Annotated in this window: 415 protein-coding genes, 1 tRNA gene, 2 other RNA genes, 28 pseudogenes and 2 riboswitches (1 of these 448 cut by a window edge); of the genes and pseudogenes, 256 read left to right on the top strand and 190 right to left on the bottom strand. The window is 62.0% G+C overall.

Translation table 11 applies throughout. The annotated features are described in order from the left end of the window. From GGI60_RS03310 to GGI60_RS03290, 5 genes are all read right to left on the bottom strand, one after another. Nucleotides 1–925, bottom strand: partial view of an ABC transporter ATP-binding protein gene (locus tag GGI60_RS03310; RefSeq protein ID WP_183912620.1) — the 5' portion only. 137 nt of this gene lie to the left of the window's left edge; 925 of the gene's 1062 nt are visible here — the first part of the coding sequence; it begins with the start codon at nt 923–925; its stop codon lies beyond the left edge, outside the window. A 12-nt stretch (nt 926–937) separates the two neighbouring features. Continuing rightward, a complete protein-coding gene (locus GGI60_RS03305; RefSeq protein ID WP_183912621.1) occupies nt 938–1726 on the bottom strand; it encodes an ABC transporter permease in 789 nt (262 codons plus the stop codon). Then, nucleotides 1723–2616 (bottom strand): ABC transporter permease subunit, encoded by an 894-nt coding sequence (locus GGI60_RS03300; protein WP_183912622.1) that lies wholly within the window; start codon nt 2614–2616, stop codon nt 1723–1725. Before GGI60_RS03300 ends, GGI60_RS03305 begins: the two co-directional genes overlap by 4 nt. 71 nt (nt 2617–2687) lie before the next feature. Further along, nucleotides 2688–3791, bottom strand: a complete 1104-nt coding sequence (locus GGI60_RS03295) for an ABC transporter substrate-binding protein (protein WP_183912623.1) — start codon at nt 3789–3791, stop codon at nt 2688–2690. Between the two features lie 187 nt (nt 3792–3978). Beyond that, a complete protein-coding gene (locus tag GGI60_RS03290; RefSeq protein ID WP_085737826.1) occupies nt 3979–4851 on the bottom strand; it encodes a MurR/RpiR family transcriptional regulator in 873 nt (290 codons plus the stop codon). A 170-nt stretch (nt 4852–5021) separates the two neighbouring features. On the opposite strand from GGI60_RS03290, the gene GGI60_RS03285 reads away from it, so the two are divergent. The 6 genes from GGI60_RS03285 (at nt 5022) to GGI60_RS03260 (ending at nt 12648) form a co-directional block, all read left to right on the top strand. Next, nucleotides 5022–5792, top strand: a complete 771-nt coding sequence (locus GGI60_RS03285) for an N-formylglutamate amidohydrolase (protein WP_183913865.1) — start codon at nt 5022–5024, stop codon at nt 5790–5792. Between the two features lie 118 nt (nt 5793–5910). Further along, complete coding sequence (locus GGI60_RS03280) at nt 5911–7467, top strand: amino acid permease (protein ID WP_183912624.1); 1557 nt, start codon at nt 5911–5913, stop codon at nt 7465–7467. A gap of 146 nt (nt 7468–7613) precedes the next feature. Beyond that, nucleotides 7614–8981 carry a glutamine synthetase family protein gene (locus GGI60_RS03275; RefSeq protein ID WP_183912625.1) on the top strand — a complete coding sequence of 456 codons (1368 nt, stop codon included), beginning with the start codon at nt 7614–7616 and terminating at the stop codon, nt 8979–8981. 201 nt (nt 8982–9182) lie between these two features. Beyond that, complete coding sequence (locus GGI60_RS03270) at nt 9183–10568, top strand: aldehyde dehydrogenase family protein (RefSeq protein WP_183912627.1); 1386 nt, start codon at nt 9183–9185, stop codon at nt 10566–10568. After that, entirely contained in the window at nt 10565–11719 is a 1155-nt protein-coding gene (locus GGI60_RS03265; RefSeq protein WP_183912629.1) for an iron-containing alcohol dehydrogenase, read from the top strand. Before GGI60_RS03270 ends, GGI60_RS03265 begins: the two co-directional genes overlap by 4 nt. Before the next feature lie 230 nt (nt 11720–11949). Further along, nucleotides 11950–12648 carry a ParA family protein gene (locus GGI60_RS03260; protein WP_183912631.1) on the top strand — a complete coding sequence of 233 codons (699 nt, stop codon included), beginning with the start codon at nt 11950–11952 and terminating at the stop codon, nt 12646–12648. Between the two features lie 72 nt (nt 12649–12720). Here GGI60_RS03260 and GGI60_RS03255 read toward each other — a convergent pair whose 3' ends face one another. Continuing rightward, on the bottom strand, nt 12721–14121 hold the full coding sequence (locus tag GGI60_RS03255; protein WP_183912633.1) for a L,D-transpeptidase: 1401 nt from the start codon (nt 14119–14121) through the stop codon (nt 12721–12723). Between the two features lie 257 nt (nt 14122–14378). Here GGI60_RS03255 and GGI60_RS03250 point away from each other — a divergent pair, with 257 nt between their 5' ends. The 3 genes from GGI60_RS03250 (at nt 14379) to GGI60_RS03240 (ending at nt 16047) form a co-directional block, all read left to right on the top strand. Continuing rightward, the gene (locus GGI60_RS03250) at nt 14379–15218 is read left to right on the top strand and encodes a DUF4432 family protein (protein WP_183912635.1); all 840 of its coding nucleotides are present in this window, start codon (nt 14379–14381) and stop codon (nt 15216–15218) included. A gap of 71 nt (nt 15219–15289) precedes the next feature. Next, on the top strand, nt 15290–15628 hold the full coding sequence (locus GGI60_RS03245; protein WP_183912637.1) for a TIGR01244 family sulfur transferase: 339 nt from the start codon (nt 15290–15292) through the stop codon (nt 15626–15628). A gap of 74 nt (nt 15629–15702) precedes the next feature. Continuing rightward, on the top strand, nt 15703–16047 hold the full coding sequence (locus GGI60_RS03240) for a RidA family protein (protein ID WP_088939601.1): 345 nt from the start codon (nt 15703–15705) through the stop codon (nt 16045–16047). A 65-nt stretch (nt 16048–16112) separates the two neighbouring features. Here GGI60_RS03240 and GGI60_RS03235 read toward each other — a convergent pair whose 3' ends face one another. Genes GGI60_RS03235 through GGI60_RS03220 form a run of 4 tightly spaced genes read right to left on the bottom strand, consistent with a single transcriptional unit; the run spans nt 16113 to nt 20907 of the window. After that, nucleotides 16113–17771 (bottom strand): thiamine pyrophosphate-binding protein, encoded by a 1659-nt coding sequence (locus GGI60_RS03235; protein WP_183912639.1) that lies wholly within the window; start codon nt 17769–17771, stop codon nt 16113–16115. Further along, nucleotides 17768–18970, bottom strand: coding sequence for a CaiB/BaiF CoA transferase family protein (locus GGI60_RS03230; RefSeq protein WP_183912641.1), 1203 nt, complete (start codon nt 18968–18970; stop codon nt 17768–17770). The genes GGI60_RS03235 and GGI60_RS03230 overlap by 4 nt, the downstream gene beginning before the upstream one ends. A gap of 16 nt (nt 18971–18986) precedes the next feature. Next, on the bottom strand, nt 18987–19943 hold the full coding sequence (locus GGI60_RS03225) for a DMT family transporter (protein WP_183912643.1): 957 nt from the start codon (nt 19941–19943) through the stop codon (nt 18987–18989). Between the two features lie 13 nt (nt 19944–19956). Then, the gene (locus tag GGI60_RS03220) at nt 19957–20907 is read right to left on the bottom strand and encodes an alpha/beta fold hydrolase (protein ID WP_183912645.1); all 951 of its coding nucleotides are present in this window, start codon (nt 20905–20907) and stop codon (nt 19957–19959) included. A 224-nt stretch (nt 20908–21131) separates the two neighbouring features. Between GGI60_RS03220 and GGI60_RS03215 the strand changes: the two are divergent. From GGI60_RS03215 to metF, 4 genes and pseudogenes are all read left to right on the top strand, one after another. Continuing rightward, a pseudogene (locus GGI60_RS03215) lies at nt 21132–21872 on the top strand (ribonuclease T2 family protein). Between the two features lie 98 nt (nt 21873–21970). After that, nucleotides 21971–23620: an energy-dependent translational throttle protein EttA gene (gene ettA / locus GGI60_RS03210; RefSeq protein WP_183912646.1), complete on the top strand. Its 1650-nt coding sequence runs from the start codon at nt 21971–21973 to the stop codon at nt 23618–23620. A gap of 211 nt (nt 23621–23831) precedes the next feature. Next, nucleotides 23832–24857 carry an ArsR/SmtB family transcription factor gene (locus GGI60_RS03205; protein ID WP_183912647.1) on the top strand — a complete coding sequence of 342 codons (1026 nt, stop codon included), beginning with the start codon at nt 23832–23834 and terminating at the stop codon, nt 24855–24857. A 1-nt stretch (nt 24858) separates the two neighbouring features. Continuing rightward, on the top strand, nt 24859–25761 hold the full coding sequence (gene metF / locus GGI60_RS03200) for a methylenetetrahydrofolate reductase [NAD(P)H] (protein WP_183912648.1): 903 nt from the start codon (nt 24859–24861) through the stop codon (nt 25759–25761). A 455-nt stretch (nt 25762–26216) separates the two neighbouring features. Here metF and GGI60_RS03195 read toward each other — a convergent pair whose 3' ends face one another. The 5 genes from GGI60_RS03195 to GGI60_RS03175 form a co-directional block, all read right to left on the bottom strand. Continuing rightward, on the bottom strand, nt 26217–27122 hold the full coding sequence (locus GGI60_RS03195) for a DMT family transporter (protein ID WP_183912649.1): 906 nt from the start codon (nt 27120–27122) through the stop codon (nt 26217–26219). Nucleotides 27123–27260: 138 nt separating this feature from the next. Beyond that, nucleotides 27261–28484: a lytic murein transglycosylase gene (locus tag GGI60_RS03190; protein ID WP_183912650.1), complete on the bottom strand. Its 1224-nt coding sequence runs from the start codon at nt 28482–28484 to the stop codon at nt 27261–27263. 81 nt (nt 28485–28565) lie between these two features. Further along, on the bottom strand, nt 28566–29363 hold the full coding sequence (locus GGI60_RS03185) for a GH25 family lysozyme (RefSeq protein ID WP_183912651.1): 798 nt from the start codon (nt 29361–29363) through the stop codon (nt 28566–28568). 128 nt (nt 29364–29491) lie between these two features. Further along, nucleotides 29492–30166 (bottom strand): class I SAM-dependent methyltransferase, encoded by a 675-nt coding sequence (locus tag GGI60_RS03180; RefSeq protein ID WP_183912652.1) that lies wholly within the window; start codon nt 30164–30166, stop codon nt 29492–29494. Beyond that, complete coding sequence (locus tag GGI60_RS03175) at nt 30163–31407, bottom strand: DUF3419 family protein (protein ID WP_183912654.1); 1245 nt, start codon at nt 31405–31407, stop codon at nt 30163–30165. The genes GGI60_RS03180 and GGI60_RS03175 overlap by 4 nt, the downstream gene beginning before the upstream one ends. Before the next feature lie 190 nt (nt 31408–31597). Here GGI60_RS03175 and GGI60_RS03170 point away from each other — a divergent pair, with 190 nt between their 5' ends. Then, nucleotides 31598–33022 (top strand): serine hydrolase, encoded by a 1425-nt coding sequence (locus tag GGI60_RS03170; RefSeq protein WP_183912656.1) that lies wholly within the window; start codon nt 31598–31600, stop codon nt 33020–33022. Nucleotides 33023–33052: 30 nt separating this feature from the next. Here the strand turns inward: GGI60_RS03170 and GGI60_RS03165 are convergent, their stop codons facing one another. The 3 genes from GGI60_RS03165 to GGI60_RS03155 form a co-directional block, all read right to left on the bottom strand. After that, the gene (locus GGI60_RS03165) at nt 33053–34003 is read right to left on the bottom strand and encodes a lytic transglycosylase domain-containing protein (protein WP_183912658.1); all 951 of its coding nucleotides are present in this window, start codon (nt 34001–34003) and stop codon (nt 33053–33055) included. 333 nt (nt 34004–34336) lie between these two features. Next, complete coding sequence (locus tag GGI60_RS03160) at nt 34337–34972, bottom strand: LysE family translocator (RefSeq protein ID WP_183912660.1); 636 nt, start codon at nt 34970–34972, stop codon at nt 34337–34339. A gap of 57 nt (nt 34973–35029) precedes the next feature. Continuing rightward, complete coding sequence (locus GGI60_RS03155) at nt 35030–36241, bottom strand: pyrophosphate--fructose-6-phosphate 1-phosphotransferase (protein ID WP_183912662.1); 1212 nt, start codon at nt 36239–36241, stop codon at nt 35030–35032. A gap of 479 nt (nt 36242–36720) precedes the next feature. Between GGI60_RS03155 and GGI60_RS03150 the strand changes: the two genes are divergently transcribed. From GGI60_RS03150 to murB, 18 genes are all read left to right on the top strand, one after another. Further along, nucleotides 36721–37428 (top strand): J domain-containing protein, encoded by a 708-nt coding sequence (locus GGI60_RS03150; protein ID WP_183912665.1) that lies wholly within the window; start codon nt 36721–36723, stop codon nt 37426–37428. Next, nucleotides 37425–38186, top strand: a complete 762-nt coding sequence (locus GGI60_RS03145) for an N-acetylmuramoyl-L-alanine amidase (protein WP_183912667.1) — start codon at nt 37425–37427, stop codon at nt 38184–38186. The genes GGI60_RS03150 and GGI60_RS03145 overlap by 4 nt, the downstream gene beginning before the upstream one ends. 262 nt (nt 38187–38448) lie before the next feature. Continuing rightward, nucleotides 38449–39069 (top strand): lytic transglycosylase domain-containing protein, encoded by a 621-nt coding sequence (locus GGI60_RS03140; RefSeq protein WP_183912668.1) that lies wholly within the window; start codon nt 38449–38451, stop codon nt 39067–39069. Between the two features lie 82 nt (nt 39070–39151). Beyond that, nucleotides 39152–40336, top strand: a complete 1185-nt coding sequence (locus GGI60_RS03135) for an NAD(P)/FAD-dependent oxidoreductase (RefSeq protein ID WP_183912670.1) — start codon at nt 39152–39154, stop codon at nt 40334–40336. A gap of 11 nt (nt 40337–40347) precedes the next feature. Continuing rightward, nucleotides 40348–41523 (top strand): NAD(P)/FAD-dependent oxidoreductase, encoded by a 1176-nt coding sequence (locus GGI60_RS03130; protein WP_183912672.1) that lies wholly within the window; start codon nt 40348–40350, stop codon nt 41521–41523. Between the two features lie 51 nt (nt 41524–41574). Continuing rightward, an RNA gene (rnpB, locus tag GGI60_RS03125) (RNase P RNA component class A) lies at nt 41575–41972 on the top strand. 425 nt (nt 41973–42397) lie between these two features. Next, nucleotides 42398–42835 carry a division/cell wall cluster transcriptional repressor MraZ gene (gene mraZ / locus GGI60_RS03120; protein WP_246720288.1) on the top strand — a complete coding sequence of 146 codons (438 nt, stop codon included), beginning with the start codon at nt 42398–42400 and terminating at the stop codon, nt 42833–42835. A 17-nt stretch (nt 42836–42852) separates the two neighbouring features. Further along, entirely contained in the window at nt 42853–43878 is a 1026-nt protein-coding gene (gene rsmH, locus GGI60_RS03115; protein ID WP_183912676.1) for a 16S rRNA (cytosine(1402)-N(4))-methyltransferase RsmH, read from the top strand. 1 nt (nt 43879) lies between these two features. Then, entirely contained in the window at nt 43880–44353 is a 474-nt protein-coding gene (locus GGI60_RS03110) for a hypothetical protein (RefSeq protein WP_183912678.1), read from the top strand. After that, entirely contained in the window at nt 44353–46110 is a 1758-nt protein-coding gene (locus GGI60_RS03105; protein ID WP_183912680.1) for a penicillin-binding protein 2, read from the top strand. Before GGI60_RS03110 ends, GGI60_RS03105 begins: the two co-directional genes overlap by 1 nt. A gap of 6 nt (nt 46111–46116) precedes the next feature. Then, the gene (locus GGI60_RS03100; RefSeq protein WP_183912682.1) at nt 46117–47637 is read left to right on the top strand and encodes a UDP-N-acetylmuramoyl-L-alanyl-D-glutamate--2,6-diaminopimelate ligase; all 1521 of its coding nucleotides are present in this window, start codon (nt 46117–46119) and stop codon (nt 47635–47637) included. Then, a complete protein-coding gene (locus GGI60_RS03095) occupies nt 47634–49073 on the top strand; it encodes a UDP-N-acetylmuramoylalanyl-D-glutamyl-2,6-diaminopimelate--D-alanyl-D-alanine ligase (RefSeq protein ID WP_183912684.1) in 1440 nt (479 codons plus the stop codon). Before GGI60_RS03100 ends, GGI60_RS03095 begins: the two co-directional genes overlap by 4 nt. A gap of 21 nt (nt 49074–49094) precedes the next feature. Next, nucleotides 49095–50195 (top strand): phospho-N-acetylmuramoyl-pentapeptide-transferase, encoded by a 1101-nt coding sequence (mraY, locus tag GGI60_RS03090; protein ID WP_183912686.1) that lies wholly within the window; start codon nt 49095–49097, stop codon nt 50193–50195. Between the two features lie 4 nt (nt 50196–50199). Beyond that, entirely contained in the window at nt 50200–51612 is a 1413-nt protein-coding gene (murD, locus tag GGI60_RS03085) for a UDP-N-acetylmuramoyl-L-alanine--D-glutamate ligase (protein ID WP_183912688.1), read from the top strand. Between the two features lies 1 nt (nt 51613). After that, nucleotides 51614–52768: a putative lipid II flippase FtsW gene (gene ftsW / locus GGI60_RS03080; protein ID WP_183912690.1), complete on the top strand. Its 1155-nt coding sequence runs from the start codon at nt 51614–51616 to the stop codon at nt 52766–52768. 5 nt (nt 52769–52773) lie between these two features. Next, nucleotides 52774–53898, top strand: a complete 1125-nt coding sequence (gene murG, locus GGI60_RS03075) for an undecaprenyldiphospho-muramoylpentapeptide beta-N-acetylglucosaminyltransferase (RefSeq protein WP_183912692.1) — start codon at nt 52774–52776, stop codon at nt 53896–53898. Next, nucleotides 53895–55310 (top strand): UDP-N-acetylmuramate--L-alanine ligase, encoded by a 1416-nt coding sequence (murC, locus tag GGI60_RS03070; RefSeq protein WP_183912694.1) that lies wholly within the window; start codon nt 53895–53897, stop codon nt 55308–55310. Before murG ends, murC begins: the two co-directional genes overlap by 4 nt. Beyond that, on the top strand, nt 55307–56281 hold the full coding sequence (gene murB, locus GGI60_RS03065; RefSeq protein ID WP_183912696.1) for a UDP-N-acetylmuramate dehydrogenase: 975 nt from the start codon (nt 55307–55309) through the stop codon (nt 56279–56281). Before murC ends, murB begins: the two co-directional genes overlap by 4 nt. Nucleotides 56282–56284: 3 nt before the next feature. On the opposite strand, the gene GGI60_RS03060 is transcribed toward murB, so the two are convergent. Continuing rightward, entirely contained in the window at nt 56285–57214 is a 930-nt protein-coding gene (locus GGI60_RS03060) for a UDP-glucose 4-epimerase family protein (protein ID WP_183912698.1), read from the bottom strand. Between the two features lie 424 nt (nt 57215–57638). On the opposite strand from GGI60_RS03060, the gene GGI60_RS03055 reads away from it, so the two are divergent. From GGI60_RS03055 to ligA, 9 genes are all read left to right on the top strand, one after another. After that, nucleotides 57639–58565, top strand: coding sequence for a D-alanine--D-alanine ligase (locus tag GGI60_RS03055; RefSeq protein ID WP_183912700.1), 927 nt, complete (start codon nt 57639–57641; stop codon nt 58563–58565). Continuing rightward, nucleotides 58553–59485, top strand: coding sequence for a cell division protein FtsQ/DivIB (locus GGI60_RS03050; RefSeq protein WP_281413985.1), 933 nt, complete (start codon nt 58553–58555; stop codon nt 59483–59485). Before GGI60_RS03055 ends, GGI60_RS03050 begins: the two co-directional genes overlap by 13 nt. Continuing rightward, on the top strand, nt 59482–60813 hold the full coding sequence (gene ftsA, locus GGI60_RS03045; protein ID WP_004668807.1) for a cell division protein FtsA: 1332 nt from the start codon (nt 59482–59484) through the stop codon (nt 60811–60813). The genes GGI60_RS03050 and ftsA overlap by 4 nt, the downstream gene beginning before the upstream one ends. Before the next feature lie 55 nt (nt 60814–60868). Next, the gene (gene ftsZ / locus GGI60_RS03040) at nt 60869–62602 is read left to right on the top strand and encodes a cell division protein FtsZ (RefSeq protein ID WP_183912702.1); all 1734 of its coding nucleotides are present in this window, start codon (nt 60869–60871) and stop codon (nt 62600–62602) included. Between the two features lie 261 nt (nt 62603–62863). Further along, on the top strand, nt 62864–63820 hold the full coding sequence (gene lpxC, locus GGI60_RS03035) for a UDP-3-O-acyl-N-acetylglucosamine deacetylase (RefSeq protein ID WP_183912704.1): 957 nt from the start codon (nt 62864–62866) through the stop codon (nt 63818–63820). Between the two features lie 269 nt (nt 63821–64089). Beyond that, nucleotides 64090–64959: an outer membrane protein assembly factor BamD gene (locus GGI60_RS03030; protein WP_183912705.1), complete on the top strand. Its 870-nt coding sequence runs from the start codon at nt 64090–64092 to the stop codon at nt 64957–64959. 5 nt (nt 64960–64964) lie between these two features. Beyond that, nucleotides 64965–66638 (top strand): DNA repair protein RecN, encoded by a 1674-nt coding sequence (gene recN, locus GGI60_RS03025; RefSeq protein ID WP_183912707.1) that lies wholly within the window; start codon nt 64965–64967, stop codon nt 66636–66638. A 53-nt stretch (nt 66639–66691) separates the two neighbouring features. After that, nucleotides 66692–67219 (top strand): DUF6886 family protein, encoded by a 528-nt coding sequence (locus GGI60_RS03020; RefSeq protein WP_183912709.1) that lies wholly within the window; start codon nt 66692–66694, stop codon nt 67217–67219. Between the two features lie 349 nt (nt 67220–67568). Next, nucleotides 67569–69725: an NAD-dependent DNA ligase LigA gene (gene ligA / locus GGI60_RS03015; protein WP_183912711.1), complete on the top strand. Its 2157-nt coding sequence runs from the start codon at nt 67569–67571 to the stop codon at nt 69723–69725. Nucleotides 69726–69756: 31 nt separating this feature from the next. On the opposite strand, the gene GGI60_RS03010 is transcribed toward ligA, so the two are convergent. Next, nucleotides 69757–70293, bottom strand: coding sequence for a GNAT family N-acetyltransferase (locus GGI60_RS03010; RefSeq protein WP_183912713.1), 537 nt, complete (start codon nt 70291–70293; stop codon nt 69757–69759). A 280-nt stretch (nt 70294–70573) separates the two neighbouring features. On the opposite strand from GGI60_RS03010, the gene GGI60_RS03005 reads away from it, so the two are divergent. Then, the gene (locus GGI60_RS03005) at nt 70574–71164 is read left to right on the top strand and encodes a 3'-5' exonuclease (protein WP_183912715.1); all 591 of its coding nucleotides are present in this window, start codon (nt 70574–70576) and stop codon (nt 71162–71164) included. A 107-nt stretch (nt 71165–71271) separates the two neighbouring features. Continuing rightward, nucleotides 71272–71763, top strand: a complete 492-nt coding sequence (locus tag GGI60_RS03000; RefSeq protein WP_183912717.1) for a CreA family protein — start codon at nt 71272–71274, stop codon at nt 71761–71763. Between the two features lie 252 nt (nt 71764–72015). On the opposite strand, the gene GGI60_RS02995 is transcribed toward GGI60_RS03000, so the two are convergent. Next, the gene (locus tag GGI60_RS02995; RefSeq protein WP_183912719.1) at nt 72016–72483 is read right to left on the bottom strand and encodes a chemotaxis protein CheW; all 468 of its coding nucleotides are present in this window, start codon (nt 72481–72483) and stop codon (nt 72016–72018) included. A gap of 2 nt (nt 72484–72485) precedes the next feature. Next, nucleotides 72486–74450, bottom strand: coding sequence for a methyl-accepting chemotaxis protein (locus GGI60_RS02990; RefSeq protein WP_183912721.1), 1965 nt, complete (start codon nt 74448–74450; stop codon nt 72486–72488). Between the two features lie 377 nt (nt 74451–74827). On the opposite strand from GGI60_RS02990, the gene GGI60_RS02985 reads away from it, so the two are divergent. Then, the gene (locus GGI60_RS02985) at nt 74828–75430 is read left to right on the top strand and encodes an SCO family protein (protein WP_183912723.1); all 603 of its coding nucleotides are present in this window, start codon (nt 74828–74830) and stop codon (nt 75428–75430) included. Nucleotides 75431–75498: 68 nt separating this feature from the next. Next, complete coding sequence (locus tag GGI60_RS02980; protein ID WP_183912724.1) at nt 75499–76377, top strand: 50S ribosomal protein L11 methyltransferase; 879 nt, start codon at nt 75499–75501, stop codon at nt 76375–76377. Between the two features lie 378 nt (nt 76378–76755). Here GGI60_RS02980 and GGI60_RS02975 read toward each other — a convergent pair whose 3' ends face one another. After that, nucleotides 76756–76929, bottom strand: coding sequence for a hypothetical protein (locus tag GGI60_RS02975; RefSeq protein ID WP_183912726.1), 174 nt, complete (start codon nt 76927–76929; stop codon nt 76756–76758). Nucleotides 76930–77208: 279 nt separating this feature from the next. On the opposite strand from GGI60_RS02975, the gene GGI60_RS02970 reads away from it, so the two are divergent. Further along, complete coding sequence (locus tag GGI60_RS02970; RefSeq protein ID WP_183912728.1) at nt 77209–79044, top strand: aminopeptidase P family protein; 1836 nt, start codon at nt 77209–77211, stop codon at nt 79042–79044. Nucleotides 79045–79067: 23 nt separating this feature from the next. Here GGI60_RS02970 and GGI60_RS02965 read toward each other — a convergent pair whose 3' ends face one another. Next, a complete protein-coding gene (locus tag GGI60_RS02965) occupies nt 79068–79373 on the bottom strand; it encodes an AzlD family protein (protein WP_183912730.1) in 306 nt (101 codons plus the stop codon). Nucleotides 79374–79376: 3 nt separating this feature from the next. Further along, nucleotides 79377–80108, bottom strand: a complete 732-nt coding sequence (locus GGI60_RS02960; protein ID WP_183912732.1) for an AzlC family ABC transporter permease — start codon at nt 80106–80108, stop codon at nt 79377–79379. Between the two features lie 133 nt (nt 80109–80241). Between GGI60_RS02960 and GGI60_RS02955 the strand changes: the two genes are divergently transcribed. Beyond that, entirely contained in the window at nt 80242–80505 is a 264-nt protein-coding gene (locus tag GGI60_RS02955; RefSeq protein WP_183912733.1) for a DUF2164 domain-containing protein, read from the top strand. Nucleotides 80506–80515: 10 nt separating this feature from the next. On the opposite strand, the gene GGI60_RS02950 is transcribed toward GGI60_RS02955, so the two are convergent. Continuing rightward, a complete protein-coding gene (locus tag GGI60_RS02950) occupies nt 80516–81181 on the bottom strand; it encodes a dihydrofolate reductase family protein (RefSeq protein WP_183912735.1) in 666 nt (221 codons plus the stop codon). A gap of 159 nt (nt 81182–81340) precedes the next feature. Here GGI60_RS02950 and GGI60_RS02945 point away from each other — a divergent pair, with 159 nt between their 5' ends. Further along, on the top strand, nt 81341–82933 hold the full coding sequence (locus tag GGI60_RS02945; protein ID WP_183912737.1) for a hypothetical protein: 1593 nt from the start codon (nt 81341–81343) through the stop codon (nt 82931–82933). A gap of 11 nt (nt 82934–82944) precedes the next feature. Here GGI60_RS02945 and pncA read toward each other — a convergent pair whose 3' ends face one another. Continuing rightward, nucleotides 82945–83571, bottom strand: coding sequence for a bifunctional nicotinamidase/pyrazinamidase (gene pncA, locus GGI60_RS02940; protein WP_183912739.1), 627 nt, complete (start codon nt 83569–83571; stop codon nt 82945–82947). Between the two features lie 251 nt (nt 83572–83822). Between pncA and GGI60_RS02935 the strand changes: the two genes are divergently transcribed. Then, a complete protein-coding gene (locus GGI60_RS02935) occupies nt 83823–84170 on the top strand; it encodes a hypothetical protein (protein ID WP_183913869.1) in 348 nt (115 codons plus the stop codon). Between the two features lie 24 nt (nt 84171–84194). Here the strand turns inward: GGI60_RS02935 and GGI60_RS02930 are convergent, their stop codons facing one another. Further along, nucleotides 84195–86666, bottom strand: coding sequence for an ATP-dependent helicase (locus tag GGI60_RS02930; RefSeq protein ID WP_183912741.1), 2472 nt, complete (start codon nt 86664–86666; stop codon nt 84195–84197). Between the two features lie 236 nt (nt 86667–86902). On the opposite strand from GGI60_RS02930, the gene GGI60_RS02925 reads away from it, so the two are divergent. The 9 genes from GGI60_RS02925 to GGI60_RS02885 all read left to right on the top strand — a co-directional run bounded on the left by GGI60_RS02925 (nt 86903) and on the right by GGI60_RS02885 (nt 100592). Further along, the gene (locus tag GGI60_RS02925; RefSeq protein ID WP_183912743.1) at nt 86903–87379 is read left to right on the top strand and encodes a VOC family protein; all 477 of its coding nucleotides are present in this window, start codon (nt 86903–86905) and stop codon (nt 87377–87379) included. Nucleotides 87380–87787: 408 nt separating this feature from the next. Beyond that, entirely contained in the window at nt 87788–89731 is a 1944-nt protein-coding gene (locus GGI60_RS02920; protein ID WP_183912745.1) for a PrkA family serine protein kinase, read from the top strand. Nucleotides 89732–89743: 12 nt separating this feature from the next. Next, the gene (locus GGI60_RS02915) at nt 89744–91018 is read left to right on the top strand and encodes a YeaH/YhbH family protein (protein WP_183912747.1); all 1275 of its coding nucleotides are present in this window, start codon (nt 89744–89746) and stop codon (nt 91016–91018) included. Then, on the top strand, nt 91015–92565 hold the full coding sequence (locus tag GGI60_RS02910; RefSeq protein WP_183912749.1) for a SpoVR family protein: 1551 nt from the start codon (nt 91015–91017) through the stop codon (nt 92563–92565). The genes GGI60_RS02915 and GGI60_RS02910 overlap by 4 nt, the downstream gene beginning before the upstream one ends. A gap of 288 nt (nt 92566–92853) precedes the next feature. Next, nucleotides 92854–93765 carry an adenylate/guanylate cyclase domain-containing protein gene (locus tag GGI60_RS02905; protein WP_183912751.1) on the top strand — a complete coding sequence of 304 codons (912 nt, stop codon included), beginning with the start codon at nt 92854–92856 and terminating at the stop codon, nt 93763–93765. 277 nt (nt 93766–94042) lie between these two features. Further along, complete coding sequence (locus GGI60_RS02900) at nt 94043–95254, top strand: efflux RND transporter periplasmic adaptor subunit (RefSeq protein WP_183912753.1); 1212 nt, start codon at nt 94043–94045, stop codon at nt 95252–95254. Then, nucleotides 95251–98406 (top strand): efflux RND transporter permease subunit, encoded by a 3156-nt coding sequence (locus tag GGI60_RS02895; protein ID WP_183912755.1) that lies wholly within the window; start codon nt 95251–95253, stop codon nt 98404–98406. The genes GGI60_RS02900 and GGI60_RS02895 overlap by 4 nt, the downstream gene beginning before the upstream one ends. Nucleotides 98407–98677: 271 nt before the next feature. Continuing rightward, nucleotides 98678–99676 carry a flagellin gene (locus GGI60_RS02890; RefSeq protein ID WP_183912757.1) on the top strand — a complete coding sequence of 333 codons (999 nt, stop codon included), beginning with the start codon at nt 98678–98680 and terminating at the stop codon, nt 99674–99676. A gap of 250 nt (nt 99677–99926) precedes the next feature. Then, a complete protein-coding gene (locus GGI60_RS02885) occupies nt 99927–100592 on the top strand; it encodes an OmpA family protein (protein ID WP_004673336.1) in 666 nt (221 codons plus the stop codon). A gap of 117 nt (nt 100593–100709) precedes the next feature. Here GGI60_RS02885 and GGI60_RS02880 read toward each other — a convergent pair whose 3' ends face one another. Beyond that, entirely contained in the window at nt 100710–101117 is a 408-nt protein-coding gene (locus tag GGI60_RS02880; RefSeq protein ID WP_183912759.1) for a DUF2000 family protein, read from the bottom strand. A 44-nt stretch (nt 101118–101161) separates the two neighbouring features. Here GGI60_RS02880 and GGI60_RS02875 point away from each other — a divergent pair, with 44 nt between their 5' ends. Further along, nucleotides 101162–102031 carry an AraC family transcriptional regulator gene (locus tag GGI60_RS02875; RefSeq protein WP_183912761.1) on the top strand — a complete coding sequence of 290 codons (870 nt, stop codon included), beginning with the start codon at nt 101162–101164 and terminating at the stop codon, nt 102029–102031. 26 nt (nt 102032–102057) lie between these two features. On the opposite strand, the gene GGI60_RS02870 is transcribed toward GGI60_RS02875, so the two are convergent. Beyond that, nucleotides 102058–103152 carry an AbrB family transcriptional regulator gene (locus GGI60_RS02870; RefSeq protein ID WP_183912763.1) on the bottom strand — a complete coding sequence of 365 codons (1095 nt, stop codon included), beginning with the start codon at nt 103150–103152 and terminating at the stop codon, nt 102058–102060. Nucleotides 103153–103379: 227 nt separating this feature from the next. Next, complete coding sequence (locus tag GGI60_RS02865) at nt 103380–104282, bottom strand: LysR family transcriptional regulator (RefSeq protein WP_183912765.1); 903 nt, start codon at nt 104280–104282, stop codon at nt 103380–103382. A 92-nt stretch (nt 104283–104374) separates the two neighbouring features. On the opposite strand from GGI60_RS02865, the gene GGI60_RS02860 reads away from it, so the two are divergent. The 3 genes from GGI60_RS02860 (at nt 104375) to GGI60_RS02850 (ending at nt 110867) form a co-directional block, all read left to right on the top strand. Further along, nucleotides 104375–105409: an aldo/keto reductase gene (locus GGI60_RS02860; protein WP_183912767.1), complete on the top strand. Its 1035-nt coding sequence runs from the start codon at nt 104375–104377 to the stop codon at nt 105407–105409. A 251-nt stretch (nt 105410–105660) separates the two neighbouring features. Then, the gene (locus GGI60_RS02855) at nt 105661–107073 is read left to right on the top strand and encodes an FAD-binding oxidoreductase (RefSeq protein ID WP_183912769.1); all 1413 of its coding nucleotides are present in this window, start codon (nt 105661–105663) and stop codon (nt 107071–107073) included. A gap of 89 nt (nt 107074–107162) precedes the next feature. Further along, the gene (locus tag GGI60_RS02850) at nt 107163–110867 is read left to right on the top strand and encodes an AsmA family protein (RefSeq protein ID WP_183912771.1); all 3705 of its coding nucleotides are present in this window, start codon (nt 107163–107165) and stop codon (nt 110865–110867) included. A gap of 66 nt (nt 110868–110933) precedes the next feature. On the opposite strand, the gene GGI60_RS02845 is transcribed toward GGI60_RS02850, so the two are convergent. From GGI60_RS02845 to ssrA, 4 genes are all read right to left on the bottom strand, one after another. Further along, entirely contained in the window at nt 110934–111158 is a 225-nt protein-coding gene (locus tag GGI60_RS02845; protein ID WP_064682680.1) for a ribbon-helix-helix domain-containing protein, read from the bottom strand. 104 nt (nt 111159–111262) lie between these two features. Then, entirely contained in the window at nt 111263–111457 is a 195-nt protein-coding gene (locus tag GGI60_RS02840) for a DUF4169 family protein (RefSeq protein ID WP_011426047.1), read from the bottom strand. Between the two features lie 51 nt (nt 111458–111508). Further along, entirely contained in the window at nt 111509–112024 is a 516-nt protein-coding gene (locus tag GGI60_RS02835; protein WP_183912773.1) for an SspB family protein, read from the bottom strand. 128 nt (nt 112025–112152) lie between these two features. After that, nucleotides 112153–112516: a transfer-messenger RNA gene (gene ssrA, locus GGI60_RS02830) on the bottom strand. A gap of 111 nt (nt 112517–112627) precedes the next feature. On the opposite strand from ssrA, the gene GGI60_RS02825 reads away from it, so the two are divergent. From GGI60_RS02825 to GGI60_RS02805, 5 genes are all read left to right on the top strand, one after another. Next, on the top strand, nt 112628–113422 hold the full coding sequence (locus GGI60_RS02825) for a thymidylate synthase (RefSeq protein WP_183912775.1): 795 nt from the start codon (nt 112628–112630) through the stop codon (nt 113420–113422). Nucleotides 113423–113435: 13 nt separating this feature from the next. Next, on the top strand, nt 113436–113954 hold the full coding sequence (locus GGI60_RS02820; RefSeq protein ID WP_183912777.1) for a dihydrofolate reductase: 519 nt from the start codon (nt 113436–113438) through the stop codon (nt 113952–113954). Nucleotides 113955–114104: 150 nt separating this feature from the next. After that, nucleotides 114105–115190 carry an FtsH protease activity modulator HflK gene (hflK, locus tag GGI60_RS02815; RefSeq protein ID WP_183912779.1) on the top strand — a complete coding sequence of 362 codons (1086 nt, stop codon included), beginning with the start codon at nt 114105–114107 and terminating at the stop codon, nt 115188–115190. A 3-nt stretch (nt 115191–115193) separates the two neighbouring features. Continuing rightward, on the top strand, nt 115194–116162 hold the full coding sequence (hflC, locus tag GGI60_RS02810) for a protease modulator HflC (RefSeq protein WP_183912781.1): 969 nt from the start codon (nt 115194–115196) through the stop codon (nt 116160–116162). Nucleotides 116163–116357: 195 nt separating this feature from the next. Then, complete coding sequence (locus GGI60_RS02805) at nt 116358–118055, top strand: Do family serine endopeptidase (RefSeq protein WP_183912783.1); 1698 nt, start codon at nt 116358–116360, stop codon at nt 118053–118055. A gap of 315 nt (nt 118056–118370) precedes the next feature. On the opposite strand, the gene serB is transcribed toward GGI60_RS02805, so the two are convergent. After that, nucleotides 118371–119261 (bottom strand): phosphoserine phosphatase SerB, encoded by an 891-nt coding sequence (serB, locus tag GGI60_RS02800; RefSeq protein ID WP_183912785.1) that lies wholly within the window; start codon nt 119259–119261, stop codon nt 118371–118373. On the opposite strand from serB, the gene miaA reads away from it, so the two are divergent. Continuing rightward, complete coding sequence (gene miaA, locus GGI60_RS02795) at nt 119260–120156, top strand: tRNA (adenosine(37)-N6)-dimethylallyltransferase MiaA (RefSeq protein ID WP_183912787.1); 897 nt, start codon at nt 119260–119262, stop codon at nt 120154–120156. The two genes, serB and miaA, sit on opposite strands and share 2 nt — an antisense overlap. Before the next feature lie 32 nt (nt 120157–120188). Here miaA and GGI60_RS02790 read toward each other — a convergent pair whose 3' ends face one another. Further along, on the bottom strand, nt 120189–121664 hold the full coding sequence (locus tag GGI60_RS02790) for a PLP-dependent aminotransferase family protein (protein ID WP_183913871.1): 1476 nt from the start codon (nt 121662–121664) through the stop codon (nt 120189–120191). A 94-nt stretch (nt 121665–121758) separates the two neighbouring features. On the opposite strand from GGI60_RS02790, the gene GGI60_RS02785 reads away from it, so the two are divergent. Both GGI60_RS02785 and GGI60_RS02780 read left to right on the top strand, forming a co-directional pair. Continuing rightward, entirely contained in the window at nt 121759–122373 is a 615-nt protein-coding gene (locus GGI60_RS02785) for a LysE family translocator (RefSeq protein ID WP_183912789.1), read from the top strand. Nucleotides 122374–122392: 19 nt separating this feature from the next. Then, nucleotides 122393–123319, top strand: a complete 927-nt coding sequence (locus tag GGI60_RS02780) for a dihydrodipicolinate synthase family protein (RefSeq protein WP_183912791.1) — start codon at nt 122393–122395, stop codon at nt 123317–123319. Here GGI60_RS02780 and GGI60_RS02775 read toward each other — a convergent pair. Beyond that, entirely contained in the window at nt 123304–125343 is a 2040-nt protein-coding gene (locus tag GGI60_RS02775) for an ATP-binding protein (RefSeq protein ID WP_183912792.1), read from the bottom strand. The genes GGI60_RS02780 and GGI60_RS02775 overlap by 16 nt on opposite strands. A gap of 323 nt (nt 125344–125666) precedes the next feature. Between GGI60_RS02775 and GGI60_RS02770 the strand changes: the two genes are divergently transcribed. Further along, on the top strand, nt 125667–127457 hold the full coding sequence (locus tag GGI60_RS02770; protein WP_183912793.1) for an acetolactate synthase 3 large subunit: 1791 nt from the start codon (nt 125667–125669) through the stop codon (nt 127455–127457). Nucleotides 127458–127480: 23 nt separating this feature from the next. After that, nucleotides 127481–128053 (top strand): acetolactate synthase small subunit, encoded by a 573-nt coding sequence (gene ilvN, locus GGI60_RS02765; RefSeq protein ID WP_010034065.1) that lies wholly within the window; start codon nt 127481–127483, stop codon nt 128051–128053. Nucleotides 128054–128203: 150 nt separating this feature from the next. Here ilvN and GGI60_RS02760 read toward each other — a convergent pair whose 3' ends face one another. Further along, nucleotides 128204–129052: an aldo/keto reductase gene (locus GGI60_RS02760; RefSeq protein WP_183912794.1), complete on the bottom strand. Its 849-nt coding sequence runs from the start codon at nt 129050–129052 to the stop codon at nt 128204–128206. 136 nt (nt 129053–129188) lie between these two features. Between GGI60_RS02760 and GGI60_RS02755 the strand changes: the two are divergent. Continuing rightward, nucleotides 129189–129781, top strand: a pseudogene (locus GGI60_RS02755) (LysE family translocator). Here GGI60_RS02755 and GGI60_RS02750 read toward each other — a convergent pair. After that, nucleotides 129773–130249: a DUF2269 family protein gene (locus tag GGI60_RS02750; RefSeq protein WP_183912796.1), complete on the bottom strand. Its 477-nt coding sequence runs from the start codon at nt 130247–130249 to the stop codon at nt 129773–129775. The pseudogene GGI60_RS02755 and the gene GGI60_RS02750 overlap by 9 nt on opposite strands. Continuing rightward, nucleotides 130249–131517: an SDR family oxidoreductase gene (locus GGI60_RS02745; RefSeq protein WP_183912797.1), complete on the bottom strand. Its 1269-nt coding sequence runs from the start codon at nt 131515–131517 to the stop codon at nt 130249–130251. The genes GGI60_RS02750 and GGI60_RS02745 overlap by 1 nt, the downstream gene beginning before the upstream one ends. A 391-nt stretch (nt 131518–131908) precedes the next feature. Here GGI60_RS02745 and nthA point away from each other — a divergent pair, with 391 nt between their 5' ends. Genes nthA through GGI60_RS02730 form a run of 3 tightly spaced genes read left to right on the top strand, consistent with a single transcriptional unit; the run spans nt 131909 to nt 133546 of the window. Continuing rightward, nucleotides 131909–132535, top strand: a complete 627-nt coding sequence (gene nthA / locus GGI60_RS02740) for a nitrile hydratase subunit alpha (RefSeq protein ID WP_183912798.1) — start codon at nt 131909–131911, stop codon at nt 132533–132535. After that, on the top strand, nt 132532–133191 hold the full coding sequence (gene nthB / locus GGI60_RS02735) for a nitrile hydratase subunit beta (RefSeq protein ID WP_183912799.1): 660 nt from the start codon (nt 132532–132534) through the stop codon (nt 133189–133191). The genes nthA and nthB overlap by 4 nt, the downstream gene beginning before the upstream one ends. After that, the gene (locus tag GGI60_RS02730) at nt 133178–133546 is read left to right on the top strand and encodes a nitrile hydratase accessory protein (protein WP_183912801.1); all 369 of its coding nucleotides are present in this window, start codon (nt 133178–133180) and stop codon (nt 133544–133546) included. The genes nthB and GGI60_RS02730 overlap by 14 nt, the downstream gene beginning before the upstream one ends. Nucleotides 133547–133549: 3 nt before the next feature. On the opposite strand, the gene GGI60_RS02725 is transcribed toward GGI60_RS02730, so the two are convergent. Genes GGI60_RS02725 through GGI60_RS02715 form a run of 3 tightly spaced genes read right to left on the bottom strand, consistent with a single transcriptional unit; the run spans nt 133550 to nt 135246 of the window. Beyond that, the gene (locus GGI60_RS02725) at nt 133550–134332 is read right to left on the bottom strand and encodes an anti-sigma factor family protein (RefSeq protein ID WP_183912803.1); all 783 of its coding nucleotides are present in this window, start codon (nt 134330–134332) and stop codon (nt 133550–133552) included. After that, nucleotides 134329–134844: an RNA polymerase sigma factor gene (locus tag GGI60_RS02720; RefSeq protein ID WP_183912805.1), complete on the bottom strand. Its 516-nt coding sequence runs from the start codon at nt 134842–134844 to the stop codon at nt 134329–134331. The genes GGI60_RS02725 and GGI60_RS02720 overlap by 4 nt, the downstream gene beginning before the upstream one ends. Before the next feature lie 21 nt (nt 134845–134865). Further along, nucleotides 134866–135246, bottom strand: a complete 381-nt coding sequence (locus GGI60_RS02715; RefSeq protein WP_183912807.1) for a hypothetical protein — start codon at nt 135244–135246, stop codon at nt 134866–134868. A 215-nt stretch (nt 135247–135461) separates the two neighbouring features. Between GGI60_RS02715 and GGI60_RS02710 the strand changes: the two genes are divergently transcribed. Beyond that, nucleotides 135462–135950, top strand: a complete 489-nt coding sequence (locus tag GGI60_RS02710) for an RrF2 family transcriptional regulator (RefSeq protein ID WP_183912809.1) — start codon at nt 135462–135464, stop codon at nt 135948–135950. 15 nt (nt 135951–135965) lie between these two features. On the opposite strand, the gene GGI60_RS02705 is transcribed toward GGI60_RS02710, so the two are convergent. The 4 genes from GGI60_RS02705 to GGI60_RS02690 form a co-directional block, all read right to left on the bottom strand. Further along, on the bottom strand, nt 135966–137447 hold the full coding sequence (locus GGI60_RS02705; protein ID WP_183912811.1) for a cyclic nucleotide-binding domain-containing protein: 1482 nt from the start codon (nt 137445–137447) through the stop codon (nt 135966–135968). A 92-nt stretch (nt 137448–137539) separates the two neighbouring features. Next, on the bottom strand, nt 137540–137956 hold the full coding sequence (locus GGI60_RS02700) for a cupin domain-containing protein (RefSeq protein WP_183912813.1): 417 nt from the start codon (nt 137954–137956) through the stop codon (nt 137540–137542). 34 nt (nt 137957–137990) lie between these two features. Further along, nucleotides 137991–138746: an SDR family oxidoreductase gene (locus GGI60_RS02695; protein ID WP_183912815.1), complete on the bottom strand. Its 756-nt coding sequence runs from the start codon at nt 138744–138746 to the stop codon at nt 137991–137993. A 68-nt stretch (nt 138747–138814) separates the two neighbouring features. Then, nucleotides 138815–139294, bottom strand: a complete 480-nt coding sequence (locus tag GGI60_RS02690; protein WP_097605029.1) for a carboxymuconolactone decarboxylase family protein — start codon at nt 139292–139294, stop codon at nt 138815–138817. A gap of 131 nt (nt 139295–139425) precedes the next feature. Between GGI60_RS02690 and GGI60_RS02685 the strand changes: the two genes are divergently transcribed. After that, nucleotides 139426–140331, top strand: a complete 906-nt coding sequence (locus GGI60_RS02685; RefSeq protein ID WP_183912817.1) for a LysR family transcriptional regulator — start codon at nt 139426–139428, stop codon at nt 140329–140331. A gap of 60 nt (nt 140332–140391) precedes the next feature. On the opposite strand, the gene GGI60_RS02680 is transcribed toward GGI60_RS02685, so the two are convergent. Continuing rightward, nucleotides 140392–141105 (bottom strand): DUF255 domain-containing protein, encoded by a 714-nt coding sequence (locus GGI60_RS02680; RefSeq protein WP_183912818.1) that lies wholly within the window; start codon nt 141103–141105, stop codon nt 140392–140394. Nucleotides 141106–141277: 172 nt separating this feature from the next. Here GGI60_RS02680 and GGI60_RS02675 point away from each other — a divergent pair, with 172 nt between their 5' ends. Continuing rightward, nucleotides 141278–142405, top strand: coding sequence for an ATP-dependent RecD-like DNA helicase (locus GGI60_RS02675; protein ID WP_183912820.1), 1128 nt, complete (start codon nt 141278–141280; stop codon nt 142403–142405). Nucleotides 142406–142458: 53 nt separating this feature from the next. Here GGI60_RS02675 and GGI60_RS02670 read toward each other — a convergent pair whose 3' ends face one another. Further along, nucleotides 142459–143151: a MerR family transcriptional regulator gene (locus tag GGI60_RS02670; RefSeq protein ID WP_183912822.1), complete on the bottom strand. Its 693-nt coding sequence runs from the start codon at nt 143149–143151 to the stop codon at nt 142459–142461. A gap of 433 nt (nt 143152–143584) precedes the next feature. Between GGI60_RS02670 and GGI60_RS02665 the strand changes: the two genes are divergently transcribed. After that, the gene (locus GGI60_RS02665; RefSeq protein WP_183912824.1) at nt 143585–144337 is read left to right on the top strand and encodes a pyridoxine 5'-phosphate synthase; all 753 of its coding nucleotides are present in this window, start codon (nt 143585–143587) and stop codon (nt 144335–144337) included. Between the two features lie 233 nt (nt 144338–144570). Here the strand turns inward: GGI60_RS02665 and GGI60_RS02660 are convergent, their stop codons facing one another. Beyond that, entirely contained in the window at nt 144571–145479 is a 909-nt protein-coding gene (locus GGI60_RS02660; RefSeq protein WP_183912826.1) for an SDR family oxidoreductase, read from the bottom strand. Between the two features lie 123 nt (nt 145480–145602). Here GGI60_RS02660 and GGI60_RS02655 point away from each other — a divergent pair, with 123 nt between their 5' ends. Further along, nucleotides 145603–146019: a helix-turn-helix domain-containing protein gene (locus GGI60_RS02655; RefSeq protein WP_183912829.1), complete on the top strand. Its 417-nt coding sequence runs from the start codon at nt 145603–145605 to the stop codon at nt 146017–146019. Nucleotides 146020–146036: 17 nt separating this feature from the next. On the opposite strand, the gene GGI60_RS31840 is transcribed toward GGI60_RS02655, so the two are convergent. The 5 genes from GGI60_RS31840 to GGI60_RS02635 form a co-directional block, all read right to left on the bottom strand. After that, nucleotides 146037–146216: a DUF6429 family protein gene (locus GGI60_RS31840; RefSeq protein WP_246720315.1), complete on the bottom strand. Its 180-nt coding sequence runs from the start codon at nt 146214–146216 to the stop codon at nt 146037–146039. Between the two features lie 158 nt (nt 146217–146374). Beyond that, on the bottom strand, nt 146375–147583 hold the full coding sequence (locus GGI60_RS02650) for an MFS transporter (RefSeq protein ID WP_183912831.1): 1209 nt from the start codon (nt 147581–147583) through the stop codon (nt 146375–146377). 154 nt (nt 147584–147737) lie between these two features. After that, entirely contained in the window at nt 147738–148355 is a 618-nt protein-coding gene (locus tag GGI60_RS02645; RefSeq protein WP_183912833.1) for a TetR/AcrR family transcriptional regulator, read from the bottom strand. Between the two features lie 60 nt (nt 148356–148415). After that, on the bottom strand, nt 148416–149333 hold the full coding sequence (locus GGI60_RS02640; protein WP_183912835.1) for a helix-turn-helix domain-containing GNAT family N-acetyltransferase: 918 nt from the start codon (nt 149331–149333) through the stop codon (nt 148416–148418). Between the two features lie 226 nt (nt 149334–149559). Further along, the gene (locus GGI60_RS02635; protein WP_183913873.1) at nt 149560–150279 is read right to left on the bottom strand and encodes an aspartate/glutamate racemase family protein; all 720 of its coding nucleotides are present in this window, start codon (nt 150277–150279) and stop codon (nt 149560–149562) included. 154 nt (nt 150280–150433) lie between these two features. Here GGI60_RS02635 and GGI60_RS02630 point away from each other — a divergent pair, with 154 nt between their 5' ends. The 5 genes from GGI60_RS02630 to GGI60_RS02610 all read left to right on the top strand — a co-directional run bounded on the left by GGI60_RS02630 (nt 150434) and on the right by GGI60_RS02610 (nt 155990). After that, nucleotides 150434–150898, top strand: coding sequence for an Lrp/AsnC family transcriptional regulator (locus GGI60_RS02630; protein WP_183912837.1), 465 nt, complete (start codon nt 150434–150436; stop codon nt 150896–150898). A gap of 26 nt (nt 150899–150924) precedes the next feature. Continuing rightward, nucleotides 150925–151482 carry a PH domain-containing protein gene (locus GGI60_RS02625; RefSeq protein ID WP_183912839.1) on the top strand — a complete coding sequence of 186 codons (558 nt, stop codon included), beginning with the start codon at nt 150925–150927 and terminating at the stop codon, nt 151480–151482. Nucleotides 151483–151608: 126 nt separating this feature from the next. After that, on the top strand, nt 151609–152145 hold the full coding sequence (locus GGI60_RS02620) for a BA14K family protein (RefSeq protein ID WP_183912841.1): 537 nt from the start codon (nt 151609–151611) through the stop codon (nt 152143–152145). Between the two features lie 242 nt (nt 152146–152387). After that, nucleotides 152388–153653 carry an NAD(P)/FAD-dependent oxidoreductase gene (locus GGI60_RS02615; protein ID WP_183912843.1) on the top strand — a complete coding sequence of 422 codons (1266 nt, stop codon included), beginning with the start codon at nt 152388–152390 and terminating at the stop codon, nt 153651–153653. 381 nt (nt 153654–154034) lie between these two features. Next, a complete protein-coding gene (locus GGI60_RS02610) occupies nt 154035–155990 on the top strand; it encodes a translation factor GTPase family protein (RefSeq protein ID WP_183912845.1) in 1956 nt (651 codons plus the stop codon). A gap of 68 nt (nt 155991–156058) precedes the next feature. Here the strand turns inward: GGI60_RS02610 and GGI60_RS02605 are convergent, their stop codons facing one another. Then, nucleotides 156059–157105 carry an NAD(P)-dependent alcohol dehydrogenase gene (locus GGI60_RS02605; RefSeq protein ID WP_183912847.1) on the bottom strand — a complete coding sequence of 349 codons (1047 nt, stop codon included), beginning with the start codon at nt 157103–157105 and terminating at the stop codon, nt 156059–156061. Between the two features lie 216 nt (nt 157106–157321). Here GGI60_RS02605 and GGI60_RS02600 point away from each other — a divergent pair, with 216 nt between their 5' ends. The 3 genes from GGI60_RS02600 to GGI60_RS02590 all read left to right on the top strand — a co-directional run bounded on the left by GGI60_RS02600 (nt 157322) and on the right by GGI60_RS02590 (nt 161075). Continuing rightward, nucleotides 157322–158230, top strand: a complete 909-nt coding sequence (locus GGI60_RS02600; RefSeq protein ID WP_183912849.1) for an AraC family transcriptional regulator — start codon at nt 157322–157324, stop codon at nt 158228–158230. 104 nt (nt 158231–158334) lie between these two features. Continuing rightward, complete coding sequence (locus GGI60_RS02595; protein ID WP_183912851.1) at nt 158335–159393, top strand: glycosyltransferase family 2 protein; 1059 nt, start codon at nt 158335–158337, stop codon at nt 159391–159393. Next, the gene (locus GGI60_RS02590; protein ID WP_183912853.1) at nt 159393–161075 is read left to right on the top strand and encodes a hypothetical protein; all 1683 of its coding nucleotides are present in this window, start codon (nt 159393–159395) and stop codon (nt 161073–161075) included. The genes GGI60_RS02595 and GGI60_RS02590 overlap by 1 nt, the downstream gene beginning before the upstream one ends. On the opposite strand, the gene GGI60_RS02585 is transcribed toward GGI60_RS02590, so the two are convergent. Both GGI60_RS02585 and GGI60_RS02580 read right to left on the bottom strand, forming a co-directional pair. Beyond that, nucleotides 161070–162074, bottom strand: coding sequence for a sugar-binding transcriptional regulator (locus GGI60_RS02585; RefSeq protein ID WP_183912855.1), 1005 nt, complete (start codon nt 162072–162074; stop codon nt 161070–161072). The genes GGI60_RS02590 and GGI60_RS02585 overlap by 6 nt on opposite strands. An 82-nt stretch (nt 162075–162156) precedes the next feature. After that, nucleotides 162157–163191 (bottom strand): sn-glycerol-3-phosphate import ATP-binding protein UgpC, encoded by a 1035-nt coding sequence (locus tag GGI60_RS02580; protein ID WP_183912857.1) that lies wholly within the window; start codon nt 163189–163191, stop codon nt 162157–162159. Between the two features lie 150 nt (nt 163192–163341). Here GGI60_RS02580 and GGI60_RS02575 point away from each other — a divergent pair, with 150 nt between their 5' ends. From GGI60_RS02575 to GGI60_RS02550, 6 genes are all read left to right on the top strand, one after another. Then, the gene (locus GGI60_RS02575) at nt 163342–164700 is read left to right on the top strand and encodes an extracellular solute-binding protein (RefSeq protein ID WP_183912858.1); all 1359 of its coding nucleotides are present in this window, start codon (nt 163342–163344) and stop codon (nt 164698–164700) included. 13 nt (nt 164701–164713) lie between these two features. Continuing rightward, entirely contained in the window at nt 164714–165679 is a 966-nt protein-coding gene (locus tag GGI60_RS02570) for an ABC transporter permease subunit (protein ID WP_183913875.1), read from the top strand. A gap of 2 nt (nt 165680–165681) precedes the next feature. Continuing rightward, nucleotides 165682–166602 carry an ABC transporter permease subunit gene (locus tag GGI60_RS02565; RefSeq protein ID WP_183912859.1) on the top strand — a complete coding sequence of 307 codons (921 nt, stop codon included), beginning with the start codon at nt 165682–165684 and terminating at the stop codon, nt 166600–166602. Nucleotides 166603–166629: 27 nt separating this feature from the next. Further along, nucleotides 166630–167358 (top strand): glycerophosphodiester phosphodiesterase family protein, encoded by a 729-nt coding sequence (locus GGI60_RS02560; RefSeq protein ID WP_183912861.1) that lies wholly within the window; start codon nt 166630–166632, stop codon nt 167356–167358. Nucleotides 167359–167361: 3 nt separating this feature from the next. Beyond that, the gene (locus tag GGI60_RS02555; RefSeq protein WP_183912863.1) at nt 167362–168078 is read left to right on the top strand and encodes an HAD family hydrolase; all 717 of its coding nucleotides are present in this window, start codon (nt 167362–167364) and stop codon (nt 168076–168078) included. Between the two features lie 150 nt (nt 168079–168228). Beyond that, nucleotides 168229–169860, top strand: coding sequence for an FGGY-family carbohydrate kinase (locus GGI60_RS02550; RefSeq protein ID WP_183913877.1), 1632 nt, complete (start codon nt 168229–168231; stop codon nt 169858–169860). A gap of 15 nt (nt 169861–169875) precedes the next feature. On the opposite strand, the gene GGI60_RS02545 is transcribed toward GGI60_RS02550, so the two are convergent. After that, on the bottom strand, nt 169876–170334 hold the full coding sequence (locus GGI60_RS02545) for a hypothetical protein (RefSeq protein ID WP_183912865.1): 459 nt from the start codon (nt 170332–170334) through the stop codon (nt 169876–169878). Nucleotides 170335–170505: 171 nt separating this feature from the next. Here GGI60_RS02545 and GGI60_RS02540 point away from each other — a divergent pair, with 171 nt between their 5' ends. Next, a complete protein-coding gene (locus GGI60_RS02540; protein ID WP_010029103.1) occupies nt 170506–171171 on the top strand; it encodes a TetR/AcrR family transcriptional regulator in 666 nt (221 codons plus the stop codon). A gap of 50 nt (nt 171172–171221) precedes the next feature. After that, nucleotides 171222–172241: a ketol-acid reductoisomerase gene (ilvC, locus tag GGI60_RS02535; protein WP_183912867.1), complete on the top strand. Its 1020-nt coding sequence runs from the start codon at nt 171222–171224 to the stop codon at nt 172239–172241. Between the two features lie 240 nt (nt 172242–172481). Here ilvC and GGI60_RS02530 read toward each other — a convergent pair whose 3' ends face one another. After that, complete coding sequence (locus tag GGI60_RS02530) at nt 172482–173408, bottom strand: MYG1 family protein (RefSeq protein WP_183912869.1); 927 nt, start codon at nt 173406–173408, stop codon at nt 172482–172484. A gap of 227 nt (nt 173409–173635) precedes the next feature. Between GGI60_RS02530 and GGI60_RS02525 the strand changes: the two genes are divergently transcribed. Then, nucleotides 173636–174481 carry a glycosyltransferase family 25 protein gene (locus tag GGI60_RS02525; protein WP_183912871.1) on the top strand — a complete coding sequence of 282 codons (846 nt, stop codon included), beginning with the start codon at nt 173636–173638 and terminating at the stop codon, nt 174479–174481. On the opposite strand, the gene GGI60_RS02520 is transcribed toward GGI60_RS02525, so the two are convergent. Then, nucleotides 174408–175802: a HAMP domain-containing sensor histidine kinase gene (locus tag GGI60_RS02520; RefSeq protein WP_183912873.1), complete on the bottom strand. Its 1395-nt coding sequence runs from the start codon at nt 175800–175802 to the stop codon at nt 174408–174410. The two genes, GGI60_RS02525 and GGI60_RS02520, sit on opposite strands and share 74 nt — an antisense overlap. Next, on the bottom strand, nt 175789–176466 hold the full coding sequence (locus tag GGI60_RS02515) for a winged helix-turn-helix domain-containing protein (protein WP_183912875.1): 678 nt from the start codon (nt 176464–176466) through the stop codon (nt 175789–175791). The genes GGI60_RS02520 and GGI60_RS02515 overlap by 14 nt, the downstream gene beginning before the upstream one ends. Nucleotides 176467–176769: 303 nt before the next feature. On the opposite strand from GGI60_RS02515, the gene GGI60_RS02510 reads away from it, so the two are divergent. Then, the gene (locus GGI60_RS02510; RefSeq protein ID WP_183912878.1) at nt 176770–177831 is read left to right on the top strand and encodes a polysaccharide pyruvyl transferase family protein; all 1062 of its coding nucleotides are present in this window, start codon (nt 176770–176772) and stop codon (nt 177829–177831) included. A gap of 115 nt (nt 177832–177946) precedes the next feature. Beyond that, nucleotides 177947–179248: a Coenzyme F420 hydrogenase/dehydrogenase, beta subunit C-terminal domain gene (locus GGI60_RS02505; protein ID WP_183912880.1), complete on the top strand. Its 1302-nt coding sequence runs from the start codon at nt 177947–177949 to the stop codon at nt 179246–179248. Here the strand turns inward: GGI60_RS02505 and GGI60_RS02500 are convergent. Genes GGI60_RS02500 through GGI60_RS02490 form a run of 3 tightly spaced genes read right to left on the bottom strand, consistent with a single transcriptional unit; the run spans nt 179222 to nt 181926 of the window. Beyond that, complete coding sequence (locus GGI60_RS02500) at nt 179222–180193, bottom strand: beta-xylosidase (RefSeq protein ID WP_183912882.1); 972 nt, start codon at nt 180191–180193, stop codon at nt 179222–179224. The genes GGI60_RS02505 and GGI60_RS02500 overlap by 27 nt on opposite strands. A 33-nt stretch (nt 180194–180226) precedes the next feature. Next, on the bottom strand, nt 180227–180826 hold the full coding sequence (locus tag GGI60_RS02495) for a histidine phosphatase family protein (protein ID WP_183912884.1): 600 nt from the start codon (nt 180824–180826) through the stop codon (nt 180227–180229). Next, nucleotides 180823–181926: an inositol-3-phosphate synthase gene (locus GGI60_RS02490; RefSeq protein ID WP_183912886.1), complete on the bottom strand. Its 1104-nt coding sequence runs from the start codon at nt 181924–181926 to the stop codon at nt 180823–180825. The genes GGI60_RS02495 and GGI60_RS02490 overlap by 4 nt, the downstream gene beginning before the upstream one ends. A 142-nt stretch (nt 181927–182068) precedes the next feature. Here GGI60_RS02490 and GGI60_RS02485 point away from each other — a divergent pair, with 142 nt between their 5' ends. Then, complete coding sequence (locus tag GGI60_RS02485) at nt 182069–183817, top strand: hypothetical protein (RefSeq protein WP_183912888.1); 1749 nt, start codon at nt 182069–182071, stop codon at nt 183815–183817. A 29-nt stretch (nt 183818–183846) separates the two neighbouring features. Here the strand turns inward: GGI60_RS02485 and GGI60_RS02480 are convergent, their stop codons facing one another. From GGI60_RS02480 to GGI60_RS02465, 4 genes are all read right to left on the bottom strand, one after another. Next, nucleotides 183847–184620: a TIGR04290 family methyltransferase gene (locus GGI60_RS02480; protein ID WP_281413987.1), complete on the bottom strand. Its 774-nt coding sequence runs from the start codon at nt 184618–184620 to the stop codon at nt 183847–183849. Continuing rightward, entirely contained in the window at nt 184617–184880 is a 264-nt protein-coding gene (locus GGI60_RS32730; protein WP_409527246.1) for a DNA-directed RNA polymerase subunit alpha C-terminal domain-containing protein, read from the bottom strand. Before GGI60_RS32730 ends, GGI60_RS02480 begins: the two co-directional genes overlap by 4 nt. Nucleotides 184881–185087: 207 nt before the next feature. Further along, the gene (locus tag GGI60_RS02470) at nt 185088–185675 is read right to left on the bottom strand and encodes a class I SAM-dependent DNA methyltransferase (protein WP_183912894.1); all 588 of its coding nucleotides are present in this window, start codon (nt 185673–185675) and stop codon (nt 185088–185090) included. Nucleotides 185676–185748: 73 nt separating this feature from the next. Next, the gene (locus tag GGI60_RS02465; protein ID WP_183912896.1) at nt 185749–186849 is read right to left on the bottom strand and encodes a branched-chain amino acid aminotransferase; all 1101 of its coding nucleotides are present in this window, start codon (nt 186847–186849) and stop codon (nt 185749–185751) included. Between the two features lie 315 nt (nt 186850–187164). Between GGI60_RS02465 and GGI60_RS02460 the strand changes: the two genes are divergently transcribed. Further along, a complete protein-coding gene (locus tag GGI60_RS02460; RefSeq protein WP_183912898.1) occupies nt 187165–188385 on the top strand; it encodes a PLP-dependent aminotransferase family protein in 1221 nt (406 codons plus the stop codon). A 283-nt stretch (nt 188386–188668) separates the two neighbouring features. Here GGI60_RS02460 and GGI60_RS02455 read toward each other — a convergent pair whose 3' ends face one another. Together GGI60_RS02455 and GGI60_RS02450 are read right to left on the bottom strand one after the other, a co-directional pair. After that, nucleotides 188669–189727, bottom strand: coding sequence for an aldo/keto reductase (locus GGI60_RS02455; RefSeq protein WP_183912900.1), 1059 nt, complete (start codon nt 189725–189727; stop codon nt 188669–188671). Nucleotides 189728–189953: 226 nt separating this feature from the next. Further along, entirely contained in the window at nt 189954–190424 is a 471-nt protein-coding gene (locus GGI60_RS02450) for a MarR family winged helix-turn-helix transcriptional regulator (protein WP_183912902.1), read from the bottom strand. A 194-nt stretch (nt 190425–190618) separates the two neighbouring features. On the opposite strand from GGI60_RS02450, the gene GGI60_RS02445 reads away from it, so the two are divergent. The 9 genes from GGI60_RS02445 to GGI60_RS02405 all read left to right on the top strand — a co-directional run bounded on the left by GGI60_RS02445 (nt 190619) and on the right by GGI60_RS02405 (nt 198909). After that, nucleotides 190619–191386 carry an alpha/beta fold hydrolase gene (locus tag GGI60_RS02445; protein WP_183912904.1) on the top strand — a complete coding sequence of 256 codons (768 nt, stop codon included), beginning with the start codon at nt 190619–190621 and terminating at the stop codon, nt 191384–191386. A 132-nt stretch (nt 191387–191518) separates the two neighbouring features. Continuing rightward, nucleotides 191519–192496, top strand: coding sequence for an ABC transporter substrate-binding protein (locus tag GGI60_RS02440; protein ID WP_183912906.1), 978 nt, complete (start codon nt 191519–191521; stop codon nt 192494–192496). A 7-nt stretch (nt 192497–192503) separates the two neighbouring features. After that, the gene (locus tag GGI60_RS02435; protein WP_183912907.1) at nt 192504–194198 is read left to right on the top strand and encodes an ABC transporter permease; all 1695 of its coding nucleotides are present in this window, start codon (nt 192504–192506) and stop codon (nt 194196–194198) included. Next, entirely contained in the window at nt 194186–195205 is a 1020-nt protein-coding gene (locus GGI60_RS02430; protein ID WP_183912909.1) for an ABC transporter ATP-binding protein, read from the top strand. The genes GGI60_RS02435 and GGI60_RS02430 overlap by 13 nt, the downstream gene beginning before the upstream one ends. A gap of 119 nt (nt 195206–195324) precedes the next feature. Further along, nucleotides 195325–196434, top strand: coding sequence for an endonuclease/exonuclease/phosphatase family protein (locus GGI60_RS02425; RefSeq protein WP_183912911.1), 1110 nt, complete (start codon nt 195325–195327; stop codon nt 196432–196434). After that, a complete protein-coding gene (locus tag GGI60_RS02420) occupies nt 196431–197204 on the top strand; it encodes an NUDIX hydrolase (protein ID WP_183912913.1) in 774 nt (257 codons plus the stop codon). Before GGI60_RS02425 ends, GGI60_RS02420 begins: the two co-directional genes overlap by 4 nt. Nucleotides 197205–197268: 64 nt before the next feature. After that, nucleotides 197269–198180 carry a PhzF family phenazine biosynthesis protein gene (locus tag GGI60_RS02415; RefSeq protein ID WP_183912915.1) on the top strand — a complete coding sequence of 304 codons (912 nt, stop codon included), beginning with the start codon at nt 197269–197271 and terminating at the stop codon, nt 198178–198180. Between the two features lie 226 nt (nt 198181–198406). Beyond that, nucleotides 198407–198482, top strand: a tRNA-Lys gene (locus GGI60_RS02410). A 124-nt stretch (nt 198483–198606) separates the two neighbouring features. Next, nucleotides 198607–198909, top strand: coding sequence for a hypothetical protein (locus GGI60_RS02405; RefSeq protein ID WP_183912917.1), 303 nt, complete (start codon nt 198607–198609; stop codon nt 198907–198909). A gap of 243 nt (nt 198910–199152) precedes the next feature. On the opposite strand, the gene GGI60_RS02400 is transcribed toward GGI60_RS02405, so the two are convergent. Beyond that, nucleotides 199153–199464, bottom strand: a complete 312-nt coding sequence (locus tag GGI60_RS02400) for a hypothetical protein (protein ID WP_183912919.1) — start codon at nt 199462–199464, stop codon at nt 199153–199155. 291 nt (nt 199465–199755) lie between these two features. Between GGI60_RS02400 and GGI60_RS02395 the strand changes: the two genes are divergently transcribed. Together GGI60_RS02395 and chrA are read left to right on the top strand one after the other, a co-directional pair. Further along, on the top strand, nt 199756–200571 hold the full coding sequence (locus GGI60_RS02395; RefSeq protein WP_183912920.1) for a sulfurtransferase/chromate resistance protein: 816 nt from the start codon (nt 199756–199758) through the stop codon (nt 200569–200571). Nucleotide 200572: 1 nt separating this feature from the next. Beyond that, nucleotides 200573–201994, top strand: coding sequence for a chromate efflux transporter (gene chrA / locus GGI60_RS02390; protein ID WP_183912923.1), 1422 nt, complete (start codon nt 200573–200575; stop codon nt 201992–201994). A gap of 104 nt (nt 201995–202098) precedes the next feature. On the opposite strand, the gene GGI60_RS02385 is transcribed toward chrA, so the two are convergent. The 3 genes and pseudogenes from GGI60_RS02385 to GGI60_RS02375 form a co-directional block, all read right to left on the bottom strand. Then, complete coding sequence (locus tag GGI60_RS02385; protein ID WP_183912925.1) at nt 202099–203430, bottom strand: hemolysin family protein; 1332 nt, start codon at nt 203428–203430, stop codon at nt 202099–202101. A 93-nt stretch (nt 203431–203523) separates the two neighbouring features. Continuing rightward, a complete protein-coding gene (locus GGI60_RS02380) occupies nt 203524–203907 on the bottom strand; it encodes a VOC family protein (protein WP_183913879.1) in 384 nt (127 codons plus the stop codon). A gap of 162 nt (nt 203908–204069) precedes the next feature. Further along, nucleotides 204070–204472, bottom strand: a pseudogene (locus GGI60_RS02375) (chromate transporter); the annotation flags it as partial. A gap of 432 nt (nt 204473–204904) precedes the next feature. On the opposite strand from GGI60_RS02375, the gene GGI60_RS02370 reads away from it, so the two are divergent. Further along, nucleotides 204905–205231: an RcnB family protein gene (locus GGI60_RS02370; protein WP_183912927.1), complete on the top strand. Its 327-nt coding sequence runs from the start codon at nt 204905–204907 to the stop codon at nt 205229–205231. 480 nt (nt 205232–205711) lie between these two features. Here the strand turns inward: GGI60_RS02370 and GGI60_RS02365 are convergent, their stop codons facing one another. Both GGI60_RS02365 and znuA read right to left on the bottom strand, forming a co-directional pair. Further along, the gene (locus GGI60_RS02365) at nt 205712–206917 is read right to left on the bottom strand and encodes a GTP-binding protein (RefSeq protein ID WP_183912928.1); all 1206 of its coding nucleotides are present in this window, start codon (nt 206915–206917) and stop codon (nt 205712–205714) included. Between the two features lie 113 nt (nt 206918–207030). Further along, nucleotides 207031–208056: a zinc ABC transporter substrate-binding protein ZnuA gene (gene znuA, locus GGI60_RS02360; RefSeq protein WP_183912930.1), complete on the bottom strand. Its 1026-nt coding sequence runs from the start codon at nt 208054–208056 to the stop codon at nt 207031–207033. Between the two features lie 101 nt (nt 208057–208157). Here znuA and znuC point away from each other — a divergent pair, with 101 nt between their 5' ends. Genes znuC through GGI60_RS02345 form a run of 3 tightly spaced genes read left to right on the top strand, consistent with a single transcriptional unit; the run spans nt 208158 to nt 210266 of the window. After that, the gene (gene znuC / locus GGI60_RS02355; RefSeq protein ID WP_183912931.1) at nt 208158–209063 is read left to right on the top strand and encodes a zinc ABC transporter ATP-binding protein ZnuC; all 906 of its coding nucleotides are present in this window, start codon (nt 208158–208160) and stop codon (nt 209061–209063) included. Next, nucleotides 209056–209871, top strand: coding sequence for a zinc ABC transporter permease subunit ZnuB (znuB, locus tag GGI60_RS02350; protein ID WP_183912932.1), 816 nt, complete (start codon nt 209056–209058; stop codon nt 209869–209871). Before znuC ends, znuB begins: the two co-directional genes overlap by 8 nt. Continuing rightward, nucleotides 209868–210266, top strand: a complete 399-nt coding sequence (locus GGI60_RS02345; RefSeq protein ID WP_004679676.1) for a Fur family transcriptional regulator — start codon at nt 209868–209870, stop codon at nt 210264–210266. Before znuB ends, GGI60_RS02345 begins: the two co-directional genes overlap by 4 nt. Nucleotides 210267–210794: 528 nt before the next feature. On the opposite strand, the gene GGI60_RS02340 is transcribed toward GGI60_RS02345, so the two are convergent. Further along, the gene (locus GGI60_RS02340) at nt 210795–211928 is read right to left on the bottom strand and encodes a hypothetical protein (protein ID WP_183934447.1); all 1134 of its coding nucleotides are present in this window, start codon (nt 211926–211928) and stop codon (nt 210795–210797) included. 190 nt (nt 211929–212118) lie between these two features. Here GGI60_RS02340 and GGI60_RS02335 point away from each other — a divergent pair, with 190 nt between their 5' ends. Then, nucleotides 212119–212691, top strand: a complete 573-nt coding sequence (locus GGI60_RS02335; protein ID WP_183912934.1) for a transglutaminase-like cysteine peptidase — start codon at nt 212119–212121, stop codon at nt 212689–212691. A gap of 386 nt (nt 212692–213077) precedes the next feature. Continuing rightward, entirely contained in the window at nt 213078–213479 is a 402-nt protein-coding gene (locus GGI60_RS02330) for a hypothetical protein (RefSeq protein WP_183912935.1), read from the top strand. A gap of 214 nt (nt 213480–213693) precedes the next feature. Here the strand turns inward: GGI60_RS02330 and GGI60_RS02325 are convergent, their stop codons facing one another. Both GGI60_RS02325 and GGI60_RS02320 read right to left on the bottom strand, forming a co-directional pair. Beyond that, a complete protein-coding gene (locus tag GGI60_RS02325; protein WP_183912936.1) occupies nt 213694–214224 on the bottom strand; it encodes a gamma carbonic anhydrase family protein in 531 nt (176 codons plus the stop codon). 13 nt (nt 214225–214237) lie between these two features. Then, complete coding sequence (locus GGI60_RS02320) at nt 214238–214933, bottom strand: fumarylacetoacetate hydrolase family protein (RefSeq protein WP_183912937.1); 696 nt, start codon at nt 214931–214933, stop codon at nt 214238–214240. Between the two features lie 273 nt (nt 214934–215206). Between GGI60_RS02320 and GGI60_RS02315 the strand changes: the two are divergent. Then, nucleotides 215207–215953, top strand: a pseudogene (locus GGI60_RS02315) (nucleotidyltransferase domain-containing protein); the annotation flags it as partial. 816 nt (nt 215954–216769) lie between these two features. On the opposite strand, the gene GGI60_RS02310 reads toward GGI60_RS02315, so the two are convergent. Then, entirely contained in the window at nt 216770–217750 is a 981-nt protein-coding gene (locus GGI60_RS02310) for an SDR family oxidoreductase (protein WP_183912941.1), read from the bottom strand. 161 nt (nt 217751–217911) lie between these two features. Beyond that, nucleotides 217912–218468: pseudogene (locus tag GGI60_RS02305) on the bottom strand (DUF308 domain-containing protein). 142 nt (nt 218469–218610) lie between these two features. Between GGI60_RS02305 and GGI60_RS02300 the strand changes: the two are divergent. Both GGI60_RS02300 and GGI60_RS02295 read left to right on the top strand, forming a co-directional pair. Continuing rightward, nucleotides 218611–219198 carry a TetR/AcrR family transcriptional regulator gene (locus GGI60_RS02300; RefSeq protein ID WP_183912943.1) on the top strand — a complete coding sequence of 196 codons (588 nt, stop codon included), beginning with the start codon at nt 218611–218613 and terminating at the stop codon, nt 219196–219198. Between the two features lie 56 nt (nt 219199–219254). Then, a complete protein-coding gene (locus GGI60_RS02295) occupies nt 219255–219641 on the top strand; it encodes a SecDF P1 head subdomain-containing protein (RefSeq protein ID WP_183912945.1) in 387 nt (128 codons plus the stop codon). Between the two features lie 107 nt (nt 219642–219748). Here the strand turns inward: GGI60_RS02295 and GGI60_RS02290 are convergent, their stop codons facing one another. Then, on the bottom strand, nt 219749–221731 hold the full coding sequence (locus GGI60_RS02290) for a CHASE2 domain-containing protein (protein ID WP_183912947.1): 1983 nt from the start codon (nt 221729–221731) through the stop codon (nt 219749–219751). Continuing rightward, nucleotides 221731–225501, bottom strand: a complete 3771-nt coding sequence (locus GGI60_RS02285) for a FecR domain-containing protein (RefSeq protein WP_183912949.1) — start codon at nt 225499–225501, stop codon at nt 221731–221733. The genes GGI60_RS02290 and GGI60_RS02285 overlap by 1 nt, the downstream gene beginning before the upstream one ends. A gap of 130 nt (nt 225502–225631) precedes the next feature. Here GGI60_RS02285 and GGI60_RS02280 point away from each other — a divergent pair, with 130 nt between their 5' ends. Beyond that, entirely contained in the window at nt 225632–226171 is a 540-nt protein-coding gene (locus GGI60_RS02280) for a Pycsar system effector family protein (RefSeq protein WP_183913881.1), read from the top strand. Between the two features lie 53 nt (nt 226172–226224). Here the strand turns inward: GGI60_RS02280 and GGI60_RS02275 are convergent, their stop codons facing one another. Together GGI60_RS02275 and GGI60_RS02270 are read right to left on the bottom strand one after the other, a co-directional pair. Continuing rightward, complete coding sequence (locus GGI60_RS02275) at nt 226225–226713, bottom strand: RidA family protein (protein WP_183912951.1); 489 nt, start codon at nt 226711–226713, stop codon at nt 226225–226227. Then, entirely contained in the window at nt 226707–227432 is a 726-nt protein-coding gene (locus tag GGI60_RS02270; protein WP_183912953.1) for an SDR family NAD(P)-dependent oxidoreductase, read from the bottom strand. Before GGI60_RS02270 ends, GGI60_RS02275 begins: the two co-directional genes overlap by 7 nt. A 186-nt stretch (nt 227433–227618) precedes the next feature. On the opposite strand from GGI60_RS02270, the gene GGI60_RS02265 reads away from it, so the two are divergent. Next, complete coding sequence (locus tag GGI60_RS02265; protein WP_183913883.1) at nt 227619–228521, top strand: LysR family transcriptional regulator; 903 nt, start codon at nt 227619–227621, stop codon at nt 228519–228521. Between the two features lie 104 nt (nt 228522–228625). Beyond that, nucleotides 228626–229402 carry a DUF1194 domain-containing protein gene (locus GGI60_RS02260; RefSeq protein ID WP_183912955.1) on the top strand — a complete coding sequence of 259 codons (777 nt, stop codon included), beginning with the start codon at nt 228626–228628 and terminating at the stop codon, nt 229400–229402. Between the two features lie 155 nt (nt 229403–229557). Here the strand turns inward: GGI60_RS02260 and GGI60_RS02255 are convergent, their stop codons facing one another. Continuing rightward, nucleotides 229558–230247: a VOC family protein gene (locus GGI60_RS02255; RefSeq protein ID WP_183912957.1), complete on the bottom strand. Its 690-nt coding sequence runs from the start codon at nt 230245–230247 to the stop codon at nt 229558–229560. 252 nt (nt 230248–230499) lie between these two features. Continuing rightward, on the bottom strand, nt 230500–230934 hold the full coding sequence (locus GGI60_RS02250; protein WP_009996551.1) for a 6,7-dimethyl-8-ribityllumazine synthase: 435 nt from the start codon (nt 230932–230934) through the stop codon (nt 230500–230502). An 80-nt stretch (nt 230935–231014) separates the two neighbouring features. Next, a riboswitch (FMN riboswitch) is annotated at nt 231015–231157 on the bottom strand. A 344-nt stretch (nt 231158–231501) separates the two neighbouring features. On the opposite strand from GGI60_RS02250, the gene GGI60_RS02245 reads away from it, so the two are divergent. Together GGI60_RS02245 and GGI60_RS02240 are read left to right on the top strand one after the other, a co-directional pair. Continuing rightward, nucleotides 231502–231948, top strand: a complete 447-nt coding sequence (locus tag GGI60_RS02245) for an SRPBCC domain-containing protein (protein ID WP_183912959.1) — start codon at nt 231502–231504, stop codon at nt 231946–231948. A gap of 173 nt (nt 231949–232121) precedes the next feature. Then, entirely contained in the window at nt 232122–232430 is a 309-nt protein-coding gene (locus GGI60_RS02240) for a GCG_CRPN prefix-to-repeats domain-containing protein (protein ID WP_183912961.1), read from the top strand. 79 nt (nt 232431–232509) lie between these two features. Here the strand turns inward: GGI60_RS02240 and GGI60_RS02235 are convergent, their stop codons facing one another. Continuing rightward, nucleotides 232510–232734, bottom strand: coding sequence for a hypothetical protein (locus GGI60_RS02235; RefSeq protein WP_183912963.1), 225 nt, complete (start codon nt 232732–232734; stop codon nt 232510–232512). Nucleotides 232735–233170: 436 nt separating this feature from the next. Between GGI60_RS02235 and GGI60_RS02230 the strand changes: the two genes are divergently transcribed. The 5 genes from GGI60_RS02230 to GGI60_RS02210 all read left to right on the top strand — a co-directional run bounded on the left by GGI60_RS02230 (nt 233171) and on the right by GGI60_RS02210 (nt 238246). Continuing rightward, on the top strand, nt 233171–234268 hold the full coding sequence (locus GGI60_RS02230; RefSeq protein ID WP_183912964.1) for an adenylate/guanylate cyclase domain-containing protein: 1098 nt from the start codon (nt 233171–233173) through the stop codon (nt 234266–234268). Between the two features lie 131 nt (nt 234269–234399). Continuing rightward, on the top strand, nt 234400–235368 hold the full coding sequence (locus GGI60_RS02225) for an ABC transporter substrate-binding protein (RefSeq protein ID WP_183912966.1): 969 nt from the start codon (nt 234400–234402) through the stop codon (nt 235366–235368). Between the two features lie 19 nt (nt 235369–235387). Beyond that, nucleotides 235388–236392 (top strand): iron ABC transporter permease, encoded by a 1005-nt coding sequence (locus GGI60_RS02220; RefSeq protein WP_183912968.1) that lies wholly within the window; start codon nt 235388–235390, stop codon nt 236390–236392. Nucleotides 236393–236433: 41 nt separating this feature from the next. Further along, a complete protein-coding gene (locus GGI60_RS02215; protein WP_183913885.1) occupies nt 236434–237426 on the top strand; it encodes an iron ABC transporter permease in 993 nt (330 codons plus the stop codon). 7 nt (nt 237427–237433) lie between these two features. Next, a complete protein-coding gene (locus GGI60_RS02210; protein WP_183912970.1) occupies nt 237434–238246 on the top strand; it encodes an ABC transporter ATP-binding protein in 813 nt (270 codons plus the stop codon). Here the strand turns inward: GGI60_RS02210 and GGI60_RS02205 are convergent. Then, entirely contained in the window at nt 238227–238910 is a 684-nt protein-coding gene (locus GGI60_RS02205; protein ID WP_183912972.1) for a class I SAM-dependent methyltransferase, read from the bottom strand. The genes GGI60_RS02210 and GGI60_RS02205 overlap by 20 nt on opposite strands. 158 nt (nt 238911–239068) lie before the next feature. On the opposite strand from GGI60_RS02205, the gene GGI60_RS02200 reads away from it, so the two are divergent. Both GGI60_RS02200 and GGI60_RS02195 read left to right on the top strand, forming a co-directional pair. Then, nucleotides 239069–239719, top strand: coding sequence for an ArsR/SmtB family transcription factor (locus GGI60_RS02200; protein ID WP_183912974.1), 651 nt, complete (start codon nt 239069–239071; stop codon nt 239717–239719). Beyond that, nucleotides 239716–240984 carry an MFS transporter gene (locus tag GGI60_RS02195; RefSeq protein ID WP_183912976.1) on the top strand — a complete coding sequence of 423 codons (1269 nt, stop codon included), beginning with the start codon at nt 239716–239718 and terminating at the stop codon, nt 240982–240984. The genes GGI60_RS02200 and GGI60_RS02195 overlap by 4 nt, the downstream gene beginning before the upstream one ends. Here GGI60_RS02195 and GGI60_RS02190 read toward each other — a convergent pair. From GGI60_RS02190 to GGI60_RS02175, 5 genes and pseudogenes are all read right to left on the bottom strand, one after another. After that, entirely contained in the window at nt 240947–241852 is a 906-nt protein-coding gene (locus GGI60_RS02190; RefSeq protein ID WP_183912978.1) for a LysR family transcriptional regulator, read from the bottom strand. The two genes, GGI60_RS02195 and GGI60_RS02190, sit on opposite strands and share 38 nt — an antisense overlap. Before the next feature lie 422 nt (nt 241853–242274). Continuing rightward, on the bottom strand, nt 242275–243297 hold the full coding sequence (locus GGI60_RS02185; protein WP_183912980.1) for an LLM class flavin-dependent oxidoreductase: 1023 nt from the start codon (nt 243295–243297) through the stop codon (nt 242275–242277). 367 nt (nt 243298–243664) lie between these two features. Further along, nucleotides 243665–243802: pseudogene (locus tag GGI60_RS31835) on the bottom strand (DNA helicase); the annotation flags it as partial. Nucleotides 243803–243829: 27 nt separating this feature from the next. Continuing rightward, a complete protein-coding gene (locus GGI60_RS02180; RefSeq protein WP_183912982.1) occupies nt 243830–244192 on the bottom strand; it encodes a hypothetical protein in 363 nt (120 codons plus the stop codon). Nucleotides 244193–244197: 5 nt separating this feature from the next. Beyond that, on the bottom strand, nt 244198–244995 hold the full coding sequence (locus GGI60_RS02175) for a DUF899 domain-containing protein (protein WP_183912983.1): 798 nt from the start codon (nt 244993–244995) through the stop codon (nt 244198–244200). A gap of 117 nt (nt 244996–245112) precedes the next feature. Here GGI60_RS02175 and GGI60_RS02170 point away from each other — a divergent pair, with 117 nt between their 5' ends. Next, nucleotides 245113–246333 (top strand): helix-turn-helix domain-containing protein, encoded by a 1221-nt coding sequence (locus GGI60_RS02170; protein WP_183912985.1) that lies wholly within the window; start codon nt 245113–245115, stop codon nt 246331–246333. Nucleotides 246334–246361: 28 nt separating this feature from the next. Then, on the top strand, nt 246362–246994 hold the full coding sequence (locus tag GGI60_RS02165; RefSeq protein WP_183912987.1) for a PQQ-binding-like beta-propeller repeat protein: 633 nt from the start codon (nt 246362–246364) through the stop codon (nt 246992–246994). Between the two features lie 152 nt (nt 246995–247146). Here GGI60_RS02165 and GGI60_RS02160 read toward each other — a convergent pair. Further along, nucleotides 247147–247684, bottom strand: a pseudogene (locus tag GGI60_RS02160) (N-acetyltransferase family protein). A 121-nt stretch (nt 247685–247805) separates the two neighbouring features. Here GGI60_RS02160 and GGI60_RS02155 point away from each other — a divergent pair. Both GGI60_RS02155 and GGI60_RS02150 read left to right on the top strand, forming a co-directional pair. Continuing rightward, a pseudogene (locus tag GGI60_RS02155) lies at nt 247806–248528 on the top strand (CHASE4 domain-containing protein); the annotation flags it as partial. Then, a pseudogene (locus tag GGI60_RS02150) lies at nt 248522–248836 on the top strand (PleD family two-component system response regulator); the annotation flags it as partial. The pseudogenes GGI60_RS02155 and GGI60_RS02150, both read left to right, overlap by 7 nt. Nucleotides 248837–248899: 63 nt before the next feature. On the opposite strand, the gene GGI60_RS02145 reads toward GGI60_RS02150, so the two are convergent. Beyond that, nucleotides 248900–250321 carry a PLP-dependent aminotransferase family protein gene (locus GGI60_RS02145; protein ID WP_183912989.1) on the bottom strand — a complete coding sequence of 474 codons (1422 nt, stop codon included), beginning with the start codon at nt 250319–250321 and terminating at the stop codon, nt 248900–248902. Nucleotides 250322–250502: 181 nt separating this feature from the next. Here GGI60_RS02145 and GGI60_RS02140 point away from each other — a divergent pair, with 181 nt between their 5' ends. Both GGI60_RS02140 and GGI60_RS02135 read left to right on the top strand, forming a co-directional pair. After that, the gene (locus GGI60_RS02140; protein ID WP_183912991.1) at nt 250503–251366 is read left to right on the top strand and encodes a DMT family transporter; all 864 of its coding nucleotides are present in this window, start codon (nt 250503–250505) and stop codon (nt 251364–251366) included. Nucleotides 251367–251549: 183 nt separating this feature from the next. Next, nucleotides 251550–252005 carry a DUF4168 domain-containing protein gene (locus tag GGI60_RS02135; RefSeq protein ID WP_183912993.1) on the top strand — a complete coding sequence of 152 codons (456 nt, stop codon included), beginning with the start codon at nt 251550–251552 and terminating at the stop codon, nt 252003–252005. A 176-nt stretch (nt 252006–252181) separates the two neighbouring features. On the opposite strand, the gene GGI60_RS02130 is transcribed toward GGI60_RS02135, so the two are convergent. Next, nucleotides 252182–253390 carry an ROK family protein gene (locus GGI60_RS02130; protein WP_183912995.1) on the bottom strand — a complete coding sequence of 403 codons (1209 nt, stop codon included), beginning with the start codon at nt 253388–253390 and terminating at the stop codon, nt 252182–252184. Nucleotides 253391–253592: 202 nt separating this feature from the next. Between GGI60_RS02130 and GGI60_RS02125 the strand changes: the two genes are divergently transcribed. The 5 genes from GGI60_RS02125 to GGI60_RS02105 all read left to right on the top strand — a co-directional run bounded on the left by GGI60_RS02125 (nt 253593) and on the right by GGI60_RS02105 (nt 260146). After that, complete coding sequence (locus tag GGI60_RS02125; protein ID WP_183912997.1) at nt 253593–254879, top strand: ABC transporter substrate-binding protein; 1287 nt, start codon at nt 253593–253595, stop codon at nt 254877–254879. A 198-nt stretch (nt 254880–255077) separates the two neighbouring features. Next, nucleotides 255078–255962, top strand: coding sequence for a carbohydrate ABC transporter permease (locus GGI60_RS02120; protein ID WP_183912998.1), 885 nt, complete (start codon nt 255078–255080; stop codon nt 255960–255962). Further along, entirely contained in the window at nt 255962–256813 is an 852-nt protein-coding gene (locus GGI60_RS02115) for a carbohydrate ABC transporter permease (RefSeq protein WP_183913000.1), read from the top strand. The genes GGI60_RS02120 and GGI60_RS02115 overlap by 1 nt, the downstream gene beginning before the upstream one ends. Before the next feature lie 37 nt (nt 256814–256850). Further along, on the top strand, nt 256851–257996 hold the full coding sequence (locus GGI60_RS02110; RefSeq protein WP_183913002.1) for an ABC transporter ATP-binding protein: 1146 nt from the start codon (nt 256851–256853) through the stop codon (nt 257994–257996). Between the two features lie 17 nt (nt 257997–258013). Continuing rightward, entirely contained in the window at nt 258014–260146 is a 2133-nt protein-coding gene (locus GGI60_RS02105; protein WP_183913004.1) for a beta-galactosidase, read from the top strand. 221 nt (nt 260147–260367) lie between these two features. Here the strand turns inward: GGI60_RS02105 and GGI60_RS02100 are convergent, their stop codons facing one another. Next, entirely contained in the window at nt 260368–260970 is a 603-nt protein-coding gene (locus tag GGI60_RS02100; RefSeq protein WP_183913006.1) for a hypothetical protein, read from the bottom strand. A gap of 766 nt (nt 260971–261736) precedes the next feature. Between GGI60_RS02100 and GGI60_RS02095 the strand changes: the two genes are divergently transcribed. The 3 genes from GGI60_RS02095 to GGI60_RS02085 all read left to right on the top strand — a co-directional run bounded on the left by GGI60_RS02095 (nt 261737) and on the right by GGI60_RS02085 (nt 267470). Beyond that, nucleotides 261737–263929, top strand: a complete 2193-nt coding sequence (locus GGI60_RS02095; RefSeq protein ID WP_183913008.1) for a PAS domain S-box protein — start codon at nt 261737–261739, stop codon at nt 263927–263929. Further along, entirely contained in the window at nt 263922–264296 is a 375-nt protein-coding gene (locus GGI60_RS02090) for a response regulator (protein ID WP_183913010.1), read from the top strand. The genes GGI60_RS02095 and GGI60_RS02090 overlap by 8 nt, the downstream gene beginning before the upstream one ends. Nucleotides 264297–264686: 390 nt before the next feature. Then, complete coding sequence (locus GGI60_RS02085; protein ID WP_183913012.1) at nt 264687–267470, top strand: EAL domain-containing protein; 2784 nt, start codon at nt 264687–264689, stop codon at nt 267468–267470. A 572-nt stretch (nt 267471–268042) separates the two neighbouring features. Here the strand turns inward: GGI60_RS02085 and GGI60_RS02080 are convergent. The 9 genes and pseudogenes from GGI60_RS02080 to GGI60_RS02040 all read right to left on the bottom strand — a co-directional run. Continuing rightward, nucleotides 268043–268681, bottom strand: coding sequence for a hypothetical protein (locus GGI60_RS02080; RefSeq protein WP_096770945.1), 639 nt, complete (start codon nt 268679–268681; stop codon nt 268043–268045). Between the two features lie 444 nt (nt 268682–269125). Next, the gene (locus GGI60_RS02075) at nt 269126–270064 is read right to left on the bottom strand and encodes a sialate O-acetylesterase (protein WP_096770944.1); all 939 of its coding nucleotides are present in this window, start codon (nt 270062–270064) and stop codon (nt 269126–269128) included. 1150 nt (nt 270065–271214) lie between these two features. Next, entirely contained in the window at nt 271215–271553 is a 339-nt protein-coding gene (locus tag GGI60_RS02070) for a slr1659 superfamily regulator (protein WP_010030401.1), read from the bottom strand. Nucleotides 271554–271560: 7 nt separating this feature from the next. After that, nucleotides 271561–272121 (bottom strand): slr1658 superfamily regulator, encoded by a 561-nt coding sequence (locus GGI60_RS02065; protein WP_183913014.1) that lies wholly within the window; start codon nt 272119–272121, stop codon nt 271561–271563. Nucleotides 272122–272124: 3 nt separating this feature from the next. Further along, nucleotides 272125–274485 carry a SpoIIE family protein phosphatase gene (locus tag GGI60_RS02060; protein WP_183913015.1) on the bottom strand — a complete coding sequence of 787 codons (2361 nt, stop codon included), beginning with the start codon at nt 274483–274485 and terminating at the stop codon, nt 272125–272127. Continuing rightward, the gene (locus GGI60_RS02055; protein WP_183913016.1) at nt 274482–275657 is read right to left on the bottom strand and encodes a class I SAM-dependent methyltransferase; all 1176 of its coding nucleotides are present in this window, start codon (nt 275655–275657) and stop codon (nt 274482–274484) included. Before GGI60_RS02055 ends, GGI60_RS02060 begins: the two co-directional genes overlap by 4 nt. Beyond that, complete coding sequence (locus GGI60_RS02050) at nt 275654–276160, bottom strand: hypothetical protein (protein WP_183913017.1); 507 nt, start codon at nt 276158–276160, stop codon at nt 275654–275656. Before GGI60_RS02050 ends, GGI60_RS02055 begins: the two co-directional genes overlap by 4 nt. Nucleotides 276161–276235: 75 nt before the next feature. Further along, entirely contained in the window at nt 276236–277888 is a 1653-nt protein-coding gene (locus GGI60_RS02045; protein WP_183913018.1) for a bifunctional diguanylate cyclase/phosphodiesterase, read from the bottom strand. Nucleotides 277889–278228: 340 nt separating this feature from the next. Continuing rightward, a pseudogene (locus GGI60_RS02040) lies at nt 278229–278532 on the bottom strand (LacI family DNA-binding transcriptional regulator); the annotation flags it as partial. A 240-nt stretch (nt 278533–278772) separates the two neighbouring features. Between GGI60_RS02040 and GGI60_RS02035 the strand changes: the two are divergent. The 3 genes from GGI60_RS02035 (at nt 278773) to GGI60_RS02025 (ending at nt 280804) form a co-directional block, all read left to right on the top strand. After that, complete coding sequence (locus GGI60_RS02035) at nt 278773–279465, top strand: type 1 glutamine amidotransferase domain-containing protein (protein ID WP_183913019.1); 693 nt, start codon at nt 278773–278775, stop codon at nt 279463–279465. 141 nt (nt 279466–279606) lie between these two features. Continuing rightward, nucleotides 279607–280050 carry an SRPBCC family protein gene (locus tag GGI60_RS02030; protein WP_097584244.1) on the top strand — a complete coding sequence of 148 codons (444 nt, stop codon included), beginning with the start codon at nt 279607–279609 and terminating at the stop codon, nt 280048–280050. 244 nt (nt 280051–280294) lie between these two features. Then, the gene (locus GGI60_RS02025) at nt 280295–280804 is read left to right on the top strand and encodes a cytochrome P460 family protein (RefSeq protein WP_183913020.1); all 510 of its coding nucleotides are present in this window, start codon (nt 280295–280297) and stop codon (nt 280802–280804) included. A gap of 169 nt (nt 280805–280973) precedes the next feature. Here GGI60_RS02025 and GGI60_RS02020 read toward each other — a convergent pair whose 3' ends face one another. After that, on the bottom strand, nt 280974–281147 hold the full coding sequence (locus GGI60_RS02020; protein ID WP_097584329.1) for a hypothetical protein: 174 nt from the start codon (nt 281145–281147) through the stop codon (nt 280974–280976). A 156-nt stretch (nt 281148–281303) separates the two neighbouring features. Between GGI60_RS02020 and GGI60_RS02015 the strand changes: the two genes are divergently transcribed. Both GGI60_RS02015 and GGI60_RS02010 read left to right on the top strand, forming a co-directional pair. Further along, nucleotides 281304–281504, top strand: coding sequence for a hypothetical protein (locus tag GGI60_RS02015; RefSeq protein WP_009992991.1), 201 nt, complete (start codon nt 281304–281306; stop codon nt 281502–281504). 1 nt (nt 281505) lies between these two features. Continuing rightward, nucleotides 281506–281715, top strand: coding sequence for a hypothetical protein (locus GGI60_RS02010; protein WP_183913021.1), 210 nt, complete (start codon nt 281506–281508; stop codon nt 281713–281715). Between the two features lie 255 nt (nt 281716–281970). Here the strand turns inward: GGI60_RS02010 and GGI60_RS02005 are convergent, their stop codons facing one another. Continuing rightward, the gene (locus tag GGI60_RS02005; protein ID WP_183913022.1) at nt 281971–282888 is read right to left on the bottom strand and encodes an SDR family oxidoreductase; all 918 of its coding nucleotides are present in this window, start codon (nt 282886–282888) and stop codon (nt 281971–281973) included. A gap of 92 nt (nt 282889–282980) precedes the next feature. On the opposite strand from GGI60_RS02005, the gene GGI60_RS02000 reads away from it, so the two are divergent. The 3 genes and pseudogenes from GGI60_RS02000 to GGI60_RS01990 all read left to right on the top strand — a co-directional run. Then, a complete protein-coding gene (locus GGI60_RS02000) occupies nt 282981–283811 on the top strand; it encodes a helix-turn-helix transcriptional regulator (RefSeq protein WP_183913024.1) in 831 nt (276 codons plus the stop codon). Between the two features lie 68 nt (nt 283812–283879). Beyond that, a complete protein-coding gene (locus tag GGI60_RS01995) occupies nt 283880–284722 on the top strand; it encodes an SDR family NAD(P)-dependent oxidoreductase (RefSeq protein ID WP_183913026.1) in 843 nt (280 codons plus the stop codon). 130 nt (nt 284723–284852) lie between these two features. After that, nucleotides 284853–285767: pseudogene (locus GGI60_RS01990) on the top strand (YncE family protein); the annotation flags it as partial. Between the two features lie 208 nt (nt 285768–285975). Here GGI60_RS01990 and ftsZ (GGI60_RS01985) read toward each other — a convergent pair. Beyond that, nucleotides 285976–286998, bottom strand: a complete 1023-nt coding sequence (gene ftsZ, locus GGI60_RS01985) for a cell division protein FtsZ (protein ID WP_183913028.1) — start codon at nt 286996–286998, stop codon at nt 285976–285978. 249 nt (nt 286999–287247) lie between these two features. On the opposite strand from ftsZ (GGI60_RS01985), the gene GGI60_RS01980 reads away from it, so the two are divergent. Next, the gene (locus GGI60_RS01980) at nt 287248–287664 is read left to right on the top strand and encodes a hypothetical protein (protein WP_183913032.1); all 417 of its coding nucleotides are present in this window, start codon (nt 287248–287250) and stop codon (nt 287662–287664) included. Nucleotides 287665–287707: 43 nt separating this feature from the next. Here GGI60_RS01980 and GGI60_RS01975 read toward each other — a convergent pair whose 3' ends face one another. Together GGI60_RS01975 and GGI60_RS01970 are read right to left on the bottom strand one after the other, a co-directional pair. Continuing rightward, nucleotides 287708–287890, bottom strand: coding sequence for a hypothetical protein (locus tag GGI60_RS01975; RefSeq protein WP_183913034.1), 183 nt, complete (start codon nt 287888–287890; stop codon nt 287708–287710). Between the two features lie 109 nt (nt 287891–287999). After that, entirely contained in the window at nt 288000–288995 is a 996-nt protein-coding gene (locus GGI60_RS01970) for an AraC family transcriptional regulator (RefSeq protein ID WP_183913036.1), read from the bottom strand. 82 nt (nt 288996–289077) lie between these two features. Between GGI60_RS01970 and GGI60_RS01965 the strand changes: the two genes are divergently transcribed. Both GGI60_RS01965 and blh read left to right on the top strand, forming a co-directional pair. Then, nucleotides 289078–289446, top strand: coding sequence for a DsrE family protein (locus GGI60_RS01965; protein ID WP_183913038.1), 369 nt, complete (start codon nt 289078–289080; stop codon nt 289444–289446). 117 nt (nt 289447–289563) lie between these two features. Continuing rightward, nucleotides 289564–290844: a bifunctional sulfur transferase/dioxygenase Blh gene (gene blh / locus GGI60_RS01960; protein WP_183913040.1), complete on the top strand. Its 1281-nt coding sequence runs from the start codon at nt 289564–289566 to the stop codon at nt 290842–290844. A gap of 186 nt (nt 290845–291030) precedes the next feature. On the opposite strand, the gene GGI60_RS01955 is transcribed toward blh, so the two are convergent. Beyond that, nucleotides 291031–291246 (bottom strand): hypothetical protein, encoded by a 216-nt coding sequence (locus tag GGI60_RS01955; protein ID WP_246720287.1) that lies wholly within the window; start codon nt 291244–291246, stop codon nt 291031–291033. Between the two features lie 132 nt (nt 291247–291378). Between GGI60_RS01955 and GGI60_RS01950 the strand changes: the two genes are divergently transcribed. The 14 genes and pseudogenes from GGI60_RS01950 to GGI60_RS01885 all read left to right on the top strand — a co-directional run bounded on the left by GGI60_RS01950 (nt 291379) and on the right by GGI60_RS01885 (nt 304169). Next, entirely contained in the window at nt 291379–291942 is a 564-nt protein-coding gene (locus GGI60_RS01950; protein WP_183913042.1) for a hypothetical protein, read from the top strand. A gap of 60 nt (nt 291943–292002) precedes the next feature. After that, nucleotides 292003–292397, top strand: a pseudogene (locus GGI60_RS01945) (MYG1 family protein); the annotation flags it as partial. 178 nt (nt 292398–292575) lie between these two features. Then, nucleotides 292576–292965, top strand: a complete 390-nt coding sequence (locus tag GGI60_RS01940) for a c-type cytochrome (protein ID WP_183913044.1) — start codon at nt 292576–292578, stop codon at nt 292963–292965. A gap of 159 nt (nt 292966–293124) precedes the next feature. Beyond that, nucleotides 293125–293943, top strand: a complete 819-nt coding sequence (locus tag GGI60_RS01935; protein WP_183913046.1) for a cytochrome c oxidase subunit II — start codon at nt 293125–293127, stop codon at nt 293941–293943. A 67-nt stretch (nt 293944–294010) separates the two neighbouring features. Continuing rightward, entirely contained in the window at nt 294011–295789 is a 1779-nt protein-coding gene (locus GGI60_RS01930; protein WP_183913048.1) for a cytochrome c oxidase subunit I, read from the top strand. After that, nucleotides 295786–296499: a cytochrome c oxidase subunit 3 gene (locus tag GGI60_RS01925; protein WP_183913050.1), complete on the top strand. Its 714-nt coding sequence runs from the start codon at nt 295786–295788 to the stop codon at nt 296497–296499. Before GGI60_RS01930 ends, GGI60_RS01925 begins: the two co-directional genes overlap by 4 nt. Before the next feature lie 11 nt (nt 296500–296510). Beyond that, a complete protein-coding gene (locus GGI60_RS01920; protein WP_183913052.1) occupies nt 296511–297230 on the top strand; it encodes a heme-copper oxidase subunit III family protein in 720 nt (239 codons plus the stop codon). Between the two features lie 7 nt (nt 297231–297237). Continuing rightward, complete coding sequence (locus tag GGI60_RS01915; protein ID WP_183913054.1) at nt 297238–297603, top strand: cytochrome C oxidase subunit IV family protein; 366 nt, start codon at nt 297238–297240, stop codon at nt 297601–297603. 107 nt (nt 297604–297710) lie between these two features. Next, nucleotides 297711–298292, top strand: a complete 582-nt coding sequence (locus GGI60_RS01910; RefSeq protein WP_183913056.1) for a dienelactone hydrolase family protein — start codon at nt 297711–297713, stop codon at nt 298290–298292. A gap of 146 nt (nt 298293–298438) precedes the next feature. Next, nucleotides 298439–299479: an AraC family transcriptional regulator gene (locus GGI60_RS01905; RefSeq protein ID WP_183913058.1), complete on the top strand. Its 1041-nt coding sequence runs from the start codon at nt 298439–298441 to the stop codon at nt 299477–299479. A gap of 198 nt (nt 299480–299677) precedes the next feature. Continuing rightward, a complete protein-coding gene (locus tag GGI60_RS01900) occupies nt 299678–300862 on the top strand; it encodes an efflux RND transporter periplasmic adaptor subunit (RefSeq protein WP_183913060.1) in 1185 nt (394 codons plus the stop codon). Nucleotides 300863–301046: 184 nt separating this feature from the next. Next, nucleotides 301047–301751, top strand: a complete 705-nt coding sequence (locus GGI60_RS01895; protein WP_183913062.1) for an ABC transporter ATP-binding protein — start codon at nt 301047–301049, stop codon at nt 301749–301751. Then, entirely contained in the window at nt 301748–302887 is a 1140-nt protein-coding gene (locus GGI60_RS01890) for an FtsX-like permease family protein (RefSeq protein WP_183913064.1), read from the top strand. The genes GGI60_RS01895 and GGI60_RS01890 overlap by 4 nt, the downstream gene beginning before the upstream one ends. Before the next feature lie 4 nt (nt 302888–302891). Further along, nucleotides 302892–304169 (top strand): ABC transporter permease, encoded by a 1278-nt coding sequence (locus tag GGI60_RS01885; protein ID WP_183913066.1) that lies wholly within the window; start codon nt 302892–302894, stop codon nt 304167–304169. Between the two features lie 340 nt (nt 304170–304509). Here GGI60_RS01885 and GGI60_RS01880 read toward each other — a convergent pair whose 3' ends face one another. Then, the gene (locus GGI60_RS01880) at nt 304510–305856 is read right to left on the bottom strand and encodes a GAF domain-containing protein (RefSeq protein WP_183913068.1); all 1347 of its coding nucleotides are present in this window, start codon (nt 305854–305856) and stop codon (nt 304510–304512) included. Continuing rightward, nucleotides 305853–306287 (bottom strand): hypothetical protein, encoded by a 435-nt coding sequence (locus tag GGI60_RS01875; RefSeq protein ID WP_246720285.1) that lies wholly within the window; start codon nt 306285–306287, stop codon nt 305853–305855. Before GGI60_RS01875 ends, GGI60_RS01880 begins: the two co-directional genes overlap by 4 nt. A 212-nt stretch (nt 306288–306499) precedes the next feature. On the opposite strand from GGI60_RS01875, the gene GGI60_RS01870 reads away from it, so the two are divergent. The 3 genes from GGI60_RS01870 to GGI60_RS01860 all read left to right on the top strand — a co-directional run bounded on the left by GGI60_RS01870 (nt 306500) and on the right by GGI60_RS01860 (nt 311107). Next, nucleotides 306500–307207 carry a hypothetical protein gene (locus tag GGI60_RS01870; RefSeq protein WP_183913072.1) on the top strand — a complete coding sequence of 236 codons (708 nt, stop codon included), beginning with the start codon at nt 306500–306502 and terminating at the stop codon, nt 307205–307207. Nucleotides 307208–307757: 550 nt separating this feature from the next. Further along, nucleotides 307758–309251, top strand: a complete 1494-nt coding sequence (locus GGI60_RS01865; protein WP_183913073.1) for a nitrous oxide reductase family maturation protein NosD — start codon at nt 307758–307760, stop codon at nt 309249–309251. A gap of 386 nt (nt 309252–309637) precedes the next feature. Then, nucleotides 309638–311107, top strand: a complete 1470-nt coding sequence (locus tag GGI60_RS01860; RefSeq protein ID WP_183913075.1) for a right-handed parallel beta-helix repeat-containing protein — start codon at nt 309638–309640, stop codon at nt 311105–311107. A gap of 49 nt (nt 311108–311156) precedes the next feature. Here the strand turns inward: GGI60_RS01860 and GGI60_RS01855 are convergent, their stop codons facing one another. From GGI60_RS01855 to GGI60_RS01845, 3 genes are all read right to left on the bottom strand, one after another. Continuing rightward, on the bottom strand, nt 311157–311438 hold the full coding sequence (locus tag GGI60_RS01855; RefSeq protein WP_183913077.1) for a nodulation protein: 282 nt from the start codon (nt 311436–311438) through the stop codon (nt 311157–311159). A 114-nt stretch (nt 311439–311552) separates the two neighbouring features. After that, nucleotides 311553–312329 (bottom strand): protocatechuate 3,4-dioxygenase, encoded by a 777-nt coding sequence (locus GGI60_RS01850; protein WP_183913079.1) that lies wholly within the window; start codon nt 312327–312329, stop codon nt 311553–311555. A 99-nt stretch (nt 312330–312428) separates the two neighbouring features. Then, the gene (locus GGI60_RS01845) at nt 312429–314330 is read right to left on the bottom strand and encodes a potassium transporter Kup (RefSeq protein WP_183913081.1); all 1902 of its coding nucleotides are present in this window, start codon (nt 314328–314330) and stop codon (nt 312429–312431) included. Between the two features lie 215 nt (nt 314331–314545). Here GGI60_RS01845 and GGI60_RS01840 point away from each other — a divergent pair, with 215 nt between their 5' ends. Together GGI60_RS01840 and GGI60_RS01835 are read left to right on the top strand one after the other, a co-directional pair. Beyond that, nucleotides 314546–316129, top strand: coding sequence for a Na+/H+ antiporter (locus GGI60_RS01840; RefSeq protein ID WP_183913083.1), 1584 nt, complete (start codon nt 314546–314548; stop codon nt 316127–316129). Nucleotides 316130–316492: 363 nt separating this feature from the next. Beyond that, on the top strand, nt 316493–316915 hold the full coding sequence (locus GGI60_RS01835; RefSeq protein WP_183913085.1) for a TIGR02594 family protein: 423 nt from the start codon (nt 316493–316495) through the stop codon (nt 316913–316915). Between the two features lie 105 nt (nt 316916–317020). Here the strand turns inward: GGI60_RS01835 and GGI60_RS01830 are convergent, their stop codons facing one another. Together GGI60_RS01830 and GGI60_RS01825 are read right to left on the bottom strand one after the other, a co-directional pair. Beyond that, nucleotides 317021–318442, bottom strand: coding sequence for a pyridoxal-dependent decarboxylase (locus tag GGI60_RS01830; RefSeq protein ID WP_183913087.1), 1422 nt, complete (start codon nt 318440–318442; stop codon nt 317021–317023). Between the two features lie 208 nt (nt 318443–318650). Then, nucleotides 318651–319058: pseudogene (locus GGI60_RS01825) on the bottom strand (phytanoyl-CoA dioxygenase family protein); the annotation flags it as partial. Here GGI60_RS01825 and GGI60_RS01820 point away from each other — a divergent pair. Both GGI60_RS01820 and GGI60_RS01815 read left to right on the top strand, forming a co-directional pair. Then, nucleotides 319052–319195 (top strand): annotated as a pseudogene (locus tag GGI60_RS01820) (AraC family transcriptional regulator); the annotation flags it as partial. The pseudogenes GGI60_RS01825 and GGI60_RS01820 overlap by 7 nt on opposite strands. Before the next feature lie 894 nt (nt 319196–320089). Next, nucleotides 320090–320595, top strand: a pseudogene (locus GGI60_RS01815) (N-acetyltransferase family protein). Between the two features lie 142 nt (nt 320596–320737). Here GGI60_RS01815 and dapB read toward each other — a convergent pair. Together dapB and GGI60_RS01805 are read right to left on the bottom strand one after the other, a co-directional pair. Beyond that, on the bottom strand, nt 320738–321508 hold the full coding sequence (dapB, locus tag GGI60_RS01810) for a 4-hydroxy-tetrahydrodipicolinate reductase (RefSeq protein ID WP_183913089.1): 771 nt from the start codon (nt 321506–321508) through the stop codon (nt 320738–320740). Between the two features lie 168 nt (nt 321509–321676). Continuing rightward, nucleotides 321677–321892: a hypothetical protein gene (locus GGI60_RS01805; protein ID WP_183913091.1), complete on the bottom strand. Its 216-nt coding sequence runs from the start codon at nt 321890–321892 to the stop codon at nt 321677–321679. A gap of 298 nt (nt 321893–322190) precedes the next feature. On the opposite strand from GGI60_RS01805, the gene GGI60_RS01800 reads away from it, so the two are divergent. Further along, entirely contained in the window at nt 322191–322664 is a 474-nt protein-coding gene (locus GGI60_RS01800) for a VOC family protein (protein WP_183913093.1), read from the top strand. 48 nt (nt 322665–322712) lie between these two features. On the opposite strand, the gene GGI60_RS01795 is transcribed toward GGI60_RS01800, so the two are convergent. Further along, complete coding sequence (locus GGI60_RS01795) at nt 322713–323114, bottom strand: GFA family protein (protein ID WP_183913095.1); 402 nt, start codon at nt 323112–323114, stop codon at nt 322713–322715. Between the two features lie 218 nt (nt 323115–323332). Between GGI60_RS01795 and GGI60_RS01790 the strand changes: the two genes are divergently transcribed. Next, entirely contained in the window at nt 323333–325213 is a 1881-nt protein-coding gene (locus GGI60_RS01790) for an ABC transporter ATP-binding protein (RefSeq protein WP_183913097.1), read from the top strand. A 151-nt stretch (nt 325214–325364) separates the two neighbouring features. On the opposite strand, the gene GGI60_RS01785 is transcribed toward GGI60_RS01790, so the two are convergent. From GGI60_RS01785 to GGI60_RS01775, 3 genes and pseudogenes are all read right to left on the bottom strand, one after another. Next, complete coding sequence (locus GGI60_RS01785; RefSeq protein WP_183913099.1) at nt 325365–326138, bottom strand: phosphodiester glycosidase family protein; 774 nt, start codon at nt 326136–326138, stop codon at nt 325365–325367. 296 nt (nt 326139–326434) lie between these two features. Further along, nucleotides 326435–326608, bottom strand: coding sequence for a hypothetical protein (locus GGI60_RS01780; RefSeq protein ID WP_016733396.1), 174 nt, complete (start codon nt 326606–326608; stop codon nt 326435–326437). 203 nt (nt 326609–326811) lie between these two features. Then, a pseudogene (locus GGI60_RS01775) lies at nt 326812–328034 on the bottom strand (argininosuccinate synthase). Between the two features lie 126 nt (nt 328035–328160). On the opposite strand from GGI60_RS01775, the gene GGI60_RS01770 reads away from it, so the two are divergent. Beyond that, on the top strand, nt 328161–328628 hold the full coding sequence (locus GGI60_RS01770; RefSeq protein ID WP_183913101.1) for an Lrp/AsnC family transcriptional regulator: 468 nt from the start codon (nt 328161–328163) through the stop codon (nt 328626–328628). Between the two features lie 385 nt (nt 328629–329013). Here GGI60_RS01770 and GGI60_RS01765 read toward each other — a convergent pair whose 3' ends face one another. The 4 genes and pseudogenes from GGI60_RS01765 to GGI60_RS32615 form a co-directional block, all read right to left on the bottom strand. Next, nucleotides 329014–330012, bottom strand: coding sequence for a DUF808 domain-containing protein (locus tag GGI60_RS01765; RefSeq protein ID WP_183913103.1), 999 nt, complete (start codon nt 330010–330012; stop codon nt 329014–329016). A 161-nt stretch (nt 330013–330173) separates the two neighbouring features. Beyond that, complete coding sequence (locus GGI60_RS01760) at nt 330174–330650, bottom strand: hypothetical protein (protein WP_183913105.1); 477 nt, start codon at nt 330648–330650, stop codon at nt 330174–330176. Nucleotides 330651–330768: 118 nt separating this feature from the next. Beyond that, on the bottom strand, nt 330769–331581 hold the full coding sequence (locus GGI60_RS01755) for a hypothetical protein (RefSeq protein WP_183913107.1): 813 nt from the start codon (nt 331579–331581) through the stop codon (nt 330769–330771). A gap of 353 nt (nt 331582–331934) precedes the next feature. Then, nucleotides 331935–332015, bottom strand: a pseudogene (locus GGI60_RS32615) (O-methyltransferase); the annotation flags it as partial. Between the two features lie 54 nt (nt 332016–332069). Between GGI60_RS32615 and GGI60_RS01750 the strand changes: the two are divergent. Together GGI60_RS01750 and GGI60_RS01745 are read left to right on the top strand one after the other, a co-directional pair. After that, a pseudogene (locus GGI60_RS01750) lies at nt 332070–332553 on the top strand (TetR family transcriptional regulator); the annotation flags it as partial. A 186-nt stretch (nt 332554–332739) separates the two neighbouring features. Beyond that, nucleotides 332740–334185, top strand: a complete 1446-nt coding sequence (locus GGI60_RS01745; RefSeq protein ID WP_183913109.1) for an adenylate/guanylate cyclase domain-containing protein — start codon at nt 332740–332742, stop codon at nt 334183–334185. A 58-nt stretch (nt 334186–334243) separates the two neighbouring features. Here GGI60_RS01745 and GGI60_RS01740 read toward each other — a convergent pair whose 3' ends face one another. After that, nucleotides 334244–334885 carry a dihydrofolate reductase family protein gene (locus GGI60_RS01740; protein WP_183913111.1) on the bottom strand — a complete coding sequence of 214 codons (642 nt, stop codon included), beginning with the start codon at nt 334883–334885 and terminating at the stop codon, nt 334244–334246. A gap of 89 nt (nt 334886–334974) precedes the next feature. Between GGI60_RS01740 and GGI60_RS01735 the strand changes: the two genes are divergently transcribed. Both GGI60_RS01735 and GGI60_RS01730 read left to right on the top strand, forming a co-directional pair. Beyond that, on the top strand, nt 334975–335496 hold the full coding sequence (locus tag GGI60_RS01735) for a winged helix-turn-helix transcriptional regulator (RefSeq protein ID WP_183913113.1): 522 nt from the start codon (nt 334975–334977) through the stop codon (nt 335494–335496). 237 nt (nt 335497–335733) lie between these two features. Next, nucleotides 335734–336166, top strand: a pseudogene (locus GGI60_RS01730) (hypothetical protein). A 76-nt stretch (nt 336167–336242) separates the two neighbouring features. Here GGI60_RS01730 and GGI60_RS01725 read toward each other — a convergent pair. Continuing rightward, complete coding sequence (locus tag GGI60_RS01725) at nt 336243–336833, bottom strand: GNAT family N-acetyltransferase (RefSeq protein WP_183913115.1); 591 nt, start codon at nt 336831–336833, stop codon at nt 336243–336245. Nucleotides 336834–337027: 194 nt separating this feature from the next. Further along, nucleotides 337028–337534, bottom strand: a complete 507-nt coding sequence (locus GGI60_RS01720; protein ID WP_183913117.1) for a BA14K family protein — start codon at nt 337532–337534, stop codon at nt 337028–337030. A 360-nt stretch (nt 337535–337894) separates the two neighbouring features. Here GGI60_RS01720 and GGI60_RS01715 point away from each other — a divergent pair, with 360 nt between their 5' ends. Next, entirely contained in the window at nt 337895–338785 is an 891-nt protein-coding gene (locus tag GGI60_RS01715) for a hypothetical protein (RefSeq protein ID WP_183913887.1), read from the top strand. 49 nt (nt 338786–338834) lie between these two features. Here the strand turns inward: GGI60_RS01715 and GGI60_RS01710 are convergent, their stop codons facing one another. The 3 genes from GGI60_RS01710 to GGI60_RS01700 form a co-directional block, all read right to left on the bottom strand. Beyond that, on the bottom strand, nt 338835–339050 hold the full coding sequence (locus GGI60_RS01710) for a hypothetical protein (protein ID WP_183913119.1): 216 nt from the start codon (nt 339048–339050) through the stop codon (nt 338835–338837). Between the two features lie 230 nt (nt 339051–339280). Then, nucleotides 339281–339457, bottom strand: a complete 177-nt coding sequence (locus GGI60_RS01705) for a hypothetical protein (RefSeq protein ID WP_183913121.1) — start codon at nt 339455–339457, stop codon at nt 339281–339283. A 103-nt stretch (nt 339458–339560) separates the two neighbouring features. Next, nucleotides 339561–340397 (bottom strand): alpha/beta fold hydrolase, encoded by an 837-nt coding sequence (locus GGI60_RS01700; protein ID WP_183913123.1) that lies wholly within the window; start codon nt 340395–340397, stop codon nt 339561–339563. A 537-nt stretch (nt 340398–340934) separates the two neighbouring features. On the opposite strand from GGI60_RS01700, the gene GGI60_RS01695 reads away from it, so the two are divergent. Further along, the gene (locus GGI60_RS01695) at nt 340935–341891 is read left to right on the top strand and encodes a S1C family serine protease (RefSeq protein WP_183913125.1); all 957 of its coding nucleotides are present in this window, start codon (nt 340935–340937) and stop codon (nt 341889–341891) included. Between the two features lie 32 nt (nt 341892–341923). On the opposite strand, the gene dusA is transcribed toward GGI60_RS01695, so the two are convergent. From dusA to GGI60_RS01675, 4 genes and pseudogenes are all read right to left on the bottom strand, one after another. Further along, a complete protein-coding gene (gene dusA / locus GGI60_RS01690) occupies nt 341924–342925 on the bottom strand; it encodes a tRNA dihydrouridine(20/20a) synthase DusA (protein ID WP_183913127.1) in 1002 nt (333 codons plus the stop codon). Nucleotides 342926–343110: 185 nt separating this feature from the next. Then, a complete protein-coding gene (locus tag GGI60_RS01685) occupies nt 343111–343323 on the bottom strand; it encodes a cold-shock protein (protein ID WP_003540801.1) in 213 nt (70 codons plus the stop codon). A 477-nt stretch (nt 343324–343800) separates the two neighbouring features. Beyond that, nucleotides 343801–344268 carry a DUF3828 domain-containing protein gene (locus GGI60_RS01680; RefSeq protein WP_183913129.1) on the bottom strand — a complete coding sequence of 156 codons (468 nt, stop codon included), beginning with the start codon at nt 344266–344268 and terminating at the stop codon, nt 343801–343803. 220 nt (nt 344269–344488) lie between these two features. Further along, nucleotides 344489–347270 (bottom strand): annotated as a pseudogene (locus GGI60_RS01675) (metal-binding protein). A gap of 407 nt (nt 347271–347677) precedes the next feature. On the opposite strand from GGI60_RS01675, the pseudogene GGI60_RS01665 reads away from it, so the two are divergent. Both GGI60_RS01665 and GGI60_RS01660 read left to right on the top strand, forming a co-directional pair. After that, a pseudogene (locus tag GGI60_RS01665) lies at nt 347678–348399 on the top strand (SOS response-associated peptidase). A 119-nt stretch (nt 348400–348518) separates the two neighbouring features. Beyond that, a pseudogene (locus tag GGI60_RS01660) lies at nt 348519–348877 on the top strand (hypothetical protein); the annotation flags it as partial. Between the two features lie 31 nt (nt 348878–348908). On the opposite strand, the gene GGI60_RS01655 reads toward GGI60_RS01660, so the two are convergent. The 3 genes from GGI60_RS01655 to GGI60_RS01645 form a co-directional block, all read right to left on the bottom strand. Next, nucleotides 348909–349295, bottom strand: a complete 387-nt coding sequence (locus tag GGI60_RS01655; protein WP_183913133.1) for a GNAT family N-acetyltransferase — start codon at nt 349293–349295, stop codon at nt 348909–348911. A 200-nt stretch (nt 349296–349495) separates the two neighbouring features. Then, nucleotides 349496–352537, bottom strand: coding sequence for an excinuclease ABC subunit UvrB (gene uvrB / locus GGI60_RS01650; protein ID WP_183913135.1), 3042 nt, complete (start codon nt 352535–352537; stop codon nt 349496–349498). A gap of 484 nt (nt 352538–353021) precedes the next feature. Then, a complete protein-coding gene (locus tag GGI60_RS01645) occupies nt 353022–354764 on the bottom strand; it encodes a rhomboid family intramembrane serine protease (RefSeq protein WP_183913137.1) in 1743 nt (580 codons plus the stop codon). A gap of 370 nt (nt 354765–355134) precedes the next feature. Here GGI60_RS01645 and GGI60_RS01640 point away from each other — a divergent pair, with 370 nt between their 5' ends. From GGI60_RS01640 to GGI60_RS01625, 4 genes and pseudogenes are all read left to right on the top strand, one after another. Continuing rightward, a complete protein-coding gene (locus GGI60_RS01640; RefSeq protein ID WP_183913139.1) occupies nt 355135–355476 on the top strand; it encodes a hypothetical protein in 342 nt (113 codons plus the stop codon). A 299-nt stretch (nt 355477–355775) separates the two neighbouring features. Further along, a pseudogene (locus tag GGI60_RS31825) lies at nt 355776–355952 on the top strand (DUF982 domain-containing protein); the annotation flags it as partial. A 262-nt stretch (nt 355953–356214) separates the two neighbouring features. Further along, nucleotides 356215–356604 (top strand): hypothetical protein, encoded by a 390-nt coding sequence (locus GGI60_RS01630; protein ID WP_183913141.1) that lies wholly within the window; start codon nt 356215–356217, stop codon nt 356602–356604. Nucleotides 356605–356826: 222 nt separating this feature from the next. Continuing rightward, on the top strand, nt 356827–357204 hold the full coding sequence (locus GGI60_RS01625) for a hypothetical protein (protein ID WP_183913143.1): 378 nt from the start codon (nt 356827–356829) through the stop codon (nt 357202–357204). 90 nt (nt 357205–357294) lie between these two features. Here GGI60_RS01625 and GGI60_RS01620 read toward each other — a convergent pair whose 3' ends face one another. After that, on the bottom strand, nt 357295–358065 hold the full coding sequence (locus tag GGI60_RS01620) for an adenylate/guanylate cyclase domain-containing protein (protein WP_183913145.1): 771 nt from the start codon (nt 358063–358065) through the stop codon (nt 357295–357297). 277 nt (nt 358066–358342) lie between these two features. Here GGI60_RS01620 and GGI60_RS01615 point away from each other — a divergent pair, with 277 nt between their 5' ends. The 4 genes and pseudogenes from GGI60_RS01615 (at nt 358343) to GGI60_RS01600 (ending at nt 360463) form a co-directional block, all read left to right on the top strand. Then, the gene (locus tag GGI60_RS01615) at nt 358343–359131 is read left to right on the top strand and encodes a DUF899 domain-containing protein (RefSeq protein ID WP_183913147.1); all 789 of its coding nucleotides are present in this window, start codon (nt 358343–358345) and stop codon (nt 359129–359131) included. A 107-nt stretch (nt 359132–359238) separates the two neighbouring features. Continuing rightward, nucleotides 359239–359651 (top strand): annotated as a pseudogene (locus GGI60_RS01610) (DUF4087 domain-containing protein). A gap of 126 nt (nt 359652–359777) precedes the next feature. Then, on the top strand, nt 359778–360155 hold the full coding sequence (locus GGI60_RS01605; RefSeq protein ID WP_183913149.1) for a response regulator: 378 nt from the start codon (nt 359778–359780) through the stop codon (nt 360153–360155). Between the two features lie 53 nt (nt 360156–360208). Beyond that, nucleotides 360209–360463 (top strand): hypothetical protein, encoded by a 255-nt coding sequence (locus tag GGI60_RS01600; RefSeq protein ID WP_183913151.1) that lies wholly within the window; start codon nt 360209–360211, stop codon nt 360461–360463. A 144-nt stretch (nt 360464–360607) separates the two neighbouring features. Here the strand turns inward: GGI60_RS01600 and GGI60_RS01595 are convergent, their stop codons facing one another. Further along, entirely contained in the window at nt 360608–361522 is a 915-nt protein-coding gene (locus GGI60_RS01595) for a LysR family transcriptional regulator (RefSeq protein WP_183913154.1), read from the bottom strand. 100 nt (nt 361523–361622) lie between these two features. On the opposite strand from GGI60_RS01595, the gene GGI60_RS01590 reads away from it, so the two are divergent. The 5 genes from GGI60_RS01590 to GGI60_RS01570 all read left to right on the top strand — a co-directional run bounded on the left by GGI60_RS01590 (nt 361623) and on the right by GGI60_RS01570 (nt 367094). Continuing rightward, nucleotides 361623–362504 (top strand): NmrA/HSCARG family protein, encoded by an 882-nt coding sequence (locus GGI60_RS01590; RefSeq protein WP_183913157.1) that lies wholly within the window; start codon nt 361623–361625, stop codon nt 362502–362504. Between the two features lie 122 nt (nt 362505–362626). Then, the gene (locus GGI60_RS01585; protein WP_183913159.1) at nt 362627–363433 is read left to right on the top strand and encodes a class I SAM-dependent methyltransferase; all 807 of its coding nucleotides are present in this window, start codon (nt 362627–362629) and stop codon (nt 363431–363433) included. Nucleotides 363434–363813: 380 nt separating this feature from the next. Continuing rightward, nucleotides 363814–364161, top strand: a complete 348-nt coding sequence (locus GGI60_RS01580; RefSeq protein ID WP_183913161.1) for a DMT family protein — start codon at nt 363814–363816, stop codon at nt 364159–364161. Nucleotides 364162–364282: 121 nt separating this feature from the next. Further along, complete coding sequence (locus tag GGI60_RS01575) at nt 364283–365794, top strand: DUF1800 family protein (RefSeq protein WP_183913162.1); 1512 nt, start codon at nt 364283–364285, stop codon at nt 365792–365794. A gap of 115 nt (nt 365795–365909) precedes the next feature. After that, nucleotides 365910–367094 carry a DUF1501 domain-containing protein gene (locus tag GGI60_RS01570; protein ID WP_183913164.1) on the top strand — a complete coding sequence of 395 codons (1185 nt, stop codon included), beginning with the start codon at nt 365910–365912 and terminating at the stop codon, nt 367092–367094. Between the two features lie 131 nt (nt 367095–367225). Here GGI60_RS01570 and GGI60_RS01565 read toward each other — a convergent pair whose 3' ends face one another. Beyond that, complete coding sequence (locus tag GGI60_RS01565; RefSeq protein ID WP_183913166.1) at nt 367226–367609, bottom strand: acyl-CoA thioesterase; 384 nt, start codon at nt 367607–367609, stop codon at nt 367226–367228. A gap of 272 nt (nt 367610–367881) precedes the next feature. Between GGI60_RS01565 and GGI60_RS01560 the strand changes: the two genes are divergently transcribed. The 3 genes from GGI60_RS01560 to GGI60_RS01550 all read left to right on the top strand — a co-directional run bounded on the left by GGI60_RS01560 (nt 367882) and on the right by GGI60_RS01550 (nt 371635). Beyond that, nucleotides 367882–369702 carry a methyl-accepting chemotaxis protein gene (locus GGI60_RS01560; protein ID WP_183913168.1) on the top strand — a complete coding sequence of 607 codons (1821 nt, stop codon included), beginning with the start codon at nt 367882–367884 and terminating at the stop codon, nt 369700–369702. A 151-nt stretch (nt 369703–369853) separates the two neighbouring features. After that, nucleotides 369854–371164: an extensin family protein gene (locus GGI60_RS01555; protein ID WP_183913170.1), complete on the top strand. Its 1311-nt coding sequence runs from the start codon at nt 369854–369856 to the stop codon at nt 371162–371164. A 123-nt stretch (nt 371165–371287) separates the two neighbouring features. Next, nucleotides 371288–371635, top strand: coding sequence for a CAP-Gly domain protein (locus GGI60_RS01550; protein ID WP_183913172.1), 348 nt, complete (start codon nt 371288–371290; stop codon nt 371633–371635). A gap of 48 nt (nt 371636–371683) precedes the next feature. On the opposite strand, the gene GGI60_RS01545 is transcribed toward GGI60_RS01550, so the two are convergent. Next, the gene (locus GGI60_RS01545) at nt 371684–372481 is read right to left on the bottom strand and encodes a class I SAM-dependent methyltransferase (protein ID WP_183913175.1); all 798 of its coding nucleotides are present in this window, start codon (nt 372479–372481) and stop codon (nt 371684–371686) included. A 241-nt stretch (nt 372482–372722) separates the two neighbouring features. On the opposite strand from GGI60_RS01545, the gene GGI60_RS01540 reads away from it, so the two are divergent. Continuing rightward, nucleotides 372723–373118, top strand: coding sequence for an Ohr family peroxiredoxin (locus GGI60_RS01540; protein WP_183913177.1), 396 nt, complete (start codon nt 372723–372725; stop codon nt 373116–373118). Nucleotides 373119–373224: 106 nt separating this feature from the next. Further along, nucleotides 373225–374262, top strand: a complete 1038-nt coding sequence (locus tag GGI60_RS01535; RefSeq protein ID WP_183913179.1) for a DUF3095 family protein — start codon at nt 373225–373227, stop codon at nt 374260–374262. 24 nt (nt 374263–374286) lie between these two features. Here the strand turns inward: GGI60_RS01535 and GGI60_RS01530 are convergent, their stop codons facing one another. From GGI60_RS01530 to GGI60_RS01460, 15 genes are all read right to left on the bottom strand, one after another. Further along, complete coding sequence (locus GGI60_RS01530) at nt 374287–374703, bottom strand: NUDIX hydrolase (RefSeq protein WP_183913181.1); 417 nt, start codon at nt 374701–374703, stop codon at nt 374287–374289. Nucleotides 374704–374730: 27 nt separating this feature from the next. Further along, entirely contained in the window at nt 374731–375228 is a 498-nt protein-coding gene (locus GGI60_RS01525; RefSeq protein ID WP_183913183.1) for a MarR family winged helix-turn-helix transcriptional regulator, read from the bottom strand. Nucleotides 375229–375601: 373 nt separating this feature from the next. Continuing rightward, nucleotides 375602–376594, bottom strand: a complete 993-nt coding sequence (locus GGI60_RS01520; protein WP_064803292.1) for a dihydroxyacetone kinase subunit DhaK — start codon at nt 376592–376594, stop codon at nt 375602–375604. A 38-nt stretch (nt 376595–376632) separates the two neighbouring features. Continuing rightward, nucleotides 376633–377046, bottom strand: a complete 414-nt coding sequence (locus GGI60_RS01515; RefSeq protein ID WP_064803291.1) for a hypothetical protein — start codon at nt 377044–377046, stop codon at nt 376633–376635. A 1-nt stretch (nt 377047) separates the two neighbouring features. Continuing rightward, entirely contained in the window at nt 377048–378652 is a 1605-nt protein-coding gene (locus GGI60_RS01510) for a putative PEP-binding protein (RefSeq protein WP_183913185.1), read from the bottom strand. Next, nucleotides 378636–378980 (bottom strand): HPr family phosphocarrier protein, encoded by a 345-nt coding sequence (locus GGI60_RS01505; RefSeq protein ID WP_064803287.1) that lies wholly within the window; start codon nt 378978–378980, stop codon nt 378636–378638. The genes GGI60_RS01510 and GGI60_RS01505 overlap by 17 nt, the downstream gene beginning before the upstream one ends. Continuing rightward, nucleotides 378980–379378, bottom strand: a complete 399-nt coding sequence (dhaM, locus tag GGI60_RS01500) for a dihydroxyacetone kinase phosphoryl donor subunit DhaM (RefSeq protein ID WP_183913187.1) — start codon at nt 379376–379378, stop codon at nt 378980–378982. The genes GGI60_RS01505 and dhaM overlap by 1 nt, the downstream gene beginning before the upstream one ends. A gap of 14 nt (nt 379379–379392) precedes the next feature. After that, entirely contained in the window at nt 379393–379992 is a 600-nt protein-coding gene (gene dhaL / locus GGI60_RS01495) for a dihydroxyacetone kinase subunit DhaL (protein WP_183913893.1), read from the bottom strand. A gap of 68 nt (nt 379993–380060) precedes the next feature. After that, nucleotides 380061–381701: a dihydroxyacetone kinase subunit DhaK gene (locus tag GGI60_RS01490; RefSeq protein ID WP_183913188.1), complete on the bottom strand. Its 1641-nt coding sequence runs from the start codon at nt 381699–381701 to the stop codon at nt 380061–380063. Between the two features lie 53 nt (nt 381702–381754). After that, entirely contained in the window at nt 381755–382762 is a 1008-nt protein-coding gene (locus GGI60_RS01485; protein WP_183913190.1) for an ABC transporter ATP-binding protein, read from the bottom strand. After that, on the bottom strand, nt 382755–383852 hold the full coding sequence (locus GGI60_RS01480) for an ABC transporter ATP-binding protein (protein ID WP_183913192.1): 1098 nt from the start codon (nt 383850–383852) through the stop codon (nt 382755–382757). The genes GGI60_RS01485 and GGI60_RS01480 overlap by 8 nt, the downstream gene beginning before the upstream one ends. A 3-nt stretch (nt 383853–383855) precedes the next feature. After that, nucleotides 383856–384068 carry a hypothetical protein gene (locus tag GGI60_RS01475; RefSeq protein WP_183913194.1) on the bottom strand — a complete coding sequence of 71 codons (213 nt, stop codon included), beginning with the start codon at nt 384066–384068 and terminating at the stop codon, nt 383856–383858. Next, nucleotides 384065–385018 carry a carbohydrate ABC transporter permease gene (locus tag GGI60_RS01470; protein WP_183913196.1) on the bottom strand — a complete coding sequence of 318 codons (954 nt, stop codon included), beginning with the start codon at nt 385016–385018 and terminating at the stop codon, nt 384065–384067. Before GGI60_RS01470 ends, GGI60_RS01475 begins: the two co-directional genes overlap by 4 nt. Further along, nucleotides 385015–385983, bottom strand: coding sequence for a carbohydrate ABC transporter permease (locus GGI60_RS01465; RefSeq protein ID WP_085860931.1), 969 nt, complete (start codon nt 385981–385983; stop codon nt 385015–385017). The genes GGI60_RS01470 and GGI60_RS01465 overlap by 4 nt, the downstream gene beginning before the upstream one ends. A 119-nt stretch (nt 385984–386102) precedes the next feature. After that, nucleotides 386103–387428: an ABC transporter substrate-binding protein gene (locus tag GGI60_RS01460; RefSeq protein WP_085859755.1), complete on the bottom strand. Its 1326-nt coding sequence runs from the start codon at nt 387426–387428 to the stop codon at nt 386103–386105. 518 nt (nt 387429–387946) lie between these two features. Here GGI60_RS01460 and GGI60_RS01455 point away from each other — a divergent pair. The 5 genes from GGI60_RS01455 to GGI60_RS01435 all read left to right on the top strand — a co-directional run bounded on the left by GGI60_RS01455 (nt 387947) and on the right by GGI60_RS01435 (nt 394427). After that, nucleotides 387947–389392, top strand: coding sequence for an MFS transporter (locus tag GGI60_RS01455; protein ID WP_183913198.1), 1446 nt, complete (start codon nt 387947–387949; stop codon nt 389390–389392). Nucleotides 389393–389581: 189 nt separating this feature from the next. Next, a complete protein-coding gene (locus tag GGI60_RS01450) occupies nt 389582–390646 on the top strand; it encodes a sensor histidine kinase (protein WP_183913200.1) in 1065 nt (354 codons plus the stop codon). 202 nt (nt 390647–390848) lie between these two features. After that, nucleotides 390849–391400, top strand: a complete 552-nt coding sequence (locus tag GGI60_RS01445; protein ID WP_183913202.1) for a DUF924 family protein — start codon at nt 390849–390851, stop codon at nt 391398–391400. A 125-nt stretch (nt 391401–391525) separates the two neighbouring features. After that, the gene (locus GGI60_RS01440; protein ID WP_183913204.1) at nt 391526–394048 is read left to right on the top strand and encodes a mechanosensitive ion channel family protein; all 2523 of its coding nucleotides are present in this window, start codon (nt 391526–391528) and stop codon (nt 394046–394048) included. A 112-nt stretch (nt 394049–394160) separates the two neighbouring features. Further along, nucleotides 394161–394427, top strand: a complete 267-nt coding sequence (locus GGI60_RS01435; protein ID WP_010033652.1) for a hypothetical protein — start codon at nt 394161–394163, stop codon at nt 394425–394427. A gap of 18 nt (nt 394428–394445) precedes the next feature. On the opposite strand, the gene arsK is transcribed toward GGI60_RS01435, so the two are convergent. From arsK to GGI60_RS01405, 6 genes are read right to left on the bottom strand one after another with little or no spacing between them, the layout of a single operon-like run. Beyond that, the gene (gene arsK, locus GGI60_RS01430) at nt 394446–395681 is read right to left on the bottom strand and encodes an arsenite efflux MFS transporter ArsK (protein WP_183913206.1); all 1236 of its coding nucleotides are present in this window, start codon (nt 395679–395681) and stop codon (nt 394446–394448) included. Beyond that, nucleotides 395678–396403, bottom strand: a complete 726-nt coding sequence (gene arsH, locus GGI60_RS01425; RefSeq protein ID WP_183913208.1) for an arsenical resistance protein ArsH — start codon at nt 396401–396403, stop codon at nt 395678–395680. The genes arsK and arsH overlap by 4 nt, the downstream gene beginning before the upstream one ends. Further along, on the bottom strand, nt 396378–396800 hold the full coding sequence (arsC, locus tag GGI60_RS01420) for an arsenate reductase (glutaredoxin) (protein ID WP_183913210.1): 423 nt from the start codon (nt 396798–396800) through the stop codon (nt 396378–396380). The genes arsH and arsC overlap by 26 nt, the downstream gene beginning before the upstream one ends. Next, the gene (locus GGI60_RS01415; RefSeq protein WP_183913212.1) at nt 396797–397495 is read right to left on the bottom strand and encodes an MIP/aquaporin family protein; all 699 of its coding nucleotides are present in this window, start codon (nt 397493–397495) and stop codon (nt 396797–396799) included. Before GGI60_RS01415 ends, arsC begins: the two co-directional genes overlap by 4 nt. Beyond that, complete coding sequence (locus GGI60_RS01410) at nt 397495–398025, bottom strand: arsenate reductase ArsC (RefSeq protein ID WP_183913214.1); 531 nt, start codon at nt 398023–398025, stop codon at nt 397495–397497. Before GGI60_RS01410 ends, GGI60_RS01415 begins: the two co-directional genes overlap by 1 nt. Beyond that, on the bottom strand, nt 398022–398378 hold the full coding sequence (locus GGI60_RS01405; RefSeq protein WP_183913216.1) for a helix-turn-helix transcriptional regulator: 357 nt from the start codon (nt 398376–398378) through the stop codon (nt 398022–398024). The genes GGI60_RS01410 and GGI60_RS01405 overlap by 4 nt, the downstream gene beginning before the upstream one ends. Before the next feature lie 42 nt (nt 398379–398420). Here GGI60_RS01405 and GGI60_RS01400 point away from each other — a divergent pair, with 42 nt between their 5' ends. Beyond that, nucleotides 398421–398945 carry a DUF6428 family protein gene (locus tag GGI60_RS01400; protein ID WP_183913218.1) on the top strand — a complete coding sequence of 175 codons (525 nt, stop codon included), beginning with the start codon at nt 398421–398423 and terminating at the stop codon, nt 398943–398945. Nucleotides 398946–399003: 58 nt separating this feature from the next. Here the strand turns inward: GGI60_RS01400 and GGI60_RS01395 are convergent, their stop codons facing one another. Further along, nucleotides 399004–399987, bottom strand: a complete 984-nt coding sequence (locus GGI60_RS01395; protein ID WP_183913220.1) for a squalene cyclase — start codon at nt 399985–399987, stop codon at nt 399004–399006. Between the two features lie 294 nt (nt 399988–400281). Between GGI60_RS01395 and GGI60_RS01390 the strand changes: the two genes are divergently transcribed. Together GGI60_RS01390 and GGI60_RS01385 are read left to right on the top strand one after the other, a co-directional pair. Beyond that, complete coding sequence (locus tag GGI60_RS01390; RefSeq protein ID WP_183913222.1) at nt 400282–401112, top strand: response regulator; 831 nt, start codon at nt 400282–400284, stop codon at nt 401110–401112. A 186-nt stretch (nt 401113–401298) separates the two neighbouring features. Further along, nucleotides 401299–402630, top strand: coding sequence for a diguanylate cyclase (locus GGI60_RS01385; protein WP_183913224.1), 1332 nt, complete (start codon nt 401299–401301; stop codon nt 402628–402630). Between the two features lie 133 nt (nt 402631–402763). On the opposite strand, the gene GGI60_RS01380 is transcribed toward GGI60_RS01385, so the two are convergent. Further along, the gene (locus tag GGI60_RS01380) at nt 402764–403783 is read right to left on the bottom strand and encodes a GlxA family transcriptional regulator (protein WP_003579912.1); all 1020 of its coding nucleotides are present in this window, start codon (nt 403781–403783) and stop codon (nt 402764–402766) included. Between the two features lie 294 nt (nt 403784–404077). After that, nucleotides 404078–404278: a hypothetical protein gene (locus GGI60_RS01375; RefSeq protein ID WP_183913226.1), complete on the bottom strand. Its 201-nt coding sequence runs from the start codon at nt 404276–404278 to the stop codon at nt 404078–404080. Nucleotides 404279–404678: 400 nt separating this feature from the next. Between GGI60_RS01375 and GGI60_RS01370 the strand changes: the two genes are divergently transcribed. Then, nucleotides 404679–405359 carry a redoxin domain-containing protein gene (locus tag GGI60_RS01370; protein ID WP_183913229.1) on the top strand — a complete coding sequence of 227 codons (681 nt, stop codon included), beginning with the start codon at nt 404679–404681 and terminating at the stop codon, nt 405357–405359. 238 nt (nt 405360–405597) lie between these two features. Here GGI60_RS01370 and GGI60_RS31815 read toward each other — a convergent pair whose 3' ends face one another. Next, nucleotides 405598–406029, bottom strand: a complete 432-nt coding sequence (locus GGI60_RS31815; protein ID WP_246720282.1) for an HAD-IA family hydrolase — start codon at nt 406027–406029, stop codon at nt 405598–405600. Between the two features lie 54 nt (nt 406030–406083). Continuing rightward, entirely contained in the window at nt 406084–406275 is a 192-nt protein-coding gene (locus tag GGI60_RS31810; protein WP_246720281.1) for a hypothetical protein, read from the bottom strand. 297 nt (nt 406276–406572) lie between these two features. Between GGI60_RS31810 and GGI60_RS01360 the strand changes: the two genes are divergently transcribed. From GGI60_RS01360 to GGI60_RS01330, 7 genes are all read left to right on the top strand, one after another. After that, a complete protein-coding gene (locus GGI60_RS01360; RefSeq protein ID WP_183913231.1) occupies nt 406573–407520 on the top strand; it encodes a LysR family transcriptional regulator in 948 nt (315 codons plus the stop codon). Nucleotides 407521–407644: 124 nt separating this feature from the next. Next, on the top strand, nt 407645–408658 hold the full coding sequence (locus GGI60_RS01355) for an amino acid ABC transporter substrate-binding protein (protein ID WP_183913233.1): 1014 nt from the start codon (nt 407645–407647) through the stop codon (nt 408656–408658). Between the two features lie 67 nt (nt 408659–408725). Beyond that, nucleotides 408726–409913, top strand: coding sequence for an amino acid ABC transporter permease (locus GGI60_RS01350; protein ID WP_183913235.1), 1188 nt, complete (start codon nt 408726–408728; stop codon nt 409911–409913). A 3-nt stretch (nt 409914–409916) separates the two neighbouring features. After that, on the top strand, nt 409917–411050 hold the full coding sequence (locus GGI60_RS01345) for an amino acid ABC transporter permease (RefSeq protein WP_183913237.1): 1134 nt from the start codon (nt 409917–409919) through the stop codon (nt 411048–411050). A 113-nt stretch (nt 411051–411163) separates the two neighbouring features. Continuing rightward, the gene (locus GGI60_RS01340) at nt 411164–412399 is read left to right on the top strand and encodes a MalY/PatB family protein (protein WP_183913239.1); all 1236 of its coding nucleotides are present in this window, start codon (nt 411164–411166) and stop codon (nt 412397–412399) included. Between the two features lie 301 nt (nt 412400–412700). Beyond that, nucleotides 412701–412934: a DUF2171 domain-containing protein gene (locus tag GGI60_RS01335; RefSeq protein ID WP_010033775.1), complete on the top strand. Its 234-nt coding sequence runs from the start codon at nt 412701–412703 to the stop codon at nt 412932–412934. Nucleotides 412935–413072: 138 nt separating this feature from the next. Further along, nucleotides 413073–413258, top strand: coding sequence for a DUF3008 family protein (locus GGI60_RS01330; RefSeq protein WP_003564288.1), 186 nt, complete (start codon nt 413073–413075; stop codon nt 413256–413258). A 17-nt stretch (nt 413259–413275) separates the two neighbouring features. On the opposite strand, the gene GGI60_RS01325 is transcribed toward GGI60_RS01330, so the two are convergent. Then, nucleotides 413276–413992 (bottom strand): MgtC/SapB family protein, encoded by a 717-nt coding sequence (locus GGI60_RS01325; protein ID WP_183913241.1) that lies wholly within the window; start codon nt 413990–413992, stop codon nt 413276–413278. 230 nt (nt 413993–414222) lie between these two features. On the opposite strand from GGI60_RS01325, the gene greA reads away from it, so the two are divergent. Both greA and GGI60_RS32610 read left to right on the top strand, forming a co-directional pair. After that, on the top strand, nt 414223–414705 hold the full coding sequence (greA, locus tag GGI60_RS01320; RefSeq protein ID WP_183913895.1) for a transcription elongation factor GreA: 483 nt from the start codon (nt 414223–414225) through the stop codon (nt 414703–414705). 99 nt (nt 414706–414804) lie between these two features. After that, nucleotides 414805–415163 (top strand): annotated as a pseudogene (locus GGI60_RS32610) (hypothetical protein). Between the two features lie 31 nt (nt 415164–415194). Here the strand turns inward: GGI60_RS32610 and GGI60_RS01315 are convergent. Further along, nucleotides 415195–416124 carry a LysR family transcriptional regulator ArgP gene (locus GGI60_RS01315; protein WP_183913243.1) on the bottom strand — a complete coding sequence of 310 codons (930 nt, stop codon included), beginning with the start codon at nt 416122–416124 and terminating at the stop codon, nt 415195–415197. A gap of 94 nt (nt 416125–416218) precedes the next feature. Between GGI60_RS01315 and GGI60_RS01310 the strand changes: the two genes are divergently transcribed. Beyond that, nucleotides 416219–416827 carry a LysE/ArgO family amino acid transporter gene (locus GGI60_RS01310; RefSeq protein WP_183913245.1) on the top strand — a complete coding sequence of 203 codons (609 nt, stop codon included), beginning with the start codon at nt 416219–416221 and terminating at the stop codon, nt 416825–416827. 149 nt (nt 416828–416976) lie between these two features. Here the strand turns inward: GGI60_RS01310 and GGI60_RS31805 are convergent, their stop codons facing one another. Next, nucleotides 416977–417186 (bottom strand): hypothetical protein, encoded by a 210-nt coding sequence (locus tag GGI60_RS31805; protein WP_097605300.1) that lies wholly within the window; start codon nt 417184–417186, stop codon nt 416977–416979. A 71-nt stretch (nt 417187–417257) separates the two neighbouring features. Here GGI60_RS31805 and GGI60_RS01305 point away from each other — a divergent pair, with 71 nt between their 5' ends. Next, entirely contained in the window at nt 417258–418199 is a 942-nt protein-coding gene (locus GGI60_RS01305) for a LysR family transcriptional regulator (protein ID WP_183913247.1), read from the top strand. A gap of 100 nt (nt 418200–418299) precedes the next feature. Next, a complete protein-coding gene (locus GGI60_RS01300) occupies nt 418300–418455 on the top strand; it encodes a hypothetical protein (protein ID WP_003560194.1) in 156 nt (51 codons plus the stop codon). Between the two features lie 84 nt (nt 418456–418539). Here GGI60_RS01300 and GGI60_RS01295 read toward each other — a convergent pair whose 3' ends face one another. Beyond that, entirely contained in the window at nt 418540–418890 is a 351-nt protein-coding gene (locus tag GGI60_RS01295) for a hypothetical protein (protein ID WP_183913249.1), read from the bottom strand. A gap of 33 nt (nt 418891–418923) precedes the next feature. Continuing rightward, a complete protein-coding gene (locus GGI60_RS01290) occupies nt 418924–419925 on the bottom strand; it encodes a glycine betaine ABC transporter substrate-binding protein (RefSeq protein ID WP_183913251.1) in 1002 nt (333 codons plus the stop codon). A 678-nt stretch (nt 419926–420603) separates the two neighbouring features. On the opposite strand from GGI60_RS01290, the gene GGI60_RS01285 reads away from it, so the two are divergent. Together GGI60_RS01285 and GGI60_RS01280 are read left to right on the top strand one after the other, a co-directional pair. Beyond that, on the top strand, nt 420604–422058 hold the full coding sequence (locus GGI60_RS01285; protein ID WP_183913255.1) for a cobyric acid synthase: 1455 nt from the start codon (nt 420604–420606) through the stop codon (nt 422056–422058). Between the two features lie 125 nt (nt 422059–422183). Next, the gene (locus GGI60_RS01280; RefSeq protein ID WP_246720309.1) at nt 422184–423419 is read left to right on the top strand and encodes an adenylate/guanylate cyclase domain-containing protein; all 1236 of its coding nucleotides are present in this window, start codon (nt 422184–422186) and stop codon (nt 423417–423419) included. Nucleotides 423420–423423: 4 nt separating this feature from the next. Here the strand turns inward: GGI60_RS01280 and GGI60_RS01275 are convergent, their stop codons facing one another. Further along, entirely contained in the window at nt 423424–425214 is a 1791-nt protein-coding gene (locus GGI60_RS01275; protein ID WP_183913257.1) for a chloride channel protein, read from the bottom strand. A 251-nt stretch (nt 425215–425465) separates the two neighbouring features. Then, nucleotides 425466–425863: riboswitch (cobalamin riboswitch) on the top strand. Between the two features lie 118 nt (nt 425864–425981). Here GGI60_RS01275 and GGI60_RS32725 point away from each other — a divergent pair. From GGI60_RS32725 to cobO, 5 genes and pseudogenes are all read left to right on the top strand, one after another. After that, nucleotides 425982–426137: pseudogene (locus GGI60_RS32725) on the top strand (riboflavin biosynthesis protein RibD); the annotation flags it as partial. Between the two features lie 74 nt (nt 426138–426211). Further along, the gene (gene cobU, locus GGI60_RS01270) at nt 426212–426736 is read left to right on the top strand and encodes a bifunctional adenosylcobinamide kinase/adenosylcobinamide-phosphate guanylyltransferase (RefSeq protein WP_183913259.1); all 525 of its coding nucleotides are present in this window, start codon (nt 426212–426214) and stop codon (nt 426734–426736) included. Between the two features lie 6 nt (nt 426737–426742). Continuing rightward, entirely contained in the window at nt 426743–427789 is a 1047-nt protein-coding gene (gene cobW, locus GGI60_RS01265; RefSeq protein ID WP_183913261.1) for a cobalamin biosynthesis protein CobW, read from the top strand. 3 nt (nt 427790–427792) lie between these two features. Next, nucleotides 427793–431725 (top strand): cobaltochelatase subunit CobN, encoded by a 3933-nt coding sequence (cobN, locus tag GGI60_RS01260; protein WP_183913263.1) that lies wholly within the window; start codon nt 427793–427795, stop codon nt 431723–431725. Further along, on the top strand, nt 431722–432357 hold the full coding sequence (gene cobO / locus GGI60_RS01255) for a cob(I)yrinic acid a,c-diamide adenosyltransferase (RefSeq protein ID WP_183913264.1): 636 nt from the start codon (nt 431722–431724) through the stop codon (nt 432355–432357). The genes cobN and cobO overlap by 4 nt, the downstream gene beginning before the upstream one ends. 20 nt (nt 432358–432377) lie before the next feature. On the opposite strand, the gene GGI60_RS01250 is transcribed toward cobO, so the two are convergent. Further along, nucleotides 432378–433163: a TSUP family transporter gene (locus GGI60_RS01250; RefSeq protein WP_064682417.1), complete on the bottom strand. Its 786-nt coding sequence runs from the start codon at nt 433161–433163 to the stop codon at nt 432378–432380. 99 nt (nt 433164–433262) lie between these two features. Between GGI60_RS01250 and GGI60_RS01245 the strand changes: the two genes are divergently transcribed. The 8 genes from GGI60_RS01245 to GGI60_RS01210 all read left to right on the top strand — a co-directional run bounded on the left by GGI60_RS01245 (nt 433263) and on the right by GGI60_RS01210 (nt 440063). After that, nucleotides 433263–433682, top strand: coding sequence for a cobalamin biosynthesis protein (locus GGI60_RS01245; RefSeq protein ID WP_183913267.1), 420 nt, complete (start codon nt 433263–433265; stop codon nt 433680–433682). A 68-nt stretch (nt 433683–433750) separates the two neighbouring features. Further along, nucleotides 433751–434701: a nucleoside hydrolase gene (locus tag GGI60_RS01240; RefSeq protein ID WP_183913269.1), complete on the top strand. Its 951-nt coding sequence runs from the start codon at nt 433751–433753 to the stop codon at nt 434699–434701. A gap of 296 nt (nt 434702–434997) precedes the next feature. Next, nucleotides 434998–435837, top strand: coding sequence for a uroporphyrinogen-III C-methyltransferase (gene cobA, locus GGI60_RS01235; RefSeq protein WP_183913271.1), 840 nt, complete (start codon nt 434998–435000; stop codon nt 435835–435837). Beyond that, nucleotides 435834–437141 carry a cobyrinate a,c-diamide synthase gene (locus GGI60_RS01230; protein WP_183913273.1) on the top strand — a complete coding sequence of 436 codons (1308 nt, stop codon included), beginning with the start codon at nt 435834–435836 and terminating at the stop codon, nt 437139–437141. The genes cobA and GGI60_RS01230 overlap by 4 nt, the downstream gene beginning before the upstream one ends. Next, nucleotides 437138–438223 (top strand): threonine-phosphate decarboxylase, encoded by a 1086-nt coding sequence (locus GGI60_RS01225; RefSeq protein WP_183913275.1) that lies wholly within the window; start codon nt 437138–437140, stop codon nt 438221–438223. The genes GGI60_RS01230 and GGI60_RS01225 overlap by 4 nt, the downstream gene beginning before the upstream one ends. Then, entirely contained in the window at nt 438220–439200 is a 981-nt protein-coding gene (gene cbiB / locus GGI60_RS01220) for an adenosylcobinamide-phosphate synthase CbiB (protein WP_183913277.1), read from the top strand. Before GGI60_RS01225 ends, cbiB begins: the two co-directional genes overlap by 4 nt. Nucleotides 439201–439288: 88 nt before the next feature. Beyond that, on the top strand, nt 439289–439489 hold the full coding sequence (locus GGI60_RS01215) for a hypothetical protein (RefSeq protein WP_183913278.1): 201 nt from the start codon (nt 439289–439291) through the stop codon (nt 439487–439489). Nucleotides 439490–439634: 145 nt separating this feature from the next. Beyond that, nucleotides 439635–440063, top strand: coding sequence for a L,D-transpeptidase (locus GGI60_RS01210; RefSeq protein ID WP_183913280.1), 429 nt, complete (start codon nt 439635–439637; stop codon nt 440061–440063). Between the two features lie 29 nt (nt 440064–440092). Here the strand turns inward: GGI60_RS01210 and GGI60_RS01205 are convergent. Continuing rightward, nucleotides 440093–440501 (bottom strand): annotated as a pseudogene (locus tag GGI60_RS01205) (helix-turn-helix domain-containing protein); the annotation flags it as partial. A 213-nt stretch (nt 440502–440714) separates the two neighbouring features. On the opposite strand from GGI60_RS01205, the gene GGI60_RS01200 reads away from it, so the two are divergent. From GGI60_RS01200 to GGI60_RS01170, 7 genes are all read left to right on the top strand, one after another. After that, nucleotides 440715–440993, top strand: coding sequence for an acyl carrier protein (locus GGI60_RS01200; RefSeq protein ID WP_003540486.1), 279 nt, complete (start codon nt 440715–440717; stop codon nt 440991–440993). A 118-nt stretch (nt 440994–441111) separates the two neighbouring features. After that, the gene (locus GGI60_RS01195; protein ID WP_004678659.1) at nt 441112–441594 is read left to right on the top strand and encodes a 3-hydroxyacyl-ACP dehydratase FabZ family protein; all 483 of its coding nucleotides are present in this window, start codon (nt 441112–441114) and stop codon (nt 441592–441594) included. Beyond that, nucleotides 441591–442796: a beta-ketoacyl-ACP synthase gene (locus GGI60_RS01190; RefSeq protein WP_183913282.1), complete on the top strand. Its 1206-nt coding sequence runs from the start codon at nt 441591–441593 to the stop codon at nt 442794–442796. Before GGI60_RS01195 ends, GGI60_RS01190 begins: the two co-directional genes overlap by 4 nt. Nucleotides 442797–442806: 10 nt before the next feature. Continuing rightward, nucleotides 442807–444093, top strand: coding sequence for a beta-ketoacyl-ACP synthase (locus GGI60_RS01185; RefSeq protein WP_097579746.1), 1287 nt, complete (start codon nt 442807–442809; stop codon nt 444091–444093). A gap of 150 nt (nt 444094–444243) precedes the next feature. Next, nucleotides 444244–445272: a zinc-binding dehydrogenase gene (locus GGI60_RS01180; RefSeq protein WP_183913284.1), complete on the top strand. Its 1029-nt coding sequence runs from the start codon at nt 444244–444246 to the stop codon at nt 445270–445272. A 6-nt stretch (nt 445273–445278) separates the two neighbouring features. Continuing rightward, nucleotides 445279–446211, top strand: a complete 933-nt coding sequence (locus tag GGI60_RS01175) for a lipid A biosynthesis lauroyl acyltransferase (protein ID WP_183913286.1) — start codon at nt 445279–445281, stop codon at nt 446209–446211. Between the two features lie 181 nt (nt 446212–446392). Next, a complete protein-coding gene (locus GGI60_RS01170; protein WP_183913288.1) occupies nt 446393–447082 on the top strand; it encodes a PAS domain-containing protein in 690 nt (229 codons plus the stop codon). A gap of 6 nt (nt 447083–447088) precedes the next feature. On the opposite strand, the gene GGI60_RS01165 is transcribed toward GGI60_RS01170, so the two are convergent. The 3 genes from GGI60_RS01165 to GGI60_RS01155 all read right to left on the bottom strand — a co-directional run bounded on the left by GGI60_RS01165 (nt 447089) and on the right by GGI60_RS01155 (nt 448708). Continuing rightward, nucleotides 447089–447448 carry a VOC family protein gene (locus GGI60_RS01165; RefSeq protein WP_064682403.1) on the bottom strand — a complete coding sequence of 120 codons (360 nt, stop codon included), beginning with the start codon at nt 447446–447448 and terminating at the stop codon, nt 447089–447091. Continuing rightward, a complete protein-coding gene (locus GGI60_RS01160) occupies nt 447449–447847 on the bottom strand; it encodes a hypothetical protein (RefSeq protein ID WP_064682402.1) in 399 nt (132 codons plus the stop codon). A gap of 69 nt (nt 447848–447916) precedes the next feature. Beyond that, complete coding sequence (locus tag GGI60_RS01155) at nt 447917–448708, bottom strand: helix-turn-helix domain-containing protein (RefSeq protein ID WP_183913290.1); 792 nt, start codon at nt 448706–448708, stop codon at nt 447917–447919. 207 nt (nt 448709–448915) lie between these two features. Here GGI60_RS01155 and gndA point away from each other — a divergent pair, with 207 nt between their 5' ends. The 4 genes and pseudogenes from gndA to GGI60_RS01135 all read left to right on the top strand — a co-directional run bounded on the left by gndA (nt 448916) and on the right by GGI60_RS01135 (nt 452372). Continuing rightward, nucleotides 448916–450367, top strand: coding sequence for an NADP-dependent phosphogluconate dehydrogenase (gene gndA / locus GGI60_RS01150; RefSeq protein WP_183913292.1), 1452 nt, complete (start codon nt 448916–448918; stop codon nt 450365–450367). Between the two features lie 269 nt (nt 450368–450636). After that, a complete protein-coding gene (locus GGI60_RS01145) occupies nt 450637–451131 on the top strand; it encodes a GNAT family N-acetyltransferase (RefSeq protein ID WP_183913294.1) in 495 nt (164 codons plus the stop codon). Between the two features lie 23 nt (nt 451132–451154). Continuing rightward, a pseudogene (locus tag GGI60_RS01140) lies at nt 451155–451663 on the top strand (GNAT family N-acetyltransferase). 91 nt (nt 451664–451754) lie between these two features. Then, the gene (locus GGI60_RS01135; RefSeq protein WP_183913296.1) at nt 451755–452372 is read left to right on the top strand and encodes a class I SAM-dependent methyltransferase; all 618 of its coding nucleotides are present in this window, start codon (nt 451755–451757) and stop codon (nt 452370–452372) included. Between the two features lie 17 nt (nt 452373–452389). Here the strand turns inward: GGI60_RS01135 and GGI60_RS01130 are convergent, their stop codons facing one another. From GGI60_RS01130 to GGI60_RS01115, 4 genes are all read right to left on the bottom strand, one after another. Further along, on the bottom strand, nt 452390–452923 hold the full coding sequence (locus GGI60_RS01130) for an AAA family ATPase (RefSeq protein WP_183913297.1): 534 nt from the start codon (nt 452921–452923) through the stop codon (nt 452390–452392). Between the two features lie 3 nt (nt 452924–452926). Continuing rightward, nucleotides 452927–454003: a D-alanine--D-alanine ligase family protein gene (locus tag GGI60_RS01125; protein WP_183913299.1), complete on the bottom strand. Its 1077-nt coding sequence runs from the start codon at nt 454001–454003 to the stop codon at nt 452927–452929. A 33-nt stretch (nt 454004–454036) separates the two neighbouring features. After that, nucleotides 454037–454651 (bottom strand): C39 family peptidase, encoded by a 615-nt coding sequence (locus tag GGI60_RS01120; protein ID WP_183913301.1) that lies wholly within the window; start codon nt 454649–454651, stop codon nt 454037–454039. Nucleotides 454652–454751: 100 nt separating this feature from the next. Beyond that, complete coding sequence (locus GGI60_RS01115; RefSeq protein ID WP_097605274.1) at nt 454752–455795, bottom strand: LacI family transcriptional regulator; 1044 nt, start codon at nt 455793–455795, stop codon at nt 454752–454754. Nucleotides 455796–455893 lie beyond the last annotated feature (98 nt).

Below are 455893 nucleotides of genomic sequence, written 5' to 3'. Positions count from 1 at the left end.
TGACCGAGCCCAGGAAGTGGGCCGAGACGACTTGGCCGGTCAGCGCCGTATCGCTTCTGGCGGTGTCGGAGAGCGAGCCGGCTTCCGGGCGCAGCGCCAGTGAGATGGTTTCTCCGGCCTTGTGAGCTGCGACCGACTGCTTCAGGGTGATCTTCTGATCGCCGATCCGGATGAGATTGGCGTCGGGATCGACGACCTCGGCTTCGATCAGATTCAGTGTGCCGACGAAGGAGGCGACGAAGCGGGTCGCCGGCTTGTTGTAGATTTCGAAAGGCGAGCCGATCTGGTCGGCCTTGCCGGCGTTCATCACGACGATGCGATCGGAGATCGACAAAGCCTCTTCCTGGTCGTGGGTGACGAAAACGGTGGTGATGCCGAGCTGCTGCTGGATCTGGCGGATTTCCTCGCGCAGCGACACACGGATCTTGGCGTCGAGGGCAGACAGGGGCTCGTCGAGCAGCAGCACCTGCGGCTTGACGGCAAGCGCGCGGGCAAGCGCGACGCGCTGCTGCTGGCCGCCCGAAAGCTGGTAAGGATAGCGGCCGGCCAGGTGATCGAGCTTGATCAGGCCGAGCATTTCCTTGACGCGCGCGTCGATCTCGGGCTTCGGAGCGCCGGCGACCTTGAGGCCGAAGGCGACGTTGTCGTGCACGGACATGTTGGGGAACAGGGCATAGGCCTGGAAGACCATGCCGATATTGCGCTGGTTCGGCTTCAGCGCGCTCTGGTCCTTGCCATTGATGGTTAGCGTGCCGCCGGTCGGCGTTTCGAAGCCGGCGATCATCCGCAGAACCGTCGTCTTGCCGCAGCCCGACGGCCCGAGGAAGGAGATGAATTCACCCTTCTCGATGTTCATGTTGAAATTCTTGACGACCTGAACCGGGCCGAAGGATTTCTGGAGATTGTTCAGTGTGAGAAAAGACATGAGCCGGTTACCTTAAGCCTTTGCCGGGCGGGCTTTGCCGAAGCGGGAAACGAGATTGAGCAGGCCCATGCTGAGCCAGGTGATCGAGAAGGCGATGACGGCGAGCGCCGAAGGCTCATAGGCCTTGTTGGCGCCGACGAGCTGCAGGTACGGGCCGAAAGCCGGGCGGTTGAGAAGCGCGGCGAAAGTGAATTCGCCCATGACGATCGCCAGCGTGATAAAGGCGCCGGAGAGCACGCCGCTCATCACATTCGGGAAGATGCAGCGGAACATGATGGTCGTCCAGCGCGCGCCGAGGCTTTCGGCCGCCTCCGTCAGCGTGCGGACATCAATGGCGCGCATGGCGGTATCGACGGCACGGTACATATAGGGCAGGGACAGCGTGATATAGGAGAAGACCAGCAGGGCATTGGTGCCGGTTGTCGAACCCGTCAAGGGCAGGTAGGACGACGAGTTGTACATTCTGAGGTAGCCGAAGACGATGACGATTGCCGGAATGACCAGAGGCAGCAGCGTGATGAATTCGACGACTGGACGCATCTGCGGCAGGCGCAGCCGCACCCAATAGGCCGTCGGTACGACGAGCAGCATGCCGAAGATGATGGTCAGGAGCGCCATCAGCATGGAATAGCCGAAGGTCTGGTGGAACTGGGCGTCCGAGAAAACCGATTCATAGGCGTCGAGGCTGTATTCCCCACGGCGCATTCGCAGTGAGAACTCGATCGTGCCGATCAGCGGAATGACAAAATAGGATGCGCCAAGAATGATGGCGATCCAGGCTCCAAGGCGTTGTGTTTTCATTTCTGCCACCGCTCAGCGCGCACGCGCAGCATGAGGTAAAGGACGTTGGAGACGCCGGTGATGACGATCATGCCGAGCGCGATGGCGTAACCGAGGTTGGCATTGTGCAGAACGTCGCCACGGATCTGCGCATAGAGCAGGATCGGCACGATGTTAAGCGAGCTGCCGGTCAGCGCGAAGGCGGTGGCGATGGCGCCGAAGGCGTTGGCAAAGAGAAGCAGCGTGGTGCCGAGCAGGCTCGGCCAGAGGATCGGCAGCGCGACCATCGTCCAATATTGGCGGTTGGTGGCGCCGAGAATCTCAGAGGCTTCGCGCCATTCCTTCTTCATGCCGTCGAGCGCCGGCGTCAGGATAAGTACCATCAGCGGGATCTGGAAATACATATAGGTAATGGTGAGGCCGAAGAAGGACAGCAGGTTGAAGCCGGTGCCGTAGAGATTGAAGCCGAACCATTCCCGCAGGAAGACCGTCACGAGGCCGGTGCGGCCGAGCGTTGCCAGGAAGGCGAAGGCAAGCGGCACGCCGGCGAAATTCGAGGCGACGCCGGAAAAGGTCAGCAGCGTCGAGCGCACCGAGGCGGGCAGGCCGCCGAGCACGACGGCCCAGGCGAGGAAGAAGCCGATCAGCGCGCCGCCGAGAGCGGACGCCACCGAGACCTTGATGCTGATCCAGTAGGCGCTCATGATCGATGGAGTAAAGAGATCGCCGATATTCTTCAGCGTGAAATCGCCCTCGGGCGTCAGGAATGCGCCCGCCACGAGATAGAGCGTGGGGATGATCAGGAACAGCAGAGAAAAAATGATGAAGGGTGCAATGCCCAGCCAGTCGATCACGCGGTCTTTGTTGATCAAGGGGGCGCTGCTCACCATCGGCGTTGAAACGGTACTCATGAAAAGCTCATCCTGGGCATCGGGGTGAGAAAACCTCCCCGCCTTTAAGGGCGGGGAGGCCGGATCGGAGTTTACTTAACGTTGGCGCCGACGACGCTATCCCAGTTCTTGGTGATGGTTTCCTTGCCGGCGGCCTGCTCTTCGAGCGTCGGGAAGACAGCCTTTTCATAGGCTGCTGCCGGCGGCAGCTTGTCGAGCAGTTCCTTCGGGATCTTGTTGTTCTTGGCAAGATCGTTGAAGCGGATCGGGTGGCAATAGCCCTTCAGCCAGCCGAGCTGACCTTCGTCGGAATAGAGATATTCCATCCAGAGCTTGGCAGCGTTCGGGTGCGGAGCGAAGGCGGAGATTGCCTGGACGTAAACGCCGGCGACGACGCCCGTCTTCGGAACGACGACTTCGAACGGCGGATTGCCCTTCAGGCTTTCACCCCAGGACATCGCGTTGTAGTCCCAGGCGACGATGATCGGCGTGGAGCCCTGTGCGAAGGGAGCGGCCTTGCCGACGACAGGCACGAAATTGCCGTTCTTGTTCAGTTCGGCGAAGAATTTCAGGCCTTCTTCACCTGCCTTGGCGGCGTCGCCGCCCGATGCGGAAAGACCAGCGGCATAAACGCCCTGGACAGCCTGGTTGGCGGTGCGCGGGTCACCTGCCAGCGCGACGCTGTTTGCGTAGTCGCTCTTCTTCAGGTCGGCCCAGTCGGCCGGCGATTCCTTGACGAGATCCTTGTTCACGAGGAACGAGAGAACGCCGTAGTAGTCACCGTACCAGTAGCCTTCCGGATCCTTGGCCGTATCCGGGATCGAATCCCAGGTGGAGACCTTGTAAGGCTGAATCAGGCCATCTTTCTTGGCAGAGGGGCCGAAGGAGAGGCCGACGTCGATGACATCAGGAGCCTGCGGGCCGGTGTTGCCCTTGTTGGCCTTGATGGCTTCGACTTCGTCGCCCGAACCGGCATCCGGGTTCAGCTCGTTGACTTCGAGGCCATACTTGGCCTTGAAGCCGGCGATGACCTCGCCGTAGCCGCACCAGTCGTGCGGGAGAGCGATTGTGGTCAGCGTGCCTTCCTTCTTGGCGGCGGCGATCAGTTCAGCGCTCGGTTCTGCGGCGGCAATCGCGGTCGAAGCCACGATCATCGCAGTAGAAAGCGACAGAAGTCGAGAAATGTTAGAGATCACTGTTGTTCTCCTTCGGGTTTTCAGTGTCTGGCGATCTGTTAATCAGCTTACATGAAGCTTGTGTGACGGCTGCGTGACGGCGATTTTGCATGAATAGCAGGCGCTTGTGACAGATGTGCCATTTGCGACAGCGCGGTTTGTTTCCGCAAAAATCCGCCATTGTTTTCTCCCTCTTGGTCTTGCCCTCCTAACCCGGTTTGCGGAAGAGTTTGGTCTGCTCGAACAGACCCTCCAGTGTCTTCATGCGTTCCTTTGTCTCGTCCCATGTGGAGTTCTGAACGGCCTCGATCAGCGCCTCGACGATGAAAAGAGTGACGACGGAGGAATCCCAGGCCGAGGGCGCTTCGATCCGGACCCGGAAGGCGTGGCGGGCGAGCTTGGCGGCGGGTGAACCCCATTGGTCAGTGAAGACGACAATTTCGGCGCCGCGCTTGCGGGCGGCGGTGGCGAGGCTCACCATCTCCTGCTCGTAGCGGCGGATGTCGAAGATGATCAGAATGTCGCCGGCATTCATGTTGAGGACATATTGCGGCCAGCTGCTGGAATTGGAAGACAGCAGCGTCGTCGCCGGCCGGATCACCTGCATATGGGTGAAGAAATATTCGGCAAGCGCGCCGGTGATGCGGCCGCCGACGAAATAGAGGCCGCGCTTGCGGTCGGAGAGCAGCGAGGCGACGCTGTCGAAGGTCGCGGTGTCGAGATCGGTCAGCGTCTGGCGCAGATTGCCCATTATGGCATCGGCGAAGCGGTTGAGAATGTGGGTGCCCGGGGCGTTCTGGGCCCAGCGGTCATGTTTGGCGATCGGGTTCGATATCGTCGCCTCGACCTCCAGATGCAAATGCGCCTGAAAGTCCGGATAGCCCTTGAAGCCGAGCTTCTGCACCATGCGCACCACGGTCGGCGTCGAGACGCCGGCATTCTCGGCGATGGTGGTGATGCTGCCGAGACCGGATACCGGATAATTGTCGAGAAGGCTTTCGGCCAGTTGCTTTTCAGCGCGCGTCAGCACCCCGAAATGCGAGTGTATGACGTCCGAAACCGTCTTCGACGCAACTGTCACCTGATACGCTCCCCGGGATGGTCTGGCGCCATTTTCCCAATCGAAGTTAACAACGCTGTCACAATCCATGTCAACTGCTGTCATGAAAAGAAATTTTCAGAGGATGCTTGACACTCGCTGGAACCTGAAGAATTCTTTTCTAATAAGGAATTTGTTAAGGAGTGGCGCCTTTGGTGCTGGCCCGGCCGAAAATCCTCAGTGAAGCCGACGGCGATTGCGTCGGGATCGAACGCGCCGGCGGCCGGAGCCCGGTGCTTCTCGTCTGTGAGCATGCTTCGAATACGCTTCCCACCCAATTCGGCGATCTTGGCCTGCCCAGCGAAGCGCTCTTAAGCCATATTGCCTGGGACCCCGGGGCTCTTTCGGTCGCTCGCGGCATATCGCAGGGGCTCGATGCGACGCTTGTCTATCAGCGTTTCTCCCGGCTCATCTACGATTGCAACCGGCCGCCGAGCTCGCCCGGCGCCATGCCTGAGAAAAGCGAGATCTATGCCATTCCCGGCAACAAGGATTTGACCGCCGAGGAAAAGCTTGCGCGCACCGACGCGCTCTACGTGCCCTTTCACGATGCCGTTCGCGGGCTGATCCGCGATCGCCGGGCGAGGGGGCAGGACAGCGTCATCGTGACGATCCACAGCTTCACACCGGTTTATCACGGTCGCGAACGCGCGGTTGAGCTCGGCATATTGCACGACGAGGACAGCCGGCTTGCCGACCGCATGCTGGACGCCGCCGTCGAGGCGCCGCTCTACAGGACGGAACGCAACCAGCCTTACGGACCCGAGGATGGCGTGACCCACACGCTGATCCTGCACGGGCTTTCGAACGGCTTGCGCAATGTAATGATCGAGGTCCGCAACGACCTCATTTCAGACGATGTCGGCCAAGGGGTCATGGCCGACTATCTAAAAGGGCTGCTCCAGCAAAGCCTGGACGCCTGATAAAAAGAAGACCCGAGGGAGCAGTTTAACTGCGGACGTCCGCATGGCAAAAATGCCGCGGGCAATTGGCACTGGACCGGCCCGCAATTCCGCGGCCGGTCGTGAACAGGGGGAAGTCATGTCGGACTATACCGAACTGGACAAGAAGCAGGATGTGCACATCCTGCATTCGATGGGCTATGCCCAGGAACTCGAACGGCGAATGAGCTCGTTCTCGAATTTCGCCGTATCATTCTCCATCATCTGCATTCTCTCCGGCGGCATCAACTCGCTGGCGCAGGCGACTTCGGGCGCCGGTGGAGCGGCGATCGGTATCGGCTGGCCTGTGGGATGCTTCATCTCGCTCGTCTTCGCCATCGCCATGGCGCAGATCAGCTCGGCCTATCCGACGGCCGGCGGGCTCTATCACTGGGGTTCAATCCTCGGCAACCGCTTCACCGGCTGGTTGACCGCCTGGTTCAACCTACTCGGTCTCGTCACCGTGCTCGGCGCCATCAATGTCGGCACCTATTATTTCTTCATGGGCGCGTTCGGCACCAGCTATCTCGGGCTGACCGACACGACGACGGTACGCATCGTCTTCCTGGTGATCATCACCGGCGCTCAAGCGCTCGTGAACCACATGGGCATCGGACTGACCGCGAAGCTGACCGACTTTTCCGGTTATCTGATCTTTGCGACGTCGATCGCCCTGGCGGCCGTCTGCCTCATTGCGGCGCCCTCATACGAGATCGGCCGCCTTTTTACCTTCGCCAACTATTCCGGCGAGGTCGGCGGCAACGTCTGGCCCTCCACCTCGGGCGCCTGGGTCTTCCTGCTCGGACTGCTGCTGCCGATCTACACCATCACCGGTTATGACGCCTCGGCCCATACCTCAGAGGAGACGGTCAAAGCCGCAGAATCGGTGCCGCGCGGCATGGTGTCCTCGGTGCTGTGGTCGGCGCTGTTCGGCTATATCATGCTGTGCGCCTTCGTCCTCATGCTGCCGAATATGGACGACGCAGCAAAACAGGGCTGGAACGTGTTCTTCTGGGCAATGGACAGCCAGGTCAATCCTGTCGTCAAGGACATCCTCTATCTCGCGATCCTCATCAGCCAGTGGCTGTGCGGCCTTGCGACCGTCACTTCGGTTTCCCGCATGATCTTCGCCTTCTCGCGTGACGGCGGCCTGCCGGCGTCGAAGGCGCTGTCGAAAGTCAGCCCACAGTACCGCACGCCGGTCGCCGCGATCTGGACCGGTTCGATCTTGTCGGTCCTGTTCGTCTGGGGCTCATCGCTGGTGTCGATCGGTGATACGCCGGTCTATACAATCGTCGTCTCGTGCACGGTCATCTTCCTGTTCTTCTCCTTCGCGATTCCGATCACGCTCGGTCTGTTCGCCTGGGGGACAGCGAAGTGGGACAAGATGGGACCGTGGAATCTCGGCGAAGGCATGTTCAAGCTCTTCGCAGTGCTCAGCGTCATCGCGATGATCCTGATCTTCGTTCTCGGCATCCAGCCGCCGAACGAGTGGGCGCTCTATATCACCGTCGGTTTCCTCGTGGTCACGGCGATCGTCTGGTTCGGCTTCGAAAGCCGCCGTTTCAAGGGGCCGCCGATCGGTGCTGAAGTGGCAAAGCGCCAAGCCGTGATCGCGGCGGCCGAAGCGGCTGTCGGCGAAAGCGGCGAAAACTAGGCGTCGACACTTCCCTCTCGAATGGCGGGGCCGCTCCTGCGGCCCCGCCACCGGTTCGACGAAAAGGCATCAGGCTCGCCATCCGGCCGAGCGCATGCTCTTTCGTCGCCCCGACCTTCTCAATTCCAATGTCAGGCGGATCAAACATGAGCAGCAGCTACACAATCGACGATCTCAGGACGGATGTTGCCGAAGGGCGCATCGATACGGTTCTCGCCTGCCAGGTGGACATGCAGGGCCGGCTGATGGGCAAGCGTTTCCAGGCGGAATATTTCGTCGAGAGTGCCTGGAAGGAGACGCACAGCTGCAACTATCTGATCGCCACCGACATGGAGATGGAGACCGTCTCGGGCTACAAGGCGACGAGTTGGGAAAAGGGTTACGGCGACTATACGATGAGGCCGGATCTTTCGACCTTGCGGCGCATCCCCTGGCTTGACGGAACTGCGCTGGTGCTCTGCGATGTGCTCGACCATCACACGCATGAGGAAGTCGCCCATTCGCCGCGGGCGATCCTGAAGAAGCAGGTGAAACGCCTCGAGGACATGGGCATGAAGGCCTACATGGCCTCCGAGCTCGAATTCTTCCTGTTCGACCAAAGCTACGAGGCGGCGCATACGGCGGGCTACCGCAACCTCAAGCTCGCCAGCGCCTATAACGAGGACTATCACATCTTCCAGACCACCAAGGAGGAAGAGGTGATGCGGGCGATCCGCACCGGGCTGCAGGGTGCGGGCATTCCGGTCGAGAACTCCAAGGGCGAGGCTTCCGCCGGCCAGGAGGAGATCAACGTGCGCTATGCCGATGCGCTCGCCATGGCCGACCGGCATGCGATCATCAAGAACGGCTGCAAGGAGATCGCCTGGTCGAAAGGCAAGGCCATCACCTTCCTTGCGAAGTGGAATTACAACGCCGCCGGCAGTTCCTCGCATATCCACCAGTCGCTCTGGAGCCTGGAGGAAAAGCCGCTTTTCTTCGACCATACCGGCAAATACGGCATGTCGCCGCTGATGCATAATTACGTTGCCGGGCTTCTCGCCCATGCAAGCGAGATCACCTATTTCCTGGCGCCCTACATCAATTCCTACAAGCGCTTCATGGCCGGCACCTTTGCGCCGACCAAGGCGATCTGGAGCAAGGACAACCGCACTGCCGGCTACCGCCTCTGCGGCGAGGAAACCAAGGGCATCCGCATCGAATGCCGCGTCGGCGGCTCCGATCTCAACCCCTACCTCGCCTTCGCCGCGCTGCTTGCCGCCGGCATCGATGGGATCGAGAACAAGATGGAGCTGGAAGCGCCCTTCGTCGGCGACGCCTATGGCGGCAAGGATATTCGCGAAATCCCGCGCACGCTGCGCGCGGCGACGACGGCGATGACGGAATCGGCGATGCTGCGCAAATCCTTCGGCGACGATGTGATCGACCATTACACCCGTGCCGCCGAGTGGGAGCAGGAAGAATACGACCGCCGCATCACCGATTGGGAAGTGGCGCGCGGGTTCGAAAGAGCCTAGTACGAGATTGCGGCTAGCTGCCCCTCACCCTAACTCCCCGCTTGCGGGGAGAGGGGACGTGCCATCGGAGAGGTGGGCTGAGCATGGAGAGGTAGCGGCCATCCCCCTTCGACCCGCAAGGGCTGAAAAGGTGCCGGCAGGCGGATGAGGGGCTATGGCCCTCGACGGAATTTTTGATCAATACGAGGACGGAAATCGATCATGGCAATGATCCAATGTATTTCACCGGTCGATGGATCGGTTTACGCGGAGCGTCCGGCGCTTTCGCTCGATGCCGCCAAGGATGTGGTGGCGCGAGCCCGCAAGGCGCAGAAAGCCTGGGCGAAGCGACCGCTCGAAGAGCGTGTGCAGCTGGTGCTGAAGGGCGCCGCGCGGTTGAACGAGATGTCCGACACCGTCGTGCCGGAACTTGCCTGGCAGATGGGCCGGCCGGTCAAGTACGGCGGCGAATACAAGGGCTTCAACGAGCGTTCCAACTATGTCGCCTCGATTGCGGCCGATGCGCTGGCACCGCTGGTGGTCGAGGAGAGCAATCGTTTCGAGCGTCGCATCGAGCGTGAAGCGCATGGCGTCGTCTTCGTCGTCGCGCCGTGGAACTATCCCTATATGACGGCGATCAACACGATCGCGCCGGCGCTGATGGCCGGCAATACGGTGGTGCTGAAACATGCCTCGCAGACGCTGCTCGTCGGCGAGCGGCTGGTGCAGGCCTTTGTCGAGGCCGGCGTTCCCGAGGACGTGTTCCAGAACGTCTTCCTGGATCACGAAACGACCTCGGCGCTGATTGCCGCCGGCAGCTTCAATTTTGTCAACTTCACCGGATCGGTCGAAGGCGGGCGGTCGATGGAGCGGGCGGCTGCCGGTACCTTCACCGGTCTTGGCCTCGAACTCGGCGGCAAGGATCCCGGTTACGTCATGGAGGACGCCGATCTCGAGGCGGCCGTCGATACACTGATGGACGGCGCCACCTACAATTCCGGCCAGTGCTGCTGCGGCATCGAACGCATCTATGTGCACGAATCCCTCTACGATGCCTTCGTCGAGAAGTCGGTTGCCTGGGTGTCGAACTACAAGCTCGGCAATCCGCTCGATCCCGAGACGTCGCTGGGGCCGATGGCGAACAAGCGCTTCGCCAAGGTGGTGCGCGAGCAGATCGCCGATGCAGTTTCCAAGGGTGCGAAGGCGCTGGTCGATCCGAAGCTTTTCCCTGAGGATGACGGCGGCGCCTACCTTGCACCTCAGATTCTCGTCGATGTCGACCATTCCATGGGCTTCATGCGCGAAGAGACCTTCGGCCCGGCGGTCGGCATTATGAAGGTGAAGAGCGACGAGGAAGCACTCGCCTTGATGAACGACAGCCAATACGGGCTGACGGCCTCGCTCTGGACCAAAGATGCCGAGCGCGCAGGGCGTCTCGGCCGCGAGATCGAAACCGGCACCGTTTTCATGAACCGCGCGGACTACCTCGATCCGGCGCTTTGCTGGACCGGAGTCAAGGAAACCGGCCGGGGTGGCTCGCTGTCGATCATCGGCTTCCAGAATCTGACCCGTCCGAAATCCTTCCACCTGAAGAAAGTCACAGCATGAGCAGCAGCAACATCACCGCAAATTGGAGCTATCCCACGTCCGTCAAGCTCGGCCGGGGCCGCATCAGCGAACTGGCCGACGCCTGCAAGAGCCTCGGCATCAAAAAGCCGCTGCTGATCACCGATCGCGGTCTCGCTTCGATGGCGATTACCAAGAACGCACTCGACATCCTCGAAGATGCCGGACTCGGCCGGGCGATCTTCGCCGATGTCGATCCGAACCCGAACGAGAAGAACCTCGAAGCCGGCGTCAAGGCCTTCAAGGATGGCGGCCATGACGGAGTCGTCGCCTTCGGCGGCGGCTCGGGCCTCGACCTCGGCAAGTGCGTCGCCTTCATGGCCGGGCAGACCCGGCCGGTCTGGGACTTCGAGGATATCGGCGACTGGTGGACGCGGGCGAGCCTCGAGGGCATTGCGCCGATCGTCGCGGTGCCGACGACGGCCGGGACCGGATCGGAAGTCGGCCGCGCCAGCGTCATCACCAACTCCGTCACGCACGTGAAGAAGATTATCTTTCATCCGAAGTTCCTGCCCGGCGTTGTGATCTCCGATCCGGAATTGACGGTCGGCATGCCGAAGATCATCACGGCCGGCACCGGCATGGACGCTTTCGCCCATTGCCTGGAGGCCTATTCGTCGCCCTTCTATCACCCGATGTCGGCTGGCATCGCGCTCGAAGGCATGCGGCTCGTCAAGGAATTCCTGCCGCGCGCTTACAGGGAAGGCACGGATATCGAAGCCCGGGCCAATATGATGGCCGCCGCCGCCATGGGCGCGGTCGCCTTCCAGAAGGGGCTCGGTGCCATCCATGCGCTGTCACACCCGATCGGCGCCGTCTACAACACCCATCACGGCATGACCAATGCGGTTGTCATGCCGGCGGTGCTGCGCTTCAACCGCAAGGCGATCGAGGAGAAGATCGGCCGCGCCGCCGCCTATCTCGGCATTTCAGGTGGTTTCGACGGCTTCTACGATTATGTGCTGAAGCTTCGCGCCGAACTCGGCGTGCCGGAGACGCTGACGGCGATGGGAATCGCCCCCGACCGCATTGACGAATTGTCGGCCATGGCGATCGAGGATCCGAGCGCGGGTGGCAACCCGGTGGCCATGACGCTCGAAAATACCAAGGCGCTGTTTAGGGACTGCTTCTGAGATCAGAGTAGCTGTCCCGCAGATTAGCCCGGAGAGCTTTAGCCTTCCGGGCTTTTTCAGTTTTGGGAAGATCCTGAACTTTAGGGATGTGAAAAATACCGGCTGCAATTTCGCCGCGTGTGTTTGGAATTTGTTAACCATGATTAGAAAGGATGGATTAACCGCACGATGCTCCGATGGTGCGTAAAAGAGCAATTCCGGCTCGCACCATTTCCTTCCGAGGACCGAACATGCCTGTCATCACATTCGCAAATACCAAGGGCGGCGCCGGCAAGACGACCGCTGTTCTGCTGCTCGCGACCGAGCTTGCCCGCAAGGATTTCCGAGTCACCATTCTCGACGCCGACCCGCAGCACTGGATTTCGCGGTGGCACGAGATCTCAGGTCACGTGCCGAATGTTTCGGTGATCGATTTCGTGACCACCGCCTCACTGCCTCAGCATATCAGCGAGAACAAGCACAATACCGACTACTTCATCGTCGACCTGCCGGGTGCGCGCAATCCGCTGCTCGCCACCGCCGTCGGCCTTTCCGACCACGTACTGATCCCGATCCAGGGCTGTGCGATGGATGCGCGCGGCGGCGCGCAGGTGCTTGAACTGCTCCAGTACCTGGATGAGAAGGCAGGCATCAAGATCGGCCATTCGGTGGTGCTGACCCGCGTCAATTCGATGGTGACAACCCGGGCGCTGCAACTCGTCAAGTCGCTGCTCAGCGAGCGGCACGTGCCGGTGCTCGACACCGCGATCATAGAACGCTCGGCCTTCCGCGACATCTTCGACTGCGGCGGCACGCTGCACACGATCGACCCGGCGCGCGTCAGCAATCTCGACAAGGCGCGTGAGAACGCAACCTGTTTTGCCGAGGAAATGATGCGCAAACTGCCGGTCCGGCTGACGGCCTCGGCCCGCATGGCGACGGCCGCCTGACTATCCCCTGTGATGAAACGAAAAAGGCCGCCGGAGCGATCCGACGGCCTTTTCATATGGCTGCACTGTGGTTCAGTCGACGAATTCGACCGTCACGCCCGGCTTGACCATCTTGGCCAGCTCTGTCGCGTCCCAGTTGGTCAGGCGGATGCAGCCGTGGCTCTGGGTGCGGCCGATCTTGGAGGGCTCGGGCGTGCCGTGGATGCCGTAGGTCGGCTTGGAAAGCGCCATCCAGACGGTGCCGACCGGGCCGTTCGGGCCGGGCGGAATGTTGAGGATCTTGTCGTTGGCACCCTGCTGAAAGTTGATCTTCGGGTTATAGGTGTAACCCGGATTGAACGCGACGCGCTCGACCGTCACCGTACCGGACGGCGAAGGGGTGTCGGTTGAGCCGATCGAAGCCGGGTAGGCTGCGATGAGATTGCCGGCGCCGTCATAGGCGAAAACCTGTTTGCGCCCCTTGTCGGCGATGATGCGGGCGACCTCCCCGGTCTTCGCTTCGCCGGGATTGACGACCTTGATCACCGTGCCGGGAACGCTGAAATCGGCGCCGGGGTTCATCTCCTTGAGGAAGGCCTCGTCCATATGGAAACGCTCGGCCAGCATTTCCGTAATCGAGGTATAGGCGAGCGACGGCAGCAGCGCCTTATGCGAATAATCTTCCGGAATCTCCGCGACGAAGGGACCAGCGGCATCGGCCGGCGTGATCGTATAGCTGACAACGGGCAGACCGCCGTTCATGCGCAGCTCTTCGAGAATCGCATCGGTGTCGTTGGGGTCGAGTTTTGACCCCGTCATCTGGTTGTAAGCATAAATGCCCTTGGTGACGTTCGAGCCCATATGCCCATCGATGACGCCGGGAGAAATGCCGGCGCGGTCGAGGAAGACCTGCAGCGCGACGATCTCGGGCTTCGACTTGTTCTTCAGCGTGATCACGGGCTCGTCAGGCGCGGACTTCGGCGCATCGGCGGGCGGGATCTGCTGATCGGGATCGATCGAGGCGTAATCGTCTCCCGATTGCGGATTGCCGATACTGTTGTCGTCCGGATAGGGCTCCTCGCCGAGCGGCAGACGCTCGATCGCTGCATCGCGCGGGATACCGCCGGTGACGGCGCCGCGCTCGGAATAACGTGTGTCGCCATAGGGGTTGTCATCGGCATAATAGGGATCGTTGCCACCCTGGTCGGCATAGACCTCGCGCGGGCCGGGCCGGGGCGGATAGTAGCCGCGGGCGCGCATCTCGGTGGCGACGACGTTGCCGTAGGCGTCGATCAACACACGGTTGCCGCTGCGATCGCGGGCATAGGCAAAGCCGGGGGGGACATAATCGAGGATTTCGCCGTTCGGCGTGACCAGCACGATATCGCTCTGGCGGCGGTCGCGGAACTGCTGTGCGCCTGCCTCAGGCGCTGTAACGGCAAAGGCTGCCAGCACGGCCGCAAGCGAAAATGCCGATTTCAAAAAGCGATTCACGTCTCACACCTCGAACAGTGACTGGGCCGACACACACCCGCGAATTTTGACGCTAGTGTGGAATTTATGAAGCCGTGCTGAACAAAATATGAAAATCACTAAGATTTCCTTTTACTCATAAACGTTTGCGTCTCTGCGTCAGTTCCGCAAAATCCATGGTTGCGGCAAAAACACAAGATGGAAACGGCGCGGATTGACGAATGGTGGTGCGAAACCTAACCCTACGGCGGCCGATAAATCCCTGAGGAGACCCCAAGATGATCGAATTTGCCGCCGCAAGCGGGCCACGTTTGATGCTCGATGAAACATCGGTGCTGGATATCGCAGGATGCATCGTCGAAGGCGTCGACATCGCGCCGAAGCGCGCTATTCCCGATGACGGCGATCCGCGAATCGATCACTCGCTCGAAGGCTTCCTCTTCACCTGCGGGCCGGATCATATCCGCCATCGCCAGCCGATTGCCGATCGGGCCGACGGCAAGGTCTATCCGCTGCACGGATCGGCCTCCGGCCATCCGGCCAAGGTGCTGTGGACGAAATACGAAAACGGCAATGCCGAATGCCGCGCCGATATCGATATTGTAACCGTCGAGGGACTGCCGCAGCGCATCGAACGGCTATGGCGGATCGACGGGGCAACCGGCGAAGTGCGGCTCGAGGACCGGGTCGTCAATATCAGCGACCGGACGGTGCCGACCTTCCTGATGTATCACATCAACACCGGCGGCAGATGGCTGGACGCGGGCACGCGGCTCGAAGGGCGAATGCTGGAAAATGGCGGTTTCCCCTGGGCATTCGGCGACGAGCCGGGCGGTATCTTCTGCGTGTCGGCGCCGGCGACGGAGGCGGGCCTGGCGGAAGTCCGTCTCGGACCGATCGCCGCGATCGGCGACAGGACACTGAGTGTGCGTTTCCGTACCGATACGCTGCCCTATCTGCAGGTCTGGCGGAACCAGAAGGCGCCGGCCCATATCATCGGAATAGAGCCGGTCTCGCATCGCTGGGTGTTGCGTGACGAGCTCGAGGCGGCCGGCGAATTCAATATGCTGGCGCCCGGCGAACGCCGTAGCTACGTGCTGACCTTCGCCTTCCTGTGAGTGAAGTCTTGTTGACGCTCGCCGGCCTCCGGCGTAGACCTTCAGCCCAGGATTTATGAGGAGACAGCACGATGGATATTCGCCAGATCGACGATGAATATTCGGTTTCGGGGCAGATCACGCTCGAGGATATCGACGAGATCAAGGCGCTGGGGTTCAAATCGATCGTCTGCCACCGCCCCGACCATGAGAGCCCGGATCAGACCTCGTTCTCAGTCATCGAGGCGCGCGCGCGAGAACTCGGCCTCGAGATCACCCATGTGCCGGTTGGACCGATGGGCGTAACCGAGGAGGCGGTGCAGGGCATGGTCGACGCGCTCGATGAATTCCCCCGGCCGATGCTCGGCTATTGCCGCTCCGGCGCCCGCTCGACGGCGATCTATCAGAAGACCCACCATATCCGCAGCTAGGCCCCGGTCCGGCCTGCCGATTTTCCGGCGCTGCACCGCAGCGCCGTCACCTTCCATTCACTTAGGAGACTATGATGAGCATTAAGCGTATCGACGTCGGCGCGCGCATGAGCGGCGCCGTCATTCACGGTAACACGGTTTATCTCGCAGGCCAGGTCGGCGAGGGCGAAAGCGTCACCGATCAGTGCAAATCCGCGCTTGCCGAAGTCGATCGCCTGCTGGCTGCATCAGGCAGCAACAAGTCGAAGATCCTCCAGACCCTCGTCTATCTCTCCGACATTGCTTATTTCGCGGAGATGAACGCCGCCTGGGAAGCCTGGATCGATCCGGCCAATCCGCCGGCCCGTGCCACCAGCGAAGCCAAGCTCGCTGCGCCGAAATACAAAGTCGAGTTCATCGTCACGGCCGCGATCGACTAAGGTCGCCGCAGGATGTGTGAAAGCCGGTAAGTGCGTGACCAACCCGAATGGGGTCGGTCACCCGCCTACCGGCTTTTTGTTTGCGCGATTTCCGAGAGCGTGCGGGTCGGCGTGATCGCCTCGGGATCGAGTTTGACCTCGATGATCGCCGGCTTGCCGCTATCGCGCGCCCGCTGGAAGGCTGTGGCGAATTCCTCCGTACGCTCCACCGACTCGCCATGGCCGCCATAGGCGCGGGCAAGGGCGGCGAAATCGGGATTGGTCAGATCGGTGCTGCTGACGCGGCCGGGATATTCGCGTTCCTGATGCATGCGGATGGTGCCGTACATGCCGTTGTTGACGACGATTGCGATGATCGGCAGGCCGTAGCGGATGGCGGTGGCGAATTCCTGGCCATGCATCAGGAAACAGCCGTCGCCGGCAAAGCAGATCACCTCGCGCTCGGGAAAGAGCCGCTTGGCGGCCACCGCCGCCGGCAGGCCGTAGCCCATCGAGCCCGAGGTGGGAGCGGCCTGGGTGTTGAAACGACGGAAACGATGGAAGCGGTGCAGCCAGGTGGCGTAGTTACCGGCGCCATTGGTGAAGATCGTCTCTGGCCCGGTATTGGCTTCCAGCCATTCCATGATCAGGCCCATATGGACGGCGCCCGGACCTGTCGTAGGCGGCTTCGACCAGGAAAGATAGGCCTGGTGCAGGCGCTGTGTGCGCTCCGCCCAGTGCGGCTCGGCCGGTGCTTCGAGATCGGCGAGTGCGGCGACGAAATCGGAAGGAGCGGCGCAGATGGCGAGATCCGGGCGGTAGACGCGTCCCAGTTCGGAAGGATCGGGATAGACATGCACCAGCGATTGCTGGGGGTAGGGGATATCGATCAGCGTATAGGACGAGGACGGCATTTCCGACATGCGGCCGCCAAGAAGGATCAGCAGGTCGCTTTCCCTTATTTCCTTGGCGAGGACAGGGTTGATGCCGATGCCGACATCGCCGGCGTAACAGGGATGGAGATGATCGAACAGCATCTGCCGGCGGAACGAGCAGCCGACAGGAAGCTGAAAACGCTTGGCAAAGCCTGCAAAATCGGCGACGGCATCGGCATCCCAGCGCGTGCCGCCGAGGATCACCATCGGCCGCTCGGCCTTCAGCAGTCTGACATAGAGATCGTCGATCTGGCTGCGGCCGGGATGCGCCTCGACGCTGACGTAACGCTTGGGGCGGGGCGCCTCGACTTCGTCGCGCAGCATATCCTCCGGCAGCGTCAACACGACGGGACCGGGGCGGCCGGAGGTTGCGATCGCAAAGGCGCGGGTGACGAACTCGGGAATGCGGGCGGCATCGTCGATCTCACCCACCCATTTGGCGAATTCGGTGAAGGCGCGGCGGAATTCGACTTCCTGGAAGGCTTCGCGCTCGCGGGCTTCGCGTTGCACCTGGCCGATGAAGAGGATCATCGGGATCGAATCCTGTCTTGATATATGCAGGCCGGCGGAAGCATTGGTGGCGCCGGGGCCGCGGGTGACCATGCAGATACCGGGTTCACCGGTCAGCCTGCCCCAGCAATCCGCCATCATCGCCGCTCCGCCCTCCTGGCGGCAGACGAGGACATCGATATCGCTGTCACGCAGGGCATCGAGAACGGCGAGGAAACTCTCGCCGGGCACGCAGGAGAGGCGTTTGACGCCATTGGCCTTCAGCGCCTCGACGATCAGTTCTCCACCGGTCTTCTTCATGACGATGCCTCCCTCTCGCGCTCGGCGAGCTCCGCCAGAATTTCTTCCCTGTGTTCGTCGAGGCGCGGGCTCGGCCGGACGTAATGCAGCGGCGTCTCGGACAGCACCACTGGCGTCCTGACCCCGGGGATGAGCGTGCCGGCGGCATCGGCAAGGTCGATGCGCAGACCGCGGGCGCGTACCTGCGGATCGGCGAACATCTCCTCGATCGTATTGATCGCGCCGGCAGGTACGCCGTTCTCTTCGCAGGCCTTCAACAGGCCCGCCTTCTGCCATTTCAGCGTCTCGGTCGAAACGAGCCGGCGCAGCTCGGCCCGATTGCCGACCCGGGCCTTGTTGGTGGCGAAGCGGTCGTCGCCGGCGATCGTCTCTAGGCCGAGAATGGTGCAGAGGCGAGCGAACTGGCCGTCATTGCCGACGGCAAGAATGAGGTAGCCATCGGCCGCCGGCACGACCTCATAGGGCGAGATATTCGGATGGGCGTTGCCGAGCCGGGTCGGTGCAGCGCCGGAGACGAGGTAGTTCATGTTCTGATTGGCGAGCACGGCCGATTGCACATCGAGCAGCGCCATGTCGACGAGCTGACCCTCGCCGGTGTTCAAGGCATGGATCAGGGCGGCCTCGATTGCCGAGACGGCATAGATGCCGGTGAAGATATCGGCGATCGCCACCCCGGCCTTCATCGGCTGGCCGTTCGGCTCGCCGGTGATCGACATGAAGCCGGACATGCCCTGAACGATGTAATCGTAGCCGGCGCGGCTTGCATAGGGGCCGGTCTGGCCGAAGCCGGTAATCGAGCAATAGACGAGCTTCGGGTTCAATCCGCGCAGGCTCTCGTAATCGAGCCCGTATTTGACGAGACCGCCGAGCTTGAAGTTCTCGATCACCACGTCGGCAGTGGATACCAGGCGGCGGACGAGATCCTGGCCTTCGGGGCTTTTCAGGTCTGCGGCAATGGAGCGTTTGCCGCGATTGGCGGCGTGGTAATAGGCGGCCGAGAGATTTTCGCCGTCGGCACCTTCGACAAAGGGCGGGCCCCATTGGCGCGTATCGTCTCCGCCGTCGGGATTTTCGACCTTGATGACATCGGCGCCGAGATCAGCGAGCATCTGTCCCGCCCAAGGGCCGGCCAGTACGCGGGCGAGCTCGATCACCCGGATTCCGGCAAGCGGCGGTTTTTTCGTCAGGCTCTCGGTCATGGTCCTCCCAGGCAATCTACGGCGCCAGCGTCGCCTCAGATGTATCGGATACGGGTTTGGAAGCAAAGCGGCGCTCGCGCCACAGGATGTAGATGCCGGAGGCGATGATGATCATGATGCCGAGCCATTTGATCGCACCCGGAAAGTCGCCGAAAACAAGCCAGGCGAAGATCGTGGCCGAGACGATCTCGAAATATTGCAGCGGCGCCAGCGTCGACGCCGGTGCGGCGCGATAGGCGTAGACGCCGAAGATGCCGGCTATCGCGGCCATGGCGCCGACGCCGGCGACATAGAACCAGGCGTTGCCTTGGGGCATGACGGGATCGAAGACATCCGAGCCGCTGCCATCGCCGGCAAAAAGCAGGACGGCGCAGAAAATCAGGCCCCAGATACCCATCTGGAACTGCATCGCCCAAGGATCTTCCTTGTGGGACAGGACGCGGGTCATCAGAACGAAAATGGCGATGCAGAAGGCGGTGAGGACGGGCAGGAGCGCGACATAGCCGACTTCGTTGAAACTGGGCTGAATGATCAGCATCGCCCCGAAGAAGCCGACGCCGCAAGCGGTGTAACGCCGCCAGCCGATCGTTTCCTTCAAGAAAATGCCGCCGAGGATCGTCACAATGATCGGCTCGACGAAGAAGATCGCGATCGCGTCGGCTACCGCCATGTATTTCAGCGTGGTGACGAAGGAAATCATCGAAATGGTGATGATCACGCCGCGGATGGCGTGGAACAGGCTCTGGCGCCAGGAAAAATCGGCAAAGCTGCGCCTCCAGATGACGATCGGCAGCATGCAGAGCGCCTGCACCGCAAAGCGGCCGGCGGTGACCTCGGCGGAGGGCACGGTGACCACGGCAAGCTTGGCGAAGATATCGATGAGCGGCGAGAACATCACCGAAAGAAACATCAGCGCAAGCCCCATCGTCACGTCGGAGGGGGATGAAACGGGCCGGGTGGAGGTGCTGCTCATGGTGGAATTCTCGTCATCGGGGATTTTGGCCGTTCCCGCTCTTGGCGACCGCGCCATCGCACCAGTCCGCGAAGGCGGCAACGGCTGCCTCTGCGCCGATGTCATTCAGCGTTTCGTGCCGCATGTCCTGATATATCTTCGTGCTGATACGGGAGAAGCCCTGACGTTTCAAATGGTTTGAGAGCCACAGCACGGCTTTTCCACGCTCGGTCGCCGGATCTTCTGCGCCGCCGATCAGATGGATCGGCAGGTCGCGCCGCAGCCTGTCGAGATGGACCTTTTGCGGTGCTCGGAAGGTCAGTTCGAAGACATCGAGCCAGAGTGAAACCGAGGCGTCGAAGCCGCAAAGAGGATCGGCGACATATTTGTCGACTTCGTCGGGAATATGCGAAAGCCAGTCGAATTCCGTGCGGCGGTCGGCAATGGACCGGCCCCAGGCGGCGAAGGTGAGTTTCGGCAGGAGACCGCTCGGCACGTCCGAACCTTTCAGCATCCGTTCGCCGATGAGGATCGCCTGGGCGGCGCGGCCGGCAAGACCGACGGCGAAATTGGCATTCCAGACGGCGACCGCATCGAATTCGGCCGGTGCGGCGACGGCGGCATTGAGCGCGATGAGGCCGCCCATCGAATGGCCGAAGAGGATCACCTTCAGGCCGGGATGGCGCGAGGTTGCATGAGTGCGCATGGCGATGATGTCGCCGATCACCCGTTCGACGCCGTCCCGCCGTGCGAAGCGGCCGATCGGAGCGTCGGGCGCCGTCGTCTCGCCATGGCCGCGGTGATCATGGGCATAGACGTGATAGCCACGCGCCGCCATCGCCTCGGCAAAGCGGCGATACCGCTTCGAGTGCTCCGCCAGGCCGTGCGATATCAACAGAATGCCGCATGCGAGACCGGTGGCCTCGGCATGGTGATAGGCCAGCGATGCTCCCGGCACGGAGAGCCATTGCGTTTCAGAAAACATCCGGATTCTCCCAGCCGCACAGCAGATCGCTACCGCATAATTCCGCAAAGCGAAATCGATTTGAGGTATTATGCTTCAACTCAAAGTGACAGAGCGTCCCTTGGTGTGGCTTTAAAGCCTTTGAAACAACCGATAACAAATTACAGGAGTATTGCGATTCAGGGTTGCGGCCGTTTACTCTTTGTGCTTATCTGTTCCCGCATTGTTCTTCTATGGGGGTTGAAATGAGCAGCATGCAGTTGCGTTCCTTGACATTCGCCGTATCCATGGCCCTTGCTGGCGCCTCCATGGCGCAGGAGGCCGACGGGCGCACCCGTTTCATTCTGGCGGCGAGCTGGCAGCCCGCCTTCTGCCAGACGAACCAGAAGAAGGCCGAATGCGCAAGCCAGACCGGCGAACGCCATGACGCTACCAACTTCTCGCTGCACGGGCTTTAGCCGATGCGGCAGAACTATTGCGGCGTCAGCGACGATCAGAAGGCCGCTGACAAGGACGGCAAATGGGCTAGCTTGCCTCAGGTCACGCTTTCGGCTGAGACACAGGCGGCGCTGCTAAAGGCGATGCCAGGCACGCAATCCGGCCTGGAACGGCATGAATGGACGAAGCATGGCACCTGCACGAAAATGAGCGCCGAGGATTATTTTGGCGTCGGCGTGCATCTCTTGGGTGGGCTCAACGCGTCGGCGGTGCGCGAGCTTTTCGCTGCTAATATCGGCAAACCGGTCAAGGCCGAGGCGATCAAGGCGGCTTTCGACAAGAGCTTCGGGCAGGGCGCCGGCGACCGCGTCAAGATGAGCTGCCGGCGGGCCGGCAATGTCAAGATGATCAGCGGCCTGACGATCGGGCTTTCGGAGGCTGCCGGATCGGCGTCGGCGAAAGGCGCCAGCCTCGGCGATCTGATCCAGGGGGCGGGAAAAACCTCTTTCGGCTGCGATGAAGGTGTCGTCGATGCGGCGGGCTTCTGACCGGAATCCGGCCTAAACCGGGTTTCGGCGTTGCCCACAGGCGCTGTTTCGCCTACATAGCGGCACGAAACGAAGTTTCCCGCCCGGAGCAGCGCAGCATGGCACGTCAATTCATCTATCATATGTCCGGCCTCAACAAGGCCTATGGCAACAAGAAGATCCTGGAGAACATCCACCTTTCCTTCTACCCGGATGCCAAGATCGGCATCCTCGGGCCGAACGGCGCCGGTAAATCCACTGTGTTGCGCATCATTGCCGGCCAGGACAAGGAGTATACCGGCGAAGCCTGGCTGGCCGAGGGTGCCACGGTCGGCTATCTCGAGCAGGAACCGCGTCTCGACCCGAACAAGACGGTGTTCGAAAACGTCATGGAAGGCGTTGCCTCGAAGACGGCGATCCTCGATCGCTATAACGAATTGATGATGAACTATTCCGACGAGACCGCGGAAGAGGGCGCCAAGCTGCAGGACATCATCGATAGCCAGAACCTCTGGGACCTGGAAAGCCAGGTCGAGATGGCGATGGAAGCGCTGCGCTGCCCGCCGCGCGACGCCGATGTCACCAGCCTGTCTGGTGGTGAACGCCGCCGCATCGCGCTCTGCCGCCTGCTGCTTTCGCAGCCGGATCTGCTGTTGCTCGACGAACCGACCAACCATCTCGACGCCGAAACCATCGCCTGGCTCGAAAAGCATCTGCGCGACTATCCCGGCGCGGTGATGATGATCACCCATGATCGCTACTTCCTCGACAACGTCACCGGATGGATCCTCGAACTCGACCGCGGCCGCGGCATCCCCTACGAAGGCAACTATTCGGCCTATCTGCTGGCGAAGGCCAAGCGCATGGAGCAGGAGGGTCGCGAGGAGGCCTCGCGTCAGAAGGCGATCAGCCGCGAACGGGAATGGATCGCCTCCAGCCCTAAGGCCCGCCAGGCCAAGTCGAAGGCCCGCATCAAGTCTTACGAGCAGCTGGTGGATGCCGCCGAGAAGCAGCGTCCCGGCGACGCGCAGATCATCATCCCGGTCAGCGAACGGCTCGGCCAGGTGGTCATCGAGATGGAAGGCATCACCAAGGGCTTCGAGGGCCGCACGCTGATCAACGACCTGTCGATCAAGCTGCCGCCGGGCGGCATCGTCGGCGTCATCGGCCCGAACGGCGCCGGCAAGACGACGCTGTTCAAGATGATCACCGGCCAGGAAAAGCCGGACAGCGGTACGATCCGCATCGGCGAGACCGTGCATCTCGGCTATGTCGACCAGAGCCGTGACGCGCTTGCCGGCGACAAGACGGTCTGGGAGGAAATCTCCGGCGGCGCCGAAATCATCAAGCTCGGCAAGTTCGACATGAACTCTCGTGCCTATTGCGGCGCCTTCAACTTCAAGGGCGGCGATCAGCAGCAGAAGGTCGGCAATCTCTCTGGCGGTCAGCGCAACCGCGTTCATCTCGCCAAGATGCTGAAGGCGGGCGGCAATGTCCTGCTGCTCGACGAACCGACCAACGACCTCGACACGGAAACGCTGGGCGCGCTTGAAAACGCGCTGGAGAATTTTGCCGGCTGCGCCATCATCATCAGCCACGACCGCATGTTCCTCGACCGTCTGGCGACGCACATTCTCGCTTTCGAAGGCGAAGGCCATGTCGAATGGTTCGAAGGCAACTTCGAGGATTATGAAGAGGATAAGGTCCGCCGCCTCGGCCCGGACGCCCTCAACCCCGGCAGCCAGGCCCATAAGCGTCTGACGCGCTGATCGTCCCTTTTTCGATTGCGAAAGCCCCGGTTCTGAACTGACCCCCGAAGGTTGATGTCCAACTTTCGGGGGTCAGTTCATTCGGCTGGGGCTTCTTCGTATCAGGCTCTGTCGCAATTTGAGCAGGCAATTTCGCGGAGAGTGCGAATTGACGCTTGCCACCGCTTTTCAAATCACATAAAGATATCTTTATATGTTGATTGGGCGAGTGATGAGTGAACCCCTGAAGCTTGGACTGGATGGCCTGGTGGACGTATTGAAGGCGGCCGGCGAACCGACGCGCCTGCGTCTTCTGGCGCTTCTCGACGCCGGCGATCTGACGGTGACCGATCTGACCGAAATTCTCGGCCAGTCCCAGCCGCGTATCTCCCGCCATCTGAAGCTGCTCGGCGAAGCCGAGCTGATAGAACGCTACCAGGAGGGCGCCTGGGCCTATTTCCGCCTCAAGCAGGACGGCAAGGCGGCAATGCTCGTGCGAGCGCTGCTGAAGCATGTCTCTGAGAACGATCCAACCGTCCTGCGCGACGGCGAGCGGCTGTCGGCGGTCAAACGCCAACGGGCCGAGCGGGCACAGGCCTATTTCAGCCGCAACGCGGCAGAATGGGACGAGCTTCGCCGCCTGCATGCGGCCGACGAGGAAGTCGATGCGGCGGTCATTCGGCTGCTCGGCAGCCAGCCGATCGATTCGCTGCTCGATCTCGGCACCGGCACAGGCCGCATCCTCGAACTTCTGTCCGGGCTCTACCGCCGGGCGATCGGCGTCGACGCCAGCCGCGACATGCTGAGCGTGGCGCGCGCCAATCTCGACAAGTCCCGCATCACCAAAGCCACTGTGCGCCACGCCGATATTCTGAACCTGCCGTTCGAGGGACAGGATTTCGACCTGGTGACGATCCATCAGGTACTGCATTTCTTCGATCAGCCGGAGATTGCCATCACCGAAGCGGCGCGCATGCTGCGGCCGGGCGGCCGGCTTGTGGTCATCGACCTTGCACCGCATACGCTCGAATATCTCCGCGACGAGCATGCGCATGTGCGTCTCGGCTTTTCGCACCAGACGATGTCCGACTGGCTGCGCAAGGCCGGGCTCGATGTCGAGCAGGTCGTCGATCTTCATCCGGGTCAGCAGAGCGGGCAGGGGCTGACGGTCACCGTCTGGCTCGCGCGCGATCCGAGGCGCCTCATGGCTTCGCAGACGAGCGAAGGCGCCGAACCTACATTTGCCGGGAGAGTATGACATGGCTTTGAAAAACGAAGCGCAGGCGCGCGACATCGGGATCTCCTTCGAATTCTTCCCGCCGAAATCGGAAGAGATGGAAGGCCAGCTCTGGAATACCGTCAGCGAGCTGCAGGACTGGGATCCGGATTTCGTCTCGGTGACTTATGGCGCCGGCGGCACCACCAAGGCGCCGACGCTGACCGCCGTCACGCGTTTCCTGTCGCAGACGCCGCTTGCAACCGCTTCGCACCTGACCTGCGTCGGTGCGACGAAGGAAGAGACGCATCAGATGATCGAGACCTTCCGCAAGGTCGGCGTGACGCATTTCGTGGCGCTGCGCGGCGATGCGCCGGGCGGCGCCGGCGCGCCCTACCAGCCGCATCCGGGCGGTTACGCGAATGCGGCCGAGCTCGTGGCCGGCCTCAAGGCGATTGGCGATTTCGAAATCTCAGTCTCCGCCTATCCGGAAAAGCATCCGGAGAGCCGCGATACAGCCGCCGATATCGACATGCTGAAACGTAAGGCCGACAACGGCGCCGACCGCGCGCTGACGCAGTTCTTCTTCGACAACGACAATTTCGAGCGTTACCTGGAGCGGGTGCGCCGGGCCGGCATCTCGATCCCGATCATACCGGGCATCATGCCGATCCAGAACCTGACGCAGCTCAAGCGTTTCGCCGGCGCCTGCGGCGCGATCATCCCCGGCTTCCTCGACGAGCGTTTTGCGGGCTTTGACGACAAACCCGAAGAGCGGGCGAAGGTGGCAGCCGATGTCGCCGCCGAGCAGATCGAAGATCTCGTCCGGCGCGGCATCCGCGATTTCCATCTCTATACGATGAACCGTTCGCCGCTGGTTTCCGCCGTGCTCGACAATCTCGGCCTCTCCCGCCGGGCGGCAAAAAACGCCGGCGCAGCTGCCTGATTTTCCGCGTCCATCAAAGTGAAAAGCGCATGTCGGGCGGGACATGCGCTTTTTCATTGGCGGATTGATCAGGGGAGTTCAGGTACTACCAGTCGTCAACCCCGCCGGCCAGCTCAGATAAAGAGCATGGACAGGACGAAGACAAACGCTGCACTGACCAACAGAACATTCAAGGATTGCGTGAGTCCCATGTCTGTCTCCTCGCGTTAACCTGCCAATAATATGTCGGAAATGTGTCGGTTGGGAAGCGGAATCTATGCTGCACCGCAGAACGAGGCGGTGGCTAAATCGAACAGTGAATCCGCAAACTGTTGAAGTTCAAGGCCTATTTGCCACAAAATCTTATTCACAGAATTTAACATGTGGTTAAATCGGGCGAATGCCGATTTACCTATGCGCCTGAAACATGGCGCGCAGCCAAGCGGTTGAAATCACGCGGGATTTGCAACCATTCTTCACGCTGCCCTGGCCAAAAGGCGATAAGCACGGCCATCGAGAATGACGAGGCCGAAACCGATCAGCGCCATCCCGGCGAATTCGGCAAGTGTGAGCCGCTCGCCGAGGAAAAGCACGCCGAGAAGGATTGCGCTCGGCGGCACCAGCAGCGTGACGAGCGAGGCGTTGGTGGCGCCGGCCGCCGCCATGATCCGGAAATAGAGAATATAGGCGAAGGCGGTCGATACCAGCGCCAGCGCCAGCACGGCGACGACGATATTGAGCAACGGCATGGGGAGTGTCCAGGGGCGATCGGCCAAGAGCGACAACGGCAAAGTGATCAACGAGGACGCCGTCAGCTGGCCGGCTGCGGTGACAGGGGCCGGAATATTCTTGAACCGCTTGCCGTAGGTGGCTGCAAGCCCATAGGAGACGGCGGCAAGTACTGGAAGCAGCAGCGCCCAGAGCGGCGCTTCGCCACTGGCCGACAGGCTGGGGCTGATCAGCACGATCGTTCCGGCCAGGCCGACGAGGCAGCCGGCAATCTTGGCAGATGTCAGCTTCTCGTCTGATGTGACGTAGTTGGCGATCAACACGGTCCAAATCGGCGTCGTCGCGTTCAGGATCGCCGCAAGTCCGGCGCCGATGCGGGTCTGGCCGAAGAAGATCAGAGCGTGCGGCAGGGCATTGTTGATAAGGCCGAGGATCAGGAATTCGCGCCAGCGGGCCTTCAGGATCGGATAGATGCCGAAACGACTGGCGATGTAGATGTGCAGCGCAATCGCGGCCAGCAGCAGACGGAGGAAGACGAGGGTCAATGGCGGGACATGCTGGACGGCGATGCTGGCAAAGAAGAAAGAGCCGCCCCAGATGAGACCGAGCAGGAGCAGCAGGCTCCAGGTCCAGGCATTCATTCTGTTGTCCATGCCGCCTTCCTCCATCCCGAGCCGCGTCGCCGCCGTCGCGTCGAAACTCGATCGCGGATCCTCATCATCAGCTTTAACGCCGACGGCGCGTGACGCCACCCGTTTCTTGCGAAGCGAGCGGCGGAGCGGCAGCGGCGATCAGAGAGCGTTGAGAAGCGCCGGCGTTGCCCAGCCGTCGGCCGGTATGCCGAGGCGCTGCTGTTCCTTCTGGATTGCGATACGCGTGCCGGAGCCGAGGATGCCGTCGATCTCGCCGACATCGTGCCCGAGTGACTGGAGCTTGGTCTGCAGCGTCTTCATCTGGTCACTGGCAAGACCCTGTTCAGGCGTGCCCTTGAGATAGGTCGGGGCGCCGGAGAGCCGGGTCGCGAAATAGGCGGCCGACGTCGTGTAGATGAACGACTTGTTCCATTCGAGATAGATCTTGAAATTCGGATAGGCGATGAAGGCCGGTCCCATGCGGCCCTGCGGCAGGATGAGGTCGCCTTCGAGATCACCGAAGCCGGTGTTGCCGTCGCGCGGCTTGACGCCGAGCGCGAACCATTCGCCGGCCTTCATCGTGCCGCCGAGGCCGGACTTCTCCCAGGGCAGGTTATCGGGCACGGTGACTTCCTGCAGCCAGGGCTGGCCGCGCTCGAAGCCGAGATGCTCGATGAATTTCGCCGCCGTCAGGATGGCGTCCGGGCTGCTCTGCTTCAGGCGGATATGGCCGTCGCCGTCGCCATCCATGCCGTAGGCGATGATGTCGCGCGGCAGCATCTGCACCTGGCCGATCTCGCCAGCCCAGGCGCCGGTGTTGGTGGCGGGATCGAGGTCGCCGTGCTGGACCATCTCGATGAGAGCGATCAGCTGCGGGCGGAAGAGCTCCGGGCGACGGCAATCGTGTGACAGCGTCACCAGCGCGTTGCGGGTATTGAAATCGCCCTGGACTGCGCCGAAATCGGTCTCCATAGCCCAGAAGGCGGTGATGACGCCTGCGGGAACGCCGAATTCCTGCTCGGCCCGGGCAAAGACGTCGGCATATTGCTTCATCTTCTGGCGGCCGATGTCGAGGCGGGCCTGGCTGACGGTGCGCTGGGAGAATTCGAGGAAGGTCTGCTTGAAGACGCCCTGGGCGCGATCCCGGCTGAGCACTTTGGGATCAATCTCGGCGCCGGCAAGCGCCTCGTCAGCGGCCGCGGCGCTGGCGCCGGCGGCAATCGCATCGGTCTTGACGCCCTCAAGGAAGGTGGACAGATCGCCGCCGCAGGGCGCTGCCGAGGGGGTGGAGGCAGCAGGCGCCTGCTGGGCGGCCGCGCCGCCGGCAAAAGTAAGGGCAAACAGGAGGGCGAGTGCAGAGCGGCTTGTGAGCGAGCGGTGCATGAATGCGGTCCTTATAGCAAATGGATGTCCGCCGCTTTCCCAGAGGAATGTGACGGAAGCAAGAAACATTGAAAGACGTTACTAAGAATTTCTATCCTTGGAAACGGCGGCGACCCAATTGTTCCAGTTCTTTGCGCTGCCGGCAAAGACGTTGATGTCGGTCGGTCCCTTGATGCCGGGAATGACGCCGGTCGAGGTATATTGCCAGAAGGCCCAGCGGCGGTCGGAATAGGTCACCTCGGGATGTTTCGCCACCGATCGGACCCAGAAATGATAATCCTGGAAATAGCCGGCAAGATTCTCGCGGTGGAAATCGACCGAGGTGTAGATGATTGGGCGCTTGCCGTAATAGGCCTCCAGCCGGTCCATGAAGCGCTGCATTTCGGCGCGCACGGTTTCCGCGTCGGGGCGGTAGCGGCAGGTCTTCGATTCGGCGTTCCATTCGACGTCGAGCACCGGCGGCAGCCGCATGGCCTCCTTCGGCACGTTGCGGATGAACCAGTCGGCCTGCTCATCGGCCGAAGAGCAGAAATAGTAGAAATGATAGGGGGCATGCGGAATGCCGGCATTGCGGGCTTCGCGCCAGTATTCGTCGAATCGGGGATCGACCCTGTCCTTGCCCTCCGTCGCCTTGATGAAGGCAAAGGCGACGCCGGAATTCTTCACCGTCGCCCAGTCGATATCGCCCTGCCATTTGGAAATGTCGATGCCGTGGATCGCGTTCTGCTGTGGATGCTTAGGGCCAAAATCCTGCGGATCGGTGTCCTGGAAGCGCGTCTTCGGCTTGATTGAAGCGGTTTCAAGATAGTCGTGGCCGGAAGAGGAGCAGCCCGCCAGGAGGATGGCCAGGGGCACAACGCAAAACAAAAGCCGGCGCATGGGTATCCCGTCGTGAACCGAATGATCTCTTTGCCCCACAGCCTGACCTTCGAAAAAGACGAGTCCCGCAGAGGGAATAACCCTCTTTTCACCATATCAACGTAAAAAATCGGTTAGTTTCAAGCGAATTATGCGCGCTTGCTGATAATAGCCGCCCGCCAGGCATAACCGCCGCCGACGGTTTCGAACGACAACCGCGCATTGTGCTCCTCAGCCAGCGCTTCCAGAACCTCCCGCAGATCGGAGCGCGGGGTGACGTGGAATTTTGGAAGCCAGGACTGCAGCATGCGGCGGAACCAGCGCGGCAGACCTTCCTGTTGGCCGAAATCGACGATATGAAGCTGGCCGCCGGGATTGAGCGCGGCGATCGACGCATCGAGGGCGCGCTCCCAGTCCGGGATCATCGACAGGGCATAGGAGATCAGGATGCGGTCGAAACCGCTGACGCCGAATTCGCGCGGCGTAAAGGCCGTGGCGTCGGCGACGCGGAATTCCGGAATCGTCGACTTGGTGGCGAAGGTCTTGCGGGCCGAAATCAGCATTTCCTGGGAAATGTCGAGGCCGAACAGCTTGGCGGCCGGAAAATGCCTGTGAGCGAAGGCCATGTTGCGGCCGGTGCCGCAGCCGACTTCGAGCATGGTGCCGCCCTCGGGCACGTCAAGATTGCGGATCGTGCTGTCGCGGCCGAGAAGGTAATACTTGCGCGTCAGGTCGTAGATATGGCGCTGGTAGCGGTACATGCCATCCATCAGGCTGGCATGTTCGTCGCTCATTCCCGCCGTCTCGGTGCCGATCTCGCTCACGCCTTTTTCCCGTAAATGTGGAAGCCGCCATAGATCGCCGAGCGATCGAGCGCGGTCAGTTCGCGGGACTTCTCTTCGAAATAGTCCCACTGGTCGCGGATCGACGGAGACACGCGGCCTTCAATGACGCTCTTTTCGGCGGCGGTACGGAAGATTACCCGGGCGCCGTCGCGCGCCGTGCGGGTGATTTCCCGCCAGACGTCGTTCAACTGCCCGTCGGTCATCCAGTCCTGCGCGTCGAGCAGGATGTAGCGGTCGCGCGAGGCGGCAGGTTCGCGGGCCAGAAGCTCGGTGAAGCTTGCGTGGTGAACGTTGACGCGGTCAACATTGGCGCGGATTACCTCATAGTGCTCCGGCCTCAGATAGGTCGGCAGCGGGCCTTCTTCTTGCATGCCGTAGCGGCGGCCAAAGGCCTGCCAGGCGAAATAGTTATCGCGCATCGGGAAGTGACAGGCGAGCTTTTCCAGGCGGTGCTTCAGCACCGGCGCGATCGAATGATCGGCGGCGAGGCTTGCAAGTTCGTCATATTGCTGCGGCGGAATGCCGAGGCCGAAGAGCGAACTCTTGCGGCCGGTAATCCAGCGAACGACTGGCTTTTCGAAAAGCGGCGCGATCTGCTCATCGAAGAACTGGCGCTGCTCGCGGATCGAGCGCGTCTTGGTCATATCGCGCAGCTTGACGCCGTGCAGGCGGGCAAGAAGGTGGGCTGCGCCGATGAAGCGGCCGAGCAGGCCGGTTTCATAGATGTTGCGGTCGAAGACGGTGACGCGGCGGCGGCCGAACTTGCGGCCGTTCCAGTAGCTGCGGGTCGCCTCGTCGAGCCTGGCGGCAAGATGCCGGTCGTAGGCGCGGCTGTTCGACTTTTCGTTCGGCATCGCCAGGAAGCGGACGAGGTCGGCATGGTCCGGCAGATGCTTGAAGGCGGCAAGCTTCAGACGGTTCAGCGCGATATGGTGCGGGTTGAGATCGACGACGTCGATCGAGGCCGGCGCCTTGGAGAGATAGGCGAGCATGTTGCAGCCGCCGGAGCCGATGGTGACGATGTGATGGTTGGGCTTCAGCTCCATCGCCTGCATGTCGAGATCCGGATCTTCCCAGATCTGCGGGTAGACGAGGCCGGAGAAGAGGAGGCCGAAGAGACGCTCGGAAAAACCTTCCTTCGAAAAAGCCTTGTGGCGGAGAAGGGCGTCCTTAAGTTTCCGGTTCTTGCGGAAGCCGGCATCCGGTGCAAATTCTGACATGAGTCTGTCACCTTTTTAGCGTTCAGGGCGTGTAGCGCGCCACTGCTACAGTTTGATGACGCGGGCTGTGGGCGCCGGTTCGGGAGGCCTCCGGCATCAATGAAGAGTGATCGGAATGGCGCTCCTTCTTCGCGCCGGCCCCTTTCCGACCGGCGCAATTCCTGCTTCTCTCCCGTCATGGAGGAATGCCATGCGATTTGTGCTGCGTATCCTGAAGGCGCTTGCTCTCCTTGTGGTTCTCATCATCGCCGCCGGGACCGGCTGGCTCGTCGCCCGGCCGCCGGAGCTGTTGCGCGTCGGGGATGGCTACGCCGCCAAGATCGTCTGCTCGAATGTCTTCATTGCTGGCCGGGATGCCGACGATGTGCTGCATGACGACGTCCAGGCGCCGGGAAATCCGCTGCTGAGGCTGGTGCGCGTCAGTGTCGAGCGCGACAGCGGCCGGGTGACGGCGCGCTTCATGGGGCTGTTCGCATCGAGTTATGCGCTCTATCGCGGCAGTCTCGGCTGCACCAGCGTGCCGGATGGCAATTTCGAGGCGGCGATGAACGCGGTGCCGTTCGATGCACCGGCCAAGATGCAGGCGAGCGACGCGGTATGGCCGCAAGGCGAGGGCAGCGGCAATCAGCCGGATGCCAAGATCGCCGCGGTGCTGGCCAATGCCCGCTTTGCCGGCCCGGCGATGCGGGCGATCGTGGTGGTGCGCGACGGCCGTATCGTCGCCGAAGCCTATGGCCGCGGATTTTCGGCGAAGACGCCGCTAATCGGCTGGTCGATGACGAAGACGGTGAACGCAGCCATCCTCGGCCGGCTGATGCTCGATGGAAAGGTTTCCTTCGACGACGATCACTTGATGGCGCAATGGAAGGACGATCAGCGCTCCAGGATCAAGGTCTCCGACCTGCTCGGCATGGAGAGCGGCCTTGCCTTCAATGAGGATTATGGCAGCGTCGCCGATGTGACGCGTATGCTTTATCTCGATCCCGACATGGTATCGCTGCCGGCCAATGCGCCGATGGAGGCGGCACCCGGTCAGCGCTTCCGCTATTCGAGCGGCACGGCGGTACTCTTGTCACGCATCTGGATGAACAAGGTCGGCAATGCGCAAGCAGCCCTTTCTTATCCGCATGACGCGCTCTTCTTCCCGCTCGGCATGAGCAGCGCCGTCTTCGAACTCGACGCGCGCGGCACCTTTGTCGGAAGCTCCTATCTCTACGCGACGGCGCATGACTGGGCGCGCTTCGGACAGTTCCTGCTGCAGGATGGTGTCTGGAATGGCCGGCGACTGCTGCCGGAGGGGTTCGTCGGCGCCATGCGGACGCCGACGGCAGCGTCGAACGGCCGCTATACGCAAGGCCAGGCGTGGCTTGCGCCCGGCAGCTCGAACGCCGCGTTCGGGCTGCCGGAGGATACGTTCTGGCTGACGGGGCATGACGGGCAAAGCATGGCGATCGTGCCTTCCGCCAATCTGGTCGTCGTCCGGCTGGGCCTGACGCCGGGCTGGCTCGGCTATCAGCCGCAGGCGCTTCTCAAGGCGGTCCTGGGGGCGTCGCCGCAATCGCGGGTGCCGCAACAGCAGGCCGGATCAGAGCGGCAGGTCGAGACGCAGCCATAGGCGGCAGCATCGAATCCGTTTTTGTGGTTATTAGTAATTGCCCTGGGCAATGTCGTTCATCCCCTTGCGCTTGGCGTCATAATAATAGCCCCGCGCATAGAGGCGGACGGCATCATCTTCCTTGTTGTCGGAGACGAGCCAGGCGCCACGCAGATATTTCGCGGCATATTTGATGTTGGTCTCGGCATCGAAGAGGCCGCCCGGCGCACCGTCATAGCCCATCGATTTGGCAGTATTATACTTGATCTGCATAAGGCCGAAATAGCCGCGCCTGTTGTAAGCCTTCGGATTGTAGCGGCTCTCGCGATGGACGATGCGGTGGAGCAGCGTCTCGGGAATTGCATAAATCTTCGAATATTTCTGGATGAGCTTGGTGACGAAACTCTTCTCGACGGTCGGCGCGTCGTCCTTATCGTCATCGCTGAACATTGGCGGAGCCGTCGGCGGATCGATCGGCCCTGACTCGTCGAAGCCGTAATCCATGCTGGAACGCGGCGTCGTGTCGACTGCCGCAAGCGCTGCAAGCGCATTGTTCTGTGGCGTCGCGGCAAAGGCAAGCTGCGTCGCCGGCTGTGCCGGGGTCACCGGACGCGGCGTTGGCACGACGGATTGGATCGCCGTCATCTCGGGCGTCAGCGGGATTTGCGCATAGGCTGCCGGCTGTATACCTGCCTGCATAGTGAGATCGGCGGGCTGAGACGCCGTAACCGTCGGCATTGCCGCTGCGGTCAGCGAGGGGGATGTCTGCGTTTGCGGAAGCATGGCGCCCGCGACCGCCTGGCCAACTGCACCCTCGGCCGTCGGGATTGCGGCCAGTGTGGCGTCTTCGCCGGGTTTGGGTGTCGGCACGACAGTCTGAGCGGCGGTCAATTCGGCCTGAGAGGTGTATTCGACGCTCGTGCAGCCGGTCATCACGCCGCAGCAGAGCACCGTAGCAACGACAAGACTGCGTTTCAGGCCGGACAATCCGATCGCTACCATTCCGTCACTTTCGTGAAATCGCGCCGCCCCAGCAGCGTTATAAAAGTTACTAAAAAGCTTAAACCCTGCCGACCCCATTAACGTATTCGTGGCATTCCGGCAACCACGGAAAATTTTTAGAGCCGTTCCCGGTCAGATTGCATCACTCTGTTGGCTCAAAGGGAGGCGGATGCGACCGGCCCCGGCTCGTATCAGCCAACCTGAAGGGTCAGGCATCTTCGCCAGGATCAGAGGCGATCGGCTCGCACATACCAGGGGATGCCCATCGCCAATCGCCTCTGCCCTGACAAAAACCTGCTCCGGCAGAATGCTGTAATCTGACTGGGAAAGGCTCTAAGCCGCAATACGGCGATAGCCGGCCGTCACGGCGCCGGCAGCGATCAGCAGGGTGCCGCCTGTTCGGTTTACGGCGCGCTGGACGCTCGCCTTGCGAATCAGTCCGCGCGCGCTATGGGCGAGGAATGCGTAGGTGGAAGCGTTGAGGATTGCCAGCACGAGGAAGGTCGCTTCCATGATTGCCATCTGCCCGAAGAAGGGAAGGGCCGGGTTGAGAAACTGCGGCACGAAGGCGACAAAGAAGACGATGCTCTTCGGATTGAGTGCGGTGACGACGTAGGCGTGGAGGAAAATCCTGAGCGATCTTTCCTCCGGAAGATTGTCGTTGTCGGCAACCGGCTCACCGATGACGGGAGCCCGCCAGAGCTTGATTCCGAGCCATATCAGGTAGGCGCCGCCGATCCACTTGAGGACAGTGAAAAGAGCGGCAGAGGCGGCAAGGACGGCGCCGAGACCGAAGAGTGAAGCCGTCATCGCGGTGAAGTCGCCGAGCGCCACGCCGCTCACCGTCGCAAACGCCATCCTGCGTCCATGGCCAAGCGCATATGAGACGACGAGCAGTATCGTCGGTCCCGGTATGGCCAGCATAATGGCGGATGCGGCTGCAAAAGCGAGCCAGGCTTCAAACGACATGGTGTCTCCTCCCATTCCTCAGGGACAAGCAAAGACACCTTATTAACCGTCCGTCAATCATGCTTCTTTGTATTTCTGGCCTATATTGTCCATGACTTCGGCAAACCATGCCGTCGAAAGGTCAAAAGCCTTCCCGCCCTTGATGCGTGGGAATTCTATAGTGCGCAATTTACCATTCTGCGATTCATCATGGCCGGTGACGCCGGACACTTTATTGAGTGCGCTTTCGACGGCAAGATCGACCATGCTCTGGATCAGCCTGAGGTCGTCGCCGTTCGCCGGCGCCGACCGGGCGAAATAGCCCGATTTCTGCACGAGGGAACGCTCGGCGTTCAGGAGGCTGGCAAACTGCTTCTGGAACCATGCGCCGACGTTGATCGTGTCGATCTTTACGTGGCCGAAGGCATCACGTTTAACGGTCTCGCCGGCGGCTTCGCGCTCGGCGACAATGGCGTCGAGGCAAGCGCCTTCCGACACGAAGACGGTGGCATGGCCGGTGCGATCCATGACCTCCTTCAACCGGGCGGCCTCGGCATCGAGATCGAACGCCATTTCGGGCAGATAGACCGCGTCGATACCCTTCAGCTGCGCATCCATCATCAGGCCGTCGACATATTGATTGCGGCTGGTGCGCTGGAGATAGGCGCGAGCGGTGGCGGCCGTCAGCCAGCCGCAATGGCGTCCCATGACCTCGTGGATGACGAGGGTGCGTGGGGCGGCGGTCTGCTCGTTGCCGACGTTGTCGAAGAAATGGGCGCCAACTTCGGCGGCCGTCCAGGCACCCAGCGACTGGCGGATCGGCACGACATCGTTGTCGACGGTCTTCGGCAAGCCGACGACGGTCAGATCGTAGCCGTTGGCGGCGAGGTAGGCCGCAAGGTCGGCGGCTGTGGTGTTGGTGTCGTCGCCGCCGATCGTGTGGAGAATGGTGATCCCGTCATCGGCAAGGCGTTCGGCGGCGACCCTCAGCGGGTTCTCGCCTTCCTTAACGAGGCCGCGCTTGACGCAATCGGCGGCATTGGTGAGCTTGACGCGGCTGTTCCCGATCGGCGAGCCGCCATAGCGGTGCAGCAGCGGCGCCTGTTCACGCATCTGACGGGTGATCTCGATGCTGTCGCCGAGCAGTACGCCCTGGTAGCCGGACTTATAGGCGACGATATCGAGCTCGGGCGCAACGTCGCTGTAGCGTTCGATGAGGCCGCCGACGGCGGAGGAAAGACAGGGTGCGAGGCCTCCGGCGGTCAGCATTGCAACTTTCTGCTTGGCCATGATTCCTCCTATGGCGTTTCGATGCGGCGGCGCTGGCTAAGGCGCATCGCATCGACCTTCGTTCATGCGATGCGTTTGCCTGTTGCTTGTGCATGCCGTGTCCCGGTGCCGCCGTAGAGTTCCGGGCGACATGCATCAGCGCATGGATGCGGCAGGGAAAGGGGCCTGTAAAGTAAAGAATTTACGAAAAACGACGCCTTTTCACGCTTTGTGGGCGGAAGAGCTGATATAATCGTTTCAAGCCCGATACGCGGACCGAGAACTGTTGTGGAAATTTCGGCGTCGCGTCGGGAGCCAGGTGAGACCGGTGGGGCAGGGGGCGCCATTCCCCAATCGAAGGGGGGAAGCGTTTGTTGCGGTGCGACAATTACCAAATCGTGAAAACTGTGTTCGCGCTTGGGACCAATCGTCGCCTTGCAAAGGCTACGATTCTTTGGTCAAGCTGTTTCTTATAGGTTGATAAGTACGCGAGATTTTCGATGTCCTTTTGGGAAAAGCTGGTGAATGCCATTGGCAACACTGCGGGCAATGCGCTGTCCGCGGTGGTCGAGGCCATCCGCACGGTTTTCGAAGGCGATCCGGAGACACGACGGAAGGTCGCTTTCTCGGTGGCGATCATCGCGCTCTCGGCGAAGATGGCCAAGGCCGACGGTATCGTCAGCGAGAAGGAGGTCGAGGCTTTCCGGGAAATCTTCGAGTTTCCGCAGGATCAAGCAAAGAACGTCGCCAGACTTTATAATCTCGCGCGTCAGGATGTCGCCGGTTATGAGGCCTATGCCGAACGTCTCTCGACGCTCTGCATTACCTGTGCGGCCAATTGCACGGTGCTGGAAGACGTGCTCGACGGCCTCTTTCATATCGCCAAGGCCGACGGACTGATTCATGAGAAGGAATTGAATTTCCTCAATCACATCGGCGCGATCTTCCAGATGAGCGAGACCCGCTTCGAGCAGATCGCCGCTCGCCATGTCTCGTCCGGTGGTGATCCCTACAAGGTGCTCGGCGTGTCGCCTTCCGACGACTTTCCGACGATCCGCCGCCGTTACCGCGGTCTCGTCAGCGAACATCATCCAGATCGACTGATTTCGCGCGGCGTGCCGAAGGAATTCCATGTGATTGCCAATGAGCGCATGGCGGCACTCAACGCAGCCTATGCGGCAATCGAGAAGGAACGCCGCGCCGCATGACCTCCTTCGAGGCGGATTACGCGGGAGCTTGCGTCCGGCCGTCGCCCAATCACGGAGAGCGGGCCGACGGGCGTCTCCCGGATATGATCTTGCTGCACTATACCGGCATGCCGACACCGGATGGCGCGCTCGACTGGCTCTGTTGCGCCGAAAGCCAGGTCTCCAGCCACTATTTCGTGCATGAGGGCGGCGAGGTAATCCAACTCGTGCCGGAGGGCAGGCGGGCGTGGCATGCCGGGAAGAGCAGCTGGCATGGGGAGAGCGACATCAATTCGCTGTCGATCGGAATTGAGATCGCCAATGCCGGCCATCCCGGCGGCCTACCCGACTATCCGAAAGAGCAGATCGCGGCGGTGATCGAATTGTGTCGGGACTGTGTCAAACGTTGGTCGATCGCGCCGGAACGGGTGCTTGGGCATTCCGATGTCGCCCCGATTCGCAAGGTCGATCCGGGTGAAAAGTTCCCCTGGGCGGAGCTCCACCGGGCAGGTATCGGGCACTGGGTCGAGCCGGCAACGATCACCGGCGGACGCTTCTTCCAGCGCGGCGATGCCGGCCAACCCGTCGAAGCACTGCAGTCGATGCTGTCGCTCTATGGTTATAACACTGAAATCACAGGGCAATTTTCAGAAAAGACGGCAGGCGACGTGGAAGCCTTCCAGCGGCATTTTCGGCCCGAACGGATAGATGGCATCGCCGATTTCTCAACGATCGACACGTTGCACCGGCTATTGTCAGCTTTGCCGCGTTATTCCTGATTCCTCGACAATTGATGAAACGCCGAATTTCGCACTGCAGCGCGAAATTCGGCCTGCCACATCATTTCCCTATTATCTCCTCATTGCGATGGTCTAAGAACCTCCGCCAAGCGGTACTCGGGGTTGTTTTCGAGTTAAACCACGGGCGCTATGTGAAACGATAAGAATTGCCGCGAATCCAGATCGGTCATTGATCTGGTATTCATTATGACAGCGAGGCGCGCCGTCCGGAAATTCTTTGGGTCGGAGTGTTCAAGACTACATGAGAAAACTGATTGTTGTTGCTGCAACATGCGTTGGCATGGTGCTGGCCGGAAATAGCTTTGCCTTTGCGAATGATTGGGGTGTGCGAGCTGATGCGCCGGTGAAGAAAGTCGAGCGACCTTCGAAGAAGATAGAGCGCCCGTTGAAGAAAGCGGAGCGTTCGGTCAAGCCGGCGAAGCGTCCGCTCAAGACGGCTGAACGCACACTGAAGACGGTCGAGCGCCAGAGCGGTTATCCCGTCGCCGATGTTTCCGGCAATTCCTATTCCGCACTGATCAGCAAATATGCGAATCAATATGATGTACCGGTTGCGCTTGCGACCGCTGTCATCCGTATCGAAAGCAATTTCAATCCGAATGCGCGCGGCAGCCACGGTGAAATCGGCCTGATGCAGATAAAGCCTGCAACTGCCCGCATGATGGGCTATTCCGGGAGCGCCAAGGGCCTGTTCGATCCGGAAACCAACATCAAGTACGGCATGAAATATCTGGCTGCCGCCCATGATCTCGGTGGTGGCGAGACCTGCAACACCATCCTCAAATACAATGCCGGTCATGGCGCCACGCGCATGAACCCGGTGTCCAAGTCCTATTGCGGCAAGGTTCTCGCAATGCTCTAAGCCTGAAGCGCTTATCCCTGACAAAGAGCTGGATGATTCAAGATGATTGCCATGGTATCGCTGGGATTTAGCGAGGTGGGATATGGCAGTCGATTTCAGGTTCATCATCATCGGACGCGGCATGATGGGTGCCGCGGCCGCGCGACATCTCTCTTCAATGGCCGACGGCATCGCGCTGATTGGTCCGCGAGAGCCGGCTGAGCGCAAATCGCATGAGGGCGTTTTCGCCAGCCATTACGACGAGGCGCGCATCACGCGGACATTCGACGGCAATCTGGCCTGGGGAAGTTTCGCCGCCCGCGCGCTCGACCGCTACCGTGCGATCGAGGCAAGGAGCGGCATTTCCTTCTTTTCGGAAGTCGGCTGCCTCTTTGCGGCCCCTGACAAGAGCGAGCAGGATTATATCGATCGGGCGTTGACCGTCAGCCGGACGCTCGGCAGTGACATCGAGACCATCGCATCGTCGGACCTTTCGCGGCGCTTTCCCTATCTTGCCGTCGGTGCCGATTTCAGCGGCTATTTCGAACGCAAGCGCGCCGGCTATATCAATCCGCGGGCGCTCGTTTGCGCCCAGGCTATGCTCGCGGAACAGGGTGGTGTTACGCTGATCGAGGCAACCGCGACATCCGTGCGCGACACCGGTACCCATGTCGAGGTGACGATCGACGGAAGACGCTACAGCGCCGAGAGGGTGCTGGTGGCGGCTGGCGGCTTCAGCAATTTCCATGCGCTGCTGCCGCGTCCCGTCGACACCAAGGTGATGGCGCGCACCGTCGTTTTCTATGAAATCGGTGAGCGCGAGATGGCGGTCTTCGGGGACATGCCGTCGACGATCGTGCTCGGCGACCGCGAAGAGGATCACATTTATATTCTGCCGCCGGTGCGTTATCCCGACGGCAAAATCTATCTGAAGCTCGGCGGCGATACCGAGATGCTTTCCATCAATCGGCTGGAGGATGCCGGCGCGTGGTTCCGTTCCGACGGCAGCGCTGCCGAGCGCGATCATCTCTGCCGCATCGCCCTGCAACTGATGCCGGCGCTTGCCGGCTGCCCGGTGACATCAGGGCCGTGCGTGGCGAATTTCACGCCGACCGGTTATCCGTACGTCGGGTATACGCAGTCGCCGCGCATCGCGGTACTGACCGGCGGCAATTTCGTCGCCGCCAAATCCTCCGACGAGCTTGGACGATTGGGAGCGGTGCTTCTGACTGAAGGGCGGCTTGGCGACACGGATTTCGGCGGCGAACTGACGCCGGTCTTTGCCTGAAAGGGAGCATCATGGCAGTCGATTTCAAATATATTGTCGTCGGCCGCGGGTTGATGGGAGCTGCAGCCGCGCGGCATCTGGCGCGCCAAGTGGATGGCGTGGCGGTGATCGGCCCGGACGAGCCGGCCGATCGCAAGGCACATCAGGGCGTCTTCGCCAGCCATTACGACGAGGGACGCATCACCCGCACCATCGATCCCAACGGCAACTGGGCTCTGCTCGCCAACCGCTCGATCGGCCGTTATGGCGAGATCGCTCGCGACAGCGGCATCGATTTTTATCGCGAGGTCGGCTGCGTCGTCGCCGCGCTTGGTGGAAGCGAATACCTCGAGGAGACGCGGCAGGCCGCCGTTTCGCTCAGCATCGAAACCAGCCTTCTCGACCAGGCGGGGCTGAAGGCCGCCTTTCCTTTCTTTGCCTTTCCCGATGACTGCGCCGGGGTTTTCGAGGCGAGGGGTGCCGGACATATCAGCCCGCGCAAGCTGGTCAAGGCGCAGTCGCTGCTGGCGGAAAAGGCGGGTGCCGCCGTCATCCCCGACCATGCCGTTTCCATCCGCGAGGAGGGCGGGTCGGCTGTCGTCAGAACTGCCGGTGGCCTGACCTATCGCGCTGAAAAGGTGCTGCTCGCCGCGGGCGGATTTTCCATTGCGGAGAATCTGTTGCCGCGTCCCGTTGCTATGACGGTTTATGGCCGGACGGTCACGCTTTTCGAGGTGAGCGAGGCCGATGCCGAGCGTCTCGCAACCATGCCGTCGCTCATTCTCGATATGCCCGGCATCCATATCTATCTGCTGCCGCCGATCCGTTATCCCGACGGCAAATTCTATCTGAAGATCGGCGGCGATCCGGACGATCTGGTGCTCGGTGACGAGGCGGAGATACGCGCCTGGTTCAGAACGGAGGGGCGCGCAACCGTGCGGACGCATCTTCAGCGCATCGCTGCCGACTTGGTACCCGAGCTGGCGCCGCTTTCGATTTCGACGGCCGCCTGCGTGGTGTCCTATACGGAAAGCGGCTACCCAATGATCGGCTACACCTCGTCGCCTGCCATTGCCGTGCTGACGGGTTGTGCCGGCACGTCGGCCAAGAGTTCGGACGAAATCGGACGGCTCGGGGCGGAGCTGCTTTTGTCAGGCAGGATCAGCCAGCAGGGCTATTCCACGGATTTCACACCGCAATTTTCCTGAAACTATCATTTTTGATGGAAATTGCGCTCTCTCTCGTTTATGGGAGCCCTGCCAGTTGGCCGGGCAGCCGCGCTTTACCAATGCCGAAAGGCGGTAGGGTGAGGAAAGTCCGGGCTCCACGGAGACACGGTGCCGGATAACGTCCGGCGAGGGCGACCTCAGGGAAAGTGCCACAGAAAGCAAACCGCCTGTCATGACAGGTAAGGGTGAAAGGGTGGGGTAAGAGCCCACCGCATTTCCGGCAACGGATATGGCACGGTAAACCCCACCGGGAGCAAGACCGAATAGGGATGACGTGGCGGGCCGAAAGGCCTTCCGGCCGGTTTCCAGGCCAGTCATCCGGGTGGGTTGCGCGAGGCAGCGTGCGAACGCTGTCCCAGAGGAATGGCTGCCACGTTCCGGTTCACGCCGGAGCCATACAGAACCCGGCTTACAGGCCAACTGGCGATTAACTTTCGTGGCGCGAAAACCTCCGATTTGACGAATCATCTCAGGTAAGCCGCTGAAATCGACAGTTTTCAAGCGGATGCTCATGTAATCCTCTGCGCGAAAATTGCTTTTGCGAAAGCACCGTCGCGCGTCTCTTGCGGGAGGGTGATCCTAACCCTTTGTTAAACTTAACGGCTTATAAATTTTTGATCATGCGTCTATTGCAAAACAGGCGCATCCCATTGACGCCCATATGGTCCCATGCTATCCCAAACATGCACTGCATCAGGGCAATCACCTGCCCATTCATCGCAAAGCAAAGGCGTCTTCCTCTCTGGAAACGTCGGAGGGGTTTTTACTCATCCGGCTTGCGAAGCTGTGCCTGATATTGGGGGTTTCGGGCGTCTTTTGGTCCGGATCCCTGCGGGAACGGATGTTTCGTGTGATGAGCCGCTTCCTCTCGAATGCGACCAACAGGATCGATGCCAAGAGCAGGGTTTCCGTGCCTTCGGCGTTTCGTTCCGTGCTGGCGCAGCGCAATGTCCGGGAGCTCTATTGCTTCCAGGACTTTGTGTTTCCGGCGATCAGTGTCGGCGGTCCGGATCTTCTCGAAAGATTCGAACGGCAGATTGCTGCGGAGGATCCGTTTTCGCCGGATGCGAACGAGATGTCGCTTCTAATTCACGGGGGCGGGGTCTTCATGCGGCTCGATGCCGAGGGGCGGTTGATGGTCACGGATTTCATCCGCGGCTTCACCGGTATCTCGGACGAAGTGACCTTCGTCGGTCGGGCAGATCATTTTCAGCTCTGGCAGCCGCAGGCTTTTATGGCTGCGCAGACGCAGGCACGAGGGGAGCGCAAGCTGGCGGGCAAGCGTTCCTGAAAGAGCGAGGGAACGGAATGGCGGCGAATCCTGGCGGAGGTTCAACTGATGCCGGCGGCGGACCGGTTCGTCACATTCCGGTTCTTCTTGATGAGGTTCTCGCGGCGCTGGCGCCGGCGCCCGGCAAACTCATCCTCGACGGTACATTCGGTGCGGGCGGCTATACGTCGGCCATTCTTGCTGCCGGCGCCGAGGTGATTGCGCTCGACCGCGATCCGACGGCGATTGCGGCGGGCCAGGCGATGGTTGCCGCCCATGGCGGCCATCTCAAGCTCGTTCATTCGCAGTTCTCGCATCTGGCCGATCATGCGCCGAAAGGCGGCCTCGACGGCGTCGTGCTCGATATCGGCGTTTCCTCGATGCAGATCGACGAGGCCGAGCGCGGCTTCTCCTTTCAGAAGAACGGTCCGCTCGACATGCGCATGTCGGCGACAGGTGTTTCGGCCGCCGATGTGGTCAACCGCGCCAAGGTCTCCGATCTCATCCGCATTTTCCATTTTCTCGGTGAGGAGAGTCAGGCGCCGCGCATCGCACATGCGATCGAGAAGCGCCGCGTCGAAAAGCCATTTGAGACGACACGCGATCTCGCCGGCCTCATCGAACAGGTCACGCCGCGCAAGATGAAAGACAAAATCCATCCGGCGACGCGCGTCTTTCAGGCACTTCGCATCTTTGTCAATGATGAACTCGCCGAACTCGCGCAGGCATTGTTTGCGGCAGAAGCGGTGTTGAAGCCCGGTGGGCGGCTCGTCGTCGTCACCTTCCATTCGCTCGAAGATCGCATCGTCAAGAAGTTCTTTTCCGATCGCGCCGGCAAGGCATCGGGTTCGCGGCACCTGCCGGCCGCACTTGAGCGGGCGGCAACCTTTACGGCTGTGGGCAAGTCGATGGTTTCGGCAAGCGAGGCGGAGGCTGAGGCCAATCCGCGCGCCCGCTCTGCCAAGTTGCGCGCCGGCCGAAGAACGGACGCCGCCGCGGAGGCTGCGGATATGTCGCTCTTCGGTTTTCCCAATCTTGCCAGCCTTGGAAAGCTTGGAGGTTGATATGCTGAAAACGTTCGATCTCGTGCTTATCGGCGTCATGACGGCAACTGCCGCCATCACCTACACGATCAAGCACCGCGCCGAATTGAAGCTCGAGGAGGTTCATCGCCTCGAAGCCGAAATCAAACTGGAGAAGGATACGATCGACCTTCTCAAGGCCGACTGGGCGCTGCAATCGCAGCCGAACCGGCTGGAGCGGCTGGTCAAAGCCTATAATGACGAGCTGCAACTGCAGCCGACGGAATCGACGGCGCTGGTGCATGCCAAGGAATTGCCGATGCTGAAATCCGAGGTTCCCGTGCCTGATGTGACGGAGGCCAAAGCCGGCGCGAAAGGCGCGACCGGGGCCAGCGCTACCGCGGCCAGCGCCAAGGGCGCGACCGTGGCGGCCAAGGGTCAGCCCGTTCCAAAGGCCGCGCCGCGCGGCGAGGCCGAGGATGAAGCAGAGGAGATCGAAACGGGGTCGGTGGAATAATGTCGTTTCTTTCCCGCATCATGGTTTTGAAGAGCCAGGCGCATTTCTCCGCCGGCGTCTATAATCGTTTCGGCGGCCCCTCCGCCGGCGTGGCGATCGAGGGGACGCGCAAGAAGAAGTCGGGACAGGCGAAGAGCCGTGTCGGCCTGCTGATCCTCGGTTTCATGGGTGTCTATGTCGTCATCGGCGGCCGCCTCGTCGAATATGCGATGAAGGATCAGGAGGTCGTCTCCAGCATCCTGCCTCCCGACCGGCTGATGGCCTCGCGCCCCGACATTCTCGACCGCAACGGCGAGGTGCTGGCGACCGATATCCGCACCGTCTCGCTGTTTGCCGAGCCGAACAAGATCGTCGATCCCGACGAGGCGGTCGAGAAGCTTGCAACGGTTCTGCCCGAGCTCGACGTCAAGGACACCTACAAGAAACTCTCGGTCAAGACATCGCATTTCGCCTGGCTGCGCCGGCAGCTGACGCCAAAGCAGCAGAGCCAGATCCTGGCGCTCGGTATTCCCGGCATCGGCTTCCGGCCGGAGAAGCGCCGCTTCTATCCGGGCGGATCGACCGCCGCGCACATTCTTGGTTACGTCAACATCGACAACCGCGGTGTTGCCGGCATGGAGAAGTTCATCGACGACCAGGGGCTCGCCGATCTCGCCTCGGTCGGCATGACCAGCGATCAGCCGCTCGAGCCGGTGCGGCTGTCGATCGATCTGCGCGTCCAGAACATCGTCCGGGACGCGGTCGTCAACGCCGTAAACAATTTCCAGTCCAAGGGTGCGGGTGCAGCTGTCATCGACGTGCATACCGGAGAAGTGCTGGCAATGGCATCGGCGCCGGATTTCGATCCGAACGATCCGCAGGAGGGCGCCAAGGAGGGCTGGCTCAACCGGATGACCAACGGCACCTTCGAAATGGGGTCGACCTTCAAAACCTTTTCGCTGGCAATGGCGCTCGACACCGGCAAGGTGAAGATGACCGATACGTTCGATGCCAGCAAGCCGATCTATATCGGCGGCTTCACCATCCACGATTTTCATGGGCAGCGCCGCTGGTTGACCGTGCCTGAAATTTTCCAGTATTCGTCGAATATCGGCACGGCGCGCGTGATCGACATTGTCGGCATCGACGCGCAGAAGGATTATCTTACCAAGCTCGGCCTGCTGACGAAGATGCAGACCGAACTGCCCGAAGTGAAGATGCCGAGCCAGCCGCGCGTCTGGAAGAAGATCAATTCGATCACGATTTCCTTCGGTCACGGGGTTTCGACGACGGCGCTGCAGACCGGCGTGGCGGCGGCCGCCCTCGTTAACGGCGGCAAGCTGATCGAGCCGACATTCCTGCCGCGCACGCGCGAAGAGGCCGATCAGATCGCCACGCAGGTCCTCAAGAAGTCGACCAGCGACGCCGTCCGCTATCTCCTTGATTTCAACGGCTACAAGGGCTCGGGGCGCGTCGCGCGCGTGCCCGGTTTCGCCGTCGGCAGCAAGACCGGCACGGCCGACAAGGTGGTGAACGGGCGTTATTCCTCGACGCTGAACTTCAACTCCTTCATCGCTGCCTTCCCGATCAACGATCCCAAATATGCGGTGATCACCTTCTGCGACGAGCCGAAGACCGGCGAGAAACAATATGGCGGAACGATCTCCGCCGGTACCGCCGGCCCAATTGCCCGCGAGATCATCAGCCGCGCCGCTCCCATTCTCGGCATCGAGCCGAAATTCGGAGAAGGTGGTTCGGCCTTGCTGGTGTCTTATTGAGCGTGAATGAATATCGACGCCGATTCGCGAGGGGCGGACCGGCTTCAAGAGGGAAAAGTGCATTCGATGAAATTGCGAGACCTGGCCGGAGATCAGTTTCCGGAACTTGAAGCACAGCTCGAAGGCCCGGCAGGCCTGCTTGATATTTCAGGCCTGTCTTCGGACAGCCGTCATGTGGCGCCGGGCAACGCCTTCATCGCGGTCGCCGGCACAAAGGCGGACGGCGCGGGCTTCATCGTCGATGCCGCCGGCCGCGGCGCTGCCGTCGTGATCGCCTCCCAGCCGGTCGATGCTCCCATTCCGGTGCTTGCGGTTAAAGAGCCGCGCCGCTTCCTGTCGATCGCCGCCGCGCGGTTCTACGGCAGCCAGCCCGATACCATGGTTGCAGTGACCGGCACGGCGGGCAAGACCTCCGTCGCCTCGTTCACCCGGCAGATCTGGGCGCATGCAGGCCATGCGGCCGCGATGATCGGCACAACGGGCGTGGTTTCGCCGACGCGCAACGAATATGGTGCGCTGACGACGCCGGATCCTGTGTCGTTGCACAAGCTCCTGGCCGAACTTGCCGACGAAGGCGTCACGCATGCGTCGATGGAGGCTTCCAGCCACGGTCTCGACCAGAGCCGGCTCGATGGCGTGAAGCTTGCCGCCGCCGCCTTCACCAATCTCGGCCGCGACCACATGGATTATCATCCGACCGTCGAGGCCTATATGGCCGCCAAGATGCGGCTTTTCGATAGGCTGCTGCCGAAGGGTGCGCCGGCGGTGATATTCGCCGACGATGCCTGGTCGGCGCAGGCGGTCAGGGCCGCTGCCGATGCCGGTCACGATGTGCGCACCGTCGGCCGCAAGGGCGATTACCTCACGCTGAAACGCGTCGAGCATTTCCGTCACAAGCAGACTGCCGAGATCCATATCGGCGACGAGATCTTCGAGGTGGACATTCCGCTGGCCGGCGATTTCCAGGTCGCCAATGCACTGGTCGCCGCAGGCCTTGCCATGTCGACGGGCGTCGAGCCGAAAGCTGCGATGGCCGCGCTCGAGAAACTCGTCGGAGCTTCCGGCCGGCTCGAGCTCGTCGGGCATACCAAGGACGGCGCGCTCGCCTATGTCGATTATGCCCATAAGCCGGATGCGCTGGAAAACGTGTTGAACTCGGTCCGGCCATTCACGACCGGCCGCGTCATCGTCGTCTTCGGTTGCGGCGGCGACCGCGACCGCGGCAAGCGGCCGATCATGGGCGAAATAGCCTGCCGTCTTGCCGATGTCGTGATCGTCACCGACGACAATCCCCGTTCGGAGGAGCCGGCCGCGATCCGGGCCGAGATCATGGCAGCAGCGCCCTGCGCCTCGGAAATCGCTGACCGCGCCACCGCCATCCGCGAGGCGGTCGCCATGCTGAAATCGGGCGATACGCTGATCGTTGCCGGCAAGGGACATGAGGAAGGGCAGACGATTGGCGCCGTCACCTTGCCGTTCTCCGATCATGCGGAGGTGCGCAAGGCGTTGGAGGAACTGAAATCGTGAGCTGGCTCTGGACGACCGACGACATGATCGCAGCGATGGCGGGGCGCCCTTTCGGCACGCTGCCCGAAGGCATCACCGGTATCTCCATCGACAGCCGATCGATCACATCAGGCGAAGCTTTCTTCGCCATCAAGGGTGACCGAGTCGACGGTCACGACTACGCGTCGATGGCGATGGCGAACGGCGCCTCCCTGCTTGTCGTCAGCGAGGCAAGGCTCCCCGCCATGGGCCGCCTGACGGTGCCGATGATCGTCGTGGAAGACGTGCTTGCGGCTCTTGGGAAACTCGGCCTTGCGTCGCGCGAGCGCTCGCAGGCCCGGATCATCGCGGTGACGGGATCGGTCGGCAAGACCACCACCAAGGAAATGCTGCGGCAGGTTTTGTCGCCTTCCGGCAAGGTGCATGCGTCTGTTGCCTCGTTCAACAATCATTGGGGCGTTCCCCTGACGCTGGCGCGCATGCCTGACGATACGGACTACGGCGTCTTCGAAGTCGGCATGAACCATCCGGGTGAGATCCGGCCGCTGGTGGCGATGATCCGCCCCGATATTGCCGTGATCACGACGATCGCACCGGCCCATCTCGGCAATTTCAAGAGCATCAAGGAGATCGCCGCCGCCAAGGCGGAGATTTTCGAGGGGCTAGAACCCGGCGGTCATGTCGTGCTCAACCGCGACAATGATCAGTTCAATTTCCTCGACCGCACGGCGCAGTCGCTCGGCATCGAGCATATTCATTCCTTCGGCCAGCATGCCAAGGCCGAATTTCGGCTGGCGGAATTCAACGGCTCGGACGAAAATTCAACCCTGTGGCTGACGATCGGCGGCGAGACGCTGGAGGTCGCGCTCGGCGCGCCCGGCCGCCATATCGCGGAGAATGCGCTGGCAGCACTCGGCGTCGTCAGGATCGTCGGCGCGGACATGGGCAAGGCAATCGAAGCGCTTGCGACGCTGAAGCCGGAAAAGGGCAGGGGCAAGCGTCACCGCCTGTCGATCGGCGGCGGCAACGACGGCTTCACGCTGATCGACGAGAGCTACAATGCCAATCCCGCCTCGATGCGGGCGGCGATCGCGCTGCTGGCGGCCGCCGAGCCGACCGGCCGCGGCCGCCGCATCGCCGTGCTCGGCGACATGCTCGAGATGGGCGAATATGCCGAGAAGGTTCATGCCGATCTCGCCGGACCGCTGCTTGCTGCCGGCATCGAACATGTCTGGCTTGCAGGCGCCGACATGACTGCGCTCAAGGAATCACTGCCGGAAAGCGTCCATGTTGAATACCGGGCAAAGACGGACGAATTGACGGACTACGTGTTGAACTCGGTCGTCCCGGGCGATGTGTTGATGGTGAAATCGTCTCTGGGCATCGGTTTCGGCAAGATCGTCGCCGCGCTTCTTGACAAGTTCCCGGCATTTGCCGACACGCAACGCGAACTTTGATCGGGTAACAAGGGGCCCTGAATGCTGATCTGGCTTGTCGAACTGTCGGAATATTTCAAGTTTCTGAATCTGTTCAGATATATCACCTTCCGCACGGGCGCCGCTCTTTTCACCTCCGCACTGATCGTCTTCCTGTTCGGGCCGACGATCATCAATTCGCTGCGCATCCGGCAAGGCAAGGGCCAGCCGATCCGCGCCGATGGGCCGCAGACGCATTTCAAGAAGGCCGGCACGCCGACCATGGGCGGACTGATGATCCTGGCCGGCATCGTTGGGGCCTCGCTCCTCTGGGCCGACCTTTCGAACGTCTATGTCGTCGCCACCCTGCTGGTGACGCTGGGTTTCGGCGCGATCGGCTTCTACGACGATTATCTCAAGGTGACGAAGCAGAGCCATAAGGGCTTTTCCGGCAAGGCCCGCCTCGGCATCGAGTTCGTCATCGCCGGCATCGCCGTCTACTTTATGATGCGCACGGCTCTTGCCTCGGGGACCGCCGGCTCGACCTTCGGCTCCTCGATCGCTTTTCCCTTCTTCAAGGACTTCCTGATCAATATCGGCATCATGTTCGTCGTCTTCGGCGGTTTCGTCATCGTCGGCGCCGGCAACGCCGTCAACCTGACGGACGGGCTCGACGGCCTCGCCATCGTGCCTGTGATGATCGCAGCCGCCTCCTTCGGCGTCATCGCCTATCTCGCCGGCAACGTGGTGTTTGCGAACTACCTGCAGATCAATTTCGTGCCCGGCACCGGCGAGCTTGCTGTCGTGCTCGGCGCCGTCATCGGGGCCGGTCTCGGCTTTCTCTGGTTCAACGCGCCGCCGGCCGCCATCTTCATGGGCGACACCGGCTCGCTGGCGCTTGGCGGCACGATCGGTACCGTCGCCGTCGCCACCAAGCATGAGATCGTCATGGCAATCATCGGCGGCCTCTTCGTCATGGAGACGCTGTCGGTCATCATCCAGGTCGGCTTCTTCAAGATGACCGGCCGGCGCGTCTTCCTGATGGCGCCGATCCACCATCACTTCGAGAAGAAGGGTTGGACCGAAAGCCAGGTGGTGATCCGCTTCTGGATCATCGCCGTCGGCCTTGCCATGCTCGGCCTCTCGACGCTGAAGCTGCGGTGAGGCGATGATCCCGGTCACGACGCTCAAGGACAAGAAGGTTGCGCTCTTCGGGCTCGGCGGCTCGGGTTTCGCCACCGCCCGGGCGCTGATTGCGGGCGGCGCCGAAGTCACTGCCTGGGACGACAATCCCGACAGCGTCGCCAAGGCTTCCGCCGAAGGCATCCGGACAGAGGACCTGCACAGCATCGACTGGGGTCAGCAGGCGCTTTTCGTGCTGTCGCCCGGCGTGCCGCTCACCCATCCCAAGCCGCACTGGACTGTTGATCTTGCGCGCGCGGCCGGCGTCGACGTCGTCGGCGACGTCGAGCTTTTCGTGCGCGAGCGCCGCGCCCATGCACCAGACTGCCCGTTCATCGCCATCACGGGCACCAACGGCAAGTCGACGACGACGGCGCTGATTGCCCATATCCTGAAATCCTCAGGCTACGACACGCAGCTCGGCGGCAATATCGGCACGGCGGTGCTGACGCTCGACCCCCCGAAAGCGGGGCGTTATTTCGTCGTCGAATGCTCGTCCTACCAGATCGATCTGGCGCCGACGCTGAACCCCTCGGCTGGCATTCTGCTCAACCTGACGCCCGACCACCTCGACCGTCACGGCACGATGCAGCATTATGCCGAGGTCAAGGAACGGCTGGTCGCCGGCAGCGACGTCGCGGTCGTCGGCGTCGACGACAGCCACTCGGCGCTGATCGCCGACCGCGTCCAGCGGGCAGGCGTCAAGGTGGTCCGCATCTCCCGCCGCAACGTGGTGGCCGAAGGCATCTATGCCGAGGGCACGAAACTCGTCCAGGCCGCCGGCGGCGCAATGTTGCCCTTCGTCGATCTCGACGGCATTCAGACGCTGCGCGGCAGCCACAATGCGCAGAATGCCGCTGCCGCCATCGCCGCCTGCCTTGCGGTCGGCGTTTCCGCTGACGACATCCGTGCCGGCCTTGCCTCGTTCCCCGGCCTCAAACATCGCATGCAGCCGGTCGGCCGCCGCGGCCGTGTCGTCTTCGTTAACGATTCCAAGGCCACCAATGCCGATGCGGCAGCACCCGCCCTTTCGAGCTACGACCGTATCTACTGGATTGCTGGCGGTCTGGCGAAATCCGGCGGCATCACGACGCTCGCCCCTCATTTTCCGCGCATCGCCAAGGCCTATCTGATCGGTGAGGCGGCGGCGGAATTCGCGGCGACGCTGGGCGAGGCCGTGCCCTACGAAATTTCGGGCACGCTGGAGCGCGCGGTCGCGCATGCTGCAGCCGACGCGGATTGCGACGAGGCGGCTGCTTCGGCCGTGATGTTATCCCCGGCTTGCGCAAGCTTCGACCAGTATAAGAACTTCGAAGTCAGGGGCGATGCCTTCGTCGCCCACGTGGCCGCACTTGACGGAATGACGATGCTGATCGGTCCTGTAGCAGGAGAGAAATGACATGGTAAGCCGCGCGGAACGTGGGCCTCTGGCCGATTGGTTCTGGACCATCGACCGCTTCTTCCTGGCAATGTTCATTTTCCTGATGGGCATCGGCTTCATGCTGTCCTTCGCCGCTTCTCCCGCGGTTGCCGAGCGCATCGGGTTGGAACCTTTCCACTTCGTCAAGCGCCATGCGGCCTTCATGATCCCGTCGATCGCCGTCATGCTCGGGCTGTCCTTCCTGACACCGCGCCAGGTGCGGCGGACCGCGATCCTGCTATTGATCATCTCGCTTGCCATGATGGTGCTGGTGCTGTTCGTCGGGCAGGAGGTCAAGGGCGGCAGGCGGTGGATCTGGATCGCCGGTCTTTCGATCCAGCCGTCGGAATTCATGAAGCCCGCCTTCGTCGTGGTCTGCGCCTGGCTTTTTGCCGAACATGCGCGCCAGCCGGAGATCCCCGGCAATCTCTTCGCCATCATTCTGTTCGGCATCGTCGCGGCCCTTCTCGTCGCGCAGCCGGACCTCGGCCAGACCATCCTGACCACGGCCGTCTGGGGCGGCATGTTCTTCATGGCCGGCATGCCATGGATCTGGATCATGCTGCTCGGCATCGGCGGCGCTGGCGGCTTGCTCAGCGCCTATTACGTTTTCCCGCATGTGGCGTTGCGTATCGACAAGTTCATGACCGGCGAGGGCGACACGTTCCAGATCGACACGGCGCGCGAAGCGATCATCCGCGGCAGCTGGTTCGGCCAGGGACCGGGAGAGGGCATCGTCAAGCGGATCATCCCCGACGCCCATACCGACTTCATCTTCTCGGTTGCGGCCGAGGAATTCGGCATCGTCTTCTGCATGGCGCTCGTGGCGCTGTTCACCGTGCTGGTGCTGCGCGGCCTGTCGCATGCGTATCGTGAGCGCAACGACTTCAACCGCTTTGCCGTCGCCGGTCTGGTGCTGCAGATGGGCATCCAGTCAATCATCAATATCGGCGTCAACCTCGAACTGCTGCCGGCAAAGGGCATGACGCTGCCGCTGATTTCCTACGGAGGTTCGTCCATGGTGGCGATCTGCGTCACCGCCGGCTTCATTCTGGCGCTGACGCGCCATCGGCCGGAAAAGCGCGCGCAGGACCGAAGCCTCTTCCGCGTCCCGCACGGCATGCCGGCGGAGTAACGATCATGAGCAAAGGCATCGTGCTGCTTGCCGCCGGGGGGACCGGCGGCCATGTGTTCCCGGCGGAGGCGCTGGCCTTCAAGCTGAAGGAACGCGGCTATTCGGTACATCTCGTCACCGACAGCCGGGCCGAGCGCTATGCCGGCAAATTCCCGGCCGAGGAGATCCATGTCGTACCGTCGGCGACGATCGGTTCGAAGAACCCGGTCGCCGTCGCCCGCTCGCTGTGGACGCTGTGGAGCGGCATGCGGGCGGCCAAAAAGCTGATCCAGCGGCTGAAGCCTGTCATCGTCGTCGGTTTCGGCGGCTATCCCACGGTGCCGCCGCTGCTGGCCGCCACGCGGCTCGGTGTCGCCTCGATGCTGCATGAACAGAACGCCGTCATGGGGCGCGCCAACAAGGCGTTGGCCCCGCGCGTCAAGGCGATTGCCGGCGGCTTTCTACCGGAAAGCGGCGATGCTTTTTCCGACAAGACAGTTGCGACCGGCAATCCCGTGCGCCCGGCTATCCTTGCCGCGGCCGAACAGCCCTATCATCCCTCGCTTTCCGGCGAACCTTTCCATCTCGTCGTCTTCGGCGGCAGCCAGGGCGCGCAATATTTCTCCAAGGCCATGCCGACGGCGATCAGCTTGCTCGACGAAGAGCTGCGGGCGCGGCTCAGGGTGACGCAACAGGTTCGGCCGGAGGATATGGAGATGGTCCGCGGCTGCGTGGCGCAGCTGCAGATGGGTGCCGATATCGCGCCGTTTTTCAATGATATGGCGGAGCGTCTTGCCAAAGCGCATCTGGTGATCTGCCGCTCCGGCGCGTCCACGGTTTCGGAAATCTCCGTCATCGGCCGCCCGGCCATCCTGGTGCCTTATCCGCATGCGCTCGACCACGATCAGGCGGCGAACGCCGCCGCACTGGCTGCGACCGGCGGGGCAAAGGTAATCACTCAATCCGAGCTTTCGCCGGAACGTATCGCCTCTATACTGAGCCATGTGATGAACGATCCGGAAAAGCTGTCGCACATGGCGGCGGCGGCGAAGCTTGCCGGGAAACCGGATGCGGCAAACTTGCTTGCCGACATGGTTGAGGCTATTGCCGCCGGTAAGACGGTCTCAGAATTCAAGAGGACACGCGCATGAAACTGCCGAAGGCGATCGGTCTCGTCCATTTCATCGGCATTGGCGGCATCGGCATGAGCGGCATTGCCGAAGTGCTGCACAATCTCGGCCACAAGGTGCAGGGATCGGATCAGGCCGACAGCGCCAATGTGCAGCGCCTGCGCGACAAAGGCATTGAGGTCTTCGTCGGCCATCGCGCCGAAAATCTGGGCGATGCCGAAGTCGTCGTCGTCTCGACGGCGATCAAGAAGAGCAATCCGGAACTTATCGCCGCCCGTGAAAAGCTGCTGCCGGTGGTGCGCCGCGCCGAAATGCTTGCCGAACTGATGCGCTTTCGCAATGCAATTGCCATCGGCGGCACCCACGGCAAGACGACGACGACCTCGCTGGTGGCGACCCTGCTCGAAGCCGGCGGGCTCGACCCGACCGTCATCAACGGCGGCATCATCAATGCCTACGGCACCAATGCCCGGATGGGCGAGGGCGAGTGGATGGTGGTGGAGGCCGACGAATCTGACGGCACCTTCCTGAAGCTTCCGGCCGATGTTGCCGTCATCACCAACATCGACCCCGAACATCTCGACCATTACGGCAATTTCGATGCGGTGCGCGCCGCCTTCCGGCAGTTCGTCGAGAACGTGCCGTTTTACGGTTTCGGCGTCATGTGCCTCGACCACCCCGAAGTACAATCGCTGGTCGGCCGCATCGAGGACCGCAAGATCATCACCTATGGCGAGAACCCGCAGGCCGACGTGCGCTTCAAGAATGTGCGAATCGACGGCACGCGCTCGATCTTCGATGTCGAGATCCGCCGCCGCCGCACCGGCCAGGTGACCGAGCTCAAGGGGCTGGTCATGCCGATGCCCGGGCGGCACAATATTTCCAACGCGACGGCGGCGATCGCCGTCGCCAACCGGCTTGGCATATCGAGTGAAGATATCGCCAAGGGGCTTGCCTCCTTCGGCGGCGTCAAGCGCCGCTTTACCTTGACGGGCGAATGGAACGGAGTGCAGATCTTCGACGATTACGGCCACCATCCGGTCGAGATCAAGGCGGTGCTGCGCGCGGCCCGCGAGGCCTGCAAGGGCCGCATCATCGCCGTCCACCAGCCGCACCGGTACAGCCGTCTCGCAAGCCTATTCGAGGAATTCGCGGCCTGCTTCAACGATGCCGACAGCATTTTTCTGGCGCCCGTCTATGCGGCAGGCGAGGATGCAATCGAAGGCGCCGACTCCACGTCGCTCGTCTCGCGCATCAAATCCGGCGGCCATCGCGACGCCCGCTTCCTGTCTTCGGCCGAGCTTCTGCCGCAGATGGTTGCAGAGGTTGCAAAGCCTGGCGATTTCGTGGTTTTGTTGGGGGCTGGAAGCATCACATCCTGGGCAGCCGCACTGCCCAGACAACTGGAAGGCCTATCGGGAAAGTCCGCATGAAACAGGTGAATGGGGAAAAGCTTCTCGCGTCTCTCGGAGACGGTGTAAAGGATATCCGCGGCCGTATCACGCCGGATGCCCCCATGGATCGCGTCACCTGGTTCCGGGCCGGCGGTCTGGCTGAACTGATGTTCCAGCCGCATGACGTCGACGATCTCATCGCCTTCCTGAAGATACTGCCGGGAGAGGTGCCGCTGACGGTGGTCGGCGTCGGCTCCAATATCCTCGTGCGCGACGGCGGCATTCCCGGAGTCGTGCTGCGCCTGTCGGCCAAGGGCTTCGGCTTCGTCGAGTTGGCCGGCGAAAACCGCATCCTCGCTGGCGCAATCTGCCCCGACAAGCATGTCGCGGCGATGGCGATGGACAACGGCATCGGCGGTTTTCATTTTTTCTATGGCATTCCAGGCGGTATCGGCGGCGCGGCGCGCATGAATGCCGGCGCTAACGGCGTCGAGACGCGCGAGCGGCTGATCGAGGTCAACGCCGTCGACCGCAAGGGCAACAAGCATGTGCTTTCCAATGCGGAGATGGGGTATTCCTACCGGCATTCAAAAGCACCCGGCGATCTGATCTTCACCTCGGTGCTGTTCGAGGGCTATCCTGAAGATCGCGCCCAGATCCGCGCCGAAATGGACGCCGTGCGCAATCACCGGGAGACGGTGCAGCCGGTGCGTGAAAAGACCGGCGGCTCGACCTTCAAGAACCCGCCGGGCCATTCGGCCTGGAAGCTGATCGACGAGGCGGGCTGCCGCGGCCTCGTCATCGGAGGCGCCCAGATGTCGTCGCTTCACTGCAATTTCATGATCAATATGGGGCAGGCGACCGGCTACGATCTCGAATATCTCGGCGAGCAGGTGCGTCGCGAGGTTTTCGAGAAAGAGGGCATCAAGCTCGAATGGGAAATCAAGCGCCTCGGCGTCTTCATGCCCGGCCGCGAAGTGCGCCCGTTCCAGGGTGTGACCAGCGAATAACGATTACTTCACCGCCAGTTTCAGGCCTTCGCGCGGCGTGACGACCGGCGTCCAGCCGAGAACCTTGTGCGCCTGGGAGATGTCGACCTGCAGCGAACCGCACAGGCGTTGATAGACGGCTTCCTTCCCGACTGCCTTCGCCGCCATGTGCAGCAATGCGGAGGGGAAGGGGACCAGTATCGGCTTGATGCCGAGCCCCGCGGCAATTCCCCGGATGAGCTCCGGAGTCGACAGGTCCTCACCATCTCCGGCGAGGAAAATCTCACCGCCGGCGGCGGGATGCGCCGCGCAGGTGATGATCAGATCGACGAGATTTTGCACCGCCACCAGTGTGCGGCGGTTCTCCAGCGAAGCGAAAGGGAGCGGTATCCGCTTGCGGATGAGCCCGAGGAGAAGAGCGAAGTTGCCTCTGGCGCCGGGGCCATAGACCAGCGGCGGCCGGATGATGACGATTTCCATGCCGGTGCGGGCGGCGATTTCGCGCAGACCGATTTCGCTTTCCAGTTTCGAAATGCCGTAGGGGTCGATCGGCTTCGGCGTGTCGTCATGCCGGAACGGCCGATCGTTATCTTCGCCATTGACCTTGATGGTGCTGACGAAGACGAATCTCTTCACGCCCGCGCGGGCCGCCTGTTCGGCAAGGTTGAGAGTAGCGGCGGTGTTGGTCCGGCGGAATTCCGCCAGCGGATCGGCTGCGCGATCGTTCATGATGTGAACGCGGGCGGCAAGATGGAGGATGACGTCGACGCCTGCAAGTGCCGCCGCCCAGTCGGTCCTGTCGGTTATGTCACTTGGAAAATGCCTGACATCATCAGGAAAGGCAGAGATTACCGATCTGGTGGTGACGACGAGATCGCAAATCTTCTCTGCGCGCAGCCGCTCGACAAGTGGACTACCGACGAAGCCGGCAGCGCCGGTGACGAGGCATCGCATGATCTTCTCCCTGCTTATCCATGAGCCTTCGCTAACCGGAAGTCAGATCCGCATCAATAGAAAAGCAGGGCTGACCGAGCGTTGCCGCTCTCCGCATTAATCAATCAAGCCGCCGGCCGCCTTTGACGGATAACATCCCGGTCCCTTGACTGAGCCCATCGCGGTTCAGCGCGGCACGATATCTTTTTGAAAACATAGGATTTTTCTCCTCTGTTCGCGTCATCCCCGGACGGCGGGGGAATGATAGCGAAATGAGCAAAGGGTAAAAGATCGCGAATTTCCGGGGCAGGAGTTAACGAAAGTAAACACTTCATTAACCATAATGATGCTCTAATGCATGCAGATCGGACAAAGGCCCGAAACGGCGCAGACAGGCTCACGCAAGCGTCGTTTTCAAAAGTGGAAGTTATTTTTGGGGGTGTTGATGAGTCGCAAGCATGTGGCTGTCCTGATGGGCGGATTTTCCTCGGAACGGCCCGTCAGCCTTTCCTCGGGAAAGGCTTGCGCAGCAGCCCTCGAAGCCGAAGGCTTCCAGGTGACGTGCATCGATGTGGCGCGCGACGTTTCCGAGAGGCTTGCGGCGCTGAAGCCCGATGTCGCCTTCAACGCACTTCACGGACCTTTTGGCGAGGACGGCACCATCCAGGGCATCCTTGAATATCTCGAAATTCCCTATACGCATTCGGGTGTGCTTGCCTCGGCGCTGGCGATGGACAAGGACAAGGCGAAGCTTGTCGCAGCCGCTGCCGGCATTCCGGTTGCCGAATCGCAGGTCGTCAACCGTTTCGCCTTTCCCTCCGTGCATCCGATGAAGCCGCCCTATGTGGTGAAGCCGGTTCGCGAGGGGTCGAGCTTCGGCGTCGTCATCGTCACGGAAGATCAAGCGCATCCTCCCCAGGTCGTCAGCTCGACCGAGTGGCGTTATGGCGAGGACGTTCTCGTCGAGCGCTATGTCTATGGCCGCGAGCTCACCTGCGGTGTCATGGGCGAGACGGCGCTTGGTGTCACCGAGGTGGTGCCGCAGGGACACAATTTCTATGATTACGATTCCAAATATGCGGCGGGCGGTTCAAAACACGTCATCCCGGCGAAAATTTCACCGAATATTTACCAAAAAATACAAACATTGGCCCTAAGGGCGCATCAGGCAATCGGTTGTCGCGGCGTCAGTCGGTCCGACTTTCGTTACGACGATCGTTTCTCCGAAGACGGCGAAATCATCTGGCTGGAGGTCAATACCCAGCCTGGCATGACTCCAACCTCGCTCGTGCCCGAAATGGCCGGCCATGCCGGCTATTCCTTTGGTGAGTTTCTCCGGTGGATGGTGGAGGACGCGTCTTGTTTGCGTTGACGGTCAAGAGGATAGGGCGTCCCAGCCATCATGCCGTGCTTCCGACCGTGGAAGCCGAAGAGCGATTCGTCCTGCCGCGTCCGCTGCGCCGCGTCACTCGTTTCCTGATTAGCCTCGGCAGCGGCCGCATCTACATCCCGGCCCATACGGGCACAGTTTCGGCGCTGGCTTTTTTAGGCGCGACCGGACTTTACGGCATGTCGCTCGGCGGTCACACGGAAGCCGTCGCCCAGGCGACGACGACGGCGGCGGGTTTTGCGATCGAGGACGTCAAGGTCTCCGGCAATTCCGAAACTTCCGAAATCGAAATCCTGCAGCTGATCGGCCTCGACGGCACGACCTCGCTGGTCGCGCTCGACGTCGATGCCGCTCGCCGGAAGATCGCCCATCTTCCCTGGGTCGAAAGCGTCGAGGTCCGCAAGGTCTATCCCAAGACGATCGAAGTGAAGCTCAAGGAGCGCCAGGCCTATGCAATCTGGCAGCACGGGCAGGAGCTTTCGCTGATCGAAAAGAACGGCAGCGTCATTGCGCCGCTGCGCGACAACAAGTTTTCGTCGCTGCCGCTCGTCGTCGGCCGCGATGCGGAAACGGCTGCGGCTTCGCTCGACGACGCCTTCGCGAAGTGGCCCGACGTGAAGGCCCGCGTGAAGGCCTATGTCTGGATATCGGGTCGTCGTTGGGACCTGCACATGGACAACGGCGTCGTCGTCAAGCTGCCGGAAGACGGCATCGACCAGGCGCTAGCGACGCTGTCGGCCTTCGACAAGCAGCATCAGCTGCTGGAGCGCGACATCGCTGCGGTCGACCTGAGATTGCCGGACAGAACCGCCGTCCAGCTGACGCCGGAAGCGGCGGTTCGCCGGCAGGCGGCAGTAACGGAGCGTACGAAAGAATTGAAGAAGGCGGGGCAGAATATATGAGCTTGTTCGGTTCATCCCATTTCGGATTGCCGCGCCTGAAGCCGCTTTCGTCGAAGCGGTCGCATATCGTTTCGGTGCTCGACATCGGCTCGACCAAGGTGGTCTGCATGATCGGCCGGCTGACGCCGCGCGAGGAAAGCCAGATCCTGCCGGGCCGCACGCACAATATCGAGATCATCGGCATCGGCCACCAGCGGTCCCGCGGCATCAAGACCGGCGTCATTGCCGACCTCGACGCGCTGGAAGGCGTCATCCGGCTCGCCGTCGATGCGGCCGAGCGCATGGCGGGGCTGACCGTCGAGAGCCTGATCGTCAACCTGACGGCCGGCCGCCTCGGCAGCGACATTTACACGGCGACCATCGATCTCGGCGGCCAGGAAGTCGAGCTCAACGATCTCAAAAAAGTGCTGTCGGCCGCCTGCCAGCAGTCGCTGCGCCAGGACCGCTCGGTGCTACATTCGCTGGCGACCGGCTTCTCGCTCGATGGCGAGCGCGGCATCCGCGATCCGCTGGCGATGTATGGCGACGCGCTCGGCGTCGACATGCATGTCGTCACCGCAGAGCGCTCGGCGCTGAAGAACCTGGAGCTCAGCGTCAATCGTGCGCATCTGTCGGTCGAAGGCATCGTCGCTACCCCTTATGCATCCGGGCTTGCCGCTCTCGTCGATGACGAAGTCGAGCTCGGCTGCGCGGCGATCGACATGGGTGGCGGCACGACGACGATCTCGGTCTTTGCCGAGGGCAAGCTTGTTCACACCGACGCCGTCGGCCTCGGCGGCCATCACGTCACCACCGACCTGGCGCGCGGCCTCTCGACCCGCATCGAGGATGCGGAACGACTGAAGGTCGTGCATGCCTCGGCACTTTCGAATTCCTCCGACGAGCGCGAGCTGATCTCGATCCCGCCGATCGGCGAGGATGATCGCGACCAGCCGTCGCAAGTGCCGCGGGCGCTGGTTTCGCGCATCGTTTCGGCGCGAATCGAAGAGACGATGGAACTGATACGCGACCGGATCCAGCGCTCCGGCTTTAGCCCGATCGTCGGCAAGCGCGTCGTCTTGACGGGCGGCGCAAGCCAGCTGACCGGCCTTGCCGAAGTGGCGCGGCGCATTCTTGCCCGCAACGTCCGCATCGGCCGCCCGATGGGCGTGTCGGGATTGCCGACGGCGGCCAAGGGCCCGGCCTTTTCGACGGCCGTCGGTCTGATGATCTATCCGCAGGTCGCGGACATGGAGACACATGCGTCACAGAGCGGTCTGCTCATGTCGCTTGGGGGAAATAACAGCCGCATAGCCCGGATGGGCCAGTGGTTGAAGGAAAGCTTCTGAAATTGAGTAATTGGCCGGCGTGGCGATGCGGCCAGAGAGAGAAGGAACAGGTACCATGACCATCAAGCTGCAAAAGCCTGACATCACAGAGCTGAAGCCGCGCATCACCGTGTTCGGCGTTGGTGGCGGTGGCGGCAACGCCGTCAACAACATGATCACCGCCGGCCTACAGGGCGTCGACTTCGTCGTTGCCAATACGGATGCGCAGGCGCTGACGATGACGAAAGCCGAGCGCATCATCCAGCTCGGCGTCAACGTTACCGAAGGCCTCGGTGCCGGTTCGCAGCCGGAAGTCGGTCGCGCGGCCGCTGAAGAATGCATCGACGAGATCGTCGATCACCTGAACGGCACGCATATGTGCTTCGTCACCGCCGGCATGGGCGGCGGCACCGGCACCGGTGCTGCTCCTGTTGTCGCGCAGGCCGCCCGTAACAAGGGCATCCTGACGGTCGGCGTGGTCACCAAGCCGTTCCATTTCGAAGGCGGCCGCCGCATGCGTCTCGCCGAGATGGGCATTCAGGAGCTGCAGAAGTCTGTCGACACGCTGATCGTCATTCCGAACCAGAACCTCTTCCGCATTGCCAACGATAAGACGACCTTCGCCGACGCGTTCGCCATGGCCGACCAGGTTCTCTATTCGGGCGTTGCCTGCATCACCGACCTGATGGTGAAGGAGGGTCTCATCAACCTCGACTTCGCCGACGTCCGCTCGGTCATGCGCGAAATGGGCCGCGCGATGATGGGCACCGGCGAAGCTTCCGGCGCCGGCCGCGCACTGCAGGCAGCCGAAGCGGCGATCGCCAACCCGCTGCTCGACGAAACCTCGATGAAGGGCGCCCAGGGCCTGCTGATCTCGATCACGGGCGGTCGCGATCTCACGCTCTTCGAAGTCGACGAAGCCGCAACCCGTATCCGCGAGGAAGTCGATCCGGACGCCAACATCATACTCGGCGCCACCTTCGATGAATCGCTTGAAGGAATCATCCGCGTTTCGGTCGTCGCAACCGGTATCGACCGGGCGATCAGCGAAGCCGCCGAGCGCAACTACCAGCCGGCCGCCAAGCCCGCTATCCGTCCCTCTGCGGCTGTTGCTCCGGCAGCGGCCGCAGTTCAGCCTGCGCCGGTGATGCAGGCACCCAAGGCCGTTGATCCGATCGCCCAGACCATCCGCGAAGCCGAGATGGAACGCGAGCTTGAGATTCCGGCCCCGCGTGCCGCCGCGCCGCTTCAGCAGCCTGCTGCGCAGCAGGAAGTCTTCCGTCCGCAGAGCAAGATTTTCGCGCCTGCACCGGAGGCTCCCGCCATGCGTCCTCAGGTGCAGCAGCAGGCTCCCGCACCGGTGATGAGCCAGCCGGTGATGAGCCAGCCCATCCAGCAGCAGCAGCCGATCCAGCCGCAGCCGGTCCGGCAGGAGCCGATCATCCGTCAGGCGGCGGAACCCGTCCGCATGCCGAAGGTGGAGGATTTCCCGCCGGTCGTTCAGGCCGAACTCGACCACCGCACGCAGGCGGCTTCCGCCCATGGCCAGGAAGAGCGCGGCCCAATGGGCCTGCTCAAGCGAATCACCAATTCGCTGGGGCGCCGCGACGATGACGCCGTCGCCGCTGACATGACCGCCGCGCCGCCGGCCGCTTCGCAGCAGCGGCGTCCGCTGTCGCCGGAGGCAAGCCTCTACGCACCGCGCCGCGGCAATCTCGACGATCAGGGTCGTGCGGTTCCGCAGGCCCGCATGATGCAGGAAGACGACCAGCTGGAAATCCCAGCATTCCTGCGTCGCCAGTCGAACTGAGGCTGCGATCCGACACCGTTCATGCCCGGGATCCAGGTCCCGGGCATTTGCGTTTTTCAGCCCCGAATTGCTGAGCGATATCAATCGTGTGACTTCGTAACAAACCGAAAGAAACAGTGATTTGGATTGGAGCGCCGGCGCACGTAAGTATGGTGCAAGGAAACTGCCCTAGGAGACTCCTCAACGAGGCTCCTTCTGCAGAACGAATGAAAACCGCACCGTGGAACAGATCGCTGGAGCGGAAAAATAAAGGCAGATTTTATGGCAATTGGCTTGCTGGGTTTTCAAACGACCGTATCGCGTCCCGTGACGCTCTCGGGCATCGGGGTTCATTCGGGTGCCAATGTCTCGATCACGCTGAACCCGGCCGAATCGGACACCGGCGTCGTTTTCCAGCGCCTGCATGACAATGGCGATATTACCGAACTCAAGGCCGTTTCGTCGCAGGTCGGCAATACCGACCTCTGCACCGTACTCGGCTTTTCGCCGACGCATTCGGTCGCGACGATCGAACATGTCATGGCCGCCATCTATGCGCTCGGCCTCGACAATGTGGTGATCGAAGTGCAGGGCGCAGAAATGCCGATCATGGACGGCAGCTCGTTGCCTTTCGTCGACGCGATCGAACAGGCCGGTCTCGTCTCGCTCGGCGTCAAGCGCCGTTATATCCGTATCACCAAGCCGGTGCGGATCGAGCATGGCGGTTCCTGGAGCGAATTCCGTCCCTATGACGGCACGCGCTTCGAGGTCGAGATTGATTTCGACTGCCCGCTGATTGGCCGGCAGAAGTGGGCCGGCGACATGAGCGCCGCAGTCTTCAAGACCGAGCTTTCTCGCGCCCGTACCTTCGGCTTCATGCGCGATGTCGAGCGGCTCTGGGCTTCCGGACATGCGCTCGGCTCGTCGCTCGAAAATTCTGTCGTCATTTCGGACGACAACACCGTCATCAATGTCGAAGGACTGCGCTACGCCAAGGACGAGTTCGTCCGCCACAAGACGCTCGATGCCGTCGGCGACTTGTCGCTCGCCGGCGTCCAGTTTATCGGTTGCTACCGTTCCTATCGTGGCGGCCACAAGATGAATGCCAATGCTTTGAAGGCGCTGCTCGCCGATCCCTCCGCCTACGAGGTGGTCGAGACCTCGACGCCGCGCCAGCGCGTCGCCGCTCGTGAACTGATCGCGGTCAGCGCTGCTGAATTCGCCCCCTGGTCGGCATGACCTCCAGCATATTCTCAAAGACCAGGCCGCCTCTTTCCCGGAGGCGGTTTTTTTATGTCGCCCGAGTTTGCGGCGATCGGCATTTTACGGCAGGTGCTTAGCTGCAACAGGTCGGCAAGAAGGTGAAAAGCCGGGCATTTCCGGCCGCGGCTGCCACAAAAATGCGTTAATGCCTTATCATTGCGTTGCTCTCGAAGCACATTTGTGGCTAGAAACGCCAGCGAGGCGTGGCTGCCGTGGAGCGAGCGGCGGCAGTGGGGTTCTTTCGAATGGCTTATGCAGGATCTGAAGGTATGATGAAGACAGCGCGCGCTTTGTTCGCATCGCTTCTGGTGCTCAGCGCAGGCGCCTCGATATCCGGCTGCCAGTCGGACCCCGATATCGACATCACCAAGCTCGGCCTCGAAACAGATCCGCCTGATGTGCTCTACACCCAGGGCCTTGCCAATATGAAGGCCGGCAACATGGCGGAAGCGGCGCGCAAGTTCGACGCCATCGACCGCGAGAACCCATTCTCCGAGTGGGCGCGCAAGGCGCTTGTGATGAGCACCTTCGTCAAATATCGCCAGGGCAAGCTCGATGATGCGCTCGCGTCGGGCAACCGCTACATGGCGCAATATCCGAAGTCCCAGGATGCCGCCTACGTACAGTATCTCATCGGCCTCACCTATTCCAAGCAGATCGTCGACGTGACGCAGGACCAGCGCGCCTCGGCCAAGACGATCGAGGCGATGCAGGCTGTCGTCGACAATTACCCGAACTCCGAATATGTCGACGACGCGCAGGCGAAGATCCGCTATGCGCGCGACCAGCTGGCCGGCAAGGAAATGCAGATCGGCCGCTACTACATGGAGCGGAAGGAATATCTCGCCGCGATCTCGCGCTTCCGCATCGTTGTCGAGAAATATCCGAACACGAACCAGATCGAAGAGGCGCTCGCCCGTCTCGTCGAGGCCTATTATGCGATGGGCATCGTCGACGAGGCTCAGACCGCGGCAGCCGTTCTTGGTCACAACTATCCCGACAGCCAGTGGTACGCCGATTCCTACAAGCTGCTGCAGACCGGTGGCGCCGAGCCGCGTGAAAACAAGGGCTCGTGGATCGCTGCGGCAGGCAAGAAACTCCTGCTCGGTTCCTAAGTCCAATGCTGATCCAGCTTTCGATCCGCGATATCGTCCTGATCGAGCGGCTGGATCTTGCCTTCGAGACCGGCCTTTCCGTGCTGACGGGCGAGACCGGGGCGGGCAAATCCATCCTGCTCGACAGTCTGTCGCTGGCGCTCGGCGGGCGTGGCGACGGCGGCCTGGTGCGCCATGGCGAAGATAAGGGGCAGGTGACGGCCGTGTTCGACGTCGGCATGGATCACGGCGCCCGCGCGCTGCTGCGTGAAAACGGCATCGACGACGAGGGCGATCTGATCTTCCGCCGCCAGCAATCGGCAGACGGGCGCACCAAGGCATATGTCAACGATCAGCCGGTCAGCGTGCAGCTGATGCGCCAGGCCGGCCAGATGCTGGTCGAGATCCATGGCCAGCACGACGATCGCGCCCTGGTCGATACCAACGCCCATCGTACCCTTCTCGATGCCTTCGGCGGACTGACCGATGAAGTTACAGAAGTCTCCCGGCTGTATCGTATGTGGCGCGACAGCGAGCGGACCCTGAAGAAGCACCGCGAGAAGGTCGAAAGCGCGGCGCGCGAGGCCGACTATCTGCGTTCCTCCGTCGAAGAGCTCGAGAAACTCTCGCCGCAGGACGGTGAGGAGGACGAACTCGCCGAAAGCAGGCAGAAGATGATGAAGGCCGAGCGGATCGCCGGCGACATCGCCGAAGCCTCCGAATTCCTGAACGGCAATGCCTCGCCGGTGCCCCATATCGCCTCGCTGGTACGCCGGCTGGAGCGCAAGAGCCATGAGGCGCCGGGACTGCTCGAAGACACTGTGACGTTGCTCGATGCCGCGCTCGATCAGCTTTCCAACGCCCAGATGGAAGTCGAGGCGGCGCTACGCAAGACCGAATATGATCCGCGCGAGCTGGAGCGGGTGGAGGAGCGACTTTTCGCGCTCCGGGCCGCTTCGCGCAAATATTCCGTGCCGGTCACCGAGCTGCCGGCGCTGGCCGTCCGCATGATCGCCGATCTTGCCGATCTCGATGCAGGCGAAGAGAAGCTTGCGCGGCTGGAAGCCGAGGTCGGCCTGGCGCGGGAGAATTACGATACCGCGGCACGCGCACTCTCCGACAAGCGCCATCATGCCGGCACGTCGCTGGCCGCGGCCGTCATGGCCGAGCTGCCGGCACTGAAGCTCGAACGCGCTCGCTTCATGGTCGAGATCACCACCGATGCGCAGGAGGCGCTGGCAGAAGGCATCGACGTCGTCGAGTTCCATGTGCAGACCAATCCGGGCACGCGGCCAGGCTCGATCATGAAGGTCGCTTCCGGCGGTGAACTGTCGCGTTTCCTGCTGGCGCTGAAGGTGGCGCTCGCCGATCGCGGATCGGCGCCGACGCTCGTCTTCGACGAAATCGATACCGGCGTCGGCGGTGCGGTGGCCGATGCGATCGGCCAGCGGCTGAAGCGGCTCTCCGATCGTGTCCAGGTGCTGTCGGTCACCCATGCGCCGCAGGTCGCGGCAAGGGCGGCAACGCATCTGTTGATCTCCAAAGGGCCGACGACCGACGGTTCGGAAAAGATCGCGACGCGCGTGGCTACGATGGCGCAGACGGACCGCACCGAAGAAATCGCCCGCATGCTCGCCGGCGCTTCGGTCACCGAAGAGGCGAGGGCGGCGGCGAAGCGGCTGCTGGCCGGCAACGGCTGATCGGCCGGCCGGTTGCGGTGACAGGAAGTCCCGATCCGTGGTAATCCTTTGCCATGCGTCTTTTCCATTTCAGCGATGATCCCGATATCGCGGTGTTCGAGCCGCGCCCTGTTCTCATTCCCTCGCTTCGCCCGGTTGGTCGGGAATGGTTGAATGACCCGCTCGTCTGGGCGATCGATGGCGATCATGACTTTATGTACCTCTTTCCTCGAGACTGTCCGCGTATCCTACTGTGGGGTACGCCGGATACGCCCGAGGCCGAACGCCGGCGCTGGCTCGGTGATTGGCGCGCCGTTGCCTTCGTCGAGCGTCATTGGCTGGAAAGGCTCGAGGTGGAGACCCTCCACCGCTATGAAATGGCGTCCGACGGCTTCAAAGAGCTCAAGGATGCAGGCATGTGGGTGTCCAGCAGACGCGTCGTTCCTGTCAAGCGGACCGCCATGTCGCAGCTCGACCAGGAGTTTGCGCCACGGCAGGTGGATCTCCGGGTGGTCGATAACCTGCGGCCGTTGAAGGACCTCTGGAACACCGGCCTGCATGTCAGCGGCATTCGGCTGCGGAATGCGCGAGACTGGCAATAGGCCGGTCAGACCCGCCGGGCCGGAGGCCATGACAAGCGTCCCAGACGTATGAATTTGTCGCGAACGGTGACGCCAATCTCCCTTATCCCTGTGCTCGCCACAGGGATTCCAGCGCGCCCAAGTCCTTGAGCGCGAGAGATTTCTTGCCTGTATGAGAGTCATTCACGGCGCAGACGCGCCGTGGCTGGATCCCTGTGACGAGCACAGAGATGAGGCGGAGAGGTGGGCGGGCCCTGTCCGATAGCCCGCGCCATCCGGCATGCAGCATATCCGGTCTCTCTTTTCATCCGGAAATTTTGCTCTAAAAACAATGCAGATTTTCTGGCCAGATTCCCTGGAGTGAGGTTGCATGTCCACCGAAGGTTCCGCCGTCGACGCGTTGACGATCGAAGAGGCTGCCGCCGAGCTTGAGCGGCTGGCAAAGGAAATCGCGCATCACGATGCGCTCTATCACGGCAAGGACCGGCCGGAGATATCGGATGCCGATTACGACGCGCTGAAGCGCCGCAACGATGCGCTGGAGGCGCGGTTTCCCGAGCTGATCCGCGAGGATAGCCCGTCGCGGCATGTCGGAGCCGCTCCTTCCGTCACCTTCTCGCCGGTCATTCATGCGCGGCCGATGCTGTCGCTCGACAACACGTTTTCGCAGGAGGACGTGCAGGATTTCGTCGCCGGCGTCTATCGCTTCCTCGGCCGCCTGCCGGACCAGTCGATCGCCTTTACCGCGGAGCCTAAGATCGATGGTCTGTCGATGTCCATTCGTTACGAAAACGGCAGGCTGGTAACAGCCGCCACGCGCGGCGACGGCACGACGGGGGAGAACGTCACCGCAAACATCCGAACGATCGCCGAGATCCCCAACGAGCTGCCGAAGGGCGTTCCCGCCGTGGTGGAAATCCGCGGCGAGGTTTATATGGCCAAGAGCGATTTCCTGGCTCTCAACCGGCAGATGGAGGCGGAGGGCAAGCAGACCTACGTCAATCCGCGCAATACGGCCGCCGGATCGCTCCGGCAGCTGGACGCCAAGGTGACGGCGAGCCGCAAGCTGAAATTCTTCGCCTATGCCTGGGGCGAGATGTCGGAGATGCCGGAAGATACGCAATTCGGCATGGTGCAGACCTTCAAGGACTGGGGCTTTCCCGTAAACCCGCTGATGAAGCGGCTGAATTCGGTCGCCGATATCCTGACGCATTACGACGAGATCGGTTTGAAGCGCCCGGATCTCGACTACGACATCGACGGCGTCGTCTACAAGGTCGACAGCCTCGAACTGCAGCAGCGCCTCGGCTTTCGCTCGCGCAGCCCGCGGTGGGCGACGGCGCACAAATTCCCGGCCGAGCAGGCCTTCACCGAGGTCGAGAGGATCGAAATCCAGGTCGGCCGCACCGGCGCGTTGACACCGGTGGCGCGGCTGAAGCCGATCACGGTCGGCGGTGTGGTCGTCACCAATGCTACGCTGCACAACGAAGATTACATCAAAGGCATCGGCAATAGCGGCGAGCGCATCCGGCCGGAGGAACATGACATCCGCGAGGGCGATACCGTCATCGTCCAACGTGCCGGCGACGTCATTCCGCAAATTCTCGACGTGGTGATGGAAAAACGCGCCGCCGACGCCCGCTCGTACGAGTTTCCGAAGACCTGCCCGGTCTGCGGTTCGCATGCCGTGCGCGAGGTGAACGAGAAGACCGGCAAGATGGATTCGGTGCGCCGCTGCACCGGCGGCTTCATCTGCCGGGCGCAGGCGACGGAGCATCTGAAGCACTTCGTCTCGCGTAACGCCTTCGATATCGAGGGGCTCGGCTCCAAGCAGGTCGACTTCTTTTTCGAAAACGAGGATCCGTCGCTGCAGATCCGCACGGCGCCCGAGATCTTCACGCTGGAGAAACGGCAGCAGGACTCGCTGACCAAGCTGGAGAATATCGACGGCTTCGGCAAAGTCAGTGTCGGCAAGCTCTATGCAGCGATCAACGAACGACGCAGCATTGCGCTTCACCGCTTCATCTATGCGCTCGGCATCCGTCATGTCGGCGAGACCACAGCTAAGCTGCTGGCGCGCTCCTACGGCACCTACGAAGCCTTTGCGACGGCGATGAAGGAAGCAGCACCGCTTTCCGGCGACGCCTGGAACGATCTCAACGCCATCGAGGGCATCGGCGAGGTCGTGGCGCGAGCCATGGTCGAATTCTACAAGGAGCCGCGCAATGTCGAGGTGATCGGCCGCCTGCTCGACGAAGTCACGCCGCAGGAGGCTGAACAGCCGGTGACGGCAGGAAGCCCGGTCGCCGGCAAGACGGTGGTCTTTACCGGTTCGCTGGAGAAATTCACGCGCGACGAGGCGAAGGCGAGGGCCGAAAGCCTTGGCGCCAAGGTGGCGGGCTCGGTTTCGAAGAAAACAGATATCGTCGTCGCCGGTCCCGGCGCCGGCTCCAAGCTCGACAAGGCGCGCGAACTCGGCGTGCAGACCTTGGATGAGGACGAGTGGCTGGCGCTGATCAGCGGGTGAGAGGCTGACGGCGGGCGTCAGCCTCGTTCGTTCAAGGTCTCAACCGCGCCATGGTATAGGCGTCGACATACTCTCCCGATCGAAAGCCGAAGGCCCTCAGCAGGCCTTCCCGCTCGAAGCCGAATTTCTCATAGAGGCCGATGGCGGCGTCGTTGTCAGTATAGACGGTCAGTTCCAGCCGCTTGACGTCCAGCCAGTCGTCGGCGGCCTCGACCATGGCGCCGAGCAGGATGCTGCCGAAACCGCGGCCGGTGAAATCGTCATGCACGCCCATGCCGACGCTGGCGACGTGCTGCCGGCGCCCGCCGAGGCGGTTGAGGCCGCAATTGCCGACGATCTTGCCGTTCAGGGTGACGACGAGATTGAGCGCGCCCGGCGAGGGATTTTCCATATTTTTGCGAACCTCTTCGACCCTTTGGTAGGGCGGCCGCAGCGTGCCGGCACGGTAGCCCGGCAAGTTCATGAGATCGGTGAGTTCTTCCGCGTCGGAAAGGCGGACTGAACGCACCAGGATGCCGTCCGGCAGCCGCGCTCGGCGGTTCGGTTCCTTTTCTTCATTTTCGGACATTGGATGCTCTCCTTGGGGTTCAGGAGGAGAGCCGGTTTCGAAACCCTGCTCGCCTCGGCAGGGTTTCGGGATGATCGGATCGCTGTTAACGCGCCATTGCTCCCGCATACCCTGCAAGGGTCGTGGTGTGATGGATGAGCGCTGCCATGGTCACGGAACTGATCATGGGTAGCAATCTTGGATATGTGCGCCGAAATGTCAACCACAGGGCGTGTGCAATTTGCGCGACCGCACGCGCGGCGGTATTTCTCTGGCCGGGGAAACGATTCGGTAGGCAGCATTGAAGACCATTGCGATTGATTTCGAGACGGCGAACGAGCAGCGCGGCAGCGCCTGTTCCGTCGGCCTTGCCTGGATCGAGGAGGGCAGGGTGACACGCGTCGAGGAACGGCTGATCCGGCCGCGCGACATGCGCTTTTCCGGGATGAACATAGCGATTCACGGCATTCGGCCGGAAGATGTCGAGGACGCGCCGGAGTTTCCCGAGGTGATGGATGAGTTCAATGACGATTTCAGGGGCGCGACGATGATCGCGCACAATGCCGCCTTCGATTTCAGCGTCTGGCGGGCGAGCCTCGATCTCTATCGGCAATCCTATCCCGAACTCACCTATCTCTGCAGTCTGAAGATGGCGCAGCGGATTTGGCCGCATTTCCTTTCGCACCGGCTGAACCTGATCGCCGAACATCTCGGCCTGCGCTTCATGCACCACAACGCCGCCGAGGATGCCGCCGTCTGCGCGGCAGCGGCGATCGAGATGGCCAAGGCAGTCAAGGCGAAAGCCGTCGAGGCGATCCCGGCACTGATCGGCATGACGCCGGGGCGGCTGATGGCGCGCGGCTATGCGCCCTGCACTTGCCGAAAGGCCTGAGCGGTTTCTTGCAAAGCAGGGGCGCGTGCTTATCTAGAATGCGCCGATCAAGCGATAGAGCGCCTTTGGCGCGTCCCGTCGGACGCGCGGCGCTCCAGGGAGCTGCCATGTCGAAGCCGCGCAATCTTTTCTTTGCTGCCCTCTCTCTTTTCGCGCTTTCAGCGGGCGCCGTCTCGGCCGAAGTCGTCGGCAAGGTCGGGGTTGACTGGATCGGCAACGACATCATCGTCGAGGCAGTCTCCGATCCCGAGGTCAAGGGGGTCACCTGCCATGTCACCTATTTCGACCGCAGCCTGATCGACAGGTTCAAGAAAGGCAACTGGTTCGAAGATCCGTCCAACAATTCCATTGCCTGCCGGCAGACCGGACCGATCGAGGTCGGCAATATCGACCTGTCCAAAGACGGTAGCGAAGTGTTCCGCCAAGGCATGTCGCTGATCTGGAAGACACTGGTCGTCAACCGGATCTATGACAAGGCGAACGACACTCTGATCTACCTCGCCCATTCCCGGGAGCTGACGGATGGCTCGGCGAAGATGTCGATTTCGACGATTCCGCTCTATGGGCAGAACGTAACTTGGAAGAATGGGAAGCCGTAGGGCCAAGCACGTCGGATATCTGGTCCTCGTTGCTGAAGACCCCGCCCCAAACCCCTCCCCACAAGGGGGAGGGGCTTAACCTGCCGCACCGGCTCTCCAGATCTTCGATGTTTCGGGAGGAGCGCGGCGGAGTCACAGGGTAGTCCCTCCCCTTGTGGGGAGGGGTTTTTCGAAGATAGGAACCATGCGAGGCGCATCAAACAAAAAGGCCCGGACGAGCCGGACCTTCGCATTCCATTTTCCAAATAAATCTCAAGCCGCCTGGTTCAACTCGTCGGCAATGACGGTATCGAGGTTCAGGAAACAGACCATGGTCTTCTCAAGTGCGACGATGCCGCGGCAGAAGGCGCGCTGGGCTTCGGGGATGATTTCCGGCGGCGGTTGCAGGTCTTCGCTCTTGATGGTCATCATATCGGAAACCTGCTCGACGAGCAGCCCGACCAGCTTGCCGGCGATGTCGGTGACGATGATCGCTGAGCGCTCGGAAGGTTCGGTCATCTTCATGCCGAGGCGGCAGGCCATGTCGATGACCGGGATCACCGCGCCGCGCAGGTTGATGAGGCCCAACACGTAAGGCGGAGTATGCGGCATCGGCGTCACCGGCGCCCATCCGCGGATTTCGCGGATGGCCATGATGTCGATGCAAAATTCCTGATCACCCAGGTGGAACGAAACGATTTCGAGATATGCGCCCGACTGTTTGATGGTGTTGTTGTTCATGGTCAAAATTCTTCCCAGTTGTCCCCGGCGGGAGAGGCGATGACTTTGGCGGCAGAACCGCCGTTGAATGCGCCCGCGACCTTGCCGATCAGGCTACGCGCGGGAGAAGGTCTCGAATGCGAAGCGGCGGTTGCCTCTCGCGGCGTTTGCCTGGCGCTCATGCCCTCGTCGGTCTTGAACTGCTTGATCAGCTGCGTCAGGTTTTCCGCGTCGATGGCGAGCGTATGGCTTGCGGCGTTCGTCTCTTCAACCATGGCCGCGTTCTTCTGCGTGACCTGATCCATCTGTCTGATCGACGTGTTGATTTCGTTCAGTCCGACAGATTGTTCGCGCGCAGAGGTTACGATTGATTTAACATGTTCGTCGATGCGCAGAACATCTTCGCCGATCTGGCGAAGCGCTTCACCAGCGGCTGTCACCAGTTCGCCGCCGATCTTCACTTCCGCGCCGGATTTTTCGATCAAGGCTTTGATATCCTTGGCTGCGCCCGCCGCACGGCCGGCGAGTTCACGCACTTCCTGGGCTACGACGGCGAAACCCTTACCGGCCTCGCCGGCACGCGCCGCCTCGACGCCGGCGTTGAGCGCCAGGAGGTTTGTCTGAAAAGCGATCTCGTCGATGACGTTGATGATCTTGCCGATCTCTCGGGAAGCGCCTTCGATTCGCTGCATGGCGGCCATCGCATCGCCGACTACGAGATCGGATTTCGCGGTATTCTCACGGGTATGGGAGACCATGTGGCCGACTTCCTCGGCGCGGTTGGTCGCGTTGCGGACGGTAGCGGTGATCTGGTCGAGGGCCGCCGACGTTTCTTCGAGAGACGCGGCCTGCTGCTCGGTGCGCTTGGCGAGATCGTCGGCGGGGGCGCGCATCTGGCGGCTGTTGGCTTCGATCGAGCTGCTGTTGAGGGCAATGTCGCTCATCGCCTTGCGCAGCGTCGCCGTCGTCTGGTTGAAATCCAGGCGTAGACGCTCCAGTTCCTCGCGGAACGGTTGGTCGATCGTAACGGCGACGTCGCCACCCGACAGACGGGTGAGGCCGGCGCCGAGAGCGGCGACGGCGGCGTTCAGCGCCTCTGCGTCGGCAAGCTTGGCGGCTTCGCGGGCGCGGTGCTCGGCATCGCTGCGCTGGCGGTCTGTTTGGGTCTGTACTTCAAGGTCGCGCTTCTCGATGGCGGCGAGCCGGAAGGCATCGGCAGCCCGGGCCATTTCGCCAATCTCGTCGCCGCGGTTCTTTTCGCCAACGTCGCTGGCAAGATCGCCGTTCATGACGCGCTGCATGCTTTCGCGCACGGCACCGATGCCGCGGCGGATCGAGCCGCCATGGATATATTGCAGCACGCCCATGGAGAGGATCGCTAGGACGCCGAGGCCGATCTGCAGGAAAAGAGCTCGCTGCGATATGGCATTGGCGGCTTCGACATGATGGTGGGCGTAGTTGACTCCTTCAGCGGCGAGCTCGTCGAGGGTTTGGGTCAGATTCTCGCCGGCGCCGTCGATCTTGTCGTCGATCTTGTCAAATTCGGCCTCGGACGCGCCCTGCTGAACCAGCGCGATGAGGTCGGTCTGGATCGCCCTGCCCATGTCGGCGACGTCGGCTTCATAGCTCGTCAGCAGCGCGCCGGCCTTCATGTCTTCTGCAAGCAGGCGCATGTCCTTGGCGCCTTTGGAAAGCGTGGTCAGGGAGTTGCCGATCAGCTTGATGCGTTCCGGCGGCACCGCCTTGTCGTCCTTGTCGACGATGACGTCCATGGCGGCCAGCACCAGCGTCAGATTGGCAAGCCGCATTTCGTCGACACGGTCGACGCTTGCCTGGATCTCGCTGGCACGGCGCAGGCCGGCGTCGACCCGCGCATTTTCGTACCAGCCGACGCCGAGCATCGTTCCGTACCCGAGAAAGGCCGCGCCGCCGAGCGTCCAGAGCCGTTGGCTGACCGACAGGCTCTTAGGCACTGCTGAATTCGTCATGAAAAACCCCCTCCACAAACCGCTTGGGTTCATGTTTTACCTACCCTCATGCGGACGTCCGGGGGTTCGCCACTCGGCAGACTTCATGTCAGAACGGCATGATGGGCCGCACGCACCGTTAGATATAGATATGACGGCTTAAGTCTTTCCTAACGATATGTCTTTCGCCGTTGCTCGCCACGCTGCGAAGCATGTTATTCAAAACATGAGATAGTTTGACCTTTGCCAATAGGGGCGGGCTGATGTTCCGCAAGCGATTTCCCTATCCGATGAGACAATTAATCACGGGTCAGAAAACATATTCTTTAATTGCGTGTATGGGGCCAAGACTATAATCACGCGGAACGCGCAAGCGCGTCGCGATCGAGGTTCATAAAATGAAGACATTTCGTATCGTCATCTGGGTCGCCGTGCTGATCGTTGCCGGCGTTCTCGGCTCAATCACGCTCTATCCCAAGAAATCTTCCGATGTCGTAGCGGAGGCGCCGTTCGGCGTGCCCTTCACTCTGGTGTCCCAGAGCGGACAGCCGATCACCGAGCAAGCGCTGCGCGGCAAGCCGACAGCACTGTTCTTCGGCTTCACCCATTGCCCCGAAGTTTGCCCAACGACACTGTTCGAGCTGAACGGATGGCTGGAGAAGGTCGATCCCTCGGGTGACAAGCTGCAGGCCTATTTCGTGACCGTCGACCCCGAGCGCGACACGCCCGAAATCATGAACGCGTACGTCTCCAATGTGTCCAAGCGTATCACCGGCATTTCAGGCCCGCCGGAGAAGATCGCCGAAGTCATCAAGGGGTTCCGCGTCTATGCAAAGAAGGTGCCTGTCGATGAGAAGGATCCGAACGGCGACTATACGATGGACCACACCGCCTCGGTTTTCCTGCTCGATTCGGCCGGCCGGTTTTCCGGAACGATCGCCTATGGCGAAAATCCGGACACGGCGGTAAAGAAGCTGGAGAATCTCGTCAACAAAGGGTGACGGCTTCAGCGTGATAGGGCGCTGGCTCGACCGGTGGCGGGCAACGGAAACGGGAAAGACCGCCTATTGTGAGTGAAATCCGCCTTTACGTATCGACGACCGAGAGCAAGGCCGAACAGATTCTCGACCTTCTCAGCGAGGTCTTCGGCGAAGAAGATTTTGCCATCGGCACCACTGAGGTCGATGAGAAGAGGGATATCTGGGAAGCCTCCGTCTACATGATGGCAGAGGACGAGGCGCGGGTGCGCTCCCGTGTCGAGACGGCGCTGAAAAGCCCCTTTCCTGATGCGCAGTTGCTGCGGGAGGTCATTCCCGACGTCGATTGGGTGGTGAAGTCGCTGGAGGGGCTGAAGCCCGTCAGGGCAGGGCGCTTTCTGGTGCACGGCTCGCATGACCGCGACAAGGTCCGTCCCGGCGATATCGCAATCGAGATCGATGCTGGCCAGGCTTTCGGCACCGGCCATCACGGCACGACGGCCGGCTGCCTCGAAGTGATCGATACCGTCGTGCGTTCGCGCCAGGTGCGCAACGCGCTCGATCTTGGCACCGGCAGCGGCGTGCTGGCGATTGCGGTGCGCAAATTGAAAAACATACCGGTGCTTGCGACCGACATCGACCCGGTCGCCACACGGGTCGCCGCCGAAAACGTCCGCCGTAACGGCATTGCCTCGGGCATCGTGACCAGAACCGCGCCAGGCTTTCATTCGACGGCATTTTCCGAGCACGGCCCCTTCGATCTCATCATCGCAAACATTCTCGCCCGGCCGTTGATCCGGATGGCGCCGCAGCTCGCCGCCCACCTTGCGCCCGGCGGGTCGGTGATCCTGTCGGGGATTCTGGCCGCGCAGCGGTGGAAGGTGATTGCCGCCTATAGCGGTGCGAGGCTCCGGCACGTTAGGACCATCTGGCGAAACGGCTGGGTGACGATCCATTTGGATCGGCCGTGACGAGGTGGAAAATTGGGCCTGACAGCGCGGCTTGCTCCCTCTTCGCCCCAGCGAGGAGAAGATGCCCGAAGGGCAGAGGGTGAGCGGCAAAGCCGCGAATGCGCTGAGCGTGGCGAAAGGCTAGATAGGGTGTGCCGCGTGGCCCCCTCATCCGACTCTTCGGGCCACCTTCTCCCCGCTGCGGAGAAGAGGAAGCAAACCGCGACCTTGACCACCTTTCCTGACTTCCCGAACAAAAAAGGCGGTGCCAGTGGCACCGCCTTGGACCGGTCTATCCGGCCAATGCCCGCGAGCTCGAAGGAGGAGGAGCGCTCGAGCGGGCTCTACTGCATTCCGATGGGCCGGTCCGGGAGGGAGGAGATGGACGGGCTTTCAGGTTCAGAACGCGTAGCTTGTGGAGCCCTGGTGGCGCGTGACGCGCTGGCCGGCGCCGAGCAGCTTGAGGCTGTCTTGGCTCTGCGGACGGCGGGCGCCGATCACGTGACGCACGGTCTGGCGTTCGCCAGCCTGCACCGGGCTGCTGTATGCGAAGCGCGAGAGAGAGGCGGTCATTTCAAAAAAATCCTTTGTTTGCTGGTTCGTCCGAACCGTTCGATGGCGCCTATATAGCTATTCTGAAATGCGGAGGCAGAGGGTTTTGCTCATGGGAGCCATGCGGCCAATGCATAAAGCGTGCCAGATTAACTTTTGTCGCCACAGTTCTGTCAAAATGCTGAGCGGGCTGAACGCTTTCGACTCGTTTCGTCGCTTTTTCTCCCCATCGATTGAAATTTCGTTAACATGGCCGGCATCCCATTAGCCGGATTCGTTTCAATCATTCGGGTTTCCAGCATGTTCCAGTCTTTCGAGGTTACCTCCACTCCGCACTTCGGTAAGGATCGAGTTTCGGCGTTGCGTGCCACTTTCGATTCGCTCGGCATCGACGCCTTCCTCGTGCCGCGCGCTGACGAATTCAACGGCGAATATGTTCCCGCCTGCTCCGAGCGCCTGGCATGGCTGACGGGCTTCACCGGTTCGGCGGGTGTTGCGTTGATCCTGCGCACGCAGGCGATCGTCTTCGTCGACGGCCGCTATGTGACGCAGCTTGCCGAACAGGTCGACGGTTCGGTGTTTTCGGGCGGCGATCTCGTCAACGAACCGCCGCATGCCTGGCTTGCCGCAAACGGCGGCAAGGGCTTGCGGCTCGGCATCGATCCCTGGCTGCATGCGGGTGCCGAAGTGCGCCGTCTGGAAAGGGCGCTTTCGGAGATTGGCGGCAACCTCGTCTTCCTGCCGCACAATCCGCTCGACAGGCTCTGGAGCGACCGGCCGGCCGAGCCGCTCGGCGCCGTGACCATCCAGAATGTCGCCCAGGCCGGAGTGCTGGCGAGCGACAAGATCGCGACAATCGCCGCCAATCTTTCGAAGAAGGAGCTCGCGGCGGTGCTGATCGCCGATCCTTCGTCGGTCGCCTGGATCTTCAACATCCGGGGCGCCGACGTGCCGCACACGCCGCATCCGCTGGCGCGGGCCATCATCCATGCCGACGGGCGGGCCGAACTTTTTCTCGACAAGCGCAAGACCGGCATCGAACCGGAGGCCTATCTCGGGCAGATCTGCACCCAGCTGCCGCCTTCGGCTCTGGAAGAGCGGCTCGCCGCTGCTTCCAGGGATGGCGGCCGTGTGCTGATCGATCCGGATATCGCTTCCCATGCGCTCGTCGAGATCATTCGCAAGGCGGGCGGAGAGGCTGTGGAAGGTATCGACCCCGCCAAGCTGCCGCGCGCGGTGAAGAACGACGTCGAAATCAACGGCTCGGCCGCCGCGCATCTGCAGGACGGGGCGGCGATGGTGGAATTTCTTTATTGGCTGTCGCAGGAAAAACCCGGCACGGTCAGCGAGATCGCTGCGGCCGAGCATCTCGAAGCGGCGCGCGCCCGCGTCGGCCAGAGCATGCAGAACCCGCTGAAGGACATTTCCTTCGATACGATTTCGGGTGCGGGCGAACATGCGGCGATCATGCATTACCGCGTGACGACCGAGTCCAACCGGATAATCGAGGCCGGCGAACTATTCCTGATCGATTCCGGCGCGCAATATATCAACGGCACGACCGACATCACCCGCACCGTCGGCATAGGCGCGGTTTCGGAGGAGCACCGCCGCTTCTTCACGCTGGTGCTGAAGGGCATGATCCAGATCAGCACGGCGCGTTTCCCTAGGGGTACGCGCGGCTGCGACCTCGATCCACTGGCGCGCATCGCGCTGTGGCGGGCGGGGGCCGATTTCGCCCACGGCACCGGTCATGGCGTGGGCTCCTATCTCTCGGTGCACGAGGGGCCGCAGCGCATCTCCAGGCTTTCGACGCAGGAACTTCTGCCCGGTATGATCCTTTCGAACGAGCCGGGTTATTACCGGCCGGGCAGCTTCGGCATCCGCATCGAGAACCTGATCTATGTGCGCGAGGCCGAGGAGATCGAGGGCGGCGATTTGGCCATGCTCGGTTTCGAGACGCTGACCTTCTGCCCGATCGACCGCAGCCTGGTCATCCCCGAGCTGCTTACCCATGACGAGCTGCACTGGTTCAACGACTATCATCGCCGCACGCGCGAAGCGCTGATGCCGCTGATCCACGATCACGATGTTAGGGCGTGGCTCGAAAACGCGACGCTGCCGCTGGAATATTAGGAGAGGGGCCCATGCCGGCCGCGCTAAACGCCGGCGTGGCGCCAGATCATCACGACGATCCAGGCGGCGACCAGCATCCAGCTATGGGAGACGCGCAGGCCGACGAAGAGGGCGACGATCAGCGCCAGCTTCGACTCCCAGCCGCCGATGAAGAAGGCGGGGGCCACCAGCGTCGTCAGCACGGCCGCCGGGACTGCATTCAGCGCCGCCTCCATGCGCGGCGGAATGCTCTTCATCCGGGTAATGAGGATGTAGCCGCCGATACGGGTGGCGAAGGTGGCGGCAGCGGCGGCGAGGATGACGAGCGCCATGTGAAGATCGAATTCCATGGCTCAGACCTCATGCACTTCGGATTGAAGGGCGTCGGCTTCGAGATCGGGCTCTTGCGGCGCCAATGGCAGCAGGGCGGCGAGCACGATACCGGCGGCAGCGCCGAGGCTCACATGCCAGGGCGAGCCGACATAGCGATAGGCGAGCACCGAAGCGACGGCGCTGACGAGTGCTACGGGCAGGAAATTATCGCGCTTGCGGAAGCCGAGGACGATGCCGAGGAAATAGGCCGGCAGCAGGATATCGAGGCCGATCGCCTTCGGATCCCCGATGAAGCCGCCAAGCATGCCGCCGGCGACGCTGATCAGCACCCAGGGAATGTAGATGATGATGCCGAAGCCGAAATACCAGGCGAAGGTCAGCGGTTTGCCAGCCTCGCTGCGCTTTACCGCTTCGGCAAATTGCGGATCGACCAACAGGAAGAAGGTGAAGAATTTCTGCACGGGCGTGAAATGGCCGATATAGCGCGCCAGCGCCGCCGAATAGAGCACGTGGCGAAAATTGACCGCGAGGATCGACAGCACGATCAGCCAGGCGTGGACATTGTGGCCGAAGAGCTCGATGCCGACCATCTGACTGGCGCCGGCATAGACGGTGGCGCTCATGAAGGCGACTTCGGAAAGCGACATGCCGTTTTCGACCGCGAGCGCTCCGAACAGCGCGCCGAAGGGCGCCGACGCCAGTGCAACGGCGGAGCCGCCCCGCAAACCTTCAACAAAGTCGGCGCGATTCATCTGGGTGATCCTGTTGGAAATTCAGCTTTCCCTTATGGTCTGCGATCTGCAACGGCAATTGAATTTCGTTGATTGATCGATCGATTTCGCTGAAGCATCAACGTGCTGATCACAACCGGGGGAGACGATGCCAATGAAGAGGATCGAATTTACCAAGGAAGCAAAAGCGGCGATCGTCTCGCGCATCCGCCGCTATTTCGAGACGGAACTCGACCAGCCGATCGGCGCGCTGCCGGCGGAGTTCCTGCTCGATTTCTTCGCCGAGGAGATCGGCCCTCACTATTACAATCAGGGCCTTCGCGATGCACACGCCGCCCTTTCGAAGAAGATGGAGGACCTTGCAGAGGACATCTATCTGCTCGAGCGTGACGAGACGAACAAGGCTGCGGGCGCCTGAGCGACCGGACTCATCCCTCGTGCTTCATCCGCTCCCGGCGCGCCAGTTCGGCCTGCGAGGGCTCATGCATAGCAAAGCTGCCGGCTTTGACCTCGCCGGCGCGCTGATAGACGCTCATGATGACGCCCGTCGTCGATACCGAGTTAGCGGTGAGCTTCAGCGCTGCCGGTATGGCACCCGTGCCGAACAGGCGCTTACCGGGGCCGAGGATGAGCGGGAAAGTCAGGAGCCGGAGTTCGTCGATCAGGTCGTGCGCCAGCAGCGATTGCAACAGTGCGCTGCTGCCCTGCGTCAGCAGGTCGGGACCGTCCTTCTGTTTCAGCCGGGCGATTTCGGCGACGGCGTCGCCGCGCAGCGGAACGGAGTTTTCCCAGGTGAGCGGCTCTTGCGATGTCGTCGCAACATATTTGGTCGCGGCATTGAAGGCCTTTCCGATGGGGTCGTCTTGCCCGACAAAAGGCCAGTGCGCGGCGAAAATCTCGTAGGTCTTGCGGCCGAGCAGCAGAGCGAAGGGATCTGTAAAGATCCCGTCCATGAACTCCCCCATCGGCGCGTCCCAGTAATTGACGGTCCAGCCGCCAAGTTTGAAGCCGCCGGTCGGATCTTCCTCGGGCGCGCCAGGCGCCTGCATAACACCGTCGAGGCTCACGAAGGCCGCAGTTACAAGCTTTTTCATCTCTCAACTCCCATGTTTGGTCTGTTCAGAAGCAAGGACGGATCGATATAAGCCGAACCGACACCGACGCATTATTCCCGCGAGGATATTTCACCTTAACGTCAAATTATCGGGGCGCCGCTATGGTCGCGGCATTTTCGATGACCGGGTTGCTGTCCGTTGGCTGTTATTGTCTCTAAAATCGATGAACCTCGATCAACAACGCTCGCCAAGACGTTGATCTTTGTGGTGTGGCTTGCGCTGGCATCCGCGCTTTGCTGGTCAGAAACCGTGTGGCGCGATGAGGTTCGCGCCTTGTCGCTCGCCCTTCAGGGAGAGAGTTTCATCGATATGCTTCGCCAGATGCATGGCGAAGGTCATCCGGCTCTCTGGTATATCCTGTTGCGCGCCGCTCATCTTGTTGTCGGCTCTCCCGTCGTCCTGAAGATCGTCGCGCTGACGATTGCGGCCGGCTCGGCCTACCTTCTTGTTTTCAGGCTTGATCTGCCGCGCTCGATCATGCTGCTGTCGTTGTTCAGCAGCTTTTCGGTTTTCGACTACGCCGCGATGTCGCGAAATTACGGCATCAGCATGCTTTTGGTCTTCCTTATCGTCCTGAGCTGGGAGAGGGGAATGCGCAACGGCATGGTGCTCGGCCTATTGTTTGCCTTGCTGGCAAATACCAACGTCCATTCGGTCGTGCTGGTCGGCGGCTTTCTTGCCTATTGGTTTTTCGATCTGGTCCTGGCGCGTCCGAGACCTTCTCTGTCGGCATATCGGGCCTTTGCGACAGCCGCGGTCATTGCCGCAGTCGGCGTTATTCTATGCGTCATGACGGTCTATCCCACATTCAACGATGCCGGGCAGAACAATCTCGCAGGCAAGAATTTCGCCCCGCTTGTCCTTCATGCCTTTGCCAGGGCGACTTCCTATTTCATGGGGTTCTACCCCGACGGTATCCTTCGGCTGGCCGTGGCCGATCCATCGATTGCTCGGGTTTTCGCCTCGCTGATGGCGGTGCTCATCTATGGCAGTCTGCTTGGGCTGGCCAACCGGCGGCCCGCGATGTTGGCGGCCGCATCGGTTCTCCTCGGATTTTCACTGCTTTTTACGCTCGTTTACCCAGGTAGCTACAGACATCAGGCCCTATGGCTGGTCTTCATGATCGGCATGATTGCCTTGATCAGCCGCTCCCGATCCGCAGCCGCGGGCATTGCCGGTGTTGGGCCAGCCGGTGGCGCCGTCAAGATCGGACGGCTGTGCTTCATGATATTGCTGGCGCTGCAGGTCGCTTCCGGTATCGAAAAGGTTCATCAGTTCCTCTTCACCGACATACCGTTTAGCCGAGCCCGGGATCTCGGGTCATTCATTCAATCGCGCCCGGATCTCAGGGATGCGATCATTATGGCGGATCCCGATTATCTCCTGGAACCCTTGCCCTATTACATCCCCAATCGCACTTATCTTCTGCGGGAGCAGCGGTTCGGCGCGATCGTGCGGTATACCCGCAATGCGCGGCTTTCGCTCAGCCTTGCCGACATCCTGCAGACGGCGCGGCAACTGCAGCAAAGCGAGCACGCACCCATCGTCATTCTTCTCTCACAGCGGCTTGACCAAATTGCCGGCCCCGTCTCCTTGCATGAGAGTTACAATTGGCTGCTGTCGCTGACGCCTGAGGAGATTTCCGCATTCCGGAGCGAGACGACCCTCCTCAAACGCTTTGGCCCGGTTGCCGGCAGCGATGAGACATTCGATGCCTATCTGTTGAACTAGGGATCGGCGGTTTATTCGCGCAAGGCATCCGAGCTGTTGATCACGGTGATGCCATGCGCCTGCATCTCGTCGATGGCAGCAGCGACGCCTTCAGGCGTGATTCCGCGGCTCGCGTCCTCGATGAAGCGCACGCGCACGCCCGGCATCATCTCGAGCGCGTCGAGCGCGGAGAACTTGACGCAGTAATCGGTCGCCAGACCGCAGACGTCGAGATCGGTCACACCCTGATCTTCGAGGAAATCGGAAAGGCCGGTCGAAGAGTCGCGGTCATTGTCGCGGAAGGCCGAATAGCTGTCGATCCCGGGATCCTCGCCCTTCTGCTGGATCAGGTCGATTTCTTCGGATTTGAGCGCCGGATGCAGTTCGGCGTCAAGCGTGCCTTGGATGCAGTGGTCGGGCCACAGCATCTGCGGTTTGCCGGACAGTTCGCCCATTTCGAAGGGGGCGGCACCCGGATGGGCGGAGGCGAAGCTGCCGTGACCGGGCGGGTGCCAGTCCTGGGAGGCGACGATCAGGTCGTATTTGCCGCTGTCGATCAGCCTGTTTGCGACAGGAACGACCTTGTCCCCGTCCGGCACCGGCAGGTTTCCACCCGGACAGAAGCCGTTCTGGATATCGACGAGCAGCAGCGCTTTCATCAAGGCCAATCCCTTCGCGTTATGGCGATGCTAATGCCAAATGCACTGAATGCATCAACTAGTGAATTCCCGGGAGCCCGCATGCAAGCATTAATTCCTTCACTGATGGTAGTGATCGGCGGTAAAAGAACGCGCTAAATCAACCTATTGGCGACTTTCCGATGGTGTGGCAGCAACCGCAAAAGGCCTGGCCTTGCTCAACGGCGCGAATTCTGCCTTTCTTGCCCCAGCAGCAAGCCGGAACTCAAACCATGTGCGAGCCTCACCCGCAGGAAAAGATCGATGCGACTTTCCGCAACGGATCGCTGACGGCGACCGGGATCATTCTCGGTTTTTCCCTCAATTTCATCAGCCTGTGGGTGTCCAATCCCAATGACTGGAGCCGCGTTGATCTGCTGCCGATGGTATTTCTGACCGTCGGCATCGCCATTCAGGTGAAGGTGTTTGCCGATCTTTTGGCGCGAGACTCGCTGCTCGCCGTCAAATACGACCGAGCCCGCCGGCTGTTCCTGATCGGATTGTCGATTGTTGCCATCGGAATGGGGATCGCGCTGCTGAACGACATCCTCGGGCTCAGCAGTATGCGGATGTTCGGGTGACTGTCCTGCAATATCGTCGCGCGGTCAGACGCGCTCGACGAAACCGTCCAGCACCCGCTTCTGCCCCGCCCGGTCGAAGTCGATCGTCAGCTTGTTGCCTTCGATGCCGGTAATGTTGCCGTTGCCGAATTTCATATGGAATACGCGATCGCCGAGGGTGAAGCGCGATGGCTCCGACGAGGTCGACTTTGCGACCAGTTCGCCTTCAATCGTGCGTCCCTTCGGGCCGCTTTCGCCATAGCCGATGCGTTCGACGGCGTGGCCGGAGCGAGTGCCCCAGTTGTCGCGCGTGGCGTCGGTCCTGTTGGCCTGGGCGCGTTTCCAGCCGGGCGTGGAGTAGGAGTTGGCAAAGGGTTCGGCCTTGTCGAAGCGGGACTGGCCGTAGCCGCCGCGGCCGTAACCGCCGTAGCTCTGCTCCATCTCGGCGACCTCGACATGGGTTTCCGGCAGCTCGTCAAGGAAACGCGAGGGCAGCGTCGATTGCCAGAGGCCGTGGATGCGGCGGTTGGAGACGAACCAGATATGGCAGCGGCGCTTGGCGCGGGTAATGCCGACATAAGCCAGCCGTCGTTCTTCCTCCAGACCGGCGCGGCCGCTCTCATCCAGCGAGCGCTGGTGGGGGAAGAGGCCTTCCTCCCAGCCGGGGAGGAAGACGGTATCGAATTCCAGGCCCTTGGCCGAATGCAGCGTCATGATCGAGACGGCGTCGAGGTTTTCGTTGGTTTCTGCATCCATGACGAGGGAGACGTGCTCGAGGAAACCGCGCATCGACTCGAAGCTCTCCATCGAGCGGATCAGTTCTTTCAGGTTTTCGAGGCGGCCCGGCGCTTCGGCGCTCTTGTCGTTTTTCCACATATCGGTATAGCCGGACTCTTCGAGGATTTGCTCGGCAAGTTCGGTGTGCGGCGTATTTTCAAGCAGTTCCTGCCATCGGCGGAAAGATTGAATCACGTCGAAGAGGGCTTTGCGCGCCTTCGGCTTCAACTCGTCCGTCTCGATCATGTCGGCGGCTGCCGCCAGCATCGGGATGTCGCGGGCACGCGCGTAGTCGTGCAGGGCGCGTACTGTCGTGTCGCCGAGGCCGCGCTTCGGCGTGTTGATGATGCGCTCGAAGGCAAGGTCGTCGGCCGGCTGCGCGACCAGGCGGAAATAGGCCATGGCGTCGCGGATTTCCAGGCGCTCGTAGAAACGCGGGCCGCCAATGACACGATAGTTGAGGCCGAGGGTGACGAAGCGGTCTTCGAACTCGCGCATCTGGAAGGAAGCGCGCACAAGGATCGCCATGTCGTTCAGCAGATGCTTGCCCCGCTGGAGCTGCTCGATCTCTTCGCCGATGGCGCGGGCTTCCTCCTCCGAATCCCAGGAGGCGTGGACCTGTACCTTGACGTCGTCGGGATCGGCGCGGTCAGTGAACAGCGTCTTTCCCAGGCGGCCTTCATTATGGGCGATCAGATGGGCGGCGGCACCGAGGATATGTTCGGTCGAGCGGTAATTGCGTTCGAGCTTGATTACCTTAGCGCCAGGGAAATCCTTCTCGAAGCGCAGGATATTGTCGACCTCGGCGCCGCGCCAACCGTAGATCGACTGGTCGTCGTCGCCGACGCAGCAGACATTCTGCGGCTCCCCCTTGCTGCGCTGGGCCAGCAGCCTCAGCCACATGTACTGGGCGGTGTTGGTGTCCTGATATTCGTCGACGAGGATATAACGGAAGCGGCCGTGATATTCCTTCAGAAGATCCGGATTCTTGCGGAAGATCGCGATCGGATGCATTAGCAGATCGCCGAAATCGCAGGCGTTGAGCGTCGACAGGCGCGCCTGATAGGCGAAGTAGAGATCGCGACCGCGGCCATTGGCGAAGGCGCGCGCGTCGCCTTCGGGAATATCGGCCGGGCCGAGACCCTTGTTCTTCCAGGTGTCGATCATGCCGGCGAACTGCTTGGCCGGCCAGCGTTTGTCATCGAGTCCCTCGGCCTGGATCAGCTGCTTGATCAGACGGACGACGTCATCGGTGTCGAGAATGGTGAAATCGGAACTTAGGCCAACCAGCTCGGCATGGCGGCGTAGCAATTTGACGCCGATCGAATGGAAGGTGCCGAGCCAGGGCATGCCTTCGACGGCGCCGCCGACGAGCAGGGCGATGCGCTCCTTCATCTCGCGCGCGGCCTTGTTGGTGAAGGTGACGGCGAGAATCTGTGAGGGGAAGGCGCGGCCAGTGTTGAGGATGTGGGCGATGCGCGTGGTCAGCACCCGTGTCTTGCCGGTGCCGGCGCCGGCAAGGACGAGAACCGGCCCTTCCAGGGTTTCCACTGCTTCCGTCTGTTCGGGATTAAGGCCTGCGAGGTAATCCGGTCGCTTGCCGCCGTCGCGTGCCGCCATGGCGCGGGCGGCGATACCGGCGGGCGCCCTTTCGGCGGATACGGCAGACGGCTGCGGCTTGCGCGCCATCTCGCTCGGCTCTTCGTCGAAGAAGGGAATATCGTCGAAACTATTGCTCATGGCGCGTAATGTAGTGATTCGGGAGGGAAAGACCAGAAAAGATGTTCTGCTTTCATTCCTGAACCACCGCTATTGCAGACCAATCGGGCGGCAGGGCCGCCGCTGGGTGTGACTGCGATCGCCGTACGGCCGCGCAGCAAAAAAATCCGAGCCCCGCATGTCGGAACCAAGGCCGACGAGACGTCCTTGGGACATCGGACAGGAGTCCGGCAACCCTAGCCAACAGGAAGCTATCTATGCCGAAGGTCGTTTCAAATCTCTGGTTCGCGGAGCAAGCGCGCGAAGCCGTCGAATTCCACGTATCGGTCATTCCGGATTCCAGGATCGGCCGCACCACCATATTGCCGGCGGAAACGCCGAGTGGACCTCCGGGCAGCGTCGAACTGATCGAATTCACGCTGGGCGATCAAGCCTTCCTGGCGATGAAGGCCGGCCCGCTCGACAGCTTCAACCATTCTTTTTCGATTGCAGTTCTTCTGGAAGGCCAGGCCGAGATCGACCGGATATGGGACGCCTTCCTCGCCAATGGCGGTACACCGGAGGCTTGCGGCTGGCTGAAGGACCGGTGGGGCCTTTCCTGGCAGATCGTGCCGCGGGTCCTTTCCGAGATGATCGCCGACAGCGATGAAGAGCGGGCCAAGCGCGTCACCGAGGTGATGCTCGGCATGGTCAAGATTGATCTTGCCGCGCTGGAGAGGGCGTTCAACGGCTGACGCCGTTGGAGGCACGATTACGAATCGGGCGCGTGATCGCCACGCGCCATTTCCCTGAAATTACCGAATTTACTGGCGGCGCACCGGTGGCCGCTCGATCGAGGCTGCCCTATCGGCTGCCGATCGCTGTGTTCTCGCATTCTCGAATCACGGGCGCCATTGCACACCTTTTTGACATTCATGTCACGTCGCTAAATGTGCTGATATCGCAATAGGCCTTTTTTCAACTACAATATGAAACAGTTTCGTACAGTAAAAAATTACCGGTGCATGCAATTTTTTGTGCATTGCTACAAACCGCCGGTGAGCGTCGAATATACCGACGAAACTATTGATTCTTAGGAACGCCGTGGCCATCTCGATGGTTATACGGCTTAGAGCCTGCGGCATAACCTTAATGGAGGTCCCATGCTGAGTGAATCCGTATTCGATGCGTTCACGCGCAGTTATGAAGCGCGACGCGAGGCCGACATGTCGGTTTCGGAATATCTCGACCTCTGTAAAAAAGAACCCATCGCCTATGCCAATGCGACGGAGCGCTTGCTCGCTGCGATCGGCGAGCCGCAAATGGTCGACACGGCCAGGGATGCGCGCCTCGGCAGAATCTTCATGAACCGGACCATACGGGTCTACCCAGCTTTTGCCGGCTTTCACGGCATGGAAGAGACCATCGAACGCATTGTTTCCTTCTTCCGGCACGCGGCGCAGGGGCTTGAGGAGCGCAAGCAAATTCTCTATCTGCTCGGCCCGGTCGGCGGCGGCAAGTCGTCGCTCGCAGAGCGGCTGAAGCAGTTGATGGAAGTTCATCCGATCTACGTGCTGAAAGCGGGTGACGAGATCAGTCCTGTGTTCGAAAGCCCGCTCAACCTCTTCGATCCTGAGACAATGGGCTCGCTCCTCCAGGAGCAGTACGGCATTCCGCTGCGGCGCCTGAACGGGCTGATGAGCCCATGGTGCCTGAAGCGGCTTGACGACTTCGGCGGCGACATTTCCCAATTCCGCGTCGTCAGGATACAACCTTCGCGGCTGCGCCAGATCGCAATTGCCAAGACCGAACCTGGAGACGAGAACAATCAGGATATCTCGTCGCTGGTCGGCAAGGTCGACATACGCAAGCTAGAAACCTACTCCCAGAACGATCCCGATGCCTACAGCTATTCGGGCGGGCTCAACCGCGCCAACCAAGGCATTCTCGAATTCGTCGAGATGTTCAAGGCGCCGATCAAGATGCTGCATCCGCTGCTGACGGCGACGCAGGAAGGCAACTATATCGGCTCCGAAAATATCGGTGCCATACCCTTCTCCGGCATCGTCCTTGCGCATTCGAACGAGGCGGAGTGGCAAACCTTCAAGGCCAACAAGAACAATGAGGCCTTTATCGACCGTATCTGCGTCATCAAGGTGCCCTATTGCCTGCGGGTGACGGAAGAACAGAAGATCTACGAAAAGCTGATCGAGGGATCGGAATTGGCGGATGCGCCATGCGCCCCGGCAACGCTTGAAATGCTGGCTCGTTTTTCCGTTCTTTCCCGCCTGCGCAAGCATGAGAACTCGACCTTCTTCTCGAAGATGCGCACCTATGACGGCGAAAGCCTGAAGGAAAGCGATCCGCGCGCCCGCAGCGTCCAGGAATACCGCGATGCTGCCGGTATCGACGAAGGCATGGACGGGATCTCGACCCGCTTCGCCTTCAAAGTGCTCGCCTCCACCTTCAATCACGATACCACGGATATCGGCGCCGATCCCGTCCATCTGATGTATGTGCTGGAACAGGCGATCCGTCGCGAGCAATTTCCCGACGATGTCGAGAAGCGCTATCTGGAATTCATCAAGGCTGATCTTGCACCGCGCTACGCAGAGTTCATTGGCAATGAGATCCAGAAGGCCTATCTTGAATCCTATGCGGACTACGGACAGAATTTGTTCGACCGCTACGTAGATTATGCCGATGCCTGGATTGAAGATGTGGACTTCAAGGATCCCGATACCGGCCAGCTTCTCGACCGCGAGCTCCTCAATCAGGAGTTGACGAAAATCGAAAAGCCGGCGGGAATCGCCAATCCGAAGGATTTCCGCAACGAAATCGTCAAGTTCTCACTGAGATCGCGGGCAGCCAACGGCGGAAAAAATCCGTCATGGACGAGCTACGAGAAGATCCGGGAAGTCATCGAGAAGCGTATGTTCTCGCAGGTGGAAGATCTTTTGCCGGTCATTTCCTTCGGATCGAAGAAGGATTCGGAAACCGAAAAGAAGCACAGCGAATTCGTCTCGCGCATGGCCGCGCGAGGTTACACCGAGCGGCAGGTTCGGCGCCTTGTCGAGTGGTACATGCGCGTCAAACAGGCAAGTTAATGCGGAGCCATTATGCACATTGTCGACCGGCGGCTAAATCCGCGCGGTAAAAGTCTGGAAAATCGTCAGCGTTTCCTTCGACGCATGAAGGGAGCCGTGCAGCAGGCGGTCAAACGCTCTCTGCAAAACCGAAACATTCGAGACGTGCTCGACGGAGGGGAGATCAGCCTGCCGATCGATGGAATGGCCGAACCAAGCTTTCGAAAGGGTGAAGGCGGCATCGCCGATCACATCCTGCCCGGAAACCGGGCCTTCGTCGAAGGCGACATCATTCCGCGGCCGCCGGGCAGGAGGGGTGGAAAACCAAAGGATGCGGGCGAGGGCGATGGCGAGGACGGCTTCCGTTTCGTGCTGACGCGGGAGGAATTTCTCGATGTGTTCCTTGACGATCTCGAACTGCCCGACCTTGCCAAGCGGCGGCTAGCCGAAACCGAGGAGGAAACTCCGTTCCGAGCCGGCTATTCCGTCTCGGGATCGCCCTCCAACATCGCCGTCGGCCGCACGACGAAACTTGCGATGATGCGCCGCGTCGCGCTGGGACGCCCACGCCGCGAAGAAATCGAAGCGCTGCACCGGCAGATCGAGGAATGCGAAGACGACGAGAGCCGTCTGGCGCTTGAGGCAAAGCTCAAATTGCTGACGGAGAAAAGCCGGCGCATTCCCTATATCGATCCGCTCGACGTTCGGTATCGCCGCTTCGAAAACGAGCCGAAGCCTGTGGCGAAAGCGGTGATGTTCTGCCTGATGGACGTCTCCGGCTCCATGTCGGAGCACATGAAGGACCTTGCGAAGCGGTTCTACCTGCTGCTCTACCTCTTCCTGTCGAAGCGTTACAAGAAGGTGGAAATCGTCTTCATCCGCCATACCGACAGGGCGGAGGAAGTCGACGAGGAAACCTTCTTCTACGGCCCGGCAACGGGCGGCACGCTGGTCTCCAGCGCGCTAGCGGCGATGCGCGGGATCATCGCGGCGCGGTTCGATCCGGCCGAGTGGAATATTTATGGCGCCCAGGCATCGGACGGCGACAACTCCCATTCCGACGGAAACCTGACCGGGCAGTTGCTGCGCGAGATTTTGCCGCTGTGCCAGTATTTTGCGTATATTGAAGTCGGCGAGGAAGGAGGCGACTCTTCAGTATCGCGATCGCCTCTCTGGATGCTCTATGACGGGATCCGTTCCGAACCGCTGCCGCTTTCAATGCGCAAAGTCTGCCGGCGAAGCGAAATATTCCCTGTTTTCCACGATCTCTTCCAGAAACGTGACGCACAGTCGAAGGTGACGCCATGACCACCACGGTGAGGCCAAGGGAGCGGCTCTTGTTCGAGGGGGCCGACTGGGACTTTGCAACGCTGCAGCGCATCCACGATGCGTGCGAGGAGATCGCGCTTGGTGAACTCGGCCTCGATGTCTATCCGAACCAGATTGAAGTTATCACCTCGGAGCAGATGCTGGATGCCTATTCCTCCACCGGCATGCCGCTCTTTTACCGCCATTGGTCCTTCGGAAAACACTTCGCCCATCACGAAACCTTCTACCGCCGCGGGATGCGCGACCTGGCCTACGAGATCGTCATCAACAGCTCTCCCTGCATCTCCTATCTGATGGAGGAAAACACGGCGACGATGCAGACGCTCGTCATCGCCCATGCGGCCTTCGGCCACAATCACTTCTTCAAGAACAACTATCTCTTCAAGCTCTGGACCGATGCCGAGGGAATTCTCGATTACCTCGATTTCGCCAAGGGTTATATCACCCGCTGCGAAGAGCGTTATGGTGAGACGGCCGTCGAAAGAACGCTCGACGCGGCGCATGCACTGATGTCGCATGGCGTGCATCGATATGCCGGCAAGACCACCATCGACCTCCGCCAGGAGGAGAAGCGGCAGCAGGAGCGCCGCGCCCACGAGGAGCAGATGTTCAACGATCTGTGGCGCACGGTTCCCGTCGGCAAGGCGAAGAAGGCGGGTGACGTCGGCCTGGACAAGCGCCGTGCCGCGCTAGGTCTCCCGCAGGACAACATATTATATTTTCTTGAAAAATCGGCGCCGCGGCTGCAGCCGTGGCAGCGCGAGATTCTTCGCATCGTCCGCCATGTCGCGCAATATTTCCATCCGCAGCGGCAGACTAAGGTCATGAATGAAGGAACCGCCACCTTCGTCCATTATCGGATTATGAACCGGCTTCACGAGCGGGGGCAGATCAGTGATGGGAACTTCCTCGAATTTCTGAGGTCTCACGCCAATGTCGTCTTCCAGCCGAGCTACGACGATCGGCGGTTTTCGGGTTTTAATCCCTATGCACTTGGTTTTGCGATGATGCAGGATATCGAGAGGATCGTCACCAAGCCAACGGAGGAGGACCGCGCTTGGTTCCCCGATATCGCCGGCCGCGGCGATGCGATGGCAGTCCTACGCGACGTCTGGTCCAATTACCGCGACGAGAGTTTCATCAGCCAGTTCCTGAGCCCGAACCTCATCAGGCAGCTGCGCCTGTTTCACCTGTACGACGATCCGGAACAGGCCGAGGGTGTGCTGGTTTCGGCGATCCACAATGAGCGGGGCTACCTGCGCATCCGCCGCCAGCTCTCCCGCGAATATGATATCGGCTGGACCGATCCGGTCATCGACATCGTCGATGTCGACCTCGCCGGCGATCGCCGGCTGCTGCTGCAGCATATCGTCATGAACGGCTGCTATCTTCAGGAAAACGACACGAAGCTCGTCCTGCAACATCTCGCCGATCTCTGGGGCTACGACGTCTTGCTCCAGGAAATCGACGGTTCGAGCACCGTCGCCAGGGAACATACGGCGAGCCCACGCAAGATCGGTCAGTAATCCCTGGGCAGGAATGATTTGCCGCCGATGCAGTCGCGACCGCGGCGATCTTCGTTACGCGTGAGAAGGACTTGCGCGTATTTCAGCGCCTTCAAGAGGCAAGGACGGGGCGAGCGCAAGCCGCCGAATCTTTCGCTCCTGAAAGGGCGCTGATCCGCAATTATCGGTGGCATCAAGGGCCAAGCCTTCGTAATCTGCCGCCGCTGCGATCGCTTTATCGATCTTATTCAAACGGATTCAGCCTCTGCAGCGAAGCTTCCGGATCGGACGGTGCGGAGACGAGGGACCATGGGTGAAACGCGGCGAAAGCTGACGACGATCTTTTGTGCTGACGTGCAGGATTATACGCGGCTGATGGGAGCCGACGAGGAGGGGACGCTTGCGACGCTGAAGCGCTGCCGGGAGGCGATGGGCCGGCTGATCGAAAGCCATGGCGGCCGTGTCGTCAACACTTGGGGCGATGGGCTGATCGCCGAGTTCCCGAGCGTGGTCGAGGCCGTGCGTGCAGCCGTCGACACACAGAACGAACTTGCCGGCTTCAACGCCCGCCGCCCGGACGACGGGCGCATGCTCTTCCGTATCGGCCTCAATCTCGGGGATGTGATCGTAGAGGGCGACGACATCTATGGTGACGGCGTCAACATCGCCGCGCGGTTACAGGCTTCGGCCCCGCCGGGCGGCATCGTCATATCGAGTACGGTCTACGACCAGGTTCGCAACAAGGTGGCGGTCGGTTTCGAGTTTCTCGGGCCGCTGATGGTCAAGAATGTCGAGGAAGGTGTGCCAAGCTATGCGGTGAGGATCGGCGACGGAAGCAACGAGGCGCCGTCTGCCGAGCGATCTGCCGCTGCCCGGCCATCGCCCGCACCCGCGGTCACGGAGGAGGCAAGGCCGGGACCCGGCGGACGAAGGCTGTTTGCCGTGCTCGGCGTCATCGCCGCCGTGCTGATCGGTATCAATCTTTTGTCGTGGCAGGGCGTTTTCTGGGCGCGCTTTCCCGTCCTTGCGCTCGCCGTCGTGGCGGCGCTGGCCTGGAACCGTGGCCAGGCCCTCTTCGATCGTAAGCTCGCGGCGCTGGCGATCGTGGCACTCGGCATCATCGGCATCAACATCTTCACCTGGGAAGGACGCTTCTGGGCGTTGTGGCCGGTGCTGGGCCTGGCGGCGGTGCTGGGTCTGCGGTGGTCAATGCGTCGGTAGACATTTACGGGTCCTGGTTTGCCGAGCAATTTTGCCTCGAAAGCGGCTTCGTCAAGACGTTTGCGAGCGTCGTTCAAGCAAAAGTGAGAGCTCGGGTTATTTCCATTCTTTGCTGATATTACAAATCGGTAATGCCGGGTGCTTATGCTTGCCGTTAAGCTGTAAACGCGCGATATTGTCGCATCAACAGGGGTTCTTGATCCCTGGGGGGACTTCGATCCCGCAGCGCCTCTTTCGACCGACCCTGGTCCAACCTCGAGTCCCTCCGGAGACGTGAATGGCCTTTTGGAAGCAGTTCATACTTTCGCTCATCGTCATCATTGCCGGCTTTGCCGCATGGGTTTTCTTTGTGCCTGGTGCCGGCGATATGATGCGCGATGCAGGCATTCCAGAGAACCTCGTTTCCAAGATCGCGCCCAAAACTCCTGAGACGGCCAATGCCGATGCTTCCGCCCGTGCAGAGGTGCAACTGAGCGGGCAAGGTCAAGGGCAGGGACAGAACCGCCGTAGTGGCGGCGGGCGCAATAACGCGATTCTCGTCGCGACCGAGGCTGTCGTCCAGGGCGTCGTCAACGATCGGCTGAACGCCATCGGCACGGGTGACGCGATCCGTTCGGTCGCGGTGACGCCGCAGGCATCCGGGACTATTCGCGAGATTCTCATCAAGTCGGGCGACATGGTGAAGGCCGGCCAGGTGATCGCCAAGCTCGACAGCGAGGAGCAGGTGATCGCCCGCGGCCAGGCGGATGTGGCGGTTAGGGCCGCCGTGGAAAAATCCAATCTCTATCACAACATCAAGTCCAGCGTGTCGCGCATGGACGTCTTCGATTCCGAGATCGCCGAACAGGGTGCCCGCCTGCAGCTCCAGGCTGCCGAGCTCAACCTCGCCCGGCGCAATATCATCGCGCCGATCGACGGCATCGTCGGCATCGTGCCGGTCAATATCGGCGACAACGTCACGACGACGACGCCGATCGTCACCCTCGACGACCGTTCGGAGATCCTCGTCGATTTCTGGGTGCCGGAGCGCTTCTCCAATACGGTTGCGGTCGGCCAGCCGGTCGAGGCGATGTCGGTCGCAAAGCCGGGGCAGGTGTTCTCGGGGGTGATCGAGGCCGTCGACAACCGCGTCGATGCGGCGAGCCGCACGCTGCGCCTGCGCGCCCGGATCGACAACTCGTCGGACGAGCTGCGCGCCGGCATGTCCTTCAGCGTCAGCATGAAATTCCCCGGCGACAAATATCCGGCGGTCGATCCGCAGTCCGTGCAGTGGGATTCGCAAGGCTCCTTCGTCTGGCAAGTGGCCGATGACAAGTCACATAAGGTGCGGGTCAGCATCGTGCAGCGCAATCCCGACTTCATTCTCGTCAAGGCCGACCTCAAGGATGGCGACAAGATCGTGACGCAGGGTCTGCAGCGGGTACGTGAGGGCGGGGCGGTGCGTGTTTCCGCCGATGTCGCCGCGAACGGGGAGGTCGCGACCCAATGAGCGTGACTGAGATTGATCAGGGCGGATCGTCGGGCAAGCAGAGCTTCACCGCGCTTTTCGTTCGCCGGCCGATTCTGGCGCTGGTGTTCAACACGCTGATGGTCGTCGCCGGCCTTGCGGCCTATGTCGGCGTCGAGGTCCGCGAGCTGCCGGATGTCGATCGTCCCGTCGTCACCGTGCGCACCACTTTCGACGGCGCATCGCCGCAGACGATCGACCAGGAACTGACCAAGGTGATCGAGGGCGCGGTCGCCCGCGTCAGCGGCCTGAAATCGATCTCGTCGACCTCTTCCTTCGGCCAGAGCCGGGTGACGCTCGAATTTTCCGATGCGATCGATCTCGCAGTCGCCGCCAACGACGTGCGCGACGCGATCGGCCGCATCACCCAGAACCTTCCCGACGAGGCGGACGCGCCACAGATTGTCAAGGCGGATTCGGACTCCTCGGCGATCATGCGCCTAGCCGTCACCTCCACCAAGCTCAACATGGACGACCTGACGCAGCTCGTCGAGAACGAGGTGATCGATCGATTGGCCTCCGTCGACGGCGTGGCCGATGTCGAGGAATATGGCGATCAGGAGAAGGTTTTCCGTGTCGATGTCGACCAAGGCGCGCTGGCAAGCCGCGGACTGACGATCGGCGATCTGACGAAGGCACTCGACAATGCCGCGCTCGATGTGCCGGCCGGCTCGCTGAAGAGCACGACGCAGGATATCGTCGTGCGCGCCACCGCCAACCTGCAGACGCCGGCCGATTTTTCAAACGTGATGCTGCAGGACCGCGTCCGGCTGGGCGACGTCGCAACGGTGACGCTTGGGCCCCGCGACGGGGATACTACGCTGCGTTCCAACGGCAAGCCCGGCATTGGCCTCGGCATCATCCGCCAGGCGCAGTCGAACACGCTCAACATCTCGACCGGCATCAAGGCCGCCGTCGAGCAATTGTCGAAGACGCTGCCCGAGGGAACGACGATCGCAATCACCAGCGACGACGCTGTCTTCATCCAGGGCGCGATCCATGAGGTGGTGCTGGCATTGGTGCTTGCCGCCGTCATCGTCACCGCCGTCATCTATCTCTTCCTGCGCGATTGGCGGGCGACGCTGATCCCGGCGGTCAGCATGCCGGTGGCGCTGATCGGGACGCTGGCGGCGATCTACATGGTCGGCTTCTCGATCAACATTCTGACGCTGCTCGCCATCGTGCTGGCAACCGGCCTCGTCGTCGACGACGCGATCGTAGTGCTCGAAAACATCGTGCGCCGGCGGGCCGAGGGCATGGGGCCGCGGGCGGCGGCCGTGCTCGGCACGCGCGAGGTGTTCTTCGCCGTCGTCGCCACGACCGCGACGCTGGCGGCGGTGTTCATTCCGCTCTCCTTCCTGCCGGGTCAGGTCGGCGGCCTGTTCCGCGAATTCGGCTTCGTGCTCGCCTTTTCGGTCGGGCTGTCGTCGATCGTGGCGCTGACGCTGTGTCCGATGCTCGCTTCGCGCATGCTGACGAGGCCGATGATTGAGGATCACGGTGCGCTCGGCCGCTTCGGCGGGGCGCTCGCCCGTCTCTATAAATGGGCGCTGCATGGCTGTCTGAACGCGCCCGTGGTCATCATGCTGTTCTCGGTGATCTTTGCCGGTGCAGCGGTCATTGCCTTTTCCACGGTCAAGAGCGAGCTGACGCCGGAAGAGGACCGGTCGATGGTGATGATGCGGCTGACGACGCCGCAGGGATCGAGCCTCGAATATACCCGCGACAAGATGCAGCTCGTCGAGGAATATCTGCAGCCGCTGGTCGACGGCGGCGACATCCGCAACGTCTTCTCGATCTCCGGCCAGGGCGGCTCGCTGAACAGCGGTTTCATGGTGCTGACACTTGCGCCCTGGGGTGAACGCCACCGGACTCAGGCCGAGATCGTCGCCGACATCAACCAGGCGGCGGCGAAGGTGCCGGCGCTGCGCGGCAACGCGATCTCCTCCAATAGCCTGCGTATCCGCGGCGCCGGCAGCGGCGTGCAGATGGCGCTGGTCGGCAATGATCATGCGGCGCTGACGGCGGCTGCCGCCAAGCTGGTGCAGGCGCTCGAAGCCACCGGCCAATATGATACGCCGCGCCTGACCAACGAACCGAGCCAGGCGCAGGTGTCGGTGGCGATCGACCGCGAGCGTGCCTCGGATCTCGGCATCGACATCACCGGGCTTTCGACGGCGATCCAGTCGCTGCTCGAAGGACGCTCGGTGGTCGACGTTTTCGTCGACGGCGAATCCTATCCTGTGCTTCTGACCTCGACGACGCGGCCGATCGACGATCCGACCGACCTCGAAAACGTGTTCCTGAAGACCGGCGACGGCAAGATCGTGCCAATGTCAGTCATCGCCACGATGAAGGAGGGCTCGGTCGCGCCACAGCTCAACCGCGAGCAGCAGCTCGCCTCCGTGGCGATCACCGCTGGGCTGAAGAGAAACATGTCGCTCGGCGATGCCGTCAAGCAGGTGACCGAACTGGCCGAGCCGCTGCTGCCGCCGGGCGCGCGCCTGCTGCCGCTTGCCGAAGCTGCGACGCTGGAAGAGAACTCGAACGGCATGGCGCTGACCTTCGGCTTCGCCATCGTCATCATCTTCCTGGTACTGGCGGCGCAGTTCGAAAGCGTGCTGTCGTCGCTGATCATCATGTCGACGGTGCCGCTCGGCCTTGCCTGCGCCGTCTTCGCGCTGGTTATCACCGGCTCCAGCCTCAACATCTACAGCCAGATCGGCCTGGTGCTCCTCGTCGGCGTCATGGCGAAGAACGGCATTCTGATCGTCGAATTCGCCAATCAGCTGCGCGACCGGGGCGAGGATGTGCGCGCGTCGATCGAGAAAGCCTGCGCGCTACGCCTGCGCCCCGTCATGATGACGATGATCGCCACCATTCTTGGCGGTGTGCCGCTGGTCTTTGCCCATGGCGCCGGTGCGGAAGCGCGCGTGGCGCTCGGCTGGGTGATCGTCGGCGGCCTCGGCTTCGCGACGCTGGTGACGCTGTTCATCACTCCGGTGGCCTATCTGCTGCTCGCTCGCTTTGCCAAGCCGCACGCCCATGAAGAAGCGCGCCTGCACGAGGAGATGGCGATCGCCACCCGGCCTCGCGCCGCACCAGATGAAGAGCAACTGCAAGCCGCAGAATGAGGCTTGCATCAGACTGAGTCCCCCCGCCGGGTTCCCATTCAAGGGGGTTTCTTGTGGTATATCAAGCCTTGCCAAATAAGATAAATTTCGCCTGAAGATTAGCCGTTTGTTAAGCATAAGCGGCAATGATCGTGACCAGGAACCAACTGGTCTTCTCCGTTTCTCGAAGGCCGCAACGCGCTGGATTCAGCGACCCCGGACATGAGTGTCCGCGCGGACGGTTCATTCCTGGTTCAGTTGCGTTCTGTTGTGTTTTTGGAGTTTAGTTCCCGTGAGTATTTATCAGCGCGTCTCCGTCGACGCGGCGCTCCATGTGCTGCGCGATATCAACCGCAATATGACCGTCACGCAGAACCACATCACGACGGGCATGCGTGTCGCAAAAGCGGCCGACAATGCGGTTAACTGGTCGATCGCCACCACAGCACGGACCGACAACAAGGCGATTTCGGCTGTCCAGGATGCGCTCGGCATGGCGGCGGCGACGATGGGCACCGCCTATACCGGCGTCCAGAACGTCGTCGACCTCGTGTCAGAAATCAAGGCGAAGCTGGTCGCTGCGACCGAGGACGGGGTCGACAAGACGAAGATCAACGAAGAACTCACGCAACTGCAGGAGCAACTGCGTAGCGTTTCCGAATCGGCGACCTTCAACAGCGACAACTGGGTCGTCCTCAACAACGACGCCACGCCGACGCAACCGCGGCAAATTCCGGCCTCCTTTATCCGCAATGCCGACGGCACGATTTCAGTCGGCATGCTGAGCTACCATATCGACAATACGCCGGTTGGAGCCACGAGCTCCAAGGATGCGCGCTATCTCATCGATGACCGGGCGACCGGCTCCGGCGAATACGGCGTACTGACCTCGGCTCATTTCGCCAGCGAGCTCGGGACCTCGCAGAATTATGTGCTGATGACCAGCAAGAACGGCACCACTGCCGGGCAGGTCGTCATTTCGCTATCAGCGGCGACGACGCAGGGGCAGATCGGCGAGATGATAAGTGTCGTCGATGCGGCGCTGACGCAGCTGACGACGGTGGGCTCGGCCTTCGGCGCGCTGGAAAAACGCATCGAGCTGCAAAACGACTTCGCCGCCAAACTGCACGACAACATCACCGCTGGCATCGGCCGGCTGGTCGATGCCGACATGGAGGAGGAGGCCAGCAAGCTCAAGGCATTACAGACGCAGCAGCAGCTCGGCTTGCAGTCGCTGAACATCGCCAACGCGACCTACGATACGGTGCGGCAGCTGTTCCAGAATTTCTAAGAGGTGAGATCACCCAGCCACCCGCCCTCGCGGTTCGAGACGCTCCGGGCTTCCTTACCATGAGGGCTGATCGTCGCGACTGCTGCCCGTCAGCCTGATCGAGTTGCTAAAACTGGTGATATTCGCGCATTCAAGCAACATGGCTGCTATTTCGGCGCCTGAAATTCCCCTATCAAGGGAACCTCTTCATTTTCTTGCCGTAATCCTTGCCTTTTGCTCGCATCAGCTTTGAACGGAGACCGTCCTGTCCATGATCAAGAAATTCATACTTCTGGCTGTCGCAGCAAGCTATCTCAGCGCCTGCACGACGACCGATCCCTATACCGGTGAACAGAAGGTTTCCAATACGGCGGGCGGCGCGGCGCTCGGTGCGCTTGGCGGCGCTCTCGTTGGTGTCGCTGTCGGCGGCGGCGGGCACGGCAAGCGCAATGCGGCGCTCATCGGCGCCGGCATCGGCGCTCTCGCCGGCGGTGCGATCGGCAATTATATGGACCAGCAGGAAGCAGAGCTTCGTGCCCAGCTCGAAGGTACCGGCATTTCGGTGACCCGCAACGGCGACAACATCATTCTCAACATGCCGTCGAACATCACCTTCGACGTCGACCAGGATGCGGTAAAGCCGGGCTTCTATCCGACGCTGAATTCGGTTGCGATCGTGCTGCGCAAGTTCAACCGCACGCTGATCGACGTCAACGGCCATACGGATTCGACCGGCAGCCTGCAGCACAATCAGGATCTGTCGCAGCGCCGTGCGCTTTCGGTTGCCGATTATCTCGGCGGCCAGGGCATCGACCAGCGCCGCGTATCCGCCGTCGGCTTTGGCCCCTCGCAGCCGGTCGCCTCCAATGCAAGCGAGGCGGGCCGCGCCCAGAACCGCCGCGTCGAAATCCAGATCGCGCCGATCACCCAGGGCTGAGCCTGTTTCGACAGAGTATACGAAAGGCCGGGTCGCTCCCGGCCTTTTTCTGTTAAAGCGTCAAGGTGTTTACGTCATTGCGTTGTTCGTATCTTGTCCAGGCCCGCTGACATGTGTTCAATGTTGCATCGTCGCGCCCTTGGTGACCTTATCAACGATCTTCTTTTCGGCGCGCAGCGCGATGCCGACGACCTTGGCATCGTCGGGCGCATATTCGGCGAAGACGGCGCGATTGGCGGCGTCGTGACCGGTCGCGAACATCTCCTCGATAAAGAGCGAGGCGGTGACATCCCGTTCCAGCGCGCGGCGGTGGATTGTCGACATCGTCGCCTCGTCGGCGGAAAGCACGATGATCGGCTGGATCGACAAGGGGTTGTAGATGTTGCCGGCACGGTCGCGGTAGGGCTCGCCGATGATCTCGGGATGCCCGCCGGCAACGCCGGTTATCAGGAAGGCGGTGACATTCAGCTTCTGCCAGGCGGCAAGATTGTTTCGCAGGACGACGGCGATTTTGGTATCAAACATCAGACAGTCTTTCACCTCTGCATGGAATAGGAGTATCGAGGGCATTGAGCCAGGATCTACATCCGCAGGTCTTCGAAGGTCTTGAACGTTTGTGCACCGGGCCATCCGGCAACGGCATTCTGACGGCGCCGGCCTTTCCCGGCATCGAGCGCATCGGCGCGCAATTCTCCGGCAATGCCTTCGAGCCGCACCGCCACGACACCTATGCACTCGGCGTCACCGTGAAAGGCGTGCAGACCTTTCGTTATCGCGGAGAGCGGCGGTTCAGCCTGCCGGGACAGGTGATCGTGCTGCACCCCGACGAGGAACACGACGGCGGGGCGGGAACTGAGGACGGGCTGCAATACCGTATGCTTTATCTGGAGCCGGCGCTGCTGCTCGAATGCCTGGAGGCGGAAGGCCTTGGCCTGCCGTTCGTCGATGAACCGGTCATCAGCGATCCGGCGCTGGCAGGCGTGCTGCTTGCCGCGCTCGGCGAACTCGACCGCGAACTGGACGAGCTCTTCGTCGATGATTTCGTGTCGCGGGTGACGGGCGGCTTGTCGCGGCACGCGCGCTTGCCGCGCCGACCGCTCGGAGCGATCGCCTGGCGGCAGACACGGGCGGCGCGCGATTATCTTGAAGCGCATGCCACGCGGCCGGTTCATTCCGGCGAACTGGAAGCGGTCACCGGGCTCGATCGTTTTGCGCTGTCGCGGCACTTCCGGGCGGCATTCGCCACGAGCCCGCATCGCTACCTCCTGATGCGCCGGCTGCAGCAGGCCCGCGCCATGATCGGCGCGGGTGAGGGCATTTCGGATACGGCGGCGGCGACCGGCTTTGCCGACCAGAGCCATCTCAACCGCCACTTCAAGAAGGCCTACGGCATAACGCCCGGGCAGTGGGCGGCGCTGGCGCGCAATCCCGGCAGCTAGGCACAGGTTTATGTGTTGAGGCCACTTCAAACGGGACCTTCCGCAAGACCGGAGCGGCGGGCGATGAAACGGGCGAGCATCGGGCCGATGAGCAGAATGACAAGGAAACGGCCGGTTTGCATCGCCATCACGAAGGGCACGTCGACATCGCTGGAGGCGGCGATGATGGCGACGGAATCGGCGCCGCCGGGGCTGGTGGCGAGATAGGCGGTCAGCGGGTCGATACCGGCGAAGACATGAAGGGCGGCTGCCATGCAGCCGCAAAGCGCCATCAGCAGCACGATGCAAGCCGACACTCGCGGCAGGGCGCGCGCCACATGCGAGAGGATCGAGCGGGTGAAGCGCAGGCCGATGCTCCAGCCGACGAGCGCATAGGCGATGGCGAGCAGCCACATTGGCAGCTCGATCCTCAAGAGGCCGACGCCTTGCAGGAAGGCGCCGAGAAAGAGCGGCACGATGATCATCCCGCCCTGGATGCGCAGGCGCCGCACGCTGTAGGCACAGAGGGCGGCGAAGGCCATCGTCGCTGCAAGGGCAGGCCAGTCGACTTCGGGAAAGAGGATGAGCGGCGGCGGCTCGGCGCCGTCGGCTGCCACCCACAGGCGTGAAATCACCGAGGCGCCAACGGCGACGAAGACGACACGCAGATACTGCATGAAGGCGACGAGCCGGGCATCGGCGCCATAGGCTTCCGACATGATGACCATCGCCGAGGCGCCGCCCGGCGAGGAGCCCCAGACAGCGGTCGTTCCGGGCAGGACCTGCCAGCGCGTCAGGAGCCAACCGAGGCCGGTGGCGATGGCGATGACGGAGAAGATGAACAGCAGGAAGAGCGGCGCATCCTTGACCATGGTGCCGAGAATGTCAGGGGTGATGGTGCGGGCCATCATCAGGCCGACGAGGACCTGACCGAGTTGCAGCGGCCAGAGCGGCACGCGGAGCCTTCCCTTGCCGACGGTCAGCGCCAGCGCGATGGCGGCCACCATCGGTCCGATCAGCAGCGAGGCGGGCAAGGCAAAGAGTTCGAGGAAGACGGTGAAGGCGGTCGAGAGCGAGAGCAGCAGCGCCCATTTGGGCAGGCCGGCATCACGCAGGAGGCGGCGTGCGTGGCTGATCGGCATGATTCCCCATGTCTTTCCTGGCCGGTGCCAAGCCCGGAGGCTGAAGGTCGAAGAAGCTCCGGCACGACGAAGAGAGGCCGGCTGCAAGGCCGGTCGGCGGCTTCGGTATAGGCGGGGACCGTGAGCGCGGTCAATTGCGAAATCGGGCTTGTCGGCCATCTCAGGTGCGAGTTTGATTCAAGTGGCCGGCTTAAGTCGCTGTTTTCATAAGGACGTTGTTCGATGCCTCAGAGCCGCACATGGCCGGCGAGAAAATCGAGCAAGGCGCGGACGCGCGCCGGCAGTGGTCCGCCCTGGCCGATATAGACGGCGTAGAACTCCTCCAGATCACCGGGATTCGCCTCTTCGAGCACCGGCACCAGGCGACCGGCCTCGATATCGGCGCGCACGGTGAAGGCGGCCAGTCGGGCAAGGCCGGCGCCCGACAGAGCGAGATGCCGCATGGCTTCGCCGTCTGCGACCTGAATGCCCGGAGTGATCGGGATCGTCACCGTCTCGCCGCTTTCCCGCATCGGCCAGCCCTCGATGGCGCGGGCATAGGAAAAGCCGATGCGGCAATGGTGACGGAGATCGGCGACCGTGCGCGGTTCGCCATGACGGCCGAGGTAATCAGGTGAGGCGACGATGATCTTGCCGGTGGCGCCGAGTTTGCGGGCGATCAGGCTGGAACTCTTCAACGGCCCGGCGCGGATCGCGACGTCGGCGCGCTCCTCCATCAGGTCGATCACCTTGTCGGTGTGGGCAATATCCAGCGTCACAGAGGGATGAAGCGCCATGAAGGCAGGCACGAGCGGCGCCAGCACATGATTGCCGAAGGAGCCGCTGGTGTTGATGCGGATGCGGCCTGCCGCGTCCTCGCCGGATGAGGCCTGGCGTTCGGCCTCGGCGATATCGGCAAGGATGGCGATGCTGCGCTCGTAGAAGGCGCAGCCCTCCGGTGTCAGTTGGAGTCTGCGGGTGGAGCGGTTGACGAGGCGAACGCCGAGACGCGCCTCCAACCGGGCGACGAGCTTGCTGACGGCGGACGGCGTCATGCACCGCACCGTGGCGGCCGCGGAGAAGCCGCCGCGCTCGACGACGCTGACGAAGACTTCCATCTCGCCGGAGCGGTTAATATCCTGGCGGCCCATGATGAATTCAAATCAAAAATACTTTGCTGAAGGTCAATCTATATCACCACACGGCCCGGGTCTATCTGTGGAGAAACACAGGAGACAGAGCCATGGAATCTAGAAATCTCGGCGCATCCGGCCTGAGGGTGCCGGTCTTGAGTTTTGGCGCCGGCACTTTCGGTGGCAGTGGGCCGCTGTTTGGCGCATGGGGCAATACCGATGCGGGGGAGGCGCGACGGCTCGTCGACATCTGTCTCGAAGCCGGCGTCAATCTTTTCGACACGGCGGACGTTTATTCGGCCGGCGCCTCCGAGGAAGTGCTCGGCCAGGCGATCCGCGGCCGGCGCGATGCCGTGCTGATCTCGACGAAGATGGCGTTGCCGACGGGCGAGGGACCGCAGGACTGGGGAACGTCGCGGGCGCGGCTGATCCGCGCGACCGAGCAGGCGCTGCGCCGGCTTGGGACCGACTATATCGACCTTCTGCAGCTTCACGCTTTCGACGCCTCAACACCGGTCGAGGAGGTGCTGTCGACACTCGACGGGCTCATCACCTCCGGCAAGATCCGCTATATCGGCGTTTCCAATTTTGCCGGCTGGGAACTGATGAAGTCGCTCGCGACCGCCGAGCGCCACGGCCATCCGCGTTATGTCGCCCATCAGGTCTATTATTCGCTGGCGGGACGGGATTACGAATGGGAGCTGATGCCGCTCGGAGCCGACCAGGGTGTTGGCGCTCTCGTCTGGAGCCCGCTCGCCTGGGGACGGCTGACCGGCAAGGTCCGCCGCGGTGAACCGCTGCCCGCGGCAAGCCGCCTGCACGAGACGGCGCAATACGGCCCGCCCGTCGACGACGAGAAGCTCTACGACATCGTCGAGGTGCTGGACGCCGTCGCAACGGAGACGGGCAAGACGGTGCCGCAGATCGCCATCAACTGGCTGCTCGGCCGGCCGACGGTGTCGAGCGTCATCATCGGCGCCCGCAACGAAGAGCAACTCAGGCAGAACCTCGGTGCCGTCGGCTGGAGCCTGTCCAAGGATCAGATCGAAAGGCTCGACGCAGTCAGCGCCGCGACGGCGCCCTATCCCTATTTCCCGTATCGACGGCAGGAGGGCTTCGCCCGGCTCAATCCGCCGATCGTCTGAGGTGTCGGACAAAGCGGACCGTCCTATGACAAAAGGGGAATGAAATCTTCTCCCATTCTTAGCTGGACAGCCGCTTTGACTTGCCCCATACCCAGCCTGCTGCATATCTCCTTAGATCGGAATCGATGTAAGATGAAATTATGCAGCAATTTTAAAGTTCTACAGCGTCCTTGTGCGTCCGAGCGGGCGGGAAGCGCTGGAGTCTGCGGGATGCGATCTCGTCTACGCGGCATGGCAGGGAGATCAAAGGGATGGCGCTGAAGGACGCAAAGGCCGGCACACGCAACGAGGCGGGCATTGCCGCTGTGCTCGACATTCTCAGGCAAAGCTTCGGCGAGCGCTTCCAGACTGGCCAATCCCTCCGTGAGCAGCATGCCCATACGACCACCTATATCCCGTCGCAGCTGCCGGACGGCGTGCTCTTTGCCGAGAGCGCCGAAGATGTGAAGATGGCGGTCAAGGTCTGTGCGGCCCACAAGGTGCCGGTGATCGGCTTCGGTACCGGCTCCTCGCTGGAGGGACAGGTCAATGCTGCCAATGGCGGTATTTCGATCGATTTCAGCCGCATGAACCGCGTGCTCGATGTCAATCCCGAGGATCTCGACTGCACGGTCGAGCCCGGGATCACCCGCGAGGCCCTGAATATCCACCTGCGTGATACCGGCCTGTTCTTCCCGATCGATCCCGGTGCCAATGCTTCGATCGGCGGCATGGCGTCGACACGGGCGTCGGGCACCAATGCCGTACGTTACGGGACGATGAAGGACAATGTGCTCGCCGTCACGGCGGTCACCGCCACCGGCGAGGAAATCCGTACTGCCCGGCGTGCCCGCAAGTCCTCGGCCGGCTACGACCTGACGCGGCTTTTCGTCGGCGCCGAAGGCACGCTCGGTATCCTGACCTCGGTGACGCTGCGCCTGCAAGCGATCCCGCAGAAAATAGCCGGCGGTGTCTGCGCCTTTCCAAGTATCAAGGCGGCCTGCGACGCCGTTATCATGACGATCCAGATGGGCATTCCGGTGGCGCGCATCGAGTTGCTCGATGCGGTGCAGATGCGGGCGTGCAATGCCTATTCCGGACTTTCCTATGCCGAAAGCCCGACGCTGTTCCTCGAATTCCACGGCACCGACGAAACCGTGCCGCTGCAATCGGCAGCCTTTGGAGAGATCGCCACCGAATGCGGTGGCGGCGAATTCCTCTGGACCGCCAATGCCGAGGAGCGGACCAAACTCTGGAAGGCGCGCCACGATGCCTATTGGTCGGCCAGGGCGCTGGCTCCAGGGCTTGCCGCACTTTCGACGGATGTTTGTGTTCCGATATCGCGGCTTGCCGATTGCGTTTCCGAAACGCAGGCGGATATCGAGGAACACGGGCTGCTCGGCCCGATCGTCGGTCATGCCGGCGACGGGAACTTCCATGTGCTGCTGCTGTTCGACGACAAAAGCGCCGGAGACATAGCCAGGGCCGAGGGCTTTGTTGAGCGGCTCAACCGCCGGGCACTCGACATGGACGGGACATGCACCGGCGAACATGGAATCGGGCAGGGAAAGATGGCCTTTCTGGAGCAGGAGCTGGGAGGGACGGTGGATCTGATGCGACAGGTGAAGCAGGCGCTCGATCCGGACGGCATCTTCAATCCCGGCAAGATTTTCCATCACGGCTGAAAACGGAATATTCCCATGAACTTGGGCCTTGCCCCCGGCATGAATAGCGCTAGTGTCGGCAACAGAATCCCGAATGGAGAATCCTTGCATTGGTAGGCCGGTTCCTCGTCTTTCTGGGGGGAGTGATCGTCGTAGCGCTGTTTGTGGCGCTGCTTGCGCCGCTTTTCATCGACTGGACGGATTTCCGCAAGAACTTCGAGGATCAGGCAAGCCGCATCATCGGTAAGAAAGTCACCGTCCACGGCACGGTCGATGCCCGCCTGTTGCCGTTTCCGTCGGTCACGCTGCATGACGTGCGTGTCGGCCAGGAAGCCGACGGCACGCCGATCGTCAAGGTCGAACAGTTTTCCATGGATGCGGAGCTTGCGCCTTTCCTGTCGGGCGAGGCGCTGATCTTCGACATGCGCGTCGTCAATCCGAAGGTGCGCCTCAGATTGCTCAAAGACGGCACCCTCGACTGGATGCGCGGCAGCCGCGCCGAAATACCGGCGAAAACGGTCGTCCTCGAAAATGTGCATGTCAGCGGCGGCGAGGTGGAATTCATCGACGACCAGTCGGGCCGGGGCCGCCGCATCACCGGCCTGAATGCAGAGATGTCCGCCAAGTCGCTCGCCGGCCCCTGGCGCATCGAGGGCGATGCGGCGCTCGACGGCGAACACGGGAATTTCTCGATCTCGAGCAGCCAGCCGGACGAGAAGGGCGTGCTGCGCATGCGCACGAAGCTTTCCCCTGATAAGCACCCGGTCAGCATCGATCTTGACGGCGAGCTGAAGCTCGTCGATCGCAAGCCGAATTACCAGGGCCAGCTTTCAGCGGCGATCGAAAACCGCAACAGCGCCAAATCGGCCAACAAGAACGAGCAGCCGCCGCGGGTCAAGGGCCGCTTCGAACTCACCAATGAACGCATCCGTATTCCCGAATACCGGATGGAGATCGGCCCGACGGACGATCCCTATGTCATAACAGGCGAGGCGACGCTCGACACCGGCAACGCGCCGGAATTCCTGCTGACGGCCGACGGTCAGCAAATCGACGTCAACCGCATCGGCAATGAAGGCGCGGCCGGCAAGACAACGCGGGATCCCGCGGTTTCGGCGCGCCAGCGATTGAATTCGCTGATCGATATCGTCGCGCAGGTGCCGATCCCGCAAGTGCCGGGCAAGGCGAGCGTCAAGCTGCCGGCGATCGTCGCCGGCGACACGACGCTGCGCGACGTGCAACTGGAGCTGCAGCCGGCCGGCACCGGCTGGATGATCGACAGGGCCATCGGCACGCTGCCGGGGCGCACACTGGTGGAGGGCAAGGGCAAGCTCCTGCTTCAGGGTGAGCCCTCGTTCAACGGCCAGATCGTGTTGGCCTCAAGCCAGCCCACGGGGCTTGCCTCCTGGCTGGCGGGCTCAGTCGATCCGGCCATCCGGCAATTGCGGCAGGCGGGTTTTTCCGCCAATGTCAGCCTCACTCATGAATTGCAGCGGTTCGAAAACCTCGAAATCGCCGTCGGGTCGGCGACGCTGAAGGGCAGACTTGAGCGACAGGCGATCTCAGGTCAGACGCCGACCCTATCGGTGGCGCTGAACGGCGACACGCTCGATCTTGACGCGCTACAGGCGCTGGCCGGCCTCGCGACAGGCCAGGACAGCGGCGACAATGTCCTCGATCACAAGATCGCCGCCCAGCTGAAGGCCGACAAGTTCACCGCCTTCGGTGTCGAAGCCGAGAATGTCGAAACCACCTTCACGATCGCCGACGGGGCGCTTGCGGTCGACCGGTTGTCGGTCAAGAATCTCGCCGGCGCCGAGCTGACGGCGACGGGCCGGGCGGAAGGCTCGCTGCTCGACTACAAGGGTACGGGTGAGATCACCTTCAAGTCGGCCGATCCCGGCGGCTTCTTCACCATGCTGCGCGAGCATCTGCCGCACCACCCAGTGCTCGACCGGCTTGTGCGCAATGCCGGCTGGTACGGCAATACGGCATTGCGCGGCGCGCTGACGCTCGGTGGCGAGGAAGGCAATGCGCTGACGGTGACACTGGCCGGTGTCGCGAACGGCAGCCGCGTCAATCTCGACTATCGCATGTCCGATCTGCTGGCACTGACCGGCAACGGCACCACGAGCCTCGAGGCGACGCTCGAAAACGCCGTGCCATCCATCCTCTTCGGCCAGGCCGGGCTCGACCCGCTGCCGGTCGATGTCGGCGCCAACGGCCGCCTGACGCTTAAGGTGAAGGCATCGGGCAATGATCCTGCCGATGCGGCGCTGACCTTCGCCACCGACCGGACTTCGTTTACCGCTAACGGCAAGGTCGATGTCCGGCCGGAGAGTTTCATGAATGGTCAGATCGCGCTTTCGCTCGATAGCGCTGATATCGACCCCTATCTCATCATGAACGGCATCGCCCTGCCGCAGACCGGAACGGGGTTGCCGTTCAGCCTGCAGGTCAATGCCGCCGTCGACAGCGACAAGATCGCCTTGTCCGATATCAAGGGGCATGCGGCCGACAACGCATTTTCAGGGGCACTGAACTTCGATCGGAAGGCCGCGAAGACGACAGCAAACGGCGCGCTGACGCTCTCCAAAGTCGATGCCGGCTGGATTGGCGAGGCCGTGTTCGGCCAGATCGTCGATCCCGCCAACGGTGCGCTGACGAAGGCCCCGCTGGGCTTGCCCGTCTTCAAGGATCTCGACGTTAAGGTGAAACTTTCGGCCAAAGAGTTCTGGCCCGGCCTGCCGGAAACGGCGGTGTCCGATTTTACCAGCAACGTCGTCTATAAGGGCGACGAACTTCAGCTCAACGACATGGCCGGCAACTGGGACGGTGGCAAGCTCTCCGGCAACCTGCTTTTTACCAATGCCGACGGCACCGGCTTCCTGCAGACGAAGCTTGCGCTTGCCGATTCCGATCTTGCCGGCGTCGTCTGGCTGCGTGACGGTGCGCCGATCGCCAATGGTAAGTTCGGCCTGTCGCTGTCGATGGAGGCCTCGGGCAAGACGGTCAGCGAAATCGCTAGCTCGCTCAACGGTTCGGGTGAATTGCGGCTCGGCGACACCAGCATACGCGGGCTGAACCTTGCCATTCTTCCGCCGCTGCTTGCCGCGACCGACACGATGCAGGAACAGATCAATGCCGGCAAGGTGCACCCGATCGTCGAGACGCTGCTCAGCAACGGCGAAGCGAAGCTGCCGCCGCTCGGCATTCCTTTCAATATTGCCGACGGGACGCTGAGGGTGCAGAATGTCACCGTCGCCAACGATTTGGCCCGCGTCACCGCTGATGCGCAGATTGCGCTGCCGGAAGAGCGGATCAGCGCGACGGTCGGTATCGGCCTCAATCCCGGTACGGAAACGCTTCCCGGCGCCGAGCCGGCGCTCAGGCTGAATTTTTCCGGCCTGTTGCCGTCCCCCGGCAAGACGATGGATGTGACCGATATCACCAGCTACCTGTCGCTGCGCGCCTTCGAACGCGAACGGCGGCGCGTCGAACGGCTGCAGGCAATCGTGCTCGAAAAGCAGCGGCTGCGTCGCGAGGCCGCGCTCTATCGGTTCAATGACGCCGAGCGCGTCAGGGCCGCCGAGATCGAGCAGCAACGGCATGCGGAGGAAGAGCGGCTGCGCGCACTGGCACAGGCAGCGGCGGCGCAGAAGGCGGCCGCCGAGGCCGAGGCCGCGCGCGCGGCAGAAGCCAGGGACAAGGCCGATGCGCAGGCGAGAGCGGCTGCGGAAGCGGCGCGGCGGAGCGGGCAGGCGCAGCCCGGTCCGCTCAATTTCGATCAGCTGCCGGACGTTCAGGCGCAATGACGGCGCGTCTGATTGACCTGAGGCGCTGCAGGTCATCGTGTCGGCGAAATCGCCTTTATATCTGCGTCACGGCTGGCGGCCACCGCCGGCCTTCGCCCAGGAAAGCACATGGAGCCGCAGCGCCGAGGACAGGTTGCTGTCTGGCTGGCGGTGGTCGTCGATCTCGGAAATGAGGGCGGCCAGCGACATCGAGCGGCCTGCCGCGATCGTCTTCAGTTCGGCCCAGAATTCATCTTCCAGCGAAAAACTGGTGCGATGGCCATGCAGTGTTGCCGAGTGCTTCCGGATCATGAAGGACGTTCACATCGCAATCGGCTTCGAAGGTCGATTCAAGCAAATCGGGCAAGTGGCTGATCGCAGATTCGTTTTCGGCTTTTCAAGCTTTGCGTGAAGCCTCATGCGCCGTCGTCATCCGTCTCGATCCGGCCGTCGCGGTGCGCCTTGTCGGCCTTCTCGTTCAGGCTGCGGGTGAGCTGCTTTTCGGCCTTGGTGCGCCCGAAGGAAATGCGGTTCTGCTCGGCCTGTTTTTCTTTCTCGGAGCGGGCCTGCTTCTTGCGGAACTGGCGCAGATTGATGATTTCGGCGCTCATGCGGTGGCTGAAATCCCTTAAGAAAAAAGGAGGCTGGGCCTCCCTTTGAAATCACTGCTTCTTGCGGAAGGAATCGAGCGAGACGACGGAACCGGGTTTCTTCTCTTCGCCGTCGGCCGGTTTTGCGCCGGCGGTTTCGTCAGTCTTTCCTGCGGCATCGACCGGATAGGCGGTAATCTCGCCGGACGGCAGCTCCTCGCCGTCAGCGAGCGGCACGTCGAATTCGAGCTCGAAGTTGACGGAGGGATCGTAGAAACCGCGGATCGCATTGAACGGAATGACCAGCTTTTCCGGAACGTCGGAGAAGGATAGGCCAATTTCGAAATGCGTCTCGGTGATCTTCAGGTCCCAGAACTGGTGCTGGATGACGATGGTCATCTGCTCTGGATATTTCGACTTCAGGTGCTGGGAAATGCGCACACCGGCCGCACCCGTCAGGAAGGTGATGAAGAAGTGATGGTCGCCGGGCAGACGGCCCGTCGTTGCGACTTCCGCCAAAACCTTGCGGATGACGCCGCGAAGTGCATCCTGCGCCAGAATGTCGTAGCGGATATGATCCTGCCCCATGCTTTTCCTGTCTTTCGTCGGTTCGGAAGTCTTTTCACAAGGTTATATGCCACGTCCGGGCGCCTTGGGAAAGACCGGAGCCGAGTCACGTTTTTTCGCAGCATACATGATTTCGTCAGCAGGGAGAAGGTGAAGGCTTCTGTTGCCAGGTGCCTTCGGACCCCGCCTAGAGGTGCGAACCACTAGGACTTTGATTGAAGTGTCACACCGCGATTAAGCAGCGAGACGAGCTTCCGCATAGTTGTCGTTTGCAACTACAATTTTAGCCCGATAACGGCGGTACAATGCCGAGCAAAAAGTCGATCTTTACACCCTTGTCGATCCTGTTTCGCCCCCATCAAAAGCCGGCCTTCCTTTGCCGCCGGTTTTTGGTGGAGGCGCCGGGTACCGCCCCCGGGTCCAATAGGTTTATTACACCGCTCATTTATTGCCATAGTCGGCCCGAAAGCCGGCAAGGCTGATATAGTGATTTCCTTCGCCCAAGGAAAGGGTAATCGTCACAAAAGCTTTATTTCCGGCAGCAGAAAGCACGGGAAAATGCCTGCCGGCGATTGGTTTCCTGAAGGCGAAGGCTTAAATTGGAGAAAACGGAATCAGCGCGACATGCAGCAATATCTCGATCTCCTGAAGCACGTGATGGAAAAGGGCTCCGACCGGGGCGACCGCACCGGCACCGGCACCCGCTCGGTCTTCGGCTACCAGATGCGCTTCGACCTCGAAGAAGGATTTCCCGTCCTCACGACGAAGAAGCTGCATCTGCGCTCGATCATCCACGAGCTTTTGTGGTTCCTGAAGGGCGAAACGAATATCCGCTATCTCAGGGAGAACGGCGTCTCGATCTGGGATGAGTGGGCCGATAAGAACGGCGACCTCGGGCCGGTCTATGGCGCCCAATGGCGCTCCTGGCCGGCACCGGATGGCGGCCATATCGACCAGATCGCCAATCTCGTTAAAGGCATCCTCAACAATCCGAATTCGCGCCGCCACATCGTCTCGGCCTGGAATCCGGCCGAAGTGGACAATATGGCGCTGCCGCCCTGCCATTGTCTGTTCCAATTCTATGTCGCCGACGGCAGGCTCTCCTGTCAGCTCTACCAGCGCTCCGCCGACATCTTCCTGGGTGTGCCGTTCAATATCGCCTCCTATGCGCTTTTGACGATGATGGTGGCTGCGGTGACGGGGCTCAAACCCGGCGATTTCGTCCACACGCTCGGCGACGCCCATCTCTACCACAACCATTTCGACCAGGCGAAGCTGCAGTTGACGCGCCGGCCGAAGCCACTGCCCTTCATGCGCATCAATCCCGACGTGAAAGACATTTTCGGCTTCACCTTCGATGATTTCGAGCTGATCGGCTACGAGGCCGATGCCAGCATCAAGGCGCCGATCGCCGTCTGATCCGGGACATTTCATGGCCGATATCCGCAGGACCATCATCGCCGCCGTTGCCCGCAACGGCACCATCGGCCGCGAGGGCGACATGCCGTGGCGGCTGTCGAGCGACCTCAAGCGCTTCAAGGCGCTGACATTGGGCAAACCTGTCGTGATGGGCCGCAAGACCTACGATTCAATCGGCAAGCCGCTGCCGGGACGGCCGAACGTCGTCATCTCGCGGCAAGCGGCGATCGACCATCCCGCTATCAGTATGGCGCATTCGCTGCCCGAGGCGATAGACGCGGCTGAAAGGCTGGCGCTCGAAACGGCCGCCGACGAGATCTGCATCATCGGCGGCGGCCAGATCTACGCGCAGGCGATCAATCTTGCCGACCGGCTGTGCATCACCCATGTCGAGGCCGATCTCGATGGCGATGCGTCGTTTCCCGAGATCAATCCCGATCTCTGGCAGGCGGGAGAGACGATCGCGGTGCCGGCCGGCGAAAGGGACAGCTATCCCACCCGCTACGTCGTCTATGACCGCCGCCGTGGCTGAAAACGAACTATTTTCCAATTAAATTGACCAAGTTTCTCACGCTGCGTTGAAAGCCGGTGCGGTGATACCTATAACGGTCACCAACGCATCCGCCAGTTAGCCCCCACGGTCCAGGATGCGGGGAAGACTTTAACGAACAACGAGGTTTTGATGCCCTGGAGCAATCAGAATGGCGGCGGCGGCCCTTGGGGCGGCGGCGGTAACAATCAGGGGCCATGGGGTCAGGGGCCGAACCGACCACGCGGCAGCGGCGGCAAGGGCGGACCGCCCGATCTGGAAGATATTATCCGGCGCGGCCAGGATCAGCTACGCAACATCGTTCCCGGCGGTTTCAACGGCGGCGTGGCGGTGATCGTTTTGGCGATCGTCGCCGTCTTCTGGCTGATCCAGTGCGTCTACACCGTCCAGCCGGACGAACGCGGCGTCGAGCTGCGCTTCGGCAAGCCGCGGGAAACGGTGTCGATGCCTGGTCTGCATTTCCATTTCTGGCCGATGGATACTGTCGAGATCGTCAAGGTCACCGAGCAGCTGCTGAATGTCGGCGGCACGCAGGGCAGCAGCAATACGGCCGGCGGGCTGATGCTGTCGGGCGATCAGAATATCCTCAACGTTCGCTTCAACGTGCTCTACCAGATCAGCGATGCGCGCGCATATCTCTTCAACGTCGAAAGCCCGGCGCAGACGCTGCAGCAGGTTTCCGAAAGCGCGATGCGCGAAGTGGTCGGTCGCCGTCCGGCGCAGGATGCGTTCCGCGACCGGCGCCTGGAGATCGCCAGCGAAGTCGCCAATATCATCCAGGATACGATGTCGCGTTACAATTCAGGCATTTCGGTTAATAAGGTGACGATCGAGGACGTGGCGCCGCCGCGTGAAGTGGCCGATGCCTTCCAGGAAGTGCAGCGCGCCGACCAGGACAAGCAGCGCCTGGTGGAAGAAGCCAATCAGTACGCCAACCAGAAGCTCGGTCAGGCACGCGGTGATGGTGCTCGCATCCGCGAAGATGCAGCCGCTTACAAGGACCGCGTCGTCAAGGAAGCGGAGGGCGAGGCGCAGCGCTTCATAGCCATCGACGAACAATATTCGAAGGCGCCCGACGTCACCCGCAAGCGGCTGTTCCTGGAAACGATGGAACAGGTGCTGAAGAATTCCAAAAAGGTCATCATCGATGAGAAGCAGGGGGTCGTACCCTATCTGCCGCTCAACGAGATCTCCAGACCGTCGCAGCAGGGAGGTTGAGCCATGACTTCGAACAGGCTTCCCGTCATTCTCGTCATCCTCGCAGTCGTGCTGGTCGGGCTTTATTCATCGGTTTACGTGGTCAATGCCCGTGAACAGGCGATTGTCGTACGCTTCGGTGAGATCCAGTCGGTCAAGACCGAGCCCGGCATCTATTTCAAGCTGCCGTTCAGCTTCATGGACGCGGACCGCGTTCAGCTCGTCGAAAAGCAGAAGCTGCGTCTCGACCTCGACAACATCCAGGTGCAGGTCAAGGGCGGTGCGACCTTCGACGTCGACGCTTTCGTGATCTATTCGATCAACGATGCCCGCCGTTTCCGCGAAACGGTCTCCGGTGATCGCGATGCGGCCGAAGCCCGGCTGCGCACCCGCCTCGATTCGGCATTGCGCCGCGTCTACGGTCTGCGGGAATTCGATGCCGCACTTTCCGACGAGCGCGTGTCGATGATGCTCGAGGTGCGTGACGATCTGCGTCCGGATGCCGAGCTTCTCGGACTGAACATCGAGGACGTACGCATCCGCCGCACCGATCTGACGGCCGATGTGGCGCCGAACACCTATAACCGCATGCGCTCCGAGCGTCTGGCCGAGGCCGAACTCTTGCGCGCCCAGGGCACGGAAGACGGCCTGCGCCGCCGGGCGATCGCCGATCGCCAGGTGGTCGAGATCACCGCGGATGCCCAGCGCGATGCGGAAATCCTGCGCGGTCAGGGCGATGCCGAACGCAACCGCGTGTTCGCCGACGCCTTTTCCAGGAACCCCGCCTTCTTCGAGTTTTATCGTTCGATGGCGGCCTATTCCTCGGCGCTTTCCTCACAGGATACGACTCTGGTGCTGTCGCCCAATTCGGAATTCTTCCGTTATTTCGACAACGCCGCCGGCGCTCTGCAGCCGCAGACAAATCCAGGTGCGCCGGCTGCGGCGGTTCCCGGCACGGCTGCGCCCGCAGCCCCCGCCCAGCCGGCGAACTGACACCGCGGGCGCTGTCGCACAATTGGAAGGGTCGGCCCGCGCCGGCCCTTTTTTCATGCGCTGATTGAGTCAATCGGGCTTTGGCGAGGAGGTGTCCGATTGCACGGGGATTTCGCGAAAAGGTGATTTCGCCCTCCATCATTCCGCCTTATGCTGGTGCTCAATGTGCGCATTTACCGCTTATGAGGAAGCTTGATGGCCCCCACGATTGGCTCGCCCTTCAGACGAACGCTCGCGCTTATGGCCGGCGCTGCAATTCTGGCGCAAGCCGGCGTGAGCGGGATTGCGTTTGCGCAAACAACGCCTGAAACAGCAGCACCCGGGGTTGCCGCGCCTATTCCGGCTGCCCCCGCGGCACCGCAGCAGGTCCCACCCATTCAGGGCGTCGTGCCGAACAACGGTCCGGCTTCCGTCGCCGATCTCGCCGAAGGGCTGCTCGACGCGGTGGTCAACATCTCGACCTCGCAGAATGTGAAGGACGACGAGGGCGTCGGCCCGGCGCCGCGCGCGCCCGACGGATCGCCATTCCAGGAATTCTTCAACGACTTCTTCAACAAGCAGCAGGGCGGCAAAGGCCCCAACCACAATGTCAGCTCGCTCGGCTCCGGCTTCGTCATCGACCCGACCGGTTATATCGTCACCAACAATCACGTGATCGAGGGTGCCGACGACATCGAGGTCAATTTCGCCAATGGCTCGAAGCTCAAGGCGAAGCTGATCGGCACGGATACGAAGACCGACCTTTCGGTGCTGAAGGTCGAGCCGAAAGCGCCGCTGAAAGCGGTCAAATTCGGCGATTCCAGCGAGATGCGCATCGGCGATTGGGTCATGGCGATCGGCAATCCGTTCGGCTTCGGCGGTTCGGTGACGGTCGGCATCATTTCCGGGCGTGGCCGCAACATCAATGCCGGTCCCTACGACAATTTCATCCAGACGGATGCGGCGATCAACAAGGGCAATTCCGGCGGCCCGCTCTTCAACATGAAGGGCGAGGTGATCGGCATCAACACGGCAATCATCTCGCCGAGCGGCGGCTCGATCGGCATCGGCTTTTCCGTGCCGTCCGAACTGGCTTCCGGCGTTGTCGAGCAGTTGCGCCAATATGGCGAGACGCGGCGCGGCTGGCTTGGCGTGCGCATCCAGCCGGTGACCGACGATATCGCCGATAGCCTCGGCCTCGATACAGCCAAGGGCGCGCTGGTTGCCGGCGTCATCAAGGGCGGCCCCGTCGACGACGGCTCCATCAAGGCGGGCGACGTGATTTTGAAATTCGACGGCAAGGCCGTCAATGAAATGCGCGATCTGCCGCGTGTCGTGGCGGAAAGCACGGTCGGCAAGGAAGTCGATATCGTGGTGCTGCGCGACGGCAAGGAGCAGACTGTCAAGGTGAAGCTTGGCCGCCTCGAGGACAGCGATCAGGCGGCATCCGGTGGCGCGGCGCCCGATGGCTCGCAGGACGACGGCGTGATCACCCCTGATCCCGACGAGAATGACGACATGGACCAGCCGGATACCGGCGATCAGGTTCAGCCCGTCCCGGGCGCGCCGGCGCCGGACCAGAATCAGGGCCAGGTATCGCCGGATGCGGCAACACCCAAGAACGTGCTCGGATTGTCGCTGTCGCTGTTGAGCCCAGAGACACGCAAGGCTTTCGGCATCGCCGAGAGCGTCGACGGCGTCGTCGTGACCGAGGTGGCGCCCGGTTCCGCCTCGGCCGAAAAGGGGCTGAAGCCAGGGGACGTGATCGTTGAGGTGGCGCAGGAATTCATGAAGTCACCGGACGCGGTCGCGGCTAAAGTGAAATCGCTGAAACAGGAAGGCCGCCGCAACGCTCAGCTGATGATCGCATCGGCAAACGGCGATCTTCGGTTCGTGGCAGTGCCGATGGAGTAGGGGGCTGCGGCGGTGATGAACGAGCCGCCGAGGTCTCCTGTTCCCCCTCATTCCTGTGACGAGTACAGGAATGAGGGAAGAGAGGGTGTGCCGTGTGGCACCCCCTCTGCCCTGCCCGGCATCTCCCCCACAAGGGGAGATCGGATATGGCCTGCGCCTTCTACCTATCTATCGTTTCACCGTGCTGGACCTTAATTGTTTGGGGAAGCCGGTGCGCCCAGCCGATCTCCCCACCTGTGGGGGAGATGCCCGGCAGGGCAGAGGGGGGCGGCCACGGCACACGGGTGAAGGCGGGGAGTGTGTGCCGTGTCGGCGTTAACCCATCACAAAATCCGTCTTCCGATAGCCCTGGATATAGAGCAGCGCCGTCAGGTCCGCGTGGTTGATACGCATCTGCGCCTGGGCGGCGACCGTGGGTTTGGCGTGGAGGGCGACGCCGGAGCCGGCGAGCTGCAGCATGCCGAGATCGTTGGCGCCATCGCCGACGGCGATCGCCTCCTTCGGCGAAATGCCGAGACGTGCCGATATTTCGCTCAGCGCATCCACTTTCGCCTGCTTGCCGAGGATCGGTTCGGCGACGAATCCGGAGAGGATGCCGCCATCTTCGAGGAGCGTGTTGGCGCGGTTTTCATCGAAGCCGAGCGTAGCGGCGATAGGGCCCGTAAAGACGGTGAAGCCGCCGGAGACGAGGGCGGTGTAATGGCCTTTCGACCTCATGGTCGCGATCAGCTCCAGGCCGCCCGGGGTGAGCGTGATACGCCGGGCGATGACCTCGTCGACGACTGAGATCGGCAGGCCTTTCAGCAGAGCGACACGCTCACGCAAAGCGGGCTCGAAGGCGATCTCGCCGTTCATAGCGCGGGCAGTGATGGCGGCGACCTTCTCCTTCAGGCCGACTTCGGCAGCGAGTTCGTCGATGCATTCCTGGCCGATCATCGTCGAATCCATGTCGGCGATCAGCAGCTTCTTGCGGCGGGTCTCCTGCTCCTGGATGACGAGGTCGATCGGCGCGCCAGCGATGACGGCGAGGATATTGGCCTCGGCCGCCTGCCCATCCGTACCGTCACGCAGCGCGATGTCGCAGGCGACGCCGTCGGCCAGCCAGTAGAGACCGGAGGCTTCCACGGCCTCGGCCGCCTGTTCGGCGATAGCAGGGGTCAGAACAGGGTTTGACGGATTGGCAACAAGCGTGGCAACGAGGGCCATGATGGAAAACCTTCTGAGCGTAGAGAACGCGATCCTGATAACCGGGCCGACCGCCAGCGGCAAGTCCGCGCTCGCCGTCGAATTGGCCAAGCGCTATGGCGGCGCGGTCGTCAATGCCGACAGCATGCAGGTCTACGACACCTTGCGGGTGCTGACCGCGCGCCCGTCGGAACACGAGATGCAAGGCGTGCCGCATCATCTCTACGGCCACGTGCCGGCAGGGGCCGCCTATTCCACCGGCGCCTGGCTGCGCGACGTCTCGGCGCTGCTGCCGGCACTGAAAGCCGCCGGGCAACTGCCGGTCTTCGTTGGCGGCACCGGGCTCTATTTCAAGGCACTGACCGGCGGCCTTTCCGACATGCCCGCGATACCCGAGGCACTTCGGGAGAAACTCAGGACGCGGTTGCTGGAGGAGGGGCCGGAAAGACTCTATAGCGAACTTGCCGCAATTGACCCTATCGTGTCGGCAAGCCTTAACCGCCAGGATGGGCAGCGCATCGTCCGGGCGCTGGAGGTGATCCAGGCGACGGGACGGTCGATCGCCGATTTTCAGGGGCGGTCCGGACCAGTTCTGATCGACGCGGAGAAGGCCCGAAAGATTGTCGTGCTGCCGGATCGGGCGGTACTGCATGCCCGCATCAACGGCCGTTTCGAAAAGATGCTGCAGCAGGGCGCCGAAGACGAGGTGAGGGCGCTGCTTTCCCTCGGCCTGCCGGCCGAGGCGCCTGTCATGAAGGCGATCGGGGTGTCGCAGATCGCGGCGATGCTGAAGGGTGAGATGACGCGCGAGGAGGTGCTGGAGAAGGGGGCTGCGACGACACGGCAATACGCCAAGCGGCAAATGACCTGGTTCCGCAATCAGATGGACGAGAGCTGGGAGCGGCTGCCCCTATAGTGCGCAGGTCCGGGCCTGCCCTGCAGGTGCGGTTACGAGCTGCGGTGCAAAAGTTTGGCGAGTTCGGCCACCGCCGCCTGTAGTTGCTCCTGCGGAAAGCCGCCGAAACCCAGCATCAAGCCGGGGCGCGCCGGCTGCGCGCCATACATAGGGGAGATCGCCCGCACTGCGAGTCCGGCCGAAAGGGCGCGCCCTGCCAGCCGCACGTCGTCGGCTTCCTTGGGCAGCCATAGAAGGATGTGCATGCCCTGGTCGCTCGGCTGAACATGGCACCCTTCCGGCAGAACCCGCTCGAGCGCCGCGAGCAGAACAGCGCGGCGTTCGGCATAAAGACCCCGAATGCGCCTGATATGCGCCTCGAAATAGCCCTCCCTGATATAGGCGGCCAGAACGTGCTGTTCTGATATCGGCGAATGCCGGTCGAGAATGGCGCGTGCGCCGGCGAAGGCTTCTGCGAGCGGCGCCGGCGCGATGACATAACCGAGACGCAACGACGGAAACAGCACCTTGCTGAAAGTGCCGAGATAGATGACGCGCGACGGACGCAGCCCCTGCATGGAGGGAAAAGGGTGTCCGGCATAACGCAGTTCGCTGTCGTAGTCGTCCTCCACGATCCAAGCTCGGTTCTGTTCGGCCCAGGCGATCAGGGCGTTGCGCCGCGCCATGCTGAGCGGCATGCCGACCGGATATTGGTGTGAAGGCGTGACGAATGCGGCGCGCGCTTCCGGGCAGAGTTCGAGGCCGCGCTCCACATTTATCCCTTGTGCGTCGACCGGGATCCGATGCGTCCGAACGCCGAGATCGTCGAGCACCGCCGTCAGGCCGGGATAAGCGGGATCCTCGGACCATACCGGGTCGTCACGCGACAGAAGAACCCGGCCAGCCATGTAGAGGCCTTGCTGGGTGCCTGACGTAACGATGACCTGCTCGGGTTCGCAATGAACGGCCCGCGCGCGGCGGACGTGATCAGCGATGGCGATGCGCAGCTCGAGCACGCCCATCGGATCGTGGTAGCCCGCGGGTGCGGCCCGTCTTGAGGCGCGCATTCGATTGCCGACACGGCGCCAATTATCGTCGGGCGCAATGCCGGAAGCGGGCACGGCGATGGCGAAGGGAACGGGCGGGTGAGGGGTCAGCGCACGGGCGATCGGCATCAGCCGGGCAGCCGGGGCAGGCAGCTCCATCGCCTCTGCCGACGCCGGCGCGGGCGGTGGCGGCGGGAGTACCGACGCCATGTCCGTCAGGGCGGCGGCAACACGGGTTCCCGCACCCACTCTCGCTTCGAGATAACCTTCGGCGGTCAACTGGTCGAAGGCTTCGACGACGGTGCCGCGGGCGATCTTCAAAGAGGCGGCAAGGCTGCGCGTCGAAGGAAGGCGCTCGCCAGGCCTCAGTTCGCCGCAGGCAATGGCGTGCCGCAGCGCCTGTGCAAGCCGGCGGCCGACATGGGCCGATCTGTCGATCCCGTGGAGAGATGGAATTTCGATGGTCGCCCGCCGCTTGGACATTGCAGAATGGTCCATAAAGATTCTTGAAAATGGCGCTTCATGATGAACCAATTTTAGAAGAGAAGGAAGCCTCAGCGACTTCTGGAAAACGGACATGCAGGATCTTCTCGTCGTCTATATCGCCTATGTCATCGCAGCCGGAAGCCCGGGGCCAAGCAACATGGCGATCATGAATGTCGCGATGAGCCAGGGACGCCGCCCGGCCCTGGCGCTTGCCGCCGGCGTGATAACGATGTCGACATGCTGGGGACTGATTGCCGTCACCGGCATTTCGACCCTGCTGGTAGGCTATGCTCATGCCCTGTTGTTCATCAAGATCGCGGGCGGGCTTTACCTTCTTTGGCTCGCCTGGAGGGCGGCTCGTTCGGCGGTGGCCGCGGATGCGCCGGTAGGCGAACCAGCCCGGCCGTCGACGGCCTTCGGCGTGCTCTACCGCCGTGGGATCCTGATGCATCTCGGAAACCCCAAAGCCGTTCTGGCCTGGGTCGCGATCATGTCGCTCGGCCTCAAACCGGGCGCTTCGCCCGAGATGGCAATGACGGCTTTCGGTGGCTGTGTGCTGCTCGGGATATCGATATTCGCCGGTTATGCCCTGCTGTTCTCGACAGCGCCGATGGTGCGCGGCTATGCCAGGGCGCGCCGCTGGGTCGAGGCGGGCCTCGCCGTGTTCCTCGCGGGCGCCGGATCGCGGCTGCTGTTCTCAAACTAACGCTTTTCAGGATCACATCATGTCTTCGGCTTCTCCCTTTCACGGCCTTTCGGCCTTTCCGGCAACGCCCGCGAATATCGCCGGGCGCGTCGACACCGAAGCCCTCGGCCGCCTTCTGGAACGCTTGTGCGACGCAGGCGTCGCCTCTATCGGGCTTCTCGGCAGCACCGGGATTTATGCTTACCTCACGCGCGAGGAGCGGTTGCGCGCCGTCAAGGCCGCGGCCGAATGCGTCGCCGGCCGTATTCCTCTCATCGTCGGAGCCGGGGCTCTCAGAACGGACCTCGCCGTGGGTCTTGCCAGGGATGCCGAGGCGGCCGGTGCGGATGCTCTTCTGCTGGCGCCGGTCTCCTATACGCCGCTGAGGCAGGAAGAAGCTTATGAGCATTTCCTGGCGGTGGCGAAGGCAACGAAGCTGCCGGTCTGCATCTACAACAATCCCGGCACGACCCATTTCACCTTCAGCCGGGAGCTTCTGCAGCGCCTCTCCGATATCGAAACGATCAGGGCGGTGAAGATGCCGCTGCCTGTTGACGGCGATTTGCCAGTGGAACTTGCGGCCTTGCGGGAGAAGACTGATCTCGCGATCGGTTACAGCGGCGATTGGGGCGCGGCCGATGCGCTGCTTTCCGGCGCAGACGCCTGGTACAGCGTCATCGGCGGTTTGCTGCCGCGCACGGCTCTCGGCCTGACCAAGGCCGCCATGGCCGGCGACATCGATGAGGCACGCCGGCTCGATAAGCTGCTCGAGCCGCTATGGCAAACCTTCAAGGCATTCGGAAGCATCCGCGTGGTCTATATGCTGCTCGAGCATCTCTCACTCGCCCGGGCGGAGCTTCCGCGACCGCTTTTGCCGCTGAAATCAGCGGACCGCCAACGTGTGCTGGAGATCGTCGAGCCGCTGATCGCTCTGGAGGGCGGACGGAAGGCTCAGTCCTTGTTGTAAAGGCTGCTCAGCGGCTTTTTCAAAATGCTTTCGCGCAGCGACGCGCCGGGTTCCCGGCGGGTGATGGCCGGTTGGTCCGCCTGCGGCGCAGGTCGCGGAAAGATCGGTTCCTCGCGGCGCATCTCGCGGCGTAGCGCATCGAGCCGCGGATCGACGGATGAAGGGGTGGCCGGGTCCAGCCGCGGCGTCTGCGGCAGCAGTTCGCGCCGGTAGGATTCGAGAGGCGCTGAAGCCGGGGGTGGCGAGGCCGGTGGAGGCGGTGCGTAGGGTTTGGCCTCGAGAAGCTCGTCGGCGTCATTCTCCTCGTCGGAACCTGCCGCCGATGCGCCGAAGCTCTGCTGGAAATTCGAAATGTCGGGCGTGACCGTCACCGCCCGCATGCGGGTGACGATCTTGCGCAGATCGACCGTATCCGGATCTTCCTCGCTGTGTTTGCTATTGGCGCTGGCAGCCTTCGGCAACAGATTTTCCTCGACGCGAGAGAAGCGCATGCGCATCGGCACGCTGATCGCTTCGCCGAAGGCGATCGCCTCCCCATTGCCGATCGACGAGATGAAGCTTGTCGTCGAGATCGACGAATTCGGGATGGCCGAGCGGATGATTTCCTGGTCGCGGTCGTTGGCCAGGCGCATGGCAAACAGCGTCGAGCACTGCGACAGGATCGTCTGGTCGAGCTCGCCCGGCCGCTGGGTGATGATCCCAAGCGAGACGCCGTATTTTCGGCCTTCCTTGGCGATGCGGGCGATCGCCTGGCGCGTCGGCACGAAGCCGAGGCTGGGATCGGAGGGGATATAGCGGTGGGCTTCCTCGCAGACGACGAGCATGTGGATGGCGCCGTCACTCCAGAGTGCCACCTCGAAGGCCATGCGGCAGAGCACGGAGGCGACCGAATTGACCACTTCAGAAGGAATGCCGGCAAGCTGGAAGGTGCAGATCGGCCTGCTGTCTCCGGGGATGCGGAAGATTTGCGCGATGGTGTCGGTGATCGTGTCGCTGATCGTGTTGTTGGAAAACATGAAGTGATAGCGCGGATCGTTGATCGCGGCGATGAGGCGCATCTTCAGCGACCGCAGGGCGGGTTTTTCGGCGCGGCCCTCGAGGCGGCCGATGCGCTCATCGATCAGCGCCAGGAGATCGGCCATGCGATAGGGAACCGGCGTATCGGCGGTGATCGAGCTTTTTTCCGTTGTCCGGCGCACCAGTGAGTTGTCGCTGCCGCGGAAGGCGCGCTTGGCCTCCGGCATGATGTCGCGCAGCATGTCGAGCTCTTCGGGCACCGGCGGGCGGCCGCGAAAGACGACTTCGGCGAATTCTTCGAGCCGCATCAACCAGAAGGGCAGGTCGAGCGTATCGGTATCGATGGTAACCGCGTGCTTGGGAAAGGCGGCGGCGAATTCATTGTGCGGATCGAGGATCAGCACCCGCAGCTTCGGATCGGCCACGATCGCCTTATGCAGCAGCAGCGATACGGCCGTCGACTTGCCGACGCCGGTCGAGCCAACGACGGCGAAATGCTTGGAGAGCATCGAGGGAATGTGGATCGCCGCATCGATGCTTTCGTCCTGCGTCAGCTTGCCGATGACGGCGGTCGTGCCCGTTCCGGCATCGTAGATGCGCATCAGGTCGGCGGCGCGGATGCGGTGGGCGATGGCGCCGAGATAGGGATAACGCGAGATGCCGGTCGAGAATTCCTCGCGTCCGTCCTCATCAACGCGAACTTCGCCGAGAAGTTCGGTCTCGATCTTGAAAGTATTGTCCTCGCCTTCGCCCCAGGCGTGGCTGCCGGTGTTCATGGAGTAGACGAGGGCGACGACCCGGTTGCGGCCGACGCTGATCGAGATCAGCCTGCCGACGGACCAGAGTTCGGTGAGATCGGTGTTGCCCTCGACGGCGACGGCGGCAATCGTGGCTCTCGATCCGCTGCATGCAACGACGCGGCCGAGAAAGCGATTTCCCGGCGCATCGCCGTCGCGTCTGTCGTGCTCGCTTGCCTTGCCAGACATGCGCAAGTCGTTGTTGAGCAAAGGCTACTCCCTGCGGTAGCGTTAAAGAATAAAGTTGATCCTTTAACAAATCCTTCATCCTATCGATTTTCAGGGGCGAAGGCGCGGGGCAGTTTTTTATTGCGGCATGCGTTGACGCTGCGAAATTTTCTGTCTATCACTTCCGGCCATGAAAATCGCAACGGCTCTTATCGTGGTGGGAAGGCGCATGGGCAGGATGGTGTAACCATCCGGCGACAGCCACCCATGCGCTAGATGACAGGCTCCTCCGGGGCCTTTTTTTGTGCCCGAATTTCGGGCTTCCGGCCACAAACGCAAATCCCAGCATCAAACGGAACAGACAGATGAGCACGGACAATCAGGCGGCAGGCAATCGGATGACGGGAGCGGAGATCGTTCTCAAGGCGCTGAAGGACAACGGCGTCGAACATATCTTCGGCTATCCCGGCGGCGCGGTTCTGCCGATCTATGACGAGATCTTCCAGCAGGACGATGTCAAGCACATCCTCGTGCGCCACGAGCAGGGGGCGGGCCATGCGGCCGAAGGCTACGCCCGTTCCACCGGCAAGGTCGGCGTCATGCTGGTCACCTCGGGTCCCGGCGCCACCAATGCGGTCACGCCGCTGCAGGACGCGCTGATGGATTCGATCCCGCTCGTCTGCCTGACCGGCCAGGTCCCGACCTCGCTGATCGGCTCCGACGCCTTCCAGGAATGCGACACGGTCGGCATTACCCGGCCCTGCACCAAGCACAACTGGCTGGTCAAGGACGTCAACGAGCTCGCCGCCATCATTCATGAGGCCTTCCGCATCGCTCAGTCCGGCCGTCCGGGCCCCGTCGTCGTCGATATTCCGAAGGACGTGCAGTTTGCGACCGGCACCTACACGCCGCCCGCCGATTACCCGATCCAGAAGAGCTATCAGCCGAAGATCCAGGGCGATCTCAACCAGATCCATGCGGCAATCGAGCTGATGGCCAATGCGCGCCGGCCGATCATCTATTCCGGCGGCGGCGTCGTCAATTCCGGGCCTGAAGCCTCCAAGCTGCTGCGCGAGCTGGTCGAGCTCACCGATTTCCCGATCACTTCAACGCTGATGGGCCTCGGCGCCTATCCGGCGTCGGGCAAGAACTGGCTGAAGATGCTCGGCATGCACGGCTCCTATGAGGCGAACATGGCGATGCATGACTGCGACGTCATGGTCTGCATCGGCGCCCGCTTCGACGACCGCATCACCGGCCGTCTTAACGCCTTCTCGCCGAATTCGAAGAAGATCCACATCGACATCGATCCGTCGTCGATCAACAAGAACGTTCGCGTCGATATTGGTATTCGCGGCGATGTCGGCCATGTGCTGGAAGACATGGTCCGCCTGTGGCGGGCGCTGCCGAAGAGGCCGGAGAAGAACCGTCTCGCCGATTGGTGGAGCGATATCGCCCGTTGGCGGGCGCGCAACTCCTTTGCTTACACCAAGAGCAACGACGTGATCATGCCGCAATATGCGCTGGAGCGTCTCTATGCGCATACCAAGGACCGCGACACCTACATCACGACCGAGGTCGGCCAGCATCAGATGTGGGCAGCCCAGTTCTTCGGCTTCGAACAGCCGAACCGCTGGATGACCTCGGGCGGCCTCGGCACGATGGGCTACGGCCTGCCGGCGGCGCTCGGCGTCCAGATCGCCCATCCCGGCAGTCTCGTCATCGACATTGCCGGCGACGCCTCGATCCAGATGTGCATCCAGGAAATGTCGACGGCGATCCAGTATGATGCGCCGATCAAGATCTTCATCATGAACAACCAGTACATGGGCATGGTGCGCCAGTGGCAGCAGCTGCTGCACGGCAACCGCCTGTCGCACTCCTATACCGAGGCGATGCCTGATTTCGTCAAGTTGGCGGAAGCCTATGGCGCGGTCGGCCTGCGCTGCGACAAGCCGGATGAGCTCGACGACGCCATCGCCGAGATGATCGAGGTCAACAAACCCGTCATCTTCGATTGCCGCGTCGCCAATCTCGCCAACTGCTTCCCGATGATCCCATCGGGCAAGGCCCATAACGAAATGCTGCTGCCCGACGAAGCCACGGATGAAGCGGTCGCCAACGCGATCGACGCCAAAGGCCGTCAGCTCGTATAACGATAAGGTAGGAACCCAGGACCATGAACGCACATCTTCAGCCCACGGGCTCTGCCTACTTCATCTCGCCGGAAACGACGGCGATCGAGAGCCATACGCTTTCGGTGCTCGTCGATAACGAACCGGGCGTTCTTGCCCGCGTGATCGGCCTGTTCTCCGGCCGCGGCTACAATATCGAAAGCCTCACGGTTTCCGAGACCGAGCATCAGGCGCATCTCTCCCGCATCACCATCGTCACCCGCGGCACGCCGCACGTGCTGGAGCAGATCAAGGCGCAGCTCGATCGTATCGTGCCGGTTCACCGGGTCGTCGATCTGACGGTGCGCGCCCGCGAACTTGGCCAGGAACGGCCGATCGAGCGTGAAGTGGCGCTGGTCAAGGTGATCGGCGAGGGCGAGATGCGCGCCGAGACGCTTCGGCTTGCCGATGCCTTCCATGCCAAGGTCGTGGATGCAACGATTGATCACTTCATCCTGGAGATCACAGGCAAATCCTCGAAGATCGATCAGTTCATCGCGATCATGAAGCCGCTCGGCCTCATCGAAGTCTGCCGCACCGGCATCGCGGCGATGAACCGCGGCGCGCAGGGAATGTGAGGCACAAAAGCTTCATCCCTTCCTCGGCGTCATCCTCGGCCTTCTGCCGAGGATCTGCCCACGTATCGAGCGGCGCAGATGCTCGGGACAAGCCCGAGCATGACGAAAGAGGAGTTGGCGGGCTTGTCAGCAGTTTCGGGTCGCTGGAGATCACAGCATCTCCAGCGACTTTTTCATTGCCGGCGGCGGGAAGGCGGCGTCGAGCGCCTGCCAGTCCTCATCGGTGATCTCAAGCGAGACGCAGTCGCGGTTCTCCGCCACGCGTTCGGCATTCGACGTCTTCGGGATGGCGATGACGCCGTCGCGTTCGAGCAGGAAGGCGAGCGCCAGCTGGGCGGGAGTCGCCTGATAGGCCTTGGCGATGTGGATGAGTTCGGGATGATGCAGGATATGTCCCTGCTCGATCGGCGAATAGGCCATGATGGGAATGCCGCGGCTCTGGCACCAGGGCAGGAGATCATATTCGATGCCGCGGCGGGAGAGATTGTAAAGCACCTGGTTGGCGGCGACATTGGCGCCGTCGGGGACCCTGAGCAGTTCCTCCATGTCGTCGGTGTCGAAGTTGGAGACGCCCCAGGCGCCGATCTTGCCCGATGCCTTCAGCATTTCGAAGGCGGCGACAGTCTCGGCCAGCGGATGGTTGCCGCGCCAGTGCAGGAGATAGAGGTCAATGCGGTCTGTGCCAAGCCGTTCTAGGCTGTGTTCGCAGGCTTCGACCGTGCCTTTCAGGCTGGCATTCCAGGGATAGACCTTGCTGACGAGGAATACCTCGTCGCGCCGACCCCGGATCGCCTGGCCGACGATCTCCTCGGCGCCGCCGTCGCCATACATTTCGGCGGTGTCGATCAGCGTCATGCCGAGATTGATGCCCGCCATGAGGCTTTCAATCTCCATCTTGGCATGGCCGGCATCCTCGCCCATGGCCCAGGTTCCCAGGCCGAGCGCCGGCACTTCCGTGCCGTTTGGGAATTTGACGGAAGGGATGGGGTCGTCCTGCATGATTTTATCCATTTTTCAGGAGATTGCGTAGCGTTCTTATCTTTCAACCAATCCTGTCACCATGACAATCATGTAATGGCGTCAGGAGTTTAGGGCAGTTACACTGACCTAAATAAAGCCGGCTTCGGGAGGTCGCATGCAGCTGGATACGTTTCTCGCCCTGTTCTCTTCGCCTTCACGACGTCGATCACGCCGGGGCCGAACAATATGATGCTCTTCGCCTCGGGCGTGAATTTCGGCTTCCGCAGGACGATCCCGCATATGGCCGGCATCGGCGCCGGTTTCTTTTCGCTGCTGATCGGCGTCGGCCTCGGGCTCGGGGCGCTGCTGCACACGATGCCCCTGGTCTATACGGTTCTGAAGTTCGCCGGCGGCGCCTATCTTGTCTGGATCGCCTGGAAGATCGCCTCCTCGCGTTCGCTGAGCGAAGGCAGGAGCAGTGCGGCGCCGATGTCCTTCGTCTCGGCGGCGGCCTTCCAGTGGGTCAACCCGAAAGCCTGGGTGATGGCGGTCACGGCAATGGCGACCTACACCAATCCCGAACTCTACCTTGCGAGCGTGCTGATCGTCGGCCTGGCTTTCGCGGTGGTCAACTTGCCGAGCGTCTCGACCTGGGCGGGCTTCGGCTCGGCACTCAGGAAATGGCTTTCCGATCCCGTGCGGCTGAAGTGGTTCAACATCACCATGGCGGTGCTTCTGGTGGCGAGCCTCTGGCCGATGTTAAAATGATGCGATCGCCGGTTTCGTCAGCATCAGCCAAAAAATGCCGATGACGGCTGAGAAGGCCGGGAAGCCGAAAGCGAACCAGACGCGGTAGAGGCTGAAATAGGACGGCGGCAGGGCGCTTGCCGATGCCGCAGCGGCGCGGGCGAGATCGCGCAGGCGGATCTGGATCCAGACGACCGGCAGCCAGAAGAGACCGGTGATGACGTAAAGCAGTAGCGAGAGAGCTATCCAGCCTTCCGACAGGTCCCAGCCGATCATGCGGGCGAGGAGATAGCCGGTCACCGGCTGGAGAATCGCGGCGGTGGCAGTAAAGACTGTATCGGCGATCACCACCGTTTCGGCGACATGAGCGATCAGGGCGGGATCACGCGTGCGGTGCGCCATCACCATGAAAAAGGCGATGCCGGCACCGGTGCCGAAGAGCACGGTCGCGCCGATGACATGGGCAAGCAGCAGCCATTCCTCGAGCATCAGCGTTCATCCAGGGTGGCAAGCGCTGTCAGCGTCAGCAGGACCGACGGCAGCACCTTGACGAGGGGGCCGAGCGGATCGAGCCAGAGCGCGGGTTCGAGAAGGGTGCCGCCAGCGAGATAGGCCAACGAGACGGCGAGCATGCCGAGAAGGGCGCGTCTGGCGAGCGGGCGAACAAGCACGGCGGCGCCGAGCGCCACATCGATGAGGCAGGTCGCGAGCGTCAGCGCCGTTGCCGCCGCTTCGGGCATGAAGGGCAGGAAGTGCGCGGAGGCCCTTTCCAAAAAAAGCAGCGGGATCAGGCCGGAGAGCAGCCAGAAGGCCGACAGGCCCGATATGACGAGCGGCTTCAGGAGATAGAGTCTGGCGAACCAGAGATCCTGCACGCCGGAGGGATTGGCCGCGAGCGTCGCCGCCGCCGATGTCGCGGTGAGTCCGCTTTCTCCCTTGCTTCGTATGCCCTCCGACATCACGGTCATCGCCGTCGAGCGCAGCGGCGAACGCCAGCCGAGCAGGCCTGCCATATCGGCAAGCCAGGTCACCGGTCGCGTAAGCCAGGGAGCAAGCGAAAAGACGCGGACAGGCGCCAGGCCCAGCCATTGCCGGTGAAGGCTGACAAGTTTGGCGAGCGTCAGCACCTCGCTGGATGCGAGATCGATATCGCCGCGAAGGTCGCTTGCGATCGCCCGCGACACGGACTCCGCCACATCATCCACCGAAAGCGTTTCGACCGGGCTTTCCGCATGGACGAGCGGCAGCGCCAGCGGAAAGGCGGCGAGCGCTCGCAGCAATGACGAGCCGCCATGGGCATTGCGGCCGAGCACGAGGGCAGGGCGCAGGATGAGATGAGGCAGGCCGCTTGCCGCCAGCGCTTCGTCGGCCCGCCGCTTGGTTGCGAGGAAGGGCAGTTCGCCGGCCGCGCCGGCGGTCCTTGCCGATATCTGCACGATCAGGGGACGGGACCGTTTCGCCGCGGCATAGAGCGCCAGCATCGCATCCCCCTGGGTCGCAGCGAGATCGTCCGAGAGCCCGTCCTGCAGGGCGCCGGCGCAGTTGACGACGGCGTGCTGGTCTTTGAGGAAGCCCTCCCAGCCCTCGGGCTTTGTCATCCGCGAGAGGTCAGCCTGCCGCCACTCGATCGCCGGTTGCTTCAGGCGGGCTCGCGCGGGATTGCGGCCGAGCCCGGTCACGGCGTGCCCGTCCGCAACGAGCCGGGCCGCGACGACGGAGCCTATGAAGCCGGTTGCGCCGAGAATCAGGATGTTCATGGCGGGAGATTAGCGGAAAAGTTTGAGCGGAATAGGAGGGCTTGGCGGGGTTGTGGTGTATGGTAGAAAGAGCAGTGAATATTTCCCCGAAGGATGTTTTGAGGGAAGGCGAGGCGTCGCTTCGTTACCCCTTCTCCCCAGAGGGGAGAAGATGCCGGCAGGCAGATAAGGGGTGAGCGGCGAAAGCCGCGAATGCACGGAGCGCAAGCGAGGGCCAACAATGACGGGTGTGCCGTGTGGCCCCCTTATCCGACCCTTCGGGCCACCGACCGGGGTTGAGCCGCTGGTCTCAACCCGTCCTTCGGACCCCGCTGGGGAGAAGAGGAGGAGGAGCGAGCCGCACGCATTAAGGAAACAGGGCGGCCGATCGCCGTCCCGGGAGGATTTTGCGATGCACGACGACCACGACCATCACCACGATCACGACAACCACTACTCCGACATGCAGGCCCGCGTGAAGGCGCTGGAAACGCTGCTGACGGAGAAGGGGTTGATCGACCCTCATGCCATCGATGCGATCGTCGAGACTTACGAAACCAAGGTCGGGCCGAGGAACGGCGCGCATGTCGTCGCGAAAGCCTGGAGCGATCCTGATTTTGCCGACTGGCTGAGGCGCGATGCGACGGCGGCGATTGCGAGTCTCGGTTACACTGGCCGGCAAGGCGAGCATATGCGCGCCGTCTTCAATACGGCCGAGACCCATAATCTCGTCGTCTGCACGCTCTGCTCCTGTTATCCCTGGTCGGTGCTCGGCCTGCCGCCGGTCTGGTACAAGGCGCCGGCCTATCGTTCGCGGGCGGTGATCGATCCGCGCGGCGTGCTCGCCGAATTCGGGCTGACCCTGCCGGAGGGCAAGAAGATCCGCGTCTCGGATTCGACGGCGGAGCTGCGTTATCTCGTGATCCCGGAGCGCCCCGAAGGCACGGAAGGAATGGATGAGACAGCACTTGCCGGTCTCGTCACCCGCGATGCGATGATCGGCACGGCCGTGGCCGACAGCCCGGAGGCACTGTCATGAACGGACCGCACGATCTCGGCGGGCAGATGGGCTTCGGTCCTGTCGCGCCTGAGAAGGACGAGCCCTATTTCCATGGCGAATGGGAAAAGCGTGCGCTCGGCATCACGCTCTCCTGCGGGGCTTTCGGCGCGTGGACGATCGATGAAAGCCGACATGCGCGCGAGAAAATCCCGCCGGCCGACTACCTGTCGGCGAGCTATTACGAGATTTGGATCCGCGGCGTCGAGACGCTGCTGGAACGGCACGGCTTTGCGACGCGTGAGGAGCTCTTGTTCGGCCACAAGCTGCAGGAGGGCACGGCGCCGAAACGGGTGCTGAAGGCGGAGATGGTGCCAGCTGTGCTCGCCAAGGGCGGCCCTTGCGACAGGCCGGTGGATGACGAGCCGCGATTTGCTGTCGGCGAGCGGGTGAAGACGAAGAATTTCAATCCGGCGACCCATACGCGATTGCCGCGCTATGCCCGTGCCAAGGCCGGCGTCGTTGAAGCGGTGCAGGGCTCCTTCGTCTTTCCCGATGATAATGCCCATGGCAAGGGCGAGAATCCGCAATGGCTCTATACCGTCGTTTTCGACGGCGGCGAGATTTGGGGCGAGGGCGCGGACCCGTCGCTGACGGTCTCTATAGACGCGTGGGAGAGTTATCTTGAACGAGCATGAAACGACGCCCTTGACGCAATCACCCGGCCTGCCGAAGTCACCGGAGGGCGAGCCGGTCTTTGCCGAGCCATGGATGGCCGATGCCTTCGCCATGGTGGTGGGGCTATATGAAAAAGGCCTCTTCGACTGGGACGAATGGACCCATGCGCTCTCGATGCAGTTGAACAGCCGCGGTCGGGCCGAAGACGGCAGCGACTATTTCGACTGTTGGGTGGAAGCGCTTTCCAACCTCATCATCGACCACGGCATCGTCGATATGCACGAGATCCTCGACCTGCAGCAGAGCTGGCAGCGGGCGGCTGAAGCCACACCCCATGGGCAACCGATCGAGCTCGTCAACGATCCGCTGCGCTGATCCTCACGACGGAAACTGCCGGTAGCATTCTTCGGCCACACCGCGCAGGGTTTCGCGCGAGATTTCGCCGGTGACGGCATAACCGAGTTCGCCGTCGATCCAGTAGAAGGTTTCGAGATTGCCCGATGAGGCGAAGCGGAAGCTTGTCGTGCGGTTTTCCTTGTTGCGGCCGAGCATCACGGTCAGGCGTTCGCCGGCCTCGTTCTCATACATGAACATGGCGCCCGGCTTGCCGTCGACCGGCAGCAGGCGTCCGCCGACCAGCTTGAAGCCGAGCGGCTGCAGGTTCGGGATCTTCAGGTTCTGGATCGCCAGCCGCTTGCCGAGCCAGGTGGCGAGATGGGCCTCCTCGTCGGCGAAGACTTCGACCGGGTGGCGAACCTCGGCGGCATAGACGGTGAAGGCGGTCTCGGCCTGTTTCGGCAGGGTTTCGGAACCGGCTAGCTGCAGGTCCGGCTTTGCCAGAAGAGCCGGGCCATAATGGCCGCTGACGGCACCGAGCGCAAAGACGACGAGCGCTGCGGCGGCGACTGCCCAGCGGTTCGTCACCGGCGAGAGGGTGCGCGGCGATGATACGAGCAGGGGATCGCTATCTCTGGCTTTCTCGTAACCGGCAAAGAGCGAGCGGATGCCTGTATTCTGCGCCTGCCATTCAGCGACCATCGCCGCCTCGTCGGGATTGTCGGCAAGGAAGGCCTCGACACGGGCGCGCGCCGTTTCTGGCAACTGGCCGTCGGCATAGGCGTGGAGATCGGCTTCGGTGACGATCGGGTTGGTCTCGTTCATTTCGGTCTCCGAAGCGTAACGATGTTATCGGCCTTCAGGTGTTCGGCGACGCGCCGGCGCGCGCGCGACAGGCGGGACATGACGGTGCCGATGGGGATATCGAGCGCAGCGGCGACCTCGCTGTAGCTATATCCCTCGATGACCACGAGCATCAGCACGGCGCGGTGCTCCTCCGAAAGGCTGTTCAGCGCGTTATCGAGCCGGGTGCGTTCCAGCGGATCGGCCGGCGCTTCAGGTGCTGCCATATCTCCTGCGGCGTCGAGCTCGAGCATGCCGTCGCGCGCCTTGCCGCGCCGGCCGTTGCGGTAAAGATTGGTCATGATGGTCAGGACCCAGCCGCGCAAGTTGAGGCCGCGCCATTGACCGCGGCGCGCCAGAACCTTCTCGACGCAATCCTGAAGCAGATCCTCGCCATCGGCATCCGAGCGCGTGAGGCTGCGCGAATAGCGCCTGAGCGAGGGAAGGAGGGCCAGGATCTGGCCCTCGAAACTTTCGGGTGCAGGTGTCTTCACGCCAGCTCTCTTGCCGTCACATCAGGGCTTGGCAAGGTCCCAGTTGCCGCCGACGCCATCGCCGGTGATGTCGCCCATTTTCTTGTCCTTGACCCAGTAATAGAGCGGCATGCCGTCCTTGGCCCATTGCTTCGTGCCATCCTTGCGATCGATGATTGAATATGCACCATCGGCCTTGGCATCGGAAGAGGCCATTAGCGGCGGCCAGTTCTTGGCGCAATCGTCGTAGCAGTTGGAAACGCCCTTGGCGTCCTTCTTGAAGGTGTAGAGGGTCATGCCGTTTTCGCCGGCGAGAACCTTACCCTTGGCGGATTCGACTTCCTTAACGGGCGCGGCTGCGAAAGCGGCGGCTGCGGCAAGGGCGCCAGCTGCGACGACGGATAGGAATTTCACGGACTTCATGATGTTTCTCCTCGGGTTGGGCACGCGATTTCGCGCTACCTGAGATGAGACACGAGGCGAGGCGGTTTTATTCCCAAGTGGAGAAAGTTTTCTGGCAGGCGAATTATCATTCGCCACACAACACCCTGCTTTTACAGGTCATTTACATCATGGCCATTCGCGGATAACATATATCCTTAATTCCGCTCGCAGAGCCAGCCATGATGAGTTGCTGAATGATCCTGAAAAGCCAGGTCGAGTGGGCGCTTCACTGCTGCGCCATTCTCGCGGGCCTGCCCGACGGCAGTTATCTCTCCACCAAGGCGCTCGCAGAGCTTCATGGCCTGCCGAAGGAATATCTCTCCAAGGCGCTGCAGAGCCTTTCTCAGGCTTCCCTCGTCGAAACCACGCTCGGCCCGAGCGGCGGCTACAGGCTTGCCAGGCCCTCGTCGGAGATCAGTTTCCTCGACATCGTCGAGGCTGTCGAGGGCAAGGCGCGCAGCTTCACCTGCACAAATATCCGCGAGAACAACCCCTGCCGGCCGGCCGGCTATTGCGACAGCAAGCCCTGCGCCGTCGCCCGCGTCATGTGGGAAGCCGACGAGGCCTGGCGCAACACGCTGAGGCGCGTCCGACTTTCCGATCTCGTCGATACCCTGTCGGAGGAGGTGCCGCCCGACATCTGGCGAAGTACATTCGAATGGGTGCTGAAGCGGGCCGGCTGAGCGGCGTGCCGATCTCTAAGCCCCGAAGATGGTCCGGATGGTTTTCAGGATGGCGTGGGCGCTGCGGGCATGTTCCGCGGACTGGGCGGTGCCGTTGCGGAAGCGCTCGGCGCGGCCGGCAAGCTGTTCGGCGATTTCTTCGGCCAGCGTCGGGCGTTCGGCGAGCAACGGCGCGAAGGCCTCCTGGTCGATCTCATAGGTGATTACCGAGGTTAGAGCCTCCAGGGTGCAGACTTCCTGCATGCCGGCGAGCAGTCCGGTTTCCCCGAAAAAATCGCCAGGCGCCAGCCTTCCGCGTTCCTCGCCTGCATGCCGGGCGGCTATGATGCCGGCGCGCACCATCATCAGTGCGGGCAGCATTTCGCCCTCCTGCACGATCACATCGCCCTTGCGGAACTCCCTGACAGTCGCGGTCTCGGCGAGCCTCTGCTTTTCATCTGACGTCAGCGTCGCAAAGACCGGAATGGCGTCGATCAGCGCAAGCGGCGTTACGCTGGGCGGCTGCGCGTTTTCCTCCGTCGGCAGGGTGGCGGTCAACACCGCTGCCGACGGCGGAATGGCCAGCAGCAGGCCGGCGGATTTGCAATGGCGGTAGACGAGATCGAGCACTTCGTTTCGCGCCGGCACGCGCTGGCTCGGGCTCGTCACCCGAAACTGCAGCTCGACTTCGAGCGAGGTGGCGTCCAGCCCCTTCAGGGCGACGACCGGCGGCGGCTCACGCACGATGGAGTTGCAGCTCGCGAGCGCCGTCAGCATGACCTGGCGGACCGATGCCGGCATGCGTGTCGGGGCGATGCGGATGGTGAGGATCAGGAGATGGGTCTCGTCCGGCCGGCTGATATTGGTCAGGCCGAGCTTGGCGAGAAAGCTGTTCGGCAGCACAACGATATTGTTGCCGGGGGTCAGGATGTGCGTCGCGCGCCAGTTGCTTTCGACGACGCGCCCTTCCGTGCCGTCGCTTAGAAGAATCCAGTCGCCGATGACATAGGGCCGGCCGAGGGTCAGGGCGATGCCGGAGAAGACGTCGGCGAGCGTGTTCTGCAGCGCGAGACCAAGAATGATGGCGACGACGCCTGAGGTCGCGACAAGGGTTCCGATCGGCACGCCGAAGACGAAGGCGAGGATCGAAAGCACCATGCCGATATAGACGACGCCAATGACGAGATCCTGGAGCAGACGGGCCTCGCGCGGGCTGCCTTCCAGCACCAGATAGAGCCTGATGAAGCCGATGACGGCCCAAGCCAGGTGAACCCACCAGAGCGATTTGGCGAGGATGACGAGCAGGGCCTGAGGGTCCTGCGTCTCATATCCCTGAAACCGATGAGGTTCGATGCCGCTGCCGATGAGGATCAGCGTCATCACTGCAAAGAAGAGGATCTGCACCACCAGCCGGGTCGTCGGCCGCTGGCTGGAGAGGAAATACCAGACGACGATGCCGGCGCAGCCGACTGTAATGAGAGAATTCAGTGGCTTGCCGAAGAGCGCGTCATAGATCATCTCTCTGTCTCCGGGAGGTCGGGCGGCACATGATTGAGCATGTCGGCTGTCCGCGCAAGCATCGGTCCCGCGCGGACAGGCTTGGAGGTTGCCTACTTCTTGAGGGGGTAGGTCAGTTCTCTCTGGTCGGTGTCGACGACGAAGACGGCGAGCAGGCGGGCCGGCTGCGTCTCGCTGCCATTGGCGCTGACGCCATGGCGGTCGCCCGGCATTTCCGAGAAGCTCTCGCCGGCCTGATAGGTCTTGACCGGACCGTCATTGACCTGGCTGCGGATCGATCCTTCCAGCACGGTGGCGTAGATGAAGGCCGAGTCCGGATGGGTGTGGCCTTCGGAGAAGCCGCCGGGGCCGTATTCGACCAGCACGCCCTTGATGCTCTTGCCCGGCACGTTCGGCAGTTCGTGCTCATAGACGAGCGTCACCTTGGCGGACTTGCTGCTGTCATGGGCGGAAGCGCCGGTCGTTGCCAGAAGGGCGAGGGCGGCGGCGAGGAATGATGACCTGATCATGGGAATCTCCTTATTGCCTGGGTGAAGAGGCCGATCACTTCGGCCGGGCGGATGTGGCGAACCACTGTTCGAAGGTGATCGAGCCGAGGCGCGGGTTGTCGTCGGAAACGAGGGACTGGTCGTTCAGCCTGGCGCCGAAATATTTCGCCTCGGCGTCGGCCTCGACAATCCGCGGGTCGTTCATCGCCTTGAGATACCGGGCGACCAACTCGCTGAGCCGGACCCGTTCCGGGCCGGATATTTCGATCGTCCTGTTGGCTGGGGCGGAGAGCGCCACGTCGGCCATGGCGTCGGCGACATCGTCGGACGCGATCGGCTGCACATAGGCGGGCGACAGGCGAACCGTCTGGCCGACCGTGCCCGACTGGGCGATGCCGCTCAGGAATTCCATGAACTGCGTCGAATGCACGATGGTGTAGGGAATGCCTGATGCCCTGATCAGTTGTTCCTGGGCGAGCTTGCCGCGGAAATAGCCGCTGTCCTGCAGGCGTTCGGTGCCGACGACGGAAAGCGCGATATGGTGCTTCACGCCGGCGGTCCTTTCGGCGGCGAGCAGATTGCGCCCCGAGGTCTGGAAGAATTCGAGCACGGCCTTGTCCTCGAAGGAGGGCGAATTGGCAAGATCGAGCACGGCTTCGGCACCGGCGAGCGATTCGGCCAGTCCTTCTCCGGTGATCGTATTGACGCCGGAGTTCGGTGAGGCGGCGATCACCTCATGCCCGCGCTTGCGCAGGCGTTCGACAGTCTTTGAACCGATGAGGCCGGTTCCGCCGATGACGACGATTTTCATAACAGATCTCCATTCGCTGCCGCGGTGCGGCAGCGTCAAAGCTGAATCTTCTCAATGAATTGCGTGAACTAGTTCAGGCCAGCCTTATCAAGGCCGTAGGCCTTGTCGGCCGAGCCGGGCACGGTCTTGAAGCCGACATTGACGCGGTTCCAGGCATTGATGGCCATGACGACGAAGGTGAGGTCGGAGATTTCCTTCTCGGAAAGCTGGCCGCGCACCCGCTCGTAGATTTCATCAGATACGCCGCCTTCGGGAAGCTTCGTCAGCGCCTCGGTCCAGGCAAGGGCCGCGCGCTCGCGGGGAACGAACAGGTTCGACTCCCGCCAGATGGCGACGTGGTGAAGCCGCAGCTCCGTCTCGCCATGGATCTTTGCCTGCTTTACATGCATGTCGAGGCAGAAGCCGCATCCGTTGATCTGTGAGGCGCGGATCTCGATGAGCGCCTGAAGCTTCTCATCGATGACGCTGCTTCTCAGCGCCATGCTGAATTCCATGAATTTCTTGAAAAGTTCGGGGGATTGCTGGGCGTAATTCAATCGCTGGGTCATGTCGTTTCTCCTCAATTAAGGACATTTAATATCCTTATGGATAAAAGATATCCTTAATTCCTGGACTGTAAAGCCATTCTCGCCTAGTTTGCCTGCATAAAGCCTATGCGCAAAAGTATGAGGGGGCAGGGATGGATATCGTTTCGGCATTGCGGACCTTCCAACGCGTCGCGGTGACCGGTTCGTTCTCAGCGGCGGCGCATGATCTCGACGTGACGCAGCCGGCGGTTTCGCGTCAGGTTGCGTCCCTCGAAAGCCATTTCAACACCCGCCTCCTGCATCGTACGACGAGCGGCCTGTCGCTGACGGCGGAAGGGGAGCGCATGCTGCCGATGGCGCTCCGAATTCTCGAGGCGGTCGAGGAGCTTGGTGATGCGGCAGGCTCGAACGGCGCCACGGCCTCGGGAAAGGTCAGGCTCAGCGTACCCGCGCCGCTCGGCCTCTATTTGAGCGAAAGGCTCGGCGATCTTCTTGCCGCCCACCCGAAGCTTTCAGTCGAACTCATCTTCCGGGAACAGAGCTCCGATATGATCGAGGAGCGCCTCGATCTGGAAGTGCGGCTCGGTTCGGTCGCCGACAGCAGCCTCGTCTGTCGCCGGATCGGCTGGACGACGGCATTCCTCGTCGCGTCGCCCGCTTATCTCGCGCGCAAGGCGGCCCCGCGCGCGCCAAAGGACATCAGAGACCATGAATGCCTGTGCTATGATAGGGCAGGCGACACGTGCACATGGTCCTTCTCGAACGGGTCGGAAGACATATCGGTCAGGATCACGCCGCGGCTGACCGCCTGCAACGCGATTGCCATTCATAGGGCGGCGCTCGCCGGCGCCGGCCTGGCGGTGCTTTCCCATATCATCGCCGTGCCCGACATCGCCGCCGGCCGACTGATTCCCGTGATGGAGAATTTTCAGCCGAGCCGCCTGCCGATCACCGTCGTCTATCCCTCGAGACGGAACATGCCGCTGCGCGTCAAGACAGTTCTGGACTTTCTGACTGCTGTGGTCGGTAAGGATCCATCGATGTGCGCAAGCGGCTAAGCCTGCGCCGGAAAAGAGCCCCGATAAAAAATGCCTTCGCGCTGAGGCGGATGGACTGGCCTATTGCCCGACTCGCGCAGCGAGCGGAGAAGCAACTTGAGCCTTGTTGCGCATCGCAGTCAGCGAGGTCAGCAGCCTGTCGCGCTCATAGCCTCTGTACCAGTCGGCGCTGTCTCGGCGCATTTCGACGGTGTCGTGCACAAGCTCGGCGGCGAATTTGCCGTCTCCGTCGAGAGTGAAAATAAACGGAATACCAGGACCGAGATGTTTGGCGGCATCCGTCAAGTCGAGCACATCCATGCCATTTGCATATTGCTGATCGATGTGAAGCACGACGAAATTGTCCGCCACATAGGCGTTAAGCCGTTCGGCGCTTTTTGATATATCGGAAGGCGGACGTTCGTAAAGTGTTGCGGTATGGCTGGGTACAGGCTGGCTCGGGCTGCCAAAGCGATAGGTGAACTTATCCGTCTCGCCATGAATATAGGCGTCGAAGACGTGGCACCATATGCACCATTCAGCACCGTAGGAGACCAGCACGGTTTTGTGCTCCGCAACTGCCTTCGCCATCGCCATTCGATAAATCTGGACCTGATCAGAACACTGATCATAAAGCGTGGCATCTCCATCCCGGCATGTTTCGCTCGTCTCCCTTGGAAAAATTTCGATGGGTTTTCGCGCGAAAGAGGGTTTAGCGGGAACCAACACAGCGGCAATCCCGATCGCGCCAACCAAGGCAGCGCATGCAAAGGCAGTTTTCTTGAGCGATATCATCTTATTCTACAGCACAACCGTGGGGAGACTTCTTTGCAGGATTTTGCAACGCTTGTCACTGGTGCTACCTTGGATGCAGTTAATGAAGTAGGTCATCCCTCCGTCAATCTGGTCGTGCCGCGTCAGTTTCCGCCTTGCCTAACAGCTGCGAATCCTGCCAAGTCGGCGGGCTATGCAATTTGCGCCGCAACAAGACGAAGCCCTGAAGGCTGTTTCGAAATGGCTGAATGAAGGGCGCTCGCCGCTCTTTCGCCTGTTCGGCTATGCCGGGACGGGCAAGACGACGCTTGCCAGGCATTTCGCCGAGAATGTCGACGGCGATGTGCTGTTTGCCGCCTTCACCGGCAAGGCCGCGCAGGTGCTGCGCTCGCGCGGCGCCTCCAATGCCAAGACGATCCATTCGCTGATCTATCGGCCACGCGGCGAGGAGGCGGTGGAGGACGAGGAAACCGGCAAGACCTCCATCGCGCCGATGTTTTCGATCAACCGGCAGAGCCCGGTCGCGAAAGCCGCACTGATCATCGTCGACGAATGCTCGATGGTTGACGAGGCGCTCGGCAAGGACCTGATGAGCTTCGGCACGCCGATCCTGGTGCTTGGCGATCCCGGCCAGCTGCCGCCGGTTTCGGGCGGCGGTTACTTCACCAATCAGGAACCGGATTACCTCCTCACCGATATTCACCGCCAGGCGCGCGACAATCCGATTATCAAGCTCGCCATGCAGGTGCGCGAAGGCAATGAGGTGATGTACGGCGACTACGGCACGGCCAAGGTGATCTCGAAGAACGAGGTGACGCAGCAGCTGGTGCTTAATGCCGACCAAGTGCTCGTCGGCACCAACCGCACCCGGCGGCGCTACAATCAGCGCCTGCGCGAGCTGAAAGGTTTTAACGCCGATTATCCGCAGACCGGCGACAAGCTCGTCTGCCTCCGAAACGACCCCGCCAAGGGCTTGCTCAACGGCTCGCTGTGGCAGGTGATGACCTCGTCGAAGGAAACGACAAAACCCGGCATCAACCTGCTCGTCCGTCCCGAGGACGACGACATGGACCGGGGGGCGGCCAAGATCAAGCTGTTGAAACAGGCGTTCGAGAATGTCGAAGGCGAGATTCCCTGGAATACCCGCAAGCGCTACGACGAGTTCGACTACGGCTATGCACTGACAGTTCACAAGGCGCAGGGCTCACAATGGAACGATGTCGTGCTGTTCGACGAGAGCTGGGCCTTTCGCGACACGCGCGAACGCTGGCTCTATACAGCGATCACTCGCGCGGCGGAGACCCTGACGATCGTTCGCTGATGAGGGTTCGGCGGGAAGGGGACGGTGGCGGCCGTCGGGGCGGCTGGCAGGCGTCAGGCTTGCACGATGCCGAGCAGGACGGCCTTGGCGATGGCCTGGAAGCGGTTGTTGGCGCGGAACTTCAAAATAATTCCGGCTTCGAGATCCCTCGTCTCGTCGTGTTTCAGGTCGAGTGCCCGGGCGATGCGCTGGGTGGAATAGCCTTCCGCCATTAATTCCAGGCAGCGCTTTTCCTGCGGGGTCAGGCTGGAACTGTCCTGATTGTCGTTGAGCGGCTGCGTCTCGATGCTGCCGTCGTAATCAAGGAGGTCGCCGACCTGCTGGAGCTGGCGGTGCAGCGTCGACATCTCCGCCGTCAGCTCGCGCCGACGCACCTGCAAGGCCTCGCGGAACATTACCTCGGCCCTTTCCTGCGAATCGGCTTTGCGAAGCTCGTCCATCAATTCCTGGATCACGGCAATCGGCATGCCCGTCTCGCGGCAGACGGTGATGACGGCCATGCGCATCACTTCGTCCTGGCCGTAGACCCGCATCAGGCCGATGCGGTTGGCCGAAATCAATCCCTTCTCTTCATAGAAATGCAGCGTCCTGTGCGTAACGCCGAAAGCGTTGGCCATATCGGCAATGGGCACTGGACCTTCCGGTAGATCCGGCGGCAGCGCGGCCGAAGGCAGGAACCGGTATTTCGACCGGGCCTCCGAAGCGAAACCGGCGGCAGCAAACAGGCGTTTGGAACCGTCTGGCATGAACCCTCCTAGGGCATCTTGTTGCACCTCATGCGGATTTGCCAGTTGCTTCCCGGGCGCGGCGAGTGGGGTTTCCTCTAGGCGGTCTTATTCGTGGGGAAAGAAGCAGTACGCGGCGTACGATTACGCGATACAATGTCCACGTTATGCGTGAACGATTGTTTTTATAAGTGCTAAAAATAATCTCTTTTAAATGGGATAGCAACGTGACGGCGTGATTTCGTGTGTGCTGCCGCAAAACATGTGTTGCGCCGCCGCATCAGCGAGTCGCCTTGAAAGGCGACGGTAAATACTCTTCCCGGCCAATGCTTGTTGGAAATGCTGCGCTTTCATCAGCGACCGGCATCGCATCTATCTGCGAATCTCGTTGGCCATCGCCAGGCACTTGGCTTAAAAGCGGACCTTCCGTTTCCTTGACCAATGGATGCCAGCCATGCCCGCCAAGCTCTCCGTGAACCTCAATGCCATCGCCATGCTGCGCAACCGGCGCGACCTGCCCTGGCCGAGCGTCGAAGCGCTCGGGCGAATCGCCCTTGCCGCCGGCGCCAGCGGCCTGACCGTGCATCCGCGTCCCGACCAGCGCCACATTCGCTTTTCCGACCTGCCCGTGATCCGCAATCTTATCGACGACGAATTCCCGCAGGCTGAGTTCAACATCGAGGGCTATCCCACCGAGGAATTCCTCGAACTCTGCGCCGGCGCCGCACCCGAGCAGGTGACGCTGGTGCCCGATGATCCCGCGCAGGCAACCTCCGACCACGGCTGGGATTTCCGCAAGCACCACGGGTTCCTGACCGATGTCGTCGCGCGGCTAAAGAACATGGGATGTCGCGTCTCGCTCTTTGCCGACGGGGATGGGGATGCGGACGCGGTAAAGCTGGCGAAAGCAACAGGCGCCGACCGGATCGAACTTTATACTGGCCCCTATGGCGGCTGCTATGACGCGCCGGAACGGGCAACGCCGATCCTCGAAGCGCTCGGGAAGACGGCGGATGCCGCGCTCGCCATCGGTCTTGCCGTCAACGCCGGGCACGATCTGACGGTCGCGAACCTGCCGGCATTGGTTAAGCGGATTCCCGACCTTGCCGAAGTCTCGATCGGCCACGGGCTGACCGCCGATGCGCTAGAGTATGGGATGGCCGGGACGGTGCGGCGGTTTTGCCGGGCTTGCGGACAGGTGGTTTAAGGAAGGGTTGGTTCCTTCGAAGCCCGTCATCGCCTTTGCGACGCGCGCTTCAATGGGAGGTGAAGAAAAGTCTTTTCCGCCCAAGGACTTGGGCGCGCTGGATTCCTGTGACAAGCACAGGAATCCAGCCACGGCGCGTCTGCGCCGTGAGTGACTCACACACCTGATGAGATTTTCAGCGCCTGAAATTTGAGCTCGTTCATCCCTGCACAGCGCAGGGAGGTACGAAAAGCTCAATGACCTCCGGCATTGTCCGAAGCAGTCAAAGCGGCCTTATGCGCCACGAAGAAATCCTTCAGCGATTGCAGCTGTTTGCCCGCCAGCCTGGTGAAATCCTCGGTGACGATGTCGAAGTTGCCGGCGCGGATGTTGGCGTCGGCGGAGACCAGCATGTCGGCGACGAAGCCAGGGAGGCCGGCGCCGCGCATGCCTTGGCCGAGCTGTTCGTCATTGACGTCGACTACTTCGAGCGGCTTGCCTGATGCTTCGGAGACGATGACCGCAATCTCGCGGTTGTTCAGCGACTCCGCGCCGGTCAGCGTGTAGGTGGCGCTTTCGGAGGTGCCGGCGGCAAGGGCTGCGGCGATCGCCAGCGCGCAGTCGTCGCGCGAGATGGTCGCGACCTTGCCGTCGCCGGTGGCGCTGTACCATTTGCCGCCCTGCAGGTTGTGCGGCATGCTGTGCAGGTAATTGTCGTGGTACCAGGCGTTGCGGATGATCGTGTAGGCGATGCCGCTTGCCTTAATAGCGTTTTCAGTGCCGAGATGGTCAGGCGCGAAGGTGACGAGCGAATTGTCGGGCGCCGGCATCGAGGTGTAGGCGATGTGCTTGACACCCGCCTTGGCGGCGGCGGCGACGGCGGCCTTGTGCTGGGCGAGGCGCTTGCCGGGGGTGTCGAGCGCATCGGTGCTGATAATCAGCAGGCGGTCGATGCCGGTGAAGGCCTGTTCCAAGCTGGCGGCATCATCGAAATCGGCCTTGCGGGTGGCGACACCCTTGCTGGCGAGCCCGGCGAGCTTTTCCGGGCTGCGTGTCGCCGCGACGATCTGGCCGGGGGCGACCTTGTAGGTCTCGATGAGGTGATGGATGACGCGCTGGCCGAGCTGTCCGGCGGCGCCGGTGACCAGGATGGTTTCGCTCATGGGTCGTTCCTTTTGCATTGTGCGAGGTGGTCTCAAAAAGAGACTAACACTAGAATAGGAATTGACTTCGCGGTGTAAAGAAGGCAGTTTTTCGGCTGTAAGTTACCAGAAGGGAACCAGCAGATGAGCGGCGCAGTCCTCAGTCTGAAGAACAGGATGCCGGGGGGGCGGCGAGAGATCGATCTTGCCGGCCTCGATTTTTCCAATTGCCCGGTCCGGGACATGATGCAGCAGATCGGCGGCAAGTGGTCGACGCTGCTGCTGGAGGTGCTGGCGGCCGAGCCCCGCCGCTTCGGCGAGCTCAGGCGGATGCTTCCCGATATCTCGCAGCGCATGCTGACGCAGACGCTGCGCGACCTGCAGAGGGACGGTTATATCGCTCGCGAGGTCTTCCCGACCAAGCCGCCGAGCGTCGAATATTCGATGACCGATCTCGGCCGTTCGCTCTACCAGCCGCTGTCGCAGCTGTTGAACTGGGCGGAGGCGAACCACGATGCGGTCCGCGCCGCCCGCTCGCGATTCGATTCAGCCGAAAGCTAGAGTGGCGAGAGCCTCTGTCACTTCGCGCGCGTAAACAGCGCGCGAATTAGTTCCTCCGACCGCTGCAACCCTTCGTCGCTCAGAACGACCGACTTGGACTTGCCTCGCGGATTGGCAATCAGTCCCTTCTTGTACAGGCGATCCATGACATCCCAGTCGAAGCCTTTCCAGGCGCGATCGCCGTCATGGAGCGTCAGCTAGAGCAAAGCGAGAACGGCGTCGTCGATCTTTTCTTCATCGATTTCCATAACGGATGCCTCCCTCCAAGAATGAGAAAACCCTGTCGTCCTCTGACTTTAACTCACGTATGATCCTGAGATCGACTCCGATTTCCGGGATTGTGCGTCGGGTAGGCTTACCTCCCGCGCCCTTCCGTCAAAAATAGCAGGAAGGCGAGCGCCGGGAAGGCGAAGCCGATCCAGGCTGTCATCGACCAGCCGCCGGTCGCATAGGCCCAGCCGCCGAGTGCCGAGCCGATCGCGCCGCCGGTAAAGAAGGTGGCCATGAAGAGGCCATTCAGCCGGCTGCGATGTTCCGGGTTCAGCCCATAGATGGCGCGCTGGCCACAGACGAGATTGGTCGTCACGCCGAAATCGAGCATGATCGCCGCGACCGTCAACAGGATCAGCGCGGTGAGCGAGCCGTCGGCTGCGAGATGGCTGATCAGGAAGGAGGCCATGCCGAGGAGCATGGCGATCGTCGAGGCGATCCTCGTCATGCCGCGATCGGCGAGCCGGCCGGCGATCGGTGAAGCGACGGCGCCGGCCGCACCTGCAAGCGCGAAGAGCGCGATGCCGTTCTGCGTCAGGCCGAAGGCGGGACTTGCGAGCAACAGGGGCGTCGTCGTCCAGAACAGGCTGAAGGCGCCGAACATGCCGGCCTGGTAGAGGGCGCGGCGCTGCAGCACGCGCGAGGTCAGCGCCAGATGCGCCATGGAGGCAAGCAGTTCGCCATAGCCGACCTTCGTCTTCGGCACGCGGACGGGCAGGTTGGCACGCAGTACGACGGCGAGCACGATCATCAACGTCGCGGTGACGTAATAGACCGTGTGCCAGGAGGCTGCCTCGGCGAGAAAGCTCGCGAAGGGGCGGGCGAGCATGATGCCGCAGAGCAGGCCGCTCATGATGTTGCCGACCACCTGGCCGCGCGTCGCATCCGGCGCCATGTTGGCGGCGAAGGGCACGAGCACCTGGACGGCGACCGAGGCAAGGCCGATCGACAGCGAGGCGGTGAGGAACATGGCGGGTGTTGTCGACAGCGCAGCACCGATCAAGGCGAGTGCGGAGACGGCGACCAACGCCAGCACCAACCGGCGGTTTTCAGTGAGGTCGCCGAGCGGCACGATCAGCAGCAGGCCGAGGCCGTAGCCGATCTGCGTCAGCGTAACGATCAGCCCTGTTGCGGCCGGCGTGAAGCCGAGATCGGCGCTGATCGGGCCAGCAAGCGGCTGGCCGTAATAGAGATTGGCGGCCACCAGCCCGCAGGCGGAGGCGAAAAGAAAGGTGAGCCAGGGGGATAGCGCGCGTGGAATGGCATTATCCGGCGTAGTGGCTGAAATGCTCATCAAAAACTCCGGTATGATTGAAAGGATTAGTCGTAAAATCGTCTTGCCGCCGGCCACCCGCTTCCTGCCGCGGCGCGAGGGCGAGCACTCCCGGAGTGCCGAGCACTCCTGGGAATGCTGGGAACTCCTGGAGTGCCGAGCACCCTCCGGGGTGTCATGTCACCAGTTTCATCGCGGCTTCGGCGGCGGCCGCCACTTCTTCGCCGCTGCGGCCCGTCTTGCCGATGACGCGCATGCCCTTGGTGAGGCAGAGCAGCGCCAGCGATGTGGCAGAGACATCGACATCCGAAGAAATCGAGCCGTCGGATTGGCCGAGACGGATCAGGTCGGCCAAAAACGCCTCGTCGGTGATGAAGGCGGTGGCGACGCGTTCGGCCGCCTCCTCGTCGAAGAGGGCGAGGTCACCGGCGCTGCCGACGACGAGGCAGCCCTGCCTGCCGATTTCACCATGGGACGAGCCGGCAAAGAAGGTGATCAGTGCATGGAGCTTGTCGCGGCCGCGCTCGGCGTCGGCGAGCCTGGCGTCGAGCAGGCCGCGGCGCACGGCGCGGTAACGGTCGAATGCCGCGAGGAAGATGCCGCGCTTGTCGCCGAACGCCTTGTAGACGCTGCCGGCGGCGAGCCCCATGGCTTCGGTGAGCTCGCTGATCGAGGCGGCGTGGTAGCCGCGCTCGGAAAAGACGCGCAGGGCGGCATCGAGTGCAGCCTCCGCGTCGAATTCCCGCGGGCGGCCGCGGCTTCGGGTCTTCTCGTGAAGGGTCGTTGCGTTCATGTCTCCCTAATTAGGGAATGATCGTTTCCAAATCAAGCGAAACTTTTGCGACGCAGAGATTCAGAGGGTGAGAACCCAGGTTTGACCGGTTGCCTCGGGGCCGAACATGCGATGTCTCTCCTCGGAGACAAGCCGGAATCCGGCCTTGATATAGATGGCGCGGGCGGTCTCCAGCATGTCGTTGGTCCAGAGCGAAAGCTCGCGGTAACCCTTCTGGCGGCAAAAGCGGATGCATTCGTCGACCAACAGCTTGCCGAGCCCGAGACCGCGGGCCGCCTTGTCGACATAGAGCAGCCGCAGCTTGGCAACGCCGTCGCCGCCATTGGCGACGAGGACGGAGCCGACATTGACGCCGCCACGTTCGGCGATCCAGCAATATTCTTTCTCGGGATCGAAATTGGCGAGGAATTTTCCGGCGACTTCGGCGACCAGCGCCTCGAAACGCAGGTCCCAGCCATATTCTTCGGCATAGAATCGCCCCTGGCTCTGCACGATCCAGCCGATATCGCCGGCGCGGTGGGCGCGGATGACGGCGGGGGCGGGTTTAGCCGCGGGGTCGAGCAGGGTGCGGATCGTGTCCATGGCGGAGACGACCGCCTGCGGCTCGCCGGTCGCAAGATTGTCGAAACGGGCGGCGATCTGCGCATTGGCGCGCCGGCCGAGTTCCTCGAATTGTGTATATCCCCGCTCGGTGACGGTGATGATCTGGCTGCGCAGATCGGCCGGATCGGGGCTGGTTTCGATCAGTCCCTCAGCGCGGAAGCGCTTGAGGATGCGGCTGAGATAGGCCGGATCGAGATGCAGGTCGCGGACAAGCGCGGTGGCGCTGATGCCGTCATGCGAACCGATCTCGAAGAGAATGCGGGCGCCCGTCAGCGTGTAGGGCGAGTCGAGATAGGCCTTGTTCAGCAGGCCGAGGAAATTCGTATAGAAGCGGTTGAAATCGCGGGCGGTTTCGATGAGGGCGGTATCGGGCATGGTGATCTCCGGAAGAAGACCTCATGCTGATGGCAAGTTGGCCACTCACCCTTCCGTCATGCTCTTGTCCCGAGCATCTGCCTCCGGTCGATAGGGCAACAGATCCTGGCACAAGGCCGAGGATGACGTCGAGTAAGAAGATCAGGCTCGCGAACCAACCAAGGTCTGCGGATAGAAGATCTTTGTCATGCATTTAGTTGACCTAGTCAACTAAATTAAAGCTGCCTCACGCAGCCTCTTCCGCCTCCGCGTCCTCCGTGCCAAGGGCGAAATCGACTGCAGCCTTTGCGTGGATCGCGGTGGTGTCGAAGCCCGGCAGCGGCAGGCGGTTGGGGTCGAGGATCAGGCAGATCTCGGTGCAGCCGAGGATGATGCTATCGGCGCCGTGCTCCACGGCGCGGTCAATGATGTCGATCAGCTTGTCGCGCGAGCTGTCGCGCACCTGGCCGGCGCAGAGTTCGTTGAAGATGATGTCGTGCACGGTGGCGCGGTCGGCAGCGTCTGGCACCATGATATCGAGGCCAAGGCTTTTCATGCGGTCGGTATAGAAGCCGTGCTCCATCGTGTAGCGGGTTGCAAGCAGCAGCGGCCGCTTGTGGCCAGCGGCACGCAGCGATTTCGCCGTTTCGTCGATGATGTGGATCAGCGGCACGGACAGTTTTGCGGCGACCTTATCGGCGATCAGATGCATGGTGTTGGTGCAGATCAAAATGCAGCCGGCGCCGGCAGCCTGCAGGCGCTCGGCCACCTCGCCGAGGCGGCGGGACGCTCCAGCCCAGTCGCCGGCCTTCTGAAGCGCGACGATCTCCTCGAAATTGACTGAATGCAGAATGAGTTCTGCCGAGGCGAGGCCGCCGCGGCGCGCGCGCACCATCTCGTTGATCAGACGGTAGTAAACCGCCGAACTTTCGAAACTCATGCCGCCTATCAGGCCGATCGTTTCCATCTCTCCGTGCTCCCATGCTTCGAGTTTCGAAAATGATGCCTCAATGGTCGCGCGGCGCGTTTGCATTGTTTGTCCTTTATGAGGAAGGGGTGCTATTATTTTGCATCGATTGGCCAAATGACGCAAATTGAGAGCGCAGGGTTCATTTCACACAATGCTTGATGATCGTGACAGACGCATTCTCGACATGCTGCAGAAGAATGCCGGCATATCTGTAACCGATCTTGCCGAGCGCGTGGCGCTGTCGGTGTCGGCCTGCTCGCGGCGCATTCAGCGGCTGGAAGAAAGCGGCCATATCGCCCGGCGCATCATCGTGCTTGACCGCGAACGCATGGGCGTGCCGACGACGGTCTTCGCCCTCGTCAAGACGGCGCACCACTCGGACGACTGGACGGAAACCTTCCGCCGGATTATCGGCGACATCCCCGAAATCGTCGAGGCGCACCGGCTGACCGGCAATCACGACTACATCCTGAAAATCGTGCTGCCGCGCGTCGAGCATTACGATGTCATCTACAAGCAGATCGTGCGCAAGCTGGAACTCTTCGACGTCTCGGCCTCGATCTCGATGGAAGAATTGAAACACGGAATGGCGATACCCGTGGGTTATGCGCGGTAAGCCGGCATTTTGAGGGCTCTGATAATATGAGCATTGGCGATATTCATAGCTATTTCCTGCCCGGAGAAAGGCTTCTTTGGTCCGGCCGTCCCGCACAGGGATTTCGTCTGACAAGATGGGATTTCGCCCTGGTTCCCTTCTCGCTTTTTTGGGGCGGCTTTGCTCTCTTCTGGGAGACGAGCGTTTGGACGACGCCGGGGACGCCTGTATTCATGCGCCTATGGGGTATCCCGTTCGTTCTGATAGGACTTTATTTGATTGCCGGACGCTTTGTCGTTGATGCGGCCGTGCGGGCTCGGACGGAATACGCGCTGACCGACCGGCGGGTCATCATTCGCAGAAGCGGTTTGCTTCCGAATTTCTCTGCCACCCAACTCGAGCTGCTGCCGTCGATCAATCTGGAAGAGGGCAGCTTAGGAACGGGGACGATCACATTCGGCGTGTCTTCCCCGCAGCGGTACAAAACGGCGGGAGTTTGGACGCCCAGCCTGTCGAGGGACCCTCAGCTTTTGGGGATCGATAGCGTGCGGCAAGTCTATAACCTCCTGGAGAAAGCAAGGCTCGATTGCCTGAAGAGCCGATGATCCTTCGAGCCGTCGCAGCGATTAACTTGCCTCGACATGGAACGTTTTCAGACATACTACGTTCACCTTTGGTTCAGGAGGAGGGGAGGATAGTCTCTCCTCTTGGAGCAGTAGAGGAGAACAGTCATGAGAAAGCTAACCGTCGCCGCGTTATGCTTGATCATAGGTATCCCCGGCGTCACGCCGGCTCAGGCGTTTCCGGCTATTAACCCGCCCAGAATCGAACCTCAGCAACCGATAGAGAACGTGCAATGGCATGGCGGCCACGGCCGCTGGCATGGCGGCCATCATGGTGGTTACCATCACGGTCATGGATCGGGCTGGGGCTGGGCCTTGGGTGGTCTGGCCGTCGGTACGATCATAGGCGGCGCATTGGCCCAGCCCTATTACGGCTCGTACTACGGCTCACCCTATGGCTATTACGGCTCGCCCTACCGCTATTATGGCCGGCCCTACGGCTATTATGGCCGGCCTTATGGCTTTTACGGTTCGCCTTATCGCTATTATGGCCGGCCCTACCGCGCCTATGCGTCGTCTGCCTATTATGGCGGGGGCGGGAGCCACCAGGCCTGGTGCTATGCGCGCTACCGTTCGTACAGGGCATTCGACAATACGTTCCAGCCCTATAACGGACCCCGTCGCCAGTGCCTCGGTCCCTATTGATAGGCAGGGTACACATCTGATCTGTGAACTGGTTCCAGGCCGCTCCTCAATCGAGGTTTGGCGTGGGCACTGATAACTGCGTCTCCGCTCCACAACCTCCATCGGGCTCGATCCCCTGAAAGCCGATAATTCCGAGTGCCCTCGATTGCCGCCAGCGCAAGGCAGGCATGCCGAAACGGCGGTTGCAACCTTTGCGGTGAAGGCCACATTGGCTTTCAGCGAAATACGCAAAGGGGCAGGTCATGAGCGATCATCATGTCGTGGTTGTCGGCGGCGGTTTCGGCGGGCTGCAGCTCGTCAACGGGTTGAAGGGCGCAGGCGTGAGGATCACGCTCGTCGACCGGCGCAATCATCATCTCTTCCAGCCGCTGCTCTATCAGGTGGCGACGACCATCCTTTCCACCTCGGAGATCGCCTGGCCGATCCGCCGCCTCTATGCCGACCGGCCCGACGTGACAGTGCTGCTCGGCGAGGTCACCGGTGTCGACAGCAGCACCAAGACGGTATCCCTCCGCAACGGCATGACTCTGGGTTACGACACGCTGGTGCTGGCGACCGGGGCAACGCATGCCTATTTCGGCCATGACGAATGGGAGCCGGTGGCGCCCGGCCTGAAGACGCTGGAGGATGCGACGACGATCCGCCGGCGCGTGCTGCTCGCCTTCGAGAAGGCGGAGATGGAGACCGATCCCGCCGTGCGCGACGCGCTTCTGACCTTCACCATCGTCGGCGCGGGGCCGACCGGCGTCGAGCTGGCCGGCATCATCGCCGAGCTCGCGCATTTCACGCTGCCGAAGGAATTCCGCAATATCGATACGCGCAAGACCCGTGTGGTGCTCGTCGAGGCTGGCCCGCGGGTGCTGCCGACCTTCGCCGAAGAGCTCTCGGCCTATGCGCAAAAGGCGCTGGAGAAACTGGGGGTCGAGGTGCTTCTTGGCAAGCCGGTCACCGAGTGCAGCGCCGACGGTGTCCGAATCGGCGAGACTTTCACGCCCAGCCGCACGATTGTCTGGGCGGCGGGCGTCACCGCCTCACCGGCGGCGCGGTGGCTCGATATTCCAGCCGACCGTGCAGGGCGCGCCATCGTCGAGAAGGATCTGAGCGCGCCGGGCCTGCCTGATGTCTTCATTATCGGTGATACGGCCTCTGTCATGCGGGAGGATGGCAAGCCCGTGCCCGGCATAGCGCCCGCCGCCAAGCAACAGGGCGGCTATGTGGCAAAAGTCATCCGCGCCCGCCTGTCCGGCAAACCGGCGCCTGCGCCTTTCAAATATTGGCATCAGGGCAGCCTGGCAACGATCGGCCAGAGTGCGGCAATCATCGATTTCGGCCGGATCAAGCTCAAGGGCTGGATCGCCTGGTGGATCTGGGGCATCGCCCATATCTACTTCCTGATCGGCACCCGCTCGCGCTTTGCTGTCGCCTGGAACTGGCTGTGGATCTATTTGAGCGGCCAGCACAGCGCCCGGCTCATTACGCAGCGGGAGACGATGCGGGAGGAGGGGTAGGTTCCTGCGCCGCCTCTCCGGCCTCATCCTGAGGTGCCCCGAAGGGGCCTCGAAGGACGAGGCCGGCCACCGCCGATTTACCTTGCGATATCGGATGCCGCCCAGCCACCCGCCCTCTTGGTTCGAGACGGCCCTCCGTTCATCGCTGCAATCGATTCGCTGGATCGATTGCTTTGCTCCTCATCCTCACCATGAGGGCTGATCGGTGTGCCGGGGCGCGCACGCCCAACCTTGACACATCTCACCACCCGCCCTTAGCATCCCGCCCGCGTCTCCCCATCACCGGGATGCCGCATCCATCGTAACAACGGATAGAGGTTCCAATGCGCCGACTCACTTCTCACGAAAATCACATCCGAATTTCTGAGAAGATGGTGGTTCATGCGAACTATGAATCTGGGCATCCTCGCCCATGTGGATGCAGGCAAGACTAGCCTTACCGAAAGACTGCTTTTTAACGCCGGCGTCATCGACAAGCCCGGCAGCGTCGATAGCGGCGATACACAGACGGATACGCTCGAACTCGAACGGCAGCGCGGCATCACGATCCGGGCCGCGGTGGTGTCGTTCGCGATCGGCGGCAGGACCGTGAATCTGATCGACACGCCCGGCCACCCGGATTTCATCGCCGAGGTGGAACGGGTGCTGGGATTGCTGGATGCGGCGGTGGTCGTAGTTTCGGCGGTCGAAGGCGTGCAGGCGCAGACGCGCGTGCTGGTGCGGGCGCTGCGGCGGCTCGGCGTTCCCTTCGTCTTTTTTATCAACAAGGTCGATCGCCTCGGCGCCCGGTATGGGGAGGTGATGGAGGCGCTTGCCTCGCAGCTCGCGGTGCGCCCCATCCCCATGTCTTCGGTCATCGATGCCGGCAGCAAGCTTGCCCGGGTGGAAGCCCTGGACCCGGGAAACGAGCCACTTTTTTCGGCACTCTGCGAGGCGCTCGGGGAAAACGACGAAGTGTTGCTCGATGATTATGTGCTCGCCCCTGAGCGCCTGACGGAGGAAAGGCTCGGCAACGCTCTGGCCGATCAGGTGGCGCGCGGCCTGGTGCATCCCGTCTTCGCGGGGGCGGCCATGACCGGCGCCGGCGTGCCGGCGCTAGCTTCGGCCATCACGGCGATCTTGCCCGAGCGGCGCCCGAACCCGGATGGGCCGGTCGCCGGCAAGATCTTCAAGATCGAGCGCGGCTGGGGCGGCGAGAAGCTGAGCTATGTGTATCTGACGGCGGGCACGGTGCGGCTTCGGCAATATCTCGATCTGCCGAAGGGCCCGGAAAGGGTGACCGCAATCCAGCTCTTTCAGGCCGGGCGCAGTCATGGCGCCGAGAGGTTTGCAGCCGGACAGATCGCGCGCGTCAGCGGGCTTGCCGGCGCCCGGATCGGCGATGCCGTGGGCGGCGATCGGGGCTCGACCGGAAGGGCCCACTTCGCGCCGCCGACGCTCGAAACCCGCGTCCTTGCCCGACGGCCTTCGGACAGGGCGGCGCTGTGGCTGGCGTTAAGCCAGATGGCCGAACAGGATCCCCTGATCAACCTGCACCGGAACGAAGAGGCCGACGAGGTGTTCGTCTCGCTCTACGGCGAGGTGCAGAAGGAGGTTATCCAATCGACCCTGCTGGCGGATTTCGGCCTCGATGCCAGCTTCGAGGAAAGTACGGTCATCCTGGCCGAGACGCCGGCGGCAACAGGAAGCGGCCTGCAGATCCTCTTCAAGGAGCCCAATCCGTTTCTTGCGACTGTCGGCCTGCGGGTCGAGCCGCGTCCCGCCGGCGCAGGCAACAGCTTCGCGCTCGAAGTGGATGTCGGCCAGATGCCGGTCGCCTTTTATCGGGCGGTCGAGGAGGCCGTGTTCGAGACGCTGAAACAAGGCATTTTCGGCTGGCAGGTCATTGATTGCCATGTGGCGATGACGGCAGCGCGCCACAGCTCACCGGCAAGCACTGCCGCCGACTTCCGGCAGCTGACGCCTTGGGTGCTGGCAACGGCGCTCTCGGCCGCGCAAACCGTGCTCTGCGAACCGGTCGACCGCTTTCATCTCGAAACGCCGGCCGAGAGCCTGGGCGGCGTGCTGACCTTGCTTGCGAAATCCGCCGCTACGACGACGGATTCGGTGATTGCCGATGGCATGGCGCATTTGGAAGGCACTCTGGTGTCAGCGATGGTCCAGCGTGTCCAGCAGCAATTGCCGGGGCTGACGAGCGGGGCAGGGACGATGGAGACGGCTTTCGATCACCATGCCCCGATATCAGGGCCGCCGCGCCTGCGTCCGCGGTCGGGGCCTGATCCGTTCAACCCTGTGGAATATTTGTTGCGGTTGCAGTCCAAGAGAGCCTCATGCTGAGGTGCGCAGAGGAAGCTTGAATGTGCCGCCAATAAAAAAGCGGCTCCTGAAGGAGCCGCTCTTGTTCCTCAAGCCGCCAGTGAGGCGATGTCGATGACGAAGCGGTAGCGGACGTCGCTTTTCAGGACGCGTTCATAGGCTTCGTTGACCTGATCGATGTTGATCTTCTCGATTTCGGAGACGATGTTGTGCTTGCCGCAGAAATCGAGCATTTCCTGAGTTTCCTTGATGGAGCCGATCATTGAGCCGGAGATGCTCTTGCGGCCGGGGATGATCGAGAAGGCGTGCACCGGGATTGGATTTTCCGGCGCGCCGACGACCACGAAAGAACCATCCACCTTGAGAAGGCCGAGATAGGCGTTCCAGTCGATTTCGGCGCTGACGGTGCAGATGATCAGGTCGAACGTGCCGGCGAGCTTCGTGAATGTCTCGGGATCGTTGGTGGCGTAATATTCCTTGGCGCCGAGCTTCAGCCCGTCTTCCTTCTTGGAAAGGCTCTGGGAGAGAACGCTGATATCGGCGCCCATCGCCGAACCGAGCTTGACGCCCATGTGGCCGAGGCCGCCCATGCCGACAATCGCGACCTTCTTGCCGGGGCCGGCATTCCAGTGGCGCAGCGGCGAATAGAGCGTGATGCCGGCGCAGAGCAACGGCGCGGAAGCATCGAGCGGAAGGTTGTCAGGAATGGACATGACGTAGCCTTCCCTAACGACAATCGAGTCGGAATAGCCGCCCTGCGTCCGCGTCTTGCCGTCGGCTTCGAAGTCGTTGTAGGTGCCGCAGAGACCCGGCATATACTGCTCGCGGTCGAGGTCGCGCTCGGCGCAGCCGATGCAGGAATCGACGAAGCAGCCGACGCCGACGCGGTCGCCGACCTTGAACTTGGTGACGGCGGAGCCGACTGCCGAGACGATGCCGGCGATCTCATGGCCCGGCACGATCGGGTAGACGGCGTTCTTCCACTCGTTGCGCACGGTGTGGATGTCCGAATGGCAGATGCCGGCAAATTTGATGTCGATCACGACGTCGTCGGCGTTCGGCTCGCGGCGTTCGAAGGTGAAAGGGGTCAGCGGCTTGGAAGCATCAGTCGCGGCGTAGCCTCTTGCAATAGGCATGGGAACCATCCTTTTTCGATTTTTGAGGTGGGGTTGAGCGGGATGGCGCACTATTGCTCCGAAGACGGCCAGGGAGGTAGAGTGATCCTCCAAGCTTCTTGCACGATCCTGCAAAAATGAGCCGATGGCCTGTTTTCGAATTGCCTGGGCGAACCTAGATAGAAGCCACTTCGGATAAGAGCCGTTCAGCAGGCGTTAGACAGAAAGAGTTGCCGCATGACTTTGCCTTTCAACCCCTATCAGGAAATCGTCGATATAGCGATGCGCTTCGCGACCGACGACGGCGAGTTCTCGACCGAGATCGGCAATCTCCGCATCAGCCGGCGTTCCAGGCCGAGCGATCCCTTTCACAGCAGGTACCGTCCCTGTTTTGCCTTCGTGCTGCAGGGGGCCAAGAGCCTGCAGCTCGGAACGGAACGCATCAGCTACGGAACCGGAGACTATCTCTTGACCTCGCTCGACCTGCCGGTCGCCTGGCGTGTCACGGAGGCTAGCCCCGAGGTTCCGCATCTCTGTCTGGGGCTGGCGATCGATTCCGAAAAGCTTCTGGAGCTGCTCAGCCGCACCGATATTCCGCGCCCGGCCGCCGATAGCGACGGACAGCGCGGTATGGTCGTGAGCGTCGCGCCACCGGAGCTCATGGATGCCGCCGTCCGTCTGCTCCGGTTGCTCGATTGTCCAGGCGACATTCCGGCCATGGCGCCGCTGATCGAGCAGGAGATCCTCTATCGGGTGCTGACCGGGCCGCACGGCGCGCGGCTGATCAATATCGCGACGGCTGACAGCCACAGCAACAGGATCGCCCGTGCCGTCGCCTGGCTGAAGGAGAATTTCGCGCGGCCGCTGCGCATCGAGGACCTCGCCGAGCGCGTCAATATGAGCGTGTCGTCCTTCCATCACCATTTCAAGTCGGTGACGGCGATGACGCCGGTGCAATACCAGAAGCAGCTGCGCCTGCACGAGGCGCGCCGGCTGATGCTGGTGGAGCGGCTCGATGCTGGCACCGCCGGCCACCGCGTCGGCTATCAGAGCCCGTCGCAGTTCAGCCGCGAATACAGCCGCCTCTACGGCGCTTCGCCGGCCCGCGATATCGACGGCGTGCGCGAGATGATGGCGGCCGAATAGAGCGCTGCGCCCGGCGCGATACACTTGCTTTCCGCTGTATTAAAGGATGCTTGACGTTTCCCGGCTAGGCTGGCGCCATCCATCAAGCAGGCACCGTCGTCCGCATGACGCAAGCACCGTTTCTTTCTATCGTCGCGCCTTGTCACAACGAGGAAGAGGGGCTGCGCGAATTCTGCCGCCGCGCCTCCGCTGCCGCGCAGAGCGTTGCCGGCGATGCCTTCGAGCTCATTCTCGTCGATGACGGTTCCTCCGACGGCACCTGGGAGATCATTTCGGAACTGGCTGCAAAAGTGCCGCAGGTGCTCGGGGTTCGCCTGTTGCGCAATCATGGCCACCAGCTGGCGTCGACGGCGGGCCTTTCCGCCTCGCGGGGCGAGCGCGTTCTCCTGATCGACGCCGATCTTCAGGATCCGCCCGAACTGCTGTTGATGATGATGCCGATCATGGAGCGCGGCGCAGACGTCGTCTACGGCCAGCGCACGCGCCGCGAGGGCGAAACCTGGTTCAAGCTCGCCACCGCTTCGCTGTTCTATCGCACGCTTTCCAGGCTCGCTTCCGTGACCATCCCGCGCGATACCGGCGATTTCCGGCTGATGCGCCGGCGCGTCGTCGATATTCTGCTGGCGATGCCGGAACGCGATCGCTTCATCCGCGGCATGGTCAGCTGGATCGGCGGCAGGCAGGTGGCGCTGCCCTATGAGCGCGACGCGCGTTTTGCCGGCACGACGAAATATCCGTTGCGCAAGATGATCAATTTCGCGCTCGATGCGATCACCAGCTTTTCGACGACGCCGCTGCGCATCGCCACATGGCTCGGCATGATCAGCGCCGGTGTGGCGATGGCCTTGCTCGTCTATACCTTCGTGCGCTGGCTGCAGGGCGAGACGGTCACCGGCTGGTCGTCGATCATGGCCGCCGTCAGCGCCTTCAGCGCCATCCAGCTGATCTGCATCGGCATCATCGGCGAATATCTCGGCCGTCTCGTGCAGGAGAGCAAGAGGCGGCCGATGTTCATGATCGAGACGATCCTGCGTGGCAGCGAACATGCCGAGCTGCCGACCGCTTTTTCCGAGATGGGCGCCGGCGACAAGCGCGCCGCACTGGATGCGGCCTTCGGATTCGAAGCGTTGGCATCGTCGCACAAGAGCAATCGGATCGGATAATGGACCGGATTTCCACGCCTGCTGTAGCGGCAGCCGGGTCTGATGAATTGGTGGCCCGGCAGGATTCCACCGTTGCGATCACTGTTTTCGTGGCGTTTGTCGCTATCCTGGTCGTGTTGTTCCGCTTTCCGCCGATTCTTGATTACGCAAATCACTACGCCCGTATCTGGCTGCTATCCGGGGGCATCGGCGAGCGGCCTTTTCCGGAGGTCTATACGGTCGATTGGAACCGCACCTTCACCAATGTCGGCATCGACCTTCTGGCGACCTGGATGGGGCCGCTCGTCGGCGCAGACAGGCTGGCGCGGGCTTTGCTTTTCCTGGCGATCGTGCTGCCGCCGCTTGGCGCAATCAGTTTGCATCGGGCGCTGTTCGGCGGCCGGCACTATTGGCAGATCGCCATGCTGTCGCTTGGCTGGTGCGCTACAATGATCGGTGGATTCATCAATTTCCAGATCGGCCTTGGCATGGCCTTGTTCTTCGCCTGCGCCGACCTGCGACTACAGCGCCGCAATCCCTTGCTGCTTTTCGCCTGGCGGCTTGCCGCCGTGCTGATGCTGACGGTGATGCACATCTTCTCGCTCGGCTTCTATATGGCGATTATCTGCGGCCTCGAATTTTCCTGGCGTTTCGATGTCTTGCGATCGAAGTCCGGCCTGGTGAGGCTCGCCAGCCGGTTAACGCTGGCGCTGGGCGCATGCGTTCTGCCGCCGTTGGCACTCTATCTCCGTTCGCCAGCTTTGCCCAATGCCGGTGATAACGGCCTTGCCCTTGCCTGGAATGACGGCGTCGTCCTGATTGTCATGAATTTGCTCTCCGCGATCACCACATACATTCCGGCGGTAGACGTGGTGATGGTTCTGCCGTTGATTCTCATCTGCACGCGTGCCGCACGCGCGGGCGATATCCGCGTGCATGCGGGGCTTGCCGTGGCAGCCAGCGGGCTGCTGCTGCTCTCCTGTGTATCGCCTCGCCATATGCTCGGAACTGGATGGATCAGTTGGCGCTTTCCGATCATGACGGCACTCGTTGCCATGGCGATGGTGTGTCCTTTCGCCAATCTGACGCGCCGCCAGGCGCTGTTGCTGGCGCTCGTCGTCAATCTCGCGGTTTTCGGCCGGACGGGCTGGATCGGTTGGAACTGGTGGCTTGCACAAAAGGACATTGCTGCCGTCGAGACCGTGCTTAAAAAGGTGCCGGTCGGCGCGGCCGTTCTGCCTCTGGAGCATGATCCCAAGACGGTGAGCGGCCTTGCGCACTCCAGCCGGTATTTTTTCTTTAGAGAAGAGACTTTCTGGCACCTTCCAACGCTTGCCACGCCTTTCGCGCATGCGTTCGTGCCGACCCTCTTCACCGCGAAAGGCAAGCAGCCGCTATCGGTTCTGACACCATGGTCTGAGATCGCGGTCCCCGAAGGCAATCTGCTGTCGATCGGCGTGCTTTTGTGCCCGGCAATGATGCAGGCCTATGAAGACTTCACACCCTATCTGTTGGACTGGCGCGGACGTTTTGATTTCATCCTCGCCGTCAATGCGGATACTTCCGACCGGTATTTAGGCACTGTGATGCCGGTCGGCCTGACGCTGGTCGAGGATGCCGGTTTCGCCAAGCTCTACGCGATCGAGAAGGTGGTGCCGCAAGAGTCCCTTTCGGTTCCTGCCGGTTGTCCGGCGGCTCTATGAGCCGTTGCCTGCCCTGAGATCGAGTGCAAGCTGTCGCGCTTGCCGGGCCGTGTCTTCGTCGCAGATCAGCACGTTGCCCAGGCCGGACAGCAGCACGGCGGCGATAGCCTGCGCCTTGTTCAGGCCGCCAGAGGCGAAAATGACGTTGGGAATGGCGCGGAGGGCCTCGAGTTCGGGCGCGATGGCGCATCTGTTGATCGCATGTTCGATCGGCCGCCCTGTCTTGTCGACGAATTGGCCGAGAACATCGCCGCAGGCGCCGGCTGCGACCAGTTCCTCGATGTTGATGCTGCTCGGCAGGCCGTAGCGCATCAGCAGCGAGCGTTCGGTCATGTCGCCGATGCTGAGCACGATGACGTCGTTGGCCTCGATCTGGCGAAAGGCCGTTTCAAAAACGTGCTGCTTGATGATCGCGGTGCGCGATTCCGGGCTACCGGCATAGATCGGCGCTGCAAGATAGGCGCATTCGGCATTGAGCTGGCGGGCGAGATCGCTCGCAATGTCGAACGTATTGATCTCGATGCCGTGCGTCAGTCCGCCCATGACCGAGTTGACGCAGAGATCGGGCCGTCTCAGCGACGGCATGTGGCGCACCATTTCGCGAAGCGTCGCTCCCCAGCCGACGCCGACGCCGCGGATGTTGCCGCCGTTCAGCAATTGCACGAGATAATCGGCTGCCGCCTGTCCGAGCAGGACGGGGATGAGTTCCGCATCCTCGGGCGTCGGAACGATGATTGCCCGATTGAGGTTGAATTCCGCCGCCAGCTGCTGCTCCAGGGCGACGCAGGAGGTGAGCCGGGAATTGAGCGTGATCGTTACGAGGCCGGAGCGGCGCGCCTCGGCGATGATCTTGTTGACGCGAAGCCGGTTGGTCGACAGCGCTTCGGCGATCTCGCCCTGCGTGCGTCCCTCCATGTAATAGAGCCAGACGACGCGCACCTGCATCTGCTCGTCGGGCAGCGCTACAGGCGCAAGAGAAGCACTTCTGTTCTGTGACATGCGATAAACTGCGCCTCCGCTTCGACGCCATGGATCTCAAATCCCCGGCGCTTGTCAATCGCAGGGGCTTGCCGTCAGCAGGTCAATCGGTTCGCCGCCCCGTCGTCCGGTTGAAGGGATGCAGATCATCCCTTCTCACATGACAGGAAATGCGGTCGCCGTCCTGCATCCGCTGATCGGTGGAAACGCTCGCAACGATGCGCCTATCGCTGCCGTCGATGCGCAGATGCACGTTGTTCTCATCACCAACGGTCTCGATCAATTCGACATGAGCGTCGAACTGGAGATCGCGTGCCGACCCGGCACCGAGATCGACCGCGCCCGGCCTGATGCCGATGAGATCCGTGTCTCTCGGCAGCGGGAGGTCGCAGGGGCCGAGCTCATCGAGATCGATGAGGTTCATCGGCGGAGAACCGATGAAGCCGGCAACGAAGACGGTTTCGGGGCGGCGATAGACCTCGATCGGCGTGCCGATCTGCTCGATCCGGCCGCCTTTCATGACGACCAGCCGGTCGGCGAGCGTCATGGCCTCGAGCTGGTCGTGCGTGACGTAGAGGCTCGTCGTCTTCAGCTGCCGCTGCAGCCTGCGGATTTCGACGCGCATCTGCACGCGAAGCTTCGCATCAAGGTTGGATAGAGGCTCGTCGAACAGGAAGGCGGCGGGATCGCGGACGATGGCGCGGCCCATGGCGACGCGCTGGCGCTGGCCGCCCGAGAGCTGGCGAGGGCGCCGCTCCAGGAACTCGCCGATCTCGAGAATGCCGGCGGCATTGGCGATCCGCCGGTCGATCTCGTCGCGCGGCACGCGGCGATTTTTGAGGCCGTATTCGAGATTCTCACGGACAGTCATGTGGGGATAGAGCGCGTAATTCTGGAAGACCATGGCGATGTTGCGGTCGGCCGGATCGACATGGCCGACATCGTTTCCAGCGATTCTCAAGTGCCCCGAGCTTATGGCTTCAAGGCCGGCGATCATCCGCAGCAGGGTCGATTTCCCGCATCCCGACGGCCCGACCAGCACGATCATCTCGCCGTCGGCGACGCTGAGATTGATCCCTTTCACCGCGGGAACCGCTCCGTAATTCTTCTTCAAATCGATGAGATCGATCGCTGCCATGGCATCCTCCTTCGCCGTCGTCATACATTTGTAACATGCTATTGACATTTGTAACAAGTAACCCCAACCTTGTTTTATCGCCACTCTGGGAGGGGTTGATCGGCGCAAGCGCGCCGGTCGGCGAACAACGGCTATGGAGAGGAAAACGAAATGACGGCAGAGTCTTCGATGGGTGCCCGCTTGCGGCGGGCGATCCGCTCGTTCGCGGCGGGTGCTGCACTGGCGACGCTTGGATTGGCAGCTGCGGGTGAGGTGAGCGCAGCCGATCGCGTCAAGATCGAATGGTGGAATGCGGCAGGCGGGCGCCTCGCCGAAATCACCAACAAGCTGATCGCCGACTTCAATGCCTCGCAGGACAAATACCAGGTCGTCGGCATCGGCAAAGGCAATTACGAGGAGACCATGGCGGCAATGGTGGCCGCCTACCGCGTCCGCCAGCAGCCGGTGCTGATCCAGGCGGCCGAGCGGGGTTTTCTCACCATGTACAATTCCGGCGCCATCATTCCGGTACCGGACCTGATGGAAAAAGAAGGCTACAAGATCGACTGGAACGATTTCGTAGCGCCGGTCGCCGGTTTCTATCTGGTCGACGGCAAGCCGGTGGCGATGCCCTTCAACAGCTCGACGCCGATCTTCTGGTACAATGCCGATCACTTCAAGGCAGCCGGTTTCGACAAGCCGGGCGAGACCTGGCAGGAGCTCGACAAGCAGTTGCGTGCCATCAAGGAGAAGGGCGTTTCGAAGTGCCAGATGGCGCTGGCGAACGACTTCTACTGGAGCCTGATCGAGAACTACGCGGCGATCCAGGACCAGCCTTACGGCACCAAGGCGAATGGCTTCGGCGGCCTCGACACCGAATTCATCTTCAACAAGAGTCCGCTGGTCGTCGGCCAGGTGACGCGCCTCAAGACCTGGCTCGACGCCGGCATCCTGCAGATCGCTGGGCAGGGCCTCTCGCCCGACCAGCTCTTCACCTCGGGCACCTGCTCGACCTATGTGGCTTCCACCGCGGCGCATGCTGCCGTCGAAAGCGGTGCGAAATTCAATTGGAGTGCGACGTTCCTGCCGCATGAGGAAGGCATCGAGCCGAAGAACAGCACTATCGGCGGCGGCGCGCTCTGGGTCCTGAAAGGCAAGTCGGATGAAGAATATGCCGGTGCCGCCGCCTTCCTGAATTTCCTCGCCTCACCGAAGACGCAGGTCTGGTGGAGCAAGCAGACCGGCTATGTGCCCGTCACCAACGCCGCCTATGAACAGGCGAAGTCCGAGGGCTATTTCAAGGATCACCCGACCCGCGAGATCGCCATTCTCCAGCTCACGCGCGGAACACCGACCGACAATTCGCGCGGCTTCCGCTTCGGCAACCATAACCAGTCGATGGCGCTTCTGGTGGAAGAGATCCAGGGCGTCTGGACCGGCCAGAAAACCCCGCAGGAGGCGCTGGATGAGGCGGCGGTGCGCGGAAACCAGATCCTTCGCCAGTACGAGCAGCTTCATGCAGCAAAGTAGAACCATGGGAAAGATGGAAGGCGCCGCCCGGCGCCTTCGCATCCCGGATCTTCTGTCGACGGGCCGCTCGGTCGCGCGGCCGTCGGAGGCCGGGTTGAAGTCCGCCCACTTCAATAGGCCGTGGCTTGCCTTCGGGCTGGTCGCGCCGCAGCTGCTGATCCTGCTGTTTTTCTTTTTCATTCCTTCCTACAAGGCGCTGTCGCTGGCCTTCGTGCAGGTCGATCCCTTCGGCGGCACCGAGATTTTCGTCGGGCTCACGAATTTCTACAATCTATTCGCAAGCCCGGAATATCGCGGCAGCGCGCTGTTCACGCTCTGGTTCACCGTGGCCCAGAACGCCGCAACGCTTCTGCTTGCCGGTCTCTTTGCCTTCGCGACCGATTTCGTGATCAGGGGCAGGGGGATCTACAAGAGCATCATCCTGCTTCCCTATGCGATCGCGCCTGTCATATCGGGGGTGATCTGGGCCTTCCTGTTCAATCCGGCGGTGGGGCCGGTCGCGCAGCTTCTGCATGGGTTCGGTTTCGAATGGGACCCGAACCGGCGGCCTTTCGATGCGCAGCTTCTGGTGACGATCGCCTCGGTCTGGAAGAATGTCTGCTACGATTACATCTTTCTCGTCGCGGCCTTGCTGGCCGTGCCGTCCTCGCTGCTGGAGGCGGCAAAGCTCGACGGCGCAAGGCCCGTGCGGCGCTTCTTCACCATTTCGCTTCCCCTGATCTCGCCGACGATCTTCTTCCTCGTGGTGATGAACTTCGTCTACGGCCTGTTCGAAACCTTCGGCATCATCGACGCGGTCACTCGCGGCGGTCCGGCGGGGGCGACGAACAGCCTGGTCTACAAGGTCTATCAGGACGGTTTCGTGCAGCTCGACCTCGGCTCGTCGGCCGCCCAGTCGGTGCTTTTGATGCTGATCGCCATCCTCTTCACCATCGTTCAATTCCGCGCGCTCGAGCGCAAGGTCAATTACCAGGTGTAGCCATGCCCGAACGCCATCTCGGTCTATCGATCTTCTGCCACGCCATATTGTTGATCGGCGCGGTTTTCGTCTGCCTGCCGCTCTATTTCGCCTTCGTCGCCGGCTCGCTCACCTTGCAGGAGGTTCAGCAGGCGCCGTTCCCGGTCTTGCCCGGCTCGCATTTCTTCGAAAACCTGGCCGCCGCCTGGCAGCAGGGCGAGTTCTCCCAGCTATTCCTGAATTCGATCATCGTCACCGCCGGCATCGTCGTCGGCAAGCTGGCGATCTCGCTGATCGCCGCATTCGGCGTCACCTATTTCCGCTTCCCGTTCCGCATGACGGCGTTCTGGCTGATCTTCGTGTCGCTGATGCTTCCGGTCGAGGTCCGCATCATCCCAACCTATGAAGCGGTCGCCGATGCTGCCGGGCCGATCCGCTGGCTTGCCGGCACGATCGGCCTTTCCGGCGTCGTCGAACGGCTGACCGGGTACAGCATCGAAACCTCGCTGAAATGGAACATGGTCAACAGCTATGCCGGGCTGATCCTGCCGCTGATCGCCTCTGCCTCGGCGACCTTTCTGTTCCGGCAGTTCTTCCTGACCGTTCCCGACGAGCTTTGCGAGGCGGCCAAGCTCGACGGCGCCGGTCCGTTGAAGTTCTTCAAGGATATCCTGCTGCCGCTGTCGCGCGCCAACATCGCGGCGCTGTCGATCATCCTGTTTCTCTACGGCTGGAACCAGTATTTGTGGCCGCTGCTCTTCACCACCGACAAGGAGATGGGAACGGCCGTCCTCGGGCTGAAGCAACTCGTTCCGGTCTCGGACTCCGCGCCTGCCTGGAACATTGCGATGAGCGCTGCGCTGCTCGTCATGCTGCCGCCTGCGGCCGTCATTCTCTTCATGCAACGCTGGTTCACCAAAGGGCTGGTGGACTCCGGAAAATAACACGAAGATCTCAAGGATATTCAGACGATGGTGCATATCATCGGCCACCGCGGTGGCCGCAATCTCTGGCCTGAAAACAGTCTTTCAGGCTTCCGAAAACTTGCGCAAATGCCGGTCGATGGCGTGGAATTCGACATCCACCTGACGCGGTCTGGCGAAATGCTCGTCATTCATGACCCGACGCTCGAACGCACCACGGATACACATGGGCCGGTCGCCGATCTCGGACCCGGCAAACATCGGGAAATCGGCCTCAAGGACAGCGACGGGGAGGCGATCCCGACACTGGAAGAGGTCCTTGCCGTCTTCAAGGACACGCCGCTCGAACTTCACATCGAACTGAAGACGCACGCCGACGGGACGCCTTACGAGGGGTTGGCGGCCAAGGCATTCGCCGCAGTCGAGCGGCTTGGTCTAAAGGAGCGCTCGATCCTGACGAGCTTTCATCCCGACGTGCTTGCCGATATTCGCAAGGCCGCGCCCGGAATTCGCACCTTGTCGTCCTTCGACGCCAAGTCGGCCGAGCGCCTCGGCCTTGCGAGCGGCCTCCGCCTAATGAAGCAGTGCTCGGATATTATCGCGATCGAGAAGTCGCTGCTTCAGGCGAAGTGGGACGAGATCACCCAGCACGTGCCGCTCGACCGGCTCGGCGCCTGGGTTCCGAACGAAACGAGCGATCTCGAATACTGGCTCGCCAAACCGATCCGGCAGATCACCACGGACCGGCCGGATCTCGCCCTGCAGGCGCGGAGGTGAGGCATGCTCGATAGCCGCATCGATCATCCCGGCACGCGAGGCGCCATGGACAGCATCGACCTCGTGATCTTCGATTGCGACGGCGTGCTGATCGACAGCGAGCCGATCGCCAGCCGCACGCTCGCGGAAACGCTGCAAGGCGCCGGTATTGCGATCAGCGCGGCGGAGGCCCATGTCAAATTCACCGGCAATTCGGAAAGCATCATCGCCGAAATGTGCCGGCGCGAATACGGGATCAGCGATGTGCCCGCGCTGTTCGAGCAGTGGCATCGCCATCTGTTCGAGGAATTCGAACGCTCGCTGAAGCCGATTGCCGGCATTGCCGAGGTCGTCAACAACCTCGACCGTCCGAAATGCGTCGCATCGAACAGCACGATGCAGCGGCTGCGCAACAGCCTCGGCAAGCTCGATCTCTGGAGCGCCTTCGCCGAGGGCGTGTTCAGCGCCGAAGCTGTCTCGCGGCCGAAACCGGCACCCGACCTGCTGTTGCATTGCGCCGAGCGCTTCCGGGCCCGTCCGGGCAAGTCAGTCATGATCGACGACAGCGTCCATGGCGTGGCGGCGGCAATCGCCGCAGGCATGACGGCCATCGGTTTCGTCGATCCGGCCGATCCGAGGCCCGGCCGTCGCGCGGTGCTCGATGCCGCCGGAGCAGCCGCCGTTGCGACAGGGGCGGGGGAGCTCACTGCCATTCTCGAAAATGTCGGAGGAAGGCTGTGACGGCATCTGCCCAGCGCGTTGGCCTCCTTGCCATGGCGCCGCGACTGCGTAATGTCAGCCTCCCTGGAGGCGATCTTTCCAGACGTAGAGTTTGAAATCCGGCTGAAACTGCCCATCAACCCGATCGCAGGCGATCTGAAGCGAGAGACCATGAGCGACACATTCCACGCCCCGGAGGCGGATGCCAGATACGTCATCGGCGTCGATGTCGGCACCGGCAGCGCCCGGGCCGGCCTGTTCGATATGGCCGGCAGCATGCTGGCCTCCGCCAAGCGCAATATCAGCCTGTTTCATGAAGCCGGTTCCATCGTCGAGCAGTCGAGCAGCGAAATCTGGCGCGCCGTCTGCGCGGCCGTGCGGGAGGCGGTTGCCACAGCCGGCGTCGATCCGGCTTCCGTGGTCGGGCTCGGCTTCGACGCCACCTGCTCGCTCGTCGTCCTCGGCGAAGGCGGCAAACCGCTGCCCGTCGGGCCTTCGGAAGATCCGGACCGGGACATCATCGTGTGGATGGACCACCGTGCCGTCCCGCAGGCGGAGCGCATCAACGCCTTCGGGCATGATGTGCTGCGCTATGTCGGCGGCCGCATCTCGCCCGAGATGGAAACGCCCAAGCTTCTCTGGCTGAGCGAAAACCGCCGCGAGGTGTTCGATGCCGCCTGGCAATTCTTCGACCTTGCGGATTTCCTCACCTGGCGGGCGAGCGGCGACCTCTCGCGCTCGATCTGCACCGTCACCTGCAAGTGGACCTATCTCGCCCATGAAAAGCGCTGGGACAGCAGCTATTTCCATCAGATCGGCCTCGGCGTGCTGGCGGACGAAGGTTTTGCCCGCATCGGCACCTCCATCGTCGAGCCCGGTTCGGCGCTCGGTGAGGGACTGACCGCTGCAGCGGCCGAAGAACTCGGCCTGGTGCCGGGCACGGCCGTCGCGGCCGGGCTGATCGATGCCCATGCCGGCGGTGTCGGCACCGTCGGCGCCGATCCGCAGGCCAATCTTGCCTATGTCTTCGGGACCTCCTCCTGCACCATGACCTCGACGGCGGAACCGTCTTTCGTTTCCGGCGTCTGGGGACCTTACTATTCGGCGATGGTGCCGGGCCTCTGGCTGAACGAGGGTGGCCAGAGTGCCGCCGGCGCGGCGATCGACCATCTCCTCTCCTTCCATCCGGCGGCCGGCGAGGCGAGGGAGCTTGCGACGAGCGCAGGCACTGCGCTGCCGGTCCTGCTGGCTGACATGGCCGCCGGCAAGGCGGGCCGTGCCTCCGATGCCGTCAGGCTGGCGGCCGGGCTGCATGTCGTTCCCGAGTTCCTCGGCAACCGCGCGCCCTTTGCCGATCCGCATGCCCGGGCTGTTATCGCCGGTCTCGGCATGGAGCGGGATGTCGACAGCCTTGTCTCGCTCTATGTTGCCGGGCTTTGCGGCATCGGCTACGGCCTCAGGCAGATCATCGAGACGCAGGCCGAGGCGGGCGTCACCGTCGAAAACATCGTCATCAGCGGTGGTGCCGGCCAGCACGATTTCGTCCGCCAGATGCTCGCCGATGCGAGCGGCAAGCCGGTGGTCGCCACGACCGCCGAGGAGCCGGTGCTGCTCGGGGCGGCCATCCTCGGCGCCGTCGCCGGCCGCCAATTTGCCGATGTGCGCGCGGCGATGAGTGAGCTCACCGGGGTGGAAACACGCTTTCAGCCGTCTGAGGCTGAGATTTCGGATCTCCACCGCAAGCGTTACGAAGCCTTCAAGGAGCTTCAGACGCTGGCGCGCAAGCTTCGCAACGATGGGTGATACTGCTGCGCGAGGCTAATTGTTGATGGCGGTGATCGCCCAATGGCTCTCGTCGCAGGCGTTGTCGTCGCAAACGGCGCCCATCCAGACGGCGCCGTTTGCGAGCATGACGCCCTCGCTGCTGACGAACAGATCGTCATATTGCTGGCGGCCGACGGCGCGGCGGGTCTCCGGCGTCACCAGACCGTCGAAATTCTCGATGAAATGCTCGGCGGTCTCGACATCGTAGGTCTCGCCATTGGCCTTCACGGTCAGCGGATATTCGGCAAGGCCGGCGACGGTCTCGGCGTCGCCGGAGCGCATCGCCAGAACGAGCTGGCGCAGCGGCCGGTCGAAGCCCGCGGCATCGCCGTGCAATTCCTCGATACGCTCATAGACCTCGCTGTCCGACTGCGCGGCGGCGCGACCGGTGAAGGACGTCGTTGCCAGGAGCATCGCTCCGGCCAGGAGAAGGGCAGCAGAAAGGCGCGACATGACAGGCTCCGGCAAATGACGTCCCGTAACACTATGCAGTTCCTATAACGTATCCGCCGATCCAATTCTGGTGCCGTGCCGGTCTTTCCCGTATAAAAATCTGCCGGGCCTGCTTGACGGCCCGATCGGTTTGCCGCATAAAGCTCGCGAACCGTACCGTACGGTACGTATATGGGAGCCATGACCGTGTCCGTCGATACTGCAGAGCCGAGCGAATTTTCGCCGCGCCAGAACGCCGTTCTGGAGCAGGCGCTGCGGTTGCTCGTCGATGGCGGCGAGAAGGCGCTGACGACCTCGGGTGTCGCGCGTGCCGCCAATTGCTCCAAGGAAAGCCTCTACAAGTGGTTCGGCGACCGCGATGGCCTGCTCTCGGCGATGATCGCCTATCAGGCGAGCAAAGTGCGCACCTTCGAGCGCAACGGTGAGCGGCTGACGGCGGCGAGCCTGCACGACCATGTCGTCATCTTCGCGCGCGACCTGCTGGAGGTGCTGGCCGGCGACGTCTCGCTGGCGCTGAACCGGCTCGCCATCGGCCAGTCGCATCGCGACGGCTCCAAGCTCGGCAAACTGCTGCTCGAGCGCGGCCGCCGCCAGATCGACCGGCGCGCCATGGCGCTGATCGATTCCGGCAAGAGGGCAGGGCTGCTGCGCTTTGCCGATGCCGACGAGGCCTATCATACCCTTTACGGCCTTGTTGTCTCCGATCTGCATGTGCGCATGCTGCTCGGCGAACCCGGCCTCAAGGATACCGCGCGCCAGGCGGAGAAGGCGGTGACCGCCTTCCTCCGGCTCTATGGCACGGAGAAGGTACTGGCGGAGATGCCGGCTCTCGGCTGATTTCGCCTTAATGACAGTCAACAGGACAAGCACAAGGGAAGGAACTTCAAATGCGCGTCTATTACGATCGTGATGCCGATCTCAACCTCATCAAGGCCAAGAAGGTCGCCGTCATCGGCTACGGCTCGCAGGGCCGCGCCCATGCGCTGAACCTGAAGGACAGCGGCGCCCAGAACCTCGTTATCGCTCTCAAGGCCGGTTCGCCCACCGTCAAGAAGGCCGAAGCCGACGGCTTCAAGGTCATGACGGTTGCCGAAGCCGCCGGCTGGGCCGACCTGATGATGATGGCGACGCCGGACGAGCTGCAGGCCGACATCTACAAGGCCGATATCGCGCCGAACATCCGCGACGGTGCTGCGATCGCCTTCGCACACGGCCTCAACGTGCATTTCGGCCTGATCGAGCCGAAGGCTTCGGTCGACGTCGTCATGATCGCGCCGAAGGGCCCGGGCCACACGGTTCGCGGCGAATACCAGAAGGGCGGCGGCGTTCCCTGCCTCGTTGCCGTTCAACAGAACGCTTCCGGCAATGCGCTTGAGCTCGCTCTCTCCTACGCCTGCGGCGTTGGCGGCGGCCGTTCGGGCATCATCGAAACCAACTTCCGCGAAGAGTGCGAAACCGACCTCTTCGGCGAACAGGTCGTTCTCTGCGGCGGCCTCGTCGAGCTCATCCGCGCCGGTTTCGAAACGCTCACCGAAGCTGGCTATGCGCCTGAAATGGCCTATTTCGAGTGCCTGCACGAAGTGAAGCTGATCGTCGACCTGATCTATGAAGGCGGCATCGCCAACATGAACTACTCGATCTCCAACACGGCCGAGTGGGGCGAATACGTCACGGGCCCGCGCATCATCACCGAAGAAACCAAGGCCGAGATGAAGCGCGTCCTCAAGGACATCCAGACGGGTAAGTTCACCTCCGAATGGATGCAGGAATACCGCTCGGGTGCGGCCCGCTTCAAGGGCATCCGCCGCAACAATGACAGCCACCAGATCGAGGAAGTCGGCGCCAAGCTGCGCGGCATGATGCCCTGGATCGGCAAGAACAAGCTGGTCGACAAGAGCGTGAACTAAGCGACTTCGCTGATATTGAACGGAAGGCCGGGCTGAAAGCTCGGCCTTTCTTGCTTTGACAGGCCTCATTCTCAACTCGGCGCCATCCTCGGCCTTGTGCCGAGGATCTCCCGCCCAGTCGACCGGAGGCAGATGCTCGGGACAAGCTCGAGCAGGACGGAGGGTTGGTGGGCCGGCCTGCCAACAATCTCGGCAGGGTTGAAGGCTCCGGCATCTTCTGTTCAACGTCCCTGGCCGCGATCAGACCTTTCCGATAGAAACCGCCTCCTCGATCGCAAGCCCGGCCATGGCGAGGGCTGCCTCGCGGGTCCTGGCAGCGGCGATGAAGCGGCCGTTGTGGCAGAAGCTGGCGCCGGGTACGCCGCAGACGGCCTCCAGTTCGCCATTGGTCAGGCCGGCCCAGGCGGCGGGCAGATCGGCTCTCAGCTCGAAGCCTTCGTCGGCGCGCCGGATGCCGGTCACGCACCAATCCTTTTCGCGCGGGTGGACGACGAAGAGCAGGTGATCGGCGCCTGCCTTCACGATCGCGGGGCGGAAGGGCATGCCCAGCGGCAATTCGAGAACGCGGCCTTCACCGGAATAGCGGATTGCCTGCTGCACGATCGCTTCGGCTCGCAATTTCGCGGCGCTCTGGGCGATCTTTGCCTCGACGAAGCTGCTGGCGATGGCAAGCGCTGCATGGAAAGCGCGGTCGTCTGCCTCGGGGGCGCGGTCATCGAAGACCGGCTTCAGGGTTTCCAGCAGGGCGGGCAGGGTGAGACCGGCGAGCGGTCCGGAGGGGCTGAGCGCGCCATTATCCGTCAGATCGATCGGCAGGACGAAGCTCGCATCGAAGGAAGCATGGAGCTCGGCGATATTCTCTTCGGGAATACCCGCGGCGGCGAGATAATCATGGCCGTAATGCTTCCAGATCAGGCCAAAGGAACTCAAGGGCTGGCCATCGTCCCGCAGCGGCGCGCCGCGCTGATGGTGATCGAAAATCCCAGCTTCGGCGTCATAGGCGCCGCCGACATCATAGATGATGCGGTCTGGCCCGGGCGTGATCCATTCCGGTGCGCGGCTGCGGACGATGCGGGCCTGCGGGAACAGCCGGGTCAGGATGACGCTCGACAGCAGTTCGTCGGCATGGAAGCCACCGGAATGGGTGACGAGGAAATCTGGGATCATGAAGCCGTGGCCTTGTGGTTCGCGGAAGAGCCGCCTGAGTTTTGCCTGAGATAGCCGTTGCCGGAGACCATCTCAACCCATCATTCGCGCATCGAGGCACTGCCCGGATGCCTGCAATCGGCAAAAGGCGGGCGCGCTTTACGAATTTGTATAGTTCGGGCGAAGTCCCCGTGAGTTTTCGGGCGCAGCCTGGTGCCGTCGTCACATCCAAGTCGAGGCCAGCTCTCATGAACATGCGCGCCGCAACCGCCGCCATCGCCACGGCAGTCCATCCGGTCAGCCTGCGGATCAATACCTATCTCATCAATCTCGACCGGGCGGAACTTCGCCGGTTTCGCATGGAGCGCCTGCTGTCGGAGATCGGCATAGGCTTCGAGCGCGTGGCGGCCGTCGACGGCATCGGCATATCCCTGCCGCGCCGCGATTTCGACGGGCAATCCTATCTGCGCCGGCATGGCCGAAAGCCGAATCCTTTCGAGATCGGCTGCTATCTCAGCCATGTCGAGTGCGCGAGAAGGTTCCTCGCCGGCAACGGCGAATTTGCTCTCATTCTCGAAGACGATCTCGATTTCGATGACGACTTCGCCGAGGTGCTCGCCGCCGCGCTCGATCACTGCGAATCCTGGGATATCCTGCGGCTTTCGACGGTGAATTCGGGCCGCAAGCACAGGGTGGAGCCGCTGACGGCATCCCGTTCTCTGGCGATCGCGCTCACCCGCGAGAAGGGCTCGGGCGCTTATCTCATCAATCGCAAGGCTGCCGGCTGGATTGCCGATGGGCTGGTTCCGATGCGGCTGCCCTATGATCTCGCGCTCGATCTGGAATTCGACGAGGGGCTGCGGGCCTGCTTCGTCGATCCGGTTCCGGTCAGCCAGCGGGCCGATCGGCATTCCCAGATACAGGCAGGCCTCTCGACCTACCGCCTTGGCCGCCGCCGGCCTTGGAGCGTCCTGCCGTATCGCGCGGCGGCCGAGGTGCGCCGTTTCGCGGTGCGCTTCGTCAGGCTTGCGGCGCTGCGGATGCGGGGCTGGAATGAGGAGCCGGCAGCAGCGGGAAGACTATCGAAACGGTGAGGCCGGGATGGTTGTCGCCCATGGCGATCTCCGCCGAATGCAGGTCGGCGACCGCCCTGACCAGGCTGAGACCAAGGCCGCTTCCTTCAGTCGTCCGGCTCTTATCGAGGCGATAGAGACGCCGGAACACCTTTTCGCGCTCCTCGGCGGGAATGCCCGGCCCGCTGTCGGCGACCGCCAATATGGCGCGATTGTCCTGCCGCCGCAGCGACAGCGTGATCGCCGTCCCGGCGGGGCAGTGATTGATGGCGTTCTCCACCAGATTGGCGATCATCTGCGTCAGCAGATCGCGGTCGCCCCGGACGAGCGCGGCACAGCGCTCGGCGATTGACAGTGACTGGCCGGCGTCTTCGGCAACATCGGTATAGACCTCGGAAATGACGGCCAGCACATCGTCGATGTCGGTCTCCTGGAAACGCTCCTTGCGGGCCCCGGCCTCGATCTGCGAAATGCGCAGGAGTGCCGCGAAGGTCGTGTTGATCCGGTCGCTCTCGCATCTCGCCTCATCAAGAAGCGCCGAGACGTCGAGCTGCCGGTCGTTTCGCGCCACGGCAGCATCCAGCGTCAGACGCAACCTGTTGAGAGGCGTCTTGAGATCATGGGCGATATCGGCGCTGACCTGCCGCATGCTCTCGACCAATGTCTGCAGCCGTTCTAGAGCGGCATTGATCTGGATGGCCACCGTATCGAGATCGTCGCCGTTTCCGGTGATCGGAATGCGGGCCTGCAGCGCGCCGTGGGCGACGTCGTTCATGGTGTTGGCAACCCTGTCCAGTCTCGCCTGGGCGCGAAATGCCAGGAAGACGCCGCCGCCGATGGCGGTCGTCACGGCAATCGCGGCAGCCCATTCGAAGCTGACGAGGACGATCCTCAGCATTTCGTCGACATCGTTGAAATTTTCGGCGACCACCAGGGTATAGGGACCGATCGCCGAGACCTGCATGCGGTAGCGTTCGTGCCCCTTCAGCCCGACATCTCCCGAGGTTACGGTATAGACGCCATTCGGGATGCGGGGCGCGGCGAAATTGCCGGCCAGTTTGCGCCCGCCCGCATCCATCAGCGAGTAGAGCCCATCGGAGGTCGATTGGAAGCTCGCATAGTTGTCCAGCGCGTTGATCAGATCTTCGGTATCGTGCGGCTGGTAGGCCGAAGCGATCAGCGAATTCATCTCATGGAGCGATTGTTCCAGATCGCGGTCGAGGCCGGCGCGCAGCATGTGGTACATGATCGCACCGCTGAAGATGAAGGTGGCGACGAAGAGGACGCCGAAGGTGACGGCCAGCCGGAACGGCGTGCTCCGGCGCAGCTTAGCGAGGCGCATGCAGGCTGTATCCGGTGTTGCGGACTGTGTGCAGAAGCTGCGTTTCGAAGGGCTTGTCGACCTTTGCCCTCAGCCGGCTGATATGGGTCTCGACGACGCTGGTCTTCGGGTCGAAGTGAAAATCCCAGACCCGCTCCAGCAGCATCGTCTTGGTGATGACCCGGCCTTCGCCGCGCATCAGCACTTCGAGCAGGGTGAATTCGCGCGGCTGCAGCTCGATAATCTGCCCGGCGCGGCGGGCCTCGCGCCGGATGAGATCGAGCTCGAGATCGGCGACTTTCAGGACGGTCTTCTGCTCCTGCACTGGCGGCCGGCGGCCGAGGGCATTCACGCGGGCGAGAAGCTCGGAGAAGGCGAAGGGCTTGACCAGATAATCATCGCCGCCTGCTTCCAGCCCCTCGACGCGATCGTCCACGCCGCCGATCGAGGTCAGAAACAGCGCCGGCGTGCCGACCTTGGCGGCGCGCAGCGAGCGGACGATCGCAAGACCGTCGAGGCCCGGCAGCATGCGATCGACGACGATGACGTCATAGGCTTCCCGCTGCGCCTGAAAGAGGCTGTCGCGGCCATCGGCGAACACATCGCAGACATGGCCCGCCTCCGAAAAGCCCTTGGAGACGTAATCCGATGTCTTGGCATCGTCCTCGATAAGCAGGATTTTCATCAGCCTGATCGTTCCCGCAGCTGTGGAGGCCAATACCTAACCGACGGGATGCCGCGGCCACAACATACGGATTGGTAAGATTTGGCGCGGCCAGAGGAGCTGCGAGGAGCTCATGCTGCCGCCAGTCGAACACCGGCTGGGGTGGTGGTCACCTCAATCAGCGATGGCCGCGCTGCCCGCTCTATGCGAATTGCGGCTCAGCAAAACATCTGATCTTGAACTAGAAGGTGCTCTTTCGGTTTGTTGGGAACGTAACTTGAGTTGCTCGGTTAGTGGAAATAGTCGATCTACTTCAGGGGCCAAATGTCTAAGGTCGGAATTCTAACCTTTCATCGCTGTATAAACTACGGCTCCTATTGGCAGGCTCGCTGTTTGGCCGAAGGCCTCGCATCCATGGGTGTGGAGGCCGTGTTACTGGAACACATGTCCGATCGCGTAAACCGGGCGGAATGGCGATGCGCGTTGCAACCGCTGCTTCCTGCCGCAACGGTGACGGAAGATTACCCGCTCTACAAAGCGAAGATGCGGAAATTCTTTCAATCGTTCGCCCGCTTGCCTCTTTCACCGTCATTTCCGTTGGAGAACCCAGCCGCAATGGACGATTATTCGCTCATAGTCGTCGGCAGCGATGAGGTGTGGAACCTTCGCCATCCCTGGTACGGGGGCTATCCAGTGTTCTATGGAGACGGCCTGCGATGCCGGCGAATTGTCTCCTATGCCGCGACCTTTGGAAGTCTGGCCTCATCGGCGCGACTGGAGGGGTGGGCGGAAAAGCTGCGAAAGTTCTCTCATATTTCGGTCCGGGACCTGCATTCGGAGCGGATCATTCGCGAGACATTGGGACTGGAGCCCGAACTGGTTCTCGACCCGTGCCTGCAATTTCCGCTGACGATGAAGGCGAGCAGGGATGACGGGGAGGCGGCCTCCTATATAGCCGTCTACGGGCACAGTTTTCCCACATGGTTTCAGGATACCGTGCGCCGATGGGCAGGAGACCGTGACTATCCGCTTGTCAGCATCGGCTATCGGAACGACTGGGCCGACGAGCAATGGATTGATGCCGGCCCGGAGGACTTCGCCAGCTTCATTTCCGAAGCAAAGGCTGTCGTGACGAACTTTTTCCATGGATGCGTGTTCTCGCTTGTCAACGAGAAGCCGTTTGCATGTGTCTTCTCCGATTACCGCTCCAACAAGATTCGCGACCTGACGCGGCTCGTCCGAGCTGAACATCATGTTCTGACCGAAGATACGACCCTCTCGAATCTGGATGTTATCCTCGGCAACCCGCTCCCTCCGGGTATTTCGCAGCGGATATCTTCGCTGCGCGATACATCCAACGCCTATCTCAGCCATGCCTTGCAATAGCTCCGGTCAACAGAATCGGCTCACGCCGGGCATCGCTCCCAGCGATATTGCAGGCTCCGGTTTCTGCATCGGCTGCGGCTCCTGTGTCGCAAGGTCAGCGAGACCTGATGTGCACATGGAACTCGATCGGTACGGGCAGATGAAGCCGACCGGTCCGAAGACTTGGTTGCGGGGCCGCGATAAGGAGTTTGCCCGAATCTGCCCGTTTTCGCCGGTGGCTCGGGACGAGGACGAATTGGCGGCCGAGTATTTCTCCCGTGCGAAAAACCGAGACCCTCTTTTGGGGCGCTACGAAGCTGCTTTTGTCGGCCATGTCGAGGAAGGCGAATATCGTTCGAACGGCAGTTCCGGCGGCATGGTCACCTGGGTGGCGGCTGAACTGCTGCGCCTGGGGCTTGTCGACGGTGTCGCTCACGTCAAGGAGAGCGATGATCCGCGATCGGAAGGGCGCCTGTTTCACTACTCGCTGTCACGAAATCTGCAGGAGCTTCAGGCGGGCGCCAAATCTCGGTATTATCCGATCGAGCTTTCCGGAGTGCTTCAGTCCATGCGCGAGGCGCCCGGCCGGTATGCCGTGGTTGGCATTCCCTGTTTCATCAAGGCGGTGCGCCTGGCCTGTGCCGATGACCCAATATTGAAGGAGCGAATTGCCTTCACGCTTGGGTTGTTTTGCGGCCATATGAAAAGCGCACGCATGGCCGAGAGCTTCGCATGGCAGATGGGGCAGGACATCGGGAAGGTTAAGCGGCTCGACTACAGGAAGAAAGCCCAGGATCGGCCTGCGAACTGGTATCGGGCTGAGCTGACACTCGAAAACGGAGAGAGGTGTGCCCAGGACTGGTGGCATCTGGTCGATGGGGACTGGGGTGCCGGCTTTTTTCAGAACTCCGCCTGCAATTTCTGCGATGACGTCGTTGCAGAAACGGCGGATATCGCTTTCGGCGATGCCTGGAAGGAGCCCTACTCCTCTGATGGAAGAGGAACGAACGTTGTGATCGTCCGCTCAACAATACTTCTGGATGCGATCCATGCGGGGATCGATCAGAAGAGGATCGTACTCTCTCATGTCAATTCCGACTTTGTAATAGCCACCCAGGCCGCCGGATTCCGCCAGCGTCGCGAGGGTCTCGCATTCCGGCTGACCTGGCCTCGTATGGGCATGCGCCCGCGAAAACGCGTCCATGCCTGCCGCCAGGGTCTGTCTCGTCAGCGCATGGCGGTTTATATCATGCGCTATTGGATCAGCTTCTGGAGTCATCGCGTCTTTTCAATGGCCGTTTTCTTGCGTAGCCCCAGACTTTACATTGTGTGGGCTCGTGCTGCCTTGGCATGCTATCAGGGGGTCGCTTATTCCCGAGGACCGATCGGGCGGATAGCCCAGAGCCTGGGTTTAGCCGGCTCCGAGGGACGCACGTGATTCAAGCCCCAGTAGCCGGGCTGACTTGGCACCGCGCGACACATATCCACTGTCCTGTCGCGGTGCGTAACGTTCGACCATTTCTTCGCAGAACCCGGCGAATTCTTCAGGCACCAGGGGCGCGCTGGTATGGTGCGGCGCAATACCTCTATGCTCCGGCGTAAAGCAGAATGTCACCGTTACGTCGAAGTCTTCAAGAGCCCGCATCTGTCGGTCGAACCAATCGAGGGCGTTGAGCCGAAATCGGTCCGCCCAGGAAAGCCCGGTGCGCACAGATTTCACGCCCAAACGCCTCATCCAGGCAGCGGCCTCATCCAGCCGCGGGTCTTCGAAGTGGAACCATTGCACCAGCCCCAAATCCGGGGTGTGCTTGGCAAACTCCTCAAGCGCCGGTTTTGGCGTTCCGTCTTCGCGCAGAATGCCCATATAGTAGTGCCGATAGTAGGAGGAGCCTTCGGCTTCGCGATGACGCGTTGTTGCCTCCCATGATCGGGGAAGGTCGTAGAGGCTGTACCATTGGCAGCGCTCGACTTTACCCTTGAGCAATTCGGCAGTTCGTTGCAGACCCCACAGCTGCACTTCCTCCGCACCGAAGGTCGAGACACCCACTTCGCTGACCCAGATCGGCAGATCGGTGACAGCGCGTATTTCGTTGATCTTCTCCGGCCACTCATGAATTTGCCAGAGGTTCCAGTCGAGCGGGAAACCATGCAACGCGACCGCGTCCAGGTGATCGAGCACGCCGTAATTCTTCATGCGGCTGATGAAGAAGGGGTCGATTGGCGATATACCGCCGAGCACCTTCGTCAGTTCCGGATTCTTGGCTGCGATGGCGTCGGCAGCGAGGATCGCCATTTGCGCAAACAGGCTCCATTCAGGATCGATCTCAGGATCCCAGTGCGATTTGTTGTTCGGCTCGTTCCAGATCATTGCAGCTTCGATCATCTGACTTCCCCGTGGCAGGAATTAACGGACGGGCTAAAAGGTCACTTCGTTGAGCGTCATCACTTTTGCACCCCAGTCGCCAATCACAACCGTCGTGACGGAGGCAGGTGCAATATCAAATCTAGGCCAAGCATCGATCGGCAGTCCCAGAACATGACTCACAGCCGCCTTAATGACATCGGCATGAGACACCAGGGCTATCCGCCGATCGTTACCGCCGCTGGCCAAAGTCTCCATAAGGCCGAAAATCCGAGTTTGGACGTCCAGCATTGTCTCGCCTCCCGGCGTGCGGGTGAGGCTGCGTGTGGTGTTCCAGCGGCGCCAGCGGGGATCGTCATTGAGAACTTCGAACGTCTTACCGGACCAGTCGCCGAAGTTCACCTCGTCCAAAGCCGCGTCTGTTTGCGGCAGAGCCAGACCGCAGGCTGATGCGATACCTTCTGCCGTCTCCAGTGTTCGTTCGCGCGGGCTGGTGTAGATTGCATCGATGTCCCCGCGGCGCAGCCTCTGCCCAAGACGCTGAACTTGCGCGCGACCGGCTTCGCCAAGCGTAATGCCAGCTGCACGGCCCGCCAGAAAATTCCCGACATTGTCGTGCGCGGCGTGGCGGACAAGGAAGTACGTTGCCGTCATTCCGCGGCTCCGCGCAGAACATCTTCCTGGTCATCGATGAAATTCTGCGTTCGACGGCGGGCCTCGTGATCGGTGAATTGTTGCGGCGGCGATTTCATGAAATAGCTTGACGGCCCTGTCAGGGCTCCGCCCAAGCCTCGGTCGAGGGCCAGTTTCGCGCAGCGTATTGCATCGATGACCACACCGGCGGAATTGGGGGAGTCCCACACCTCAAGCTTGAGCTCTGCATTGAGCGGCACGCCTCCGAAAGTCGTGCCCTCGAGACGAATATAGGCCCATTTCCGATCGGTGAGCCACGGGACGTGGTCACTTGGCCCGACATGGACATCGTCTGGAGGAAGCGGAATATCCAATTGGCTGGTGACCGACTGGGTCTTGGAGACTTTCTTTGATTCCAGCCGCTCGCGCTCCAGCATATTGAGAAAATCGGTGTTTCCGCCAAAATTGAGCTGATAGGTGCGATCCACATGGACGCCCCGTTCGCGGAAAAGATTGACGAGCATTCTGTGGACGATCGTTGCCCCCACCTGGCTTTTGATATCGTCGCCGATGAGCGGCAGCTTTCGGGCAGCGAACTTCTGCTGCCAATCCGGTTTGGAGGCAATGAATACCGGAATGCAGTTGATAAAGGCGCAACCTGCCGCCAGCGCCTGCTCGGCATACCATTTCGTTGCTTCTTCCGAGCCGACGGGAAGATAGGAAACCAGCACTTCCGTCCGGGTTTGCCTAAGGATTTCCGCCACATCAACGGAAGGCGCCGTGGATTCCTCGATTCGATCTCGAAGGTACTTGCCTATCCCATCCATCGTCCGGCCGCGTTTCACCTCGACCCCAGTCGGAGCGACATCTGCGAAACGTTGGGTGTTGTTTGGCTCGGCGTAAATCGCTTCCGCGACATCACGCCCAACCTTTGAAGCCGCGACATCGAAGGCAGAAGATATCTCAATATCGTGGACGTGGTATCCACCGAGATCGATGTGCATCAGGCCTGGAACCGGCTCGTTTTCCCGGGCGTTCTTGTAGTAGGTAACTCCTTGCACCAATGACGAGGCGCAATTGCCAACTCCCACCAGTCCAACGCGAATGGATTTAGAACGCATGGCTCCCTCCAGGGGCTGCTTGCTGGGGCATCTACAAAGCTAACAAGCGGGAACCGCAGGGGTTCCCGGGTTTTCGAATTTTTCGATCACGTCTGACGATCTCCAATTCGAGCAGGAATTGCGGCAAGGAAGGAGGACCCGAATGCTTGTCTATGGTGATGTCGAGCACATCGAGAGCGCGGCAGCAGTGCGCGCATCCATTTTAAGACTGATGATGGCCTGCGCCGAAATGGAGCCAAGCCGTGAGCGCCACGAAACCCTGGTTCGAGCCTTCATCCTGACTGGAGAACTAGTCCAGGGATTAGCCGATCAGGAATTCGCAAGCAAAGGCGCGGACGATCTGTCCGAGCTTCAGGACGCAGGCGCGAAATTTCTGCTCATGCAATCACGCGCGATCATGCACTCTTGGCGAAATGGATTTGCCGGGATTTTGTCCTTCCAGGAGGATTGGGCAGCCGAACTCGAGTCTCTAGACAGCGCCGATCCGGTGCGGATGAAGCGTGCAGAGGGTTACGCCTTTTATGCCTTGTATCCCGAGAGCTATATCGAGGCGGCTTCGATCTCAAATCTAACGCCTAAAACGGTCGTCATAGGCATACGCAGCATCGGGACCGGGCTTGCGGCTCTGGTTTCCGCAGCCTTGGGTGCCGAGCCTGCCTATTCGGTACGGCCAACTGGTCACCCCTTCGAGCGGCAGCTACAGGTCACAGCGGCTCTTTCCAGGCGCATTCTTGCGGATCCTGAAACCGATTTTGCCATCGTCGATGAAGGACCAGGGCTGTCGGGGAGTTCATTCGGCTGCGTCGGGGACTGGCTGCAGGCTAACGGTGTAGCATCTGGTCGGCTTCATTTCTTCCCGAGCCACGCAGGTGAACCAGGCCCGCATGCAAGCGAGCCACACCGGACCCGTTGGCGAGACCGGCCACGGCATGTTGTCAGCTTCGACGATTTTACCAGCAAGGCCGAGGACCCAAGACATCGTCTGCATACATGGGCGGCCGACGTTGTCGGAGTGGCGAGATCCTCTTGGCGGGACCTGTCAGGCGGCGCATGGCGTTCTGTTCGCTATCGCGATCCGTCAGCTTGGCCGCCGAGCTTTATGCAGATGGAAAAACGCAAATTCCTGATGGAAGCCGAAGGCGGGGCATGGCATGTCAAGTTTGCCGGCCTTTGCGGCAGCGACGCGGAGAAGGCAAGACGAGGTTCGTTGCTGAGCGAAGCTGGCTTCATTCCCAAGATTGCCGGCACGTGTTACGGCTTTATCGTCGAGGAATGGCTGGAGGGAGTACCCCTCGTCAATAGCGGTCCAACCCGGCACCACATCGTGGATCACCTCGGACGTTACCTCGGTTTTCGTGCCCGTCACCTCCCGGCACTAAACGGCGGCGCGTCGATACAGACACTTTCCGAAATGGCTGTTTTCAATGTCGTGGAAGCGGCAGGACCGGATACAGCAGCGAAATTGAGGCGCGTGATAGACACGCCCGACCGCCTGTCTGGACGATTGCGACGTGTCGATACGGACAACCGGCTTCACCCATGGGAATGGCTGACTACCACGGCCGGGCGCATCATGAAGACGGATGCGCTCGACCACAATGCGGCCCACGATCTGATTGGGTGTCAGGACATCGCCTGGGACGTCGCGGGTGCATGCGTGGAATTCCAACTCTCGAGCGAGGAGCGCGAGCATCTCGCCAATCTCGTCGGTCGAGAAGCGGATTGTGATTTGCGCGACGATGTACTCAGGTTTTTCGAGGCATGTTATCTTGGTTTCCAGATCGGTCTATGGTCGCAGGCGAAAGCCAGCGCCGATTGCGCCGAGACGGAGCGCATCGGAAGCACCGTAAAGCGTTACCTGGACCGCTTGGCGGAATTGGTTGGACCCTGACTGCTGAAGTGGGGTGGAGGGAAATTTGATCAGCCAAGCATCGGGGGTGCTTCCGCCATCGGGTGGCGGGTTCCACGTTCCACCAGATAAACTTCGCGTTCGGGATTGGCACGAATGACAAACCCGGCGCTTCTCAGCATTGCTTCGACGGCCGCCTTGTTCGGAATGAACCAGTTGGTGGGATCGCCAGCGTACCGCTCTTCCACGAAATAAACCTTGGGAAAGCCGCGCTGCTCAAAAATCGCCGCGTCGAAGAAGTCGTAATTTTCGCTGAGCTCGGCGACTTCCTCTTCCCCCCGCTGCATGCATTGAAACAGCATCTTTTCGCCGACGACATGCTCATGCAAAAGGTCGAGCGCCAGTAGCGGATGCCGCAGGTGATAAAGAACACCCATGAAAAGGACCAGATCAAATCTCTCCTTCAGTTTTTCCACCTCGTAGACCGACATCAGCTTGAATTCGATATCCTCACCTATCTGTCTGGCTGCGAACTCGGCTTGCCTGAGATAACGGGGGTCAGAGTCGATTCCGACGACCCGCCCGGCCTTTCTTCTTTTCATTTCAAGCGAGTAGAACCCAGCGTTGCAGCCGATGTCCAGCACGCTGCAGCCGCGGAGATCTTCAGGCACCACCTGCTGAAAGTGGGCCCATTTGAAGGACGGATAGTCGCCAAGGAAATGATCCGGCGCGGTTTGAACGCCGTTAATTCGCAGATTGTGAAACCATGGCCCCAAGGCTGCGATGTCGCTTTCCAGACGAGCCTTCTCGTTCATTCCCAACTCCAATCCGCAAGCGTCGGTCATTGTTTCGAACGCGTCGCCGAGATGTGTGCTCGGTTGCGTTTGAATTTTCTGATCGCCGACCGTATCTGCTCGACGGATCTGGGGCCAATCCCGGGGAGCTGGAGGAGGTCGGCATTCTTCATGTCTGCCAATTGGCTCATCCGATGGATTCCACTTCTGGCGAGAGAACGGGCGATCCATCCAGGGAGACAGGTGGTCAGCAGGAGATCTTCGGTATCTCCCCCACCAATCTTCGTCCGCTTTTGAGATACCTGCGGCATGTTCAGCTTTAGCCGGCTTCGTCAGATTGTGATCGAACCCTCTCGATGGTTTTCTGTTCCCGTTGAAGAAAAAAATCGGAAACGACCGCTGCCGCAGTCGACAATAGAAATAATTCTGTCACGGATCGAATCCTTCGTCCGCGAAGTGCTTCCGGACGATGCGCGCTTCGCGGTTTGGCAGCCTATGGGCCGAACTGAGCGCGACCTTTATCGTTGCGCACTGACGATCAGCCAGCGCGTTGGCTTGCCGTCATATCCCGTGCCTTCGCTTTCCTCGATGGCGATGTTACGCCAGCCGCCCGCCGACAGAAGCGCCGACAGCCAATCGGCGGAGGGGTAGTTGTAGTAGCGCCCGAAACCGTCACGACCTTCGGCTTCTCCCGCCTTGAAGCTTGCGTGGAGGATGCCGTCGGTTCTCAGCGCATTATGGATACGGGCGAAGACGTCGGCGAGCTCGGATCTCGGAACATGGAGCAGGCTCGCATGCGCCCAGACGCCGCCGTAGGCGTTTTCGGCGTCGAGCTGCTGGAACAGCATGACCCTGACAGGCCTGCCGATCAGCATCTCCGCCTGTCTTGCAAGCTCGGGGGAGCCGTCGGTCGGTGTCACGTCGAAGCCTTGCGACAACATGTAGGCGCTGTCCTGCCCGCCGCCGCAGCCGAGTTCGAGGATTGCGGCACCTGGTGCAAGCCGCGCGAGGAAGGCATCGAGCTGTTGCTTTGGCAGGCTGCGCGCCCGGCTTGCATAAACCTCGGCGTTTTCGTCGTAGAAGGTGGAGGTGCTGTCACTGTGCATGCGGAGCGGCCGATCCCGAAAGTCGGTTTGATTGAAGGTGGCTTTCCGAAGGCGGGTCGGCGCACGATCGAGTTCAGGCTGGGATGAGGCGCGTCCAACCGTGCTCATCGTTCGTTACGCCCTTCTGCAGGCTGACGAGCTGCTGGCGCAGTTCGCTGGTCAGCTTGCCGGTCTGTCCGTCACCGACCAGAAACTCACCGCCGGCATGTCGGACCAGGCCGATGCCCGCCAGGACTGCGGCAGTGCCGCAAGCGAACGCTTCGGCGAGCCTGCCACTGGCAGCGTCGTCTTGCCATTCCGTAAACGAGTAGGGGCGCTGCTCGACCCGCAAGCCTCTTTCTTCGGCGAGCACGATCACGGAAGCCCGGGTGATGCCAGGCAGGATCGTGCCGCCAAGCGGTGGGGTCACCACCGATCCATCGTTCATCACGAAGAAGACGTTCATGCCGCCGAGTTCTTCGACCCAGCGATGCTCTGCGGCATCAAGGAAGACGACCTGATCGCAACCCTTCTTCGTCGCCTCGGCTTGCGCCACGAGGCTGGCTGCGTAGTTTCCGCCGCATTTTGCAGCACCGGTGCCGCCGCTGGCTGCACGGGTGTATTCGGTCTCGACCCAAAGAGAGACGGCCTTAGCGCCGCCCTTGAAATAGGCGCCGACCGGAGAGGCAATGATGCAAAAGACATATTCCTGCGCCGGACGAACGCCGAGAAACGCCTCGTTGGCGAACATGAAGGGGCGCAGGTAGAGGCTGGCGTCGCCTGAGGGTATCCAGGCCTTGTCGACACGGACCAGCTCTTCGACCGCCTTCAGGAAGAGTTCTTCCGGCACGGGAGGCATTGCCATGCGGGTCGCCGACTGCGCGAAGCGGCGTGCGTTCTCTTCAGGCCGAAAGAGCAGAATTCGGCCATCGTCCGCCTTGTAGGCTTTCATGCCCTCGAAGATTTCCTGCGCGTAGTGCAGCACGGCGCTCGCCGGATCGAGTTCCAAGGGCCGCCTGGGCGTAACCTTCGCGTCGTGCCAGCCCTTGTCGGCAGTCCATCGTGCCAAGACCATGTGATCCGTGAAGAGCTTGCCGAAGCCGGGCGTCTCCAGCGCCTGGATACGTTCGGCGTCCGGGACGGGAGATTTGTGGAGTTCGATTTTGATTTCAGGAGAGGCCGACGTCACGGTCATTGCTGCACCTTGATAGTAAATTGAAGAGTGGCGGCGACACTACCGCCGCCGAGCCGGTCTTGGAAAGGTCTGAATCAGCCGGTTTCGGCTTTGACCGGAGGAATAATCGCTTGATGTGGCTGCTGTCGAGCGGCAAATCCGGGACCGGGCGGCTTCGATGTCGGATGGCGCCAATATTAAGGAATATCCGGAACATCCAAAGCTCTGGAATATAAGATCTCCGACATGTCACCATGACAAGAAAATAGGTCAGCATTATTGACATAATTTCCATCGCATGGTTTGTCGGGGATCTAGAAAATATGAGGAAACCCCATGCTGAACTGGGACACCATGTTCGCATCGCGCTCGTCGCGCATGCGCGCATCCGAAATCCGCGAGCTCCTGAAGCTTCTCGACCGGCCCGACATCATCTCCTTTGCCGGCGGCATTCCGGATCCGGCGCTGTTTCCGGATCAGGAATTCAAGCAGGCCTACGCCGACATCTTCGCCGGTCCTGCCGTCAATTCGGCGCTGCAATATTCGGTCAGCGAAGGCTACAAGCCATTGCGCGAATGGCTGGCCAAGCAGGTGGCGGCCCTCGGCATTCCCTGCGAACTCGACAATGTCTTCATCGTCTCCGGCTCGCAGCAGGGGCTCGATTATCTCGGCAAGCTGTTCCTGTCTGCGAACGACACCGCGCTGGTGACCTGGCCGACCTATCTCGGAGCGCTGCAGGCCTTCAACGCTTATGAGCCGGCCTATGACCAGCTGACGCCAGGCGGCAACCGGACGCCGGAATCCTATCGCGCGGCGGCAGCCGCCGCCGGCGGCAGGGTGAGGTTTGCCTATCTCTCCGCCGATTTCTCCAATCCGACCGGTGAAACGGTCGATCTCGCCGGCCGCAAGCGGGTGCTGGCGCTTGCCGAAGAACTCGATATCGCCGTCATCGAGGACGCCGCCTATCAGTCGCTGCGCTACGACGGCGAACCGATCCCGCCGATCCTGGCGCTGGAGATTGCCGAGAAGGGCCATATCAACGACACGCGCACGATCTATTGCGGCAGCTTCTCCAAGACGCTGGCGCCCGGCCTGCGCGTCGGCTTCGTCGTCGCCAATGCGCCGGTTATCCGCAAGCTGGTGCTGATGAAGCAGGCGGCCGACCTGCATTCCTCGACGATCAACCAGATCGCGATCAGCCGTGTTGCCGAGCGTGGATTTGATGCGCAGGTCGCCAAGATCAAGGCCGCCTACAGCCATCGGCGCAACTGCATGCTGGTGGCGCTTGAGAAATATATGCCCAAGGGCACCAGCTGGACGAAGCCGGAAGGCGGCATGTTCATCTGGATCACGTTGCCGGAGGGCATGGATGGCGCCAAGCTCCTGGCGAAATCGCTCGAAACCGCCAAGGTCGCCTTCGTGCCCGGCAAGGCCTTCTTCGCCGACGGCTCCGGCGCCAACACCTTCCGCCTCAGTTTCTCGTGCGCCAACGAGCAGATGATCGAGGATGGGATCGGCCGCTTGGGCAAGCTGATCGCTGACGAGATCGGCGGGTGAGCTGGAGCAGGTGAGGGAAGGGGCGAGAATTAGCCACATCCCCCTTCTCCCCCACGGTGAGAAGATGCCGGCAGGCAGATGAGGGCTGAGCGACGAGAGGAGCGAGTGCGCTGAGCGTAAGCGAAGTGCAATGAACGTCGTGCCCGCAGCCCCCTCATCCGACCCTCGGGCCACCTTCTCCCCGCTGGGGAGAGGACAGGAGCAAGCCGCTTGCTCCCGTTTTCACAACAGAAGAAGACGAGACATTGCCACGATTGCGCTTCTCCCCCAGCGAGTCCGCTTTCTATTGCTGGAGGTGCGGACCGAAGAGCTCAAGGTCGGCTTCGCCCAGCCGGTCGCTTGCCGTGTTCAACTGGTGCCAATAGGGATAGAGTACCGGCGGCAGGCTGACGGCGTCCAGGCGTTTGCGCTCGTCATCGGCGAGCTTCAGATCGGCAGCGGCGATGTTGTCGCGGAACTGGGCCTCGGTGCGCCCGCCGATGATGACGGAAGTCACCGCCTTGCGGCCGATGAGCCAGGCGAGCGCCACCTGAGCGGCCGAGACGCCGTGCTCTTCGCCGATCGCGACCAGCGTCTCGACGATATTCCAGAGGCGGTTTTCGTCGCGGATCGGCGGCTCGGTCCAGCCGGCGAACTGGCGCGTTCCCTCGGGTGCTGCCTGGTTGCGGCGGTGCTTGCCGGAGAGCAGGCCGCCGGCCAGCGGGCTCCAGACCAGCACGCCGAGGCCCTGGTCGATCGAGATCGGCAGCAGCTCGTACTCGGCGTCGCGGGATTCGAGCGTATAGTGGATCTGCTGACTGACGAAGCGCTGGTAGCGGTGCTCGTTGGCGATGCCGAGTGCCTTCATGATATGCCAGCCCGAATAGTTTGAGCAGCCGACGTAACGCACCTTGCCTTGCTTGATCAGCGTGTCGAGCGCTTCCATCGTCTCTTCGAGAGGCGTCTGGCCGTCCCATTCATGCACCTGGTAGAGATCGATGACATCAGTCTTCAGGCGCTTCAGGCTTGCCTCGCATTCGCGGATCAAGTGGTAGCGCGAGAGGCCGCGGTCGTTCGGGCCGTCGCCCATGCCGAAGCGGGCCTTGGTGGCGAGCAGCACGCCCTGCGGCCGCTTGCCGGCGAGCGCTTCGCCGATGATGTTTTCGCATTCGCCTGATGAATAGACGTTGGCGGTGTCGATCAGGTTGACGCCGGCATCGATGCACATATCAATCATCTTCTTCGCCTCGGAAACGCCGAGATCGCCAACCATCTTCGCCCAGCCGACGCCGCCGAAGGTCATCGTGCCCATGGTCAAAGTCGAGATTTTCAGGCCGGAGCGGCCGAGCAGACGATATTCCATTGAAACTCCTCCTTCATCAAAACAGGATTGACGCACCTCAGCGCGGCCGAATGGCAATGGCGGCGCGTCCTGCGTGAGGCTCAGGCAAGACAGCGAGCGCCGGCATCTTCGCGCCGCGTGGCGGTAATGACCGATCGCGCGCGGCGGCAGCAGAGGGATCGTACAACATGCCACCGGCTTGTCGAAGAAAATCGTTTGGTGCAGCGAGGCAGTGTGCCTGCCAGGGTCAGGCCTCGTCCTTATCCCTGTTGTGAATGGTGTCGCGGATCGAAGCGATCGTGTCCCTGATCTTGCCGACAGTCTCGGCGTCGAGGCCGACGGCTTTGCCGATGCAGTCGTACACGTGGGTGGCGTGGCTTTTCAGCGCCTGTCCCTCTTGCGTCAGGCGCAGCAGCACCTGGCGTTCGTCGGCGGGATTTCGGTTGCGGGTGACGAGGCCGACATTTTCCAGCCGCTTCAGCAGCGGGGTGAGGGTGCTGGAATCGAGGAAAAGCGTCTCGCCGAGATCTTTCACCGTGCGGTCGTCACGCGCCCACAGGGCGGTCATGACGAGGAATTGCGGATAGGTGAGATCCAATTCGTCGAGCAGGGGACGGTAAAGCTGGTTGAAGGCGTGGCCGGCCGAGTAGATTGAAAAGCAAAGCATTTCATCGATCTGAGGCACGGCGCCGAGATCATTCGATGTGGTGTCTTTCATCACGCTCTCCTTCGGCTTCAATATAATTTGTGCGCGATCTGTTTGCAAGCTATTGACGCACGGGAAGGGGTGGCCTAGATAAATAGCGCACAAATAAATCGCTTACAAACTAAATGACCGAATTTAAGAGCCGAAAAAGCACGTCAACCGCGCTTCGGCTCCTGTGACATCAAACCGACGAAAGGAAATGACCAATGTTCAAGTTTGCTGCTGCCGTCGCCCTGGCGGGCGCTCTGTTCTCCGGTGCTGCCGTTGCCCAGCCGGCCAAGCCGACCGTCGTCCTCGTCCATGGCGCCTTTGCCGATTCATCCAGCTGGAACGGCGTCGTCGAAATCCTGCGCAAGGACGGCTTCCCGGTCGTGGCTGCCGCCAATCCGCTGCGCAGCGTTGCCAATGATGCTGCCTATGTCTCCGACGTCGTCGGCAGCATCGCCGGCCCCGTGGTTCTCGTCGGCCATTCCTATGGCGGCCAGGTCATTTCGACCGCGGCCAACGGCCACGACAACGTCAAGTCGCTGGTCTATGTCGCGGCCTTCGCCCCTGATGCAGGAGAATCGGTTGCCGATCTCGCCGGCAAGTTTCCGGGCGGCACGCTGAGCGGGGCGCTGGCGGCCCCGGTGAAACTCAGCGGCGGCGGTGTCGATCTCTATATCGACCAGGCGAAGTTCCATGATCAGTTCGCCAGCGACGTGCCGGCCGAACAGGCGGCTCTGATGGCGGCTGGCCAACGCCCGGTCACCGAGGCCGCGCTGGCTGACAAATCCGGCGAGCCCGCCTGGAAGAAGCTGCCGTCGTGGTTCGTCTACGGCACCGGCGACAAGAACATCCCGGCCGCAGCCCTTGGCTTCATGGCCGAGCGGGCAGGGTCCAGGCGGACAGTCGTCGTCGATGGCGCCTCCCATGTCGTGATGGTTTCGCATCCTGACAAGGTTGCCGAACTGATAGAAGAGGCTGCGAAGTAGCGTTTTCTGACGGGCCGCGGCGCGCAAGTGCCGCGGCCCGAATGCCGGCAAGCGGAGCCTGCCGCCGCCTGTCACATCGCTGTCAACGACCCCTAATAAGGGAGGGGTAACGCAATCCCGAGGACCCCTCCCATGAAAACGATCGTTTCCGCCGCAGCCCTTCTCGCCGCGAGCCTTTTTGCCATTCCGGCTTCGGCCGCAAACCTCGTTCTCTACACCAGCCAGCCGAACGAAGACGCGCAGGCGACGGTCGATGGCTTCATGGCCGCCAATCCCGATATCAAGGTCGACTGGGTGCGCGACGGCACGCCGAAGATCATGGCCAAGCTGCAGGCCGAGATCCAGTCCGGCAACCCGGTCGCCGACGTTCTCCTGATTGCCGACGTGGTGACGCTGGAGCGCCTGAAGGAAGAGGGCAAGCTGCTCGCCTACAAGTCGCCGGAAGCCGTCCAATACGACGCCTCGCTCTATGACGCCGACGGCTACTATTACTCGACCAAGCTGATCACCACCGGCATCATGTACAACACCTCGGCCGGCATGAAGCCTGCGAGCTGGAAGGATCTGACCAAGCCGGAAGCCAAGGGCCTCGTCACCATGCCGAGCCCGCTCGCTTCGGGTGCCGCACTCATCCATGCCCAGACGCTTGCCGCCGTTCCCGGCCTCGGCTGGGACTTCTACAAGTCGCTTCAGGCAAACGGCGCGATCGCCGCCGGCGGCAATGGCGCCGTCTTGAAGTCGGTCGCCTCGGGCGAGAAGGCTTACGGCATGGTCGTCGACTACCTGCCGATCCGCGAGAAGGCCAAGGGTGCGCCGGTCGAATTCGTCTTCCCGAGCGAAGGCGTTTCGGCCGTCACCGAGCCGGTCGGCATCCTCGCCAGCAGCAAGAATGCCGAGGCCGCCAAGAAGTTCGTCGATTACGTGCTCTCCGAAAAGGGCCAGGAAGGCTTCCTCAAACTCGGCTATATTCCGGCCCGCAACGGCATGAAGGTGCCGGACGGCTTCCCGGCGCGTGAGACGATCAAGGTCCTGCCGGTCAATGCCGCGGAAGCCTTGAAGAATACCGACCAGGATCTGAAGACCTTCTCGGGGGTCTACCGCTCGAACTGATCTCTTCATGCCAGCCTATGTCAGAGCAGGAAACAGCCAGCCCGCCTGGCTGTTTCCTTTTATCGTCATTACGGTGCTCATCCTCAGCGTGCTGCCGCTCGCCCGCCTTGCCATGGCAGGGATCGCGGCCTTCGCCAGCGGCGGTGTCACCGATGTGCTCGCCGACCCGGCGCTTTGGCAAGCCGCCTATTACACCGTCGTCACATCCGTTCTCGGTACGATCGTCTCACTTCTCATTGGCTGCCTCTTCGCCTTTCTACTGACGCTGACCGACATCCCGGGCAAGGGGCTGCTCAGCTTCTTCTTCGTGCTGCCGATGATGATCCCGCCGCAGGTGACGGCCCTTGCCTGGGTGCAGATGTCGGGGCCGTCAAGCCCGCTGCTGAAGGCGCCCGCCATCGCTCCGCCGCTCGGCTCGCCGCAGCCGCTCTATTCGGTCGGCGGCATCGCGCTGCTCTACGGCGTCCAGCATGCGCCGCTCGTCTATCTCGCGCTCCGCGCCGGGCTGATGACGCTGCCGCGCGACGGCGTCGAGGCCGCACGGCTTTCCGGCGCCTCCAGCTTTCGGGTCTTCCGCGACATCATCCTGCCTCTGTCGCTGCCCGGCATCATCGCGGGTGCGGCGATCTCCTTCGTCTCCTGCACCGGCAATTTCGGCATTCCCGCCATTCTCGGCATTCCCGCCTCGATCTTCACGCTGCCGACGTTGATTTTCACCAAGTTTTCCGCCTTCACCAGCCGCACCTTCGGCGACGTCGCCGTGCTGTCGGCAATCATCGCGATGATCTCGGTGGCGGGCTTGATGATCCAGGACCGGGCGCTCAGAGGCCGCGATTACCGCGTCATCGGCCTGTCCGGGGCGAGCGCCGCCTTCGAGCTCGGCGCGTGGCGGTTCGCGTTCACGCCGCTCCTCTGGGCGATCCTGTTCTTCATGCTCGCCGCACCCTTCTTCGCCCTCGTCGCCGGCGCGCTGGTTCCGGCCTACGGCGTCCCGCTCACCTTAAAGACCATGTCGCTCCATGCCTTTGAGGAGATCCTCTTCCGGCAGTCGGTGACGCGCACGGCTTTCGTCAACTCGATCTCGCTTGCCGGCGCAACCGCAGTTTGTCTCCTGGTGGTGACCGTGCTTGCGGCCTATATGCTGACGCGGCGCAAGGATGCGGCATCCCGCATCATTGCCAGCCTGATCGAGATACCCTATTCGCTGCCCGGCATCGTCATGGCGGTCGCCTTCATCCTGGTCTTCGCTGCGCCCATCCCCTTCCTCCACATCTCGCTCTACGGCACGATCTGGATCATTCTCATCGCCTATTTCTCTTCCTTCTTCGCCATCAGCCTGAAACCCGTGATCAGCGCCTTCCACCAGATCGATCCGGCGCTGGAGGAGGCAGCACGGCTTTCCGGCGCCGGGTTCTTGCGAAGGCTTTCCGATATCATCGTGCCGCTGATTGCGCCCGCCGCCGGGGCTTCCGTCATCCTCGTCTTCCTGATCGGCTGCAACGAGCTGACTATCTCCGCGCTGCTCTGGTCGGCCGGCACCCAGACGCTCGGCGTCGCCATCTACAATCTCGACGACAGCGGCAGCTCCGACCTTGCCTCGGCACTGTCTGTCCTCGTCGTCCTCATGGTCATGGTCATGATGCTGCTATTGGAACTCCTGGCGAAACACCTGCCGAAAGGGGTAGTCCCATGGCGAAACTGATCCTCAACCGGGTGGCCAAGGATTTCGGCACCGGGCGGGCGGCCGTCAGCGATGTCTCGCTCGATGTGCGCGAGGGCGGTTTCCTGGCGCTGCTCGGGCCTTCCGGCTGCGGCAAGACGACGGTTCTGCGCATGATCGCCGGTTTCGAGACGCCCTCCGACGGCTCCATCCATCTCGGCGAGCGGCTGCTGGCCGATGCCGCGCAATCGCTGCCGCCGGAAAAGCGCAACATGGCGATGGTCTTCCAGTCCTATGCGCTCTGGCCGCACATGAGCGTCGCCGACAATGTCGGCTATCCCCTGAAGGTGCGCGGTGTCTCGGGCGAGGCATACCGGACGAAGGTCGGCGAGGCGCTTTCCACTGTCCGGCTTGCCGATTATGCCGGGCGGCGGCCGGCCGATCTCTCCGGCGGCCAGCGCCAGCGTGTCGCGCTCGCCCGCTGCCTGGTGACCTCGCCCGATGTCGTGCTGCTCGACGAGCCGCTCGCCAATCTCGACCGGCACCTGAAGCAGGAAATGGAGGAGACCTTTCGCGAGTTTCACCACCGCTCCGGTGCGACGATGATCTACGTGACCCATGACCAGAGCGAGGCAATGGCGCTGGCGACCGACGTCGCCGTCATGTTCGAAGGGCGCCTGCTGCAGGTGGCGCCGCCGGCCGAGATTTATGCCCGGCCGGAGGGCCGCATCGTCGGCGGCCTGATCGGGCGCGGCGCGATCCTGACGCTGCCTGTCATGGGCGGCGAACGCCATCTGGAATGGAATGAACTGCAGGATGCGCTCCAGGCGGCCAACACCGATGACGCCGATATTCTCGTGCGGCCGGAAGATGTGATCATCGGCGGCGAGGGCGCTCCGGCAACCGTCGAATCCGTGCTGTTCGAGGGCGAGCGTTATGCCGTCAAGCTGACCCTCCGCAATGGCCAGACGCTGCGCGCCTTCAGCCGCGTGGCCGTCGAGGCCGGCGAGGCGGTACGCGCCGTCATCCGCGCGGGCTGGCGGCTTTGATGGACACCGGCAATCGCATTTCGGCTCAAAGAGGCTGGTAGTCCGCAACTTTCTTGGCCCCGCCACCTTTCCCTGTGGCAATTGCCGGATAAGGTACTGCCCACAACCGGATTCCCGTCATGTCGCTTCGCCTCGCCACCTTCAATGTCGAAAACCTGCTGACCCGTTTCGATTTCACCGGCTTCCGCAACCAGTTGCGCCAGGATCGTGTCATCAAGCTTTTCGAGGTCAATAGCGAGGGCGTCTATCAGCAGCTCGAGCAGGCGCGGGTGATTGCCGCCACCGACGACACCCGGCAGATGACGGCGCTGGCGATCGCCGATGCGGACGCCGACATTCTCTGCCTGCAGGAAATCGACAACATGGCCGCGTTGCAGGCCTTTGAATACGGCTATCTCTTCCGCATGGTCGGGAACGGTTACCGCCAGAAATTCCTGGTCGAGGGCAATGACGGCCGCGGCATCGATGTCGCCGTCTTGATGCGCGAGGAAACGCGCGACGGCCAGAAAATCGAGCTCAGGGACATCAGAAGCCACGCGATGACGACCTATCGCGACTTCGATCTCTTCGATGAGGACCTGGCGCTCACCAACCGCATCGACGACAAGATCTTCAAGCGCGATTGCCTGGAGCTCGACCTTCTGATCGGCGGCCGGCCGCTCTCGCTCTATGTCGTGCATTTCAAATCGATGGGCAATCCTCGCGACGGGCTGGACGGGCGGCAATCGACGCTGCCGCTCCGTCGCGCCGAGGCGCGCGCGGTGCGCCGCATCATCGAGAACAGGTTCGGCGCCGGCCGCACGGCCAAGAAGAGCTTCGCCATCTGTGGTGATATGAACGATTATCAGGAGCGCGTCGACGTGGTCGGCCGGCGCGGCGCCGGTTATCGTTTCGAGCATCAGACGGAGGTCGAAAGCGCGCTCGACGTATTCAGTCATGACGGCTTTGCCGAAAATGTCGTGGTCCGTCGCCAGCCGCTCGACCGCTGGACGCTCTATCACGCGCGCGGACCGCAGGAGCAGCACCTTTGCCAGCTCGATTATATCTGGCTTTCGCCGGCACTTGCCGCCCATAATAGCGGCCGTCTGCCCGAAATCATCCGCAACGGCCAACCCTACCGCACGGTCTTTCCGCCAGGCCAGGAGGTGGAGCGATATCCACGCACCGGCTGGGACCGACCGAAGGCATCCGATCACTGCCCCGTCGTCATGACACTGGATCTCCCATGAAAACGAATTTGAATATGAAATTTCCGACCAGCGATATTTCCGATGATTTTGTGGACTGGCCGCCGGAAGCGACGGTTTTCCCGATTGCCGGCGTCGACCTGCGTGTGCTGCCCGGCACCCATCCCTTCGTCACCGCCGAGGAAGCGGCGATCCGTGACAATTGGGCGAAGGAAACCGCCGCCAACCCGGCGCTGTTCGACGGCCGCCTGGTGTTCCAACAGCGGTTGTCGTTCAGTGAAGAGGGGATTGCGGGCGAGGGCTACGTCACTCCATTTTCCGCCTTCATGTATTGGCGGCGGCAGCCGCAGCGCCAGGGCGGCCTGCACATCTTCGCCTATCCGGTGCTCGAAAGCTCGGACGGCGCGCTCGTGGCGATCCGCATGGGGGCGCATACCGCCAATCCCGGCCAGGTCTATTTCGCGGCCGGCTCGCTGGAGCCGGAGGATGTCATCGACGGGCGCTGCGACATCGAGGCCAATATGCGCCGCGAAGTTCACGAGGAGACCGGACTGGATCTGGCCGACGCGGTCGCGGCGGAAGGGCTCTTTGCCAGCCATGCCAGACGCACGGTGACGCTGCTCAGGCTCTTCCGCTTCGACCTGACGGCGGACGAGATGGTGAAACGGATCGAGGCCCACATGCTGGTCGCCGCGGACAAGGAAATCGCAGGTGCGGCGGCGATCCGTTCGGCCGATCCCGCCGCCCATCCCTATAACGTCGCCATGCTGCCCGTCATCGACTGGTATTTCGGAAAGGGTAACCGGCGTTAGCGCCTTGCACTCGATCGTTTGGTCGGGCAGGTTGGCGGCGCAATGACGATTCAGGGAGGCCGATGTGGCGCGTAGCTACAGCGTCTATGACGTGTTCACCGATCGAAAGCTTGCCGGCAATCCGCTGGCGGTGGTCTTCGACGGAGACGATCTCAGCGACGAGGCGATGCAGGCGATCACCCGGGAGATCAATCTCTCCGAGACGGTTTTCGTGCAGCCTTCGATCAATCCCGCCTATGCGGCGAAGCTCCGGATCTTCACGCCTGGCCGCGAGCTGCCCTTTGCCGGCCATCCGACCGTCGGCACGGCGATCGCGCTGGCCGAGCGGGCTCATGGCGCAGCGGCGGTCGATCTCGTTACCGTGCTCGAGGAAAATGTCGGGCCGGTGCGTTGCGCCGTGCGACTGAGGGAGGGCGAGGCGAGCTTTGCCGAATTCGACCTGCCGCGCAAATCGCAGCAGGCGGTGATGCCGCTCGACAAGCTCGGCATCGCCGACGCTTTATCATTGAAGGTCACCGAGATCGGCTTTGAAAATCACGTTCCTTCGCTCTGGAGCGCCGGGGTGCCGTTCCTGCTCATTCCGGTGCACGATGTCGGCACGGCGCAGCGGGTGGAATTCGATCCGCAGCTCTGGGAAAAGATCGTGCCCTTCGTCGATGGCGCGCTGGCCTCGGCCTATGTCTATTGCCGCGGCGGCGTCAACCACGTGGCGAAGTTCCACGCGCGCATGTTCGCCAGCGGCATGGGCATTGTCGAAGACCCGGCCACCGGTGCGGCGGCAGCCGCACTCTCCGGCGCCATCCGCCATTTCGACCGGCTGACGGACGGGCACCACCCGATCATGATCGAGCAGGGTGTCGAGATGGGTCGCCCCTCTTTCATTCACCTGCATATCGATGTCGAAGGCGGGGCGATTTCCAACGCGCGGATCGGTGGTCAAGCGGTGCGGCTGGCGAGCGGCACCCTCGACCTTTGATTTCATGAGAGCGCCGCTGCGTCCGGCAGGACGCGCTGTGGAGACTTTATCACTTTGAATCTGCGCATAATCCTTTCTGAGGATCGGCGCGGCTTCAGGATCACGCGCTGCATTTCGGCCATGCGGAAAAATCTTTGAGATTAACCAAAGAATTTTCGCCGATGCGCTGGACAAGCCTGCCGATCCTGTTTATACGCCCCGTCACACCGCGCAGCCAAGCGCGAACGGGTGATTAGCTCAGTTGGTAGAGCAGCTGACTCTTAATCAGCGGGTCGTAGGTTCGAGCCCTACATCACCCACCAAATCTCTTGATAAGATTGACATATTAGAGGTCAAGGCCAGGTCTTGCGCCGAAGCGGGCCGCATGCTTAGGACTGGAAACGGCCGTTAATACGCGCCTTGTCTTTCTTTGCCAACGGAGGGGTCATGAGAATCGTCGTTTTTGCCGTCGCTTTATTGTTGCCGCTGCCGGCCTTTGCCGCAGGCGCAATGGAGGTCAGAGCGGGCGATCACAGCTGCCGCGAGCTTGCGCAGATCATCCGTCAGAACAAGAAGGTCTTCGTGCGCATGGGGATCGGCGGTCGCAGCTTCCGTTATCCGCCGGCCAGGTGCAATCTGGGTGACAAATACGACACGGCAACGGTCAGGGATGCGAACGGCAAAATGTGCCTTCTCGACTATGAGTGCGTGTACGATCCCCAATCCTTCTACAACAGGATCCCCAAATAAGATCGGGATGCGGGCACCGAGAAGGTATGCTTTGCGCGCCGACCGATAGGGCAAGAAAAAAGGCCGGGCGAAACTCGCACCGACCCTTCCTCGATTTGTCTCGACAACGGCTGCCAGTACCTCCGTGGTCAACCGTCAGAGACAAATTCTATGGCCCTTAGATAGGACTTGCGTGGCGACGTTCAAGGCCCTGCCGCGGAAAAGAAGCCGGCATTGGGTCGGCTTCTTTCTGCGACGCTGCGCTTACTGCTGGGCAGGGGCAGCCGGCGGCGTGGCCGGGGCTGGTGCCGGTGCGGGCGTTGCGCTGTTGTCGGTCGGAGCGATCGGCTTGGCCGGCGCCGGCTCGGATTGGGTCGTGGAGGCCGTCGTGTCCGGGGAGGTGCCGGGGGTGCTGCTCCACTGCGAATAGGCGAATGCAGCGACAGCGATCACGGCCAATGCAGCGGCCCAGACAACCCACGTGTTGCTGCTGCGCGCGGTCGGAGTCGTGCGCAGATCTAGATTCGGATTCAGCGGGCGGTTCGGGTCGTTGGCATTATTGGGGTCGTACGTCATGGTACTTTCTCCTCTTGCGGTGACAAGGAAATGGAGCAAAGAGCATTTTGTTCCATTCTGGCGCCGCGAGGCGAGCAATATCAGGGATTTCCGCCTGCAACCTGCCAGAATCGGCGTTTGAATCTGCAGCGCGGCCGGAGGGCGATGTCAGCGCACCGCCGTCTTGGCGGGCTGAACGCTTGACATGGGTGGGTCTCTTTGCGCATGATTTTGCCATGGGGTCGCGATCACCCCACGAGGCGCCATGCTGAAGAATCGCGTCCAGTAAAGCCGATTAACGGAGGACGCGTCATGCCGTCATTTCTTGAAATTTCTCCCGACAAACTCAGCCGGCTCATCGGAACGCCGGCTGCGCCCTGTATTATCGATGTTCGCACGGAAGAGGACTTTGCGCTCGATCCTCGGCTGGTGCCGGGCTCCATCCGGCGCAGCCATACCGATGTCGCTTCCTGGGCAAGCAGCGTCGAGGCTGATGCCGTCGTCGTAGTCTGCCAGAAGGGCGGCAAGCTCAGCCATGGTGTGGCCGCTTATCTTCGCCATGCCGGGATCGACGCCGAGAGTCTTCAAGGCGGTTTCGAATCCTGGACCGCTGAGGGGTTGGCGGTACCGGAGGAAAAGCTGCCGCGGCGCGACCTCGAGGGACGCACGGTCTGGGTGACGCGGGCGCGGCCGAAGATCGACCGCATCGCCTGTCCATGGCTGATCCGGCGTTTCGTCGATCCGAACGCCTTGTTCCTGTTCGTGCCGACGACCGAGGTTTTGGAGGTCGGCGCGCGCTTCGGGGCAACACCGTTCGATATCGAAGAGGTGTTCTGGAGCCATCGCGGTGAGCTCTGCACCTTCGACGTGATGGTTGAGGAGTTCGGGTTGGGGTCGGAACCGCTCCTGCGCCTGGCGCGGATCATCCGGGCCGCCGATACTGCAAGGCTCGATCTTGCGCCCGAGGCGCCCGGCCTGCTTGCCGCGTCGCTTGGCCTCTCCAGGATGTACGCCGACGATCTGGAGCAGCTCGAGGCCGGCATGCTTCTCTATGACGCCTTCTTCCGCTGGTGCCGCGATGCGACCGATGAGACCCACAATTGGCCCGCTCCGAAGAAGCGGGCATGAGATGGTCGAGATGACAGGAAATGCGTTGGCCGGCAAAACGGCGGAGAAACAGGCAGGCGAGGAGCGTCATCACGGCGTTTCGTTCGGCGAAGCCTTCAAGGTCTGGCTCCGCGTCGCGGCGCTCAGCTTCGGCGGCCCCGCCGGTCAGATCGCCGTCATGCACAGGATCATCGTCGACGAGAAGCGATGGATCGGCGAGCACCGTTTCCTGCATGCGCTCAACTATTGCATGCTGCTTCCCGGCCCCGAGGCGCAGCAGCTCGCCATTTACATCGGCTGGCTGATGCACCGGACCCCGGGCGGCCTTGTTGCCGGCATATTGTTCGTTCTGCCGGGATTTCTGTCGATTCTCGGTCTCAGCTTCATCTATGCTGCCTATGGCAACGTCGCCATCGTCGCCGGCCTATTCTTCGGTTTGAAGGCAGCCGTGCTTGCCGTCGTCGTGCAGGCCGTCATTCGGATCGGCGGACGGGCCTTGAGGAGTAAGGTCATGGTCGCGATCGCGGCTGCAGCCTTTGTCGCCATCTTTTTTCTTCATGTGCCGTTTCCACTGATCGTACTTGCAGCGGGCATGATCGGCTTTTTCGGCGGTCGGTTCGGACTTGCCGCCTTCAAGGCGGGCGGCGGGCACAAGGCCGGCAGCGGGCCGGTGCTTTCGGATGCCGATTCAGTGCTGGGCGAGGCCATACCGGCGCATGCGCGTCCGAACCTCTCCTGGTCCTTGCGCATCTCGACGGTGCTGTTTGCCCTGTGGCTCATTCCGGTCGCTGCCGTCTACGCAGTCTTCGGTGCGGACAGCGTCTTCGCCGAGATCGGCCTGTTTTTCAGCAAGATGGCCGTCGTCACCTTCGGCGGGGCCTATGCCGTTCTCGCCTACGTCGCCCAGGAAGCTGTGCAGCATTTCGGCTGGCTGAGGCCGGGCGAGATGCTCGATGGCCTCGGCATGGCCGAAACGACGCCGGGACCGCTGATCATGGTGGTGCAGTTCGTCGGCTTCATGGGCGCCTATCGCAATCCAGGGTCGCTGGATCCAATGCTGGCTGCCACGCTTGCAGCGATGCTGACGACATGGGTGACCTTCGTGCCCTGTTTCCTGTGGATCTTCCTGGGGGCGCCGTTCATCGAAAAACTGCGTGGCAACGTCGCGCTGGCAGGGGCGATGTCGGCGATCACGGCGGCGGTGGTCGGGGTCATTCTCAACCTCGCCATCTGGTTTGGTCTACATACGCTGTTTGCCGAAGTTGCTGTCGTCCGCCTTGCCGGCCTGCGGCTCGACATTCCGGTGCTGCAATCGGCGGTGCCGGCGGCAATGGCGCTGTCTGCCGTCGCCGCGATCGCGATCTTCCGGTTCAAGACCTCCGTTATCGCGACGCTGCTCAGCTGCGCCGCCGCCGGCATGGTCTGGACGCTGGCGATGAACTGATTAAAGCGCATCGCGATCTTTCAGATTCGCTCCTTGCGCTTGAGCACTTTGTTTTCACGCATGTCGTTGCCGCAAAACCGCGGCTCACTTTTGCGCGACATGCTTTAAACCTCTGCCCCCTCGGCGGCAATGCGCGTCGCGAGCATCTTGTCGATGCGCATGCCGTCCATATCGATCACCTCGAAGCGCCAGCCGTCGAAGAGGAAGGTTTCGCCGGCTTCGGGGATGTGCTGAAGCTGGTGCAGCGCGAAGCCTGCGAGCGTATGGAAGTCGGCGTCGGGGCGATCCTTGAGGCCCAACCGTTCGAAGGCGTCGAAGGCAGGCATCATCGCGTCGATCAATAGCGAGCCGTCTTCCCGAACAACGATGTCGGGCTCCTCATCGGCGCCCGGCAGATCGCCGGCGATGGCTTCCAGCAGGTCTGTCTGGGTGACGATGCCCTCGAGGCTGCCATATTCGTCGACGACGATGGCGAGGCGCACGGGCGAAGCCTTGAAGCTGTCGATGACGCGCACGACCTTGGTACCCTCGTGCAGCACCAGGGGCTGCTTTACTACCTCCAGCGGCCGGACCTTGCCGCCATCAAGAACCTGGTCGAGAAGATCCTTCTTCAACACCATGCCGATCGGCTCGTCGATCGATCCGCGGGCGACCAGCAGCTGCTCGTGGCTGCATTCGCGGATCGTTTTCAGAATCTCCGCCTCGCTGTCGTCAGCATCGAACCATTCGATGTCGAGACGTGGGGTCATTATGTCGGAGACCGGTCTGTCGCCGATGTTGAATACCCGCTCGACCAATTGCTGCTGCACCGGGTTCAAAAGCCCGGCTTCCTGGCTTTCGGCGACCAGCAATTTCAATTCCTGCGGCGAGTGGAACGAGGATTCTCCGGTTCCGGCGCGAAGGCCGACAGCCCGCAGCACGAGGTTGCCCATGCCGTTGAGGGTGAAGATCGCAGGCTTGAACAATACAAGGAAGAGCCCGAGCGGACGCACGACGGCTAGCGAGGTGGCCTCGCTGCGCTGCAGCGCCAGGCTTTTGGGTGCGAGCTCGCCGAGCACGATATGCAGCGCTGTGATGATCACGAAGGCGACGACGATGGCGACCGTATGGGCGCCGGTCGTCGCCCATGGTTCGGGCAGCCAGGAGAGCAGGGGCTCGATCAGATGGGCGAGCGCCGGCTCGCCGACCCAGCCGAGCGCCAGCGACGATATGGTGATGCCGAGCTGCGTGGCGGCGAGATTGGCGTCGAGATTGTCGACGGCCCGCTGGAGCGCAGTGGCATTCATGCGACCGGCTGCGGCAAGCTCGGCGACCCGGCTGCGCCGCACCGACACCAATGCAAATTCGGCGGCGACGAAAAAGCCGTTGGCGGCGACGAGAAAGAACACGGCTAGTATCCCGACATAATCGAAGAGCCCGCCCGCGGATTCGGACATATTTTGCCTACCTCTGAATTGACGCGAGTCCGAAACTACACGCTGGGGCACGGCTGACAAGGCGCGGCCGCCGTTCTTGCGCTGCCGCGGCGGTCAGCTCTTCGGCGCTTCGAAGAGCTCGATCGGGTTACCCGCGGGGTCTTCGAGCAGGATCTGCTTGCCGCCGATGCCCTGCACGATGTCATTGCGAAAACGCGCGCCGGCCTGGCGGAGTCTGGCGACTTCCGCCTCGAGGTCGGCGACCTCGATCTGGATGCGGTTCCATCCGCCGGGTTCCGGTCTTCGTCCGTCCGGCATGGCCTGGGAAGCTCCGCCCGGACCCGTCGTGCCGCTGACAAGCAGCCGGAAGCCGTCCCTGGTCAGGATGGCAAAACTTGGTGCCGGGTGAAGCGCGACGGAGAAGCCGAGATGCCTGGTGTAGAATTCCACCGCGGCGTCGACGTCGTCGACGATATAACGCATGCTGATGCCGGGCATGGTTTCCTCCATGGTGTTTCCGCTGTCGTGGAGCGCTGCACGCGACGGTGCGGCGGACGCTCCTGTTTCAAATCTGCGCCCAATCGTTCCGAAAATCGAATCCGAGCTTGGGCTATCCGCGGCGAGGGAGGCCGAACCTGCCGCCAGCAGCAGGACGATGACAACCGCGATCGCTCCGGCACGACGCGTTCCGGGAAAGCCGAGACGGCCGGCAAGTGCGGGCGCATCGGCGCGACAGAGAACGAGCCCCGCCGCCGCTCCAAGCGCAATCGCCTCGATCTGGCCGAATGATCCGCCGACGAAGACGACGATGGCGACTGCGGCAGCGAATGCCGGCGCGCTCGCGGTCCGGCGTCAGGCTCTTCGCAATGCCCCCGATCGCCTGTGCGATCACGGCGTCGTTGATCCATTTGCGCCGCACCACTAGTTCGTTCCTGAAATAGCCGAGATGGGCAATCGGTCCGCCGAGAGAGGTGAGGCCGAGCTTGAGGAAGACGCGGAAAACCTCGAACGGCGCGCCGTCAGCCGGCCCGGCAACGGGTAGGGCCTCGTTGTGAGTGCTCATCGTCGCCTCCCCGGGAAGGGGACATGTCTTACCTACCTCTGAATTGACGCGCGGAGGAAACTACACGCTCGCGCGCGAGCGGCAAGGCGCAGACGGCATTCTAACGTTGGGGTGGTTGGCCCTTGTCACTCGCCCCGTCCTTCGAGGCTCCGGCCTTTGGGCCGGTGTGCCGTGTGGCTGAAGACTGAGCGGCGCGTCTTGCAGCTGCGGTTTCCGTCGGCGGCCGCAGCTTCTCTCCTACCTCACCTGAGGTGCCCCGTCAGGGGGCTCGAAGGGCGAGGCGGCCACCAATGTTGGCATATGAGTTTTATCTAAAATGTAAGACACGCCGCGGAAGCCGCGGATTTCATTACGGAAGTTTAATCTAGCTTTCAGTTTCGGTTCATCTTTTCGGCCCTAGTTTTCTCCCGTGCCCAACACAAGGAACCGCACATGAAAAAGATCTTTGCAGCTCTCCTGTCCGCATCCTTCCTTCTCTCGCCGATCGTTGCCTCCCAGGCGAGCGCGGATGATTTCCGCCGTCCGCCCGTCGTCGTTCAGAAAGAGGTGATCGTCAAGAAAACGGTCGTGAGGCCGCATTGGAAGAAGGGATACCGCGTCAACGCCAGCGAACGCCGCCGGTTTCACGACGTCAACGACTACCGCCGCTACCGGCTCGCGCCTCCGCCGCGCGGCTATCGCTGGGTCCGCGCCGACAACGACTTCCTGCTGATCGGCGTCACCAGCGGCATCATCTCCGGCATCATCGCCGGGCGCTGATGGCAGGATATGGCAAGGGCGGCTTCGGCCGCCCTTTTTAGATTCTGAGAGGGAAGGCGTGCCGTGTAGCACCCCTCTGCCCTGCCGGGCATCTCCCCGACAGGTGGGAAGATCGGCAAAGGGTTGGCCCGCCAGTCCCTCTCCGCCGTCGTGCGGAAACATCAGACCGTTATTGTTTGGCAAAGTCATCAGCCCAGCCGATCTCCCCCGGCAGGGCAGAGGGGGTGCTACAGCACGCCGACGCGAGAAGGAGAGAAGTACGAGAATTGCGCAAAATCAGGCGCGCTTCCTGCACAGACAAATCGTCACCCCTGCCGGCGTGACGACATCACCCGCTCGGTAATGATCCCGAGCAAGCCTTTCGGCCTTTCGGCCGCAACCTCAGCCTCCCGCTCATAGATCAGCGGATGCAGCCCTCGATCTGCGGCAGGGGATCGCATTCCTCGCAGCTGCAGCGGTAGCGCTTGATCGCCGCCGCCTTCATGCGGCCTCCCTGTTCCAGCTGGCGAAAGGGTCGGGCAGGTTGCGCCAGCGCTCCGGCATGAAGGAATCGCCTTCCACCAGGCAGGCATCGAGTTCTCTCCTGATCCAGTCCTCGTCCATCGGGTCGGCGCCGATGAAGACGATTTCCTGGCGGCGGTCGCCCCAGACGGGATCGAGATAAGGGCCGAGGGCGTTGAGGAAGCCAGGCTCCTGCGGCCACTGCTCGCGGGGGATGGCCGCCCACCACAGGCCCATCTTGCCGGTGCGCACGATCGAGCCCGCCTGGCTGATCTCGCCGACATGGTGCGGGCGAGTGGCCAGCCAGAAGAAGCCTTTGGCGCGCACCACGCCCGGCCAGGTCTTGTCGAGAAAGGCGTGGAGCTTGGCCGGATGGAACGGCCGCTTCTCGCGATAGACGAAGGAGCGGATGCCGTATTCCTCGGTCTCGGGCACATGGTCCTCGAAACCGTGCAGCTCCTTGTACCAGAGCGGATGGGTCTCGGCCCTGTCGATATCGAAGCGGCCGGCGCCAAGTACGTCCTTCAGCGCCACCTTGGCGAAATCTGCCTCGATCAGCTTGGCATCGGGGTTCAGGCCGATGATGATCCTGCGCGCGGCGTCGCGCTGCTCGTCGCTTGCCGTGCCGATCTTGTTCAGCACCACGACATCGGCGAATTCGATCTGCTCGACCAGCAGGTCGACGAGGGTCCTGTTGTCGCCGTCACCTGCGGTTTCGCCGCGGTCGGCGAGGAAATCGGCGGAGGCGTAGTCGGCCAGCAGATTGGCGGCGTCGACCACCGTTATCATCGTGTCCAGCCTCGCGACATCCGAAAGGCTTTCTCCGTTCTCGCCACGGAACTCGAAGGTGGTGGCGACGGGCAGCGGCTCGGCAATGCCGGTCGATTCGATCAGCAGGTAATCGAAGCGGCCTTGGTTGGCGAGGTCGCGGACCTCCTTCAAAAGGTCGTCGCGCAGCGTGCAGCAGATGCAGCCATTGGTCATCTCGACCAGCTGCTCCTCAGTGCGCGAGAGATTGGCGCCGCCGTCGCGCACAAGGGCGGCGTCGATATTCACCTCGCTCATGTCGTTGACGATGACGGCGACGCGCAGGCCCGCGCGATTGGCGAGCACGTGGTTGAGCAGCGTCGTCTTGCCGGCGCCGAGAAAGCCGGAAAGCACCGTGACCGGAAGTCTGTCGCCCATGGGTACCTCGTCGATATTAATGTTATATCATAACGTATGCTAAGCCGAAAAAAGGCGGAACGGGGTCATCCGCCTCTTTTCGCCTCAGCTGTCTCCAGGAGATTGCACGGCAATCATGCGCCGGAGAGGCAAGCCCTCATGCTCTCGGCGATGCCGCGCATGAGAGTGAAGTAGAGGTCAGGGCCGGCCTTCAGCGTCGCCGCTTCGGGGTCGAGCACGCCGGATCTGGCGCTGGTGCCCTCGATGACGACATTGACGAGGCGCGGCTCGAATTGCGGCTCGGCAAAGACGCAGGTTGCGCCGAGTTCGCCGACCTTGCGGTGGATTTCCGAGACGCGCTCGGCGCCGGGAACGGTTTCCGGGCTGACGGTGATCGAACCTGCGACGCTGATGCCATAGCGGTGCTCGAAATATTGGTAGGCGTCGTGGAAGACGACGAAAGGCTTGTCCTTGACGGGCGCGACAGTGGCCGCGATCTCTTTGTCCAGCGCCGTCAGCCTGTCGTCCAGCGCCTTGGCATTGGCCTGATAGGTCAGCGCATTGGCGGGGTCGGCAGCGACCAGCGTCGTGGTGATTTCGGCGGCCATCGCCTTGGCGTTCATCGGGTCGAGCCAGAGATGCGTGTCGAAGGCGCCGTGGTCGTGGTCATGGTCATGCTCGTGATCATTGCCATGCCCGGTTTCGGCGGCATGGTCGTGATCATCCCCATCACCATCATCATGCGGTTCGAAGGCTCCGCCCTCGCGGAAGGGCAGCTTGACGAGGCCGGGCGCCTTGTCGAGCTCGGCGATGCTCGCCTTCGAGCCCAGTGCCTGCAACGGCTTTTCCAGGAAGGCCTCGAGCCCGGGGCCGGTCCAGAAGATCACCTTGGCTTCCTGCAGGGCGCGCGCGTTCGAAGGCTTCAGATTGTATGTGTGAGGGGAGGCGGCGCCATCGACGATCAGCTCCGGTTCGCCGACGCCCTGCATGATTGCCGCAACCAGCGAATGGATCGGCTTGATCGAGGTGACGACAACAGGCGCGTCGGCCGCCCGCATCGTGCCGGCAAAGAGCAAAGCGGGGATCGCCAAAGCCGGAATGGAGAGGACTGCCGGGATATTGAAGGCCCACGTTTTCAGAGGCCTCAGGGCGCGTTTCATCAGGTGCTCCGCTTGAATTGCAAGTGTTATGTTATTACATCAATTGCGTTATGCTATAACGTGTGCAATAGCAGGATGCAACAGCGCTGTCGGAAAATTTGATGCTCTCTCCCGCAAACAAGAAGGGCGAACCGCTGGTTTCGCTCGAGAATGTCGGCGTCCTGCGCGGCGGCCGGTGGCTCGTGCGCGGCGTCGAGTTTTCCGTGTCGCGCGGCGAAATCGTCACGCTCATCGGGCCGAACGGCTCCGGCAAATCGACGAGCGCCAAGGCGGCGATCGGCGTGTTGAAGCCGGACGAGGGCAGGGTCGAGCGGCTGGCCGGCCTCAAGGTCGGTTATGTCCCGCAGAAGCTTTCGATCGACTGGACGCTGCCGCTTTCGGTGCGCCGGCTGATGACGCTGACCGGCCCGCTGCCGCAGGGCGACATGCAGGCAGCCCTCGAAGCCGCCGGCATTGCCCATATGATCGATGCCGAGGTGCAGCATCTCTCCGGCGGTGAGTTCCAAAGGGCGCTGATGGCGCGCGCCATTGCCCGCAAGCCCGATCTGCTGGTGCTCGACGAGCCGGTGCAGGGCGTGGATTTTTCCGGCGAAATCGCCCTTTACGACCTGATCAAATCGATCCGCAACACCAGCGGCTGCGGCATCCTGCTGATCTCGCACGATCTGCACGTCGTCATGGCGGAGACCGACACGGTGATCTGCCTCAACGGCCATGTCTGCTGCCGCGGCACCCCAGAGGCCGTCAGCCGCAGCCCGGAATACGTGCGCCTGTTCGGCAGCCGTGCTGCCCAGACGCTTGCCGTCTACAGCCATCACCACGATCACACGCATCTGCCGGACGGGCGCGTGCGCCATGCCGATGGTTCCGTGACGGATCATTGCCATCCCGAGGACGGCCATCACGCACATGACGGGCATGGGCACGCTCATGGCACCCATGAGCACGCACACGATCATGCGCATGAACACGCCCATTCCCGCAGCGGGGAGGGCCGCCATGCTTGACGATTTCTTCGTGCGCGCCGTCCTTGCCGGTGTCGGCCTGGCGCTGACGACGGGGCCGCTCGGGTGCTTCATCATCTGGCGGCGCATGGCCTATTTCGGCGACACGATCGCCCATTCGGCGCTGCTCGGCGTGGCGCTGTCGCTGCTTTTCGAACTCAACCTGACGCTCGCCGTCTTCGCCGTCGCCGCCCTCGTCTCGGTGCTGCTGCTCTTCCTGCAGAAGCGTCAGGCGCTGTCGGCCGATGCGCTGCTCGGCATCCTCTCGCATGCCACACTGGCGATCGGCCTCGTCATGGTCGCCTTCATGAGCTGGGTCAGGATTGATCTCATCGCCTTCCTGTTCGGCGATATCCTTGCCGTCTCCAGGACCGACATCGCGCTGATCTGGGGCGGCGGCTTGTTCGTGCTCGCGGCGCTCGCCTGGCTCTGGCGGCCGCTTCTGGCGGCAACCGTCAATGCCGAGCTTGCCGAGGCCGAGGGGCTGAGACCCGAGCGGGCGCGGCTGTTCTTCATGCTGTTGATGGCCATCGTCATCGCCATCGCCATGAAGATCGTCGGTATCATGCTGATCACCTCGCTGCTGATCATTCCGGCGGCGGCGGCACGGCGTTTCTCGGTCACGCCGGAGATCATGGCAGTGTTCGCCTCGCTGATTGGCGCGGCGGCCGTCGTCGGTGGGCTGTTCGGTTCGCTCACCTATGACACGCCGTCAGGTCCTTCGATCGTGGTTGCGGCGCTCATTCTCTTCATTCTCAGCCTGCTTCCCGTCAGGCGCCATCGCGCGGTCGCGCAAGGACAAGGCTCATGACGACACCGCAACTCACCAAGAACCAGTCGCTGGTTTTCGACGTGCTCGAAAAGGCGGAAGGCCCGCTCAGCGCCTACACCATCCTGGACAAGCTTCGCGATCATGGCTTTCGCGCGCCGCTGCAGGTCTACCGTGCGTTGGAGAAACTGCTCGAATATGGCGTCGTGCACCGGCTGGAAAGCATCAATTCCTTCGTCGCCTGCGCCCACCCGGGCGAGAATTGCCACAGCCACGGCATTGTCGCTTTCGCCATCTGCGAAAGCTGCGGCCAGGTGATGGAGTTCCACGACCATGAAGTTGACCACCGGCTGATGGCCTGGGTGCGCGGGCAGAAGTTCAAGCCGGAGAAGACGACGATTGAGATCCGTGGCCTGTGCGAGGCTTGTGCGGCGTAAGTGGTAAAACTGTCGTCGGCATCTTATCCCATCACGCCGAGCGAATATTAAGGGGGAGTGCTCACCTCCCACCTCATTCCTGTGACGAGCACAGAGTGAGTGGGGATGTGTGTTGTCCGCCAGATCTACTGTGGCGAAGGAAGACAGCTTTTTGCCTAGGTCAGACTAGACGATCGCCTGGCGCTCGCCAAAGGGCGTGTCGTCAGGCTCGGATGCGGCGGTGGCGGAGATCGGGTTGATCGCCTCGACTATGAGAGTCTCCTGCTGGCAGGGCGCCGGCCCACTGTTCCCAGGATTTAAGCAGGGGAGCGGGCGTCTGGCCGATGAGACTCATATCGAGCGTGGGCGGCCAAACACAAGGTTGATCGCCAGACTATGGTCTGGAATCTGCCGGAGCAGCCCGCCTGGTTCGCCGCCATGTCCTTTTTCAGAGAACGGTAATGGCCGGCGATTGAGGTTCAAGCCGATGATCCAGGAAAGGTGAGGCCGGAGACCGGCCTTACCTTTTGCGTTTCTACGATGACAAGCTCAGTTCGGTCCGCCCTTGCCGGAACCGCCTTTGTCGCTCTTGCCAGAACCGCCGTTGTCGGTCTTGTCGGAGCCGCCATTGTCGTTCTTTTCGGAACCGCCGTTGTCGCTCTTGCCGGAACCGCCATTGTCGCTCTTGTCGGAACCGCCATTGTCGCTCTTGCCGGAACCGCCATTGTCGCTCTTGTCGGAACCGCTATTGTCGCTCTTGCCGGAGCCGCCGTTGTCGCTCTTGCCGGAACCGCCGTTGTCGCTCTTGTCGGAACCGCCATTGTCGCTCTTGCCGGAACCGCCATTGTCGCTCTTGTCGGAACCGCTATTGTCGCTCTTGCCGGAGCCGCCGTTGTCGCTCTTGCCGGAACCGCCATTGTCGCTCTTACCGGAGCCGCCGTTTTCGTTCTTGCCGGAACCGCCATTGTCGCTCTTGTCGGAACCGCCATTGTCGCTCTTGCCGGAGCCGCCGTTTTCGTTCTTGCCAGAGCTGCCATTGTCGCTCTTGTCGGAGCCTCCATTGTCGCCCTTGCCGCGACCGTCGTTCCCACCCCTACCGTGATCTTCCTTGCTGCCGTGGCTGTCTTTTCCATGGGCGTCCTTGCCGTGCCCGTGATCCTTGCCGCCCTTGTCGCCATGGTTGTCTTTCCCATGGCCACCTTTGCCATGATCGTGATCTTTGCCGCCCTTGCCGCCCTTGCCGCCGTGATGGCCGTGGCCGTGGTCGTTGTCGCCGGTGTTGTTACCGGTGTCGTCACCAGTATTGTCGCCAGTGTTACCACCGGTATTGCCGCCGGTGTTGCCGGTGTTGTCACCAGTATTATCACCGGTGTTGTCGCCAGTGTCGTTTCCGCCATCATCCGCAACCTGATTGCCACTGCCACTATTGCCACTGGACTCGGCAGTAGGACTGGTGCTCGACGTCTTCTGGCCGTCGCCGATGCCTCGGCTGCTGCGATCGCTGTCGTTCCGGTTGAATTTGCTGCCGGCTTGAATTGATTTGGTCGGCATGCACAACCGGTATTCGAGCGTGCCGCGCACGGCGGTATTGCAATTAACGACTGCCGGGGCTGCCATGGTCAAGCTGCTACTTGCCATAAGGAAAGCAACGGCGACGCTGAATTTCGATGCTCTGCTGCGCATTTCAAAGTCTCCCAAGGGTTAACTGGAGGTTAATGGGGAGAGCTTTTATACTAACGATCTATTAACGGAAAGAATAAACGATGGTTAATCTGTCTTTATTAGATATTACGGTTAAATTCGCAAGTATAAAATTTTAATAAATTTTTATCCCGGCCGTGTTATTGTGAAGGTGGAAATAAGGGAATCGGCTATGAAGCGTCTACTTTCTCTCGCTGTCATTTTGTCCTTTCTTGTGCCTTTTCAGGCTATTGCCGGATCCTCCTTGCCTGTGACGAGAAGTATCGGCGCGCCCGTGGGGTTTGCGGCGGCCTGCGCCAAGTACAAGTGGCTGTGCGGCAGGATGGCGGTTCAACAGCCGCACGACGCGGCAGGCATAGCGCTGCTTCAAAAGGTCAATCGGGCGGTCAATGGACGCATCATTCCCGCGGAAGATCGTCCGTCTTCCCACGGAGATGTCTGGTCTCTGCCGGTTGCCGGCCGGGGCGACTGTGAGGACTATGCCCTCCAGAAGATGAAAGACCTGATCGACGCTGGTTTTCCGTCAAACAGGCTGGCGCTTTCAGTGGTCATTGGCCCGCATGATCAAAATCACGTCGTTCTTATTGCCCGCACAGACGGTGGCGATTACGTGCTCGATAATCTGTCCAGCGCCGTCAGGCTCTGGCGCATGACGGGCTATACGTTTTTGGCCACCCAGGATTTTCAGTCGCGAACCGGCTGGCGGGTGACACTTGCCGGTCCCCGCGCCGGCGAATTCTCCTGAACCCCGCGCGTCGTGCAAACGCAAGATGCTTGGCGAGCCAGTGCGCTCGGCTGCAAACTGGCCCCATCTTGCGGATCGAAAGTCTCCTGCGCCATTCCGCGGTGTCTCGATGCCGCCGAACGGCGGAGACTGGTGCGGCTTCCGGCTTTATCGGGACATTTCAAGCCTGAGTGGCGAGGCGCATGAACATTGCTGCGCGCGAGAGGGTGAAACGGGTGCAGGTCGCTGTAAATTCGACGAAGAATTGTGCATCCGCAAGCGGCGTAAAACGTAGACGATGTAAGAATCGGAAACACTTTGTGACTAAGTGCCTCCAAAAGCAGCGTTTTTTGACTTGCTGCGCAAGAGGACTTGAAGGATATTGCCCAGACGTTGAGGACGCCGTCATGATCAGAATGATAGAAGACCCTGCCGAACTGGCTGGCGAAGACATCACTGGCAAATATATTCTCCGCAAGCTGAACTATCATTGGTTCGCTTACGGCAAGGCGGCCATTGTGACCGCCTGCAAGGGAACGATCCTCCACCTCGATCGGGAGGAAACGGTCTATTCCGAGCGTTGGGGTCGTCGCGCATATACGGGGACCGGCAAGCGTTACCCCGGTGGCATCTGTCCCATTTCGGCGGTCGCCTGTGTTTGCGATACGCCCGATGATGTCAATGCGGTCATTCAACTGGATATCGAAGCGCAGGACGAATTCTATCAGTTGATAGCCAAGACGGAAGCCAGGGTTCGGGCGCTCGTCGCCTCGTCTGGAGCGAGCCAGTTCATGGAAGCCGCCGAATAAGGATTTTTTTCAGCGTTATTGCTTATTACTTCGGGAACTGCGGACAACGTGGCTGTTGACTGCGGAGGCGGCGCTGAGATCAGCGTCGACGTCACGCAAATCGATTGCCGGTCGGCGATTATGTTCTCCGGCAGGCAGGCCGCGCTTCTCTCCGACTTCATCCTGAAGCGCCCGCAGGGCTTCGAAGGGCGAGGGCGGCACCAGCCCCCGCCGATCACCCGATCTGCTTCAGATCCCGCGCAAAACGCTGCCAATTCTTTACATAATTCTCCGCCGAGCGGCGGATGCTTTCGATAGCCTTCTCATCGAGCCCCCGCACGACACGGGCGGGGGCGCCGACGATCAGTGAATTATCCGGAAATTCCTTGCCTTCGGTGACGAGTGCATTGGCGCCGACCAGGCAGTTATTGCCGATCTTGGCGCCGTTCAGGATGGTCGCGCCCATGCCGATCAGCACATTGTCGCCGAGCGTGCAGCCGTGCAGGATGGCGTGGTGCCCGATGGTGCAACTCTCTCCCGTCGTCAGCGGAAAGCCCATGTCGGTATGGGCCGTCACGCCTTCCTGGATGTTGGTGCCGGCGCCAATGGTGATCTTCTCGTTGTCGCCGCGCAGCACCGCGCCGAACCAGATGCCGACATTCTCGCCGAGTTCGATATCCCCGATGACATGGGCATCTGGGGCGATCCAGTGAAGGCCGGCAGGCGGCAGTTTCGGCGTCAATCCGCCAAGAGCGTAGATCGGCATGATTTCCTCCCGGTCAGACGACCTCGACAGACAGCGTCGCAACGCCGTCGATGCCGCAGGTGACGCGGTCGCCCTTCGACACCGCGCCGACGCCGGCTGGCGTGCCGGTCATGATGACATCGCCGGGCGCCAGCACGAAGAGTTTCGAAAGTTCGGCGATGATCTCCGGCACCTTCCAGATCATCTGGCTGAGATTGCCGTCCTGGACGCGCTTGCCGTTCTGCTCCAGCCAGATCCGGCCTTCGCCGGGATGGCCGATGCGGCTGGCCGGCACGATCGGCGAGACGGGCGCGGAATGTTCGAAGGCCTTGGCCAGTTCCCAGGGGCGGCCGAGCTTCTTTGCCTCACCCTGAAGATCTCGGCGGGTGAAATCGATGCCGACGGCATAGCCGTAGATGCAGTCGAGCGCTCGGCCGGCTTCGATGTTTGCACCGCCCGATTTCAGCGCCAGCACGCATTCGACTTCGTAATGTACGTCGTTCGAGAGCGGCGGATAGGGAAAGGCCTGCCCGGCCGGCAGCAGGTTGTCGGCATTTTTCTGGAAGAAAAAGGGCGGCTCGCGGCTGGGGTCATGGCCCATCTCGATCGCATGGTCGGCGTAATTGCGGCCGACACAATAGACGCGGCGCACCGGAAAGCGCTCGTCGCTGCCGTCCACCGGCAGCAGAACCGGTTGCGGAAGCGGGATGACGGTGGCGGGATCGGACATGGGCGGGCTCTTCCTGTTGACGAGTCTTTCCCTCATCTTAGACGGAAAACGGCGGGGCGGGGAAGCATTCTCGGCAGATTGACGCTATCGCTGCCGCGCGATATCCTCGCCGACATGAACAGAATGTTCGCAGTTTCGACGTCTACGACCACCGCCTCGGCGGTGGGTGGCGACGCGTGAACTGAATTCCGTTCATTGCTGCTGAGGCCCAACCCGCCGGAAACGAGCGGGTTTTTGTTTGCCCGCTCGCCTCCCGCATTCAAGGACGAGATCATGGACGAACTGCAAAGAGACAATCTTGCGGAGCAGGTGCTCGCTGCCGCCCGCCGCTGCGTCGCCAACCGTTACGTCGGGGCGGCTTTCGCTTACGCCACCGGCTCCCTGATGCGCGGCGAAGGGACGGCGTTTTCGGACATCGATCTCGTCGTCGTGTTTCCGTCGCTGGAAAGGGCCTGGCGGGAATCCTTCACGCATGAGGGCTTCCCGGTCGAAGCCTTCATCCACGACGAAGAGACGCTGGCGCACTATCTTCATGCCGATGCCGAGAGCGGCTGCCCGATCGTGGTCAACATGGTCGCCGCGGGTCGCATCGTGGGGTCGGATATCGAGCGTGCGCGGCTGATCCAGGCAAAGGCGGCGGGTGTGCTGGCCTCAGGACCGAAGCTGCTTGCCGGCGCAAGCTACGACATGTTGCGCTATCAGGTCACCGATTTGGCCGATGACCTGCGCGGCGACCGCTCGCCGGAGGAAATCGCCGCCATCGCCGCAGCTCTCTACCAGAAGCTCGCCGATCTGATTTTGCTCGGGCGCGGCGCATGGACCGGCCGCGGCAAATGGGCGCCGCGTCTCATCAGGAAGCTGGATGTGCAGCTCGCAGCCGAGTTCGACGCTGCATTCAGGCTGGCGGCGCAGGGTGACGGCAGCCAGATCCTCGCATTGGCTGACCGCGAGCTCGCTTTGCACGGCGGCCGCTGTTTCGACGGCTTCAGGCAGGAGGCCCCGCTGGGGGCGCGGCGGCTGAATAGGGACGAGGAAGCCGCGCCATTGGTCTCGTCCGAGGGCGTTGCCAAGGCGCCGGCGTCCACGAGAGCCTCATCCTGAGGTGGGATGCCCGCCTAAGCAAAGGCATCGGAGAATGCCGCTTTACCCTCGACAGACGGGCAAGATCTCGGATCTGGGCAAGGATAGGATGTCTGCTGCCGGACCAGCCGTGAGGCGGCCCGCGCCATTGCAATGAGCTGCCGATTGGATAAGGTGAATTGTAATATTGTTAAAACCATAGGATGATAAGAACAATGCCGGGTTCGCGATTGTTCAGAGCAAGCCATATTCTAATTTCCATACTTTCCGTAACTTTGGGTCTGTCCGGATGCGTTACCAGCAAGGATGGTGTTCAGGTCTCTACCGATCATAGCCGCGCCGTGAGTGGAGAGCGGACAAAAATGGGCCAGTCTTACAATCTGAATGCAGACTGCACCGCTGCGACAATGCCGAGCATAAAACTTGTGCAGCCTCCCGCGCATGGATCGGTAGAATTCGTCAGCGAAAAGATTCTCTCACATTATCCGACAGGCGCCCCTCAGATCAGGTGCAATTCCAGGAAATCTGCTGGCGTGTCCGAATATTATACTTCCAATAGCGGATATTCCGGAAAGGATATGTATAAGGTGAGGGTCTCCTACGGCGAAGGGACAATCAAGGACGTCACGGTCAATATCAATGTAAGAAAGAAATAGAGCAGGGCGGGCCCTTTCGGCCGGCCATTCTCATCGACAGACGAGGCGGTCGCGCCTCCCGCGGCCGGTTGTCGCCAACTGTTCACGCCCGCGGAATATCCTAGCCTAAAGCGCCTTGATCGGCGCAAATCCTGTCGATCAGGGCATCCAGCTCACCCCTTGGCGGCAGGCTTTTGGCCAGGCGCTGCTTGAGGTGCATGATCGAGTCGGCGAGGATTTCGTCGAGGCTTTCGGCGCAGGTGAAGTCGCCCGCCACGCGCTTGACCTTGGAATTGTCGAAGATGGCAGTCCACGCCTTGTCGCCGAGGAGCGGGCCGATCCATTCCGCGTTGTAGCGGATCAGCGTGTCCGTCGGCACGTGGACGATCTTCGCCTCGACGCCGAGCAGCCTTGCGATCGTCTTCTGGATGTCGTCCCAGATATGCGCGCGGTCGGAGGTGATATGGAAAATCTCGTTCAGCGCCGCCTGCTTGCCGAACAGGCCGACGAAAGGCACGGCGAAATCGACTGAGCGGGTCAGCGTCCAGGGCGTGTGGCCGTCGCCCGCCACGATGATGGGCTCGCCATCCAGCATGCGCCTTGCCATGATGTCGCTGTCCCCCATCATTATCGGCAGGCCGGTGCGCACGGTGTGGCTGGGGCGGACGATCGTCCAGGCGAGGTTGGCGGATTTCTTCAGTAATTCCTCGCAGGCGATCTTGGCCTGGCTGTAGGGCCAGTAAGGATTGATCGCCGGCGTCTCCTCGGTGATCACATAGTGACGCGGCGGCTTTTCATAGACCGAGGCTGAGGAGATGAAGATGTACTGGCCGCAATTGCCCGAGAAGACCTCGATGTCGCGGGCGACTTGATCGGGTGTGAAGGCAATGAACTGGCAGACGACGTCATATCCGGCCCTGGCGAGATCGGCGTAGGCGCTCGATCTCAGTTCGCCGACGATCGAGGTGATGCCGGCGGGCAGGGCGGCATCTCTCAAACCGCGATTGTAGACGCTGACATGGTGGCCCGCGGCGACGGCGCGCTCGACGCAGGGATAGGAGATCTGGCCGGTGCCGCCGACGAAGAGAACTTTCAAAGCCATGGGAGTGACCTCGGGGCCTATGGGCGGGGACTGTGATCACCCTTCATAGCGCGAAAGAATGTCATCGTCTCCAGCAAATCTCCTGTATCGCCGAGATCTTGGAATGGGCCGATGCGGCCTGCTGCGGCGGCAAGTTTGCCGCCACAAGAACGGGATGGCGCCTATGAATGCGCCCTGCGGTAGACTGCGACCGCGAGCCAGGCCGAGGAGAGCAGGAAGTAGAATGCGCCAAAGCCTGCATAGGGCACTATATCGAGGATCGTCGGCGTGGCGGCGCCAAGCGATCGGCCGATCATGAAGCCGCCAGCGAGGACGGATTGCGCGCCACTGAGGATCATCACCCATTGGGCGCCCTGGGTGCGCCAGCGCCTCACGCCGGTATGGAGCTGCAACAGACCGGAGAGAATGGCCCAGGCCCCAAAGACGGCGAGGACGGCATGGGTGCCGACGCAAAGAGCGATAATGACGGCGAGCGCCGTGACCGTGCTGACCGCGACGTTCAAGTCTGCGACGGGTTGGAGCGCAGGCCGCCATTGACCCGGGCGTCGACCAGATTGGCAAGCGCATCCCACAAGGGATAGCTCACCAGCAGAAAGGCCGCCGCGCCCGGCTGTCCGGCAAAGGCAATGGCGGCGGCAATCCAGATGACCGAGAATGCGGCGCGGGCGAAATAATAGGATCGCAGCCACTCGGACTGGTTGTAAGATTCGGTTTGCATGGGAAGGTTCTCCTTGTTTTGTCTACCTACTAGTAGGAAGGTTGCGAGGTGAAGTCAACGTGGTTTGCGGACACCTTCGTGTGAAAGGGGAGAGGGGAGCGCCAGGGCTTGACAATCTCCCTACCAAAAGGTAGGCGGCGTTATGAAATCAATGGCCTCCACCTCGGACAAAATTCTCGACGTCGCCGAGTCGCTCATCGTGGCGGGCGGCTATAACGGCTTCAGCTATGCCGACATCTCGGCCGCGATCGGCATCCGGAAGGCGAGTATCCACCACCATTTTCCTGCGAAGGCCGAGCTGGTCGCGGTGCTGGTGAATCGTTATGCCAAGCAGGCGGAGGCGGGTTTGCAGTCTTTGCGCGAGCGGACCGCAAGCCCTGCCGATCAGTTGCAGTTCTACGTCGACTACTGGCGTTCCTGCATCGAGAACGCCTCGCAGCCTTTCTGCGTCTGCGCCATGCTCGCCAGCGAAATGCAGATGCTGCCCGACGAGGTGGCATCACGGGTGCGCGCCCATTTCCGAAATCTGGCGGCATGGCTGACCTCGGTGCTAAAGGCCGGCGTCGAGCAGGGGCTGTTCCGGCTGGACAGGCGGCCGGAAGAGCAGGCCCAGATGCTGATGGCTTCCGTTCATGGGGCGATGCTGTCGGCGCGGGGTCTCGGCGATCCTGGATTGTTCATCGCGGTGGTTGGACCTGAGGTCGCGGAGTTGCGGGCAATTACTCCTTAAGGCACTGCCGTCAACGAGGCATGCGAGCAGATTGAGGCCGGGATCGGAGTGATCGAATGAGAACAAAAATAGCTGCGTTTATCTTTTCTTGCTCAGTTTCATGGGCGGGTCTCGCGATAGCAGAAACTGTTCAATTGCAGGTCGCGAGCGGAGAAGTGGTTGCGCGGTCAAGCCAAGAGAATCGACTTCGGCTGACCCTTACCTCTGACGGCTCCCGAAATTTTTCCGAATTTACCGCGCGTCATGTCGGCAAGAACATAGATGTCTTGATTGACCCTAATATCGTTTTATCGCCGCACCTAAATGACCCGGTTCTGTTTTCTGGACGGCAGCTTCAGATCGAATTCCCAGCGAAAACATCGGGTGCCGAAAACATGGTGGCCATCGAAAAGCTGGTTTCCGGAAAGGTGATCCTTGAGCTCCGGTCTGGTGGCTCCGAATAGATAGCGGTCTCCCACGCTAATGAGGGCAGATTGAAAGACCCCATCATTACCGTTAGATCGAAAAGTCTCATCCACTTAGCCGCCCGCTGGTGGAATTAGTCCCCGACTTACTCCCCACCATCGCCAACCAGCGCATCCTGCACGATCGCGTAATAGGCGGCAAGCTCGGGGATATCGCCGGCCAGTTTTTCGAAGATGACATGCGATGGTGCAAGCGTCCCGGTATACTTTGCGTCGATGAAGGCCTGATGAGCCGCCAGCGCTTCGGCGTCGGCTTTGTGCACGACGGTGAAGATCGGCGAGGGGACCGTGCGGCCCTTGACGATGATGCGGTCGAGTTCGACGATGATGTAAGTATCGGCGACCAGCCTTGCGGTTTCCTCGCCGAGCAGCAGCGCTACGCCGTAATTCTTCGAGGCGCCTTCGAGGCGCGAGGCGAGGTTGACGCTGTCGCCGAGGCAGGAATAGTCGAAGCGGCGGGTCGAGCCCATGTTGCCGACGATGCATTCGCCGGTGTTGATGCCGACGCCCATCTTCAGGACGTGCGGCTTGCGGCCAAGGGCTGCCGCCTCACGCTCCAGCTGGCCGTTCAGCCTCGATATCGCCGCCTGCATGGCGAGCGAGGCGCGCACGGCGTGAAGCGCATGGTCGGGATCGTCGAGCGGTGCATTCCAGAAGGCCATAATGCAGTCGCCCATATATTTGTCGATCGTGCCGCCGTGATCCATCACCACATCGGAGAGCGGCGTCAGAAGTCGGTTGATCAGGCCGGTCAGCTGTTCCGGATCGTCCTTCAGCGTCTCGGCGATGGTGGTGAAGCCGCGTACGTCGGAAAATAGCACCGACAGCGTGCGCCGCTCGCCGCCGAGCTTTAGTTGAGAGGGGTCGTTCGACAGGCGCCGGACGAGGTCGGGCGAGATATATTGGGCGAAGGCCCGGATGATCTGGCGTTTGTTGCGGCGCTCCTCGGCATAGTCGAAGGCAGCCTGGCCGAAGGCGACCGCGATATAGGCGACCGTCGGCCCGAGCGGCGAAACAAAGACACGGCCAAGCCGGATGCCGGCGAAACTGACCGCCGCGAAGGCGAGGAGGGCGGCCGCGCTGGTGACAATCGTCAGCCATCCCGTCGAGCGCCAGACGGTAAGGGCCGCAAGCAGCACCGAGATCAGGATGCAGGCGGCGACCGCCGGCAGGCGCGCTTCGCGGATCGACAGGCCGTAGCGGATATTGTCGTATATGGTCGCCTGGATTTCGACGCCGGGGACAAGCTTGCCGGTGTGAACGGTGTAAGGCGTGGCGAAGGCATCGACGCCGCCCTTGTCGATTTCAGGAGCATTCTGCAGGCTGAGCCCGACGAGGACGACGCGGTCCTTGAAATAGCCCGGCGGCAGCAGATTCTGAGGATCAAGCGCCTGGTAATAGGAAACCGTGGGATAGCTGCGGGCCGGGCCGAGGGATTGGATCAGCCGGCCGGCCGGCAGGATCTCCGCCGCTGCGCCCGAGGCTTTCGCCAGCATGGCGGCAAAGCCGTCCTCATAACCGGGAATACGGCGGAAGATGCCGTCGCCGCTGAGATCGATCGAGGCAATGCCGGTCACCGCGCCCGCGTCGGTCAGCGCCGGCAGTGGCGTGGCGCGGATCAGCTGCGAGGCTTGCGGCGTCTCGATCAGCGTTTCATCGCCGGCAAGCACAACATCGGGACCGACCGCCTTGGCGATTGCCGCGTCGTTTTCGGGGTTGGATGGTTCGGCCATAATGATGTCGAGGCCGATGACGCGGGCGCCGGCAGCGCGCAGTTGGCTGACAAGTTCTGCATGCAGGCTGCGCGGCCAAGGCCATTGCGCGTTGATATCGGCGAGCGAGGGCTCGTCGATGGCGACGATGACGGGTCCGCCCTGCGGCGGACGCGGATCGTCGAACGTCGAGAGATAGTCGAAGCTTCTGAGCTCCAGCAGCGACCAGGCGGGCAGGCGCGACAGCAACGATATGGCGATTAACACGGTGAGCGACAGCACCAGCAGCCGGAGGCGGCGGCTTCCGGCCTGGCCGCGGTCCAGCCCGCCCTGCCGCGGCTTGTGCTCCGCCCGCATCAGAAGCGGACTTTGAGCGTGCCCTTGAAGGCGCGGCCCCAGCCGGGCACGCCGGGCGTGATCTCGAAATCCTCGTCCAGCAGGTTGTAGGCCGCCGCCTCCAGCTCGATGCGCTTGTCGAAGGGTTCCCAGACGAGGTGGGCGTCGAGGCTCCAGTAGTCGTCGAGCTTGGTACCGAAATCGTCGCCGTCGCGCTCGCCGATGTAATTTGCCGCCACCGTCGCCTTGACCTTGGCCTCGTTGACCCAGGTCAGCGCGATCTGGCCGGAATTCTTCGGGATATAGGGCAGGGAGCCACCGTAATTGAAGGTCCCCGGATCCTTGTTTTCCGAATCCATGTAGGCGTAGGTGGCCGAAAGACCGAAACCGTTGCCGAGCGCAACATTGGCGGTGACGGCGGCGCGGTCGATGCTGCCGCGCGAGAGCGGAAAGCTGTCGATGGCCGGGAGAGCGATCAGGGGTAGACCGATCGAAAAATCATGGAGCTCCTGATGCTGGTACTCCACCGTGGTGAACAGACGATCGGTCCATTCGGCATCCCATTGAAAGGCCGCCGTATCGACGTAACCTTCAGTGCCGACGGAAAACTGGTTCGCCTGAAGGCCAAGGATGCCGATCGGCGCAAGCGTGGGAACGCCCGTGTCGGCGCTCTGGCGCATGAAAGCGGCGCGCAGCCAATGGTTCTGCGTCGGCGCCCAGGCAAGGCCGAAGCGTGGTTCGAGCCGGCTGACGTCAACGCCGTCGCCTTCCAGGCGCGTGCCGAAGAGCGCATATTCGGCCTTCAGGTTCGGCGTGATTTCGTGCAGGAGATCGACATAGGCGCGGCCAATATTGATGCGGCTCTCAACTTTCGTGGGTCCGTCGGTTACGCCGTCGACGAGGCCTGGAATGACATCCTCGAGATGGAAATAGGTCTCGCGCGACGCGTCGAGCCAGCCGCCCTCGACACCGTAACGCCAGGTCAGCGACCCGTCGCCAATAATGTGGCTGAGGGCCGCGATGTAGGCCTTCGAGTCATTCTCGTCGCTGGTTTGCAGGAAAGGCCTAATGTCCCGGCCGGGGCCGCCGAGAAGCGGCACGTCTGCCCAGTCGAATTGTATGTCGTTGGTGGTTTTGGCCTCGGTCTGCTGATAGAGCACCGCAGCGTTCACGACGTTCTCATAGGCGAAAGTATGGCTCCAGCCAAGGCCGGCGCTGGTAAGTCGGGTGGTGTCTCGCCGAGTTGTGTAGAGCGGCAATTCGTCCGGCGCCAGGGGCAAGCCGAAAAAGCGCAATACGGGGTTCAGCGCGTCCGAGAGCGAGGGGTCCGTCGACAGCGCATTCAACGTTCCATCATTGTTGGCATGATTGAAATAGGCCACGACGCGGTCATCCGGCGTCACCGTCGCCGTCAGATAGCCGTTTCCGCCGAGCAGCTTATTGTCGGTCGCATATCCGCCGAAGTCGCGATAGTCCCCATCGAGCGCCAGTTCTTCCCAAGTCAGGTTGCCATAGAAGCTGATCGGGATCGTCTCGTTGGAATAGCCCTGGATATCGGCTTCGCCGATGCGTCTGGTATGGCCGTCGACGCTGTTGATGCCGCCGCCGAGCGAGCCTTCGATGAAAGGCACGTCGAACAGCGTTGCCGATCGCGAACGGCCCGACAGCATGTGCGGAGAAAGCAGCAGACCCTGGATGAAAGACGAGTAGCTCGACGCGTTGCCGCGGTTCTGGATGATGTTGTCGTCGCTGAAGCTGGTCCCGTTGACATAGGGGAAGATGCTGCCCTTGATCGATTGGTCGATGTAACCGGTGCCTTTGAAGGGGTCGAAGGCGGCATCGCCGTAATAACGGCCCCAGGCATCAAGGCCCTGCAGGCGGAAGGCGTTGTTGAGCGTCGAGCCGGCACTCGCATTGGCGCCGAGCGCACTGTAATCGCCGCCGCGGGCGCGGGAGCGACGCAGGTATTCCTGCGCGTTGCGGATCGCGCCGTCGGCGTCGTAATCATCAATATCGACGGCGGTGCGAAAGGACGAGATAACCGGGTCGTTGTTGTCGAGCCGGTCGGCATTGTCGAGCGCCTGCTGCGACGGAATGCGGTCGCCTTTTTCATAATGGGCGGCGGCGAGCAGCAGCTGGGATTGCGAATGCGCCGGATTGGCGGTGCTGGCGGCGAGCAGGTCTTGCAGCGCCTTGTCGCGTTCGCCGGTTTGGAGGTAATAGCGGCCGCGGGCGAGAAGCACGATGTCAAACGACGGATCGAGGGCGATTGCTGTGTCGATCTCGCGCTTGGCCTCTTTCATCCGGCCCTGGTCGAGATAGAGGATCGCCAGGTTTGCATGCAGCAGCGGGTCCTGCGGATCGAGCTCGATCGCCTTCTTGAAAGCCTTTTCCGCTTCACCATTGGCATCGCGCGAACTCTGCAGCAGGCCGAGCGAATTCAGCGTGCTGGACGCGCCGGGGGCAAGCTCGATGGCGCGGTTCAGATCGGCAAGCGCGCCATCAATGTCGCTTTCGTAGGCTGCTTTGTAACTGGCGCGGGCGGCGAGTGCCATGGGATGGTCGGGGTCGAGGGCAAGCGAGCGTTCCACCGCTTCCTTCATCTGCTCGCGATCGTCGATAAGCTCCGCCAGCTCGGCGCGAACCGCTGGCAGGGTCGGATCATCGGGATAGCGCTGTTCCGCCTTCTTAATGATCTCGAGTGCTGCGCGCGGATTCTCGAGGAAGCCTGTGGTATAGGCCTGCATGATCGCGCCATAGGGGCCGGCGGTATTGGCGGGCGGCTGCTCGGCATGCTTGGGATCGGCGAGCGATCTTGCAAAATAGCCGCCATACTGCGCCATGTTGCGGCGTGTTGGGTCGAGGTGCGGCAATGCCTTCTGAAAGAGCCTGGCGGCATCGGAATAGCGCTTTTCCGAGCCGGCGATAGCGGCGTCGATCAGATCGACTCGCGCCTGCTGGGCCACCGTCAGCTTGTGGCCGCGGATATTCTGCAAGGTTGCGGCGGCTGCCTGGCGACCCTCGAAGGCGCTCTGCACTTCGGCGAGTTCCAACCAGTCTTCGGTCGTGCGCCGCTCCGGCGGCAGCGCAAGCAGACGGCGACGCTCGGTCGCCATACGGTCCGCCCGTAGTGGTGACGTCGGCATCAGATCGAAGCCGTCGCGCAGATCGAGATAGAAGAGCATCTGTTCGCGATCATCGGGATTGACGCTGATGATCTTGTGCGGCGCCTGGCCGATGGTGGCGACCGCCCCTTCACCCTCGCTAACCTCGACGCTGCCCTGCGGGTTGGAGAGCGCCACGCGGCCTTCGAGCACGATCATCGAGGTCTTGGCGCCCTCGACGGTCATCGTCCAGTCGGTGCCGCGGATGGCGGCTGCCGCCGCGGGGGTCTCGACCGCCAGGCCCCGGCCGCCGCGTTCGGCGCGCGCCCAGATCGTACCGGACTGCAGATTGAGGATCGTGTCGCCGCTCGCCTCCATCTTCTTGACCTGCAGCGAGGAATTGCGCCCGAGCCGGACCTGGGTGTGATCGGAAAAAACGATGGCGAGCTGGCCATTGGCATTGGTGCGCAGCACGTCGCCGGTCAACAGATCCTGATTGATATCGACGATGCGCCAGTCCGAGACGTCGATGAAGCGGACTTCCTCGCCGGTCTTGCGGGCGATGACGGAGCCCGCCACCGGGGTTGCGCGCGGCACGGGATCGGCCATGACAGGCAGCCCGAAACCGGGCACGGCAAACGCCAGCGCCATCCCGACGCGACAGATGTTATTGGAATAACCCCGCATGACCTCGACCCCATACCCCGCTTCCCCTTTGTCTTTGCAGAGTGAAAAAGTCAAGCACGTTGCACACGTGTTCTTGCTTTCGCCGCAAAGTGTAATATCAGGGAAACACTTTAGGGGACGGAGTATTCAGGTGAGCGAATTCGAAAATGTCACGGAGGTTATGCTGAGCAGGCCGTCGAGCGGAGATGTCAGCGCCGAGTATTTCGACCACATCAAGAAAATCAATGACATATTTTATGATCAGATCAAGATATCCGATCAGAAGGCCGCCTATATCTTTACTTTCATGCTCGCCTTTTTGGTGAGTTCCAGCGAGGTGAGGGCAGTCTTCAGCCCGGCACGTTATATCGGGGCCGCGCCGGGAAGCATTCTGTTCTCGGGCCTGCTTGCCGCAGCCTCGGTCTTCTCCATCCTCTCGGCCATCCTCGTCGTGCTGCCCCGTCGTCTGGGCACATCGACCTCGCTCTTTTGGGGCGCCTGGCCCAAGCACCGCGACCTGTTCTTCGAAGCGGCCCTGCGGCGCGACGAGCGCTATCTTTTCGATCAGTATCTCGAAAACGCCGAAATTCTTTCCTGCATCGCCCGCAGCAAATATCGCTGCGTCACTGTCGCCTTTCGCGGATTGATGGTGAGCGTCATTGCCTATGTGCTGCTGTTGGCGGCAGGCTGAGCGCAAGCGAAGGCAAGAAGGCGGGGCGCGTTGAAGACGCGCGCCCCGCTCATTCAATCCGCGACTTCGATCACGAGCTCGATCTCGACCGGCATGCCGAGTGGCAGGCTGGCGACACCGAGGACGACGCGGCCGGAGAGCTTTTCCTCGCCGAAGACTGCAAGCAGCAATTCGGACGCGCCGTCGGCGACCCTGGGGTGGTCGCGGAAGTCGCCTTCGGTGGCGATATAGACGCCGAGCTTCACGATCCTCAAGACGCTCTCCAGCGAGCCGAGATAATCCCTGGCGGCGGAAAGCGCGCTCAGTGTTGCCGTCTCGGCTGCCCTGCGGCCGTCTTCCGATGTCAGCGCGCCGCCGAGACGGCCGATATAGCGGGGCTCGTGGCCGACAACCGGCAGCATGCCGCTGAAGAAGACCTGATTGCCTGTTCTCGTCGCCTCGACATAGGCCCCAAAGGGTGTCGGCGGCGGGGGAAGGGTGATGCCGAGTTCCTGCAGCCGCCTTTCCGCGCCGGCTGCCTGCGCTTTCTCATGGTTTACCATTTGCCCAGATGTGCGCCGCCATCGACGTGCAGCACCTCCCCGGTGACGCGCGGAGCTTCAGTGAGGAAGACCACCGCGTCGACGATTTCATCGACATTCGAAATGCCTGTCATCGGCGACAGCGTCCTCAGGAACTCCTTCGGATTGTCCTTGTGAAGGGGCGTGTCGACGACGCCGGGGGCGACCGTGTTGACGCGGATTCCCTCGCTTGCAAATTCCATCGCAAGGTTCTTCGAAATCGCGTCGATGCCGCCCTTGGTCATCATCGCCACGGAAGCGGGCATGCCGGCGATCGGATGGTCGATCAGCGGCGTGGTGATGCTGACGACACTGCCGCCCGTCTTCTGGGCGAGCATCTGCCTGATGACCCGCTGCGTCAGGTGCAGGAAACCTTCGAGATTGGTCGACGAGAGCTTACGGAAGTCGGCCATCGTGTAATCGACGAACGGCTTGGTGAAGAAGATGCCGGCATTGTTGACGAGCGCGTCGATCGAACCGAACCGGTCGATTGCGGTTTTGGCGACGCGGGCCGCTGTTTCGGGATCGCCGATGTCGCCGTCGACAAGAGCCAGCCTATCGGAAGCCTGGAAGGCATCCGAAGCGCTGACCTGACGCGAGGTGGCAACAACGTTGTAGCCGCGCTCGACGAAGGCGTTGACGAGCCCTGCTCCGATACCCTGGGAGGCGCCCGTGACGATGACAGTCCTTTGCTTGGTCATGTTGAACTCCATAATCTGGTTCGGGCAACGCAGGCCTGGCAAGGTGGTCGCTCGAGATGGGGCCGCCGCGATCGCGCCGCCATCGGGTTGTTGGTTGTTTTCGCAAGGTGAATATGGCGAAAACGCCATTGCTCGATTAGATGGAAATATCTGGATTCTCTTTTGCATCAGTGCAAAAATGCCGGCATGGCCGATCTCAACGACATCGCCGTCTTCGTGAAGGTGGCGCAATATGGCAGCTTCAGCCGCGCCGCCCATTCGCTCGGCATGCCTGTTTCCACCGTCAGCCGGAAGGTGACGTCGCTCGAAGAGCAGCTCGGCGTGACGCTGATCCAGCGCACGACCCGCAAGCTCAGCCTCACCGCGCAGGGCCGGGCCTATTACGACAGGTGCAGCGAGCCGCTTGCTCATCTCATCGACGCCGAGCAGGCGCTGACTGAAACGCAGAGAAAGCCGGAAGGCCTGCTGAAGATCTCGGTGCCGGTCATCTTGGGCCAAGAGGTCTTCTACGAATTCATCTCCGATTTCCTGAAGGCCTATCCCGAGATCCAAGTCGATCTTTTCGTCACTAACCTGTTCCTCGATCTGGTCGCGGAGAATATCGATCTCGGCATACGCTTCGGCGAACTCAAGGATTCCACCATCGTCGCGCAGCGGCTCGGCAAGAGCGTACGCTATCTGGTCGCCGCCCCGGATTATCTGAAGGAGAGGGCGCCTCCCACAAAGCCCGCAGATCTCAAGGACCATCGGTGCGTGCTCCTGAACGGGCGCAACGGCGAAGCGGAATGGCATCTCGTCAGCGGCCGCAAATCGGTCGACGTGCGCGTGTCGGGGCCGGCATCGAGCCGCGATTTTGACGCGGTCAGCGCCTTCACCTATCGTGGCCACGGCATTGGTCTCCTGCCTTCGACCTATTGCGACGAGCAGATCCGAAGAGGCGCGCTCGTCCGCCTGCTGCCGGACTGGTCGTCGCCGGAAATCTTCGTGCACGCCGTCTATCCCACGCGCCGCTTCCTGCCCCTGCGCCTGCAGGTCTTCCTCGACGCGCTGAAGGCATGGAAAAGTCCTTTGTGGCTGCCGTTGCATTGAGGGGGCCATCACCGAAAATTGAAGCCCAACGCGTGGCGGCGCGTTCTGCCCCGATCAAGCTGTGCTAGAGTCGCCCGGCTTGGGAATGGCGCGGGGATCTGCCGATGCTGACGTCACTTGCGGTGCTCATGGGTCTTTCCGGTGTCGTGCCGACGGCGCAGGCTGCGGCAAACGAGGTCGACGTGACGCTGGTGCTTGCCGTCGACACCTCGCGGTCGATGGATTTCGAAGAGATCGGCATCCAGCGCGACGGTTATGTCGAGGCGCTGAAACACAAGGAATTCATCGACGCGGTGAAGGGCGGGCTCACCGGCCGCATCGCCATCAGTTATTTTGAATGGGCGGGTTATGTCGTCCAGGGTTCGGTGATCGACTGGCAGGTGATCGCGACGGAGCAGGATGCGATCGCCTTTGCCGACAAGGTCGACGCCCGGCCGATCGCCACGCAGCGGCGCACCTCGATTTCCACCGCGATCGCCCAGGGCGTCAGCATGATCATCGCCAGCCCCTTCCGGGGCAGGCGGGAGGTGATCGATGTCTCCGGCGACGGCCCGAACAATTCCGGCAATCCCGTCACACCCGTCCGCGACAAGGCGGTGGCATCAGGCATGGTCATCAACGGCCTCGCCCTCATGCTGCGGCCTTCCGATGCCCCCGATGGGCTCGACAAATATTATGCCGACTGCGTCATCGGCGGCCCCGGCGCCTTCGTGCTGCCGGTCCGCAAGATCGAGGACTTCGCCGTCGCCGTTCGCCGCAAGCTGGTGATGGAGATCAGCGGCATTTCACCCTCGCCGACGGTGGAGAGGATCGCCGCCGACCCGCCGACGACGGATTGTCTGATCGGCGAGAAGCAGTGGCGGGATATTTTCGACCGGTAACGTGCGGCTGTGAGCGCTACTTGGGATGAGAGGGCAGAGGGGGCCACACGGCACGCCAAGGAAGAAAGTATCTCCCGCCCAAGAAAGCCTCACCCCGAGTGCCCGCAAGGGATATCGAATGGCGAGGCCGGTGCTCCCAGCATCTGCCGCAGCCACTACAACGGCAGTTGCCTGCCGGCCTGCTCCCTGACCATATATTCGGCGTACCAGTCTGGCCAGTTCTCGTCGTGTTTGCCGCCGTTGCGTTTCTCGTGTTCGCCGTGGGCCTGGGCGGCGCGACGGAGTGCGGCTGCCAGGTCGCTCGAAGTTGAAAATGCTGTCTCATCGGCGTCGATGCGTCCCGGCAGGCGGGTCGTGACTTCCTGTAACAGCCAGCCGTTTCCATCCGGATCCTTGAAGGAGGCGAAGGAACGGTAGCTGCGATGCTCGGGGTCGCGGCCGGCGATGCGCAGGCGCCCGAAGAGATAGGGCTCATCCTTGCCGGCATAGACGCCCGATGCATCATGGAAAACCTCGCTCACTTCGACGCCGCGGGCGGCGAGATCGCGCCGCGCGGCGTCGATGTCGGAGACGATGAGATAGAGGCCTTGGGCGGAGCCGGGGGCGGCAGCGGTGACATTCCTTCCGAAGATGATGGCGCAGCCGGAGCCAGGCGGGGTGAACTGGATCACGCGGAAATCGGCATCATTGGAAAAGTCGGCGTCGAGCCTCCAGCCGAGCTTTTCGTAAAAGCGTTTGGCGCGATCGACGTCGGAAACGGGGATGACGACCACTTCGAGCTTGGTGTCGACCGGTCGCGTTCTCATGGATTCGTTGGAGGTTTCACTGCGCATTGCATTGCTCATCTTCAGCTCCCTCAGGGTTTGGACGCATTAAGAATGGCGATACATGTCGGGGTCGAGTGGACCACAGCGCGGTAAGTGCGTCGAATCAATTATTCTGTCGGTGCAGAAGAGACGGCGGGCCGATCCCGCCGCCTGTCGCAGGGGCTGCTAAAGCGCGTCGCGATCTTTCAGATACGCTCCTTGCGCTTTAGGTTTTGTTTTCACGCAAGTCGTTACACCGCAAAACCGCTGCACACTTTTGCGCGGCATGCTTCAGGCCGCAAGAGCGGCGCGTGTCTTGCCGATCATCAGGGCGGCGCGTGCCGCCTCGCGGCCCTTCTCGACGAAGTGCGCTCGGTAAATCTGGGTATGGTGCTCCGTTTCCTGGTACTGGTGCGGTGTCAGCGAAACGGATAGCACCGGCACGCCCGTATCCATCCCGGCACGCATAAGGCCATCGACGACGGCCTGGGCGACGAATTCGTGGCGGTAGATCCCGCCGTCGACGACAAACGCGGCGGCGATGACGGCGGCGTAACGTCCGGTGGCGGCAAGATCGCGCGACAATAGCGGCATTTCGAAAGCGCCGGGGACGTCGAATACATCGATCTGCTCGGCGGGAATAAGCTGCTGGAAACCTTCGAGCGCACGGTCGACGATATCGGCGTGCCAGCCGGCTTTGACGAAGGCATAACGGGTGGGTGTCATGGTAATCTCCTTTGGCGTACAGACACGTCACCCAAGGCGATCACGAGCATCCGCAGCCAGTCCCGAAGGGCAGCGGCAGCGCACGTTCTCTTTCATCCGGACTATGACCGTCGGCTCAGGCATCTCACCTGATCTGCTGACCCTTCCGAGGAAGGCGCTCGCGGGCTCGCAATCGAAACTGCATACCGCCGGTAGGGACTTTCACCCCGCCCTGAGAACGGCGCGGACAATAGGGGCAAGGCGGCGGGCTGGCAATAGGGGAATGGATCCGCCGCGGCTGGATTCCTGTGACAGGCACAGGAATGAGGTGGAGAGATGGTGCCCCTTACAGGATCCGAAGAGAGCGAGCTGGGAGCATCAATCTCAGTGAACGCTGGATGCAGCGCTGGAGAGAGTCCTTCGAGGCTTCGGCCTTCGGCCTGCGCGCTTCAGGATGAGCGAGGTTGGAGGTTGTCGCCCGCCCTTGCTGGACACATCTTCAAGCCTACATGCTTCCATTGAGGGCACCCACGTCAATATAGCATGATACGCCGTTCCCGAGACGGGGCGGCAACCTTGGAGAAAGCGATGCCAGAATCTTTCGTCGTGCGCCGCGAGGCGCATCTTGCGGCGCCGCCGGCGGCGGTGTTTGCGCTGATGACCGATCCGGAAAAGATCCTGCGCTGGATGGGGACGGAGGCCGAGGTCGAGCCGGAGCCCGGCGGGCTCTATCTCGTCAATGTCACCGGCGCCCGCTCTGCGCGCGGCTCGTTTCGCGAGGTGGTGCCGGTGCATCGGCTTGCCTACAGCTTCGGCTGGGACGGCAGCGAGGTGGTGCCGCCGGGATCGAGCCTGGTCGAGATTGACCTGATCGAGCAGGGGGGCGGGACGCTTTTGCGGCTCACCCATAGCGGCCTGCCGAGTGCGGAGCAATGCGCCGGCCATGAGGAAGGCTGGGCGCATTACCTCGGACGGCTCACGGAGGTCGCTGCCGGGCGGGACCCCGGTCCCGATCCATTTTACGGCAGGAGATGAACGGCTTTCGGCAGGCGGCGGGACGCTCCTCAAGCGCTTGACGTTGCGGGAAGAACGGTCCGCCGGCGGCCGAAAGGTGCTGCTTTTTCGTCCGCAAACATGAACGTGCAATTCATCTCCAGTTCAATTTGGCGGTCCTAAGGTGTTTGTGGCTGGATGAAATGGAGTTTTCGATGAAGGCACTTTCTATCGCGGCTGCCTTGTTCGCTGGCAGCCTCTCGATCGGCACGGCTCAGGCGATGCCGATTGGGGCAATCAAGGTTGAGAGCACTGTCACAAAGGTCGACTACGCCTGCGGTCGCGGCTGGCATCTGACCCGCTGGGGCGAATGCCGGCGCAACTGGCGACGCCCGCCGCCTGTAGCTTTCTATGGCGGTCCGCCCCGCTGGGGCTGGGAACGGCGTCATCGCGACTGGGATGGCCCACGTTGGCGCTATGAGCGGCGCTGGGATCGTGAACGCCGCTGGCGGGACAACTACTAAAAGCCTTTGACAGAGGCAGACGAACGAGGGCCGGTGCGATGTTTCGCCCGGCCTTTATCTGTTGAAATAACGACTGCGCTCAGATGCGGCAGACGAGCCAGTGCTTTCCGTCGATCAGCTCTTCGAGCTCGGCCGGATCCTTGACGCCGAACTCGAACCATTCGACGAGTTCCTTCGCCTTCCGCTTGCTTTCCTCGGCCGTAAACTCGATCCCATAGCGCGCGCACCACCGCCGAAGGATCGACGTCAATAGCGTCATGTCATTCCCGTCAAGCGGGGCTTTCGGCCAATATGTCGTGCCCATCGCAACCCCTCAATCGTCGATGACAAGCTGGCACATAATGGAATCAAAGCCGCGCAAGTTTAAAGTGTTTTTTCATTGTTTTCCACCGTGGTGAATGGTTTTCCACAGGGTTCTTCGGCGGTGGGGTTGACAAGGATGTGGGGAGGCCGTGGCGGATGCCCCGAGCGGCAAGAACCGATGAGGGCGCTGCTGGACATCGGAGGTGGCCTCAGTTTGCCGACAAAGTCTCCTCCGTCATGTTGGGCCTTGTGTCGAGCATCTGAAGACGCAATTGCTTGACGAGAAAGCGGCGCAGATCCACCGCACAACAACGAGGCCGAGGATGATGTCTCGGGTTTCGCAGTCGTTTGCCAAGGCCTGTGGACACCGGAGGTGTCCTGCCGGGCTGCGGCAACGTTCGCTTGCGAACCTCTCAGGGCGATGCCAATGTTAGCACATGGATCTGCCTCCCTCCCTTGCCTGGTTGATTGACGAGGCTGCGGCTTCGCCCGGTCCCGAACGGTTTCTGGCCGAACTCGGGCGTCGGCTGCTGGCCGATGGCCTGGCGCTTTCCGGCGGCGCGCTGACACTTTCGGTGCCGCATCCGATCATCGCGCGGCGCACCTGGCTGTGGCGGGCCGAAACCGGGGCCGTCATCGAGGCGCTGGGATTTGCCGCCGCACCTCGAAGCGATGCCGGGCGCGAATGGCTGATTGGGCTCGGACCGGTTTGGGAGGAGAGGGTTGGAGCTTCTCAGGACGGCGCCATGCTTGGCTGGGCAGGCATCGGCAAAGGGGAAGGGGCGGACGAATTTGCTCCTGATGAAGCCGCGCGGCTGCAGGAGGTCGCGCGTTTTGCCGCCGCGCCGCTCGCAGCCCTTGCGGCGCGGGAGGCGCGGGCAGCACTGCTGGAAGCCTATCTCGGTCGGCGCAGTGCGGCTCGGGTTCAGTCGGGTGCGCTTGCCCGCGGCACCGGCGAAACCATTCGCGCGGCCCTTCTCTGCGCCGATTTGCGGGATTTCACCGCGCTTTCCCAGGTGACGGAGCCGCAGGCGATGATTGCTGCGCTCGACGCTTATTTCGACCGCGTCGCCGGCGCCGTGCACGCCTTCGGTGGCGAGGTGCTAAAATTCATCGGCGACGGCGTGCTGGCGATATTTCCTGTCACGAGGGCTTCCGGCAACGAGGCCGGGGCTGATCGAGAGGCCTGCGAGGCGGCACTTCGGGCTGTCGCCGCCTGCCGCGCCGGCATGGCCCATCTCGACCAGATGCGCCGGGCGCAGGGGCTGGCGCCGCTGCCCTTCGGCGCTGCCCTGCATTTCGGCGAGATCCTCTGGGGCAATATCGGCGCCGCCGACCGGCTTGATTTCACGGCCATCGGCCCGGCGGTCAACCTGGTCAGCCGGCTGGAAGGGCTCTGCAAGCCGCTCGGCCACAGCGTGCTGATCTCAGGCGCCGTGGCGGCGAAAACCGAGGCCGCGCTGACGCCGCTCGGCGAACACGCCCTGCGCGGCATCGCCGCGCCCTGCGCCGTCTTCACCTTGGCTGAGGATTGAGCCCTGAGATGGGTACTGTCCGCTTGTGCATGCAGTGCCGTCTCTTCCCCGAAACCGCGCAAAAGAATCATGATTGTTAAACTCCGCTTTTTTGGTTAAAGCCTCTGCCCGTCAGAGGGGAGTTTTCAGATATGACTCGATACGCACATAAAATTTTCACGGCGCTCGGCCTGTCCGCAGTGCTAGTGGCAGGGGCCGCCCACGCCGACGACAACAAGAAAATCTCGATCGTCGACGACCGCGGCGTCACGGTGGAAGTTCCGGCACAGCCGACGCGCATTGCCTCGATTTCCTATTTCGCAGATGACGTCGCGCTGGCACTCGGCATCAAGCCGGTCGCCAGCACCTATATGTCGAAAGGCCGCGAGCCCGAATTCCTGCTCGGCCTGACCTCCGGAATGAAGCAGATCGGCCAGCGCGCCAAGCCCAATCTGGAACTTCTTTCCGAAGCCAAGCCGGATCTGATCGTCGCGATCCGCCGCTATACGGTCGGCAATGCGGCGCAGCTTCAAAACATCGCACCTTATGTCGCCTACAACATGGAGCTGCTCGAAGAGAGCTACAGCGAGACGGCCGCGCTGTCCAAGCTGCTCGGCAAGCCCGAGCGCGGCGAACAGCTGAACGCCGATTTCCGCAAGCATCTTGCGGAGTTCGCCGCCAAGGCGCCGAAGGACGTTCATCCGCGCTTCCTGATCATGTGGGGAGGCGCAACGCCTTTTGCCTTCCACACGGAAAATACCTCGGCCTCGATCGTCGCTGCCATTGGCGGCGACAATGTTCCCGGCCCCAAGACGCCGGGCGGTGAGTTCGGCATCGACCTCAGTCTCGAAACCATGCTGGAGAAGGACCCGGAGGTCATCTTCGTCTATGATTCCGGCCCGGATCGTCCGCATGAGAGCAACCCGATCTGGTCGCAGCTGTCGGCGGTCAAGAATAACCGCGTCTTCTATGTCGGCGACCAGTGGGTCGAGACCAACGGCCCGATCGCCCGCGAAATCGTGCTGCGCGAAGCCGCGCATTACCTCTACCCCGACACGTTCCCGGCCGTCGACGTCAAGGCCGAAGCCGCCAAGCTGATCCCGGCCGAACTGCAGAACTAAGTCCAAGGACAGGCCTGCGATGAGCCCCCGTCAATCATTTCTGGCCATAGGGCTCATCGTCGTCGCCGCCATGCTGGCGGCGATGTTCGGCTTGCTGGTCGGCGCCAAGACGCTTTCGGTCGAGACCGCGGTTCGCGTGCTCCTGGTGCCCGACGGTAAGCTCGAATCCGTTCTCGTCTGGACGCTGCGCCTGCCGCGCAGCCTGGCGGCGGCGGCCGGCGGCGCCGGGCTTGCCGTTTCCGGCTACGTGCTGCAGACGCTGACGCGCAATCCGCTGGCCGATCCCGGGATTACCGGCGTGACGTCGGGGGCGGTCGCGCCGATCGTCTGCTGCTTCGTCTTTCTGCCTTGGCTTTCGCCTGCCTATTATCCCTTCATCGGCCTTGCCGGAGGGATTGCCGCGGCTTCCGTGACGTTCTGGGCTTCGCGCGGCGGGCAAGGGCGGCCGTTGCAGCTTGCGCTTGGCGGCGTCAGCGTCTCGCTGTTTTTGGGCGCGATCACCACCTATGTGTTGCTTTTGACCGGGCCGCAATCGGCATCGCTGCTCTTCTGGCTCGCCGGCGGCTTCCAGGGACGCACCTGGTCGCATCTCCTCTATATGCTGCCCTGGACGATCGCGGGCGTCGCCGGGGCGCTCCTTCTGCAGCGGGTGATCGGCATGTTCATGCTGAGCGACCATGCGGCAGCCGGCATGGGCCTACAGCTTGGCCTGTGGAAGCCGCTCATCCTCATTCTGGCCGTCATCCCGGTCGCGGGTATCGCGCCGATCGCCGGGCCGGTCGCCTTCGTCGGCCTTGCCGCTCCCCACATCGCCCGGCTGCTGAAACCCCGCGGCACCGGATGGGAGATCGGGTTGAGTGCGGCCCTCGGCGCGCTGATCGTGACCGCCGCCGATGTTTTCGCGCGCAGCATCGCCATTCCGCGCGAGCTGCCGGTCGGCATCGTCACCGCGCTGTTTGGCGGCCCGATCTTCATCTATCTCATTCAGCGGGGGCGGCTCAGCCTCGCAGGTGAGGCGCGATGAGCACCTGGGCATCGACATCGGCCGGCCCGGCAAGCCTTGGCATGGCGGCCGCGTTCGCCGTCCTGGCCGTCCTGTCGCTTGCGGCGGCGATCTTCCTCGGCGTCGCCGATATTCCCATGGGTGACGTCGCAGCCGTGCTGACCGGCGGCGGATCGGCGGAAGCGCGGCTGATCATTCTAGATATCCGGCTGCCACGCATCGCCACCGGCATTCTCGCCGGCATCCATTTTTCGCTGGCGGGATATCTCTTGCAGACCATTACCCGCAACCCGCTGGCCGATCCCTCGCTGATGGGCGTGTCGCAGGGAGCGACACTGTCGGTGACGATCTTCCTGCTCTTTACCGTCTATATTTTCGAGCCGGGCTCGAATACGCTGGCCGAACTGCCGGTCGCATGGCTGCCTGCGGCAGGCCTTGCCGGTGGCCTGCTTGCCGGCGGCGTGATCTATCTGCTCGCCTTCCGTCTCGGGCTCAGTGCGCTGCGCATCACGCTCTGCGGCGTGGCGGTCGGCGCGGTGCTGCATGCAGTTGCGATCGGCCTCATCGCCGGATGGGGATCGGCCCGCATCGAGATCATTCTCGAATGGTTGTCAGGCAGTCTTTACGCCCGCAGCTGGGATCACGCGTTCTTCCTGCTGCCCTTCACCATCGCCGGCCTCGCAATGCTGCCGGTCATCTACCGGCCGCTGATGCTGCTGCAGTTCGATGCGCCCGTCGCTCGCTCCTTCGGGCTCGGTTATCGCAGGCAGTTCTCGATCGTACTGATCGTCTCCTGCGCGCTTGCGGCAAGTGCCGTCGGCGCGGTCGGGCCGATCGTCTTCGTCGGCCTCATCGTGCCCCATCTCGCCCGCTTCCTGGCTGGGCGGAATTTCAGGTTGTCGCTTTTGCTGACGATCGTGCTCGGCGCCGTCATCGTCACGCTTGGCGATCTCATCGGCCGGCTGCTCGGCCAGGCCGAGGAAATCCCGATCGGCGTGGTCACGGCCGTTTTCGGCGTGCCGCTTCTGCTCGCGCTGCTGCGCAAAACCATGTGAGGCCGAGATGCCATTGTCCTGTTCCGACCTCTCAGTGATGTACAACCAGCGAAAGGCCCTCAGCGGTTTCAGCCTTTCGCTCGAAAAAGGCGAGATCCGGGCGCTGATCGGGCCGAACGGGTCTGGCAAGAGCACGGCGCTGCATGCGCTGGCCGGGCTCATCCGCCCGGCGGAGGGCAGGGCGTCGCTCGACGGCGTTGCCGTCGCCTCCATGTCGCGCCGGATGCTGGCGAAGAAGCTCGCCTTCCTGCCGCAGCAGCCGACCGCACCGGACGAGATGACCGTCGTCCAACTCGTGCGTCAGGGCCGCTATCCCCATGTCGGCTTGTTCCGCTCTTATGACAGCCGCGACGAAGAGGCGATCGAATGGGCGCTCGAAAGCACCGACCTGTCTGATTTAGCCGATCGCAGCCTGCGCGAATTGTCCGGCGGGGAGCGACAGAGGGCGTGGATTTCGGCCGCTCTCGCCCAGGAAGCGGAGATCCTGCTGCTCGACGAGCCGACCTCCTTCCTCGACATCGGCTATCAGGTCGAGGTGCTCGATCTCGTGCATCGGCTGAGCCGGGAAAAGGGCGTGACCGTCGTCATGGCGATCCACGACATCAACCAGGCGATCGCCGTCAGCGACCGCATCTCGCTGCTCGAAAAGGGGCAGCTCAGGTTCGACGGCGCGCCGCGCGAGCTTGCCGAGCGCAACCTCATCCAGGACATCTTCCGTGTCAGAGGCCGTTTCGTCCAGGTCGCTCCAAATAGTGCGCCGCATTTCGATGTGGAGCTGATGAAACTTCAGCCGGCAGTGTTTAGCGCTTCACCAGCCTGAAGACGATTTTTGTCTGCGTGTAGTAATTCAGCGCATCGGCAAAGTCCGGCGTCCAGCCATCCGCGACGAAGGGAATGAATCCGTCATATTCGAGTTTGCGGGCGGAAACGTCGAAGCCTGCCTTTTCGAAGGCGCGGCCGTAATCGGTGATCGACCGATCCTGAACGACGGTATTGGTGCGGTTGGCGACGAGCTCGCGCCATTTCGGCCAGAGCGGATTGTCCGTGTGACAGCCGGTCACCGCATAATAGACGCCGCCCGGCTTCAGTGCCTGTCTTATGTCGGCGGCGTGCGCGTCGATATCGGGGACGAGATAGATGACCTCATGGCTGACGGCGAGGTCGAATTCGTCGCTCCAGCCCTCGAGCCTGCCGCCAACCTGATGCTGGATCGGCAGATTGCCTTTCAGCGTCTCGGCCTTGGCAATGGAGGTTTCGGCAATGTCGATGCCGAGCGCCTTGCGGAACGGGCGGATCGCATAGAGATGGCGCAGCAGGCCGCCCTGATTGCAGCCGAAATCGAGCACGCTTTTGTCGGAGAGGTCGCGCTCCAGAATGAGATCGAATAGGTGGCGCCAGATGGGCGCATGTCCATCGGCCATCCTGTCTTCGGCATCGGGGTCGATGTACCACGTGCCGATGTTTTTCTGCGCTTCCTCAGACATCCCTTGCCCCCTCGTTTCATGCGGATCGTGGGGATGGTCTTAGGGCGCGTGATGATGCTTGGCTAGGGCCGACGCTGGTTTTCAAATGCCTTTCGAAAGTCGAACAATTTTACAAAGAAATCTTTGCAAAGATATGTTTGCGATTGTATGATCAGGTCATGAAAGAGCAGAACTCCGAACCTGCCGCAGATGCTGTTGCCTCGCGTACCGTCAGCCGTGTCGTGCCCGAACCGTCCGCGCTGAAGGCGCTGGCCCACCCCGTCCGGCTGCGCATGCTCGGCATGCTGAGGATCGACGGCCCCGCCACGGCGACGCAGCTCGCCGTTCGGTTGGGCCTGAACAGCGGCGCGACCAGCTATCACCTGCGCCAGCTCGCCCAATACGGTTTCATCGAGGATGCGCCGCATGCCTCGCGGCGCGACCGCTGGTGGCGTGCCAGCCACGAGCTGACCTCGGTGCCCGCAAGCGAAGCCGAGGGGGAGGCGCTCGATCTCGACATCGCTTTCAACCAGGCGGCCCTCTCACTGCAGGTCGGCCAGATGCAGCAGGCGCTGCAGGAATATGCCGAGCTGCCGGCGGAATGGCGCAAGGCGACGGCGGCCGACGACATCATCATCCCGATGACGGCGGAACAGGCCGAGGCCCTAACCAAGCGGCTGACCGGCATCATCCTGGAAGCCATGCGGGCCGCCCCACCGCTGGGGGAGGCGGCGTCCCGGAATCCTGGCATCGTTCCTTTCTATGTCATGCTGCATGCCTTTCCCTATCCGGGCCGCCTGCCGCACCGCGAGCGGGAGGACGAGCGGTGAGAGAAGGCAAGCCATTCCTGGCGCTTGCCGCCGCAGAGACACTTTCGCTTTCCGGCACCCGGCTATCGTCCATCGCCATTCCCTGGCTGGTGCTAAGCGCCACAGGCAGCCCGGTGCTGACCGGGCTGACGGCGATGATGGAGATGCTGCCTTATGTGCTCGCCAAAGCGCTCGGGGGGCCGCTGATCGACCGCATCGGCGCCAAGCGCATCGCCATCGTCTGCGACATGGCCTCGGTGATCGCGGTCGGGCTGGTGCCGCTTCTCGATCTCTTCGGCATGCTGACAGTGCCGGTGCTGCTGCCCGTCGTTTTCGCCATGGGCTTGTTGCGGGGGCCCTCCGATGCCGCCAAGCAGGCGATGGTTCCCGATATCGCTGCGCTGGCAGCCGTGCCGCTCGAGCGGGTGACCGGCACCTCCAGCGCCATCGAACGACTGGCCTCAACGGTAGGCGCTGCCGGCGCCGGCGCATTGATCGGATTGATTGGCCCGGGTCAGGCGCTCCTCGTCAACGCCGCCACCTTCGCCGCCGCAGCGCTGGTCGTCGCGACCGGCATACCCGGCATGCGGCGCGCTCCCGATCGGTCCGTCGCGCCGTCGGGCAAGCTGCCTTCCTATCTCGACGATCTCCGGGAGGGCTGGCACTTTCTGCGCAGCGATGCCGTGCTCGTCAGCATCGTCACCATGGTGGCGGTCACCAATCTATTCGACCAGGCCTATCATGCGGTGCTACTGCCGGTCTGGACACGGGATGCCGGCCATGGGCCCGAGCTGCTCGGGGCGATGTTCGCCGCCTTCGCCGGCGCCTCGATCGCGGGTGCTGCGATTGCCGCGGCGATCGGCGAGCGCATGCCGCGCCTGACGATTTATACCGTGGCCTTCCTCCTGACCGGCTTTCCGCGCTTTCTCGTTCCCGCGCTGGATGCGCCCATCGGCCTCGTCTTTGCGACGCTCGCCATCGCAGGATTCGCGTCGGGCTTTCTCAACCCGATCCTGTCGGCGGTCATCTTCGAGCGCATCCCCAAGCCGCTGACCGGTCGGGTCACCGCATTGAACACCGCCCTTTGCTTCACCCTCATCCCCTTCGGCGGCCTCGCCGGCGGCGCGCTGATCAGCACGCTCGGCCTTGCCGCCGCACTGTTCCTGATGGGGATTGCCTATCTCGCGACCACGCTTGCGCCGCTGGCGCTGAAGAGTTTTCGCGGGTTTGACAGGGAGATCGCAGCGCTCACTGATGCCCGAGCTCCTTGGTCATCAGGTCGATGAAGCGGCGCACCCGCGGTTCCAGCAGGCGCTTGTCGGGATAGAGTGTGACGATCTTGACGTCATCGGTTTCGAGCTCCGGCAGGACGTGGCGGAGGCGGCCGGCGACGAGATCGGCTGCGACGAGAAAGTCGGGGAGCAGAGCTATACCGAGGCCTGCGACGGCGGCGTCGCGGATCGCCTCGTCGCTGTCGAGCCTTAGGCGGCTGCGGCCCTGCGCCTTGACCCAGGCTTCGCCTTCGCCGCGAAAGCGCCAGCCTTGCCGTTGATCGCGGCTGGAAAAGACCAGGCAATCGTGGGCGGCGAGATCGTCAATGTCGCGCGGCTCGCCACGGTCGGCGAGATAAGATGGCGAGGCGCAGAGCCGCGCCCTGTCGGCTGCGATCACCCGCGAAAGCAGCCGGGTGTCGGATGCCGGCGGCATCGTGCCGATCCGAATTGCCAGATCGAAACCTTCTTCGAGGATGTCGGCCTTGCGATCGGTGAAGTTCACTTCGGCCTGGATGCCGGGCCAGGCCAGAAGATATTTTTCGACGATGGGCAGAACGACGAGCCGCCCGAAGGCATCGGGAACGGTGAGCCTGAGAACGCCCCGCGGCGCGGCGCTCTGACCCGCCACGCTCGCCTCCGCCTCGTCGACCGAAGCGAGGACTTCCAGACCATGTTGATAGAATACCCGGCCTTCGTCGGTCAGGCTCAGCCTTCTCGTGGTGCGGTTGAGCAGGCGCGTGCCGAGGCGGTCTTCCAGGCGGATGACGGCCTTTCCTGCTGCCGATCGGGACAGGCCCATAGCCTGGCCGCCGCCGATGAAGCTTCCGGCATCGACGACGGCCATGAAGATCAGGATATCGTTGAGGTTCGTGCGCGGCATGGGGCAACTCGCGGTTCGGGCTACGGCCTTAATTCGGTCGTGGTGCAGCCGATTCAAGGTTCGCACCATCAACGTCCGGCGCGGCAGTAAGGTCCCGAGGCTTCGTTCACGCGGCGGTGGGATGGCAGATGCGCTCTCCGGCGCGGCCGCTATGGGTACGTGGGGCACAGGTTAAGAGAGGGCGGGCCGTATAACACCCGCTCTGCCCTGCCGGGCATCTCCCCAACAAGGGGAGATCGGCTGGGCGCGTTGGTTTTTCCCAAACAACTGCCGCATAGTTCGTTCGCTACGGAAAAAGGGACGGATGGCCGAACCTCTTGCAATCTCCCTCCTTGCCGGGAGATGGGCAGAGGGTGGGCAACGGCCCGCCCTCGCATCATCGCTCGTCCACTAAGCCGCTATCGCGGCCGTCTTAAGTTCTCTCACCGCCAGCCGAGCGCCGGTGCGACGTGGGTCAGGATCGCATCGATGACATGCGCATTATATTCGACGCCGAGCTGGTTGGGGACGGTGAGCAGCAGCGTGTCGGCCTCGGCGATCGCCTCGTCTTCGGCGAGCTGCTTGATCAGTACATCGGGCTCGGCGGCGTAGCTGCGGCCGAAGATTGCCCGAGTCTTCTCGTCGATGAAGCCGATCTTGTCGCCTTCGTCGCCGCCATAGCCGAAATAGGCGCGGTCGCGCTCGTCGACCAGCGCGAAGATGCTGCGGCTGACCGAGACGCGCGGCTGGCGGGTGTGACCGGCGGCCTTCCAGGCCTCGCGGTAAGCGCGGATCTGATCGGCCTGCTGGACGTGGAACGGCTCTCCCGTCTCGTCGTCCTTCAGCGTCGAACTCTGCAGGTTCATGCCGAGCTTTGCCGCCCAGACGGCGGTGGCGTTGGAGCTGGCGCCCCACCAGATCCGCTCGCGCAGACCCTCCGAATGCGGTTCGAGACGCAGGAGACCGGGCGGGTTGGGAAACATCGGCCGCGGGTTCGGCTTGGCAAAGCCTTCGCCGCGCAGCACCTCAAGGAAGACTTCCGCGTGGCGCCGCGCCATTTCGGCCTCGTCCTGACCTTCCTGCGGGGCATAGCCGAAATGGCGCCAGCCATCGATCACCTGCTCGGGCGAACCGCGGCTGACGCCGAGCTGCAGCCGACCGCCGGCGATCAGATCGGCGGCACCCGCATCCTCGGCCATATAGAGCGGATTCTCGTAGCGCATGTCGATGACGGCCGTGCCGATCTCGATCCGGCTGGTCTTAGCACCGACGGCTGCCAGGAGCGGGAAGGGCGAGGCCAGCTGCCGGGCGAAGTGGTGTACGCGAAAATAGGCGCCGTCGGCACCGATCTCTTCAGCGGCGACGGCAAGATCGATCGACTGCAGCAGCGCGTCGCCCGCCGAGCGGGTCTGCGATTGCGGCGAGGGCGTCCAGTGCCCGAACGAAAGGAATCCGATCTTCTTCATGCTGATACGCACCTTGATCCGTTGTGTCTGGGGTCGACAGGTCATTGCACAGTTTCGGGTTGCATGACAATCGGAACTGAGGCGCGGTGCATCGGCGCTATCATATGCCTGTTGCCGAGCCTTCCCTCGGTCTCTCTCCGGTCCATCGTCGGGGCGTCAGGCCACGGTGGCGAGCTCTACGGCTAGCGACATCGACCATAATACTCGAAAGGGCTATCGTATCCGCTCATGCCGGCACTATGATTAATCGGGCTCAGCGGAGCAAGTTCCACCCTCTTGCGTTCACGCCGGAGGTGCGAACTGTTCCGCCGGCAAACACCCGGTCGCGGGTCAGGCGTGAGACCTGCGACCGGGGCAACGCAGTTTCCTAAAGCGCCGCGGCGAAGGCCATCTTTCCGTTTTTCAAGAAACACGTCTTTTCGAACAGCTTCAGGTCAAGCGGGTTCGGCAGCCTGATGTCGGTGATATCGGGCAGGGACTTTTCAGTCGTCTTGAAGGATCGGTCAGGACCGTATGGAGTGAAGCTGATCCATTACCTCCGGCTCACGCGCTGCCAACGTGCGACAAGCCGCAGCCAAGGCGCCAGGTGAAAGCCGCTCATCAGCAGATACATCGGCACCATTCCGCCGATCGGGAAGGTATCGGGCGCGCTCACGCAGATCGTGTCAGTACTGCCGGTCGCGGCCGTCAGTAATGCCATGATTGCGAAGGTCGGCGCAGCAGCAAGCGACAGCCAGTCGGCGGCGGGCAAACTCCGGGCGGATTCGCCCGGTCTGCCGGCCGCTCCGTCGGCGGCGGCCGATACAGACAGCCATTCGGCTGGATTGAAGGCGGCTCCGCCGCCTGGCGCAGCGTGTTCGCTGCCGCTTTTCGAGCTGTGGCCAGAGAGCAGCATCACCGTCACTCCTTGCCGTAGCGGTCGTGATGGCGCCACCAGATGCCGGTTTCGTTGCGACCCTTCGGCGCGCGATCGAGCCATTGGTACACGCCCCAGAGGCCATCCAATCCGCGCGCATAACTGGAATAGCTGTGGTAGACGGCGCCGTCGATGAGCTCGAAGGCGCTGACGCCCGGCCGGTCGCGGACATAGGTAGGCACATCGGTGCCGGTCATGGCGGCGATTTGCGTGATCGGCTCGTCACTGCCGCGTTGCTGCCATTCCTCAATGTTCCGGCTGGGCATCGGTTCGGGGGCGGGCGGTTCGCGGCGGTAATTATATTCCACGCCGCCCAGCCGCTGCTGCTCGTCGCTGAACCAGACGCCGAAATCGCTGTTGAAATCGCTGCCGCCGGAGGATGCCCAGGGGAAGCGCCAGTCCATGCGCTGTCGGAACGCCAGAAGTTTTGCAAGCGGCGCGCGCGAAACGGCCCAGAAGGCGACGTCGTGATTTTCGAGATGGACGAAGAAACCGTTGAAGCCGTCGGCGATCGAGGAGCAGGAGGGGCAGCCGGCGCTGTAATCCGGTCCGAACATGAAGTGGTAGACGAGAAGTTGCGAGCGCCCGCCGAAGAGATGCTTCAGCGAGGCATCGCCGCTTTCGGTGTGGAAGCGATATTCCTTTTCTATCCTGACGCGGGGCAATTGCTGGCGCTTCAGGGCCAGCGCGTCGCTTCGGCGGGTCAGTTCCTTCTCCTCCTCGAGCAGATCGAGCCTTGCTGCCAGCCATTGCTCGCGCGTTGCATTCAGCTGTGCCGTCATGGGTCTTCTCCTTTGCCTGTCTGTCGTCGTACCATCCGGCGCGGATTGTCTGCCGGCGCCGAGCAGATTACGGCCGGACAGGGGAATGGCGGGAGTGACAAGTGTGACGGGATTTGAATGGACTCGCTGATCACGGCCGCGGCGCTGGCGCTGGCATCGGGCGATGCACTGGGCGCACTGAAGCGGGTGGCGCTGCGCGACGACCCGCCGGCGCTGGCATTGCGAGGCATCGCCATGGCGCAGCTCGGCGATCTCGCGCGCGCCAAGGCGCTCTTGAAGAATGCGGCGCGCGCCTTCGGTCCGCGGGAGGCTGTGGCGCGGGCGCGCTGCGTGGTCGCCGAGGCCGAGATCGCGCTTGTCTCGCGCGATCTGACCTGGCCGGTCAAGGCGCTGGACGCGGCGCGCAAAGTGCTGGAGGCGCATGGCGACAGGGTCAACGCCGCCCATGCGGGCAATGTCGCCATCCGCAGGTTGGTGCTGATCGGCCGCCTCGACGAGGCAGAACGCGCGCTCGCAGCGCTCGATCCGACGCCGCTGCCGCCGGCTTTGCGGGCCGCCCACGAGCTGGTGGTATCAGGAATTGCCGTCCGGCGTCTGCGAACCGAGGCGGCACGATCTGCCTTCGACCGGGCGAGGCTTGCCGCGCGCACGGCCGATATCCCCGCTTTGACCCGGGAGGTCGAAGCCGCCGCGCTGGTGCTCGCGACCCCGGCGGCACGGCTGGTTTCGCGCGGGCAGGAGCGTTCGCTGCGGCTTGCGGAGGTGGAAGCCCTGCTTTCCTCCCGCACGCTCGTCGTCGATGCCTGCCGTCATGTGGTCTGGAGCGCGGGCAATGCCGTTTCGCTGGCGACGCGGCCGGTGCTGTTTGCACTCGCCCGTACGCTCGCCGAAGCCTGGCCGGCGGATGTGGCAAGGGGTACGCTCATCGCGCGTGCCTTTCGTGGCAAACATGCCGATGAATCACATCGCGCCCGGCTGCGCGTCGAGATCGGCCGGCTGCGCGCAGCACTTGCCGGACTGGCGGAGGTCTCGGCGACGAAGCGCGGTTTTGCCCTTTCGCCACGCGCCGCCGGCGATATCGCAGTGCTGGCGCCGCTGGTCGAAGGTCAGCATGGGGCCGTGCTCGCATTCCTGGCCGATGGCGAGGCGTGGTCGAGCTCGGCCCTGGCGATCGCGCTTGCGGCCAGCCCCCGCACCGTGCAGCGTGCGCTGGATGCCCTTGCCGGCGAAGGCAGGGTGCAGTCGCTCGGGCGCGGTCGTGCACGGCGCTGGATGAGCCCGCCGCTGCCGGGTTTCCCGACGATCTTGTTACTCCCCGGGCCACTGCTAACCGATTAGGATGAGCCGAACTGGAGGGAAGGAAGCGATGAAAAAATCAGCAGCGAATATCCTGCGTGAATACGGGCCGTTTCCCGGCGCCGAGCGCGTCAATGGCGTCACTTTCGACGGCCGGCACGTCTGGTTCGCCTCCGGCGACAGGCTGAACGCGCTCGATCCGGAAAGCGGCGAGGTGGTGCGCTCGATCGAGGTCGCCTCCCATGCCGGAACGGCTTTCGACGGCGAATTCCTCTATCAGATCGCCGAGGACGTCATTCACAAGATCGATCCGAAGACCGGCCGCATCCTTTCCACCATCCCCGCACCCGGCAATGGCGGCGATTCCGGTCTTGCCTGGGCCGAGGGCACGCTCTGGGTGGGCCAGCATCGCGGGCGCAGGATCCACCAGATCGATCCAGAGACCGGCAAGATCCTGCGCACCATCGAGTCCAACCGCGTCGTGACAGGCGTCACCTGGATCGACGGGCAGCTCTGGCATGGCACGTGGGAGGGCGACGACAGCGACGTCAGGCGCATCGATCCGGAAACCGGCGAAGTGCTGGAGCGGCTTGATATGCCGGAAGGCACCGGCGTCTCCGGCCTCGAATCCGACGGCGCCAATCGCTTCTTCTGCGGCGGAGGCGGCAGCGGTAAAATCCGGGCTGTGCGCCGGCCGGGGTAAGTGAGGACACCTCCCGCATCCTTATATGCCCGCAATTGCAGCGCGGCATCCCCGACCTTCCTCATGCTGAGGTGCGCAGCCATCGGGCTGAGCCTCGAAGCACGCCGCAACGCTGCTCCTTGCATTCTCCGGTGCCGGTGCGCCTGCCTTTTTTATGCCGACCCATCCTCATCGAACAAAAGCGCCATGCCGATCGCATCGATGAACCGGCCGTCGATGCGTGCAGCGCGCCGGATTATGCCCTCGCGCACGAAGCCCAATTTTTCGTAAAGAGCGATCGCCCGGCTGTTGTCTTCGTAAACATCGAGTTCGACTCTGGCGAAAACCGGTCTTTTGTGCGGCTCTTAATGTCGTCTCCATCAGCCGCCGTCCCAGACCCTGGCCGCGATAGGCGGGAAGGATTCCCATTCCGAGGTTTCCGCGGTGGGCGTGCGATGGGAAAAAATGCCGGCTGATGTCGCACCAGCCGACGACCTCTTCACAAGTGACGGCAACGAATTGCGGATTGCCTTTTGCAATCATACCCATCACGAACTCGCGTGTCTGCGGCAGTGGCGTTGCTTCGGTCATCGACAGGTATTTTTTCTCCCGTGCGACGATGTCGAGCGTGCGATGAAAGCTGTCGATATGGGCTGCAGTGATCGCTTCGATTCTGATGCCCGACATATCAGGTGACGCTCCTGCGTCCATGTTCTTCTCCTTCGATTACGCCGGAGGGTACCATTGCGGCTGGGCCGGAGCGCAAGCAAGGGTGATCTTCCATGGCCAGGCTGAAGCTTGGTGACGAGCGCAATTCATCGTCCGTCAACTTTTGCGTGTCAACGTCGCGTAGTAAATGCCATCAAAAGATTGCGGGCATCGCACATCACGCTCGTCCTGGTGACGCTCACCTGCACGATGGCCGTATTGTTGTGCGGATTTGCGTGGCTCGCCGCGGTGAAGGTCGATGATCTCTATTTGCGCCGGCAGGCCGACTTCGTCACCCAAGGATTGGAAGCGCAGATCAATGCGCTTCCCCGGGAACAGGAAAGTGTCACCAAATGGGACGACGCCTTCCTTTATGCCAAGCAGCGGAACCATGAATGGCTGCTTGACAATGTCGGCCGCTGGACGAGCCAATATTTCGGGCACGACAGAACCTACGTCTTTGACGATACCAATCGCCTGATGTTTGCCGTTCGCGATGGAACGGACACTATGCCGCCGCGCCTCGGCAGCGACAACGGCCAGGAGATGACGGCGCTGGCGGGCGAGATGCGGGCTGCTCTCCTCGAGAGCAAAAAGCCCGGCGCCGAACCGCTTGGTCAGTTCGCCAGGGTCCGCACGATCATGATCGGCAACCGGCCGGCGATAATAAGCACGCGCCCCATTCTGCCGAGCTAGACAAGGATGCAAATCGAGGCCGGCCAGGAGTTCATCGCCGTCTCGGTCAAGTTCCTCGATGGAAAGGCGAGTCGAAAGCGTCGCCCATTATGCGCGGCTCGAAGGATTGCATTTTACCGCATCGAAGAGTGACGCGCGGGCGCAAAGGCCTCGAACGGCGCCGAAGGCCTGGAAATGATACTGTCGAAATGGCCGGACATCGTCATCAGCGATATTTCCATGCCTGTCATGCACGGGCACCAGCTTCTGGCGGAAATCCAGATCAACCACCCAGAGCTCTCCAACATCCCCTTCATCCTGCTGACGGCGCTGACCGACCGGGAAAATACGCTCGCCGGCCTGCGGGCCGGGGCGGCGGACTACCTGACGAAGCCGCTCGATTTCGACCTGCTGCTCGCCAAGCTCGAAGGCTGCGTGACGCGGCTGGAGAACGACACGGCGGTCAATCGGTCGTTTTGAGGTGTGGCGTTGACGAGATGAGGACGAAGGGGTGCCGTGCGGCAACGGCGAGCGTGTTCTCTCTCACTTCCTCAGCCTCCCCAATACCTCCTCCAGCACCTCGAACACCCGCCGATCCAACATCTGCGACACATTGAACCGCATGAAATTCGTCGCCGATTGCGACAGGCTGAAAGCATTGCCGGGGGCAAGCACGATCTTCCTTTCCAGCGCGGCCCGCGCCACGTCGGCCGCATCGACGCCGTCGGGCAGCCGGCACCAGAGGAACATCCCGGCCGGCGGCTCCAGCCAGGGCATTATCCCCAACCCTTTTAGCCGGGCCGAGACCTCGCCCATCGCCCGGGAAAGCCGCTGTCTCAGCGTCTCCATGTGTTTGCGGTAGCTGCCGTCGTTCAAGACGTTCAGCACCAGTTCCGCCGTCAGCCGGCCGCCGCCGAAGGCGGTGGCGATCTTGAGATCGGTCAGTCCGTCGACCCATTCCGGTTTGGCGGCGATAAAGCCGCAGCGGGCCGAGGCTGAGAGCGTCTTCGAAAAGCTGCCGATATGGATGACCCGCTCGAGCCCGTCGAAAACGGCAAGGCGGGGCGCCGGGGTGTATTCGAAATCGGCGAAGATATCGTCCTCGATGATGACGAGGTCGAACTGGTCGGCGAGTTTCAGAAGCCGGTGTGCCGTCACCGGGGACAGCGTTGCACCGGTGGGATTGTGGATGGCGGAATTGGTGATGTAGAGGCGCGGCCGGTGTTCAGCGACGACTTGCGCAAACAGCTCGATATCGGGACCGTGCGGTGTGTAGGGCACGCCGACGATCTTTGCCCGATGGGCGCGCAGCAGGGCATGGAAATTGAAATAGCAGGGGTCGTCGACCAGCACGGTATCGCCGGGTTCTAACAGGAAGCGGCAGAGCAGATCGATTGCCTGCGTGCCGGAATCCGCCAGCATGATCTGGTCGGGGGAGGCTTCGATGCCGCGTTCGCCCATGCGCCGCGAAATCAGCTGGCGCAGCGGCGGCAGGCCGAGGGGCGAACCGTAGTCAGCAAGCGCCGGCCCGTCGGCGCGGGCAAGCGTTCTGAGCCCGCGGCGCATGGCTTCGCCGGGCAGCCAGGAGGGCGGCAGCCAGCCGCAGCCGGGTTTCAGGTCACTCTCGCCGGCCTCCAGCGATTGCCGCGATATCCAGAACGGATCGACGGCGCGATCGAGCTTCGGCCCGGCCTCCGCAAGCGCAAAGGGTGCTGCCTGGTTGGCGACATAGAAGCCGGAGCCTGGTCTCGCCAGGATCGCGCCTTCGGCAACCAGGCGCTCATAGGCATCGACCACGGTCGACGTCGACAGCTTCAACGTCGCCGCCAATCCCCGCACCGACGGCAGCCTTGCGCCGGGCGTCAGGCTGCGGCCGGCAATGCGCTGCCGGATCGTTGCCATGACCATCTCGACGCGTGTGCGTCCTGCCAGTTCTTCGCCCATCTGTACTGCTTTTCGAACCATAACAGTTTGTTGAAATCGTATCAGACTGTCACTGTCCTGGCCATCCGTCCTGATCGATAAAGGCTGAAGCCCCTCGCTGCGAATTTGATTCAAGTGACGCGCCTTAGGTGGTTGTTTTCATACATGCCGTCCAAAGCTGAGGGTGCTTTGGACGGCATGCATCAGGAAGGAAGAGTGCATAATGGAACGCATGACGGCAGGATGGATCAACGGCTTGGTCGGCGTGGTGATCTTCAGCGGCTCGCTGCCGGCAACGCGCGTCGCAGTGGCGCAGTTTGATCCCGTGTTCCTGACCGTCGCGCGCGCGGCGATCGCCGGGGCATTGGCGCTCTGCCTGCTGATCATCTTTCGTGAGAAACGGCCGTCAGGGCGCGATATCGTCTCGCTCTTCGTTGTCGCACTCGGCGTCGTGGTGGGCTTTCCGCTGCTGACGGCGCTGGCACTGCAGCATGTCACCTCGGCCCATTCCATCGTCTTCATTGGCCTTCTGCCGCTGGCAACCGCGACCTTCGGCGTCATCCGCGCCGGCGAGCGGCCAAAGCCGGCCTTCTGGCTCTTTTCCATTCTCGGCAGTGCGCTGGTGGCGGGCTTTGCCTTGGCGCAAGGGGTGACCGCATCGCCGGTCGGCGACGTCCTGATGCTGGCGGCTGTCCTTGTCTGCGGTCTCGGTTACGCCGAAGGCGGCAGGCTGTCGCGCACGCTGGGCGGCTGGCAGGTGATTTCCTGGGCGCTAGTGCTGTCGCTGCCGCTGATGGTCACGGCCGCCCTTCTATACCGTCCGGCGAGTTTTGCCGGCATCGAAACCCCGGCGCTCGTCGGCCTTGCCTATGTCTCGCTGTTCTCCATGCTGATCGGCTTCATCTTCTGGTATCGTGGCCTCTCCCAGGGCGGCATCGCCGCCGTCGGCCAGTTGCAGCTGCTCCAGCCCTTCTTCGGCCTTTCGCTCGCCGCCACCCTGCTGCGTGAGACGGTGACGTGGAGCATGCTGGCTGTAACGATCGCCGTAATTCTGTGCGTGGCGGGGGCGAGGAAGTTTGCGCGGTAGGGCTGGGCCGGCCTCCGTTGGTCACAAAGCCGCCGCTCAATCGTCAGTAAATAGCCCTGTTACCGCCGCATCGTGCCCTTTTCAGGCTTCATCGTCGCGACCTCGCCGGCCTTTTCAGCGGCCGAGCGATCGACCGAGGCGGTCTTGCTGCCGTCAAATCACGCACGTGAAAAAGGAACGAATATGATCACTCGTTACACACCTGTTGCAATGATGACCGCTGCGGTCTTCAGCCTGCTGGCGTTCAGCCCGGCTTCGGCTGTCGAGATGGCGCAAGCGCAACAGCAGCCGGCCGCGCAGGGCCAGGCGCCGATGCAGGGGCAGAGCGGCGGCACGGCTGCGCCGGCGGCCGTCAGCGATCAAAAACTCGAAGCCTTTGCCGTCGCCTACCTGCAGGTCGATAAGGTCCGGCAGCAATATTCGGCCAAGATCGACGCAACGAAGGATCAGGCAGCAAAGCAAAAGCTGCAGGAAGAGGCCAAGAAGGAGATGGTCGAAACCGTCCAGTCCTCCAACGACATCTCGGTCGAGGAATATTCCTCGATCCTGACGGCCGCGCAGAGCGACCCGGCCCTGGCCAAGAAGGTCCTGGACAAGATCGGAACACCGCCGCCGGCGCAGTCGCAACAGCAGCAATAGGCAGCGCGGCCATGTAACGTCCCTAAGTCGGACGAAGGGGCGGGCAAGCTGAAAGTCCATGTGGCGAGTGGGCGCGAAATCCCACTTGCCGATCTCCCCCTTGTGGGGGAGATGCCCGGCAGGGAAGAGCGGGTGCCGCACACCGTCCGATAGACAATCTGCCGTTCTGCCGCACTTCAAGCCGCCGACGTCGAGCCTCTGACGCCCAGCGTCGCTATATCCGTCACCCCGCCGGATGACTCGAAATCAAATATCTTCTGCGTCACCAGGGCCGCCGCTCCCCGGGCCCAGGAGTTGTCCTCCCAGTCGGGCAGCAGCGGCGGTGCGGTGCGGAAGGTGCGGGCGGTGAGGGCTTCGCGCAGGGGCGTGAGGAAGGCGTCGCCGAGGGAGACGGCTTCGCCGCCGGCGACAATCACTTCGGGGTCGGTGATGTTGACGAGGTTGGCGAGCGCCGTGCCGATGCCGCGGCCGGAATCTCCGACGAGGGTGAGGGCGGTGGCATCGCCTGAGGCGAGGGCGGTGCGGAGTTCGGGGAGGCCGAGGTCCTCGCGGCCGGTCGTTTCGCGCCAGCGGCGCAGCATCGACAGTTCGGAGTGGTAGGCCATCAGGCAGCCGCGCTTGCCGCATTCGCAGAGGCGGCCGCCTTCCTCGAACAGCGTGTGGCCGAATTTGCCGGCAGCGCCATTGGCGCCGCGATAGAGCTTGCCGTCGATGACGAGGGCGCAGCTGATGCCGACGCCGACGGCGAGCACCGCCATGTTGCGGTGCTGGCGGCCGAGGCCGAAGAGCTGCTGGGCGATGGCGTAGGCGTTGGTATCGTCCTCCAGCCAGACCGGCACGTGGACGCGGGCGGCCACCAGCGAGGCGAGCGGAACGTTGTCCCATCGGAAACGGTGGCTGCGTACGCAGGCCGTCTGCTCGTGGTTGATGACACCGGGCATGGAGATGCCGATGCCGGCGAGCTTGGCCTTCGGCCGGCCGGCGAGCTTGACCAGCGCGGGCACGGTGCCGGCCAGGAGATCGGCGACATAATGGGGATCGTGGCCCTCCAGGCCGACGCGCATGGCGGCAACGGGATTGGTGGCGAGATCGGTCGCCACGCATTCCACCGAATCCACCATCAGCTTGAAGCCGAGCGCGAGCGAGTGCTCGTAGTTGATCTCGACGGGGATCGGCCGGCGGCCGGCGGGGCCGGGCACGGCCTTGCCCTCGGTGACGATGCCTTCCTCCAGAAGGTCGGCGACGACGAAGGTGACGGCGGCCGGGGAGAGGCCGATGACGGTGGCGATATCGGCGCGGCTCCTCGGCCCTTCGCGTCTGAGAAGGTTGAGGATGAGGCGTCGGTTCATGGCTCTCGCCGTGGTCTGGTCGCCTTTCAGCTTCACGATGCATTCCTTAATTTTGTAAATTAATTATTGCGGGCTCGCTCAATCTATGCATAAGTTCGCCCGCCGATCAACTGAAGCCGGGGCGATTGTACGCCAGGCATCGCAGGGCGAACGGCGCGTTGAATGCCTGATCGAGCGCGTTCCAGGGAGGGGGCCGCTTGAGACGGGCGGTGTTGATCGATCAACTGGGAGGAATTCAATGGCATTTTCGAAGCAATTTCCCGAAACCACCCGCAGAAGCTTCCTGAAAGGGGCGGGCGCTGTTTCCGCGGCCGCGGTCACCGGTGCGGCGGTCGGCGGCCTTCCGATCCCGGCGATCGCGCAGGCGCAGGAGGTTACGATGATCTCGGCCGAAAACAACGGTGCGGCACTCGACGCGCTGAAAGCGATCGCGGCGGGCTTCACCAAGGAATCCGGCGTCAACGTCGTCATCAACAACATGGATCACGAGGCGCACAAGACGGCGATCCGCAACTATCTCGTCGCGGGCGCGCCGGATGTCTGCTCCTGGTTCTCGGGCAACCGCATGCGTGCCTTCGTCAAGCGCGGCCTGTTCGACGATATTTCCGACCTGTTCGAGAAGGAAAAATACAAGGACGTGCTGGGTGCGACGGCCGGCGCCGTCACCGAGGACGGCAAGCAATATGGACTTCCCACGGGCGGCACGCTCTGGGGCATGTTCTATCGCAAGGATGTGTTCGAGCAGCATGGCCTTACAGTGCCGAAGACCGCCGAGGACTTCATGGCCTATGGCGACAAGTGCAAGGCGGCCGGCATCACGCCGATCGCGATCGGCACCAAGGAATTGTGGCCGGCGGCCGGCTGGTTCGACCAGATGAACCTGCGCATCAACGGGCTCGACAAGCACATGGCGCTGATGAACGGCGAGATGAGCTATCTCGATCCGTCGCTGACTGCCGTCTTCGACCAGTGGGAGGCGATGATATCAAAGGGCTTCTTCACGCCAAACCACACCTCCTTCGGTTGGCAGGAGGCCGCCGCACTTCTGGCGCAGAAGAAGGCCGGCATGATGAACCTCGGCGCCTTCCTGCGTTCGGCCTTCACTGAAGCGGATTTGCCGCAGCTCGCCTATGCCACCTTCCCGGTGCTCGACGCCAAGGTCGGCCATTTCGAGGAGTTCTCGGTCAATTCGATCCACATTCCCGCCAAGGCGAAGAACAAGCAGGGCGCGCGCGATTTCCTCGCCTATTTCTACAGGCCGGAGAATTTGGCAGCCTATCTGGAGCCGGGCGGCAACGTGCCGCCGCGTCACGACCTGCCGCCGAGCAAGGATCCGCTCGTCAACGTCGCCGTCGAGACGATGAAGACGGTGCAGGGCACCTCGCAATATTACGACCGCGACAGCGACCCCGACATGGCCCAGGCCGGCCTCGTCGGCTTCCAGGAATTCATGGCCAAGCCCGACCGGCGCAAGGCGATCCTGACGCGGCTCGAGGGGACGCGGAAGCGAATTTATAAGATCTGAGGCTGGCGTGTTTTGAGGTTTGCCCCTCACCCTAACCCTCTCCGCTTGCGGGGAGAGGGGACGTGCCCTGCGAGATGTTGGCGAGGGACGGAGAGGTTGCGGCGTTTCCCCTTCGCCCCGTTTACGGGGAGAAGGGGGCGGCAACCGGATGAAGGGCAAGCTTCACCGCTTGCTCTTATCCTAAACAAGGTTCTCGACATGCAGACATTATGGCGCCGCCAGCGTTGGTGGCTTACCCCGACTTTGCTTATCGCGCCTGCGATCGCGCTGTTCTTCACCGTCATCCTGCTCTCGGCGGTCAGGAGTGTGTGGATCAGTTTTCACGAGTGGGACGGGTTCGGGCCGATGGTGTGGATTGGGCTCGGCAATTACGTCGAGCTCTACAGCGATCCGCAATTCTACGTGTCGCTGAAGAACAACCTGATCTGGCTCGTGATGTTCATGGCCGCGCCGCCGATCGGGCTCGCCATTGCGCTCTTGGTCAACCAGAAGATTGCAGGCATGCGCTTCCTGAAGTCGCTGTTCTTCATTCCGCTGGTGCTGGCGTCGGTGACCGTCGGCGTCGTCTTCACCTGGGTCTATACGCCGGAGTTCGGGCTGCTGGCGCTAATCTTCAGGGCCTTCGGGGCGGTGGCGCCGGCCGTGCTTTCCGACGAACATTTCGTCACTTTCGCGATCGTCATCGCAGCCCTCTGGCCGCAGATCACCTTCTGCATGGTGCTCTATCTCGCCGGCCTCAACAATCTGAGCGAAGAGCTGATCGGGGCGGGGCGCGTCGATGGGGCGAGGGGCTGGAACATGCTGCGCCACATCGTGCTGCCGCAGCTGACGCAGGTCACCTTCATCGCCATTGCCGTCACCGTCGTCGGTGCGCTGCGCTCCTTCGACATGATCTCGGTTATGACGGCGGGCGGGCCGTTCGGCTCTTCCTCGGTGCTTGCCTACCAGATGTACGAGCAGTCGATCTTCTCCTACCGCTTCGGCTACGGCGCGGCGATCGCCTCGGTGCTTTTCGTGATCATGGCCGTCTTCATCGCCTGGTATCTCACCCACATCATCCGCAGCGAAGAGAGGGGAGGCTGATGTATCCTCGTCCCATTCCCGAAAGCGCGATCTGGCAGCGCCGGTTCTATGTGTCTGCCGTCGTCATCGTGCTCATCCTCTGGCTCTGCCCGCTCTTTGCGATCATCCTCACGTCCTTCCGCTCGACGGCGGACGTGATGGGCGGCAATCTCTGGGGCTGGCCGACCGAGATCGGCCTCATCGACAATTACCGGGCCGTGTTCACCGACACGCCGATGGCGCGCTATTTCCTGAACAGCCTGATCATCACCATCCCTTCCGTGATCGGCGTGCTGGTGCTGTCGACGCTCGCGGGCTTCGTGCTGTCGCGCTACCGCTTTCCCGGCAACATGCTGATCTTCGCGCTCTTCGTCGGCGGCAATTTCCTGCCGCACCAGATCATGATGATCCCGGTGCGCGACCTGATGGTGCGACTCGACCTGATCGATACCACCGTGGCGCTGATCATCTTCCATGTCGCCTTTCAGACGGGGTTTGCGACACTCTTCATGCGCAATTTCATTGCCGCATTGCCGGATGAGCTGTTCCAGGCGGCCCGCGCCGAGGGCGCCTCGCCGTTCCAGACGCTGATCCATGTAGTGATCCCGCTGGTGCGGCCGGCGCTCGCCGCCCTTGCCATCCTGATCTTCACCTTCGTCTGGAACGATTATTTCTGGGCCGTGGTGCTGACCGTCAGCGACAGCGTCAAGCCGGTCACTGCTGGCCTTGCCAATCTGCGCGGCGAATGGGTCTCGGCCTGGAACCTGGTTTCGGCAGGCACGATCATCGTCGCCGTGCCGCCCGTCATCATGTTCTTCCTGATGCAGCGGCACTTCATCGCCGGCCTCACCATGGGCGCGGTGAAGGGATGAGCCGGCGTCTTCCGTTTCAACAAGAGAGGGCCAGGATATGACCAGTCTCGAACTGCGAGAGATCAACAAGAATTACGGCGCCTATCATGCGCTGCGCGGCATCGATCTTTCGGTCGCGCAAGGCGAGTTCATCGTCATGGTCGGCCCGTCCGGCTGCGGCAAGTCCACGCTGTTGAAATCCATCGCCGGGCTGGAGACCATCTCATCCGGCCAGATCGTGATCAACGGCCGCGATGTGACGCGGCAGGAGCCGGGTGACCGCGGCATCGCCATGGTCTTCCAATCCTATGCGCTTTATCCGCACATGACGGTGGCCGAAAACATGGGCTTTGGCCTCCGCATGGCCAAGCGCCCGAAGGCCGAGATCGACGCGGCGGTCGCCCGCGCCGCCAAGATCCTCCGGATCGATGACCAGCTCGACAAGCGGCCGAAGCAGCTTTCCGGCGGCCAGCGGCAGCGCGTGGCGATCGGCCGGGCGATCACCCGCTCGCCCGAGGTTTTCCTGTTCGACGAGCCGCTGTCGAACCTCGATGCGGCGCTCAGAACCCAGATGCGCGTCGAACTCAGCAGCCTGCATGCCGAGCTCGGCGCCACCATGGTTTATGTCACCCACGACCAGGTGGAGGCGATGACCATGGCAAGCCGCATCGTCGTGTTGAACAAGGGGATCATCGAGCAGATAGGCTCGCCGCTGGCGCTCTACCGCAACCCCGACAACCTCTTCGTCGCCGGCTTCCTCGGCGCGCCCAGAATGAATTTCCTCGGCGTTACCCTCGACGCCGTCTCCGGCCTGGATGTCACCGTTTCGGCGCCCGGCCTTTCGCCGCTGACCGTGGAGCTCGCCCAGCCGACGGCGCTCTCGAAAGGCGCGGCTCTCACGCTCGGCGTGCGCCCGGAGGCGATCTCTGTTGTCGCCGAGGGCAGCGAGGGCGGGGCCATGCATGGCGAGGTCCGCCTCGTCGAGCATCTCGGCCGCGAGACCATTCTCTATGTCGATGCCGGCAATCTCCGCACCATCGCGTCGGAAAGCGGCACCGGCAATATCACCGCGCAGCTCTCCTACGTCGCGCCCTTTGCGGCCGGGCAGAAGGTGGCGCTGAAGCTCGATGCGAACGAGCTCTATCTCTTCTCCCCCGACGGCGGCCGCACGATCAGCGCCCGCAAGACCATTCTCGACAAGTAATCAGGAAAGAACCGCCCGTGTCCGACAAGACCCTCTCCGCATGGAACACCGTCCAGACCGACCGCTTCCTCGTCGGTGTGCCGCATTATCCCGAACATGTCGACGAAAGCTATTGGGAGCGCGATGCCGAGCGCATGGCCAAAGCCGGCTTCAACGTCGTGCGCATGGCCGAATTCGCCTGGCACATTCTAGAGCCGAAGCTCGGCACCTATGATTTCGATCTCTTCGACCGCGCCATAGCAATCCTCGGGCGCCACGGCATCGATACGATCATGTGCACGCCGACGGCCACACCGCCGCGCTGGCTGACAGCGGCGCACCCTGAAATTTTAAGGGTCGACGGCAAGGGCCGGCCGATGAGCCATGGCTCGCGCCAGCATTGCGACACGGCAAGCCCGGTCTTCCGCGAGCACAGCAAGCGCATCACCAGGGCGATGGCCGAGCATTATCGCGGCAATCCGCATGTCGTCGGCTGGCAGGCCGACAATGAGCTGAACACTAGCATGCCGGAGAGCTTTTCCCAGGCGACGCTCAGCGAATTCCAGCTGTTCCTCGCCGATAAATACCGCGAGATATCAAAGCTCAACGCCGCCTGGGGCGGCGATTTCTGGGCGACGGCCTATGACAGTTTCGACCAGGTGGTGCTGCCGATCGAATTCGGCCCGACCTTCCCGAGCCCCGGCCATCTGCAGGATTATCACCGCTTCCTCGCCTTCTCCACCGCGCGCTTCCAGCACGATCAGGTCGAGATCCTCAGGGCGGTGAAATCCTCCTGGTTCGTCTTCCACAATCTCGGCGGCTTGAGGGATATAGATTTCCGCGGCCAGTTCAGCAAGGATCTCGATTTCGTCGGCTACGACATCTATCCGATGCTCTATGACGAGTTCATGCGGCTCGGCAACCACGCCAAGGTGCAGGCGCTGCACCTCGATATCTGCCGCGGCTTTTCCGGCAATTACATTGTGCCCGAGCAGCAATCGGGCTTCGGCAGCCAGCCGGGCTTCTGCACGCTGACGCCGGAGCCGGGCGAGCTGCGCCGCATGGCGCTCTCCTCCGTTGCTCATGGTGCTGACGGCCTGATGTTCTTCCGCTGGCGGCCCGCCCATTTCGGCGCCGAGATCTATTGGATGGGCATCATCGACCATGACGATATCGGCCGCCATCGCTATGAGGAGGCTAGGCGCTTCGCGACCGAGATGACGGCGCTGAAAAACAAGATCCTCGGCACCTATGTGCGCATGGATGTCGGCATCGCCGGCTCCGATTTCGACAATCAGGAAGCCCACAAGACCTATCCGATCGGCCTGCCGAGTCCGCAGGACGATGCGATCCTGCTGCATCAGCATTGTTACGACCGCGGCATCGCCTGCGGCTTCATCCATCCGGAGGACGATCTTTCCAAACTGAAGCTCTTCTATGTGCCCCATTGGGTGATGTGGAAGGACGAATGGACGGCGAGGCTCGAAGCCTTCGCCGCAGCAGGCGGCACCGTCGTCATCGGCGCTCGCACCGGCACCCGCACTGAGGACAACCACGTCATTCGCGAAACCGCGCCCGGCACCGCTCTTTCGAAGCTGACCGGCGTGCGCGTCGAAGATTTCGGCCGTCTCGCAGCCCCCGGCGCCAACGGCCTGTTCGACGTGATGGAGCGCTCCGGCGGCCTCGTCATCCCGCCAAACAAACCGGCCGAAAGCCACCGCCGCGTCCGCCGCTTCAAGATCGGCAACCGCGAAATGGCCGCCGGCCATTTCTACGAAAACCTTACCATCGCCCCCGACGTCGAGGTGATCGCCGCCTGGTCCAACCGCTACGCCGAGGGCCAGCCGATGGCGACCTCCCGCAAGGTGGGCAAGGGGCAGGTGGTCTATCTCGGGACGTATCTGACGCCTAAGCTGACCGAGGCGCTGACGGAGCGGCTGTTTGCGCCGGCGGGCATCGAACCGCTGGTCGGCGGGCTGCCCGAGGGCGTGGAGGTGACGATGCGGATGAACGACGAGCGGCGGCTGCTGTTCGTGCAGAATTATATGGATCAGGCTGTGACGGTGGGTGGGGTGCCTGCCGGGCGGGATCTGCTGGATGGGGAGAAGAAGGTGGCGGGGAGGCTGGAGCTTGGGGGGTATGGGTGTGCGATTGTGGAGTTGGAGGGGTGAGGGGAAGGCGGAGGGGAAGAAAGGTGTTGCGCGCGTTTGGGATCGGATGCAATTCGCCGATATCAACCGGCAGCAACTGATGGCTCAGAGCTATCTCTTTATTGAGAGACAAGGCTGCTTTGCGCCTCCATTCCGGCCGTCCGACGAGCCGTTGGTCAAGCCCGAAAGCCGCCATTTAATGGGTTGCGCTAGGCTCCGGTTGATAGAGGGAAACAATAGCCCTAGTTGCCCCAGCCAACTTGGAACCGATCAAATCGAACCTCGCTCAACGGCCGGTTGGAGGGGCTTAGCCTTACCGAACGAAGAACGAGATGAAGCTCGGGGGAATAGTAGTGTTCGAAAATAATCGGAGGTAATTTCGTCAGTTTCAGACGGCTGTTGATGGCCCAAACTTTGTAGGAACAAGATGCAATAGTTTCCTCTCCCAAGCCGTCGAACCGGATAAAAGTCGTGCCCGAAACAGATTTTTTGCCATTGATGAAAAGCGTGGTGGCGGATTGCCAGTTCTTCTTCTGTGGGAGATCGTCTAACGCAATCGCATTCGCGTATTTCAGCTCATGCGTGCCGCTGGCGCTCACTCTCTTTTCGACGAGCAATGGGTGCAAATATACAGCCGAGACCGGCTGCAGTGAACCGTCGCGCTCCATCAGCCGTTGTTCGGTGAGACCCACGCCCTCCGGCTTATAGAATACGGAATAAAAGGGCGTTTCTCTGGTCAGCAGCACGCCCTGATTGGTTTGTTTAGCGGTTAAGCAATCGCCAAAGGCTGGTACAGCCAATGTTATTCCAACCAGTAGCGACAAACTTCTTAGCAAGATCGACATCCCAGTGATTCCCCTCATCCAGGGGCTGCGCGGGCAGGATAACGCAATGGTTTATGACCTGGAACAATTCTCAAGCGCTACAGTCTGCAACCGAAGTGAGGCTAAATAACTCGCGTCAAACCTAAAACCAAGAAGATCAACAAAGCAGAGGTCGCCAACACGAAAGAGGCAAGGCGTACGAGAACTTCTCTCGGCTTCATCAATACGCAATTATCATCAGCTCCTCGATCGGCCCAGTAGAATTTGGGCCCTAAATCTTCGCTGAAAGTCGAAGCCGTTTGATCGACCTGACGTACCAATACCAGCTGTGAGCGCAAAGCCGCCCACCAAGCACAAGATGAACTGCTACAAATCGAAACGGCCAGGGAACTTTGCCGCAGAATGGTCAAGGGGATCGCTTCGGGCGCGGTGACTTACGAAGTCTTTCGGACTTGGCTTGATACGCCAGGAAGGTCAGCCTTCCCGACTACCAATGATAGCGGGTCAAGTGGAAACTGTGATCCCGAGCGGGTTCGCGGCTCAGGATCATGGCGGCTAGATAGCCAGTTCGGCGGCGGCTTCGGCCGACAGGGATTTCGGAGGGGCTGCCTGGGTCGTTGGCGCCACACTGAATAAATCTTCGCCTGTCGTGGAAACCAATCCCCGAGTCACGCGTTTATGGCCGTTGACCCGTTGTGGAGTCATGCAGGGCGGACTCTCAATATCCCGCTGCTGTTCCTGTCTGCGATAGCTGAAGGCTGGCGGAGGCATTGAGTTAGGACGTTTGATGTCGAATGTAGAAGAATTCCCTGCGACCGCCTCACGAAAGCTGAGTGAATTCGAGGCCCTTCTCAGTCTGGCGCCGAGCGTGCTTGATGCCATGCCTGGCGCCGTCTACGTCTGCGACCATGAAGGCTGGCTGGTGCGCTACAACTCGGAGGCTGCCGAGCTTTGGGGGCGCGCGCCGGCGCTCGATGGGAAGCACGACCGTTTCTGCGGATCTTACCGCCTTTTTCTGCCCGACGGCGCGCCCTTGCCGCATGGCGATTGCCCGATGGCGGCCGCCGTTTCGCTGGGCACGTCCGCGCACAATGCCGAAGTCATCATCGAGCGGCCGGATGGTTTTCGTTTTCCCGCACTGGTGAACATTCGCGCGCTCAGAGATCACCAGGGAAATATCCAGGGTGCGATCAATTGCTTCCAGGACATCTCGGCGCATAAAGCGGCCGAGGAAGAGGTGCGCCGCAAGATCGTGGAGCTCGAGGACTTCTTCGAAAACAGCGCGGTTGGCCTTCATATCGTCAGCGGTGACGGCATCATCCGCCGCGCCAACAAGGCTGAGCTTGCTCTGCTCGGCTACAGCGCCGACGAATATGTCGGCCGCCACATAGCCGAGTTTCACGCCGATGCGCCTGTCATCGGAGATATCCTTCAGAGATTGTCATGCGGCGAGAAGCTGGACCGCTATCCCGCGCGGCTGCGGGCAAAGGACGGGTCGGTCAAGCATGTGCTGATTACTTCGAACAGCCGCCTCCAGGACGGCAAATTCGTCAGTACCCGCTGCTTCACGACCGATGTGACCGATCTTTACGAGGCCGAAAGTGCTCGGCGCGAAAGCGAGGAGCGGCTGGCGGCAACATATAATGCGGCGACGATCGGGATTGCGGAAGCGGATGCCGCCGGCCGGCTTCTGCGGGTGAACGACGCCCTCTGCAAGATGTTGAAGCGGTCGCGCGAGGAACTGCTCAGCATGAGCTTCTTCGATTATACCCACGAAAGCGGTAGGGACGAGGATGGCGCGCTTTACGAGCGCCAGGTGCGTGGCGAGTTGGACAGCTATTCCTTCCGAAAACGCTCGACGACGCCGGATGGGCAGACGATTTACCTTGACGTTCATAGCTCGTCTGTGCGCGATCAAACCGGTCATTTCCGTTATGGCGTGCGGGTAATCCAGGACGTCACCGCGGCAAAGCAGATGGAAGACCAAATCCGCGCCAGCGAACAACGCATGCGCGACCTTCTGGAAGCTTTGCCAGCGGCCGTTTATACAACCGACGCCGAAGGCCGCATCACCTTCTACAACAAGGCGGCAGTCGAAATGTCAGGCCGCTTGCCTCAACCCGGCGATATGTGGTGCGTCACCTGGCGTCTGTACAACACGGATGGAACGCCTCTACCGCATGACCAGTGCCCGATGGCCATCGCGCTGAAAGAAGACCGCCCGGTCCGCGGGGCCGAAGCGATCGCCGAACGACCCGACGGTAGCCGGGTGCCGTTCACACCCTATCCGACGCCGCTCCACGATGCCGACGGCAAGCTGGTCGGCGCGATCAACATGCTCGTCGACATTTCCGAGCGCAAGCAGGCCGAGAGCCGGCAGAAGCTGCTGATCGACGAACTCAATCACCGGGTCAAAAATACGCTTGTGACAGTGCAGTCGCTGGCGGGGCAGACGGCGCGGCATGCGGATAATCTGGACGATTTCCTGCATCGGTTCGAAACGCGCGTTCTTGCTCTGTCGCGGGCCCATGATTTGCTGACGAAGCGGCACTGGAAGGACACGCCGCTGGATGGCCTTGCCGGCGAGGTGCTGATGCCGCTTGTGGAAGGGGCGGCAAGCCGCGTGACGATCGCCGGCCCTTCGGCCGATCTCGATCCTCGGACGGCGCTCAGCCTGACGGTGGTTCTCAACGAACTCGCGACGAACGCCATCAAACACGGAGCCCTGTCATCCAATACAGGCACGCTTTCGCTGAACTGGCACCTGGCTGATGAAACCCGGTCCGGACGGGAGTTGCTTCTCGATTGGCAGGAGCAGGGAGGCCCGAGGGTGGAGGCACCGACACGACGCGGCGTCGGCAGCCGCCTGATGGAGCGCTGCATCGAACGGGATCTCGGCGGCGCAATCGACCTCGCCTATGAACCCGCCGGCGTCAGCTGCAGGATCTCGATCCCGTTGCGCGGATCGACAGATGGGTGAATTTTCCGACCTCAAGGTGCTTGTCGTTGAGGATGAGGGCGTCGTGGCACTGCTGATCGAAGACATGCTCGAAGACCTCGGCTGCAGAATTGCGGCATCGGTCGCGCGGCTGCCCGAAGCATGCGCCGCCGCCGCCGGCGGCGAGTTCGATCTGGCCGTCCTCGATGTCAACCTGGCCGGCCAGCCGAGCTTCCCGGTCGCCGAGATCCTGCGCAAGCGGGGGATCCCCTTCATGTTCAGCACAGGTTACGGAAGCGCCAGCCTGCCTCAGGAATATGCCGGCTGCCCTGTCATATCCAAGCCGTTCTCTGCAGAAGATCTGAAACAGGAGATGACGGTTGCGTTCCGGGCGAGGATACTGCCGTAGGCGGACAATGCGGTGGCAATCCAGACTGGCGCGTTCCTGATCGGCCGCTGCACCCAATGCGTTTTAAATTCCTCTAGCCGGTTCCCTGGTTCGAAAAGCATCGGCCCAATGGCGAACGGTTAGGCCGGCGTGCGACGGCTACTCGAGTAGAATTCACTTGTCGGACAAAGCCAGGAAGTTCAAGCGGCATTCCGGTCGGCAATTGATGACGACACAAATCCGTTCACCATACCAACACACCCACCGTAAACCCTAATCCCACAACTCATTGAACAACCCGCCCCAGCGACCCAATTTTGCCCCCCATTCCCGCTGACCACCCCACGTACTTCAACTTTCCTTAAACACCCGCCGCATAGCGTAACCCCTCGAATTGAGGGGGCCCATTCAATGTTCACCGTTCTGACATGCATCACCGAGCAGCATAATCTTTCGCTGGTCGGTCTTGCGGGGTTGATCTGCTTTCTCGCCAGCCATTGCGCGATGGTTCTGCTTGATCGTGCGATGTCGTCGGGTGGCGCTGCGCGGTGGATATGGATGCTGACGGCGGGGGCGGCGGGTGGTTTCGGGATCTGGGCCACCCATTTTGTCGCGATGCTTGCTTATGACCCCGGTGTCGTCGTCGGATATCATCCCGGCCTGACGTTGGTTTCGCTGCTGGTCGCGATCGTGGCGACGACGGGCGCCGTTGCGGCGAAGATCGCCTACGGCAGATGGGCGGCGAATATCGGCGCGGGCGTGCTCTTCGGCGCCGGCATCGGCTCGATGCATTTCACCGGCATGCTGGCTATAGAATCTCCGGGAGAGATTGCCTGGGACCGGCGCTTCGTGGCGGCGTCGATCGTTCTCGGCATCGCCGTTTCGATTGCCGCTTTTCGATTTGCGAGCAGGGGCAGGCGTTCGCTTCTGGCCAGGTTCGCACCAGCGCTTCTGTTGACGCTCGGCGTTGTCGCCCTGCATTTCACCGCGATGGCCGGTGTCACCGTAACGCCAGGCTTTGCCGCGCTCGATCCGGCGACGCTGCTTTCGCCTGATGTCATGGTGGTGACGATCGCCGCCGTCACCTTTTCGTTGCTGGCCGCGGGTTTTGCGGCCGCCATATTCGCCGTGCGTTCCGAGGCCAAGGCCGCAAGGGCGGAGCGCAACTTCAAGCTCCTCGTCCAGGGCGTGACCGACTACGCCATCTGCACGCTCGACCCTAACGGCAAGGTCAGCAACTGGAATGCCGGCGCCGAGCGCGCCAAAGGCTATAGCGCCGATGATATCGTCGGCAAGGATTTTTCACTGTTCTATTCCGAGGAAGACCGCCGGAACGGCCTGCCGCAGCGGGCGCTAAAGACCGCCCGCAGGGAAGGCAGATTCGAAACCCAGGGCTGGCGCTATCGCAAGGACGGATCCTCCTTCTGGGCCCATGTCGTCATCGATGCAATTCACGACGAGAGCGGCGCGCTGATCGGCTTTGCGAAGATCACCAAGGACAACAGCAAGCAGAAGGCGGATGCCGACAGGATCAAGGAGGTAACCCACAATCTCGACGTCGCGCTGCAGAATATGGGGCAGGGCATCTGCCTGTTCGACGGGGATGAGCGCCTAGTGCTTTGCAACAAGCGCTATCTCGAAATCTTCCGCTTCCCCGAGGGATCGGTGCGCCCCGGAATGGGCTACCGGCAGATGGTCGAAATTGGCTATGCTGCCAACACCGAGGACGCGGCGGAAGCGGCCGCGGGGGCCGAGGCGCACTATACCAGGAACATGGCGCTGATCAGGGGCGGGGCCGGCAGCGCGGTTCACAAATATCCGAGCGGCAAATCGCTCCAGCAGAATGTCAACATGCTGCCCAATGGCGGCTGGGTCATCACCTTCGAAGACATCACCGATCGGCTGAAATCCGAGGAGCAGGTCGCCTTCCTAGCCAAGCATGATGCGCTGACGGGCCTTCCGAACCGGCTGCATTTCGGCGAGCGCGTCTCTGAGGAACTGATGGTCGCGGAGCGGGTGAGGGGCAAGGTGGCGGTCGTCGGCATCGACCTCGACAAGTTCAAGGAGGTCAATGACCAACACGGGCACGGCACCGGCGACATGGTGCTCGTCGAGCTGACGCGCCGTCTCGCCGAGGTGCAGCAGGAGGGCGAGTTCGTTGCCCGCTTCGGCGGCGACGAGTTCGCCGCGATCAAGCGCTTCGACGAATTGAGCGTGCTCCATGATTTCATCACCCGTCTGGAAGGCGCGCTCGGTGGATCCGTCTCCGTCGACGGCTTCGAGATCAAGACCGGTGCCAGCCTCGGTGTTGCGATCTACCCTGGTGACGCCGAGAGCGTGGACGGGCTTCTCGCCAATGCCGACCTTGCCATGTACCGCGCCAAGCAATCCTTGCTGGAGAAGGTCTGCTTCTACGAGGCCGCGATGGACGAGACCGCGCGCCACCGCCGCGCGCTTGCCAACGACCTCTGGGCCTCGATCCACCGCAATGAGCTGCATCTGCACTATCAGGTGCACAAATCGGTGCGCACCGGCGAGATCACCGGCTACGAGGTGCTGCTGCGCTGGCGACATCACGCACGCGGCAACATCCCGCCAATGGATTTCATCGGCCTTGCTGAGGAATGCGGCGCGATCCTGCCGATCGGCGAATGGGTGCTGCGCGAAGCTTGCCGGGAGGCAGCAAGGTGGAACAACAACCACAAGATCGCCGTCAACCTCTCGCCGGTCCAGCTTGGCCATGCCGACATGGCGACAGTGATCGCGGGCATCCTTTCCGAAACCGGGCTGAACCCCCGCCGCCTCGAAATCGAGATCACCGAAAGCTCGATCATCGTCGACAAGGAGAAGGCGCTGCGGACGATGCGCGCGATCAAGGCGCTCGGCGTGTCGATTGCCATCGACGATTTCGGCACTGGCTATTCCTCGCTCGAAACGCTGCGCTCCTTCCCCTTCGACAAAATCAAGCTCGACAAGAGCTTCATGGCCGAGGTCGAGACCAGCCCGCAGTCCAAGGCGATCGTCCGCGCCATCCTGGCGCTCGGCCGGAGCCTGGAGGTGCCGGTGCTGGCTGAAGGCGTGGAGACGCAGGCGCAGCTCGATACACTCTGCGAGGAGCAATGCGACGAGGCGCAGGGCTATCTGCTCGGAAAGCCGCAGGCGATGGGCGAGGCGGTGCTTGGGAAGGCGGCTTGAAGCGGCTTGGCGGGATCGCGCCCATCTGTATCCGGTGTGCGGGGGAGTTATAGGGATTAGATGCGAGACGATGAGGCGCGTGAAGACGAGGCGACCGACGAGGAGCCGGTCATGCGAGCCACGCTGCCAAGGCGGCACGGCGGTCCCCAAAGCGGTGGCGGCGGGTTAGGCGGGAATGCAAATCCCATACTCCGTCATGATCGGCCTTGAGCCGAGCATCCATGCCACTGGTGTCGATGGGGGCGGTGTGGATGGTCGGCTCAAGGCCGAGCATGACGGAGGGTGAGGCGGACCGACGAGAGCCATTGCAGCCGATGTGCCACATCAGGCATTGCCATCCGCCAGTTCAACCAAACAATGTCGGCGCCGGCTGATCTGACCTTGCGCGGCAGCGAGGCCCATGCCCGGGAAAGCGGATTAGAATATGCGGAACATGGCGGTCCAGCCTTAGGGCCTGCCAGTGAGTTGGCAAAAAAATAGAGCATTTCCGAACTCAAACAAAATCGGAAATGCTCTTATAGTTCGTGCGAAGCTATTCCGGTGGCTTCGCACCGCTCGCAACTCACTCGTGGCTATTCATCTGACGTCGTCGACGCGGCGTTCTCGAGCGAGGTGCGGATCTGATCAATCTTGCCGTCGGCGTCGCCAACTCCGAGAATGGTCTTGGCTTCGTCCAGAACCGCCGGGCTGACCTCGCCGGTTTTGGTGGCTGAAGCCAAGGCATCCTCCAGCGCCGCATCGCCCAGTACGGGGTCGTCGGCTGCGGGCTCGATTCCGTTGTCGAGCTCATACTGGGCGTAGGCCACGGCGTAGGCCGAAATGGCAGCCATGCGCGGGTCCGATGTGTTCATCAGTGCCCGGTAATTCCGTTTCAAGGAATTCAGGCCCTTAAGCTGAGCCGACAGGTTCTTCTCTTTCGTGCTTTTGGCTGCGGTATCTGTCTTGCCGGACTTGTTCTTGCCGGCTGCCTCTGACGATTTGCCTCTCACGGATTGCGATTTGGAACTGCCGTGATCTGAACCGCTGTTCTGGCCGCCACCATTTCCGTTGCCGCCGCCATGACCGCCGCCGTTGCCGCCCCCGCCACCATTGCCGCCGCCGTTTCCGCCGTCCTTTGCAAGTGCGGCCATGTCCAGCCCGACAATCGTTGCGGGGCTCGCTGCAAGCGCCAGCGAAAGCACAGCCAGGGACGCTAAGGTTGCTATCCGCATCGTTTTCCTCCGAATGAGACCATCAGATGCCGTGCACTGCACGACGTGAACTGACTCGAAAGATAGATTGCTATCGCGCGTTGCACATCGGACTGAGGTCCGGTTCAGGGTAGCGGCTATGGTCTTAGATGAAGCACAGCGGCGCGCCGCGCCGCGCGGGCAGCCACGGCCGAAACGCGCGAAGGCGCGAAAACCTGGACCTCAGGTCTTAAGTCGAGTTGATCTCAATCCAAAACAGGTTCCGCGGTAGAATTAGTAAGTACAGGTAAATTGAAGATTTTCCGAACTATGTCATCCTTGTACCTGTCGCTCCCCTCCGGTGTGGCATCGCTGATTAGGGCGGCATCAGCTAATACGAAATGCCCCGTCCTGGCGGGGCATTTCGCTGTTCGGATTCCGCTACTGCAGGAATGGGCACGGATCTGGGGGAATTTGCTGATAAGACTACCCGGAGGTTTCTAGGCGGCGATCGCCGCTCAGAAGGTCCAGCCAGGCCCGCGACACTTTCTCCGCGCCTGAGCCCCCAATATGGCAATCGTCGTAGCGGTCGTCTCCATTGAGCAACGCGTCGGTGTTTACGCCCTCTCGAATACCGCGGCCGCTTTTTGATAGGGCCAGTTGCGCCCGTACGATGGCATTGTCTGGAATATGCTCCTTGAAGCCGCCGTTGCTCGGTTCGAGGCATTTCGATGCGATCGAAATGTAAACCGGTGCTTCGACGCCGTGCTGGCGCAATGTGTCGACCATCGACACGAAACGTGCCTGATAGTCCTCCGCAGTGGTGCCCAAAACGAGGTCGGCCTCTCCTTGCATCCAGAGCACGCTCGTTACCCGATAGCCGGAATCCTGAAGCTGTTTCATTGTATCGACCAGCGCCGGATTGAGGTCACCGCCTGCCGCCCATCGTGCGACCTCTGATCCGCCATATGCGAGAGGTGCGAGGATGACGTTGTCGTTTTGTCCCGATGCGATCAATTTGTTGGCGAGAAGCGTCCAGTACTCTCCCTTGGTGTTGGTCGATCCAAGAAGTGGCGACGCCGCGATGAAGCACCGTTTGTCAAAGGCGTTTACAACACGCGCGCCATAATCTGACCGGTGCCGTTGTCCACCGTAGTTGGCAGCGTTCGATTGGCCAAGAAGCAGTAAGACAGCAGTTCGATCGGTTTGAGCTGGGCAGGTCACAAGAGTTTTTGATTCATCCCCGATGAGTCGCTCCTTGTCGTCGAAAGTATAACGGCTTGGAGCCGCCGGCTTCTCGCCGCCAACCATTTTCGTCAGCGCGGAAAGTTGCGGCCAAGGAAAAATCTCATGTCTCGCGCTCATGCCGCCGACAAAGTAGATGGCGATCAAGGCGGCCAGGCCTATTGCTATTGTTTTGCGCATGTCGTTCCCTTTGCAACATCCCGATGGGTCTGTGGACCCGTCAAAGCTGCTCGAGCCGTGAAGGTTCCTTTAAACCAGCCACATCTGCTTGCTCGGGCATGCTCTTAAAAAAGAGTTCGTCGCGAAGATCGAAGCCCAATCGACGACATCTCGCATTGAGTCGCCGGAAACCTGCTCTAAACTATAGTCCGAACCAGTGATTGCAATCATCCGGTTGGGTGAGAGATCGTGCCTGCTATGCAGCATGCAGTACCATGGAGATAGCCCGTTGCTCGTTCATGGAACCGCGGCCGCGGATTAGGGCGGCGAGACAACTGGGAGCGGCGCACCCGTTACCATCCAAGATGCGGCATGCCTTGTGAGGTTGCCGAGTTTGGCGAGACGCCAACCCCAATCTCCGTCATCCCAGGGCTTGAACCCGAGGACCCGTGCCGCTGGCGTGGGCCGTGTGGAGCTCGGTTCAACAGGCCGAGCATAACGGAGGTGGGGGACATCGTCACCTCACACTCCGGCATTCCCAGGGCACGACGCGAGGATAAGATGAGCGTGGTGGTAGCCGCATGTTGTAGCTCAGCGAGGCGGTGCGCTTCGTAAGTCGGCTGAGTTTGGCGAGACGCCAGCCACACTCTCCGTCATCCCAGGGCTTGACCCGAGGACCCATGCCGCAGGCGTTGGCGGCCGCCGTGTGAATGCTCGGCGCAAGGCCGAGCATGACGGAGGTGGGAGTGAATCGTCGTCAGCTCACACTCCAGGCATTCCCAGGGTCACGACGGGAGGACAAGATGAGCGTGATGGTAGCCGCATGATGTAGCTCAGCGAGGTGGTGCGCTTCGTAAGTCGGCTGAGTCTGGCGAGACGCCAACCCCAATCTCCGTCGTCCTCGGGCTTGACCCGAGGACCCATGCCGCTGGCGCTGGTGGGTGCGCGTGGATGCTCGGTTCAAGGCCGAGCATAACGGAGGGTGGGGTGGGCATAGCGGAGAGTCAGGGGGCGCTGCGCTGGGGCATTGCCGCAGGCAGTTCGCTGCGCCAACATCTTCATCCTCGTTCTGTGCCTATCACAGGAATCCAGCCACGGCGCGCCTGCGCCGTGATGAACCACGTTCCTGTGACAGGCACAGGATTGAGGACGGAGAGGTTCCTCTCCCAACTCACGCCAGGCGCAAATCGAGCAGCGGATGCAGCTTCTTCAGGTTCGGCAGCGATTTCGCTTGCCAGGGATGTTGGTTGGTGCCCTTCACAATGAGGAGGAGGTCGCCCATTTTTCTGGCTTCGATCGTCAATTTCGCCAGGAGATTGATCCCCGAGGAATTGAGGAATTCGAGGCCGGTCAGGTCGAAGGTCACCTGTTTGTGCCCCTCGTGAAGGAGGGTTGTTATCAATGAATAAATCGGCGCATAGGCATCGGGTCCCGCCAGGCGGAACACGCCGTCGAAAAAGACTTCATTTTTTTCCGCCCATACGCGGAAGTTCTCGTCGCTGATTTCCATTCTTTGCTCACAAATTGGAGGAGGGTGGCATCGCCACGGCTGCTGTCGTCGTCAGTATGATCTGCTCGTCGTTATTCTCTTCGAATGTCCATGCCATCCTTGCATCGTAATCGCTCAGAAGGGTGAGCAAACCCAGGCCGGAACCGCCTGCTGACGATATGGCGTTGGCTTCGATTTGCTCAAGAAGCAGAAGGCCAGGCTCCTTAGATTGCAGGCGTTGCAGCAGTTGCTGAAAGCGAGATGATGTCGCGCGGTCGATGGCGTTCCGGACTCTGATCAAAAAGCTTCCCTTGACCATGCCGGCTTCGATCAGGATCTCGCCCGGCTGTCGAAATTTCACGGCATTTTCGATCAGCTCGTTGCTGAGATATCCGATGTCATGATGAGCCTGCAGGTAATCCTTCTTCGAACGGGAATAGGGCAGGGCCATGATCTCGGCGATGAAGTCCGACGTCATTCCCGAATGCCTCCATCCAAGCTGAAGCGGCCCATCGCTCAAGGTGAGGCGAGCGCCTGAATCCAGACTGATGTCTACCAGAGATTCAAGACCGTAAATTTTGGCCGTCATGTCTCACCTATGCCGTACTGCGAGAAGCGTGATGTCGTCGTAAATCTTCTGGGATCCGATGAAGAGCATTAATGTCGCGACAATTTCCGAAACGACTTTCTCAGCGCTCTGATCCTTCAGGCGGAGCGCTTCCCTGCACAGGCGCTCCATGCCGAACAGTTCTCCCGCATCGTTTTCGGCTTCCGTCACCCCATCGGTATGCAGGAGTATCAGGTCGCCTTTCTCGAAGGCTATTTCACGGGTTTTGATGAAGGCGGAAATATCGGCTTCCAACCCGATCGGGATGCCGAGATCCATGGTGTCGATGCGTTGAATCTCGCCGTTTGCCCGCACGATGACGACTTCCTCGTGCTGTCCTGACAGGATCATGTCTTTGCCGTCATAGTCGAGAAAGGCAAGCGTCAGATGCTTGTCGATCCTGGTCCGCACAATGTTCTTGAACAGGGCGCTGTTCAGATTCGCCAGAAATTCGACGGCGTCGGTATTTCCTGCTTCCTGAAGGGCGCGAGCGACGGATTGGACCATCAGCATCAGCACGCCGCTTTCAAGCCCATGGCCGGTGACGTCGCCGATGCCGATCTTCAACCGCTTTCCGTGCTTCAAGACGTCGTAATAATCACCGCCGACTTCTTCGGCAGGTCGCATATAGGCTGCGATCTCGATGTCCTGAAAGTCTTCCAGCTCCTGTTGCAGCGGAAGAACCATCAGCTGGATTCTCTCGGCGACGGCGAGCTCCGTTCCGAGCCGGCGGTTTTCCCGCTGGAGCTGCGCGTTCAGTGCCGAAATCTCTTCCTTCGCATCTTCGATCTGGGCCGTTCGTTCCTCCACGAGCTGCTCTAGATTTTCGGTGTGATAGCTGATCTGTTCGGCCATGCGATTGAAGGCTTCACCGGCCGCACCGACCTCATCCTTGCTCATTATCGCCACTCTGACCGAGTAGTCTTGCGCCTGGATCCGCTTGGCGGCACCGGCAAGGGCGCTGATTCCGCTCGTGATGCGTTTCGAAGCCGCAAACACGGCGATCGCTACGATCAGCAGCGACATCAGGATTGCGAGGATCTGGTAGATCACGATCCGGTTGGTGGCCTCGGAAATCTTGGCCTGGGCGGCATAGAGGGAGGCGTCGATTTCCCGTTCCGGCACAACCACCCCAAGCAGCATCGCCTCTTGCCGAACCGGGCCGCTGGACCAGAGATTGGTCGCAGGCAGCTTCTTGACGATGACGATATAGGGAACCTCGTTGCCGTCGCGTTGCAACAGCAGGTGCTGAATGCCCTGTTCGCGGTCGAGCGCCAGTTTCGCGATCGCAGGCTGTGAGCTTCCTTTAAGCGAACGCTCCAACCCGGTCACGCCGGTTCCGCTCGCGCCGCTCGCAGAAACCAGGCCGAGCGTCTTTTCGCCTGTGCTGTTGATTGCGACGACGTTGCCATCGGACATTGCCAGGAATCCGAAGCCGGACTGGGCGACTTTCACATTTTCCACCGTCTGGGCGAGCTGGTCGAGCGTGATGTCGGCGCCGGCCGTCCCGGCGACATCCTGCCGGTCGGCGGTCCAGAGCGGATGAAAGAAACTGACGATCAGCTTGCCGGTGATGGCATCGGTATAGGGCGCCGTCTGGGTGATGTCGTCGGCGACCGGCCGCGTTTTCGCGTCCCTGGCCCAGCTTTGCCAGGACTCATAAAGGCCGGGGAAAAAGAAGTCCCAGAAATCGGCCTCGTTGTGCCCAGGGTAAAGGCGATCGAAGGTCTGGGCCTGGTCGGTGTAGGGCGCCGTCCTGAAGATCGGTCGCGCCTTCGGTCCGATGTAGTACATCTGCAGCTTTGAAGCGCCATGCTGCAGCAGGCTCGGGGCAACCAGATCGAGAACTGCGCTTGTCTCTATGTCGCGCTTAATGTCTGGCCTTGGCTGATGGTCCTGTCCGAGCAGATAACCCCAAACGCTGACAACCGAAGCGGAGCCGGGCGCGTTCTGAGACCATTTCCCCTTCTCGTCGTAAGACAGGTTGACGCTGCCGGGAGATGTGCGGGCGATCGCCGTGCCGACGTCGGAATTGCGGGTGGGATTGTCGATCTGCGCCTGGAGCACGCCTGCCAAGGTGTCGACGTCGTTGTGAACCTGCCGCAGAAGCAGGCTCACCTGGGCTGCGGTCGAATCGGCATAGGTGCGGATGTATTCCTGGCTAGCGGCTTCCAGGCCCTGGCCGACTTCGAGCGTCGCGTCGCGCGAGAGCCTCTGAACGTTCCAAAGCGCCAGGCCGCCGCTGACCAGCAGGTCGAAAAGGACGGCGCCACCGACGACCAGGATGAACTTTGCTCGAAACGAGCGCAGTCCCACTGGTCTCTTCGATGCTAGTCCGTCCATCATAGCGGCTTTCGACCAGAGGCTGCCCAGATCGGCCAGCCTGCATAACCCTTGGGGTGAAGAGCGGCAAAGACGTGATCCTTGAATCCCTGCCGGAATCGGCGAATGAAATCCGCCGAGTCGCCGCGGCGCACCGCCATCTCGCCTGCATAGACATTTTCCCAGGCTTCGATCATGTCTGCGAAGTCCTGCGGATCGCCGTCGAGATTGGTCACCATGAAGCAGTCGACCTTGATGTCATCGAAGCCGGCGTTGAGGAGAAGATGCCGGCTTTTCGGTCCCATCTCGACATCCATGTCGAAGTGGCTGAACAGCTTGGCGACTTCCTCGTAAGTCCATTTTATCGATTCGGCGTGCGGCTCGCCAAGGCAATGCGAATTCTTTTCGTTGGTGATGTAGACACGGCCGCCTGGCTTGCAGATGCGATAAAGCTCCCGCAGCAGCATCTCGGGGCGGTCGAAAATCTGCAGCGAGTGCCGGCAGGTGACAAAGTCGAACTGATCGTCTCGAAGCAGCATCTGGGAGGCGTCGCCATAAGTGTATTCGATGCCTTGCAGATCGAAGTCGGCAGCGACCCTGCGGGCATAGTCGAGACTGCGGACGGAATGATCCAGCGCGACAAGGCGCGCCGGTTTGAATTCCCGATGAACCAGGGCCGCGAAATCACCGATGCCGCAGCAGACATCCGCCATGGCAGCAACACCGCTGCGCAGACCGTGGCGCGGCAAGAGTTCGCGCTCATGCCTCCAGGTCATTTTCGTCTGCGTGCGCAGGATGGGAATGAAAGACTCGTCCTCGACAAAGCTCTGGCCGGGATAAAAGGCCGAATCATAGACTTCGACCGACAGGTTCGGCAGCGATGCCGCCAGCATCTCGAACAGCGAAGCAGACCATGCCATCACGCTCGAGGTGATGATCTTGATCTTCCGTTCCGGCCTCGTTCGGCAGCCGGCCGCGAGGATATCGCATAGAGCAGTGAAGGCCGTCATGTTGATGTGCGTCAGACGTTTGACGTTGAGGTAAACGATGCCGCTGTATTTTTCCAAACTCTGCCGCACCAGCTCGAGCGCATCGGCGATCTCACCAGCACTTTCGGGCCGCATCTTGCCGGACAGCACGAGCTCCTGATTTGTCGGATCAAACCGCACGGTGAAGGGCATGGAAAGCAGGCTCATTGAAAATCCTCGGCCGAGGGGAAATCGGCAATGATGCCGATCCTGTCCGCGCCGTCTTTCTCGATGTGGATGGCGGCGCCGAATATTGTCGCCAAATTGTTGAGCAAAGCCTCTTCGGACTGCGTGACCGGGTGATCGAACCCGCGGTCGGAGCCAGGCCGGATTTTGCCTGATCCCATCTTCACGTGTTTGTCGCGAAACTCCTTATCGCAAGGAAACGCAATTCGCAGCCGATTGTACGTCGCGCTGCGGGCGAGGCTGAAACTTATCGTGCCCCGTCCGTTCGTCGCACGAAAAGCGAGTTCGATGAGCTCGTTTGCCGCGACTGAAAGAAAGTTGGCGTACCGAGCGGGATCGCTGTGACCCTGGCCGAGAATGTCGGAGAGATATTCGGTAATCTCGTCGCAAAACTGCCATTGAGATTTGAACACCGTAACGTTCATTTCCAGCGATACCATTGGTACAAAAGCGTGGTCGTCGAAGCGGGATGCTTCCTCTTCCAATACACCCTCCGTTCGTCTGTCTGGAGCGTCAGATTTGCATGCGATCTAAAAGCACGGCGAAAAATCGGTAAAGCATTATTGTCGAGCGTGGATCTTGGATGCTTCCGCGCGGGTAATGAATTCGTCAATTGCCGCCACGGGAAGCGGCCTGCTCACAAGGTAGCCCTGCAGCCTGTCGCAGCCGACGCTGTGCAGCCATTCCGCCTGACCCCGCGTCTCGACCCCCTCGGCTGTCACCTGCATGTCGAGGTCATGTGCAAGGTTGACGATGCAGCGGACGATTGCCTGGCTTTTCAGATCCGTTTCGAGATCGGTGATAAAATATTTGTCGATTTTGATCGTATCGAAAGGAAATGTTTTCAGATAGCTCAGCGATGAATATTCCATCCCGAAATCATCAAGCGAAATTCGAATGCCCAGCACATTGAGCGTGTTCAGGGTGTCGATGTTGTTGACGGTCCGCTCGAGCAGCACGCTTTCGGTTATTTCAAGCTCAAGGCGGTCGGGCGGAAGTCCGACCAGGTCCAGCGTCTGGGAAATACGGTCGGTGAGGCCGCTTGTCAGGAATTCAGCTGCTGACAGATTGACGGCGACGATGTAGTTCTCGGGCCACTTCATCGCCTCATGGCATGCCTGCTCCAAAACCCACGCGCCGATCTCCGGCATCATTCCATCCGCCTCTGCCATCGGAATGAACGACGCCGGCGGAATCTTTCCGAGCAAGGGATGGTGCCATCTCAGCAATGCTTCGAAGCCGACGATACGGCCGCCCTCGGCGAGGGGCTGGTATTCGACATAGAATTGCTGTTGCACCAGGGCCATGCGCAGGCTGCGGCGCAGCAGTTCCCGCTGCTCCAGCAGTTCAAGCATTGCAGGGTCAAAGGCTTTTGCTCGACCGCGCCCCTCTTTCTTGGCGGTGTAGAGTGCGAGGTCGGACGCCTTCATAAGCTCCTCCGGACTTGTACCGTCCGATGGAGCCGTGGATATGCCGACGCTGGTGCCGACAAAGGCGGCGAGCCCGTTGATCGTGAAAGGCTTTTTGAACGCAGCAACCAGATCTTCCGCCAAACGGTGCGCTTTGGCCGGATGTCCCGAGCCCACGGATATCACCGTGAACTCGTCACCGGCCAGCCGATAGGCTCTGTCGTCGCTCGAAAGGCAGGCGAGAATACGCCTTGCCGCCGATTGAAGAAGCTTGTCGCCGGCGGCATGCCCGAGCGTGTCGTTGACGGGTTTGAAATCGTCGAGGTCGAGTTGCATCAGCGACAGAGTCTCGTTCGAGCCTGCGGTTTCCTGCAACAGGGTGGTCAGGTCTTCGCTGAACTGGCGCCGGTTCGGCAGTCCGGTCAGGGGATCATGGGTTGCGAGATGCAAAAGCGTTGCGCGTTCATCGTCAATCCGTTCCTCGGATCGGACGACGGCAAACAGGTCGCCGATCCGATAGATCGTCAGGCCATGTGAGCCGGGGGCGCCGAGATCGCCTGATATTCGCAAAGGCTGGGAATTATCATCCAATGAACGGAAAGCGAGCGTAATTGCTGATTTGTCCAACTCGGGAAAATGCTCCCAGAAGGAGGCAGCCGGTCTGACGGACGAAGGCAGCGCATTGCCGTGCAGATCCTCGATGGGATTGAAATCGCGGTCAAAGAACAAAAGCCGGTCGACCAAGCTCGAAGCTTCTGCCTCCGGCTTTCCGATAGCTAAACGGGCAGCAGGAATTTTCCGCATGTAGGAGGTTCTCCCTAGTCGAATATCCTACCAGATATTATAGTAACTCTGCTCCCGCACAACTTGTGCTCGTTAAGATTTACATTAGGCATTTCTGATTAACAATCCCCAAACCTCCGCCCGGCGTGTTCGCCGCTGTGGACGCTCGCACGATGAGGCGGAGCCGATCGCCGGCATTAAGAAGCTGCTGCAAGTGGCGGGCGAGAGAAGGAATTATCGTGCGATCTTCGTTCGCCGGCTCAGGCAAGGGCATCCCACAGCTCACGCACGATCTGGCGCAGCGCCGGATCCTCGGCCCGTCTCTCCCGGTGATCGCATAAGGTTTGGGACCCAGCTCGCATGCGATCGCTTCGGCATTCATCTCGTCGGTGAAACTGCGATGCACGACGAACAACGGGTCGAGGGCCGCCGCGAGAGAAAGGCGGCGATAGAAGCTCGTTTCCGGCCGCACCACCAGCACCTCTATCCGGAGAAGGCCGCGATGGGCGTCGGGAAGTTTGCGCGGGTAATCCAGGCTGCGCGGCGGATATGACCTTCTCGACCAGCTCCGGGCGCACACCTCCGCGCCCGTTCAGGACCCGCTCGACGGTGGCGGTTCCGACGCCGGCGTGGCGGGCGATATCCCGATAATTCGGCTTGCTCATTTCCAACATCCCCGGACGCTTGCGCGACGTCGGCGATCGTATGCGCAAGCTGTCGTTCTTCATACACCTGGGCCTTAAAACTCACAGCGGTATTCGGGAGGATCCAGCCGAGGCCAAAGGCTTGAGTCGCGGGGGCCGCCGATCTATGATTTCGGCATTCAGCATGAGATTGCAGGCAGTATTTCACCGTTAAACCGGACGCGAAGGCTTTGTCCGCCGGCCGGGCCGAAGGAGCTGGCAATGAAAATACTCATGGTTCTCACATCGCATGATCAGCTGGGAAATACCGGCAAGAAAACGGGCTTCTGGCTCGAGGAGCTTGCTGCTCCTTATTTCGTCTTTCGTGATGCCGGGGCCGAGGTCGCGCTCGCTTCGCCAAAAGGAGGCCAGCCGCCGCTCGATCCGAAGAGCAATGAGCCGGCGTTTCAGACGGAAGACACGCGACGCTTCGAACAGGATCCGGCCGCAATAGCCGCGCTCGCCAATACGCTGCAACTGTCTGACGTTGCCCAGGCCGATTATGACACCGTGTTCTTCCCCGGCGGCCATGGCCCACTCTGGGATTTGACAAACGACCGCAACGCCCATGCACTGATCGAGGAGACGCTCGCGGCAGGCAAGCCGCTGGCGCTCGTCTGCCATGCGCCGGGGATCCTGACCAAGGTCAAGGCGCCGGGTGGCGGGCCGATCGCCAAGGGGCGGACGGTGACCGGCTTCACCAATTCCGAGGAGGCAGCCGTGCAACTCGTCGAAGTCGTGCCGTATCTGCTCGAAGACGTTCTGAAAGAGCAGGGGGCTAAGTTCTCAGCGACGGAGGACTGGGCCGTGCATGTTGTCCAGGACGATCAGCTGATCACCGGACAGAACCCGGCGTCGTCGAAACAGGCCGCCCGCCTGCTGCTCAATGCGCTGGGCAATGAGGCCGCTGCCTGACGCGCAGGGAAAAACGTGTCTGCGGCGCGGCGCAATTCAGCTTCGCGTGATTTTTCTCGAAGAAAAGATCGGTTCCATGTCGGGTCGGCGACGGTTTATCCGTCCTTAGCTCGTTCATTCCATTCACAAAGGATTACCACCATGCCAAGCACCATACGCCTGCACCGCGTCTTCGCGACCAGCCCGGAAAAGGTCTATCGCGCCTTCATCGAGGCCGACGCGCTCGCCAAATGGCTTCCACCGAATGGTTTTCTCTGCACCGTGCATCATCTAGAACCGGCTGTCGGCGGCACCTTCAGAATGTCCTTCCGCAACTTCACGACCGGCAACAGCCACGCCTTCGGCGGCGAGTTCCTCGAGCTCGTTCCGGGTGAGCGCGTCCGCTACACCGACAAGTTCGAAGACCCGAACCTGCCGGGCGAAATGGACGTGACCGTCACGCTGAAGAAGGTTTCGGTCGGCACCGAAGTGGACATCACCCAGGCCGGCGTGCCCGATGTCATTCCGCCCGAGGCCTGCTACCTCGGTTGGCAGGAATCGCTGCGCAATCTCGCCAAGGTCGTCGAGCCGGATATCAACGAATAATGCGGGTTGCGCCAGGTTTGCGAAAGATGGCACACGCGGCGGATTGCTGCGCCTCCTCGTAACCTGGCGCTCTGCCTCTCCTTCCGCCATTCCTGAGGTATCCCTCGGGAGAGGCCGAAGGACAGGAGTACTCAGCCGGAGGGGAACACGGCTACACTTCGATACATTTCGGCCGCAGACTGACATTCGTCAGATACAATCCGAAACGATCCTGCCGCAGAACATCGTCCGGCAGGAGTTTTCGATGAAGCTTGCTCTCCTTGGCGTATTTGCCATTTCCAGTCTCGCCCTCAGCGCCGCCGTCTTCTCTTCCGCGGCGTCGGGCGTCCCGCCGGAAAACGCCTCGCCGATCTACGGCGTCACCATTCCTGACGGCTACAGGGACTGGAAATTCATCGCGCCGGCACAGGAGGCGCCGCCGCTCGACGAACTGCGCGCCGTCCTTGGCAACGATATTGCCGTCGAGGCATATAAGAAGGGCACCCTGCCGTTTCCCGATGGGTCGATCCTGGTGAAGCTTGCCTACAAACGCGAACAATCGACAGAATTTGCGCCGGCAACGGTGCCGGGGGCTTCGACCACGGTGCAGGTGATGGTGAAAGACTCCAAGAAATATCCCGACAGCCATGGTTGGGGCTTCGGAAGGTTCGTCAACGGCAAGCCGGTTGATGCCGCGCAGCACGAAACCTGTCTTTCCTGCCATGTCGGCAATGTGAAAGACCATGATTTTGTCTTCACACGCTACGCGCCTTGAGCTTGTCTAAAGCTCTATCCACGGTTCGCGAGCGACGGGCGCGCCTCGTTGCGCCCAGTCTTCGTCGGGATCGCGGCCTTCGTAGGAGTGCGCCCAGGTTCGCTGGGCGCAAAGGATTTATTGAGCGGATGGCCTTATTAACCGGCCAGACGCAGCATCAGCTATCGCTTCAATTGCTCCCATCGTTCGGCCGAGCCTTGGCGCTGTCATTGCTGCTGTCCGAGGTGGTTTTGCCGTCGGGTTGCTGGCCGAAATAGGTGCCGCCGAGGTGGCCGCCAGCGCTGGTATTTTTAACCTGCTGTTCGGCGCGTTTCTGAAGATCACGAACGTTGGTCTTGCTCATTTTCGGCTCCATGTTTCAGGGTTGCGACCTCTCACCAACCGATGGGCGGCGACACTGTTCCATATTTTTGCGCCGACCGCTCCCGCCGCGATCTCATAGGGCTGGAACTGTTCCGGCCTTTTGCGGTTCTTCCTACTCAACAAAGGAGAAACGACGATGGGCATGACGACACCCAAGGACGGCGCTCCCGGCACCACCGACCAGTCCCCCCGCTGGGAAGGACCGAAGGGGAATAGGCCGCGCGGCTACCTGAAGGCCAAGGACGATCCGGACAAGAACCGCGACGCCAACGACGAAAACAACCGCGACCCTGAAATGAAGGATTTCAGCGACGCGATGAAGCAGAAAGGCGAATGAGATGGGCAATCCCGAGAAAGACGCGGCCGGCCAATTCGCCAAATCCCGCGCCGACCGAAAGGCCAGCGGCGTTGCGAGCGCCAAGCCGACAGTCATCACCGGCTCGGAGGACGCGACTGTCAACCGGAACCCGCCGGGCAAGAAGAAGCCGGAGAAGGATTGGGATGTTAATTACGATCCGGCCGATATGAATGAAGGGCGCATGCGGTAGGAGACTGGCGGCGCGCCGGCCTCGTGCTTCGAGGTCCGCGGGATGGTACACACCCCTCATCCCTCATCCTGTGCTTGTCACAGGAATCCAGCCACACGCGTCCGTGGCGTGAATGACATGTGGACGTCGAGAAAATTCTTTGCGCTCAAGGACTTGGGCGCGTTGGATTCCTGCGACAAGCACAGGATGAGGCGAGGAAGCGTTTTCATCCTCCTCGCGCCTTCCTCGGCCATCGTGCACCCAGGCCGCAGCCTCTCAGGACGAAGCTTTTGAAATGGCCTCATGACGATCAAAATACGCCGGATGATCGATGTCCGCGAGCAGCCCCGGCTGCTCCGGCTCCCAGTCGAGCAGTGCGCGCGTGTGGGCACTCGACGTCGGCACGTCGAAGCCGGCGAACATTCCGAACCAGCCGAAATGCTCTGCGGCCTCTTCCCGCGACAGCGAGACTGCCGGCACGTTCAGCCGCCGCCCAATGAGTTCGGCGATCTCGCGAAAGGGGACACCTCCTTCTGCGACCGCCAGGAAGGGGCCGCCCGCGGCGCCGCGCTCCAGCGCCAGGCGGTAGACGCGGGCGGCATCGCGCTGGTGAACCGCCGGCCAGCGGTTTTGCCCTTCGCCGATATAGGCGGACATGCCCGTGCGCCGGGCGACATCGATTAGAATCGGTACGAAGCCGTGATCGCCATGGCCATGCACGGAGGGCGGCAGCCGCACGGTGGAGGCGCGAAGTCCGCGCGCGGCTAGCGATACCGCAGTGATTTCGGAGGCGCGGGGATAGGTCTCCGTGGTCGGCATCGGCGGATCCTTCTCGGTGCCGGTGCGGCCCGGCGCATGGCCGAGGCCTGCCGTGACCAGCAGGGGACGATCCGAGCCCTGTAGGGCTTCGCCGAGCGCTTCGATGGCGCGGCGATCGAGGGTGCAGTTTGCGGCGAATTTCGAGAAATCATGGTTGAAGCCGGTGTGGATGACGCCGTCGGCCTCGGCCGCGCCGCGCTTCAGACTTTCCAGATCCTCAAGCGCGCCGCGGTGGATGGCCGCACCGGCGGCCGCCAATTCTTCAGCACCCTTTTCCGATCGGGTAAGGCCAAGCACCTGATGGCCGGCGGCGATCAATTCGCTGACGACGGCCGAGCCGACCCAACCTGTGGCTCCGGTGACGAATACGCGCATGTCGATATCTCCCGTTTTGGATGGAGACACATATCGATCAATGTTGTATCCTGGTAAAGTAGTGACATTATCATGGTATAATGGCTAACAGGATGGATGAATTCATCACCTCCGAAAACCGGCTGGGCGCTTATCTCAAGGATCGCCGCGCCAAGCTCGATCCGGCCGCCTTCGGCTTTGCCGGCGGGCGCCGCCGCACGCCGGGCCTGCGTCGCGAGGAGGTGGCGAGCCGCGCCAATATTAGCCCGACCTGGTATACCTGGCTGGAGCAGGGCCGCGGCGGCGCGCCGTCCGCCGACGTGCTCGACCGGATCTCGCGGGCGCTGATGCTGACCGATATCGAGCGCGAGCATCTCTTCCTCATCGGCCTCGGCCGCCCGCCCGAAGTGCGCTATCGCAGACAGGACGGCGTGACGCCGCGCCTGCAGGGCGTGCTCGATGCGCTGGATCCGAGCCCGGCCCTGATCCGCAACGCCATCTGGGACGTCATCGCCTGGAACCGAGCGGCGACCGTGCTGCTCACCGATTACGGTGCGCTGCCGCCGGAGGAGCGCAACGTGCTCCGCTTCATCTTCCTCGATCCGCGGGTGCGCGCCGCCCAATATGACTGGGAAAGTGTCGCCCGCTTCGTCGTCGCCGCCTTCCGGGTGGATGCCGCCCGCGCCGGTGCCGCCGAACAGGTGAAGCCGCTCGTCGACGAACTCTGCCGGAAAAGCCCAGAATTCCTTGCCATGTGGCGCGACAACGACGTTCGCACCCATGGCGAGGGCGTCAAGCACATCAAACACCCGATGCTCGGGCTGCTTTCCTTCGAATATTCGGCCTTCCAGGTAGATGGCCGGCCGGACCTCAGCATGGTGGTGTACAATCCGGCGACGGCGGAGGATGCGGAGAAGATCAGGCGGGTGGTGTGTGTGGGGTGACACTTATGTTGTATGTACTGAAAGCATACGATGATTGACATTCACCACCACCGAGGAGGCTAGCTGACATGAAAGATGTCGTCGCGTTGGTGACGGGCGCAAGCCGCGGTATCGGCCGCGGGATCGCGCTTGCTCTGCTTGCCGAGGGAGCCACGGTGCATGTGACCGGCCGGACGCTTTCCGAGGCGAAGGCAAGCGAGGGAGGCAAAAGCGCGGGATCGCTGGCGGGGCTCGCGCGCGAGGCTGCGGCGCTGCCCGGAACCGTTGTCCTTCATCGATGCGACCACAGCAACGACACCGAAACCGAGCGTGTGGCCGAGGAGATCCGGGCCGGCAACAGGCTGGATATTCTGGTGAACAACGCATGGCCCGGCTATGAGAACATGGTCGAGAATGGCGAATTTACCTGGCCTCGGCCCTTCTGGGAGCAGCCCATCCGGCGGTGGGACGCGATGGCCGGCACGGCGCTGAGGGCGGCTTTCATGACAGCACGCGCGGTGGCACCGATGATGGTCTCGGCGCGGCGCGGTCTGATCGTCAATATTTCCTTCTGGGCAGCGCAGGTCTACGAGGGAAACGCCATCTATGGCATGGCCAAGGCTGCCGCCGACAAGATGGCCGCGGACTTCGCGCATGAGCTGCGTCCACACAATGTAGCGGCGGTCTCGCTCTATCCCGGGTTGGTCCGCACCGAAGCCGTCCTGGAGAATGCCGAATATTTCGACATGTCCAACTCCGAGTCCCCGGAGTTCATCGGCCATGTCATTGCGGGTTTATGGCGGGACACGGCGCTGATGTCGAAATCCGGGCGGGTGCTGGTGGCAGCAGAGCTGGGCCGGGAATATGACATCGCCGACATCAACGGCTACAGGCCCATTCCGCTAACGGCGGCGGACTTCGCGAAGAGCTGAGTTTCCGCGTTCGGGGGATTGGGCGATCTTCCGCTTAGTTCGCGGCGGGTATGGAGAAGATGAGGGGGTCTGGTGGACGTGGGGAGAGGGAGGTGCGAAAGACTCCTCGCCTGCCTTATCGACTCGTTGCACGGAGAAGCTTGAATATTACAAGATCTCCGACGGCGCAGGTCAAACGGATGTCGGCGTAATCACCCTGACAGTCAACGGCGTGACGGACGGAAAGTCGGTGAACATCAATCATGTCGAGGTACAGGCGGCGGTCGTGCGGCCCTTCCTGGACCATTACGAACTCCAGGGGGTCGCGGTCGATCCGCTAACGGGCAAGTATTACGTCAGTTCCGGCCATGGTTTCCCGGACGATTCCATGGTGTACATTTACGACAACGCCGCGGCATTTGAAGCCGACAACGCCAGCGGCGCCATCTCTCTTGGCGACTATGACCTTGGCCAATATGACATCGGCGGAACCTATTTTGCGGTCCGCGGCGGGGAGATCATCGGAAGAACCAACGAGGCGAGGGTCGAAGAGGATCCTTTCCCCGATCAGACCTATCTCGCAAAGTGGGATGCTTCAGATGGATCGCTCGATCAGAAGGGCGACCCGATCCCAGGCCTTATCGGCGAGAACGGGGCGGGTACGTTCGACTGGGGCGGGTTCACCGCCGTCAACACGATCCAGGATTCGACCGGCATTTACGTCGTCGGCCGCATCGATGATTCCACCTGGCAGGTCTCCAAGATCGATCCCGACACGCTGAACGCGATCGAATCCAAGACCTTCGCGGCGGGCGGGCTCGGCTATGGCTTTGCCGTCGACGGCACCTTCTTCTTCGGCGATTCCTTCGGCAGCGAGCATATCGGCACGGCATTCGATTTCGAAACCGGGGTCAAGACGGCAATCGACGTCAACATCGCCATACCGGGAGACGACTACACCACCAACGTGGCCTATGACGCGGCGGCGGATTCCGTCTACATCACCAACTCCGAGACCGACGAAATCTCCGTGGTGCACAACATCTCGGAGATATTGTTCGCCTGATGGGGCCTAAAGCGCGTCGCGTCAAATTTGGTTTATGCGACGCGCTTTAGCCCTGTTTTTACGCATTTCGTTGTCCTGGAACCGCTGCACACTTCCGGGCGACATGCATCAGCCCGAACGATGACGTCGCCCCGTCCCGTTCTTTATACGGCGGAGCGACATTTGTCCGGCCGGAGCCGCGTGAGGAAGTCAGGATATTGCGGCGGTGTTATTGCAGCGTGCGCGTCTGGACTTGTTCAGCCGCGTGGTTGGGCGCGGATAGCGGTGGGGCGCTGGCTTCCAGGCCGGTCGCCACGACCGAGACGCGGAACCTGCCGTCCAGGCTGCGGTCGAAGATCGCCCCGACGACGATGTCGGCGTCGTCCTGCACTTCGTCGCGAATGCGGCTTGCCGCCTCGTCGACTTCGAACAGAGTCATATCAGACCCGCCGGAAATCGAGATCAGTACGCCCCTGGCGCCCTTCATGGAAATATCGTCGAGAAGCGGGTTGGCGATTGCCGCTTCCGCCGCCTTCATCGCCCGGCTTTCGCCGGCGGCTTCGCCGGTGCCCATCATGGCGCGGCCCATGCCTTGCATGACCGACTTGACGTCGGCGAAATCGAGGTTGATCAGACCTTCCTTGACGATGAGGTCGGTGATGCAGCCGACGCCGGCAAAGAGCACGCGGTCGGCCGTCATGAAGGCATCGGCGAAGGTAGTCTTTGCGTCCGCGATGCGGAAGAGATTCTGATTGGGAATGACGATGACGGTATCGGCGGCTTGACGAAGCGCCTCGATTCCGACCTCCGCCGTCCGCATGCGGCGATTGCCCTCAAATGTGAAGGGCTTGGTGACGACGCCAACCGTCAGGATGCCGGCCGCGCGCGCGGCGCGCGCGATGACGGGGGCCGCACCGGTGCCCGTACCACCGCCCATGCCGGCGGTGACGAAACACATATGCGAGCCGGCCAGGTGATCCATGATCTCGTCAATCGACTCCTCGGCGGCTGCATGACCAACCTCAGGCAGCGAACCGGCACCCAATCCCTCCGTCACATTCGCGCCGAGCTGAATGCGGCGCGACGCCTTTGAGGTGGCGAGAACCTGAGCGTCCGTATTTGCGGCGACGAATTCGACGCCCGCCAGCTTTTCCGCAATCATGTTATTGATGGCGTTGCCGCCGCCCCCGCCGACGCCGATAACCGTAATATGCGGCCGTAATCCAGAAATGCCGCTTTTGGCGTCCGTCATCGCACTCTCCTTTGATGCAACCTTGCGCCGCGCCCTCGTCGCGGTCAGCGAATCGACGGTGAGGATAAACGCGCAACAAGGCGGAGGCGAGGCGAAAGGAGTCAGGAGCGGCGACGTTCCAATGATTGTTGCTCTCATGAGGATCGCCACCGCTCTTGCGGATTTTGATCAGAAGCTTTGAGAGGGTGTGAACCAAAGGTCTGCGGCGGTGTTTACAGACATGCCTTACTTCTCCGAAAGGACCGACCCATGCAAAGAGTTCTTCTATCAGGCATTGTCCTTGCCGCGCTTACCGGCTCCGCCTTCGCACAACAATCGCCGCCTGCACCATCCGCCGCAACGCCACCCACCGCGACTGAGCCCAGCTCGCCTCCGCCGCCGCCAGCCCCGCCGCCTCAGCCCGCTCCCGATGATAACGAGCGGATGATGGGCAGCCCGGACGAACGGTCCGGAGATCGCCCCGACTACCGGTGGCATGGTTCGAGGGGCGACATGGGCTTTCGCGATTTCCGGGGCCATCGCATGCCGCGGCCGTCGAAGGCCGCCCATTTCCAAATTGAGGACGGAAACACACGGATCGATCTGAAATGCGCGGAGGACGAACCAATGAAGGCCTGCGCTGATCTGCTGCTAGAGGTGATCGACCGCCTGCAGGGCCAGAACTAGCCTTTTTCGGCCGCCGCGTTTGCGACCGGTGAAGGGGCGCTGATCACTGCTGCTCGAACTCGACGCAGCGGATGTTGCCGCGCGGTTGAAAGCATTGACTGGGCAAGCCTCGCGCCAGCTTCGGTTGGCGGAAGCCAATCATTGATTCTTCCCAGGACTTAACGCGGTCCATTTTCAGCATGAACAGCCCCTGCCACTGATTGGCGGGGCTTGCATATGCGGGCATGATCCAATCCATCGTTACCCGGACGTTAGGGATGGCCAAGCTCACTGGCGGGCGGTCGAAGGGGATGGGGCATCTTCATCGGGTGTGAGTGCGTCGAGGCATTCCGTGTTCAGCTGCGCGCAGCCCGCCAGGCGGCCGGAGGTGTTGCAAAGGTGCGGGAGAAGGCGCGGTTGAAGGCAGCTTCGGTGGCGTAGCCGGCGTCATAGGCAATCGCTGCAATCGGCTGGCTTGTCGTGGCAAGTGCCACGCTTGCCTGATAGAGTCGCCAGTCTCTGAGATAGCGGATCGGCGATGTCGCGAGCATCGTTTGAAAGCGTTCGGTCAGCGCGCTGCGCGACGATCCCGATGCCGCCGCCAGTCGCTCCAGCGACCAGTCACGCCGGGGATCGTCGTGGATGAGGGAGAGGCAGCGTGAGAGCGCAGGGTCGGCCAGCGCTGCCAGCAAGCCAATCGCGTGGGGTTTGGCCATCATGATCTGATGGCGCAGGATCTCGATGAAGATGATTTCGGTCAACCGCGGCAGCATCGAGATGCCGCCGGCGCGCGGCCTGTCCACCTCCTCGACCATCTGGCGGATAGTGGCGCGCAGCCAGTCGCCGTTATTGGCCGCCCGCGTCCTGACGTGGATCATTTTCGGCAACGCCTGGCGCAGCGGCGCAAAGCTCAGCCCATCCCATTGCAGATAGCCGCAGAGCAGCCGGACGCTTTGCGCCGCCTCGCCGTAGCGCAGCACCGGAATCTCCCGCCACGGCTTCTGCGGCAAGTCGCGGGTCGGCAGCACCAACGTGCCATTTTTTCCGACACCCAGCTGATGTCCGGTGCCGAAGGGAAAGACCAGGACATCGCCGGCTTCCAGATCGGTCTCTTCGCCTTCCGCTTTCAACCAGCAACTGCCTGCCACGACGATATGGAACGGCATGGTGCCCGTAGCCTTTGCCGAGAGGCCCGCAAGCGACGGCGCGGCATCGGTCTGCCAATCACCCGTCGGCATGAAGCAGAACTGCAGTGATCCCGAAAGACGGATCGTCGACAGCAGCGCCGACAGCACGTCATCACGGGTGACGCCGCCCTCAGCACCTGGATTTTCGGACAAGGCTTCACGCATTCCGGCCAAATACGCGCGCAGCGCACCCTCCTATTATGGACACGTTCAGTCCAAGTATCTTGAATTCAACTGGGAGAATACTATGCAAAGCCAAAGCGATAAACTGGTCGTGCTCGTCACCAAGGGCATCGAATCCGAACTTTCCTCCGTGGCCTTCACCATTGCCAATGGCGGTATTGCCGCCGGGCTCAAGGTTTCGGTATTCCTCACCAGTACCGGGATCGACCTAGTGCGCAAAAGCGGCCAGCGGATGACGCATGTGCCGCCGCTCGATCCGCTCTCGACGTTGATTGAGAATTTCCAGCAGCGCGGCGGCTCGATCTGGGCCTGCCCACCTTGTGTGGCTTCGCGCGGCTATACGCAGGAGGACCTGCTCGATGGCGTCGTCATCGTCGGCGCCAGCGCCATGCATGCCGAGATCAGGCAAGGTGCCGCGACGCTGTCGTTTTGATTAGTCAGACCGGGTGGGAGGCATATGCCAGCGACTATTCTTGCATTCGGCAATATACTCGTGAGATTGTACACTTATACATGTGATGCCGGTGATGAGGGCGGCGCGGAGGCTTCAATGACGTCCGTGAGGGTCAATGAGCTTATATCGGTGGCAGGGCAGCCCGATGCCGCTGGCCTTGCCGCTTTCGCGGATGAAGGTTTTGCCGCCGTCATCAATGCCCGACCGGATGGCGAGGAGCCGGGACAGCCGGGCAATGTGGCGGAAAAGGTTGCCGCCACCGCCGCCGGGCTTTCCTATAGCTTCGTGCCGGTGAAGGGGAGCGAGATCACCGAGGCAGACATACGCGCCTTTCAGGCGGCGATGGCCGAGGCGAAGGGGCCCGTCATCGCCCATTGCAAGAGCGGCATACGGGCGCTGACACTTTATACACTGGGTGAGGTGCTCGACGGGCGGATGAAGCCCGGCGATGTCGAGCCCTTCGGCCAAAGTCTCGGCTTCGACCTTGCCGGCGCGCGCCGCTGGCTGGAGAGGCGGGCGGCGCAGACGGCAGATGTGAAGGCCTTCTTCCATCCCGCTACCTGGAGCGTGCAATATGTCGTTGCCGATCCCGCCACGAGGCGCTGCGCCATCATCGACCCTGTGCTCGACTTCGACGAGACCTCGGGGGCGACGGGCACGTCAAGCGCAGATGCCATCCTTACCGATATCGAAAGCCGCGGGCTGACCGTCGCGTGGATCCTCGACACGCATCCGCATGCCGATCATTTTTCCGCCGCCCATTACATCAAGGGAAAGACCGGTGCGCCGATAGCGATCGGCGCCCATGTTACCGAAGTGCAGATCCTCTGGAAGGAGATCTATAACTGGCCGGCTCTCGCAACAGACGGCTCGCAATGGGACCGGCTGTTTGCTGATGGCGACAGGTTCGAGATCGGCGGGCTTGAAGCTCGCGTCATGTTTTCGCCCGGCCATACGCTCGCCTCGGTGACTTATGTGATCGGTGACGCCGCCTTCGTGCATGACACGGTGTTCACGCCCGATTCCGGCACGGCGCGCACCGATTTTCCCGGCGGCAGCGCGGCCGCTCTGTGGCGTTCGATCCAGGCGATCCTGTCGCTGCCCGACGAGACTCGCCTCTTTTCCGGCCACGATTACCAGCCGAATGGGCGCCACCCGCGCTGGGAGAGCACGGTCGCCGCCCAGAAACGCGACAATCCCCACATAGCAGGCAAGGACGAAGCCGGCTATGTCGCACTCAGGCAGGCACGCGACCGCACACTGCCGAAACCGAAGCTGATGCTGCACGCGCTGCAGGTGAATATTCGGGGCGGCAGATTGCCGGAACCCGAGGGGAATGGCAGGCGGTATTTGAAGATCCCGTTGGATCGGCTGTAGGATTGCAAGGAGCGACGTAGTGGGGCGGTGCTCCTGTGTAGTGGCAAACGACGACGCAAGACATCTACTCAACGTGCAGTTTCGTAGGTCACCCATGTCCCATCGACCGCAGCAGCATGTCCACACCGAAAAATCCAGCCAAGGCGACGATGCCGATCGCCGCACACAACACCCAGCCAACCGGCGTCAGCGTTTGCCGCGCGACGTCACGATAGGGGATATCGATTGCCGGTTGTCAGAAAGACGCCGAATACCAGGCAGAACGACGGTGGCGCGCGGCATCCGAGTGATGCTTTCGGCGCCGAGGCTTGCCTCCTGCAGCGGCAGCGAAATGCCCTGCCAGGCAATCGCGCCGGCAAGGAGGAGGCAGAGAACGCCGCCGAGCCTATATCGTGCTTCCATCAAAAGCTCTTGCAAAATCGCCAAGTTGGCTACCGCTTACAGGCAGAATCCGCTTCCACGCGCGCTCGCTGGCCTTTTCCTGCAATTTCGCTATGATTCTTCTGGCCACGCCCGGTCAGACGGAGTTCTGCCATGCTCGAACGAAACCAACTTCCCTTGCGCCCGGCAGCTCCCGTTTTCGCTGTCGCCTGGGTCGTCGTCATTGCCAGTGCCAGCGTTGCTCTCAGCCTGCTGTTGGCCTGCGTCACGCCTTTTGTTGCCTTGGCGGCGGTCTCGGCAGTCGTGCTTCCCCGGCGGATGGCGCTGATGGCGGTGCTGCTTGCCTGGCTTGCCAACCAGACGGTCGGCTATCTCGTCCTCGGTTATCCCCAGACCTTCGACAGTTTTTCCTGGGGGCTGGCGATCGGGATTGCAGCATTTGTAGCGCTTGCGGCGGCGCTCGCGGCGCTGCGCCTGACCACAGGCCCTGTCGTCACTATGGCCGGCGCCTTCATCGCCGGGTTCGCTGCTTACGAGGGCGTGCTTTTTGCCGCAACGGCGGTGCTTCCGTCCGGCGACGGGGCGTTTTCGGCAGTTGTTGTCGCCGAGGTTCTTTTGATCAACTCTCTGGCCGCGATCGGACTAGTCTGCCTGCATGCCGGCGCGGCGGCCAGCCGCGCGCTTGTCGCGGCGCAGCCGGCACCGGTGCTGCTTTAGGTCTTCGTCTTCACAGTTGTCGCCGGTCCAAAACCGCCGCGCGCCTTCCGCAACGGCCGGGCGCTCAGCCCCTCGGGGCCGTTGGCTGGCTTGACGCTGCCGGCACTGCTCGAGACCCTGAAACCGGTTTTCGACGAAGCGGATGCCGATGACCGCGTGCGGCCCTTGCTATTGCCCGCAGTTTCGTCGAGGCCAAGATCGCTCAGAGCGCTGGAAAATTGCGGGCCGAGGCGATCGTGCACGAGGCCATCAAGGCTGCGGGGCAGGGCCATATTCTGGAACTGCCGAGGGGGGCTCCGACCGCCGCCGTCGTCCCCTCTCTGGCGGCGGTTTGCGGCATAGAGGCCGCGAGCTTCTGCCATAACGGCCGCTTCATAGCCGCCGCCAGGAGCCGCGGGGCGGCGCTTGCCATGGCCAAATTGGCGGTCAAGGAGGCTCTTTCGATCGGGGTGTAGCGCCGTTATCCGCATCGGATCTACCTGACATCAGATGCGTTCAGGTCACTCCAACTGTGGAAGCGATTGACTTGCATCCCCGAAGGGCTAATCTGCCTGGTATAACAACCACCACCCACACGCGAGAGATAGTGGACGGTGTGAGTGGCTGGCGACCTTGAGGAGGATGAGGTTTGCCATGGATTATCGTGTCGTTCTGCTGATTGGTGCAGCTGTGATTGCCCTTGCTCCCGCTAACGCCGGGGCGCAGGAGGGCGACGCGGCGGCGGGCGCCGTGGTTTTCAAGAAGTGCGCGACCTGTCATGTCGTCGAGTCCGATACGAACAAGGTCGGCCCGTCTCTGAACAAACTGTTCGGCAGGCAGGCCGGGACGCATCCCAATTTCGCCTATTCGGCCGGAATGAAGGCGGCCGGCGAAGGCGGTCTCGTCTGGGACGAGACGGTGCTGCGCGACTATCTGCACAATCCGAAGGCGAAGGTGAAGGGCACGAAGATGGCCTTTGTCGGCCTGAAGGACGAAAAGGAGATCACCGATCTCATCGCCTATCTCAAACAGTATTCGCAGTGACGGGAATATTGCCATGGCAATACTCCGAATGACGGGTTCGCGGTCGGCGACGCATGGCTAAATCGCCGTAATTGCGATATTTTCTATCTGTGCGATAATAAACACGGACTTTTTGCGGAATGCGGTTTCACGGGTCAACCTGCTCGAGGAGGAGCGGAAATGGCTGTCGTGCTGATCCTCGTCCTGATTGTCGTCGGCTCCGTGCTGTTCCATGTGCTGAGCCCGTGGTGGTGGACGCCGATCGCGTCCAACTGGACCTATATCGACACGACCCTCGTCATCACCTTCTGGATCACCGGCATCGTCTTCGTGGCGGTGATTTCGTTCATGGCTTATTGCGTGTTGCGCTTCCGGCACAGACCGGGCAATCGCGCGCATTACGAGCCTGAAAACCGCAAGCTGGAGGTGTTGCTCGCCTCGGGAACGGCGGTCGGCGTCGCCGCCATGCTGGCGCCTGGCCTCATCGTCTGGAACCAGTTCATATCGGTGCCGGCCGATGCTGCATCGGTCGAGGTCGTCAGCCAGCAATGGCTGTGGAGCTTCCGGCTGCCGGGGGCGGACGGAAAACTCGGCCGCGCCGAGACGCGTGACGTCACGCCAGAGAACCCGCTCGGCCTCGACAAGAATGATGCAAGCGGTCTCGACGACGTGATCATCGAGGGCGGCGAGCTGCATCTGCCCGTGGGCAAACCGGTGCACATATTGCTGCGCTCCGTTGATGTGCTCCACGATTTCTACGTGCCGGAGTTCCGCGCCAAGATGGACATGATCCCCGGCATGGTTACTTACTTCTGGTTGACGCCGACCCGGACGGGCACCTTCGAGATCCTTTGCGCCGAACTCTGCGGCGTCGGTCATCCGCAAATGCGGGGCACCGTCGTGGTCGATAATGACGCGGACTACCAGACCTGGCTCGGGCAGCAGCAGACATTCACCCAGCTGACGGCGTCATCGGGAGAGCCGCCGCCGGCGAACTGAACTGGCGGCAAGACGGCCGGAGGCCGCAGGCCGGTTTAACCAACCGGCGGGTATAGGAGGAGATATCATGGTCGAGATTCCGTCCGGCAGTGTAGGTGTAATCCCGTCCGCCGAAGTCGAGGACGTCGAGCTCTATCATCCGAGAAGCTGGTGGACGAAATATGTGTTCAGCCAGGACGCCAAGATCATTGCCGTGCAATATTCGGTGACCGCTATCTCGATCGGTCTGGTGGCGCTGGTGCTCTCCTGGTTGATGCGGATTCAGCTCGCCTTTCCCGGCTACTTCGCCTTCATCGACGCCGATCACTATTATCAGTTCATCACGATGCACGGCATGATCATGGTGATCTATCTCTTGACCGCGCTCTTCCTCGGGGGCTTCGGCAACTACCTCATCCCGCTGATGGTCGGTGCGCGCGACATGGTGTTCCCTTATGCGAACATGCTGAGCTACTGGATCTACCTGCTTGCCGTGCTGATCCTGGTGGCGGGCTTTTTCGCCCCCGGCGGCCCGACTGGAGCCGGCTGGACACTCTATCCGCCGCAATCCGTTCTGTCAGGCACGCCCGGCGGCAAGGATTGGGGCATCCTGCTGATGCTCACCTCGCTGATCGTCTTCATCATCGGCTTCACCATGGGCGGGCTGAACTATGTGGTAACGGTGCTGCAGGGGCGGGCGCGGGGGATGACGCTGATGCGGATGCCGCTCACCGTCTGGGGTATCTTCACCGCGACCGTGATGGCGCTGCTTGCCTTTCCGGCACTCTTCGTCGCCTGCGTCATGATGCTCTTCGACCGGGTGCTCGGCACGAGCTTCTTCATGCCCGCCATCGTCGAGATGGGCACGCAACTGCAGCATGGCGGCGGCAGTCCGATCCTATTCCAGCACCTGTTCTGGTTCTTCGGTCATCCCGAGGTCTATATCGTCGCGCTGCCGGCTTTCGGCATCGTTTCCGACCTGATCAGCACGCATGCGCGCAAGAACATCTTCGGCTACCGCATGATGGTCTGGGCGATCGTCATCATCGGTGGCTTAAGCTTCGTCGTCTGGGCGCACCACATGTATGTCAGCGGCATGCACCCGGCCTTCGGCTTCTTCTTTGCCACCACGACGCTGATCATCGCCATTCCGACGGCGATCAAGGTCTACAACTGGGTGCTGACACTCTGGCGCGGCGACATCCACCTGACGCTTCCCATGCTTTTTGCGCTCGCCTTCATCGTCACCTTCGTCAATGGCGGTCTGACCGGCCTCTTCCTTGGCAATGTCGTCGTCGACGTGCCGCTGTCGGATACGATGTTCGTCGTCGCGCATTTCCACATGGTGATGGGCGTGGCGCCGATCCTCGTCATCTTCGGGGCGATCTATCACTGGTATCCGAAGGTGACCGGGCGCATGTTGGACGAGACGCTCGGCCAGATCCACTTCTGGACCACCTTCCTCGGCACCTATGCGATCTTCTTTCCGATGCATTATCTCGGCCTGCTCGGTGTGCCGCGCCGATACTTCGAGATGGGAGAGACCGCCTTCGTTCCGCCATCGGCCCATACGCTGAACATCTTCATTTCTGTCATGGCGCTTGTCGTCGGAGCAGCCCAGGTGGTCTTCCTGTTCAATCTGGTCTGGAGCCTTTTCCGCGGCCGGGAGGCCGGCGGCAATCCCTGGCGGGCAACGACGCTCGAATGGCAGACGCCACAGACGCCGCCCGCGCACGGCAACTGGGGCAGGGATCTGCCGGTCGTCTACCGTTGGGCCTATGATTACAGCGTGCCGGGGGCGGCCGAGGATTTCATTCCGCAGAATGTTCCGGCAAGCGACAGCGTCACCCGGGAGGTTCCGGCATGAGCATCATGCTGATTTTCCTGGCCGCCATCGCCGCCATCATCATCTGGTGGCTGGCCGGGCAGCGGCTGGCCTCCAAGCCGTGGCTCGAAACGGGATCGGTTCAGCTGCCGGCTCATGACGGGGCCGACCGGCCGCCGGTGCCGGCGGTGAAGATCGGCCTCTTCGTGTTTCTCGGCGTCGTCGGCGCGCTCTTCAGCCTTGCCGTCAGCGCCTACTTCATGCGTGCGGCGTCGGCGGACTGGTGGGGGATGCCGGTTCCGCGGCTCCTCTGGATGAATACCGCAGCACTTGCGCTCAGCAGTGCTGCGCTGCAATGGGCGAAACATGAAGCGGCGCATGGCCGCATGGAAAACCTGCGGCCGACGCTTGTCGCCGCATTTGCCCTCGCCGTCTTCTTTCTCGCCGGGCAGATCCAGGCCTGGCGGGAGTTGACGGCGGTGGGCTACGTGCTGGCCGACAATCCCGCCAACAGCTTCTTCTATATGCTCACCGGCCTGCATGGCCTGCATATTCTCGGCGGGCTTGCCGTGCTCGCGCACACGACGGTCAGGGCATTTTCGACGGAGGTCGCGCCGGACGGGCTGCGCCTCAGCGTCGATCTTTCCGCCATCTATTCGCATTTCATGTTCGCCGTCTGGCTACTGCTCTTCGCGCTCTTTGCCGGCTGGGCGAACGACTTCGTCGATCTCTGCCGCACATTACTGAACTAAGGGGTTTGCAGATGGCACAGACTATCGAGACACACGGCGGGGCAGACCTCAGGCCGGCGGGCCTTCGCGGTGTCGCCGCCGATTTCAGCTCGGATCAGCGCGCCTTCAAGACCGCCTCCTGGGGCAAGGCGATGATGTGGATCTTTCTCCTCAGCGACACCTTCGTCTTCGGTTGTTTTCTGATCGCGTATATGACCGCCCGCATGTCCACGCCGGTTCCATGGCCCAATCCGAGCGAGGTCTTCGCGCTGCATATAGGCGGTGAGGACGTACCGCTGATCCTGATCGCGATCATGACCTTCGTGCTGATCTCGAGCAGCGGTACGATGGCGATGGCGGTCAATTTCGGCTATCGTCGCGACCGCCGCGTGACCGCGATACTGATGCTGCTGACGGCGCTTCTGGGCGCAACCTTCGTCGGCATGCAGGCCTTCGAATGGACCAAGCTGATCACCGAAGGCGTGCGCCCCTGGGAGAACCCGTGGGGGGCGGCACAATTCGGATCGACCTTTTTCATGATCACAGGCTTTCACGGCACCCACGTCACGATCGGCGTCATCTTCCTGCTGATCATCGCCCGCAAGGTCTGGCGAGGCGACTTCGACGTCGAGCGGCGCGGCTTTTTCACCAGCCGGAAAGGCCGCTACGAGGCCGTCGAGATCATGGGCCTCTACTGGCACTTCGTCGATCTGGTCTGGGTCTTCATCTTCGCTTTCTTCTATCTGTGGTGAGGTCGTCATGAGCGAGACAACGGCGCATGGGCAAAGCCAATCGGTGCATGTACAGGCACATAGCGGGCAGCAGCATCCGATCCGGCTCTATCTCTTCGTCTGGGGCCTGCTCTTCGTGCTCAGCGCCTTTTCCTACATGGTCGATTATCTCGGGATCCAGGGCTATATTAGGTGGTTTCTGATCCTGGTGTTCATGATGCTGAAGGCCGGGCTGATCGTTGCGGTTTTCATGCACATGGCCTGGGAACGGTTAGCGCTCGTCTACGCCATCCTGCTGCCGCCGGTGCTGGTGCTGGTCTTCGTCGCGCTGATGGTATCGGAATCGCAGTATACGATCTTCACCCGGCTCGCCTTCTTCGGCGCGACGCCGTAGAACCGGTCGTCGTGGCAGAGCTGCGACATCGGAGACGGCTGCCGCGCGCTCAATCCGGACTGCTTCGAACTTTTATCAAATGTGCCGACTCTCGACCGGAGGCGCCTATGGCTGAAATCTTGCTGTTCCATCACGCACAGGGGCTGACGCCTGGTGTGCGGGCCTTCGCCGACGATATCAGGGCTGCCGGCCACATCGTGCACACGCCTGACCTGTTCGACGGACGCACGTTCGGAAGCATCGAGGAAGGTCTCGCCCATATCGGCGAGAACGGATTCGACGCCATCAGGGAGCGCGGCCTCCGGGTTGCCGACGAACTGCCTGCCGAACTTGTCTATGCCGGTTTCTCATTCGGTGTGCTGCCGGCGCAGAAGCTGGCGCAAAGGCGGCCAGGAGCCCGTGGAGCTCTGCTTTTCTATTCCTGCCTGCCGATCAGTGGCGAATGGGCCTTCGGACCCTGGCCGGATGGTGTCGCGGTGCAGATCCACGGCATGGACAACGACCCGATCTTCGTCGGCGAGGGCGACATCGATGCCGCCCGCGAGATCGTCGCGAAGGTCACGGACGCGGAGCTGTTTCTGTACCCCGGCGACCAGCATTATTTCGCCGACAGCTCGCTTCCGTCTTACGACCCGGATGCGACCGCGCTCCTCACTGCGCGCGTGCTTGCATTCCTGCAACGCGTCTGATGCCGGCGTTCATGGCTAGCCCGGTCCGGCGCGCCAATTCAAAAGAATTTCTCCTGAAAACGCGTTCTAAAACACGATGGAGGTCGCTTCGAATGAGGATGTCGGCAATGATGGCCGTCTATCCGTGACCCCGACCCCGCCAGGCCATGCTGTTCATTCCGCTTCCCTTCGTCGTCGCTCTCCTTCTGCTCATCCTCTTCGTCGTCGTCTTCAGACGCGACGAGGAGGGGCAACCCAACCGGCCGTTTCTGGTGCTCATCCTGCTGAGCGCGCTGCAATCGGTCCTCTCCGGCTTGCGTTGGGGCTATGGGATGCAGGTGGTCGGCGTGATCGCTCCCGTCATCGCGGCGACGGTGCCGCCGCTCGCCTATGCCGGCGTTTCCCGACTGGTGAGGACGAGCTGGCGGCCGCTTGTGGGACGCCTCGGGCTGCATGCCGTGCCCGCCGTCCTCATTCTGCTGTTGGTGGAGTTCTGGCGGGAGGCGATCGACGTTGCGCTGGTGCTGATCTTCGTCGGTTACGCCCTGGCGATCCTGCTGCTGATGCGCCCGGGAGCAGATGCGCTTCGGCTCGCGCCTTTCGAGGGAGCGGTGCCGGCCTATCGAGCCATCATCTTCGCGGCGGCGGCGCTCTGCCTGTCGGCCGCGGTCGATACCTTCGTCTTCTTCGACTTCACCTGGGCGCATGGCGAGCACGCGCTGACCGTGATCAGCGTCGGCAATCTCGCCGCCCTCGTCATTCTCGGCACTGCGGCGGCCGCCGCCAGCGGAAGCCGGGCGCCTGCTGAAACGGCGGAGGCTGTGGCGAGGCCGGAGACGAGCGAAGACAAGGAGACGATCGCTACCGTGGACGCGCTGATGGAGACAAGGAAGCTCTATCGCGACGCCAATCTCAATCTCGACCGGCTCGCCCGCAAGGCCGGCATCCCCGCACGCCAGATCTCGGCGGCGATCAACCGGGCAATGGACAAGAACGTCTCGCAATATGTCAATGATTATAGGATCGGCGAGGCCTGCCGCCTGCTTTCGGCCACCGAGAAATCAGTGACCGAAGTGATGTTCGACGTCGGCTTCCAGACCAAGTCCAACTTCAATCGCGAATTTCGCCGGGTGACGGATATGACGCCGCTTGCCTGGCGGCAGAAGAGGGCGGAGGGCGGCGGTTCGTCGGCGATAGACAAGCTGTAGTGCCGCCCGCCGTCATGGTTCGAGACGGCCGTGCGGGCCTCCTCACCATGAGGGCTGGTTGTTGTACCCGCTCGCGTTCGCCAGTGAGGCAAGCCGCGCCCCTCTCTCCGCCCTCATCCGGAGGCGCCCCGCAGGGGCCTCGAAGGACGAGGGCGACCGCTGCCATTTACACAATCGCGATCGAGAACGTCGCAGATCGTGTTCGAGGTCGCGATTTCTGCCGGGTCGGCGATGTTGGCCGGCATGAACACGACATCAGAACATGATCGAACCCTTGCCGCCCAACTGAGATCGCTTTCGATCGAGCCCGCGGCCTTCAAGACGCAGTTGCCGGAGCCTCGTGCCCGGCGGCGCATGATCCCTGGCGCAATATTTGTCATTGCGGCGACGGCGTCGCTGGCGGTGGTCGCTTTTTATGGACCTCAGACGCTGGAGCGTATCGAGGTAGCGATCGCGGGGAGGGTGGGCGACCACGCGGCGATATCCGCTCATGAGGCACCGGCCAGGGGCGGTGCGATTGTTGAGGGAATGCGGCCTCCGGCCGACGATGGGGCGAAGAGTAGGGCCGCGCCGTCCCGTGAGGTTACCGGCTCCGGCTACGTCGTGGCGCCTGACACCGCCATCGTCTTTTCCAAATATGAGGGCCGGGTTATCGCCGTCGAGGTCGAGGCGGGCGACAAGGTCGAGGCGGGGCAGGTGCTGGTGCGACTCGACGATGCCGGCGCCCGGTTTGCGCTCCGGGGTGCGGAGATATCAGAGCGGGCGGCGGAGCTGGCGCTTGATGCGAGGAATATCGAGCTTGCGCAGGCGCGGTCATCCCTGACACGTACCGAACGGCTGGCCGGGCGGGATGCGATGTCGGCGCAAGCCCTGGAGGAGGCGAAGACGGCTTTCGAAACCGCCGAGAATGGCGCGGAGCAAGCCCAGCAGGATCTCGCAAAGGCTAGGCTCGATATCGACAGGGCGCGCGAGCAGGTCGAGGCGCTTGTCGTGACCGCACCGATTTCGGGCACCGTGACGCGGCTTGATGCGCATGTCGGCGACACCGTGCTGTCGCGCGAGGACAGCGTGCGGGAGAATGAAAGCCTGCTTGCGATTACCGATACGACGAAGATGGTCATCGATGCGGATGTGGCCGAAGCCAATATCGCGCTGATGCGGCCGGGCCTGTCAGGCGAGGCGGTGCTCGATGGCTTTCCCGATCAGCCTTTTACGATTGAGGTGTCGAAGGTCGCGCCCCTGATTTCGCGGGAGAAGGGGACGGTGACGCTGCGCCTGTCGCTCAGGTCGACACCTTCCGGCATGCGGCCTGCGATGGCGGCGCGCATTCGGCTTGTCGTGGGTGAGGGGAGCGCGGGCGCTCTTCACCCGCCGCCGTCCTGAGATGCCCCGGCCGTTGGCCTACGCACCGGGGATGAGGACTGATCGTGGTGCCGTGGGGCGGTGGCTGACCGGCGTACTCCGTGGCCCTCCCTCTCTCCGCTCTCACACAGAGATCCCCACAGGGGCCTCGAAGGACGAGAGCGGCCTCTGCGATATCGACAACCCATCACCAAGGAGCAAAGCAATGATCGACAGCCAAGCCCCCTTCATCGCGCTTGCCGGCGTCAAAAAGGCGTTCAGGATCGGGACAGAGACGATCCCGATTTTCTCCGGACTCGACCTTTCCATTCCGCGCGGCGACTTCGTTGCTGTCATGGGGCCGTCCGGCTCGGGGAAATCAACGCTGCTGAATATGCTCGGTGGTATCGACGGCCCCGATGCCGGCGAGATCCGGATCGGGCGCAGCCATCTCGAACAGATGGGCGAAGGGGCCAGGGCGGCCTGGAGAGCACACAGCATGGGCATCGTCTTCCAATTCTACAACCTGCTGCCGATGCTGAATGCGGCGGAAAACATCGAGCTGCCGCTGCTTCTGAAACCCCTCGGGCGCAGGGAGCGGCGGGCCCGAGTCGATACTGTCATGGAACTCGTCGGGCTTGCCGGCCGGCAGCGGCAGTTTCCCACCAGCATGTCCGGCGGGCAGCAGCAGCGTGTCGGCATCGCGCGCGCCATCGTCGGAGATCCCGATCTTCTTCTCTGCGACGAACCGACCGGCGATCTCGATCGAAAATCGGCCAATGATATCCTCGAGATGCTGAGCTTTCTCAATCGCGAGCTTCAGAAGACCATCATCATGGTCACGCATGATCCCGAGGCCGCTTCCTTCGCCCGGCGTACGCTGCATCTGAACAAGGGCGAATTCGTCAACGAGGAAAGGGCGGGCCGATGACCTTCTTCGAGCTCATGCGGCGCAATGCCTGGCGCAAGCGGCTGCGCGCCATCCTGCTGATGTTCTCGGTCGGCGTCGCCTTTCTGATCTACGGGCTGACGGCGAGCTTCGTTGCCGGCAGCCAGGGCGCCGCCGGCGCCAGCGACAATCTGCTCGGCGTCTTCAACAAGTCGGGACGAGGCCTGCCCTTGCCGCTTGCCTATATCAATCGCATCGCGGCCGACCCCGATATCGCCGCCGTCGCCTATACCGCGCGCATGCGGGGTTTTGTCGAGGTCGAGAGCAATGTGGTTGTCGTCAGCGCCGTCGAGCCGCAGGCCATTGCTGCGGCCAACGGAGAAGAGCTCGGGCTCACGCCGGAGCTGACCGCGGCGCTCGAAGAGGGCGGCGACCGGGTGTTGGTCGGCCGGGCGCTGGCGGAGGCTCAGGGCTGGTCAATCGGCCAGCGCATCGGCTTTACCGGCCAGCTGACCAGGACCGACGGCAGCCGGAACTGGAGCTTCACGATCGCGGGCATCTTCGAGGGCGCTGATGCCGGCACCGACACCTATTTCATATTGGCTCGCTATGAGGCGCTCAATGCCGCTCGTGCGCGCGACAAGGATACGGTCGACGCCTTTGTGGTGCGTCCGCGCCCGGGCGTGTCGCCAGGCATACTGGCGGCGCGGATCGACGCACTGTTTGCCAATTCGGCGGCGCAGACGAGGACGCAATCGGAAAAGCAATTCCTCGAGGCGTTTTTCAGGCAATTCGCCGATGTCGGCCTTATCGTCAGCCTTGTCGTCGGTGCGGCCTTCGTCACCATCCTGATGATCGTGATCAACACTATGCTGTTTGCCGTGCGCGAGCGTCGTTTCGAGATCGGCGTCATGAAGGTGCTCGGCTTTTCCAGTGGGCGGATCATGGCGCTTGTCGTCGGCGAGACGCTGTTTATCTTCGTTGTCGGCGGCGCAAGCGGGCTCGTTCTCGCTAAGCTCGCGACGCTTTCGATCGGGCCGGAATTCGGCCTCGTCTTCGGCGCGACCCTTCTCATGAAATCTTTGGCCATCATCGCGGGGCTCGGCCTGCTGACCGGGTTGCTGCCTGCGATCAGCGCCATGCGTCTCCCGATCATCAATGCCTTCAGAACGAGATAGTCCAATGTCATCAGTGCTCAAGCAGATATTTCTCATGATCAGAGTCAATCTCGGCAGTCTGCCTCGGCGGCTTTGGATCTCGCTGTCGATGGTGCTGTCGGTCGCCCTCGTCGTGGCGGTGCTGGCGGGCTTTCTGGCCATGGCGCGCGGCTTCGAGACCGCGCTTGCCGGCGCCGGCTCGCCCGATATCGCCGTCGTTCTCGGCGGAGGGACCAATCAGGAGACCGGCTCGGAGGTGCCGGCCGAAGCAATCCGCAGCCTTGCCGCCATGAGCGGCGATACCGGGATCGCCCGCAACCCTGGGATTGCTCGCAACCCTGGGATCACTCGCAACCCTGGGATCCCTCGCGACCCTGGGATCGCCCGCGACGGAGCAGGCGAGCTGGCTTTGTCGCGCGAGATCGTCGTTCCCGTCGATGTCCGGCAAGGCGACGGCGCCGAGCAGACGCTGTCTTTGAGGGGCATGGACGTGGCCGGCCCTGCCTTGCGCGAGCGCGCACGGCTTTCGCAAGGACGGCTGTTTTCGCCGGGTGCGCGCGAGATCGTCGTCGGCGCCCGCATCGCGGACACCTTTCCCGGCTTTGCGGTCGGCGACACGATCCGGTTTGGCGCGCTCGACTGGAGGATTGTCGGGCATTTCACGTCAGGCGGCGGCGCCTTTGAATCGGAGATTTGGGCGGATCTGCAAGCGGTGCAATCGGCTTTCGACCGGCATGGGCAGGTGCAGAGCCTGCGGGTCCGGCTGGAAGGCGATCCGCCCGGGGCGCTGGCGGCTCTGCGCGAACGGCTCTCCAGCTTGCCCGGCACGCCGCTTGCCGCCGTCCCCGAGGCCGATCTCTATGCCGGCCAGGCCGAGCGGACCGAAAGCCTGATCCGCCTGTTCGGCTGGCCGATTGCGCTTCTGATGGCGGTGGGTGCTGCGGCTGGAGCCCTGAATACGATGATGAGCTCGGTCTCAGACCGCGCCCGGGAAATCGCCACGCTGCGGCTCCTCGGTTTTGCCCGCCTGCCGGCCTTCACCGCTACTTGGGTGGAGGCGGTGCTGCTCTCGGCCCTCGGAGCGGCCGCCGGCGCCATCGCCTCCCGGCTCGCCTTCGACGGCTGGCAGGCGAGCACGATGGGCGCCAACAATACGAAGATGGCATTTCAGCTCGTCGTGACGCCGGATGTGATTTGGACGGCAGGTCTGCTCGGGCTGGCGGTTGGCGTGATCGGCGGCGCACTGCCGGCGCTGGCCACCGCGCGGCTGCCGATGAGGGTGGCGCTGCGGGCGAGGGGGTAGGAACACGATTCTAGCTGTCTTGGAGGCTGTGCCGCGTGGCTCCCTCATCTGTCCGCCGGCATCTTCTCCCCGAGGGGAGAAGTGGGCAAGTCGCTAGCTTGGTGTCCACAAAGGGTGCGTTCAAGAAGGGCGAGACGTTGCTTCGACTCATCTTCTCCCCAGCGGGGAGAAGATGCCGGCAGGCAGATGAGGGGGCCACACGGCAAAACTTCTATTGCCGCCCCAATCTTTACACGTTGCGAGTTCCTGCAATTCCCGCTCCGGATTTTTTCGGATAACTTGCCGCGTTCCAATGCCTAAAGACACGAAATGCGCCAAGCAGCGAAACCTCGCCACCCGCTCACTCCTCTACCACCTCAATCTCCGGCCGCCCGGCGAGTGTCAGCCGCAGACGGCCCCGGTCGGCGCGTTCGAGCATGATCGGACCCGCCTTTTCATCCAGTCGCCGGCGCAGGAGGATCAGCCGGGTTTCCAGATTGTCCTTGAAGTCGGGCAGTTGCAGGCGCCGGTCGCGGCGGATCTCGCGGTTCAGAAAGTCCCGCTTGCCGGTCCGCATATAGTCCTCGAGGAAGTGCAGGAGCAGCCGCCCGGGCACGCCGCGGATCAGATAGTCGTCGTCGACGAACAGAGAGCCGTCGCGCGGATAGAAGCGCACGGCGATGCGCCGGTCGGCTTGCATGCTGCCGGCCTGGTCGGCCGGGGCCTCCGCCCTTTCCCGCCCATTCGTCTCCGCCCGCTCGCGTTCCTCGGACAGGAAGGAGAGCGCGGTGGCGAGATGCGCTGCGATCACGATCAGCGCCTCCTCGTCGCGATGGCGGAAGGTGAAGCGCTCGGTCGATTCTGAAAACAGCACGCCGACAGGCCTTCCCCGCGCGACAAGCGGCAGCGCGATCTGGCTGAGCGGCTTGTCGAGCGCCGGAAGTGGGATCGGCGTCGCATCCTCGACGCCCGCCATGGCCCGCACCGCCTGGATGTAGCGCTGGCCGCGACTGAGATCGGTGATCCGCACATTGCGTCGCCGCTCGGCCGCAAGCCCGATAACGCCGCGTCCGGCCGGAACCTCGGCGCCGAAGCCGAACTGGTCGTAGCCGCGGCTGGCGATCGTCGTCAGCCCGCCGCGTTCGCCGTCCGGCACCAGGACCATGGAATGGCGGTAGCCGAAGAGTTCGCCCATGCCTTCGAGTGTCGCGTCGAGCAGCGTTTCCGGATCGCCGCAATCCGACATTCGTGCCGTCAGCCGCGCCACCTTACTCATCAAATCGGGCAGGACGAGGGGCGCCGGCTCGACCAGCGGATGGGCCGCCGGCACGGCCCGACAGTCCTCCACCCGGTAGATGTCGACGGCGCGCAGCTTCATGATCCCGCTCATCCGGCTTTCCAGGATCGCCAGATGGATCGCCACCCGCTCGAACGTCTCGCCCTCCGTCTCGGAGCGATCGAACACTAAGTCGAGCACGTGCTGCTGGCCGCTATAGCCATCGACCACCATCACGGTCGCAAGCCCGTTGCGCGCCACATTGGCGGCGGTCTTGGAGAAGAACTGGTTGGAGAGCGCAACATGCGTCTCGTCGACATAATGCACGTGCGAGAGATAGGAAATATTGGGCATCCCGTCGGCATCAGTAGTGGCGATGATGGAGGGAATGACTCCCTCAAGGCTGTCGCGCAGCCTTTCGAGCGGGATCATGCAGCGGCTTCCGGCGTCAACCTGCGCCCAGCGCCCGGGCCCGGCGTCTGCTCGAAGATCTCCTGCGGCTCGATCGTCAGGCAGATGAGTTCCCGGTCCGACAGTGTGCTGGAGAGCTGCATCCGGGTGACCCCGAGTGCCAGCATTCGCGCCAGCTGTTCTGCGACATAGGCCTCGCCCCGTGCGCGGCCGGCGGCGTCCGCCGGCCTTGCTTCCAGTACCCAGCCCTTGATCTGGCAGGCCTTGTAGTCGGCGGCACGCACATAGGTCGTGGCAATCGGCCGGCCAGGCAGCGCCTCGCTTACCGCTTTCGGCCATTGGCAGCGGGAGGCGAGAAAGTGCAGATGCCCGCTCTGCCGGTCGACGCGCACGCCGGAGCCGCGGCCAATCATCGGTCGGCCAGCCTCGTCGCGCGTCGCGAACAGCATCATGACGGGACTTTCTATGAATTCTGCGAGTTCCGGCCCCAGCAATGCTTTTTCCCCACCTCGAATTCAGGCGATGATAGTTGGTTAGGATATTCTTAGCAATCGTTCCAAGTGCTTAGGATGGTTTTAGGAAGCGCCGCGCACAGGCCTCGGTTATCTCCCGGTCATCAGCCCGGCGCACAGAAAGAGGCGCCGGCCAATGAGAGGAAACCATCATGAGCCATGAATTCTCGCTTACCAGCATTCCCGATCTCAACGGCCGTTACGACATTTACGGCGCCATACACAAGGGCCTGCGTAAGGCCGGCTGCGATCTGCTCGGGCGTCTCGGCACGGCCGATTTCCAGAATGTCGAGGAGACGGTCTTCCTGACCGGCGACCTGCGCCATTACCTGACGCTGGCCGCCTCCCACGTCACTCACGAGGACGACAACATCCACGTGGCGCTTGCCGAGAAGGGGGTGTCGACCGTCACGCTCGACGAACAGCATGACGACCACCGCACCGCATTCCGGGAGCTGGAAGAACTGATCGTCGCCTGGGAAAAAGCCTCGCCGCTGCACAAGGCTGCCAGCGGCCGCAAGCTTTATCTCGCCTTTGCCGCCTATCTCGCCGACGACCTCGCGCATATGCATGAGGAGGAGGCCGTAACCGGCCCTCTGCTGTGGCGAAACTTTAACGACGAAGAAATATTCGGCATCGAGATGCGCATCATCGGCTCTCTGCCGCCGGAGAAGAGCATGGCCTTCATGCGCATCATGATCCCGGCCATCAATCCGGCGGAGCGTGCCGCACTCCTCGGCGCCATGAAGAAGGATGCGCCGCCGGAAATCTTCCAGGCGGTCATCGACTTCGCCGTCCGTCCGGGGCTCTCGGCCGGCGACTTCGCCAAGCTTGCCGACACGCTGAAGCTGGCGGCCTGAGAAGACGGCTGCGGGCGGGAGGACCGAGGCTCCGCCCGTGGCATCCTTTGAATATCAAGAGAAGAACCATGTGCAAACCAAACGGCGAGGCCGGCAACCCGGCCAAGTGTCAGCGCCGCGGCGACTGTCGCGGCTGCCCCCTTTTCGCTTTCGACGATGGCGAGCGAGAGGATCGCCGCACAGCGCCCGGTCCACAGATCTGGGCCGTGGGCCATTCCGCCGATCTGGTGGCGAAATCGCGGAAGTGGGTCTTGCTGAATGAAGCGAGGTCTGCGGCGCGCTCAAGGGAAGGGAAGGTACGATAGCGTACAACCGAGATTTATTCGCCCTCGGGTCGTCAGTTTATGAAGCTGGGTTGCAGCTATCTTGCAATTGAACGGAGCTCGCGCCATTGGCTGTGGAATAAGACCCGCGAACTTAGCCGCTGCCGCATTGACAACATCTTCTCGCCTTCTTGCCATGGACGGTTGCCCCCGCCGCGTTCCGATCAGCCGACCCTGGCCGATCGCGCGGCGACATAGCGATCCGACGAACAGGGCAACATGGCGATATGACAATCTACTATGTGAACTCAGCGACTGGCTCCGACCGCAACAGCGGGACGGGCCAGAACTCGGCTTTTGCGACTTTGTCCAAAGTGGAATCCTTGACGCTGAAACCGGGCGACAGCGTGCTTCTCGCCAAGGGAAGCGTCTTCAACGAGCAGTTCGATATCAAACATTCCGGCAGCGCCGATGCGCCGATCAAGATCGGCAGTTACGGGACGGGTGAGGCGCCTGTCATCCATGGGGGCAATGACGGCGTCCACAGTCTTTACGCCTCGAACATCGTCATTGAGAACCTCAAGATATCAAACAGCGGCGGTGCGGCCATCTATGGCGGCAATGTCTCGAATTGGACGGTGCGCAACGTCGAGATTGACAAGGCGGGATCGTCGGCCGAAGCAGGTTCGGTGACCTTTCGCAGCAGCAAGAACATCACGATCGAAGACAGCAAGATCTCGGGCGTCAAAGGCGACGGCATCTGGATCGAAAAGGTCGATGGCGTCAAACTTCTCAACAACACGGTCACGAACAGCCATGGCGCTAGGGCCGACGCCGTCCAGGTGAACGACAGCAGCAATATTCTGATCCAGGGCAATCATCTCGATCAGACGCAAGCCGATAGTTCGAAAGGCGTGATAGCGCTGGTGCGGGCCACCAATGCTGTGATCGAGGACAATACGCTGACCGGTGGCGGCTTTGGCATCAGCGCCCCCGCGGGCAAGAATGTCGCCATCCGCGACAACGACATATCGGGCTTTCACGGTTACAGCTGGTCTTTCGCCGTCGGTCTCGGCGATCAGGGCAATAGCAGAGATTACGATATTTCCGGCAATCATATCCACGACGGGGCGTGGGGCGTGGTCGTCACCGCTCCCGTCGACGGCACGAGCTATGTCCGCAGCGGTATCAAGGTCCATGACAATGTCTTCGACGACCTCACGCAGTCGGCGCTGAAAGTCGACCGGCCGGCATCCGGCTCTTTCTACAACAATACCATCGAAAGCGGCGTCGACGCGTACAGCATATCGCCTGCCGTTGCCGACGCGCATACTTTTTCCGTCAGCAACAACCATATAGTCGCCAATGTCGAGACGGCGCTGGCAACGACTGCCACCAAGGCGGCGGCAACGACGGACGCGTCGGCGGATCAGGCGGTTGTCGCGGTTCATGACAATCTGAAGATCTTCACGGATACGGGCGAGTCCCATCGCGGCAATCTCCTGGAAAACGACAGCTCCGACAATGGAACCCTGGTGCTTCGCCGCTTCGGGAACGAAAGCGTCGGCAAGCATGGCCTGACCCTGACCGGGGAATACGGCACCATCCATATCGACCGGGACGGCAGCTATGCCTATACGCTCGATGAGACAAAGCTGCCTGCCGATCATGATGGGCATGTGAGCGAAACCTTTGGCTACGGGATCAACGATGGCACCTCGCAGCATAGCGACGGGGATACGCTGACCGTCTTCGTCCATATGGATGGTCTGCTGAGCTGAGGGCGACAATTCAGCCCGATTTCTCTCCGACCTTCTCCTGAGGCGCCCTGCGAGGGGCGCCTCTAAGGGTTTAGGGTGCTCAGCCGCCGCTCGGCCGGCGGCCAGCGAGCGTTGTCGACCTCTTCTGTGACTTGCCTAACGTGAATTGTCCGGCGCTACGTTACCGTTCGTTCACCTTCCGGTCGTTGTTTTCTAGATTATTTTCTTATAAGTTGTATCGTTGAGGATGCAGCCACCGCCAGGCGCGGGGAGCGAGGCAGGCCCATGGCCTGCAGCCGCCGTAACGGCAATCGAAGGCCATCCTGGATGGCCTCAGCCCCCGACCGCATCCGATCCACTCGCTGCAGCCGTTTGAGACGGCTGAGCGACAATGAGAACAAGGCGATATGACAATTTATTATGTGAATTCAGCGACGGGCGCGAACACGAACGCCGGAACCAGTGAGGACGCGCCCTTTGCGTCGTTCTCGGCGGTGGAAAGCCTGAAGCTGCAGCCCGGCGACAGTGTCCTGCTCGCCGCTGGAAGCGTGTTCAACGACCAGCTCGACCTTAAATATTCCGGCACTGTCGCTGCCCCGATCACCATCGGCAGTTACGGCGTCGGCGATGCCCCTGTCATCCATAGCCCCAACGACGGCATTCACAGCCTCTATGCGTCGAACATCGTCATCGAGAATATCACTATCTCCGACACATCAGGCGCAGCGATCTATGCCGGTTACGTCTCAAATTGGACCGTGCGCAATGTCGAGGTCGACCATACCGGATTGTCCAAGTCCGGTTCGATCACCTTCCGGACCGGCTCGAACATCACCATCGAAAACAGCACGATCAACGACGTCAACGGCGACGGCATCTGGATCGAGAAGATCACCGGCGTCACTCTGCTCAACAATACTGTCACCAACGCTCACGGCACCGCGGCGGATGCCGTCCAGCTGAACGACAGCAGCAACATCGTCATCAGCGGCAATTATTTTGATCAGACGGGGGCGGTGACGCCAAAAGGCGTGCTGACGCTGGTGCGGCCCGTGGATGCGGTAATCGAGGGAAATACGATTATCGGCGGCGGCTTCGGGATCAGCGCGCAGGCCGGCACAAATGTCGCCATCCAGGATAACGATATTTCCGGCTATGGCGGCTACAGCTGGTCTTACGCCGTCGGCCTGGGTGACCAGGGCGATACCCGCAACTACGATATCTCCGGCAATTATTTCCATGACGGCGTGTGGGGCGTGTCGGTCAGCGCAGCTGGCACAACGACCTATGTTCGTGAGCACATCGATATTTACGGCAATTTTTTTGACGACCTGACGCAGGCGGCGCTGAAGGTCGACCGGCCGGCATCCGGATCCTTCCACGACAATTTCATTGCGAGCGATGTTACGCCCTACAGCATTTCCCCCTCGATCATTGCCGCGGCCACCTTTCCCGTCAGCGACAACACGACCATCGAAGAAGGTGCTGCCACGCCTGCAACTGCCGACAGTCTCGTCGTCACGGATGCCAGTATCGGCCTCGTGTCGGACACCGGGTTCACATCCCATGACGGCCTGAAACTTAACCCCGACAAAACCGCATCAGACAAGGCCGGCGCCCATCACGAGAATCCTATCGGGGAAAACGGCGTGTCGGATGGAACTTTGCTGCTTCGTCACTTCGGCAAGGCTGCCTTCGAAAAGCAAGGGCCGGCCCTTGGCAACGGCGATCACGCCTTCACGATCGAAGCTGCGGATCTCGCCGGCCCGGAAAACGGCAGCGGGATTTTCCATCATGAGACCGCACCTCAGCCGTTGCATCATTCACCAGTGGATGGGCCGGTCTTCTCGATCCTTCAAGACGGCCTGCTGCACTGATTGAGCGGCGCCTGGTTGCCACGGCTAAATGCGCTGGAGGCAAGGGCGCTCAGCGGTCGCCGAGCAGGATTCGCAAGACGTCGGCTTCGATTTCCGCACAAATGCTCTCGTATTCAGTGATAATCGCAGGATCGGCCGATCTATCCTTGCGCATGCGGTTGAGGACGTAGCAGGCTTTGCCATAGGCGCCGCACAATTCGTAGAGATCGGACCGTCTCGCTGCGGCGACTCTGATCGTCGCCCGCGTCGCCGGCAATCTCATCATCAACCTGGCCAGTCCCCGTTCGGCGGCATGCCTGGCGATGGGGGCGATGCCTTCCTTGCTGATCATGCCATCAACCCTCGCTGCCTCAATCTAGTGAGGTTCTGCTGTCGAGAGGTAGTACGCAGAAATCCTGCGTCTGGTTTCATGCCTGATGCAGGAAAGGTTCTCGCTCCTATCGGCTCAGGAGGAAAGACCGATCGTAATCGTGGCGGAAAGCACGCCGCCGTCGAGCTTTTCGAAATCGAATATGTGATCGACGGCGTCCTGCGGGATGAGGCCATCCTGATCGTTGCGCGTATCGCGGGGAGGGCGTCGGCGATAGTCGGTATGCCCGCCATAGACGATGTCGCTCAGCGCATCGTCGAAATAGATCTGGCTGACGAGAAGTTCCCTACCTTCGGCAAGGATGCGGCAGTGAACATGCGGCGTGCGGCCCTTGTACCATCCGGGATAGACCGTCAGAAAGCTTGCCTGCCCGGCCGCATCCGTCAACTGGCGGCCGCGAAAGGCAAGCCCGCTGATCGCCGCGGCGTCGTCGAGCGTACACATGTTGGCCGCTTCCCGGCCGGAATAGATGCCGCGGTGATCGGTATGCCAGATTTCGATATCGGCGTTTTCGACCGGTCGGCAATCGGCTGCGTGGACGATGCGGACGGCCAGCCGCAAGGGCAGCCCAGCCTTTCCTTCGGTGACGTCCTGCCGGGCCGGGATGTCGTTAACATGGCAGGGGCCAAGGGTCTGGGCGTTAGTTGCGACGCAATTCGGGCGCGTCCGGAAGAGCGGCGCGGGGAGCTTTTCCAATGCGACGGACCGTGTGCCGCCGCTGAGGAAATCAGTGCCCTTCCAGTCGAATGTCCTGGCGGCCACGACGATTTGTCGCCGCGGCCAGAATGCCGGCGCAGCGACCAATGATGCGACAATGGTCGCACCGCCCAGCATAAGGGTCCGCCTCTTCATCTGTCCTCCTTTGCCGCAGAAGAGCGTGTAAAGCGAATGGACCAGGGATTTCGAGTTAAATCCCGACAATGACGACTGCAGCGAGACGATCCTCACGCCTCAGATGGCGACCTGTTCGCCGAGTTCGACGACGCGATTTGACGGCAGGTTGAAATAGTCGGACGGGTCGATCGCAAAACCTTCCAACGCCATGAAGATCCGTTCCTGCCAGCCTGGCAGCCCGGTATTCGGCGTCCTCACGAGGTTGCGGCGACCGAGATAGAAGGAGGTCTTCATGATCTCGAACTTAAAGCCGCCCTCCCGGCAGAGAGCCAAGGCCCTGGTGACATCCGGATCGTCCATGAAGCCGAAGATGATGTCCAGGCGGACAAATCGCGGCGAAAGCTGGCTGATCTTGATGCGTCTGCTGTCGGGGACATAAGGCTCGTCCTCGGTCCAGACGGTCAGGATGACGTTCTGTTCGTGGAGCACATGATTGTGCTTGAGATTGTGCAGCAGAACATTCGGCGTCCGATCGGGGACGCTGGTCAGAAAGACCGCCGTTCCCGGCACGGTGACCGGCGCATGCTCCGACTTCCGCTCGATCGATTTGATGAAGGAATCGAGCGGGATCTCATTGTTGGCCCGCAGTCTCTTCAGGTAGGCCTGCCCGCGGGTCCATGTCCACATCAAAATCATGATCGCCAGCGCCAGTGCGACCGGAACCCAGCCGCCATCATAGATCTTCAACAGGTTGGCGGCGAGGAACATGACCTCGATAGTGAAGAGTGGCAGCAGCAGGACCGCGGCGAGCACAAGGGAGTAGCCCCACACGGCCCGCAGGAACTGGAAGACCAGCATCGTCGAGATGACCATGGTACCGGTCACCGAGATGCCGTAGGCGGTCGCCAGCGACTCCGAGTCGCCAAATGAAAAGATCAGCATCAGCACGCCGATCAGCAGGAGAAGATTGACGCTTGGCACGTAGATTTGGCCGGTGTTGGTCTCCGAGGTGAATTTGATCCGCAGTCTCGGCAGGAAGCCGAGATGAACCGCCGAGCGGGCCAACGAAAACGCGCCTGTTATGACAGCCTGGCTGGCGATGATCGTTGCCATCGTCGCCAGAATGACCACTGGCAGCAGAATCCAATCGGGAAACATCAGAAAGAACGGATTGGAGGCCGTTTCGGGATGGGCGAGAACGAGCGCGCCCTGGCCGAGGTAGTTCAATAGCAAGGCCGGAAAGACGAGCACGAACCATGCCGTCTGGATTGGCCGACGTCCGAAATGTCCAAGATCGGCATAGAGCGCTTCGCAACCTGTCACCGTCAGAAAGACGGCGCCGAGCACGATCAGGCCGACGGTACCAGCATGGGCGAGGAACGAGAGCGCGTTGAGCGGATTGAGCGCGGCCAGGATTCTCCAGTCGTCGCCGATATGGATGAGGCCGCCGGCTGCCATGGCTAAAAACCACAAGACGGTAACCGGCCCGAAAAACATCGAGACAGCAGCCGTCCCCCTCGACTGGGCGGCGAAGAGGACGATCATGATCGCCGCCGACGCGAGAGGAACATAGTCGGCAAAGGTCGGCGTGATTAGTTTCAGGCCTTCGAGCGCCGACATGACCGAGAGGGCAGGCGTGATCATCGCATCGCCGATGAAAAGGGCCGCCCCGATCAGCCCGGCGAAGAACAGCACCGGCACGTTTCGTCCCATCTTCTTCATCAGAAGGGCGAGAAGCGAGAGCGTGCCGCCTTCGCCGTCATTGTCGGCCCGCAGCAGGAACAGCACATATTTGAAGGTCACGATGACAGTCAGGGTCCAGACCATCAGCGAAATCAGACCGATCACCTCCGGCTCGTGTATGCCATCGGCGGCAAAGGGCCTCAGCGCTTCGCGGAAGGCATAGAGCGGGCTGGTGCCAATATCGCCGTAGACGACGCCGATTGCGCCGATAACCAATCCGACAAAACCGTTGCGGCTGCCAGCGTCACCGGTCTTGTCTGCATGTGTTGGAGTCATGGTTCCCCGCTCATGGAGCTTGCTTACAAGCAGAAACATATGCCGCATTGGAGAACGGCAAGTAAATTGGCGCCGATGCAAACTTTTCGTGACGGCCAGGCGACAAATGCTGGCTGGTATCACGGCTCGGATCACGGCCAGGATGAATCGATTTCGATCTGGGAAAATTTTGTTGTAGGCATTCGAAATCAGTTTCCGGGCCGGGGGCGAGGCAGATGGAACCAACCCAATTGTTCGAGCTTGTCATCGCGATGTTTCTTGCGATCATCGCGCTGCACTATGCCGCCCGCAGGCTCGGACTGCCGCCGTCCGTCGCGCTGCTGGCAGGCGGCGCGCTGCTTGCCTTCGTGCCAGGCCTGCCGGCGATCACCGTCGATCCCGGGCTGGTGCTCGTCATCTTCCTGCCACCGCTGTTGATGGACGGCGCCTGGTCGATCGCGTTGGCGCGCTTGCGGCGCCATATGATCGGCATCGCCTCGCTCGCCGTCGGCGCGGTATTGTTCACCTGCGCCATCGTGGCCATGACAACGCATCTCTTTTTCCCATCACTTCCCTGGGCCGCCTGCGCGGCGCTCGGCGCCATCGTTTCGCCGCCCGATGCGGTGTCGGCCCGCGCCGTGCTGGAGCGTGTCAGGCTGCCGCGGCGGCTTCAGATCCTGCTCGAGGGCGAGAGCTTGCTCAATGATGCAAGCGGTCTGGTTCTTTTCCGTTTCGCCGTTGCCGCCGCCGCAACCGGAACATTCAGCGCGGTGGAGGCGGTCGGCGATTTCTTCGAGCTGGCGCTGGGCGGCGCCGTCGTCGGCTTGGTGGTGGGGGCGACGTGGGTCAAGCTTGTCCGGCGTCTCGGCGACGAATATCTCATCATCGCCGCCACGGTGCTGCTTGCGTGGATTTCCTATCTGCTCGGCGAACTGCTGCATGTTTCTGGCGTCATCGCCACCGTGACCACGGGGCTGATCGCGTCCTGGCACCAGCACACCGTCCTTTCAGCGGCCATGCGGATGCGCGGCACGTCGTTCTGGACCGTGATGATCTTCCTGATGGAAGCGGCGGTCTTCACATTGATCGGGCTGTCGCTTCGCGACGTGGTCGAACGCGGCGGCGGCTTCGCCACTGTGATCGCGACCATGGGGCTGCCGATGCTGGCGATCCTCGTTACGCTGGTGATCGCGCGGTTTGCCTGGGTCTTTGGCTCCGATCTCGTCATCGGTTTCTGTGCCGCCTTCGGCTTAAAACGGGTCCAGCCGATCGGCGCCGGCGGCGCTGTGGTGCTTGGCTGGGCGGGTGTACGCGGCGTGGTGACGCTCGCTCTCGCCCTCAGCCTGCCCGAGACATTCCCGGGCCGCGACTTCATCCTCGTCACGTCGTTCGCCGTCATTCTCGGAACCGTGCTCGTCCAGGGCACGACATTGGGACGGGTGATTGCCTGGGCGCGGCTGGCTGAACCCCCGTCGGAAAGAGCGCGCCTGACGATGAGCCAGGCTGAAGCGGCCATGGCGCAGGCGCAGCTCGGGATCGTCCAAAACCTGGCGTATGACGCAGAGGGCAAGCTCATCCATCCTCAATTGCTGGAACGATATCAGCGCCGGGCGACCGCGATCGTCGACTACGCCGCGAGGACGGAGCACTACATGCCGGCGCTTCATGCTCATTTCGATGTCGTCCTCGAAGCCGTTGCAGCAGGTCGCCGGGAACTCATCCGGCTCCATCGCGCCGGCGAGATCGATGACGAGACGTTGCACGAGCTGGAGCGGGATCTCGATCTAGAGGAGCTGAGTGCGATCTCTGCCAAGGCCTGATCCCACAAGTCTCAAAGCTGACGAAGTATTACTTTCTGCGCCGAAAGTATTATCTGTGTCGTTGGAAATATAAGTCGTGCGGGTGATGACGGCGCTATGCGACGTCATCCAATGCGGCTTGTCGATGATGGCCCCTTCTACCGCAGAATTCAGGTTTTCTCTGCGATAGGCCGAACGTTTCGAGATGACCTTTCTGAGACAGTATTGCCCTTGAATGCTGCGGCGATTGTCTGTGTATTTTAGAAAAATTCCCCGGCAGATTGTTTCTAATTGCCGCCATGATTCGAATATACGTTCCCGGCCGCGATTTTTTCTTCGCCACATTTCTGATGTTCCAAATTATCCAAACAATGGTGAGAAACAATGAAAATTATTCTCGTCATAGCCCTCACGCTATTTGCCGTCCCCTGTAAGGCCGACATGCTGGGTACAGCTTCCAAATACGACCGCATGCACGAGCGCTCGATCTCGTTCCTCGGTGTAAATCCGCGGAGAATATCCTGGTGCGGCGCGTTCCTGGCTTTTGTCGCCAAACGATCCTCGCGGCAGCCGCCTGACAATCCCAACTTGGCGCGCTCCTGGATGAAGTTCGGCAAGCCGGTCTTCGCCCGCTCGGCCAGGCGCGGCGACGTGGTGGTAATCCGAAGCGGCAGGCGTTTCCACGTCAGCCTGTTCGACCATTTCGACCAGCGGCGTCAGTACGTCTACCTCTTCGGCGGCAACCAATCCAACCGGGTGCAGCTGTCGCGTTACCGCGCCAGCTCGGTCGTCGCCGTGCGACGATGATGGCGAGGGTGGCCGTCCTCGTCCTTCGAGGGCCTCAGGATGAGGTCGGAGAGAGGGAGTCGCTGGCTCGCTGCGAGCTATGGCGGGATGGCCTAACGAGCAGTCCTATCCTGCGCTGCGACCGGCAGGATCGCTCACGCTCTTGTAAGCGGCGATGATGCTCTCCGCCGCGAGCCGCGCCTCGTCCGCCGTAGTCTGGTAATTGCTGACGGAGAGGCGCAGGACGTCGCCGCCGCGCCATTTGGCGCCGCCGGCGAAGAGGATGCCGTCCGCCTGGATCTTTTCGATCACCTTTCGCGTCAGCGCGTTGCTCTCGTTGTCCGGGCGATCGGCTCCGAAACGGACGACGAGCTGGTTCAGCGCCACCGCGTTCAGAATGGCAATGCCGGGTTCGCGCGCGAGCCGGTCGGCCATCAGGTGGGCCGAGGCGCAGCATTGGTCGACGAGGAACTCGATGCCGTCGCGGCCGAGATGTTTCAGCATCGCCCAGGTGGCGAAACCGCGTGCGCGCCGCGAAAGCTCCGGCACGTAATGGGAAGGATCCCGCTCGCCTTCGCCGGCGAGCGGCAGGTAGCTTGCAGCGATCGTCATGGCGCGGCGGTGGGCGAGTTCGTCGCGGACGATCGCATAGCCGCAATCATAGGGCGTCTGCAGCCATTTATGGCCGTCGGTCGCCCAACTGTCGGCCCCTTCGATGCCGCGACTGAGATGGCTCACCTTCGCCGATGCCTGCGCCCACAGGCCGAAGGCGCCGTCGACATGCACCCAGGCGCCTTTCGCTTTCAGCGGTGGGATGAGCCTGTCAAAATGGTCGAAAGCGCCGGTATTGATCTGGCCGGCCTGAAGAACGGCGATCAAGGGGGCGGCGACCGCGTCAACCGCTCCGGGAAGTGCCGCCGGGTCGATCCGGCCCATCGCGTCGGTGGGCAGGCGCACCACACGGTCATGCCCGAGACCAAGGAACTGGAGCGCGGAGAAGACGGTTGTATGGGCATCGTCGCCGATCAGCACGGTGATCTCAGGCGCGCCGAACAGGCCGTCGGCATCGGCATCCCAGCCGACCCTTCGCAGCACCTCGCCGCGGGCGGCGGCAAGGCAGGTGAAATTTGCCACCGTGGCGCCGGTCACGAAGCCGACCGAGCTTTCAGCCGGCAGTTTCAGCAGATCGAGAAGCCATCGTGCCGCCGTGGCTTCAACGGCAGCCGCAGCCGGAGCGGCGAAATGGTTTCCGGCGTTCTGGCCCCAGGCGCTGGTGAGGAAATCGGCTGCGACGCCGACCGGGTGAGAGCCGCCGATGACCCAGCCGAAAAAGCGCGGGCCGGTGGTTGCATGTAGCCCGGGTTCGGCGCCATCGGAGAGCTGCCGGATGACATCGAGCATATCGGAGCCGGCCGCCGAAAGCGGTTCATCGAAGACGGCAAGGCAGGCGGCGTAATCGTTGCTTGGCACATGGCGGGCAAAGGCCGTTTCCCGAAATCCGGCCGCAAGCCGGGCGGCCTCCTGAAACAGAGTTGCGATTGCCGACATCGGATCCCCCGCGCCAACGGTTGCCGGCCCCTGAGAGAACCTCCTCAAAGCAAGCTGTTGACGCAGGCAGTCTAGCCGCTATTGCCGACGCTGTCTTGCCGCTCCTGTGAACGGGCGGCCACGACGCCACGCGGGCATGGCTTCGTGAGGCATTCAGCCGGACATCAGCAAACGGATGGCGCCTCCGTTTCCTGCGCGGCCATCGGCGCTACAGCATGTCCCCGAGGCTCCAGTGATTGTTCCAGCGGGCGTCGATTTCGTCATCGACGTTCTGGTAGCGGATGTCGGTGGAGAGGCGCAGGCGTCCGGCACGATCCTGGTTGGTCGTGGCGGCATGGATCATGTAGGGCGAGTGCAGGACCACGTCACCGGCTTCGTAATCGGCGGCGAGCCAGCGGGCGTTGAAGCGTTCGGCCATACCGGGGAGATCCTTCGAGACCCAGCCGCCTTCGGCCATATGGCTGTTATAGGCGTTGATCCGCTCCTCCGGCGAGAGATCGCCGCTGCGGAGCCGGAATTCGGCCTCCATCCCCCGCCCGATGGCGTGCGAGCCTTCGAGATAGACGAGACCGCCCATTTCGACGGGGACGTCGCCGATCGGAATCCAGGCAGTCACGGGCCACTAGCGATGAAAAGATTGAAACCATCGCCGCCAGGATCGGCATCGACGATCCGTTTTATTTCTCGCGCCTCTTTCACGCGCGTGAAAGCTGCAGCCCAAGCCAATTTCGGGCGCGGTACCGGAGGATGTGAGCGGCGCGGGAAATTGCCGTTATATGAGGATCCTTCGCCTTTTCCGCGACACCTAGGATAAAATCGATCAATACGTGAGCTGATTTTAAATATTGTTAGCGATTTCCTGCTGTAGCTTTTAATCACTCCGGGTAACTTTAAAATCCATTGCCTTTTCTGTAAGTATCCACCAAAGATATGGAAATATCATTCGCAGTTCTGTCAATGTCGTTCTGCCAATCAGCGGGGGATATGCACTGAAGTATTTTGTTCTCTACGCGCTGGTGTGCTCGACGGTTGGGGTAGTCCTTCTCGTCGTCATCCATCAGATCGCACCGTTCGACACGGACGGGCCGAACCATTTTGTCGCCGAGCGAATGATCGACGACACTGCGACCGGGACGGTCGGCAGTGCGCCGACCCGGCCAGATGACCTGGTTGTAGGGTCAACTCCTTCGCCCAATCAACCGCCCGTCCAACGGTCCGACCAATGGGACCTCCGGCCAACGAATTCGCCGGCGGAGGATCCATTCAATTCATCGGTTGCACGAAAGGGCGGTCGGGTGGGAACGCCGATGCAGTGACCAGGGGAGCACCGCGCAATGGCTGCTGGACCCCAAACACAGCCCAAAAATCGAGTTGATACGAGAGGCACCACTGTTTCAGCGTCCGTGGCAAAATCCGCGCCACTGCCAGCAGAAGACTGGTAACGCTCCTCATGCTTGATGCCACTATTATACAGCCTAAAGAGTAACAGCCGGTAATTTCAGGCTGCCCGCCCCGCCCGGTGCCGGCGAGCTGAGGTCGGGGATCAACACGGCTGCGGTGCCGCATCACTATTATCGTCACCGGCCTCGATTGCAGCGGCCCGAACTGTCAATATTGACAGTATCGCGTTGCTTGCAGGAGGTTGCGATGGATGTGAGCTGTGTGACGATCAGGCTTATCGAGGCAGACGAGGTGGAATCTTTCCGGCGCATCCGACTGGAAGCGCTTCGTGTGGAACCATCCTCCTTTGCCAGCCGCCTCGAAGATGGGAGGCTCTTTCGGAGGTAGACTGTCGCAATCGCCTGAATGAGCCGGTGTTCGTGGCGTTTCAGGACGGCGAACCTGTCGGCGTAACCGGCCTAGTTCGGCAGCGCTCGAGCAAAATGTCCCATCGTGCGACGGTCATCATGGTCTACATCAGCAAGAGCCTGCGCGGGACCGGTCTTGCGGGCAGATTGCTGGACGTGGTTACCGATCATGCGCGCGCGACAGGGATTCGGCAGCTCGAACTTTTCGTCAGTGCGGAGAACACTGCGGCAATTCGGTTCTACCAGCGCCAGGGCTTCTCGGAGGTCGGCAGGATTCCCGGTGGGGTGCTCGAGGAGGGCAGGGAGATCGATGACGTGATGATGGCGCGCCGTATCGTCGATTAGGCGTCACACGGACTTTTTCGCATAACGGTTTATCTCGGCTCTTGACCTCGGCGATACTCCGATCACCCCCGTCCTTCGAACCCCTTCGGGGCACCTCAGGATGAGGGCTGATCGTGGTGCGCGCAGTGTCTGTTCGCCTGTCTCACGTCAGACTAAGGACGTCCCGCATATTGTATTCGCCGGGCGCGCGCCCTGCGATCCAGCGGGCGGCGGCAAGCGCGCCGCGGGCGAACATGCCGCGATCGAGAGCCGAATGCGAAAGCGTGAGAACTTCCTCGGCGGCGGCAAACAGCACCGCGTGTTCTCCGACGAGCCCGCCGGCGCGCAGCACGGCGAAGCCGATCTCGCCGGGCGACCGCCCGCCGGTGATGCCGTCGCGCCCGCGCCGCTCGACGGAGGCGAGGGAAACGCCGCGTCCTTCAGCGGCCGCTTCACCGAGCATCAGTGCCGTGCCGGACGGCGCGTCGATCTTCTGGTTGTGATGCGCTTCTAGGATTTCGATATCCCAACCATGGGCAGGAAGGGCGCGCGCGGCCTGGCTGACGAGGCCAACGAGCATGTTGATGCCAATCGAGAAATTGCCGGAGCGCAGGATCGGAATGGTGCCCGCGGCCTCGGCGATCCGCTCGAGCTCGTCCGGCTCGAAACCTGTGGCGCCGATCACCAGAGCCGGCCCGCCCGCCGCGGCGCATAAGCCGGCAAGTTCGGCGGCAGCAGCTCCCGTCGTGAAATCCAGGATCACGTCGGCTGCCGCCATCGCGGCCGAACGATCGATCAACCCGGCGCCCGCGGCGGCCTCACGGCCGATGCCGCCGACGAAGGCAAAATCCGGATCGGCGGCCAGCAGCGACAAGAGGGCTCGACCCATGCGGCCGTTCGCGCCGGCGACGGCTACTTTGATTGGTGTGGTCACGTTCTTTCCTAACTCAGGAGGGTGAGCGCGAGGCGGAGGGGTTTTTCGCGCTGAACGCACATAAAACAGAGCGATGGTGTAGACAACGAGTGAGATCGGTATTTCCGCGAGACGGGATCAGAATGATGCGGCCGCCGGGCCCGGCGTCTTCTCGGGGCTGCCTGGCATCTACCAGTTGCCGGGGTCGGCGGTATGATCGATGCTGGCAAACTCGTCAGCTTTATGCCGGTCCAGCCTGACCTCGGTCGTCACGTTCGTCTCGTCGGTGACCGAGTAGCCGTCAGGGATCGGCCCCTTTGATAATTCCTGATACAGAAGCAGAGCGGCCTCCTCGGCGCTATCGGCCTCGATCTCGCGGGTAATTGATACGGTGTACTTGTGCATGGCTTCGGCCTCTCGATGGTCGCGCAGGTATGGCAGTCTGACACGAGTTTTGTGTTGAGGACACAAAAACCACGCCGCGTGGAATTTGATTCATGTGACGGCTTCGGGCCCCATTCGATGCCGGCTCGGACTTCTGCCGCGTTGATTGAGGCCGCGGCTCGATGCGTTGCCATGGCCAGCACCGCCGATGTGGCAGCTCGATCCTCATCTGCAGGAAATAATTCTGCATAGGCTGGAGAAAGACGGTTCGGCTCTTACTTCAGTTGGAGCAGGAAACGAACAGCGAAGGGGCCTCGCAATGGCGAAGAATACGATTTGCGTATGGTACGACAAAGAGGCTGAGGCGGCCGCCCGCTTTTATGCCGCGACTTTTCCGGACAGCGCCGTCGGTGCTGTCATTCGTGCGCCGGGAGATTATCCCGAGGGCAAGCAGGGAGACGTGTTGGTTGTCGAATTCACCGTTGCGGGTATTCCTTGCGTTGGACTGAACGGCGGTCCTACATTCAAACACAGCGAAGCTTTCTCATTTCAGATCGCAACCGAGGATCAGGAAGAAACCGACCGCTATTGGAACGCCATTGTCGGCAATGGCGGCCAGGAAAGCCAATGCGGCTGGTGTAAAGATAAATGGGGCGTGTCCTGGCAGATTACGCCTCGGGTGCTGACCGAGGCGCTGGCCGCAGGTGGTGACGAGGCAAAGCGCGCCTTTGATGCGATGATGACCATGCGGAAGATCGACGTTGCCGCGATCAAGGCCGCCCGGCGCGGCTGAGCCCGCCCGGACGATCTTTGTTCGGCCTAGGTCGGTGCATGGCGGGTTTCAGAACCAGAGATCGCGCACGCGGCGTGATTGGGAAGGAAGGTCTTCGAACGTCTCAAGGCCATCAAAGTGATCGATGGGCAAGTCGGCCACGAGATCCGGGGGCGCAAGCCGAATGTTGACTGCCATGCGGCGACGGCCATCGTTTTGAAGCCGCAGGCCGCGCCAGCTCAAGACACAGGCGCAGGAGGGGCAGAACAGGATTTCGAGAGATGAGTTCTCCCTGCCGGCGCGGGTATAGGAAGCGGTCTGCCCGGTCAGAGTGATACGCTCCCCCTCATAGTCATAGGCCCATAGAACGCCGTAGCGTCGGCAGAGGGTGCAGTTGCACGCGGTAATCGAGCCGGGATCGCCCTCGAGCGTCCAACTCGTCTTGCCGCAATGACATGAGCCCGTCAGCATGCGCGTACGTTCGACCTCTGCGCCTCTTCACACGCCGCATCCTGCCTCAATCGGATAGTGACGGCAATTGGACATTGCGACGTTGCTTCCCGGGCCCGAGCGCGATAACGCCCATTCGATCATTTTGGAATTTCTAATTGAGGTTGAGGCCGGAAGATGATCCCATGCGACCTGGCGTAGTTGAGTCCACGTCTCTTCCCCCTTTGATCCGGTGGCCAATGTCGATCTCAGATGCGATCTATCGTCCTTTCGAAACCTGGATCAGGCCGCTCGATATTGCCTATCGGCCGCTGCCGTCCAAGGGGCCGGTGGCCGTCCTTCTGCATTTCATTTCGATGTTTCGCGGCGTCCTGATCACCCTTGCGCTTTGCTCCATGGTGTTCGAGGTGATCAACCTGACGATCGTCTGGGGGCTTTCGGTCATCGTCGATGGCGTGACGCAACAGGGTGCTGCCGCCTTCCTGGAGAAGGAGTGGCTGCTGCTTGCTGTCCTCGGCTTCCTGATCTTTCCCGTGATGCCGATCGTTTCGTTCACGCTCAACACCCTGAGTTCGCATACATTGGGCATAGCCATGCCGGCTGCCATTCAGTGGCAGGGCCACAAGGCGGTGGAGCGCCAGGACCTTGCCTTCTTCCATGATCTCTATGCCGGCCAGGTTTCCTCGCGGCTGCAGCAGGTGTCTTCCGCCGTCCAGCAGCAGATCCTTGCCGGCTTCCAGTCCATCCCGCGTTTCCTGATGCAACTGGTCGGCTCCGTCATCCTGCTGAGCGCTCTGGCCTGGCAGCTTGCCGTGCCGGTTGTCGTCTGGATCGCGCTCAACGTCGCATTCACCGCCAGGGTCGTGCCTGTTTTCGTCGAGCGTTCGCGCCGCACCGCCAAGCAGCGCAGCATGGTGGCCGGCGCCATCACCGATCTCTATACCAACATGCAGATGATCAAGCAGTTTGCGGCCGAAGACAGTGAGGCAGGCGCAATCCGCCGCATCATTCAGAAGGCCGTGCAGACGCAGCATAGCGAGCAGCGTATCTATCGCTCGTCGGAAGTAACCGTTGTGGTTCTCAACACCCTGCTGTGGCTGGCCATGCTGTCGATCGGATTTTCCGGCCTCGTCAAAGGCTTCCTCACGGTCGGCGAGTTCGTCGGCGCGGTCTACATCCTCCACCGCCTGTCCTCGCAGATCTTCGTCTTCCTGCAGATGGGCCAGCAGATCTTCCAGGCGATCGGCACGATCAAGGACGCCATGCCCGTCATGACGACGCCGCCGACGATCAGCGACCGGCCGGATGCGAGCGAACTTGCCGTGCAACAGGGCGAGATCCGGTTTGAGAATGTCCGTTTCGCCTATAAATCGGGCAAGCCCGTGATCGACGCCCTGTCGCTGACGGTGCGGCCGGGCGAGAAGGTGGGGCTGGTCGGCCTCTCGGGTGCCGGCAAGACCACGCTCGCAAACCTGCTCCTGCGCTTCTACGACATTAAGGAGGGCGCGATCCTGATCGATGGACAGGATATTCGCACGGTCACTCAGACAAGCCTTCGCCGCGCCATCGGCGTCATCGCGCAGGACGTCGCGCTGCTGCACCGCTCGGTCGGCGACAATATCCGTTACGGCCGGCCAGGGGCGACGCAGGAAGAGATCGAAAGAGTGACGAAGATGGCGAGCGCCGATGCCTTCATCGCCGATCTTGCGGACAGCGAGGGCCGCAAGGGCTATGACGCCTTCGTCGGCGATCGTGGCATCAAGCTCTCCGGCGGCCAGCGCCAGCGCGTCGCCATTGCCCGCGTGCTGCTGAAGGACGCGCCGATCCTGGTGCTTGACGAAGCGACCTCCGCCCTCGACAGCGAATCCGAGGCCGCCATCCAGGAAAGGCTGAACCTCGTCATGGAGGGAAAGACAGTGATCGCCATTGCACATCGGCTTTCAACCATTGCCAGGATGGACCGGATCGTGGTGCTCGATCACGGGCGGATCGTGGAAGAAGGCAGGCCGGGCGAACTGGTCGAACGGGATGGCCTGTTTGCCCGCCTGTGGAAACGCCAGACCGGCGGTTTTATCCCTGAAGACATCCACGAGGCCTTGCCGGCCTCGCCGGAAATCTGACCGCTACGAGGTGATGAAAAACCGGCTGTCATGTCGCGCGTCCGCTTCTCGCCGTCCGCCCACCAGTCCTGGTGATCCTGGAGCTTCGCCGTCCGAGGCCCGATCCTGGCGCTGCAGGAAGTCATTCAGACGCCGGAACAGGCACGGAGCGCTATTCCACCAGCCCGAAGATCGGGCCGTAGCCGCCGTGCCAGGACCAGTCGTTGCGTCCCATTGCCGGATTGTAAACTCCGACGCCGCGTCCGCCATCGAGAAACAAGGCGTCGCGGCATTTCAGGCGATCGCGGAAAAGCCGCGCGAAATCGTGGAAATTCACGCTCTCGTCGCTGATTGCGAAGCGAACAGTTCCGTTTTCGCAGACGCCGACACCGCTTCGGCGGGTTCGGTCCGTCGAGCCTGCGATGAAGATCGGGTTGAGGTTGCCGGCGATGACGAGCATCGGACCGGACTGCGTGGCAAAGCGCGGCTTGGTGGCGAGCTTCAAATACTTTTCGGTCGGTACTATCCCAGCGCCTGCTTCACCAAGAAAGAACACGCCATTCGGCTTCTTGTAGAAATTCGGCACCTGGCCGGCGGCGCTTTCGGCAGCTGCCATGTTGGCGGGTTTCAGTTCCCTGCCGTTCTCGACATACAGTCCCATCGGCGAAAAGTCGGCCCGGTACATGCCGGCATTGACGGCGAAAGTCAGGTTTCGCCCTTCGGCGCGAACGGCGTCGGCAAGGTTTGAAAAAGCGCGGTATGGCTCGCCGTCGACGCCCTTCCAGAACAGACGCAGGTCGACTTTCCCCACTTCCAAGGTGCAGATGACGTATTTCGCCTCATCGAAGGTGACCTTTTCGCATTGTTCGGCCTGCGCGTGGTGAAGGGGCAATAAGGCTGCCAGCACTAATGCCAGAGCGAGCATGCCATGTTTCAGATAGATCATTTGGGTCAGGCATCCGATTTGCCGCCACGAGCTGGAATCCGGTTTCCGCGCTGGCGGCACTGCGGGGAGTGGGAACTCCGTAAATACCGCAATGATCGCTTTTCTGTGACTGGCAGCCGATGATTTCTGCTGGGTGGCGCTGAATGTCTACGCAACTACCGGTGCAATGGATTCAGCCAGGTCGAATGCCTCGATGCGTTTCTCGGCGCTATCGGGTGGATGCCGGTGCCGGGGCTAAGTCACCCTCACCTGGCCGCCGGCAAGCAGGTGAGGGTGGGGATCGTCAGCGGCAGTTTCTACCAGGCGGTACGGGCGGTGCCGAGGGCTGTCGTGTGCGAAGATGAAACCTGGGCGACGTGCGCCTTGAGCGATACGACACAGTTTCCGGGATAGGTGAGTTTGTGCAGCGTCAAATGCTTGAGCAACGCTTCTGCGTCGCGCTTCTCGGTCAGCGGAAATGTCACAGTCATGCGAGTTCTCCAAACGACAAACTGAGCATTGGTAAAAGTTAATGCCAAGTTTCTTTTGCGCCGCAACAAAAAAATTTTAATAATAAAATTAAAATCGATTAACTCTGGAATGCTGATTTTTAAAATCGTTTGAAATTCTGTGACGATTACCGATCGGATTGATCGGTGGCAGAAGCGGGTCAACCAGGCTCGCCGCTGCGAGCTCAGGCGCGGTATCTTCCGTTTCGGGCGGCCCAGTTTTTGAGGCGCAATCCGTTCAGCCTGATGAAACCTTCGGCGTCATGGTGGTCATAGGCGACCGCCCTTCCTCGAAAGTGACGAGATCGGGGGAATAGAGCGAGGAAGGGGAGACTCGGGATATGACCGAGGCGTTTCCCTTGTAGAGCCTCAGCGTGACTTCACCGCTGACGAAGGCCTGACTTCGGTCTATGAGGGCTTGCAGCATGTCCCGCTCGGGAGAAAACCAGAACCCATTATAGATCAGCTCGGCGTAGCGGGGCATGAGCTCATCCTTCAGATGCGCGGCGGCGCGATCGAGGGTGATCGATTCGATGCCGCGATGAGCCGAAAGCAGGATCGTGCCTCCCGGTGTCTCGTAAACGCCCCTCGACTTCATGCCGATGTAGCGGTTTTCCACCAGATCGACCCGCCCGACGCCGTGTCGCCCGCCTCGCTCGTTGAGTTCGGCGAGCAATGCGGCCGGCGTCATCGGCCTGCCGTCCACCGAAACCGGGTCGCCGCTTTCGAAGCCGATCGCGACAGTCTCGGGCCGATCCGGAGCGTCGACAGGATCGACCGTGCGCTGATAGATGTAATCGGGTGCGATCTCCGCCGGGTCTTCAAGCACCTTACCTTCGGTAGAGGTGTGCAGCAGGTTGGCGTCGATCGAGAAGGGGGCGTCGCCGCGCCTGTCCTTCGGCACGGGGATTTGATGCCTTGCGGCATATTCCAGCAACTGGGCGCGGGAGCGGATATCCCATTGGCGCCAGGGGGCAATGACCTCCATTGAGGAGTCGAGCGCATTGACGGCGAGTTCAAAGCGGACCTGGTCATTGCCTTTGCCGGTTGAGCCGTGGGCGACGGCGTCGGCACCGACCTCACGGGCGACAGCGACGAGGTGTTTGGCGATCAGCGGGCGGGCGATGGAACTGCCGAGGAGGTACTGGCCCTCATAGAGCGTATTGGCCCGCAGCATGGGAAAGACGAAATCTCCGACGAATTCCTCACGCAGATCGGTTATGCGAATGTCCCGAACACCCAGCATCTTCGCCTTAGCGCGGGCCGGTTCGAGTTCCTCGCCCTGGCCAAGGTCGGCGGTGAAGGTGACAACCTCGCACCCATAGGTCTCCTGCAGCCATTTGAGAATGATCGACGTATCCAGCCCGCCGGAATAAGCGAGCACGATTTTTCCCATCTTTCTTGCCATCAGCTTTTCTCCATATCGATCCGCTGGAACGATAGGCCAAAGCTCACGCAATGAGCTTGCGAAGCGTCCCTGAAATTGCGAAAGTTTGGCATGATATGCCAATATTCTGTGTTGCGGAGCTTTAAAATGACACTCACCTTGGATGCGATCGATCGGCATATCCTGCGCGTGCTCCAGCGCGGCGGGCGCATTTCCAATGTCGAGCTGGCAAGGGAGGTGGGGCTGTCGCCTTCGCCATGTCTACGCCGGGTGAGGCTGCTGGAAGAGGCAGGCATCATCGATCGCTATGTCGCCGTGCTCGACCCGACAAAGGTCGGGGCGGGTCTGACGGTTTTCGCCCGCGTGTGCTTCCGGACTCAGGATGCCGAGGTGACGCTGCGCTTCGCCGAGGCGGTGCGACGGTTTCCGGAGGTGATGGAATGCTACCTGACGACAGGAGAATGCGACGCCGTGCTGCGCATCGTCACCGCCGATCTGCACAGCTACTGGCGCTTCCAGGCCGATCATCTGACCCGCATTCCAAGCGTGCTCAGCGTCAAGACCGACGTGCCGATGGAAACGCTGAAACGGAGCTACGAGCTGCCGCTGCGATAGGCGCCGCTTACGCGCGGCGCCGTGTCAGCCAGACGAGGCCGTTGATCAAAGCAGCATCATGAACGGCGTGGGTGAGGTACTCCAGCGCCGTTTGGGGGGCGGGCGCCGATAACCATGGTAAAAGCGCCGACCAGGGTTCCGAGAAGGGCGAAGGACTGGGCGCAGAGCGCGGCCGAGCTGGGCGGAGAAGAACATGGACGCAATCTTTGCGGCGCAGCGTGCTTACGATGAAAGGGATGCCGGTTGATGATGCTTAAGTCGTCGGGACATCCGGTCGGGCAGCAATGCGCTTGCCTCACTCGCCCGACCGGCAGGTGAAGGAGTCGGAGCCATCATGGTGCCTGCTCCGCCCACGCGTGGCGTGGTCAAAACTGCGGCCGCTCGCTCAGGCGGTCCTGATCCGGCGCAGGCGTGTCGCGCACCACTGCCATAAGGGCGAAACGATGTAGCCGACGGCCGGGATTGTCGCGAGCCCGATGAGGATGCCAACGAGACCCGCACCGGTCGCTTGAACCAGCCAGGAAAGCACGGCGCCGCCGGCCGGTACTGCATGGGCGACGGCTTCCCCGGTATCGTGGAGGAGATGGCTCAGCCAGGCGAGGCCGAAGGTTTCGGCGCCGTGCACGATGATGCCGCCGCCGACCCAGATCATCGCCGCTGTCCCGATCAGGCCGAGCACCTTGAGAAGATAGGGCATGCCCTTCACCAGGCCGCGCCCGAATATGCGCAGGGGCGCGCCGGCTTGAGAAGGGGGGGACCGCTGGGCAAGCCAGAGGCCGAAATCGTCCGCCTTCACGATCAGAGCGACGACGCCGTAGACTGCAGCCGTGATGATGGTTCCGACCAGGGCGAGAACCAGCGCCTGCATCGCCAGCCCCGACTCGGACAACGAGCCGAGCGTGATCGCCATGATTTCGGCGGACAGGATGAAATCGGTCCTGATGGCGCTCGCGACCTTTTCGTCCTCGAAGGTCTTCGGATCGACGCTGATCGACTCGAGCCCCGCCTCGTGTGAATGGGCTGCGTGCGGCACAACGAGCTCGTAGACCTTTTCGGCGCCTTCGTAGCAGAGGTAGAGCCCACCGAGCATGAGCAACGGCGTCACCGCCTGCGGCACCAGAAGGCTGAGGACGAGTGCTGCCGGCAGGAGGAACAGAAGTTTGTTCTTGAGGGAGCCGACGGCGATCTTCGCGATGATCGGCAGTTCGCGCGCCGCCGACAGGCCGGTCACATAACGCGGCGTGACGGCAGCGTCGTCGATCACGACGCCGGCGGCTTTGGCGCCGGCTCTGCCCGCCTGAGCGACCACGTCGTCCAGGGAAGCAGCGGCCGCCTTTGCAAGCGCGGCAACATCGTCAAGCAGGGCAATCAGGCCGACACTCACAAGCAAACCTCTCGTTTAGGGATATGGACAGCGAAAATAGTCAATCGGGCGGCAGCTGGAAAGAGGCGCTGCCACGGATGGTTGCGGCGCCCGATCAAAATGGCAGGCGCATCACTCGGCCGGGGTTCGATCCGGCGGCAAAGCAAAGATTTTACCAGACTCTAATCATCCTCGTCTTCGTCAAGGCCGAGGTGTTCGAGGCTGCGGAAGCGGCCGAGCCCCAGGGCAGCGAACGCGTCGACATGGCCGGTGGCCTCGACGCCGAGACGTCGTAAGGCTGGGTTGATTGGGTCGTCCGGGCCGATCGGGTCCCGCGTATCCGGTTTTGCGGCGCTGAATATCATGTCTCCGTCCGCGAATGCGGCGGCTGCCTGGGAACCGGCTCCGCCGAAATATTCCGTCTCGATATGGGCCAGCAGGCCATGTCCATAGGCGGTCGCCAGAGGCTGCTCGAGCACGGCCGAGAGTCTTCTGAAGCCGTCGCGGTAGGCGCCGGGCCGAAGTTTCGTCAGTCGCTCGAGCTGCCGATCGCCCAAGGGAGCGATCTCAAGGCAGAACGGCAGTGCCGTGGGTTCAGGGCAATCTGCCGCCTGAGCCATTGCCGCCACGGCGGCGGGCGATCCGACGACTGCGACCATATGGTGCCTCATAAACCACCTCGAAATCAGAGCTTTCTGCGGAACCCTTCGTGCTTGAGCAGATCTAACGGATTTCCCGTTTCGTGCAAGCGGGAGGCGAGCTGGCGTTCGATTGCGCTCACTCGATCTGGACATGGATGTGGTCGTCGTGGCGGGCGGCCCGGCATCCCTGAAAGCGGACATGGGCGTCGCTGATACCGAGCGCGTTCTTCAGATGCGGTTCGATGAAGATCTTCTGCAGACCGAAGCGTGCGGCCCCTTCCGTCGTTAGCCAGGCGACCGCCGCCGCAGTGCGCTGCTCCTCGATCCGGTAGGCCGGGAACAATGGCTGCAACGCATCGAAATTCCAGCGGGTGGTGAGCCAGTCATGGTGGCCCGCGCAGGGCAGTTCCTCGCCCGGGCCGGGCTCCTCGAAGGCGAAATAACCGATCGGCGAGCGGGTGGCGCCGTTCAGGAAGGCACCCCCGGCATCCTTGTAATAGTAAGCGAAATCAAGCTTCTTGCCGTCAGCATGCGAGAGATGCGGCAGCAACGGGAAACCGTTGACGAAGGGGAAATTCGCATCCAGCGCGACGGTGACGGTGCCGGGGAATTGCTGGTCCATGTGAGTGGCGAGGGCCTCTGCGAGATCGCGAAGTTTGGGCGTGATGTAGTTGCGGTTGAGCGCGCAGTAGATAGGCGAGTGGACAATGAGCCTGTCTTCGGCGCCTGCCATGCAGGAGAGTGGGACGCGGCCGAACGCCGGTGCCGCAAACTGTGTGGCGACGGTCGCGGCGGCGTAGCACAAAAGGAAGAGCGCGAGTTTGGCAGGAAATCGCCTAAGGCCGCATATGCGCGCGGCGGCGAGGGCGAAGAGATAGGCGACGCCACCGATCTGGGTGAGCAGCGTCAGGATGAGAGCGGCGAGGGCGTGGAGGATGAGGCGGAGCACCGGGCGGCCTTGCGGAAGGGAGGTTGCTTTGCCTTAGGCGAGGGAGTGGGGATGTGCAAGATGGGCTGCGAGTGTGAGGAGGGGGCGGTGGGTTGTTCGCTTTGCCCAAGCCAATGGGGATGTGCCGTGTGCCCCCTCATCTGCCTGCCGGCATCAGCCTGGGCGAGCCACGGGTCTCGCCCGTCCTTCGGACCCCCAAGGGGAGAAGCGGAATGGCGGCAAAGCGGCTTGCACCTTCTCCCCAGCGAGCGGGGAGACGGTGCCGGCAGGCGGATGAGGGGGTGAGCGACTGGGGGAGCGAGTGCTCTGAGCGTAAGCGAAGGCAAACACTCTTCATGCCGCCGCCGCCGATCTTAAACCCGCATCGACAGCTCGATATCGTCGGCGAACGGTGTCGAGAGGTAGCCGGCGGCTAGGGTGCGGACGCGGGCGAGACGAAAAAATACGAATAATTCGTCGCGTCGGCTAATCGCATTGCAGGACGCCGCATGACAGACCAGCCAAGTGCCCGGGTTTCCTCACGAAAACAGCCGAAGCAGGTTCGCTCCAGCGAGCTCGTGGCGGCGATCCTTGATTCCGCTGCTCAGGTTTTGGCGCGGGAAGGCGCCCAGCGCTTTACCACGGCGCGGGTGGCCGAAAGGGCGGCGTCAGCATCGTTCGCTCTACCAGTATTTTCCCAACAAGGCGGCGATCCTCTTCCGGCTGCAGAGCGACGAGTGGCGCGAGACGACCGGCCTGCTCGCGACGATCCTGGAGAATGGGCAAAGATCGCCGCTCGACCGGCTGCGCCGCCTTGTCCACGCTTTTCTCCGCTCCGAGTGCGAGGAGGCGGCGATGCGGGCGGCGCTGCATGACGCGGTACCGCTCTATCGCGATGCGCCGGAGGCACAGGCGGCGAGGGCGTCGGGCGACCGGATCGTCGAGCTTTTCATGCGCGAAGCGCTGCCATCGGCGCCGGAGTCGACCCGGGCGACGTAGCGACTCTACGCTTATTCCGAGGCAAAGCTACAGCTATTTTGGCGCGATCCGGCGGCCGCCGGGCGAGCCTTGCCGTTGCCGCGTCCAAGGCTGCCGAAGGCGGACGCACCGCCTGTTTTTTGCTATAATCGCGGGAGCCGCGGTGGATCCCATGGCCTGGCCAATCGAGGCGTAGGTGAGATGAGCGATGTTCAGGAACGACTCCTCGACAGCAAGATGACCGAGATGGAGCTTGCCCGGTCCTGGAGCCCGCGCGTCATCGCCAAATTCGAAAGCCTGATCCGCGGCGGCGACGATTTCTCGCTCTACCGCATCAACCCTCTGGCTTTCGCGCGCGACCAAGCGATCTCCGAGGCCGAAAGCATCGATCTCTTTCTCCATGCGACGCGCAGCGGTCTGTTCGAGATGAGCTGGGACGTCGTCTGTCCCCAATCCGGCATGGTGCTCGACAGTTTCGGCGCGCTGCGGACGCTGAAGACCCACTATGTCTGCGGCCTTTGCGACGTCTCCGGCGAAACCGACCTCGACGACTTCATCGAAGTGACCTTCACGGTGTCGCCGCAGTTGCGCCGGCTGCCGTTTCACGATCCCGGCTCGCTTTCGGTCGAGGATTTTCACTGGAAGGCGCGGTTTCTGAGCGATGCGCGGCTGCCCGGCCAGCAGGCCCGCTTTCTCGATGTCCTCAAGGGGATGGTGCGCGGCCTGACCTTCCTGGCCCCCGCATCCGTCACGACGGTGAGGGCGGAGCTCGGCGCCGGGGCGCTCGCCGGCATAAATGTGCAGACCCAGGCGAGCTTCGCGCTGCCGGTGACAGGCGAGCCCGTGACGGTGCCGACGCTCCTGCGCGTTCGATATGACGGGCAGCGGTTCTCCGCTTCGCTGCCGGCGGTGCGGCCGGGCCCTGTCATCGTCGAAATCGAGAACTCGGCGGCTGTGCGCGGGTCGCTGCTGCTGATCAACTGGCCGCCGGAAATCTTGGCGCAGACCACCAAGCCGGTTCTCGACTTCGATCCCTACATGTCGGGCGGCATGCTGCTGGCGCGCCAGACCTTCCGGCGGCTGTTCCGCTCCGAGCGCGTCGACGAGAGGGAAGGGCTCGGCATCCGCCAGGTGACGCTGCTGTTCACCGATCTCAAGGGCTCGACGGCGATGTATGGACGGCTCGGCGATCTCAACGCCTATGCGCTGGTGCGTGAACATTTCGCCTTGCTCGGCGCCACGGTGCAGGAGCATTCGGGCGCAATCGTCAAGACGATCGGCGATGCTGTGATGGCTGCCTTCTCCCGCCCGGCCGATGCGGTTTCGGCGGCGTTGCGTATGCTTGGGGAAATCGAGCGCTTCAACAGCGCACATGGCGATCCCAGCATCATCCTGAAGATCGGCGCCCATTGCGGCCCGTCCATCGCCGTGACCTTGAACGACAACCTCGATTATTTCGGACAGACGGTCAATGTCGCTGCCCGGGTGCAGTCACTGGCCGATGCCGGCGAGATCTGCATTTCCGAAGCGCTGTTTTCGGCAGCTGGTGTCGCCCAGTTGCTTTCCGGCCACCGGCTGGTCGCTTTCGAGGCCCCGCTGCGGGGCGTCGAGGGAACGGCATGCGTGTATCGGGTGATGCCGGGTTAGATCTGACGCGAGCAGGCGACCCTTGCGACCGCCTTGCCCGGACGGCCTGAGCCGGCAATTATTTCGCCAGCACGATATGGGTGGCGTGTTCGCTGGCGACATGTTCGGTGACGCGGAAGCCGAGGTCCGGCAGGTCGATGCCTGAAAACATCGCTTCGCCTTTGCCGAGCACGACGGGAGCGATGGCGAAGTGCAGTTCATCGATCAGGCCGGCCTGCAGATATTGCCGCACGGTGCTGACCCCGCCGCCGATCTTGACGTCCTTGTCGCCCGCGGCCGCCTTCGCCTTGCCGAGTGCTTCCTCGATGCCCCCGGTGATGAAGTGGAAGGTCGTGCCACCTTCCATGACGATTGGCTCGCGCGGATAATGGGTGAGGATGTAGGTCGGCGCATGGTAAGGCGGGTTCGAACCCCACCAGCCTTTCCAGGCATCGTCCGGCCACTCGCCGCGGATCGGGCCGAACATGTTGCGGCCGAGGATGAAGGCGCCGAAACCGGCCATGGCGCGGGCGGCATAATCCTGGTCAATGCCTTCAGAGCCGTCGTCCTTGCCCGTCATGGCGCGGAAGGTGCGGGTATGGAAGAACCATTCAAACATTTCCGGCCCCCGCTTTCCCAGGGGATCATTCAGGCTTTGCTCCGGGCCGGCGCCGAAACCGTCCACGGAAATGGAAAACCCTGCAACGCGCACCTTGGCCATGCTCTCCTCCACATGATTGCAATATGAAACTAGTTGTTTTCTCTCACAAGCGATCCTATAATGCAACTGGTTTTTACAGGAGATGCTCCGTGGATATTGAGTTGCGGTCCGGCTGCCCGATCAACCTGACGATGGAAGTGCTGGGTGACCGGTGGAGCCTGATCATCATCCGCGACATCATGTTTGGCAACCGCCGGCATTTTCGCGATCTGCTCACCAATTCGGAGGAGGGCATCGCCTCCAATATCCTGGCGGCCCGACTGAAACGGCTGCTCTCGCTCGGCTTCATCAGCAAGCGGGACGACCCGAGCCACAGCCAGAAGGCAATCTACAGCCTGACGGAGCCGGCGATCCAGCTCGTGCCCCTCTTCGCCATGATCGGCGCCTGGGGGAGGCGTCACCTGCCGGTGACGGAGGATCTGAGCATTCGAGCGCAGCTTCTGGAAGAGGGCGGGCAGCCGCTTTGGGACGAATTCATGGAGGATCTCCGACAGATCCACATTGCCGATCCGGTGGGCGGAGCAAACGGGACGGTGACTTCGCCGGTGCTGGCGCGGCTGACGGCGGCGTTTCTGGAGGTGCGGGAGAAGATGGCGCGTGGGGTGGCGTAAGCGGGGGGGCGATATTGGAAGGTGTGCCGTGCAGCCCCCTCATCCGACCCTTCGGGCCACCTTCTCCCCGTTTGGGAGAAGAGGGAGAATGCCGCTTCCCCAGCGATATCATCAGGCAACGCGCCTTTGAATAGACGCATCGTTTGGCACTGTACGCAGGCCTCTACCTCTCTCCTTAGTGCGGGGAACGTGGCCCGACGGGTCGGGTGAGGTCGCACGGCACGCCTTCCACCTCCGCTGGCCGGAAAAGCAATTTCGGTCAACGCGCTGGCCGTGGCTGTGGCCGGGTGCAGTTCGGTACCGCTCAAGGACAGCGGGACGCTCTCCACCTATTCCAATCTCGGTGCGCCGAAGGGCCAGCTTTCGAAATCGCGCTTCTATGTCGATGGCCTCAGTCTTGCCCCGATCAAGACGGTCGCCATCGAGGCGACGCGCTTCGGCTTCGCTGCTGCGAGCCGCATCAAATCGCCCGCCGACCGGGCGATGGTGATCGCAGGCAAGGAGCCGAAGGGGTTGGACCTCTCGCTTCCCTCGCGCCAGCGGATGAAATCCTGGCTCGGCGGCAAACCGAATACGTCGCCTGCGATGCCTTCGGCCGCGAGCCTGGTCGGCGTCGTCGCCGCCGCCGCAATGGACGGAGAAGAAGCCGAAGCCGGCCGCCGCTGATTGACCGAGTGCTCAGCCACGCCCCAGGCGGACGGGCAGAGGCGGCAAGCTTCGCTCCGTCCGCCTTTTGCCATTCGGTTTTAGTCAGCCGGCGCCGGCCGTAGCCGGAAATATAATTTGGTGCGATCGGGCCGGTCAGATGGATGCGATCCGCGCTTGAACAGTTCGCCGCCATTGCGCTCGATCACCCGCCGTGACGCGTCGTTATCCTCGTTGCAGAGAATGATGAGACCGGCGAGGCCGTGCTTTTCCGCCACCGCCAGTAGCAGCCTGAGCGCTCTGGTTGCGTGGCCATTGCCCTGTTTCCATGGCACGACGGAATATCCGACATGACCCGACACCTCGGGCGGCAGCTCTTCTGTGCCGGGTATAAAACGAAGGCCGATGCTGCCGCAGAATTCGCCGTCCCAGATCCAGAATAGCTGCGTGCTCAGAGACTCCCGTCCCAATCGGACGGCTCGCTTCGGATCAGGATTGAGGGCGTTGAGGAAGCGTGATCTGTCCCGGCGCAGCCGTCGAAGCTCGCCCATGATAAAGGTTTCGTCTCCGGCTCGGCGCGGATCGGGCGACCAGCCGGCGGCAAGCGCCGTTTCAAAACCCGACAAGTTATCGAGATCGGGCGAAAGCAGGACGACACGGCCGGCGGCCTCTGCTGTAGCTTTGACTGTCATCGCGCAGCTGTGCCTCCCAATCCCCGAAGGTGAGATCCTCCGGCTGGAGCCGCAAGACAAACACAAAACATGGCCGATGGGAAGTCTGGCGAGGTGCTCGGTTACCGTTGCTCGGTAACGTGGGGCCCTGCGCTCACGCAGCAAAAAGCCCCGCATCTTGATGCGGGGCTGGCAGTTGGGATTGTCATACCCGATCAGCGGCACTGACGGCGCGGGCCGTAATTTGGCTGATAGGTATTGTCGTAAGCGCGGTAGGACCGATAGCGGCTGTAGCAATATTCGGCATGCGAGCTATAGCCACGCGAACTATAGGCTCGCGGTTGCGAGGCGATGATGCCGCCGATCAGAGCGCCGGCTGCCAGGCCGCCGATGATGGCCCCGGTATTGTCATGATGGTGATACCGCCGGTGATAGCGGCGATCCCAGCCGTAGCGGTCGTCACGATAGTAATCGCGGTCGCGATAGTAGTGACGGTCACGGTAGTAACGGCGATCGCTGTAATGTCTGCGCCTGTCGCCATAGTGCGAGCAGACGATCGAGAACCTGTTGCAGCCGACGGTCATGATCCGGGCATCGGTATCGCCCGGCGCCGGCTGGGCCGCCGATTGAATCGGGCTCGGCACGAAGGCCGGGCCTGCCGAAGCCGGCGTTCCGGAGAAGGCCGTCGCTATCGACAGGACAATGATGGCGAATCTGTTCATGTCACTCACCTTGAGTCACGGATGTATCGAGGGGATAACGCAAATTAGGGAAATAAGTTTCTTTTTGGGATGCGAGACCGGGACTATGTGCGTCTTTGCTAACGCAGTCGGGGCTTTGGCAGAGACTTGATCATGGACTCTGCTTCTCCTATGCATGACGCTCCGATGGTCTCGCTAAGCATAAAACTCTGCGCGATATTCCAGCGTCCTGCGGTTCTGGGCGAATATCAGCAGAAGATGGATCGTGCCGAAATTCGGCAAGAAGTTCAAATTGCAAGTAGATGCTAAACCAGTCCTTATGGCGATGCTGCTTCGATACCTGCATGTAACGGCGTCACTCTCATGTCTGAAAGACCACCCATGCAGCTCTCCAGAATTATCGGCCTTCTCTGTCTCTCTACGACCCTGGCGCTTGCGCCGCTCAACATCGTATTTACCGATCTTTCGCCTGCCTTCGCCAAGGGTGGTGGCAACGGCGGCGGTGGCGGTGGCGGCAACGGCGGTGGTGGCGGCAACGGCGGAGGCGGCGGCAACGGAGGCGGCGGCGGGAGTGGTGGCCATGGCGGCGGCAGCAGCCATGGCAGCGGCGGCGGAAACGGAAGCAGCAAATCGGGAGGAAAGGCTGAAAACGGCCGCGGTGCCAACAAGTCCACCGGCAAGACGGGCAAGACAAACACGACCAAGCAGGGTGTGACTGCGAAGGGCGTCGGCAAGAAGACGACTTCTGTTAAAGCGCCCGCGGAAAAGCCGGCAAAGAAACCGGCGGCACAGCTTGCCGGTCTCAACTCCCTAAAGCGCAATTTCCATGCCCTCATGAAGACCGCGGATCCGCGCATGGCTGGGATCGCGGCATTCGCAACTGCCTATGCGCAGTATGAGATGGCGAACGGCGTTGCTCCGCCAGCCGACGATCCGCTTCTGGGCGACGCGGCGCTCACGGCAGCGCTTGCGGCCGCGACCAAGACGGGCACGGTCACTCCGGAAGTTTTGAGCTGGGCAAAGGACGCACTCGGCGTCGGCACGGCGGTCGGCACGATTGACCAGATGCGGGAGACCATGGCGGCGCAGGCCCCGGCGACGGAAACCCCTGCAGAGGGAACCGAAACCGAGAATGCGGTCGAGGGCAGCGAGACGACAGATCCTGCCGTGACCGCGGAAACGCCGGAAGCCAACACCGGCAGCGGGGAAGAGGTATCGGGAACGACCGAATCCGCGCCGGTTATCGATCCGACTGAAACCTCCGCTCGATGAGCGCGGAAACCACCGGCCTCTGATCGCACGCCTGGGATGACGTGCCCGATCAGCCTTGCTTGCCGCCGGCAAGCAGGCAAAGTTGGGTCTCGTCATGCACGCCCTGCCGGTAAAGCTCGATGATGAGGGCGCCGAGACGATGGGCTTCCTCGCTTGATCTGTCGATGTCGAGCCTTTTGCAAAGGGCTTCGTGGACACGTCTGCAAACAGCGAGGTCCTCCGAAGCGAGCGGTTCGTCACGCGTGCTGAACAGCTTGTCTGACATCGCAGTCTGCCCTTTTTTCGATGCCGTGAATCGCCATTGCGAAAAAAGATAATTTCGCAGACCTTGCTCCGCAAGATGGGCGAACGTCTGAAATGAAAAACCAGTGTGACGGTTCAAGATGTTGCAGCGCCCTATGCCCCTCTGAAAAAAACGCGCGGCGTTGAAATCGAGGCGCGCGAAGACGCGGGCGAGGGCATGGAGATGGGCGGGCTGACGGCTCCAGCACGGATCTACCTGGTTGCCGGGTCCTTGCCGCCCTGCTGCGACAGGCGCAGCTCTTTTAGCCGCTGGGTCTTTTCCCGACGAGCCCGCTGCTCCGCCTCGATGGTTTCCTTGGCGGCTCGCTCGGTATTTTCGAAACGATCCTGCCGGTAAGCCTTTGATGAGGGTTCGCGTTCTCTTTTCATGGCCGCTAAACGCAAATCGGCGAAAACGGTTTCATGCGAAAGCCGTTTTACCGGAAAACGGCATGGCCGTCGGGCGCCTCGTCAGCGCCCGACGGCCTGGGTATCAGCCTTTGATGAAGGCGAAGATGTCGGGGTTTATGATATCGGCATGCGTGGTGCACATGCCGTGCGGGAATTTCTCGTAGACTTTGAGCGTGGCGTTCTGCAGCAGCTTGGACGAGAGCAGGGCGGAGGCGGCGATCGGCACGATCTGGTCGTCGTCACCATGCATGACGAAGGTCGGCACGGTAATGATCTTCAGATCCTCGGTGAAGTCGGTTTCCGAGAACACCTTGATTCCGTCGTAATGCGCCTTGGCACCGCCCATCATGCCCTGGCGCCACCAATTGTCGATGACCGGTTCCGACACTTTCGCGCCCGGCCGGTTGAAGCCGTAGAACGGACCGGCTGGGAGGTCATAGTAGAACTGCGAGCGATTGGCGGCCAGCTGCTGGCGCAGGCCGTCGAAAACTTCGATCGGCAGGCCGCCGGAATTGGCTTCCGTTTTCACCATCAGCGGCGGTACGGCGCCGATGATGACGAGCTTGGCAACGCGGCCCTGTGGCTCGCCGTGGCGGGCAACATAGTGGGTCGCTTCGCCTCCGCCGGTGGAGTGGCCGACATGGACGGTATTTCTGAGATCGAGATGCTCGACGACGGCTGCGGCATCGGCGGCGTAATGATCCATGTCGTGACCGTCGCCGACCTGGGTGGAGCGGCCGTGGCCGCGCCGATCATGGGCTACGACGCGGTAGCCCTTCTCGAGGAAGAACAGCATCTGGGCATCCCAGTCGTCGGCGCTCAGCGGCCAGCCATGATGGAACATGATCGGCTGGGCGGTCTTCGGCCCCCAATCCTTGTAGAAAATCTCGACGCCGTCCTTCGTTGTGACTGTGCTCATGTCATGACTCCTTGATTGGTTAGATTGGACTAAAACCGTTGCAGGCTGGATCGGCAAAGCCACGAGCGGCGCCTGCGGGGATCAACATCGACTCAAGGTATGATGATGTTCTTATTGAACACCTAGTTCTATTCCATTGATATAACAGATGTTTGATAGGCGTGTATTCGTGCTCTGTGCCCATCCTCTCGTCGTGACGGCGGAACATGGCACGCTTTTCCTGACTGCTACGCGATGCGAACATTCCTTTGATCCCCGCATCTCGGTTGTGGCAAGCTGCCGAATGCGGGCTGATATCAGCAATGAGCCATTTTATTTCCATTCGTTCAACCTGTCTCTCGCGATAGTTCGATATATCTGTCCGGCTAGGTCGCGTTCCCTCCTGTTGCGTCGGGATGCGGGCTCCGCTGGCGCTCACTTGAACGCGGGTCGACGCCCAACCATCTATTTTCTCGGACACTGCCATGGCGAACGATCACAACCGCGATTGCTTTGCCGGCGACGGGACGGCCGTTGCTGCCATCAGAGGATCGTATCATGGGCTACATGGATAAGGACATTGCCCCCCGGGACGACGCGGCGCTGATCGATGCCTATTCGCAATCGATCGCAGCCGCCGTCGACATGGTCGGGCCGGCGGTCAGCCGGATCGAGCGGGTGGGGGGCCGGCAGGGGCACGGCTCGGGCTTTGCCGTTTCGCCCGATGGCCTGATCGTCACCAACAGCCATGTCGTCGACGACGCCAAGCTCGTTCGCATCACGACGCCGGACGGATTAATTACCGAGGGGCGTGTGCTTGGCCGCGATATCGACACTGATATCGCTCTTGTTCGGGCCAATGCGAGCACCGGGGCCTGGGCGACGCTCGGCGACTCCCAGCGCTTGCGCAGGGGTCATATCGCGATCGCGATCGGAAACCCGCTAGGCTTCGAATGGACCGTCACTGCCGGCATCGTCTCGGCGCTCGGCCGCTCGATGCGGGCGGCAAGCGGCAGGCTGATGGAGGATGTCATCCAGACCGACGCCGCGCTTAATCCCGGCAATTCCGGCGGGCCGCTGGTGTCCTCGGGTGGCGAGGTCATCGGCGTCAACACCGCCGTGATTCAGGGCGCGCAGAGCATCGCTTTTGCCGTGGCGTCGAATACGGCCAATTTCGTCGTTTCGGAAATCCTCCGCTACGGCCAGGTCCGGCGCGCTTTTATAGGGATTGCCGGCGACACGATCGTGCTGCCTCGCCGGGTGGCGCTTGCAGCGGGCACAGTGCAGACGACCTCCGTTCGCATCCGGCGTGTCGAGCCGGATGGGCCGGCGGCAAAGGGCGGGTTGCAGGAGGGCGATTATATCCTTGCCATCGACGCCAACCCGGTCGGCGGCGTCGACGATATTGTCAGGCTGATGGATGGCAGCCGGATTGGCAGAGAAACGGAAATCCTTGTGTTCTCGGTGGCCGGCCGGATCGAGAAGAAGATCTTGCTGCCGAAGGCGCGGTCTTAAGCCGTGGGTGGCGACGAAGAGATAACGTTAGGTCAGGCGCTGACCGCTTCCTGCTCCGTCCCGGAAAAATCCACGGCCGCGAAGGCTGCCGCCAGCACCTCCGGTCCGGCGCCGCTTTTTGCCGCGTCGGTGGAGAGGATCTGGCGGTAGCGCCGGGCGCCGGGCAGGCCGGTGAAGAGGCCAACCATGTGGCGGGCGACGTGCTGCAGCCGGCCACCGCCGGCGATATGGCGCTCGGCATAGGCCATCATCCGCTCACAGAGCGCCGGCCAGTCGGGTTCTGCAGCCGGCGCACCGAAGAAGCGGTGGTCGACGTCGGCAAGCACCGCCGCATTCTGGTAGGCCACCCGGCCGAGCATGACGCCGTCGACATGGGCGAGGTGGCTCGCAGCCTCGTCGAGTGTGCGGATGCCACCGTTGATGCCGATGAAAACCTCGGGCCAGCGCTGTTTCATCCGGTAGACGATCTCGTAGTCGAGCGGCGGGATCTCGCGGTTCTCCTTCGGGCTGAGGCCCTTCAGCCAGGCCTTGCGCGCATGGATCCAGATCGCATCGGCGCCGGCATCGAGAACACGAGAAATAAGCGCGGGCAGGGCCTCTTCCGGCTCCTGCTCGTCGACGCCGATGCGGCATTTCACCGTCACCGGCGCGGTCGCGACCGCCTTCATCGCCGCGACGCATGCGGCCACAGTCTCCGGCGTCAGCATCAGGCAGGCGCCGAAGGTGCCCGATTGCACGCGGTCGGAGGGGCAGCCGACGTTGAGGTTGATTTCGTCATAGCCATAGGATGCGGCGATCTTCACCGCCTCGGCAAGCTTGGCCGGATCCGATCCGCCGAGCTGCAGCGCCAGCGGATGTTCCGCCACGTCATGGCCGAGCAGCCGCTCGCGCGGGCCGTGGATGATCGCATCGGCGACCACCATCTCGGTATAGAGCAGCGCCTGGCGGCTGATCTGGCGGTGGAAATAGCGGCAATGCCGATCCGTCCAGTCGATCATCGGGGCGACCGCAAAAATCGGCCTTTTCTGCGTCATCGGCGTTTCATTGTTCCTGTGTTCGCAGGCTGCCGCGGCAGGGTGCCGCTCCTGCCGCGCGCGTGGCGGATTATCGTCAAAGGCGCATATAACACTTGCCGGTGCGATCGACAAATTCGCAAGCGCAAACGGAAACGGCGCCCCTAGCGGAGCGCCGTTCATGCCGCAGAAAGCGGAAATCCGACTTACGAAGCCGAGATGTTGACGGCCTTCGGGCCCTTGCCCATGCGGTCCGGCTCGGTGTCGAAGGTAACCTGCTGGCCTTCGCGCAGCGACTGGATGCCAGAAGCCTGCAGCGCGGAGATGTGGACGAAAACGTCCTTTGCGCCGCCGTCTGGCGTGATGAAACCAAAACCCTTGTCCTGGTTGAAGAATTTTACGGTGCCTTTGGTGGCCATTGGGATCGTCCTTTTCCCTTAGTCTGTCTAGTATCCGCGCCCCCGAGGGGAAGCGGACGGCTTTAGCTTTCGCCCCGAATCGATGGGACGAAGGGTCAGTCGGAGAAGTCACGTACGGGGAAAGAACGTCTACGCAGGCGGGTATTCCCGCGTCTCCTTCCGTAACGGAAGGGATTGCCACATCAGTCCAGTCACCGGCATGCTAATGCCCGAGTAGGTGGATTCGTGCCATCATTTCGGTCAAAAGGCAAGCGCCATTATTGTGGCATGCGGTTTATCGTGACAGGAAATGCCGAAGATTCAGTTACTTGACGAAAAGTTGGCAGATGCTTGCAGGGCTGTGCCATAGCGGGATCGGCGTGTCGAAACGGAACGAGGCGGTGCGCAGCAACCCTGCATTGCTCTATGCTCGCGCTCGGTGCATGCGCTCTATCGTTGCCGACATGCCGGGCACGGCGCGCTTGGGTCTGCCGCCGCCTACTGCGCATCCCCCAATAGTGCGGTCAGGCTCCAGGGAGCATCGCCTTTCTGATTGGCGATGTCGTCGACCTTCCAGCCGCCGTGCTCGCGCACCAAAGTGTAGAACAGCGTTACCTCTTCGCCGTTTTTGAACTGCACTTCCACCTCGGCCTTGTCGCCCAGCAGGATCGGCTGGCCGATCCGGACGTTGCTCGCTTCGCCGTCCTGGCCCACAATGACAGGGTCGAAATCGACCGCGCCGACATCACCCTCCGGCGTGTTGTCGAGATCGGCCTGGAGAAGTTTGTTCAGGTGGTCGGAAAAGAAGATCGAATAGGGCGAGGGCGCCTCGGCGTCGCTTCTATCGGTGTCGTAGCTGTAAAGCGCCTTCAGCAGCGCTTTCGGCGTCTTGTAGGTCTCCGCCGAGGCGGGCAGAGCCGCGAAAGCCGAGACGGCGAGGGCGAGGATGAATGTGGGCAGACGCATGCGGCTCTCCTCGGATGGGTGGAGAATCATAGCCGAAACGAACGTCGACGTGGAGCGGCATTTTCGGAGGATGCCGGACATGGCCGCCGGCCTTGCCGTTTCCGGGTGGTGCCCGCGACGACCGCCGGAAGAGTCTCACCGGTGGGGCTTTCAAGACTGCTAGCCCCACCACTTTGAAGGCCGCCAACGACGCATCTCTGTGTCGGCGGCAACTGTCGTGCTAGATCAACGCCTCATGCCCCAGGCTCGATGACATCGGCTCGAAGACGTCCTTCACGGCAAGCGTGAAGTCGTGGCTGGTGGTGTTTCCGGCCGCGTCATAGGCTTCGGCGGTGAAGGTCAGGCTATGGGTGCTTTCGTAGTCGATGGCCGCCTTGGTCTGGATCTTGTTGCCGACGAGCTTGAAGATGCCGTCGGCATTATCGGTCAGCCGCCACTTGACCACGCCGCCTTCCGGGTCGACGGCCGAGAGCAGGCCAACCGAGGTGCCGATCGCGACATTCTCGGAGATCGAGCTGCGCGAGAAGGCGAGCTTGATCGGCGCCTGGTTGACCGGGGCCTCGTTGACGTCGAGCACGTTGATGGTGATGTCCTTCTCGACCGTGACCTTGCCGTCGGAGACCGCCACCTTGATCGTGTGCGACTTCGCCGTCTCGTAGTCCAGCGCCTTCGAGGTGACGACGCGATTGCCCTTCAGGCGGAAGTGATCGCCGGCGCCGTCGATCAGCGTATAGGTGAGGGCGTCGCCATCGGCGTCCTTGGCGCTGAGCAGGCCGACCGTCGTCCAGATCGGGGTATCCTCGGAGAGGGCAGTTTTCGAGAGCTGGATATTGGTCGGCGCGTTATTGGTGCTGGTGAAGGTTTGCGTGGCGAATTCGTAGACGCCGTCGGCAAAACGGGCGAATTCGACGTCTGTCAGCATATCCTCACCGTCCTGCCCGCTCATGCTCGTCACGCTGTGGTGGGTTTCATTGTCGTAGATGACGCCGAGCATATAGTCGGCGAAATTACCAGAGAAGACCGCCGTGTCGATGCCGGCGCCACCGTTGATGACGTCGTAGCCGCCATTGCCTTCGAAGATGTCGTTGCCGTCGGTTCCCGCAAACTCATCGTCGCCGTTGCCGGCCTTGACGTCAATGCTGGAGCCGTAGCCGGTAATGAAGGCTCCCAAATCCCCTAACTCGTCGGAAAGATCGAGGTGAGCGCCGTCCGTCACTGCCAATGAGGCGCGAGGATTGCTTTCGAACCAATTGGTCGACGCGGCGACGATTCTATCAAAGCTTTCGAATTGCGCGCTCGAACCGGCAACCTGAAATCTTGCCGTGTCAAGCAATTCGATGTTCTCGATCGTCAGGCCTCTCAGGTCGGGGGCTTGCAGGCTGTCGAAGCCGTCACCGCCATTGATTGTTCCGGAAATCAGTGGAGCGAATGGCTGCACGATAATGACATCGCTGCCGTCGCCGGCGTCGATGTCCAAGACTTCCGTCACGAGGCCGACATCGGGAGAGAAGTTACCGACATCACCGTCGGTGATCGTATCATTGCCGGCGCCGCCTTTAATGACATCATTCCCGCCGTCGCCGAAGATCTGGTCATTGCCGTCGCCGCCATTCAGCGTGTCGTTGCCAGTTCCGCCATGGAGGTGATCGTTTCCGGCGCCTCCGTTCAGCGTGTCTGCGCCGTCACCGCCCGAGATCGTGTCGTTACCTGCCCCCGTCGTAATCGTATCGTCGCCGCTTGAACCCGTCACATCTGCGGAGCCTGAGCCCAGTTCGTCGGAAAGATCTACCGTCCCGGAATCCGAGATGACCAGGGTGGCCGCGACGAGAGGATTGAGCTCGGAGTGGCGAATGATGTCGTAAGCTTCCAACTCCGCGCCCGTCTTGGTGATCGTGGCGCCGTTCGTCTCCAAGATGTTCAAAGGTATATCAGGAGGAGTGCTGTTGAGCGTGAAAGTCTTCGTGTCGAAATTGTAGACACCGTCGGCAAATTGCGCGAATTCGACGTCTCTCAGCGTATCTGTGCCTTCCAATGCGCTCGTTACGACGTTGTCGAAATTATCTATCGAAAGGGAATATTCGGCAAAATTGCCGGCGAAAACAGCCGTGTCGATGCCGTTCCCGCCATCGATTTGGTCGTCACCGTCGCCGCCGGTCAGTTTATCATTGCCGTCCTCGCCGGCGAGGAAGTCATTGCCGCCGCTGCCGTCGAAAATGTCGTTGACGCCGCTGCCCTCAAATATGTCGTCGCCGTCGCCGGTCTTGACGTCGACTCCGGAGGGATTGTTCCAGCCCCAGATATTGGCTCGGCGGTCCGCCAACTCGTCGGAAAGATCGAGGTGGGCGCTGTCCGTCACCGCCAAAGAGGCGAAGAACTCGGAAAACGGATCTGTCGATCCGATGATCTTATCAAAGCTTTCGAACTGCGCGCTCGAACCGGTAACGGTATATGGCGAGGTTTGAAGAACTTCGATATTCTTGATCGTCAGGCCTTCGAGGGACGAGGACTGCAGCGTATCGATCCCGGCGCCGCCATCGACCGTTCCTGAAATCAGTGGATCGTATCTCTCCACGATTATGGAATCGTCGCCATCACCGGCGTCGATGGCAATGAGTTGCGGCTGCTCGACCGATCCGGGCCAGGGGACGCCACCGCCAATAATTAGGTCGTTTGCCGGCGCCTCCGATCAATATGTCGTTGCCGTTACCACCGCCGATGATATCGTCGCCAGCGCCGCCATTCAGCGTGTCGTTGCCGTCGCTGCCTGAAATGGTGTCGTTGCCCGTGCCGGTCGTAATCGCATTGCCGTAGTAAGAGCCAATCACGTGTGCAGAGACAGAGCCCAGCTCATCGGCCAGATCCACCACGCCGGCATCGGAAACAACAAGAGTCACAGGTGCGGAAGGATTGGCTGCGGAGTCGCGGATGACGTCATAAGCTTCGAACTCGGCGCCGGTCTTGGTTACTGTGGCGCCGTTTGTGTCCAGAATATTCAAGGCCATATAAAATTTACCCCCAGTAGATGCGTTGTTACTTTGCAATATGAGAATCCGCGGAAGAACAGTTTTAATGGTTCGGCGGAAGACAACCCCACGGGGATCTATGCCGATCAACTATGAAATTTTCAATGAAAAATTGTGATTTGTTTCTGGTTTTTTAACGAAAAATTGACGCAGAAATACTGGAGGATGGCTTTGAATTTGCAGACCTAAAGCCGCATTTTAGTCTCTTATTTTGCTTCGCGAGCTCGTAGAATTCTCGTTCTTGACGTGAAAGTATCCCGGCGGCTTGACTGGGTAAGATCATCACCCAAGCAGGCATTCCGGCAAGGACATAACTGACGCTTTGTGACCGGACCTTGTTCCGGAACATAATCAGAACATCAATATTCTACCGGCAGCGAGGACCCATGTGCGGACGCATTTTCGTCAAGACGCCGCTTGAAGAATTGATCAGCAATTTTCCCTTTGCCGTGAAGGGCGGAGATATTGATGGGCTTGGAAATCGCTTTCCCCGCTGGAACGGCGCGCCGTCGCAGGATCATCCGATCATCGTGAGGGATCCCGTGCGCGAACCGGATACGTCAGGTCCCATGTTCGTGGCAGGGCGATGGGGCCTGATGCCCCCCTGGGCAAAGCCCGGCGGTCAGCCGCCGCCGGTCAATATCCGTTGCGAGGGCATCAGTTCCAACGGCATGTCCCGTGCCGCCTACCGCTCGCGTCGCTGCCTAGTGCCGATCAACGGTTTCTTCGAGTGGAAGGACATTCACGGCACCGGCAAGAACAAGCAGCCCTATGCCATCGCCATGAAGGACGGCTCGGCCTTCGCGCTCGCCGGCATCTGGGAGACCTGGAAGGACGAAAAGGGCGTGTCCATCCGCAACTTCGCCATCGTCAGCTGCGCGCCGAACGCGATGATGGCGGAGATTCACGATCGCATGCCTGTTATCCTGCATCGCGAGGATTATGAGCGCTGGCTGTCTCCCGAGCAGGACCCGAACGATCTGATGAAACCTTCCCGGCGGAACTGATGGTGATGTGGAAAATCGGCCGGGATGTCGGCTCGCCGAAGAACGACAGACCCGAGATCATTGACGAGGTCGAGGACGATCCCGAGCCGACGCTGATCTAGCGCAGTTCCGGCAAGCCGCGGCGGTCTTGCGTCCGGAATTGCTCTGATGTCACCGGCTCGGGCGGGAGCCATTCACGAAACCATGCGGCAAACACATCCTCACGAGGAGAGGACCACGGATGCAAGATGATATCGGAACGCTCCTGCGGTCGTTGCTCAACAATGCCCTTCGCAAACAGTCTCAGCGCCGCATTCGGGATTTCGGCGGCTATCAGGTCGGAAAGCGCCGCAACCTGCATGTCATCGAACCGATCGCGCGGGATACCGCGGAGTTTCTCTGCACCTATCTCTGCATCAGCCTGCGCGGCGAACCGGCGAGCAAGGAAGGCGTTGCCTCCGCCATCGCCGCAGCCTTGAGGAACGTCTCCGACGAGCTTGCCTTCAAGCTGACCCGGCACGGTGACGATGCCTGCAGATCGATCATAGGCCCTATGACGGCTACCTGACCGCGCAACCGGACTATAATGGCTGGAGGGCGAGGAGAGGATGGGGTTTGGGTGAGGGGGAGGCTAGGCCAGCTTGATAAGGCCGGCTTCTGTCGGCCGGAAGCCGCAGGCGCGATAGAAGGAGGTCAGGTGTGGTTCGAAATCGACATGCAGCCATTCGGCGCCGCGCTCGCGGGCAATCCGCGTGGCTTCCCTGACCAGTTGCGTGGCGATGCCCTGCCGGCGCATGTCGGGGTGAACGCAGGTGTCGAGAAGGAAGGCATGAACGCCGCCGTCCCAGGCGACGTTGACGAAGCCGACGAGGCTGTCGTCGTGATAGGCGCCGACATGCGCGAGGCTGCGGGGCAGGATTCGGGAGAAGTCAGGTGCTTCGGGTGTGCTCCAGGCGGCGGACCAGAGCGTGCTGAGGTCAGCGGGCGAGGGGAAGGGGTCGATGCGGAATTCGGGCATGGGTGGGGACCGGTTTGTTCGTCGCCGTGCTTGCTGGGTTTTTCTGCCGATTGCGGTCACTTCGCAAATAGGTTTCATCGCGGCGGCGGGCAAACTCCTCTCTGCCTTGACATGAGGCGGCGGCGACCGAGGAAGACGTCGCCGGTCTTTCAGGAGCAAAGAAAATTGCCGAGATCACGGTGCGTTTTTAACGTTGAAGTTCACCGCCCCGGCCGCCCGGTCTTTCCCTTCGTCCGCCCCTTGCGCTTCTGCTCGCCCGGCTCCTCGTAGCTCCCGGTGCCGACGCGTCCACGCACCACCGGCCGCACGCCGTCATCGCGTTCCGGCTGGCCTTCAAGCAATGGCGAGAAGTGCTTTGTGCCCTTTGAGGCCTCCGGCTTTTCCGGCACGCGCCCGGTCACCGGCTTTTCCGTGCGGCCGACCGTCATCTCGTCGAGGTCGTTCTTGCGGAAGAGGCTCTTGCCGGCGGGGGTGGTGGGGTCGCGGCCCATTTCGTCGAGATGGGGTTTGCGGAAGAGGGGCGTGGTCGTGTCGGTGCCTGGGCCCATGTCGTCAAGGGAGGGGCGCGAGAAGTAGGAGGATGTGGCCCCCTCATCCGCCCTGTCGGGCACCGACCGGGGTCGAGCCGCTTGTCTGGACCCGTCCTCCGGACCCCCGGCGGGGAGAAGGGATTCGCGGGAGGCCTTGGCGTTCCGTTTGATGCCTTCCATCGCCTTCGACTCTTCGCGCGCCATTGGGTCGTCCATGACCGCCAGCTCGGCGGCCTTGAGGCGCTTGATTTCGTCACGGAGGCGGGCGGCTTTTTCGAAGTCGAGATCGGCAGCGGCGTCGCGCATGCTTTTTTCGAGCGCATTGAGATGGGTCTGCAGGTTGTTGCCGACCAGGTTGCCGCCGTCGGCGAAGCCTTTGCCCGAGACGCCCGAGATATCGGCGCGGACGTGGTCGCGTTCGTAGACGCTGTCGAGGATGTCGGAGATCTTGGCCTTGACCGATTCCGGCGTGATGCCGTTTTCGAGGTTATAGGCCATCTGCTTTTCGCGGCGGCGGGCGGTCTCGTCCATGGCGCGCTGCATCGAGCCGGTCACCTGGTCGGCATAGAGGATGACCTTGCCGTCGACGTTACGGGCGGCACGACCAATGGTCTGGATCAGCGAGGTCTCCGAGCGCAAAAAACCTTCCTTGTCGGCGTCGAGAATGGCGACGAAGCCGCATTCGGGAATGTCGAGGCCTTCGCGCAAGAGGTTGATGCCGACGAGCACGTCGAAGGCGCCGAGGCGCAGATCGCGGATGATCTCGATACGCTCGAGGGTGTCGATGTCGGAGTGCATGTAACGCACGCGCACGCCCTGTTCGTGCAGATATTCGGTCAAGTCCTCGGCCATGCGCTTGGTCAGCACGGTGCACAGCGTGCGATAGCCCTTGGCCGCGGTTTCGCGGATCTCGCCGAGCACGTCGTCGACCTGGGTGCGAGCCGAGCGGACCTCGACCGGCGGGTCGATCAGGCCGGTCGGGCGGATCACCTGTTCGGCGAAGACGCCGCCGGATTGTTCCATCTCCCAGGCGCCCGGGGTGGCCGAGACGGCGATGGTGTCGGGGCGCATGGCGTCCCATTCCTCGAAGCGCAGCGGCCGGTTGTCCATGCAGGAGGGCAGGCGGAAGCCGTATTCGGCCAGCGTCGCCTTGCGGCGGAAGTCGCCGCGGTACATGCCGCCGATCTGCGGCACGGTGACATGGCTTTCGTCGATGAAGACCAGGGCGTTGTCGGGAATGTATTCGAACAGGGTCGGCGGTGGGTCGCCGGGGTCGCGGCCGGTGAGGTAACGCGAATAATTCTCGATGCCCTGGCAGGAGCCGGTCGCCTCCAGCATCTCGATATCGTAGCGAGTGCGCTGCTCCAGGCGCTGGGCCTCGAGCAGGCGGCCGGCCTTTTCCAGCTCGGCGAGGCGAAGCCTGAGCTCTTCCTTGATCGACTTGATGGCGCCGTTCAGCGTCGGGCGCGGCGTGACATAGTGCGAATTGGCGTAGATCTTCACCGATTTCAGGTCACCGACCTTCTGGCCGGTGAGCGGATCGAACTCGGTGATGGCGTCGATCTCGTCGCCGAACATCGAGATGCGCCAGGCGGCATCCTCAAGGTGGGCGGGGAAGAGTTCGATCGTGTCGCCGCGCACCCGGAAAGAACCGCGGGTGAAATCCATGTCGCGGCGCTTGTACTGCTGGGCGACGAGGTCGGCCAGCAGCTGGCGCTGGTCCAGCCGGTCGCCGACCGACATCTGGAAGGTCATCGCCGTATAGGTTTCGACCGAGCCGATACCGTAGATGCAGGAGACCGAGGCGACGATAATGCAGTCGTCGCGTTCGAGCAGCGAGCGCGTCGCCGAGTGGCGCATGCGGTCGATCTGCTCGTTGATCGAACTTTCCTTCTCGATATAGGTGTCCGAGCGCGGCACATAGGCTTCCGGCTGGTAATAATCGTAGTAGGAAACGAAATATTCCACCGCATTGTCGGGGAAGAAGTTCTTGAACTCGGAATAGAGCTGGGCGGCCAGCGTCTTGTTCGGCGCCAGGATGACGGCCGGGCGCTGCGTCGCCTCGATCACCTTGGCCATGGTGAAGGTCTTGCCGGAGCCGGTGACGCCGAGCAGCACCTGGCTGCGGTCGCCATTCTCCAGCCCCTCGACGAGATCGCGGATCGCCGTCGGCTGATCGCCCGCCGGCTCATAATCCGATTTCATCAGGATGCGAATGCCGCCTTCGGACTTGTCGGGGCGGGCAGGGCGGTGCGGCGTCCAGATCTTGCCGTTCTTGTGCAGCGGATTGCCGCTCTCGATCAGCTTTGACAGCGCCTCGACCGTGGCGGTGACGCCGCCAGGCGAAATATTGCCGGCATCCTCCAGCGAGATATCGAGGCCGGCGACCGGGTTGAGCCCGGCGGCGGCACGCGTCTTCGGATCGCTGGAGCCGCCGATGGAGACGCCACGGGCAGTCTTGCCCACCGTCGCCTTCTTGTTGACGCTGACGGCTTCGGAATGCTTGCGCGCCGCGTTTTCCACCGCCTTGCGATGCTTGCCGGCCTTGGAGGCAATATCACGCTGGCTCTCGACGCCCGATGCTTCCGCATCCGCCTCCAACTGCTTCACCCAGTCGGCAACGGAGCCTGAAAGCGGGGCGCCTTCGAAGGACGATTGCGGAGCTTCCTCGAAGCCATTCGGGGCGGGGGATTTCTTCGGAGATTTGGCCATGGCGGGAATATGGAGAGAGTCAGCGCGAAAGGGAAGAGGGAAAGAGTACAAAAGGGAAACGAATGAATCGTTCGGCTTTCCTCAACAATGCAGCTGACGTTTGCGGGCTCGAGTGAAGAGAACGGCGCGGCATCCTCCAACGTTCCTCATCGTGAGGCGCTTAGCCCGTAGGGCGAAACCTCGAAGGACACACCGCGACGTTGCGCCTTGCATTCATCCGGCACCGGCGCACCCGCCTCGTCGTTCGAGGCTACAGCTTCCGCTTCCGCGTTGGCAGTGTCCTCCCGCGCCCATGATCATCGGTGCGGCATCCACCAGGGCTCCTCATCCTGAGGCGCGTAGCCCGTAGGGCGAAGCCTCGAAGGACACGCCGCGACGCTGCTCCTTGCAGCCATCGATGTCAGCGCACCCGTCTCCCCTTCGAGGCCCCTGCGGGGCGCCTCAGGATGAGGCTCTATTGAGGTGGGGCGCCGGCGGCATGTGATCATTTCACCTCGAGCTTGGCCAGTTCGTATCCCGCCGCCTTGTACTCGATGAAGGTTGCCGGGCAAGACAGCAAGGCGGCCCGGAACCGTCGGCGCGCCTCCTCGGCGGCGCCTGAAAACAGGTACCATTCGCCGCTGTAGAAGATCGCCTCGCAGATCTGGTTGCTGTCGGCCGCCTTCAGCGCCAAATCTTCCGGCTTCAATTCGCCGAGAAAGAGCTGATAGACGGGATAGGGCCACGCCGCCCGATCGCTCTTGCCCGCCGCTGCCCTGAGTTCGTCGAGGGCCTTCGGATCGCCGACTCTCATTTGCGCGAAATAGCGCCAGATGCGGGCATAAGGGGCCGTGGTTCCGTTCCGATTTGCCTCTATATCAAGTGCTGCGATCAACTGCTGGTACCTGCCGCCGAAATAGTTGGCCATCGGATCGTTGAGATAGAGCTGACGCGCGTTGATGATGGGCCAGAGCGCTCCCGTCGCGATGATCACGAACACGGCGCTGACGGCGATCGCCACCCTATCGTAACGCGGCGTCGGCCGCGCGCGCGGCCAGAAGGTCAAAAGCAGAAGCGAGAGCGCCGCGCCCGTCAGGGCGCCGCCGAAATGGCCTGCATAATCGATGGTCTGACCGTCTCTTGTGGAAGAGAAGATCGGCAGCAGCGAAGGGACCAGTATCTGGGCCGCGCCAGCCTGCAGCGTAGATGCGATCGGCGTCGACCGGAATCGAAAGCTCGCGGCGATCACGGCCGCGAAGAGCCCGACGATGCCGCCGGAGGCGCCGACGCCCACCGTGCCGGCATCATTGAGCCAGACGGAAGCGATCGACCCGCCAAGGGCGCTGACGAAGAAGATTGCTGCAAACCAGCGCCAGCCGATCAGCCGCTCGAACAGCCGCCCCGCGACCCAGAGAGCAACGCAATTGAGCGCGAGGTGGATGATGCTTGCGTGCATGAACGGCGCAGTGAACAGCCGCCACCATTCGCCGTTGCCGACGATGTTGTGGCGAAACGTGCCGCCGAGCAGCCAGAGTGTACGAATGGTAGGAGAGCCGGCTTCGGTTGGCTCGACGCCAAAGGCGAGCTCACCAGTATAGACAGCGATGAGAATGGCAAGAAGAGCGTAAGTGAAGACGGGATAACGGGCTTCGTTGAGAACCGGCGCTGGCGCCTGGGGTTCGTCTTCTTCCTGCGGGGCAAGCTGTGCGTCCAGACTTTCCAGCCGCTTCACTTCCTTCGCTTCGGCTGCCAGCTCCGAAAACTGGTCGAAGATGGAGCTCGGCTGGCCATGCAGAATATGCAAGGGAATATTGACCTTGAGAGGTGAGCCGACGAGCCATTCCGGGAGAATTGGCGCAAGCCCCCGCCTGATCAAAGTCTTGGCGGCAGCAGGATCAAGGTGAAGGACAATAAAATCCGATCTCTTGCTCCAGACCCTTTCGAAGCGGCGGATGGCCGACCATGGCACGATCTGATCGGGGAAGGTCGGAAGCCGGATACCAGCCGTCGATATCGCCAAGCCGGGACCTCTGGAGAGGAGCTTGCTCGAGAGCAGCAATGCGAGCAGGCCGAAGAACCCTGCGCCCAGCAATCCGAAGAGCCAGACCACGCGGGGGTCCCTGTGCTCCGGCGGGTTGTAGCCGATCCAGATACAGAGCGCCACGACGGCAAGCATGATCAGGACGACCCACAGCAATTTGCCCTTGTTGTAGAAATATTCAGTGCTGCACAATTCTTCCGGCTTCATTCGAAAATCTCACTGAAATGTATCGACAGGGTAGGCTCGCCGGCCATCGCAGCGAGCCAGATTGCATCAACAAAATTTTCCAACAACCGGACTATCTACCTGGAATAGATTTTTGCAAGCTGAGCGTTTGAAAATTTCTACGTGGATGCAAATGGCGACCGCCTCTGGGCGCGTTATTCTTCAACGCTCCTATGCTGAGATGCGCAGCCCAGAGAACCGAGCTCGAAGCGCGTGATCAGGTTTGCTTCTTGCATCCCACGCGATCATGCGAATGCAATCTCAGCTAACAAAAGTTTGTGGTTGAAGGCTTCGCCGTCTCCCGTATTGCGCGCGGCGGTGTTACAGCTGCTGCGGGAATCGGGGATTATACATGAAAAGAGTCGTTATCGCATTCGCGGCCGCCGCCGCACTGGCTGGCTGTGCCAAGCGTCCTGACGCCATCGTGCAGGTGGATATTCCGATGGCGGCCTATACCAACCTCAGCTGTGAGGCGCTCGCTGCCGAGCTGAAGAAGGAGCGCTCCAAGCTCGACGATCTGTCAAAGCAGCAAATCAGTGCGGCGAATGGCGACGCTTTTGGCGTCTTCCTCGTTGGCGTGCCGATCGGCAGCGTTGCCGGAGGAGACAAGGAAGGCGAAATTGCCGCCTCAAAGGGCAAGGTTTCCGCCATGCAATCCGCCGGCATGAGCAAGGGTTGCAAGTTGCCCGGCTGACGGCGCGTCGTCGTGGCGACGGAGGTCGAACCGACCAAATTCGAGCGTTGGCCATCGATGACGCTTCTGCCACTCGTGTGAGCGAGGGGTAGGTCGGGCCTATTGGTCAAGCTCCCGAGTCAGGGCAACAACCAGCGGCTCCTGGTGGCGTCCGGCCGGCATGGCAGGCAGGCTTTGTAAGCCGGTTCTTTCCAAAGAACGCCGCCGATGCCTGCGGTTCACGGTCGCGTGTCGTAGCGGAACTGGAAACGGCCCTTGGCAGTTAATGTTCTGTCGACCCAGCCCTAGGTGCCACTGCCATTAACGATCATTCCGCCTTCTGGAAGAAACCGATTTCGATCGATCTTGATACCGGCGAACGGCTGGTTCTCCGCTCACCGCAGGATGCGCTTTATGCACTGGTCTCCGACTGGCCGATCAACGGCGGTGTGCATCAGCAGAGGGCGATCGATTTCTGCCGGGCCTGGCTTGCGGGCCGCATGCCGGCCGAGACGGTGCGGCAGGCTTTCATCCTGGCGGCGCTGGAAGCCGGCGTTCCGATCAATGATGATGAAGATCGCGGCGGCATCTCGTCTTTGCTGTAAAGCGAGCCGATGTGCCGTCTGCATGCGCGATGTTATGTCTGGCGGCATTCCGCCGATCGACAAAGTTTCCTTTGATGTATTGCAAATATTGTTCGCGCTGTGTTTGTAGAAATATCAGCGTGTAGACGCTTTGATTCCTGGGAGATCTTACTGAATGAAATTGAAAATTTTTCTTGGCGCTGCCCTGCTGGCGCTTGCCGGCTGCAATGCTCCGGTCTCGCAATCCGTTGCAGATTCGCAGCGTCCGCCCTCGAATGACGTCCGGCAGAACTTCATCAATATTGTGTTCAAGAGAACTTATAGACACGAAGCAGGAGAAGTCGTCTGGGCGCGCATTTCCAGTGTGGTTCTGCTCGACCCCGAAAAACAGATTTATGCGTATTGTGTACGGATCGTGCCAAAGCGCGGTTGGGGAGACTGGGCCTATCTCGGCGTCTCATTCACAGAGGGCAAAGTGCTGGGCGCAACGGTGAATGACGATCGCTGCCACGACAAGCGGCTGCGTTATTATCCGTTTCCTGAGATGAACGGCATGAAGACCTGACGCAGGGCGACGGCTCGGGTTGCGTCGCCGTCAAGGCTTTCTTGAGCGGCGGCGCGACATGCCTCCGGTGTCGTTGGGGCGCGGCTTCCTCCAACCTCCCTCACGCTGAGGGACACAGCTCGCAGGCGGAGCCTCCAAGCACAGAGTGTGACGTTGTTGCCTGCAGCCGTCGCCATGCGGAAAGCTCGATCCACTAATTCTGGCAGAGAAAGATCCAACGCAATGAAAAACAAATACCTTGCCTGCTTTGCGCTGCTGGCACTGGCCGGCTGCCAGACGCCGGCGCCGCAATCCGTCGTCGATTCCCAACAGCCGCCTTCCAGCGCACTTCGACGCAAGCACGTCGAAGTGCTGCAGGGAACCATCAAGCCGGGGAACTTCATAAAGGCCGAGATCTCCAGCGTGGTTCTGCTGAGCCCGGAAAAGCAGATATATGCGCATTGTACGCGCACGACGGAACGCAGCAACCCGAACTGGTCCTATATCAGCCTGGGCATGCAAAAAGACGTGATACTGTCCGTGAAAAAGAACGACTCTCTCTGCCACGATAAACGGCTGCGTTACTATGATTTTCCGGAGCTGCGGAACATGAAATATTGAGGAAGCGGGCGCTTGGCAGCCTCGCCGAGCACCTTCCCTTGGACGCGATCAGCATCAAAGATCGCTGGGCGGTCGGCCGGGGCAGATCGTTCAGCGCTTGACCAGTACGTGCGCACGCACCGGCTGCTCGATGCCTTTGAGCGTGAGCGTGCGCTCCTCCGCTCCGGCAATGAGCGCGGCGGCCTCTGCCGCTGTTTCCGCCGAGACGAGAATCTCGCCGGCCGCCGCCTGGGATTCAAGTCTCGCGGCCTGATTGACGACGCCGCCGATGGCGGTGAAATCGCTGCGGAAGCTGGAGAATTCGCCGATCTGCACCTCGCCGGAATGAATGCCGATGCCGACGCCGAGGGTGCGGCCGGGCAGGGCCTCGAGCGCCAGGCCACTCAGCGCCGCGGCGCAGTTTCGCTGGATCGCCTGCGCCGCCAGGATCGCTGCGGCTGCGTGATCCTTCCTGATGATCGGGAAATTGAAAATTGCCATCAGGCCGTCGCCCATCTGCTTGTTGACGATGCCGTCATGCGCCCAGATCGCCTGGGCGCAGCGATCCTGGAAGAGGCTGACGATTTCACTTAAGCGCACAGCCTCGATCCGCTCCGAGAGATCGGTAAAGCCCCTGATATCGGCAAACAGGATGGTGGCGTCGATGGTGATCTGGCGCTGCTTTTTGACATATTGGAAGGATCGTTCGCAGATCGTGCAGATATCAGGGTTCATCTTGCTGCGGGTGATGCCGAAGGCGCGGAAGGGCAGGGCGAGCGGGCCGCCGATGGGGATCGGCATATGCATCTGGTCCCAGCAGCCGCGGCAGATCCTGGCGCTGCCCTGCCTGGCCGGCTCCCCGTAAGTGGATTCTGTCGTCATCTCACGCAATCCGTTCACACTGGCCGACACCAAGCTTCCGTCAGTCCGCGGCTTTTGGCAACTCTTCCATTTGGTTCGGGGTCAGAATCGTCGCACCCGAGTCTCTGCCCGACCTCTCGGCGCGGGCTGTTGCTGCAGTGGACGGCGGCGAAAATACGGTCACACTTGTTACTCCCACTGTTCGAATTCCGCTGCGAAACTATGTCCGACCAATGCGCGAAGAACCGCGGTTCGATGAAGAGGCGCGGAAATTCGCCCCAATGAGGAGATCGAAGCGATGACTGCAACAGCCGACAATGGAACGGGCGGACAGTCCATGCAGAAACCCGCGGTGGTATCGCCGGATGCGTGGGAGGCGGCCCGCAAGCAACTGCTGGTGAAAGAGAAGGCGCAGACCCGTGCCCGTGATGCGCTCGCCGCCGAGCGTCGGCGCATGCCGTGGATGGCCGTCGAGAAGAATTATGTCTTTGAAGGGCCTGACGGCAAGGTCAGCCTGCTCGACCTGTTCGAGGGCAGGCACCAGTTGATCGTCTACCGCGCCTTTTACGAGCCCGGTGTCTTCGGCTGGCCCGACCATGCCTGCCGCGGCTGCTCGATGGTGGCCGACCAGGTCGCGCATGTCGCCCATCTCAACGCCCGCGACACGAGCCTGGTCTTCGCCTCGCGCGCGCCGCAGGCCGAGATCGCGCGGCTGAAGGCGCGGATGGGGTGGAGCATGCCGTGGGTGACCATCACCGACAGTTTCGACAAGGATTTCGGTGTCGACGAATGGCACGGCACCAACGTGTTCTACCGCGACGGCGAACGCGTCTTCCGCACCTATTTCGTCAATAACCGCGGCGACGAACAGATGGGCGGCACCTGGAACTACCTCGACATCACGCCGCTTGGCCGGCAGGAGGTCTGGGAGGATTCGCCTGACGGCTATCCGCAGACGTCGACCTATAAATGGTGGAACTGGCACGACAGCTACGTTCCGGATGCGGCGCCGGACAAGAAATGGGTCGAAGTCTCCGATGCCGGTGAGGCGGCGTTCCGGGCCGAGAGCGCCAACGAGAAGCCTTGAGCGAAATCCGCTGCGGCTGCTGCGGATCTGCAACCGAGAATGGGCCGGCAAGACGATCGCCTCGCCGGCCGCAGGCCATGCATAGTGGTGGGGGTGCGGAGGAGCCGATCGCCAGGTTGCATGCGACTGATTTGATGATGCTTCTCGTGCCCGCCGCAGCACAGGCGGAAAAACGCTGCGGCCGGCGGGACAATCCGACGACAGCCACCTGGTCTCTCAATGACGCTGCCGGCGGCTGGATCATCATGAAGAACGGCAGCGGCTACAAGGCCGAGGGAATGGATCATATTCCGGATCTGACGAGCGGCGAATATGTCTAACCCCATGCCGTCCATGGTTATGCCTGTGCCTGCATGGAGGTCGACACGGATGGCGAGGGGCATCAGCCGCATTCGTTCCGTGTGCCAATTGCCGTTTTCCCGATGCCGCAGCGATTCCCGCCCTCGGCTGGTTCCTCGACAAGGATCCGTGCCGATCGCTGGACGGCATGCCGCGCACATCGAGCGGCAGCCCGCGATAGTGTTGCGGAATCGGTTACCATTTTCGACAGGAATGTCTCTTCAGACGGAAACTTTCGAGCGAGAGTTGCGTTAGGCGGGTCGCCGGGGCTGTGTCCGCCGGCGTGCTTGCCGGGAGGAGATAATCCATGAAAGTGATGATAGTTGAAGACGAGGGTTTTATCGCCCTGGAACTCGAACGCATCGCGCAGGATGCCGGCCACCAAACGGTCGGACCGGTTTCGACGGTCGAGCAGGCTCTGGCCTATGCACCGAAAAGCGATGTCGCTCTCGTCGATCTCAGCCTCTCCGACGGCCCGAGCGGCGTCCAGCTTGCCCGCCGGCTGATCGACCGCTATGGCGTCGATGTCATCTTCGTGACCGGCAGCCCGGAGAACATTGGAAACGGCATTGAAGGCGCGCTGGACGTCATTCCAAAGCCTTTCACCGATGACAGGATTGCCGGCGCGCTCTCGCGGGCGCAGGCTTTGCGCAGGGATTTCGATGGCAGCAATGCTATAATGTGACGCGCGGGCGTCGAGAGCAACGTCCTGCCCCCATACATGCAGGAGATTGCCGGATGAAGCACGCCCTTATCGCCAGTGTCCTCGCGCTCACCGCCTGTGCCAGCGCGGCTGGCCCTCCCGAGCCTCTTCCCGGCAGCATTACCTATGGCGGCAAGGTTGTCCATTCGCCTTATCGGCCGGGAACGGTAGTCAAGAACAGTTTTCTCGGCCAGTTCGGCTACCGCGTATTCGAGACCTATGTCATCCAGCCGGATGGCACCTTCAAGCTGACATCCCAGAGCACGGGACCGGATTTTCTCTGGCAATAACTCACGGCGTTCCCTCTGCATATTCTGAAGATCGCGCGGGCACGCGGCATCACGGTCGACGTCGGGCCTCGATGAAGTCACCGCCACCTTGATCGAAAAGCCTCGACGGCAAGTGGTGCTGAAGGAAGCGTGACGGGGCCACCGCTATATAACGGCGAAGTCGTCGCTGCTGCCGGCTCCCGCGGTCAACCGTCTGGCGGCAAGCTCTATAAAGGTCTTGACCAGAGGCGGAAGGTGGCGGCTGCTGGGGTAGACGACGTAGAGGCCACCGGCCGGGGTCGTGTAACCGTCGAGAACGCGGCACAGCCGCCCATCCCTGATGAAGGCATTGGCGACCCCATGGGGCAGTCGGGCAATGCCATAGCCGGCGATCGCTGTGGCCATGACCGCCTGCATTTCATTGGCGGCGAAGCGCCCCGAGACCGTGACCGTTTCCTGTCCTTCCGGGCCTTCGAGCAGCCATTGCGCATGGGTGGATTGGCCGGCGATAACGCAGTCGTGGCGAACGAGATCTGCTGGGCGATCGGGCGCGCCGCAGCGGGCGAGGTAGTCGGGGCTCGCGCAGAGCAAGCGATGGGTAGAGCCTAGCTTGCGGGCGATCAGCGTGGAATCCTCCAGGATGCCGGTGCGGAAGGCGAGGTCTATGCCGTTTTCGACGAGGTTCAGCCTGTCGTCGGTCAGCCGCAGCTCGACCCTCGACTTGGGGTAGGTCGCCAAAAGATCGAAGATCGCGTCCTGCAGGAAGTGGCCGCCGAAGCCGACCGGCGCCGATATGCGGATCGTGCCGGCGGGCTCCGTCCTTGCTTCCGCAAGACGCAGGTTGGCGCCTTCGATCGTGCGGAGCGCGTGGCTGCTTTCCTCGTAATAGAGGCGGCCCGCATCCGTCGGGCTGAGGCTGCGGGTCGTGCGCTGCAGCAAGCGCACGCCGAGTTCGCGCTCGAGAGCGGCAATGCGTCGGCTGACTGTTGTCTTCGGCATGCCGAGCAGGCGCGCGGCGGCGGTGAAGCTGCCGGCTTCAATGACGCGGGCGAAGATCATGATATCGTTGAGGTCGAGCATTGTAGCCTGAAATGGTACGATGTTTTCCAACTATAGGCTATTATGGCTCAATCCGACAGGCCTTAGTTTTGCTCTATCGTTCACAACAAGGAGCAGACAGATGAGCAATACACGAAGCGTTCTGGTGACGGGCGCCACTGGCCAGCAGGGTGGCGCGGTCGTGCACGCGCTTCTCGCACGGGGACACCGAGTCAAGGCGATCTCACGCAGGCCGGACAGCGATGGCGCAAAGCGGTTGGCCGCGGCAGGGGTCGAGGTCGTTGGCGGCGACCTGGATGACGGCGCATCTGTGGCGAAGGCGGCAAGCGGTGTCGACACGATGTTCCTGATGGGCAACAGCTACGAGGCCGGGACGGAAGCGGAAACGCGCCAGGGCATCACGGTCGCCAATGCGGCGAAGGCCGCCGGCGTCGGTCACCTGATCTATTCCTCCGTCGGCGATGCCGACAAGAAGACCGGCATTCCGCATTTCGACAGCAAGTATCTCGTCGAGAAGCATGTCGCCGGCCTCGGCATCCCCTATACGGTCAGCGCGCCCGTCGCCTTCATGGAAAACACGGTGGCACCTTGGGCGATCGATGGGCTCCGACAGGGCGTCTATGCGGCAGCGCTGCCGCCCGCACGTGTGCTGCAACAGGTCACCATCAAGGATATCGGGGCGTTCGTCGCAGCCCTGGCCGAGCGACGCGAACAGGTGTTCAGCAAGCGTTTCGATATTGCCGGCGACGAATTGTCTGGCGAGCAGCAGGCGAAAATCCTGTCCGAGGCGCTCGATCGGCCGATACGCTACCAGGAACTGCCGATCGCCGCGATGCGGCAGCAGAGCGAGGACGCGGCGCTGATGTTCGAATGGTTCGATCGCACCGGCTACGACGCCGATATCGCCGCCCTGCGCCGGGATTTTCCCGATGTCGGCTGGCACAGCTATGCCGATTGGGCACGCGGCTTCAACTGGAGCGTTCTCGGCAAGGCATCCACCTGATACACTCTCCGTCGTTCCCGGCCCAAACCGGGGACGACGGAGAGCCTCACCCGCCTTGCGCAAGGCGACGGATCGCTCGGCTCTGCGGCGATAGACCATCGTTGTTGAAGAGGGAGGCTTCGATGCCGTCGAGTTTCAATGTCGAAAATGCGGATGGTTATGAGCGGCTGATGGGGCGCTGGAGCAAAAGGCTGGCGCCGATGCTGATCGATTTTGCCGGTGTTGCGGATGGCGAGCGTGTGCTCGACGTCGGCTGCGGCACCGGCAGCCTGACATTTACGCTTGCGGAAAAGCCAGGCCTGCAAGAAATCGCCGCCATTGATTATTCGCCGGTTTTCGTGGAGGCGGCAATGCGGCGCAATACCGATCCGCGCATTACCATTCGGCAAGCCGATGCATGCGCGCTGCCTTTCGATGACGATCGCTTCGACCGGGCGATATCGCTGCTGGTTCTGCATTTCGTGCCGGAGGCGGGCAAGGCGGTGGCCGAGATGGCCCGCGTGGTGCGCCCTGGCGGCGTGGTCGCGGCCGCCGTCTGGGATCATTATGGCGGCATGTCGGGCATGCGGATGATGTGGGACACGGTAGTCATGCTCGACGACAACGCGCTGCCTCTGCGCCGCAAATATTGCTTCCAACCGATGATGCGGCCGGGCGAAATGAGAGAAAGCTTCGTCGCGCATGGCCTCGTCGACGTCGAGGAGACCTCGCTCTTGATCAGGATGGATTATCTCTGCTTCGATGATTACTGGCAGCCGATCGCCGCAGGCGAGGGACCTCTCGGGAAGTATGTGGCTGGGCTGGCGGGAGGCAAGCGGGAGGCGGTCGATGCTGCATTGAGGGCGGCCTATGAGGCCGGGGAGCCGGATGGGCCGCGGTCGTTCGCGTCGGTGGCATGGGTGTGCCGGGGCAGGGTGGTGGCTGGCTAGGGCAGCGGTTTGACGACCGCGAGATAGCAAGCATGCGCCATCGCTTCAGAGAGCCTCATCCTGAGGTGCCCCGCAGGGGCCTCGAAGGACGAGGCGGGTGCTCGGCGTCAGATGGATGCAAGAAGCAGCGTTGCGGCGTGCTTCGAGATTTCGCCCTGCCGGGCTGCGCACCTCAGCATGACGGATGTCGGTGGATGCCGCGATCCAGATAGGCAGCCCTGTTCGCAGGGCACGGCTGCGATTTTGCGCCCGGACGGTGTTGCCTGAGACAATTGGCGCGAGCTTGCGGGGCTTGCCGTCAAGCGGCGGCATGGTAGTTAAGGCCGGCCGGCGTCTCCCCCGCCGGATCGGTTTTTCCTCCACAGCTTCCGAGTTTCTCCATGTTATTTTCTCCTGCCGCCGTCTGGCCCGTCCTCATGCTGTTTGCCTCCAACATCTTCATGACCTTTGCCTGGTACGGGCATCTCAAGCACAAGAGCAGCGCCATTTTCCTCGCCATCGTCGTCAGCTGGGGCATCGCCTTCTTCGAATATTGCCTGGCGGTGCCGGCCAACCGCATCGGCTCGGCGGTCTATACGACGGCGCAGCTGAAAACGATGCAGGAGGTGATCACGCTGATCGTGTTTTCCGGCTTCTCGATCTTCTGGCTCGGCGAGAACCTGACATGGAACCACGCCATCGGCTTCGCGCTGATCGCAATCGGAGCATCCTTCATCTTTCGGGCTTAAACGGGAGTTTTTTCAATAGATTACAAATCGTCCATGTCTTGATATCGCCGCATTTCTTACAGATTGCCGTCGTAATCGGCTGGCAGCCTATCACTATTCATTGATCAGGAGTTGACCGGCCATGAGCCTCTCTTTTCCGACGATGGCGGCGATCCGGTTCGGTTATGGACTCCGGCCCGGCGAGGCGCCGCCGCAAAGCAAGGATGAGCTGATTGGCCAGCTATCGATTGGGGCGGCGGCCACGCCGGATTTTCCGCTTGGTGGCCCCGACATGCGTCACCGCGCAATCCTCAGCCTGCAGGAGCAGTTGAAGCAGATTCGCCAGGAGGCGAAGACGACGGACGACGATCCGGCGCGGCGCGAGATGCGCAAGGGCGTGCAGCGCCAGGCGCAGCAGCAATTCCAGCACGACGCGAACCTGCGGCTGATGCAGGCAGTGCTGTCGCCATACGGCTTCTACGAGCGGCTTTCGACCTTCTGGACCGATCATTTCTCCACCAGCGCCAACAAAAGCCTGCCGATGCGCCTTATCGTGCCGCTGTATGAGGCCGAAGCGATCCGGCCGTTCATATCCGGCAGGTTCGGCGATCTGCTGCGCAGCGCCACGGCCCATCCCGCCATGCTGATCTATCTCGACCAGGCGGATTCGCTCGGGCCGGATTCGCCCGGCGGCATGAAGCGCAACAAGGGACTGAACGAAAATCTCGGCCGCGAACTTCTGGAACTGCACACGCTCGGCGCCGGCAGCGGCTATACCCAGGCGGACGTCACCGCTGCGGCCAAGGTGCTGACGGGGCTCACCATCGACCGCAAGGAGATGGACATCGCCTTCCGGCCCAATATTTCCGAGCCCGGCGCCCATGAGGTGCTCGGCGTCAGCTATGGCGGACGCCAACGCTCGCGCGACGATTATCTCGACATGCTCGATGATCTTGCCGTTCATCCGAAGACGGCCGCGCATATCAGCCGCAAGCTCGCGGTTCACTTCGTTGCCGATCAGCCTGAGGAGGGAATGGTCTCGGACATGACCGCGGCCTGGAAGAACACAGATGGCGATCTCACCGCCGTCTATACAGCCATGCTCGACCATCCCGCCGCGTGGCAGAACGAGGGCGCCAAGGCGCGCCAGCCCTTCGATTATGTCGTCGCCGGTCTCAGGGCGCTGAATGCAGGCCCTGTCAATGGCGTCGTCGGCAGCTTCCTGGCCGCCAACCAGCAGGGCACCGATGACGGCGATATGGCGGCGAATACGCCCGGCATGGCAGGGGCGCCGGTAACGACCGATCCCGCCGGCGAGGCGAGGGACAAGCGGCTCAAGGCCTTCCGGACGGCGCGGGCGCTGGGGCAGGGCGCGCTGAAGCGCATGGGCCAGCCGACCTGGCTGCCGCCGAGCCCGGCCGGTTTCGAGGAGGGCTTTTCCGCCTGGATCACCGGCAGTCAGCTCGCCGAGCGGCTGGCCTGGGCAAGGCGGGCCGCAGCACAGTTCGGCCGCGACGAAGACCCGCGCGAATTCCTGAAGTCGACGCTCGCCGATGCGGCGCGCGACGAGACGATCCGCGTAGTGTCGCAGGCGCCGAACAAGGTCAGCGGCCTGACGCTGGTGCTGGCATCGCCGGAATTCAACCGCCGCTAAGCAGACTTTCGTTGGCAAGCCAACGCTTCGTCTCCTTAGCTCATTTGTTTTGTCGCAGGTTCTGACCGGAAATCCGCTGGACACTTTTCCGGAACTTGCTCTGGAGCCCCCGCCCATGACGCTGTCAATGAACCGCATTTCGCTTTCTCGCCGCGGCTTTCTGACGTCGGCCTGCTGTCTTGCCGCCGCGCCGGTGTTCACGCCGGTCACCTTCGCGGCGATGCCAGGTGATAACCGCTTCGTCACCATCGTGCTGCGCGGCGCGATGGATGGGCTGGATCTGGTGCAGCCGTATGGCGATGCCGGTTTTGCCGCGCTCCGGCCGACGCTGGCGCTGACGCCCGAGACCGGGCTCCTCGATCTTGATGGGCACTTCGGGCTTAACCCGGCCGCCGCCGATCTGATGCCGCTGTGGAAGAGCAAGGAGCTCGCCTTCGTGCACGCCGTCTCCACACCCTATCGCGACCAGCGCAGCCATTTCGATGGGCAGGACATGCTGGAGTCAGGCGGCGAGCACGTCGCTGAGGAAAGGACCGGCTGGCTGAACCGGGCGCTCGCCGTCATTCCGCGCTCGGACGCGCGCAAGGCGATCGACGTCAATTCGTCGACGGAGATGATCCTCTCCGGGCCGAACGAGGTCGATGTCTGGGCGTCGGATTCCAACCTGGCGCCGGCGCGTGACGAGATGCAGTTCCTGGCGCGGCTTTATGCCGGCGATCCGCCGTTTGCCGCAGCACTTGCCGAGGCGACACGGGCCGATATCGCCTCGATGATGGCCGAACAGGATGGTCAGCGCGGCGACAAGGTGGCCGATGTGGCGGCACTCGCTGCCAACATGCTGAAGGACGATTACCGCATCGCCAGCTTCTCGATCACGGGCTGGGATACGCATATCGGCCAGGCCGGCCAGTTCAAGCAGCCGGCCCAGAATCTCACGCAGGCGATCAAAACGCTGAAGGCGACGCTCGGACCGGAGATATGGGCAAAGACGGTGGTGCTGGCGATGACCGAATTCGGCCGCACGGTCCGCCAGAATGGCTCGGCCGGCACCGACCATGGCACCGGCGGCTGCGCCCTGATTGCCGGCGGCGCCATCAACGGCGGCCGCATCCTCGGCAAATGGCCCGGGCTTAGTGACGGCCAGCTGCTCGACGACCGCGACCTGATGCCGACTGCCGACGTGCGCGAGGTGGCGGCGGCGATGCTCTACCGGCAGTTCGATGTCGGTGTGGATGATCTGACGGGGAAGATCTTTCCGGGGTTGGGGTTTGACAAGCGGTCGCAGTTTTTGAAGGTGTGAGGGTGAGTTGCGATCGGGAGCAGCCCGAGCAAGAGAAAGGCTGATGACCATGCCCATCACCACCCTTGATGTGAAGGAAGACCTCCGGCGAACTGACCGTTTCCATCCCTGATCCTCCGCCCCGAAGCTTGTCACTCCTCGGGGACGGCCTTCGGTTTGCCCTCTTCGTCGAGCGCCACCATGATGAAGGTGCCGGCGGTGACCTTTTCCATCTTGGCGTAACGGGCGCGATGCGCCCAGGCTTCGACAATGAGTGTGATCGAGGTGCGCCCTACGCGCTCGATATCGGTATAGACCGACAGCGTGTCGCCGATCTTGACCGGCAGCTCGAAAGCCATCTCCTTGACGGCGGCGGTGACGACGCGGCCCCTGGCACGCTCGGCGGCACGGATGCCCGATGCAAGGTCCATCTGCGCCATGACCCAGCCGCCGAAGATATCGCCGGCCGGATTGGCATCGCCCGGCATGGCGAGGGTGCGCAGCGTCAGTTCGCCTCTGGGTTTTGTTTCAGTCATCGAGGGTTCCTTCGGGCTGTGCGTTGCGATTCTGCAGCCAAGGTTAGGCGAACTCGGTGTGCAGACCAATCCCTTTCGGTCCCGGCACCGGAGGCGCGACGCATGTTGCGCTCGTCGCCGAGATAAATCTTCATCGATTTCAGTCGGTTGAATTATGCAACCAGCGCATCCCCTTACGTTATTTAATAATTTTCTAATAAAGCTTTACGCTCCAGTAATTCCGGTCGTTCACAATGGGATCGGTCTCATCTCCAAGAATCGCCGGGAACCTCATGCGTAACGTCAAGATTTCCACCCGCCTTTATTGCCTCGTCGGCTTCACGCTTGCCGTATTGGCGGCGACGATGATCTTTTTTCTGAACTACTCCTATTCCGAACTGCAAGCGGAGCGGAAGGCGGGCTTGGAGAAGATGGAGGCGACGGCGCTCGGCATCTTCGACAAATATTACAAGATGGAGCAGGCGGGCACGATGACCCGCGAACAGGCCCAGACGGCCGCCAAGGACGTGATCGGCGCGATGCGCTACGGAGCCGACGGCTATTTCTGGATCAATGATATGCGTCCCGCGATGGTGATGCATCCGATCAAGCCGGCGCTGAACGGCACCGATATCTCGCAGATGAAGGATCCGACCGGCAAGTTCCTGTTCGTCGAATTCGTCAACAAGGTGAAGAAGGACGGCAAGGGCTTCGTCGATTATTACTGGCCGAAGCCGGGCGCCGACGAGCCGGTGCTGAAATATTCCTATGTCGCCGGTTTCGAGCCCTGGGGCTGGATCGTCGGCACGGGCGTCTACGCCGACGACCTCGCCGCGCTCTATCGCCAGAATGCGATCTGGGCGGCGGCGCTCTGCCTGCTCGGTGCGGCCGCCACGATTGCCATTGCTTATGCCATCGTCCGCAGCGTCACGGCGCCGATCGCCCGGCTGAAGACGGCGATGAATGCGATTGCCGCCGAAGAGGCGTCGGTGGAGATCGCCGGCAGCGATCGCCGCGACGAGATCGGCCAGATGGCCAAGGTGCTGTTGGTGCTGCGCGACTCCGTGGATGAGCGCAGCGCGCTACGTGGGCGTGAAGACGAAAGGCAACGGCAGATCGAGGACGAACGCCGCGGCAACGAGGCGAGCCTGCGCTCGGCCTCCGAGCGGCAGAGCCGCGCCATGCAGGCGCTCGGCGTCGGCCTGGAGAAGCTGGCGGGCGGCGATCTGACGGTTGCAATCGACGATATCGGCGAGGATTACGCCAAGCTCAGGAATGATTTCAATGCGGCCGTCGATGCGCTGAACGGCGTCATCCACGCGATTGCCGAATCGAGCCGCGTGGTCAACGACAGCGCCTCCGACATCAGTGAAGCGACCGGCAACCTGTCGAAACGGACGGAGCAGCAGGCGGCGGCTCTCGAAGAGACGGCCGCAGCCCTTGACGAGATTACCGCGACGGTCAAGACGGCATCGGAGCGGGCGAACGAGGCCCGCGAGATGGTGGCCGAGACCAAGGCGAGCGCCGGACGCTCCGGCGAGATCGTCCGCAATGCGGTGACGGCGATGGGTCGGATCGAGGAATCCTCAAGCCGCATCAACCAGATCATCTCGGTCATCGACGAGATCGCCTTCCAGACGAACCTTCTGGCGCTCAATGCCGGCGTGGAAGCGGCGCGGGCCGGCGAGGCGGGCCGCGGCTTTGCCGTCGTTGCCCAGGAAGTGCGCGAGCTTGCGCAGCGCTCGGCCAACGCCGCCAAGGAGATCAAGGAACTGATCAGCCGGTCGGCGACCGAAGTCGAGGGCGGGGTGGCGCTGGTGCGCTCGACGGGCGATGCGCTGTTGGAAATCGAGGCCTTGGTCAATCAGGTCAACGATCACGTCGCCTCGATCGCGACGGCGGCGCGCGAGCAGTCGACCGGACTCAACGAGATCAACAGTTCCGTCAACCACATGGACCAGATGACGCAGCAGAACGCGGCGATGGTCGAGGAGACGACGGCGGCAAGCCGCACGCTCGCCGACGAAAGCACTCAGCTGAAGACGCTGCTTGCGAATTTTCGCCTGCGCGGAGCGGAGCAGCAGCGGGACACCCGATACACACGGGCAGCGTGAGTTCACAGCAGGTTGGAAGGCGGCGAAAGCCGCCTTTTTCATTCCCGTCGCGTCCAGATTGTGCCGGTAAGTTTTCATTCACCGTTTTTAATTAAAATTGGACCGAGTTTTTTCGGTCACTCTGCGGCCGGCCCACGGAAGCGATAAGAGTATGGCGTTTGTTTCCTTTCCTCGGCGAGTCTTCCTGCCCGTGCTGCTGTCGGCTGCACTGACGACCTGTTCGATCAGCGACGGACTGGTGCCGCCGGCCAATGTCGACAACGGCACCAGGGTCAGTTCGATTTCGCCGTCTCGGGGTGCTTCGCACATGGCGCCGGCCGTGCGCATGGCGCCCGTGGAAAGCCAGGCGTCCTATCCGGTTGTCAGCGCCCCGGTCGGTAATACGCAAGGTTCGGTCGACTATCTCGATACGCCGAACCTTGCCGGTGCCGGCCATCCGGCTCGCGCGCCGAGGGCGCAGGGGCGAAAACTGCCGATGATCGACAGTGATGAGGCGATGGCGGCCGGTCAGCCGAACGGCAATTGGGGTGGCACCCAAAACCTTGCGATCCCTTCCGGCGGCGTCAACATGGATGATGAGCTTGGAGCAGAGCCCGTCGTCGGGCTGGCGCAGGAGCAACAGCAGCAGATCGCCGAGGGCAACGCCACCGAGCCGGTCGTCGACGGCATCGGCACCGACAATCCGCTGCAGCTCAACCAACCAATGCACCAGCCGGCACCGCGGGCAATGCCGCAGCCGGCAGCGCAGTCGCAGATGAGCCGTGCGCCCACTTGGAGCGACGGCAGTCCGGTCACCGCGCCATCCCGCGTTCCTGAAGAGGACGAGGCCGAGCAAGTGGCGATGCTGCGGCCGAACAATCCGATGATGAGCGAGCCCGCCGCACCGGTCGACCCGAGCGTCATGCCGGCTTCCGAGCTTGCCTGCCGGCGCGAACTGAAGCGCATGGGAGTGCTCTTCGACGAAAAGCCGCCGATCTCGCAAGGGCCGGCCTGCCAAGTGCCTTATCCGGTATCGCTGAAGGGACTTTCCGGCAATATCGGCGTGAAGCCGGCCGTGACGCTGAACTGTCAGGTGACGCTCGCCTTCGCCAAATGGGTGAAGAATGAGCTCGCTCCATCCGCGCGCTTCCGCTACTGGAGCGGCATCAGAACGATCCAGCCGCTCGGCGGCTATTCCTGCCGGCGCATGAACAACAGCCGTCAGCGATACAATCCGATGTCGGAACATGCCCGCGGCAACGCCATCGACGTCGGCAAGTTCGTGCTGAAGAATGGCCACGAGATCGACGTGCGCAAGAAGGGTCTGTTCTCGCTGCGCGAGGGCCGGCTGCTGAAGGCGGTGCGCACCGATAGCTGCCGCTATTTCAGCACGGTGCTCGGGCCGGGCAGCAACCCGGAACACTGGAACCACTTCCACTTCGATCTGCGCTCCCGCAAGAGCGGCAAGGTCTATTGCGACTGAGCTTGTTGCATGAGAGGAAGAGGCGCTCACGCGGCATGAAGTCCGCCGGCAGAAAAGGGTTCATCCTCGTCGCCGGGCGCGCTATAGATCGGCGAGGCGGATTGCCTTTTGAGAGTTTGATCCATGAGCTATGAATTTCATGTCGGCCAGAAGGTCGTCTGCATCAACGACACCTTCAAGCATGTCAGCATCGATCAATTGATCCGCAAGGGCGAGATCTATACGATCCGCTGGGTGGGCGAATATACCCATTATGTCGACGGCACCTTCATCGGGGTGAAGCTCGCGGAAATCCATCGCGGCAATGATGACGGGCCGGAAGGTTACGGGGCGGCCGACATGCCCTACCGCGCGACGCGCTTCCGGCCGCTGGTGAAGGACAAGATCGCATCACTGCGCAAGCTGCTCGCCCCGACGCCCGATGCACCGGTGGAGCCAAAGGAAAAGGTCAGGAAGAAAGAGAAGGTCTGAGGGCCGCTCTGTTCCGGCCCGTCGCGTTCCTGAAAGAGGGCGATCCGATCAGGCCGTCTTCCTGCTGAGGAACAGCCCGGTCTCCTTGCTGACATCGAGCGCGCCGCTGCCTTGCCTGAAGGCATCGGCGATCGCCCGGCGGAAACCGCTGAGCTGAGGCTCGCCGGCGCCTTCGCCGGGCGGATAAGAGGTCAGAGCCAGGAAGACATCCTCGGGCTCGGTGATCCGCATGCTTGCCGGATACTGCGACATGGCGACGTTTCCGAATTGCGTCCGCATCATTTGCTCGGCGGCGTCATATCCAAAGGCTGCGGCGGCCGGATCGGCCGGCGCGCTGCCGAAGACGGTCGTCAGGCGATAGATCTCGCGCATATTGCCGATCCCGTTGGTGGTGACCGAGAGAAATCCACCCGGTTCCAACACCCTCGTCATCTCCGCGATGCCGGCGGCAGGGTCGGGCAGGTGATAGAGCATATGCATGGCGATCACGAGATCGAAGGCGCCGTCTTCGAAGGGAAGTGCGGCGGCATCGGCCCGGCAGCCTCGAACGGAACCGAAGGGCTGCGCGCCGCAGCGCGCCACTGCCTCGTCGACCATGCCTGGCGAAAGGTCGGCGAGCGTCAGGTGCAGATTCTCTGGCAGCAGACCCGCCGTTGCCGCCCAGAACCATGCCGGCCCGCAGCCGAGGTCGAGGACGCGATCCGCCGGTTTCAAAGGCAGCTGCGCGGCAACCCATGGAAACCAGCCCGTTTCGGCGATGGTGTATTCGGTATGGAGCCTGGCGCGGGCGGCGAGCTTGCGGCTGTCGCCATATTGTCTCGCATTGCCTTCGGTTATGGCGGACATCTCTCCACCTTCCTCGTGAAGCCCCGAGTCTCGAGGCAAGCCTATAGCGGGCCTCCTTCCCGGACAAGACGTGAATGCGCAACCGGTCGAGCCTGGCTGGGCGGCTGGCTCAAGTCTTGAGGAAAATAAACTCGTATCCGATTAAATCGGAATAGTGTTGACTTTAAATTCAATCTGGCATATTAACGCGCATCCGATTTAAGCGGATACGATACAAACTTCCAAACCGAAGGATACGACAATGACTGAGAAGCTTCTTTTCGCTGGCAAGACCCACATCGCCGGCGGTCGCAACGGCTATGCACGCAGCAGCGACGGCACGCTCGACATTAAGCTGCCGCAGCCGCACCCGGCGGCCGAAAACCTGTTCGGGGCCGCCTGGTCAGCCTGCTATATCGGCGCCATCGAGCTCGCCGCTGCGCAGCGGAAGATCACCTTGCCAGCCGGTCCCGAGGTCGATGCTGAGATTACGCTCAACGGCGATAATGGCTCCTACTTCCTGCGTGCACGACTCAATGTCAGCCTTGCAGACATCGACCGCGAGATCGCACAGGAACTGATCGAGGCGGCCCACGGCATCTGCCCTTATTCCAAGGCGGTTCGCGGCAATATCGAAGTCGAAACCAAGCTTATCTGAACAGGAAGGCCGGCCTTGCGCCGTGAGCTTCAAGCGGGGGTCTGCCGATTGGCGGCAGACCCGTTTCTGAGCCAGCAGCCAGACCTGCCGATCCGGAGAACCTGCAATGATCAACAGCCACGCCGGGTCGCACCGGGCCTATGACGAGTTTTCGCTGGTGCTCGATCCCGATGTCTACGAGCCATTGCCTGACGATTGGCTGGTCGGCATCACCGATGTCGCCAGCTCGACCGCAGCTATCCGGTCGGGGCGCTATAAAGACGTCAACTATGCCGGCGCATCGATCATCGCCGCCCTCGGCAATGCCCGGGGTTCGTTCGATTTTCCCTTCGTGTTTCGCGGAGACGGAGCAGCCTTCGCCTTGCCGGCGAGCGGCATCATGGCGGCGACATCGGCCTTGCGTGACGTCGCGGGCTTCGCCAAAGCCAAGCTTCATCTCGACTTGCGTGTCGGGCTCGTCACCGTCGGCGAAATCCGTGCCAACGGGCGCGACGTCAGGATCGCGCGCTATGCCGCCTCCGAGAGCGCGACCTATGCGATGTTTGCCGGAGGCGGGCTCAAATGGGCGGAGCAGCAGATCAAGAATGGCCGCTTTCTGGTCAAGCCGGGCCGTTATGCGATGAAGCCTGACCTGACGGGTCTGAGCTGCGACTGGGCGCCGTTCCCGAGCCAGCGCGGCGAGATCCTGTCATTGTTGGTCGAGCCGCGCGACCACACGCGCCCCGAGGTCTTTGCGGCGCTGGCAAGACGCGTGCTCGCGGTACTCGATGCCGCGCCGCGCCGGTCCCATCCGCTTGCCGGAGGGACGGGTATGGCAAGAGAGAAGCAGGTCAGCGCGAAACGCTGGTCGGAGGTCGCCTCCAATTCGGATTTCCGCAAGTTCGACGACGGCCTGCGCCTGACGCTCGACTGCGCGCCGGACCAGATCGACAGCGTCGAAGCCATCCTCGCCGCGGCACGGGCGCGCGGCGAGATCGACTTCGGGCTGCACCGCCAGTCTCACGCGCTGATGACCTGCCTCGTGCCGTCGGGCCAGCCGGGTTCGCACCTGCATTTCCTCGACGGAATGGGTGGCGGGTATGCCAAGGCGGCCGAGATGATGGAGGAAGGCGCGCTTGCGGAGGTTCGGCAGTGCGCTCTGTAGGGGCGCGCCACTTCTTTTCCGTCATCATGCCTGCCGGTTCGTTTGCGGTCTGAGCAGGTTTAAGAGCATTTCACCAAGCTGAGGCGGCGCCAGTTCGGTTTCGCGTTCTACCTCCGCGGCAGTAAACCATCTGAGCGCCGTGTGTTCATCGCCGATAAGTCGCGGAGAGTCCTGCCATCGGTCGACGCGATAGACATGGAAGGTGGCGGATGCCCCGGGCGGGCTTTCCGAAGCGAACTCTCCGGCCAACAGCCAGTGCTGCGGCGTCACGCCGATTTCTTCCAGCAATTCCCGGCGCAGTGTGGTTTCGGCATCTTCGCCGTCTTCGACGTGACCGCCCGGCAGGCTCCGCCGATCCGGGTGCATCCTGCGCTCCGAACTTCGCCTGGCGAGAAGAACGCTCCCATTCCCGATCAATGCACCGATTGCGATCTCGGGCATGTCACTAGGCGAAGACATGTGCCGCGATCATGATTTTTGCAGCTCCGCCTGCGCCCGTAGCAGGTTGTCGCGCAGCCGCGTCACTGATTTCTGCACGACGGGGAAATCGTCGCCGAGGCCGGTGGCGTCGATCAGGGCTGAGCCGGGATTGGTTTCGAGAAGATCGCGCCCCGCTGGCGTCAGGCTGACACGCACCTGGCGTTCATCGGCGGGATCGCGGTGGCGGGTGATAAAGCCGGCCGACTCCAGCTTCTTCAGAATGGGCGTCAGCGTGTTGGATTCGAGGAACAGCTTTTCTCCCAGCATGCTGACCGTCTGGTTGTCCTCCTCGCAGAGGGCCACCATGGCAATATACTGCGTATAGGTCAGGCCGAGCGCGTCGAGGATCGGCTTGTAGGCGCGGCCGAAGGCGAGATTGGCCGAATAGACCGCGAAGCACAGGAAGGTCGACAGCTTCCTGCTGCCGGCCTCCTTGAAGGCGGGCGCAGCCGTGTCGGGCTTTTCTGCGGTTTTAGACGTGATCATGGCTCTATCCTGTCCGGGGTTTTAATAACTATATATATCGCATCCGATTAAATCGCAACGGGGCAAGTGGTGTTTCGAAAAGGCCGGTGCCGTCGGCCCAGGCTTAGGCGAATTTCTCCGTCGCAGCGGTGAAGCCGCCGGAGGAGCCGGATGGTTCGACGCATTCTGGGATGAGCGGTATTGAAGGGCGCTGACGGTCGATCCGCAGCCGGTGCTTTCCTGCAGCGAGCTCAGCCATGCCGACTGGCACGTGCTCGACCTCGTCTATCTCTCGACCGGCGCGTTTCGCATCGGCGGCTGGCTGCCGCTGCCGCGGAGGGCAGGTGCGGTGCGGCCTCGGCGCCGCTTTCCATCTGATATTTCTGGATTGCGGTTACGGCCAACGCAGTGCCGCCGTCGCCACCGGCGCGTCCCAGAGAGCGATTTCCTCGTCGGTCAGCAAAGCAAGGGTGACAGACAGCCCCTGCATGTCGAGCGAGGTGACGTAGGTTCCAACAAGCGAGCGCTCGATCGGAATGCCTCTTTCCTCGATGAAACGGCGGGCGCTGTTATAGGCGAGGTAGAGTTCGGCGGGCGGCGTGCCGCCGAGGCCGTTGACGAACAGCAGGGCTCGCATGCCCGGCGCTGCCGCGATGTCATCGGCGATGGTTTCGCAGAGATGTCCGATGATGGCATCGGCAGCGGCGAAGGGCTGCCTGACATGGCCGGGCTCGCCGTGGATGCCGACGCCCATTTCCATTTCGCCGGGTCCGAGCGCAAATGTCTTGCGTTCGGTCTGCGGCACTGTCACGCCGTTCAGGGCCACACCCATCGAGCGGTAGCGTCTGTTCAATCCCTCGCCAAGCTGCTTCAATTCGGCAAGCGACATGCCGCGTTCGGCCGCGGCACCTATAAGCTTTTCGACGATCAGCGTTCCGGCGACGCCGCGCCGGCCGCGGCCTTCGCCTGTTCTCGACGTCTCGATATCGTCGCTGACGACGACCATGTCGAGGCTGTGGCGGTCGCCGGCCATCTCGATCGCCATTTCGAAATTCATCAGGTCGCCATCGTAATTCTTGACCACGAGCAGGCAGCCGGCGCCGGTGTCCGCCTCCTCAATGGCGGCAATGATCTGGCTCGGTGTCGGCGAGGTGAAGATATGGCCGACACAGGCGGCATCCAGCATTCCCTGGCCGATGAAGCCGATATGCATCGGTTCATGGCCGGCGCCGCCGCCTGAGATGAGCGCCACCTTGCCCAACGTGAGGTGGCGGCGGCGGATGCATTTGCGCTCGGCCCCGAACACCACGAAGGCCTCATGGGCGCGCACGAAGCCTTCGACGCTTTCGGCGACCATGGTTTCCGCAGTGTTCATGAACTTCTTCATCAAGCCCCTCCCAGAGCCAAGCATTACGCCACGTCAGTTCACTGCTCACTCGCTTCTGAAATCGCGACGATCTTCTGCACAAGATCGGAGATCGCCTCTTCGAGCAGGCGGTTTTTGCGATCGTCACCGAAGTCAGGCACCATCAGCGACAGGTGCCGCAATTTCTCAGAATGGCCGAGATCCGGCAGCTTGCCGGGATGGGCAGCCTGATAGGCTTCGAGAAAGCGCTCCTCTTCAGCGGCGCTGAAATGGCAGACACGGACGATGGTTGCCAGATGGCGCGCCGGCAGCGGGGTCGCATATGTCGGACTGGTGATCTGGGTAACGAAGCTGCGATGTTTGCCAAGCGCCGTCGCCAGGCGCTGGCGCGTGCCCGATGGCCTGTTGTCGATGATCTGCGCCAGAATGGACTTGTAGACGATAATGGCGTCTTCGGTGTCTTCGCGCGCCATTCTATTCTCCGGCTGCCTTTGTGCCATCGGCATTGAGACCGATGATTGCCGAGCTTATCGCTGGACGCCGGGCCGGCGCCACGGAAAAATGCCGGAGGCCAGCGGCGAGCAGCCCGGAGAGATAGCGGGGATCGCCGGCCATATCGCCGCAGATGCTAACGGGCTTGCCGGCGGCAAGCTTCACCGCCTGGGCAATAAGCCGGAGCACGGCGGGTGCGGCCTTGCCGGCATCGACGTTGATGTCGTCGCGGGCGGATGCGGCAAGATATTGAGTGAGATCGTTGGTTCCGAACGAGAAGAACGCCGCCGACCCGAAGGTGTCGAGCATCAATGCGGCCGATGGTACCTCAACCATCATGCCGATCGGCGGCATCCGGTGTGGCAGCGAACGGCGGCCGAGCCTTTCGGCTTCTTCCCGGAATATCTCGCGCATCCTGTCGATTTCCTCGGGAAAAGTTACCATCGGCAGCATCACCGAGAGCCTGCCGTAGACGGCGGCGCGCAGCAGGGCGCGGGCCTGCACACGGGCAATTTCCGGCCGGGCAAGCAGCAGCCGGATGCCGCGCAGGCCCGGTTCGAGAATCGGCATGTCTTCGAGGCCGGTGAGCGGCTTATCGCCGCCGATGTCGAGCATTCTTATGATCACTGGCTTTTCCCCCGCCTGTTCCAGCACACGGCGATAGATCGCCTCTTGCCTTTCCTCGTTGGCGGCATCGGCGAGCGAAGTGACCGAAAATTCCGAGCGCATCAGGCCGACGCCCGCCGTTGCCGGATCGAGCGCGTCGATCTCGGCGGGATCGTTGATGTTGATGGAGATGAGGATCGGCACGCCGTCCGCCGTGCGGAGCTCGCCGCTTACGGTTTGCGTGTCGACGGCAGGCACTTGAGTGGGTGCCGGCGGCGGGATCAGCATGCCGCCCGCCTGCAGAATGACCGCACCGGCGTCGCCATCCACACTGACAGGATCGCCGTCTGCGGCTGAAAAGCGCCCGGTGGCGACAACCATCGGCACGGATTTCGCCCGTGCGAGCAGGGCGACATGGCCGGCGGTGCTGCCCGCAAACAGCGCGATGCCGCCGCCTTTCGACCAGTCGTGGGCGAGAAAGCGACTTGGCTCCATGTCCTTGCCGACGAAGACCGAGCCGGCCGGGAAATCGGCAACCGGGGTGCCGGCGAGCGCGCCGAGCACACGGTTCTTGATGTCGAGAATATCGACGGCACGCGCCCGCATCTGTTCCTCGTCGGCCGCTTCGAGTTCGCTGATATAGGCGTCGAGCGTGGCGACCCAGGCGAAGACGACGTTCTGGTCCTTTTCCATACGCGCGCCGGTCGCTTCCGCGATCGTTGGATCTCGCAGCACCTCGATCTGAAAATCGATGATATCGCGGCTTTCGGCATCGGCGCCCTCGGCAAGGCGCTCGAGTTCGCCGATCGAGATATCGATCGCCTTTTCCAGCGCGCCGAATCCGCCGGCCATTTGAGGCGGGAGACCGGCGTCCGGCCGCTCGGCGGCGGAAGGAGCTTTCGGCTCCTCCGCGAGAAAGGCCGGGCCGGATGCGACGCCCGGGGATGCGCTCTTTGCTTTCAGCCTAAGCGGTTCGGCCATGTTTCTTTTCCTCATCGAAATTGCGCTCGATGAGTTCCTTCAGCGCACGGATCGCCTCTTCGGCGAGAATGCCGTCGGCGCGGATCCGGAGGACAGACCCTTTGCGGATTCTCGCATTCATGATCTTGATGATGCTCTTGCCGTTCAGCCAAACGTCGCTGCCGTTGACTGCGACCTCGATCGAACAAGGGAAGGACTTGGCAAGCCGCGTGAAGGTGACGGAGGGGCGGGCATGCAGCCCGACGCCGTGCTTGACTTCCACCTCCGTCTGGCAGTTCACATGCAATGGACCAGGCTCCTGTTTTTCAATACGCAATCCGTTCGTCATCAGGGGGACAGTTCCTCGGCTGTAGCGACGACCTTGGCCAGTGACGCGCCCCCCGACGCTTCGGCAGCAGCGATCACGGCGCCTTCGACCAAAGGCGCGTTGCAAATGGAGACGAGCGCCGAACGGGGAGGCCCCAGCATTTCGATCGCCATCTCGCTGTTGGTTTCGGCGCCGCCGAGATCGACGAAGACGGCGACGCCGGCATCGGACCAGGCGGCTTCGATCGCCCTCAGGATGCCGCCGGCATCGGTACCGAGTTCGCCGTGGACGTTGCCGCCCGACCAGGCGAGCGGCACGCAGTCGCCGACCATCTGGCGCACCATGTCGGCTATGCCGCGTGCCACCAGCGGCGAGTGGGAGACGATCACGATACCCACGTTTGCGGTCTTAGCAGTCATGTCGGTCCTTGCATTCATTGGGGCCGCTGCTCCCCGAGATAGCGGCAGATCGCAGTGGTCAGCAACGCGCAGCTCCACGCGCCGGGATCGACGTGGCCGATCGAACGGTCGCCGAGATAAGCCGCACGCCCGCGCATCGCCTTCATCGCGGCGGTCCTATTGGCGGAGCGTTCGGCCTTGCGGGCGATGTCACCGAGTGGTGATCGCTTCGCCAGTGCCGCATGCACGGGATAGAGTACGTCGAGTAGGGTCTTGTCGCCCGTATGGGCGCGTCCGCGCCTTGCCACCGCGTCGATCGCCTGTTTCAGCACCTGCGGAAAATCGGCCGCTTCCTCACTTTTGCGAAGCTCGCGGCCGATCTCCATCAGCAACGTGCCGTAAAGTGGGCCGGCCGCACCGCCGACATTCATCACCAGCGCCAGGCCGATCTTTTCCACCGCGTCGGGGAAGGGCAGGTTGGACAGGCTCTCGCCTTCGGCGCTCACCGCCTCGCAGCCGCGCCACATATTGGTTCCGTGATCGCCATCGCCGATGGCGCGATCGAGCGCGCAAAGGTGATCGGTATTCTCCGCGATCGTCGCGCGGCACACCTCGATCAATCCTGCCACCAGCATCGGTTCCGCCTGCACTGCCGTCCTCCCTGTTGCCACATCTCCCGCGCGGCTCTCAAACTTTACGCCGCTCAGGCCAGGCTTGCCACCACTCCAAACGCGCCAGCAACGGCGACCGCACCGGGATCGGCAACCCCCGCCAGATCCCTTTCTCCGACATAGGAGGCGCGTCCGGCTCTCGCCTTCGTCATCGTCTTCGTCGACTCCGCACCCGCTGCGGCTGCCTTTGCGGCTGCGCCGACATCGCCGGATGCGAGCGCCTGCAGGGCAGGTGAGAGCGCATCGACCATCGTCCGGTCGCCGACTGAGGCTCCACCATAGAACGTCATCCTGTCGAGCCCGGCAAGAAGGGCTGCCGATATATCGGCCTTGTCGACCATCGCCTTTGCCGCCGCTGTGAAGAAGATCGACAGCAGCACGCCGCTCGATCCGCCCATGCTGGTACGGAGAATATCGCCAAGCGAGGCGAGCGTTGCCGCCGGCCGGTCGAGCGGCAGCATGTCCAGGCGCGCAAGCACGCTGCGGGCGCCCGTCGCCACCGTCGAGCCGGTATCGCCGTCGCCGACGCGGCCGTCCAGCCTATTGAGTTCGCTTTCCTGCGAAATCAGATGCTCACAGAGCGCCGTGATCAGGCGACGGTTGCGGCTGTTCTCCCCGGCCACTGCCGCGCCGTTCAATCCGGCTGATGTTTTCGGCGCGGCGATGATCTGGATCTCGTGGAGCTCGACGGCCGGCACCCAGGCATGCGGTTCGACCGTAGCCGTCAGCGCCGCTTCACGCGCGGCATCCAGCCGGATCAGCGACAGCGAGAAACCGTTCATGTTGAGCGCAGTCATCATCGGCGCCGGGCCGATGATCAGCCGGATGCGGCGGCCAAGCGATGAGGACAGCACGGCATTGGCGATGACGGTCATTTCGAGCGGCGGCACGGCGCCGAGATTGTTGATGAGGAGGGCGTGACTTGCCCCCTCGCGCAGCGCAGGCGACAGGCGCGCCACCATGGTGGCGACGATATCGGCGACTGGCTGCATGGCGATACGCTCAAGGCCGGGCTCGCCATGGATGCCGAGGCCGAGTTCGCCTTCATCAGCGCCGAGACGGTCCTCATGCGCCTGGCCGGGCACGCTGCAGGTGGAGAGAGACATGCCGAGAGAGACGATATCGCCAGCCGCACTTCTGGCCTGGGCTGTGACCGTCGTCAGGTCCTCGCCCCTTTCGGCGTGATAGCCAACGATCTTATGGACGAACAGCGTGCCGGCGACGCCGCGCGGCTGGTTGATGCCGGGGATGGCGATGTCGTCGGCGACGATGACCATCTCGACGTCAAAGCCTTCGGCGCGCGCCTTTTCGGCGGCGAGGCCGAAATTCAGGCGGTCGCCGGTGTAGTTCTTGACGATCAGCAGGGCGCCCTTCGGGCCCGTCACGGCCCGAATCGCCGTCAGCACGGCATCGACACTCGGGGACGCAAAGATTTCGCCGGAGACGGCTGCCGTCAGCATGCCCTTGCCGACGAAGCCAGCATGCGAAGGCTCATGGCCGGCGCCGCCGCCGGAGATGATCGCCACCTTCGACTTGTCCCAGTCCGCGCGCAGGATCACCTTGATGTCGGGAAAGCTGTCGAGGCGGGCGAGACGACCGTTGCCGCTCGTCAAAAGCAGACCGTCCAGAGCTTCGGTAACGATGGTTTCCCTGCGGTTGAAAAAGTGTTTCATCGATTGAGACCCGTCTGTTTGTTTTTCATGCCGTCGTCATGTGTGTTTGCCGGTCAGAACAGGCGCTGTCCAGCCGCATCGAAATAAAGCGGATCGCGCAGCGTCAGGCTGATTCGGTCGCCCGGCGCGATCGCCAGATATGGATCTGCAAGTGTGACGAGCTTGTGATTGCCAGCCCTAATATGGAGATGGTTTTGGTCGCCGAGATGCTCGATCCAGTCGATCTCGGCATTGGCGTCCTTGCCGACAATGATATCGAGATGTTCGGTGCGGGCGCCGACTGTTTTTGTACCAGCCGGCGGCTGACCGCCGGGAAGCAGGTCCGCCGGCAGAAGGTTGATATGCGGCTGGCCGAGGCGGGCGGCGACATGCAGGTTGGCGGGATTGCTATAGATTTCGCGCGGCGTTCCGACCTGCATCAGCCGGCCCTCGGCAACGATGCCGATACGGTCGGCCATGGTCATGGCTTCCACCTGGTCGTGGGTGACATAGAGCAGCGTCGAGCCCAACTCCTTCTGGATGCGCTTCAGCTCCAGGCGGAGTTCGGCGCGCAGCTTGGCGTCGAGCGAGGACAGGGGCTCGTCCATCAGATAGATCGCCGGCCGGCGCACCAGTGCCCGGCCGATTGCGACACGCTGCATCTCGCCGCCGGAAAGCCTGGTCGAGCGGTTGGCGAGTTTATGGTCGATCCGGACCATGCGCGCGACCTCGCGCACGCGGCGGTCGATCATCTCGGCACTCAGCTTGCGCACAGGCGCCTTCAGCGGGAAGGCGAGGTTGTCGTAGACCGTCATGTGCGGATAGAGCGAATATTGCTGGAAGACGAAGGCGACATCGCGTTCGGCGGGCGCCTCAGTGGCGACATTGCGGCCACCGATTTCGATGCGGCCGCTGTCCGGCTTTTCCAAGCCGGCGATCAGCCGCAGCGTCGTGGTCTTGCCGGCGCCTGTGGGACCGAGCAGCACGACGAATTCGCCGTCGCGGATCGACAGATCGAGATCGGCCAAAGCCTGAGTATCGCCGAAGCGCTTGGCGAGGTTCCTAAGGACGACGTCAGCCATGCCGGGTCTCCTGATAAAGCTGCGATGGCACCGCGCGGCCCGACGTGCAGTCGAAGAGCGTGAGTTTTACCGGGTTGAATTCCAAGCCGACGGTCTCGCCGATCCGGAAGGTGCGATTGGCGGGAACGCGGGCCTTTATAAGGCTGCCCCGAGTTTCGACAGCCACGACCTGATTGGTGCCGAGATATTCGCTGCCGTAGACGGCGCCGCGAAGGGGCGACGCATCGCTGAAGCGGATATGCTCCGGCCGCACGCCGAGCGCCAGCTCGCTCTCGGCCATGTCTTGATGGATCTCGGGAACAGCGACATCGACGCCATCGAGCAGGATGGACGTGTCGCCGCTTTTCAGGCCAGAGGTGAAGCGCATGAAGTTCATCGGCGGCGAGCCGATGAAATCGGCGACATACATGGTCGCGGGCTTGGCATAGATCTCCTGCGGCGTGCCGAACTGCTCGATGACGCCATGGTTCATGACAGCGATCTTGTCGGCCATCGCCATTGCCTCGTGCTGGTCATGAGTGACGTAGACGGTGGTGGCATGGATGCGGTTGTGCAGTTCGCGCAGCTCGTGGACCATGACCTCGCGGAACTCGGCGTCGAGCGTGCCGAGCGGCTCGTCCATCAGGAAGCATTTCGGGCGCCGGACGATGGCGCGGCCGAGCGCCACACGCTGCCGGTCGCCGCCAGCAAGGCCGGAGACTGAGCGGTTGAGAATATGATCGATCTGTAGGAGCCGCGCGGTCTCGTCGACGCGCTGACGGATTTCGGCCTTGGGCATGCCCTGTGACAGCAAGGGGAAGCCGATATTCTTGCGCACATTCATATGCGGGTAGAGCGCAAAGAGCTGGAAGACGAAGGCTATGTCGCGGGCGCTGGCGCGGTTGAAGGTGACGTCCTCCCCGTCGAGATAGATCTTGCCGCTCGAGGGCAGCTCGAGGCCGGCGATCATGCGAAGCGTCGTCGTCTTGCCGCAGCCTGATGGACCGAGCAGCGCCAGGAACTCGCCGTCATGGACGGTGAAGCTCGAATCCTGAACGGCAACGAAGCTGCCGAATTCCTTGCGGAGATTTTCAATCCGGATGTCCGCCATGGTTCACTCCGCGAATTTCGAAACGATGATGAACATGACGGTGCCTGCAAGCAGGGTGACCAGCGAATAGGTGTAGAGCACCAGCAGGAAGGGCTGGAACAGCATCAGGAAGCCGAGCCCGATCAGCACGGTGGCGATGGCCTCCATCGGGCCGCGCCGCAGGAAGAACGGCCGTTTCGGACGGGCAGGGGTGCGTGTTTGCATCAGATGGTTCATTTGCGGACGGCTCCGAAGGTGATGCCGCGCAGCAGCTGCTTGCGCAGAAGGATGGTGAAGACGAGGATCGGGATCAGGAAGATCGTCGTACCGGCGGCAACGGCCGGCCAGTCCTGCCCACCCTCACCGATGATCGTCGGGATGAAGGGCGGTGCGGTCTGGGCGTCGCCTGAGGTCAGCAGGGCGGCAAACGCATATTCGTTCCAGGCGAAGATCAGGCAAAAGATCGCGGTGGCGGCGATGCCGGTCGTTGCCTGCGGCAGCACGACCTTGCGGAAGGCCTGCAGCCGCGTATAGCCGTCGATCATCGCCGCTTCCTCATATTCGCGGGGGATCTCGTCGATGAAGCCCTTGAGCAGCCAGACGGCGAGCGAGACGTTGACCGCGGTGTAGAGCAGGATCATGCCGAGCGCCGTGTCCGACAGGCCGAGCTCGCGATACATCAGGTAGATCGGGATGGCGACGGCGATCGGGGGCATCATGCGCGTCGACAGGATGAAGAACAGCAGGTCGTCGGCGAGTGGCACCTTGAAGCGGGAAAAGCCATAGGCGGCGAGCGTGCCGAGGAAGACCGCGAGGAAGGTGGAGCCGAAGGCGATGACAAGCGAATTGACGAAGCGCGGCACGAAATTCGACGGGCCTGCTATCACCATGTTCCGCTTGCGCGTCACCTCATCGCAAGTGCCGACCGGCGCCGGCAGCGAGGCGATATAATCCGGCGTCTGCCGGGTGCGCGTCGTGAACAGATTGCAATAGCCCTCGAGCGACGGGCTAAAGACGATCTTGGGTGGATAGCTGATCGAATCCGGCGGCGACTTGATGCTGGTCAGGAAGATCCAGACGAGCGGGATGAGGGTGATCAGCGCGTACAGTACGACGATGGTGCCGGCGATGCGCTTGTTGGACAGGCTCGGTTCTACGACCGAATGGGCGGAGTTAGCGGCACTCATCGTTGCTTCACCTTGTTCAATGCCTTGACGTAAATGTTGGCGAGGCCGAACACCGCGACGAAGAGGATGATGGCGAAGGCCGAGGCCCGGCCGGTCGCCCAGCTTTCGAACGCGGCGCGCTTAAGCGTGATCGAGGCGACTTCGGTGACCGAGCCTGGCCCGCCGCCGGTGAGCAGTGTCACCATGTCGAACATCTTGAAATTCTCGATGCCGCGGAAGAGCACGGCGAGCATGATGAAGGGCAGGGCCATCGGGACGGTGATCGACCAGAACTGGCGCCCCGGCGAAGCGCGGTCGACCTCGGCCGCCTCGTAGATATAGTCAGGGATCGAGCGCAGGCCGGCGAGGCAGATCAGCATCACATAGGGCGTCCACATCCAGGTGTCGACGATGATGATCGCCCAGGGCGCCAAAGAGACATTGCCGAGCATCTGGATATCGGAAGTCGGAATGCCTGAGACCAGCGACACGGCATAGGCGAAGAGCCCGATCTGTGGCTCGTAGAGAAAGCGCCAGAAATTGCCGACCACAGCGGGCGACAGCATCATCGGGATTAGGATGATTGTCGTCCAGAAGGCATGGCCGCGAAACTTGCGGTCGATCAGGTAGGCGAGCGTGAAGCCGATCACCGTCTGCAGCAGGATCGTCCAGAAGACGAAATGTGCGGTGGTCTGCATCGCCTGCCAGATGTCGGGATCGTTGAGGACGCGCTCGTAATTCCCGAGGCCGACGCCCTGCACCGGCGCATTCGGCCGATTGGCGCGGTAATTGGTGAAGGAGAGATAGAGCGCCCATAGCAGCGGGAAGATGTTGATCGCCAGCAGCAATGTGATGGCCGGCGCAATGAACAGCCAGGCGATTGCCCTGTCGGAGAGGCCGCGGACGCGCCGGGCGACCGAGACCGGCGTTGCCCTTGCTGTCGCATCGGCCGCCTTCTCGACAATGGAGGAATGGGAAATTGTCAATTCTTCACCCAGTCAATTGCGATTTGGAAGATCTGGCGGCCCGGCTCGTCTGCCGATCCGGGCCGCCATCCTGGTGAGGATGGCGCGCGGAGGGATTCCGCCTGTCCCGTCGTCCGACACTAGATCTTGCCGTCGTCCTTGAACACGTCGCTCCAGTCCTTCACCAGGCCGTCGAGCGCTTCCTTGGCGGTACCGTTGCCCGCGACCACGTAGTTGTGGACGCGCTTCTGCATGGCCTGCAGCAGCGAAGCATAGCTCGGCTCGGCCCAGAAATCCTTGACGATCGCCATCGAGTCCAGGAAGGCCTGGGCATAGGGCTGGCTCTTGGCAAAATCCGGCGCGTTAACGACGGAGTTCAGGCAGGAAAACCCGCCGAGCTCCCACCATTTGGCCTGCACATCGGGCTGTGCGAACCACTTGATGTATTGCAGGGCGGCGTCGCGCTTCTCGGAGTAGGAAACCACCGAGATGCCCTGGCCGCCGAGCTGGGCGAAATGCGCCTTTTCAGCCGGATTGGGGAAGAAGCCGATCCTGTCGCCGCCAACCTTCTCGTCCTTGTAGAGGCCGGGCCAGGTGAAGGCGAAGTTCATCTGCATGGCGACCTGTCCGGATTTGAAGGCGTCGGCGGATTCGACCATGTAGACGTTGGAGCTGCCGGGCGGGGTGCAGCAATCATAGAGCGACTTGTAGAATTCGAGGCCCTTGACCGCGTCGGCCGAGTTGACGAAGCCCTCCATGTCATAAGGCTTCTTCGGATTGTCGTACTGGAAGCCCCAGTCGTAGAGGACGTTGGTCACGCCCATGGTGATGCCTTCGGAGCCGCGCTCGGTATAGATCGAGGCGCCATAGACGGTCTTGCCGTCGATCTGGCGCTTCTGGAAGAACTCGGCGATATGCTTCAGCTCGTCATAGGTCTTCGGTGCCGCGAGATCGTGGCCGTATTTCGCCTTGAATTCCTTCTGCAGTTCCGGCTTCTCGAACCAGTCCTTGCGATAGGTCCAGCCGACGACATCGCCCATGGCCGGCAGCGCCCAGTAGTTCGGCGTGTTCTTCGGCCATTCCGAGTAGCCGACGACCGTCGCCGGCACGAAGTCATCCATCTTGATGCCTTCCTTGTCGAAGAAGTCGTTGAGCTTGACGTAGTGGCCGTTCTCGGCCGAGCCGCCGATCCACTGGCTGTCGCCAATAATGAGGTCGCAGAGCTTGCCATGGGAATTCAGCTCGTTGAGGAAGCGGTCGGCATAACTCGTCCAGGGAACGAATTCGAACTTCATCTGCGTGCCAGTCTTGGCGGTGAAGTCCTTCGATAGCTCGACCAGCGCATTGGCGGGGTCCCAGGCGGCCCAACACAGCGTCAGTTCATCGGCTTTGGCGAGATTGGGCAATGCCGACGACGTGACAAGCGCCGTGGCCAGCCCCAAAAGGGCTTTCGATGTTTTCTGCATAAGTTCCTCCCAGAACCAAGGCCGGCTCCCGCCAGCGTCGCACGTTCACCCATTTCAGAGAATGCTCACATGAACTCCTCACTCATCATGTTTAGCAATATGTTTAGTGATATCTGTTTTTGTAAACATTGCAAGTGACAATCGTTGCTGCAGTGCACAGGTAATTCACCTATCTCCAGGAGCGGTCTTTCGGGTGATCTGGGGAAATTTCATTCGCAAGCGTACCGATACGGCGAAATCTGGCCTCGCTGCGGGAGGGCTCGCGGGATATGGACCTCAACGCCGCTCCTGTTTTCCCGGAACGGTTCAAACTTGGCCTCGCTTCGGTGGGGCCTTTTTCTTGAATGGACGGGCCGCATCGGGAATATTCCGTCGCAGTGCGAGATTTACCCTTTGCGGACTGACGTAACGGGCGTATTCAGCCAGTGCGCGGTTTGTACGCGCCTCCCGCGGCGGACCTCCGATCAGCTTCCTTTCCGTTCCCTGTCGCGACACCCGGAATTTCCATTGGCAGATCGATGACCACGGCAGAGACGAGCGAGCAGGAGGAAGAGGTGGCGGGCGGCCGCCAGGCGAAGATCGTGGCGCTGGTCGTTGCAGTTTCCTTCTTCATGCAGATCCTCGACGGCACGATCGTCGCCACCTCGCTCCCGCAGATGGCGGCGAGCTTCAGCGTTCAGCCGGTGTCGATGAGCATTGGCATCACCGTCTATATGCTGACGATGGCCGCCTTCATTCCGCTGTCGGGCTGGCTCGGCGACCGGTTCGGGGCGCGGCGTGTCTTCCTGACGTCGATCGGCGTCTTCACGGTCGCGTCGTTGTTCTGCGCGTTCTCCGGCAGCCTCACAGAATTCGTGCTCTGGCGCGCCGTCCAGGGGGCGGGCAGCGCGCTGATGACGCCGGTCGGACGCATCATCGTGCTGAAGAACGCCCGCAAGTCCGAACTCGTCCAGGCGATCGCGCTGATCACCTGGCCGGCGCTGACCGCGCCGGTGATCGGCCCGGTGCTCGGCGGCTTCATCACCACCTATGCCAGCTGGCACTGGAACTTTCTCATCAACATCCCGATCGGCGTTCTCGGCATGGGACTGGTGTTGCGCTTCGTGCCGGAGCAGCGCGAGGCCGATGCCGGTCGTCTCGACCTCGTCGGCTTCCTACTCAGTGCGGCAGGGCTCACCTTCCTGCTCGCCGCCCTGGAACTCTCGGTCAAATGGGAAGGCGGGCTCCTGCCGGTCATATCAATGCTCGCAGCCGGCATCGTGCTCTCCGTCATGGCAACGCGACATTTCCTCACTATCGATAATCCGCTTCTCGACCTTTCGGCCTTCCGCGTCCAGACCTTCTCGATGTCAACGCTGTCGGCGGGCACGGCTTGCAGGGTGGCCATCAACGCGACGCCGTTCCTGTTGCCGCTGTTGTTCCAGCTCGGATTCGGGCTGAGTTCAATTGCCGCCGGCACTTATCTGCTTGTCTATTTCCTCGGCAATCTCGGCATGAAGACGGTGACGACGCCGCTCCTGCGCTTCTTCGGTTTCCGCAGGGTGCTTGTGCTGAATGGGCTGATCGCAGCGTTTTCGATCGTCGCCTGCGGTTTTCTGACGCCTGATACGTCGCAGTTTTTCATTCATGCGCTGCTTTTTCTCGCCGGCCTATCGCGGTCGATGGAATTCACCGCGCTGAACACGCTGGCTTTCGCCGATATAGGCCCGGCGCAGCGCAGCTCGGCCTCGACGCTGTCCAGCATGCTGCAGCAGGTGTCGATGCTGCTCGGCGTGGCCGTGGCGGCCGCCGTGCTCAACATTGCCGCGGCTCTCAGAGGGGCCGAAACCGCCGTTCTTGCGGACTTTCGTTGGGCCTTCGTCTTGGTCGGAGCGATCGGGGTCGTCTCGTCGCTGCGCTTCCTGCAATTGCCGTCGGAGGCGGGCGCGGAAGTTTCGGGTCATCGGAAATTTCAGAGAAACTAACCTGCCGACGAAAACAATCAGGCCGCTCTGCGGTACCGGTTTTCCGTTGTTGTCCTTTCGCGCCGATTGCGACAAGAGCGAGGGGTAGCGGCTGTTTACCTCGGGCGGTCAATGCAATACGACTTTGCCATGCGGACGAGTCGGGCGCTTGCGGTCCATCGTCGCTGCGGGAGAACGCCGGGAGACGGAATGAGCAATTCTAGCGGCGATGCGGACGGCCTGATCCACATCCTCTATATCGACGACGACGAGGGGCTGGCATTGCTGATGCAGAAAAACCTGCTTAGGCGCGGCTTTTCAGTCGAGTGGGCTAAGAATGGCGCTGCCGGTCTGGCGAGGCTCGGCGAAGGCGGAATCGATGCCGTCGTGCTCGATCACGTGCTGGCCGACGAAACCGGCCTCGACATTCTACCCTGCATCACAGCGATGCCCGATCATCCGCCGGTCATCTATGCGACGGGTTCAGATGATACCAGCATCGCGGTCGCGGCGCTGAAGGCGGGTGCCGATGACTACGTGCTGAAGGGGATTTCGGCCGATTATTTTGATCTGCTCGCGGCTGCTCTCGAACAGGCATTGGAGCGGACGCGTTTTCGCCGCGAGACGGCGCAGGCGCAGGAGGTGATCCGCCAGCAGCGCGATCTCGCCGAGATGCTGCTTGCCGAAGTAAATCACCGCATTGCCAACAGTCTCGGGCTGGTCGGTGCGTTGATTCGCATGCAATCCTCGATGACCAAGGACCAGGTGGCGATCGATGCTCTGCACGAAACGCAGATGCGCATCAACGCCATCGCCAGCGTGCACCGCCGGCTCTATACAAACCGGCAGGTCGGATCGGTGCAGCTCGATGAATATCTGAACAGCCTGCTGACCGAACTCGAAGCGTCGATGCGTGACGACAAGCGGCCGCATCGCATCATGCTGACTGCGGCGCCGGTCAACCTGGCGACCGACAAGGTTATCACGCTCGGACTGATCATCAGCGAGCTCGTCACCAACGCCTTCAAATATGCCTATCCGGACAGCGTGACGGGTGAGATCCGGGTCAGTGTCGACCAGACGGAAGAGGTGCTGAAGGTCATCGTTGAGGATGACGGCGTGGGGTTTGATCCTGAGAGCCCGGCCAGAGGGACGGGGCTCGGGACGCGAATATTGACGGCGATGGCCGCCAGCCTGAAATCGGATTTCGCCTATGATCCCGGTCATGACGGAACGAGGGCGACGCTGGTGTTTTCGTTGCACGAGGGGAAGTAGGATATGTGGTGCAGGGCGTGCCGCCCCCTCATCCGCCCTAGGGGCACCTTCTTCCGAAGGGAGACGGGGAATCGAGACGTTGTCACGAGTCTCTTCTACCCTCGGGGAGAGGTGCCGGCAGGGGCCGCACGGCACAGCATTATCCTTTTGCGATAGCTTAGTGACATCGCATCATCAAACCTAACGCAAGGGGAGGACAGACATGACGACGATCCGCGCGCCCCGCGAAGTCTATGATTTCTGGTTCGTTCGATGCGGCCGGGAGCTGTGGTTCCAGCCGCCGCCGGAACTCGACGTGGAGATCCGCGATGTTTTCCGCGACACGCATCTGGCGCTGGCCGCAGGCATCAGTGACGAATGGCGGGCCGATCCGATATGCCGGCTGGCGGCGGTCATCGTGCTCGACCAGTTCCCCCGCAACATCTATCGCGGCACGCCACTCGCCTTCGCAACCGACGGACTGGCGCTGCGGGAAGCCAAGCTCGCGCTTGCAGCGGGCGCCGATCAGGCGGTGGAGCCTGCCTGTCGCACCTTCTTCTACCTGCCGTTCGAACATGCCGAAAACCTCGACGAGCAGGAACGTTCGGTGGCCTTGTTCACGGCTCTCGGCGACGCGGAATACCTGGATTACGCCATCCGTCATCGCGATGTGATTGCCGCCTATGGCCGATTTCCGCACCGCAATGCCATCGTCGGACGGGAGGCGACGGCTGCGGAGCGTGACTATCTCTCCCGGCCCGGCGCCGGCTTCTGAGCGCTTCTCATGCAGGTCTTTCAAGTTCGCTGCGCGCCGTTTAGGCATTTCCCGCCTTTCTGTCGCCTTTGTTTGCAATGAAAAGCTGACATTCTATCCTGACGACAACCCTCCCGGAGGCGCTTTTGCGGCTGAGAACGATCCTGCTTCGCACCATTCTTCTGATGACGCTGGCGCTCGCCGGTGCCCATTTCGAGAGTGCCGCAGCCTTGGCGCAGGAGCCGCAGACGCAGGCGACGGCAGAGACGCCGCTTGTCGATACGCCATCCGCTCAGGCGGCAAAGGAAATCGAAAAGGCGAAGGTCCAGCTTGGTTCGCTTCAGGACAGCGTCAAGCAGAACGCCGATAATGACGATGCGCTGGTCGGGATTGCTGCCAAAGCCGACGAACTCAGCCGCGCCGTCATCACGATCTCGGTCAATCTCAGGCCGCGTTTCGATCAGATCAAAAACCGCCTTGGCGAGATCGGCGATCCGCCGAAGGATGGACAGCCGCCCGAGGCTGAGATCGTCACCCAGGAGCGCAATGCGCTTGCGGCCGAGCGTGCGCAGATCAATGCGGTGACAGGCGACGCCGAAAATCTGTCGATCGCGGTGACGAAGCTTGTCAACGAGATTATCGAGATGCGACGGCGGCTTTTCGCCGATACGCTTCTCAGACGTACCGAAATCTCCGTCTCGGTGCTCGACGATGCCGCCGGCGCCTTTGTGCACGAGGTCAGCGAATTCTCGCAGGCCCTGTCGAGCTGGGCCGCCTTCGTCTGGAAGTTCAAGCGCTTCCCGCTGTTTGCGGCGATCTTCCTGTCGCTCGCCTCCGCGCTCATTCTGCTCTCCGGCAGCTACCGGCTGTTCGGCGCCTATCTGCGCCGCGATGAGGCGGTCGAGAACCCGTCCTATATCGGCCGGCTGTCGATTGCCTTCTGGTCGACGTTGATCCGCACGCTGGCGCTTGCGGTGCTGCTCGTCACCTCGTTCTTCTTCCTCAATAGTTTCAACGTGCTGCGGCCCGATATCGCGCCCGTCATCGGCGCGCTGTTCGGCACGATCGGACTCGTCTACTTCGTCGGCCGCTTCGTCAACGCTATCTTCGCGCCGTATGAACCGCATTGGCGGCTGGTGAAGCTTTCCAATCTCGGCGCCCGCTCGATCGGCTACTGCCTGCTGGCGATGGCTGTCGTCAACGGGCTCGACTATCTGTTCGGCACGGTCAGCGAGGCGATGGGTTCGCCGCTGGTGCTGACCGTGGTCCGCAGCCTGATCGCCGCGTTGATCATCGGCATCATCCTGATCGCCGCCTCCTTCGGCAAGCCAATGCTGGCAAGAAGCGGCGATCCGGATGCGCCGGGCCGGCATTGGCCGCGCGGCATGGCGATCATCCTGCGCGTCGTCGGCGCCGGCCTCATCGTCACGGCGCTCGCAGGCTATGTCGGGCTGGCGCGCTTCGTCGCGACGCAGCTCATCATCACCGGCGCAGTGGTCGCCACCATGTATGTCGGCCTGCTCTCCGGCAAGGCGATCTCGCGGCAGGAGAGCTTCGGCGACACCTTCTTCGCGCGCTTCCTGACGCGCCGCTTCAATCTCGGGCCGGTGGCGATCGACCAGTTCGGCCTGCTCGTCGGCCTTGCCATCTATGCGGTGGCGCTCGTCGTCGGCGTGCCGCTAATCCTGCTGCTCTGGGGCTTCCATGTGCAGGACCTGCAGCTGATCGCCTACCGGCTGTTCACCGAGGTCAAGCTCGGCGGCATCAGCATCTCGCTGCTCGGCATCTGCACCGGCATCCTGCTGTTTGCCGGCGTCTATCTGCTGTCGCGCTGGCTGCAGCGCTGGCTCGACAGCAATGTGATGGCGCGCAGCCATGTCGATCTCGGCGTGCGCAATTCGGTCAAGACGGGCATCGGCTATCTCGGCGTCGGCCTGGCGGCGATCATCGGCGTTTCATCGGCCGGCATCGATCTGTCGAGCCTGGCGCTCGTTGCCTCGGCGCTTTCGGTCGGTATCGGTTTCGGCCTGCAGAACATCGTCTCGAACTTCGTCTCCGGCCTAATCCTTCTGGTCGAGCGGCCGTTCAAGGTCGGCGACCATGTCGTCTCGGGCACGGCCGAAGGCATCGTCAAGCGCATCTCGGTGCGCGCCACTGAGATCGAGACCTTCCGCAAACAGTCGATCATCGTGCCGAATTCGGAGCTGATCAACGGCCTTGTCGGCAACTGGACGCACCGTAACAAGATCGGCCGCTCGGAAATTCCGGTTTCGGTCAGCTACGACGCGGATCCGCAGAAGGTGATGGATATTCTGCTGGAGCTGACGGCGAAGATCCCGCTCGTCATGCGCAATCCCGAGCCGCATGTCGAATTCCTGCGCTTCGGTCCCTACTCGCTGGATTTCGAGCTGCGCTTCTTCCTGGCCGACATGGGCGACGGCATGACGGTGCGCAACAATCTGAGGATGGAAATTCTCCGGCGCTTCAAGGCTGAAGGCATCGAGATCCCGCTGCCGCAAAGCGATCTCACCATTCATCGCGATGCCGCGCCCAGCCTTCCGGCCGCACGCAAGGAGCCGGCGGAGAGCCAGGAAACTGCGAAGGACAAGCCGATGGAGGAGGGGGATCGGCCGGTGCGGCAGCTGCGCGGGCGGGCGGCGGAGAGCTGAACGGGTCATTCAGCCATCATTCACAGGTCTATGTGCATGATCCCTTGCATTGGGATCGCTGCCGAGGGCAGCACCGATCGTTCGAGGGGAGGGCGCACCCGCGCCGCCGCACATGATGGCAAGATTTGCCGCCGTTCTGCTTATCCCGCTGCTTGCCGCGCCGGCGGTCCATGCGGCATCCGTCACCAATACCGATCCTGCCGCCGTGGTGCTCGTCATCACCGAGGGCGGCCAGCGCGTCGAGGTCGTGGTCGATGCCGGGGCTTCGGAAAATCTCTGCCCTTCCGGCTGCTTCATGACGACGCCCGACGGCGATCGCATCGGCCTCGACGGCGGCGAGACGATCGACATCATCAAGGGCTCGGCCGTCGTTAAATAAGGCAGCGGCGGCGTGGGGCTATGGCTCTCCGCGCGCCTGAGCCGTGTGCGCCGGCACGGACATCCGCATCAGCGGTCGGATGGCGAGGAATGCCGCCACGGCCGCGGCGCCGAGCGCGGCGGTAATGGACAGCGACCAGGATACGCCGATATTGCCTATCAGGAAGGCCAGCGCGAACGGCGCCGTCGAGGAGACGGCGAGGCGAGCCGACATCACTTTTCCCTGCCGCTGGCCATAGCCCTCGCTTCCGAAGAGTGCCAAGGGTAGCGTTCCCTGCACAATGCTGCTGAGGCCGGAGCCGAGGCCGAAGATCACGGCGAAGACCACTGCGCCGGGAACCGATGGCGCGGTGAGGAGGAGAATGACGAGAGCCGCCGGCAGGAGCACGGCGGAGATGACGGCGAGCATGAGCTGCGGCAGGCTGCCGCCGAAGACCATGTTGATGAAGCGGCTCAGCACCTGCGACGGACCGAAGAGCGTGCCGACCATCACGGCCATGGCGCCGAGGCCGAGCGCCGACATGACGGGTACCATATGGACCAGAAGTGCCGCGTTGACGAAGCTTTCCAGCGCGAAGCCGGTGACCATCAGGATGAAGGCCGGCCTGCGCGCGGCGGCGGGAAGGCTGGGTTCGATGAGCCTCGTCGCGCTGCTCTTCCCGCCGATGCTGCCATGGCCCGCACTGCGCGCCAGCCAGGCATGGATGGGAAGGCAGACGAGCAGATTGATCGCGGCGAAGATGAGATAGACGCTCTGCCAGGAGAAGTGGGCATGCAGCGCGGTGGTGATCGGCCAGAAAATGGTCGAGGCGAAACCGCCGATCAGCGTGAGATAGGTGATGCTGCGCTGGGCCACCTGCGGCCTTATCTGAACCAGCAGGGCGAAAGCCGCGCCATATTGCACCAGGTTCGACGCTGTCTCGACAGCGATCAGGGCGACGACGAAAGCGGCCTTGCCGGGAGCAAAGGCGCAGCCAGCAAGTGCGATCGCCGCAATGGCCGAGCCCATGGTCATCACCCGGCCGGCGCCGAAGCGGTCGATCCACCTGCCCATTGCGGGCGCCGCCAGGCCGCCGACCAGCAGTGCCGCCGACAGCGCGCCGAAGATCCATTCCGCCGACCAATCGAGCCCGCGCGCCATATCGGGCGCGAGGATGCTGAAGCTGTAATAGAGGGTGCCGTAGCCGATGACCTGCGTCAGGCCGAGCGCGAGGATGGCGGCAACGGGCGGCCGTTCGGAAGCGACGGGCGTCATATGGATTTGAGGCCCACGCCTCGTTCAAGCTTTTCGGCTTCTTCCCTGCGTTCGCTGTAGCGGTCGGTAAGGTAGGCCGAGACGTCGCGCGTCAGCCATGTGAATTTCACCAGTTCCTCGCAGACGTCCACCACGCGGTCGTAAAAGGATGAGGGCTTCATGCGCCCGTCGCTGTTGAACTCCTGGAAAGCCTTGGCCACCGACGACTGGTTGGGAATGGTGATCATCCGCATCCACCGGCCGAGGATGCGCATCTGATTCACGGCATTGAACGACTGCGACCCGCCGGATACCTGCATGACGGCGAGCGTCTTGCCTTGCGTCGGCCGCACCGAACCTACCGATAGCGGTATCCAGTCGATCTGCGCCTTCATGATCCCGCTCATTGCGCCGTGCCGCTCGGGGCTGACCCAGACCTGTCCTTCCGACCAGGCGGAGAGCTCGCGCAATTCCTGCACCTTTGGATGGGCGACCGGCGCTGCGTCGGGAAGAGGAAGGCCTTCAGGATCGAAGATGCGCACTTCGCAGCCGAAATGCTTCAGCAGGTGTGATGTCTCATGCGCGAGCAGACGGCTGTAGGACACGGCCCTGAGCGAGCCGTAAAGGATGAGGATGCGCGGCTTGTGCGTTGAGAAGGGCGGCCGCAAGGCCGCCGGATCCGGCTGGCGAAGATGGGCCGGCGAAGTGGCTGGAAGGTCAGACAATGCGCTTGCCTTCGGCATCGAGCACCTTCTCGCCGTCTTCCTTGGTGAAGGCGCCCTTGTGCGTCTCCGGCAGGATTTCCAGGACCAGCTCGGAGGGCCGCGACAGCCGTGTGCCGAGCGGGGTGACGACGAAGGGCCGGTTGATCAGGATCGGCTGGGCGAGCATGGCGTCAAGCAGATGATCGTCGCTCACATCGGGATTGCCGAGGCCGAGTTCGGTGTAGGGCGTATCCTTCTCGCGCAAGGCCTGGCGCACGGTCAGACCGGCATCGGCGATCATCTTGACCAGCTCTGCGCGCGACGGCGGCGTGTTGACGTATTCGATGATGTCGGGCTCGATACCGGCATTGCGGATCATCGCCAGCGTGTTGCGCGAGGTGCCGCAAGCGGGGTTGTGATAGATGGTGACCTTCATAATTTTGCCTCGGAGGATAGGATTGACGATGTCTCGGCTGGCTGCAGCAGCCAGTTGAAGAGGAGGAGGGCTGCGACCGCACCAGCGATTTCGGTAAGCCAGAACCCCGGAAGGTCGATCGGTCGTATGCCGGAGAAAGTGTCGGTCAGGGAGCGGGCGAAGGCCACCGCCGGATTGGCAAACGAGGTCGAGGCGGTGAACCAGTAGGCAGCGGTGATGTAAAGCCCGACCAGCCATGGCACTGCCTTCTGCTCGAAGCGGATGCCGGCGAGAATGACCGCGACGAGGCCGAAGGTCGCAATCCCCTCGGAAAACCATTGCGCGCCACCGGTGCGGACCTTGCTCGACAATTCCAGGAGCGGCAGGTTGAACATCAGATGGGCGCAGATCGTGCCAGCCACGCCGCCGGCAAACTGCACCAGCACGTAGAAGCCAAGGTCGCGTTTTTGCAGCGAGCCCGACATGGCGAAGATCAACGAGACGGCCGGGTTGAAATGGGCGCCGGAAATCGGCCCCAGCACGGTGATCAGCACCGCCAGGATCGCGCCGGTCGCGAGCGTATTGCCGAGCAGAGCGAGGCCGACATCCGCAGTCAGCGATGTCGCCATGATGCCGGAGCCAACCACGGTTGCGACCAGCATGGCGGTGCCGAGCGCCTCCGCGACCAGTCGCCGCGATAGATCGTATGAGGCCATCAGCCGGCACCTGTCGGTTGCGCCGTGGTGCCTTCCATCGCGCCGATCTGGCGTAGGTGCTGCTCCAGCGCCAGCTTGTCGATCGAGGCCAAGGGCAAGCTGAGGAAGGCCATGATCCTGTTTTTCAGGAAACGGGCGGCCTGTGCAAAGGCGCGGCCCTTCTCGACCTCGCTGCCCTCGACGGCGGCCGGATCCTCGACGCCCCAGTGAGCGGTCATCGGATGGCCGATCCAGACAGGGCAAGCTTCGCCGTGGGCGGTGTCGCACACGGTGAAGATGAAATCCATCTCCGGTGCGCCGGGTTTGGCGAATTCGTCCCAGCTCTTCGAGCGGAATCCGGTTGCGGGATAACCCAGCGCCTGCAGTTCCTTCAGCGCCAATGGATTGACTTCGCCCCTCGGCTGGCTGCCGCCGGAATAGGCCTTGAACCGGCCCTTGCCCTCGGTCTCGAGGATCGACTCTGCCAGGATAGAGCGTGAAGAATTGGCAGTGCAGAGAAAGAGCACATTGTAGACGCGGTCTGTGGTCATTGCAGTTCCTCCTTGGTTGCAGGTGCACAGCATGCGGCGACGGCGGCGGCGGGCGCGCAGATTTCGGCGTTCCCTCCGCAGCAATCCTCCATCAGAAAACGGATCAGCCCGCCAAGCGCCTCGTAATTGGCGGTGTAGATGATCGAGCGCGATTCACGCTGCTGGGTGATCAGCCCGGATCGTTCCAGCTCCTTTAGGTGGAAGGAGACGTTGGACGGCGAAACCTCGGCCTTTTCGGCGATAGAGCCCGCCGCCATTCCGTCAGGACCCGAGACGACAAGCATGCGAATGATATGGAGACGCGTTTCCTGCGAAAGCGCGCCGAATGCGGCGAGGGCTTGACGTTGATCCATATTTCAATAATCCTTGAATAGTTGAAACGAGGATTAGCGCAGATGAATGCCATCGACAACAATAAAATTCAGGCGGAGGAGATAAGCCTCGGCCTGCTGCTTGATGCGCTCTTCGGTGAAAAGGACGCGCCGCTGGTTTTCCATTACGACGGCCAGCCGGTGAAGCCGGGCTATCATATCACCGAGGTCAAGGCGGGCCAATTCTCGGCGCTTGATTGCGGTGCTAATCCCGAGGCCTGGACTGAGATCTTCATCCAGCTCTGGGACATCGACGACGGGGATCGCACGCATATGCCGGCCGGAAAATTCCGTGCGATCGTCCGTAAGGTGTCGGAGCATGTGCAGCTCGACGGTTCGGCCAAGCTTACCTTCGAAGTGAGCGACGGCGTGCGGCCGATGCAGCTTTATTGCGCGGCAATGCCGATCTTGCGTGGCGGGGCCGTGCATGTCGATCTTTCGCCGCGGCCGGCAAGCTGCAAACCGCGCGACCGCTGGCTCGCTGAGGAGACCAGAAAGGCCGCAGCCTGCTGCGGTCCGTCGGCGGCGGGGAGCGGCTGCTGTGCGTAGAGACCTGCGGGAATCGGGCAACAGCGGAGCGGTCTGCATGTCCTGCGCTCGATTGGCATCAGGCATTGACTGAGGCGTAGGCATCCCACCATCTGAGCACCCGCATCGCCCGGAGCGTGATCCAGCGCGAGGGCTGACCTTCTCCCTCGTCGATCTCGAACCAGACACGCCCCGGCAGGGTCCAGTCGAGCGGCCATCTCCCGTTCTGAAGGCGGCGGCAGCGAAGACGGTCGATCGCCGCGCCGAGGCGTGGATCGGGAGTGGAGCCGGTGAGGAGGGCGCTTGAGCGGAAATAGTCGAGGGCGCGAGCGATGTCGTAGCGCCAACGGTTCGGGTGCAGGAAGTACAGGAAGCGTTCGTCAGCCGGCTCGCCGGTGCCGAGACGGCGGAAGAGGTTGCGTTTCAGCAGAAATTCCTCGCCCGTTCTACGTGCCTCCCGGGATTGCGGCGTACCGCCGGTCGCTCGCTCGAACTCCAGCAGACCTTCCAGCACGTTGATGGTGCTGGCAAAGGACGATCGAATGGAGCCGTTGCACCGTTCACAATTCCATCCGCCATCCTCGAGGCGCTCGCCGGTCAGCCTCTCGACAATGGAAGAGATGTCGACACCGAAATAGGCGCCGTCGGCGACGGTACGGCCATTGATGCACTCCTCGACTTCGCCGTTCCAATAGGACTGGCCGCCCTCTTCCCAATAGGCATTGGCGCCAATCAATTCGACGGTGCGCCTCACCCGCTCACAGGTAGGATCGAGACCGAATTCCCGCAGTTGCGAAAGAGAAAAGGTCGTGGCCGTCCAAGGCTGACCGTACTCGCGCCACTCGCAAGGGTCAAAACCGGCAGGCAGGAAGGCGCCACCTGCCCATTGCCCGTCCTCGTCCTGGCAGGCAAGCAGCCTTGCGCCCCAACCTTTGGTCTCCACTTTCGCCCGCTCGGCCATCCATTCCCGCTGCGGGGCGTCAAGCAGGTCACGCATGACCTGCCATCGGATCGATGGGTCGGAGTCGAGAAGCCATTCGATCACCGGGTCGGATTGGGTCATGGGAAACCTCTCGGCGGGTCGGTCGACTACCCGTTTATAATCGCTTCCCCCGCGCGCTGCCAGCCGAGTGCCTGCGCGGGCTTCGAGGAGAATGTGATCGTCGTCGGCGAAAGCGTTCAATGCCTAGAACGCGGCGCTTCGCGCCTGATTTCTTAATCATATCTGCAAGAAAATCAGCAGCGGCGTCATCGAGTCGTATCTTCGTTTTCGCATCCACAGTGCTGATTAATAATTAGTCAAATCAATTGATGTATCCGTTGGAATTGGGGACGGATTTTACATTAAAGGTTTACGATGGCGTTTTTAGGTATTTCGGGAATGCAATATTCCGGAGAGATGTTTGCCGGCGCGCGAATTATTGTCGCCGAAGATTCAAACGTGTTCACTTCGATGATCAGCAAACGCCTCAAGGAGTTGTTCGACATTGACGTCGAGATCTGCCGCAACTTCGAGGATCTGCAGCTTGCCTACGACAGATCTTCCGATCCGATCACGCTGGCGATTTCGAACATCAATCTGCCCGGCGCCGAAAACGGCGAAGCGCTCGAATATCTGGTCGATCTTTCCATTCCCACCATCGTCTTCACCGGGACCTTCCACGACGGCATGCGCGACAAGCTGATGGCCAAGGACATCGTCGACTATATCCTCAAGGATAATATCTTCGCGGTCGATCTGCTGGCGGAATCAATCTGCCGGTTCCTGACCAATCATCGCCACCATGTGCTGATCGTCGACGACAGCGCGACGGCGCGCGCGTTGTTGTCGAGCCGGCTGAAACGCTATAATTTCCGCGTCAGCGTTGCCGAAAGCGGCGGCAAGGCATTGGAGATCCTGAAGGCCAATCGCGATATCGGCCTGATGATCACCGACTATAACATGCCCGATATTGACGGCTTCGAACTGACACGGCGCATCCGCGCCAATATCGGCTCGCACGAGCTGCGCATCATCGGCGTTTCCTCCTCATCGAACCGGCTGCTTTCGGCGCGGTTCCTGAAGGCCGGCGGCAATGATTTCATGCTGCGCCCCTTCATTGACGAGGAGTTCTACTGCCGCGTCAACCAGAATCTCGATACGCTTTTGCAAATCCAGTCGATGCGCAAGGAGCGGGCGGTTGCCTGACGGCTCTCATAGCTTGAGTATTGTCAGTGAGGCGGAGATGCCGGTCGGGGACCGGCATCGAGTTTTTGCAATTATAAGTAACAACATCATTTGTCCCCTTCACGCGCACAGGCCTCTCGGTTATCGTCTGCCCCGCCGGGGGGAGGGCCGAGTCGAGCCCGTGCGGCGCAGGGGGGAATAGCGGCTGTGGCCTTTCAAGCGGATTTTCAGCGGGATGGAATCGGGCTTCGCTCCGGCGGGCTCAAAATACTTCTGGTTGAAGATTCCCGGATGTTTTCCGCCGTGCTCTGTCACCGGTTCCAGACGGAACTTGGGCTTGCCGTCAAATCCTGCTCGTCGCTGAAAGCGCTTCGCCGGGAACTTGCTGAAGATGGTCATGGCTACACTATGGCCGTCGTCGACCTCAACCTGCCGGATTCGCCTTACGGCGAGGCGCTCGACTGCACGATCGAGCACGATATCCCGGCGATCGTCTTTACCGCCACGTTCGATCTCAACACGCGCAACAGGATCATGGAGCGCAATGTCATCGATTACGTGCTGAAGGACAATGAGTTCGCGCTCGACAATCTGGTCGCTACCGTCCGCCGGGCGATCTCCAACCGCAAGACACGGGTGCTCGTCGTCGACGACGTCGTCTCGGCACGCCAGGTGCTCGTCGACCTCTTGAAGGCGCAGCAATATCTCGTCGTCGAGGCAAGCTCGGGACTGGAGGCGCTGGCCGCGCTCGAAGCCTACAGCGATATCGAGCTCGTCGTTACCGATCACCATATGCCCGATATGAGCGGTTACGAGTTGACGCGGCGCATTCGCCATCGCTTCGGCTCGGACCGGCTGCGCGTGATCGGCGTGTCTTCGTCCAACGACCGCATGCTGTCAGCCAGTTTCCTGAAGGCGGGCGCCAGCGACTTCCTCTACCGGCCCTTTGTCGCCGAGGAGCTGCAATGCCGCATCGCCAACAATGCCGAGACGCTGGCGCAAATGCGGCAGCTGAGGGCGGCGGCGGCATGCGACTACCTGACCGGCCTCTACAATCGCCGTTACTTCTATGACAACGGCCCGAAGCTGGTGAACGAATGCCTGCGGCTGAAAGTGCCGAGCTCCGTCGCCATCCTCGATATCGATCATTTCAAGCGTCTGAACGATACCTACGGTCACGAAATTGGCGACAAGGTGCTGAAGGCGGTCGCAAACCGGCTGTTTACGATTTTCGAGGGCAGCGACAATCTTCTCTCGCGGCTTGGCGGCGAGGAATTCGCCATCCTTTTCCCGCAGATGGATTCGGCTGCCGCGACCAAGCTTTGCGACGAGATCCGCTCGGATATATCGCGGTTGAAGGTCACCGCCGACGATGAGGAACTCGGCGTCACGATTTCGATCGGTATCGCCGAGATCGGCGGCTACGAAACCTTCGAGAATTACCTCAACGCCGCCGACCAGTTCCTCTACATGGCCAAACACCGGGGCCGCAACCAGGTCTATTCCGACGCCAGGATGACGGGGGAGGCAGCACAGTAGGGTGACCTGTCGCCACCGGTCGTCATCCTCGGCCTTGTGCCGAGGATCTGCTGCCCTATCAACCCATGGCTAGATGCTCGGCACAAGGGCGAGCATGAAGAAGGAATGGTCAGATTCTTGTATTGCGGCCACCTCAGGCGGCGACCGCCTGCCTTGCCGTCGCCATCGTCATCTTGCGCTCGGCGCGCTCCTGCTGCGGCGAGCGATGGTAGAGTTCGCGATAACACTTCGAGAAATGCGAGGCCGAGACGAAGCCGCAGGCGACGGCGACTTCGACGACGGGCATCGAGGATTGCACCAGCAGGTGGCGGGCGCGATCGAGGCGGATTTCGAGATAGTAACGGGCAGGCGAGCGGCCCATCTCCTGGCGGAACAGCCGTTCGATCTGGCGGCGGGAGAGGCCGGCGCCGTCGGCGATCTCGATCAGCGACAGCGGCTCGGCCAGATTGCCTTCCATCAGCTCGATTATCGACAGCACCTTGGCATTCTGCACGCCGAGGCGGGCGCGCAACGGCAGGCGCTGACGGTCGTGCGGATTGCGCACACGATCGGTCAGGTGTTGCTCGCAGATCCGGTTGACGAGGCTCTCGCCGAAATCCTCGCCGACGAGGTTCAGCATCATGTCGAGCGAGGCAGTGCCGCCGGCGCAGGTATAGAGATTGCCGTCGATCTCGTAGAGATCGGCATAGACCTCCGCCTGCGGGAAGGCTTCGGAGAAGCCCGGCAGGTTTTCCCAGTGGATGGCGCAGCGCTTGCCGTTCAAGAGCCCGGCCTGTGCCAGTACATGCGCGCCCGTACAGAGGCTGCCGACGGCAACGCCGCGATTGTAGCATTCGCGCAGCCAGGCATTCACCGATTTGTTGTTGAACTGCTCGACATCGATGCCGGAACAGACGAGCACCATGCCCGGCCGGTTTTCGCCGCCGAGATGGCGGCGTTCCTCGGCGAGCGAGGAATTCGCCTCGACGCCGATGCCGCAGGAGGAATAGACCTTTTCCCCGTCGAGGGAGGCGAGCCGCCAGGTATAGGCCTGATAGCCGAGCATGCGATTGGCGATGCGCAAGGTGTCCACGGCGGCCGAGAAGGGCAGCATGGTGAATTGCGGTACCATAAAGAAGACCAGTGAACGCTTCTTGATCTGCATCCTGTTCATAGCGAAATCCATGCTCGAGGAACGATGACATATTCGTTACGCGGAATGCGTCGCGCCGATGTCCTGAAAGCGACACTGGCATGGAAAAATGCGGCCGGGAAGAGCAAATATGCGACATTGACCGCGATTTGACCGGTCAAGTCCCAGGCGAGGGCGCTGGCACGGTGGAAGAGCGCTCACAGCCAACCGAAATTCAGGGGCTGAAGTCCAATGGGAAACGAGATGGCGGACACGAAAAAGGCGGCGTTGCAAGATGCAGACGCCGCCCTCATCTCAGGAGGAATGTCGCATTCATTACATGGTCCGGTGTTTGCTGTCGTCAGTGCTCGGCCAGCCGATATCCTTGCGGACGTCGAACGGCATGGCTTCGATTTCGCGGGCAGTCTGCCAGCGCGTCCAGGCGAGCAGGAGCTTGCGGGCATAGTGGACCAGATCGAAGCGGCCTTCGCTGGAGGTGAGGGTCTTGCCACCACCCCGATAGGTGAGCGTGGTCATTTTTCGGTTCCTTTCTTGAGCCGGGACATGGTGGCGATGGGAGGTTCGTCCATGTCCATGCTGCTAATATGGCCTTCGCGGACCCATCATTCAAACGAATAGAGTTTATGGATAACATCAACGATTTTGAATGATCCCGGTGCCCACTCCGGGGGCACCTTTGTCGCTAAAAGGATGATCCATGGTGAGCGGACAGCAGCAAGACCGCTGGGAAGGACAGGGTGGCCACGGATTGATGGGCCGATGCTGGCAAGAGGCCGGGGGCGGCTTCGACACCGGTCGGAGCTGCGAATGGCATCCCGAACCGCCCTCGTCACTCAACATCGAGCGTTTGGCCTTCTTGCGACAAGTGATACAGTTGAATTTCGGTCGTTCAGCTGGAGAAAGAGGAATTATTCCCATGGCAGACCAGAAGCGCCCGCTGCAGCCTGGAGAATCCGCGCCGGCGTTTGCGCTGGCCACGGCCAATTTCGACGGAACGGTCTCGCTCGCCGACTTGAGGGGTCACCCGTTCTTGATCGGCTTCTTTCGCGGGCTGCACTGCCCGTTCTGCCGGCGTCAGGTAGAACAGCTCGCCGGCGTGCAGCCAACCCTGCGCGCCGCCGGGCTGGAGACCGTGGCCGTTATCAACACGCCGGTGGAACGCGCCCGCCTGTATTTCCGCCACCGGCCGACGCCGGTAACGCTTCTGTGTGACCCCGACTGCCGCACCCATCGCGCCTACGGCGTGCCGCATGCAGAGTTCTTGCCCGATGCGAGCAGCGAACAGCCCGAATGGCCATATGGCGCAACGATGGCGCAATTCCAAGCGGCACGCATCAACCCAACGGGCGAGCTGCCAGAACCGGTACAGCCGATGGAAGCCAACACCATCCTCAACTCCAAGGACCGCTTCGAGCTTGATGAAGTCGATAACGCAATATTCGAGAAGCACGCTACTCAGCTTGTCGGGCACTTCCTGGTCGATGCGAACGGCACCATCGGCTGGGCACAAATCGAAGCGCTCGACGGGCCGAACAGCCTCTGCATCTTCCCGACCGCGGCGGAGATCATCACTGCCGCCGGCAGCCTTGGACGCTGACCTGCAGCGAACCGTCCGCCAGCTGCTGCACGATGTCGAATGAGGGCGATGACCCATATGGGCCGCCTGGGTACGGCTCTCCGTCCAAAAGACAACTGCTTCGGCGCGCGGGGGCACTTCCTTGGCCTGCATATCCTTGATGCCAGCTCTCGGACTCATCGACACTTCGAACCTCCAGCAGGCGGGCAGCGTACCTCCTGGACGATGCGACCAGAAAATACCCAGCGGCAAGCGGCGCTCAATGTGGTCGTGCAAACCGTTCAATCGCCGCTGCCAAGTCGTCGTAGTTTTCGACAATAATATCCGCGCCGGATCGCAATAGGCTTTCACCATGATCTGCCGAGCAATGGTTGCCAGCGGTAAAGCCGATGACACGCATGCCAGCCGCTTTGCCTGCAATGACGCCATTGACGCTGTCTTCGATAACGACGCACTCGTGCGGGAGCGCGTTCATTGCCGTGGCTGCATGGAGAAAGAGGTCCGGCGCAGGCTTCCCATTTGCGACCAGATCAGCTGAGAAAATTTGCGGGTCGAATAGATCGATCAATCCAACATGCTGCAATTCCCAACGCAACCTGGTGGAGGGGGTGCTGGAGGCTACGCACCGCAGTGTTGCGACTTTCTTTATCGCTTGCCGGGCGAACGGTATTTCCGCCAAATCGGCTTCCAATCTCAATGTCGATATGTGGTCGATTTGAGCATAAAAATCGTGTGGAAGAGGAGCTCAGGTTTTCGCCCCCACGCAATTTTGAAGTTTCGCTTCCCACATACCGGGAGAGAGCCGCATGAATGACTGCATGTAGGCTTTGCGCTCAAAACTCGCACCGATGGATGCCAGAAATTCAAGTTCGGCAGCGAGATAAATCTCCTCGCTATTCACAAGGACGCCATCGCAGTCGTAAATAGTCAGTTTCATCAGGCACCTTGGCAGTCTCTCAAAACGGGGTCCGGCTTGGCATCTCCTTAGCGCGGTGGAAAGCCCCGCTTCCGGCCTAGATCGCAAACGGTTGGTTGGCCTTGTTGATGGTCGTTCATCAGGGACGGAAGCTCCTCCGCCGATAGGAAGGACTGCCCCACCAGTGAGCCCGCAATATGCCGGACCTCACGAAAGAGCCGCGAAACGAAGATCCGTGCCGTTGCTTGCCTTACCTTCATGCAGAAAGTCGTCTACGAACATCGGTCTGGGCCGACGCACCAACTTCAGAGGGGCTCCATGCAATTCGACGATTTGGACCTGAATTTGCTCCGAGTTTTCGACATCATGATGCGTGAACGAAGCGTCACGCGCACGGCGGAGCGTCTGGGCAGAACGCAGTCTGCTATCAGTCATTCACTGGGAAGGCTGAGGATGCTCTTCCGCGACGACTTGTTCACGCGAGATGGCTCAGTCATGTGTCCCACACCGCGCGCCGTGGAGCTTCTCTCGGAGATTTCAGGCGCGCTGAGCACGATACGTTCCTCGATCGACAGGCACCAAATGTTTGATCCGGCATCGACGCGTCGCAACTTCCGTGTGGGACTCACCGATTACCATGCGATGGTCTTTGTCCCGGGATTGTTGCGGGAATTTGCCCGGCAGGCCCCGCACGCAACGCTCAACATCATACCGGCGAACGGCATCGAAATACTCAACGCCATCCACCTCAGGCAGGTAGATTGCGCCCTGACCGGTGCTTCGATCCGAGACGATCCACGTGTAGCGAGAATAGAACTGGGCCAGGACCGCCTGCTCTGCGCAGTTTGGAGCGGCAGCGCCATCGCCATGCATGGCTTGACCCTGGATGCCTATCTTGCCGCGTCCCATTTGCAGATTTCCGCCGACGGCGTCTCGTCCGGGCTGGCAGATATTGCGCTCAAGGCGGCGGGATTGAAGCGGAATATCGTCGCCACGATATCGAACTATCTCATACTGCCCTGGGTCCTCAGGGGAACGGAATTCATTACCCACTGCGGGGACGGAATTCTCCATATCCTCGACGATGCGAGCGAGGTGAAGGTAGTGGCGCCGCCGCTCAAGATCGAAAACGTAAGCACGTCATTGCTGCTTCAGCATCACATGGCAACAGATCCCGGCATGATTTGGCTCACGCAAGTCATCTCGCAAATCTACGACGGGTCACAAAAGACAAAAGTCGAAATCATGAAGGCCCAGGTGCTCTGAGCGGCACGGGATGACCATCATGTCCAGACAATGAACCTTATTCATGTTCGTGATGACGAATATGAATTTGACTGATGAATGGCTTTCGGCGACGCTCCCTGTAATCAACAAAAGGGGACCTGCCATGAAAACCATCATAAAAGCATTTCTCGGCCTTTCCACCGTGCTGTGCGCCACGGCCGCGCAGGCGACGACTCTCGAAAAAGTGCAGAAAAACGGGGTGCTGACCTGCGGCACGAATGCGGCGACTGCGGGATTCAGCCTTCCCGACAACGACGGCAAATGGACCGGCTTTGTGGTCGACTATTGCCGGGCCGTCGCGGCGGCCGTGCTCGGGGATGCCCAGAAGGTAAAGTTCATTCCGCTCACGCCGAAAGACCGGTTCACGGCCCTGCAGTCTGGCGAGATCGACATCCTGGCGCACAACGCAACCTGGACATCGTCGCGTGACTCGACCCTCGGCATCCTGTTCGCCGGCACCTATTTCTATGATGGCCAAGGATTTATGGTCCGCAAATCCGATAACATCGCTGCGATCAAGGACCTCAACGGCGCCTCCATCTGCGTGACGCAGGGCACGACGACGGAATTGAACATCGCCGACTATTTCCGAGGGCAGAATATCACCTATACGAGCGTCGGCTTCGCGGACGAAGAATCCGTCGTCAAGGCCTTCGAGGAAGGGCGGTGCGACGCCATGTCGGCGGACAGCTCGACCTTGAACGCGTCCCGCATGCGCATGGCCAAGCCCGATGACAGTGTCGTGCTGCCCGACCTGATTTCGAAGGAGCCTCTTGGCCCGGTCGTACGCCAGGGCGACGACCAGTGGTTCAATATCGCTAAGTGGACTCTCTACATCCTGGTCGCTGCAGAGGAATTCGGCGTCACGTCGCAAAATGTCGACGAAATGAAATCCTCCGCCAATCCGAATATTGGCCGCCTTCTCGGTGTCGAGGGAAGTATCGGAAAGGATTTCGGCCTCAAGGACACTTGGACGGCGGATGTCATCAAGCAGGTTGGCAATTACGGAGAAATATTCGACCGTTCGATCGGCAAGGATTCGCCGCTGAAGATCAGCCGCGGCGCGAACGACCTCTGGAACAAGGGCGGGCTGCAATACGCCCCTCCCATCCGCTAGTTGGAATTTTGACAGGCTGGCGCGGATCGCCGCGCCAGTTCCTTCAAGACAGCTCGGTGGATGACAAATGTCCGATCTTTCACTCCCTTCCCAACTGCGCCGGAACCTGTCCGTTGACGATCCAAGGGTCAGAGGTGTTGTCTACCAGGCGTTGCTCGCGGGCAGCCTTTTGGCGCTGACCGCCGCCATCGGAATCCAGACGGTGTCCAATATGAGCGCGCGCGGCATTCCGCTGTCGCTCGACTTCTGGAATGAAACAGCCGGGTTCGCCATCAACCAAACCCTCATCCCATACGACTCGCTATCGACATATGGACGCGCGTTCTGGGTGGGGGTCGTGAACACTCTCGTCGCCGGCGGTCTCGGCATTCTGTTCGCCACGATATTGGGTTTCGTCCTCGGCGTGGCGCGACTCTCCGACAATTGGATCGTCGCTCAGGTCTCGGCATCATATGTCGAGATTATCCGCAACGTTCCGCTCCTGCTGCAACTTCTCTTCTGGTACAACGCGGTTCTGAAGCCGCTACCGGCTCCAAAGGCGTCCATCGCGATCCCGGGCGGCATCTACCTCAACAACCGCGGACTGATCTTTCCCGAAATCCAGCTTCATCCGGGTGCCGGTGTGGTCGGCCTCGCAATCCTGGTCGCCGTGGTCTTGTCGGCTGCATCCTACATGTATGCACAGGGCGTTCAAAAGCGAACCGGCAGGCAGCTTCCGATCTTGGCCTCGTGCGCCGGGCTCATGATCGGCTTGCCGCTACTTGCTGTTATTACGATCGGAAACCCGGTGTCGTTCCCGGAGCCCAAACTGGTCGGCTTCAACTTCAGGGGCGGACATCAGCTGTATCCGGAGTTCGCAGCGCTCCTTATTGGCCTATCTGTCTACACGGCATCCTATATCGCCGAAATCGTCCGGGGAGGGATCCTGGCCATACCCAGGGGACAGACCGAAGCCGCATATGCACTCGCCCTGCCACCCGGCAAGACTCTCCGCCTCGTCATTATTCCGCAGGCTCTGCGTATCATCGTTCCTCCCTTGACGAGCCAGTATCTCAATCTGATCAAGAACTCCTCGCTCGCTGTATTCATCGGATATCCGGACCTGGTGCAGGTCTTTGCGGGCACGGTGCTGAACCAGACGGGCGCTGCGATCCAGGTGATGGCCATCACGCTCTCGGTCTATCTCGCGATCTCCCTGCTCACGTCGATGGCAATGAACCTCTTCAACCAGCGGCTTGCGATCGTAGAGAGGTGACCCATGGACAAGCACGCGCTGACATATGATGACAGTTCCATCCTGCCATCGATGAAACCACCGGTCGATGCCCGTCTTGCCATGGGTGGTTGGCTGAGGAAGAACCTGTTCTCCAGCCCATTCTCGGGAACGCTCACGATCGCCTCTTCAGTGATCGCGATGTGGCTGCTTCACGATTTTCTCAGCTTCGCGATATTCAAGGCGGCCTGGATGGGTGGCAAGGAAGCATGCCTTGCAAATCCGGACGGTGCCTGCTGGCCCTTCATCGCCGAGAAATTCGATTACCTGCGCTACGGCGCATATCCTGTAGAGCAACGTTGGCGCGTCGATCTGACGGAAGCCGTCGGCGCCATTCTGATTGGCTGGCTCCTCTGGAACCTAGCTCCCCGTCGCGACGTGGCCGCGCTCCTGTTCTTCATTGCCTATCCCATTCTGGCCCTTGTGCTGCTGCGCGGCATGGCGATGCTGGGCCTGCCGGTGATCGACACCACTTTATGGGGCGGCCTCCTGATCACCCTTCTGATGTCGGTCGTCGGAATCGTCTTTTCGCTACCACTCGGCGTTTTACTGGCGCTTGGCCGAATGTCGAAGCTGCCAATCGTGCGGGCGGTTTGCGTCATCTATATCGAAGTCGTGCGCGGGGTGCCGTTCATCACCGTGCTATTCATGGCGAATTTCATGATGCCGCTTTTCGTGCCGGACTATTTGACGCCGGACAGACTGCTTCGTCCCCTTATCGCCATTGCGCTGTTTTCATCCGCCTACATGGCAGAAGTGGTCCGCGCGGGCCTTCAAGCCATTCCGAAGGGCCAGCATGAAGCCGCGAAATCGCTTGGCATCGGCTACTTCAATGCGATGCGGCTCATCATCCTCCCCCAAGGGCTCAAGGTGGTCATCCCGAGCATCGTCTCCACCTTCATCGGATTGTTCAAGGATACGACATTGGTGGCAGTCGTCGGGATCGCCGATTTTCTAAGGGCGGTCGAGGCTGCTCGGGTCGATCCGAGCTGGGCCGGTCCAACGATCTCGACGACGGGCTACCTTTTTGCGGCACTCGTCTACTGGATTTTCTGTTTTGGCATGTCGCGCTACTCGCAGTTCATGGAGCGTCAATTGGCCCGCGGCCACAAACACTAGGAATTCGGAGCGGTTCGCCCGAGCGGGCGGGCGGCTCCTTGCACATTGTCAGTAGCACGCGGCCAGCAGATTCCCGCGCTGACACCACAAGAAGAATACGAGGAAACACAACGATGGCCAGCAAGGCTTCACCCAAGGCAGCGTCTCGTCACGGTGCTGCCAAAGTATATGATTTTGATCGGATCTATGATCGCAGGCAATTCGGATCCGTGAAATGGGCAAACCAATGGGACGAATTCTCGCCACGGGTAGAAGGCGAGAACCTGCTTTCGCTTTGGACTGCGGACATGGACTTTCGCGCACCAGAAACCGTGATCGAACGGCTTCGCGAAGCTGTCAATCACGGAATCTACGGCTATACGCGTCGGGATCCGCGTCACTATGAGATCGTGCGAGCCTGGTTCGAGCGAAGGCACGGTTGGGCTCCGGCGTTGGAGAGCCTGCTGCCGGCACCCGCCATCATGCCCGCTGTCGCCGTGATCCTGCGGACCTTCACCAAGCCCGGCGACGGCGTAATCGTCCAGACGCCCGTCTATTCGCCATATTTCGAAGTGGTGCGCGGCAACCAGAGAACCTTGCTGACCAACCGATTGCTTCTCCGGGACAACCGATACGAGCCAGACCTCGACGATTTCGAAAGGCTCGCTGCGAACGGCGCCAAGGTCTTCCTTCTGTGCAACCCGCACAACCCCGCCGGCAAAGCCTGGACGCGTGAGGAGCTCGAAGCACTGAACGACATCTGCGCACGCTATGGCCTGCTCGTCATATCGGACGACATCCATTGCGACATTAGACTATCGACCCTGCCTCATGTCGTGTTTTCCTCGATTTCGGAAGATGCGGCGGACCGGTCTTTCATTTGTACTGCGCCTACCAAGACCTTCAATCTGGCTGGCGTGCCGTCGGCGACCCTATCCGTGGCCAACAAGGCGCGCCGGGAGGCATTGCTTTTCGCCATGCAAACGTCGTTCATGGTGAACGCCAATTATTTCGGCAGGCTTGCTCTTGAGACCGCTTACAGCACTGGAGATCAATGGGTCGATCAAGCGACAAGCTATATCGGCGAGAATGTCCGGCTCGTCCGGGAGTTTGCCCTCGCGCATCTCCCGGGGATCACGCCGATGTTGCCCGAAACATCATTTCTCGTGTGGCTCGATGCACGTGAGCTCGACCGGAAGGTGGACGGGATCCAGAGGTTCTTCGTCGAAAACGCCGGCGTGAATCTTTATGACGGCCGCGTATATGGGCCAGGTGGCGAGGGCTTCATTCGCCTCAATGTCGGGTGTCCGAAAAGTATCCTCCAGAGCGGCCTGCAACGGATGTCCGACGCGTTATCGTCGCGGAAGTGAAGCGGGTGAATGTGCCCGTGGCCTCCCGGGCAGGCTTTCCATATGCGGCCAGATCAGCTGAGAAAACATGCGGTGATCGCAGACTCACGCAGATCGCGGAAACCCATCAGGGCAGTCCTCGGCATGTCAGCTATCTGCGACCTCTTAATGAGCGGCAGCCGCTGCATCGGGCAGCCCTTGCGCCGAGACCCGAAGGCACTCACGCTGCCGCTGTTTCCGACGCGGGACAAGAAGCTTTGGAACCAAGTCTGCGCCGCATCGTTGCCGTCTGGTAACTGACAATGATGCAAAGGAGGAAACAATGATTTCCGCAGATCAGATCCGTGAACATATGGAAGTGCGGGCTGCCGATGGTACCCATGTCGGCACGGTCGATCATCTCGACGGTCCTACGCGCATCAAGTTGACGAAGACCGACTCTGAAGACGGCAAGCATCACCTGATTCCGCTCGACTGGGTCGATCATGTCGACGCTCACGTTCACCTGTCGAAGAACGCCAGGGACGTCCGCAGCCAGTGGGCCACCATCAATTAAGGGCAATCGGCTGCGGCTTCGGCCGCAGCCTGCTCGCCGCAAGGGACTTCATATGACCCAAGGAAGTGAAGGAGGGCGACGAGGTGAGCTGGGGTACCAGCTTGGGGACGGTTGATCCAAAGCTGAAGGAGATTCAATATGCCAGCCAAGTCCAAGGCCCAACAGAAGGCGGCAGGCGCCGCACTCTCGGCCAAGCGCGGCGAGACGCCCAAGAAAGAACTGAAGGGCGCTTCGAAACAGATGGTCGAGTCCATGAGCGAAAAGCAGCTGGAGGAGTTCGCCTCGACCAAGAGAAAGGGAAAGCCCGAGCACGCCTCCAAATAGGAAAGCCATCCGGGATCTCAGGTCGTCGTCGATTGCATTGAGAAACCCGCGACATCATGGACGGAAAGTGCGTTCAAAATCGCCCGGGATGACGCCTCGCGGTCCTTTGCCATCCATCGGAGCTCGAACGTCACGCCTGTTCGGCCATCGCTCGTCGGCCCGTATGCAACAAAGAGGGCACGGCATCCCAAGGGGTTCAGCACCGCCGATAAGTCCGGTACATCGACTTCAGAGCTGTGGATGACGAGCGTCGCCTTGCGTTCGCAGGTCAGCCAGGCGTCCAGCTGCTTCATTGGCGACAGGACAATGAAGGCGACAGCCGTCGCCACTGTGCCAGTGACAATCTGGCCACCGCCGAAGCAGAGGCCGACGACCGTCATGAACCACAGGGTCGCCGCCGTGGTGAGGCCGGTCATCATGTCGCCGCGCCTGAGGATCGCTCCGCCGCCGAGGAAGCCAACGCCTGTCAGGACGCCAAGGGGGAAGCGCAATACGTCCATCTGCGTGAAGTAGCTGAAGGTTTTCCCGTAAGTGGACAGAAGGAGATTGGCCTGGACCATCGCCAGGCAGGCGGCAAGCGCCACCAGGATCGTCGTCCTGAAGCCGGCCGCATGGCCGCCGCGCTCGCGATCGAGGCCGATAAGGCCACCGGCGAGCACCGTCAGTGCGATCCGCGCTGCGATATCCCACCAGCTCGGTGTCAGGGGCATGCCATCCGTCAGGAACGGAGGCATATTTCGCTCCAATCCTTGTCGCAGACATTTCGCCGTTGGCCGAACATTCGATCCTCCAGGACACTACTGCGGCGATAAACGCTGTGCGCGGCGGGACGTTCCCGAGGTCGTGCCCGGGAAAGCCGCTGCCGATGGGGGAGATTGGCGGTTCGTTCGCAGTCGGTATATTGTATGGTCTCGATGTTGCCCGTCGGTCATTGGCGCGCACTGCGCCTGACATGGAGTTTTGTTTGGCCGTTGCCTTCACCAAGGAAGAGAGTTTCGAAACCGCGTCGGAAACCCTATTGCCCGACCGTCCGGTTTCGCCGCATCCGAATCTCGTTACGGAAGCGGGATTGAAGGCTCTCGAACTGCAGTTCCAGCAGGCGCGTGAGGCCTATGATGCGGCGAGCACCATTGAAGATGTGAATGAACGGCGACGGCAGACTGCCAATCCTTTGCGTGATCTTCGGTACTTAGCGGCAAGACTTCGCACCGCGCATCTGGTGCCTGACCCTACATCAACAGACGTGGTTGCCTTCGGCAGCACGGTGACCTTCCGCCGTAACGATGGGCGCGTGCAGACTTATCGGATCGTCGGAGAAGATGAGGCCGATCCCAAGGCCGGATCGATTTCCTACGTCTCGCCGGTGGCGCGGCTTTTGATGGGCAAGGCTGCCGGCGATGCCGTGGAGGCGGGTGGCCAGGAGCTGGAGATCATCGCCATCGCGTAGAAGGCGGTCAAAACCGTCGGAATAATTAGTACTGCGGATACTTTATTTATGGGCCTTTACCACCCGCGGCTTAGAAGGTGACATTCATCATCGAAAGTCATGTTCATGGTCAAGGCAACTTCCAGTTCAGAATCCACCATTTTGAGTTCAGCCGCTTCAACCTCGTCTTCCAGCTCGTCGGATGACCTTGCCTCTCTCGAAGTGCAGCTTGCCGAAAAGCAGGCGGCTCTGTCGCAGATACAGGACGAGCAAGAGAAGGCGACAATCGAGAATCGATCGAGACGCTGGAAGCGAAGATCGCCAAGATCGAAGCGACCGAGAGCGGCAAGGGCCAGGCATCAGCCTCGTCAAAGTCGGCTGCCGCAGTTCCTGGAGAATTCTCCGGCGAGAGCGAGCGCATCGGCACGAAGAGTTTCGATGAAACCAGCGAATTCGGCAGCCGTGCGGCTTACGTTTGATCGCTCCAGATATTTTCTAGTCTAGGCGCGATCAGAGGCCCGGCGAATCGGTTTTCGATCTGTGTTTTCCGAGATTGCGCCCTGCCACGCTGATGACTTCGCGCGTCAGCTCCGCCAGTCGATCGGCGGCAAAGCGGTTTATCTGCCAGAATAGGGGAACATCGAGGGGGGTGTCGGCAACCAGTTCGACCAGTCGTCCGGACGCGAGATGCTCGCGGGTCAGCTGAGTCGGGTTCATTCCCCATCCCATGCCCGACAGGGTTGCCTCGACAAAGCTTTGCGGCGAGGGGAGCCAATGGGTGGGATAGTCGAGATCGCGTCCGAAGGTCTGGCGGACCCAGGTGCTCTGCAGCCTGTCCTTCTGGCTGAAGGTCAGAGCCGGAGCGTTGCGGATCGCCTCGGCGGTCACACCTTTGGGAAAGTTACGGGCGACGAAGTCGGGCGTTGCCGTCGCATGATAGCGCAGAACGCCAAGCGCGAAACGCCGGCAGCCCCTTATCGGCTTTTCCAGGCTGGTGACGGCCGCGACTACACGGCCGCGCTGCAACCATTCGGCGGTGTGATCCTGATCGTCGACGGCGATATTCAACAGATAAGAGGAGTTTCTGGCGAAGGTCGACATCGCTTCCACGAACCAGGTGCCGAGACTGTCGGCATTGGTGGCGATCTGAAGCGTCACCCTCTGGCGTGGTTCGCCGGGATCAACGAGTGCGGGCAGGTGGCCGAAGAGTTCGGCTTCGAGCATACCGACATTTTCCATATGGCGGCACAACCATTCTCCCTTTTCGGTCGCCGTGCACGGCGTGCCTCTAACAACCAGCACAACGCCGAGACGTTCTTCGATCTGCTTGACGCGTTGCGAAACGGCCGAAGGGGTGACGTTCAACAGGGTCGCGGCGCGTTCGAAGCTCCCTGTCTGGACAACGGTCGCGACGGTACGGAGGGCGGGGTAGTCGAGCATGGATTAGCGCTGCTTAATTGAGGTTAGGCAAATTAATTACCCTAATTCGATTCGCCGCGATAGCGAAGTCTCGTCGAAAGCGAAAGGCGAAGCGATGAGTTTTTCAATCTATTTTACCGGCCTGATGATGGGCCTCAGCCTGATTGTCGCGATCGGCGCTCAGAATGCGTTCGTTCTCCGCCAGGGCCTGCGCAGTGAGCATGTGTTTGCCGTCTGCCTCGCATGCGCACTGTCCGACGCGGTGCTGATCGTGCTCGGCGTCACCAGCCTGCAGCAGATCGCCAGGTTCATGCCCTGGCTCGACCCGGTCATGCGTTATGGAGGAGCCGCGTTTCTCGCCTGGTATGGAGCAAAAAGCCTCTATTCCGCCTTGCGGTCGAACGCCGCTCTCGCGGCGGCCGAGGCCAAAACGGCAAGCTTCAGGCAGACGCTCGCAACCTGCCTTGCGCTTACCTGGCTCAATCCGCACGTCTATCTCGACACGGTGGTGCTGCTCGGCACGATCTCGACGCGTTATCCGGGACAGCAGGCTTCCTTTGCCGCAGGCGCCGTGACCGGTTCCTTCCTGTTCTTCTTTTCCCTCGGATATGGCGCGACCTGGCTGCGGCCGATCTTCTCCAAGCCATCGGCCTGGCGGGTGCTGGAAACACTGGTCGCTGCGACCATGTGGATCATCGCCTTCAAGCTCATGGGCGGGATGTGATCGCTGTTTGACGGAACGATCAGCCGGATCGCGACATCTCGGCGGCAGGGTCAGGTTGGATCAATGGGGCGGAAAGCTTTGACGGGCGGATGTTTCCGACAACCGTTGTGACCTTGCGCCAAGATCCGAAAAAACTTCAGCTGCGCACATTATGCGCGCGATTCCACGATCCTCAGGTGGCGATTCGGCCGAGCGGCTACCCTCGGCATAGGCAACTCCTCGCGCTGGCAATCGGCCAGCAGGTGCGATGGGAATCGTTTCAATTCCCGGAGGGCATGTTCGTGGTTTGCATCTCTGCGCCGGCGCGACTTGAATGCGGAAAGGGTCTGTAGGATATTCCAGGTGCTTGCTTGCGTCATGTCGAGCCTCCTTTGCTGTATCGCTTCCGATACACAGACTATGGGGAGCGATTGACATTCAATCAAACCAAATGATATTGGGTTATAAATCAGAAAAATTGAAAGATGCGACGATGAGCCTACCCTTTCGCCGTCCCATTCCTTTGCTTGACAACGATGTGCTGCGCACTTTCGTCGCCATCGCCGAAACGGGCAATTTTTCCACTGCCGCCGAGGCCGTCTTCCGCACGCCGTCGGCCGTCTCCATGCAGATCAAGAAGCTCGAGGAACAGCTCGGCGCGACGCTGTTTTTGCGTGATGCCCGCTCGGTGACGCTGACGCGTCATGGCGAGATGCTGCTTTCTTACGCCCGCAACATCCTGGCGCTGTCGAACGAAGCGGTATCGCGCTTCATCATGCCGGAGCTGACCGGTGTCGTGAGACTGGGCGCTCCCGAGGATATCGGCGAGCGGCTGCTGCCAAGAATTCTGAAGAGCTTTGCCGAAAGCTATCCCGGCATCATGGTCGACGTGACGATCGACATGAGCGTTGGCCTCAAGAAGCGCATGGAGGAGCAGCGGCTCGACCTGGCGCTGATCAACTGCGCCACGCGGCCGTTCCCGACCGGCGGCGAGGTGGTGTTCCGCGAGCGGCTGGTCTGGGCCGGCGCCCGTTGCGGTTCGGCGCATCGCCGCGATCCTCTGCCGATCTCGATCTGGGAGGACGGCTGCATCTGGCGCCAGGAGGCGCTCTCCCAACTCGAACGCAACAAGCGTCCTTATCGTGTCGCCTATCTCAGCGGCCACACGATGGCGCAGCGCGCCGCTGTGCTCTCTGATCTCGCCATCGCGCCGCTGCCGCTTTCTTATGTCAGCGAGGACATGGCGATCCTCGGACTGCAGGAAGGGCTGCCGGAGCTCGGCTCCTTCGATATCCGGCTGCTGACCGCCGCCCAGGTGTCAGGCCCAATCGAGACGGTGGCCGACAGCATCCGTAGCGCTTTTGCCGAAAGAGCGAAGGCTGTTGCCGCCTAAGGATATCTTTCAGCGGTTGAACCTTTTGTTCCCTTGTGCGTTATCGGCGCGAACGGGCATAGCAGCCGTTCGGGGTTGATTTCAAACAAGGATATTCGATATGACGACAACGGCCAAAATTGCCGCAGCCTTTATGGTTCTTCTTGCTCTTTCCTCCTGCGGCAACACGATCCGCGGCATAGGTAAGGACACGGCAAACACGGTGAATGCCACGCAGGATGCCGGCCGCTCGGTTGATCGCGCTGCGAAGAAGTAAGCGGTAGGCAGGTTTGCCGGGCTTATCAGGCTGGCTGACGCCTAAAGCCGGACCATTCTATCGAACGGCCGGGTCCGGACCACTCTAACGAGTGGCCGGGGGATGTGCCCTTTCTAGGCCGCCGGATCGGCTGAGCCCGGTCCGGAAGGCCTGATATGCGGGATGCTGGCTGGAGCGCGCCGTTTCCATCAGCCGGATTTGAAGGCGGTCCGGCGCCTGAGTCCCAAGCCACAATCCAAGATTTTCGAGTTTCAGCGAGTTCAGGAAAGGCGAGCCCGCGGCAAAATCGAGGTGGCGGCGCAGGCCGTCGAGCAGATTGTCGTCCTGGACGGCATTCTGCATGACGAGCGTCAGGTAGGATTTGTCGGGCTCCGACAGCGCGGCGAGCTTTTCCGCGACGGTATCGCGGTCGGGGAAGGGAACGCTGGCGGTCATTCGAATCGTCCGGTCGTTGATCGTGTCCCGCGGTTATAAGCTCGCCTTGACCTTCTCGGCTATATCGGCCGGCACCCATTTCGTCCAAAGATTCTCGTAATTGCGCAGGAAGTGGATCGCGGCATCCTCGTTGCTTTCGCGGTTTTCGTCCTGCCAGGCGAGCACCTGGTTGATCGTCGCGTTGTCCCATTTGCGAGCCTTGAGATAGGCCGTGACGGGCCCGGAGCGGGTGGCGAAGGATCTGGTCATCAGCGTGAAAGCGCGCGAGACTGGGTACGAATTGAGCTGGGGCCTGGTGCAGCCGGCAACGGCGGTGCAGCCGTCCCATTCGCCTTTGTTATGGCCGACGCCGAAGCTCAGACGCGTCATGTCGTATTTGCCGAGGATGGCGGTCGGCGCCCAGTAGTAGCCGAGCCAGCCGACCTTGTTCTCGAAGGCGCGGGCGATCGACGCATCCAGCCGTTCGGGAGTGCTGGTCTCGACGAGCTCGAAGCCCTTCTTGTCCGCGGCAAGCGCCCTAAAAAGGTTGGTCGTCGATATGTGGCAGCTCCAGTCGGCCGGGCAGTTGTAGATTGCACCCTTGGATGTATCGTCTTCGGCTGGAAAAAGCTCAGGATGTCTTAGCGCGTCCTCGACAGAGCGGATGTCGGGATTGGCGTCGGCGATGAATTTCGGGATGAACCAGCCCTCGACGGCGCCGTCGGCGAGGATCTCGGCGCCTTGCACCAGCCGGCCGGTTTTGACGGCCTGATCGAGCAGGGCCCTGACGGAATTGATCCAATATTCCGAAGCGATGTCGGGCGTGCCTTTCTCATTCATCGAGGCGAAAGTCGGCAATGTGTCGCCGGCGACGATGGTGACGGAGCAGCCATAGCCCTTTTCCAGAATGATCTTGTCGAAGTTTGCCGCAATGCCGGCCGAGGACCATTTCATCTCGGCGATCGACACCTGGCCGCAATCGTCGGCAGCAGCCGGCGCAGCAATGGAAAAGGCCGCGGCAAAGACGGCCGAAATCAGAAGCGTCTTCATTGTCATTCCCCGAATTTTCTTTGCTCGACGCGCCGCTGGGTCCGAGGAAAATATCTGCAAAGCTTGGTGCGCCCGAGGAGGAAGCCTGCCGGGCGATGCCACGACAAGCCGTCCTGTTCGCGGACGCCGTTCCTCCTTGCGGCTTCGGCGGCGGATCGTAGGTCATGTTCAACAATGGCGCATTTTGATCAAGCCTACGCGTTCGCCCGCAGAAATCAACCTCATTTTGCTCATGGTTGCGAGCCTAAATGGTTGAATTTGAAGAATTTATGTCGACGGCCCGAAAATGGCGCCGCCGATGGACTCGCGATCACCGAACGGTTTTCGGAAGAAAATTCGCCGGGACTGCTGAAAAACGTCAAAATTAACCTTTGCGAAAGCCTTCAATAACTCTCCGGTAAGAATGTGCCGCTATCAGTGAGGTCGCAGCCGGAACAACCGCTGCTTCTCCGGTTCAGGTAGTGCGTACCGGAGGAAGCGAGCTTCGCCGTGTAGGGGCGAAGACGCCTGAGTTTTCGGCAAACCGCGCAGAGCCAAGGCCATGCGCGGTTTTCGCGTTTTCGCGGGGACATGCCAGGTCTTGACCTCGCTGAAGTCTTGATTGGCCCTAGGCCCTAATCGGGGCCAGTCTTGACCCGGGATCGGCGGCCATTGTAGGCCTCGCCTCAACGAAAGGCGACGGCCATGGCAAGAGCGATCATGCTGCAGGGAACCGGCTCGGATGTCGGCAAGACGGTGCTGGTCGCGGGTCTCTGTCGGCTGGCGGCCAATCGCGGGCTGGCAGTCCGTCCGTTCAAGCCTCAAAACATGTCGAACAATGCGGCGGTTGCCGACGACGGCGGCGAGATCGGCCGGGCGCAATGGCTGCAGTCGCTCGCCGCCCGGACGCCGTCCTCGGTGCATATGAATCCGGTGCTGCTTAAGCCGCAATCGGAAAACGGCAGTCAGATCATCGTGCAGGGCAGCGTGTTCGGACAGGCGAAGGGGCGGGATTATCAGCTGCTGAAGCCGCGACTGCTCGGCGCCGTGCTCGAGAGCTTCGAAACAGTGGCTGCCAGTGCCGACCTTGTCGTCGTCGAAGGCGCCGGCTCGCCGGCTGAAATCAATCTCAGAGCCGGCGATATCGCCAATATGGGCTTTGCGACGAAGGCGGGCGTGCCCGTCGTGCTGGTCGGCGATATCGACCGCGGTGGCGTCATCGCCTCGCTTGTCGGCACGCATGCGATCCTCGACGACGCCGACCGGGCGATGATCGCCGGCTATATCATCAACAAGTTCCGCGGCGATGTTTTGTTGTTTGACGACGGCATCCACGCCATCCAAGACTTCACCGGCTGGCCCTGCTTCGGCATCGTGCCGTGGCTGCCGGATGCCGCGCGCCTGCCGGCCGAAGATTCGGTCGTGCTCGAACGGCTGGTGAGGAGCGGGACGCGGGCGCTGAAAATCGCCGTGCCGATGCTGCCGCGCATTGCCAATTTCGACGATCTCGATCCGTTGAGAGCGGAGCCGGATGTCGAACTTGTTTTCGTGCGATCAGGTGAGCGGCTGCCTGTCGATGCTAGCCTGGTCATTCTTCCCGGCTCGAAATCGACGATTTCGGATCTCGCCGATCTCAGGGTTCAAGGCTGGGACCGCGATCTTGCGGCGCATGTCCGGCGCGGTGGCCGGGTAATCGGCATTTGCGGCGGCTACCAGATGCTCGGTCGCACGGTACGCGATCCGCTCGGCATAGAAGGCGGGACGATCGAGGCGGCGGGGCTTGCGCTGCTCGACGTCGAGACCGAGATGGCGCCTGAGAAGACCGTGCGCAACAGCCAGGCCCGTTCGACAGAATACGACCTATCGCTCGCCGGCTACCAGATCCATCTCGGCGTCACCCGCGGCCCGGATTGCGTCCGGCCGTCGGCGATTGTCGACGGCGTGCCCGACGGAGCGCTGTCGGCCGACGGGCGGATCATGGGCACCTATCTGCATGGGCTCTTCGGCAGCGACACCTACCGCGCCCGGCTGCTTCAGAGCTTCGGCCTATCTGGCGAGCGGCGGAATTACCGCGACAGCGTCGAGCACGCGCTCGACGAGATCGCCGGGGAGTTGGAACGTCACCTCGATCCGCACTGGCTGGCGGGGCTGCTCGGTTAGCCGCAGCGGTGCGGCCGAATTGCGTATCACTTTTACTCGACCGGGAGTAGCATCGCGACAGGAAGCAGGCTAATGAATGGGCAGCGCGCGATATCGCTCTTTCATCGCCTGTCCGTCGATTTGGGCTGCGGGCCTCGACGGTCGGAAAGCTTCCTTCAGGTTGTCGCCCCCATTCGGAGATTGAAAAAATTAACGATCATATACAGTGGCTTATCGACCAGGGGATCACCTGTGAGCATATTGGCGACCTCGTCGCCGGTCTGTGCGACCGGCTGATTGCGGCCGGCGTTCCGATCTGGCGTGCGAGCATCAGAATGCCTTCCCTCCATCCCATGTATCGCGGCGTCGCCGCCAATTTCGAGCGGGGCGGTGCAATCGTTCTCGAGAATGCGGAGCATGGCAGCGAGACGGAACGCAGCTTCGAGATGACGCCGATCTTTCACCTTTTGAGCCGCGGCGAGAAAACCGGGCGATGGAACCTGGCGAAAGGCGAGGGCCTCCAGTATGCCGAGCTTCACGAATTTGCGCTTGCCGGCGGCACGGATCACGTCATCAGCATTTTCGAATTCCCGAAGGAGGTCGCGCTACGTGGGCTGGGCTTTTCGCTCACCAGCGATGCGCCAGGCGGATTTTCCGACAACCAGCTGGCGATCATCCAGGAACTGTTGCCGGCTCTGGGGTTGGCCGCCTACCGTGTCGCGGTCTCGAAGACCGCGACGGAAATCCTCGCGGTCTATACCGGCGCCAGAACGAGCGCGCGTATCCTTGCAGGCGAAACCCGCAGGGGAATGGGCGGCTCCATCGATGCCGCCATCCTGATCGCCGACCTGCGCAATTTCACCGCGCTGACCGAAGTATACCAGCCTGCGGAGATCGTCGGGTTTCTCAACGAGCATTTCGAGCTGATCGACCGGCATGTCGAGGAAAATTCCGGCGAGATTCTGAAATTCATGGGTGACAGCGTGCTGGCGATTTTTCCGACGGAGGCCGATGACCCGCAGAAGGCCTGCAAGGCGGCACTGACTTCGGCCCAAAATCTGCTGAGGGCAAACGAAGAGCTCAATCGCGAGCGCACGCGCAACGGCGGTCCGGATATCGGCATCGATGTCGTCTTGCATCTCGGCGAGGTTTTCTACGGAAATGTCGGCGCTCACGGCAGGCTGGACTTCACGGTGATCGGCAGAGCCGTCAACGAGGCTTCGCGGCTGGAAAAGCTGTGCGGAATGCTTGAGCAGCACCTGCTGCTCTCGGAGAGCTTCGCGGCGACCTGTGCCGTGCCCTGTGACTATCTCGGGTCTTTCGAGCTGCGCGGCGTTTCGAAGAGGGCCGACGTCTTCAGGCTTGCCGGCGCCGCCTCGTAGCGGCTCAGATCTCGCCCGATACCTCGCGGCGGCGGCGATCGAGTTCTTCGCTGTAGCGGCGCAGCGTGTGGCTTTCGCTGAGCTGGCCGATCACCTTGCGCTCGATCAGATTATTGACGACGGCGAGGGCTTCGCTTTCGCTCTTGTCGAAGATCGCAGCCGCCTGCCTGGCGTTCATCTGCGGCTGCAGGAAGTCGTTGCGGTAGCGGACGAAATCGGCAAGCGTCTGGCCCTCGTCCTGGACATCGGTCGGATTGGCGTAGATCTCGGGCACCAGCACGAGCCCGGCATATTTGTCGTTCTCCTCGACGAGAATGACACGCTGGGTCGAGCCGATCGGGAAGGCTTTCTTGAACTCCTCCAAGGAGATGCTCGCCTTTGCGGTCTTGACGTCGGCGCGCATCAGCTTGTTCACCGTCAGGTTGCGGATCCAGCCGACGTCGTGGGCGCTGCGGATGCTTTCGCCGCGCAGATGGAAGCGCCATGTGGCGAAGGAGTAGCCGAAGGTCGAGCGCACGACGAGCGAGGAGGTGATGACGGCGGCAAGCACCAGCGCCGTGATCGGAAAATCGCCGGTGATCTCGAGCGCCAGGAAGGTCATCGTCAGCGGTCCGCCGATGACCGCGACGGCCAGCGAACTCATCCCGACCACGGCATAGATGACCGGCGTCAGCGTGGCGTCGGCGAAATAGGGACCGCAATTGGCAAAGAGCTTGCCGAGCAGGGCGCCCATGAACAGCGAGGCGAAAAACAGGCCGCCCCTGAAGCCGGAACCGATCGAAATTGCCGAGGCCAGCGATTTCAGCAGAAAGAGGCTGATCAGGGCCGGGATCGTCACGTCGCGGGAAAGGTTGAGGTGCAGTGCGCCGTGACCGGCCGATAGCACCTGCGGCGAGATCATCGCGAGAAGTCCGACGATGATGCCGCCGAGCGCCGGGCGAAAGGGCGGGGCGATCGAGCTTTTGCGCGCAAGCTCCTCGACGAAGGCCACGCCCTGCATGAGAAGAATGCCGACACCGGCGCAGAAGACACCGAGCAGCAGCGCCGGGACATAATCGGCCGGCACGACCGAGCCGAAGCTGCCGATATCGATGGTGAAATCGCCCTCGGCAAGCAATCTCGCTATGAGGGTGGAAACGAGGGCGGAGACGACGACCGGGGTCAGTGACACGATCGTATAGGTGCCGATGATCAGCTCGAAGGCGTAGAAGGCGCCGGTCAGCGGCGCGTTGAAGGCGGCGGCGATAGCGCCGGCCGCGCCGCAGCCAACGAGAATGCGAAGGTCTGAGCGGCGCAGCTGCAGCTGCAGGCCGAGTTTGGAGGCAATGCCGGCGGCAAGCTGGGTATAGCCGGCCTCCAGGCCGACGGAGGCGCCGAAGCCGTTGGAGATCAGGTTCTGCACGGCGACGATGATGCTGTCCGTCAGGGAGAGACGGCCGCCATGCAGCGCATTGGCCTCGATCGGGTCGACCATCGGCTTCTTGCGCCGTTTGGCGAGCACCGGGAGCAACATGCCGAGCAGAACCCCGCCGACGACCGGCGCGGTGAGCAGCAGCATCTTGTCGTCGATTACCGACGCGCTCAGCCTTTCGGTGTCGGCGATGCCGAAGACCAGCTGGTGCAGCTGGTTGGAAACGTAGCTCATGCCGGTGACGGCAAGCCCCGAGGCGAGGCCGACGACGGCGCCCGCCAGCGACAGGCCGACTTCACTGCGGCGGGTCAGCGCGCGCAGCCGTCCCGGGTCGAAGAAAACACGCAGCGCGCGGAAACGGCGCCGATCCAATTTCATAAGCATTGCTAGACAACTAGGTGGGGAGAGTCCCAGTCAAGGGCGGCGGTGCTGTCCGCTTGCGATGCAATTGCGGCGAAAAGCCGGCGCGCGGGATAAATTCTTATGAGGTAAGTCTCTGATTAAAGACGATGTTTTTAGTAGAGTAAGTCGTGTTGTTGGAAGCTTTCTGTCCCCGGCCGGCGCGTCGGTCGTCAACGCCGGTTGACTCTATCCTCTGGCTTGCCTAACCATCTCTCAACGGATGGTCGGCTGATCATCCTGACATAACGGATGGTTCCGGATCGGCAGTTGTCCTTCCGGATGAAAAGGGAATGTGACGGGGCGGACCCAAGCCGGGCGCCTTCATTACAGCCGACCCCGCGACTGTAGAGCGGTCAGGGTCTTCCATCCGGCATCAAGCCCTTCCGGCCGGCGACCTGCAATCGTGCAGGCGGGCGGGATGAGCGACGTGCCGGAAAAGCCACTGGAAATGCATGGTGATCAACCGGGGTCGGACGCCTCTATTTCTACGAATCGTCCACCTTTTCACCGATGCAGCCGGGAAGGCGAGGCGGATCCGCTGGCACGATCGGGGGCGACCGGTTTTCCGGTCCGCCCTGATCGCGGCCGATAACTGCGAGCCAGGAGACCTGCCTTCCGTGCCGGGCGAAAAGCCCACCCTGGGTAAGAGACCCGCTGCCAGCACGGAGGTTGTTTTGGCTGAACGTTTGAATTCGGCGCTGCCTCGTGCGGCAGATGGGGGGCTTTCAGCCTCCTGCGTCGAGTATGTGGCCCCCCCCTCTGTCCTGCCGGACATCTCTCCCACAAGGGGGGAGATCGGATCGGTGCACCGGCTTCCCCAAACAATCGATGTTGGGCGAAGGTCATCCCACTTGCCGATCTCCCCACCTGTGGGGGAGATGTCCGGCAGGACAGAGGGGGGTATTACGTCCTCGTCGGTCCGCTATAGTATACGCGGAGCAAACCGAAGCACCGCCCTCCCTGGCCGGAGGGTCGAGGCATGACCGATCTCCTCGCCAATTCCACCCTCGTCCTCGGTGGCGCGCGCTCTGGGAAATCCCGCTTCGCCGAAAACCTCGTCACATCGAGCGGCCTCGAGTGCCATTACATCGCGACCGGCCGGGCATGGGACGATGAGATGCAGACGCGTATCGACCAGCACAGGGCTGATCGCGGCCCGTCCTGGACGACACATGAGGAACCGCTCGATCTTGTCGGCAAGCTTGCGGCCATCGATGGGGCGGGCAGGGCGATCCTTGTCGATTGCCTGACGCTGTGGCTCACCAATCTGATGATGCAAGAGCGCGATATAGCGCTACAAGCTGCCGCGCTCGCGGCGTGGCTGCCGCAGACAAAGGCGAAACTTGTCATCGTTTCCAACGAAGTAGGGCTCGGCATCGTGCCGGAAAATCGCATGGCGCGGGATTTTCGCGATCATGCAGGCCGATTGCACCAGATGGTCGCCGCGAAAGCCGCCGAAGTTTATTTCATCGCGGCAGGCCTGCCGCTGAAAATGAAGGGTTAAAATTTCATGAGCCAGAAGATTCCCGCAACCGTCATCACCGGCTTTCTCGGTGCCGGCAAGACGACGATGATCCGCAACCTGCTCACCAATGCCGGCGGCAAAAGAATCGCGCTCATCATCAACGAGTTCGGCGATCTCGGCGTCGATGGCGACGTGCTGAAGGGCTGCGGCGCCGAAAATTGCAGCGAGGACGATATCATCGAGCTCACCAATGGCTGCATCTGCTGCACAGTTGCCGACGATTTCATTCCGACGATGACAAAGCTCTTGGAACGTGAACAGCGGCCCGACCATATCGTCATCGAAACCTCGGGCCTCGCCTTGCCGCAGCCGCTGGTCGCCGCCTTCAACTGGCCTGACATCCGCACCCAGGTGACCGTTGACGGCGTCATCACTGTGGTCGACAGTGCGGCGGTTGCCGCCGGGCGGTTTGCCGACGACCACGATGCCGTCGAGGCAGCGCGCAGCGAGGATGAATCGCTCGATCACGAAAGCCCGATCGAAGAGCTGTTCGAGGATCAGCTCACCTGCGCCGATCTGATCGTGCTCAACAAGACCGATCTGATCGATGTGGCCGGTCTCGGCCGCGTGCGCGACGAGGTCGCCTCCCGCACACAGCGCAAGCCGGTGATGATCGAGGCGAGAAATGGTGAGGTTCCGGCCGGCATCCTGCTCGGCCTCGGTATCGGCACGGAGAATGATCTGGCCAACCGCAAGTCGCACCACGAACTGGAGCATGAGGACGGCACGCCGCACGATCACGACGAGTTCGACAGCTTCGTCGTCGAGTTGGGCCGGATCGTCGATGTTGCCAGCTTCGTCGAACGGCTGAAGACGATCATCGCTGCTCACGACGTCTTGCGCCTCAAGGGATTTGTCGACGTTTCCGGGAAGCCGATGCGCCTGCAGCTTCAGGCGGTCGGCAGCCGCATCGATCACTATTTCGATCGTGCCTGGGCAACTGGTGAAAGGCGCGCTACGCGCCTCGTGGTTATCGGCCTGCATGAGATGGATGAGGACGCCGTGAGATCGGCGATCGAGGCGCTGGCTTAACCGATGCATCTGCTTCTGGCCCAGCAGGGAACGATCAGCGACGGCGAGGAGGCGATCGACCTCGGGCAGACGCCGGGCGAGATCCTGTTCCTGTCGGCGGCCGACAGCGAGCTGGCGGCGATCGCGGCCGCCCATCGCGCGCGTGGTGTGCCACAGTCGCTGAGGCTTGCCAGCCTGATGAGCCTCAAGCACCCGATGTCCGTCGATACCTATGTCGAGCGGACGGCACGGCATGCAAAGCTCATTATCGTGCGCGCACTCGGCGGCGCCAGCTATTTCCATTATGCGCTGGAGGCCCTGCATGCGGCAGCGTCCCGCGTCGGCGCGCTGATTGCCGTGCTGCCGGGCGATGCCAGACCGGATGCGGGCCTGACGCCGTTTTCCAACATCGGGCTCGGTGATCTCAATGCCCTCTGGGCCTATCTGATCGAGGGCGGCGATGCCAATGCACGCGCCTTTCTCGATTATGCTTCGGCCATGCTTTCGGGAGGAGAGAAGCCGGCACCGGCGGTGCCGCTAATGAAGGCGGGAATTTGGTGGCCGGAGCGGGGGCTAATCGGCGCGGAGGAGTGGCGGCAGGTTGCCGGTTCGCATGTTGCGCCACCTTCGGCCGCCGAGCGTGGGACGGAGAAGGTGGAATTCGAACCCACATCCCCCATCATCGCCATCAGCTTCTACCGCGCCCTCGTCCAAAGCGGCGAAACCCGCCCCATCGAAGCGATAATCGACGCCTTGCAGGCACTTGGTCTACGACCGCTGCCGGTATTTGCATATAGCCTCAAGGATCCTGTCTCCACAGGCATTCTCGAGAGCGTATTCTCGGCGCTGAAACCCGATGTCGTGATCAATACGACCGGTTTTGCGGTTTCCGCACCGGGGGCCGACCGGCAGCCGACGGTGCTGGAGGCAAACGGCGCGGTAGTGCTGCAGGCGATCCTGTCGGCCTCGTCGCGGGAGGCATGGGCCGCCTCCTCACAAGGCCTGTCGGCGCGCGATCTCGGCATGAACGTGGCGCTGCCAGAGGTCGACGGCCGGGTGCTGGCGCGGGCGGTCTCCTTCAAGACGGCGGCGCGTTACGACGCGGCGGTCGAGACGAGCATCGTCGCCAGCGAACCGGACGCCGGCCGGATGCGCTATACGGCGGAACTCGCCGCCAATTGGGCGCGGCTGCGCGCCACGCCGGCGCGTGACCGACGCATTGCTCTTGTCATGGCGAATTATCCGAATCGCGACGGCCGGCTCGGCAATGGGGTCGGCCTGGATACGCCGGCCGGCAGCATCGAGGTACTGCGGGCGATGGAAGCAGCGGGTTATCCGGCCGCCGATATTCCGGCCGACGGCGACGCGCTGATCCGACATCTGATGCGGGGGCCGACCAATTCAGGGCATGACGGCCGGGTGATCCGCGAGACGTTATCTCTGAGTCATTACAACAGTTTCCTGGCGTCTCTTCCCAATCAGATTCAGGATGAGGTGAGGGCTCGCTGGAGCGATCCCGAGAACGATCCGTATTTTCGCGACGGCGTCTTCGCCCTGCCTTTCGCCCGCTTCGGCGGCGTTCTCGTCGGCATTCAGCCGGCGCGCGGCTATAATATCGATCCGAAGGAAAGCTACCATTCGCCGGATCTCGTGCCGCCGCACGGTTATCTTGCCTTCTACGCTTTCCTGCGCCGCGAGTTCGGCGCTGACGCCGTCATCCACATGGGCAAACACGGCAATCTCGAATGGCTGCCGGGCAAGGCGCTGGCGCTGTCGGAGAACTGTTATCCCGAGGCGATCCTCGGACCGCTGCCGCATATTTATCCTTTTATCGTCAACGATCCGGGCGAGGGCACACAGGCCAAGCGGCGGGCTGCCGCCGTCATCATCGACCATCTGACGCCGCCTTTGACGCGGGCCGAGAGCTATGGACCGCTCAAGGATCTGGAAGCGCTGGTCGACGAATATTACGAGGCCTCCGGCGGCGACCCGCGCCGCATCCGGCTGCTCAGCCGGCAGATTCTCGATCTTGTCACCGACCTCGGCCTCGACCGGGATGCCGGCATAGGCAGCGGCGAAAGCGAAGGCGATGCGCTGAAGAAGCTCGACGCCTATCTCTGCGACCTCAAGGAAATGCAGATCCGCGACGGGCTGCATGTGTTCGGGGTGTCGCCCGAGGGGCGGCTGCTGACGGATCTGACCGTGGCGCTGGCACGGGTGCCGCGCGGGCTGGGTGAGGGCGGGGACGCGAGCCTGCAGCGGGCGATTGCTGGGGATGTGTTGGAAAACCCATCCCCAGCCCCTCCTCACAAGGGGGAGGGACTTACCGTTGAGCGCGCGGTTACCTCTGAGATCAAAGTCGATGACGAGATAGCGCGCCCAGTAAGCCCCTCCCACCTGTGGCGAGGGGTTGGGGAGGGGCCTTCTTTTGACCCTCTCGACTGCGACATGGCCGCTGCCTGGGCCGGCCCACGTCCATCAATCCTGGCCGACCTCCTGGACACCCCCTGGCGGACCAACGGAGACACCGTCGAGCGGATCGAGCTGCTGGCGGCCAGGCTCGTCTGCGGCGAGATTGTCTGCCCCGCGGAATGGACGGCGACGCAGGCGGTGCTCTCCGAGATCGAGATTCGTATCAAGCCCTCGATCCTTGCCTGCGGCCCGGCGGAGATATCCGGCCTGCTTGCCGGCCTCGACGGCCGCTTCGTCGCACCCGGTCCCTCCGGTGCGCCGACGCGCGGGCGGCCCGATGTGCTGCCGACAGGCCGCAATTTCTATTCGGTCGACAGCCGCGCGGTGCCGACGCCGGCGGCTTACGAACTTGGCAGGAAATCGGCAGAACTGCTGGTACGCCGCTATGTGCAGGACCACGGCGAATGGCCTGATACCTTCGGCCTGACGGCCTGGGGGACGTCGAACATGCGCACCGGCGGCGACGATATCGCCCAGGCGCTGGCGCTGATCGGCGTCAAGCCGCTCTGGGATATGAGCTCGCGGCGGGTCACCGGTTATGAGATCATACCGCAGGCGGTGCTTGGGCGGCCTCGCGTTGACGTGACTCTCAGAATTTCCGGCTTCTTTCGCGACGCTTTTCCCGAGCAGATCGCCTTGTTCGACAAGGCGGTTCGCGCCGTCGGCGCGCTCGAAGAGGACGATGCCGACAATCCGGTCGCAGCGCGCATGCGCGGCGAAGCGGCAAGGCTTGCTGCCGCCGGTCTCGACGCCGCCTCGGCGAAACGGCGGGCGGGTTACCGGGTCTTCGGCTCGAAACCCGGCGCTTACGGCGCCGGTTTGCAGGCGCTGATCGACGAAAAGGGCTGGGAGCGGCGCGCCGATCTCGCCGAGGCCTATCTCGTCTGGGGCAGCTATGCCTATGGCGCCGGCGAGGAGGGCAAGGCCGAACGCGGCTTGTTCGAGGAGCGGCTACGATCGGTGCAAGCCGTCGTTCAGAACCAGGACAACCGCGAGCATGACCTGCTCGACAGCGACGACTATTACCAGTTCGAGGGTGGTATGGCGGCTGCGGCCGAGTCACTGAGCGGCGCGCGTCCCGCAATCTATCATAATGATCATTCGAGACCGGAGCGGCCGGTGATCCGTTCGCTGGAGGAAGAGATCGGCCGCGTGGTGCGCGGGCGCGTGGTCAATCCGAAATGGATATCCGGCGTCATGCGCCACGGCTACAAGGGAGCGGCCGAAATCGCCGCCACGGTCGACTATCTCTTCGCCTTCGCGGCGACGACGGGGGCGGTCGGCGCGCATCATTTCGAAGCGGTCTATCAGGCTTTCGTCGCCGATCCCGCCGTGCGCGATTTCATGGTCGAGAAGAGCGCTGCGGCATTCGACGAGATGAAGGAGCGGCTGCGCGAGGCGATCGACCGCGAGCTCTGGGCGCCGCGCAGCAATTCGGCCCGGTTCGACCTGGTCGCCACGCAACTGAATGAGGTGCAGCGATGAACGACGAAACTCCGGAAAACGAAGCGGCCAAGGATGATGCACGCCACGCCGAGAAGATGGCGAAGAAGAAGGCCGCACGCGACAAGATCATGGCGACAAAGACGGACGGCAAGGGGCTGATCATTGTCCATACCGGCAAGGGCAAGGGTAAGTCGTCGGCCGCCTTCGGCATGATCTTCCGCCACATTGCCCACGGCAAGCCATCAGCCGTTGTCCAGTTCATCAAGGGAGCGATGTGGACCGGCGAACGCGATCTGATCGAGAAGCATTTCTCCGATCTCTGCCAGTTCCACACGATGGGCGAGGGTTTTACCTGGGAAACGCAGGACCGCGCCCGCGACGTTGCAGCCGCCTCGGCCGCCTGGGAAAAGGCCAAGGAACTGATCCGCGACGAGCGAAATTCGATGGTGTTGCTCGACGAGATCAACATCGCATTGCGCTACGACTATCTCGATATCAGCGAGGTGGTGGCGTTCCTGAAAACAGAGAAGCCCCACATGACGCATGTCGTGATGACAGGGCGCAACGCCAAGGATGAGCTGATCGAGATTGCCGATCTCGTGACCGAGATGGAGCTTATCAAGCATCCCTTCCGCTCGGGGATCAAGGGCCAGGCAGGCGTCGAGTTCTGAGGCGCTTGGAGGGTCGGCGGTTAGGCGCCGAGCCAGACGCGCAACGGGTTCGCGGGATCGGCGAGCAGCTTTACCGCCAATGCCAGGCAGACGATGACGAGCAGCGGTTTGATCAGCTTGGCGCCGATGCGCATGGCGAGCCGTGAGCCTAGCTGCGCGCCGAGGAACTGGCAGATACCCATCAACAGACCGATTTTCCACAGGATCGCGCCGAAACTCGCGAAGACGATGAGCGCGCCGAGGTTGGAGCCGAGATTGAGAAGCTTGGTATGGGCGGTCGCCTTCAGCACGCCGAAGCCGGCCAGCGTGACGAAGGCGAGCATGAAGAAGGAACCGGTGCCGGGGCCGAAGATGCCGTCGTAAAAGCCGATGGCTGGCACGAAGGTCAGGCCGAAGACGAAAGGCGTGATGATCCGGTGTTTGTCGAGATCGTTGAGGTTCGGCTTGACGGCAAAGAAGATCGCGATCGCCAGGAGCAGCACCGGCATGATCGCCTGCAGCACCTGTCCGGGCACGATGGTGGCAAGGGCGGCGCCGATCGCCCCGCCCATCACGGCCATCAGCGCCATCGGCAGCTGTTCGTGCAGCTGCACATGGCCCTTGCGGGCATAGGCGAGTGTTGCCGAGGCGGCGCCGAAGATCGACTGCACCTTGTTGGTGCCGAGCGTCTGCAGCGGCGGAATGCCGGCAATCAGCATGGCGGGGACGGTGATCAGGCCGCCGCCGCCGGCAATGGCATCGACGAAACCGGCAAAGAAGGCAGCCGCGCAGAGCAGCAGAAGCAGATGGAGGGCGATGTCAGGCAAAAGGCTATTCCAGGAGAGCGTTCCGCCGGTCTTGTTGCATTTCCCCTTCCAAGCTGCAATGGCTGCGAGGACACAGCGAGGGCGCATTCGACGGTTTCCATGAGTGATATTTCTTTCGATAGCACAAGGCGACATGTGCTCGGGCTCGGCTGCGAGCGCGGAACGCCGCCTGCGGAGATGCTGGCGCTTGCCGGCGAGGCGTTGAAGGTGGCTGGCATCGGCGGGTCGGAGCTTGCTGCTGTCGCTTCCGTCGACAGCCGCGGGCAAGAAGCGGCGATCCTTGCCGTTGCGGCGCATTTTGCCGTGCCTGCCGTTTTCTTCGATGCACTGCGGCTGGAGCAGGAAACGCCGCGGCTCAAAAATCCCTCCGCCGTCGTCTTTGCCCGCGTCGGCTGCCATGGCGTGGCGGAATCGGCAGCGCTTGCGGCTATCGGCGCAGATGCCGAACTGGTGCTTGGCAAGATCAAATCCACGCATGCGACAGCGGCGATTGCCCGCATCGGGTTGCAGAAAGCCTGACGGTCGTTATGTTGGCGCCAACTCGCGGCGCCGACCGGCAAGTCAGCGATCATATCTAGAGGACAATCATGCACAAGGTCATTTATGACACGGATCCCGGCGTCGATGACGCCATGGCGCTTCTTTTCCTGCACCGCCATCCCGAGATCGATCTGATCGGCATCACCACCGTTTTCGGCAATGCCTCGGTCGAGACGACGACGCGCAATGCGCTTTTCCTCAAGCGCGAATGGGATATTCCGGCACCGGTCGCCAAGGGCGCGAGCGTCACCATCGATGCGGCGCGCGCCGAGCGGGAATGGCCGGCCATGGTGCATGGGGACAACGGCCTCGGCAATATCGAGGTACCGCACACAATCGACCTGCCGCTCGATTCCCGGCCGGCACACCGCTTCATCATCGACACGGTGCGGGCCAATCCCGGCGAAGTCAGGCTGGTGGCCGTCGGGCGGATGACCAATCTGGCGATGGCGCTGAAGGAAGACCCCGAGATTGCCGGCCTGGTGAAGGATGTTGTCATCATGGGCGGCAATTTCTACGTGCCGGGCAATGTCTCGCCGGTCGCCGAAGCCAATATTCACGGCGATCCCGAAGCGGCAGACATCGTCATGACGGCGCCGTGGAAAGTGGTCGTCATCGGCCTCGACGTCACCTCGATCACCACGATGAGCCGCAGCTATCTCGGCGCAATGGCGGCCAAGGGCGACGGCGCGGTGAAGCTGCTCGACGGGCTGTCGCAGCATTACATCGATTTCTACACCCATGCGGTGGATGACGGCATGATGGTGCATGACAGCTGCGCCGCTGTTTACGTCGTGGCGCCCGAGCTTTTCACCACCATCACCGGCGCGGTGCGCGTCGTCTGCGGCGGCATCGCCGATGGCCAGACGGTGGTCAAACCGGATGGCCGCCGTTTCCCGCCGGGCGACTGGGATGGACTGCCGAGCCAGATCGTCGCTACGGGAATCGAGTCGCAAAAGGTGCTCGAGCTGATCCGTGATACGTTGCTTCGGGCTTGATACGGTAGAAGGTCGGTTACAGACTGCTGACAAGGGCTGCCAACGCCTCTTTCGTCATGCTGGGGCTTGTCCCGAGCATCTGCCTCCGTTTGTTAGGGCAGCAGATCGGCACAAGGCCGAGGATGACGATGCGATGGAGGGGAGCGTTATTCATTATAAAATTCATAGCCTTGTCCGGCTTTTCCGAGAATTCGAATCCGTTTCCTCGTTAAGTGAGTCATTGCCGTCTCAGCAACTTCAAGTGAGGTGGCGCGGGCGGCGTTGACCTTGATCCTTGGTGGGCCTAGATCAACAAAATGATGAACAGCCCATTCTCACATCTGCCGGCGCTGGAGCCGGGCAGTGTCTGGCTCGTCGGAGCCGGTCCCGGCGATCCCGGCCTGTTGACGCTGCTTGCCGCCAAGGGGTTGGCGGAGGCGGATGTGCTCGTGCATGACGCGCTGGTCAACGAGGACTGTCTGAAGCTCGCACGGCCAGGCGCGGAATTGGAATATGCCGGAAAACGCGGCGGCAAGCCGTCTGCCAAGCAGCGGGATATTTCGCTCCGGCTGGTGGAGCTGGCGCGCGCCGGCAAGCGAGTGCTGCGGCTGAAGGGCGGCGATCCCTTCGTCTTCGGGCGGGGCGGGGAAGAGGCTCTGACGCTGGTCGAGCACAACATCCCCTTCCGCATCGTGCCGGGCATTACCGCGGGTATCGGCGGGCTTGCCTATGCCGGCATTCCGGTGACGCATCGGGAGATCAATCATGCCGTGACCTTTCTCACCGGCCATGATTCCTCCGGGATCGTGCCCGATGCGATCAATTGGGAAGCGATCGGCAAGGGTTCTCCTGTCATCGTCATGTATATGGCGATGAAGCATATCGCCCAGATCAGCGCCAATCTAATGGCGTCGGGCCGCTCGGCATCCGAGCCCGTGGCTTTCGTCTGCAACGCGGCGACCGGCGCGCAACAGGTGCTGGAGACGACGCTCGGCGCAGCGACCGATGCAGCTGAAGCCTCCGGGCTCGAGCCGCCGGCGATCGTCGTGGTCGGTGAAGTGGTGCGGCTGCGGGCCTCGCTCGACTGGCTCGGCGCCCTTGCAGGCAGGCGGCTGCAGCCTGATCCTTTTGGGCGCTCCGGCAAGGTGACGGCATGAGCGGACTCCTGATCGCAGCCCCTTCCTCCGGCGCCGGCAAGACGACGGTAACGCTTGGGCTGCTGAGGGCGCTTCGCCGGCGCGGCATCGCGGTCGCGCCGGGAAAGGCCGGGCCCGATTACATCGATCCCGCCTTCCATGCGGCGGCAAACGGAACGGCCTGCCTAAATTTCGACCCCTGGGCGATGCGACCGGAGCTGATCTCGGCCAATGCCACGCTGCACCGTTCCGGTGACCGCATTCTCGTGGTCGAGGCGATGATGGGGCTGTTCGACGGGGCGGCTGACGGGAAGGGGACGGCGGCCGATCTTGCCGCCCAGCTCGGTCTTTCCGTCGTGCTGGTCGTCGATGCCTCGCGCATGTCGCAGTCGGTGGCGCCGCTGGTATCAGGTTTTGCCGGCTTCCGCGCCGATGTGCGCGTTGCCGGCGTCATCCTCAACAAGGTCGGCAGCGAGCGGCACGAGGCGATGCTGCGTCAGGCGCTCGAAGCGATCCGCATGCCTGTTATCGCGGTGATCGGCAGCGACAAGGCGCTGGCCTTGCCGGAACGCCATCTCGGCCTTGTCCAGGCCGGCGAACATGCCACCCTCGAGAATTTCATCGACCATGCGGCGGACGCCGTTTCCGAAGAGTGCAATTTCGAATTCCTGCTGCGCATCGCAAGGCAGGGCCTCAACCGGCCGTCGGCGGCCAATATCGACCGACTGATGCCGATCGGCGCCCGGGTTGCCGTGGCGCGCGATGTTGCCTTCGCCTTTTCCTATGAGCATATGCTGCTTGGCTGGCGGCGGCGCGGGGCGGATATCTCCTTCTTCTCGCCGCTTGCCGACGAGGCGCCGGCCGCTGATGCCGACGCGATCTATCTGCCGGGCGGTTATCCCGAGCTGCATGCCGGGCGGCTTTCCCAAGCGCAGAATTTCCGCGCCGGCATGCTCGATGCGGCGGCGCGCGGCATCCGGATCTACGGTGAGTGCGGCGGCTACATGGTGCTGGGCGATGGGCTGATCGATGCCGAGGGCAGGCGCCACGAAATGCTCGGCCTGCTGCCTGTTGTCACCAGCTATGCCAAGCGCCGGCGCCATCTCGGCTATCGCCGAGTGACCCCGCTCGACGGCGCCTTCTTCGCGCGGACCATGACGGCGCATGAATTCCACTATTCAACAGTCGTCTCCGAGGGGGAGGGAAAGCGGCTGTTTACTGCGCAGGATGCGCTCGGCACTGATCTCGGTGCTGTCGGGCTCCGGCGCGGCCAGGTGGCGGGCTCCTACATGCATCTGATCGACCTTGCGAAAGCGACCGGATGAGCGCGCCGATCGTTCATGGCGGCGGCATCACCGCCGCAGCCGCCGCTTTTGGCGGCAGGCCGCAGGACTGGCTCGACCTTTCCACCGGCATCAATCCATGCCCTCTCGCCCTGCCGGAGATCCCGACAAGGGCCTGGCACCGTCTGCCGGACAGCTATCTGGTCGACGAGGCAAGGCGGGCGGCGCAGGATTATTATGACAGCGGCGAGATACTGCCGCTGCCGGTGCCGGGCACGCAATCAGTGATTCAGCTTCTGCCGCGCCTGCTTCGACAGGGACGCCAGCTCGGCGTGACGGATGATAGGGTCGCCGTGACGGACGATAAAGTCGCCGTGACGGACAATAGGATTGCCGTGACGGACGACAAAGTCGCCGTGGTGTCGCCGACTTATGGCGAATATGCGCGCGCCTTCGCCTCGGCCGGTTTTGCCGTCGACCCGGTCGACGATATCGCTGCGATCGGCGGTCAATATCGGCTTGCCGTCGTCGTTAATCCGAACAATCCCGACGGGCGGATATGGCCGGCCGAAGCGTTGGCAGCCCTACACGACCGGATGAAATCGGCAAACGGGCTGCTTGTTGTCGATGAGGCTTTCGGGGATACTGATCCGGTGCTAAGCCTCGCGGCCCGCGCGCAAGACCTTTCCAATCTGATAATCTTCCGCTCGTTCGGCAAGTTCTTCGGGCTTGCCGGCCTGCGGCTCGGTTTTGTAATCGCGCGCGACGATATTCTCGCGCGGTTCGAGGACTGGCTTGGCCCATGGGCGGTCTCCGGCCCGGCGCTGTCGCTTGCCGCCTCGCTGCTTGGTTCGGATGTGGCTGCGATTCGCCGTTGTCTCGATGAACGCAGCGCGGCGCTGCAGGCGGCGCTGAGCGCGGCCGGGTTGCGGATCAGGGGGGGAACGGCATTGTTCACGCTTGTCGCCGATAGCAGGGCGAGCGACATTTACACGCATCTTTGCCGGCATCATATTCTCGTCCGCAAGTTCGATTATGCGCCGGATTGGCTGCGTTTCGGGTTGACAGCCGATGCGGCGGCGGACAGGCGGCTTGGCGCAGCCCTTCAAGGATTTGAGCGATGATGATGGACGAAAACCTCCTCGTGCTGCTTCTGGCGCTGCTGCTCGACCGGATCGTCGGCGATCCGCAATGGCTGTGGTCGCGGGTGCCACATCCCGTCGTCATCTTCGGCGCGGCGATCTCTTACGCCGACCAGCAGCTCAATCCCTCAAGCCTCACGGGCTCTCAGCGCCGGATGAACGGCGTGGCGGCCATCCTGGCGCTGCTTGTGCTGTCGATTGCTGCAGGCTTCGTGTTCGACCGGTTTTTCGCGCTCTTCGGCCTCGCCGGCCTCGTGCTGGAGGCCGGGCTGGTGGCGATCTTCTTGGCGCAAAAGAGCCTGGCCGATCATGTCGCGGCCGTCGCCACGGCCCTGCGCGGCGAGGGGCTTGCCGGCGGCCGGAACGCCGTCTCCCGCATCGTCGGCCGCGATCCCGAGACTCTCGACGAGCCGGCCGTCTGCCGCGCGGCAATCGAAAGCCTTGCAGAGAATTTCTCCGACGGCGTCGTGGCGCCGGCCCTCTGGTATGCCGTCCTCGGGCTGCCGGGCCTGCTCGCTTACAAGATGCTGAACACGGCGGATTCGATGATCGGCCACAGGTCGGAAAAATACATCGATTTCGGCTGGGCCGCGGCTCGGCTGGACGATATCGCCAACTGGCCGGCCGCGCGGCTCTCCGTCCTTTTGATTGCCGCCGGCGCCTGGATCCGGCGCGGCATGAGCCCCTGCCGCGAGGCGATCCGGGTGGCGATGCGCGACGGCGGCCTGCACCGCTCGCCGAATTCCGGCCGACCGGAGGCGGCAATGGCCGGTGCTCTCAACGTCCAGCTCGCCGGCCCGCGCATCTATGGCGGTGTCATCGTGACTGAGCCGATGATCAACAACGCCGGCCGGGACGTTGCCACCGCCGGCGATATCGAGGACGGTGTGTCGGTGTTCTATGCCAGCTGCATGGTGCTTACCGGTCTGATCTTCGGACTGTTTTTATGTTTCCTGTAGAATGTGCCGTGAGGCACCGCAGTGGACACTCCCGCCACAAAGGTTTATGCGAAGCGCCTCCCATCTCTAATCAGACCGGAAAAGAGCAATGACAGTCCAGGTTGAATTGCCGTGCCCGAAGTGCAAGAGCACCAAGATGAAATTCGAGCGCCCCGAGATCCGGGAGGCCGACATCATCACCTGCGCGGCGTGCGGCCATAATCTCGGGACGATGGCGTCGATCCGCGAGAAGATGAACAAGGCTTACCAACAGCTCAAGCGGCCGTCGCCGGCGCGTAAGCTTCAGTGAACAAGCGCCGCCCTGTCGCGGCGTCTACGCTTTCGCTCGTTAGAATTGTGATTACCATTCGGGTTAAAGCTATATAATAAGTATCGTCGTAGTCTCTCTGTCGTGAGGGCGCAATCAAACTGCGCGGGTGCGAAGAGGGGTTATCATGAAGACGATTTTTGCGGCCGCGGCCACAAGTGTATTGCTGCAGTTTTCTCCGGTGACGGCTGAGGCAGCAACGCTGGTTGCCAATGTCAGCATCGGTAAGCAGACGATGACCGTCACCGAGAACGGTTTCGTCAAGTATCGCTGGAAGGTTTCGACCGCGCGCAATGGTTATGTCACGCCGACCGGCTCGTGGAGCGCCAAATGGCTGTCGCGCGATCACCGCTCCCGCAAATACGACAACGCGCCGATGCCTTACGCGGTCTTTTTCAACGGCGGTTACGCGGTTCACGCTACCTTCGATCTGAAGCGTCTCGGCCGGCCGGCCTCGCATGGCTGCGTTCGCCTGCATCCCGATAATGCGGCAGAGTTCTTTTCACTGGCGCGGGAGGCAGGTCTCGCCAATACCCGGGTGGTCATCACGCGCTGATCTGGCTCTGAATCCGGCGGCTGAGACCGTTATCCGCTGACCTTCTGCAGTTCATCCATATCGGGAACGACGATATGTCTAGAGTTCTCGTTCAGGATGACAGCCCGCTTGCGCAGTCTGGTCATCTGCCGGCTCACGGTTTCGATCGTCAGCCCACGAAAATCAGCAATTTCGGTGCGCGACAGCGGCGGGTCAAGGATGGTGCTGATGGCGGTCTGCGGCTCGATGGGTGGCGATGACGTGGAGCAGGCTTGCGACCTCTTCCTCCTCTGTGCGCCGGCCGAGCGCCAACATCCATTCGCGCGCAACATCCAGTTCGTTGAGCGCCTGATCGTGAAGGCTGCGCTGCAGCTCCGGCGTCTCCGCTGTCATGCGGTCGAGCAGGGTGCGGGGGAAAACACAAATTTCGGCGACGGTGGCCGCCTCGGCCAAGCAAGTTCTCTATTCGATTCGGACAGCCGCCCCTCTCGCGCCGAGACGGCCTTGCATCGCATTTCGTGGGCGTGCAACACTCCGCAACGTCCGGCACTCCATTGCTGTTTAGGCAACACCTCATTGCCAAATTGCCGCAACGCCCGGACGAAAGCATTGGCTTTTGAAATGGATTTGCCTATGAGGAGGTCTAAATCGTCATTTCATGAGGTACAGCGCGTGACCGCTACATTCGATAAAGTTGCCGACATTATTGCAGAAACCAGCGAGATCGATCGTGCCACGATCACGCCGGAGAGCCATACGATCGACGACCTCGGTATCGACAGCCTCGATTTCCTCGACATCGTCTTTGCGATCGACAAGGAATTCGGCATCAAGATTCCGCTCGAAAAGTGGACGCAGGAAGTCAATGAGGGCAAGGTTTCCACCGAAGAGTATTTCGTGCTGAAGAACCTGTGCGCCAAGATCGACGAGCTCAAAGCAGCCAAGGCCTGAGCGACATATCAGTCTTTTTTCGAACGCCCTGCCGCCCTGAATATGGCGGCCGGGCGGCTTCGTTCCTAAGTAGGCGTCACCGGCGGGCAGATTTTGCCCGTCGGGCCGGAGGATCCGAATGCTGCTGGAATATTTCCAGATGATTGACCGCGTCGAAGCGGTGGACCTGAAGAAGGGGACGCTTGCGGCGCGATCGGTCGTGCCGGCCAAGAGCCCCGTCTTCGAAGGCCATTTTCCCGGCATGCCGCTGGTTCCCGGCGTGCTCCTGATCGAGACCATGGCCCAGGCTTCGGGCATGCTGGTGCTTGCCGCAACCGATTTTGCCGCCATGCCCTTCCTGATGTCGGTCGACGGCGCCAAGATGCGCACCTTTGTCGAGCCGGAAGCCGTGCTTGATATCGAAGCTGTGCTGGAGCATGACGGTTCGGGTTTCGCGGTCACCAAGGCCAAGATCACCAGCGGCGGCAAGAAGGTCTGCGATGCGCAACTGAAACTGCGCACCATGCCCTTCAGCGAGGTGCCGCTCGGCGACATCGTGAAAAAACGCGCCGGCGAAGTCGGTCTTCTCGACGCGATCGCAGCGCAGGGAGTGATTGGATGAGCAAGGCTGCAAACGACGTCGTCATTTCGGGCGTCGGCATCGTTACCTGTCAGGGCGTCGGCAAGGAGGCACATATCGCGCTGCTTTCGGCCGAAAGTGCGCCGAAGGTGATCGTCGAGACCGAGAAATTCAAACCCTATCCGGTGCATCCGCTGCCTGAGATCGACTGGTCGCAGCAGATCGCCAAGCGCGGCGACCAGCGCCAGATGGAAAACTGGCAGCGCATCGGCGTCTTCGCCGCAGGTCTGGCGCTGGACGATGCCGGCTTCAAGGACAATATCGAGGCATGCGGCACGATGGACATGATCGTGGCGGCTGGCGGCGGCGAGCGCGACATCAACGTCGATACGCTGATCGTCGATGAGGGCCTGAAGCGCAACGACCGGGAGTTGCTGCTCAATGAGAAGCTGACGACGGAGTTGAGGCCGACGCTTTTCCTGGCGCAGCTTTCCAATCTGCTGGCCGGCAACATTTCCATCGTTCACAAGGTCACCGGCTCCTCGCGCACCTTCATGGGCGAGGAAGCCTCAGGCGTTTCCGCCGTCGAGACGGCGTTCTGGCGCATCCGTTCCGGTGAATCCACCCATGCGCTCGTCGGCGGCGCCTTTGCTGCCGAACGTCCCGACATGATCCTGCTCACTGAAGCGATCGGCGCGCATACGCGCGACGAATGGGCACCCCTCTGGTCGCGCTCCGGCCTTGAAGGCGGCGGCATGATCACCGGTTCGGCCGGCGCCTTCCTGGTGCTGGAATCGCGCAAGCATGCGGAAGAGCGCGGCGCGCATATCTATGCGACGATCAGCGCCGTCGAGGGCGACCGCGGCAGCCGTAGCGCCGGCAATTTCGAAGTGCGCATGGAGCGGCTGCTGAAGCCTGCCGCCGACCTGCCGCCGGACAGCACGGCAATCTTCTCCGGCTCGACCGGCATGCATGAAATCGCCGCCCGCGAAAAGGCAGTGCTGAAACATCAGCTTCCCGGTGCTGCAATCCGCGGCTTCGGCGGCGTGTCCGGTCACACGATCGAGGCGCATTTCCCGCTGGGGCTGGCGCTCGCAGCCCTTGCCATCGATGCCAAGGCCAAGGTTCCGCCCTTCGACGCTGCTCATGAAGCGCCGATGAAGGCGGGCACGAAGGCCGCCGTCGTAACGACGGTCGGACACCAGCGCGGCGAGGGCGTCGCCGTTCTTTCCGCAGAGGCGTGAGGATAGAGATATGACAGCTTCCGCTTACAAGGATCATCTCGGCCGGCCGATCGTCGCAGTAACCGGCATGGGCATCATCACGTCGCTGGGCCAGGGCCTGAAGGACAATTGGGCAGCCCTTTCTTCCGGCACCTCGGGGATCCACGCGATCAACCGCTTTCCGACCGAAGGCTTGTCGACCCGGATCGCCGGCACCGTCGATTTCATCGAGATTCCCGTACCGAACGCCGTCGAGCGCTCCTATGCCTTTGCGCGCGAGACGACCATCGAGGCGCTGGCCGATGCCGGTCTATCAGGCGATTTCAACGGCCCGCTGTTCCTTGCCGCGCCGCCGATCGAGCCGGAATGGAGCGCCCGTTTCGAACTTGCAGACCGTTCGCCGGCTGCCGACCATCCCGGCGATGCTTATGAGCGCTTCCTGACGGCGCTGCGTCAGCGGCCGGATCCGGCCTTTCACGAGGCTGCCCTGTTCGGCGCGATTTCCGAGCGCCTCGCCGACCGATTCGGCACGCGCGGCCTTCCCGTGACCTTGTCGACGGCCTGTGCTTCCGGCGTGACGGCGATCCAGCTCGGCATCGAGGCAATCCGCCAGGGCCGTACCGACCGCGCACTGACCGTTGCGACGGATGGGTCGCTCAGCGCCGAAGCACTGATCCGCTTCTCGCTGCTGTCGGCCCTTTCGACGCAGAACGATCCGCCGACCAAAGCCTCCAAGCCGTTCAGCAAGGATCGCGACGGCTTCGTCATCGCTGAAGGCGCGGCCACCCTGGTGCTGGAATCGCTGGAATCGGCGGTCGCCCGCGGCGCCAAGGTGCTCGGCATCATGAAGGGCGCCGGCGACAAGGCCGACAGCTTCCATCGCACCCGGTCTTCGCCCGACGGCGGCCCGGCGATCGCGACGATCCGCGCGGCCCTTGCCGACGCCGGCATCGACGAAAGCGGCATCGGCTACATCAACGCGCACGGCACCTCGACGCCTGAGAACGACAAGATGGAATATGGCTCGATGTCCGCCGTCTTCGGCGAGAAGCTGGTCGGCATTCCGGTGTCGTCCAACAAGTCAATGATCGGCCATACGCTGACGGCGGCAGGAGCGGTCGAGGCGGTGTTCTCGCTGCAGACGATGCTGACGGGCACGCTGCCGCCGACGATCAACTACAACAATCCCGATCCGTCGATCGTGCTCGATGTCGTGCCGAACAAGAAGAGGGAAGCCCAGGTTTCGGCCGTACTTTCCAACTCCTTCGGCTTCGGCGGGCAGAATGCCAGCCTTGTCATGGCGCTCGAACCGGCTTAGAGACCCTCCTTGATTTTTGGACGAAGCGGTTTTTGACTCAACCTCGGACTTGTCCCGAGGATCTACTTTCGTCACTCAATGACCGCTGGCAGATGCTCGGGACAAGCCCGAGCATGACGACGATCCACGTAGAAGAAAGAATTATACATCATGCGCGCGCTGCAACTGATCGATGACCGCAAGCTTGAGATCACCGACCTGCCGGAACCGGAGGCGCCTGCCGCCGGCGAGGTGACGCTGCGCGTTAAGGCGGTGGCGCTCAACCATATCGATGTCTGGGGTTGGCGCGGCATGGCATTCGCCAAGCGCAAGATGCCGCTCGTCATCGGCGCGGAGGCCTCCGGCGTCGTCGAAGCCATCGGCCCTGGCGTCGCCAACGTGCTGCCGGGTCAGCTGGTCTCGATCTACGGCGCGCGTACCTGCGGGCTCTGCCGCCCATGCCGCGAAGGCCGTGACAATCTCTGCGAACACGTTTCCGGCGTGCACGGTTTCCATCTCGACGGTTTCGCGCAGGAGAAAGTCAATCTGCCGGCGCGCCTGCTGGTTCCGGCTCCTCCCGGCGTCGATGCCATTGGGGCGGCGCTTGCGCCCGTCACCTTCGGCACGGTCGAGCACATGCTGTTCGATAATGCCAAGCTCGAGCCCGGCGAAACGATCCTCGTCCATGCCGGCGGCTCCGGCATCGGCACGGCGGCGATCCAGCTTGCCAAGAAGATCGGCTGCACCGTCATCACCACTGTTGGCTCCGATGACAAGATCGAGAAGGCGAAGGCGCTCGGCGCCGATCACGTCATCAACTACCGCACCGACCGCTTCGAAGGCGTCGTGCGCAAGCTCACCAAGAAGAAGGGCGTCGACGTCGTTTTCGAACATGTGGGCAAGGATACCTGGGCCGGTTCGATGCTCTGCATGAAGCGCGGCGGGCGTCTCGTCACCTGCGGCTCGACCTCCGGCGTTTCGACTGAGATGAACCTGATGATGCTGTTCCAGCAGCAATTGAAGCTGCTCGGCTCCTTCGGCTGCCGCATCGAAAACATGGCTGATGCGATGCAGAAGATGGGCCGTGGGCTCGTCCATCCCGTCATCGATACCGAAGTCGGCTTCGACGATATCGATCGGGCGCTGGAGCGGATGGAATCACGGCAGATCTTCGGCAAAATCATCCTGAAGATGGATTGAGCGCACGTGAAGCTGATCATCACGCGGATCGTCCTGGCGCTCAGGAATTTCCAGCAATGGCTGGTGGCGCAGGCGATGTTCGGCTTCCTGAACCTGCTGAAGCTGTTTCCGGCCGATGGAGCGATCCGCTTTGCCGACAGGGTGATGCGCCGGCTCGGCCGGCGGACCCGCCGCCACAGGCTGATGCTGACCAATCTGCGCAACGCCTTTCCCGAGAAGAGCGAGGCCGAGATCGAGGAGATCGCGCTGGCCAGCTGGGGCAATATGGGAAGGCTTGCGGCCGAATACGTCTTCCTCGACCAACTTTTCGATTACGATCCCGAGAAGTCGGAGCCGGGCAGGGTAGAGGTCTCGGGCATTCCGATCTTCCTTGACCTGCGCGACAATCCGCGCCCCTTCATCGTGTTCACCGGCCATACCGCCAATTTCGAGCTGCTGCCGGTGGCGGGTGCTGCCTTCGGGCTGACGGTGACCGTGCTGTTCCGGCCGCCGAACAACCCTTACGTCGCCAAGAAAGTGTTCGATTTCCGTAGCGCCCGCATGGGCAAGCTGGTGCCGTCTCATGCCGGTTCCTCCTTCGCGCTCGCGCGTCAGCTGGAGGCGGGCCAGGGCGTGGGCGTGCTCGTCGACCAGAAATTCAGCAAGGGGCTGAAGGGCACCTTCTTCGGGCGCGAGGTGAAGACCAATCCGCTGCTGCCGAAACTGGTGCGCCAGTTCGATTGCGAGGTCTATCCGGCGCGCTGCATTCGCCTGCCGGGAAACCGCTACCGCCTGGAAATCGAACCACGACTCGATATGCCGCGCGACGAAAAAGGCAATCTCGACCTGCCGGCGGCGGCCCAGCTGCTCAACGACAAGGTGGAAAGCTGGGTGCGGGAATATCCGGAACAGTGGCTCTGGTATCACGACCGCTGGCAGATCAAGAAGACGCTCGCGTAAGAAGGTCCACCCCCCAATTTATCAGCGGTGAAAAGCGGCAGGTGCTCTCGGATTGAAACCGAGTACAATTCATGTTACCCGTCACCACCAGAGCGCGAATAAAATCAACTGCAAGGCGCATCTTGGGAATGCAGCCATCGCAATTCTGGACACGCCACTTGGGACATGGGAGTGAGGCGTCTTGCTGGAGCTATTTCGAGCCTTTTCCTTGCGTTGCACGCAAATAGAAGAAGCCATACGCCTGGGCGACGACCAGCGCGTCATGTCGCTCGACCGGCATGTCGAGCCGCTGGTCGAGGCGATCCTGGCATGCCGGGCAGCCAATCTACTGGATGTCTACATGCAGCTGCAGTTCGTCAGCCATCTTATCGCCCGGGACGCCGACGACAGCGCCAGCGTCCGGGAATATACGGCGGTGCTTTCCTACCTGCTTGATGGCTATTTCGGCACGCATGCGCCGGACTGGCGGGTGCCGTCACCGCAGGATGTCCGCATCGCACCGCCGGCAGCCTATGTGCCCGACACCGACAACGGCGAGTTTTTCAATGCGGCGATCCTCGAAAGCCTGCCGGATCGGGTAGCGGTGCTGACCAGGGACTATCGCTATCTCTATTCCAATGCGGCCAACAGCGCCCATCTCAACAGGAAGCCGATGGAGCTCATCGGCCGCCATATTTCCGAATTCATCGGCGAACAACGTTTTGCCGGATGCGCTAAACGTAAGCTGGATGCCTGCTTTGCCGGCGAGCAGATCGACTACACTTATGAGCGGGCGACCGGCGGCGCATCGCGGCAGGTGCGCTGTCGCATGTCGCCGCTGCGCGAAGCGGGCGGCACGGTGATCGGCGCTCTGATCGTGATGGATCGGTGATTCAATTTATGCAGTCGCCCAGACGGCGAGCTCATAACCGTCTCGATCAAGGAAATGGAAGCGGCGGCCGCCGGGAAAGTCGGTGATCGGCCGGCAGATCGTGCCGCCGGCCCTTTCGACTGACGTCAGCACCTCCTCCAGATCATTGGCGTAGACGACAACAAGCGGCCCTCCTGGCCGCACAGGTCCGAAATCGGTAAAGCCGCCCTTCAAACGGCCATCGTCGAATTCGCAGTAGTTCGGCCCGTAATCGGTGAAACGCCAGCCGAAGGCCGAGCCGTAAAAGGCTTTGGCGGCGGCGATGTCGGCGACGTTGAACTCGACATAATCGATGCGGCGATCGTGGTTTTCTGACTTCTCGGCCATCTATCTCTCCATCAGGGCTTTCAGCATGGCGAGGTCCTTCTCGACATGGGCGGCATCGGCGGAAAACTGCGCGTCGGTCATGCCGGGCAGACGCAGCAGCGTGAACATGATCTCGCAACCATCGCCGTTCGGCACGATGCGCAACGCATTATAGACCCTGAGACCGGATTCGATCGTTACCGTATGGTCGATCACGCCGAATTCATTGGCGGGCACGAAGCTCACCTTGATGGTGCCGAGAGGGCCATGGGCGACCCAGTCGGCGCCATTGGGCTCGAGACCGGTCGCAAGGCCGGAGGCCCAGAGCGGCATGTTCTCCGGCTTGCCGGCAAAGTCGTAGACGTCGCGCCAGTCACGCTCGATCGATTGGTGGATGATTTTTGCGGGCATAGTCGACATGGCTTCCAGGTCCTTGATAGTGGTCGAGCGAGGGTAACAGCCCGACCCGAGGCGTCTTGAACAAAACGGTCAGCCCGGCAGTTCCCGCGCGTTGAGCTGATCGCAAATGACGGCGGGCGTCAGGCGTGAGAGTTCGCCGACCTCGCGCGTCATGTGGGCCTGATCGGCAAAACCCGCTTCGAGCGCAAGATGGGCCAGCGGCATCGCGTGCGCTCTGCGGCAGAGATCGAGGAAACGCTGGAACCGGCGGATGCGTTCCAGCGTCTTGGCGCCGTAGCCGAAATGCTGGTGGCAGCGGCGGCGCAGCTGTCTTTCGCTGATGTCGAGCCGGTGGAGCAGGCTGGACGGGGAGCAGCCGCTTTCGGCGGCGGCAAAGATCACGGCGGCGTCGGGGGCGGGCTCCTCCTCTTCGCGCGCGGCTTCTTCGAGCAATCGGGCGAACAACGCCATCGCGTCCGCAGCGTCGCGACAATCTTCCAGCCGCGCCTCAAAATCGGCCGTGCCCTTCCGGCCGATGTCACAGAGCCGCACCGAGCAGCCGACCAGCGCCGAGAGCGGCGTCTTCAGCCAGGGTGCGGCGGCGCCGGGTGCAAATCGCGCACCAATGACGGTCGTGCCCGGCCGGATAAGAGGAAAAGCCGCCGTTCTGTCAGGCCCGGCAACGACCAGCCGGCCGCCGATCCAGAGCAGATCGCAATAACCGTCCGGCACGATCGCCACCGTCGCCGTCGGTCCGTCGTGAAGCGAATGCGACCAGAGCCGACTGAAATGGCGCCGCAACACTGGCGGTGGCGCATACTCGCGATAGCGGCCGGCGCGGGCCGCCAGGAGAATTCCACCGTTTCGTTTTTCCGATCCCACGCAATATCTCCCGAGACCTATGATAGCATGAGATAGGGCATTTCAGATGCGCTAAGGGCAGGTCACGCCACATCGCTGCTTGCCGATCAGATGGCAGGTTGTCGGACAAGCGGGCATTGCGAGCTTCATTTCACTGGCTTTTGCGAACCGATTAGACCCTTGGCAGACTTGCCGTTTGAGCGAGACAGTGCCACAACACCGGTCCAAATGACACATCGGAGGTTTGTCGTGGAAAAGGCAGAAATCGGACTGATCGGCCTTGCGGTCATGGGCTCCAACCTGGCGCTCAACATCGCGGAGAAAGGCAATAAAATTGCGGTGTTCAACCGCACGCCTGAGAAAACCGACGAATTCTACGAAAGCGCCGGCGATCTGAGAAAGCAGATCATTCCCTGCAAGACCATCGAAGAGTTCGTCGACGCGATCCGGCCGCCGCGGCCGATCATCATCATGATCAAGGCAGGTGATGCCGTCGACCAGCAGATGGAGGCGCTGCGCCCGCACCTCTCCAAGGGCGACATCATGATCGATGCCGGCAACGCCAATTTCCGCGACACCGTCGCCCGCTTCGACCGCCTCAAGGATACCGATCTCACCTTCATCGGCATGGGTGTTTCCGGCGGCGAGGAAGGTGCGCGCCATGGTCCGTCGATCATGGTCGGCGGCACCGAAGAGTCCTGGAAGCGCGTCGAGAAGGTGCTGACCTCGATTGCCGCCCGCTACAATGACGAGCCCTGCGTCGCCTGGCTCGGCAATGACGGCGCCGGCCATTTCGTCAAGACCATTCATAACGGCATCGAATATGCCGACATGCAGATGATCGCCGAAATCTACGGCATCCTGCGCGACGGCCTCGGCAAGAGTGCCTCCGACATCTCCGGCATTTTCGGGGAATGGAACAAGGGCCGGCTGAACTCCTACCTGATCGAGATTTCCGAGAAGGTGCTTGCGGCGACCGATCCGGTTTCCGGCGGCCCGATGGTCGACATGATCCTCGACAAGGCCGGCCAGAAGGGTACGGGCAAATGGTCGGCGATCGAAGCGCAGAACATGGGCATTCCGGCAACGGCAATCGAAGCCGCTGTCGCCGCCCGCAGCCTCTCCTCGATGAAGTCGCAGCGCGAAGCGGCGGAAAAGATCTTCGGCACGCAGGCCGTTTCTTTCCCGATCGCTTACGGCCCCGAACTCAACAAGGATCTGGAGCTGGCGCTCTTTGCCGCCAAGATCGGCGCCTATGCCCAGGGCTTCGCGGTGATGGCGGAAGCCTCGCGCGAGTTCAACTGGTCGCTACCAATGCCGACCATTGCCCGGATCTGGCGCGCCGGCTGCATCATCCGTTCGCAGTTCCTCGACGAGATCACCTCGGCCTTCACCAAGGCGCCGGATGCTGCGAACCTCATCGTCACGCCTGCCTTCTCCGAGATGGTCAAGGAATCGATCCCGGCGCTGCGCCGGGTCGTCGCGGCCGCCATCTCGGCCGGCCTGCCGGTGCCCGCGCTGACCTCAGCTCTCACCTATTTCGACGCCTACCGCCAGGGCAGGGGTACGGCCAACCTGATCCAGGCCCAGCGCGATTTCTTCGGCGCCCACGGATTCGACCGTCTGGACGGCAAGGATTTCCACCACGGGCCGTGGGGCAGCGGTGCGGCGACCTTTTGAGGTTTGCCGAGACGAGGTAAAGGAAGCCCGGCCATCGCGCCGGGCTTTTTCGTGGTTATACGTGCTCTTCCATGCATGCATAAACTGCCAGCGCGGAAACAGGGAAAAGTGTAGGATTTAATCGTCCTCTGAGATGATAGGGAAAACGAGGGGTAGTTCCATGCGGACAACTCAATCCTTAAGCATCACCTTGCCGATCGAAATGACGGAGATGGTAAAATCCATCCTAGGGATGGCAATATCTCGTTCACACCGAGGGATGGACATAGATGCTGATCCGATACGAGACGCCGGCGGATATTGACGCGATCCATGATCTAACGTCGATCGCCTTCGCGCCCATGCCCTATAGCGCTGGTACGGAGGCGGAGATAATCCGGAGGCTCCGCACGAGTGGCGATCTGACGATATCGCTGGTCGCCGAAGAAGAAGGCGAGATTCTAGGACATGTGGCGTTTTCGCCGGTGACGATCGACGGCGTGCATGACGGCTGGTTCGGGCTGGGACCGATATCGGTCAGGCCGGAGAGACAGCGGCAGGGTATCGGCAAGGCGCTGATCGCAAAGGGGCTCGGACTGCTGGAGGAGATGGGCGCCAGCGGATGCGCGCTGATCGGCAATCCCGAGGTTTACCGCGGCGCGGGCTTCTGCAGCGACGGGAGACTCAGCTATCACGATCTCGATACGCGGCTCGTGCAGCACATTGTCCTCCACGGGCCGGCACCGAGCGGCACGCTTAGGTTCGCTCCGGCGTTCGATAGCTAGATGTTCAGCAGAAAGGCGATGACATGTCCGGAACCGGCGCGATCACTCTCCGAACCGAGCGGCTGATTCTCCGGGAGCCCGAGATCGACGATTTCAAAGCCTATGCGCGGCTGATGGCTTCGCCGCGGTCCGCCGGAATGGCGGCCCGTTCGATCTGCGGGCGGCGTGGGGGATGTTCTGCCACGACGTGGCGCTCTGGCAGCTTTTCGGGCATGGGGCTTTGATGATCGACCTTGCCGAAAGCGGCGAGTGCGTCGGTCAGGTGGGGATCAATCATGGGCCGCTCTTTCCAGAGAAGGAACTGGGGTGGTTCGTCTATGAGGACCATGGGGGCCGGGGTTATGCGACCGAGGCGGCCCTGGCGCTGCGGGACTGGGCCTTTTCGGCGCTCAAGCTGCCGTCGCTCGTCAGCTATATCGCTCCCGGCAATGCCGCATCCGTTGCCGTTGCCGAACGGCTGGGGGCACGTCTCGACCCCACGGCGCCCCGAACCGATCCTGCCGATCTCGTCTATCGTCACTCGGCTTCGTGAGATCGGGTTCGTATGCGTAAGGCGGTTGACGGACATCTCAATCCTTACATCTTGATAGGACAGGATCGGCTCTGCAAGAGATGGGTGCCGGATGACAGACGCGAAACAAGAACATTGGGACGAGGTCTATCGCACGAAAGCAGCCGACAGCGTCAGCTGGTATCAGCCGACGCCCGGGCCTTCCTTACATGTGCTCGATGAGCTGCAACTGCCGGCCTCGGCTTCGCTGATCGATGTGGGGGGCGGGGCATCGAGCCTTGTCGACCGTCTCGTCGAGCGCGGCTGGTCCGATCTCACCGTGCTCGATATCGCCGCACCGGCGCTCGACGTCGCCAAGGCGCGGCTCGGGGACGAAGCCCTTCGAATCACCTGGTTGGTTGCCGACGTCACCGCCTGGAAACCTGACCGCCGGTACGATGTGTGGCACGATCGGGCCGTTTTTCACTTCCTCACCGATCCCGGGCAGCGGCTGGCCTATCGCCATGCCCTCGAAACCGGTACGGCGCGGGGAAGTATCATGGTCATCGCGACTTTCGCGCCGGACGGCCCGGAGCGGTGCAGCGGCCTGCCGGTCCAGCGTTACGACGCGGCAGCGCTTGCGACCGAACTTTCCTCCGCCTTCGCGCTCGAACACGACTGGCGCGAGGAGCACACGACACCCGGCGGCGGCCGGCAGTCGTTTCAGTGGTGTGTCTTCCGCAGGCGGTGAGAAAGCGGCCGGAGCGGCTACTTCGCTTCCAAGCGATCGAGGATGAAATCCACCCGTTCGGCGACCGCGATTTTCGGCAGCGTGACAACGTCGTAGCCAAGCGCTGGGTAGATCGTGGCAAGCCGGTCATATTCTGCGACCGCCTCGTCAAAGCCGTGGCGTCGCTCGGGGTCGGTGACATAGATTTCCAGCCATGGCGGGGTGAGAAAGACCTTGGTGTTATAGCGGTGGACACCGCTCAATTTTTCCAGGATCGGTTCTCCGGTCAGGTGCTGAAGCGCCGACGCGGCATCGATCAGCCCACGATCGAAAAAGGTCCAGCCTGCCTGCCCGCGCGCCGCCGCGTGGTCGGCCGCCGCCATCTCGATCGCGCGTCGGGCGAAGGCCGCCATGTCGATCCAGGGCAGGGCCGCGCCGTCGCCTTCGAGCTCCTGCTTGACGATCCGTCGTCCAGGCTCTTCGACGATCGCATGACCGCGACGGCCGAGTTCAGCAAGCAGGGTCGACTTTCCGCCGCCGGAACATCCGGAAATGAGCACCAACCTGTTCATGATTTAGCCGGCCCGGCCGGCGCGCGCCATGCCATGCTCCACCAGCCGGTCGATGACTTCGGCATAGCTGACGCCGCTTGCCGCCATCGCCTTGGAATACATGCTGATATCGGTGAAGCCGGGGATGGTGTTGAGCTCATTGATAACGAAGCGCATGTCCGGGGTCAGGAAGAAATCGACGCGCGCCATCCCGTCGCAGCCTACGGCCCGGAAGGCTTCTGCCGCTGCGTCGCGCATTGCGGCCTCGACCTCGGGCGGCAGCTCGGCCGGCACCTTCAGCGCCGCGCCGGACTCGTCGATGTATTTCGCGTCGTAACTGTAGAAGCCGTGGCTTTCCGCCGGGACGATTTCGCCGGGGCGTGAAACGAAAAGCTTTCCAGCCGCATCCTCCAGCACGCTGAATTCGATCTCGCGGCCGGCGATGAATTCCTCGGCGAGCAGGGTGCGATCGTGGCGGAAGGCTTCGGCAAGAGCGCCTGCGAGCTCCTGGCTGGCCTGGACCTTGGCGACGCCGACCGACGATCCCTGGCGCACCGGCTTGATGAACAGCGGCAGGCCGAGTTCGCCCTCGAGCGCTGCGAGCGACGGGGTCGTCCCGTCATGGATCGTTACGGCGCGGGCGACCGGCAGGCCGGCCGCCCTGAGCAGCCGCTTGGCGATCTCTTTATCGAGCGCTGCGGCCGAACCGAGAATGCCGCAGCCTGCAAGCGGCACACGCGCCACCTGCGCCACACCCTGTACCGATCCGTCTTCGCCATGGAGGCCGTGCAGCACGGGAAACAGCATGTCGATCGCCGCCAACTCATGCGGTGCACCATTGGCGGGGATCGCCATCACCCGGCCGCAGCCGCCCGGCACGAGGCAGATTTCCGTGCCCGACGAAGGTGTTGCCAAGGCGCCGTCCACGAAGCTGCTCGTGAGCCACCGACCCTCGCGGGTGATGAAAATCGGAAAGGCGTCATATTTTTCGGGCTTGAGCGCGCCCATGACGTTGGTTGCCGAGAGCACGGACACGTCGTGCTCGGCCGAGCGGCCGCCGAAAAGCACGGCGATGCGCGGCCTGTTGGGGGAAGGGGTCATGCAAGCCTCCGGAAGGATCAGGTTTTGAAAGGGTCAGGCGTCGACAGATATGCCGCGATTGGCGAAGAAGCGGTCGAAGACGGAAAGCGGCAGCGTCACGTCGGCCTGGCTCGCCTCGTCGTGGCCGGATGGATTGTGGAAACGGACCGTTTCCTGCGAGGCTGCCGTCACCAGCACCAGATGGCCACCCTTCGATGGCGGTTCGCGCTCCGGCCAGCGAATGGCCGAATGCACCGAGGCAATGAAGAACCGGCGCTTCGACAGAAGATCAGGAATGGCCGAGGTTTCCATGTCGGTTATCGTCTCGGCGTCGAGCCCGAAACGCTCGGTTGCGAAGCGCACAAAGGGCGCGTAGATCAATCCCTTGATCGAGGCGTCGATCTCGTTGACGACATAACCGCCGTAGGCGGTGCAGGCACGGGCAAGTTCGATGGTCGGGCGGATTTCGCCACGGGCGGCCAGGATCATTTTCAGACAGGCCATGCCGCAGACATTGACGGCCCAGCGCGCATATTCCTCAATGGTGCCGGCTCCCGAACGACGCCAGAGCGGATCGCTGAGCAGAGCTTGCGAGCCCTCGGCAAGTACCGGCAGCGTCATGCCGGGTGTTTCCCATTGGCTGAAATAGGGCACGCCGCTTTGCTGCATTCTGTCGATATCCCCGTGACTCGCTGTGAGATGACGGGCAATCTTGGCTTTTTCGAGCCGATGCCTGCTTGCGAATCCTGGGCAGGGTTCATTCTCCCGCCTATCGGCCGTTCTCCGGCCAGATCGGCTGGCTGATGCTTTGCAGCAGTTCCGGCTCGACGCCGTCGATGCGGGCGATGACGGCCTTGGCCATTTCGCGGCCGGCCTGGCGCACATCTTCCTGGGCGGTGATGATCTCGGGACGGATCCAGTTCAGGATCGGCACCGACTGCTTGGACACCATGTCAAGATCGCGCCCCAGCGCCTTGCCGGCGGCCTCGATGCCGGCATTGACGGCGATCGCCGCGCTGCCGGCCGAACAAACGATGCCGTCAGGGGCGTTCGCCGCGCGCATCATCACCTCGACGACGTCGCGGATATCGGCTAGCGGCGCGTCGGTGTTGACCCGCAGGGGCACTTCCTCGGCGCCGTAATCGTGCAGGCCGGTCTGAAAGCCGATCCTGATATGGGCGTAATAGGTGAGCTTGCTCGGCGGCTGTAGCAGGGCAATGCGCCGGCGACCGCGTTTGACCAGCCGCTCCACCGCCTGATGGGCGAAGGCTTCGTTGTCGAAATCGTGGAAGGGGTGCGTCAGGCCGGCGTCGGTGCGCCCATGCGTGGCGAAGGGCATGCCGCGCTCGGTCAGCAACCGCACGCGCGGATCGTCCGGCTCGATGCGCGAGATGATGACCCCGTCGGCCGAGCCGGTCTCGAGGATATAGCGCACCGGCAGCATCGGGTCCTTGCTGTGGGAGTGCGGCGTGACGACGATATGATAGGGCGTGCCGGACAGGACCTCGGAGATGCCGAAGACCATCTGGCTCGAGAAGCCCATGATCTCCTCGTCAATGCTGAGGACGAGGGCGATGACGTTGGTCTTGCCGGTGCGCAGGCGCACGCCCGCCCTGTTCGGCTGGTAGCCGAGCTGGCGGGCGACCATGCGCACTCGCTCCTTGGTTTCGGCCCCGATGTCAGGCGCGTCTTTCAGCGCACGCGACACCGTTGTCACGCCAAGGCCGGTCATGAAGGCGATCGTTTTCAATGTCGGGCGCTCGCGCGCCGCCGGTACCGATGCTGCTTGCCCGAAATTTCCCTTGTTTTCCATTCCTGTAGGCCTGCCTCGCGCGAATTGGTGTCGCTTATAGAGGCTTTTTCAAGCGCCGTAAGCCCGCCGCCTGCCAAAATCGCGCCTCCCTGAGGAAT

Source organism: Rhizobium lentis (assembly GCF_014200175.1).
GTDB lineage: Bacteria > Pseudomonadota > Alphaproteobacteria > Rhizobiales > Rhizobiaceae > Rhizobium > Rhizobium mulingense.
The sequence above is the reverse complement of the archived record's forward strand: the minus strand, read 5'-3'. Positions and strand labels throughout refer to the sequence as shown.

Bases quoted from the DNA above. Each gene is read 5' to 3' on its own strand.
- GGI60_RS02565 (WP_183912859.1), top strand. From the start codon at position 165,682: ATGCCCGAACGCCATCTCGGTCTATCGATCTTCTGCCACGCCATATTG.
- GGI60_RS01130 (WP_183913297.1), bottom strand. From the start codon at position 452,923: ATGAACAGGTTGGTGCTCATTTCCGGATGTTCCGGCGGCGGAAAGTCG.
- GGI60_RS01305 (WP_183913247.1), top strand. From the start codon at position 417,258: ATGATATTGGGTTATAAATCAGAAAAATTGAAAGATGCGACGATGAGC.
- hflK (WP_183912779.1), top strand. From the start codon at position 114,105: ATGCCCTGGAGCAATCAGAATGGCGGCGGCGGCCCTTGGGGCGGCGGC.
- GGI60_RS01460 (WP_085859755.1), bottom strand. From the start codon at position 387,428: ATGCAGAAAACATCGAAAGCCCTTTTGGGGCTGGCCACGGCGCTTGTC.
- GGI60_RS02220 (WP_183912968.1), top strand. From the start codon at position 235,388: ATGAGCCCCCGTCAATCATTTCTGGCCATAGGGCTCATCGTCGTCGCC.
- dhaM (WP_183913187.1), bottom strand. From the start codon at position 379,378: ATGACTGCTAAGACCGCAAACGTGGGTATCGTGATCGTCTCCCACTCG.
- GGI60_RS01720 (WP_183913117.1), bottom strand. From the start codon at position 337,534: ATGAACAGATTCGCCATCATTGTCCTGTCGATAGCGACGGCCTTCTCC.
- GGI60_RS01620 (WP_183913145.1), bottom strand. From the start codon at position 358,065: ATGACGACAGAATCCACTTACGGGGAGCCGGCCAGGCAGGGCAGCGCC.
- GGI60_RS02490 (WP_183912886.1), bottom strand. From the start codon at position 181,926: ATGCGTTCTAAATCCATTCGCGTTGGACTGGTGGGAGTTGGCAATTGC.
- GGI60_RS01910 (WP_183913056.1), top strand. From the start codon at position 297,711: ATGGCTGAAATCTTGCTGTTCCATCACGCACAGGGGCTGACGCCTGGT.
- GGI60_RS01510 (WP_183913185.1), bottom strand. From the start codon at position 378,652: ATGGCCGAACCGCTTAGGCTGAAAGCAAAGAGCGCATCCCCGGGCGTC.
- GGI60_RS02165 (WP_183912987.1), top strand. From the start codon at position 246,362: ATGAAAAAATCAGCAGCGAATATCCTGCGTGAATACGGGCCGTTTCCC.
- GGI60_RS02060 (WP_183913015.1), bottom strand. From the start codon at position 274,485: ATGATGGACGGACTAGCATCGAAGAGACCAGTGGGACTGCGCTCGTTT.
- GGI60_RS01980 (WP_183913032.1), top strand. From the start codon at position 287,248: ATGCAAAGAGTTCTTCTATCAGGCATTGTCCTTGCCGCGCTTACCGGC.
- GGI60_RS02910 (WP_183912749.1), top strand. From the start codon at position 91,015: ATGACCACCACGGTGAGGCCAAGGGAGCGGCTCTTGTTCGAGGGGGCC.
- GGI60_RS03110 (WP_183912678.1), top strand. From the start codon at position 43,880: ATGCTGAAAACGTTCGATCTCGTGCTTATCGGCGTCATGACGGCAACT.
- GGI60_RS01355 (WP_183913233.1), top strand. From the start codon at position 407,645: ATGAAAACCATCATAAAAGCATTTCTCGGCCTTTCCACCGTGCTGTGC.
- GGI60_RS01575 (WP_183913162.1), top strand. From the start codon at position 364,283: ATGAGCCTCTCTTTTCCGACGATGGCGGCGATCCGGTTCGGTTATGGA.
- GGI60_RS01180 (WP_183913284.1), top strand. From the start codon at position 444,244: ATGCGCGCGCTGCAACTGATCGATGACCGCAAGCTTGAGATCACCGAC.
- GGI60_RS02855 (WP_183912769.1), top strand. From the start codon at position 105,661: ATGGCGCTGAAGGACGCAAAGGCCGGCACACGCAACGAGGCGGGCATT.
- GGI60_RS02605 (WP_183912847.1), bottom strand. From the start codon at position 157,105: ATGCCTATTGCAAGAGGCTACGCCGCGACTGATGCTTCCAAGCCGCTG.
- GGI60_RS03250 (WP_183912635.1), top strand. From the start codon at position 14,379: ATGATCGAATTTGCCGCCGCAAGCGGGCCACGTTTGATGCTCGATGAA.
- GGI60_RS01215 (WP_183913278.1), top strand. From the start codon at position 439,289: ATGACAGTCCAGGTTGAATTGCCGTGCCCGAAGTGCAAGAGCACCAAG.
- GGI60_RS02125 (WP_183912997.1), top strand. From the start codon at position 253,593: ATGGCATTTTCGAAGCAATTTCCCGAAACCACCCGCAGAAGCTTCCTG.
- GGI60_RS03135 (WP_183912670.1), top strand. From the start codon at position 39,152: ATGGCAGTCGATTTCAGGTTCATCATCATCGGACGCGGCATGATGGGT.
- GGI60_RS01295 (WP_183913249.1), bottom strand. From the start codon at position 418,890: ATGACCGCCAGCGTTCCCTTCCCCGACCGCGATACCGTCGCGGAAAAG.
- GGI60_RS01410 (WP_183913214.1), bottom strand. From the start codon at position 398,025: ATGACCACAGACCGCGTCTACAATGTGCTCTTTCTCTGCACTGCCAAT.
- GGI60_RS02650 (WP_183912831.1), bottom strand. From the start codon at position 147,583: ATGAGCATTTCAGCCACTACGCCGGATAATGCCATTCCACGCGCGCTA.
- GGI60_RS02525 (WP_183912871.1), top strand. From the start codon at position 173,636: ATGAACATGCGCGCCGCAACCGCCGCCATCGCCACGGCAGTCCATCCG.
- GGI60_RS01520 (WP_064803292.1), bottom strand. From the start codon at position 376,594: ATGAAGAAGTTCATGAACACTGCGGAAACCATGGTCGCCGAAAGCGTC.
- GGI60_RS01795 (WP_183913095.1), bottom strand. From the start codon at position 323,114: ATGCTGACGGGCTCATGTCATTGCGGCAAGACGAGTTGGACGCTCGAG.
- GGI60_RS02295 (WP_183912945.1), top strand. From the start codon at position 219,255: ATGAGAACAAAAATAGCTGCGTTTATCTTTTCTTGCTCAGTTTCATGG.
- GGI60_RS01485 (WP_183913190.1), bottom strand. From the start codon at position 382,762: ATGGCTGACGTCGTCCTTAGGAACCTCGCCAAGCGCTTCGGCGATACT.
- GGI60_RS01555 (WP_183913170.1), top strand. From the start codon at position 369,854: ATGGCGTTTGTTTCCTTTCCTCGGCGAGTCTTCCTGCCCGTGCTGCTG.
- GGI60_RS01560 (WP_183913168.1), top strand. From the start codon at position 367,882: ATGCGTAACGTCAAGATTTCCACCCGCCTTTATTGCCTCGTCGGCTTC.
- GGI60_RS01680 (WP_183913129.1), bottom strand. From the start codon at position 344,268: ATGCGTCTGCCCACATTCATCCTCGCCCTCGCCGTCTCGGCTTTCGCG.
- GGI60_RS02700 (WP_183912813.1), bottom strand. From the start codon at position 137,956: ATGATCAGGTCATCATTCCTCGCCGCCGCCCTCGCCCTTCTGGCAACG.
- GGI60_RS01185 (WP_097579746.1), top strand. From the start codon at position 442,807: ATGACAGCTTCCGCTTACAAGGATCATCTCGGCCGGCCGATCGTCGCA.
- mraZ (WP_246720288.1), top strand. From the start codon at position 42,398: ATGAGCCGCTTCCTCTCGAATGCGACCAACAGGATCGATGCCAAGAGC.
- GGI60_RS01455 (WP_183913198.1), top strand. From the start codon at position 387,947: ATGACCACGGCAGAGACGAGCGAGCAGGAGGAAGAGGTGGCGGGCGGC.
- GGI60_RS02540 (WP_010029103.1), top strand. From the start codon at position 170,506: ATGGGAGCCATGACCGTGTCCGTCGATACTGCAGAGCCGAGCGAATTT.
- GGI60_RS02585 (WP_183912855.1), bottom strand. From the start codon at position 162,074: ATGTCACAGAACAGAAGTGCTTCTCTTGCGCCTGTAGCGCTGCCCGAC.
- GGI60_RS02395 (WP_183912920.1), top strand. From the start codon at position 199,756: ATGCCGTCATTTCTTGAAATTTCTCCCGACAAACTCAGCCGGCTCATC.
- GGI60_RS02300 (WP_183912943.1), top strand. From the start codon at position 218,611: ATGAAATCAATGGCCTCCACCTCGGACAAAATTCTCGACGTCGCCGAG.
- GGI60_RS02340 (WP_183934447.1), bottom strand. From the start codon at position 211,928: ATGCGCAGCAGAGCATCGAAATTCAGCGTCGCCGTTGCTTTCCTTATG.
- GGI60_RS02530 (WP_183912869.1), bottom strand. From the start codon at position 173,408: ATGATCCCAGATTTCCTCGTCACCCATTCCGGTGGCTTCCATGCCGAC.
- GGI60_RS01940 (WP_183913044.1), top strand. From the start codon at position 292,576: ATGGATTATCGTGTCGTTCTGCTGATTGGTGCAGCTGTGATTGCCCTT.
- GGI60_RS01535 (WP_183913179.1), top strand. From the start codon at position 373,225: ATGATCAACAGCCACGCCGGGTCGCACCGGGCCTATGACGAGTTTTCG.
- GGI60_RS02425 (WP_183912911.1), top strand. From the start codon at position 195,325: ATGTCGCTTCGCCTCGCCACCTTCAATGTCGAAAACCTGCTGACCCGT.
- GGI60_RS01470 (WP_183913196.1), bottom strand. From the start codon at position 385,018: ATGAGTGCCGCTAACTCCGCCCATTCGGTCGTAGAACCGAGCCTGTCC.
- GGI60_RS01630 (WP_183913141.1), top strand. From the start codon at position 356,215: ATGAAATTGAAAATTTTTCTTGGCGCTGCCCTGCTGGCGCTTGCCGGC.
- murG (WP_183912692.1), top strand. From the start codon at position 52,774: ATGAGCAAAGGCATCGTGCTGCTTGCCGCCGGGGGGACCGGCGGCCAT.
- GGI60_RS03165 (WP_183912658.1), bottom strand. From the start codon at position 34,003: ATGGTAGCGATCGGATTGTCCGGCCTGAAACGCAGTCTTGTCGTTGCT.
- GGI60_RS03010 (WP_183912713.1), bottom strand. From the start codon at position 70,293: ATGTCCGAAAATGAAGAAAAGGAACCGAACCGCCGAGCGCGGCTGCCG.
- GGI60_RS02670 (WP_183912822.1), bottom strand. From the start codon at position 143,151: ATGCCAGACGGTTCCAAACGCCTGTTTGCTGCCGCCGGTTTCGCTTCG.
- GGI60_RS02440 (WP_183912906.1), top strand. From the start codon at position 191,519: ATGAAAACGATCGTTTCCGCCGCAGCCCTTCTCGCCGCGAGCCTTTTT.
- GGI60_RS01920 (WP_183913052.1), top strand. From the start codon at position 296,511: ATGGCACAGACTATCGAGACACACGGCGGGGCAGACCTCAGGCCGGCG.
- GGI60_RS03305 (WP_183912621.1), bottom strand. From the start codon at position 1,726: ATGAAAACACAACGCCTTGGAGCCTGGATCGCCATCATTCTTGGCGCA.
- GGI60_RS02860 (WP_183912767.1), top strand. From the start codon at position 104,375: ATGGAATCTAGAAATCTCGGCGCATCCGGCCTGAGGGTGCCGGTCTTG.
- GGI60_RS02610 (WP_183912845.1), top strand. From the start codon at position 154,035: ATGCGAACTATGAATCTGGGCATCCTCGCCCATGTGGATGCAGGCAAG.
- GGI60_RS01790 (WP_183913097.1), top strand. From the start codon at position 323,333: ATGTCGATCTCAGATGCGATCTATCGTCCTTTCGAAACCTGGATCAGG.
- GGI60_RS03225 (WP_183912643.1), bottom strand. From the start codon at position 19,943: ATGAGCAGCACCTCCACCCGGCCCGTTTCATCCCCCTCCGACGTGACG.
- GGI60_RS03020 (WP_183912709.1), top strand. From the start codon at position 66,692: ATGCGTCTTTTCCATTTCAGCGATGATCCCGATATCGCGGTGTTCGAG.
- GGI60_RS03185 (WP_183912651.1), bottom strand. From the start codon at position 29,363: ATGCGCCGGCTTTTGTTTTGCGTTGTGCCCCTGGCCATCCTCCTGGCG.
- dhaL (WP_183913893.1), bottom strand. From the start codon at position 379,992: ATGCTGGTGGCAGGATTGATCGAGGTGTGCCGCGCGACGATCGCGGAG.
- GGI60_RS01745 (WP_183913109.1), top strand. From the start codon at position 332,740: ATGAGCGATGTTCAGGAACGACTCCTCGACAGCAAGATGACCGAGATG.
- GGI60_RS02600 (WP_183912849.1), top strand. From the start codon at position 157,322: ATGACTTTGCCTTTCAACCCCTATCAGGAAATCGTCGATATAGCGATG.
- znuB (WP_183912932.1), top strand. From the start codon at position 209,056: ATGCTTGACGATTTCTTCGTGCGCGCCGTCCTTGCCGGTGTCGGCCTG.
- GGI60_RS02455 (WP_183912900.1), bottom strand. From the start codon at position 189,727: ATGGAATATCGTCTGCTCGGCCGCTCCGGCCTGAAAATCTCGACTTTG.
- GGI60_RS01275 (WP_183913257.1), bottom strand. From the start codon at position 425,214: ATGCTTATGAAATTGGATCGGCGCCGTTTCCGCGCGCTGCGTGTTTTC.
- GGI60_RS01490 (WP_183913188.1), bottom strand. From the start codon at position 381,701: ATGAAACACTTTTTCAACCGCAGGGAAACCATCGTTACCGAAGCTCTG.
- GGI60_RS02695 (WP_183912815.1), bottom strand. From the start codon at position 138,746: ATGAAAATCGTCGTCATCGGCGGAACCGGCCTCATCGGTTCAAAGACT.
- GGI60_RS02950 (WP_183912735.1), bottom strand. From the start codon at position 81,181: ATGAAAAAGCTTGTAACTGCGGCCTTCGTGAGCCTCGACGGTGTTATG.
- GGI60_RS01225 (WP_183913275.1), top strand. From the start codon at position 437,138: ATGAGCGCGCCGATCGTTCATGGCGGCGGCATCACCGCCGCAGCCGCC.
- GGI60_RS03190 (WP_183912650.1), bottom strand. From the start codon at position 28,484: ATGCACCGCTCGCTCACAAGCCGCTCTGCACTCGCCCTCCTGTTTGCC.
- GGI60_RS01375 (WP_183913226.1), bottom strand. From the start codon at position 404,278: ATGACCACGCTCACCTATCGGGGTGGTGGCAAGACCCTCACCTCCAGC.
- GGI60_RS02785 (WP_183912789.1), top strand. From the start codon at position 121,759: ATGCAGGATCTTCTCGTCGTCTATATCGCCTATGTCATCGCAGCCGGA.
- GGI60_RS01160 (WP_064682402.1), bottom strand. From the start codon at position 447,847: ATGTCGACTATGCCCGCAAAAATCATCCACCAATCGATCGAGCGTGAC.
- GGI60_RS02990 (WP_183912721.1), bottom strand. From the start codon at position 74,450: ATGACGAATTCAGCAGTGCCTAAGAGCCTGTCGGTCAGCCAACGGCTC.
- GGI60_RS01165 (WP_064682403.1), bottom strand. From the start codon at position 447,448: ATGGCCGAGAAGTCAGAAAACCACGATCGCCGCATCGATTATGTCGAG.
- GGI60_RS02080 (WP_096770945.1), bottom strand. From the start codon at position 268,681: ATGCGGATAGCAACCTTAGCGTCCCTGGCTGTGCTTTCGCTGGCGCTT.
- GGI60_RS03030 (WP_183912705.1), top strand. From the start codon at position 64,090: ATGGCTTATGCAGGATCTGAAGGTATGATGAAGACAGCGCGCGCTTTG.
- GGI60_RS02335 (WP_183912934.1), top strand. From the start codon at position 212,119: ATGAAGCGTCTACTTTCTCTCGCTGTCATTTTGTCCTTTCTTGTGCCT.
- GGI60_RS03175 (WP_183912654.1), bottom strand. From the start codon at position 31,407: ATGTCAGAATTTGCACCGGATGCCGGCTTCCGCAAGAACCGGAAACTT.
- GGI60_RS02825 (WP_183912775.1), top strand. From the start codon at position 112,628: ATGCAGCAATATCTCGATCTCCTGAAGCACGTGATGGAAAAGGGCTCC.
- GGI60_RS01955 (WP_246720287.1), bottom strand. From the start codon at position 291,246: ATGGAAGCACGATATAGGCTCGGCGGCGTTCTCTGCCTCCTCCTTGCC.
- GGI60_RS02790 (WP_183913871.1), bottom strand. From the start codon at position 121,664: ATGTCCAAGCGGCGGGCGACCATCGAAATTCCATCTCTCCACGGGATC.
- GGI60_RS02385 (WP_183912925.1), bottom strand. From the start codon at position 203,430: ATGTCCGAATCCGCGGGCGGGCTCTTCGATTATGTCGGGATACTAGCC.
- GGI60_RS02780 (WP_183912791.1), top strand. From the start codon at position 122,393: ATGTCTTCGGCTTCTCCCTTTCACGGCCTTTCGGCCTTTCCGGCAACG.
- GGI60_RS03195 (WP_183912649.1), bottom strand. From the start codon at position 27,122: ATGGACAACAGAATGAATGCCTGGACCTGGAGCCTGCTGCTCCTGCTC.
- GGI60_RS02930 (WP_183912741.1), bottom strand. From the start codon at position 86,666: ATGAGCAATAGTTTCGACGATATTCCCTTCTTCGACGAAGAGCCGAGC.
- GGI60_RS01135 (WP_183913296.1), top strand. From the start codon at position 451,755: ATGACAGACGCGAAACAAGAACATTGGGACGAGGTCTATCGCACGAAA.
- GGI60_RS02590 (WP_183912853.1), top strand. From the start codon at position 159,393: ATGGACCGGATTTCCACGCCTGCTGTAGCGGCAGCCGGGTCTGATGAA.
- GGI60_RS02725 (WP_183912803.1), bottom strand. From the start codon at position 134,332: ATGAACGAGACCAACCCGATCGTCACCGAAGCCGATCTCCACGCCTAT.
- GGI60_RS01310 (WP_183913245.1), top strand. From the start codon at position 416,219: ATGAGTTTTTCAATCTATTTTACCGGCCTGATGATGGGCCTCAGCCTG.
- GGI60_RS02180 (WP_183912982.1), bottom strand. From the start codon at position 244,192: ATGCTGCTCTCTGGCCACAGCTCGAAAAGCGGCAGCGAACACGCTGCG.
- GGI60_RS03260 (WP_183912631.1), top strand. From the start codon at position 11,950: ATGCCTGTCATCACATTCGCAAATACCAAGGGCGGCGCCGGCAAGACG.
- GGI60_RS02120 (WP_183912998.1), top strand. From the start codon at position 255,078: ATGCAGACATTATGGCGCCGCCAGCGTTGGTGGCTTACCCCGACTTTG.
- GGI60_RS01415 (WP_183913212.1), bottom strand. From the start codon at position 397,495: ATGGCCTCATACGATCTATCGCGGCGACTGGTCGCGGAGGCGCTCGGC.
- GGI60_RS02055 (WP_183913016.1), bottom strand. From the start codon at position 275,657: ATGAGCCTGCTTTCCATGCCCTTCACCGTGCGGTTTGATCCGACAAAT.
- GGI60_RS02045 (WP_183913018.1), bottom strand. From the start codon at position 277,888: ATGCGGAAAATTCCTGCTGCCCGTTTAGCTATCGGAAAGCCGGAGGCA.
- GGI60_RS03205 (WP_183912647.1), top strand. From the start codon at position 23,832: ATGAGTGAACCCCTGAAGCTTGGACTGGATGGCCTGGTGGACGTATTG.
- GGI60_RS02550 (WP_183913877.1), top strand. From the start codon at position 168,229: ATGAGCGACACATTCCACGCCCCGGAGGCGGATGCCAGATACGTCATC.
- GGI60_RS02500 (WP_183912882.1), bottom strand. From the start codon at position 180,193: ATGATCGAAGCTGCAATGATCTGGAACGAGCCGAACAACAAATCGCAC.
- GGI60_RS02915 (WP_183912747.1), top strand. From the start codon at position 89,744: ATGCACATTGTCGACCGGCGGCTAAATCCGCGCGGTAAAAGTCTGGAA.
- GGI60_RS01345 (WP_183913237.1), top strand. From the start codon at position 409,917: ATGGACAAGCACGCGCTGACATATGATGACAGTTCCATCCTGCCATCG.
- GGI60_RS01480 (WP_183913192.1), bottom strand. From the start codon at position 383,852: ATGGCGGACATCCGGATTGAAAATCTCCGCAAGGAATTCGGCAGCTTC.
- hflC (WP_183912781.1), top strand. From the start codon at position 115,194: ATGACTTCGAACAGGCTTCCCGTCATTCTCGTCATCCTCGCAGTCGTG.
- GGI60_RS01515 (WP_064803291.1), bottom strand. From the start codon at position 377,046: ATGGCGCGCGAAGACACCGAAGACGCCATTATCGTCTACAAGTCCATT.
- GGI60_RS02620 (WP_183912841.1), top strand. From the start codon at position 151,609: ATGAGAAAGCTAACCGTCGCCGCGTTATGCTTGATCATAGGTATCCCC.
- GGI60_RS02065 (WP_183913014.1), bottom strand. From the start codon at position 272,121: ATGACGGCCAAAATTTACGGTCTTGAATCTCTGGTAGACATCAGTCTG.
- rsmH (WP_183912676.1), top strand. From the start codon at position 42,853: ATGGCGGCGAATCCTGGCGGAGGTTCAACTGATGCCGGCGGCGGACCG.
- GGI60_RS01700 (WP_183913123.1), bottom strand. From the start codon at position 340,397: ATGAGCACAGTCACAACGAAGGACGGCGTCGAGATTTTCTACAAGGAT.
- GGI60_RS02630 (WP_183912837.1), top strand. From the start codon at position 150,434: ATGCTTGATGATCGTGACAGACGCATTCTCGACATGCTGCAGAAGAAT.
- miaA (WP_183912787.1), top strand. From the start codon at position 119,260: ATGATGGAAAACCTTCTGAGCGTAGAGAACGCGATCCTGATAACCGGG.
- GGI60_RS01930 (WP_183913048.1), top strand. From the start codon at position 294,011: ATGGTCGAGATTCCGTCCGGCAGTGTAGGTGTAATCCCGTCCGCCGAA.
- GGI60_RS02285 (WP_183912949.1), bottom strand. From the start codon at position 225,501: ATGCGGGGTTATTCCAATAACATCTGTCGCGTCGGGATGGCGCTGGCG.
- GGI60_RS01905 (WP_183913058.1), top strand. From the start codon at position 298,439: ATGCTGTTCATTCCGCTTCCCTTCGTCGTCGCTCTCCTTCTGCTCATC.
- GGI60_RS03130 (WP_183912672.1), top strand. From the start codon at position 40,348: ATGGCAGTCGATTTCAAATATATTGTCGTCGGCCGCGGGTTGATGGGA.
- GGI60_RS03230 (WP_183912641.1), bottom strand. From the start codon at position 18,970: ATGACCGAGAGCCTGACGAAAAAACCGCCGCTTGCCGGAATCCGGGTG.
- cobU (WP_183913259.1), top strand. From the start codon at position 426,212: ATGACCGATCTCCTCGCCAATTCCACCCTCGTCCTCGGTGGCGCGCGC.
- GGI60_RS01875 (WP_246720285.1), bottom strand. From the start codon at position 306,287: ATGATGCTGTTCGCGACGCGCGACGAGGCTGGCCGACCGATGATTGGC.
- metF (WP_183912648.1), top strand. From the start codon at position 24,859: ATGGCTTTGAAAAACGAAGCGCAGGCGCGCGACATCGGGATCTCCTTC.
- GGI60_RS02175 (WP_183912983.1), bottom strand. From the start codon at position 244,995: ATGACGGCACAGCTGAATGCAACGCGCGAGCAATGGCTGGCAGCAAGG.
- GGI60_RS01965 (WP_183913038.1), top strand. From the start codon at position 289,078: ATGCAAAGCCAAAGCGATAAACTGGTCGTGCTCGTCACCAAGGGCATC.
- GGI60_RS02635 (WP_183913873.1), bottom strand. From the start codon at position 150,279: ATGGAAACGATCGGCCTGATAGGCGGCATGAGTTTCGAAAGTTCGGCG.
- GGI60_RS01935 (WP_183913046.1), top strand. From the start codon at position 293,125: ATGGCTGTCGTGCTGATCCTCGTCCTGATTGTCGTCGGCTCCGTGCTG.
- GGI60_RS01330 (WP_003564288.1), top strand. From the start codon at position 413,073: ATGCCAGCCAAGTCCAAGGCCCAACAGAAGGCGGCAGGCGCCGCACTC.
- GGI60_RS02255 (WP_183912957.1), bottom strand. From the start codon at position 230,247: ATGAGCAATGCAATGCGCAGTGAAACCTCCAACGAATCCATGAGAACG.
- GGI60_RS01740 (WP_183913111.1), bottom strand. From the start codon at position 334,885: ATGGCCAAGGTGCGCGTTGCAGGGTTTTCCATTTCCGTGGACGGTTTC.
- GGI60_RS01885 (WP_183913066.1), top strand. From the start codon at position 302,892: ATGTCATCAGTGCTCAAGCAGATATTTCTCATGATCAGAGTCAATCTC.
- GGI60_RS02920 (WP_183912745.1), top strand. From the start codon at position 87,788: ATGCTGAGTGAATCCGTATTCGATGCGTTCACGCGCAGTTATGAAGCG.
- GGI60_RS02190 (WP_183912978.1), bottom strand. From the start codon at position 241,852: ATGCCGCGCACGAACCTCAACGATATCCTGATCTTCATGGCCGTCGTC.
- GGI60_RS02330 (WP_183912935.1), top strand. From the start codon at position 213,078: ATGATCAGAATGATAGAAGACCCTGCCGAACTGGCTGGCGAAGACATC.
- GGI60_RS03060 (WP_183912698.1), bottom strand. From the start codon at position 57,214: ATGCGATGCCTCGTCACCGGCGCTGCCGGCTTCGTCGGTAGTCCACTT.
- GGI60_RS02480 (WP_281413987.1), bottom strand. From the start codon at position 184,620: ATGACCGACGCTTGCGGATTGGAGTTGGGAATGAACGAGAAGGCTCGT.
- GGI60_RS01830 (WP_183913087.1), bottom strand. From the start codon at position 318,442: ATGTCGGCAATCGCAACTCTGTTTCAGGAGGCCGCCCGGCTTGCGGCC.
- ligA (WP_183912711.1), top strand. From the start codon at position 67,569: ATGTCCACCGAAGGTTCCGCCGTCGACGCGTTGACGATCGAAGAGGCT.
- GGI60_RS03105 (WP_183912680.1), top strand. From the start codon at position 44,353: ATGTCGTTTCTTTCCCGCATCATGGTTTTGAAGAGCCAGGCGCATTTC.
- GGI60_RS01850 (WP_183913079.1), bottom strand. From the start codon at position 312,329: ATGAAGAGGCGGACCCTTATGCTGGGCGGTGCGACCATTGTCGCATCA.
- GGI60_RS03055 (WP_183912700.1), top strand. From the start codon at position 57,639: ATGAGTCGCAAGCATGTGGCTGTCCTGATGGGCGGATTTTCCTCGGAA.
- GGI60_RS03300 (WP_183912622.1), bottom strand. From the start codon at position 2,616: ATGAGTACCGTTTCAACGCCGATGGTGAGCAGCGCCCCCTTGATCAAC.
- GGI60_RS01340 (WP_183913239.1), top strand. From the start codon at position 411,164: ATGGCCAGCAAGGCTTCACCCAAGGCAGCGTCTCGTCACGGTGCTGCC.
- GGI60_RS02420 (WP_183912913.1), top strand. From the start codon at position 196,431: ATGAAAACGAATTTGAATATGAAATTTCCGACCAGCGATATTTCCGAT.
- GGI60_RS01445 (WP_183913202.1), top strand. From the start codon at position 390,849: ATGACGACGATCCGCGCGCCCCGCGAAGTCTATGATTTCTGGTTCGTT.
- GGI60_RS01395 (WP_183913220.1), bottom strand. From the start codon at position 399,987: ATGACCCAATCCGACCCGGTGATCGAATGGCTTCTCGACTCCGACCCA.
- GGI60_RS01785 (WP_183913099.1), bottom strand. From the start codon at position 326,138: ATGATCTATCTGAAACATGGCATGCTCGCTCTGGCATTAGTGCTGGCA.
- GGI60_RS01210 (WP_183913280.1), top strand. From the start codon at position 439,635: ATGAAGACGATTTTTGCGGCCGCGGCCACAAGTGTATTGCTGCAGTTT.
- GGI60_RS01640 (WP_183913139.1), top strand. From the start codon at position 355,135: ATGAAAAGAGTCGTTATCGCATTCGCGGCCGCCGCCGCACTGGCTGGC.
- GGI60_RS02445 (WP_183912904.1), top strand. From the start codon at position 190,619: ATGTTCAAGTTTGCTGCTGCCGTCGCCCTGGCGGGCGCTCTGTTCTCC.
- GGI60_RS01245 (WP_183913267.1), top strand. From the start codon at position 433,263: ATGAGTGATATTTCTTTCGATAGCACAAGGCGACATGTGCTCGGGCTC.
- GGI60_RS02885 (WP_004673336.1), top strand. From the start codon at position 99,927: ATGATCAAGAAATTCATACTTCTGGCTGTCGCAGCAAGCTATCTCAGC.
- ftsA (WP_004668807.1), top strand. From the start codon at position 59,482: ATGAGCTTGTTCGGTTCATCCCATTTCGGATTGCCGCGCCTGAAGCCG.
- GGI60_RS02085 (WP_183913012.1), top strand. From the start codon at position 264,687: ATGTTCACCGTTCTGACATGCATCACCGAGCAGCATAATCTTTCGCTG.
- GGI60_RS01450 (WP_183913200.1), top strand. From the start codon at position 389,582: ATGAGCAATTCTAGCGGCGATGCGGACGGCCTGATCCACATCCTCTAT.
- GGI60_RS02240 (WP_183912961.1), top strand. From the start codon at position 232,122: ATGAAGGCACTTTCTATCGCGGCTGCCTTGTTCGCTGGCAGCCTCTCG.
- GGI60_RS01315 (WP_183913243.1), bottom strand. From the start codon at position 416,124: ATGCTCGACTACCCCGCCCTCCGTACCGTCGCGACCGTTGTCCAGACA.
- GGI60_RS02870 (WP_183912763.1), bottom strand. From the start codon at position 103,152: ATGCCGATCAGCCACGCACGCCGCCTCCTGCGTGATGCCGGCCTGCCC.
- GGI60_RS01695 (WP_183913125.1), top strand. From the start codon at position 340,935: ATGGGCTACATGGATAAGGACATTGCCCCCCGGGACGACGCGGCGCTG.
- GGI60_RS02430 (WP_183912909.1), top strand. From the start codon at position 194,186: ATGGCGAAACTGATCCTCAACCGGGTGGCCAAGGATTTCGGCACCGGG.
- ftsZ (WP_183913028.1), bottom strand. From the start codon at position 286,998: ATGACGGACGCCAAAAGCGGCATTTCTGGATTACGGCCGCATATTACG.
- GGI60_RS02805 (WP_183912783.1), top strand. From the start codon at position 116,358: ATGGCCCCCACGATTGGCTCGCCCTTCAGACGAACGCTCGCGCTTATG.
- GGI60_RS03100 (WP_183912682.1), top strand. From the start codon at position 46,117: ATGAATATCGACGCCGATTCGCGAGGGGCGGACCGGCTTCAAGAGGGA.
- GGI60_RS02460 (WP_183912898.1), top strand. From the start codon at position 187,165: ATGCTGAACTGGGACACCATGTTCGCATCGCGCTCGTCGCGCATGCGC.
- GGI60_RS02025 (WP_183913020.1), top strand. From the start codon at position 280,295: ATGAAGCTTGCTCTCCTTGGCGTATTTGCCATTTCCAGTCTCGCCCTC.
- GGI60_RS02690 (WP_097605029.1), bottom strand. From the start codon at position 139,294: ATGACCCAGCGATTGAATTACGCCCAGCAATCCCCCGAACTTTTCAAG.
- GGI60_RS01285 (WP_183913255.1), top strand. From the start codon at position 420,604: ATGGCAAGAGCGATCATGCTGCAGGGAACCGGCTCGGATGTCGGCAAG.
- GGI60_RS02665 (WP_183912824.1), top strand. From the start codon at position 143,585: ATGCCCGCCAAGCTCTCCGTGAACCTCAATGCCATCGCCATGCTGCGC.
- GGI60_RS02685 (WP_183912817.1), top strand. From the start codon at position 139,426: ATGGATATCGTTTCGGCATTGCGGACCTTCCAACGCGTCGCGGTGACC.
- GGI60_RS02580 (WP_183912857.1), bottom strand. From the start codon at position 163,191: ATGGCAGCGATCGATCTCATCGATTTGAAGAAGAATTACGGAGCGGTT.
- GGI60_RS02380 (WP_183913879.1), bottom strand. From the start codon at position 203,907: ATGCCCGGCATCAGCATGCGTTATATCGTCGACGACGTCGACGCCGCG.
- GGI60_RS02935 (WP_183913869.1), top strand. From the start codon at position 83,823: ATGTGCGAGCCTCACCCGCAGGAAAAGATCGATGCGACTTTCCGCAAC.
- GGI60_RS02450 (WP_183912902.1), bottom strand. From the start codon at position 190,424: ATGAAAGACACCACATCGAATGATCTCGGCGCCGTGCCTCAGATCGAT.
- GGI60_RS02745 (WP_183912797.1), bottom strand. From the start codon at position 131,517: ATGAACATCCTGATTCTCGGCGCAACCGGCTTCATAGGCTCCGTCGTC.
- GGI60_RS01600 (WP_183913151.1), top strand. From the start codon at position 360,209: ATGAAGCACGCCCTTATCGCCAGTGTCCTCGCGCTCACCGCCTGTGCC.
- GGI60_RS01325 (WP_183913241.1), bottom strand. From the start codon at position 413,992: ATGCCTCCGTTCCTGACGGATGGCATGCCCCTGACACCGAGCTGGTGG.
- GGI60_RS02405 (WP_183912917.1), top strand. From the start codon at position 198,607: ATGAGAATCGTCGTTTTTGCCGTCGCTTTATTGTTGCCGCTGCCGGCC.
- GGI60_RS02470 (WP_183912894.1), bottom strand. From the start codon at position 185,675: ATGCACAGTGACAGCACCTCCACCTTCTACGACGAAAACGCCGAGGTT.
- GGI60_RS01605 (WP_183913149.1), top strand. From the start codon at position 359,778: ATGAAAGTGATGATAGTTGAAGACGAGGGTTTTATCGCCCTGGAACTC.
- GGI60_RS01915 (WP_183913054.1), top strand. From the start codon at position 297,238: ATGAGCGAGACAACGGCGCATGGGCAAAGCCAATCGGTGCATGTACAG.
- GGI60_RS03160 (WP_183912660.1), bottom strand. From the start codon at position 34,972: ATGTCGTTTGAAGCCTGGCTCGCTTTTGCAGCCGCATCCGCCATTATG.
- GGI60_RS02880 (WP_183912759.1), bottom strand. From the start codon at position 101,117: ATGTTTGATACCAAAATCGCCGTCGTCCTGCGAAACAATCTTGCCGCC.
- GGI60_RS02310 (WP_183912941.1), bottom strand. From the start codon at position 217,750: ATGGCTTTGAAAGTTCTCTTCGTCGGCGGCACCGGCCAGATCTCCTAT.
- GGI60_RS02200 (WP_183912974.1), top strand. From the start codon at position 239,069: ATGAAAGAGCAGAACTCCGAACCTGCCGCAGATGCTGTTGCCTCGCGT.
- GGI60_RS02970 (WP_183912728.1), top strand. From the start codon at position 77,209: ATGTTCCAGTCTTTCGAGGTTACCTCCACTCCGCACTTCGGTAAGGAT.
- cbiB (WP_183913277.1), top strand. From the start codon at position 438,220: ATGATGATGGACGAAAACCTCCTCGTGCTGCTTCTGGCGCTGCTGCTC.
- ftsW (WP_183912690.1), top strand. From the start codon at position 51,614: ATGGTAAGCCGCGCGGAACGTGGGCCTCTGGCCGATTGGTTCTGGACC.
- GGI60_RS02680 (WP_183912818.1), bottom strand. From the start codon at position 141,105: ATGATATCGCTCAAGAAAACTGCCTTTGCATGCGCTGCCTTGGTTGGC.
- GGI60_RS02505 (WP_183912880.1), top strand. From the start codon at position 177,947: ATGGAACTCGATCGGTACGGGCAGATGAAGCCGACCGGTCCGAAGACT.
- serB (WP_183912785.1), bottom strand. From the start codon at position 119,261: ATGGCCCTCGTTGCCACGCTTGTTGCCAATCCGTCAAACCCTGTTCTG.
- GGI60_RS01240 (WP_183913269.1), top strand. From the start codon at position 433,751: ATGCACAAGGTCATTTATGACACGGATCCCGGCGTCGATGACGCCATG.
- ftsZ (WP_183912702.1), top strand. From the start codon at position 60,869: ATGACCATCAAGCTGCAAAAGCCTGACATCACAGAGCTGAAGCCGCGC.
- GGI60_RS02370 (WP_183912927.1), top strand. From the start codon at position 204,905: ATGAAAAAGATCTTTGCAGCTCTCCTGTCCGCATCCTTCCTTCTCTCG.
- GGI60_RS03170 (WP_183912656.1), top strand. From the start codon at position 31,598: ATGCGATTTGTGCTGCGTATCCTGAAGGCGCTTGCTCTCCTTGTGGTT.
- GGI60_RS01625 (WP_183913143.1), top strand. From the start codon at position 356,827: ATGAAAAACAAATACCTTGCCTGCTTTGCGCTGCTGGCACTGGCCGGC.
- GGI60_RS02835 (WP_183912773.1), bottom strand. From the start codon at position 112,024: ATGGGGCAGGATCATATCCGCTACGACATTCTGGCGCAGGATGCACTT.
- GGI60_RS01570 (WP_183913164.1), top strand. From the start codon at position 365,910: ATGACGCTGTCAATGAACCGCATTTCGCTTTCTCGCCGCGGCTTTCTG.
- GGI60_RS01390 (WP_183913222.1), top strand. From the start codon at position 400,282: ATGGCGTTTTTAGGTATTTCGGGAATGCAATATTCCGGAGAGATGTTT.
- GGI60_RS01880 (WP_183913068.1), bottom strand. From the start codon at position 305,856: ATGATCCCGCTCGAAAGGCTGCGCGACAGCCTTGAGGGAGTCATTCCC.
- GGI60_RS02325 (WP_183912936.1), bottom strand. From the start codon at position 214,224: ATGCCGATCTACGCTCTTGGCGGATTGACGCCGAAACTGCCGCCTGCC.
- GGI60_RS01855 (WP_183913077.1), bottom strand. From the start codon at position 311,438: ATGATCAGCAAGGAAGGCATCGCCCCCATCGCCAGGCATGCCGCCGAA.
- GGI60_RS02070 (WP_010030401.1), bottom strand. From the start codon at position 271,553: ATGGAAATCAGCGACGAGAACTTCCGCGTATGGGCGGAAAAAAATGAA.
- GGI60_RS02090 (WP_183913010.1), top strand. From the start codon at position 263,922: ATGGGTGAATTTTCCGACCTCAAGGTGCTTGTCGTTGAGGATGAGGGC.
- GGI60_RS03145 (WP_183912667.1), top strand. From the start codon at position 37,425: ATGACCTCCTTCGAGGCGGATTACGCGGGAGCTTGCGTCCGGCCGTCG.
- nthA (WP_183912798.1), top strand. From the start codon at position 131,909: ATGCACGACGACCACGACCATCACCACGATCACGACAACCACTACTCC.
- GGI60_RS02545 (WP_183912865.1), bottom strand. From the start codon at position 170,334: ATGTCGCGCCTTTCTGCTGCCCTTCTCCTGGCCGGAGCGATGCTCCTG.
- uvrB (WP_183913135.1), bottom strand. From the start codon at position 352,537: ATGGCCAAATCTCCGAAGAAATCCCCCGCCCCGAATGGCTTCGAGGAA.
- GGI60_RS02210 (WP_183912970.1), top strand. From the start codon at position 237,434: ATGCCATTGTCCTGTTCCGACCTCTCAGTGATGTACAACCAGCGAAAG.
- chrA (WP_183912923.1), top strand. From the start codon at position 200,573: ATGGTCGAGATGACAGGAAATGCGTTGGCCGGCAAAACGGCGGAGAAA.
- GGI60_RS02975 (WP_183912726.1), bottom strand. From the start codon at position 76,929: ATGACCGCCTCTCTCTCGCGCTTCGCATACAGCAGCCCGGTGCAGGCT.
- GGI60_RS01970 (WP_183913036.1), bottom strand. From the start codon at position 288,995: ATGCGTGAAGCCTTGTCCGAAAATCCAGGTGCTGAGGGCGGCGTCACC.
- GGI60_RS03000 (WP_183912717.1), top strand. From the start codon at position 71,272: ATGTCGAAGCCGCGCAATCTTTTCTTTGCTGCCCTCTCTCTTTTCGCG.
- GGI60_RS01860 (WP_183913075.1), top strand. From the start codon at position 309,638: ATGACAATTTATTATGTGAATTCAGCGACGGGCGCGAACACGAACGCC.
- GGI60_RS03220 (WP_183912645.1), bottom strand. From the start codon at position 20,907: ATGTTTTCTGAAACGCAATGGCTCTCCGTGCCGGGAGCATCGCTGGCC.
- GGI60_RS01400 (WP_183913218.1), top strand. From the start codon at position 398,421: ATGAATGCCATCGACAACAATAAAATTCAGGCGGAGGAGATAAGCCTC.
- GGI60_RS02215 (WP_183913885.1), top strand. From the start codon at position 236,434: ATGGCGGCCGCGTTCGCCGTCCTGGCCGTCCTGTCGCTTGCGGCGGCG.
- GGI60_RS03240 (WP_088939601.1), top strand. From the start codon at position 15,703: ATGAGCATTAAGCGTATCGACGTCGGCGCGCGCATGAGCGGCGCCGTC.
- GGI60_RS01800 (WP_183913093.1), top strand. From the start codon at position 322,191: ATGGCGAAGAATACGATTTGCGTATGGTACGACAAAGAGGCTGAGGCG.
- GGI60_RS02485 (WP_183912888.1), top strand. From the start codon at position 182,069: ATGCTTGTCTATGGTGATGTCGAGCACATCGAGAGCGCGGCAGCAGTG.
- recN (WP_183912707.1), top strand. From the start codon at position 64,965: ATGCTGATCCAGCTTTCGATCCGCGATATCGTCCTGATCGAGCGGCTG.
- GGI60_RS01145 (WP_183913294.1), top strand. From the start codon at position 450,637: ATGCTGATCCGATACGAGACGCCGGCGGATATTGACGCGATCCATGAT.
- cobN (WP_183913263.1), top strand. From the start codon at position 427,793: ATGCATCTGCTTCTGGCCCAGCAGGGAACGATCAGCGACGGCGAGGAG.
- GGI60_RS03265 (WP_183912629.1), top strand. From the start codon at position 10,565: ATGAGCAGCAGCAACATCACCGCAAATTGGAGCTATCCCACGTCCGTC.
- znuC (WP_183912931.1), top strand. From the start codon at position 208,158: ATGCTCTCTCCCGCAAACAAGAAGGGCGAACCGCTGGTTTCGCTCGAG.
- GGI60_RS02235 (WP_183912963.1), bottom strand. From the start codon at position 232,734: ATGGGCACGACATATTGGCCGAAAGCCCCGCTTGACGGGAATGACATG.
- GGI60_RS02145 (WP_183912989.1), bottom strand. From the start codon at position 250,321: ATGGTTCGAAAAGCAGTACAGATGGGCGAAGAACTGGCAGGACGCACA.
- GGI60_RS02510 (WP_183912878.1), top strand. From the start codon at position 176,770: ATGTCTAAGGTCGGAATTCTAACCTTTCATCGCTGTATAAACTACGGC.
- GGI60_RS02615 (WP_183912843.1), top strand. From the start codon at position 152,388: ATGAGCGATCATCATGTCGTGGTTGTCGGCGGCGGTTTCGGCGGGCTG.
- GGI60_RS02290 (WP_183912947.1), bottom strand. From the start codon at position 221,731: ATGCGGGCGGAGCACAAGCCGCGGCAGGGCGGGCTGGACCGCGGCCAG.
- GGI60_RS02925 (WP_183912743.1), top strand. From the start codon at position 86,903: ATGCCGAAGGTCGTTTCAAATCTCTGGTTCGCGGAGCAAGCGCGCGAA.
- znuA (WP_183912930.1), bottom strand. From the start codon at position 208,056: ATGAAACGCGCCCTGAGGCCTCTGAAAACGTGGGCCTTCAATATCCCG.
- GGI60_RS02400 (WP_183912919.1), bottom strand. From the start codon at position 199,464: ATGACGTACGACCCCAATAATGCCAACGACCCGAACCGCCCGCTGAAT.
- GGI60_RS02555 (WP_183912863.1), top strand. From the start codon at position 167,362: ATGCTCGATAGCCGCATCGATCATCCCGGCACGCGAGGCGCCATGGAC.
- GGI60_RS02675 (WP_183912820.1), top strand. From the start codon at position 141,278: ATGCAATTTGCGCCGCAACAAGACGAAGCCCTGAAGGCTGTTTCGAAA.
- GGI60_RS02960 (WP_183912732.1), bottom strand. From the start codon at position 80,108: ATGAATCGCGCCGACTTTGTTGAAGGTTTGCGGGGCGGCTCCGCCGTT.
- GGI60_RS02625 (WP_183912839.1), top strand. From the start codon at position 150,925: ATGAGCATTGGCGATATTCATAGCTATTTCCTGCCCGGAGAAAGGCTT.
- GGI60_RS02270 (WP_183912953.1), bottom strand. From the start codon at position 227,432: ATGACCAAGCAAAGGACTGTCATCGTCACGGGCGCCTCCCAGGGTATC.
- GGI60_RS31810 (WP_246720281.1), bottom strand. From the start codon at position 406,275: ATGAAACTGACTATTTACGACTGCGATGGCGTCCTTGTGAATAGCGAG.
- GGI60_RS01865 (WP_183913073.1), top strand. From the start codon at position 307,758: ATGACAATCTACTATGTGAACTCAGCGACTGGCTCCGACCGCAACAGC.
- GGI60_RS03245 (WP_183912637.1), top strand. From the start codon at position 15,290: ATGGATATTCGCCAGATCGACGATGAATATTCGGTTTCGGGGCAGATC.
- GGI60_RS02595 (WP_183912851.1), top strand. From the start codon at position 158,335: ATGACGCAAGCACCGTTTCTTTCTATCGTCGCGCCTTGTCACAACGAG.
- GGI60_RS02905 (WP_183912751.1), top strand. From the start codon at position 92,854: ATGGGTGAAACGCGGCGAAAGCTGACGACGATCTTTTGTGCTGACGTG.
- GGI60_RS02170 (WP_183912985.1), top strand. From the start codon at position 245,113: ATGGACTCGCTGATCACGGCCGCGGCGCTGGCGCTGGCATCGGGCGAT.
- GGI60_RS02465 (WP_183912896.1), bottom strand. From the start codon at position 186,849: ATGACCGTGACGTCGGCCTCTCCTGAAATCAAAATCGAACTCCACAAA.
- arsK (WP_183913206.1), bottom strand. From the start codon at position 395,681: ATGACGCCCGTCGCTTCCGAACGGCCGCCCGTTGCCGCCATCCTCGCG.
- GGI60_RS03270 (WP_183912627.1), top strand. From the start codon at position 9,183: ATGGCAATGATCCAATGTATTTCACCGGTCGATGGATCGGTTTACGCG.
- GGI60_RS01550 (WP_183913172.1), top strand. From the start codon at position 371,288: ATGAGCTATGAATTTCATGTCGGCCAGAAGGTCGTCTGCATCAACGAC.
- blh (WP_183913040.1), top strand. From the start codon at position 289,564: ATGACGTCCGTGAGGGTCAATGAGCTTATATCGGTGGCAGGGCAGCCC.
- murB (WP_183912696.1), top strand. From the start codon at position 55,307: ATGAAACAGGTGAATGGGGAAAAGCTTCTCGCGTCTCTCGGAGACGGT.
- GGI60_RS02495 (WP_183912884.1), bottom strand. From the start codon at position 180,826: ATGACGGCAACGTACTTCCTTGTCCGCCACGCCGCGCACGACAATGTC.
- GGI60_RS01190 (WP_183913282.1), top strand. From the start codon at position 441,591: ATGAGCAAGGCTGCAAACGACGTCGTCATTTCGGGCGTCGGCATCGTT.
- GGI60_RS02770 (WP_183912793.1), top strand. From the start codon at position 125,667: ATGAGCACGGACAATCAGGCGGCAGGCAATCGGATGACGGGAGCGGAG.
- GGI60_RS01195 (WP_004678659.1), top strand. From the start codon at position 441,112: ATGCTGCTGGAATATTTCCAGATGATTGACCGCGTCGAAGCGGTGGAC.
- GGI60_RS01565 (WP_183913166.1), bottom strand. From the start codon at position 367,609: ATGACTGAAACAAAACCCAGAGGCGAACTGACGCTGCGCACCCTCGCC.
- gndA (WP_183913292.1), top strand. From the start codon at position 448,916: ATGACACATCGGAGGTTTGTCGTGGAAAAGGCAGAAATCGGACTGATC.
- cobW (WP_183913261.1), top strand. From the start codon at position 426,743: ATGAGCCAGAAGATTCCCGCAACCGTCATCACCGGCTTTCTCGGTGCC.
- GGI60_RS02100 (WP_183913006.1), bottom strand. From the start codon at position 260,970: ATGTCGATCTTGCTAAGAAGTTTGTCGCTACTGGTTGGAATAACATTG.
- GGI60_RS03275 (WP_183912625.1), top strand. From the start codon at position 7,614: ATGAGCAGCAGCTACACAATCGACGATCTCAGGACGGATGTTGCCGAA.
- GGI60_RS02250 (WP_009996551.1), bottom strand. From the start codon at position 230,934: ATGACACCCACCCGTTATGCCTTCGTCAAAGCCGGCTGGCACGCCGAT.
- ettA (WP_183912646.1), top strand. From the start codon at position 21,971: ATGGCACGTCAATTCATCTATCATATGTCCGGCCTCAACAAGGCCTAT.
- GGI60_RS02260 (WP_183912955.1), top strand. From the start codon at position 228,626: ATGCTGACGTCACTTGCGGTGCTCATGGGTCTTTCCGGTGTCGTGCCG.
- GGI60_RS02985 (WP_183912723.1), top strand. From the start codon at position 74,828: ATGAAGACATTTCGTATCGTCATCTGGGTCGCCGTGCTGATCGTTGCC.
- GGI60_RS01530 (WP_183913181.1), bottom strand. From the start codon at position 374,703: ATGCCCGAGATCGCAATCGGTGCATTGATCGGGAATGGGAGCGTTCTT.
- GGI60_RS02115 (WP_183913000.1), top strand. From the start codon at position 255,962: ATGTATCCTCGTCCCATTCCCGAAAGCGCGATCTGGCAGCGCCGGTTC.
- GGI60_RS02865 (WP_183912765.1), bottom strand. From the start codon at position 104,282: ATGGGCCGCCAGGATATTAACCGCTCCGGCGAGATGGAAGTCTTCGTC.
- GGI60_RS02225 (WP_183912966.1), top strand. From the start codon at position 234,400: ATGACTCGATACGCACATAAAATTTTCACGGCGCTCGGCCTGTCCGCA.
- GGI60_RS02275 (WP_183912951.1), bottom strand. From the start codon at position 226,713: ATGGTAAACCATGAGAAAGCGCAGGCAGCCGGCGCGGAAAGGCGGCTG.
- GGI60_RS02520 (WP_183912873.1), bottom strand. From the start codon at position 175,802: ATGCGCCTCGCTAAGCTGCGCCGGAGCACGCCGTTCCGGCTGGCCGTC.
- GGI60_RS02110 (WP_183913002.1), top strand. From the start codon at position 256,851: ATGACCAGTCTCGAACTGCGAGAGATCAACAAGAATTACGGCGCCTAT.
- GGI60_RS01705 (WP_183913121.1), bottom strand. From the start codon at position 339,457: ATGAAAAGAGAACGCGAACCCTCATCAAAGGCTTACCGGCAGGATCGT.
- murD (WP_183912688.1), top strand. From the start codon at position 50,200: ATGATCCCGGTCACGACGCTCAAGGACAAGAAGGTTGCGCTCTTCGGG.
- GGI60_RS01925 (WP_183913050.1), top strand. From the start codon at position 295,786: ATGAGCATCATGCTGATTTTCCTGGCCGCCATCGCCGCCATCATCATC.
- GGI60_RS01845 (WP_183913081.1), bottom strand. From the start codon at position 314,330: ATGACTCCAACACATGCAGACAAGACCGGTGACGCTGGCAGCCGCAAC.
- arsC (WP_183913210.1), bottom strand. From the start codon at position 396,800: ATGAAGGTCACCATCTATCACAACCCCGCTTGCGGCACCTCGCGCAAC.
- GGI60_RS02205 (WP_183912972.1), bottom strand. From the start codon at position 238,910: ATGTCTGAGGAAGCGCAGAAAAACATCGGCACGTGGTACATCGACCCC.
- cobA (WP_183913271.1), top strand. From the start codon at position 434,998: ATGATGAACAGCCCATTCTCACATCTGCCGGCGCTGGAGCCGGGCAGT.
- GGI60_RS01350 (WP_183913235.1), top strand. From the start codon at position 408,726: ATGTCCGATCTTTCACTCCCTTCCCAACTGCGCCGGAACCTGTCCGTT.
- GGI60_RS01435 (WP_010033652.1), top strand. From the start codon at position 394,161: ATGATGGCAAGATTTGCCGCCGTTCTGCTTATCCCGCTGCTTGCCGCG.
- GGI60_RS03235 (WP_183912639.1), bottom strand. From the start codon at position 17,771: ATGAAGAAGACCGGTGGAGAACTGATCGTCGAGGCGCTGAAGGCCAAT.
- GGI60_RS02010 (WP_183913021.1), top strand. From the start codon at position 281,506: ATGGGCAATCCCGAGAAAGACGCGGCCGGCCAATTCGCCAAATCCCGC.
- GGI60_RS03140 (WP_183912668.1), top strand. From the start codon at position 38,449: ATGAGAAAACTGATTGTTGTTGCTGCAACATGCGTTGGCATGGTGCTG.
- GGI60_RS01890 (WP_183913064.1), top strand. From the start codon at position 301,748: ATGACCTTCTTCGAGCTCATGCGGCGCAATGCCTGGCGCAAGCGGCTG.
- GGI60_RS02570 (WP_183913875.1), top strand. From the start codon at position 164,714: ATGGAAGGCGCCGCCCGGCGCCTTCGCATCCCGGATCTTCTGTCGACG.
- GGI60_RS01580 (WP_183913161.1), top strand. From the start codon at position 363,814: ATGTTATTTTCTCCTGCCGCCGTCTGGCCCGTCCTCATGCTGTTTGCC.
- arsH (WP_183913208.1), bottom strand. From the start codon at position 396,403: ATGCCGAAGGCAAGCGCATTGTCTGACCTTCCAGCCACTTCGCCGGCC.
- GGI60_RS01715 (WP_183913887.1), top strand. From the start codon at position 337,895: ATGCAGCTCTCCAGAATTATCGGCCTTCTCTGTCTCTCTACGACCCTG.
- GGI60_RS01595 (WP_183913154.1), bottom strand. From the start codon at position 361,522: ATGCTCGACCTCAACGATATCATGATCTTCGCCCGCGTCATTGAAGCC.
- GGI60_RS01300 (WP_003560194.1), top strand. From the start codon at position 418,300: ATGACGACAACGGCCAAAATTGCCGCAGCCTTTATGGTTCTTCTTGCT.
- GGI60_RS01835 (WP_183913085.1), top strand. From the start codon at position 316,493: ATGAAAATTATTCTCGTCATAGCCCTCACGCTATTTGCCGTCCCCTGT.
- GGI60_RS01870 (WP_183913072.1), top strand. From the start codon at position 306,500: ATGAGCCATGAATTCTCGCTTACCAGCATTCCCGATCTCAACGGCCGT.
- GGI60_RS31805 (WP_097605300.1), bottom strand. From the start codon at position 417,186: ATGACGCAAGCAAGCACCTGGAATATCCTACAGACCCTTTCCGCATTC.
- GGI60_RS02030 (WP_097584244.1), top strand. From the start codon at position 279,607: ATGCCAAGCACCATACGCCTGCACCGCGTCTTCGCGACCAGCCCGGAA.
- GGI60_RS02230 (WP_183912964.1), top strand. From the start codon at position 233,171: ATGGATCTGCCTCCCTCCCTTGCCTGGTTGATTGACGAGGCTGCGGCT.
- GGI60_RS02900 (WP_183912753.1), top strand. From the start codon at position 94,043: ATGGCCTTTTGGAAGCAGTTCATACTTTCGCTCATCGTCATCATTGCC.
- GGI60_RS01615 (WP_183913147.1), top strand. From the start codon at position 358,343: ATGACTGCAACAGCCGACAATGGAACGGGCGGACAGTCCATGCAGAAA.
- mraY (WP_183912686.1), top strand. From the start codon at position 49,095: ATGCTGATCTGGCTTGTCGAACTGTCGGAATATTTCAAGTTTCTGAAT.
- GGI60_RS01545 (WP_183913175.1), bottom strand. From the start codon at position 372,481: ATGTCCGCCATAACCGAAGGCAATGCGAGACAATATGGCGACAGCCGC.
- GGI60_RS01995 (WP_183913026.1), top strand. From the start codon at position 283,880: ATGAAAGATGTCGTCGCGTTGGTGACGGGCGCAAGCCGCGGTATCGGC.
- GGI60_RS02965 (WP_183912730.1), bottom strand. From the start codon at position 79,373: ATGGAATTCGATCTTCACATGGCGCTCGTCATCCTCGCCGCCGCTGCC.
- GGI60_RS02995 (WP_183912719.1), bottom strand. From the start codon at position 72,483: ATGAACAACAACACCATCAAACAGTCGGGCGCATATCTCGAAATCGTT.
- GGI60_RS02955 (WP_183912733.1), top strand. From the start codon at position 80,242: ATGAAGAGGATCGAATTTACCAAGGAAGCAAAAGCGGCGATCGTCTCG.
- GGI60_RS02840 (WP_011426047.1), bottom strand. From the start codon at position 111,457: ATGAGCGCCGAAATCATCAATCTGCGCCAGTTCCGCAAGAAGCAGGCC.
- GGI60_RS01770 (WP_183913101.1), top strand. From the start codon at position 328,161: ATGACACTCACCTTGGATGCGATCGATCGGCATATCCTGCGCGTGCTC.
- GGI60_RS02320 (WP_183912937.1), bottom strand. From the start codon at position 214,933: ATGTCCGATCCCGCCACCGTCATCCCGCTTCCGCAACCGGTTCTGCTG.
- GGI60_RS01115 (WP_097605274.1), bottom strand. From the start codon at position 455,795: ATGGAAAACAAGGGAAATTTCGGGCAAGCAGCATCGGTACCGGCGGCG.
- dusA (WP_183913127.1), bottom strand. From the start codon at position 342,925: ATGACGCAGAAAAGGCCGATTTTTGCGGTCGCCCCGATGATCGACTGG.
- lpxC (WP_183912704.1), top strand. From the start codon at position 62,864: ATGGCAATTGGCTTGCTGGGTTTTCAAACGACCGTATCGCGTCCCGTG.
- GGI60_RS02095 (WP_183913008.1), top strand. From the start codon at position 261,737: ATGTCGAATGTAGAAGAATTCCCTGCGACCGCCTCACGAAAGCTGAGT.
- GGI60_RS02560 (WP_183912861.1), top strand. From the start codon at position 166,630: ATGGTGCATATCATCGGCCACCGCGGTGGCCGCAATCTCTGGCCTGAA.
- GGI60_RS02515 (WP_183912875.1), bottom strand. From the start codon at position 176,466: ATGAAAATCCTGCTTATCGAGGACGATGCCAAGACATCGGATTACGTC.
- ilvC (WP_183912867.1), top strand. From the start codon at position 171,222: ATGCGCGTCTATTACGATCGTGATGCCGATCTCAACCTCATCAAGGCC.
- GGI60_RS02020 (WP_097584329.1), bottom strand. From the start codon at position 281,147: ATGAGCAAGACCAACGTTCGTGATCTTCAGAAACGCGCCGAACAGCAG.
- GGI60_RS01380 (WP_003579912.1), bottom strand. From the start codon at position 403,783: ATGAACAGGATGCAGATCAAGAAGCGTTCACTGGTCTTCTTTATGGTA.
- GGI60_RS01780 (WP_016733396.1), bottom strand. From the start codon at position 326,608: ATGACTGTGACATTTCCGCTGACCGAGAAGCGCGACGCAGAAGCGTTG.
- GGI60_RS01805 (WP_183913091.1), bottom strand. From the start codon at position 321,892: ATGCACAAGTACACCGTATCAATTACCCGCGAGATCGAGGCCGATAGC.
- GGI60_RS03155 (WP_183912662.1), bottom strand. From the start codon at position 36,241: ATGGCCAAGCAGAAAGTTGCAATGCTGACCGCCGGAGGCCTCGCACCC.
- GGI60_RS02015 (WP_009992991.1), top strand. From the start codon at position 281,304: ATGGGCATGACGACACCCAAGGACGGCGCTCCCGGCACCACCGACCAG.
- GGI60_RS01120 (WP_183913301.1), bottom strand. From the start codon at position 454,651: ATGCAGCAAAGCGGCGTGCCCTATTTCAGCCAATGGGAAACACCCGGC.
- GGI60_RS01475 (WP_183913194.1), bottom strand. From the start codon at position 384,068: ATGAACCATCTGATGCAAACACGCACCCCTGCCCGTCCGAAACGGCCG.
- GGI60_RS01710 (WP_183913119.1), bottom strand. From the start codon at position 339,050: ATGTCAGACAAGCTGTTCAGCACGCGTGACGAACCGCTCGCTTCGGAG.
- GGI60_RS02575 (WP_183912858.1), top strand. From the start codon at position 163,342: ATGACGGCAGAGTCTTCGATGGGTGCCCGCTTGCGGCGGGCGATCCGC.
- GGI60_RS02035 (WP_183913019.1), top strand. From the start codon at position 278,773: ATGAAAATACTCATGGTTCTCACATCGCATGATCAGCTGGGAAATACC.
- GGI60_RS01685 (WP_003540801.1), bottom strand. From the start codon at position 343,323: ATGGCCACCAAAGGCACCGTAAAATTCTTCAACCAGGACAAGGGTTTT.
- GGI60_RS02660 (WP_183912826.1), bottom strand. From the start codon at position 145,479: ATGAGCGAAACCATCCTGGTCACCGGCGCCGCCGGACAGCTCGGCCAG.
- GGI60_RS01840 (WP_183913083.1), top strand. From the start codon at position 314,546: ATGGAACCAACCCAATTGTTCGAGCTTGTCATCGCGATGTTTCTTGCG.
- GGI60_RS02705 (WP_183912811.1), bottom strand. From the start codon at position 137,447: ATGATCTATGACGCGCTCTTCGGCAAGCCACTGAATTCTCTCATTACA.
- ilvN (WP_010034065.1), top strand. From the start codon at position 127,481: ATGAACGCACATCTTCAGCCCACGGGCTCTGCCTACTTCATCTCGCCG.
- GGI60_RS02365 (WP_183912928.1), bottom strand. From the start codon at position 206,917: ATGGGCGACAGACTTCCGGTCACGGTGCTTTCCGGCTTTCTCGGCGCC.
- GGI60_RS02895 (WP_183912755.1), top strand. From the start codon at position 95,251: ATGAGCGTGACTGAGATTGATCAGGGCGGATCGTCGGGCAAGCAGAGC.
- GGI60_RS01360 (WP_183913231.1), top strand. From the start codon at position 406,573: ATGCAATTCGACGATTTGGACCTGAATTTGCTCCGAGTTTTCGACATC.
- GGI60_RS01895 (WP_183913062.1), top strand. From the start codon at position 301,047: ATGATCGACAGCCAAGCCCCCTTCATCGCGCTTGCCGGCGTCAAAAAG.
- GGI60_RS01370 (WP_183913229.1), top strand. From the start codon at position 404,679: ATGGCAGACCAGAAGCGCCCGCTGCAGCCTGGAGAATCCGCGCCGGCG.
- GGI60_RS01540 (WP_183913177.1), top strand. From the start codon at position 372,723: ATGACTGAGAAGCTTCTTTTCGCTGGCAAGACCCACATCGCCGGCGGT.
- GGI60_RS01335 (WP_010033775.1), top strand. From the start codon at position 412,701: ATGATTTCCGCAGATCAGATCCGTGAACATATGGAAGTGCGGGCTGCC.
- GGI60_RS02435 (WP_183912907.1), top strand. From the start codon at position 192,504: ATGCCAGCCTATGTCAGAGCAGGAAACAGCCAGCCCGCCTGGCTGTTT.
- GGI60_RS02005 (WP_183913022.1), bottom strand. From the start codon at position 282,888: ATGCGCGTATTCGTCACCGGAGCCACAGGTTGGGTCGGCTCGGCCGTC.
- GGI60_RS01405 (WP_183913216.1), bottom strand. From the start codon at position 398,378: ATGGATCAACGTCAAGCCCTCGCCGCATTCGGCGCGCTTTCGCAGGAA.
- cobO (WP_183913264.1), top strand. From the start codon at position 431,722: ATGAACGACGAAACTCCGGAAAACGAAGCGGCCAAGGATGATGCACGC.
- GGI60_RS32730 (WP_409527246.1), bottom strand. From the start codon at position 184,880: ATGCCGCAGGTATCTCAAAAGCGGACGAAGATTGGTGGGGGAGATACC.
- GGI60_RS02845 (WP_064682680.1), bottom strand. From the start codon at position 111,158: ATGATCCGGAAGCACTCGGCAACACTGCATGGCCATCGCACCAGTTTT.
- GGI60_RS02640 (WP_183912835.1), bottom strand. From the start codon at position 149,333: ATGCCCGATACCGCCCTCATCGAAACCGCCCGCGATTTCAACCGCTTC.
- GGI60_RS02645 (WP_183912833.1), bottom strand. From the start codon at position 148,355: ATGAACGCAACGACCCTTCACGAGAAGACCCGAAGCCGCGGCCGCCCG.
- GGI60_RS01525 (WP_183913183.1), bottom strand. From the start codon at position 375,228: ATGATCACGTCTAAAACCGCAGAAAAGCCCGACACGGCTGCGCCCGCC.
- GGI60_RS01760 (WP_183913105.1), bottom strand. From the start codon at position 330,650: ATGGTCGCAGTCGTCGGATCGCCCGCCGCCGTGGCGGCAATGGCTCAG.
- GGI60_RS02655 (WP_183912829.1), top strand. From the start codon at position 145,603: ATGAGCGGCGCAGTCCTCAGTCTGAAGAACAGGATGCCGGGGGGGCGG.
- GGI60_RS02265 (WP_183913883.1), top strand. From the start codon at position 227,619: ATGGCCGATCTCAACGACATCGCCGTCTTCGTGAAGGTGGCGCAATAT.
- GGI60_RS01645 (WP_183913137.1), bottom strand. From the start codon at position 354,764: ATGAAGCCGGAAGAATTGTGCAGCACTGAATATTTCTACAACAAGGGC.
- GGI60_RS01975 (WP_183913034.1), bottom strand. From the start codon at position 287,890: ATGCCCGCATATGCAAGCCCCGCCAATCAGTGGCAGGGGCTGTTCATG.
- GGI60_RS02000 (WP_183913024.1), top strand. From the start codon at position 282,981: ATGGATGAATTCATCACCTCCGAAAACCGGCTGGGCGCTTATCTCAAG.
- GGI60_RS02710 (WP_183912809.1), top strand. From the start codon at position 135,462: ATGATCCTGAAAAGCCAGGTCGAGTGGGCGCTTCACTGCTGCGCCATT.
- GGI60_RS02820 (WP_183912777.1), top strand. From the start codon at position 113,436: ATGGCCGATATCCGCAGGACCATCATCGCCGCCGTTGCCCGCAACGGC.
- GGI60_RS02750 (WP_183912796.1), bottom strand. From the start codon at position 130,249: ATGCTCGAGGAATGGCTGCTGCTTGCCCATGTCATCGGCGCGACCGTG.
- GGI60_RS01590 (WP_183913157.1), top strand. From the start codon at position 361,623: ATGAGCAATACACGAAGCGTTCTGGTGACGGGCGCCACTGGCCAGCAG.
- GGI60_RS02185 (WP_183912980.1), bottom strand. From the start codon at position 243,297: ATGAAGAAGATCGGATTCCTTTCGTTCGGGCACTGGACGCCCTCGCCG.
- GGI60_RS01585 (WP_183913159.1), top strand. From the start codon at position 362,627: ATGCCGTCGAGTTTCAATGTCGAAAATGCGGATGGTTATGAGCGGCTG.
- GGI60_RS01655 (WP_183913133.1), bottom strand. From the start codon at position 349,295: ATGCCCGAATTCCGCATCGACCCCTTCCCCTCGCCCGCTGACCTCAGC.
- GGI60_RS01230 (WP_183913273.1), top strand. From the start codon at position 435,834: ATGAGCGGACTCCTGATCGCAGCCCCTTCCTCCGGCGCCGGCAAGACG.
- GGI60_RS02140 (WP_183912991.1), top strand. From the start codon at position 250,503: ATGGAACGCATGACGGCAGGATGGATCAACGGCTTGGTCGGCGTGGTG.
- GGI60_RS01505 (WP_064803287.1), bottom strand. From the start codon at position 378,980: ATGACGAACGGATTGCGTATTGAAAAACAGGAGCCTGGTCCATTGCAT.
- GGI60_RS03150 (WP_183912665.1), top strand. From the start codon at position 36,721: ATGTCCTTTTGGGAAAAGCTGGTGAATGCCATTGGCAACACTGCGGGC.
- GGI60_RS02345 (WP_004679676.1), top strand. From the start codon at position 209,868: ATGACGACACCGCAACTCACCAAGAACCAGTCGCTGGTTTTCGACGTG.
- GGI60_RS02135 (WP_183912993.1), top strand. From the start codon at position 251,550: ATGATCACTCGTTACACACCTGTTGCAATGATGACCGCTGCGGTCTTC.
- GGI60_RS01950 (WP_183913042.1), top strand. From the start codon at position 291,379: ATGCTCGAACGAAACCAACTTCCCTTGCGCCCGGCAGCTCCCGTTTTC.
- pncA (WP_183912739.1), bottom strand. From the start codon at position 83,571: ATGAAAGCGCTGCTGCTCGTCGATATCCAGAACGGCTTCTGTCCGGGT.
- GGI60_RS02760 (WP_183912794.1), bottom strand. From the start codon at position 129,052: ATGCAGGACGACCCCATCCCTTCCGTCAAATTCCCAAACGGCACGGAA.
- GGI60_RS01125 (WP_183913299.1), bottom strand. From the start codon at position 454,003: ATGACCCCTTCCCCCAACAGGCCGCGCATCGCCGTGCTTTTCGGCGGC.
- nthB (WP_183912799.1), top strand. From the start codon at position 132,532: ATGAACGGACCGCACGATCTCGGCGGGCAGATGGGCTTCGGTCCTGTC.
- GGI60_RS02245 (WP_183912959.1), top strand. From the start codon at position 231,502: ATGCCAGAATCTTTCGTCGTGCGCCGCGAGGCGCATCTTGCGGCGCCG.
- GGI60_RS03280 (WP_183912624.1), top strand. From the start codon at position 5,911: ATGTCGGACTATACCGAACTGGACAAGAAGCAGGATGTGCACATCCTG.
- GGI60_RS01725 (WP_183913115.1), bottom strand. From the start codon at position 336,833: ATGACAGTCAAAGCTACAGCAGAGGCCGCCGGCCGTGTCGTCCTGCTT.
- murC (WP_183912694.1), top strand. From the start codon at position 53,895: ATGAAACTGCCGAAGGCGATCGGTCTCGTCCATTTCATCGGCATTGGC.
- GGI60_RS01290 (WP_183913251.1), bottom strand. From the start codon at position 419,925: ATGACAATGAAGACGCTTCTGATTTCGGCCGTCTTTGCCGCGGCCTTT.
- GGI60_RS02715 (WP_183912807.1), bottom strand. From the start codon at position 135,246: ATGAAGTCCGTGAAATTCCTATCCGTCGTCGCAGCTGGCGCCCTTGCC.
- GGI60_RS02075 (WP_096770944.1), bottom strand. From the start codon at position 270,064: ATGCGCAAAACAATAGCAATAGGCCTGGCCGCCTTGATCGCCATCTAC.